This window comes from Pedobacter endophyticus (assembly GCF_015679185.1).
GTDB classification, from domain to species: Bacteria; Bacteroidota; Bacteroidia; order Sphingobacteriales; family Sphingobacteriaceae; genus Pedobacter; species Pedobacter endophyticus.
Genome location: NZ_CP064939.1, coordinates 1,038,087 through 1,499,459, shown reverse-complemented (window position 1 = coordinate 1,499,459; position 461,373 = coordinate 1,038,087). Strand labels below are relative to the sequence as shown.

The window sequence follows — 461,373 nt, the reverse complement described above, 5'->3', positions numbered from 1 at the left end:
GTTATAAACTTCGGTTTATCACTTTTTTTTTACCTTAGCTACTTCGAGCGCAGCAGACGACAGGTAATAACAATAAAGTATTCAAAGTGAGAGAAAAGAAAGTATCGATAAAAGACATCGCGAAGCAGCTTGGTACTTCGACCACCACGGTTTCTTTTGTTATCAATGGAAAAGGAAGGGAAAAGAAAATCAGCGATGAGCTTATTGAAAAGGTAGAGGAACTAGTGGCCAAGCTAAATTACCAGCCCAACGCACTTGCCAAAAGCTTCAGAACTGGAAAAACAAAGACTATCGGTTTCATCGTTGATGAAATTTCGCAGCCTTTTTTCTCTGGAATTGCAAGGTTTATCGACGAAATAGCTTCAGAGTACGGTTATAACATACTTTTTAGCAGTACAAAAAACAATAAGAAAAGAGGAAGCGAAATTCTCGAAGTTTTTAGCGGGCGGTGTGTCGATGGATTTATCATCGCCTTACCCGGCGGACTTGAAGAAGAAGTGCAGCGGATTATCGCATCAGGCATTCCTGTGGTCCTGTTCGACCGATATTTGCCTGCAATTGATAGCGACTATGTTCTGATTGATAACGAAAACAGTGTGAAACAGGCTGTAGATCATCTCCAGGCTAATGGTTATAAGCACATTGCTTTTGTAACTATAGAAACCGACGAAAAGCAAATGGTAGATCGCGAGATTGGCTATGAAAACGCTGTTCGGACACACGGGTTAGAAACCTGCGTAAAACGAATCAACTACCAGAATAAAAAACAGAGCGTTGATGAAATAAAAAGCTTCTTGCTAAAAAACAACGAACTCGATGCCGTAATATTTTCGTGTAACTACCTCAGTGTTGATGGGCTGGACGCTCTTGTCGCAGCCGAACTCAAAATCGGGGAAGATATGGCCGTGGTTTCTTTCGATGATCTCGATATGTTGCGTTACCTCAAACCATCAATAACCGCAATATCGCAGCCGTTAGAAGAAATTGCGACGAAAATCATAGAAACATTACTGTACCGAATGTCGGACAATTCATCTAAAGACAAAATTTTTATAACACTCGATGCGAAGCTGGAAATTCGCGACTCTTCGAAACCAGTTAATCAAAATATTTTTAATTCCTAGTGCAGCAGGCCGAACTGTACGGTACAGAAGCGAGCGAGTTCGACACATCCTTTGATAAATCGTCATCCCCGCGCAGGCGGGGATCTTAATGCTTCAGCTATATCTCCATCCTTCCATCATTGAACGCATTAAACGTATAAATTACCACTATTGTGGCGAAATACCTATTTGTCAATTCGGTTGAACAAAACCGTAATTGCACTGGTTCTATAATTAAACAAAGCTTATGAAAACGAAACCAATGTCGCCTTCGGCACATGGCATTGCCGATTACGCTTTTGGCCTCGCATCGCTAACCGTTCCGGCGTTGCTCGGCGCAAATAAGAATACAACGCGGCTATATCAGGCTATTGGCGTGGAAGTGCTGCTCTATGGTGCGCTAACTGATTACAGGTTTGCGTTAAAGCGGCTGCTGCCATTACACATGCACCGAAATATCGACGTACTGAACCTTGCCGGCATTGCACTCCTGAGCGCATGTGAGCAAATAAAATCCGATAAAAGAATTTTTCGCTTCAACCTGGCGCTGCTTAGCGTCGGGCTGGTTAGTGTATTACTTACCGATTGGAGCAACAAACGTTAAACAATTAAAAAATAAACATCATGGACGAAAACAAAGAATTAGAGCAAGAAGGTAACAAGGTTACCAGTGGCGATACAAGCGAAAATGCAGGCAACAATCCTGAAATTACCAACACAGGGCAGTCGAGCGGCATGGGGGGTACCGATATTAGCGGTGAAGATGCTGCAGCGCCCGAATTAGGCGATGATACCGGTTCTTTACCTTCTGATGGACCTATAAGCGAGAGTGAAAGCGATGACGAAAGACCCGACCTGAACGACGTGAAAGAAAATCCCGATCCCGAACCAGGTGTACCCGATCGCGACATTTAACTGTGGTGTTGTTGGCAGCATCAATTCAAACATAGCATAGAAAAATAGTTATGAAAAGATTACTCGTTTTAATGATTATGGGCCTGGCGCTGAGTTCTTGCAAGAAAAACCGATCTGCGGAGCAAAAGCTCGAACTTGTCTTCTCAGACGATACCTATCAGCTTACTGGCCTGGCAAAAGAACCTTCCGGCAAATTATGGATCAATTATCCCCGTTGGTCAGAAATTTACCGTTACGCCGTGGTAACAGCCGAGGGCAACACGGTAACGCCATATCCCAACGCAGAAATGAACAACTGGCAATCCGGGCAAGATGGAACAAACAAATGGGTTTGCGTACAGTCGGTTTATATCGATGATAATGGCGGCTTGTGGATACTCGATCCGGCAGCACCGATGATGAAAACCATACAAGGAAATGGTGCCAGGCTGGTAAAAATGAATAAATCTACCAATTTGCCCGAACGCACGTATTCGTTTATGAACCTCGTGCCTGATACCGCTTATGTAAACGACGTGCGGGTTGATGTGCAAAAGAACTTTGCCTACCTCAGTGAATCAAAAGGTGGAGGCATTATCGTTGTCAACCTAACATCGGGCGAAATGCGGCGGGTTTTGAGTACGCATTATTCTACAAAATCCGATCCCGCTTACAAGTTCATTATCGATGGCCGCGAATTAATGAAAGAGGGTAAACCGGTAAAAATGAATTCAGATGGCATTGCACTAACACCCGATGGCAACTGGGTTTATTATAAACCTTTAACCGATGATAAGCTATACCGAATAAAGACGGAATACCTGCGGAATTTCGGTATGAGCGAAACCGATCTTGCGGCAAAAGTAGAAGATCTCGGTCATTTTGCTACCACCGATGGGATGATCTTCGATAAAGCCGGTAACCTGTATTTGGGCGACCTGCAAAATTACAGTATCCTTAAAATTGACCAGAACCACAAAATGACTACGTTGGTTAAAGACGATCCCTTGATTTGGCCCGATAGCTATAGCATTGCCGATGGCTATTTGTATATCAGTTGCTCGCAAATTCAAAAGCAGCCCGAATACAACAACGGCGTAAATAAGCGCACCTCGCCGTACACTGTTTATCGGATGAAACTGTAAACATCGGCTAATGACATAACATTTTGCGACAGCCGCTTAAAAAAACTGACGCACATGCACTATTAGATAACAGGGCATTTAGTTGCGATTTAGATAACTACTCAACTTGATGAAAGAATATGACACAGCACAGTAACCACAAATCAAAAACACCAAAAGGAAAGCCGTCTGGTACCGAGCGTGGTGGCAACGGACTTAAAGAAGTAACCCGCGATGATGAAGTAAACGAAGCTTTAGAGCGTGAATATCTCGATGATGAAGGGCAGCCGGATGAAAATGTAAATATGCGGCACGAAAACCGGAATACCGATAAGGGGCGCCGCGATCAGGGAGAAGATACCACTTTGATTTAGCGCTGCAGTGAGGCACTAGCAGCGCTAGGCAATTTAATCTCTGCGACTTTCTACTGTATAAACAAAGCTATCGGCCCGGTAATAACCCAGGTTGTATTCAATCGGCCGGTCTGCCTGGTCAAAAACGAAGCGTTTTCTGAATAGCAATGCTTTGCCCGGTTCAATTTCGAGCTTAGTGGCTAGAAACTTATCGGCTTCTTTGGCGCTGATTTCCTCTTTTGATAGGTTGGCAATAACAGAGTGGTCTTTCTCCAGAATCTCATACAAAGGCCGCTTAAAATCTTCATCACCAGTTAAGCCTACGCGTGGATGAAAGTAAGAAATAAAATACACAAACGGACCTTCGGCACGCCCCCGCAAGCGCTCGAGTTTTAACACTTTTTTATCCGTGCCAATGTCGAAGAAGTGTGCAAGTTTTTCGTCGGGATGTACCCAGCTGATGTGGAGTTCGAAATTTTTGATCGGAATTCCCCTCGCTTGCATCTCTTGCGAAAAACTGAGCCAGTTGTTCGATTTCGAACTTACCGAAACCTGGGCTACTTTAGTGCCAATGCCTTTTTTCCTGATCAACAGACCCTCATACACCAGTTTATTGAGCGCCTGCCGCAAAGTGGTTCTCGAAATAGCCAGTTGTTTGGCCATATCTACTTCGTTAGGCAGAAACTTAGTAGCATATTCCGGATCCTTAATCAAATCGCGAAGTAATTCTTCTGCCTGAATGTGTAGTGGAACAGGGCTTTTGTGGTCTATCGAAAATTTCATTCGCCTTCTGAATAAAACAAAACTAATCTAGCTTAAAACTTGATGCAAATTAATGAAAAATAATTGGTTCTGTTTTCAAAGCGAATTGCAACAGTAATCTTTAGCCATTTGTTTTGTCTTAGGCGTCGAGACTCAAGACTCCGGACTCAAGACTCCAAACTCGGACTTCAAACTACATCCAATTTTCGTTTCCGCTTTCAACCTGATACAACCAATAATTTACCAGTTGTTTAATTTGCGTGTAATTTCCATACTTGAAGCGAATTTGCCCTGCTGCGGTATGGAGACATAAATGGCCCACATCTACACCTTTATGCCAGGGATATTGCGAAGTGGTAATGGCCTGTATTTTGTTGGGCTGTATAATTTCGTTCGAGATATCCCAGATACCGCTCGTTTTGATAATGAAATTCTGGTTAACTGCCAATCGGTGCTTGCGGTAACTGATGTAGATCATTGCAAAGCCGATCGCTATATATGCTATTGCGAAGCCGATAAACGGTTTAATCTCAGGAACATTCAATGCGATAACTAAGAAAAGCGCAACCGGCAACACCAGTTTAAAAAAGACGGGCAGATTTAAAAAGCGCCAATCGGGGATGAAAGTTTTGTCTGTTTTAGGGATCTGGCCCAAAATCATTTTCAACAGCTCATCGCGTTCGCCAGCATTACAACCAACAATCTCCAGCGTATTTCCCTGCATTTCTTTGCCGTCTTTGCTTTGTCCAAAATGCGCCTGCCTCAAATTAATATTAAGTAAGTTTAACTTTCTTTGAAAATAATTCTGGCTAAAAGTAGTGATCTGCACCTTGCTCGGGCTAATTAATGTACTTTTTTTGGCAATTAAGCCCGAAGAGAGGAGCAGCGAGTGCGGGTGTTGAATAATTTCGAGTTCAAAATATTTGTAAAAGGTTCTCGCTAAATTAAAAATAAGTAAAATGGCCAGTAACACCGCCACCACCACAGCTACCGAAAATAGCGCCGTAATACCGAGCATGGCATTTTTCACATAATCCTTATCAATTTCAAACAAATCCATAATGTGCCTGGCCTCCTGCATGATATAGAACATAAAAGCCAGTATAATGGCCAGGCTTCGCCCATAATTAGAGGTTAGGCCAACCTTAAACAAAGTCCAGGTACTGATCCTCAATAACGGAACATCTGTTTTTGCCGGGTTAAGCTCAGTCTTTTCTGCTTCCTCATGAAGCGATTTACCCAACAAATGCTCCCTTAAATTGTAGGCCGAAGCTTCATCTATCGCCCTGATGCTCACTTCCTCGCCATTTGCGCCCGCCGTGTCGATCTTCAGGCCATAAACGCCAATAATTTTCTGCAACACATTTTGGTTAATGTTTACCTGCTGAATTTTATCCAGTTGAATAATCACCTGGTCGCGGTTTAAAACACCCTTATTGATCACAAATTCCTCCTTCTCTTTATCTAAAAAGAAGGTGAACTTCAAATACCAGAGGTAGCCGTAAATTACGCACAACACAAAGATAACTGCTGCACCAAGCAATACATAAGCCGCATTGCTGGCGCTCATTTTTACGAAGGCATAAATCAGGAAAAAGAAGAGCGCCCTGCCAACTTTTAGCACGGTGTGTGCGGCCATTATAATAATACCAAAAGCCGATTCTCTTTGCGGCTTGCTAAAATCTCTTTCCATTTACAAATCCGTCGGTTGGTTGTCTAATCCCTCAAGTTGCTTTAAAAGCAAATCTCTAATGCCTTTTGCCTGTTCAATCGGTATGCCCGCAATGTTCAAATGCCCGCTTTGTCCGCCAGCACTAAATAGCTGTAAGGTGCCAACTTTGAACATCCTCGAAAAAACCCCCTCATTGAGCTCTATATGCTGAATCCGGTTGAGCGGAACAATCGTTGTCGACTCTGCAATAATTCCACTTTTGTAAATTACATCCTTCGTTCTGATTGCGTAGCCTCGTTTTTTAAAACCTGCAACCAAAAGCAAAATCAATAATGCCATAAAGCCAACATATACCAAGAAGATTAAAAGGGCATGCGGCTTAAGTTCGTCGATAAAAGTTACGCCTAAACCGACTGCAACACCAAAAACGACGAAATAGATCGTAAAACCGATAAATATGATCTTCAGGTAATCCCGATGAGGCTTATTCAACAAAATTTCTTCGTATTTGGGCAGCGCATCAATATCGATAGCTTCGTTTGTAAAGGTTTCGGCAGACATGTTTAGAGTTAAGATAAATTGATTTGCAATATGATAAATTTTTTAGGCTTTTGTTACGTTCCTTAGCGTGAATTACAAAATCGCTTTTACATTAAAACCCTATATTTGTGCAAATTCATTTGTTATGCAAGAGATTAAAAATTATGTAGAAACGCACAAACAACGCTTTTTAGATGAGCTGTTCGAACTACTGCGTTTTCCATCGGTTAGTGCTGATCCGAAATATAAAGGTGATGTTTTAAAAACTGCCGATTACGTTGCACAAAAATTAAAGGATGCCGGTGCAGATCATGTAGAGATTTGCCCAACTGCAGGTTACCCAATTGTTTATGGCGAGAAGATTGTAGATGCATCTTTACCAACCGTTTTAATTTATGGTCATTACGATGTTCAACCCGCAGATCCGTTGGAATTGTGGCATACCCCTCCGTTTGAACCCACCGTTCGCGATGGGAAAATATACGCCCGTGGCGCTTGCGATGATAAAGGTCAGTTTTACATGCACGTCAAGGCATTTGAATTGATGATGGAAACCAATACGTTGGCTTGCAACGTTAAGTTTATGATCGAGGGCGAAGAAGAAGTAGGCTCTGCCAACCTTGGCATTTTTGTTAAGGCAAACGCTGAGCGGTTAAAAGCCGATGTGGTACTTATTTCTGATACTTCGATGATTAGCATGGAGCATCCATCAATCGAAACCGGCCTGCGTGGCTTAGCTTATATGGAAGTAGAAGTGGTGGGACCCAATCGCGATTTACATTCGGGTGTTTATGGTGGTGCGGTAGCTAATCCGGCTACTATTTTATGTAAAATGATTGCTTCTTTACACGATGAAAATAACCACATTACCATCCCGGCGTTCTATGATAAAGTTGTTGAATTGACAGAGGAGGAAAAAAACGCCTTAAATTCTGCACCTTATGATGAGGCAGAATACAAAAAGGATCTTGATATTGAAGAAGTTTGGGGCGAAAAAGGATATTCGACTTTAGAACGTACCGGAACGCGACCTACTTTAGAGGTTAACGGAATTTGGAGCGGCTACATCGGCGAAGGTGCCAAAACCGTATTGCCAAGTAAGGCCAACGCTAAAATTTCGATGCGTTTAGTGCCAAATCAAAGTTCAGAAGAAATTGCCGAAATTTTTGCAAAGCATTTCGAAAGCATTGCACCTAAAAATGTTAAGGTAAAAGTAACGCCTCATCACGGTGGCGAGCCCGTAGTTACACCAACCGATAGTGTGGCTTATCAAGCGGCTGAAAAGGCCATTGAGGCTAGTTTTGGCAAAAAAGCAATTCCGACACGTGGTGGCGGCAGTATTCCGATTGTGGCCTTGTTCGAAGATGTTTTAGGGATTAAATCAGTGCTTTTTGGCTTCGGTTTAGATAGCGATGCGCTGCATTCGCCAAACGAGAAATACGATATTTACAACTATTATAAAGGCATCGAAACTTTACCACTCTTTCACAAATACTTTGCTGAATTGAGTAAATAAAACCAGGAGCGTTAGCCGATAACGGCCTTTATGTAGTCATCCGATGAATAATAGGCGGTTCGCTGCTATTCATCGGATGACTTTTCTGAGCCCGTCATTTCGACCGAAGCGGAGAAATCTTTGAATCTGCCTCTGCATTTAGTCAGCCGATGAATATCGAGCACTTTGCAGCTATTCGTCGGATGTTTTTTTAAACGCTGTCATCCTGAGGGGTAATTATTGGAATAAAATCAATGTGAATGACGTTATTTTTTAGAAGAATATCTTAGAGGAGTCGTTATTTCGACCGAAGCGCTCCGCAGGAGCTCCTTTGGAGGAGAAATCTTTGAATCTGCTTATCGCCGCGACTACAACTTGCGCAAACCGAACCATTCGGTATAATTTCTAGAAATCATAATTTTTGCTAAATTGTACCCATGAAATACATCTTATCATCTCTTTTACTTGTAGCGGGCCTTGGTGCTTTTGCTCAAAGTAGTAAAACGATTAAGCAATCTGGAAACCCAATATTTCCGGGTTGGTACGCAGATCCGGACGCTGCAATTTTTAACAATAAGTACTGGGTTTATCCGACCTATTCGGCCAAGTACAAAGAGCAGGTTTTTTTGGATGCTTTCTCTTCTGACGACCTGGTAAATTGGAAAAAGCACCCGCACATTGTAGATACGGCAGCCATTAAATGGGCAAATAAAGCCATGTGGGCGCCAGCAATTGTTCAAAAAGATAAAAAATACTACCTGTTTTTCGGCGCAAACGATATTCAAAGTGATAATGAAATCGGCGGTATTGGTGTAGCAGTAGCCGATAAGCCCGAAGGGCCTTATAAAGATCATTTGGGTAAGCCACTGGTTGATAAATTTCATAATGGTGCGCAACCAATTGACCAGTTTGTATTTAAAGATAAAGACGGCCAATACTATTTAATTTACGGTGGATGGAGACACTGCAACATTGCGAAGTTGAATAACGATTTCTCGGGCTTCGTGCCTTTTCCCGACGGAACAATTTTTAAGGAAATAACACCTGATAAATATGTTGAAGGGCCTTACATGTTTATCAAAAATGGCAAATACTACTTTATGTGGAGCGAAGGTGGTTGGACTGGCCCTGATTATGCTGTGGCGTACGCGGTTAGCGATTCGCCGTTCGGACCTTTTAAACGTGAGGGTGTAATTTTGAAACAAGATCCTGCAATTGCAACAGGCGCAGGTCATAATTCGCTCATTATTAACGAAAAAAAGGGTACATATTATATTGTTTATCATCGCCGCCCATTAACGGAAACTGACGGAAACCACAGAGCTACGTGTATTGATGAGATGAAATTTGATGCGGATGGAAAAATTCTGCCTGTAAAGATTACGAATGAGGGCGTAAAAGCACAAAAAGTTAAGTAAACGTTCATGCAGCGGTCGTTCTGTCGGTAATTTTTAATGCTCGTTCAGGGTTGGTTTCCACTGTTTTTAAACCCGATAGCGCCAAATAGCCCGGAGCCAGTAGGGCATGGAGCGCCTGGCAAAGCGAGGACTATGGTTAATAGCGGGACTGCGGCCGGCCAAAGGTTCCAGAACGCTCATTTTCTACAAAAAACGATTATGTTTCAACTAATATAATCGTAATTGCACTGCTATTAAATGGAAGGGATAGGCGAACTGCTTATTCCTTTTTTTATGCCTGATCGGTATTTAAAATGGCCTTGACACTCGCTTTTCCGAGCATACTGAAGGCGTAAGCGCAGAGCAACAAAATGCAGGCTTCGCCAAACCATAGCATGTTGTAGCCAAGATGCTTCGCGATAAAAAAGCCGCTTAATGGGCCTAAAACCTGGGCAATTGACCAGCTTAGGGTGTAGCCAGCAGCGTATAGGCCGCGGTTATGTTCGTTACTGCTGTTAATTACAACGGTGTTAATAAATGGCAAAACGAACATTTCGCCGATGGTAAAAATAACAACGGTAAGCACGGCCATGGTTACGTGTAGGGCAAAGGGTACGCTCAGTATAAGATAGGAAACCGCAAACAAAATGGCACCGATAATGATGAAAAAAATTGGCGATCTTCTGTTTTCGATCTTATTGATCATAACCATTTCGAATAGGGCAATTATAGCGCCGTTTAAACCGATAATTACACCGATTGCGGCTTCGTTAATGTGCCATTGTTCTTTAAAAAATACAGGAACAACCCTAAACATTAGAAATGCGGAAGTGATAAAAATAGTGGTGATGAGGATAAATTTGATGTAAAAAGGATCTTGCCAGGGCTTTTTAATCACCATTGTGCTGCGGTTCGCTTTAGCAGTCTTTATAAATCCCTTCACCTTTGGGAGCAAGAAAAGTATAGAAAGGCCAACCAGAATGCTCACGCCGCCCTCAACAATAAAGAGCAATTTGTAATTGATTGACGCAATTATTCCGGCCATGCTAATCCCTGCCGACCAGCCGATATTGGTTGCCAACCTGTTTAATGAATAGGCTCGTGTGATGTTCTTTTTTTTAGCGTAGTGCGCTACGGCGGTGAAATTGGCTGGCCTAAAGGCTTCTGAAAAAAAGCTGATGACGACAGCCAACAGGCAAAGTGTAAAAAAATGATCGATGGTTGAAAAAAGAATAAAAAGTAAGCCGCCAATTATTGATGATAGTATTTGTACTGGCCTAAAGCCAATAACATCGGTAAGTTTGCCCCCGGTAAGCGAACCGAGAATTGAACCTACCCCGAAAAGTGTAATAATTAACCCGGCGTCGGTTTCTGAACGGTGCAAGCTTTGGGTAACATAAAGGCCCATAAACGGAACGGCCATGCTTCCAAACCTGTTAAACATCATTACACTGCTCAAAAGCCAGGTTTCTCTGGTTAGTCCGCTAAATGAAGCTTTATAGGTATTAAGGATAGGTTTAAACATGATCGTTTCTGAGCACCAAAATTAATCAATAGCCGGCTTATTTTTCGCAGATAATAAAAAGATGTGCGGCGATGAAATCTTTTTAAATCTGTGCGATTTATGCAGAAAAAACGGGCTAATGCACTATTAATGACCGCCGAAAAAACATGGATTTCCAAGGTAAGGTAATGATGAAAAAGCTAACATCGGGGCCTAAACCTCAGAATCGAGTTCATCGACTATTTTTTTAACTTTTTTTAAATGTTTTCCGTAGTAATACCAAGCCCAGAGTTCGGTAATTACGCCAATAAACAAAATGGTTACAAAGCAGTTTACGAGTAAATAAAAAGTAGAAAGCTTGCTTACGATCTTATTAAAAACATAAAATTTTTCGATAAATAGAAGGGTGGCAAGAAAGGCGATTCCGATAAAGGCAATAATGTAGGTTAGCGCCTTATAAAGCTCGATATTCAGTTTCATTTCATAATAAAACCAAAGAATATTTTTTCGGCTGTCCATACTCATATCGTACGAGTTTTTATAGAACCTGTAAAACTTAAAAAAGTAATAGGCGCTGAAGCCGCAGGTTACGGCATAAAAGGCAAGATAAGCCGTGGTGCTATGCGCCGAGAAATTGAATAGGTACGGCACAAATGCCATTAATATAAGTACCAGAACCTGGTAAAAAAACTCATGTTTCATTTTGTTTCTGATGGTATCAACGGGCGTTCTGGCTTGCTTTATTTTGAGCATATTTTCAGAAACGCTGGTTTTTTCGCCATCTTCAGCATTCCATTCGCTTTTTATTTCGTCAAAATTCATAACCGTTTTTCTTTATAATGAGCTGTAATTTTTCTTTGGTTCTGTTGAGTTTTACCCTTGCATTTATCTCGCTGATGCCCAGGTTTTCGGCGATTTCTCTATGCGACTGATTTTCGAGAAAGAGAAAAATCAATGCTTTTTCAACTGGGTTTAACTGCTGAACGGCTTTGTAGAGATAGGCCAGTTTTTCTTCCCTGGCATCGCTTTCGTTTACATCAACGATGTCGACGTTTTCATCGAGCGGAGTTTTATCTACCTTTCGATTGTCTTTTTTAAAATATATTAATGCAGTATTTAAGGCGACGCGATACATCCAGGTTGAGAATTTGCTGTTTCCCTTGAAGGTGGGATAGGCTTTCCAAAGCTGCATAACAATCTCCTGAAACAAATCTCGCTGGTCTTCAACATCGTTCATATACATTTTAGAAACTTTATGTATAATCCCTTTATGCTGATTGATCAGCGATAAAAATATGGTCTCAATTCGTTCCACAAATGCGTTTAATTAGCTAAATAAGTAAACTTTTGATTGAGAAAGGAAATGTAAACGTGGTATAAAAAATCTGCCATTCGAGTCGCGATGTTTAAATTATTTACTCAATTGGTAACCGATTTTTTAAAACGTTACATAGGAAAGGAAAAGAAATTTATTTGGCGTCGTTTTTATAAAAAGTTCAGTGCTTCTTTTGGGACAAACGGACTTACATCGCCGTGATTTCGTAAAATGTCGCGAACGATTGTTGAGCTGATGGCTGAATATTCTGGTTTGCTCAAAAGCAGAATAGTCTCTACATCGGGCATCATGGTTTGGTTGATTTGAGCAATGGCACGTTCGTACTCAAAATCGGATGCCGACCGGATTCCGCGAACCATATAGGTGGCCTTAATTTTTCTACAGAAATTAACGGTTAGGCCCTCGTAAGTTTGGATTTCGATATTTTGATAGCCCTTAAAAACCGTTTCAAGGATCTGTAAACGCTGTTCGGCCGTGAGGAAGTTTTGCTTAGCGCTATTTAACCCGATGCCAATTACGATTTTATCGAATAGGGGAGTGGCACGCTGCAATATGTTTACATGGGCGATGGTTATCGGATCAAATGAACCTGGAAATAGCGCTATCTTCATAACTCAAATATAGATTTTTAACTGGAAAGGAGAAAGTTTAAAGGCTTGTGAGCAGCAGAAAAAGGCTTTGATTTTTAAAATCAATCAGCGGCCAGGTACTCGAAAAAACTAAACGATGAGTTTCCGTACTTGCGGGTTTCTGTGTAGCCCGGCTGGCTATTTAGTTTCATGTTGCTTTGATGCTCTACAACTAAAAGGCCGTCGGGCTTGAGCAGTTGCTGTTCTTTCACCATAACCGGAATTTGTGGAATATTGGGCATGTTGTACGGAGGATCGGCAAAGATAAGATCGTAATTGCCAGTCATCTGTTTTAAAAGCTTGAAAACATCGCCTTTACGAACATCGACTTGATTAAATTCATATTTTTTTGCGGTGGTTTTAACCCAGTTTACGCAGCCATAATCCATGTCGATGGCTAAAACACTTTCTGCGCCACGCGAGGCAAACTCGAAAGTCAGGTTTCCGGTGCCGCAAAATAAATCGAGCACGGCGCAATTTTCAAAATCAAATCTATTGTTCAAAATGTTAAAAAGCGCCTCTTTGGCCATGTCGGTTGTTGGGCGCACAGGCAAATTTGCAGGCGGCTGCAAGCGGATACCTTTTAATTTACCACCAATTATTCGCATAAATCCAAGGCAAGTAGTCCGCTGAAATAGTGCTTAGGCATATCGTCTAAAAGTTCACTGTTTTGTTTTCCGGCAGGAAGAAAGAAATACAGGTTATTGAAATATTTTAGCAAGGTTTTGTAATTGTTGTCATCCTCATCAATAATGCCCTGCAGATATACTGGAACGGACTCATCTAAGCCCAGTTGCTCGATAATGAGCAATAGGAAGTAATTAAATTCGTCGGTGTTTTCGGCTTCGTAATGGTTTTGAAAATTGGTTTTCCCTTGCCTGGCATACAATACATTGAAAGATGATGCAGTGAAGTCAATCAATAGCGCATCGCCTGAGATATGATTAGACAGCGCCAATAGGGGCGACGATTGAGGGAAAATAACCGTACCTGCAGGCAGGTTATCCTCAATTTTATTAGCTAATATAAAGAGCGTATTAAAACCCTGTTCGCGGTGGTGTTTGCTATTGATTTTTCCGTCGGCCCTGAGAAAATGCGAGTAAACAGAAAGGTTATCTGCGTTGAACCAATCATCAGGAATGAAAACAAAATTTTGAGTATGTACCGCTGCTTTTATGGTGCCGTATTTTTGCGACAGGTAGCTATCGGTTTCGAATGCAGATTTCAAATCGAACTCAATATTTTCCGAACCTTGTTTATCGAAAATAACATGAATCTGCTCCGTGTCTTTATTAACGATGGCGTAAGAAAAGCTATCATTGGTTATCTTCAACAATAAATGGCAATCCACTGATGAATCAGGTTTGAATTTCGGGTCGACCAATAAGAGGCTGTTGTTGCTCATTGACACAAAAATAGCGTTTTTTACGTATTAACCGCAATTGTAGCCCACAAAAGAATTAAACCGTTTAAAAAAGCATAAACATAGGTTTTTATTTTTTTTTCCACAGAAGCACCAAAGCAAAATGAACCACTTTCTTTCCGTGGTTTCAGTGTTTCCGTGGCAACTTTTGGATTTAACCACAAATGGTTTTTAGCTAACTGGATGCGAGTGATAAACTTTATTCGGTGTTTCCGTGGTAACTCTTAATCTGTGTCGTCCCAAGCTGCCTGCAGGAAAGTGAGCGCATCTGTGGTTAAGCCCGCACAAAATCTTTTTACCAAAATCAAACTTTTTGCCTATCCAAAAATCGAAATATTCAGCTTAAATTCGGAACATGAGTTACAAGCCCACTTATAAGGCAGCAAATACCGTTGCGGCAAAAATTGAACATCATTTTGTTAAGTTGCATGCAAATGCAGCAGCGCAGGGGGAGCTCGATTTGGCAACACTGCCAGACCAAAAAACAATTGAGGCGTTAATTGATGTTGCTTTTTGGTCGAGCTTACGAAAAGAGGAGGGACATTCGCCCCGCATTTCCATCGCTTTTTTGCCGCCTTCGCAAACTTCTAAACCATTAAGGTTTGCCAAATCGTTGCCATTAAATGCAACCACCCTCACCAAAATCGCTCCAGGGGTAGAGCGTTCGGGGATTCACGTTGGCGTTTGGGAGGAAGATGGAGAGCTGTATGTTTGGGGAACGACATTAAATATTCCGAACTTTTGCTTTGTGGTCGATGTTTCTGAACCGGGGCTAATCGTAATTAAACACCGCCGGATTTACGGCATTGGCAAATACACCAATGTTGCTGTTTTAAAAGGTGAACAAATTAGAATTGTCGACGATACTTCGTGCACCAACCGCGATTGCCCGCCAATTTTAAAGGCGCTGTTGGATTTGACGGTTCTGGCAAGTTGGAACGATCCGATAAATATCTTGATCCAATTTTCGGTTTCCATGCGTAGTCATGGTCGCGGCGGCGCTTTGCTCATCGTTCCAAAAGATGATTCGAAATGGGAGGAATCGATCATTCATCCAATACAATACCTGGTTAAGCCTCCGTTTTGCGGCTTATCCAATCTCGCTAAGCAAAGTGGCAATCAGAGCGAAATTTTCTCTCAGGGCGCATTGCGTCGCGAGGTGGAGCATTTGGCGGGTTTAACCGCTGTAGATGGTGCTACGATAATTAACGAACAATTCGACCTTATCGCTTTTGGCGCTAAAATAGGTCGTGCCAAAGGCAAGCCGACGGTTGAGCAGATTGCTTTTTCAGAACCGATTGTTGGTGGCGAAGATAAGATTCTCTATCCCGGCCAACTAGGTGGAACGAGGCATTTTTCGGTAGCGCAGTTTGTTAACGATCAACCACAGGCCATTGGTTTGGTGGCTTCGCAAGATGGGCATTTCACCATTTTTAGTTGGAGTAAACTGCAAAATATGGTCATGGCGCATCGCATTGAAACATTATTATTGTAATCAGCTGCGGTTGACCATATAGGCATAGAGAACATATAAGCTTGGTTGGAAAGAAGAAACTATGTGGCCTATATGTTTATATGGTCAAACTAACGCGGGATGTGTAAACCATATAGGCATAGAGAGCATATAAGCTTGGTTGGAAATAAAAAACTATTTGTTCTTGATGCAAATTATTAGGCGTGTGTGTAAACCATATAGGCATAGAGAACCTATAAGCTAGGCTGGAAAGAAAAAACTATATGGCCTATATGTCTATATGGTCAAACTGACGGTGGATGTGTAAACCATATAGGCATAGAGAACCTATAAACTTGGCTGGAAAGAAAAAACTATATGGCCTATATGTCTATATGGTCAAACTGACGGTGGATGTGTAAACCATATAGGCATAGAGAACCTATAAGCTAGGCTGGAAAGAAAAAACTATATGGCCTATATGTTTATATGGTTAAACTAACGCGGGATGTGCAAACCATATAGGCATAGAGAACCCATAAACTTGGCTGAAAAGAAAGAAACTATGTGGCCTATATGTTTATATGGTCAAACTGACGGTGGATGTGTAAACCATATAGGCATAGAGAACCTATAAGCTAGGCTGAAAAGAAGAAACTATATCCCCTACATGCCTATATGGTTTAAATTAATGGCAGACGCGGGTCGAGAATATAGGCATACAGGACATAAGCCGCGTGTGGGAAGAAACCATATGTGTACACAAGCTAGGCTGGAAAGAAAAAACTATATGGCCTATATGTCTATATGGTCAAAACTAACGCAGGATGTGTAAACGCTATAGGCATAGAGAACATATAAGCTAGGCTGGAAAGAAAAACTATATGGCCTATATGTCTATATGGTCGAACTAAAAAGCAAATTATAGATCAACCATAGCACAGAGAACAAAAACGCTTGGTTAAAAAAACTATTTTTTTATATCTCTGTATGGTGTAGAAATTAGAAAGTAAACATAATGTATAACGATAAAAGCCAACTTATTGCTCAATCTTACCCACATTCGCCAACGAAAGAGCAGTTGCTTTTTTGCGAGCGGATGTCGAGGTTTTTGCAGGAAGACGATCGATACCGTTGTTTTGTGCTGAAAGGCTATGCCGGTACTGGTAAAACCACATCGGTTGCTGCTTTGGTGAAGGTGCTTACCAAGTTTAATTTACGAAGCGAATTATTGGCGCCGACAGGCCGTGCGGCCAAGGTAATGAGCCAATATGCAAACCGAAAAGCACTTACCATTCATAAAAGAATTTATAGAAAGCGCTCTGCAGCATCGCCCGAAATGCAGTTTCAACTTGCGCCTAACTTAAGTGAGAACACCTTGTTTATTATCGACGAGGCTTCGATGATTTCCGACGAGTACAATGAAACAGGCTCATCAATTTTGAGAGATCTGTTGGAGTTTGTTTACAACGATAAAAACTGTTTCCTTTTGTTTGTGGGCGATACTGCGCAATTACCACCCGTTGGCAGTGTAGATAGCCCGGCCTTAAACGAAACCTATATAAAGGATAAGTTTGCCCTGACGGTTACCTCAATTGAATTAAAGGAGGTGGTGCGACAAGAAAAAAAATCGGGCATTTTGGCCAATGCAACCATGCTGCGGAATCAAATTTCCAAAAATCCTGAAAACCCCTTGCCAAAGTTTCTCACTAAAAACTACAACGATATTTACAACATGGCGGGTGCCCGTTTGGTTGAAGGGTTGGAGTATGCTTATCGGAAGTTCGGAATGGAAAACACTTTGGTGGTTTGCCGTTCAAATAAATCAGCCAACATTTACAATCAGCAAATCAGAGCACGGTTGCTCTATCGCGAAGAGGAGCTTACAGGCGGCGATCAGGTGATGGTGGTGCGTAACAATTATTTTTGGTTGCCCGAAAACGAAGAGACTGCTTTTATCGCCAATGGAGACATGGCTAAGGTGATCAGGGTACGTGGAGAAGAAGAACGCTATGGTTTCCGCTTTGCCGACGCCACGTTGGAGTTTATGGATTTTCCGGCAGCCGGGCAAATTAGTTGCAAAGTAATGCTCGATACCCTGAACTTAGAATCGGCAAATTTGCCTTACGAACAAAATAAAAAGCTTTTTGATGGACTAAACGAAGATTATGAACACATTAGCAACAAACGAGAACGGATGCTTGCCATTAAACAAGACCCTTTTTATAATGCGCTGCAAATAAAGTTTGCCTATGCGGTTACTTGCCATAAGGCACAGGGTGGGCAGTGGGACGCAGTTTTTACCGATCAAGGCTATCTCACCGAAGAAATGATCGACCTCGATTTTTTGCGATGGCTGTACACCGCTGTCACAAGAGCAAAAAAAGAGCTATATTTAGTCAATTTCGCTCCGCAACTTTTTGCTAAAACAGCGCAAGAAGATTATTTTTAAATAGAAGAAGGTGCTTCATTCTGAGCGCAGCTTTTAGCCGTTTTGCTGGTCAAGATTTGTAATCATGACCCATTTAATTATAGATCTTTAATCTATTGAAGCTTTTGAAATCGCTAACCAAACCAACATCATGAAATTCGCCTTTGCACTTAAAAACAAGATAAAAATAGCTTTTCTTCTCTTTTGTATTATGTGTTGCATCCTGCTCATTCGGTTTCTGGAGGATAAAAGTGTAGCTAAAATAAACGAATCGTTCGTATCGATGTATCAGGATCGGCTGGTGCCCGCTATAGATTTGTTTTTCGTTGCAGAAAACCTCTATTTAAAAAATACGGTGTTTCAAGATGCCTTTGCAAACAATTTCGGGCACCCTTCTACCGAAATCTCGAAAATTACTGGCTATAATAATAAAATAGACTCGGTAATTACGAAATACGAGAAGACATTATTGGTAAATGAGGAGAAAAAATTTCTTGGTGATTTGAAAAAAGCGTTGACGGTTCAAAATCAAATTGAAAAGAAGGTACTGAACCTTAGCGTTGCAGACGGAGATAAAATCTACCAATCGAGCGGGCGACAAGCCTCTACAGCAACATTAAACAAACTCTCTGCACTCATAAAAATTCAATCTGAAGTGGGCGACGAATTGATTAAGGATTCGAGAATATTCGTTTCCGGCACCAAGATCTATTCTACGCTGCAAATCATCCTTGCAGTTTTAATCGGAATAATGATCGTTGCCATAATTTATGCATCGAATGTAGTAAATGTTCAAAATGAAAAATTTAGATTGAATTAAGTATCGGTTTCGTATTCTGTGTGCTTCCGTGGCAACTCTTTTTGCCTCTGGCAGTAATACCCTAAGTTTTAGTATTTAGCTGCAAAATAGATCGGAGTGGCGTTTTTAAGGCGATTGTCATTCCCGCGAAGGTGGGAACCCTAAAGCGAGCGCATTAACATTACTTTTTTGAAGCGGTCGTTATTGCGAGGCATAGCCTGTCTCGATTTTTCGGGAAAGCAATCTATTCTGTGAAAATCGCTAATGAGATTGCTTCAATCGATGAAAAATCGATTCGCAATGACGAAAACGCCAATGGTAGGCTGTCGACCGTTCACAGTTGCTGTTCCATTCATCTGCCTAGTCCATACTCATGTTGTCGTTCAGTCACTAACCAAGAAACTGGCGGTAACGACCGCCTGACCGAACGGACAGGGAGTAAACAGGCTCAGACCACTATCGGATGACAGTTATTATAGCTGTGTTTTTGCCACGGAAAGACGGAATGCACGGAAAAGGTGGAATATCGAATATTAGTTTCATTCCGCTTCGCCCGCTCCGTGTTCGTCTTTTAGCTTTAGTCTTTGAACTTGCAGCTTTAGTCTTTGCGCTTTCAGCTTTATTCTTTGCGCTTTCGGCTTTAGTCTTTCCGCTTTTAGCTTTACCTTTGAGCTTTCAGCTTTTTTTCCAGCCTTATCTTCGGACCTCCGACTTTCGGACTTTCGGACCCTTTAGCCTTTAACCTACTCAGCTTCATCCTCGCTAAGCAACCTTATAGAATCGTCAGAAAGTACAATCAGGCGTTCCTTGTAAAGTGAACCGATCGTTTTCTTGAATGCACTTTTACTGATCTGAAAGCGGTGATAAATTTCCTCAGGAGAACTTTTATCGCCCAACTCAATTATGCCACCATTTCTCTTCAATTCCTTCAAAATCATTTCCTTCGAATCAAGGATATGGCCATAACCACTCGGTTGCAAAGTCAAGTCTATTTTGCCCTCCACGCGGATTTTTTTAATCCAGCCTTTGCGTTGGTCGCCAACCTGAATATTATCAAAAACCTCGTTGTGGTACAACAGGCCGATATACGTGTTGTTTATTATTGCATTAAAGCCCAGGTCCGTTTCCTCCGTAATGAGTAAACTAACCTCGTCGCCTTCTTCAAAATCGAAGTGCTCTTCTTCAACAAAATCGTATAATTTCGATGACGCCAGTAAGCGGTCGTTATTTTCATCAACGTACAAATAAACCACATATTTATAGCCTTTTTGCATCGGCCGCTTTTGCTCCCTTGTGGGCACATAAACATCTTTATCAATGCCCAGGTCCATAAAAACGCCGTCGTCGCCGTCAGAAACAACCTTTAAAAATGCAAAGTCGCCAACTTCCGCATAAGCCTGCTGCGTAGTTCCTGTTAAGCGGCCATCTTTTTGAATGTAAACAAAAACCGATACGTTGTCGCCAATTTCGAGCCCTTTCGGTACATAATGGTAGGGTAAAATCACCAGTTTATCACCATCCGTTAAGTTCAGGCCAGCTTCAGTTTTGCTCAGTACCCTTAACTCGTTGTATTTTCCTATTTCAATCATAATATGGGTCAACCATTTTCTTCAATGGTTTTGCTGCAAAGGTAGCAATGTTTGCCCGCAAATCGGCTTTTATAATTTGGAAAGGTGCTGCAGTATTCCATCGGAGCAAGCAGCCGGGCTGTACGCTAAATCTTTTTTGTAAGTGTTGTTGCTAAATGAGAGCGACCGAAACAAAAAAGGATACCGCTGCCATCCCGTTTAAAAACAAATGGTTGTTTAGCAGCGTGCCTACCAGCCTGCCTTCAGCACAATCAATGTCAAAAACAAACAAAACAACCTACTAACCTGAGTTCGATTGATAAAAGACCCTTATTGTAGATTGTATCTGCTATTTACATGACCGGTCGCCATCCTCAGCGTTTAGTTTTGCAAAAACAAAGGAGTTGGGATGACAGGTTTTTTCGGCGAATCGTCATTGCGAGGCCTGGTTTGTGCGAGCTGAAGCAATCTGATTTTACGAAATGAGATTGCTTCGTGCCTCGCAATGACGATCTTTCTTATTCTGTCATTGGTAGCTCGACTGGGGATCTTAATGCAACGAAACAGCGAAAGGCATTAATCCCGTACGTACAGGACCACCTGCCTGCCCGTCCGCTCAGGCGGGCGTAGGAAAGACGCGGTGGTTTGGTAGCGGGATTAATTAACCTTTTTACTTAAATAATAATCGAACTGGGATTACTATTAAAATAAATGGGTTAAATTTGAATCTCATAAAGTTCATACCGTAAAATGGCAAAACCAAAAGAAGCTAAAAAACCAAGCGTTTTTAGTTTGCTTGCATCATACCGAGGCTTAATTTTCCTGCTGATTTTATTTGCCTTATTAAGCAATGGAATTAATTTATTGTTGCCGAAAATTATTGCAAATGGCATCGATTCTTACACCAACAAAACGTTTAATTTGCAAAGCACGCTCAACCAATTCGCCCTGGCCATTGTGCTTGTATTTATTTTCACCTATCTGCAAAGCATTGTACAAACCTACGCCTCAGAGCGGGTTGCAAGAGATTTGAGAACGAGATTGTCAGATCAAATTTCGCGTCAAAGCCACGCCTACGTCGTTCAGGCAAATCCATCGCGTTTGCTCACAAACCTAACTTCCGATGCCGATTCGATAAAAATGTTCGTTTCACAGGCCATTGTATCGCTCGCTTCATCCATATTCTTAATAATAGGTGCAAGCATCCTGTTGTTAATCATCAACTGGAAATTAGCGCTTTGCGTTATCGCTATCGTGCCGATTATTGGCGGAGCGTTTTTCTTCGTATTAAAGAAAGTGAGGGTGCTTTTTATAAAAAGTCGCGAAGTAATCGACTGGTTAAACAAGGTAATCAGCGAAAGCATTTTGGGTTCGGCGCTCATACGTGTAATCAATTCGCAGCAGCTCGAATACAATAAATTTCTCGATGCCAACGCAAAAGCCAGAGATTTAGGCTTGTCCATCCTTCGCTTGTTTGCGGGTCTCATTCCGATTATAGTTTTCGTGGCAAACTTATCCGGATTAACCATTTTGGTGCTCGGCGGTCACTTTGTAATTACCGATAGCATGACGCTGGGCGAGTTTGCAGCATTTAACAGTTATTTGGCATTAATTATCTTCCCGATTTTGGTTATTGGGTTTATGAGCAACGTTATTGCGCAGGCAACTGCCTCTTACCAACGCATCGAAAGTGTTTTAAACGCACCGGAGGTTAAGCATCCCGGTACGCTCAGCAATCAATTATCAGGAAACGTAGAGGCCGAAAATATTTCACTTACAATCGGCCAGAAACCCATTTTGAAACATGTTTCCTTTTCAGCTCGTGCAGGTTCAAAAACGGCAATAATCGGCCCAACGGCAGCAGGGAAAACTCAACTGCTTTACATTTTAACCGGATTGATCGCATCTAATGAAGGGCAGGTCCTTTTTGATGGAGAAGAAATAAACAAATACATACAAGAGGATTTTCATAAACAGGTGGGTTTCGTTTTCCAGGATAGCATTATGTTCAATATGAGCATCAGAGAGAACATTGCCTTTAGCGATACCGTAACCGATGAATCTTTAGCAAAGGCCATTCAAACTGCCGAGCTTAAAGACTTTGTGGATCACCTCCCCGGGAAATTAAATACGATCATCTCCGAACGCGGAAATAGTTTGTCGGGTGGACAAAAACAACGCATTATGCTCGCCAGAGCGCTGGCCTTGAACCCGAAAATCCTTTTGCTCGATGATTTTACCGCCCGGGTTGATACCAATACCGAAAAACGGATTGTGGACAATATCCAAAAAAATTATCCCAACCTCACCCTAATATCCGTTACCCAAAAAATAGCGTCTGTTGAAAATTATGATCAGGTTATTCTTTTAATGCAGGGCGAAGTTATCGCTTCAGGCACACATCACGAGCTGTTAAAAAGCAGTCCTGAGTATGTTCAAATTTATAATTCACAACAGAGCACCAGCAATTATGAATTACAATCTTAACGAGCTAAATCAGCAGCGTGAAAAGCAATCGACCTACAAAGCGCTTAAAAGATTGCTGCAGCTCATATCCAACGAAAGGAAAAACCTTTGGCTGGCACTAATTGCTATTTTATTAAACTCGGGCCTGCTGTTACTTGGGCCGCTTTTAATTGGCCATACCATCGATACTTACATCCGCACCAAGCAATTTCATGGTGTATTGGTATTCGGCGCAATCCTTTTGGCCATGTACATGGTGGCCATGGTTACAGGCTATTTGCAAACCAAGTTAATGGGGAGCATTGGGCAAAGGATGCTTTACACGTTACGGAACGCGATCTTTAATAAACTGCAGGAGTTGCCGGTTTCATTTTTCAACCAAAACAAGGCAGGCGACTTAATATCGAGGGTAAATAACGACACGGACAAGCTCAATCAGTTTTTCTCGCAATCGCTAATGCAGTTTATAGGCAGCATCGTAACCATGATCGGCGCCGGCTTTTTCCTTTTATCTATCAATTTCGAGCTCGGCGCTGCAGCACTTTCTCCGGCCGTTGTCATTGTGCTTTTTACAGTTGCCTTATCACCTTGGATTAAGGCCAAAAATGCAAAAAACCTACGGAGCGTAGGCGGGATGAGTGCCGAAATTCAGGAAAGCCTCAACAACTTTAAAGTGATTATTGCCTTTAACAGACGCGATTATTTCAGAAAGCGCTTTAATGAGGCCAACCTGCAAAATTACAAAACAGCAATTGGCGCCGGGTTGGCAAATAACATTTTTGTGCCCGTTTATGGCCTACTTTCAAGTGCAGCCCAGTTAATTGTATTGCTTTTCGGTATTTACCTGATTTCAATCGGTAATTTTTCAATCGGATTACTGGTAAGCTACATTTCTTACTGTACTAATTTTTATAATCCGTTAAGGCAATTGGCCGCACTGTGGACAAGTTTTCAGGTGGCTATGGCCGGTTGGGACAGAATTTCGCAAATTCTTTTGTTAGAAAATAATCTCGCCCAGGTTCCCGCAGATAAAGCCGTTACCTCTGATGCTTTGTTAGAATTTAAGAACGTTCATTTTGCCTACGATGACTCGAAAGAAATTTTGCATAATATTAATCTGAAGTTTGAAAAAGGAAAAACTTATGCCTTAATTGGTCCCACAGGTGGCGGCAAAACCACAACGGCCTCTTTAATTTCGCGGTTGTACGATGCCACCAAGGGAACGGTGTTGCTCAACGGTAAAGATATTCGGTCGTTTACTGCCGAAGAACGAACACAAAAAATCGGGTTCATTTTGCAAGAACCTTTCCTTTTTACCGGAACGGTGAAAGACAATATTTTGTATGGCAACAGTAAATACAGGGAGGTAAGCGACGAGCAATTGAAGAAAATTATTCAGGACGCAAATCTTGATGCCCTTTTGGCCATTTTTGATGAGGGATTAAATACGCAGATTACCTCAGGCGCCGATAGCATCAGTTTGGGGCAAAAGCAGTTGATTGCTTTTATGCGAGCAGTTTTACGAAACCCCGAATTGCTGATTCTGGATGAGGCCACTGCAAATATCGATACCATAACCGAGCAGTTGTTAGGCAGTATTTTGAGTAAAGTATCAAAAGAAACAACGCTGGTAATTATTGCGCATCGACTAAATACTATTGAAAATGCCGACGAAATTTATTTCGTAAATGAGGGCGAGGTGCAAAAAGCTGGAACATTAAACGAAGCGCTTGATTTGTTATTAAAAGGGAAGCGGGTAAGTTGATTACCTGTTGCCTTAGCCCATTATTAGCCAGTTGCCTTAGCCCGTTGGCTGAAGCCAACGGCAATGAAAAGCGATGTGCCAATCCCTCGTGCTGTCGGTTTCAAGTGTGCATTGCCGTCGGTTTCAACCGACGGATGATAAAAGTTTGATTGGTTGAAATGCAGCTTGCCAATCCCTCATTGTCGTCGGTTTCAAGTGTGCATTTGCCGTCGGTTTCAACCGACGGATAATAAAAGTTTGATTGTTTAAATGCAGCTCGCCAATCCCTCATTGTCCTCGGTTTGAAGTGTGCATTTGCCGTCGGTTTCAACCAACGGATGATAAAAGTTTGATTGTCTAAATGCAGCTTGCCAATCCCTCGTGCTGTCGGTTTCAAGTGTGCATTTGCCGTCGGTTTCAACCGACGGATGATAAAAGTTTGATTGTTTGAAATGCAGCTCGCCAGTCCCTCATTGCCATCGGTTTGAAGTGTGCATTTGCCGTCGGTTTCAACCAACGGATGATAAAAGCTTGATTGTTTAAATGCAGCTTGCCAATCCCTCATTGTCCTCGGTTTCGAGTCTGCATTGCCGTCGGTTTCAACCGACGGACCAAACAACATTTTTACCTGCAATCCAAAACATTATCCCCATTTTGCATTCGCTAATTTCAACCCATGAAAACACATTTTTTCTTCACAATTTTATGCTCACTTTCACTTTCTTCATTCGCTCAATCGACCAATACAATCTTTGTTCAAGACAGTTTAAAGCTTGTATCATCGCAATTTGCATTTGCTGAGGGCGCTTCGGTTGATAAAAAAGGAAATGTATTCTTTACCGATCAGCCCAATGATAAAATCTGGAAGTACGATACCAATGGAAAGTTGACGCTATACATGGAAAAATCTGGAAGAGCAAACGGCACTTACTTCGATAAAAAAGGAAACCTGATTGTGTGCGCCGACGAAAACAATCAAATATGGTCTATCGACAAAAACAAAAAGGCAACCGTTCTATTTTCTGATTTTGAAGGAAAAAAGGTAAACGGCCCAAATGATATCTGGATAGACGCCAAAGGTGGCATCTACTTTACCGACCCGTACTATCAACGCGATTACTGGACAAGGCAAAAACCCGAAATTGAAAAACAAAGAGTTTACTATCTTCCAAAGGGAAAAAAGCAAGCCACAATTGTTGCCGACGACTTGTTGAAACCAAACGGAATTGTGGGCACGCCCGATGGTAAGTTTCTGTACGTTGCAGATATGAATGCCAATAAAACCTATCGTTACCCCATCAACTCAGATGCTTCCCTGGGTCAAAAACAAGTCGTTCTTAACCAAAATTCCGATGGTATGACGCTCGATAGCAACGGCAATATTTATGTAACCGGTAAGGGAGTAAATATTTACAAACCAACGGGTGAACAAATTGGTCATATTGAAGTGCCCGAAAATTGGTGCGGAAACATTTGCTTCGGCGGAAAGAATAAAAACATTTTATTTATTACGGCCTCCAAATCGCTATACACCATCGCCACAAATGCGAAAGGGGTGGAGTGATAGTCAATTAATCTTGTCCGTCATTGCGAACGAAGAAATAGGCTTTGCGATGGAGTGAAGCAATCTTAATTGATACATCCATTTTGATATGTTGGTTTGTCATCCATTCATTGCGGTCGGCTTCAATCCAATGCCATTTAGTTAACGATAAAACTAAGAAGCATTGTCACCATGAGCGGAGTCGAAGGGCAGAAGTTTAAAGATTTATCCTATAAAAAAGTCTTCGACTCCGCTCAGACCGACAAGCGTCGTGCTTAACTTCGACATCAGCTTTCAACCGACGGAATTTTTTTTCACAAAGAAAATCATAAATTTGATAACAATTAATCACCTGAACCATTAACTTTTAAATCATCCTAATTTTGAAATCTTTCCTAACCAAATTGTCTTTTGCACTGGCGTTTTTTGTTTTCGCAAATGTGAATGTATTTGCTGCAAAATCTCCTTATTATTACCAAATCAAGGTTTACCATTTAAAAAGCGCAGCTCAGGAGGCTACCGTAGATAGCTATTTAAAAGATGCTTATCTCCCTGCGCTACACCGGTTTGGCATCGACCATGTTGGCGTTTTTAAGCCGGTTGAGAAAGATACCGCAGATCAGCTGATCTATGTTTTTATTCCTTTCAAGAGTATCGATCGATACCTGAAACTTGAGCAAGCGTTAATGGCCGATCAGCAATACCTGGCCGCAGGTAAAGATTACCTCGATGCATCCTTCGATAAGGCACCCTATGTCAGAATGGAGTCGACTTTGCTAAAGGCATTTGATGGTATGCCAACTCCCGAATGGCCCAAGCTTACATCGAACAAGGCCGAACGCGTTTATGAGCTCAGAAGTTACGAAGCAGCAACCGAAAAACTTTCTTTAAATAAAATTGGCATGTTCAACGATGCTGAGATAGATATATTTACAAAGCTGAATTTTAACGCGGTGTTCTACGGACAGGTAATTTCAGGAAGTAAGATGCCCAATTTAATGTATTTAACCACCTTTAATAATAAAACCGATCGCAATAACCACTGGCAGGCATTCGGTCCGGAGTATAAAAAAATAAGTGGCTTGCCGCAATATCAGAACAACGTTTCAAAAAATGTAACGCTGTTTTTGTACCCGGTAAACTATTCAGACATTTAATTGTTCGCCTTTATTCATTAAAAAAAGCAACAGCAGATTTTTCTGTTCAGTTTATTCAAGCCCCCAAAATATTAAATCGATTATCTAGTTTTACAGCTCCTACTTATATAGGGATAGACGACTATAAAAAAAGCCCTTTCAGGATTGAAGGGCTTTTTTATTTCATCTAAAACTCATCTGTCCGCTTAGCTCAATAATTTGCCATAGCTTAAACTGATTTGATCAAATGCGTATAATGTCAGTGCTCATTTTAAACTATTGAACCGCGTTGGCACCCGCAGTTGCAACCTCGTGATCTTGATCTACCGATCCACCCGAAACACCGATGGCTCCAATAATATTTCCACTCGCATCCTGCAACACAACTCCGCCAGGAAAAGTAATTAAACCGCCGTTGGAATGTTCAATATTATATAACGGTTGGCCGGGTTGTGATAACTTACCGATTTCGCCAGAATTCATATCGAAAAATCTCGCCGTTTTTGCTTTTTTAATGGCAATATCAATCGAGCCCAGCCACGCATTATCCATCCGGTGAAAAGCCTTCAAATTAGCACCTTCATCTACAACGGCAATGTTCATGGGTACACCTATTTCCTTCGCTTTAGCCTTTGCGGCTTCCGATAGTTTTTCTACAATTTCTAATGTTAAGCTCATAATTTGTTGATTAGTATACTTAACTAACGTACTGGTTGCGATATGGTTTTAAAAAGGCTTAAATAATTGGGCACAACCGGCGGCTACAAACCTTTGCAGTGGTTGTGCGTTATTTAGTAACCTTTTAATTTTTTATCTTAAATTTAAGACATGAAACATTTTGATGCGATAGTAATAGGTTCTGGACAAGCCGGCACGCCCCTTGCAAAAAAGCTCGCCCTTGCGGGAAAAAATACAGCCATTATTGAGAAAAACGTAGTTGGTGGCACCTGCATCAATGTGGGTTGTACGCCTACCAAGGCAATGATAGCTTCGGCCGGGGCGGCGCATGCGGCAAGAAAAGCCGGAGCGCTGGGCATCGAAATTGGCGAGGTAAAAGTGAACCTCAAAAAGATAAAAGAAAGAAAAGACCATATTGTATCATCGTTCAGGGGCTCATCAGAAAAAGGATTGGAAAGCACCGAAGGTCTAACCCTGTTACATGGAGAAGCTAGTTTTACAGGCGAAAAAGAGTTGCTGGTTAAGCTAAATGATGGCACGCAAGAAAAAATGACTGCCGATTTGATTTTCATAAATGTTGGAGCAACACCAACCATTCCAGCTATCGACGGATCAAACGAAATCGAATACCTAACCTCATCATCCATATTAGATTTAGAGGAAATACCACAACACCTTGTTGTAATAGGCGGAAATTACATCGGCCTGGAATTTGGCCAAATGTTCAGTCGCTTCGGTAGCCAGGTGACTATTTTGGAGAGATCGGAGAGAATTATGAGCCGCGAAGATGAAGATGTTTCGGAGGCGATGACCAAAATTTTCGAAGACGAAGGAATTGAGATCGTAACAGATATGAAAATCAATAAAATTGAGAAAAGCGATCAAATTACCATTCAAATTACACAAGGAAATGAAAAACGTACCCTGAAATGCTCGCACGTTTTGGTTGCCACCGGACGAACGCCTCAAACCAAGGCCCTGCAGCTTCAAAACTGCGGCGTAGCGGTGAACGATCGTGGGTATGTCACCGTCGATGAAAAACTCCGCACCAACGTTGAAGGCATTTTTGCATTGGGCGATGTAAAGGGAGGTCCCGCATTTACGCATATTTCTTACAACGATTACACCATCGTTTACCGCAACCTGTTCGAAAAAACCAATTACACTACCGAAGATCGACCGATGCCCTATTGCATGTTTACCGATCCGCAGTTGGGCAGGATAGGCATTTCTGAATCGGAGGCAAAAGAGAAAAACCTAAACATCAAGGTCGCTAAAATCCCAATGTCAGAAGTGGCCAGGGGCATTGAAACCAACGAAACTTTAGGTTTTATGAAGGCCATTGTAGATACAGACACCAAGCAAATTTTGGGTGCATCGATCCTGGCCGCTCAAGGTGGCGAAATTATGTCGGTGTTAGAAATGGCCATGGAAGGCGGGATTACGTACGACCGCATTCGATATTGCGTTTTTGCCCATCCAACCTATTCAGAATCATTGAATAATCTGTTCATGAAAATCGAAGATTAATACATGATCAAGCTTGAAAAAGTCAGCAAGTATTTTGGCGAAACTGCGGCGGTAAAAAATATCTCCCTCAACGTAGCAGAAAAAGAAAACATGGTTTTGTTGGGCACCAGTGGCTGCGGTAAAACCACCACATTAAAAATGATTAACCGGCTGATTGATAAATACACCGGCGAGATTTTCGTTGATGGTAAAAAGACCAGCCAACAAAACCCCGAAGAGTTGCGCAGAGGCATCGGTTATGTTATGCAAAGTATTGGCTTGTTTCCACATTATACCGTCGAAGAAAATATCGCCGTTGTTCCTAAACTACTCAAATGGGATAAGCAACGAACCGCGGAAAGAACCCGCGAACTTGTTGCCAAGCTCCACCTTTCTGAAAGCAGCCTCAGCATGTTTCCGCACGAGCTGAGCGGCGGGCAGCAACAACGCGTGGGTTTGGCCCGTGCACTGGTAGCTGATCCGCCGATATTGCTTATGGATGAACCTTTCGGCGCCTTAGACAATGTTACCCGCTCAAGCATTCAAAAAGAGTTTAAGGCGCTCGAAGAACTCCAAAGAAAAACAATTTTGATGGTGACACACGATGTACAGGAGGCTTTCGAGCTTGCCCATCGCATTTGCTTAATGGATAAAGGCGAAATCGTTCAAACAGGCACTCCAAAAGATTTATTGTACAATCCTGTTAATGCTTTTGCAAGGCAGTTTTTTGATGGCCAACGTTTAACTTTAGAACTGATGGTTGTTAAGCTGCACGATATCTGGCACCAGCTAAAAACACCGGCTCACAATCCCAACCTCGAAGAAATCGACATTAACACCAATATTTGGGATACCTTGGAGCGGCTCCGATTAATCGGCCCACAGCAATTAGCGGTCAAAAATGGCGATTCCGTAAAAGAAATCGATTTCGGTTCAGTTACCGAGGCTTTTAACAAATATCAAAAACCATGAACGAGCAACAACAAACGCTGTGGCAGTTTATGGCAGCCGAATCAGATAAATTGCTGAACCAAACCTTACAACACATCGGTTTAACCTTCATTTCGTTGTTTTTTGCCGTTGCCATTGGCCTACCGCTGGGCATCATCATCGCCAGAAAGCGCCAGTTATCGGGAAGCGTTTTAGGCCTCGCGGGCGTGCTGCAAACCATTCCCAGCATTGCATTGCTGGGTTTTATGATTCCATTACTCGGTATCGGTGCAAAACCGGCAATTGTTGCGTTGCTCATTTATGCCCTATTGCCCATTATCAGAAATACTTATACCGGAATTATTGGTATCGACAAGCACGTAATCGAAGCCGCCAAAGCATTGGGCATGGGCAGTTGGCAAATTTTGTTTAAGGTAGAGCTTCCTTTGGCCATGCCCGTTATCCTCGCAGGGATCAGAACAGCCACCGTAATCAATGTTGGCGTGGCCACACTTGCCTCTTACATTGCCGCTGGTGGCCTCGGTGAGTTTATTTTCGGCGGCATTTCGCTAAATAATACAAATATGATCCTCGCAGGCGCAATTCCCGCCGCACTGCTCGCCATCCTTTTAGATTTCTTACTGTCGCTCATTCAACATCTCAACTTTGCAAAGCTGCGGAAAATAACCCTCGTTTTTCCCTTTATGCTCGTATTGTTAAGTAGCTTTTACCTCCTGCCATCCGCTTACGGCTCTTCGCTTACCGCAGGCTTTACACCCGAATTTATGGGTCGCCAGGATGGAGATTTAGGTTTAAGATCTGTGTACGGATTGAAAATTCATACCATAGTAATTAGCGATGCAGTGATGTATAAAGCAGCCTATGCTAAAGAACTCGACGTAATTAGTGGTTACTCGACCGATGGCCGCCTAAAGGCTTTCGATTTGAAAATTCTGAAAGACGATAAATCGATCTTTCCGCCATACTACGCCGCACCTATTGTACGAAAATCTGCGCTTCAAAAATTCCCTGAACTCGAAAATGTTTTAAACCTGCTTTCGAATAGAATTTCAGATTCGGTCATGACCGAACTTAATTATAAAACCGATTATCTGCATCAAACGCCCGAAAAGGTGGCGAAAGATTTTCTGAGCAGCGTTGGTTTGTACAAAACGCCGCGAAACGGTAATGCAGGCGTAGTGCGCATCGGATCGAAAATTTTCGGCGAACAATATATCCTCGCCGAGATGTACAGCATGCTGATAAAAGGCAACACTGATTACAATGTTTCAACCAAAACCGGCCTTGGAGGAACAAAAATCTGCTTTGATGCACTGGTTAACGACCAGATCGATCTTTACCCCGAATACACCGGAACAGGCTTGTTGGTATTGCTTCAGCCCGACCCGAAACTGGCCCGGCAGATTGCCCACGATAAAAATAAAACTTATGATTACGTTGCCGAGCAGTTCGATAAAAAATTCGAAATCAAGTGGTTAAAACCAATTGGTTTTAATAATTCTTATGCTTTAATGATGCGGCAAAAACAATCAAAAGCGCTAAACGTTACTAGTATTACAGACCTCAAAAACTATTTAGATAAAAATTAATGAACCTCGCAGAAAAATACAAGCAGATTAGGAAGTACTCCGAACAAATCTGTGAGCCTTTAGAAACTGAAGACTATGTAGTGCAGCCCGTTGTTGATGTTAGCCCACCGAAATGGCATTTAGGGCATACTACATGGTTTTTCGAAACATTTATTTTAAAGCCCAATGTGTTTAACTACAAAGAATTTGATGTTAATTACAACTACGTTTTTAATAGCTATTATGAAACCATTGGCAACAGGGTTATCCGAACCGATCGGGGCAACCTGAGCAGGCCAAGTGTAAACGATGTGTATAAATACAGGGCCTATGTAGATGAGGCGATGATTGGTTTCCTTTCTGCCGAAGTTCCGCCCGAACTAACCGAACTGGTGGTTTTAGGCTTTAACCACGAACAACAACATCAAGAACTTTTACTGAGCGATATCAAATATATTTTAGGTAACAATCCTTTATTTCCGACCTATTCTGCCGAATGGAAAGATATTGAACAAGATACAGCGGCACCAACTTTCATCGATTTCTCCGGAGGCATTCATGAAATCGGTTTTAATGGCAGCGATTTTTGCTTTGATAATGAGCTTGGCCAACACCAGGTTTACCTGCAACCCTTTTCCATTTCGTCTCAACTGGTTACCAATAACGAATATCTCGATTTTATAAACGATGGCGGCTATCAAAACTTCAATTATTGGCATGCCGAAGGCTGGGATTGGGTGCAAACCAACAAAATAAATTCTCCGATGTACTGGCATTTTATCGATGGCCAATGGTTTTGCTACACCCTTAACGGGTTACAAACCTTAAAACCAAACGATACGCTAACGCACATCAGCTATTACGAGGCTTATGCCTTTGCCAGTTGGAAAGGCATGCGGTTGCCTACCGAATTTGAGTGGGAAATTGCCGCCAAAAGCTTCAATTGGGGCCAAAGGTGGGAGTGGACGGAGAGCGCTTATTTGCCCTATCCCGGCTTTAGCAAGGCACCCGGCGCAATAGGCGAGTACAATGGAAAGTTTATGGTCAATCAGAAAGTCCTTCGCGGGGCATCGGTTGCCACACCTCAAAATCACAGCAGAATAACCTACCGAAATTTTTTTCATCCCCATCTACGATGGCAGTTTACGGGCATCCGTTTAGCTAAATAATTTTATGAGCACAGTTACAACAGCGGCAGCAACAACAAATAAGTTATTTTTGGAAGAAACCATTGCGGGCTTAAAAGCCGAGCCAAAGCACATGCACTCCAAATATTTTTACGATGAAGCGGGCGATTACATCTTTCAGCAGATTATGAACATGGAAGAGTATTACCTCACAGATGCTGAAATGGATATTCTGGCCAACCAAACTTCGGCGCTTGTTGAAGTCGTTTCGGCCGCAGGTACCGCTTTCGATCTGATTGAGCTCGGAGCAGGCGATGCAACAAAATCCATTCATTTGCTTAGGGCGCTTATCAATCAGCAATTTGATTTTAAATACTTTCCGATCGATATTTCTGAGCATGTGATTTCTTCCTTAGAGCAAAGTTTACCCGCTCAGCTGCCGGGCTTGACTATGCAGGGCTTAAATGGCGATTATTTTGAAATGTTGCAAACCGCATCCGAAATTTCCAGTCGCCGTAAAGTAGTCTTGTTTATGGGCGCAAATATTGGCAATATGAACCCTGCCGAAGCCCGTGGTTTTTGTGCGCAATTGAGAGATCAATTGTCAAAAGATGACCTGCTGATTGTTGGTTTCGACCTCAAGAAAAATCCACAGCAAATCCTTTCCGCTTATAGCGATGGGGGAGGGATTACGCGTTCGTTTAATTTGAATCTCTTATCGAGGATAAACAGAGAGTTGGAAGGTAATTTTGATGTGCAAAACTTTGAGCATTACGCCACTTACGATCCCGAAACAGGTGCCTGTAAAAGCTATTTGATCAGTTTAACCAATCAAACTGTTAAAATAGGGAATGAGCAGATCCGGTTTGAAGAAAACGAGTATATTTTTATGGAAATTTCGCAGAAATACGCATTGACGGATATCGAGAATCTGGCCCGAACAACCGGATTCGAGCCCGTTCATAACTTTTACGATAAAAATAAATACTTTGTCGATTCAGTCTGGAAATGCCAAAGCCACACTGGTTAATCTTTACTTAGAAAGCACCTCAAGCACTTTGTCCAAGTCGTTTTCGTTATTGTAAAAATGAAACGAAAACCTCGTTCCAGCGCCTCTGGCAGCAAATATTACCTTGGCCTCGTTTAGCTGCGCAACTTTGTGCTCACCCAGCGGCAAGCTCATAATGGTTGAGTGCACCGGGCGGTTCATTTCCTCGTCGTTAAGTAACCCCTTAGCGTAAAACGCTTTGCGGGCCTTATCGCTGATCGACTGCGCTGCGGTTTCGATGTTCGCCATGCCAATTTTCTCAATCAATTTGAGGCCTTCGTTCAGCGTTCCAAAATTTAAAGTGTCTAAATGGCCAAGTTCAAACGTAAGCGAAAGATAGTCTCTCCCCTCCAGGAATGGCGAAGAAGGCAAATCGAGGTCTTTTTTCCAGCTATAAACCTCATCTTTCAGCTGATCAGACAAAAATACATATCCATTTCCAAATCCGCCCAAAAGCCATTTATAACCGCTGCCAAGTACCGCATCAAAGCCCGAACTGTTAAAATCGAAAACACAGGTGCCCATAAACTGAGTGGCGTCGCCGATAATCAACAAATCCGGATAGGTAGCTTTAAGTTTCCTGATAAATGCCGGGTCAATTCTGATCCCGCTAATGTACTGAACGATGCTAAAGGCAAGCACCGTAGGCTTAAATTCTTCAACCTGTTGTAAGATATTATTTTCCAGATTAGCATCAATAGAAACTTCCATAAAGTTGAACCCGCTCGTTTTAATCGGGTAGTTTACCGACGGATAATCCTCTTTCAAGATCAAAAAACGGTGGCTTCTATCCAGTCCGTTAATCAGCGTATTAAAGCCCACTGAAAAGTTCTGAACAAGATAGCAATTGCCAATATATGCCCCAAAAATGCCCGCCAGCCGGGTTTTGGTTTCCTTAAGAATCGAATCGTTTGCCACCCTGAAAGCGCTGCCCAATGCAACAAAGTTTTCATCGTGCACTCGCCGCCATGTCGCAAAATCGGTGGCAAGCAGGCCAGAGTAAGCCGTATTTAAATAAACACAATCGTTAAGAATGGGAAACTGGTCGCGGAAGTTCATGTTCAAAATTAAAATAATTGCGCAGGAACTGCACAAATAACCATGGATTTATTTCAGGCCCTTTAGGGCGACAAGCTGAAATGAATTGCCATTGACGTTTTGTTACTCAGGGTTTAACGCACTGTTTTGTTGTCCCTCTTTGGAGAGGGTTGCAGTAACGAGAAAATAGCAATACCATTGCTGGGAGAGGACTTTTTGGAAATCATCCCCCTGGCCCCTTCAAAGGGGGACGCATGGCGCAGATAGCGAACGAATAAATTCCAAACGTTCCTTTATGTTGATTTTTATGCAACTATTAAAACCCAGCATGCCGACGGTTTCAAGCAAAAGCTTATAAACACTAGGTTACAAGTACGGCAATGATACGATAACATCGTCAACAATCAGTATTCAATAGATCGTCCCGATAGCCTAACTTGCGATTACCACAAACTTAAAGGCATTTTGACTGTTAACCAACTATGGAGAAGGACATTTTAATTACTGAATTGAAAAAGCTGCTCAACGGCGGAACGGCTCATGTCGGCCTCAAAGATGCTGTTGCCAACCTGCCGTTTAACCTCCTTGGCGAACGACCGCATCAATTGCCTTACAGCATCTGGCAATTGGTATCGCATATTAAAATAGCACAATGGGACATGCTGCAATTTAGTAAGGATGGCAATCATCAATCGCCGAAATGGCCCGATGAATATTGGCCAAAAGAAACTGCACCCAAAGACGAGAATGAATGGGATGAAACCATTGCGCAAATTGACAGCGATTTAAATGAATTTATACAGCTTGTAGAAAACGAAGATTTGTTTGCTCAAATCCCACATGGCGATGGCCAAAGCATCTTAAGAGAAGCCTTTCAAATTGCTGACCACAACGCCTACCACGTCGCAGAGATTGTCGTAATCAGGCGTTTACTCGGTGCATGGAAAAATTAAATCGTAACTTTAATAGCAGCAATTTTGCTGATTATATTTTAAACAAGGTGATTATGTTACAAAATTCAAAAGTCTTTAGCTCGTATTCAGTGGATGACATTGCAAAAGCGAAAACCTTTTACGGAGACATTTTAGGTCTCAAACCTGTTTTAAATGAAATGGGTATCATCGAGCTGCACTTTGGCGATGGAGGCAATGTGATTATGTACCCGAAAGATAATCACCAGCCAGCCAGCTTTACTGTTCTTAATTTTCGGGTGAACGATGTAGAGGCCGCGGTAGATGAATTAACTAAAAAGGGCGTGGTTTTTCAGAAATACGACCACGAACATTTACGCACCGACGAGAAAGGAATTTCGCGTGATAACGGCGGGCCCACCATTGCCTGGTTTAAAGATCCGGCAGGCAATTTTCTTTCGCTCATAGAAGAATAGCACGGCAATTTCGGCCTTAAATGATTGTAAAAATGTTGTTCGCTAGTTTTAATTTCACTGAAAATCGTTATATTTAGGTGAACCTAAACTTATCGTATGGAAAAGAATGAAGAATATGGAAAAATTCCCAAATTTCTGAATCGAATTAAATCGGAGTGGCCAGGAAAGATAGATCACTTCGAATTTAAAACCCCAACCGTCATTTACGTTTATCTAAAAGAGGGAATCTCAAGTATTGATTTTCCGGGTACTTTATCTCGTAAAATTGAGCGCTACATTGATTTCACCGTGCCGATTATTTTGTACCATATCGAGCGTGATGGAATGAACCTCCGTTCGCACCCGATAAACTGGTATTCTACAATAAAAGCCGCTCAATAAGGTCGGGTTAATCGGCAGTATTATTGAATGAATTTTGAATCAGCGCTATGTGGTTAACATTCACTCATTCAATCTACTTATTCAAAATTCATTCATTCAAAAGTTTTATCATTCAATAATTATGTTAGGCCCGTGGTTTAAGCCGCCTGCTCAATGTCATTTAGTTAAGGAAAAAACAAAAAACATTGTCACCTTGAGCATTTCGGCTACGCTCAATACAGGCTTAGTCGAAGGGCGATGTTTATTCGGTTTTTCCTACAGAAAAGGTCTTCGACTGAGTTCATCTTGAGCATTTCGACTACGCTCAATACAAGCTCAAGTCGAAAGGCTCAGATCCGATAGCTATCGGATGACACCCGTCGAGCTTAACTAAATGACATTAACCGCCCTTTTAGCAATAATAATGTTTCTTGAATACACAACCAGCCCACTCAATTGGCCAATAAACAAAACCGGATCTTTACGGATAATAGCGTAGCTTAAAATTAATACCGAGCCAGTTAAGCTAATAATCCAAAAGCCCAATGGGAGAGAGGAGCTTTTCTTTTTCTCCGAATATAACCATTGATATACAAACCGAAGCGTAAAAATAAGTTGGCTTAGGCTCCCCAAAACCACCAGCCAAACCGGAATGTTTTCGTTTTTAAAGAACCTGTGTACATCTAATTGATCGTTGTTAAAAGTATAAAACACAATGAGGAAGGGGAATGCCAACAAAAAATACCGAAAAAACCTGTTCAATTTAAGCCATTCGCCTTGTAAATGCATGTTGCGCATGTAAATAAAATACGTTAACACCTGCCCCAGTACAATGGCAAAATCATCCCGCAACCAGCCGTAAACAAACAATAAAAACGACGCTAAAAGACTATGAATCCAGAAGTTTTTAGGTATTTCCGTCCGTTTACTTTTTTCAGAAGAAATCCATTGCATCACCATCCGCCACGAAAAGAGCAACTGAGCCGTGAAGCCTATTCCATAAATCAAAACGTGCGAGGACTGTATTTCCTTTAAACCAAGCATACTTTTTCAATCCTGTAATTAATGTAACGTTTGCGCATCCAACGGTAGGCAAAAGCATCTTGCAGCGGCTTAATCGAGCGGTTGAAGATGTTGAACTTCGATTTACCCGCAATTCTGGGGAAATGCCTCACATTAATCTGTTTAACGGTTCCTTGTTGCAGTAAAATCAAGGCCGGCAAAAAGCGGTGCATACCATCAAAAAACGGAATCCGCTTTGCTTCCTCGGTCCGCACTACTTTTAAAGGGCAGCCGGTATCGATAATGCCATCGTTAATTAAGCTGCGGCGAATAAAGTTCGCTATTTTCGATTGGATGCGTTTGCTTAAAGTGTCTTTTCGTTTCGCCCGATAACCAACGGCCATTGTATTGGTGCCAAGTTCATTCAACAGCAGGTCGAAATCCAGCGGGGTGGTTTGTAGGTCAGCATCAATATAGCCCGTTAAAGGCGTATTCACCTGGTCTATTCCTGCTTTAATAGCCGTGCTCAACCCATAGTTTCTGTCGAACGTGATATATTCAAAGTGTGCATTATTGGCGCATATTTCCTCAATTTTCGAAAGGCTTCCATCTTTCGAACCATCGTCAACAAATAAAACCTTGCTTTGAAACGGGCTCTGGGCAAAATAGGCATTAAAAGCCTCTTTCACCCTGTCCAAATTTTCGGCTTCATTATAAACAGGTACAATGATCGTCATGAGATAATCTGTTTTCATATCTTAATTGTAATAAATTGTCCACGGCCCCATTACCTCGTGCTTGCTGAAATGATCAGTTAGCCACGTATAAGGTGCGGGCACGGGGTGTTTGGTTTTGATGATGAGCACCGAAGGCGTTTTTGCCAGCCTTTTTAAATAGGCTTCTTCATTTGGAGCCTGCACATCGATCAAAAACTTTTTCCACTCATCGTTGTGCTCAAACTGCGTTTTTCTAAACAACGAATAATCGTTGTATTTAATGCTGTAAATCGGCTTTTCAAGGTTGAATGAAACTGAATTAAGCGCCTGATCCCATACCAATATATGGCTGTTTTGGAGCTTATGGTTTGTAATGAATTCACAAACAGGGCCCGTTCCGTTAATCTTCGCTTCGTTTTTTGCCATAATATCGGTCGAGATTGGCAGCACAAAAAGCGGCAGGATTAAAAAAGTAGCCAGTAACTTGCTAGCTTTCGTTTCTACTTTAACCGTGATATACATTCCGTAGGCCACAAGCAGGAGCAGCAGAAACAGTTGCACAATGCCGGGCTGATAGGAAATGCCGGGAATTAGATTTATAAACGTGGCAATTAGCGCTAAAGTGATCAGGCTGTAAATAACTGTGCTGAAAACTAAATGCAGCTGGGTTTTATTTTCGTCGAGCTGAGCCAAATGGTGGGCGCTGATAATGGCCACAAATGGAATGATAGGTAAAATATACAATATGAGTTTCGAGCTCGAGGCCGAGAACAATAACAATGGAATAAATAGCGTGAAGATTACAAGCCATTTTAGCGGCTTGCTGGCCTGCTTAAATACACGGTAAAGTGCGCTGATAAATAGCGTAAACATGGGCAGCACAAATATCGGCAGTAACGCCGCGTAATACCAAAACGGCTTGCTTCGTTTCATGGCATCGGCATTGGCTACCCTGTTAATCAGCTGATCGCCAATTAAAAAGTCGTAAAATTTTGGCGAGCTGCCTATAAGATAGCTAAACCACCATGCGCCGACTAACAAAGTTAATAGCACGCCAAACAGATAATGTAATTTGGATATACCTATGGATTTTTTTGCGATAATTTGATGAATGGGGAATATGCTTAACAGCGGTAGGAGCAATGCAAAGGGACCTTTGGTGAAAACAGCCAGACCCAGAAATGCGAAAAACAAATAAAACCATGTCAAACTGCCCTTTTTGTAGTAAAGCAAATAGCTCAAAACACTCAGCAGCGAAAAAGTATTTAAGTATGCATCGGTAGTTAGGTTTCTGATGGAAATGAGTGCCAATGGAATGCCTGCATAGATTATTGCGGCGTAAATGGCGGTTTTTTTATTATTAAAAAGCTCGAATGTTATTTTACCCACCAAAAAAATCTGGAGCAAAAAAACGATTTGTAAAAAGAATCTTGCCCCAAAAGCATTGGCACCGAACAGTTTTAAGCCCACGGCGGTAACCCAATAGGTAAGCAAAGGCTTATCGAAATGTTGAATTTGAAGGTATTGGGGTTTCAGCCAGTTGCCGGTTTCAAGCATTTCGCGGGCAATTTCGGCATATCTGGCCTCGCTGCTCTCCAGTACGCCCCAGCTGCCCAGTTGCCAAAATAAGGCCAATGCCAGTATGCCGAAAGCTAAAGGGAGGTTAAGGCGTTTATGCATGGTTGTTTTTGTTGTTTTTGTACCAGGCAACAAATTGCCGAATGCCTTCTTCAATTGTCGTTTGCGGTTCGTAATGCAGTAATCGTTGCGCTTTAGCTATACTTGCCCGCGTAGCCTCAACATCGCCGGGTTGCATAGGCAGCTGGTTAACAATAGCTTTCTGTTGCAACGTTTCCTCAATAATATGAAGCAGGTTCTTTAAACTTATCGATCGGTTACCGCTTAGGTTTATCACCTCAAAAACCTCTTTGTGTTGATGCAGGTAGTTTGCTGCTTGCGTAATTCCGTTTATGATATCGCCAATGTAAGAGTAATCTCGCATGCTCGACCCATCGCCATATAATGGAATGGGCAAATGATTATCAATAAGCTGCACAAACTTATGAATAGCAAGATCAGGACGCTGGCCGGGCCCATAAACCGTAAAGAACCGGAGGGCCAAAACGGTGAGATCATACAATTTGTGGTACAGGTAACAAAAATCTTCGCCCGCTTTTTTAGTAATGGCATAGGGACTGATCATTTTGTTAAGGGCCATATCTTCGGTAAAATCTGCTGGTTCAGGGCGATTGCCATAAACAGATGATGACGACGCGAAAATCAGTTTTTTTATCCCAAACGTCTTCATACACTCCAAAATATTCATCGTGCCCTTGATGTTTACTTCTTCGTACAAGATTGGATTCTCGATGCTTGGCCTTACACCCGCCATCCCTGCAAGATGAACCACCATGTCGATAGGCTCACTTTGAAAAACCTCGTTCAATTTCTCCCGATCCCGTAAATCGATTTTCCTTAAAATGTGATTTTGGTTGTCGGCCAGGTGCCGAATGTTGTTATGCTTAATCAGTGGGTCATAAAACGGGTCGAAATTATCGATGTTGATCACACGATTACCTTGTTTTAAAAGCGCTGCACACAAATGTGAGCCAATAAAACCAGCACCACCCGTAATTAAATAGGTTTGCATTTTAGCTTTTTATAGTCGATTAACTTGGCAAATTTAATTGCCGTGGTAAATGTAGGTTTTTTCGCTCTTATCTCTTAAAAAAAATATGCGTCAAAAATTGGTTTTTAGAATTGATCGCAGGGGGAAAGAACGTGCGGCGCTTGAGGCTTCATGGAGAGCGGTAAACGGCAGAAGCCAGCAGTAAAAACATTAATGCTGGCTTCTGATAAATGATGATGATAATATGGTTAAGCTAACTTGCCCAATGCCTCTTTTATTCTTCTTAAGGCTTCAACCAAACTCTCGTCTGATGCGGCATACGATAATCGGATGTAGTTGTTATTACCAAACGAATCGCCGCCAACCGTTGCTACGTGGCCAACGTTTAACAGGTAAAGCGACAAGTCAGAAGAATCCTTGATTACGTTCCCGTCAGCATCTTTTTTGCCGAAAAATGAGCTAATTTCGGGGAAGAAATAAAATGCACCATCAGGAAGGTTCGTTTTAACGCCCGGAATTTCGTTTAACAAATTGTAAACCAGTTCCCGGCGACGTAAAAATGCTTCTTTCATCTTCAACACGCTTTCTAAGCCCTGCTCGTAGGCAACAATGCCTGCTCTTTGCGCAATTGAGCAAGTGCCGGAGGTGGTTTGACCCTGTAATTTATCGTTGGCTGCGGCAATTTCTTTGTTCGCTGCAATGTAACCCAATCGCCAGCCCGTCATTGCAAATGCTTTTGAAAACCCGTTTACAATAATTACGCGATCTTTAACGCTTTCGAACTGCGCAATAGATTCGTGCTGATCAACAAAATTGATGTGCTCGTAAATCTCATCCGATAAGATGTAAATATTCGGGTGTTTTTCGAAAACCTTAACTAAAGCAGCCAATTCATCTTTGCTATAAACCGATCCGGTTGGGTTGCAAGGCGACGAAAACATAAACAATTTAGATTTTGGCGTAATTGCAGCCTCCAATTGTTCGGGCGTAATCTTAAAGTTGCTTTCGATATCGGTATCGATAAAAACCGACTTTCCTTCGGCCAGATTAACCATTTCAGAATATGAAACCCAATATGGTGTTGGGATAATCACTTCATCATCAGGATCAATCAATGTCAAAATCACATTTGATAGCGACTGTTTCGCACCTGTTGAAACTACAATTTGCGAAATATCGTAATCCAGATTGTTTTCGCTTTTTAGTTTCTGCACAATTGCCTGGCGCAAATCGGGATAGCCCGGTACCGGCGAGTAACGTGTGTAGTTGTCGTCTAGGGCCTTCTTTGCTGCATCCTTTACATGCTCAGGTGTATTAAAGTCGGGTTCGCCAACGCTTAAACTGATCACGTTAATGCCCTTTGAAGCTAGCTCACGGCCTAGTTTGGTCATTTTAAGGGTGGCAGATTCTGATAAACTGTTGATTCTTTTTGATAAGGTGCTCATGGTTAATTACTTTGAGCGCAAATATATAAACCAAATATTATTCTGCACCAAAAAAGCCTTAGTTTTTATCATTTAATTTAACCGATAAACGTATTTTTGTGAAAAAATCTCTGTGACGGTAAAGAAAAAGGCAATTGTAATTTCATTGGCGGTTAGTATTTTGTTAATGCTCGCCAAGTTTGTTGCTTTTTTTATAACCGGTTCAAACGCCATTTTAACCGATGCAGCCGAAAGTATTGTAAACGTAATTGCCGGCAGCTTTGCTTTTTACAGCATTTATTTAAGTACGCAGCCTCGAGATGAAAATCACCCTTATGGCCACGGTAAAGTGGAGTTTTTTTCGGCCTTTGTTGAAGGGATATTAATCCTTATTGCTGGCGTAATCATCATTTTCAAGTCGAGCTATAACCTCATCTATCCGCATGTTGTGGGCAAGCTTTTGGAGGGTACACTCATTATTGGTGTTACCGGTCTTGTTAACATGGTGGTGGGTTTATACCTCATTAAAGTAGGCAAAAAAGAGCATTCTGTTACCCTGCAGGCCGATGGCGCACACCTTTTAACCGATACGTATACCAGTGCCGGTATTGTGGTGGGCCTCATTTTAATTCAGGTAACAAATATTATTTGGCTCGACAGTTTGATATCTATTCTGGTGGGCTTTTATATCGTTTATACTGGCTATAAGCTGACGCGTGGCTCGGTGGGAGGATTAATGGATGAGAGCGATTTTACCCTGGTTGAGGAGGTGGTTGAGGTGCTGCAAAACAACCGCCATAACCCGTGGATCGACGTTCATAATCTCCGTACGCAGCAATACGGGCCCGAATTCCATATCGATTGCCATGTTACTTTGCCTTATTATTTCGATTTAAACCAGGTTCACCGCGAGATTTCGCAGATCGACGAACTGATCAATAAAAGCGGGGTACGAAAGGCAGAGCTTTTCATTCACGCCGATCCATGCTTGCCAAAATGCTGCCACTATTGCCACATGAGCAAGTGCCCGGTAAGAGCCGAGGCTTTTAAAAAGGAAATTGTTTGGACACCGGAGATCGTGATCAAGAATAAAAAACATTTCGAAAATGAGTTACTTTAATGTAAGGGTTTATGGTTTGCTTATCAACGCGGATAACCAAGTGCTGGTTAGCGATGAAGAAGAGCACGGATTTCGCTTTAGCAAATTTCCGGGCGGTGGATTAGAGTTTGGTGAGGGTTTAATTGATGGCCTTAAAAGGGAATTTATGGAGGAATGCAATGCCGAAATAGACGTGATTTCGCATTTTTACACCACCGATTTTTTTGAGAAATCTTCTTTCAACGAAAGTCAGGTAATCAGTGTTTATTATTTAGTGAAAGAAAAACACCCGCTCGAACTTGCGTTTAAAACAAAAATTTACGATTTTGATGCCACTGGCGAGCTTCTGCAGGCTTTTCGCTGGGTTAAGGTTGCTGATTTAAATATTGGGGAAATCACTTTTCGCACCGATAAAACTGTTGCTCAGCTTTTAAAAGATCAATTTATGTCGCGTTAGTTATCGTGGCAAACAAAACCAATGTCTATGTCCGATTCTTCAATATCTCAGGCTCCAGGCCACCTGCTCAATTTAACCGAACGCGATCAAAAAGTTATCTGGCACCCCTATACGCAAATGAAAAATGCCCTTCCGCATATTCCGATCGTTAGGGGCGAGGGCGTTTATGTTTTTGATGAGGATGGACGTAGATATATCGATGCCGTATCATCCTGGTGGGTAAATATTCATGGCCACGCTCACCCGCACATTGCGCAGAAAGTTGCAGAACAGCTTCGTATTTTAGAGCATGTAATTTTCGCGGGTTTTACACACGAGCCAGCCGTTTTGCTTGCCGAACGCCTGTTGCCCATCCTGCCGGGTAAGCAAACGAAAGTTTTTTATACTGATAACGGATCTACCGCGGTAGAGGTTGCTTTAAAAATGTGTTTGCAATTTTGGGACAACAAAGGTACGCCGAAAACGAAAATTCTTGCTTTTAAAAATGCCTACCACGGCGATACCTTCGGGGCGATGTCGGTAAGTGGCAGAAGTATTTTTACCGATGCGTTTAACAGTTTACTTTTCGATGTGGAGTTTATCGACTTGCCAAATGATGATAATATCTCACGTCTCACGTCTCACATCTCAAGTCTGACAGACACGGCCTGTTTCATTTTTGAACCATTGATTTTGGGCTCGGGCGGAATGTTAATGTATGAAGCAAGACACCTGGATGCGCTGATCGGCGCCTGCAAAAAAGCAGAGATTTTAACCATCGCCGATGAAGTAATGACGGGCTTTGGTCGCACCGGAACCTATTTCGCCTGCGAAAAGCTTGCGCACGAGCCGGATATTTTTTGCCTTAGCAAAGGCTTAACCGGTGGAACAATGCCGCTGGGCGTTACCACCTGCACCAACACCATTTTCGAAGCTTTTTTGAGTGATGATAAGCTGAAAACGCTGTACCACGGACATTCGTTTACGGCGAACCCAATTGCCTGCGTGGCATCGTTGGCCAGCCTCGATATTTTGCTCGATGGCCAAACACTTCAAAACATCAAAAGAATTGAAGCAAAACACGCGGCTTTCCTCGAAGAAATTAAAACACATACCAAAGTTAAAGCCGTTCGCCAAACCGGAACAATTATCGCCATTGAATGGCAAACTGGCAACGAAACCTCGTATTTAAGCAGTTTACGCAATTTGCTCTATGCTTATTTTTTAGATAAGGGCATTATTTTGCGTCCGTTGGGGAACATTATCTACATTTTGCCGCCATATGTTATAAGTGATGAGGATTTAGATTATGTATACGCATCGATAAAACAGGCGTTGGAGGAGGTTTAAAGGTTAAAGAGCCCAGGCTTCAAAATCTTGACTTCTTTACCACCATTAACGTCTTTGTGCAACCTACTGAATTCTGCTATTTGTCATTCTGAGCGCAGCCTGTCCCGACTGTTTTTCTTGTGGACACATCTTTCCGGTTAATGACTGCTTTTAACGTTGTCATCCTGAGGAGCAACGAAGGATCCGCAAGCGATGAAAAACAAAACGCCAATAACGCACTGCCTAAAAGGGGCGGAGTGTGTGGGCAAGGACGGTGAGATGTAGGTCGCGGATTCTTCCTTTGTCAGAATGACAGCAAGTTGTAAACGTCATTCATATTAATTTTTTTGAAGAAAAATATCTCTGCCTGCGTCTGGCAGGTGTTCCCTACTAGCAGTGGCATAAACGCAGTAGCGCTTATCAAACAGATTTCTCTCCCGATAGAAAAAATCGGGAGAGAAATGACGCGGAAAATGTGCGTTTCCTGTAACTATATTCATCGGATGACTTTGTTACCGAATGCTTGCTATTTAGTCATCCGATGAATACTTTGCACCGTGCTATATTCATCGGATGACTTTCATCGACTGATTATCCCAATGGCATTTTTGACATATCCATATAAAGAATGCTCCATCGTTGGCCGTCTAAATCGGTAAAGCCACAACCGTACATCCAACCATCTTTGTAACCTGGCTCTCCGTAAAGCGATCCTCCGGCTAAAACAACTTTCTTGGCCAGTTCGTCAATTTCTTCCGGGCTTTCGGCATCGAAAGAGAATAATACTTCGCTTCCCGAACGGTCGTCGGCAACAGATGTACCTGCAAAACCCTCATAAAGCGATTTTTCAAACAACATTAAAACGAACTTTGAGTCGCCGACTAAAAAGCTTGCAGAATCGTCGCGAACACCAAATTGGGTATTTAGCGTAAATCCTAGCGCTGTAAAAAATTCCTTCGATTTATTTACGTCTTTAACCGGAAGATTGATCCAGATTGATTTTGTCATAACTGTATATATTTTGTAATAGATAAAGGTAGGTAACGGTGCGTATGAACGTACAAGCCAAAGGCGAAATTATTAAGGGGCATTTGAGACAATGACCTACTTTTTAGCGCCCTTTTTTTTGTATTTCTTAGCTAAGTCTTCTGGTGCTACGGTACAGTACGACAAGGTGATGGCCGTTTCTAAGGTTTCTGGCTCAATAAAATTCAGTTCGAAAATTGTCCACCCTTGTTTGCCCCAGCCAGCTTGTGCCGGGTAGATAGCCGAGGGGTCTAAATCAGAAAATTTGTTTTGTTCTTTCGGCGATAACCTAAAAACAGCTTTCATATTTGTATTGTCTATCGTAATGAAAATTTTATCGTCTACCTTAAACGAGTTTTTGTTTCCATTAGGCGTTTCAACAACATTTTCAAATGATAGTGCGAGTTCTCTAAAAGAATCTGGGGTCATAATTGCTGGGTTTTTAATTTAACCATTCAATAGCATGACTATTGAGTATTTGATTGGGCAAACTTACGTCAATTTTGAATTTAATAGCCAATTTTGGGTGCTTATTATCTGCAATTGAAAGAATTTTACAAGCTACTTGTGCTGAAAAACAAGGCAATCGCTTTCCATTTTTCTTCTGCACAAGTACAATCGCTTTTGCTGCTGAACTATTTTTGAAAGGCAAATTGTTCATCCGAAGGCCACCTTCATTTTAGGTGACAAGAGAAGCATTAGAAATTAATCTTCAGTAAATTCGCTTACAATTTATATAATTTCTGCGGAAACTGGGCCGCGTGATTTAAGATCAGGTTTAAAATGTAGCTATTGGATTGATAAACCGACAGGTCGTTTTTTACTGAGGCCAAACCTTCGGCTAAATAGCGCTTATCTTTAAAATAACCCATTCCGTAAAATCTGCCTTGCTCAACAACCAGGCAACTGAGTTCATCCTGATCTCGCCCTTCATCTACAATTGCAAAGCTGGGCTGCTGCGCTCTAATGTCGGCCAATGCTGTGTTTAACCTTTTGTTGTACACGGCAACGGTTTCGATACCGCTGCAGGCGCCAAAGCATTCACCATTTTCATGGGCAACACATTTTGTTGCGGTTTTTTGCAGGTAGCATAATTTTGCACACAACTGATGTTTTTCTACCAGTTGGTTGAGGAAGTTGTAACCCTCCAGCAAATTGTTGAAACTTTGCAGGGCCTTATTGTTTTTCTTATGCTTATCAATAGCCAACCTTAAATAACCGTTTTGATCTTCAAACACGTACAAGTCGTATTTATGTTCGTAGCGTTTCATTGCACGATTGTTTTCTGGCCATAGGCGCTTTATTTCATTTACCTCTAAAATTAATGCCATCAACTCGGTACCGCATATTACGTAATCTACACTGTGTATGGTGCGTAAAAAATCTTGCCGCTGCCTGTTTGGTTTGTTGCCGGTAAAGTGGCTAAAAACCCGTTTTTTTAAGTCTTTGGCTTTCCCAACGTAAACAATTTTCCCTTTGTTATCCTTAAAATAGTAAACGCCAGGTTGGTTGGGCAGCCTCAATACCGAAGCCTTATCTAAATGCGGAGGCAAAACCTGCTCTTTCGATGTTTTTTTGAGCATTTCAGCGATAATTCCTTCCTGATCGTTTGCTAACAATAAGTTGAAAAGGATACTGGTTGCGTCCGCATCGCCCGCTGCCCGGTGTCTGTTTTGAATTGGAATCTGCAGCGCCGAACAAAGTTTGCCCAAGCTGTAAGAAGGCTTTCCGGGAATTAATCTTCTGCTTAACCGAACCGTACAGAGCTTTCGGCAGTTTAGCTCGTAACCTGCGGCGGCCAAATGATGCCTTAAAAACGAATAATCGAAGTTTACGTTATGCGCTACAAAAACCTTATCATTCAGCAACTGAAAAATCTGTAAAGCCACATCATCAAAAGTGGGCGCATCAACCAACATTTCATCATCAATGCCTGTTAGCGCGGTAATGTGAATGGGAATTGGCCGCTTTGGGTTAATCAATGTTGTAAAAGACTCAACTATTTGATCTCCATCGTGAATGTTAATAGCCACTTCGGTAATTCCATTTGCCGACGCATGGCCTCCCGTGGTTTCGATATCTACAACTGCGTATAACATTAATTTTATTCTGTATACAAATTTATGCTAAAATAATTAGTATTCGCAACTTTATCTATGCCTATTTTTACTTTTAGCCTCAGTTCGGTTCTGATTTTAGTAAAAAGGTAATTAATGCTAAACGAAGCCGCCATGTCATGCCCAAGCAGGTGGTCGCGTACGTACGGGATTAATGCGTTTCGCTATTCTTGCATCGAGATCCCTCCAAAAGTTTCGGGAAAGGATGACGACCGTTCGTATTAAATAGCTGATACATCACCAAAAAAGGGTGTGTATTAATCGAACTGCGGTTTTTCAATCGGCTATAAATTAAAAAAGCGACTAACGTATTTAACGCAGCCGCCGATAAAATGATATTTTAATGGAATTAAAGTTTGTTTAACAATTTACTGAGGTTCGGTTTTATGCCAATTACAATAGGCACGGTGTTGAATACCCGGTTTTGAATTTTGCTGAAACCATACATATAACTTGCCTCAACAAAAAGATTTGCGCCACCAATGTTATATTCAATGCCTGCACCGCCTTCTGCAATTCCGAGGCCGTTCGATTTGTTGTTCATGGTTACCTGCAAGCTGGTTGTATTTACCGCTGCCTGTGGCGTTAAAATGAATCCGCCGCCTGCACCCGCAAAGCCGTAAAAGGCCCACTTGTTAACAATTTTTCGGTAGCCAAGCGCCATATTCAACAAATACGTGGTCGATCTGCTTTTTTGCAGCGTGTAAGTGTAGCCGGCATCGGGCGTAATTTGGTTAAAGGCAAAGGCGTGGAGGCTCACTTTGGGGTAAAGGAACAAACCCCCGTTTCCGAGGCCGAGGTTGACACCTATCGATGTTGAAAATTTGGGCTTAAAGTAATCTGCGGTTTCTCCCACCGGAAGGCTAAGGCCAATTCCACTCATGGTGTACAATTTGTCGGGACGTGAGGTTTGCGCAATTGACTTGGTCGACATTGTTGCGCATAGCAGCGCTGCTAATGTTAGCACTTTTAGTTTCATATTTTTTTGATCTAGGTTAGGGCACTGACTTTTTGAAGCAGGTTATCAATATCGAACGGTTTTTCGAGGTAAGCCTCGGGATAATACTCCTGTGCAGTAACATAACTTTCGTTATATCTTGCTGAAGCCAATATTACAGGAATGGCCCTGGTTTCGGGGTTTTGCCTCAGCTCTCTAAAAACCGCTCTGCCGTCCATGCCGTTCAACATGATATCCAGAATAACCAAATCGGGCTTAAAATCTTTAATATTTTTAAAAATGTACCGGGGTGATAGTAAAGGGAAAACTTTGTAATGCTCACTTTCCAACGCCATTTGAAAAACCTCCAATATATCGGGGTCATCATCTACAACTAAAATTCTTTTCAAAACGGATGATCAACTAGTAACTAAACAGACCTAGCTAATACAAAATATGGATAGGAAAGTTTTGCCGCGTTAGAAAAAAGACAAAAAAACAACGGACGTGTTTTTTAATGGCAAATGCGGGATATTTATTGGTTATTATTTAGAAAAGACGAGAAAGCGCTTAAATGAGAGTCGGCTACTGAATAAGATATACCACCAAATAGCAACACCTTATGGCCAAATACTCCTCTGATATGTTGCTTGCCAATAAGAACTGGCGGACTTACCTGGATAAATGCAGGGTGCTTTTTTAGAAGCTTTAGCGTGTTTATATAGCTTGATTTAGGACAAGTAAAGGATTTGCTCATCGTTCTAAACCGAACTTCGTCATCAATGGTTTCTACTGAAACCAGCTCGCTGAGGTCAATTTGTTCTACGCTATCGCCGGCTTCAACTGCAATATAAAAAAAGCTGTCTTCCAGCGATAATTTACCCTCTTTTTGCCCGGTGGGATACAAGCTATTAATCGTTTTCGAGAAATGCAACATCGAATAGGGTTTTAGTAAATAGGCATCGGCCTCCACTTTAAATGCATCTATTGCGTAGCGGGCATGGGCTGTGGTAAAAATTAAATGCGTGGTTTTTGGGCGCAAAAGCGTTGCCAGCTCTATTCCCGATAGCACCGGCATTTCAACGTCTAAAAAAATAATGTCGACAGGGCCCGAGGCCAAAATTTTGGTCAGTGCCTTCAACGGTTCGGTGAAGGTTTCCACCAACTCAAGATTTGGCAGTTCTTCCACATAGGCAATCAAATTTTGAAGAGCGTGTGGATCGTCATCAATAGCAATGCAACTTATTGACATATCTGTAAGTTTAGTTCAATGCAAAGTACAATTTAGGCGCTTAAAAAAGAAGAAAAATATTTAGGCGTCAGGTTAAAATGTATCTGATAATTAACAGCGATGCTATTTATGTATGATTAAAAATACGTCCTGACTTTTTTTTCAGCTGTCGTACGCCTCCGTGATTACGATTTGATGATGAGAAATGTGTTTTACGGAATGTGCTGAATTTTATTACGAAAAACAATAAACAAATCGTTTTTCGGCACTTTGGCTGTTTGGATGGATTTGTTAGTAGTAATTTGAACATGCTCCTTGTTTAATTCGATCGTTTTAGCGAAAGAAAAGGCTGGCTGTGCGTCATTTTAATCCGATTTGTTGTGCTGTTTTTTCTGACGAGTAATAATGAACAGAAAAGCTTGTTGAAAAATGAACAAAACAAACTAATTTAATTCCTTGTATTACAATATATTGCGTACTCAAGCGTAAGTAACTTAACATCTTGCATTAATTTTACCCAACCTAACCTAAAACCTAATGAAAAACAAAACCAGAACATTTAACCGGTTAAACGTTTCGATTACGAAAAAAGTGATTGAGCTACAAGAACGAGGATACGATTGCGATTTCCTTCTGCTGGCCAATGGAACCCTACTTTGCATGCAAACCAACCTAAACTATCCGGTGAGCACCGTGGCGATTAACCGTATGGATCAGGGCTACGATTTTTTTAGTCATTCGTATAAAAATATACACACCATCGAAACCGGTAATGGGGAGCGAGGTGTTTTATTAACTGAACAAGCCTTTAACTTTTAAAATCCAAAAAAATTTCTTCGTCAGTTTGATTGTATTAGCAAAAGGCTGTTTAGCTACATTGCTAAGCCATTCCGTTATGCTGAGTTTTAATTTTAGCAAAAATAAAGCTAGCGTGACGTAAAAAACAACTATTGTTTGCTTTGCGAAGCGGGATCTAAATGAAGAAAGGCTTTCTTTTTCGAAAATGAACGGTCTGATTTTAATTGGCAGCCTGTATTCCCGCTCCCGCCCAATGTCATTTAGTTAAGGATAAACAAAAAGCATTGTTACCCTGAGCATTTCGACTTGAGCTTGTATTGAGCGTAGTCGAAATGCTCAATACAGGCTTAGTCGAACGGCGATGTTAATAGATTGATCCTATAAAAAAAGTCTTCGACTGAGTTTATCTTGAGCGAAGTCGAAAGGCTCAGACTGACACCCACTTCGCTTAACTAAATGACATTGCGCTCCCGCTTCTGCCGATGAAAATCCGATAGCTATCGGATCGGCATCCCGCTTCGATCGGGTTTAGGAATAAAGGTCTGTTTTCTCGCGATAACTGCAGCCAAAATAAGCATAAAAATATCTTTTAAACGTTTGAAAACTTTTGCATTAATTTTTTGTTTAAATTTTATTTGATATTTTTAAACAAAAAATGACGTACACCATCTCTGATCTGGAACAGCTTTCGGGCATTCAATCTCATACCATCAGGATATGGGAGCAGCGGTATAATGCGCTTCAGCCGATGCGGTCAGAAGGTAACACCCGTTTATATGATGATGACCAGCTTCGCAGGCTGCTGAACATTGCAAGCTTAAATAAAACGGGCCTTAAAATTTCAAAAATCTGCAACCTTTCTCCAAAAGATTTTAGTGATCTCGTAGATCAAACCTGCCTAACCGTTAAAGATGATGCGCTAAGCGATTATTACGTTTCGCAACTGATAAAATATGGCATCAGCTTCGATGAACCCGCCTTTGCGGCCTTGCTAGATAAGGGTATTAGCGATTTAGGGATACAAAATGCGTATCGCAAAGTAATTTATCCGTTACTGGTTAGGCTGGGCGTGATGTGGCAAAAAGACGATATCTGTCCCGCACACGAACATTTTCTTACCCATATTATTAAACAAAAACTGTTGAGTGCCGTTAACGATCTCGGCCTTCAACCGGAAACCGCAGACACCTGGTTGCTTTTTTTGCCCGAAGACGAAGATCATGATATTGGATTGATCTTTGCCAATTATATGCTCAGGGCAAATGGGCACAAAGTGATCTATTTGGGAAGCAAAGTTCCGCTACAATCGTTGCAAAAGGTGCTAAAAACAGTAAATGTTAATCGGGTTCTATTCTTTATGGTTAGAAGCCGATTGCCCGTTGTTGCACAAAAATATATCGACGAATTAACGGTAATTTGCCAGGGTATTAAAATACATGTAGCCGGCAATAATCAGTTAATTACAAAACTTAAGTCTATCGGTCGCATTAATTGGCTAAAATCTCTTGATGAATTTGATAACGCCATCCAAAAAACTAATTTATTATGAAAGAAATGTTCGACCAGTTATCTGCCGATTGCAGCAAGCTCACTACACAAAGGTACAGCACGAGTTTTTCGCTCGGGATTTATTTTTTGGGCAGGGAATTGCGCATGCCCATTTATGCAATTTACGGATTTGTTCGCTGCGCAGATGAAATTGTAGATAGCTTTCATCAATACGATAAAAGATCGTTGTTAAATGGTTTCAAAAGAGATACGTTCGAGGCGCTCGAATTGGGGATCAGCCTTAATCCGATGCTGAACTCGTTTCAGCGGGTGGTAAACCAGTATAAAATAGATCATGAGCTCATTCATCTGTTTCTTAAAAGTATGGAAATGGATTTAAGCGACCAACTTTACACGGCGGAGCTATACAATGAATACATTCTGGGCTCGGCAGAGGTAGTTGGGCTGATGTGTTTAAAGGTTTTTACCAAAGGCGATGAGGCGGAATATCAACGGTTGAAACCTTTTGCCATGAAATTGGGCTCTGCCTTTCAAAAGGTGAATTTCCTTCGCGATGTAAAGGCCGATCATCAGGCGCTTAAGCGCAATTACTTTCCCAATGTAAACCTTGCGGCATTTTGCGATAATCAAAAAAGAGCAATAGAAAACGAAATTGAAGAGGAATTTGCAGAGGCACTACAAGGCATAAAAATGCTTCCCCTAAATTCGCGGAAGGGAGTTTACTTGTCGTTCATCTATTATAAAAAGCTATTTAAAAAAATAAAAGGGCTGAGCGCAGAAAAAATTATGACGGAAAGGATCAGAATTCCAAACCACCATAAAATCGGATTGATGTTCGATTCCATGATCAGGCATAAGCTCAACGTAATATAACTGAATGAGAGAAGACGTAATACTTGTGGACGAGAACGACCTGCAGATCGGGCAAATGGAGAAACTGGAAGCCCACCAAAAAGGGGAGTTGCATCGTGCATTTTCGATATTTATTTTTAATAACAAAAACGAGTTGCTGTTGCAGCGACGGGCCAAAAACAAATACCATTCTGGCGGCTTGTGGACTAACACGTGCTGTAGTCATCCGCGTTTGGGCGAAACCAATTTAGCTGCTGCCAACCGCCGACTAAAAGAAGAAATGGGGATGGAATGTGCCTTAAACCCTGTTTTTAGCTTTCTTTATAAAGCAAGTTTTAACGATGGCCTTACGGAGCATGAGTTAGATCATGTGTTTTTCGGGTATTCGGAGGGATTGCCAAACTTGAACACAGACGAAGCCGACGATTATCGCTATGTAACTTTAGCAGCTTTGCAGAAAGAGATCGACGAAAAGCCGGAAGCATTTACCAAATGGCTTCAGATATGCCTGCCTAAAGTGAGCGATTATTATAATAACCGGTAAATAAAAAACGGGCATACAACCTAAGTCGTATACCCGTATCTAAATTAACGCTCTCGAGGACAAATATAAGGCTAGTTTGATTATTTCCTAATAGTTTAACATTTCTTTTACGTTCATTTTACAAGCCGAAGCAGCGATCATCTCCCAGCGCCGTTTAATTGATTATTATCAGTAATTTCAGCGCTATTAAGAATTATTCTGAATTTTGTTTGCAAAGAGGAAAATAACCAGTCGTTACCCGTTTTCTATCGATTACATGGCGAACAATCGAGATCGGGTTATCATGCGCACTTTATTTGACATTCGGTGCAATAATAAGTTTGTCTGTTCGATTTTCCGGTCTTTTTTTTCTCAACCTTATGGCCATTGGGGCATTCTTTTTGTTTGTAAACCTCCCAATGTTTGCTTAACGTGTTTTCCTTTTTCCATTTGAGAAATTCAAAGCTGTATTGTTGACATTGGCGAACTAATTCTCTTAATTTCTTGAGCGGAATTTTTTCGGGTTTACTCAGCGGATGAATACGTGCCCGGTACAAAACCTCATTTTTGATGATATTGCCCACGCCCGCAAAAATATGTTGATCGAGAAGTAAATCGCAGATATAAGAATCGGGGTGCTCTCTCAGCGTTTTAACCGCCAGTTTTTCGTCCCATTCGTCAGCCATCACATCCACTCGCCAATCGTAAAGCTCGTCTACATTTCCCTCTAAAAGTTCGACTTTACAAGTATAAAAGTTCAATTCGTCTTTTTTAAACGTCAGCCCCAAAGCCAGGGGAGTTTGTTTATATGCGTTAATTAGGTAGGTGCCAAACAGCATAAAATGAATGCGGATGGTGAAATCGTTAAAACAGATTAAAAAATGTTTCCCCCAGCTTTTAAAGTCTTTAATTTTTTCGCCGATCAATTGTTCCTTATCAATTGTTTTTACATATCCGGCAACTTCCAAAACCTCGGGCTTGCCCAGGTTCAAAGCCTTAATCTGATCTCTTAAAATGACTATCGATGGTCCTTCGGGCATATTAATCCGATTCTATTTTTTCAAACTTAAACTTATCTTTGATGTGAAAATTAAAATATCTCCCTTTTGATATGGAGGACTTTAATAAACTGTATGTTCTTTTCGGAACGTTTTTATAGTGGTAAACCAGGCCTGTAACAAAGGTGATCTTCAATACCTTATCTTGTTCGTTATAACTGAAATGGCTGATTACTGATGATGGCATACAATGTTCAGTTTTATGGATGCTATTGTTCTTTAAGTTCCGATTCTTCTTTGGCCACCCTTATTTTTTCTTTTTTTAGGTCGATCCTGATGATGTTGTACAAACTCATGTAGATGTTCGCTATCCAAACAATGGCGAAAAATGAAATGATATAGCCACGCCAATCGGTGTAAATCAACTTAAAATTGGTAATGAAGAGCAAAAGCAGGGTAACATAATGGCTGAAACAGTATTCGCAGGTAAAAACGTAAAAGAATTTACGTTTCACCAGCCGGCCTTCGTTTTTCGATCGATCTACACAAAACTCCCGTGCTTCCCTAAATACTTCTTCCTTGGTTACTGTCCACGCAATACAAGCCACAGGAAGAGCCAGAATAAAGAGATAGTAAATGTGATTTTCCATAGGGGGATTGGATTGTTATTATACAACCTCGAAGTTTCGAAAATGTTTAATCGTGCGTTAAACTTTTTGATTACCTTGCTGTTAGTAAAACATTAAAAAGCAAAAATTATGGAAAGATCAGAAATCGTATCTCTATTAGAGGTCATCAATCAGCAGGTAAACTCTTCAATTTTGGGTGGAATGGAAGACGATTATGAAGAACTAGAGCGCATGGGGCTTGTTACGATTAACCGCGAATCGGTTCAATGGAGCGCAGTAATCACCCCCGCCGGAAATGCCTATCTGGGCCACGATTAAAACTATCTGTTAAGCCTTGAAGCAATAAAAATAGTCAGTTTAAAAGCGTTGGTTAGCGGACGCACTTTAAACACAAAACAAACAACAAAGGGAATAAATTTGCTAGATTTGCAGTTTTAAAAGAAAAGCTGTTAAGCGCTTATTCCTATCCCCATTTAGAAAAGTGTAGTCACATGAAACACTTTTCTGATTTACTAAATAAATGAACGATTTTCAACTCAGAACCGTTAACGTTACACGCTACGTTACTCCATTGCGTGAGGGCGGGTCGATGCCGGCCATTGCAGAGGCCGACGATAATTTTTTGTATGTACTCAAATTTCGCGGCGCAGGGCAGGGGCCGAGGGCACTCATAGCAGAATTAATTGGTGGCGAAATTGCCAGATTGTTAGGCTTAAAAGTGCCGGAGCTGGTGTTTGCAAATTTGGATGAAGCTTTCGGTCGTACCGAGCCCGATGAAGAAATTCAGGATTTGTTAAAGGCCAGCGTGGGCCTGAATTTAGCCCTTCACTATCTTTCGGGCGCCATTACATTCGATCCGACGGTGACTACTGTTGACGCTAAATTGGCCTCGCAAATTGTTTGGTTAGACTGCTTTTTAACGAATATGGATCGTACTTGTCGGAATACAAACATGCTGTTGTGGCATAAAGAATTGTGGCTGATTGACCATGGCGCCTCGCTATATTTTCATCACTCCTGGCAAAACTGGGAAGAGCAGGCAACAAGGGCGTTTTTCTTGGTTAAAGACCATGTATTGTTGCCATGGGCCTCGCAGCTCGAAGTGGTAGATCAAGAATTTCGGTCGATGCTTAATGCCGAAAAAATCCGGGCAATTGTGGGCTTAATTCCAAATGAATGGCTGGAAGAAGAAAGTATTTTTGCCAGTAAACAAGCCCATCGTGAAGCCTATGCGCACTTCCTCGAAACGCGTTTAAATCATTCAGACATCTTTTTAAAAGAAGCACAGCATGCAAGAGAAGTTCTTATTTGAGTATGCTGTAGTTCGTGTTATGCCGAGGGTAGAACGCGAAGAATTTTTTAATGTGGGTATCGTTTTATTCTGCTCGAAGAAAAAGTATCTGCACAGTATCTTCTTTTTAAACGAAGCTAAAATCAGGGCATTTTTGGGCGATATAGACGTGGATGAACTAGCAAAAAATTTGCATGCATTTGAACGGATAAGCAAAGGTGCAGCTGGATCTGGTCCGATTGGGGAGTATGATCAGGCTTCGCGGTTTAGGTGGCTAACCGCTACACGAAGTACGGTGGTACAATGCTCAAAGGTGCATCCCGGCTTTTGTACCGATCCGGAAGAAACTATGTTGAGGTTGCATCAGGAATTGGTTTTGTAGCGGCGTGATGGCATTTTTGATAGGTGGATTGTGATTTTTGCTGGCACAAGTGCGGTAAGGCGATAAATCTGGGGCTCTTTTGAAGGCGCTTATTATTGTTGCCGTCTTTCATGTGCAGACGGTTCCGAAGCTTCGGGATTAAAGCCTTAGCATTAAGATCGCTAGTCAAGTTACCAATGACCGAAATAAGAAATAACGTCATTGCGAGGCACAGCCTGTCCCGATTCTCGGGAAAGCAATCTCATTTCGTAAATCAGAGTGCTTCGGCTGAGTTTATCTTGAGCGTAGCCGAAAGGCACGAACCCGGTCTCGCTACAAAGTAGCCCCTTTGGGGCAATGACGATTCACCGAAAAAACCTGTCATCCTAACTCCTTTGTTTTTTCAAAAACTGATCTCTGAGGATGACGACCGTTCATAGTCGGCGTTAAATCCGCTCGCTCAGCGAATTGCTACAAGCGATTGGATGAAAGGCCGCTGATAGACTTAAAAATACGCAACTATAATCTCTTTTATTCATCAATAAACTTTTCCCTTTGCCAAAAGAATATTTTAATAAACTCCAGGATTTACTCATTATTGAGCGAGAAGAAGATTTACAATCTTATCTCAAACTGACTGAAAACACGTCGGCAGCTGATAGAAGGGCATTAGGTTTAACCTGGTATCCGATAGCGATCCGAAATACCGAAATCGGTCGTGGTGATTATTTAACAGTTGAGTTGGAGCGAACAACAAGTACCGATCTTTCTCATCAATTCAGATTTGGCGCTGCGGTGGTGCTTTTTTCTAACCACGATGCCAAAGCGGATCGGGTAGAAGGAATTATTAGTCATATTGCGGGAAACAGGATGAAGATCAGTTTGCGGATTGATGAACTGCCCGATTGGACAAGAGACGGGAAACTGGGCGTCGACCTGCTTTTTGACAATAATAGTTATGATGAAATGCAGACCGCACTTAACCAGGCTATTAATTTGTCGGCCAGTGAACCGGAGAATAAACTGATCAGCATTTTGACTGCAGGCGACAAGCCCTCATTTGAAAACGTCGAAAAATTTGTCCTGAACCAACTGAATGAATCGCAGCAGTTGGCGGTAAGCAAAATTGTGTCGGCAAACCATTTGGCAATTGTTCACGGGCCTCCCGGAACGGGCAAAACTACCACATTGGTACAGGCTATAAAAGCGATGGTTAAGCACAATAGCGGCAAGATTTTAGTTGTAGCGCCGAGCAATACGGCGGTTGATCTGCTTACCGAAAAGTTGGCTGCAGAAGATTTGAATGTAATTCGTGTGGGCAACCCGGCAAGGGTTTCTGAAAGACTTCTGGCCGCCACTCTAGATTACAAAATGACCGATCACCCGGAGATGAAAACGATAAAATCGTTAAAAAAGCAGGCGAACGAGTACAAAAATATGGCCCACAAGTATAAGCGAAGCTTTGGTCGGGCCGAGCGAGAGCAACGGAAGGCCCTGTTTGATGAGGCACACAAAATTGGTAGGGAGGTAGAGCGTACGGAGCAATACATTATGGACAGCTTGTTTGATAAGGCGCAAATAATTACAGCAACGCTTGTGGGCGCAAACCATTATACCGTTCGCCATTTGAAATACCATACACTTGTAATAGACGAAGCGGGCCAGGCACTTGAGCCTGCTTGTTGGATTCCGATTTTGAAGGTAGAAAAAGTAGTTCTTGCGGGCGATCATTTTCAGCTTTCTCCAACCATAAAATCAAATGTGGCGAGCAAGGGAGGATTATCAACCACTTTGTTAGAGAAATCGGTAAAACTTCATCCCGAAGCGGTGGTGCTTTTAAATGAACAATATCGCATGAATAGGCAGATTATGGGTTATTCATCGAAAGTTTTTTATGAAAACAAACTAAAAGCGCACGAAACCGTTGCAACACAATTGCTTTTTGATGCGGACGAGCCACTGGTTTTTATTGATACCGCTGGTTGCAGTTTTGATGAGAAGTTAGCCGGTACAAGTACGATCAATCCTGATGAAGCGGCGTTTTTGGTTAAGCATTTAACGGCTTTAATGGCCGATTTTAGATTGGCAGACCCAGGAACTGATTTTCCATCGATAGCGATCGTTTCGCCCTATAAGCAGCAAGTGCAGGTTTTAAAAGCGCTTGTTGACGAGTGTACGGAATTGGCCGCATTAAGTGCAAATATTGCAGTGAATACAATCGATAGTTTTCAGGGGCAGGAACGGGATGTGGTTTACATCAGCCTCACCCGAAGCAATGCGGAAGGTAGCATTGGGTTCCTTGCTGACACAAGAAGGATGAATGTAGCGATGACGAGGGCCCGAAAAAAACTGGTGGTTATTGGCGATAGCTCAACCCTTTCTAAATCTAAATTTTACGCCGATTTTATCACCTACGCGGAGCAGCTGAATGCTTACCATAGCGCCTGGGAATTTATGGATGTTTAGCGAAGGAGGGTGAATAGTTTTCAGTTAGCAGTTTTCAGTTAGCAGTTACCAGTTTTCAGTTAGCGATTGGCAAGTAGCAATGACTGATGAACCAATGGACTAGTGTCGCAATTAATCGTAAAATGTTGTGGTAAATGTCACCATGAGCATTTCGACTGGGGTTTATCTTGAGCGTAGACGAAAGGCTCAATACAGGCTTAATCGAAGGGCAAATGCACAAGGCTTCGACTCGGCTCAGCCTGATAAAGCACGATAAAGGCAAACAATCAACTGTCAACTCTTGACTCTTGACTCTTGACTCTGGACTCCCGACTCTGCACTCCGGACTCTAGACTATGGACTCCCGACTCCGTACTACTAACTCTGGACTATCGACGCTCCAGCCAGCTTCCCCGAAATGCTGGCTCCGGCGATTAGCAGCTCATTAGTAATCATTTTGGTGTACTCCGTAATTTCTGATTTGAAATCGGTTACCGAAGAACCCGAGCGAATTTCCTCGAGGCGTTTTTCCCATTGGCCGGTTAATTCTGCCTGGGCGATTTGCTTATCTTTAACCACTTCGTAAACGGCTAAACCCTTATGGGTTGGTACGAGGTTGCGTTTTTCGCGAGTAATATATTCTCTCGTTATCAGGGTTTCGATAATCGAGGCACGTGTGGCGGGTGTTCCGAGGCCGCTGTCTTTCATGGCATAGCGAAGTTCTTCGTCTTCAATCTCCTTTCCGCAGGTTTCTAATGCCTTCAATAACGACGCTTCGTTATACATCGACTTAGGTTTGGTCTGTTTCTCCAACAGCGATTTTTCCGAAATGGGTAACTGTTCGCCTACGCTTACCTTCGGCAATGTGGCGTTGTCTTCATCTTTCTTATCATCCTCGGTATCATTAAAAACGGATCGCCATCCTGCCGAACGGATTACGGTGCCATTGGCCAAAAAAGACAATCCCGATTGAATGGTAATTTTTGTAATTTCCTTTAAGCATTCCTGATGAAAAGCCTCGAGCATTCTGCCAACTACCATGTCATAAACCGCCTGCTTATCGGCGCTTAAACCGTAAGCTTCTTCGCCGGTGGGTAAAACAGCATGGTGATCGGTTACTTTTTTGGCGTTTACACTGCGCTTGTTTAAGCTTATCGTTTGCAAAAATTGCGCTTGTTTACCAAACTCGGCATGGTTGGTAAACTTCGCGATTAAATCGGGCACTCCGGCAAATACATCATCGCCAATGTATCTCGATCCGGTACGGGGGTAGGAGACCAACTTGCTCTCATAAAGGTTCTGTAAAATATTGAGGGTTTGATCGGCCGTGAAGCCTTTCTTTTTATTGGCCTCTTGTTGCAGACTGCTCAAATCGTGCAGCAGTGGTGGCGGCTCTTTGCGGGGCTTCGATTCTACTGCGGTAATATTACCGCCTGTCGGAAAACCAGAGGCAACATCTTCAACTGTTGCAAAAAGCTTTTCGGCTTCTTCTTTATTGTTAAAATTCGTTGTGGAAATGGCTTTGAAAACCTGCTCATCTTTAACAAGCTGAATGCTGATTTGATAGTAAGTTTGGGGAACGAAGTTTTTGATTTCGAGAAAGCGGGCGCATATCATGGCAAGCGTTGGTGTTTGCACCCTGCCCAACGATAATACAGTCCTGTTTCCGGCTGATATGCTCAACGCTTGTGTGGCGTTCATGCCAACCAGCCAATCAGATTCTGAACGGCAATGTGCAGAATTGAAAAGTGTATCGTAATCCGTTCCCGGTTTCAGGTTCCTGAAACCATCTTTAATCGCTTCGTTGGTTTGTGATGAGATCCACAGTCTACGAAATGGTTTTTTGCATTTCAGATAATAATAAATATACCTGAAAATCAGCTCGCCCTCACGCCCCGCATCCGTTGCTACAATAATTTCTGTAGCTTCATCAAACAATCGCTTAATGGTATCAAGCTGTTTCCGGACCGCGGGGTCTTCTACAAAACCATCCTTTGTTTTGATTTTTCGAACGGCCAGTTTAAATTTAGCTGGCAACATGGGCAGGTGTTGTTTCCGCCAGCCTATAAAGCCATAATCTTGAGGAGGTGCCAGCTGTAACAAATGCCCAAAAGCCCAGGTAAAAGAGTATCCTTTACCTTCAATGTAACCATCTCTTCTGGTGGTTGCTCCAAAAACTTTTGCAAGTTCGCGACCAACAGAAGGCTTTTCTGCAATAACAATCTTCATTAATTAGCCTTATTTTCCAGTGCCAAAGATGAAAAAATATTCGCTTCATTAAATAAAAATTTTACTCACATTGCTTTATTGCTTAAAATTGCCGAGGTGTTAAGTTGTTGCTAAAGCGCCCAGTTTTTTGAGTTGCAGACTTCGGACTTACATTACTTTCGGATCGTTTGCAGCGCCACCGTAATTGGGAACTGAAAACTGCAAACTGGAAACTGAAAACTGAAAACTGAAAACTGAAAACTGCAAACTGGAAACTGAAAACTGGGAACTGCAAACTGAAAACTTCCCTTGGTAACAAAACAATACGGATGACATCTAAATGAGGCATGGAAAAACGTTACGATATAGCAGAATGCAACATCAGGGTCGATTTAAGCGAAGGGATTATTCGTGTTTTTAGCGATGCTGAACTTTGGCGCTTCTTAGATGGTAAGGCTAATGAGCGGTTCGAATTGCTGATAGAAACCATTAAGAGCGATTACGAAAATGTTTTTCAAAAGCCGCTAAACATTGCCAATGATTCATTAATCGTTGAGATCTTGGTGCACGTGTATTGCGATTATCTGGGCTTGGCCTTTAATCGTATTTTTAAAATCAAGCCCATTCAAAAATTGGTAACTAAACTACTGAAACGAGCAGAGGTTGTAGATTGTGGTGAACGAGCCAAAGATACCAATCGTTGGGTTTGGGATTTTCTGGCCCGTTTCAAATCCTTATTTATTAAGCTATTACCAGCCAACCTAAATGCCACTAATTTGAAAAAGCACTGACTTTTTAATCGATTTGATGCTTGGTGGCACACTAATCCATTTGGGCAGCCAATAGGGTCTCTTGGTTTACTGCCATGCTGGCCGCGAGGGTTTCATCTAAAAAAGAAGAATGATATTTTTGATCGGAGTTATTAATAAACAGGACCGTGCGATCTGATATTGTGTTAATTACCTTTTCTGCAAGCTTGGCTGGCACGGCAGGGCAACCCTGGCTACGGCCTAGTCTTCCCAATTGATTTATAGTTTCCTGGCAAACGTAATCTGCGCCATGTACAACAATGGCTCTTTCTCTGGCATTGTTGTTAAAACCGCGGTCCATTCCATCTAACTTTAACGATCGGCCGTGTTTGCCATAATAAACCTCGCCCGTTAGGTAAAAGCCAATGCTGCTTTGATTGGAGTTCGGCGTATTAGAAAAAAGTGTGGGCTTGTCGCCTCCGCTGTTTTGACCGTGGGCAACCCATGTATTTAAAATGAGTTTTTTCTTGTCGAGATCGATAATGTACAAACGTTTTTTGCTGCTCTCCTGATCGAAATCGGCAATGGTAAGAATGGATTTGGCATGTAAAAGACCGTTATACTTCATGTTGTAAAAACCGGTAAGTGCTTTTTCGAAAACTTCTACTTTCAAGCCTGCCGAATCCAGTTTTGCTGCATGATACAACTCGTCGATAAAACTACTGTATAAACTGTCGGAGGCGATATTTTTGATTGTTTGTTGCTGTGTTTGCGGTTTCTCTGCCGCTTTCCAACTTGTTCCTACAATGCCAATACACACTAAAAAAATCGTAGCAATGCCCAGGATGTGTTTCTTCATACTATAATGTTTGGTTTAATACTCAGTTACTTATACGAACAAATTGAGCATTTGTTGCCCCGTGCTCGCTGTAGTTTTAAAATTACATTAAGTTTTTGACAAATTATAATATTTTATAGCTTTTAGGAATATTTTTTATTGGTTAATCTGTCATTCTTACTGATGAAGAAGCCGTTACCTACGATGTAGTTGCTTATTGAAAAGCACAAGCCCTTCCCGCTAGTCGGGATTTGCAGTTCGACTTGTCAACTCTGGATTTGAAATCCAGCGCTATATAGGTCGAGATTGGACATCTCGACCAGCGCTCAAGCCAATATTGTGTATGTCGTAGCGAGACGCTACCGACGTTATTAAGTTAAGCTTGTCAATTGTCATCCGATAGCTATCGGATCTCTGAGTCTTTCGACTTCGCTCAAGATAAACTCAGTCGAAGATCCTTTCTATAGGATAAAACGAAAAATATCTGTCCTTCGACTCCGCTCAGGATGACAATATTTTTTCGTTTTATCCTTAACTTAATAGCATTGGAGACGCTACGACGAGATGGTAGGGAATCGGTTTTTTGCCGTTGACTTCAGTCAACGGGTTATAGAAACAAACCGAACGGCAAATTGCGGTTTCATTTCCGTATTTTTGAAAAAAAACACAACATGCCAAAGCAGGAAAACGATTACTCTTTCTGGACCAAATACAAACGTTTTGCAACAACCGAAATCTTAATGTACCTCATCATGATTATCGGTATCGGCCTCGGAATTATTTTTTTAAGCTAAGTGCCAGTTTCAAATAATCAGCAGCGTTCACATCATTCATAAATCTGGCAAACTCAGCATATTTTTCTGCCGGAAAAGTTCCGTCGTTAACTACCAGTTTCCGATAATAGGTGAGTTTGTTTCCATCTAAGCTCGCCTTTGCAGTGTACTGACCAAAAATGCTGTTAAAATTCTTTTTGGCTTCAGTAATCAAACTTTTATTTACATTATCAGGCAAGGTATAAATTATCGTATCCTCGTCTGTAAATCCGCGGTTTATATACACAGGTAACGTTCTGTTTTTTACATCAGGGATGGATTTTGTTAGGTTAAAGGCATTTAATTGCAGGTACATCTTGTTGCCGTTAATGGGCGCATAGTTTCTGATGTTTATGGCAATATTTTCCTTAAGCTTCGGATTGATATCCTTCTCCTGAGCAAAAGAAGCCGTTTCAAATTCAATGTTATCAATGTTGTAAGCCTCTTTAAGCAATTTATCCTGTTCCATTTGCGATTTTCCGATCATAGCTTCACGGTTATCGTATTGTGCGCCCTCAAAAACAGTTTGTAATGTTCCAGTGATGTTTCCGTCGGCAAGAACGTTCAATTTTGCCAAACGAACCTGAATGTTGTCCTTCGCCCTCAACTTAGGCGTACGCAACAGTTTACCGCCCTCCGGCGTACAGGCCAGCACCATTCTGTCGTCAGTAAAATCGCCCAAAAAGCCAAATGGAATTTTTTGACTCGTACACTCCAACCACGTGGTATCGCCTTTTAAGGGCATGCATAAAATAATGTGATTTCCCTGTACCATGCTGGCAAACGTAGGATCGATACTTTTTTTCTCCGAACCTGCCTCAACCACGCAGTAATAAGATTCAATGTCGGCAACGCTCAACATGCTCTGCATATAATTTACCAGTGCCTTGCAATCGCCATAGCCCACTCGATCTACCTCGCTTGCGGCAATAGGCTGAAAACCGCCGATCCCAATCTGCACGCTGATATACCTTGTTTTATCCTGTAGATATTGATAAATTTTTCGGGCTTTTTCCTTATCATCATTCTCGTTCTTTACGAGTTGTTTCACCATTTCAACGGTGGCAGGAGTAAGGGTACTTCTTTCTTTGAGCAAATCATCGTAAATCCACTTCCCAAGCTCCTGCCAGTTGGCGTAATTGCCCTTGTGGTTGTAATAATTAAACTGCTGCGGCGCTATTTGGATGTTTGTAAAATACGTTTCCGGGTCCGGGCTGTAAGGCTCCGTTTTAACCGCTGGCAAGTTGCTCACCCGCCAGGTTGTGGTTTTCTGTTTCTCGTCGACAACGGTTTCAGGCTCTCCAGCATAATTTACGGCTTTAATTCTAACTTCATCGCTAGGTTTGGCAATAAAAGTATAGCTGCTCTTTTCAACCGATACATCATTCGCCGGTTTGGGCTGCCAATCGGGAATAATAAGGTTCTGTTTGTTTCTGATCTCGTAGTTATAAACCACCGTGTACGGATATTGGTTAACGTTGGGCAAATAATGTTTTACGCGACTATCAACAAAGAGGGAAAAACCATCTGCAGCACTCACATCGGCAAAATCGTTTTGATTAAACTTACTTATCGGCTTGCCAACAGCGTTATACACCTCGCCCTTTACACCCCTTATCGAAGTATTTTTGTCGTAATATAAAACCAGTTGAGCCGCCCGCTCGCCGTTTTGGTTAAAAACAGTAATTGCTTTTTTAACATTCAGCGTTACATTGTCCGGCGAGCGCATATCAATAACCGTTTCTTCATTTCTGATGCACGAGTTTGCCCTGCTTCGAAGTTCAGGCGGAATCAGGTCAGCATCGTAATTCTCTTGCGAGAAACATAATGAGTGTGCAAAAAGGACGAAAAAAAGCGAAAACAGATATCTCATTTGGCGGGCCTTTTAAATAAAAATTCAGATTTTTGGTTTTGAATAATCTTGCTGTAAAATTCCTTTAGCGCAAAATATTCATCTGGTTGGTAAATGGCGTTGTTCAACTGCAGCATTTGGCTTACCGCAATTTTATCATCTTCAAAAGCACATTGAAGCAAATATTTTCCTCCCGAATTGGGTAGGGCAATAGACAAATTCTGAGGCTTTTCGATCATTTTATAATTACTCGGAAGCGTTAAGTTAATCATTACCCTTTCATCAGATGAAGCGCCCAAATCGACGGGGTAAGTACGGTCGCTCAGGTTAAACGGGTTTTTGGTAATTGGGTTGATAAAAAAAGGACTAAAATAGAACTGACCATTCGAACCATCGTTTACGGTAAATTCCACTTCATAGCTTTCTGTTAGCGCATTTTCTACGCTGTCGAGATTTAAAATTTTGTGACTTAAAATCTTAATTCTAGGTAAACGTTCATCCAGCTTTTCCACGTACTCATCGGGCGAGGGATAGCGTAAAATCTCTTTGCGCTTATTAAGGGCAGCGTAGCCCTGCGTATGGGTTGTTAAAAGTCCCACAATTTTTCCCTCATCAGTAAGCTCACCGTTTAAAATGTAATTGGTTGCTGTTTTTCTGCTTGCCTTTAGGTCAATCCAGTACGAAGGTTTTTTTAAGTTAATTACCCGTCCCTGATCGTTTATGCAACGCAAAGGCAATAATCCGAAAGGTAACAGCGGCTCTGAGGCATCCAGTAAATAGCTTTTATCGCCAATGTTTACCTTGGCCACAACATAATTAAATTCGGTAAGCACCGGATACAGTTTGTTAACCGTACCGTTATCTCTCGTAGATAAGATTACCGCTTCCGCATCCAGATTGGCAGCAGATAAAGCCGCAATCAAACTGATATTAATGTCCGCAACATTTCCCGATCTCGAGTCTACCGCATTTTTGATGTTATCCTCTGTGTATTTTCCGTAATAATTGTTCCATTTAATCTGCTTTTGAACGTAATTGTAAATCGCCTTAGCCTTGGCCAAATCATCTTGCGCATCTTTAACAATGCCCGGGATCAAATCCTTAAAAACGTCCTTCTTTTTCATTTGCGAACCCATGTTGCGGTCAGAAACCAGTTCGTAATCTACATCTTTCCACGTTTTGGTGTACGATATTTTTCCGCCATTGATGTTCTGCGCCTCAGCCAGCTCAAAATAAATCGCCGATTTGAAATTGCTCGGCGCCGTCATGTTATCCTCCTCAATAAAAGCCGGTATGTTTTTCATCACATAGCTGATTTTCGAGCAATCGATAGCTACCCCCGATAAGCGCAGGCACTCTTTGCTCAACTCCACCTTTTGATCGGCCAACTTCTGATAGCCACGCAACGACACGTTATAAGTGTAAATACCGGGGATAAAGACCAGGTATTCGCTGATCACCTTCGGAATGTCGGTTTGAAATTCCCAGGTCTTAAAAGTGAATAAGTTTGGCGATCGAAGCTGGTAACTGTACTCAATAACCGAACCTTCCCTTAAGTTGGGCAAGGTAAATTTTGTTAACCGCGTATATTTCGACCTGTTCTCGGTAAATACCGCTTTCCTGTCCATAGCTGTTTCCACAAATTTCCCATCAATATAATTAAAGGTCGATGCTTTAAGCTCACTGATCGATTCTTCCCGGTTATCATCCTTATACATAGGTACAATAATGTTCGCCTGTTTAAATCCCTCCTTATTATAGATTTTGATTTTTACATGGTGTTCAAAAATCAGTTCCAGTCGGCCCGTATTGTCATCTAACTGAATGCGTGCCGTGCCAAATTCTTTTAAAACAATGGCATTCGCATTGCTGTCGAGGCGCTTCCTGTCAAATTCGTAGTCATCATAAGTAATTGCCCCAAAAGTGAAATTTTGAGCATAAGAAGATAAGGAAGAAAGAAATAGAATGGAAAAGAATAGTTTTTTAATCATTAGAGCGAAATTAAATTAGGCCAATTTAACTTTAGTCGCCAACAATGAGAAATAATTTCAAAATTAAATTTTAAAATTATGTACTCATTTTATAAAATGAATGAAACCTTTTTAGCACTTTTGAGAAAAATGAAGTTTGGCATCAGTTTAACCCTATAATGCCGTAAATCCATATCAAAATAGAATGAAGTTAAATTTGAAACGCCCTCTAGCATTTTTCGATTTAGAGGCAACAGGTGTAAATGTTGGTGCAGATAGAATTGTAGAGATTGCCGTTTTGAAAGCCATGCCAGATGGATCGGAAATTGTGAAAACGTGGCGTGTAAACCCCGAAATGCCAATTCCGTTACAAACCTCGCTAATTCATGGAATTTATGATGAGGATATTGCAAACGAGCCCACTTTTAAGGAGTTAGCTGCCGAAATTGCCGAATTTATTGGCGAAAGCGACCTTGCCGGCTATAACTCCAATAAATTTGATATACCAATGCTGTTAGAAGAATTTTTGAGAGCAGAAGTTGATTTTAGCATGAGCGATAGAAAGTTTGTAGATGTACAAAATATCTTTCACCAGATGGAACAACGTACATTAAAGGCGGCCTATAAGTTCTATTGCCAGGAAGATTTGATCAATGCCCACGCCGCAGAGGCCGATGTTATTGCGACCTACAAGGTGCTGCTTGGTCAGTTGGAAATGTACAAGGAAACCGAGTTCGAAAACAAGCAAGGCGTGAAGTCCGTTCCGGTGGTAAATGATGTTGATGCATTGCATATTTTTACCAACATACATAAGCCGGTTGATTTTGCGGGACGCATGGTGTATAACGATAAAGATGAGGTTTGCTTTAACTTTGGTAAGCACAAGGGAAAAACTACCGAACAGGTGTTTTCAATTGAGCCAAGCTATTACGCATGGATGAAACAGGGCGATTTCCCTTTATACACCAAGAAAAAACTTGATGAAGAATGGGCAAAGTTTAACGCAAAGAAAAACGAAAATAAAGCCAATCGGCCACAAACTCAGCCAGCGCCCAATAAGCCAAAGTTTCAGCAGAAACCGCAAGCAAGGCCACAACCCAAACCAGAAAAACCTGCCCAGCCGATTAATAACGATATGCTTGAGCAGCTAAAAATGAAGTTTGGAAAGTAGTTGGGGAACAAACCTGTCATCCTGAGCTTTAATTTTTAGCAAAAAAATTAATATGAGTGCCGTTGTTTTTTAGAAGAATATCCCAAAGGAGCGTCATTTCGACCGAAGTGCTCGGTAGGAGCTCCTTTGGAGGAGAAATCTTTGCGCAAAGTTAGGTTCAAAGATTTCTCGGCTGCGCTCGAAATGACGATTTTTGTGTTGTTTTTGAAGAACGCCAATGGTAGGTACGAAGAATCTCCAGACTATGGAACGCTACCGCCAAAAAAGCACAAGCTTTTAGCGCTGGATTTAAAATCCAGTATTACATGGGACGAGATTGCAAATCTCGACCAGCAACAACGCGTGAATAACTGCCAACTACAACTGAAAACTACCTACTGAAAACTGCCAACTGAAAACACCAACTGAAATAATGAAATCGATAAAAATAATCTGCGCTTTACTCCTAAGTTTTAGCTTTGTTAACGCACAAGTTAAGCTGCCAGTTGCACCAGTTTTTGAGAACACTTACAAAAACGGTACAAGAAACGTCAACGGAGAACCGGGCAAAAACTACTGGCAAAATAATTCTAGGTACCAGATTAAGGTCGATTTTAATCCAGTTAGTCGCTTGATCGCCGGCGAAGTACAAATTTTATATACCAATAACAGTCCCGATACGCTGAACGAGATTTGGTTTAAACTTTATCCAAACCTATATAAAAAGGGCACACCAAGGAAAGCGAAGCTATCAGAAGCTGATTTGGGCGATGGCGTTGCTATTTCGAAGATGTTGGCCAATGGGAAACAGACTACCGATTTTAAAGTAGATGGTACCAACATGACGGTGAACGTTCCTCCGGTATTGCCCGGAAAAACGATTACTTTCTCTATCAATTACAGCTATGTTTTAAACAAAGGCTCGCACATGCGTACCGGACAGGTAGATGAGGGATCGCACTTTGTGGCTTACTTTTTTCCGAGAATTGCCGTTTACGATGATGTCGACGGCTGGAATAAGTTTCCTTACACCGGCGCAGAAGAGTTTTACAATGATTTTGACCAGTTTAATGCCGAAATTAAAGTTCCGGGTGGCTATGCGGTTTGGGCAACAGGCGATTTAAAAAATGCTGCTGAGGTATTTCAAAAAGACGTAGTTTACAAAATTGCATCTGCAGAGAAAAATGATGCTGTGGTCGACGTTATTACGCCGCAAGATCTTACCGACAATAAAGTAACTCAGCCCAATGAGTTTAATGTTTTTAAGTTTGAGGCCAAAAATGTAACTGATTTTGTATTTGCCGTAAGCGATCATTACCTGTGGAAATCTAGCAGTTTGGTAGTTGATCCGAAAACGAAGCGGAGAACGCGTGTAGATGCCGTTTTTAATCCCAAACATAAAGATTATTACGAAATAATCGATTTTGCACGTAAAACTGTGGAGGCGATGAGTTACAAATTTCCGAAATGGCCATACCCTTACAATCACGAAACTGTATTTGATGGCTTAGATCAAATGGAGTACCCCATGATGGTAAACGATAATCCCGTAAACATTAGAGAAGATGCGATTACCCTTACCGATCATGAAATTTTTCACACGATGTTTCCATTTTATATGGGCATAAACGAAACCAAATACGGTTGGATGGATGAAGGCTGGGCGACAATAGGAGAGTGGCTAATTTCGCCGATGATCGATTCGACGATGGTTGACGATTATGGAATTCAGCCTACTGCAGCTTCTTCGGGTGGAAAAGACGATTCGCCGATTATGACGTTAACCCCCGATCTTAAAGGTTCAGGATCATTTACCAACTCTTACCCAAAACCCGGTTTGGCCTATTTATATGTAAAGGATTACCTGGGCGACGAATTATTTACAAGAGCACTGCACACGTATATTAAAAACTGGAATGGCAAACACCCCATGCCCTACGATTTTTTCAATAGCATGAACGAGGGCAGCGGTAAAAATTTAAACTGGTTTTGGAAACCGTGGTTTTTTGAAGGTGGCGTTTTAGATATGGCCATAAAATCTGTTGATAAAACCACTTCTGGATATACGATTACGATCGAAAATAAAGGGATTAAGGCGTTGCCAATAGATTTAAAGCTTAGCTATGATGACGATTCGACCGAAAACCAACATCGCTCAATCGGCGTGTGGGAAAAAGGCAACAGCACAACCCAAATCGAAATAAAAACAACGAAAAAACTGCGTAAAGTGGTGATGGGCGATGTGCATACCCCTGATAAAGTGAAAAGCGACAATAGTTTTACGGTGAATTAGCTGATCGGCTAGTTTTTGGCACGGCTAGCGATCTCATTTTGTCATTCTGAGCATAGCGAAGAATCTGCAGGCTATGAAAAACAAAGCGTTGAAAAAGCACTGCTAAAAAACGAGCAGAAGCGTCGCCTGATCGAGTTGGTTTTTGCCGTTATGTGTTTCATCGATTGGGGTTACTTCGTTTTTTAATTCAGCAAATGCTATTCTTGAACGAGCTGACCGTTATACGAAGGAAAGTGGTTATCAACGCTTAAAAGCTGAAGGTTCTCAGTAATTGCTTGCGCTATAATTATTCTATCAAAAGGATCGTTATGATGAGATTCTAATCTGGATAATTCTAAAATATGAGGCAAAGTAATTGGGAGCAGATCAAATCCACTAGCGTCAATCGCATTGAATATTTCTTCCAATGAAGATCTTAGATCTAATCGCCCTAACGAATATTTTATTGCAAGCTCTCAGTAACTACTAATACTTACAAAACATTTGTTGCTATCAGACTCAATCAATGTTCTTAATGTTTTTGGTAGTTTTTTATTGTTTGTAATGAACCAAATAGCGATGTGCGTATCAAGTAAAAGCCTCATTTCATGTAATTTTCAAAGCCTTCGATAGGGTCGTCGAAATTCGTTTTTAAGTCAATTAAACCTTCAGCCAGTCCAGCGACTCTTTTTTTATTAGCCTTAACTGAGTGTTTTTTTTCCAATAATGAATCTATATAGTTAGATACCTTGTCTTTCAAATCCGTTGGCAAATCGGAAAGTTTGGTGTATAATTGAATGTCAGTCATATAATCAAATATACTAATATGTAATGAATTATACAGTTAGATCTTCAATGTTATAACTTACACTGAATTTCTAAATCGGTTTCAAAAAGTCTACATTCCTTTTCAGACCTGCTAGTTTGGTTCGTTTAACTGCCGAGCCTTTAAATACCTTTTTGAAAACCTCGTCGGTAATTTCAGTTAAATCTTTTGCGGTCAAGTCGAGCAAACCATCTGCAGGAGCAAAGGCATCTTCCTGGTGCATTTTCGAAAACCGGTTCCAGGGGCAAACATCCTGACAAATATCGCAGCCGAACATCCAGTTATCGATTTTATCCTTAAATTGATTCGGAATCTCATTCTTAAGCTCGATGGTTAAGTAAGAAATGCACTTACTCCCGTCAACAACTTGCGGCGCAATGATTGCGTCAGTAGGGCAGGCATCGAGGCAGCGGGTACAAGTTCCGCAATGGTCGGTTTGAAAAGGATCATCGTAATCCAGTTCCAGGTCAATAATCAGTTCGGCCAAAAAGAAGAATGAACCATCCGTTTTACTAATCAGGTTTGAGTTTTTCCCTATCCAGCCAATGCCCGATTTTTTCGCCCATGCCCGATCCAGCACCGGGGCCGAATCTACAAACGCACGACCTGCAACGGCGCCAATGTTTTCCTCGATGAAAAGGGTAAGCGCTTTAAGTTTATCTTTTATTACATGGTGATAGTCATTTCCGTAAGCATATTTCGATATTTTGGGCGCAGAAGGATCTTTCTGTTTTTCGTCCGTATAATAATTTAGCGATAAAGAGATTACAGATTTTGCACCATCGACGAGTAAGCGTGGATCGAGCCTTTTATCGAAATAATTCTCCATGTATTTCATTTCGCCGTGGTAATTTTTGTTGAGCCAATTCTCTAATCGCGGTGCTTCATCTTCTAAAAATTCGGCTTTTGAAATACCACAAGCCATAAAGCCCAGACGCAGGGCTTCATCTTTAATCAGTTTGCTATATTTTGGCTTATTATTATACACAGGGTTGCAAAGATAGGGCTTACAATCAAAACATTTTCAGTAATCACTTGTTCTAATTACAGAACCCTAAATTAATAAGTAAAGGGCTTATCCCCTCGGGAAGTTAGTCTGAACTCAATAACGAAACAATGGAAGAAATAGATCCAAAACACACGGAATCTGGAGAAGCTCCAAAACCGATAGAAAAAGATTATGAAAGTCATAAAGAAGATCCCGGGCCAGCAAAACCTGCGGTAACCGAAAAAGACGAAAACGGTGCTGGTTCAGTATTGAAATGGATTTTGCCAGTCGCGGTTATTATTGGCCTGATCATCTGGTTCATTATGAGAAAATAATTAGCTTAACATTAAAAGTTAAATGCCGGTTGCGATGCAGCCGGCATTTTTTATGTAATAGAATATGATAACTGTTGGTTTGGAAATTGTTCTTTCAACGGAAGCCCTCCATAGGAGCTCCTTTCGAGGAGAAATCTTTGAACCTTGGACAGAGATTTCTCGGCTACGCTCGAAATGACGACCTTTCTAAGGGCCTCCTCTAAAAGCATCGTCACTCAGGTTGATTTTTCGCTAGAAAATTAATACTTAGGATGACAGCTTTAAATTGATTTCTTAAGAATAGTTAAATCTCACACAACCGCAACAGCATAATCAACCCTTCAACAATCAAAATAATTGATAAAAAAAGAAGTCAAGTTTTAAAAACTTGACTTCTTTAACTTGTTGATAATCAGTTATTATTTTAACAAATTGACCTGATAAAGATCCGTTCGTCTATCTTTTAAGATTTTCACTGTTCCGTAATTGTGCAATTCATCTAACAAGTGCAAATCAACATCAACCATTAAAACCATTTCGGTATTTGGCGTTGTCTCGGCCTTTATAGCATTGGTAGGAAAAGCAAAATCTGAAGGCGTAAATACGGCTGATTGCGCAAACTGAATATCCATGTTATTCACTTTTGGCAGGTTACCCACGCAACCGGCAATAGCCACATAACATTCGTTTTCAATCGCCCTGGCTTGTGCACAATAGCGAACGCGGGTATAACCATTCTGAGTATCAGTTAAGAATGGTACGAACAAGATCTGCATCCCCTGGTCGGCGTAAATGCGGCTCAGTTCAGGAAACTCAACATCGTAGCAAATTAAAATACCCACTTTACCGCAATCGGTATCAAAAACCTGAATTTTATCGCCACCCACCATTCCGTAGTATTTTTGTTCGTTCGGCGTGATGTGAATTTTACGGTAGCTATCAATTTTCCCGGTACGGTGACACAGGTAAGTGGCATTGTAAAGCTTTCCATCTTCAATAATCGGCATGCTTCCGGTAATGATATTTACATTATAACTCAACGCGTACTCATGCATTTTGGCTATAATTTCCTCAGTCATTTCGGCAAGCTTGCGCATTGCTTCCATTTCGGGCAGGTGGTTGTATGGTTGAAGCAGCGGCGTATTAAATAACTCGGGGAACATAATAAAATCCGAATTGTAGCCACTAACCGCATCTACAAAAAACTCTACCTGCTCATAAAACGCATCAACGTTCGGAAACAAGCGCATTTGCCATTGCACCAGGCCTAAACGGATATTCATTGCAGAACGAGCCGAGGCATCTATTCCCTGATAATAAATGTTGTTCCACTCAATTAACGTAGCATACTCTTTCGATTCCTGATCATCTGGCAAATAGTTTTTCAACACTTTCCGAACGTGGAAATCATTCGATATTTGGAAAGTCAGCGTTGGATCGTAAATTTCCTTCGACTTAACCTTGTCGATATATTGCCTTGGGCTAAGTGTTTCAGCATATTCGTGGTAACCCGGAATCCTTCCGCCAGCGATGATACTTTTCAAATTCAGGGTTTCACACAGTTCTTTACGTGCTTCATATAACCTTCTGCCAAGTCGTAGGCCGCGGTGCTCAGGATGCACAAAAATTTCGATGCCATATAACGTATCACCGTTCGGATCGTGCGTAGAGAACGAATAATTACCCGTAATGAGCTTGTAGGTGTGCTTATCGCCATATTCATCATAATCTACAATAATAGATAGTGAACAGGCAACCACTCTATTATCTACAGCGATGCACAATTGTCCCTCAGGAAAGATTTTTAACAACTTAGCGATGCTCGATTTTGGCCATATTGAGCCACCCATGCTGTCATAGGCTTGCATCATCGATTCTTTTAAGTCTTCGTAATCTTCGAGGGTTAATCTTCGTAATTCTATATTCATAATGTTTGTTTCTATATAATTAACAGAAAGGCGGGATGAATGTTTTTGGGGATGATTTACAAGATTTTGGCAAAGGTAATAAAAAACCAGCTAATTGTAACAGGAAAGTTGCTTTCGGTAGGGGAATTGCATTTAAAATGACTATCACAAAATTAGCCACGGAAATATAGAAGTCACGGAAAAGAATGAAGATTTCCGTGATTTTCGTACCTCCATGGCAAATATAATGCATAGTATTTGCCGTTAACATACACAGAAAAGAGAACAAATCAGCGACGAAAAGTTAATAGCGATTTCCCTGTGCTTTTCGATGCTTAGTCCTTTATTAACAATCAGTTATAAGGATTAATGAAGTGCGTTGTCACCCAAATTGCCGACAGAAGAGAAGGTGTACCGGGGGCGCAAAAAGCAACTTCTTAGCGCCTAAATTGACGGACAACTAAAATAGCTTGCCTGTTTGACCGGGAAAGTTTTTCTTCAAGTGCTTATAAGCCGCTTCAGTAACCTCACGGCCCCTCGAGGTGCGCATAATGTAGCCTTCTTGTATTAAAAAGGGCTCGTAAACTTCTTCAATGGTGCCTTCATCTTCTCCAACAGCAGTTGCAATGGTTTTTAAGCCCACGGGGCCACCTTTAAATTTATCGATGATGGTGGTTAAAATTTTGTTATCCATTTCATCCAAACCATGTTCATCAACATTTAACGCATTAAGCGCATAGCTGGCAATTTCGGTGTCTATTTTGCCGTTGCCTTTAATCTGTGCAAAATCCCGTGTCCTGCGCAAAAGTGCATTCGCAATACGCGGCGTACCTCGACTACGACGGGCAATTTCGTAGGCGCCTTCATCACTAATCGGTGTTCTTAATATTTCTGCCGAACGTAAAACGATGGTTGTTAAAAGCTTCGCATCATAGTAAGCCAGTCTGGCGTTGATGCCAAACCGAGCCCGTAACGGGGCCGTAAGCAAACCCGAACGCGTAGTAGCACCAACAAGTGTAAACGGGTTTAGCGAAATCTGTACCGATCGGGCGTTAGGCCCGGTTTCAAGCATAATGTCGATCTTGAAATCTTCCATTGCCGAGTACAAATATTCTTCAACCAATGGCGATAAACGATGAATTTCATCAATGAAAAGAATGTCGCCTTCATCCAACCCGGTTAATAATCCCGCCAAATCGCCCGGCTTATCTAACACCGGACCAGAAGTTACCTTAATGCCGGTTGCCATTTCGTTGGCGATGATATGCGAAAGTGTTGTTTTTCCTAATCCCGGCGGGCCATGCAGCAGCACATGATCTAACGCTTCCCCACGAAGTTTAGCCGCCTGAACAAAAATTTTCAGGTTCTCCATCACTTTCTCCTGTCCGGTAAAATCTTCGAAAGCCTGTGGCCTCAAAACCCGTTCAATATCTCTATCGGTAGGGGTAAGGTTGCTCGCTTCGGGATCAAGGTTTTCGTTCATATAATAAGGTGTGTAGTATCAGACGCTCGGTCGGATCAACTTTTTAAGTGTATGGCCAAAAATAACAATAAAATACTCAATTTTTTAGCATTTCGATTTTAATCTGTTTTATGCGCTCATTATTGGGCGTGGTTTCTTACTATTCCGTTTGGCGAGCGTATCCGAAAAATCGGTAAACCCGTAATCCATTTAACGCCATATCTAAAGCCTTCAATATCTTGTTTTTGTATCGTTACGCAATTGGTTTTTTTACCTCGGTGCGACTTGCACTGAATAAAATCGGAATAAAGATGCAGCTCAATCTCATCATGAAAAATAGATGGCTTGATTTTGATGATTTGCTGCGACATACCGTTCATACATTTAAAGCGCTTGTTGGTTACCTGCTGAATTTCTCTGAAACCGATAACGCTTTCGAGCCTGCGGTATATTTATAAAATCCCTCGCCACTTTTTGCGCCCTTGTAGCCAGCCGTTACCATATTTACCAATAAGGGGCAAGGTGCATATTTGGGATTTCCAAATCCATCGTGCAGTACCTTTAATATGGCCAAACAAACATCTAAACCGATAAAATCGGCTAGTTGCAAGGGTCCCATCGGGTGTGCCATTCCCAGTTTCATTACCGTATCAATTTCGTAAACGCCTGCCACGCCCTCATACAGCGTATAAATGGCCTCATTTATCATCGGCATTAAAATGCGGTTGGCAACAAAACCCGGGTAATCGTTTACTTCAACAGGAACTTTTTCGAGGCTTTTAGCAAGCGACATAATGGTCGACGTGGTTTCATCGCTGGTTTGGTAACCGCGAATAACCTCAACCAGTTTCATCACCGGTACCGGGTTCATAAAATGCATGCCGATCACCTGGTTGCCGCGTTCGGTTGCAGCTGCAATTTTAGTGATTGATATCGATGAAGTGTTCGACGCCAAAATTGCATTTGTTGGCGCAAACTGATCCAGTTCCTTAAAAATGCTGAGCTTTAAATCGATATTTTCTGTAGCGGCTTCAACAACCAGATCGGCATTAGCCACTCCTTCCTTTATAGAAGTGAAAGTCGCAATATTTTGTAATGCCGTTGCTTTTTGCCCCTCCGTTAAGGTTTCTTTGGCAACCTGCCGATCGAGGTTTTTCGTTATCGTTGCTAACGCCTTATCCAAGGCCACCTGATTAATATCGATCAGATTAACCTGGTAATCAAACTGGGCAAATACATGCGCTATGCCGTTTCCCATTGTTCCCGAGCCGATAACTGAAATGTTCTTCATTTGTTATGATAAGTTGAAATTGATGATGTTACTATTGTATCGAGAATGGAGTATCAAGTACCGAGATGGAACGCCGCTACTCTTTCAGCTTTTGCCTTTAAGCTTTAGTCTTTGAGCTTTCCGCTTTTAGCTTTCAGCTTCATTTTTAAGGCGCTAATCTTGTTTTCACCCAGCTCCCTTTAACAAGTTCGAAGTTTATTCTGTCGTGCAGCCTGCTTCGTCTTCCTTGCCAAAACTCGATCCTCGTTGGCTTAACGATATATCCGCCCCAATGTGCCGGCTTTGCAATGTCTTTTCCTTCACTTTTAGAATTTAATTCCTCGAATTTTTCTTCTAAAAAAGCTCTGTTCGGAATAATCTGGCTTTGTGGCGATGCTACTGCACCAATTTGGCTCGCCTTCGGGCGAGTAAAAAAATATTCTTCAGAAGTCTCTTTGTCAAGCTTTGTTACTGTTCCTTCAATTCGCACCTGCCGTTCCAAATCGGGCCAAAAAAACACCAATGCCGCATAAGGATTCCGTTTCAGCTCCTTGCCTTTTGCACTTAAGTAGTTGGTAAAAAACCGGAAACCATCGTCGTCTACTCCCTTTAAAAGTACAATTCTGGCGTCAGGCCTGCCTGCCTTATCAACCGTAGCCAGTGTCATTACATTAGGCTCGTAAACCTGAGCCTCAATGGCGTGGTCGAACCATTTTTTAAACTGGATGATCGGATTATTATCTACTTCAGACTCATCTAAAGTGGCGCTTTTGTAATCTTGGCGCAGGTTTTGTAGAAATTCATTAGTAACTTGCATAAAACAAAAATAGGCATCTTTTACGGTGCCACAAATGATTATCGTCATGCTTAACAATATAAAACCAAAAACCGGCCGATTATTGATTTCTGAACCGTTTATGGCCGATCCAAATTTTAAACGCTCGGTGGTTTTAGTAACCGAACATGGTGAAGAAGGAACGGTAGGCTATATCTTAAATCAAGCCGGAAACTTACTTTTAAAAGATGTTATTCAGGATTTATGGCTCGCAGACAATCAAATTTATTTTGGCGGTCCCGTTGCTGCAGATACCTTGCACTTTATTCATCGCGCTTACGATAGGCTGCAAAGTGGCGAGGAAATTGGTGATGGGATTTATTGGGGAGGCGATTTTGAAACGCTTAAAATTCTGATTAACAGCAATGCCATTGATGAAAGTGAGATTAAGTTTTTTATGGGCTATTCTGGCTGGGATTACGGACAGTTGGCACAAGAAATTAAGCTGAATGCGTGGATGGTGAGCAATATTTCGCATCCGGATATTATTTTCGGTAACGATGAGGAAAAGCTCTGGCGGGACGTAATTGTAAATTTAGGTCCCAAATATGCGCATGTAAGTAATTTTCCGGTTGATCCGAGCTTGAATTGAGTTAAGGCCGGGGCTGGGAAAACGAAAAGACCGATGATAGCGTGTTAACTTCATGAGCAGACCTGAATTATTCTGATTTTTAAACACATCACTTCAATAAAATTAAGACGTTTAGTATTAATTGCCATGATATTAAATTGCTAACAGATCAAAAAAAAGTGAGTTTTTTTACTTAGCTTAGTAAGAAAAAACACTATGGGCGTTAAGGAAACATCAAGTCTAAAAAACCACGACCTGATATTTGATATTAAAGCATCCGTTTTAACGGGCACCAACTTTGATAAAATAGACGCTGTTAAACGAGGAATCAGCAAGGCGGCTCTGGTCACGTTTAAAAAGGCCATCAATTTAGATTACGATCACTTTGCCAATATATTGGGGACAACCAAAACAACGCTGCATAAAAAGCAAGATAACGAGGTGTTTAATGCCTCGATTAGTGAAAAAGCGATAGCTTTAATGGAGGTGTATAATTACGGTTATAAAGTTTTTGAGGACAGGGAGAAGTTCAACCGATGGATTCAGAGTAACAATCGTGCGCTCGGAAATCGAGTTCCATTAGATGTTATGGATACGATATTTGGAATCGACGAAGTGAAAAATATCATAACAAGAATTGAACACGGCGTTTATTCCTAACAATGAGGGTGTATCGTTTATCAAAAAGTAAGTATAAAAACGATCTGGAGGGAATTGGTGCAAAAATGGCTGGGGGTAGATGGAATAAAGTTGGAGTAGCATGCGTTTACACTTCCGAAAGCCGTTCTTTAGCCATTTTAGAATACGCGGCCAACGTTGATTTTGACGCTATGCCTAGAGATCTGCACAATATTGAATACGAAATTCCGGAACAAGATTTTCTAACTTTTGAGGAAACTCAGTTTCCCGAAAATTGGAAAGAAATGCCAGGCCCACAGTCAACAAAAGATTTTGGTTCAAGCTATTTAAACAATCGCGATGTATTGGGCATTACGGTACCATCAACCATTGTTCCTAATGAATATAATTATTTAATAAACCCTAATTCATCTAAACTAGCGCAAATTGAGATCGTTCAGGCTATAACGTTTGTTTTTGATTTAAGGATTAAAGGGTAGTTAGAAGTCGGGAAGTCCGATGATATAGCGTGTTAGCCTTCATGAGCAGACCTGAATAATTCTGATTTATAAACACATAACTTTTATCAAACTAAGGTGTTTTGAATTAATTATAATGTCATTAAAACGGTAAGAGGCGTAAAAAATAAGCTCTTTTACTTAGCTTAGTAAGAAAAAACACCATGTCTGTTAAAGCAATCAAACGTAAAAAGCAAGAAATTGCTATTTGATACCGGATTTTCCGTTTCGATGGCAAATAAGTTTGATAAAATAGACGCTGGTGGAGTTTACCGTTTATCAAAAAGTAAAAGTGAATTCAAGTGTTAGGCGATATGCTAACACGCCCGCTCCAAAAGCAAGAGCTGAAAAACTAACGAAAATAATTTATAGATTTGCTGATGTGATTGACAAAAAACTTTACATAATTGCAGGTTGCAATGGAGCAGGAAAAACAACTGCGTCATTTACGATTTTACCTGAGATTTTAGATTGTAAAGAATTTGTCAATGCAGACGAAATTGCAAAAGGACTTTCTCCTTTTCAACCTGAAAAAGTTTCGTTTGAAGCAGGGCGAATAATGCTAAATAGAATCAACGAACTGCTTTCTGAAAACGAAAATTTTGCATTTGAAACTACTTTATCAACCAAAAGTTATAAAAACAAAATCAACGAAGCAAAAAGTAAAGGTTATCGAGTAACATTGTTATTCTTTTGGCTTCAAAACATTGATTTAGCTAAAGAACGTGTAAAAATAAGGGTTTGGGAAGGTGGACATAACATCGAGCCAGAAGTTATCGAAAGAAGATATATCAGAGGAGTTAAAAATTTGTTCGACATATATCTTCCCATTGTTGACGGGGCATTTATTTTTGATAACTCGGAAGCGAAACACGAACTTTTAGCAGATAAACTGATTGGTACTCCACTAAATATTGTAAACAAAGACAAGTTTAATCTTTTGAAAAATTACTATGACAACAACTGAAAAACATATAGAAGAAAAAGACAAAATACTAAAAGGACTTAAAAAAGTGTATGAAAAACTTTTAGAATTTAAAAAATTAAAAAACAGCGAATTGGTTATTTTGCGTGATAACAAAATCGTGAAAATAAAGCCTGAATAAAAGCACAATCGCCTAACAAGCGTTTTGCAATAGTGGGGCGAAACTGCGAAGTGTAATGTCTAGCCGTCTGGGTTAAGATAAATTCAGATAACTTAATCTTATGTGCAGAAAAGCCTGAAGGTAGAAAGGACACATAAATAAACCCGTCATATCGACGACTGATTTTTCATCAGTCGAGATATCTGTTGCCGATAGGTACCAATAAGGAGCGGCAGTACTTCGTAGGAGCTAACTTTAGCCTTCTCAAGCAGTTCGACTCAGCACTCTTGACTCACGACTCACGACTTACTAAGTCACGGCTCAGCACTCACTACTGACTACTCAAATCAGCGCTTTCCTCTACTTTTCGTCTCAGTTCATCTTTATAAGCCTGCATTTTCTCCGTTAACGAGCCGTCGGCGGTAGCTAAAATTTGCGCAGCCAATAAACCAGCATTTTTTGCCGCATTTAAAGCCACTGTAGCAACAGGAATACCGTTCGGCATCTGCAATATGGATAAAATGCTATCCCAGCCATCAATAGAATTTGATGATTTTACCGGAACGCCAATAACGGGCAATGTGGTAATCGAAGCGACCATACCAGGCAAATGAGCTGCACCACCGGCACCAGCAATAATTACTTTTAAACCCCTGCCTTGCGCTTCTTTCGCATAATTGAACATCCGCTCTGGCGTTCTGTGCGCTGAAACAACTGTTATTTCATAATCAATACCGAATTCCTTTAAAACATCAGCAGCATCTTGCATTACAGGCAAATCAGATTTACTGCCCATAATAATTCCAACTTTTGCATCTCCCGAAGGGAAATTTGAATTTTCAGTACTCATATATAATGTATAATCCTTTATTCTTTTCTAATTCAATTTAACTTCCCTTTGTGGTCGGGAATTTTTCACCTTGCCTATAATCCCTCTTTCGGGCGGCTAGTGGGTTATGCAATCACCCTCAGCGTTTTTTGTACATAACGGGCCTTTTCAATTGCTTTTTCCCTATCAATATCAACAATGGTAACGTGCCCCATTTTGCGGAAAGGCTTCGTATATTTTTTGCCGTATAGATGAACAAACACGCCTTCAACAGCCAGTATTTTTTCGAGGTTTTCATATTTAGCCACGCCTTCCGAACCTTTTTCGCCCAACAAATTGATCATTACCGCATTAGAAATGCTCGTTGTATCGCCCAGCGGCAAGTTGTAAATAGCACGTATGTGCTGTTCAAACTGCGAAACATAATTGCCTTCGATGGTTTGGTGCCCGCTATTATGCGGACGCGGCGCAACCTCATTTACCAGTAATTCTCCATCATGGCAAACAAACATTTCAACAGCCAGCAAGCCGGTAATATTCATTGCCGATGCAATACTTTTTGCAATACTTTCGGCTTTTTGTTGCAGGCTTTCGGCGTAGGTAGATGGAGAAATCAAAAACTCAACAAGGTTGGCTTCGGGATTAAATTCCATTTCTACCATAGGAAAGGTTTTCATGTCACCATTTGAATTGCGGGCAACAATTACGGCTATTTCCTTATCAAAATCCACCAGTTTTTCGATAATGCATGGTGCATCGAATGCATTTGCCAAATCATCGGCATGCTCAATCCTCATTACGCCTTTGCCATCATAACCGTCTTTTCTTAGTTTCAAAATGTAAGGAAAGGGGATATTGCTGTTCTCCATGTCCTCTTTTGTATTTACAATTTGGAACGGAGAAGTTGGGATGTCGTTTTCTTTGAAAAATTGCTTTTGAACACCCTTATCCTGAATTAAACGAATTACCCTCGATTGAGGAAACACTTGTTTGCCCTCTTTTTCGAGCTGCTCAAGCGCTTCGATATTTACCTTTTCAATTTCGATGGTAATGATATCTGCTTTTTTGCCGAAGTTATAAACTGTATCAAAATCGGTAATTGAACCATTTTCGAAATAATTCGCAATGTGCTTGCAAGGCGCATCCGGGTCTGGATCTAAAACCAGGGAAGTTACATTGTAGTTAATTGCCTGTTGAATGAGCATCCGACCCAATTGTCCACCACCTAAAATACCCAATTTTAATTCGCTGATCTGTTTTGCCATGGACTTGAAATAATACTATTTTTGCACAAAAGTAACCATAATAAATTTTATTGATGAATGCTGATGCAATAATTATTGGTGCAGGCGCCTGTGGGCTCATGTGTGCGGTGCAGGCGGGCTACCTGGGCAAAAAGGTAATTGTGCTCGAAAAGAATGCAAAACCCGGCGCTAAGATCTTGATTTCTGGTGGAGGGCGATGCAATTATACCAATCAATTTGCTTCGGCAGAGCAGTTTATCTCCGAAAACCCACATTTTGTAAAATCGTCGCTTAGTCAATGGACGGTCGAAGACACTATTAGCTTCTTTGATACGTACGGCATCCAAGGTGGCGAAAAGACGCTCGGACAACTGTTCCCCGTCGATAAGAACGCTAAAGATGTGGTTCAGGTGTTTACGTCTATTTGCAGCGATTTTGGACAGGAAATCAGGTGCAATGCCGATGTTACCGAAATTGAAGTTCAGCCCCAGGGCTTCAAAGTTACTTATCAAAAGAATGGAAAGAATATTGATTTAACAGCCGAAAAGCTGGTTATTGCCACCGGCGGATTACCCATTCCGAAAATGGGCGCTACCGATTTTGCCCTGCGCTTTGCCCGTAAACATCAACTGAAAATTGTTGAAACGGCACCTGCCCTGGTACCGTTAACCATTACCGGGAAAGATGAAGAATGGTTTGCCCAACTTTCGGGTAATTCTGTTTTTTGCGAGGTAAGTAACGACCAAATGTCTTTCGAGGAAAACATGCTCTTTACACACTGGGGCCTAAGCGGACCCGCAATTTTGCAGATCTCATCATTTTGGCGAAGGGGAGAGGTCGTTAACATCAACCTGTTGCCGCACCAAAATGTGGTTTCGCTTTTAGATGAAGAACGCAAATCGAATGGCAAAACACTTTTGTCGACTTTGCTTAACCGCTTTTATACCAGAAAATTTACCGATGCGTTAGGCAAGTTCTTACCGCTGAATAAACCGGTTGCATCCTTAACAAAAGCAGAAGTTGACTTAATTGAACAAACCATTCACCAGTTTAAGGTGAAGCCAGCGGGCGATAAGGGCTACGATAAGGCCGAAGTAATGCGTGGCGGAATTGATACGAACGAGATTTCGTCGAAAACCTTAGAATGCAAAAAAATACCGGGTTTGTTTTTTGGTGGCGAATGTGTAGATGTTACAGGCTGGTTGGGCGGTTACAATTTTCAATGGGCATGGGCAAGCGGATTTGTTATAGCGCAAAATTTGTAAGATAAAATTATTGTTCATGCAAGAGCAGATAATTGGCGACTAAAAAGCAGGTAATCTTCGCAGCTTTCTGAACGGCAAATCTATGCCCGTTTTCGCGGGCACGCGGGTGCCGATCGAAACTTTGTTTTTCCATGTTGAAAAAGGAATAACCATAGATGAATTTTAGCGGATCTCCCGGGTTTGGCTAATCAACAGGTGCTTACCATTTTGAAAATTGCGAGTAAATTGACTGCTTGAGCTCAAATTCCAAGCTTTTTTGAGGTTCCGTGCCTTCTCCCTTTCCGTGGCAAAACCAACCTACAAGTAAACATTCGGCAAAATTTCCCAGGCCCAGGGCTTCTTAAAAGTTTTAAAAGTTCGTAGTTGAGAAAAGTAAAGCACCTCACTTGTTTTGCGGTTTGCAATGTCTCGTCGGTGCAAGTTACCCACCGTTGTAAATAACTCGCGGGTCTTAAAATCATAAACCCTTTCCGTCATATCGCCCGTATTTTGGTTAAAATACAGGTTAATGGCACTCGTCAAAAACCAGTCTTTATTTTCATATTTAAACGTGTAGCCCAGTTCCCAACGCCATTCAGAACCGCCTTTAAACCGGAGGTACAATTGCTGATCTTTTATCGCAATCTGGTTAAGCGGATCGCCAAGTTTGCCGCCTTCTTCCGAGCGCAAAATAAAATCGTTATTCTGAACCGATAAACGATAATTATTTGATTCCCTATCTTTGAAAAAGACGGCCAAAATTCGTGGTTTTTGTGTTTCCTTTATAATATCCGAATTATTGTCGCCATAAGTTCTGGTTTCATCGGTAATTTTATCCGATTCAAAAACTACGGCCAAATCTTCCAGTCCATCATTGTTTAAATCGCCGCTTGCATTCTCAATTAAAGTCCAATGGGAGGGAGTAAGCTGCTCAATGGAAGATCCTTGCGACTTTAATTTAGGAAACAAAAATGCTTTTTGGGCGAAACTGCCTTTTGCAAAAAATACAAATAAAAGAAGATAAAAAACTCTCATTAACGGTAGAAATGCTGTTGATGTTTTAGTAAAACGTTTTGATTGAGGTTTTAGTTTAAATGATTTGCACGATAGCCACATGCGAAACGTCAAAATAGCTGCTCAAAAGTTAAGGCTACCCATCGCGGGTAGCCTTTGCTAACAACAAAACAAATATATGATAACCAAATCTTCCCCGGTTTCGAGCAAGAAACCAGAGATAAAGTGCATGAGAAACACTTAGCGGCCTAGTAATGGATTCGAACCATTCTGTAAAAGTTTATGAAACTTTAACCTCCCAATCGGTCAACTGGCCATGCGTATTAAGGGTAAACCCTTTCATTTTTGTAATTGCTTTTTCGACAAGTGATCGACTTCGTCTGCAATCTTTTCGGCTTCAATTACCCTTGTCGGCTCGGCAAAGTTTGGGTAGTCGTTTATGGTTGGATATTGAAAATAGACAGACATGATTTTTATTTCTTATTTAAAACATTACAGGGTGATAAATGATCAACTGGACAAATATATATAAATAGTATATAAATTCTATAGACTTTATAGATAATAAGCGTATTTTTATTTAAAACGTTGATTATTAAATTATTATTTTTTACTTGAAGTGCTAAGGTGTTTCTAGTACACGATACGAGGCATGTCTGCAAAACGAATACCGACAATGAGCCATTAATTAAGATTATTGCCTTCATCGTGAGCCATAAATTCAATTTCCAAAAAGCTAATTATTTTAAGGATATTTGCATTTTAAAACATTAAAAGATCAAATCGTGTCATTAGATAAATTAAAACTTAGCAAACCACTTGTTGCCGCCATGACGGATGCCGGGTTTCTCACTCCAAAAGAGATTCAGGCCAAAACCATGTCGCGTATTTTAGGCGGTCAAGATGTAATAGCGGTAGGGCCCGAAGGAGCAGGAAAAACAACCACTTATGTTTTAGCTACTTTAATGAAATTGAAGTATGCGTTCGAGGAAGCACCCAGAGCGTTGATTTTAGTTCCCGATGCCGAGCACGTTGACCATGTTTTAGAACAATTTAAGCTGTTAAACCGAAACAGTACATTCAGGATTTTGGGCATTGACAGCCGCGGCGCTGTTGAAACACAAATGAATGAAATTACTGATGGTTGCGATATCATTGTAGCCGTTCCAGATCGGGCCCGTGCGCTATACTTAAAGCTGGCCTTAAATACCAATAAAATACAGTTGTTTATCGTCGATAATGCCGAGTTAATTGTTAAAAAAGGACTGCAACTGCCCGTTGTCGAACTGGCAAATAGCGCTTATAAATCGCAACACGTGGTGTTTACCGAGGTTTTGCACGAGAAGCTTAACCACATGATTTCACCTTTCATGAAAGACTCCGCCGCGACGATCGAAGTAGATGAAATTGGCGAAAAACAAGCGGAAGTTTATCCGCAAATGTTGTATCAGGTGCCTAATTTCCGAACAAAGCTCAATTTGTTAACCTTGTTGCTGAGCGATGTAGAGGTATTTGATAAGGTTGTCGTTTTCGTAAATACCCGGTTAACTGCCCAAACCGTTTATAAAAATTTCAATCATTCCAAAGAGGGAGAGATTAGCATTTACCGCTCGTTGTTTTTTGATGATAAAGGTTATGATGATATTGAAGATTTCAAGCAAAATCCCGAATCGAGGGTGTTGATTGTCGCCAATGAGAATCTTGATGCCTTGAACATAGATGGAATTTCGTTCATTCTTCATTTTGAATTGCCAGAACAAAAGGAAACTTTAATTCAACGGATTGTAAGGAAAGATGACGACGAGGCTATTGCCATTACTTTTTCGACGGATATTGAGTTAATTGAAGTGCGGAAGATTGAGCAGGCCATTGGCCAGCGCATGGAACTGATGGAACTTCCCGACGAATTGAAAATTGCAGATGTTGCTCCAAAAGCAAAGAAGAAAAGTAAAGACGACGCCGAGGATGAAGAAGAACGTGGTGCCGCTTTTCATGAGAAGAAAGCCAGCAACTTGAAAAACTACAATTATAGCGCTGGCATGAAAGCCAAAATGACGTATAAAAACAAAAAGGGGCTAACTTAAAATAGACCCGTTCTAATGTGGTTAGTTAAGGATAACCAATAAACATTGTCATCCTGAGCATTTCGACTGGAGTTTATCTTGAGCGTAGACGAAAGGCTCAATACAGGCTTAGTCTAAGGGCAGATGTTAATAAACTCATCTTATAAGAAAAGTCTTCGACTCCGCTCAGACTGACACTTTTCATTAATTTTATCCTTATTTGAACAACAAAAAAAGCCTTCCGATTTTCATCGGAAGGCTTTTCTATAATCGTTAAATATCGATTAGTATAATGTAAATTCTACACGACGGTTTTCTTGACGACCTTGTGCAGTTTTGTTACTTGCAATTGGTTGAGATTCTCCATAACCTATTGCTTCGATTCTTGATGCATTTGCACCTTGCGAAACTAAGTAAGCTTTAACAGATTCTGCTCTGTCTTTAGATAAACGTAAGTTTAACTCATCAGAACCGCTGTCATCAGTATGACCTGCTAATTTTAAGCTGAAGTTTTTCTCAACTAATAACGCAGCTACACGATTTAAAGTAGCGTATGATTTAGAACGGATAGTTGATTTACCCAAATCGAACTCTAAGTTAGAGATTGCATCCTTAACTACTTTACGATCTGCTTCAGTAACAATCGTTTTGGTTTCTCTGATAATTTGAGGTTTTGGAGCAGCTAATGGACAACCAGAACCATCTACAACAGTACCAGATGGAGTTCCAGGGCATTTATCGAATTTGTTTGCTACACCATCGCTATCATCATCGCCTAAGTCTTTAGCATATTGTGCTCTGTCTCTTTCTGCATTTTGCTCAGCAGTTGATAGTGCCCTACGTAATTCGGCACTTTCTTCTGCACTTCTTTTGCGTAAATCTGCAATAGCGCTATAGTTTTGTAACTGCGATTTATCTTTGTCACCCAAGGCAAACTCAAGCCCGATGTGAGAATAAGAAAATCTGCCCTCATTGTATGAGCCTTTAGCCTGCGAATTTGACTTAACAAAGTTGATATCGTAACCTAAATCGATGTTGATTCCTTTAGATACACCGAATTTAAATCCGACTCCAGTCGGAATAAACCAGCCTTGTGCGTTATTAACAATGCTAGTTGATGCTAAATCTGCGTCTGACTCCATATAACCTGCACCGGCTTTAATGTAAGGGATTAAAACGGCATTTTCTCTGTTGAAGCTGAAGTTCGCAATGTTTAATACTGCGGTTAACGATCCTGACCAGTTGATGCTGGTTTTTTGCTCAATACCACTTCCTTCGAAATCTGCTGTTTTCAATTTTCCGCGTAAATAATCAGCCTGTAAACCTAAAGCTGGTAAAATTTGCTTTTTAATAAATCCACCATATCCAATACTGCTAAATTCGTCGGCCTTAACGCTTCCGCCACCTAAAAAGGTGTTTTGGCTTAAAATACCACCGTGCGCACCAATGCTCCATGTTCTAAATGATTGTTGGCCAAATCTACCAGATGTAGTTGATGTTTCCTGGGCAAATAATTGCGATGATAAGCCTAGTAAGGCTACAACCATCGCTGATTTTGTAAATTTCATATTCATATTTATTATGTGTAGTTACAGTTATATCACTGTTTACACTCCCATAAGAAAAAACCTTGCCAAACAATGGTTTTATGTGCAATAAACCCCATATCAGTACTTTAACCCAATGGTATTGTCTCGCAAAAAAGTTACGCAAACCGTTTGCGTAGGTGCATTTTTGTATAGTTTACTGTACAGTGGCTAAAACGCGATAGATTACGGTTATAGTGAAAGGCTATTTCTTACGCCGAATAGGTGTATGAAATTGAGTATTACGATCGTTTTTCAGTTGAAGTGCCGCGGTTACAACCTCAGCTTTGCAAAGAAATCCCAGAAAACTATTCCCGCAGAAATCACAATGTTGAAAGAGTGCTTGGTGCCGAACTGCGGTATCTCTATGCACTCATCAATTTTCACCATTACTTCATCACTTACGCCGTCTACCTCATTGCCAAAAATCAGTGCGTATTTTTTGCTTGTATCAGGCTTAAAGGTATGAAGCATGGTACTATTTTCCGCTTGTTCAATCGCGATAATTTCATACCCTTGCGTTCTTAAGTCATTTACCGCACCGATGGTATCTGCATAATGTACCCACTCAACAGATTGTGTGGCGCCTAATGCGGTTTTCTCTATTTCGCGGTGCGGAGGCTGCGCGGTAATGCCACATAATACCACCTTTTCTAGCGCAAAGCCGTCTGCCGTACGAAAGATCGAACCTACGTTGTGCATACTGCGAACATTATCCAAAACCGCTACAACGGGAAGCTTTTCTTGTGTTTTAAACTCTTCAATATCCGGGCGATTTAATTCATCCAATTTTAATTTTCTCATGTAACGATTTTTTATTATTCTACCCCATTGCGCTTTAACAGTTCACTATAATTTACTGGCGCCGTTACCAATCTCGCTTACGTATATTGCAGCCGGATACCCGACTCTTTCTACATAATAGTCGGTAAAATGCTTTGCGAAATCTTCCTCGAAGCCTTTTTCTAACAGGGCAATAGCACAGCCGCCGAAGCCAGCACCCGTCATTCTTGCGCCATAACGTGTTCGTAGCCAAGGCAAAAATCTACAACCGCATCTAATTCATCGCCCGAAACTTCGTAAAGTTCTTTCAGCGATTGATGCGAGGCGTACATTAGCCGGCCAAAATCTTCTAAAGATCCATTGTTCAGGGCTTTTGCGGCCAAATGCACGCGGTCGTTTTCCTTAATCACATGGGTTGCCCGGTTCAACAGCGTTTCATCGGAAATCAAATGACTGTGCAATGCAAATTTTTCTGCTGTAAGTTCGCATAAGTTGTTCAATGTAATTTCTGCGTTTAATAATTTCAATGCCGCCTGGCATTCGGCAACGCGTTCATTGTACTTCGAGTCTGCCAGTTCCCGTGTTTTATTTGTATTAATTATTGCCAAAATGTAATTGCCCAAATCAATATCAACGGTTTTGTATTTCAGCGTTTCGCAATCCAAAACCAGCGCTTTGTTTTTTTCGCCAAAGGCAACAGCAAACTGATCCATAATGCCCGAGTTAAGGCCAATGAAATCGTTTTCTACGCGTTTAGCCATTTTTACCAATTCAAGGTTGTCGTAACCAAGGCTTAAGTAGTCGTTTAAGGCAAATGCAGTTGCAATTTCTATCGATGCTGACGAAGATAAGCCTGCTCCAATCGGAATATCACCGTAAAATAGAAAGTCGAAACCTGTTATTTCCTTGCCATCCTTAATAAACTCATTGATGATCCCGATAGGATAATTGGCCCATACAGAATCAGCTTTTTCATGGTATTTGTTACCTTCTACCTCAATGTATGCATCAAAATTTAAACTTTTGAATCGAAATTTATTGTCGTTGTTGGTTGCCAGCGCTACCCAGGTGCCCAATGTAATTGCGCATGGCATTACCAGGCCGCCGTTGTAATCAATATGTTCGCCAATCAAATTTACTCTGCCGGGTGTAAAATATACGGCCTGAGCATTTTGGTGGTATTGTTCGATAAATTTCTCTTCTAGTTTAAATTTCATTTGGTTAAAAATATTTATTAAAAGCAACTAATAATGGTATGTTTGTTTAGGGAACAAAAGCCCTAAGTTACAATTTATGAGCGTTCAGCAAAAACCAACAGGAAAATTTATCGATGGCGAAGAGGTAATCGCAATCGAACTAACCAATAGTAAAGGCACCTATGTAAAAATTTTTAATTATGGCGCCATTATTAACAAGTTTATTGTTAAAAATGCCAAAGGCGAGCATCAAGACATTGTGTTGGGTTTCGATAATTTTGAGCAATACCTTGATGCTGAGTATATTGCCGAAGGTGTTTATTTAGGCGCTGTTGTTGGTCGTTACGCCAACCGGATCAAGAACGGCCAGTTTGAAATTGACGGCGAAACCTACGATTTGGCCAAAAATAATGGCAACGATACCTTGCACGGCGGAATTGTGGGTTTTGATAAGAAAGTTTGGGAAATTTTAGAGGTTGATGAAGAAGGTAATGCGGTAACATTAGAATATGAAAGCATTGATGGGGAGGAGGGTTTTCCGGGTAATTTAATAGTTGATTTGACATTTGAGCTTACGGAGAACGACGAGCTTATTTTAAGTTACGAAGCTGAAACAGATCAGCCGACAGCAATAAACCTAACCCATCACGGCTATTTTAATTTGGCACCAAAGGGCGGAAATATAAGTAGCCACGAGCAACAGATTTTTGGCTCCAATTACCTTGAGCAAGATGAAAACTATTGTGTAACCGGAAAGGTTGTTCCCGTTGCGCAAACCCCGCTCGATTTTACGAGCATGAAGGCTATTGGCAAAGATTGGAACCCGGATGAGGGCTATGACCAGACTTTTGTACTGGATAAGATTTATGGTGACTTATCATTAGCAAGCAAAACAACTGAAGCAGAAAGTGGGTTGTTATTGAGCGTTTATACAACGGAGCCAGTGGCCCATTTGTACACAGCGAAATATTTGAAAGTAAAAAACGGTAAGGGTGGCATTGATTATAGTGCGTTCGGTGCTTTTTGTGTGGAGACACAGCATCATCCAAATGCAATTAACATCCCCGAATTTCCAACTACAATATTACGCCCTGACGAGTTGTACACGCAAACAACGATTTATAAAGTTTCATTAAACAGGTAATTATGTTTACGATAGAGGATATTAAAAAGGCAGAATCGAAAATTGAAACGGGCGCAGATTTCCCCGCATTTATTGATGAAATAAAGAAAATAGGGGTGGTGCGAAACGATGTGTACGTAAGTAATGGTTTGTCGATTTACTTTGATAGTGAAGACAATGTTCAGCAAGACAGTCCTGAAAATTATCCGGTATTGGTAATTAACGAAGAATCGTCGCAAGAGAAACTTCAACATGCTTTAAAAGTACATCAGCAGGGCGAAAGCGATTATTTTACGTTTTGCAAGCAGGCAGCAGATGCTGGAGTAGAGAAATGGATTACGGATTTAAACGAAATGACCTGTACCTATTTAGATGCCGAGGGAAATGAATTGGTGGTGGAGCAGGTGCCGACGGTTTAAAAACAATTCGTATGCTTTTTGTAGCCAATGGTTGTCATCCTGAGTATAGCGAAGGATCTGCAAGCGATGAAAGGCTAGGCGACAATTAAGTACAGACCAACAAATATGATCCCAGTTAAGTTGCGTAAATCAACTAAGCAAGTGCCTATCGAAAAAACTCTGGCAACTTAAAACTTCAATATCCGAGAAATAAAAGTCCTCTATATCTTCTGTAATAATGTTTGCAGCCGGCAGATTGGGCTGCGTAATACTCTAGACCATCTTCAAAATCGTGAATAGCTTTGTTTGCCAATGTGTCGAATACATCGTTTGACACATTTGGAGCAATGTTGATGTGTTGGCAGAGTAAATCGATCTTCTGCTTAGCGAGTTGCGAGTTATGTTTTTTCTCGGCGAAATAGAAGGCAATAGCCAGGCAAAGTGGTGATGTGTAAATTTCAAATTTAGAATGCGATGCGAGGCTTAAAATCCTTGATGAATAAGTAAAAAGTGGATATTCCTTATTTAGTACAGAAACGAGAACGTTGGCATCGAGGAAAATCTTCATTTATGGCTTTTTAGAAGAAAAGAATTCATCTTTTGATGATTTACGCGGTCGTTCTGAAGGTTTTTTATATTCTACCTCGCCTTCAGCAACCATATTTACCCAATCAGAAATAGGATAATCTTCCAATGATTTATAGTTATTTGCAGTTACCTGGGTTAATAAATGCTCAATTAAACGCGAAAGACTGATGTTGTTATCCGCTGCGTATTTTTTCGCTTTATTCACCACCTCCTGGTTAAAGCTCAATGTTAGTTTCGCATCCATACTACTGTTTTTATAAACAAATATACACGTTTACGTGTAGAACGAAAAAACTATACGTAAAAAAAAGCCCCACCCGACCTACGGCAGACGGAGAATGTTCAGTAACTGGCGTATTTTTTTCTAACCTTCTAGCTATGCGTCATTATCTTCCGGCTTTGGACTGCCGACTTTATACTTCTTTCAGCTTTCTGCTCCCAAACTCCGGACTTGAGACTTCGGACTTGAGACTCCCGAGACTCCCTCCAACTCAAGAATAAATTTCTTTTCTTGCCGATGCCAAAGTATTCTTTAGTAAACCAACAATCGTCATTAACCCGACTCCGCCCGGTACGGGGGTTATGTACGATGCTTTTGGCGCAACATTGTCGAAATCGACATCGCCGTATAGCTTAAAGCCCGATTTAGTTTTGTCAGATGTTTCGCGGTTGATGCCTACATCAATAATTATTGCCCCGGGTTTAACCATGTCGGCGGTGATAAAATTCTTTTTGCCAATTGCAGCGATGATAATATCTGCCTGTAAAACCTGCTCTTTTAAATCTTTTGTTCGCGAGTGCGTAAGCGTTACCGTACAGTTGCCTGGGCTTGCGTTACGAGCCATTAAAATACTCATTGGGCTACCCACAATATTACTTCTACCAACTACCACACAATGCATTCCGGTCGTATCGATATTGTACTCTTGCAGCATGAGTAAAATGCCGTAAGGTGTTGCTGGAATAAAGCAGGGTAAATTGCGCATCATCCTGCCCAGATTGACCGGGTGGAAGCCATCAACATCTTTTCTATGGTCAATTGTCTCGGTAACTTTCTCAGGATCGATGTGCTTGGGCAATGGCAATTGTACAATTAGTCCGTCAACGTCAGCGTCTTGGTTAATCTCTTCAACTTTGGCCAACAGCTCTGCTTCAGTAACCGAATCATCGTATCTGTAAAGTGAAGATTTTAAACCCACTTTTTCACAGTTCTTCATTTTACTGGCTACATAAGTTTCGCTTCCGCCATCGTTGCCAACTAAAATTGCAACCAGGTGTGGCTTACGGCCGGTTTTGCTTAAAAATTCTGCCGCTTCTTCAGCAATCTGAATTTTAACCTTTTCTGATACGTATTTACCGTCGAGTATTTCCATTCTTTTGATATGAGAAACTAGATATTAGATTTGAGATTGGATGGCTAGCATTCCCATCTCAAATCTAATATCTCAAATCTATTTTCTAATCTAATTTTAAAACCGCCATAAATGCCGTCTGCGGAATTTCTACGTTTCCAACCTGGCGCATGCGTTTCTTCCCTTTTTTCTGTTTCTCTAACAATTTACGTTTACGAGAAATATCACCACCATAACATTTGGCAGTTACATCTTTACGCAAAGCGCTGAGCGTTTCGCGGGCAATTACTTTGGCGCCGATTGATGCCTGTATCTTGATTTCAAACTGCTGACGGGGAATTAGCTCCCTCAGTTTTTCGCAAATCTTTTTCCCGAAATCGTACGCATTGCTGCGGTGAATTAACGAAGATAAAGCATCAACAGGCTCATCGTTCAACAACATATCTAAACGAACAAGATCCGATTTTCGGTAACCTGTTTGGTGATAATCAAAAGAAGCATAACCTTTTGAAATCGTTTTCAATTTATCATAAAAATCGAATACAATTTCGCCCATTGGCATTTCGAAAACCAGTTCTACCCTGTCAGATGTTAGGTAAGATTGGTTAACGATAATTCCGCGTTTTTGAATACATAACGACATTACCGGGCCAACAAACTCGGCCTTTGTAATGATGTTTGCTTTTATATAGGGTTCTTCAACAGAATCCAGTTTGCTCGGGTCGGGCAAGTCAGAAGGGTTGTTAACCGTAATTTCATCGCCTTTTGTGGTATGCGCAATGTACGATACGTTGGGTACGGTGGTAATTACCGTCATATCGAATTCACGCTCTAAACGCTCTTGAATAATTTCCATGTGCAGCATGCCCAAAAACCCGCAACGGAAGCCAAAACCCAGAGCGGCAGAGCTTTCCGGTTCGAAAACAATCGATGCATCGTTCAGCTGCAGCTTATGCATTGCTTCTCTAAGCTCTTCAAACTCATCGGTATCTACCGGGTAAATCCCGGCGAAAACCATTGGCTTCACCTCTTCAAAACCTTGAATAGCATCGAGCGATGGCCTCGCAACAGTCGTAATCGTATCGCCAACCTTTACTTCTCTGGCTTCTTTAATACCCGAAATAATATAGCCTACATCGCCGGTTTTTACCACATTACGTGGCGCCATATCCAGTTTCAAAATTCCAACCTCATCGGCCAGATATTCTTTACCTGTGTTAATAAATTTTACCTTATCGCCTTTTTTAATCTCGCCGTTTACTACTTTATAATAAGCGATAATCCCTCTAAAAGAGTTAAAAACAGAATCGAAAATTAAGGCTTGTAACGGCGCTTCTGGGTCGCCAACAGGAGCAGGAACACGATCAACAATGGCCTGAATAATATCAGGTATGCCCATGCCCGTTTTGCCCGATGCGGGGATAATGTCCTCACGTTTACAGCCAATTAAGTCGATAATCTGGTCTTTTACCTCCTCGGGCATCGCACCCGGCAAATCCATTTTATTTAAAATCGGAATAATTTCAAGGTCGTGCTCTAAAGCCAGATACAAGTTGGAAATGGTTTGAGCTTGAATGCCTTGCGATGCATCAACGATGAGCAAAGCGCCCTCGCAAGCGGCAATAGAACGCGAAACTTCATAAGAAAAATCTACGTGTCCTGGTGTATCAATTAAATTGAAGTTATATTCTATATCTCCAACTTTGTAGTTCATTTGTATGGCATGACTTTTAATGGTTATGCCTCTCTCACGCTCCAAATCCATATTATCGAGCAGTTGCGCCTGCGCTTCACGCTGCGAAATTGTCGCTGTATATTCTAATAACCTATCAGCCAACGTACTCTTGCCGTGGTCGATATGTGCAATAATGCAAAAATTACGTATATGCTTCATCTTTGCGCAAAGATATGCTTTTTAATGGAAATTAAGAGCTATTGAGAAAAGCGAAAATTCGATTTTTGGCGGGTGTTGAAAAGGAAACGAAGTGTTACTCGGAAGGCCTCGGAATCGAAGCTTTTCCCATTCGATAAAGTCCGTTTTTTTCGGGCAATGTCAATAAAATGTACTATATAAACTTAATTCGGCGATGATGCTTTAATAGCTTTAAATTTGTGTTAAAAAAATAGCCACCATGTTTAAAGAGGAAGTAGCAGAACGGTACAAGGTAATACAAGATGAAATTTGCCGCGGTTTGGAAATTGCCGACGGCAAAGGTAAGTTTGTTGAAGAGCTTTGGGAAAGAGACGGGGGCGGCGGCGGCCGTACACGTGTAATGCAAAACGGAGCGGTTATAGAAAAAGGTGGCGTTAATTTTTCTGCTGTTCATGGGAAGTTGCCCGATGCCGTAAAAAAGGCGTTTAACGTGGTGGAGGATGATTTCTTTGCCACCGGAGTTTCGATTGTTATTCATCCGAACCATCCGCTGGTGCCCATTATACATATGAATATTCGTTATTTCGAACTAAACGAAGAAACGCGATGGTTTGGCGGCGGAATTGATTTAACGCCGCATTATGTTTTTGAGAACGATGCCCGGTTTTTTCACCATAAGCTTAAACAATCGTGCGACGAGTTTGATAAAGACTTTTATCCAAAATTCAAAAATCACGCAGATGATTACTTTTTTATTAAGCACCGTGAGGAAACCCGCGGTATTGGTGGAATTTTTTACGACCGTTTAAAACCCGAAAACACAAACTTATCGTGGGAGCAGATTTTAGATTTTTCTGTCAACATTGGCGAAACGTTCCTGCCTATTTACACTGAATTGATTGATAGAAACAGGGACAGGGAATTTACTGAGGCGCAAAAGGAATGGCAATACCTCCGCCGAAGCCGCTATGTTGAGTTTAATCTGGTGTACGATTCGGGAACAAAGTTTGGCTTAGAAACGAATGGACGAATTGAATCTATTCTGATGAGTTTGCCACCACAGGCCAACTGGGGTTACAATATTCGTCCAGAAATAGGCACAGATGAATATCAAACCCAGCAATTTCTGAAAAAAGGAATTAAGTGGGTCTAAGTCGGCTTATCATCACAGGGAATCGCTTCAAAAAAGGGCTACCACACAAAAATAAAGGTAGCCGCTGAAACATACAAATCACGCATGCCCAATGTCGTTTAGTTAAGCACGACGGGTGTCATCCGATAGCTATCGGATCTGAGCCTTTCATTTTCGCTCAAGATAACTGAGTCGAAGATCTTCTCTGTAGGAAAAATGATAAACATCGCCCTTCGACTAAGCCTGTATTGAGCATTTCGACTACGCTCAATACAAGCTCAAGTCGAAATGCTCAGGGTGACAATGTTTTTAGTTTTGTTCTTTAGCCGATTTATTGGCTTGCTGAATTTTGATTTCCATTTATGTGGTTTATCAAGCGATGTTCAGCAACCATTTCAAATCATTTACATTGATCGTTTTACAATAAAGTGCAGAAATTGCTCAGATTTATGCAGGTAGCTTTACACAATTTTTGGAAACCTTTTAGGGTGGAGGCTGTTCATTTATTAATCTGATATATTTGCATTGTCCCTAATGTTTAATACCGCTTAAGTATTAAACTTAAATTTTAATTGCTATGAACCCCGAAAAAATTAATGAACCCAATAAATGGGGTTCTTTTAATGGTTTTTCGCCACTGATTTCCGTTTTCAAGAACTTCCATCAACTTTCGCCCGAAATCGAATACATTATCAATACCCAAACCTTTCCGGTGGCGTATAAAAAGCACAAATTTATTTCTTCACCTTTACACCATAACCGGTACATTTTTTTGCTGGTTAAGGGGGTGGCCCGAGGTTACATGAAAGAGGATGATAAGGAAATAACCACCTGGATTGCCTCGGAAAATGAATTGGTAGGTAACATCAGAAACCTTTGGAACGAAGATGGCTCGACAGAAGAGTACGTTCAGGCGCTGGAAGATGTTGTTGCAATTGCCGTTCCGCATGACATGTCGCGACAACTCTACCTCAACTTCGATATCGCTAATTATGTGGGGAGAAAAATGACCCAGTTGCACTATCTCTCGGCATGCGAAAGGGCTTACATATCGAGGCTTCAATCGGCCGAAAAACGGTATCTCCGCTTTATTAAAACGTACCCGCACCTGGTAGACCGGGTTCCGCTAAAGTATATTGCCTCTTTTTTAAGTATGCGGCTGGAAACGCTGAGCAGAATAAGATCGAAGTTAATTGCCTAACCTTTTGCGTAACAAATCGATTTAGGATTACCATCCGATGCTTTTTTTTGAGATATTTAGCGTTTCTATACCAAATCATCTCATGACCATAAAAAAGAATATCTTATTATTGATTTTTGTACTAACCGCAAAAATGACTCTGGCCCAAACCTTTACCAACCCTTTGCTGCCATCGGGCGCCGACCCGTGGAGTATTTACAAGGATGGCTACTACTATTATACCAATTCGTCGGGAAATAGATTAGTGATTTGGAAAACGAAAAGCCTGGCCAACCTGCGAACGGCCGAAAAGAAAACTGTGTTTGTGCCAGAGAAAGGCCAACCTTATTCGAAGGAACTTTGGGCTCCTGAAATTCATTTCCTCAACAATAAATGGTACATGTATTTTGCGGCCGACGATGGTGACAACAATAACCACCGGATGTACGTTATCGAAAATGCCAACCCCGACCCATTGCAGGGCGATTGGGTGTTTAAGGGCAAGGTGGCCGACGCTACGGATAAATGGGCAATTGATGGATCGGTGTTCGTGTACAAAAAACAGTTGTATATGATTTGGGCAGGTTGGGAAGGTGATATTAACCAAAAGCAAGAAATTTACATCGCCAAAATGAAAAATCCGTGGACAATAGCTGGTGAAAGACATAAGATCTCGAGCCCTGAACTGGACTGGGAAAAACATGGTGATTTAGGTAAAAACAGTAATCCTCCGCATGTAGATGTAAACGAAGGACCGCAAATCCTGATCAATAAGGATAAAGTGTTCCTCATTTATTCGGCAAGCGGTTGCTGGACCGATTTTTATGCGCTGGGAATGTTAACCCTGAAAGGTAAAGACCTGTTAGACCCCAATTCGTGGGTTAAGAGTGATCAGCCCGTTTTTAAACAGTCGCCCGAGAATGGAGTTTACGCCCCGGGACATAACTCGTTTTTTAAATCTCCTGATGGAAAGGAAGACTGGATTCTTTATCATGCCAATTCTGCACCCGGCCAGGGTTGCGGCGGTAAGCGCTCGCCAAGAGCTCAAAAATTCACCTGGAACCCCGATGGCTCGCCGAATTTCGGCATTCCAGTTAAGGTAACCGACGAGCAAACGATTGGTGCGCCTTAGTGTGGGCGTACACATAAATCGGTTTCATTGTCTGCAATGAAATTAAAAAAAAGAAACATTGTGGTATGAGTTTGTGCTTTAACAGTGAAATTATACTTATTAATAATACAAATCGGATTGCATTTTTGCTTACAAATGGTTTTTCTAGTATATGTTTGTTAAAATTGTTTTAATTTTTTGTTAAATTATGCTACTGAAAATCAGCATGTTGTAATTTGTTGTGAAATATTATTGTGCAATTCAAGTATTTAACACTTCACAATTATCTTTTTTTAAAAAAATATATATATTTGTTCTTACCCTTTCGAGGGTATGTTTTTCATAGGTAGATGTAGGGTCAGAACTTTGTTCTGGCCCTTTTTTGTTTAAAATCTGCAGATAAAGCCTATTTTTGTTTATGACTAAAAAGAAAGTGATTGTTGCGGTTACCGGTGCGAGTGGTTCGGTGTATGCCAAAGTTTTATTTGATCAACTTGTGAAGTTGTCCGATCAACTCGCGGCAGTGGGTGTGGTAATGAGCGATAATGCAAAAGAGGTTTGGCAGTTTGAGCTGGCCAATCGCAACTACAATAATTATCCTGACTTTACTTTCTATAATAAAAACGATTTCAATGCACCCTTTGCGTCAGGCTCGGCGAAGTACGATACCATGATTATTGTGCCCTGCTCAATGGGGACTCTGGGCCGCGTAGCCAATGGCATTTCGAACGATTTAATTTCGCGGGCGGCCGATGTTGTGTTAAAAGAGCGCCGAAAACTGATTGCCGTTGTTCGAGATACACCGTTCAGCCTCATTCATATCAATAATATGAAAGCCGTTACCGAAGCTGGTGGAATAATCTGCCCAGCCAATCCATCTTTTTACAGCTTGCCAAAAACCATTGAGGAAGTTGCAGGCACGGTAATCAGCCGGGTACTCGATTTGGCTGGTTTTGAGATGGAGAGTTACCGTTGGCAGGAAAAATAGTTGTCAGTTTTGAGTTGCAAGCTGAGGTACTGCCAATTCAAAACTGTTAATTGAAACCTGCATGTTGTTTCTCTTGAATTTGTCACATCTCCAATCTCGGGTTCAACAACTCCGAACAAATTTCTTATCTTTGCAGGCTCAATGAAAAAGGTCGCATTTTATACATTAGGTTGTAAATTAAACTTTTCCGAAACCTCTACAATCGGTCGCTTATTTACCGATGCAGGCTATGCTGTTGTGGAGTTTCAGGATCAGGCTGATGTATATGTGATTAATACTTGCTCTGTTACCGACCACGCTGATAAAAAATGCCGTAAGGTAGTTAAAGAGGCGTTAAAATATTCTCCAAATGCCTTTGTAACCATTGTTGGATGCTATGCGCAGTTAAAGCCGCAAGAAATTTCTGAGATTGAAGGCGTTGACATGGTTTTGGGCGCTGCCGAGAAATTCAGGATTGTTGAATACATTACCGATTTAACAAAGAAGCCCAAGGCAGTGATTCATCAGCAGAATATCGAAAAGGTAAATCATAACTTTATTGCTTCTTATTCTATTGGCGATAGAACCCGAACATTTTTGAAGGTTCAGGATGGCTGCGATTATCCTTGTACGTATTGTACCATTCCGTTGGCTCGTGGCGCAAGCAGAAGCGATACCATCGAAAATGTGGTAAACCGGGCCAAAATGATCGCCGAAAGCGGCGTTAAGGAAATTGTGCTTACCGGTGTTAACCTGGGCGATTTCGGTATCCGTAACGGCGAACGCGAAGACAAGTTTTTTGATTTGGTGAAGGCATTGGATGAAGTAGAAGGTATTGAACGAATCAGGATTTCATCAATTGAGCCCAACTTATTGAGCAATGAAATTATTGAGTTCGTATCCACTTCGAAACGTTTTGTGCCACATTTCCATATTCCCCTGCAGTCTGGATCAGATAAAATCCTCGGTTTAATGCGCCGCCGCTACCGCAGAGACCTTTATGTTGAGCGTGTGGCCAAAATTAAAGAAGTGATGCCGCATTGCTGCATTGGCGTTGATGTAATTGTTGGCTTTCCGGGCGAAACAAAAGACGACTTTTTAGATACTTACCAGTTTTTAAACGAGCTCGAAATTTCCTATTTGCACGTATTTACCTATTCGGAGCGCGAGCAAACCGTTGCCGCCGAAATGAATGGCGTTGTGCCCGGTAGCGAACGTAACGAACGCAGTAAAATGCTGCACAGCCTGTCTGATAAAAAAAGAAGGGCTTTTTACCAGTCGCAAGTTGGCAGCGAGGCCGAAGTTCTTTTTGAGGCCGACCAGAAAATGGGCTTCATGCATGGGTTTACCAAAAACTATGTTAAGGTACGTGCAAAATACGATCCCGTGCTGGTAAATGAACTCAAAGCGGTTAAGCTTTTAGAAATTACTGCCGATGGGGAAGTAGAGGTTGCAGAGCTGGAAAAAGCCTACGCCCACCATTAAAAATATTTATCCGCAAGCGATGAAAAGCCAAGCGCCAATAACGCAGAGCCTAAAAAGGGAAGCGAGTCAAGTAAGAGCAGTGCGCAATTGGTAAGGGATGCTTTGCACCTACCATTGACTTTTTACGCAATAATCTGCAAACATATTAAGCTAACCACCCGCAACCGAAGGGCAAATTCACGAGGCTTCGACTCGGCTCAGCCTGACAAAATACCATTAAATAACGTTAGTCATTTCGGATTTATACTAGTTAAAAGACTCCCTGAACTCTTTTGGGGAAAGATTGGTTTTTGTTTTAAAAAGCCGGCTGAAAGACTGTAAATGTTCAAAACCCAGTTCATAAGAAATTTCGCTTACCGATCTGCTGCTGGTAGAAAGTTTCTCTTTTGCCAGTTCTATCAATTTTTCATGCAGGTATTGTTGGGTGCTCTGTCCGATGAGCGATTTAAGCATGGCGGTGAGGTAGCCGGCAGATATATTCAGTTTGTTTGCAATATAATTTACGGTGGGCAGCCCCTTATTTATCAGGTCGCCACTTCGAAAGTACTGAGCAATCAAATCTTCCAGTCGATTCAAAATTTCGTGGCTAACCGTTTTTCTGGTGATGAATTGCCGCTGATAAAAGCGTTCTGAATAGCTGAGCAGCAGTTCAAGCTGTGCAATAATGATCTGTTGGGTAAAACCATCGATATTGGTATTTGCCTCAGCGGTAATTTGTGCGGCTATGGCGTTAAGCGTATTTTCTTCAAGTTCCGATACATGCAGCGCCTCGTACAAGGAGTAGTCGAAGAAATCGTATTGCTTCACAACTTTGGCCAGGTGTGTTCCCCAAAGCAAATCGGCATGGAAAAGGATCATCCATCCCGTAGGATGATGTTCTCGGTTTTTTGTCACTTCTACTGTGAAAACCTGCCCCGGAGCCATAAAAAAGAGTACGCCGTCATCAAAATCGCAAATCTGCTGGCCATATTTGATGGTTGCATCGGGCACCCTTTTCAGCGCAATCGAATAAAAATCATAAATCATACTTACTTGTCCGCTCACCATGGGCATTTTTACATCCGCCATGTTAACAACACTAACCAGCGGGTGCCCCGGTTTGGGTAGGCCCGCCAGTTTGTGGTATTCCGAAATGGTTTTGAAGTGGTATCTATGTGGAGTTTCCATTGAGACAAGGTATTAAAAATATATGTTTCCTTGCAAATCGTCCATTAATGTCGGCTGGTTTGGCTGCCAGTTCAATTGTTCTCTGGTGCTGTCGGCCGAGGCGGGGCCGTCAACGCTTGCAAAGTGCTCAAACCAGGCAAAATGCTCAGCGGCTTCCTTGCCCGATTTTGAAACCACGGGCACTCCGAGTTTGGTTGCTATGGCTTCGGCTATGGCCTTTAAGGTGATGGAACTTTCTGCTACGCCATGAAAACGGGTTCCGGGAACGGTGTTTTGCAGTGCGAGCCTAAATAGCACGGCCGCATCCAGCCGATGCACCGCCGTCCACCTGTTTTCGCCCTCACCAATGTAAGCCGATACGCCAGTTCTTTTGGCCAGATCAATTAGCATGGGGATAAAACCGCGGCTGTCGCCATCGCCGTGTACAGAGGGCGATAGGCGAACCACCGAAACGTTAACTCCCTTTTCGGCCAATACATCAATAGCTTGTTCAGATGCTACCCTGGGGTTCAGCGAGCGTTCATAATCCGGCAGCATATCCTCTGTTATCATCTGTTTTCCCCTTATCAACAATGTTCCCGAAGTTACAATGAAAGGGCGATTGCTTCCGATCAATGCATTTCCCATTGCCGCTATGGCTTTACGATCAATTTCGCACACTTCTTTGAACCTCGAAAAATCGTGGATAAACCCGGTATGGATAACTGCATCTGCCGATTTTGCGCCTTCAATTAAGCTCCCCAAATCTTCAAGGTCGCCACTGTGTACATCGGCGCCCATAGAAAGTATTGTTTCTCTGGCTTGTTCATTTCTGGCGAGACCGAGTACCTGATGCCCTGCTTTTAATAATTCAGCCACCACTGCAGCGCCTACAAATCCTGTGGCGCCTGTAACAAAAATTTTCATAGTTGTAATGTTATATGTTTATAATTCTGCATGGTATTTAGTTGGTCCATTTGGAGCCGGTTTGCATTACCTGACGAACAATAGCAAAGGTGATTAACTTGAACTGCAGATGTTTAACCGAATCGGGCTTTCATTTAGCCAAATTCGTTATCGAAACAGTGCCTGATGTTAAACTTCGCAAGCTTTTTTCAGTTAAATAAGCAGCATTGATTTCGTATAAAGCCCTGCAGCCGTTATATTTGAATCGGTATGAAAATAAATCCGCGAATATTTTGCAATTTCAAACTATGAGAGGCCAAGATGTGGGATACGCTGAATTTATTATACACTTAAATATGAAAACGAAATCTCTTGTTCTGTTCCTGTCGGCGATAACTATGCTTGGATGCTCGCCAAAAACTCATAATTCGGCCAGCACTGCCGCCGCGGGCAACATCCGTGTAATGAGTTATAACATTCACCACGCTAATCCACCTTCTAAAGCAAGCGAGGGCACTATCGACCTTGATGCCGTTGCGGCAGCAATTAAACTACAATCGCCGGATTTGGTTGCACTTCAGGAGGTTGATGTGAATACGAGGCGATCTGGAGGTATAAATGAGGCCGTCCTCCTGGCCCAAAAACTTAAGATGAACTTTTATTTCGCCAAGGCAATAGCGCATGATGGAGGTGATTACGGAGTGGCCATTCTTTCCCGGTTTCCACTATCAGACGCCAAAACATTTATGCTGCCTAAAAACAATGATCTTAAGGCCGAACAGCGTGTTTTGGCGATTGCAAAAGTAGAAATTGATAAAAATAAATTTATCCGTTTCGCCTCTACGCACCTCGATGCCGAAAGAACAAACGAAAATAGAATGATGCAGGCAAAAGAGATTAACCGTTTATTTAGCAACGAAACCCTACCCGTAATTTTAGGCGGCGATTTAAATGCAACTGCGGAATCTGAATCGATAAAAATCTTCGATTCGCTTTTTACACGTACCTGTCGAGATTGCGATTTTACCATCCCGGTTATCAAGCCAACAAAAACGATCGATTATATTGGTTACAAGCCTGCAAACTCGTTTAAGGTTGTTTCTCACAAAGCAATTTCCGAGCACTACGCATCAGACCACCTGCCCATATTGTCGGTGTTGGAATATAAGCCTTAGCCGAAGTAATTTTATTAAGTCAGCCGCTGTGATGTTACCGCCGTTCGAAATAGATGATGTTATCATCAAATAGGCCCTGATAAGGATGTCCGCAGGCAATAAAGCCATTGGCCAACAGAAACCGCTGGCTACTTGGGGTAGCGGTGGTTGAAAAGAGCGAGCCTCGGTGGTCGGTAATCTTACTCAGCAACATGGTTTTCAGCCTGGTGCTAATTCCTTTCTGCCTAAAGCTTTCTTCGGTAAATGAAAAGCCGATCTCTAAAATTGGTTCTACACTTTGTTGTACAACGCCGGCTTTTTTGCGCACGGTTTCAACATAGTTTTCAGTGGGTTTCTTGATGGCAGAAATTCCAACAAGGTTTCCGCGGTGGTAGCAAAAGCCGAGGTATTTGGCACTAAAAATCCGTTCGTGAAGGTTTACCGGCGATACTTTGTTTCCCTTCCTCAGCTGTAAGTAAAAGCTATGGATCTCGGAGATGGAACATTGAGATGGCCTTTTTATTTCAAAATAATAGTTGCCTATAAAATCCAGCTCAAAATAGCCATCCCTGTAAAACATTAGGCCCGGAGAGATCTGCGGATGCATTTGGTCTTTTTTGCTTAATCAGTTAAAGCCTTCCTTTCTATACACAATGCCTATCATGGTCGTAAAAAAACAGCCGCGGCCATTTGCTCATGCGCTAATGCAAGTGTATAACGAAGCTATCTTCTAAATTAGCCCTTTCACATTTAGCCACGGTTAAGCCATTGTTGTTTCTCTGTTAAATGCTACTTTTTTTCAGCAATAAGTACAAACGGATTGCGGTTCTCAGCGGTCCATCTGTATTTATAAAGCGTAGTTTGTTGTTGGCCATCTTTTGTTTTTCCATTGTGTGAGATGTAAAAGCGGCCGTCGCCTAATGAAACCAATCCCGTTGCTCCCCACTTAAAATGCCAGCCCGCAATTTCAGAAAGCTTTTTGTTAGTATCAGCATTTAGCAAAGACAAAGTCTTAACTTTGATAACTTCTTCTCCCACTGAGATTTTATTCGATAATGGCGTTTTTTTTAGGTCAATTACAAACAGATCGTAGTTGGGAAACTCTGGTTTTGAGCCTTTATATACAGCGGCGAACAAATTTCCGGTAAAAGTATCGTATTCAAGGTTCTGGATCCCATAACGTGTGCTTCCGGTTTTTACAAAGTATTTTTCCAAAGGCTTTTTCGGGCCTGAGCGATGCAGATTGGCTTGTGTTAAACGTTTCGCATAGTTTTTCCAATTCGCAATGTCGTACTTTAAGATTACCTGATAATCGTTGTCGTTTCTGTCGAGGTCTCCATAAATGCCATAGGCTACGTATAAATATTTATTGCTCGCTGGCGGTGCCCCGGCGGCTGGCGCAAAGGCAATACCATCAATACCGCTACAAGCAAAGCGATGCGGCCTTTCTGCCTTGCCGAATTTCACGGTGGCCGAGTAGTCCTTAACTGCTTCCTTAATAAAAACCGTTGTCAACAGATTTTCGTTATCAGCCTGCATGTCGGGTTTGGTAATCTTCGAGGCTTCAAAAATTGCGATGTAAAAGCCATCCTGGTTATTGGCGGCTAATCCAAGTTCTTTTTTAATCCCTTTGCCAATGGCGTCGCTTTTATATTCGAGCGAAGCATAAACGGTACCGTCTTCACTAATCGCCAAATCGCCCAAATGCCCTACAAAGCCTGTAACGCTGCCGATCATTTTGCCTGAAAGATCGGTTTTGACTAACCTGTCGGTGAAGGAAAAGTAAACAAACCCGTTCGCCCGATCAACGGCAGCGCCTTGTACATGAAAACTTCCTTGTTTTCCTGAGTAAATGGAATCTGGTAAAATAGTGGCCTGAGCATGTAAGGTAAATTTTGTTAGCAAGAACAAAAAAGCGCATAAAATCAGGTTCTTCATCGGTTTAAAACTGTGAGTAGGGTGATTCACAAATATGTAGCTTTCTGGCGACTTCTGAGCAAAACCAGAGCGCATTTAATGTTAGATGTTGCTTTCTCATGCAGCCTGCAATTTTTATAGCACCATAATACCGTAGAAAGATCTCTGATTAAGATTTACGCTATCAACCGAACAACAGCTGATTGACTGGTTAATTAAAGGTACCTGATATGCTCCTTTTTCTTTCCCCAATTCAGTGCTTTTCTAAAAAAGTAAACCGCAAAAGTTAGTGCAAGCAGCGCAATAAGCATGAAACTCATCACTGACAGAAAATCAGTAGCTGATTTTACAAAGTGCTGCCAATCTAAACTTAAATTTAACAGGTGGGCGATGGTTAACGATACCAACAAAAGCAGTATCGACCAACAATAGAATAAAATCTTTTTAGCGTTCATAATATACTAAACGGGCGCAGCTTTGTATTCGCTACAATTTGGCCATGAAAGTAATTTCCGCTTTCATTATGCCAGCTTTGTGTCAATTCAAACAATTAAGCCCATAAAACAGTTAAACATTTACAACAAAATTTTGTATATTTGTTGTTCTGTTTTGTAATTGGTAGTTGCAAACTGAAAACTACAAACTGGGGCCGTTCTTGGATTTGACGGGGTGGCGAAGGTTATGTTAGCATGCAGTGCGTTGTACGGAGAGCACTTAAAGTGAACGTTCACATTTTAGTTGGCGAAAATACTTACGCCTTAGCTGCCTAGTTTAGAACTAGCTTAGCTTTTGTCCCTCTAACTGCTGCATTGTTGGGTTAGAATCTGGGGCATCGAAACAACAAAGCTGGCTTCAAGGAGGTGCGACTTGAAGTGAGACAAAGTACCTAAGGATATAAACAAGGTCGGTTTTCAGCCCGTTTATTTCTCGAAAATTAATTGAAAAATAAGCATGTAGAAGGTATAATTTATCTCACAACTGGACAAGGGTTCGACTCCCTTCGGCTCCACCGGAAAAAAAAGCAACCACCTGATGATCATTTAATCAGGTGGTTGCTTTTTTAAAAAGATGCCTGTTGTTTTGCGCAGGACTTCTATAAATTCAATTCTTGAAGCATTGAATTTCTATTGATGTTTTTTAGAAAAAAAATGTACATTTAGTCTATGTCAGAAAAAGAATTAAAGGAATTTTCAGTTGCTATTAAAAAATATACTGAAAAGCTCTCAAGAAACAAGAGTGCTTCTAAGGCTTTTCTGGTCAAAACTGGCATTATCACTGAAAAAGGCAATCTACGCGATCCGTATAAGCATTTATGTATTCCGCAAGAACAGGGCTAGTACTTGCATTTCATGGGTGTGATGAAAGTCTGACTTCCAATCTTCTTGCAGGAAAGTCTTCAGTACGTAATAGTAAAAATGATTATGATTGGCTTGGTCATGGTAGTTATTTTTGGGACAACAGTCCGAGCCGTGCCTTACAGATTGCAACCTTTTTAAGCACGCTTCCAAAAAACACAAAAAATCGTATGGCAAAACCTGCAGTAATTGGTGCCGTTATCAATTTAGGATTTTGTTTAGATTTGTTAGATTATCAAAATCTCATATTTCTCGATGAATCATACAAATTACTATCTGCTTCCTATTCAGCTCTTGGAATGGACCTACCAATAAATAAGCCCATTGGAGGAAACAAAGATTTAATTCTTAGAGAGCTTGATTGTGCAGTTATTGAAACGCTTCACCAGTTTAGAGATGAACAAAAAATGAGACCATTTGATTCGGTCCGCGGTGTTTTTTGGGAGGGCAAGGAACTATATCCCAATGCTGGATTTAGAGAAAAAGATCATATTCAAATCTGTATCAGAAATCCCAATTGTATAAAGGGGTATTTTTTACCACTAAAAGAAAACGGAAAATTTAGCCAGGTATAATTGATAATAGTTCGACCCCCTTCGGCTCCACCAAAAACAACAAAACCTGCAAATTTAATTTGCAGGCTTTGTTGTTATATAACAGTAATCGGCAATTAGCAATTAGAAATAGGCAATTAGCACTTATAAACGACTAATGAACCAATTCACCAATTAACTAGTTCTTCCAGGATATTGTTTCAAAGCAATTTCGAGGCAATCCATCGCTTTGTTCAGTTCTGACGTGTTTAGCACATAAGCCATACGCACTTCATTTTTTCCCGATCCGGGGGTAGAATAAAATCCGGTAGCCGGAGCCATCATTACGGTTTGGTTTTCGTGCGAAAAGTCTTCCAAAATCCACTGGCAAAATTTATCCGCATCATCAATCGGGAATTTGGCCACCACATAAAATGCACCGCCCGGGTTCGGACAAAAAACGCCTTCAATATTATTTAGTCTGCCAACCAAGGTATCTCTACGCAGCGTGTATTCTGTATTTACTTTTTCAAAATAGCTATCAGGTGTGTCTACGGCTGCGGCGCCGGCAATTTGTTCTACCATACCTGGGCTGAGCCTAGCCTGTGCAAACTTCAATCCCGAAGCGATTACTTGTTTGTTTTTGGTAATCAGGCATCCTAAACGGGCACCACATGCGCTGTACCGCTTAGAAACGGTATCCATAATCACTACATTTTCGTCCAGACCGTCGAGGTGCATTGGCGAAATAAATTCCCTGCCATCATAGCAAAACTCGCGGTAGGCCTCGTCAGAAAATAAAAACAGATCGTATTTTAAACATAAGGTTTTTAACGCCTCAAGCTCCTCTTTCGAGTATAAATAGCCCGTTGGATTATTCGGATTGCAGATAATTATTGCTTTCGTTTTTTCCGTAATCAGCTCTTCGAACGCTGCAATAGGAGGGAGGGCGAAGCCATTTTCGATATAAGATAAAATCGGTTTTACCACCACGTTGCTCATGCAGGCAAATCCATTGTAATTGGCGTAAAAAGGCTCAGGAATGATAATTTCGTCGCCCTCATTTACACAGGTTTGCATGGCAATGGTAATTGCCTCTGAACCGCCAACTGTAACCAATATGTTCTCCGGCGTAATGTTGTAACCCAGTTTGTTGTAATATTCTGTCAGTTTTAAACGGTAAGCTAATGTGCCCTCCGATGGCGTGTACGCCCAAACGTTAAAGTCGATATTTTTAATGGCATCCAACATCACATCCGGTGTTTCAATGTCGGGCTGCCCAATATTTAAGTGAAAAACTTTTTTTCCATCCTGTTTCGCTTTATCGGCAAAAGGAGTTAATTTTCTGATTGGCGATGCAGGCATCTGCAAACCTTTTTGTGAAATTTTTGGCATGGTGCAAAAATAAAAAAGTCCCGATGAAAATCGGGACTTTTTACATATTATCGTTTAAAAAATTACTTTGATGATGCTGTTACCGAGGTTACAGTTTCACCTTTAATGTAAAGCACCTTAATTGGTGTTTTTGCATTTGAAGTAACGGTAACCGCTTTGGCAAATGTAGCCGGACCAGCAGCAGCGTTAAATGTTACCGAGATTACACCTGTTTCACCTTTTTTAATCGGGGTGGAAGTGTACTTCGGAACTGTACAACCGCAACTTGCTTCAGCTTTGGTAATAATTAATGGCTCATCGCCAATGTTAGTGTATTTAAAATCGAATGTAACCGGTTTATTTAATACAATTTTACCAAAATCGTGAGTTTCAGCTTCAAATTTAAATTCTGCAGGTTTAGTCTGCGCATTTACCGCAACACTTAAACCCAATACAAAAGCGAATAATACTAAGATTTTTTTCATTTTTATGAGGTGTTATATTTCCTATAGTTATTAAAACAAATTTATTGTTTTATTTCTAAAACAAAAACTATTCCAACTATTTTTTACAATTCCATATATAATTTTACATTTCAACATAAAGGCAAACTTTTAATTTTCTATATATTTGCCAAAACCAATATTGATTACGATGCAGAATGAAAAACTGGTAACCAACGCTATCGATGCCTCTGAATTAAGCTTTAACGACTTCAAATCCATTGTTTTAAACGATTATAAGATTGCCTTCGAGAGCAGGCAGGCGAGTGTTTTAGGACGTAGAGAAGTACTTACGGGAAAGGCGAAATTCGGCATTTTTGGTGATGGAAAGGAAGTTCCGCAGGTAGCTATGGCCAAGGCTTTTAAAGCTGGAGATTGGCGTTCTGGCTACTATCGTGATCAAACTTTTGCCTTTGCGACCGGGATTTCGACCATTAAAGAATTTTTTGCCCAATTGTATGCAAATCCGACAGAGGGGGCCGACCCTTTTTCCGGAGGAAGGCAAATGAACTGCCATTTTGCAACTAAATCGGTTAATGAGGATGGAAGCTGGAACGATCTCACACAAATTAAAAACTGTTCGTCGGATATTTCGCCAACCGGGGGGCAAATGGCCCGTTTGGTTGGTCTGGCCTATGCATCTAAGCTGTACAGACAGAACAAGGAACTGGCCTATTTAAAGCATTTTTCTGTTGAGGGAAACGAGGTTGCCTTTGGTACTATTGGTAATGCCTCAACTTCAGAAGGCGTTTTTTTTGAAGCTATAAACGCGGCCGGAGTACTGCAAGTGCCCATGGCGATCTCAATTTGGGACGATGCCTACGGTATTTCTGTACCCGCAAAATATCAGACTACCAAGGAAGACATTTCGGAAGTGTTGAAGGGTTTTCAACGCGACACCAACAACGCCGGCTATGAAATTTACAAGGTGAAGGGCTGGGATTATCCTGCGCTTTGCGAGGTGTATGAAAAAGCAATCAACATCTGCCGCGAGGAACATGTTCCCGTTTTAATTCACGTAACCGAGCTTACACAACCTCAGGGCCACTCCACTTCGGGCTCACACGAGCGTTACAAATCCAAAGATCGATTAACCTGGGAAAATGAGCACGATTGTATCTTAAAGATGCGTGAATGGATGCTCGAATCGGCTATTGCTACCGAGGAAGAAATAGCCGAAGTAGAGAAAAAGGCCAAATTATTTGTTAGAAATGCGCAGAAAGAAGCGTGGAATGAGTTTTTGGACAGCATCAAACCTGAGCAAAAACAATTAGTTGATTTGATAGGTGCAATGACTGCACATCAGCCCGAGCTGGCAAAAATCGCCGCTAATTTAGCTGCCACCGCCGATGTACAGAGGAAAGATGTGATCGTTGCCGCACGAAAGGTTATACGCCTTTCTGCCAACCACCCGAGTGCTGAACGCAATAACCTGGTCGAATGGTATAAGAATCAGCAACAACTTAACGGCGAACGATACAATTCTAAGCTGCACACCAATGGAAACGAAAGCCCCGCTTCAATTCCGATTGTACCTGCCGCCTATAACAACCTTTCGAAAATGGTTGATGGCAGGGAAATATTAAACGCATGTTTTAACGAAAATTTCACCCGAGATCAACGTTTAGTAGCCTTTGGAGAAGATTTAGGCAATATTGGCGATGTTAATCAGGGTTTTGCCGGTTTACAGGCCAAGTTTGGTGAGCTCAGGATTACCGATACCGGTATTCGCGAAATGACTATCATGGGGCAGGGCATCGGCCTTGCGCTTCGAGGCTTAAAGCCAATTGCCGAAATACAATATCTCGATTACCTGATATTTGCACTTAACGTGTTGAGCGATGATCTGGCCTCACTTGCCTACCGCACAAAAGGAATACAAAAAGCACCTGTTATTGTCAGAACCCGCGGCCACCGCCTCGAAGGCATTTGGCATTCAGGATCGCCGATTTCTATGCTTTTGGGTTCTTTGCGGGGTTTGCACCTTTGTGTACCACGCAATATGACCCAGGCCGCCGGAATGTACAATACTTTGTTCAGGGCAGACGAGCCAGCGGTTGTTATCGAATGTTTAAACGGTTACCGCCTTAAGGAAAAATTACCAACTAACGTAGGCGAGTTTACCGTTCAACTGGGGCTTGCCGAAGTTTTAGAAGAAGGAACAGATATCACCGTAGTTTCGTATGGCTCTACGCTCAGGGTAGTGCAAGAAGCTGCAGAAGAACTGGCCATGATGGGCATTTCGGTGGAGATAATCGATCCGCAAACACTTCTACCCTTCGATACCACCATGGTTTGTGCTACATCGCTTGCCAAAACAAATAAATTGCTGGTTGTTGATGAAGACGTACCAGGAGGAGCCTCAGCTTATATTTTACAGCAAGTTTTAGAAGCACAAAAAGGATATTTTTACCTCGATGCGCAACCTAAAACGCTATCGGCCAAGGCGCACAGGCCCCCTTTCGGCTCTGATGGCGACTACTTTAGCAAGCCATCGGTTGATGATGTAATTGAGACCATCTATCAAATGATGCATGATGCCAATCCGTCGAAATATCCGGCTATATATTTAACATAGCAATTGGTATTTGGTATTTTAGTGTGATTTTTCCTACTATCGGCGTTGCGAGTTACGAAGCAATCTTACTAAACAGATTGCTCCATGCCTCGCAATGACGCGTTTATCTGCTTATAAGGGGTGTTTTATCCTCCTCGTCATTTAAACTTAGGCTTTTTCTGCTCAAAGAGAAATCTTTAATCAAAGCGTTGCTTGGCTCAAATTGATGCAAGTCGGCAAAAGATAGCTCAACCAATGAAGGATCGGCTTTGGATATGACGGGTTGTTTGGTTTTTTCGTCATTTCGAACTTGGGATTTTGACAGCAGGGCGTGTATTTTGCGCTTAAATACCCTTTGTTCAATTAATGTTAAAATGCGGTTTAATTGTCTCCGAAATTTATTTACATTTATACTTAGATCCCTATTGAAGTCGCTATGTATAAATTCACCATTACGAAAAAGTTAAACTTTTCGCAAAATCTGTATCCTCAGTTATGTATTCTTAGTGGCAAGCTTTGATATTTACCTTGAAAATGGGAAAACTTACTGCCAGAGTGAGACCAAAATTCAACTATGCGATTATTGTATGGAGCGGAATCGTATTTTCACTTTTTTTCCCTCAGTTAACATGCGGCCAGCATACCAACTTGCCTCAGCATAAGCTAGATAGTCTTTTAAAAGTAAACGACGATTATGTAAAACAGGATACGAATAAGGGCAATGTTTTAGGGGCAATTTACAGACAGTACATTCTATTGAAAAAGCCAGAAATGGCAGACTTCTACATCGAAAAATCTATTCAGCTGGGCAGAGATAAGAGCCTTAAAAGGTACAGCGGTTTGGCTTATTCCCGCCGCGGAAGGATGTACCATGCAAAGGCCGAGTACGCAAATGCAGAAGCAAATTACCTCAAAGCCATTTCGGAGTTTTCGGCCGTTGGCGATCTGAATAATGTTGCTGGCAACTACTTAAATTTAAGCGCCTTGTATGCAAGTATTCCTGATTACATCAAGTCGCTCGAAGTATCGCAAAAAGCCATAGCTATTTACGAAAAGATCGGAAACGAGACCGATTTGGCAAATTGTTACACCAATGTTTCTATTACTTATCGCAACCTTGGAAACCGCAGTCGGGCCTTGACTTACATGAAAAGGGCACTCGAAATTTTTACCAAAGATGAAGATAAACGCGGAATTGCGGTGGTTTGCGAGCTGATTGGTACCAATTATTTCGAAGCTACCACCAGGGAACTTATGGAAATGAACGTGTTGCCCGACCAGAAAATAAACCTGGCCTTAACTTATTACAACAAGGCGCTGACTTTGGTGGCCGATACCGACGACGAAATTGTAGCAGATATAAAAATAGATTTGGGAAACGTGTACGCAGCTGTCGGGAAATACGAGCTTGCGCTAAAAAGCTATCAAAGAGCCGTTGAGATTAATCGCGATAATCAAAACAAAGATGCTTACGGAACTAGTTTATATGCGCTGGGGAATTTTTACCAGAAGATAAACGATTTCTCGAACGCGATGACATTACTCAATCAAAGCCTGAAACTTGCCACAACTCATGGGTTTTTAGAACTCGAAAGAAATTCGGCGCTTGGCCTGAGTATTGTTTACGAAAAGCAAGGCGATTATAGCAATTCGCTAACCTTTTTTAAACATTATATTGCTGCACGAGACAAAATATTTAACCGTGAAAAGGAACGGGAGATAACAAGAACACAAATGCAGCTCGATTTTGATTTCAAGGAAAAGGATTACCTGTTGCATCAAAAAATTACAGAAGGAGAACTGCAACGGCAACAACAGGAACTGATTTTAAGGAAACAGCAGTTAACGTTGAGCGGCAAGGAAAAATTATTGGATCAGTTGACTTTTCAAAAAGCTAAGGCCGAATTCAGTCTCCAACGCAGTCTGCAGGCGAGTAAATATGCCTCGCAAAATTTTAAATCGCAAATAGCAGCTAACGAAAAAGACCGACGAATTACGCAGCAGGAGCAGCAGATTAAGTTTGATCAGCGGGTAAAAATATTTTTAACCGTTGCGGCTACGCTGATACTGATGATAGCCATTGTAATTTTTTATAATCAACGCAAAACAACGCGGTTAAACAAGATTATTAACCTGCAAAAACGCGAATTAGAGCAATTGAGCAGGGTTAAGGACAGGATTTTTAGTGTGGTAAGCCACGATATGCGTACTCCCGTAAATTCGTTGATTTCGTTTATTCAACTTTTGGAGGGAGGCAAAATTGAGCAGGAAAAACTCACGAAGTATGCGGCTTCGCTGAAAAACAACCTGACGCACACTTCAACAATGATGGAGAACCTATTAACCTGGGCAGCGAGCCAGATGCAGGGCTTTAATCCGTATTTAGAGCTAATTGATGTTTGCGAGCTCGTTACCGATGTAATTGCTTCGGTAAGCGATTTAGCTGAACAAAAACAAATTCTAATTAAAAACCAGGTGAGTGAGGGAACTTTATGTAAGGCCGATCGGAACATGTTGATGTTGGCCATACGGAACCTCATTAACAATTCCATTAAGTTCACGCCATCGGGTGGAACTATACACATCAGCTCCAAAGGCATAGATAATGTGCTGGAAATAAAAATTTCGGACACGGGAATTGGCTTAACCGAAGATCAGGTGAATCATTTTAACAAGCCGGGATACAGCGGGGCAGGGGTAAGTTCGCCAGGCACCAATAAAGAAAAAGGAACCGGGCTTGGTTTACTCCTTTGCAGAACTTTTATAGAATTAATGGATGGCGAAATTACCGCACACTTAAACAATGATACAGGCAGCCATTTTAAAATTCTGTTGAAGAAATAGCCGTTTGATGGGAATGGTAATAATAGCACCGGTTTTGGCGTGCTGCGTTTCATAGCTTGGAGACCCTTCCCCCAAGTATCCTATCGTGTGGACACATCTTTGAAACATCGTCTTACGAGCTGAAGTAATCAAAATAACAACATATTTTAGGGCGTTTTCTAAGAACGGTCGTCATCCTCAGCTTGACTGGGGATCCTAATGCGCAAAAAAAATGGGTGCCGAGCATTAAGATTCCCGCCTGCGCGGGAATGACGGCGCAAAAAAAGAAATGTGTCCACACGATAGGAAGTATCGGGACATGCGCTGCGCTCAGGATGCAGCAATGAGAACTGCCTTCCAACTCCTCTATATTTTATAAAAAGTGACCTCTGAGGATGAAGACTTTTTATTTAATAAACCTCGAAAGAATCTTTTTATCAATCGTTTTTTCTAAAAGCTCCTGTCTGTTGGCTGCGCTAATTGGAACAATAAAATCGTTAACCAGGTGCACTTCGTGGTTGGTAAGGGTAACAATATGGTTATTGTTAATGATGTATTGCTTATGTACGCGAGAAAACAACAATTCGGGCAGTTGTTTCTCCAAATTCTTTAAACTCACTAAAATAATGTGCTTATCGCTATTGGTAAAAATCTTCGAAAAATCGCCCATGCTTTCGATATAAATCACATCGTCATATCGCAGCTTACTGATGCCTTTTGTTTCTCTAAAATAGAAAAAATCGCTATCCGGTTCCTTTGCAATAGGCTTTTCTTCAATAGGTTCCTTAGCAATTCCCTTTTTTAACTCAATATACTCAATCGCTTTATTTACCGCTTTCAATATTCTTTTGAAACTTGCTGGCTTCACAATAAAATCGATTGCATCGAGATTGAAACTCTCTGCGGCATATTCGCTAAAGGAGGTAATAAACACAAATTGCGGATGATTTTTAAGCGTTTTTAAAAGCTCCATTCCAGAAAGATCTGGCATGTCAATATCAGAAAATACTATGTCGATAGGTGTATTTGATAAAATCTGAGAAGCCTCGACACCATTTGAGCAGATGGCAACAATGTTTAATGATGGAATTTTCTTGAGATGCATTTCAACCACGTCTCTTTCAATCTCGTTATCATCAACGATCAGGCAACTGTATATCATTTAGGGCTAGAATTATTTAGATTAGAACACCAAAACATCAATTAAGTTTCAAATTTAAAGCAAATTGTTCACTTAAACGCATCGAATGTAGCCCACTCAAGAGTGCGTGTGTATAATTTGTTTTATCTGTGCTTCTTTTTGCCGGTATATAGTTGTTCGCCTGCTTTAATCGCTAATGGCAGATCGTTTTCTTCGGGCGGAACGGGGCAGCGGTAACCATCGCTGTAAGCACAATAAGGATTGTATGCCTTGTTAAAATCTATTCCAATCTTATTGTTTACAATTTCTTTGGTACTCAAGTCTATATACCTTCCACCACCGTAAGTTTCCTTCGTGTTAGTTTCATCGGTGAACGGCAAAAATAAATGGTCTTTATAATCTGGATTTGATGAGAGCGAAACGCTTTTATATAGCGTTAGTTTCTGCTTTTGGCCTTTTAGGTTGAAAGTTACAAAAGCATATCGCAAATAATCGCTGCTCGCCCCAGAGAAAGTGGGCATTTTGAAAATCTTTTGGTTAGTTAATGGCTCAACATCTGCAAGCACATTGTAAGTGCTGTCAGCATCGTAAAAATGAAGGTTCTGCAGGTCGCCTTTCTTCAATGGCGAATTTTTTTCTTTTAAAAAATCTTCTTTATAATTTTCCCGGTGCTTGGCAATCTGCTCAGAATAAGATTGAGCAAAAGTGTTTAAACTGATAAAAAGAAGCAAAACGGATAAGATTTTCATGTTTTTTACAACTGATAAATTGAGTACTATTTGATGAACATCAAGAACAACCGTCATCCGGTGATTAAACCACGCTTGCTCTGTTTCTTAACAGCTGATCGGCTATAACCAATGCGGCCATTGCCTCTACAATTACGACTGCTCTGGGCACTACACACGGATCGTGCCTGCCTTTTCCCTTAATTTCGGCGGCGTCACCAGCAGCGTTTATGGTTTGTTGGTTGTGCATAATGGTTGCCACAGGTTTAAAGGCCACTTTAAAGGTGATATCCATCCCATTAGAAATTCCACCTAAAATGCCGCCAGCGAAGTTTGTAGTGGTTTTAAAAACCTTCGAATCTGAGGCTTTCGGCTGCGGAATGTCGTTATGTTGTGAACCCCTCAGTTCGCTGCCTGCAAAGCCAGAACCATACTCGAAACCATGAACAGCATTGATGCTTAGCATGGCCTTGCCCAGATCGGCGTGTAATTTATCAAAAACAGGTTCGCCTAATCCGGCCGGACAGCCTTTAATTACGCAGCCGATTTTACCACCAACCGTATCGCCATCTTTCCGAACGGAATCAATAAATTCAATCATTTCATGTGCGGTTGCCGGATCGGCGCAGCGCACAATATTTTCTTCTCTAATGTTAAGCAATGCGGCTAAATCGTTGCTTTCCAGGTTGGGCGCTTCGATGGTTCCAACTGCTGTAACGTGGGCAAAAACCTCAATACCTTGTTGTTTCAATAGTAATTTGGCAATGGCGCCGGCAGCAACGCGGGCTGCAGTCTCCCGGGCCGACGAACGGCCGCCACCGCGATGGTCGCGGATGCCATATTTTGCATCGTAAACATAATCGGCATGGCTGGGTCGGTAAACGTCAACATTATGGCCGTAATCTTTGGAACGCTGATCTTCATTCGGAATTAACAGTGCAATGGGTGTTCCTGTGCTTTTTCCCTCAAAAACGCCCGACAAAACCTGTACGGTATCGCTTTCTTTTCTTTGGGTTGTAATTTTCGACTGACCCGGTTTTCTTTTGTCCAATTCCGACTGAATGAAATCCATGTCGATATCCAGTTGTGCCGGGCAACCATCAATAATCACCCCAATGGCTACGCCATGAGATTCGCCAAAGGTGGTAATGCGAAATAGTTGTCCGAATGAGTTGCCTGCCATGTTTATTTTAGATTGATGATTTTAGATTTACGATTTGAGAGCTTCCCTCCAAATGTCAAATCTAGTTTGGTTAAGTTGTTTTTAAATTGATTTAAGCTATCGGTTTGAGATTTTTCAATCAAACTGCAAACGGGTCGGGTTAGGATTATTTATATCATTATTTAATTCAGTGTTAGGAAATATGGTTGCATGGAAATTATTCTTTTGCTTTTTATTTTCATATCTCGCGTCTCACATCTCCTGTTTCAGATCTCTTTCACTTCAAACCCCGCCTTTTTCAAATCCTCCCAAAAATAAGGATAAGATTTTTCTACTACCTGCATTTCTTCAATTTCCACCTCGTTTATTAACAAGGCCAGCGGAGCAAAGGCCATTGCCATTCGGTGATCTTCGTAGGTGGCAATAGTAATTTTATCAGGAAAATGCAGTCCATCGGTGTTCAATGTATAAACCAGATTATCTTCGGTTAACGTAACGCCAATTTTTGCAAGTTCGTTTTGTAAGGCTGCAATACGGTTGGTTTCTTTAATTTTTAAGGTTTCAAGACCTGTAAATGCCATGTTTTTGCCCAATGCAGCCGCAACCACAATAATTGTTTGCGCCAAGTCTGGGCAGGTTTTAAGATCAAGGATTTGGTCTGTATCAAGCGATACGCCCAAATTGCTGATAGCAATGCCTTTCTCAGTTTTTTCGGTCGATATTCCAAAAATCCGCATGATATTTTGAATTTTGCTATCCCCTTGAAGGCTCTTTTCTTTAAGGGCTGGCAAACTGATTTCAGCTTCATGAGCTAATGCCGCTATGCTGTACCAATACGATGCTGCGCTCCAATCGGGCTCAACCACCAATGTTGAAGACTTAAAAGGCTGTGCGCTAATCGAAATTGAGTTGCCGTTCCACAAATGTTTAATACCCGCCTCGGCAAGCATATCCAACGTCATATCTACATATGGTTTAGAAGTGAGTTCGCCATCAATCTCGAGGGTTAATCCATCTGGCAGGGTAGGGGCAATCATCAGCAATGCCGAAATATACTGACTGCTTACATCACCCTTGATTTTTACTTTGGAGGTCTTTTGGTTCAAGGGCCCAACAATGTTGAGCGGAGGGAAGCCATCATTTTCAGCGTAAGAGATATTGGCGCCAATGGTTTTTAAAGCCTCAGCCAGAATACCAATTGGGCGCTGTTTCATCCGCTCGGTTCCGGTTAGCAGGAAATTGCCATTTTTTGCAGATAAATAGGCAGAAAGAAAGCGCATAGCCGTTCCCGCAGGGCCAACATCTACGAGTGTTGAGTTTGGAGCTTTTAGTGTAGCGCTTTCTCCCAACTCCGAACTCTCAACTCCCAACTTTTTGAGTATTCCATCTAATGTAACCGTATCGGCGGCATTTGATAAATTTTCCACTTTAACGAGTTTATCGCTCAATGCGCTAATAATCAAAGCTCTATTGCATTCGCTTTTCGAGCCTGTCAGTTGTATTTCCGTATTAATATTCTTGGTTCCCTTAAAGGAAACTAAGGCATTTTTTGACATATAAGTCTCTCCCTAAAGCCCCAGCCAACCCTCCCCAAAAAGGAGAGGGCTGAGCAATGAGCCTGTGCTGTTAAATAATAAGCCTCAGCCAATCTTCGCGAAAGGCGAGGGCTTACCGGCTTGCAATAATGTACTGCTTAACCTTGTTACTTTCTGTTTGCTTTTATCGCTTTCTGCTTTGTTTCTAAACCACCCCGCCCTTCTCCAAGGGAGTTCCTTTGGAGAAGGGCACCCCTCAAGAGGGGAATTGTATGGCGCTTTAGTCGTTGAGCTTTGAGCTTTGAGCTTTCAGCTTTAAGCTTCGTTTCGAGACCACCCCGCCCTTTGGGCACCCCTCGAGAGGGGAATTGTATGGCGCTTTAGTCGTTGAGCTTTCAGCTTTCAGCTTTGAGCTTTCTGCTTTGAGCTTATTTCACAACTTCAGTATGTTGTTCTGCTGCAATGCCTTTCTCAGTTTTGCCTGCATTCATTATTTCAGTTTGCTTACGGATAGATTCGCCGTGCATCAATTCTAAGAATTTCTCGGTGAAATTGGTATCTAATTTTAAGGCTTTAGCAAAAGCGTGGCCTTTTTTAATGATCTCATCCCAACGGTTTACCTGCAAAATGGTTACCTGGTTATCGCGTTTGTACTCGCCGATTTTTTCCACGATCGACATACGCTCACCTAGTTTTTGCAAAAGAATATCATCAATTTTATCAATTGATTTACGTAAATCAGCTAATTTATCAGCGAACGCTTCGTTTGGTGCTTCCGGCTCACGAACGGTTAAGCGGTCAACTAATTCGGCTAAAGCGGCTGGTGTAACTTGTTGTTTAGCATCAGTCCAGGCAACCGAAGGATCAAGGTGAGACTCGATCATTAAGCCTTGCATATCTAAATCTAATGCTTTTTGAGCAATGTATGGGATCAACTCACGGTTACCACAAATGTGACTTGGATCGTTAATGATTGGTAAATCAGGGCAAAGTGTTTTCAATTGAATAGCAAGTTTCCACATTGGTTCGTTACGGAAAGAGCTTTTCTCGAATGAAGAGAAACCACGGTGAATTGCACCAATTTTGGTAATGCCAGCACCGTTAATGCGTTCAATTGCTCCAATCCACAACTGTAAATCGGGGTTAACCGGGTTTTTGATTAATACCGGAACATCGTGTCCTTTTAAGGCGTCGGCAATTTCCTGAACGGTGAAAGGGTTTACTGTAGAACGTGCGCCAATCCATAAAATATCTACTCCTGCTGCTAAAGCTTCTTCAACGTGTTTTGCATTTGCAACTTCAACCGCAGTTGGTAAGCCGGTTTCTTCTTTTGCACGCTTCAACCATTCTAAACCAATGCTTCCGATACCTTCAAATTCTCCCGGACGGGTGCGTGGCTTCCAAATTCCGGCTCTTAAAACCGATACTTTGCCTGTTGCAGCCAATAAATGAGCTGTTGTTAATAATTGCTCTTCAGTTTCTGCGCTACATGGGCCTGAAATCAATAAAGGTTCGTTGTTGGTGTTTAACCAAGTGTTTAATGGCTGAATGTTTAAATTAAGTTTCATTATGATATCTTTTGAATGTTATATTGATTAATTGTTTGATTGTTTTGCTAAGGTTTTATACGCTGTACTCTTTTTTTTAAAACTTCGGACTTCTGATTCCCGACTCCGGACTTCGGACTCAATTACACTTTATCGTTCTTTTGATACTCGCCAAGGATATTGAAGTTTGATGTGTATTTTAGTGCCTTTCTGATCGCCTTATCGTACTTTTCGGTACTTGGCCACTCTAAATCGACATAAAAGTAATATTCGTTTCGTTTTCCAAGTACAGGCATCGATTGTATTTTTGTTAAGCTTACGTCTTGTTCAGCAAATACATTCAGTACGGTTGCCAGCGAACCTGCTTTGTGGCCAACCTGAAAACAGATTGATGCTTTATTTATCTTTTTACCTTCGTCTGTTTTGTCTTTTTTAAGGATAAGAAAGCGAGTGTAATTTTTTTTGTTCGACTCTACACGACGCTCCAGAATGTTCAATCCGTAAAGTTCAGCTGCTAAGGTGTTTGCGATCGCCATTGTATCAGTCAGTTTTTCATCCTGAATGCGTTTAGCGCAGGCTGCTGTGTCATTACTTTCAACAATTTTGATGTGGGGATAATCGTAGAAAAAATCGATGCACTGGCGAATGGCGATTGGGTGCGAGGTTACGGTTTTAATATCGTTAAACTTCACTCCTGGCAAGGCCATTAAATGTAGCTGGATAGCCAGGTAAACTTCGCCAACTACCGAAAAGCCATAGTCGCGTATTAATGTGTAATTGGGTAGTAAGCTTCCGGCGATAGAATTTTCGATGGCCATTACCACAAAATCTGCCTCGTTTTTCTCTAGCCTGTCGCAAGTTTCTTTAAAAGAATTGCACTCAATTGTTTCAATGCTTCTACCAAAGAATTTATAGGCGGCCTCTTCATGAAAAGATGCTTTTATACCTTGAATTGCTACTCGTTTCGTCGTTTCCATTTTTGCGTTAAACAAAAAAGTCCCGGCTTTTCGCCCGGGACTTTCCTATACATTTTTAATATTTTTATCTATCATTTTGCATATTAGCCCCGGCTCTCACTAAAATAGTAAAAGTAACCAAAGTAATATGTGTTGAATAATTTCATTTTTCGTTTTTGAATGAGCCAAATGTAGCAACAAAATTTAATTTGTCAATAGGAAATTGAAAATAATTTTAATAAAATTTAATTTTCTTTGTTTTAGACCGTTTTTAACGATTGGTATGGAATATGCATTTAACCTAATCAAAGGCTGTCGATAATTTTTTGAATATCCTTTTTTGAAATTGTTGCCTCTTCAGATTTATCGTAAATATAAATCATAGTGACTTCGTTCTCAGTTTGCAGATAAGTAATAATCCTGTAACCTCCGCTTTTTCCTTTATCCTTACTTTTAACGGCAAGTCTGATCTTGAAAATACCATTACCTAAATCGACGCCAGTTTTTGGGTTAGCAGTAAGGGCTACCGCCAATTGAGTTAAATCATTGACTAATGATGGATGTTTCTTTTTTAATTGTTTTGCTTTTTTAATGAAAATAGGGGAATAAATGATCTTAATTTCCCCGGTCATATATCGCTCAGCGTTAAACGGGCAATCTTTCCATCTTTAATATCCCTGGCCTCTTTTATGCCTTGTTTAATTCCATCAAGCAGTTCCTGCTTTTTAGAACTTTGAATCACTTTAGCATCGATTCTTTTCAAAACTTCCAAAAGGAATTGAGTATCGTTATCTTTTACTTGTATGGTTAGTGTTGTCATAACAAATCAGCTTTATCCAAAAATACAAAATTAAATTGTCGAATTAATTAAGTAATCTTTTACTGAAACAACAATCCAACAAATTTCGCTACCTGTAAATGCAGATTATTCTGGTTACCCAGCCGAACTTAACTCCCGTTGATCGTTAATATCCATCACCTTTTTGCTATCGGTACGCTGTTTTTCCAATTCCTCGGCTTCGAGCAATTCCTGCTGCATTATTTTCGCAATCTTGGTGCTTCCATCGTGGCTCCAACCCGGTGGATTAAAAATATATTTTACTTTATCTGCAAACGTCGGTGCTTTCTTTACATCGGCAGTTAAAGCAATAAACTCGTGGAAAATGATATTTACCGGACCGGTGTCTTTTGGTTGCGTAGTTAAGCCATACTTAATTTCATCTTCGGGCAGCTCAGCCTGAAAGGTGCCAAACCAGCGATCCCAGAGTATTAACACCATGCCCATGTTTTTATCGAGATAACGAACATTACTGGCGTGGTGAACCCGGTGGTGCGACGGCGTTACGAAAACGTATTCGTACCATTTCGGAAAGTTGATCTGATACTGTGTATGAACCAGGTTACCATAAATTTGCGTTACCAAATAAGCGAAAAGGATATCAACAGCGGTGAAGCCCATAAATGCCAGTGGCAAATAAAAGAAAACGCGGTACAATGGCTCGAAAACGGTAGAACGAAAGCCTGTAGTTAGGTTAAAATGCTCAGACGAATGGTGCGTTACGTGCATTGCCCAAAAAAAGCGTACATAATGACCTACGGTATGCAAAAACCAATACAGGAAATCTTGCGCCAAAATAAGCACCAGCCAGTACAACCAAACGTTTGAGATTTGAAATAATCGGAATTGATAACAATATGCCAACAAGAAAAAGGTGCCTGTTTTTGTCGCAAGGTTAATTACAATGGCCGCTGTCATCAGGTAAATGTTCGTCCACGTATCTTTTTTTGTATATAACTTTCTATCGTGAGCATAGCTGAAGTACATTTCAACCAAGGTTAAAACGATTACAAAACTAAACAGCCCGACAACAGAAATATCACTTCCGGTAAAATTCATTTTATAAACTGTTATAATAATCCAAACTGCTCAAAATATCGGCGGTGCTTACACGGCAGTTAAACGTGCATTTTCCTTGCCTTTCTAAAAGAGAGAATAAAATATTGCCATCCTCATTCTTTTTATCGCTCTGCATCAACGCTAAAAGCGTATCAAAGCTTTCTTTTTTGATGTGGTATTTCGGATATAACTCCAAAATGTAAGTGCTGATATCGTTCAATTCATCCTTTGTTAAAGTGCTGTTTTTGATTGATAACGCAGCCTCGCAAACAAAGCCTATAGCAATTGCCTCGCCGTGGGTAAGCGGATTTTCATCGTTTGCCAGCGAATAGCTTTCTACTGCATGCCCAATGGTATGTCCGAAATTTAAGATCTTACGTAGATTTTGTTCTTGCGGATCTATCGTTACTACTTCATTCTTAATTTGTACCGAACGGTAAATATCTTCGGCCGAAGGTGTTAAGTAATCCGTTGTTTTTAATTTCTCGTAGTAAGTCTTATCGTAAATGAGCCCATGTTTAATCATTTCGGCAAAGCCCGATAAAAGCTCGCGTTGAGGCAGGGTTTTTAAGAATTCCGTTTCTATAAATACCATTTGCGGAAGCGTAAAGGTACCCACCATGTTTTTAACATTGTCGATATCAATACCCGTTTTGCCGCCAACGGAAGCATCAACTTGCGAGAGTAGCGTAGTGGGAACATTGATGAAATCGATGCCGCGTTTGTAGGTCGATGCGATAAAGCCACCCATATCGGTAATCACGCCGCCGCCCAAATTAATCATCAGGCTTTTGCGGTCCGCCTCAAAATCCAATAAGGTTTTCCAAATGCCGATACAAAAATCGATATTCTTATTTTCTTCGCCTGCTGATGTCTCTATCAAATCGAAATCGGCAAAGTCATCCATCATCGACTGAAAGGTTGGCAAGCAAATTTCACTTGTGTTCTCATCGGCAAGGATGAACACTTTACTGTATTTGTTGCTTTCTAAAAGGGTTTTTAAGGCGTCTAAATTGCTTTCGAAATAAAGCGAATGGCCTGCGCTCGTTAAGGTTTCCATTATATTACTTCGATTTTATCGTGTTCAAAGGTAATGATATCGCCAACCCGAACCTTATAACGCTTGCGAAGTTCTACTTCTCCGTTACATTTTACAAGTCCGTCACTCACAGCAGCCTGGGCATCGCCGCCAGTTCCTACTAAGCCGGTGGCTTTTAACAATTGAATCAACGGAATAAATTCGCCTTCTAATTTGAATTGTATCATTTTGCTGCAAAAATACGATTATTTAGCCGTTTTTAATTTCTACAACCAATGGTTTTTATAATTTTGCATCCATCTGACTTATTAATTATCATATAAATGGATTTATCGCCCAATAAACAACCTAATTTCGATAACACCGAAGTTGCCTTTCGTCAAAAGAACAACACCGAACTAAAAAAAGCCTATTGGCTTTTCAAGATGATTGGCAGCAATTTTTTAACTAAGGTTGGTCCGCCGATAACCAATTTCTTTTTAAATATTGGTTTACCCATCGAAGGTGCGGTTAAAGCGACTATTTTTCAACAGTTCTGCGGTGGAGAAACGATTACGGAATGTGATAAGGCCATTGCTCAATTGGCAAGGGGTGGTGTAGGTACCATTTTAGATTATTCTGTGGAAGGCGAGGAGGAAGAAGTTGTTTTTGATGAAACCTGCGAGGAAATTATCAGAACAATTCTTCGTGCAGATGGCGATCTGAACATTCCGATTACGGTTTTTAAGATCACAGGCATTGGTCGTTTTGCACTTTTGGAAAAATTAGACGCTAAAGGCCATTTAACACAGGCAGAAAATTTTGAGTTTGAACGCGTGAAAATGCGTTGTGAAAAAATCTGCAGAACAGCTTTCGACAAAGGCGTACCTGTTATGATTGATGCTGAGGAAACCTGGATTCAGGACACGATCGACGAATTGGCTTTGGATATGATGCGCAAGTTTAACAAAGAGCGCATTATTGTTTACAATACTTACCAAATGTATCGCCATGATAAATTGGCGGATATGAAAGCCGACCATTTGATTGCGAAGGCTTCAGGCTTTATTTTAGGTGTAAAGATGGTTCGCGGTGCCTATATGGAAAAAGAACGCAAGCGTGCACAGGAGAGGGGTTATCCTTCGCCAATTCAGCCCGATAAAGAGTCATCGGATAGGGATTATAACGCATCGCTGCGTTATTGTGTAGATCATATTGAGGAGATTGCTATTGTTTGCGGAACGCACAACGAAGAAAGCAGCCGCTTATTAACCTATCTGCTAGATGAGCGAAAAATAGCACACAACCACCCGCATGTGTATTTTGCGCAGCTGTTGGGAATGAGCGATAATTTGAGCTTTAACCTTGCCGATGCAGGCTATAACGTAGCCAAGTATGTACCTTATGGGCCTATTAAAGCGGTTATGCCTTACTTGTTTAGAAGGGCCCAGGAAAACACCTCGGTTGCCGGCCAAACAGGTAGAGAGTTGGGTTTGATTGAAAGAGAGTTGAAGCGGAGGAAAAGCCTTACCCGTTAAAAGGGCCTGACCCATTGAAAGAACCTCTCCCTGTTAAAGGGAGTGGTAGCCGTTCTTTTGTACTGTCCCTCTCCTTGAAGAGAGGGAAACACGGAACAGTGATTTGAACCCAGAGGTTAAAGCACTTTTGTAGCAATGTTTTTACTTACTGTCCGTTAAATCTCTCCCTTCTGGGGAGAGACGAGGAGGAACAAGCCAAGATTCTGCCTTTCATAGAGAGGGGCTCGGGCAACACGTCATGCTGAATTTATTTCAGCACCTTTCATATTCGGTCTTCATGCTAAACGGATCCTGAAACAAGTTCAGGATGACGAAGCGTTCATAGTTGGCGCTTTAGGCTTGTCCCCGTTAAAGGGAGTGGTAGCCGTTCTTTTGTACTGTCCCTCTCCTTGAAGAGAGGGAAACACGGAACAGTGATTTGAACCCAGAGGTTAAAGCACTTTTGTAGCAATGGTTTTACTTACTGTCCGTTAAATCTCTCCCTTCTGGGGAGAGACGGGGAGGAACAGGCGAAGATTCTGCCTTTCATAGAGAGGGGCTCGGGCAACACGTCATGCTGAATTTATTTCAGCACCTCTCATATTCGGTCTTCATGCTAAACAGATCCTGAAATAAGTTCAGGATGACGGCCAGATATAGTTGGCGCTTTAGGCCTCTACCTGTTAAAGGGAGTGGTAGCCGTTCTTTTGTGCTGTCTTTCTCCTTGAAGAGAGGAAAACACAGAACAGTGATTTGAACCCAGAGGTTAAAGCACTTTTGTAGCAATGTTTTTACTTACTGTCCGTTAAATCTCTCCCTTCTGGGGAGAGACGAGGAGGAACAAGCCAAGATTCTGCCTTTCATAGAGAGGGGATCTTTGGCAGAGTGGCGCTTTCTACAAAATTCCGTTCGCCTTTAAAAAGCTTTCCAGCTGAGCAGGTTTTTCTGTCATTAGTAAAGTGTTTAATCCTACGCTTTTAGCGCCTTCAATATGCTGCGGACTATCGTCAATAAATAAGGTTTCAGCAGGGTTCAGTCCGTTTTCTTTTAATACCTGTTCAAAAATGTTTGTATTGGGCTTACGCAACTTCATGTGTTGCGAAAAATAAGCCTTTTCGAAATATTCGTCGTAATTGTTCAGTTCGAATGTTGTTTTCAGGTAATTGATAATCCAATCGTAGTGGATTTCGTTGTTGTTGCTCAATAAAAAAGTGCGATATTTTTCTTTCACTTTTAAAAGCAAATCATGGTTCTCTTGAATGGTGCCAATTAATAAGCTGTTCCAGGCCTCGTCAATTTGCTCGTTGGTAAGCGCCGGGTTGTTCGCTGCCTTTCTTATTCCCTCGCGAAACTGGGCTGGCGAAATTGCGCCCGTCTCAAAATCATCGAACAATTGATTGTGTGCCTTATGCGCAAAGAAGTTTTCTATATCGTTAATGCCGAGTTTTTTGAAAGAAGCCTGGGCAATTTTAAAATCAATTTCGAAGATTACGTTGCCATAATCAAAAATGATGTTTTTTATGTTTTTCATTTAATAAGAATTTCGTGCAAAGATATTATTACCAGCTTAACTGCTTACACTTATATTAAAAAATCGCGAATGGTTTTTTCGCGATTTTAATTTTTAGAGTCCAATTATTATGATAGTGATGGTAAGAAATCAAGTTTTTCAAACTTGACTTCTTTAAACTTATCCATCCCTCACGCATACCGATTGTTAAGCATGGCAATCAATTCTTCTGTTTCAGCGTAATTGAACTTAGCACTATTTTATCTTTAGTAGCTTCTTTTTCAACTTTAAAAATGAAATACAGTGTATGCATTTTTCCATCGATAACTGGCGCTAACGGCACATCACTTTCCAGTGTGGATGTTCCAACAATTGCGCCGTTTTCGCTGTCGAGCCTGATCTCGATCTTTCCGTTTGTGCCCCTGTTTAAGCGAGCAAATGCAAAATTGAAGCTTGCAATGCCAGTCAGGTCAATATTCTTCAACGCTATCCATGCGGTTTCGTTGTTCAACACAAGTTTATCGCCTCCGTAAATGTCTTTCTTTTCAAAGCCCTTAAAATTTTGTAGGTCCACCGCCTCAATTTCATTATTTCTGAGGTTGACCAAATTGGTGCTTGTAAGCGGTTTTAAGCCCATCGAACCGGCATCTGTGTAGCTTGCCTTTATGGTTAATACTGGTTTTTTCTTATCGATATTAGCAGGCGGCACTATTTTTCCGGATGTTGGCAACGAGGCTGCAACGGTTTCTTTATTGCCGAGGCTCATAATCCATTCCGTTATCTTTTTAACATCGGCCTGTTTCATGGCCGCGTGTGCAGGCATAGGCACTTCGCCCCATACGCCCTGACTGCCCCCAATTACTTTGGATGCCAGATAATCGACCGCCTTACCATCGTTTTTATATTTTGCAGCAATTTTGTCGAAAGCGGGACCGATAGAAGCCGCAGATTCTTTATGGCAGGTGCTGCAATCAGATTTCAGCATCAGCGTTTTTCCGATCATTGTTTGTACCGCTTGTTGGTGGCCCAATTGTGCGCCGGCTAAATCACGGCCTTCGGTATAAGTGCTCGAGATAAAAATACGGCTGTAATTCACTTTTGCACCTTTATCGCTCACAAGCACCTTATAATTTACTGGCTCATTCGGAAAATAAAAGCTTTTGTTTCCTGCAATGCTGATGTTAACCTGCGGATGTTCGTTACCAGCAAACACGGGCACAATTCTACTTTTTGCCGTCGCTTTGTTGCGGTCAATAGCCTTTACACTGATCGCATATTCGCCTGCTTTCGTAAATGTGTATTGTAAAGTAGGCGTGGTAGTGGTTTTTGTAATTCCTTTGCCTAGGTTCCAAATATAAGTTAGGGCATCGCCGTCGGGGTCTTTCGCATCTACCTTTGCCGTCATTTTGTACGGAAGCAAACCGCTTGTTTTAGCAATGTTCAGGTTTTTAATTGCAGGTGGCCTATTACCCTTTAAATAATCAATTCTTACAATTCCCGCATCAGGATTCTTTGAAAACCATCCCTTGCCATATTCTAAAATGTACAACTTTCCGTCAGGCCCTTGCTCCATGTCAATTGGTGCAGCAAGCGATATATTGGCCATAAAAGGCTCCATGCTTAAATAATCGCCCTGCGCATTCATCGTTACTGCTTTCACCCAGCCGCGCACCCATTCGTAAATTATCAGCTTGCCGTTATAGTATTCGGGATAGGGGGAAGCGTTCGGCCTGGTATAATAAACCGGACCAGCCATTGCCGTTCTGCCGCCAGAACCCACTTGCGGAAACTCCTTCGACTCGCCGTACGGATACCAGATAAATGCTGGCTGTGCCGCCGGAACCCGCTCAAGCCCTGTGTTGTTTGGCGAATTGTTTGTTGCTCCCGACGCATCGAAAGCATCGCCACTTTCGCCATTGGTATAATCGTATGCCTTATACGGATAATTGTTGCCGATAAAGTAGGGCCAGCCGAAGTTTCCGGCTTTTTTGGCTTGATTCACCTCATCGTAACCCCTCGGTCCGCGTAGCGCATCGTCGTTGCTCGCATCGGGGCCAACTTCTCCCCAATATAAGTAGCCTGTTTTCTGGTCAACAGCAATACGATAAGGGTTCCTGTTGCCCATTACAAAAATTTCCGGCCGCGTTTTGGGCTCTTCTTTTGGAAAGAGATTTCCTTCGGGAATATTGTAACTGCCGTCGTCGTTCATTTTAATTCGGAGAATCTTTCCCCGTAAATCGTTGGTGTTCCCGGCCGATCGCCTCGAATCGTATTGTTGCAAGCCTTTTCGGTTATCAAGCGGGGCATAGCCTTTATTTACAAACTTTTGTTTTGGAACATCAAACGGCGTAGAGTTGTCGCCGGTAGAAACGTACAGCAAATTATCGGGACCGAAAGCGATCGATCCGCCCGTATGGCAGCAAATGTCGCGTTGTGAATAAAATTCTAAAACGATTTTCTCCGACTCCTTTACAATTTTATCATTTATCAGTTTAAAGCGAGATAAACGATTTACTGATTTATCAAAAGGACTATAAAAAAGGTAAACATAATGGTTAATCGCAAATTTAGGGTCGGCGGCCATGCCAAGTAAACCCTCTTCGGCATTTACGTCGGGTACGTTTGTTTTAAAATAAACGTTCAATTTACCAGCTTCAATCAGTTTTTTGCTGTTGTTTTTATAAAGCATTATTTCTCCGCGACGTTGCGCCACTAAAATATCAAGATTGGGCAGCACGGTTAATTCTGTGGGTTCGGTAAATTCGCCCTGCACCAATGGCACCTTCACAAACCGATCTTGGTCGGGCGTATCAATTTTATGATAATTTTGGTTGCTTAAATAGCGAACGGTAATTTTTTTATTGGCGGTAGCTGCACAAATCAAAACGAAGGCAACAGCAGAGAATAATATACTAAGGATGGTTTTCATTTATTTGGTTTTTGTAAACGCTATAAATATAACTTATTTGTCATCAAGCTTGTAACGTGTATCAAAATTTATGCTTTCGAACTCATTGTTAGGCAACATTTAAACGCTGACATAGACACGTATGCAGGGTGTAAACCGAAAGGCAGGTTTGCTTTGATATATTTTGGGTTGAAGCATGCAGTGCCGGTGGAACAAAGTTATTTGATAACGAGGATGGTTCCGTCGTGTTTTAACTTGTAATAGAATTGTTTTTCGCTTCTGCGTTGCAAAATCTCGATATTTGATACTTCGCCTTGCTTCCCGGTGTCATCTTCAATTTCATCACCTTCCTTTACGTTTTCCAGTTCTTTTCGAGAAGTCGTTTTGGTTACTTTTTTCATAATATCAGGTTAGCTGTTCTATTTAATGCAACACATTGTTTCTAAATAGGTTTTACTGGTTTTTCACAATTTTTGATCGAAATTGCCTATACTTTGATCGATTTTTCACTAAATCAACAATATTTGGTATGAAATCTATTAATCTGTGAAGTTCGTCTACTGTGTTTTGCAGCCCAAGTTGTTATCATTAGTTTTAAAACAATTTAATTCATAATGTATTAAGCAAACACAAAATATATAACGCTCAAAACAGATCTTATGGATGGTGTAATAACTGCTTACAACAAACAAAGAGGCTTCGGTCTGATTTCTCAATATTTAGTTATCGAAAGTATTTATTTCGACATTGCCGATTGCAAAGCGAAAGGACTATACGTAGGCAGTTCGGTGCAATTTGATATTGCCATCACCAAGAAAGGACGGGTAGCGAAAAACATTATGGGTGTACCCAAGTTAAAGCGCAGCTTTCGTTCTGTGGTTTAGTTTCCATACGATTATCTTTTAAATTACTTATCGAAGCAGTTCAGCTTCATGAAATCGTTATAGTACACATTAAAGCCTTTCACGGTCTGTTAATGTCGGAAAAACACAACTAATTGTTGTAATTTATGTCAAAATAGTGTCATCGCCCAAATAATTTCTACCTTACCGAAATGGGCGATAAATTAAATTTTGTTTTGGGAGTAATCTTCATTCTGGGAGGATTAGGTGTTTTTGTTGCAATTTTTAGTGGCAAGAAGGGTTGATCAGGTTTTTAATATTCTTAAGCATATAAATACCGACGAAGAACGGTCGTCGTCCCCAGGGTCAGTTTTAGAAAAAATGAGGGCGTTGGATCTGATAGCTATCGGATGACGGTTCTTTCCAGCAAATCGTCTTTCGACCTAAGCGCTCCGCAGGAGCTCCTTTGGAGGAGAAATGTTTGAACTCGCATCAAAAAGATTTCTCCGTTCCGCTACGCTACAGTCGAAAAGACGACCAAACTATAGATCTGTCATTGGTAGCTTGGATGGGAATCTATGTAGCATGAAAAATGCTGGAATAATATCGGTTTTATCGCATTGTTTTTCAATTGCTTATCAATCAATCTGTATATTCTCGTTTTATCAAATCATCGATAACTCATGCTTTATCTATTTTTTTAGAGGCATAATCTATTCTGTTATAAAACTTTTTTGAAACCAGCTATGTTTAGATTTAAAAGATCTAAATTAAAATGCAAGGTATAGTAAAATTTTATAATGAATCCAAAGGTTTCGGCTTCATTAAAGTAGACAATGGTGATGAAATCTTTGTGCACATCTCAGGCTTAAAAGATAAAATCAATCAGAATGATGCAGTGGAATTTGAAATTTCACAAGGAAAAAAAGGACCGAATGCTGTTAATGTTAAACTTGTTTAGTGTTGCTGGGTTATGAGATTAGGAACAGTTAAATTCTACAATCAGGAAAAGGGGTTTGGATATATCACCCCATCAAATGGCGGAAAAGAAGTGAGCGTATTTGCCGAAGGCATTATTGGCCAGATCAAATCGAATAGCATCGTAAAGTTCGATGTTGAATTTACAACCGGCGGACTTGTCGCCATTAAAGTTGTGTCTTTAAATTAGCCTTTTTCGCCGCATACAACTTCAGGCTTTAAGCTGAACAGCTTATTGCTCACCCTCTATTTTTAAAAAAAAATAATGAATAAAGCCTCTAATTTTATAAATTAGGAGGCTTTTTGTGTTCATCTGTACTTTTAAAACCACAAAAATGTAACCGGAATCGTGAAAATCTGTCCCTGTAAGTAGTTAATTTTTACGTGTTTAAAAACAAATATGATACAACTAGAATCAATTAGTGGGACTTTTAAACGTGAGCGGGCATTACAGGCCATATTCCCAATTCGGGTACTGGTTATTAAAGAGGGCAGGGGCTGGTTATGCATGAATTCTGGCGATTACAAGCTTAGAGACGCAAGGGTTTTCTTTATTCCGGAAGAAGGTTTGGTGCGGCTCGATGCCCAAATTGAAGCGGGCTATTGGTTAACGTTTACCAACTCGCTGTACACCGATTTTCTGCTTCAACATTTAGATCCACTGGCAAAAACGCTTTTTTTAAAACTATCTTATGAGGATTTAGATGGCGAATCGACAAAAGCGTATGGCTTACTAGATCAGCTGCAAAGAGATATTGAGGCAAACAAGGACTTGCCATTCTTATCGCAGTCTATTTCGCTCTTTCTTGGCTATGCCTCCGGTCTGGATGGTTATCTGGCGGCATCATCTCTTGATGAACTTCAACAAATTCTTCGTTTCAGGGCAATATTAGAACAGTTTTACAAAAGCGAGCGATATGGCGAATTTTATGCCCAGGGAATGGGAATGGGCATTCAAAAACTGAAAAACTTTGTATTAAGGGTATTGGGCAAAAGCCTTTCCTCACTAATAAGAGACAGGGTAATGAGAGAGGCAGAACATTTACTCAGTCACAACGATTATACAATAGATGAAATAGCCGAAATATTGGGCTTTGAGCAAACTAAGCACCTTTACTATAATTTTAAACGGTACAAGGGAATGAGCATTGTTCAATTTAAAAAAGCAAAAGGAATTTGAAAATTGATGCGCCTGTCAAAGAAATGCTGGTCTTGTCGACTTCATCTCTTCTAGATTACAATTTTTCCTGGTCTCACCACATTCATTGCAAAAGCGCCGAACGCGTAAGGCCTTGTTTAATGTAAGCTACTTTACCAGACGCAACAATTTTACACCGCTAATTTAAAAAATCTGGCTCAAAGCAAAAAGAAATATTCGTGTAGGTGATGTCAAATTGCAGTAAATAATGAATGGTGCTTTTAAATGTCGTTAAAAAGCGCTTTCGTGTAAAACTTCGCATACTTCTATAGACGCTAAGCGGCCAAGATGTTTTTATTAATCCGCTAATTCTGTCATTCTGACGTAGGAAGAATCTCAGACCTACGAAGTCGTTGTTTTAAAAAAGACAAGCCTAAAATGAGCGTTTAATGAAGCGACAGCTGTCTGAGGGTATTGGAAGCGGTTGGAGCTATGCTACGACGAGGTTGGGGGCGATACGAAATTGATTGCTATCGGATTGCGATACTTATATATGTCGTAGCGAGACGCTACGACGAGGTGGGGGCTTCGGTGGTCAAAGATTTCTCCGCTTCGGTCGAAATGACGATACCTTATATATGTCGGATATAGATAAATGTCGTAGCAAGACGCTACGACGAGGCCTTAACTTAATAGCACTGGGAACGCTACGACGAAGTTGATTTTTTGTTATCAAAAAAAAAGTCTAGTAAACTTGTAGTCTATTTAAAATAAATTATATTTGTCAAAAAAAACAATAATTATGAAACAAGAACTTACAAAATTGAACTGGGCTGCGAATGAGCGGTCTATAACCTCAAATAGAAGATATTGTTGTAGTTAGCGTAGAAATTAGCCTCAGGTTATTCAGAATAATTGAGGCAAAAAAAAAGGAAAATACAAGATTGTATTTTCCCCAGGCTAGTTAAAGAAACAGGAATTCAATTGGCGTTGCACCTGTTTCAATCAATCAATCACCCTATTTCAAAGTTATGCAAATTTTTGAGAAAGTCAATCTCACGTGTGAGACTTTGGCTTTACGAAGTATGATATCCAGGCCAAGCATGGATAAAAGGCTAATCGGCCTGATCTTTTTATTTCTTTCCCCATTTTTTTCGTCTGCCCAAAACCCCACCAGTCCAATTATTAATGCCACGTTATCGGGAACCGTTATCGATGCAAAGACCAAAGAAACACTTATTGGGGCCTCGATTAAAATTGAAGGCACAACAAATGGCGCTGCTACCGATCGCGAGGGAAAATTTCAGCTGGTTACCGGACAAAAATATCCCTTTACCTTATTGGTTAACTTTATTGGCTATAAGCAAACCGCTGTTGTAGTCAACCAAAACCAAATTACCGTTGAGCTCGTGGAAGATTACAACCCGCTCGATGATGTAGTTGTAGTGGGTTACGGAACACAAAAGAAAGTGAATTTAACAGGCTCCGTAGCCACCGTTGATGCTAAAACCCTTGCCAACCGCCCCATTACCAATGCCACACAGGCCTTGCAAAATGTGCCGGGCGTGTTTACCAACCAAACCAAGGGCCGGCCGGGAGCTGATGCCGCAACCATTCGAATTCGAGGTGCCGGCACGTTGAACAACAATAACCCACTCGTTTTGGTCGATGGGATTGAGTTTCCGCTGGGCGATGTAAATCCGAACGATATTGAGAGTGTCACCGTATTAAAAGATGCCGCCTCGGCTGCTATTTATGGCAACAGGGCGGCAAATGGCGTGATTTTGGTGAAAACCAAAACAGGCAAAAAGGGTACATTTAACATCGATTACAGCTTTTACGCCGGATCGCAAAAGGCAACTCAGTTTCCCGATGCCGTAACCAACACGGTCGATTACATGATTGGCAAAAACCGGGCGCTCGCCAACGAGGGCAAACCTGCCGAAAGCAGCGAAGCCTTAATTAACGAATATCGAAACGGTACCGATCCTTATATTTATCCCAATACCAATTGGTTTGATGTCATGTTTAGGAATGCGGCCATTCAAGAGCACAGTCTTCGCATTTCTGGTGGATCCGAAAAAACGGCCTTTTCCATATCGCTCGGGTATCTAGATCAAGATGGGATTATGATTGGTTCTTCCGGAAACCGATACTCGCTCAATTCCAATATCACTTCCGATATTACAAAGAACCTGAAGGTCGGCGCCAGCTTGTCGGCCAATTTTTGGAACAGCCGCGAAAGTGCCTACAGTGCCGATGATGGCAATGGCGAAGGTGGCTTAATGGGCCTGATTTATCGTGGGCTGCCTTTTCAAACGGCTTATGCACAAGATGGAACCTATGCCGATCAGTGGATTCGTGTACCCGGGCACAATTTTTTCCGAAATCCTGTTGCACTTGCCAACGAGGGCTTCAACAAAAACAATCAGTACCGAACCCTTGCAAACGTGTTTCTCGAGTACCAGTTACCGTTTAACATCAAATATAAAACTACGCTGGGTGCCAACCTGCTTTACGGTATCAACAAATATTCCTATCCAGCTATTAATCTCACCAACCCCAAAACGGGTGTAGTAACGCCTATTGGCAATACTCCCGCCCGTGGCATCAGGCAAATCAGCCAAAACAACATCAACATCACCAATTTCCACACCTTAACCTGGGAAAAGCAGTTGAATAAGCACCATCTGGGCGCTTTGGCCGGCTTTAGTTTAGAACGTTTTAATGATGGAAATTTCTCCGCCTATAACGAAGGTTACCTCGGAAATGAGTTAACCGAACTGAACGCAGGCAGTACCTCGCCACAGGTAAGCGGAACATCGGGCGCTTCACGGTTGCAATCTTATTTTGGCAGGTTTAACTACAATTACAACGAAAAGTACTTGTTCGAAGCCAACTTTAGGTACGATGGCTCATCGAGGTTTGCCGAAGACAAACGTTGGGGATTTTTTCCGTCGTTTTCTGCTGGTTGGCGCATCAGCGAGGAAGATTTTATCAAAAACCTCAATGTGTTCAGCAATTTGAAGCTTCGTGCATCATACGGTAAGCTTGGTAACCAAAATGTAGCACTCTTTAGTTATGTAGATGCGATTTCGCTCGGGCAGAACTATAATTTTAATGGCACAGTGGTAAGTGGAGCGGCAATTACACAGCTTAGTGACCCTAATATTACCTGGGAAACCACAACAATGAGCGATATAGGTTTAGAGGGTGGTTTTTTTAATAATAAACTCACTTTCGAGGTCGATTTATTCGATAAGCAAACGTCCAAAATCTTGAGGCAGATCAGTGTTCCCGGGCAGGTGGGCAACTTAGCCGGTCCTGTAAAAAATATCGGGGCGGTTAACAACCGCGGTTTTGAGGTTACATTGGGTTTTAACCATTCTATTAATGATTTCAGGTACAACGCAAGCGCTAATCTTACCTACGTAAAAAATAAGGTAACCAATTTAAACGGTCAGAAATACTATGCTTCGAATACGATTATTCAAGAGGGATCGGCGATCGACAGTTTTTACGGGCTACAGGCGGAGGGAATTTTTCAATCTGCCGACGAAGTAAAAGCACACGCTTTCCAAAATGCAGGCACTGTTCCCGGCGATTTAAAGTACAGGGATGTAGATGGAAATGGCGTTATCGACAATAACGACCGGGTAGTTATCGGCAATAGCATTCCGAAATTTGTTTATGGTTTTTCGGGTGGTATAGGCTATAAACGGTGGGATTTCAGCTTCATTTTTCAAGGTCTGCAAAATGTTGATACCTACTTAACGGGAAATTTGGCGCAGCCGTTTAAAAATGGTGCCGGCGTAACTTCCGATTGGTTAACCGATTCGTGGACGCCCACAAATACCAACGCTTCGTTGCCCCGCTTAACCACCTCGAACGGTTATCCCCAAAATTTTCAAACTTCCAGTTTCTGGGTTCGCGACGCTTCGTATCTGCGATTGAAAAACGTGCAATTAAGCTATTCGTTTCCCACCAAATGGGCGGCCAAGGCCGGTATCGATGTTTTAAAGGTGTTTGTAAATGCCCAAAATTACCTCACCTTTTCTAATTTCAAGTTTAGCGATCCCGAACGCAATTTAACCCGTGCCGATTTGATTGAATACCCAAATGCCAAAACAATCTCGGCCGGAATTAACGTATCATTTAAATAACAAGCCATGAGAAAATATATTTTATTAGTGATGCTTTCCTTCCTTTGGTTTGGCTGTAAAGACTATTTGGAAGTAACACCAACCGATCGGTTTACGCAAGATACCTATTGGAATACTAAAATACAGGCCGAAGCCGCCTTAAATGGCACTTACGCGGCAATTTATTACAATGTTTATTCGGCCAATTCCATCTATCTTGATGCGTTGAGCCCCAATACCTATCAATACAATAACGATTATAACATCATTTCGAGAGGTTTGCACAATGCCGCAACCGGATATTTTAACGATACGTGGAATGGCAGCTATAAAGGCATTGGACGGGCAAACAACCTGCTCGCCAATATCGATAAGGTAGAAATGGATGCCATGTTAAAAGAAAGATACAAGGCCGAGGCCAAATTTTTACGGGCACTTTACTATTTTCCGCTGTGGAACTTGTTTGGCGGTGCGCCGTTAATTACCGAAGCTACCAACTATGACACGCAGGCCAGTTTGCCCCGAAACACTGCTGATGAACTGCTGGCCCAAATTTTAAAAGACTTAACCGAAGCCTCATCAGGCACGGCCTTGCCCTTAAGCTATTCTGGTGCCGATAAAGGCAGGGCAACACGAGGCGCCGCTTTGGCACTAAAAGCCCGTGCTTTGTTATATGCCAAACGATGGAAAGAAGCCGCCGAAGCTGCAAAAGCAGTAATGGACTTGAAAACCTACAGCTTATTTCCGGATTATCGAGGTTTGTTTTACCTCGAAAATGAAGGAAACAGCGAGGTCATTTTCGATGTGCAATACAAATACCCTGAGTTTACGCACTCGCTGGATATTAGTTTAGACCAGCAACTCGGGTCTGCACCTTTGCCCGATCTTGTTAACGCCTATTACGCCACAGATGGCAAGCCAATTGCCAGTTCGGCAGTGTATAATGCCGCCAAGCCGTTCGAAAACAGGGACAGCCGATTGCAGGCGACCGTAATTTTGCCGGGAACGCAATTTAAGGGCGCTACGGTTACGGCAAACCAATATCCGAGTACGGGTTATGGGTTGAAAAAATACACCATATTTAAGGATAATGAAAAGCCAGTTGCCGCACCAACAAGCGGAACTTCGGAATTAAATTTAATTTTGCTTCGCTACGCTGATGTGTTGTTAATGTATGCCGAAGCCAAAAATGAAGATGTGGGGCCAGACCAATCGGTGTTTGATGTGCTAAACTTAATCAGGGCCCGGGCAAAGATGCCAAATATTTCGCCAACCTTAACACAAGACGAACTCAGAGCCGAAATCAGGCACGAAAGAAGAGTGGAGCTAGCTGGCGAGGGGCTTTATTACTACGATGTTCGCCGTTGGGGCATTGCGCCGCAGGTGTTAAACGGAAACATTACCAATAGTGCTGGCGCAAGGATAGATAGCCGTTTGTTTGATGCAAATAAAGACTATCTGTGGCCGGTTCCATCAATTGCCATTCAAAATAATCCATCGCTAAAACAAAATCCCAACTATAATAAATAATATGAAAAATGTATTTAAACTAAGCTTGCTGGCATTACTGCTGAGCAGTTATCACATTGCGGAGGGCCAGACGAAGAGAAAACCCAACATCATTTTTATCCTTGCCGACGATTTGGGTTATGGCAACATCAAGGCTTTTAGTGCCAAATCGCCAATTCCAACGCCTAATTTAGACCAGCTGGCTAGCGAGGGCACAAAATTTACCCGTTTTTACGCGGGAAACACGGTTTGTGCACCGTCGCGGTGTGCGCTGATGACCGGTTTTACAATGGGCCACGCATGGGTGCGCGGTAATGCGAAGGCCAAAGATGGTTTGGCCGCTTTGCGGGCGCAAGACACAACATTGGCGCAAAGGCTTCAAAACAATGGCTATAAAACGGGCATGTTCGGTAAATGGGGGCTGGGAGATGAAGACAGCAAAGGCGCACCACATTTAAAAGGATTCGACAGTTTTTATGGTTATTTGGATCAGTCGCATGCGCATGATTATTATACCAACCGACTTTACGAAATTGTTGGCGGCAAAACGGTTGAGGTGCCGATTGATACCACAAAATATACCGAAGATTTAATTGTTAACAAAGCCGTCGATTTTATCAATGAAAACAAGGATCAGCCGTTCTTTTTGTATCTACCGCTAACCATTCCGCACGCAGAACTCAAAGTGCCGGATGAGCTGCTTAAAAAGTTTCAAAATGCCGATGGCTCAAGCAAATTTCAACCAGAAACCCCATTCGAAAAGAAAGGAAATTATGATAGCCAGGCGCAGCCGCACGCTGCGTTTGCCGCAATGGTGAACAAGTTAGATACCGATGTGGGTGCCATTGTAGCGTTGGTTAAGAAACTGGGGCTCGAAAATGATACCTATATCTTTTTTACCAGCGATAACGGTGCGCATAAAGAGGGCGGGGCAGATCCGGTTTATTTTAACAGTTCGGGTCCATTTAGAGGTGTAAAAAGAGATTTGTACGAAGGAGGAATCAGAGTTCCGTTAATTGTAAGGGCGCCCGGCAAGGTGCCTGTTGGTAAAAGCGATGCAACCCCCTGGGCGTTTTGGGACGTTTTGCCAACATTTGGCGAGTTGACCGGAACAAGCACTCCTAAAAACATCGATGGGCTGAATTATGCCGCTCTTTTAAAAGGTGAAAAGCCCGCTAAACAACACGAATATTTCTATTGGCAATTTAATGAGAACGGTTTGAAAGAGGCTTTAACAAAAGGCGATTGGAAATTGATTCGTTTTAAGGAAGAAGGATCGCCCGAGAAACTGGAGCTTTACAATTTGAAAGAAGATATTGGCGAGAAAAACGATATTTCTGGCAACAATCCAGCAACGGTAAAACAACTTTACGCTTTGATGAAACAGGCGAAAACGCCGTCGGAAAACCCTCGGTTTGATTGGTCTGCCGTAGAAAAATAATGGTTAATTTGGTATTGATTATACCGAGAGAAGCCAAGTTTTCGAAACTTGACTTCTCTAATGCTAAGTTGTGTTAATCGCAAAATGCCATAACAAATGTCACCCTGAGCGGAGTCGAAGGGCAAACGCACGAGGCTTCGACTCCGCTCAGCCTGACAATGCGCCATTGACATGACACCAAATGTTTTATACTTATCGAATCGGTAAAGTTGTTGGTTGCTTTCTCTAATCTTCAAATAAATAACCGCTATCGGAGACAGAACAGTCTAAAAATCGTCATTTCGAGCGCAGCCGAGAAATCTTTGAAGGTGACTTTGTACAAAGATTTCTCCTCCAAAGAAGCTCCTGCGGAGCACTTCGGTCGAATCTGATAGCTATCGGATGACGATCCGTTTTAGCGCACGTAGCTTAACCTACATACTCTATATTTATCGAATCGGTAAAGGTGTTGCTTGGCGAACGCTAATCTTCAAACAGGTAGCCGCTATAAGCCAGGCCCTTGGCTACACTCTTAAAATTATCGCCCGAATTGAGTGGGATATGCGGAAATTTGCGCTTAAATAACTTTTGAATGGACGAAACCATTGATGTTCCTCCTGTTAAAAACAAGCAGTCAATGTCGTCTGAAGTGATCTGCTGTGTTTCCAAAAATTTGTCGAGGTAAGCCTCAATCTTATCAACGTCTTTTTTTATAATCGCATCGTATTGCGAAAGAGAAATGTCCTCGTTTATTTCGATGCCCATGTTCGAATAAGCGAAGTTTGAGGCAGCTTCATTTGAAAGCTCAATCTTGGTTTTCTCAATCGATTGGAAGAGCGCATATCCGAGGTTGTTCTCAATTAAGGTAATCAAATTCTTAAATTTCGGGTCGTTTCCTGAATAAAAATAATAGGTTTCAATTTCCTTTTGAATTTTAAGGCCGTTAAAGAAGTTCATTTTATCCCAGGTGCAAATATTGGCAAACAGCGATTTTGGAACATTTAAAACTTTACCCGGGGTAGCTTCGTACATGGTATTTTTGCCAAAATATGGCGTTCCCTTTTCCCACATAAAAGCCGAGTCTAAACTATCGCCACCAACGTAAATACCGCCCGAGGCGATCATATCGTTTTTACGATCTTTACTGCCTACTTTTGCCGGATCGAGAATTAAATAAGTGAAATCGGTTGTACCGCCACCTAAATCGGCAACCAAAACCCTTTCTTTTTTGGTAATGGTTTTTTCGTAGGCAAAGGCAGCGCCAATTGGTTCAAACTGGAACCGGACTTCACTAAAGCCTGCATTTTCTGCAGCCTTTTTAAGCCTGCTTTGTGCCAGCGTGTCTTTCTGCGTGTTATCGTCATCGAAAAAGACGGGTCGGCCGATAATAGCCTTTTTGCACTCCTCGCCGATGATTTCGTCGGCCTTTGCTTTTAGATCTTTTAAGATCAAGGTAACCAAATCGGCTGCGGAGTACCTTTTATTATGGATTCGGGTTTCGGTAAAGGTGGTTCTCGAAAGAATTTGCTTAATGGATTTGATAAACCGCCCTTTCATTCCATCGTGTAGGTACGCTTCGATAGCTTTGTCGCCTATTATATGGTTTTCGCCCGCTGTAAACGTCTTCGCCTCTGTAAAATAAATTAACGATGGAATCGAAATCGTTTCTACGATCTCCTTTTTCTCTTCGTCGTAAATTGAAAGTGCCGAATTGGTGGTTCCAAAATCGATTCCGTATAAAAACTTACTCATGATTGCTGTATTAGGGGCATGTAAAAATGGGGGTTGCGAAGGTATTAAAAAAAATAGAATTTATCGGCTGAAGCGGGAGTGCAATGTCATTTAGTTAAGGATAAAATTATAGAACATTGTCACCCTGAGCATTTCGGCTTGAGCTTGTATTGAGTGTAGTCGAAATGCTCAATACAGGCTTAGTCGAAGGGCGGATGTTAATGGCTTTATCCAATAAAAAAGGTCTTCGACTGAGTTTATCTTGAGCGAAGTCGAAAGGCTCAGATCCGATCGCTATCGGATGACACCGAGCAGGCTTAACTAAATGACATTGAGCGGGAGTGGGTCTGCTAGCCGCCAAGAAAACCAAATTGTTCGTTTCCAAAAGAAGCTCTTCAGTTTCAAAATTTATAGTATTAAAAGCATTATAATTTCGGCTTTGGTAACTTAATTCTTTAAAACAATTCGCTAGTACCCAAATGTGAATTTACTATTTTGGTAATGTGTTGGCCAAGTTCTTTTGCATTACCTACGCCTACACTTTTAATGGCGGCCAATTGGTCGGTCGTTCTCGGCAGGCGCTCGGCTATGGCAAGCAAGGCCACATCCGATAGAACAGCATAATCTTGCACGCCGCGTTGCACGGCTATAGTTTTTCGCCAGTCAGTTAGATTTTTATACACCTGCAAATTGGCGATTTCTTTTGGCTTTATGCTCGTTTGAACGGGCTTGCTTTCAGGTTGCCGCTTATTACTGGCCGCATGAAACGTGTGGATGTAGTTGCTTACCGAAAACGGTTTCCACGAAATGTTGAACAGTGCCAGCTTAATTTGCAGGGCATCTTTGCAATCCTTTAATTTATTGAGCAACTTTTCTGAGTATACGTCGCTATAGAACTTTATCGATACAATTTTATCCATTAAGGCAATGGCCTGTTGCAGTTTGGGAACGAAATAACCAGCAGCCTTTTGTACCCGCTCCATAAATACGCTTTCTGTCTCCGGATTTCTGCTTAGGTCTACTTTTAAAAGCTCCTGAGCCATAAATTTCTGGGCGATTTTAAAAATCTCTTCAATTACCAGCTTATTGCCTTGTTCGTAAAGGGATAAGAAGGCCATTTTTTCATCTTTATCGATCAATTTTGATCGTCCAAGCTTTTCCCAATCCTTTGCCACAGCAGAAAAGTCGAGTAAATCGCGAATTAATCTCCACGCATATTCATTGGTGTATTTGGCCAGCAAAGCGGCGTCAGGCTTTCGCTGATAACTTGTTGAAGTGAAATTGGTCACTTTTTGGTCGGTAATCATGTTCTGAACCTGTACCGGCGACCTTAAAATTAGTCCTTCAAGGCTGCGGCAACGGCTCAATGCCACATACGCCTGGCCATGTGTAAAGGCCGAACTTACATCAACAATGGCCTTATCGAACGTTAGCCCCTGACTTTTATGCACCGTTATTGCCCAGGCCAGTTTAAATGGATACTGCGAAAAAGAACCCGTACTTGTTTCGTTTATTTTGTTTTCCTCGGCGCTGAGGCTATATCTTACATTTTGCCAAATCTCCCGCTCCACCTCAATTTCGGTTTGGTCGGCTGTAAAGGCCACTTTGATGGTGTCGTTATTGATTGCAGTAATTTTGGCCGCCTTGCCATTATAAAACTGCTTTTTTCCCGAAGAGTCGTTTTTTATAAAAATTACCTGTGCGCCTAACTTAAGCAGAAGCTTTTCGTCGGTGGGATAGGCGTCCTTCGGAAAATCGCCGTTAATTTGTGCATTAAACCCGAAGATTTCGCCGTCTAGTTTTTCGAGGCAACTTTGGTTAATTTCCGATACCAATTGGTTGTGCGTGGTTAAGGTAATATAATCCTCTTTCCATTCTTGTTCTAAACTTGCATCGAACCTTTTATTCAATTCATTCAACAGTTGTTCGCTCAGGTTGTTTTCTCGCATGCCATTCAGAATCTCGAGAAAAACGGGATCAGATTGGCGATAAACCTTTTCGAGTGTGAAGGTAATTATCGGTGTGGAGCGAAAAATTAAGCTATCGAAAAAATACGGACTGCTGTAATGTGCGCCCAAAATATGCCAGGCATCGTGAAAAATAGGAGAAAGCTGATATAAATCGCCGATTAACAAAAGCTGAACGCCGCCAAAAGGCAAATTCGATCCCTTAACCTGCTTCAACTTCCGGTCGATAAAATCAATTATATCTACTCTTACCATACTAATCTCGTCGATAATTAACAGCTCTAAACACCGCAGGAGCCGTATTTTTTCGTCGGAATACCTCAATTGATTTTGCTCGCTGTCGTCATCAGGATTCGGCACCAGTGGCCCGAACGGAATTTGAAAAAATGAGTGCAGGGTTACCCCTCCGGCATTAATTGCCGCAACCGCGGTTGGCGCCACAACTGCAAAGTTCTTTTTAGTAGTTTCCCTGATTTTTCTTAGTAAGGTGGTTTTTCCAGTCCCAGCCTTTCCAGTTAAGAAAATGGGCTGGTTGGTCGAATCTAAAAAATCAAAAAGAAGCTGGTTGTCCGGATCGGGCGTATTCATAGTTGGACAAAAATAACCTATTCGCTAAATATTTTAGTATAGGTTTCAATTGCATTTATCAACATTTTCTTTTAGATACAAGGCTTATGTGCTAAATAGGAGTGAGACAGGTGAGTTGAGGAAATTGGATTATTATACACTGATTTTTTTGTTGAACATTTCAAAATGACTTTAACTCAAACTTTTGTGAAATTTAGCAAAAAACATTTTCGAAAATTGAATTCAAATTTGTAACATTGCACTCGCAAAAACGAAAGTTTTTCCGGGGCCTATAGCTCAGTTGGTTAGAGTAGAAGACTCATAATCTTTTGGTCGCTGGTTCGAGCCCAGCTGGGCCCACAAACCCTTCAGTAATACTGGAGGGTTTTTTTGTTGTTTGCGGTTGATGTAATTGTTCTGAAACTTTTTAAGTTTAAATACGGAAAGGTTAATCATCATTATCCCCGAAACAAAAAGCTTTCTCATAAAACAGCTTTCTCAAAGCGCTTGGCGTTGTTGTACAGCCGGAAAAAAGCCAATACATCTGACTTTGAGGAAAAGTTAACGAACATATCTGTTTGGTCTGATGATGATCTTAAAAAAATTAGTTATATTTCATTATCATTGGCGAGCAATGGGTCACTTTAGTTAATGCTTATGAAAACCATTATTTTTTTATTTTCTATTTTTATTTTTTCGGGTACTGTTTATTCACAAGAAATTAATCTTGACCTTTTAGGGAAAGATAAAAATTATATTTTTATCGTTCAAAAGGAAGGCTTGAATGTACGATTAGACTCAAAAGGTACGCTTCAAAGCGATAAATCAGTGAAACATGACCCGAACGGTCTACTGAGTGATATTGACGGTTTAGTAATTGATTATGATATCAATGGTCGTGTTCGTCAAATCGGAGATAAACGCATAGAATATGATATTAATAATCGTGTTCGGCAAATAGGAAATGATCGGGTGGATTATGATATCAATGGCCGTGTTCGTCAAATCGGAGATAAACGCATAGACTATGATATTAATAATCGTGTTCGCCAAATAGGAGATGACCGGGTTGATTATGACATCAATGACCGTGTTCGCCAAATTGGAGATAAGCGCATAGACTATGATATTAATAATCGTGTTCGCCAAATAGGAGATGATCGAATTGATTATGATATCGATGGCCGTGTTCGTCAAATCGGCGATAAACGCATAGACTATGATATTAATAATCGTGTTCGCCAAATAGGAGATGATCGGGTTGATTATGATATTAATGGCCGAATTCGCCAAATAGGAAATAAACGAATTGATTATGACATTAATGGTGAGATTCGAGAAGTAAGCGATTTAGATGATAACCTTTTTTTCCTTTATAAAACAATTCAAGATTTTAACAATAAAAATGTTCATTAGTTTTATGGGAAACAGTTTTGGCCCAATTTTGCCTTGCAGTTAATAGTAAGTTACCTCACTAATTTTTTGGTCGCTGGTTCGAGCCCAGCTGGGCCCACAAAATAAAAATAGCCTTTCAGATACTCTGGAGGGCTTTTTTGTGCCTTTTAGGAATCGAAGAAAGGACATCTTAAAAGATTTTTATGCGAGTTTTACAATGTTTTTTGCTGAGTTTTACATTGAAAAGTTAGTAAAATATGGCAACTGTTTCAACTGTTATTTTCCTAAAGGACCAAAAGAAGGACGGAACCTGGAAGTTGAAGATAAGAATTTCCAATAAATTAAAGCATGCATTTATTTAAACCAAGCATTTTGTCGGGAAATAGCATTTTTTTATTGCCCGTCATTATGTCGGGCATTATTATAAAGTACTCCCTTTCCGATTTAAATCAACGCTCACAAGAATCTGATGGTGTTATTTAATCGCTTTATCAGAAGTTAAAAACCGTTCAGTTCTTTCCTTAAGCTTATTAAATACTTCCTGCGTTCTCTGGTGCTTTTCTCTAAGTTCCTGGGATTTTTTTACCAACTCATTAGTTATTTCTGTAACGGTTGGCTCCTTTTCACTTCTGTTAGGATTTGCCATAACATTTTTGATTTAGATTAAATATAAGTACTTCACTTCACTTTTGCGCGTATCTATTCACATAGTTACATTGGTTCGCCTTGTGCATCAGCATAATAGCAGATCTTTACATTGGTCTTACTTTCCGGTCGGTCTAACGAAGCTCACCCGAGTGTGTCAAATTTCGGGTAACTGGCGGTTGCTTTCAGGGGCGAACTCAAGTTTCCACTGTTCAATAATTGGTTGCTCGAGCTCCTTCTGGCGGTATTCATCCGGCGCCATTATCGGAACGCCGTGCACAATAGGATATTTTCTATCACAACTGCAACAGCTAAGCATCCCTTCTAATATGTTTTGGTCAGTATCTTTCACAAAAACCTCCAGTTTAAGGTCTTGTTTATCGAATGGGCAGCATAGTTTTTCAATTGTTTTTGTTCTCATAATCTTTCTCTTTAACTGTTTAAGGCTGTTAGGTAGGCTTGCGCCTGAGTTTTTGGATCATCGGCATTCAGTAGTCCAGAAATTACCGCAATACCATCAAATGGAATCTGCTGCTTCAAGATAAGCGCATTCTGTGGCGTTATCCCTCCCGATACAAAAAGCGGAATCTGTGTTAAGTTTTTTGCCGTCTGTACCGTTTCAGGCATCACCAAATCGCAACTTCCGGCACTGGCGGACGGGAACATGGAGCAAAAAGAAATATAATCGAGCTCGTTTTCATCTGCCCACCGCACGGTATCAAGATCGCCCGAGCAGGTAATACCCATAATTATCGGCCTGTTTACGCTCTTTTTAATTGACAAAATATCAGCAGGCTCGCTGTCAAAATGTACGCCGTCTAAATCAGTTGTTTCGGTAAGCAAATGCCATTCTTCGTTTATCAGTAATGGTATTGCACGAGGCTTACAGCGCTCGGCTATTGCAGTAACAAGTAAAAGCTTATTGCTTTCATCGGGCCAGTTATTCCATATTTGCACTACTTGTACGCCGCCTGCAATAGCTGCATCAAGCTTCGGAAGCAATACATTTAGCGCCATACTTGGATCGATCACCAGGTAAATGCCCCCGCTGATGGTCTTTTTTTGTGCTTCTGTCATTTCCATTCGTTTTTTTGAGCATTATAGAATGCGCCCCAATAAGCATCGTTTGGATAGTAGGGTAATTCAGTCGCTTCTCCGTTTGTAATGAGCGTATGGCCACTTTCTTTTGCCGTAAGTTTGCCAATAATGGCGGCCTCAATGTGCCTGCTCCGCATTTTTTCGATAAAGGCAGGGGCGAGTGTGCTTTTTACGGCCATTACCATGCTTCCGGCGCCTATTGAAAACCGCGGATCGAGGCCGAACAAAGCGCATACCTTGGCAGCTACATGGCTAATGGGAATAAGGTCATCATCAATCTGCACACCCTTTCCCGAGGCCACGGCCATTTCATATACAGCGCCCAAAACGCCGCCCTCGGTCACATCATGCATGGCGGTAACAGCGCTTGCCCGGCCGTCGGTATTTATTGCCAAAAGCGCTTCCGGTAGGCTCGATGTTTGATAAAACAAGCTACAGGCATCGGCATAAGTGGCCCGCCCCAGTTTGTTGATGACCGTTTGGGGGAAGCTCATTGCCAGAATTGCGGAAGAGGAAATGGCGCAACTTTTTGTTACAACGATAACATCGCCTTCGCTGGCATTACAGCTTAGCAAAATACTTTCTGCAGGTGCGGTAAGCAGCATGGTGCCACCGCCGGCAATTGTTGAGTTCTGCCCTTCAATTCTGCCGGTGTGCCCGCCGGTTATGGCTACGCCAATTTCGCTGCAATACTGATGCACGAAACTCCAATAGGTAACTAAATCGGCTTCGCTGAGTGAAGCGGGCAGGTTTAAAACCATTTGCGCATACATTGGTGCAAAACCCGTTGTGCCCATGTCGTTGGCCATTAAATGTACCGATAGCCAGGCCGATTCTTGCAAACCTAAAGAGGGGATAAGCGACAGCGGATCGCTGGTCATGGCCATTGCCAGTCCTCCGGGAAGATCGATAACGGAGACATCGACACCGAAAGCGGGGCCGCGACGAACTTCAGTGCGGTGATGGCCACAATTTTGCAGGATGATTTTCTCAAAACCTTCATTGCTGAGTTTTCCTGAGGCCATATTAATCGAGAATTTTTACATACAGACCAAAAAAATCGCCGATTGGCAAACTCCATTGCTGAACCGGAAACCATTTAGGCAAGCCCGTACATGTCCATTCGATGCTGTATTGCCGGCCGCTTAGTGCTTCATCAATTTTAGCGATCAATAGTTGTGGCGTATAAAAAGTAGCGGTTACATAAAATGGATTTTTGCCAAATAGTTGCTGCACACGCCTGCGAAGTACCTTTGGCGAATTTCGGTTCATCATGCCAAAAGCAATGCCCCTTTTGCCCACCCGGGCGGCTTCTCTAATTACCTGAACGGGATCCCGATAGTATTCAAAAGTGGTGATAAAGGCTACCGCATCAAAAGTGTTATCCTTAAAGGGCATGTAGTGCGAATCGGCGTTAACCAGGTCGCCATCAAAAAGGTGCACAGCCTGACCAAGCATAAAAGGAGATAAGTCGCCGCCCGTGGCTTCAATGCCCAACTCTTTCCACCATCGGGTAAAGCGGGTGGTGCCACAGCCAAATTCTAAAAGCTCCTGTATGCTTTTATCTTTGCCAACCAATTGGGCCATCACCTTTTTTTGCCATACTTCGGCCCGTTTGTAACGTCCTTCGTACCACTGTTCGTAAGTATCGGTGTGTTCCCGGTTGAAAAACCATTCTTTTCGCCCCTGCCAGTTTACAAGGTTTTGAGATAGACTGTTGAAACTCTTTTTTTCTAACTGCATTTGTTTAAATATTTAATGAGTCTTGCCGCCATTACCGGATCGCCGTAATGGAGAACATTGACTAATATTTAAACAGCCGAATAGCCGCAATTATATCGAGTCGGTGCATCCCTACGCCGGTATTATCCGTGTCAGGTTCGCGGGTATTCGTCTCAGCCTTTAATTTTATTAAAAGCACCCCGTGCAACAATTAACAAATATATAGATTTTATATAAAATGCCTAATTAAAAACTCTGCTGTCATTCTGAGGGGGAATTTTTAACAAAAAATCAATATCAAGTAACGTTTTTAAGGCGGTCGTCATCCCTCCCGAAGTTTCGGGAAGGATGACGACCGTTTCATGTATAGCCTTATAAAACAGCGAAATGCATAAAAACGTCAGTGGTAGTGCAACGCATGTCCCGATACTTCCTATCGTGTGGACACATCTCGTTTTTTGCGCCGTCATTCCCGCGCAGGCGGGAATCGTAATGCTCGGCGCCCAATTTATTGTGCATTAAGATCCCTCCCGAAGTTTCGGGAAGGATGACGACCCTTCTTAGGAGGATTCTTCTCAAAAACGACGTCATTCATATTGATTTTACGCAGTAAATTTAAACTCAGCCTGACAAAACAGGTGCTGTCATCCTGAGGCACGAAGGATCCCCAAGCGATAAAGATTTAGCTTCGCTGAGCACTTCGTGGTTCTCGGCTGCGCTCGAAATGACGACCGTTCTTAGGAGAATTCTTCTCAAAAACGACGTCATTCATATTGATTTTACACAGTAATTTAAACTCAGCCTGACAAAACAGGTGCTGTCATCCTGAGGCACGAAGGATCCCCAAGCGATAAAGATTTAGCTTCGCTGAGCACTTCGTGGTTCTCGGCTGCGCTCGAAATGACGACCGTTCTTAGGAGGATTCTTCGCAAAAACGAGGTCATTCATATTGATTTTACGCAGTAAATTTAAACTCAGCCTGACAAAACAGGTGCTGTCATCCTGATGCACGAAGGATCTCCAAACGATAAAGATTTAGCTTCGCTGAGCACTTCGTGGTTCTCGGCTGCGCTCGAAATGACGACCCTTCTTAGGAGGATTCTTCTCAAAAACGACGTCATTCATATTGATTTTACGCAGTAAATTTAAACTCAGCCTGACAAAACAGGGTGCTGTCATCCTGAGGCACGAAGGATCCCCAAGCGATAAAGATTTAGCTTCGCTGAGCACTTCGTGGTTCTCGGCTGCGCTCGAAATGACGACCGTTCTTAGGAGGATTCTTCTCAAAAACGACGTCATTCATATTGATTTTACGCAGTAAATTTAAACTCAGCCTGACAAAACAGGTGCTGTCATCCTGAGGCACGAAGGATCCCCAAGCGATAAAGATTTAGCTTCGCTGAGCACTTCGTGGTTCTCGGCTGCGCTCGAAATGACGACCCTTCTTAGGAGGACTCTTCTCAAAAACGACGTCGTTCATATTGATTTTACGCAGTAAATTTAAACTTAGCATGACAAAAAATGGAGCCTAATTTTCCTCAGTATATTTTTTGAAATTATCTAAAATAGATTGCCAGCCGTTTTGTTGCATTTCTATCGAGTTTTCGGTTTCAGGGTCGAAGGTTTCCGTAAGCTTTGTCTGTTTGTCGTCGCCATTAAAAGTTATCGTTACGGTTCTTCCGTCATTTAAGGTATAGGCAATTAATTTATGCGTTTCTACAGCGGTATAAAAACCCTCGAAATCGAAACCAACGCTGCCATCTTTTGCGGCCATGGTGGTTTTAAATTTCCCATCTGTCCTTAAGTCGTTTTCTGCAGCGGGAACATGCCAGTCGCTCGAGGCAAAAGTCCAGTTTTTAATGTGTTCTGGTGAGCTCCAAAACTGCCAAACTTTTTCTATCGGTGCATTAATGGTCGATTCTACTGTTATTTTTTCCATGTGTTTTATGTTTAGATTATACGATAAAGATAGGCGGATGTTTACCAACCTAAAATGGTTAATCGCGACAAAATACGGGTGCAAATAACAACGTTCAAATTATTGGCAGGTTAGTGTCTGCCGCCTTCCATCACCTTAAACAAGTGTAAAACCTGCGGAAAGATAGCGTCTATGCTTTCGGCAGCACCTTTTGCTGATCCCGGCAGGGTGAGCACTAACGTTTGGCCGATCAATCCGGCAACACCACGCGATAACATGGCAAAAGGCATCCGGTCTTGTCCGTATCTTCTCGCCGTTTCCATGATGCCGTCAATTGTTTTTTCGATCAGTGGCGAAACGGCATCTACGGTAACATCACGAGGAGAAAGGCCCGTACCGCCTGTAAAAATCAATAACTGTACTTTGGCGGCAAGCTGCTTTGTTTTTTGTTGAATGAGATCAAAATCATCTTCGATAATATCGTAAGCGAGTGTTTCGATGCCGTATTGCTCCAATTTAGAAATGATACTTTTACCCGATCTGTCTTCTCCGTTGCCCGCTGAAATAGAATCGGAGCAAACCACTACACCCGCCTTGATGTGTTGGTAATCGTTTACTTTGAAATCGGTTTTGCCTCCCGATTTTTTAAGGAGTTTGATAGCCGATATTTCCACGCCCTTATCAATTGGCTTAAGCATATCGTACATGGTTAATGCGGTTACTGATGCCCCATGCATGGCCTCAACCTCAACGCCTGTTTTATAGATGGTGTGAACCTCAACGGAAATAATGATGCTTAAATTTTCAATATGGTAGGTAATGGCGGTAAACTCTACAGGTAGCGGATGGCAATCGGGAATTACATCGCTGGTTTTTTTTACGCCCAATAAACCAGCGGCCCGTGCAAACTCAAAAACATCACCTTTGGGTACTTTTCGCTGCTCAATTGCCGCGATAGTTTCTGGCTTCGATACGGTTATTGTGGCGGTTGCAACAGCAATGCGTAATGTATTTGATTTATGGGTGATATTTACCATGTTTTTTTAAGTGTTAATTCTGCTGATGGCAGATAGTCAAAGCACATCAATGTGTGTTCTGTTGTAGGTGTCAGCTATATTAGTGCGCAATCTTAAAATTGACCACATGGATGCATAGGCTACATAAAAGTTACGTTCTTTATGGGCCGATGTGGTCGCAGATTTATATTACAAATTTTAATGTCATTTATATTTTTTAGAAAATAGATGTTAGTAACTCCAACTTAAATATTCTCTTTCCATTGATGCGTGCTGTCATCAAAAATTTCTTTGCCCCAAATAGGCAGTTCGGCTTTCAATCGTTCTACAATTTCCTCGCAGGCTGCTATTGCTGGTTTGCGGTGGGCTGATGAAGTGAAAACGAACAGACAAATTTCGCCGGTTTTAACGGTGCCTAAACTGTGGTAAATGTGCATGCAGGTTAAAGGATATTTACCAAAAATTTCTTCGCGGATCGCATGCATTTTTTCGAGCGCCAATTCCTGGTAAGCGGTGTATTCAATGGCTGATACTACTTTTCCATCGACTTTATCGGCTCTAATTTGCCCCAAAAAAATACTGTGCCCGCCGATATCCGTTTTACTGCTGTGCTTTGCAATGCTATCGGCTATTAGCGCCGTTGGTATTGCTCCATCAACAAATATGTTTTTGATCTTTTTATCGCCCATCATTAATTCTTAAAATAGTGTCTGTATCTCGCTATGCCGCCTTTAAGACTGAATATATTTTTTGTTGTTTGGTATTTATCTTTCAGTGCCTCGGCTGCTGTTATGCTCCTGATTCCGTGTTGACAAATCAGAACGAGGTTTTTTGCTTCAACATCACCGCTAAGAAACTGATTAAAGGACGACATAGGTGCCTTTTGGTATTTCGTTGGATCTAATGCCGGAGACTCATGTGCCTCCCGAACATCAATAAGCAGTGTTGAGCCTGCTTCAATCAGCGCATCCATTTTATCGGTGTCGATCTCTATAAACGTATGCGTTTGTGTTTCGTTGGTGTAATCGTAATTCATTTTTAGAAATTCATTTTCCGTTGCCGGGAGTTTATAGGTTCCCCTTGCGGGAGAAAGGGCAACTTCGTAAAGCTGATGATCAAGCATATTGTAAGTTAAAAGCGAGTTGATAAGCGGTTTTCCAATGCCAGTAATCAGTTTGATTACTTCTGATGCCTGCATGGTGCCGATTGTGCCAGCCAAAACGCCCAGCACACCATTTTCGGCACAATTGGGTATTTCACCCTGAGCCGGCGGGATGGGAAACAAGTCGCGGTAGTTGGTCGTTTGTCCATCGTGCAACACATTAAATACCGCCAACTGCCCTTCGTAACCCGAAACTGCTGCAAATATCAAGGGCTTTTGCAGCAATGCGCAAGCATCATTAATGAGGTACCTGCTTTCAAAGTTATCGGTTGCATCTACGATATAATCATAGCGGCCCAGTAGCTCGAGGATGTTATTTTGATTTAAGCGCTGTGTATAACTTACAACGCTAATGTCAGGGTTTAGTGCTTGCAACTTCCGTTTGGCAGTTTCTGCCTTAAAAGTATCAATATCAGCCGTGCTGAATAAGATTTGGCGGTGCAGGTTACTTAACGATACGGTATCATCGTCGATAATGCCGATATGCCCTACGCCCGCTGCTGCAAGGTATTGGAGGGCAGGACAACCTAAGCCACCAGCCCCGATAACGAGCACTGTTGCCTGCGAAAGCTTCTGTTGTGCCGAAAGCCCAAAACCTTTTAAAATAATTTGCCTGCTGTAGCGTTCAGTTTCCATTTGTTTAGCTTATCCGCCAGAAAAGGGTGGCATAATTGCAATAACTGCATCTTCTGCAAATTCAATATTCGCCTGAACCAGCTTTTTGTTTACAGCCAAAGCATACTTCATTTGGCCCAATGCTGGGAATGTTTCTTGAAGCAGCGCCCTCAAACCATCGGTATCCGAAATTGTACCGACTTTGAATTGCTGGGTGGGAATAATTTCGGTGATTTTGCCGAAAGTGACCAATTGTATCTGCATGTTGTAAATGTAGCTCTAAAATAAATTATACAAAAATGGCAAGCCGGTTTCAACGTAACAACTGGCCTTTAAATAGGGCGCTCGCAGAAAAACGCAAGCAAATTCTAATTAATAAGAACAACTTTAATCGATTCTCCTTTTTTAAAATGGCTTCGATCTTGTTCAAGAATGATCAGACAATTGGCCTGTGCAAACGAACTTAACCGGAAAGATTCCTGAGCCGTTAGCGGTGTTGCTAGCCCCCGGGTATAGGTTGCTTTTAAAAAATGTGTTAACCCGGCAGGCTTTTCATAATCGGCGGCAAGCGTAGCTTCAATTTCTGTTATCTTGCTTTCTTGCTGGCTCAATAACTTTAATGCGGGCACAACGTAATTATAATAACAGTTTAATACGGACGAAGGGTTGCCGGGTAAGCCAAAAACCACTTTGCCGTCTTTTGTGCCGAAGAACAGCGGTTTCCCGGGCTTTTGCTTTACCTTATGAAAGATCTGTTTCACATTACACAATGCTGAAGCCTCTAAAACAAAATCGTAGTCGCCAACGCTAACGCCACCGGTAAGGAGAACCACATCATTTGCGGCCAACGCCTTTTCGAGCACGTTTTGCAGTGCTTGTAAATCATCATCTGCCGAGAAAACCTCAATCTCATTAATGCCTTCGTTCTTTAATGCCGCTGTTAACGAAAAGGAATTGGATTCGTACACCTGGCCGAAAGCCAAATCCTTCCCGGGTGTTTGCAATTCCTTTCCGGTTACAATAATGGCAAGTTTGGGTGCTGGGAAAACATCGACTTCGGCAATGCCTATTCCGGCTAAAAAGCCTATCGCTGCGGGCGAAAGAAAACTCCCGGCCTCCATTGCAAGTTCGCCCGCTTTAATTTCGGCGCCCATGTTTCTCACGTTTGAGCCCTGAGTTAGTTTTTCGTCTTCGATTTTTATTTTGTTGCCGATGATGGTAACCTTTTCTTGCATCACCACCGTATCGGCGCCATCGGGCAAAGGCGCTCCGGTAAAAATCCGGGCCGTTTCACCGCTGTTAATCTTGATTTTTACAGCTGTACCCGCCGCCATTTCTCCGTTCACGTCAAGGGGCTGATCCTTATCGCTAAATTTTAAGGCATAGCCATCCATTGATGACTGCGCAAATGCGGGAATATGGCAAATGGCGTACACATTACTCGCCAAAGTGCGCCCGGCAGCCTCGGCAATAGGTACTCTTTTTAAAGGTAATGGTAAAACGTTATTTTCAACAAGTTGCTTTGCTTCATTTACGGTAATCATTGTCTAAATTAGCCTCCAATGGTGATCATACTTCTGTTAGTTATCAACTCGGCATCTAATTTCTCAAAGTGACTGCCGAGTTGTCCGCCAAGTTCTTTGGCCTTGCTCCAGATAGAAGCTTCTATCAGCGGTAAAATTTCCTGATTATTTCTTAAAGGCGTTAATAAATCGGTTTCACCTTGCGAGAAAAGACAATTCTTCAGTTTTCCATCGGCAGTTAAGCGCATTCTGTTGCAAGTACTGCAAAAAGGAGCGGTCATGGTGCTAATTACGGCAAACGAACCTTCATGCCCCGGAATCATAAAGTGCTTCGCCGTATCGTTCGGCTCGGCCGCTACAGGCAGCAGGGTATATTCGCGTGCTACAACAGCTAAAATTTCATCCAGCGAAAACATTTTATTGCTTGTCCACTTGTTGCCGGTAAAGGGCATAAATTCGATAAACCTTACCTGTATCGGGTTGTGCTTCGTCCATGCTATAAAATCGACAATTTCGTTGTCGTTTAAGCCTTTCATAACCACCATGTTTATCTTAACCGCAATTTTGTGCTGAAGCAGTAATTCGATGTTGCTTCTCACCTGATGAAATACATCGCGGCGGGTAATTAACATAAACTTTTCGGGCTGCAGGGTATCGAGGCTAATGTTTACGGTTTTTATATTTGCCTCAATCAAAGTAGGGAGCATTTCTGCAATTCGTGTTCCATTAGTGGTGATCACCAATTCTACGGGGAGTTTTCCGAGGGCAGTAATAATGGCGGCAGCGTCTTTTCTCACCAGGGGCTCGCCACCCGTTAGCCTGATTTTTTTTACCCCCTGGGCCACAAACAGGGTCGCAATTTTTATAATTTCGTCGGTCTGCATCAATCTCGAAGCGGGCGTAAAGTCGTACTCCTCCTCGGGCATGCAATAAAAACAGCGAAAATTGCAGTTATCGGTTAGCGATATTCGCAAATAATCATGTACTCGACCAAAAGAATCTTTAATCATGTTGTTTATTTAATAGCGATTGATAATCGCTTTCGGTATCAATATCAATATTTCCCTGCTCAAAACTTATTGTTGCCAAATCGGTAGCCTGCATGGTTATCAGCCCCTTGGCACCATTCTCACCTGTTAACAGCATCAAATCTTCAAAATACTTACGGGCAAACAACACTGGCGTACCAATAGTACCTCCATATTGGCTGGCTATAATGCCCTTTTTTGTTTCGTTGTGTTTATTAATTAACGATGTAAATAGCTCCGAACTGATATAGGGTTGATCGCAAACCGATATTATTACGCTTTTTACTTGGCTTTCGTGCGCCGCTATCCTTTTTAAACCCGCCGTTATGCTCGATGACATGCCTTGTGCCCAATTGCTGTTAACAACAAAGTTAATTTGGCTATCATTATCCTGCGGTAATATTTTATCGGCATTAGCGCCAAGCACCACAACAATTGGCGCCAGTTGAGCGGCTGTTGCAGCATCGCAAACCCTTTGCAAAAGTGTTTTGCCATCAATAGCTAAAAGCTGCTTGGGTTTTCCTAAACGAGAGGAGCTGCCCGCTGCCAAAATAACAATTCCGGTTTGTACCATCTTACTCTACAACATGTAAATGTATCGGTTGTTTTTTTTTCCTGAGCGATTGTGCCGTGCCCCCGGTAAAAACCATTTTAATTTCTGCAGCAATAGAAACGGCGATTTCCTCAGCAGTTTCTGCGCCAATATCCAGCCCAACAGGTCCGTACAAATTTTTAAAGGCTTCGCTAGTGCCTTTGTTTAATTCGTCGAGCATTTTATTTAACTTCTTTTTCGGTCCCAGGGCGCCTATATAGCGGATATTTGTTTTTAGCAGGTCGTTTAAGAGCGTCGAATCGTAATTGTAGTTATGCGTCATCAACACGCATGCGGTTCTATTGTCGATTGATAAATGCGGCAACACGTTTTCGGCCTTCTGCATAATTATTCGGTGTGCGTTAGGGAAACGTAAACTGTTGGCATGGGTCGGCCGGCCATCAACAACGGTAATCTCCCAACCCAAAATAGAGGCAATATTAACCAATGGCTGGGCATCGTTGCCAGCACCGGCAACAATTAGCGAGAGGGGAGGTGGAATAAACTCGATAAAAGCCTCGGTTTCGTTTTCGTAAGGCTTAAAAGCAGACATTTCGTTTTCAAACGCAGCTACAATATCGCCCTGTATCAGTTTATCGAAACCAGATGCGGATTTGGCATAGGTTTCATCTTTCCGATAAAGCAGTGTGGTTCCCAATTGGTTCTTGTTCGAGTGAGAGAAGAGTGTAACGAGCACCGCATTTTCTCGCTTTTGTTGCAGCAATTCAAGGAGCTTAATCGGATTTAACTCCATCTCGGGGCTAACCGGTTCGAACAAAATGTGTACAATGCCGTTACATCCCAATTGGATGCCAAATTTTGCATCATCCTCATCAGTGGTATCATAAGTGATGAGCTTATTCTCTTGTTGCAAAATTGCCGTTAACGCCTTTCGCAATGCATCGCCTTCCAGGCAGCCGCCGCTAATTGCTCCTGTTAACTGACCATCTTCGGTAACCAGCATTCGCGCACCCGCTCTTCGGTACGAAGAACCTTCTACCTTTACAACTGTAGCCAAGGCCGATTTTTTTCCCGCTTTGGATGCCGCTTCGTAGCGAATCAAAATATCTCTGATCTCTTTCATTTACCCACACATTATTTTTTGCAATTTACTAATCTCAACCAAGCTTCGGGTCTTGTCATAAAGATTTTGCCTATCTCCCAATCGGTTTACCACTATCAAAAGCGCTGCAATATTCCTTAAAGCTATAATTGCAAGTCGAATCATTATCTTAAAACAATTTAAAAGCTTAATAGTTAATAGAATAACATTAAAATAAAATTAGAAAAGTAAATAGCATTGAAATGGGAAAAAGGGTTTGTGTGTTAGAGGATGATCAAGGGATCAGAGAAATCATTGAATTTTTACTTAGTGAAGAGAATTACGAAGTGGCGGGCTTTTCAAACATCGCCGACTTTATGGTTAACGCCAGGAATGTTATTCCCGATTTGTTTCTTTTGGACGTAATGTTGCCGGATGGCAGTGGAATGGATGTATGCGATTTACTTAAATCGTCGGCCCGGACAGAAAATGTGCCGGTACTGATGATGAGCGCACATGCCGCACTAAGCGACGTAAAAAACGGATGCAAGGCCCAGGATTTTATTTCGAAACCATTTGATATTTATGATCTGCTTAAAAGGGTAGATCGGCAGCTGAAAGATTAATATAGTTGGAATCGCTCAAAAGCAGTTTGCCATCCCGAGTTGTAATTTTTAGCAAAAAATCAATATGAAGGACGTTTTAAGGCCGTCGTCATTCCCGCGCAGGCGGGAATCTTAAAGCTGTAGCATTAAGATCCCCAGTCAAGCTGAGGATGACGGCCGTTCATGTAGAGGCTTATAAAAGAGCGAAGTGCATAAAAACGTCAATGGTAGGTGTAATTTATTGCATAAAAATCATTATGAATGACGTAATTATTGGCGGACTGCTTAGGCGTTTGGTTAACATGCACCAAAAGATTGCAGCATTGGCTCCAAGGGAGTACCATTGGCACGGCAACTAAGCCTTACCTAAGAAATAAAGACCCTGCGCTTCATAAAAATCTTGGTAAACTTGGGTTACATAAAATTGTGTCGCTATGTTGGCAACTCCTTAATTAAAATAAATAATGGCTGGTAAAAAACCGTTGACGCGGATCTGCCGTATATCTTTTTGTAATCGATAAGATTACTTAACACTTAAACTAAAGGAAATGTTAAACACAACAACTGCAGCTATACTTGGCGGACCGGAGATGATCATTCTTGTGATCGCTATTGTGCTATTATTTGGCGGGAAGAAAATTCCGGAATTGATGAAAGGACTTGGTAAGGGAATTAAGGAATTTAAGAACGGACAGGAAGGAATAGACGATACTCCGGTTCAAAAAGAAGTAAAGGTACAGCCGTAGTTTGCCACAAATAACAATACCAACTGATAGAAAAACGTTAAGCCCCAGCATTTATGCCGGGGTTTTTTATTTGTTTTGTTCTGGCTTTCAGCACGTTGATAGTAGCAATTTAAAATTAACTTTTAGATTACATAGCGAATATGGTATTCGCCTACTTTTGACAAAGTTTTCCTGATTATATTTTGAAGGGAGAACGATAAAGAACAATGAAATACTTAGTTAAAGAAATAAGTGAAGGAAATTGTGATATCACTTTATTACCGGAAAATTTAAGCGATCGGAACTTATTGGCCGAAACGAAGCACCATTACGCCGAAGATTTTCAAAAGCAGTTTCAGACTCATTTTGAACATGCATTGAAAAATGGCGTACATCAAAATGCCGCCTTTATTTCCTTAAACTTTGAGGAAAGCAATTATCCGAAAAGAGTAAATGTAAACTATCAGATTTTACAGAATTAAATGAACGAGGCTTTCTTAATAAGAAGGCCTTTTTTATTTGGTTGGTAGGCAGGGGAGCAATGTTAACAATTTAGGGTAATTTGCTGTAGTTGGAGCGATCAATTAATATATTTTCGAAACCTTGCGCCCGTCCATATTGTTATCACTAAAAGAATATGATGGATAATGATAATGATAAATCGCCTTTGGAAGATGTTAATTTACCAGAGGATCAGGAAAAACTGACTCAACAAGCCCTTGGCAATACGGCAATAAGCAACGACGATGATAATAACCAATCGCTGCCTAAAACCACCGGAACAGGCTCGAACCCTCCGTCTGCCGCTCCAAATTCGCTCATCGTACACGAAGACGAAAATGGAGAGAAAACCTACGAAGATGGAGAGGATGTTAAAAAAAGCAGTGAATAGTGCAGTGTTGTTAAATGGCATTGTATTACCGCAGTAGTTATTGCATGATCTTTGGCTGGTGTTAAGTTTCGGTCAGAGCTTAATGCCGGTTGTCGTTATAATAGATCAAATGAGAAAACATAATTGGATAGCTCAATATTTGTTATGAGAATAATTTGAATTTGTGCACTATTATTAGTAAATTATCACAAAACCAAATATAGGATTTCTATAAACAACGTACAACCATTAAGCGCACAAGATTTATTTGACCTTTTAAAAGCAGAATTTCCACCTTACATAAACGATCAGCTTAGGAGTAATTTGGCGGTTGAGTTTGCACATGTTGCTGACATTGTCAACATCAGCTTCCCAGAAATTATTGATGGCAATGCCTATACAATTATTGTAGGAGAGGATAACCTTGAGCTTACAGATCATACTATTGAGGGAACGTACGACACCGAATTACTGGAGCAACACTTAGTTGAATTCCTAACTTTAAAAGCAGGCTAAATCCAATCTTTTGCTGCTTATCGCACCTGAGCAATTCCGAAACCGTCTTTGCAGCTTTGTTTTTCCTGCATACTTAAGTGATATGCTATTTAGTAATTTGGCCAGGCATATACATGTGCATGGATGGTTACACCGTAATTTCAGATGGGGAGCCAGTGGAACTAATCCGTCTCGATGAACACTAGACTTTAAAAATGTAATATCAAACGGTCGTTATCCTCAGCTTAACTCGGGATCCTAATGCACAAAAACGGATCAGTTGCATTAGGATTCCCGTCTGCGCAGGAATGACGACCTACTGAAGAAAATGTGCCCACACGATAGGAGAACTCGGGACAGGCAGTTGCCTCAGCATGACAAAATATTGAATTACAGCGGCTGTGCATCCCATCGGCGTTTCATTGAGTTTCAGCTCAGTATATCTTTCTGCTGCTTGCGGTTTATAGTTAAAATTAAATGATGAAAACAATCTTAAAGATAATTCTTTGCCTGCTCATTGTCTCTTTAAAAGGATATGCGCAAAACCTGCACCCAAAGCGACTGCCCAACATTATTTATATTTATGCAGATGATTTGGGTTACGCAGAAACTGGCCCTTATGGACAAAAGAAAATCAGGACACCAAACCTGGACAAGCTGGCTAAGGAAGGCATGAAGTTTACGCAACATTATACCGCTACGCCCGTTTGCGCACCTGCCCGTTGTATGCTGATGACTGGGAAGCATGGTGGTCATTCCTACATCCGTGGCAATTACGAAATGGGGGGTTTTCCCGATAGTTTAGAGGGCGGGCAAATGCCATTGCCCGAAAGAACATTTACCATTCCAGTCATGCTGAAAAAAGCGGGCTATGTTAGTGCACTTACCGGAAAATGGGGCTTGGGAATGAATAACTCAACAGGTTCTCCACTAAAGCAGGGCTTCGATTACTATTACGGGTATCTCGATCAAAAACAGGCACACAATTTTTATCCCTCTCACCTTTGGGAAAATGATCTCAAAGTTAGCCTCGATAACCCTTATATTAATGTACATAGGCCCCTGGATTCTACCAACGCTACCGATAAAGACTTCGAATATTATAAAGGACGCACCTATTCGCAGGATATGATCACTAAAAAAGCCATTCAATTTATTAACAAACAAGGTAAAAAGCCTTTCTTTTTATACATGCCCTACAACATCCCGCACGTGTCTTTACAGGTTCCAGACGCTTATACTAACAAATACGTAGGGCAATTTAAAGAGCAGCCATACTATGGCCAGCAAGGCTATGCCCCTGCAAAATATCCGTATTCAACCTATGCCGCCATGATTACCTATCTCGATGAGCAGATTGGAATCATTATGGCCGAAATTAAGAAACTCGGTTTGGATAACGATACGATTATTATGTTCTCGAGCGATAACGGAACCACATTTAATGGTGGTGTAAATGCAAAATTTTTTAACAGCGTTGATGGTATGAAAGGCTTAAAGATGGATGTTTTCGAAGGAGGAATCAGAGAGCCGTTTATAGCCAGATGGCCCGGAAAAATTCCTGCAAACACCACCAGCGATTTCATTTCCGTGCAGTTTGATATGATGGCAACCTTTGCCGAAATAGCGGGCGTTGAAACCAATAATACTGATGGAATTTCGTTGCTGCCAACGCTTCTCGGCAAAAACGAGAAACAGCAACAACGAGAATATATTTACTGGGAATATCCCGAAAAAGGCGGTCAGCTCGCCATTAGAATGGGTAATTGGAAAGGCGTGAGGTTGAACTTGTGGAAGGATTTAAATAATCCGTGGATGATTTTTAACCTTAAAAACGACCGAAATGAAACAGAAGACCTCTCATCGCAACACCCGGAACTCGCTAAGCGTTTCGACGAAATTGTTAAAAAGGAACATCAGGTTTCACATATCAACGAGTGGGAGTTTCTCGAAAGCAAAATGAAAAAAAATTAAATCACCTTAAATGCGATCTGATTTTGATTGAGCCTGGTGCTGTAATTTGATACCATCAACCCATTTACAACCCTATCTAACCACTGAAGATTTGACTATTAATCGTTTTAATGTGCCGCTAAGCTAACTTATGCCTAGCCAGGAAACAAGATAAACTAAATGTTATCTTTAGCTATGCATTCGATCTCGACTACAGCCACAGCCATCATAAAACAAAAGGATTAAGCAAAAAGATACACTACACTTATCTAACGGGCACTCCAACAGCGCAGTCAATGTGTGTTTTAAAGATACTTAGCGCCAATGAAAAAGGGTTGCTCGTTTGGAGCAACCCTTTTTTTTTGTTGGGAGCAACTCCCATTTGTACTCGGGGCGGGAATCGAACCCGCACGCCTTTGAAAGCACAGGATTTTAAGTCCTGCGTGTCTACCAGTTCCACCACCCGAGCATTAGTCAATCCGGATAAACCCGTTTGATTAATGTCTTAAAATAAATGCCTTTCGGTAGGAAAGGCATTTAGAGCGAAAGACGAGATTCGAACTCGCGACCCCGACCTTGGCAAGGTCGTGCTCTACCAACTGAGCTACTTTCGCATGATTAATACAATCGCTGTATTCCCTTTGGGGTTGCAAATATAGAAATATAAACCTTTCTTTCAAAAATAATTTAAAATTTTTTGGTGTATCAATGATTCTAATCCGTGCTTTTAATCAGGTCTAACGATCAATTATCCATTAACAACAGATTTTCAGCGATTTAAAAATAGGAATATAGTTAAAACTTTTAGGAATATTTATTAACTTCAATAATGGATTTCTCAGAGAACTTTCTTCATTATGTGTGGCGTTTCAGGTCTTTTGATAGCGCTGAGCTAAAAACAGCAGCATCAGAAAACTTAAAAATCATTCATCAGGGTTTTCTCAACGCAAATGCCGGACCTGATTTCAGCAACGCCAAAATACAGCTTGATGGCACAATTTGGGTTGGTAACGTCGAGATCCACATTAAGTCGTCAGATTGGTTAAAGCATCATCATCAAATTGATGACGCCTACAATAGCGTGGTTTTGCACGTGGTTTATGAAAATGATGTGCCGATCAAACGGAAAGATGGAACCACATTGCCTGTTTTGGAACTAAAGAACAGAATCTCAACTGAGCTAATTACAAGGTACGAACGTTTGTTTTTAACGCTTACCGATTTTCCTTGCATCAATCAAATTCGCGAGGTAGATCAGTTGGTTGTTGATGCCGTTCTTTCGAGGACGCTGGTGGAGCGGTTTGAGCAGAAAACGGGAGCCGTTATCGAGATGCTCAACAATTTGAATGGCAATTGGGACGAAACGTTTTATCGCTTTCTGGCACGCAATTTCGGATTTAAGGTTAATGCATTTCCGTTTGAGGCTTTCGCAAAGGCGGTGCCACAGCAAATTTATGCGAAGCACAAAGATAACCCATTGCTAATTGAGGCGCTGGTATTTGGCGCATCAGGCTTTCTGAACGATGAGTTTACCGAAGCGTATCCAAAGCAATTAAAAGCAGAATTTCAGTTTCTTCAAAAAAAATACAATATCAAGCCAATCGACGCCACGATGTGGAAGTTCATGCGGATGCGTCCGCAAAATTTTCCGACACTTCGTTTGGCCCAGTTTGCTGCATTAATCATAAAGGCAAATCATCTGTTCTCCAAAATAATGGCAATTACCGATGTTTCAAAACTGCGAATGCTTTTCGAGGGCCTTCCCGTAAACGACTATTGGAAAACACATTATCATTTTAAGAAACAAGCAGCTGCTGTAAGTATACAGTTCGGAAAAACATCTATAAACAACGTGCTTTTAAATACGGTCGCATTATTTTTGTTCGCCTACGGAAAACATACGGCTACACAATCTTACATCAACAGCGCAATAAAACTGTTAGAAACATTACCGGCCGAACAAAATGCAATTATTGAAAGGTTTACCGGAGCGGGTGTTAAAATAGACAATGCCTTTGGTTCTCAGGGTGTATTGCAGCTGAAAAAGCAATATTGTGATGAGAAAAAATGCCTCTCGTGCGGGGTAGGCGTGAAGATTTTGCGCTCATCGTCTAATCACCACTAAAACCAGCTACTCTGCCGCTAGCCTGTTAAACGGAAGACAAACTAATACTTGTTGACTTATATCATAAAAGGACGGGCAGCGGCGGTGTAAACTTTTTTCTCACCTGTGCAACGCTATCTTTGCAGACGAAATAAATTAACGGGACGATTTAGATTAAAAACGGAGAGAGGCTGTCTTAAAAAAAGGCTTCTTAACCAGTATATAGTCCATTTATTAAGCCGACGTTTTAGTAAGTACAAAAAATCGGCGTAAACTGGAAAATGGGTTGCAAAAAGTTTTGACATGGCATCTATTTGCTTTTTTTTTAAAAAAAAACACGCCTCAAAGAGAGGCGTGCCAGATTAACTTTAATTAAATCATTTGGGACGAAATAGTTCAGTTAACCTAAGCCCCTCAACCGAAAACTTCGAAACCAGAGAACGATCATTGTAGTACAGAAACAGATCATTATCTTTTGTATCGAATAGCTGAGTGGTAATTCGTTTGTCGATATTAATAATTTTTTTTGTAAAAAAGTGGTAAATGTCTAAATAAATTATATATTTGCCACTGCAAGGGGTGAGAGCCTTGCATCAATCATAAGATTGAGAGCGTTAATTTAGATAAAGGTTACAACAGCGATTGTTGTAACCTTTTTTTGTTTTTAATTTGTATATTCGATTTAAATAAAGCTTCGTAAAAAAGGCATAAAAATTGTTGGGCGTTACCGAAGATTAAAACAAGCAAGATGTTTCAGAAAGTAATTACTTATTTCGAACAGCAGAGTTTTGGGGTCTCTACTTATTTAGCAAGCAAGTTAAATATGAGCACGGCAAAAGTACGCTTGTTCTTTATTTACTCCTCGTTTCTCGCGGTTGGATTTCCGATATTGTTCTATTTTCTGGCCGCCGTTGTGCTGGATATCAGAACGTATATGAAAAGGATGAGGTTGAGGATTTGGGAATGATCTCAGTTAGCAATTAGGAGTTTACGGTTCACAGTTGGCAATTCTCAGTTACCAATTAGCAATGGACAGTTGGCAGTTAACAGTTGGCAGTTAACAGTTGGCAATCCTCAGTTACCAATTAGCAGTAAACAGTTAACACTGAAAACTGAGATCTGAGAACTGAAATCTGATCAATCTTCCCTGAGAATTGCTGCGATTTCATTGAAACCCTTTTCTGCTGCTAAGTCAGCAGGTAACTTTCCGCCTTCCATGCGCAAACCTACTTCTGCGCCATGTTCTAACAATAAAATTATTAATTCGATGTTTCCTAATTGTGCCGCGGTATGCAATGGCGCCAGGCCCGCTTTTTGGCAAACATTAGGGTAAGCACCGGCATCAAGCAGTGTTTTGGTAATGGCGAGGCTGTTGGCAGCGACGGCAGAATGGATAGGAAATACGTTAAACCCATTTTTAGAAGCAAGATTGACGTCAGCACCCTTCAATATTAAAAATCTTGTCAAATCCTCGTGCCCGAAATAACAGGCTAAACCCAGCGGCGTAAAGCCGTCTTCCGAAAAATCGTTGATGCACTTCGGGCTTTGAAAAATGAGTAGGCTTGCAACATCAAACTTGCCAGCGGCACAAGCCTCAAACAAAGTGAGATCTTGGGCATATTCAGCTATTAAATCGGCAATTTCTCGCTTTTTATAATAACAAGCCAATAACAGTGGCGAAATATGATGCGAGGTTTTAACATTTGCCAGCTGCGGCGCCTCCATTAAAAGCTCCTTTACTGCTTGTAAATTTCCTTCTTCAATTTGTTGTTCGAGTTGCGCAATACTCATATGCCGAATTTTATTTCAATAATCGACTTAAATTAACAAAAAAAATAATAAAGTTCGAAATATTCAAGCACGTATCCAGCCTCGCTACAAAGTAGCCTCTCTGCGCGGGAATGACGACCCAAGAAAGGGGTGGTGTTCACACGGCAGGAGAAATCGGCACAGGTCGGCTAGCTCAAATCGACCCCGCAAAGGCGGTTATCCCTAAGACATGTCGTTTAAACCAAAAAAAATCCCGTTTAACCTCTCCAGGCAAAACGGGATAAACCTAAAACAAAATCCGTTTCATTACAAAACGTACAACTTGTGTGTTGTATAGTGATAGACTGCATTTTTTCCTGATGGTTTAACCCGCGGCTGAAGAATTTTTATTAATTTGAAAGCAGATTTAAAAAGTACACCAAAGATACACTTAGATTTAATGGCCGCCGTTAGTTGATTATACAAAAGGGAAGGTTCCGTATCGGGTTGCATCGCAACCAAAGCATAGATTGCATTTTTTTTATAACGCTTTCATAAATGCTGCGCAGTTTTATCTAAGTTTGTTCTTTATAATTATTACGATAGAAAATGGCGGTAAGGGGAAACCAATTTAAAACCAACACATTCAGAGATAAAGGATCAGAAACTGCCTCAGGGAGAGCATCATCAAGTCGCCGGCCGAAAGAAAGGAGTGAATATTTACCTACTTTCGACTTACAAGATGGACGTGCGGTGAAAATTGCGGGTTTGTTCTTTATCATTCTTTCACTTTATTTTTTAATTGCTTTTACCTCTTACTTATTCACCTGGCAAGATGACCAGAGTTATGTGGTAGATGCAAACGGCGGATGGGGAAACTTATTTAAAACGGCCGAGGAGTTAAAAGATGCCGGAGTAACTACGCCCGTTGTTCAGAACTGGCTTGGCAAATTCGGGGCCTTACTTTCTCACCAATTTATATACGAGTGGTTTGGCGTTGCGTCGTTTTTGTTTGTACTGGCCTTTTTTATAATCGGTTACCGCTTATTATTTAAGGTTAAAATCCTTTCGATCTCAAAAACTTTAGGCTATAGCTTTTTCTTTTTACTTTTTCTTTCGTTAACGTTCGGCTTTGCCCACAGTTTCTGGGCAGAATCGCCGCATTATGTTGAGGGCGAATTTGGTTATTGGAGCAACAAGTTATTAAGTGCACAGATTGGCGCAGCAGGAGTGGCCGGATTAATTGCCTTCGCTGGGCTAACCATTTTGATTATTGCCTATAATATCGATTTTAAACTGCCCGAGCGCAAGCAGAAAGAAGTATATCTGGATAATGAAACTCCCGATTATGTAAACGAGGTTAGAGAAAAGTTTTCGCAAAACAGGGAAGCCGAGGATGGCGCTGAACCGGTTGAATTTGCTGATAGGGGAAAGCAGCCTGCAACTAGCGAACGTAAAGTTCAAAATGTGGTGCTGCGGCCAAATCGGTTCGAAGAAAGCGAAGAAAAAGAAGAAGTTGTTCCTCCGGTTGTCTTATCGCCCATGGCCACAAACCTTCCGCTAGCTGCTTCTCCGGCTGCAAGCATGCCTTTAACGGTTGAGCCAACAATTGAAGAAGAAAAAGAACCGGCCTTTACAATAGAAAAAACCGAAGAGGAAAAAAAATCGGATGATTTGGTTGAGCAGTTTGGTAATTACGATGAAAAACTCGATTTATCGGGATATAAATACCCTACGGTAGATTTATTAGAAAATTACGGAACCAACAAAATATCGGTAAATGCCGAAGAACTGGAAGCCAATAAAAACAAAATTGTAGAAACACTGAATCATTACAATATTGAAATCGATAAGATAAAAGCTACCATTGGGCCAACCGTAACGCTCTATGAAATTATCCCTGCACCGGGTGTAAGGATTTCGAAGATCAAAAATCTTGAAGATGACATTGCGCTTTCATTGGCGGCCTTGGGTATTCGTATTATAGCCCCAATGCCCGGAAAGGGAACCATTGGTATCGAAGTGCCAAATCAACACCCCGAAATGGTGCCGATGCGTAGCATTTTAAACACCGAGAAGTGGACTTCGAACGCTATGGACCTTCCTATTGCCCTGGGAAAAACCATAAGCAATGAGGTTTTCATTGCCGATTTGGCCAAAATGCCTCACTTGCTGGTTGCGGGTGCCACGGGGCAAGGTAAATCCGTTGGTATCAACTCTATTTTGGTTTCGCTATTATTTAAGAAGCATCCAGCGCAATTAAAGTTTGTACTGGTCGATCCTAAAAAAGTGGAGCTAACTTTATTTAACCGCATTGAGCGACACTTTTTGGCGAAGCTTCCGTGTGAGGCCGATGCCATTATTACCGATACTAAAAAAGTGGTAAATACATTAAACTCACTTTGTATCGAAATGGATCAACGTTACGATTTGTTAAAAGATGCACAGGTTAGGAATTTAAAAGAGTATAACGATAAGTTTATCAAACGCAAGTTAAACCCCAACAACGGCCATCGCTTTTTGCCTTTTATAGTGCTTGTGGTTGATGAGTTTGCCGATTTGATGATGACGGCTGGTAAAGAAGTTGAGGCGCCAATTGCCCGTTTAGCGCAGCTGGCCCGTGCCATCGGAATCCACCTTGTTTTGGCCACGCAGCGTCCGTCAGTTAACATTATTACAGGTACAATCAAGGCGAATTTCCCGGCGAGGTTAGCGTTTAGGGTGTTGTCGAAAATTGACTCGAGAACCATCTTGGATAGCGGCGGTGCAGACCAGTTGATTGGTCGCGGTGACATGCTGTTATCAACCGGAAGCGACTTAATCAGGCTACAGTGTGCTTTCGTTGATACACCAGAGGTTGATCGGATTTCGGAGTTTATCGGTAACCAACGCGGTTATGCCGATGCTTATCAGCTGCCAGAATATATTGACGAGGCCGGCGAGGGAAGTAAGGCTGATTTTGACCCGAATGAGCGTGATAAATTCTTTGAAGATGCTGCAAGGTTAATTGTAATGCACCAACAGGGATCTACATCGCTTATCCAGCGCAAATTGAAGCTCGGGTATAATCGTGCCGGAAGAATTATCGATCAATTAGAGGCTGCAGGTATCGTGGGTCCGTTTGAGGGAAGCAAGGCCCGCGAGGTTTTGTATCCCGATGAATATTCTTTGGAACAGTTCTTGAATGGTATGGATGACAAGGACTAGATTAAACCAATACTAAAAAATCTAATCTAATGTTCAAGAGACAATTAAAAAACACAAGATGAAAAAACTAATTTCGGCATTAATGGTTGTTGTGGCTTTCACAACTTCAACTTATGCTCAAACTGATGCAAAGGCTAAAGCAATTTTAGCGGAAGTAAGTAAAAAATACAAATCGTACAATATTGTAAAGACAGATTTCACTTTTACCTTAGAAAATCCAAAGGCTAAGGTGAAGGAAACGCAACAAGGAACCTTGTACGTTAAGGCCAACTCGAATAAATATAAAGTGGCCATGACCAACCAAGAGTTGTTTAGCGATGGTAAAAGCCAATGGACATACCTTAAAAAAGATAAAGAAGTTCAGGTAAGTAATGTAGATAATAGCGGCGATGCAATAAACCCAGCCAAAATTTTTACTGTTTACGAGAAAGGCTTCAAATACATTTATACAGGCGAACAAAAAGTTGGTAGTAAAACCTATCAAATGATTGATTTGACGCCAGTTGATGCGAAAAAATCGATCTTTAAAGTACGTTTAAGCATTGATAAGGCAGCTAAGCAAATTGCAAACGTTGTTTTATTTGATAAAAACGGAAATAAGTACACTTACAACGTGAAAACCTTTTCGCCAAATGTAAAAGTACCAGAAACTACATTTGCTTTCGATGCAAAGAAATATCCAGGTGTTGAAGTGGTAGATTTAAGGTAAGCCCCACCCAACCCTCCCCAGAGGGGAGGGCTTAGCGATTCGCCAATGCCAAATAATTTATAGGCTGCTTTTCGCCTAGGAGTGATAAAAAGGTTCAGCTAGTGATAGTTGAACCTTTTTTTTGTGAGCCCCACCCAACCCTCCAAAAAGGGAGGGCTTAGTAACTCTCAATGAGCTCGCCAGTCGTTACTAATGACAGCACTGGTTTTGTCATGCTGATTTTTAAGCTATTGCATAAAAATCGATATGAATGACGGTGCTTTTTAGAGAAAACTCCTAGAAAACGTCGTCATTTCGAGCGCAGCCGAGAAATCTATATCCACGGTTCAAAGATTTCTCCACTTCGGTCGAAAGGACGATTTTTTTATTGCTTTTGAAAAACGTCAATGGTAGCATAGCGAAGAATCCCTAGGCGATGAAATGCTAACTTTAATAAAGTACAAACCTAGATTGCGAATGTGTGTGGTAATATTATAGCGTTGTGCAAATAGGCTGCAGGTCCTTCCCCGTAGGTTCGGGACAAGCGTTGCACTCAGGATGACAGTATAATGAGAGGCAGGACGTACACAAGCAAAATGCTGTAGTCTTTCCGCTTTAATCTTTCAGCTTTTGCCTTTCCGCTTTAGTCTTTAGTCTTTCCGCTTTCACCTCTACGCCGCTACTTCCCTCAAATCTACCGCTACAACCCTCGAAACGCCTTGCTCAACCATGGTAACACCATAAATAATGTCGGTGCTTGCAATAGTACGTTTGTTGTGAGATACGATAATAAACTGCGACTGGTCGGAGAACTTGCGGATGATGTTATTAAACTTATCGATGTTCGTATCATCCAATGGTGCATCAACCTCATCGAAGATACAAAATGGTGCGGGTTTTAAAAGATAGAGCGAAAACAGCAGGGCAGTAGCCGTCAACGTTTTTTCGCCACCCGATAATTGGTTTATCGATAAGGGCCTTTTGCCTTTCGGACGGGCAATAATGTCGATATCGGCCTCCAACGGATTGTTTACGTCAGACAAAATCAAGTCGCAGCTGTCTTCCTCGTTAAACAGCGAACGGAAAACGACGATAAAATGTTCACGGGCTTGTGTAAACGCCTGCATAAACTTTTCTCTGGCTGTATCGTCGATTTCCTTTATCGTTTGCAAAAGATCGGTTTTAGCTGCATTGAGATCTTTTTTCTGGTTTTGGATAAACGTGTAACGTTCTTCCATTTCTTTAAAGGCCTCCATTGCCATCGAGTTAATGGCGCCAAACTCATCCAGTTGGCGTTTCATTTTTTCAACTTTCTGGCGGATCTCAAATTCACTTTCCAAAGCCTCAGTTTCTGTTTCCGTCTCTAAAAGATCGTTGATATCAATGTTAAACTCCACAGCCAAACGCTCTTTCAGCGAGTTTAAATCTATTTTTAGGGCGTTTTTCTTATCCTTAATCTCAGTTAAAAGGAAATCGGTTTCCTCACGGTTTTTACGGATAGTGGTCAGGTTGTTTTCAACCTCGTTAATGTTACCCTTGCTTTCAAAATATGCCTTTTCGGCTTCTGCAAGCGCCTTTTCCATTTCCTCTCGTTGCTGATACATTTCGAGAAGCGTATCGTCGCTTAAATCGGTATGCTGTAACGTCTCGGTAATTTGTGCAAGCGTTCCCTGCAACTCTTTTTCGTTTTGGGCAATTCGTTTATTTAGTGCCTCCTCCTGTACAAAGCGATAATCGAGATCTTTTTCTAAGCCCGAAAGCTTATTTTGCTGTTGGTGAAAACGGATATTATCTTGATTGTATTTTCCAGCAGAATCATTAACCTGATCAGCAAGTTCCTGATAATTGAGTTGCTGCTCTTGCAGGTTTACGTGGTCTTGTTGTTGCCTTTTCTGCAAGTCGACCAAAGCGGGCAACTTTTCGGAAAGCGACTTTTCTATCGACACGATTTTTTGAGCAATATCGGTTTTTCGGTTTTCGCTTGTGGTAATAAACTCCTGATATTGATCGCGACGTGTTTGTACAGAAATTTGCTCATTGCTCAATCGGTTCAATTCCTGTTGCAGCGTATTAATCTGATTAACTTTTGAGGCTTCCTTCAGGTTAAAGATAGTATCCGTTTCAGTTGTAATTGCGGCATTATATTGATTAATCAGCGCTTCTGATGCCTTGATCTCTTTGGCTAAATTCTCTAAATTTTTAGCACGACCAATGCGCTTTCCCTCAAACAAACCTACTGAACCGCCTGCCAAAGTAAATTTGGTTTGTGCATACTTGCCGTTTTTGGCCAAAATGGTAATGCTTTCAGTCGGGCTAACCTTAAAGATACTTTCCTGCTCTGCAACGGCAATATACACGTTTTGCAAAAGGAGGTTGCAAAGGTGCTGATACTTTTTATCAACCTCGGTAACTGATAAAGCTGAAACCAATCCTTCATGATCGCCTAGCGTAGGGGTTTTATCGGGAATATGCTCTAAAATAAAAAAGTTGGCCCGCCCGCGACTGGCATCTGTAAGTAAATTGATTGCCTGTACGGCATCGGCATATTTTTCAACCACATAATGGTTCATTACAGGCTCGAGGTAATTTTCTATGGCAATTCGGTAATCTTCGTTACAGAAAAGAATATCAGACAGGAGCAAGGCGCTTTTGGCAAAGGCAGTGTTCTTTTTAAGGAAGCGAATCGATTCGGGAAAGCCCTCTAAACTATCTACAAGTGATTTCGTCAGGTTATATTCGTTCTGCTTGGCATCCTTTTTTCGGTTTTCGGCCGTTAGTTTTTCCTTATTCGAGCTTAAGTTGATTTCGGATTGCGCCAGTTTTTCTTTCAGCACCTCCTCGGCCTCTTTCAGTTGCTTAATGGAGCTTTGCTTTTCTGCAACCTGAATATCGAGCTCGGCCAAAGCATGGTCAAAAGCCTTTAATTCTAACGTTTTGGTTTCCGTATCATCAACATTTCTATTGGTTTCTTGTACCAAGGCATCCTTTTGAATATTTAGAATGTCAATTTCCTTTTGAGATTGGTAAACCTGATTTTGCAGATCGCTAACCGATTTCACCAAGTTATCGATCCGGTTTTTTTCAGTTTGCTGCTGCTCACGGAGGGTGTCAAGCGAAGATTTCAAAAGTTTCAGGTCCGATTCTAGCTTGTTAAAAACTTCTGTTTCCGTTAAAACCTCTTCGTTTAAACGCTTGATGTTGTATTTAATGTGATTGATTTGGTTTTTATCCTTTTCCAGCTCTCCGGCCAAACGAGTTTCCTTTTCTTGTAAGAAACGCATTTGTTCGTTCTTCACTTTCTTCTCACTTTCGTAAGCCCTGATTTTTGAAACCAGTTCATTCGTAGCTTTTTGCTGAACGGAGAGATTTTTTTCCTGATTAATGCTGCCAAGCTTTAATTTTTGCAGTTCAGCTTCTTGGGTATCTATTTTAGTGCTCAGCTCGGTTCTTAAAACCTGTTGATGTTGTTCCTGAGCTTCAAGCGCATTTAAATCGGTACGGAAAAATGCAATGCGATGAGTGGCCAATTGAACGCTCAACTCGCGATATTGCTCTTTTAACTTGTAATACCGCTCGGCCTTACGGGCTTGGTTTTCAAGCGTTTTTAGATTCTTTTCAATCTCGAAAAGTAAATCTTCAACGCGTTCTAAATCCCCTTCAGTGTCTTTTAGCTTATTAAATGTTTGGCGCTTACGGAGCTTGTACTTCGAAATTCCCGAAGCCTCTTCAAACAACGAACGGCGACTGTGCTCTTTGTTGGTAATGATTTCATCAACCATTTTCAACTCGATAATCGAATAGCTGTCCGAGCCAATTCCCGTATCTAAAAATAAGTCGGTAATATCTTTTAAGCGACATTGAACGTCGTTTAAGCGGTATTCGCTATCGCCATTTCGGTACAGTTTTCGCGTAACGGTAACCTGCGAATAGGCTGTTGGAAGTATGTTTTTAGTGTTATCGAAGCTTAGAGACACTTCGGCCAGCTGTGCTTGCTTGCGGTTTTTTGTGCCATTGAAAATGATGTTTTCCATCTTTTCAGAGCGCAACGCTTTGGTGCTCTGTTCGCCCAAAACCCAGCGCATAGCATCAATTACGTTCGATTTTCCGCAACCGTTCGGGCCTACAATAGCCGTAACTCCCTCATTAAAATTGATGGTCACTTTGTCGCCAAAGCTTTTAAATCCTTTAATTTCTAACTTAGTGAGTTGCATGGTTTGAGTCCGGGAAAACGGAGGCCAATAATAATCATAATTTTGGGGTTTTTCAAGAGCCCCACCCAACCTCTCCCTATGAAAAAGCCTCACCCTTTGAAAAGCTAGTGGTAAGGCAAATTGGTAGCGGCCCTCTCCTTGAAGAGAGGGTTTTTGGGGCTCGGTGGGTAAAATACCTCTCCCTACGAAAGGTGGTGGTAAGGCAAATTGGTAGCGGCCCTCTCCTTGAAGAGAGGGTTTTTGGGGCTCGGTGGGTAAAATACCTCACCCTTTGAAAGCTAGTGGTAAGGCAAATTGGTAGCGGCCCTCTCCTTGAAGAGAGGGTTTTTGGGACAGTACTCAAAACCCAAAGGTTAAATTCGCTTTTTACAACACTGCTCGGATTTAAGGTTCAAACCACTTTACCGTTGTTTCCCTCTCTCCCGGAGAGGGACTCGCACTTTAGAGCAACACTCACATACGTTGTTAGGGTGAGGCTCTTTGTTTCCCTCTCTCCCGGAGAGGGACTGGCACTTTAGAGCAACACTCACATACGTTGATAGGGTGAGGCTCTTTGTTTCCCTCTCTCCCGGAGAGGGACTCGCACTTTGGAGCAACACTCACATACGTTGATAGGGTGAGGCTCTTTGTTTCCCTCTCTCCCGGAGAGGGACTGGCACTTTAGAGCAACACTCACATACGTTGATAGGGTGAGGCTTGGGTGAGGATTACTTTACAATCATCAGCTTCGCAAACTTTAGCAATAGTTGCTTATTGCCCAATCCTTGAAAAAACACGGTTGCTTTTACATCGGGCAGAGTGCCTTCTAAACTGATAATTTTGCCGAAGCCAAACTTTTCGTGCTCTACTTCCATACCCCCTTGAAACTCGTGCGGCTGCGATGGTGCAAAGCCGGGCGACGGAACGTGCGCTTTGGCCAGTAACGAAGTTGTTTTCGGGCGAACGGGTGGGGTAGAGGTTGTGCCTGCAGGCTTGGGCTTACTAAAAAAATCACGCGGTTGCGAAGTCCAGGTTTTGCGCTCATCATCGAAATTCCCCTCAAAAACATTGCTTTTGGCGGGTTTGACGTCTAATTCTAAAAATCTTGGATTGATCTCATTGATGAAACGACTAGGCTCACAATTGGTTAACGTTCCCCAACGGTAACGAGAAGTAGCGTAGGTAATCGTTAATTTTATCTCCGCACGCGTAATGGCCACGTAAAACAAACGACGCTCTTCTTCCAAATCGGAACGCGAGTTAACCGACATCTGCGACGGGAACAGGTTCTCTTCCAAACCAACAATAAATACGTTTTTGAACTCCAAACCCTTGGCCGAGTGAATTGTCATCAGCGAAACCGTATCCTTGTTTTTATCGCCGTCCTTGTCATCGTTGGTTAAAAGCGCCACATCCTGCATAAAAATATCAAGACCTTTTTCCTCAATATCCTCACGCTCGGCAAACTCTTTTATACCGTTTAATAATTCCTGAATATTTTCGTACCTCGCACGTCCTTCAACACTATCATCGGTGTATAATTCTTTTAAAATGCCCGCGTGTTGTGCAATAAACAACGCAGAATCGTAGGCATCCAGCTTTTTGGCCTCTGCCTGAAAGCTCTGCACCATCATGGCAAAATCGTTCAGTTGATTTGCCAAACGGCCATCAACATATTGATGTGCATTGGATATCACATCCCACATCGTCACGTTGTTTTGATCGGCAGCAACGATGATTTTATCCACCGAAGTATCGCCAATTCCACGTTTCGGATAATTAATTACCCTTTTTATCGCTTCCTCGTCTTTCGGGTTGAAAGTTAACCGGAAATAAGCAATTAAATCCTTAATCTCCTTGCGTTGGTAGAAAGAGGTTCCGCCATAAATTTTATAGGGAATATTCAGCTTGCGCAAGCCTTCCTCCATGGCCCTGCTTTGTGCATTTGTACGGTACAGGATCGCAAAATCGTGGTACTGGTAACCTTTCAGGCCACGCTCCTGAAGTATCGATTCGGCAACCAACTTTCCCTCTTCATTATCGGTAAACGCACGCGAAACCTTAATTCTATCACCTTCAACATTCTCCGAAAAAACGTTCTTTTCCAGTTGATTTTTGTTGTTGGCGATGATGCTGCTTGCGGCATCCACAATATTTTGGGTAGAGCGGTAGTTCTGCTCCAGTTTATATACTTTTAAATCAGGATAATCGCGTTCGAAATTGAGAATGTTTTGAATATTCGCCCCACGGAACGCATAAATACTTTGCGCATCATCGCCTACCACGCAAATATTTTGGTAAGCGGCTGCAAGTTTTTTAACAATGGTGTATTGCGAAAAGTTCGTATCCTGATACTCATCCACCATTAAATACCTGAATTTTTGCTGGTATTTGTTTAAAACCTCCGGATGCTCTTTCAATAAGATGTTCGTTTTGAAAAGCAAATCGTCGAAATCCATTGCCCCCGCCCTAAAGCAGCGTTTGGCATAAGCTTCGTAAATCTGGCCCATCAACGGGCGCTTATTTTGAATGTCTTCCGCCTGAATCTGGTCGTTTGCCTGGTATTCGCCCCACGAAATCAGGTTGTTCTTCGCAGAAGAAATCCGCCCGTAAACAAAGTTTGGCGCATACAGCTTATCATCTAGCTGAAGCTCTTTTAAAATTGCACGGATTACACTTTTGCTATCATCCGTATCGTAAATGGTAAAGTTATTCGGATAGCCAATTTTTTCGGCCTCAACACGTAAGATCTTCGCAAAAACCGAGTGAAAAGTGCCCATCCAAATGTTCTTCGCCTCAGCGCCAACCACCTTGCTAATACGCTCACGCATATCCTTACTCGCCTTGTTGGTAAAGGTTAAAACCAAAATGTTAAATGGGTCAGTTCCCGTCTGAATCAGGTGCGCCACACGATAGGTAATTACACGCGTTTTGCCCGAACCTGCACCCGCAACTATCATTACCGGCCCTTTAGTGTTCTCTACTGCTGCTCTTTGTTGTGGGTTTAATCCTTCTAAATAATCCAAGTCGACTCCTGTTTTTTTGAGGTTCAAAAATAACAATTCTCAGGGCTTTTTGCGAACGGTGTTGGTAATTAGTTGGCGTTGAAGTGTGTTTTATAACCCGCTTCATTGACTTTTTACGGTGAATAGCTGACGGACTCAATTATTTCGCTTTGGGCAAAAGTGCCTCCACGGGCATTTAAAAGTACCTCCGAGCACCAATTTGGTGCTCGGAGGTACAAAAAGGTAGCTCGGAGGTATTAAAAGGTAGCTCGGAGGTACAAAAAGGTAGCTCGGAGGTATTAAAAGGTAGCTCGGAGGTACAAAAAGGTAGCTCTGAGGTACTAAAAGGTAGCTCGGAGGTAGAAAAAGGTAGCTCAGAGGTACTAAAAAGTAGCTCGGAGGTACAAAAAGGTAGCTCGGAGGTATTAAAAGGTAGCTCGGAGGTACAAAAAGGTAGCTCGTAGGTATTAAAAGGTAGCTCGGAGGTACAAAAAGGTAGCTCGGAGGTACAAAAAGGTAGCTCGTAGGTATTAAAAGGTAGCTCGGAGGTACTAAAAGGTAGCTCGGAGGTATTAAAAGGTAGCTCGGAGGTAGAAAAGAGCGTGGGTCTGTTCATTAAACTGTGTCAATTGTCATCCGATAACTATCGGATCTGAGCCTTTCGACTTCGCTCAAGATAAACTCAGTCGAAGACCCTTTCTATAGGATAAAACGAAAAATATCTGTCCTTCGACTGAGCCTGTATTGAGCGTAGTCGAAATGCTCAGGATGACAATATTTTTTCGTTTTATCCTTAACTTAATAGCATTGGAGACGCTACGACGAGGTAGTTTAAAGTTATTAATTTTCTTTTTGACACAGTTTAATGAACAGACCCTTTCATGTTTACTGCGCTAAAAGATTGCTTCACCCCAACGCACCGTCATTTCGCTTCGTTCGCAAAGACGACTCATTTATTTAGAATAAACCTCAGACCTTCGACTGCGGACTCTGGACTCTGGACTTCGGACTCCAAACTCCCAACTCCCAACTCAACACTCCCAACTCCCCAAATTGGCTTTTTCGAAAATAAAAATGCACCTTTGCGAACCGCAATAAAGGTTTAGGCATGTAACAACGTTAAGGAATTTATTTATGGAAGAACTGGTTGTAGATGAAATTCAGGAACTACTTGATAAGGAGGATGATAAAGGCTTGAAGCGTTATCTTGATGAACTGAATATCTCTGATGTAGAAGAGCTGATCGATGAACTTCCACAATATGCAGCCAAGTTTATCGAAACCATATCTTTAAACAGGGCTGTAAACGTTTTCAGGATTCTTGATTTCCCCACGCAAGAGCGAATAATCAAAAAACTTTCGGGCAATAAACTGAACCAAATCATAAAAGATTTGCCGCCCGATGACCGTACCGCACTCTTTAGCGAACTGAAAGGCGATGTGGTTACAAAAATGATCGCACTTTTGCCTGCCGAAGAGCGCAAGGAATCGCTTGCTCTTTTAGGTTACGAAGAGGATAGTATTGGTCGTTTAATGACGCCTGATTATATTGCTGTTAAGCCAGAGTGGACGATAAGTCGGGTTTTGGCGCACATTCGTCGCTATGGCAAAAACTCCGAAACCATCGATGTAGTTTATGTCATCAATAAAGACGGCGTTCTGCTTGATGATATTCGGATTCGTGAGGTGTTATTGGCCGATCCCGATGGAATTATTGGCGAGCTGACCGATAAACGTTTCATTGCGCTAAAGGCAAACGATCCGCAAGAAGATGCCATTAGTATTTTTCGTATGAACAATCGCGTGGCTTTGCCCGTTGTTGATGAAAGTAACATCCTTTTGGGTATTGTAACTGTTGATGATATCCTTTGGATCGCTAACGAAGAATATACCGAGGATATGCACAAAATTGGTGGTACCGAGGCTTTAGATGAGCCTTATTTAGATACATCAATATTTAACCTGGTAAAAAAACGAGTCGGATGGCTTGCTATTTTAATGCTCGGCGAAATGCTTACCGCAACCGCAATGGGCTTTTTCGAGGGGCAAATTCACAAAGCAACCGTATTGGCCTTATTTATTCCCTTAATTATTTCTTGTGGCGGTAACAGCGGCTCGCAGGCATCAACGCTAATTATACAGGCCATGGCATTGGGCGAAGTTACCATTAAAGATTGGTGGCGTGTAATGAACCGCGAAATTACCTCCGGCTTCCTTTTGGGGTTCTGTTTGGGGTTAATCGGCTTCTTGCGGATTTTCGTTTGGCACTGGGCCGCTCCAAATGTATATGGCGAGCATTGGGTGCTAATTGCCGCGACAATTAGCGTTTCGCTGGTTTTTGTAGTGCTTTGGGGTTCGCTGAGCGGATCAATGTTGCCAATTTTACTCAAAAAACTCGGCGCCGACCCGGCTACTTCTTCCGCTCCATTTGTAGCCACACTGGTCGACGTTACCGGACTGATTATTTATTTCAGCTTTGCCCTCCTGTTTTTAAAAGGCGTTTTACTATAAATCATACTCATGCAACAAAAAATAACAACACTTTTTACTGATATCGGGGGCGTTTTACTTACCAATGGCTGGGACCGACAGGCACGGGGAGAAGCCGCGGTTCTTTTTAACCTCGACTCTGTAGATTTGGAGGAACGCCACCATTTAACTTTTGATACCTACGAAGTTGGCAAGCTAACGTTGGATCAATATCTGGAACGGATCGTTTTTTTTGAAGAACGTACATTTACTTACGATGATTTTAAGGAGTTTATGTTCAGTAAGTCGTTGCCCTATCCTGATATGATTGCCTTGATTTGCGATTTGAAAAAGAAATATAACCTTAAAGTTGCCGTAATAAGCAATGAGGGGAGGGAGCTTAACCAATACCGGATCTCGACCTTTAAACTTAATGAGTTTGTCGATTTTTTTGTTTCCTCGAGCTTTGTACATTTCCGCAAGCCCGATGCCGATATATTCAACGTGGCAATAGACATTTCGCAAAGCGACGTAGCAACCAGCTTGTACATCGACGACAGGATGTTGTTTGTTCAGGTTGCAGAGGGCCTCGGCCTAAAAGGGATTCATCACACTACTTACGAAGATACAAAAGCGCAGCTGGCGGCTTTTGGATTGGAAGTTTAGGTTTTGCAAGCGGGCTTCGCTAAGTTTCCGTCATTCCCAAAGTCAGTTCTAGAAAAACAAAGGAGTTGCGATGAAAATCTTAATGCTGTCATCCTGAGTGCAACGAAGGATCCGTAAGCGATGAAAAACAAAACGCCAATAATGTACTGCCTTAAAATTGGCGGAGTAAGTGGGCAAGTAGGGTGAGATGTAGGTTGCGGATGCTTCGTTCCTCAGCATGACAAAACAGGTGCTGTCGATGGTAGCTTGTACTGCTAGCTATTAGATGACGACCGGCTTAAAAACTTCGTTCATATTGATTCTTTTATTAAAAAATTGAAACTCAGCATGACAAAACCGTTGCTGCCGCCTCGGCGAAGCAGTTCCGTGCTTTCCCCCTTTTCCGTGGCAAAAAAGTATGCGCCCAAAAGCGCCTGCTGTGGCACTAAGCCCACCAATTGCTCAAATAGATATTCCTAAAAGTTGTGCAATAAATTTAATTGTCTAACTTAGTCCTTAGTTATTTAATTTAAATTTTAAACTTTTATGAAAAAAATTTTAACGTTCTTATTTGTATTAACAGCGCTTAGTTTCAGCGCTTGCAAAAAAGGACAAGACGGTGCTGACGGTGCCGCAGGCGAACAAGGAATCAAAGGTAAAGACGGCAGTACCATGTTGAGTGGTACAGGAGCTCCGGCAGCAAGCTTGGGTGTAGCTGGCGATTATTACCTCGACAAAAGTACAGCCGAATTGTACGGACCAAAAACTGCCACAAGCTGGCCAACGCCAATTAGCTTAAAAGGCAGTACTGGGGCAACCGGAGCAACGGGGGCCACGGGTGCAACAGGAGCTACTGGTGCAACGGGAGCTACTGGTGCAACAGGTGCTACAGGAGCAACGGGTGCACCTGGTTCAAAAATCCTAAGCGGAACATCCGCGCCAGCCTTATCTATCGGTGCCGTGGGCGATTTTTACTTCGATACAGCTAACCTAGCCTTTTATGGCCCAAAGATGAGCACAAGCTGGGGTAATGCCATCAGTTTAAAGGCTGATAATTCAATCACCACATTTTTGTATAACAATCAAAGTTTTGATAGTGTTAAATTAGTTGATTCTACGGTAAACACTTATGTCACGCCCAATACAACCGAATATTATTTAGAGGGCTTCAAAACAATCAAAATCAGTCATCCAAATTATTTTAGCGCTTATAATACTGGAATAGTCATTATACGTATTAAGCAAAGTGGAAATTCTAACAGTTATTGGGCCACGGAAATCGATGTTGAAAACTTGCCTTATGATCAAACTACTAGGAGACGTGATAATATTTCTATTTATGGCGGTGAAGATGAAGATGGTATGATTCAAAACGACAAAACCATAATTTTTGGGAACCAATCTACAGAGGATCCCAAGGGAGATAAGCTTAAGAACTTTAAATTTGACGTCAAAGTAGTCTGTATCCCAGCAGGTATTGTCCTCGAAATGAATACCAAAAACATCAACATTAAAGATGCTAACGCAGTAGCTAAATATTTAAACCTTAAAAATTAATTAAGCATAAAAAAACCTCGTAAGTCTTAAAACTTACGAGGTTTTCTTTTTTAAGGAGCTTTAAGATCGGCTACATTCACCTTAAACCTTACACCCTAAACCTTATACCTTACGCCCTTCTACACGTTAAACCTAAAGTGCATAATATCGCCATCTTCAACCACGTAAGTTTTGCCCTCAACACCAAGTTTCCCCGCTTCTTTACAGGCATTTTCAGAGCCAAGTGATACAAAGTCGTTATATTTAATTACCTCAGCACGGATAAACCCTTTTTCAAAGTCGGTGTGAATTACGCCAGCCGCTTGCGGTGCTGTAAACCCTTTCGTTATGGTCCAGGCCCTAACCTCTTGTACACCCGCAGTAAAGTAAGTATAGAGATTCAATAATTTATATGCTGCACGAATCAATTTATTTACGCCCGATTCATCTAAACCTAAATCGGCTAAAAACTCCTGACGCTCTTCGTAGCTTTCCAGCTCGGCAATTTCCGATTCAATTTTTGCAGAGATTACCAAAACCTCAGCCTTTTCGTCAGCAACATTCGCTTTAACCAAATCAACGTATTTGTTTCCTGTAACAACCGAAGCTTCATCAACATTACAAACATACATTACAGGTTTCTGCGTTAACAAACCTAAATCTTCAATAAAATCGAAATCTTCTTGAGACAGGGAAGCAGTACGAATAGATTTTCCGCTTTCTAAGTGCGCTTTAACCACGGTTAAAATCTCGTAAGTGCGTTTAGCTTCCTTATCGCTGCCCGTTTTAGCCATTTTCTCAACCTTTTGAATACGTTTGTCAACAGTATCCAAATCTTTCAGCTGTAGCTCAGTATCAATAATTTCTCTATCGCGAATTGGATCTACAGAGCCATCGACGTGGATCACGTTTCCATCGTCGAAACAGCGCAAAACATGGATAATGGCATTGGTAGCACGAATGTTTCCTAAAAACTGATTGCCCAATCCTTCACCTTTCGATGCACCTTTCACCAAACCTGCAATATCCACAATTTCAATCGTGTTTGGCTGAACCTTGTTTGGCTTCACCAACTCAGCGAGTTTCGTTAATCGCTCATCAGGAACTGTAATCACCCCAACGTTAGGCTCAATGGTGCAAAAAGGGAAATTTGCCGCTTGTGCTTTCGCGTTTGATAAACAGTTAAAAAGTGTCGATTTACCCACATTTGGTAAGCCAACAATACCACATTGTAATGCCATTTATTTAGTCTTTAGTCCTTAGTCTTTAGTCAATAGTCTTTAGTCGAGAGTATTAAGTTTGCAGTTGCCAATTTGCAGTTCTCAGTTGCCAGTTGCCAAATCGCTTTCGCCTTTCTGCTTTCCGCTTTTGCTTTTCTGCTTTAGTCTTTCCGCTTTCCGCTTTCTGCTTTAGTCTTTCCGCTTTAGTCTTTCCGCTTTCCGCTTTCCGCTTTCCGCTTTCCGCTTTCCGCTTTCCGCTTTCCGCTTTCCGCTTAAAAATCGGGCAAAGATAAGCTTTTAAAATCTTTATTTAAAGGTGATGATTTGCGGTAGATAGATATTTTATCTAAGTTTATCGAAAATTAGAAAGATGACCGAAGAATTTGAACAGCAGGAACCCGCTGAAGTGAAGCTAATTGTGACTGAAGAAATGCGAAGCTACCTTTATGATATTACCAAATGGGCTAAATTTTTATCAATTATAGGTTTCATAATTGCTGCATTGCTTATTTTGATTGCGTTCAGTATTCCGTCGTTAATGTCAAGTACGCCTGGGTTAGCAAAGCAACTGGGCGCCTTAGGGCAGGGCGGATCAACAATGATTACCATACTGTACGTACTGCTTGGCCTCTTTTATTTTTACCCAAGTGTATTACTTTCAAAAATTTCTAACAACGGCAAGCAAGGCGTGCTTTTTGGCGATCAGGAAAGCCTTAATACATCAATAGCCAGTTTAAAATCGCTGTTCAAATTTTGGGGAATCGTTACCATTATTGTCATTGCCAGCTATTTCTTATTGGTCTTTTTAGTTGCTGGCGGAATGGCCGGAGCTTAAGTATTCATCAGAAATTATAAGTCATCCGATGAATATCAGCATGTTGCACGGTACTCATCGGATGACTACGACAATATTAATTCAGAAAGGAAAGATAATCAGTTCTTTGGATTGTTTTAGTCCGTATCCATTCATTTACCGGCTAAATTCCGAAAAAAGAAAAAGCCTCCGTTGGTTAAACAAAGGCTTTAATGTATAGCAATATTTTACTTGAAATTTAATTAAAAAGAAAAATCATCAGTTGTTCTGGCTGATGGTTCACCATTTTCAGAGAATTCGTAACGCTTTTCAACAACATCTTGATGAGTTTTAATATAGTCGACAGTTTCGTTGAGGCCTTCTGTAAATTTCTCAAAATCTTCTTTGTATAAAAATATCTTGTGTTTTACAAATACACCGTCTTCTAATCTTTTCTTGCTCTCGGTAACTGTTAAATAATAATCACCTGAGCGAGTAGCCTTCACGTCGAAGAAATAAGTTCTTTTACCTGCTCTTACTTTCTTAGAAAAAACTTCTTCTCTTTCCTTGTTGTCGAATTCTCCCATGGTTGGTAATAATGTGGTTTTTGGTTTCGGTAAATATAAAGCAAATATTTAAAGTTCAAAATACAATTTTGACACAATTTAAATACCTTTTGTTTCTTCCTCCAAAAGTTGGTTGTTATAAAGGTCTGTATAGGCCCCATTTAAGCTAAGTAATTCGTTATGTGTGCCTTGTTCGATGATTTTACCGTCATCCAACACCAGGATTTTGTCTGCATTTTTTATTGTGGATATGCGGTGGGCAATCAAAATTGTTATTCTTCCCTGCATAATCTTACCCAGATTTTGTAAAATATCTTCCTCTGTTTTGGTGTCAACCGCCGATAAACAATCGTCGAATATTAATATTTTGGGCGATTTTATTAATGCTCTGGCTATAGAAACGCGTTGTTTTTGTCCGCCAGATAATGTTATGCCGCGTTCGCCGAGCATAGTTTCAAATTTCTCATCAAAATCGATGATGTTATGATAAACCGATGCATTTTTTGCTGCATCAAAAACCTCATCGTCAGTAACCTGATCAAGTCCGAAGGCGATATTGTTTTTAATCGTGTCTGAAAAGAGAAAGACTTCCTGCGGTACAAATCCGATTTGGCCGCGATAGTTTTTCAGGTTCAAGGCTTTTATCGGCTGTCCGTCGACGGTAATTTGGCCTTGCTCAACATCGTACATTCGCATCATCAGGTTGGCCATCGTCGATTTTCCTGATCCGGTTTTCCCTATAATTGCAACAAACTCACCGCTTTTAATTTCGAAACTCACATTTTTTAGGGCCTGAATCCCGGTATCGGGGTAGGTAAACGATACGTTTTCGAACCGGATATGTCCATTAATTTCCGTTTCGTCGTTGCTCTTCGATTGAATATCTGGTGGAATATCCAAAAACTCGTTGATTCTTTTTTGAGAGGCGGCCGCACGCTGAACTAATGAGGTTACCCATCCCAACATGGTAACGGGAAAGGTGAGTTGGGTAATGTAAATGATAAATTCGGCGATGTTTCCGGCGGTGATGTTACCGTTGATAACCTGCATGCCCCCAATGTAAATGGTTAAAATGGTGCTTAACCCGATTAACAAAAGCATAGTTGGGTAAAACAGGGCAGACACTTTTACCAGGCTCATGGAGTCTTTTTTATACTCGTTACTCTGAATTTCGAACATATTCCGTGTATAATCCTCCCGCACGTACGATTTGATAATTCTTATTCCCGAAAAACGCTCCTGCACAAAGCTCGATAAATCGGAGAGGCGCTCCTGAATTTTTCCGCTCTTTTTAAAAATAAGGGTGTTAACATAGTAGATAATAATCACCAAAAAGGGGAGTGGCAAAAGACAATAAATGGCGAGTTTGGAATTAACATCAAACATCGACCAGATAATGAGCACGGAAAGAACAAAGGTATTGATCGTGTACATAATTGCCGGCCCAACATACATTCGAACCCGGTTTACATCTTCGGTGGCCCGGTTCATTAAATCGCCGGTATTGTTTCGGCGGTAAAAACCGAGACTCAGCTTTTGATAATGCTGATAAATGTCGTTTTTCATATCAAACTCAATGTGCCTGGACATGAGGATGATAGTTTGACGCATAAAGAAAAGGAACAGGCCCCTTAAAATGTATAATAGAACAACCAAAAGGCCGAAATACAACAGGTTACTACTAAAAATATCATAAACAATTTCCTGGCGGTTGAAGCCGCTGAACAGATTGTAAACGTGTACATTTTCGGTAATTAAATCTACTGCATAACCAATTACCTGAGCGGGCACCACACCAAAAATATTCGATATAACTACAAAAATACTTCCCGGAATTATCCACCATTTATATTTTAAAAAGTATTTATTTAATCTGCTCAGATGTTTCATGCCTTACAAACTTAGCTAATTTTGTTATTTCATTTCGAAAAATCATCGCCATTGGTGCAAGCTTTAAAAAGTAATGACATTTTTTTATTTTTGATGATGCAGTTCCTTATTGATGCCATAAAAACGACACTTACCAAAACCAAGGTTGAACAACTAGCCGCAATTGCATCTGCCGAAACTTTTTCAGCTAAGGATTTGATCGATTTGAGCTTCGATGACGATGAACAGATTGGTTTCCGTGCGGCATGGATTTTGGAACGCATTTATTCTAATCATCAGGAAAGATTTTTGCCAGATGTAGATTACTTTTTAGCGAAACTGCCCTCGCAAACCAACCTTTCGGCATTGAGACATTACGTCAAAATTTTAGCCTTTATGACAAAGAAAAATGCGTCTCCAATGATTAAGGACATCATTGAAGCTTACGATACCGAATCTATTGTAGAAGTGGTTTTTGGGTGGTTAATTGATGATAAAATCCCTGTTGCGGTCAAATCTCATTGCCTAAATATTCTGGCTAATTTTAATCGCAAACACAGTTGGATTAAGGATGAGCTTATCGAAACGATGGAATTTTTGATCGATAAAGAAAGTATCGCTTTTTTCGCCAAGGTGAAACAGATCAGGAAGCAGTTTTCAGTTTGCAGTTGATAGTTTTCAGTTTGCAGTTGATCGTTTTCAGTTGACAGTTTTCAAGTGGCAGATTTTTAATTTATTGTTTCCTAAAGTTGCTTATAGCCCTGTTTTCGGACTTTCCCAAAGGGATGCCCTTGGCACTGACTCCCGACCTCGGACTTTTTCTTTAGTCTTTTAGCTTTACGCTTTGAGCTTTGAGCTTTCTGCTTTAGTCTTTCAGCTTTTAACAGCTTTTAGTTACTTTTACCAAATGAGCGCAGCATACGAAACCATCGTTAAAATTATAAAGGAACGCAGGAGTATTTTCCCGGCGAGTTATATCAAAAAAGAAATTCCGGTTGAGGTTATCAGTCAAATCCTCGACACCGCCAATTATGCGCCGACACATAAACTGACGCAGCCCTGGCGCTTTGTGGTAATCAGAAAGGGCGGTCTGGCCAGATTAGGGGCAGAGTTGGGCAGGCTGTATAAGAACTTAGTTTCGCCCCAGCAGTTTCTTCAAAAAAAGTTCGACAGCTTTGCTGAGAAAACCGAACAGGCAGATTGTATCATTGCCATTTGCATGCAGGTGAGCGGTAAAATTCCGGAGTGGGAAGAACTGGCCGCAGTTTCTTGTGCTGTTCAAAATATGGCCTTAACTGCCGAAAGCTTAAAAGTTGGTGCATATTGGAGCTCGCCGCCATTAATTGATGACTTGGGAGAATTTCTCAATTTGAGCGAAAACGAAAAATGCATTGGGCTGTTTTACATGGGCTATCACAATGAACAACCGTGGAAACCAAATCGTACACCAATGGAAGATAAAGTGCGTTGGATCGAGGGGTAGTCTTTAGTCTTTAGTCTTTAGTCTTTGAAAAAAGGCAGGGCAAGTTAGCAATTTAACAATTGAGCAATCAAAACAATTAACCAATTCACATCAATTAACCAATTAAATGTCTCCAATCTCTAATCTCAAAGCTACGTTATATCAACAGTGCTTAACCTTTATTCAAAACCGGATAGAGAACATCGAGTATTCGATGCAGCAGGCACGGCAAGCATCAAACGATGATACCAAAAGTAGCGCTGGCGATAAATACGAAACCACCCGCGAAATGATGCAACAGGAAATGGATCGTAACGGCAAATTGTTGTACGAGGCTGGTCAGCAGAAAATAGCTTTGCAGCAAATTGAAAATGTAGACGCGGCAAAGGAAGTGAAGAATGGTAGTTTAGTGCTTACAACTGGCGGAAACTTTTACATCAGCATCAGTGCAGGCGAGTTAAAGGCCAATGGGCAAACCGTTTTTGCAGTATCGCAGGCGGCCCCAATTGGCAGGCTTTTTATCGGCAAAAAAGTAGGTGATGAGCTAAACTTTAACGGCAAAAAGTACCTGATTCAAGAAATATTATAGCGGTTACGTTCTGAGGAACCAAGAAAAGTCAATGCAATTTACCAGAGGGAAGATAATTGGTCTGTCTCCCTTGTAGTATTATTCCATACCATGTGGCCTATGTATCTGTGTGGTCGATTTATTGTAAATGCCGTTTATGCCTGCGGCCATTCTTATTAAACTAAAGCTTTATTGAGCACTACCCAATCTTCATTCTTTTCGTAAAATCTCGCTTTAAGTAGCCTTTTAAATCAGCATAAGGAATAAAAACAACGATTTGTCCTTGCGCATAACTCGCCACCTCATACGGATTATACATAAACGCAAGTCCGAAGCTGTTAAAATAAAAATTATCGTTCGGCTTAATGAAATCATCAAACAGTACAGTGCTAATCGGATCGCCTGATTTGATATGATAATTTTTCCGAAGATTTTTTTCTAAAATACGTTGTAGAGTATTAGAATCTATTTCCACAACGTCCCTCAAAGCCATTCGCCTTTTGTTTTTTACATCGAGGCAATACATCGTGCTGGCGTAATTGCCGTGAGCCCCACCCGTATAGGCGTCGACAAAATAATCGATTACCACATAACCATTATCATTATACGCCAGCGATTGCGCACTGTTGTTGGTATAATTCATCCACTGCATAAAACCCCTGTCAGGCCCATCTTTTTGCTGGTCGGCAATTTGGCTTTTATAATCTGCAAAGTACGCGCTGCTGATGTTTGCGAAACCTGCTTTTCTATCTCCATTCACACTGTCCAACCCTGCAATGCGCTTCAATTCACTATCTAACCAGCTGGCATTGGCATTGTTTTCCTTCGGTTGAAGATAGGTAACACTAATCTCCGCAACAGGCGATTTTTGGTTTTTCTCCTCTGCTTTAACCGAATCCTGGTAGCGCCCTGCCGCAAACTGATAACTTCCGTCCGGATAGTTTTCTTTTAAAACAACCGGAAAGCTTTTGTTATCCTTATCGTTTTTCCAGTTGCCGGTGAAGCCGTTCCCAGTCCACTTAAGGCCAATTCTCGATTGCTTCGCATCCTTATCAACATAAGAATCGTAGAAGCCGTTTTCTAACAAAACCACACTATCTTTGCTAACTATTGTATCGGTAGAAAGGCGCAGCCAGGCACCGCTGTAATAATATACACCGCTATAATCTCCATCTACCCGTTGCAAATGCATAACCACAGGTTTACCGGCAATAGTTCCCTCTAATCTTTTATAAAATGAATCGCTAAGTTCTGTGTGAACGTTGGCGCTATCGGCGGTTTCGCCGTTTTTGTTTTTATTTGAATTATTACAAGCAGATAATAACAGTAGGCCAAGAAAGCCGGTATATAGAAAGTTTCTCATAATCTGGGTTGATAACTATGTTAATCTACGTTTAACTTCGGCTTTTGTTTTTACGACGTTTAAATTTCAAATTGACAGAGAAAAGAAAGAGGCTGTTTCAACAGTCGACTTTTAGATTTCCCTTCCAAATTAAATCCGATAGCTATCGGATTCGCGTTGCGTTCCATAACCTCTCCCTATCAACGTTTGGGTTAAAAGCAATGCCTCTGCTTTCCCTCTCCTCGAGGAGAGGGGTGTACAGACAGCGCAGAAAACACCGCCATTAAAGGGAGAGGTTTAAGGCGCCAAATAAAATTCTGAGCTTTGGGTGTTGTTTTGCTTTTTGAGACAACCCCTCTTAAATTCTTAGAAACTGTTTTTAATGCTGTTACTTAGTGTTTTTGGCGACCAGTAACCGCTTGCTATAATTCGGCGGATGGTAAACAGCGGATCCTTTTCATCACGCTTTGTCGATAATTGAAAAGCCATTCTGAAACCACGTTTCTTTAATTCCGGAATCCCTTCTGCATTCCATAAGCCAAAGGGATAGGCAAATTCGGTCATTTTTTTGCCTGTAATCTCTTCCAGTTTCTTGGTTGGTTTATCCAGTTGTTCTTCCCAATCTTTGCCAGCGTATTTTTTAAAGTTTTTATGATCGTAAGTATGCGAGCCAATTACATTTCCTTCGTCGGCCAATTGCTTAATTTGCTCTTTGGTCATGTAATCTACAAATTTCCCTTTTCGGCCAATTGAAACCGTCATGATAAAATAAACCGCCTTAAAGCCGAGTTTATCTAACGTTGGGCGAACAACAGTAAACTGATCCATGTCGGTATCATCAAAAGTAAGCATAATCGGCTTGCTTGGTAAGGCCGCTCCGGTGTTTAAATAGGCATACAACTGATCGGGCAAAATGGTGTGGTAACCGCTATCAGCCAGCATTTTCATTTGGTCTTTAAAGTTCTGTATTTCCACAATATAGTCTTTGCCAACTTTTCCATCAGTAGGTTTCCAGTTCCTAACCTGGTGATAACATAAAATCGGCACCTGTTTTCTGGCTAAAATGGTTTTGGCATCTGCCACTTTAATTTTCGAAACATCTACTGTTGCAGGTGCATCTTCAGCAACGCTGGCTGTTTTCTCGGTCGAATCTGTAGGCGTTTTACTTTCTGTTTGAGATTTTGATTGGCAACCGGCCAGCACAATCGCTGCAGCCGTTATAATAGGGAACAATTTGTATTTCATGGTGATTTATAAGGCTACAAAACTAAAAATTCCGCTAAATTATTCGCCTTTCAAGAGCGCAATGTTGATAAATACTTTATTTGTCTTTTTTTGCACACTTAAATAACTGTTTTATTACAATGGTTAATGATAAAATAGGCTATTATTGAATAATTTAGCGCCTCAAACAAACCTTAATGAACAAACTTTCTAAACTTCTAGTTTGTGCGCAGTTTTTATCCCTAACGCTGATGGCACAAACCAAAACCTTTACAATAACCGAGAATATTCAGCAACAGCCTAAAGCGAACTATCAATTGGCTGCGCGGTTTTCGCCCAATAAGCTAAAAAAGATGGTGTATTCCACCTCTGTAGATCCGCATTGGCTTAAACTGAGCAATCGTTTCTGGTACACCTTTGAAAGTCCCGGCGGCAAATTTTGGTATCTTGTAGATCCCACAACAAAGTCGAAGAAAACGATGTTCGATAATGCAAAGCTTGCCTCAGCTATCACTTTGGTTGTTCGCGACCCATTCGATGCAGAGCACCTGCCGCTCGAAAATGTTAAGTTTGCTTCCGATGAAAAAAGCATCACTTTTGAGGTTAAAAGCTCAATTGATGAATTGAAAAAAGATAGAAAAGACAAAAAAGCTGCGGATTCGATGCAGAAAAAAATCTTTTCGTTTAAATACGACCTGGCAACGGCAAAGGTTACCGAAATACCAAACTACAGCAAGCCAAAACCGAAACCCAATTGGGGGTCGGTAGCGCCCGATTCTTCGGCCATTATCTTTTCACGCAATTATAATTTGTATTGGATGGATAAGGAAAACTACAAAAAAGCGGTTAAGAATGAAGACGACAGCACAATTGTAGAACACCAACTGACTAAAGATGGGGTTAAATTTTACTCGTACGGAAGCGATGGAGATGGCGAAAATAATGTGGAGAACGAGAAAAACAACAAAAAACGCAGGGGCGCTTATGTGCTGTGGTCGCCAAATTCTAAATACTTTGTTTTAGATCGTACCGACTCGCGTAAAGTAAAAGATTTATGGGTAATAAACAGCGTAACAGCGGGCAGGCCCACGTTAGAAACCTACAAATATCAAATGCCTGGCGAAGCGGAGGCCCCTCAGGATGAAATTCTGCTCTTCGATTTTGCCGCTAAATCGTATAAAAAACTAAACGTTGCCGCCTTTAAAGATCAAAGTGTTTCTATTTGGAGCAAGCCAGAATTAGCCAAAGACAGAGACAACGAATTCCGTCCGTCGATTTGGTTAGGCAACGATAGTCACTTCTATTTTTCGCGTACCAGCCGCGATTTGAAACGTATTGATATCGGCACGGTGGAAATAGCTACAGGAAAGGTAACTCCGTTAATCGACGAGCGTTTTAATACTTATGTTGAGGTGAACAGACCGGGGTTGGTAAACGATGGAAAGGAACTGATTCACTGGAGCGAGCGCAATGGTTGGGCACATTTTTATCTGTTCGATGGAAACGGCAAACTGAAAAACCAGATTACCAATGGTTCATTTCATTGCGAAAGTATTGTAAACATCGATGAAAAAAACCGCGTATTGTATTTCACTGCAAATGGCCGCGAGGTAAAAGAAGATCCTTATTACGTGCATTTGTATAGCGTTAATTTCGACGGGTCGAACATGAAATTGCTCAATGCCGGCGATTTCGATCATTCATCGAGCATGAACGACAACAATTCGTTTTTTGTAGATAACTACTCGAGGGTAAATACGGCGCCAAAATCGTCGTTATATGATAGAAACGGAAGAAAGGTGATGGAACTTGAAACCACCGATCTATCGCTGTTAATGTCTGCTGGCTACAAATTTCCTGAGCCATTTAAGGTAAAGGCCGATGATGGAATTACCGATTTATATGGTGTAATGTACAAACCGTTTGATTTCGATCCGAACAAAAAATACCCCATTATCGAGTATGTTTATCCTGGTCCACAAACCGAGGCCGTAAACAAGGCGTTTAGCAAAAGTATGGATAGAACCGATCGACTGGCCCAGTTTGGCTACATTGTAGTTACGGTGGGTAACCGTGGCGGAAATCCATCGCGATCTAAATGGTACCACACTTTTGGTTATGGCAACCTTCGCGACTACGGTTTGGCCGATAAAAAAACCGCTATTGAGCAGTTGGCCTCAAAATACCCCTACATCGACGAAGATAAGGTGGGTATAACTGGTCACTCCGGTGGTGGTTTTATGTCGACAGCCGCTATGCTCGTATATCCCGATTTCTTCAAAGCTGCGGTTTCTAATGCCGGTAACCACGATAACAGCATTTACAACCGTTGGTGGAGCGAAAAACACCATGGCGTGAAAGAAGTTATTTCGTTAAAAGGCGATACCTCGTTCAAGTACAGCATCGATAAAAATCCCGATTTGGCAAAAAACCTTAAAGGACACTTATTGCTGATGCACGGCGATGTTGATAACAACGTTCATCCGGCAAATTCTATCCGTGTGGCAAATGCACTCATGAAAGCTGGCAAACGTTTCGATTTTCTGATCATTCCCGGTCAGCGCCACGGCTTCGGCGACATGACAGAATACGCGTTCTGGAAACTGGCCGACCATTTTAATAAATACCTGATTGGCGATTTCTCCGATCCAAGCGAGGTCGACCTTGTAGAAATGGATAGAGACATTGAACAAAACGGGAAACCGCAGAAATAGTGTTTTCAAAGTTACTAACGCTACTTTGCAAACCGGCGATTAGCGTTAGTAACTTTTATTCACCAAATACGTCATCCGATGGGAAGCCGATTTTCATCCATCTTACCCGTCATCCGATAGCTATCGGATGCGAGGCCGATTTTTCATCAGCTGTGGCAATCTCTTTGTAGCAATTTACTAACCTTTCCTTTTGCACACCAATTAGCGTTAGTAAATAAGTCAATTTCTTTCTAGAAAAGCAATGTTCTGTAATGCTTCGGTTATTTCAGCCCTGCTTTCTGTTGCAAGTTTTTTGTTGCTCACAAGCTCTGCTCGGCCCGACAACAAAAAAGCTTTCCACGCCAATCAGGTTTAGTTTAGTTATGGCAGTGAATAGGAAGCACCGTTGATTTAAGGGCGATTTTCATCGGCTATGACAAACTTTGTTTATTAGCAAATTAGAATAATGCGGTTATTCACCGCAAATTTGCGGTGAATAATTTAATTTATCGCCGCAAACGGAGGAAACTGATTCTGAAATGCTGCATCTTTTTTTGATGCTGATTTTTCATAAGCTTTAGCACATTATTCGAATAACTATACAAATGATTTGTTACGCTTTTTAACAAGATTGATCTTGAGTAAATTTTACTCTTTACCGTAACTTCGGTATGAGGTTGCTTTTAAGCATTTCTTAGCCATTTGTCAATTTCTTCTAGAATTGAAAGGATATTTATATAATCCCCCATTATTTTTGAGGGAGCATTATATGTCTTCGTGATTCCTTTTAGATGGGTATGTGCTGCGTCATTTCTAATTCCTTTCAGATTTTCTAAATAGGATTTAAGTAAAGTTATTCTTGCTGTCTTCTCCAGTTCATTTTCCAACTTTTCGACTTCAATCAGGCCGATGAGACTGATAAACATTGGACGTACATTGTTTTCATAATGGAATCCATTGTTTTTTTTTACTATTGACTTCTTGCAATAGTCCCTATTATGCGAGCTTAATAAATTTCTATTCGCATGACGAACTACAATATCGTCAAATGTTTCCTCAATCCATCCGCACAGTTCTATTAAAGCCATTTTGGAAAAATAAATCGTTTTCTTTTGGCTCTTAGAATGTAGATAGAGCTTTTCAAGTTCATGAAGAGATGCGCTGATGTAGGATTTAGCAATCATAACTTAACTAAAAATTTCTATTGCTCTATTGATGCGGGTGATAACCTTATCTTTTTGAGCAAGTCCTTCTTTAAGACTGTCTAAAGAGAATAGCTGGTCTTCCAGAAGGTCATGATATTTTGCCATTAGCTCGTCATCCTCTTGAATCTGTTCAAGTGCATTTATATTTCTAGCAATGCCAACGAAAAGAGCTTCTGTTGTGGCTTTACTTAATCTTTGGATCGGATTATTTTGCAATATTCTTACGTATAAGATTGACATTGTCCGAGTAAAAAGATCCATATACTCATCAATTTTTTCTAATGTAGCTCTTTTATTGTGATCCATAAATTCATTTAAGAATTTAGCTAGCTGGCCCTTGTAAGACGTAACATTATATGTAAAAGCGATAAATCTCAGAACTAGTTCTTCGTTTGAGAAGCGATCAATTTGCTGAGGATGTACATCGAAAACAGAAGTGTAAATATCTGAAGTTACCGCCTTTTTTAGAAATGTATTGAATGATCCATTATAAATGCAATTTCTTATTTCTTGATTAGAAAGTTTACTACCTCCGGTATTTAGTCTATGAAAAATAGTAAACAAATAGTTCATATGGCTCTTTTTTGAATAATCACACCTCAAAACCGTTATTGGTAAAACAGTATTTTGGACTTTGGTATAGAGGTCGTTATATCTTATTTTAATAAAGACATTGGTTTTTCCGGAAATGCGGTCGTCGATATCTTCCAATTTGGAAAGCTTCCATTCATTTGTTACTTCTGCATCTAAAAACTTTACAATGCTTGAAATTCGTTGTAATCCATCAATTACAAATCTTTCTTGTGTTTTGTAATCAAGGCTTATACAAAGGCTGGGAATTGGAAGTTGCTTAACGACGGAGTCTACCAATCTGGTTTGCATAGTATTCGACCAAACAATGTCTCTTTGGAAGTCAGGTTTTATCTCAAGCTGACCACTTTGGTACATGCGTAATAAGTCAGCACAAGAACGTAATTCGTTATAAGCTACAATGTCTTCCGGAGGAAGTTCGTTATAATCATCAGTTTCTTCTTGAAGACCCTCGAAATGCAGTAGGTCCTCTACGGTTTCGATGTTTTCTGTCTCTTCAATCATAATTTTCGGTGTAATACATTTGTCACTATACTAGTCATTACTTCAACTTTGACAGTCACCACCACTTGTTCTATGGAAAATTCAAAACTAGAGCAATTACCAGAATTAATACGCTAATGTATAAAAACAGAATTACAATCGCTTACGGGAAACCGTAACCCACCCAATAATTTAATCTTCACTTGAAGCTTTAGTTGATAAGTCAACTAACTTTTCCAATATTGCTTTACTGATTTCACACCGTCAAACCGTTCTTAAACAAGCCATGTGCTGAGTTAAAGCTAAAATAACAGTCATCCGATGAATATTTGCATCTTGCTAGTTATTCATCGGATGACTCCTAACCCAAAATGACTTTTAAAACTGAGTTAACCCAAACCATACGCTTCGTTTCCCGCTCTCCCGAAGATGGATTTAAAGGTCAATTTAGCGGTGAAAAGACTGGTTTTTACCCGACGAATCTGCTGCGGCAACATCACGAATACTCTCCCCACAAGTTTAACTGTTTAAACCCAGTTGCAGCGGATACCGGCCCAGCGCTTAAAGCCTGCGGGCGCACGCGTGAACGAACGGGCAGCAATGCTATTGAGTTAAGGATAAATAAAAAATATTGTCATCCTGAGCGTAGTCGAAGGACAGATATTTTTTGTTTTATCCTATAAAAAAGGTCTTCGACAGGCTCAGACTGACAACTCCCAGAGACTTAACTTAATAGCATTCGGGCAGGTATGAGCGTAAGACGGGATTGAACTTGCCATGAAAAACGGGTTTTAATTTTCAAAAACCGAGCCCATTGCGAAAAATCAGGTGCGTCAACGCCTTGTTTACTATAATCACCTATTTAATCCTAAACCGCATGCCAACATATACCATCCGGCCGTAAATAGGTCCCCAAACCATCGAACCATCAAAATAAGGACTAAACGGCTGGTCGGCCGAAACAATTGGGTTTTGCTGCTTAAAATTCGTCAGGTTTTCAGCACCCACATACACATCCCATTTATCTCCGAACTGCTTGGTTACCTGAGCGCTCATTTGCACAAAGGCAGGCGAGTAAAGCCCCAATTGCTTATCGCTCGGGTTGCTGCCCGTATAAGGCAAACGTTTTTTACTCAGCCATTGCGTAGTCAGGTCAAACTTCCATTGTTTCGAGGCTTCGTAAGCCAAATTTACAAATGCCCTATGCTTGGCAATCAACGGTTTCTCCAGTACCGTACCGTGGTAATTTGTTCGCACATCCAACCAACGATACGCCAGGCGAACATCCAGCTTTTTAATCAGTTCATAGTTAAATTCGGCCTGTAGACTATTGCTGAACGATTTTCCTTTTAGGTTATAAAAATTGATCTCCTGCGGACTGGCATCAACATCAACCACCACTTGGTTAGTGAAACTGGTACGGTAAGCATCAAAGCTAAAAGCGCCAGAACGGTTATTCAGCTTAAACTTACGCACAAAGTTAAAGCCGTAATTCCACGCCTTTTCGGGCGAGAGGCCGTAACCATAATTAGAAGTAGGATTTAAGATGCTGTATTGCCGGGCACTAGCAAAAAGGCCCGAGTTTTCGGCAAAAATATTAGCAGTTCTAAAGCCCGAACCCACAGAGAAGCGAAGATTTGTTTGCGGTGTAAAATCATATTTTAAATGCAGTCGGGGCGTAGTCATCAAACCATACGCGTTATGATAATCGAACCGTAAGCCCCCAATGGCCGTAAACTTGTCGCTAGCCGCATACGTGTATTCGAAAAAGGCACCCGGTACAATCTCCTTACGTTTAAAATTTTCGATATTATAGGTTTCGTTATAACGATCATCAATAAAGCTTAAGCCCGTACGAAACTTATGATTGGTAGTGCCAATAATAGATTGATAAATAAGATTGGCATAAACCGAATTTTGCTTGGCATTGTAGCTTGTTAAACCATAGTACGAGCTATTGTTATAGCGATGGGCAGAAAAGATAAAGCCAATGCTCTTGTATTTCTGTTGCGGAAATATGTAGCCCAGTTTACCCGAAAGCCCATATTGCGATACATCGATGCCTACACCATACTGGTTTGTAGTCAGCTTATCCGTAGCGGCATCAAAATCTGTTTGCCCCGCCTGCCTGCGATCGCTTAATGCCTTAATGGCAAACTGAGCAAAAACGCCCTTGGTGTTGGCATACTGCCAACGATTTATCACGTTAAGTTGCCTCCCCTTGGGGATATCTAAAAAACCATCGTCATTATTGTCGTTCCTTGTGCCCACGCCATTTGCATGCAAAAGCAGGGCCGTGCTCCAATTATCGTTAATAACCTGCGATAGGTTAGTGGTCGTTTCCAGTCGCCCGGCTTCGTTCGCATAAGCATTTACAAAAAGCCGATCCATTTTGTCAGGCTTCAGTTCTTCCACATTAATCTGACCTGCAATACTCTCAAAGCCATTTACCACCGAGCCAGTACCCTTTGTAACCTGTATGCCCTCTATCCACGGCCCGGGGATAAAAGTTAGGCCATAGCTGCCTGCCAGCCCACGGATTTCAGGTGTGTTTTCGGTGGTAATTTGCGTGTAATTGCCCGATAAGCCCAATAATTGAATCTGTTTAATGCCCGTAACGGCATCGCTATAGGTTACATCAACCGAAGGACTGGTTTCAAAACTCTCGCTCAGGTTACAGCAAGCCGCCTTGGTTAATTCCATGCTGCCAATATTAAGCGTGTTAAGCGTACTCAACGATGAAATATAGGTTGTAGGGTTTTTTCCGGTAACGGTAACTTCATTCAGGTTTGCGGCCGATGAAGGCTTTAAAATGATCTTCAGATCATCCGTTGAGTTAACGTTCAGCGTGTCGGGTTTATAACCAACATAACTAACCGCAACCTGGGTTGGTAGGGCACATTGCAAAGAAAAAGCACCCTCGCTATCTGTGGTACTGATGTGGTTTGTGCCAATGCAATAAATTGTAGCGCCAACAAGCGGTACCGGTCCGGCCTGCTTGCTTTCTTCCAAAATCACACCGCGAATGGTCTGCATGTCGGCACCTTGCTCTCGTGAACTGTTTGGCGTTAACCCGGTGCTCACGGGCATATTGTTCCTATAATAGTGGCAACAAGATGGCAGGCTTTCATAAGTCTTAGCATCTGCCTTGAAATCTTCTGTGTCATGCCCAACATCAGCCAATCTTTTTTCGATTTTAGCTTTCGATAACTTTGTGCTATCGTAACTAACTGTAAGCATTTTGGTTTCGATGCTCCAGCTGGCTTTATCCGTTCCAAAGCTTCTGAGTGCACTTTCGATTCTGTTTTGGCACTGTATACACTCGCCATTAACCCTAAAGGTTTCGGTAATGATGTTCTTTTTTTGTGCATTTGCATTTGAGAGGCCAGCCAGCACCAATAGCATTGCAGCCAATAATCTTATTGTTTTCATCGTAATATCTTAAGTAATTGAATAGTGATAATGCCCGTTTACGCCTATTGGAAACGGGGTGAATTTCGACCTAAACAGTTCTTATATAATGAAAACGCAGAAGAATAAATGTCGTGGAAGTCGATCGGAGCGGTTCGGCTCGCTATAAATAACGTGTGTACGGGCAGCGATGGCCACATTCGGGAAGAAAGAATAAGCTGTTGAAACCAAATGCGACGGAAAAGGAGGGTCGAAATGGAAAATAGATTGACTATTACTTTTTTGGTCGGCCTTTAATTTTACCGTTACCGTTTTATTTTCACAACAGCCCTTTGAAGATTGTTCACCGAGACATTTAGCGCCAACATTGGCAGCAAGTGAAACCTCTTTTAGTTTTCCACAGCAGTAGAAATGATTTACGCTTATCCCAAATGATGCAATGGAATAAACGGTCAAAATAGCTATGATTAAAATACGTTTCAATGTGTATGCTGGTGTTTGTTTAATTACAAAAGTAGATAGTTACTTGGTAGGCCCGTTATACTTTTTCGATGAAATGTTATAACATTTTCAGGTCGTAGAAGAGCAGACTGCTTCGTGCCTCGCTACAAAGTGGCCCCTTTGGGGCAATGACAACTGGTTTTACGCTGTCATCCTGAGGGTTAATTTAAAAATCAATATGAGTGACATTAATGCTTACAGTAAAAATTTTTGACCACATAGGCACATAGAAAACATAGATTTTTATGTCTAAGCGATGTGTTCTATGTTTCTATGTGGTCAACTTTAGGCTTACATGTAAAAACACTAAATGTTCGTAAGCGGCTATTTTATAGCGTCATGCCTAACAATGTTAAACTCAGTCGAAGACCTCATCTGTAGGAAAAAACAAATAAACATCGCCCTTCGACTAAGCCTGTATTGAGCATTTCGACTAGGCTCAATACAAACTCAGGCCGAAATGCTCAGGATGACAATGTTTTTTGTATTTTCCTTAACTAAATGACATTGGGCGGGCATGGGAAAGACGACAGGAACAATAAAAAGCCATTCATATTGATTTTTTTGCAAGCCAACTTCATTGCCGTCAGTTTCCACTAAGGGAAAGAAAATTAAATGCCAGCACATCGAGTTCGCTCCTGATCGGTAAGCTCATCGGCTCCATTGCCGTCAGTTTCAACTGACGGAAAAGGCAATAAATGCAAGTGCCAACACATCGAGTTCGCTAGTGATCTGTAAGCTCATTGCGCTCATTGCCGTCAGTTTCAACTGACGGAGACGATCTAACCCGCAAACATTGCTATAACGCCAATTATGGCTAATATGAAAAGCACAAAAAAGAAGATCTTCCAAAAAGAATGTGGCCTTTGACCGGATATTACGCCCGTTTGCCCGTTAACATAAAACACATAACGTTTGCCGTTGTATTGGTAGCTGCTAATATAAACAGGAAGTAAAATGTGCTTAAACGTTTCGTTTGTCAGCCTCATATCAACCGACGATACCCGTTGTGTATCGCCACCGATATCTTTTCTAACCCAGCCATCAGCAATGCTTTCAGCCACCTCATTGCTTTGCTGGTGCCCCGTTACAAGAGGGATGGTGTATTTTTCTGTAACAAAGCCCAATAGATAACTACTATCAAAGGGTTTAAGCAAATCGAGATTCCAGAAAGCAATTTTTTGAGGAACCACACCCGTTCTTTGGTTCGAAGCCTTTATTAAAGTGTCATCGAGAAAGCCCGAGACACTTCCCGATACATCGTACCAGCGGGTTCGCCGCTCCTGAACTGTTTTTTCGTCCTTTCCGCTGCCAACCGTTCGCGTAACATAATAATATTCACCTCGCTCGCCGGTATAATTAGCATACAGTTCAGCATCAAAAGTCCAGTAGGGCAAGTAAAGCCCTCGGGTTTTTTCAGGATCGAGGGCTGCTTTTTTAAGATTATTTGGTGCAAACCAGAGCCCCTTAACCCAGGTTCTGAAAATCTCGAATGCTTTCCTTTGGTCAATTTGAAATGGAAGTACCGCTCCGGGAAGAATCCATTCCTCCTCATAGGAGTCTTCAACAACCAGCGGCATGCCACAATAAATGCAGGAGAGCGATTTATAATTTTCTTCGATATGCTGATTGGCGCCACAGTTTTTGCAGTTGAGCATACTGATTTTTTCGCTATGCTGCTGCGAACCCATTTTTTGCAGATAAGGCTTGAGCTCCAGTTCCTCAAAATCTTTTTTTGGCAATGCAATGGATTCATTGTACCCGCAATATCCGCATTTCAGCTCCGTAGTTCCCGGTGCGTAGGTAAGCTCAGCGCCGCAATTGACGCAAGTTTTTTTAAGCTCTGATTTTTGAGGTGAGTAATCTTCCATGAAAGTGGTGTGCAGCCTTAAAATAGCTAAAGGAGGTATGCTGTTAATTCAAAATTATCGATAGTTTTTTATTACTGTGGAAGCGGGGGAGGAGTGCTGCCGCCTAAAAACGGCTTAAGCTCATCTACTTGTTGCAGCGGTACCCATTCCGCAAGTCCCGCTTTCCAAACCAGCGTATCTTTATTTACCGTTCTGCCTGCAAACAACGTTTGTAGCTCGCCAAAACTTACCGGGCCGGCCTGCTGGCCATTTGCCGCATAAAAATATTGAACCGTTTGAGGCACAGGTGGCGGCATTGTGTGCGCTTGAGCCGTTTGCTGTTGCCCGGTTTGCGGGTTCATCATCGTACCCATTTGCTGTGCCATGGCAAAACCCATGCCCATGCCCATACCGGCGCCCGCGGTGCCACCCTCATTTGCAGCAGCAGCTTCAATGGCTTTAGCGGTCTTAAATTTGGTCAGCTTATCCAAATCAACTTTCTCGATCCGGCTGTATTCGAAAATTTCTTTTTTAAGATCCTCAGGCATCGAAACATTCTCGATAAAGAATTTTTCTAATGAAATGCCCACGCTAAGGAAATCGGGCTGCATTACCTGCATACAAGTTTCAGAAAGCTCATTGGTATTTGCGGCATACAACTCTATCGGAAGCTTTGCCTCGCCAACGGTATCAGTAAATCTTGTAGCAATTAGGCTTTTTAAATGTTCGTTGATTTCGAAATTGGTGAAATTGTTATCTGTACCAACAATATCTACAATAAATTTCCCGGCATCCTTTATCCGGTAGGCATAAGTTCCAAAAGCACGAAGCTCGATCAGCCCAAAACGATCATCGTTTAAAGTGATCGGATTTTTGGTTCCCCATTTCTCATCAGTAAACAAATGCGTGTTTACAAAATAAACCTCAGCCTTAAACGGACTGTTGAAACCATATTTCCAGCCTTGTAAGGTAGCTAAAATCGGAAGGTTCTGCGTGCTAAGCGTGTAAGTGCCGGGTGCAAAAACATCCGCCATTTTGCCCTCATTTATAAAAACCGCGGTTTGCCCTTCGCGAACAATCAGCTTGGCGTTGTTTTTTATCTCGTTTTGGTAGCGCTCAAAACGGTAACAAATCGTATCGGGCGTGTAATCCAGCCATTCGATAATGTCGATAAATTCATTACTTAGTTTTTCTCTTATTTTGTCGAAAATGCCCATAGTTTGGTTTTGGTTTAGTGTTTAATTTAAGATTCGTTTTTTATTGCCTGCAACCGCCTATGTAATGCATCGGTTATAGGAAATCAGCAGTGCTTCGGTGCCGATGGTTTTAAAGTTAGTAAAAAGATGGAATTTTACTTTGCGAAATAAAAAATTGCTGAGTCCGGTTTGTCGTCACGTTTTATCCGTACAATTGCTCAAGTTCCAATTGTTTAATCCGTGATAAAATCGCTCCCCTTGTCCGGCCAAAATGTATGGCCATATCCTTCGGGTTTACGCCTTCGCAAAACATCACCGTTAATTCGTTATCCAGTTCAGAAGTCCATGGCTTATAAGCATCCTTATTAATTATTCTTGCTTCCTCAACGGAGTAGGTTTTTTCGGCCTTAGCTTTAAGTTTGCTAACATTAACAGTTTTTGCTGGTTGTTTTTCATTAGTGCCTGAAACCTTTACAACATGAATTTGCTTAGCTGGAGGGAAACCCTTCGGCATCAAGGTTTCAGGAATGTGAATACTATTCTTTGTTCGCGTTACCGCCACATACAGCAAGTTAATTTCCTCATTCAGTTTCGTTAAGTTTAGCTCTTCCGGTTTCTTCCCCTCCTGGTATTTCTCCAACTTCTCTTCAGTTATAAAATCGTTTACCAGCTGAATCGCGTCATATTCCATGCCCTTACAACGATGTACGGTCGAGAAAATCATTTCTGCCTTTTCTTTTTCATCATTATCAACATGTTTATCTTTAATGCTTTTGATGATTTCAGGAATCCTATTGCCATACTCGCGAACAATATCAACCATCATCGCCAATTGCACATCTTCGGTTTTTTCGATGTAATCCTCTAATTCTTCAAGTGTTTTCATCGCTCTGATCAGCTTATCTTTAATCAGATGCCTCTTGCCGTTGTAAAGGTTTAACACGTCGTACAGCGATGCACCCTCGTCAGCATAAGTGTAAGAGTTGATGTTACCCTCAAAATAAATGTTTTTAATATCCTTTTTCTCGGTTACGTATTCAATAGCTTTAAGCAAGAGGCCAAGATTAGTCCTCGCCAAAACTGCTTTAGTCTTGATTTTCTTTGCACGACCTTTCCCCGTTATCGGCACAGTTTGAAAGGCATGGAGATGCTTTTTAAGACGCAGTACTTCCATTGCTAAATTGGCAATATCTTGACTAAACCGAAAGCTGGTTGATAGGTGAAAGGTTTTAAAATCGGCTTTTTCGAGTGAGTTAACGGCGAAGCGCCAACCGTAAATTTGCTGATGTGTGTCGCCAACAATCACTTTGGTAGCACTTTGCTTAAAGAAAACGTCGAGCATGGCAGGCGACGCATCTTGCCCCTCATCAAAAAGAATATAATCGTACTGAAGTTTTGGATTTGCAAGCTGAAACTTTTTGAGATAAAAATCGTGTGTGATCTCAATTTTACCTTTATCCATCATACTCAACAAAAGCCGGGCTTGCGCAACAATATACGCGTAGAACGATGAAACAAATGCCTGAGCCTTTAAATCCGTTACCGTATCAAGGTAATTCAAATCCTGCACCTTTCGTTTATCGCTATTGCAAAAATAAGCCACAAATTTATTGATATGATTGGCGATAACATATTCAGTATGTTTTTCATCATTGCCTTGCAGATTTAAAATATCCACAATTTCGTTGATCTTATATCCTTGCGCCCTTACTTTGTAGTTGTTTTGATATACAATGTGCTTGTAAGCCAGCGAGTGCGCAGTTTCTACTTTTACATTGTACAACCCCTTTTCGGTAAATTTTTTAGCGGCCTCAATTTTTACCGATTTGTTAAAGGCCAGGTACAATATTTTACTGCTTGTTGGCCTCGCCTTAGCATAAGCGATAACCGTTGTAGTTTTACCCGAACCGGCAACAGCATTTATTTTAATGTTGCCTGTCGAATTGATGATGTCCACTTGTTCAGCTGTAAAATTCATTATTTTTCTTAAGCGTTATATTTAATGCTGCCAACACATCGCCTTCACTTATTTCTTAGGTTCCCAAAGCTCTATTTTATTTCCCTCCACATCCATAATATGAACGAATTTGCCATAATCATAAGTAGAAACCGAATCGACAATGGTTACGTTCTCTTTTTTTAATTCAGCAATAAGCGCCTTCAGATTATCAACCCTGTAATTGATCATGAAATCCTTTGTCGAAGGTTCAAAGTATTTTGTTCGTTCTAAAAACGGCGCCCATTGTGTTTGTGCTTTCGTCGTGCTGTCGGCGCTTTCAAACCATTCGAATGTTGCTCCGTAGGCACTCGTATTTAATCCCAAATGCGTGCGGTACCATTCCATTATCCTTTTTGGGTCTTTGCACTTGAAGAAAATACCCCCAATGCCCGTTACCCTTTTAAGCTTCGGCTCCGTTAAGTTATCTCCGCCAATCAAAGCCTTAAAGGCAAAACCCGAAATGAAAGATGCCGTAACTATGAGAACTATTAATAACGTTTTTTTCATCTGTTTAAATTATTGGGCATTATGGCACGATGCAATTAACGTTAAATATACACAATGACTAACCCAATTTTAAATGTAATGATTATTAGTTGAAACATTCCGTTTAGGTGTTTAAAGGAAACGATTGTTTTCTGCTCAAACAATTGCCAACTTGATGCTGTTGTTTCAATATGAAAAACAAGGGTACATTTTTGGCAGCATTCCTTTTGTTAGCAGGAATAGCCAGTAGCAATGCACAAGATATAGATAAGAATAAGGTTCCGGCGGCTGTTAAATCAGCGTTTATGAAAGCCTATCCAAAAGCAACCGATGTAGATTGGGAAATGAAAGGCAGTAATTATGAAGCCGATTTTGACCTGGCAAAAGTAGATTATAAAGCGACTTACACCTCAGCCGGGAAAGCCATATCCTTTGAAAAAGATATTCCAAATAGCCAGTTGCCAGCTTTAATAGTCAAGAATATCAAGGCTAAATATCCACAAGGAAGAATTGATGATGTAGATTTGATTAATACCGGAGGGAAGATTTCGTACAAGGTAGATATTGAGGGTACGCCCGATGTTAACGTTTGGTACACCGCCGATGGTAAGTTTGTTAAGGAGTTGGCCGATTAAAGAAGAGTGGATTCAGGTTATGCAGAGAGCAAGGCTGCGGCGTACATTAAGAAGAAGTCAAGCTTTTAAAGCTTGACTTCTTTGGTAATAGGTTACCCGTTAGCGGTGTTAACCTGAATGTTCTTGTCGTTCAAATTTAGGGTTTTTACTTTTGCCAAACGCTTTTTTTCAGCCTTAATAAATTCGCTAATTGTTTGTTTTTGTGTATCTGTCAGCGGTTTTCCATTGATCACGAAATCAATCCCAGCTGGTTCTTTTATATAGCCCATGATTATGCAATTTTAAAATATTTATCAATTAAAATGTTCGCTGCCAATGTATTTATGATCATCAATTGTCCACCAAGAACTATTGCATTCAATGTTTTCTGATAATGCGCTATAAGTCTCGTTTTTGCAGTAAACGAAACATAACTTTCAAATCCATTTTCAAATGAGGTTTTACAAACGTAAGCTACTAAGTTGCCCGCAACACCTTCATAAAGTTTATTACTTCCTAAGTTAAAGGGTGCGTTTTCGAGTAGGTCCATATAAATGTGGTCAGCGTTCACTGTGAAACTTATTAGACCTTGAATGATATTCGGATTTTCAATAATAGTTAGTTTATAAACCCCTTTACTATTGTCATTAAATTCCTTTTTCCAATTAAAATTCCAACCGTTTTTCTTAGTTAATTGTTTTAAATCCGACTTTGTCAGAGTAACACATCTGTTCGAAAGCTGTCACCAGACATTGTATTTCTAATAGAATTTGTTAGCGCATCGATTTCAAAGTCAAGACCTATGTCTTTTTGTTTCCTCACTTACGAATTTACTAAATACGCTAGTGTTTTGCAACTTTCTATGTGGTTTTGAGTGTTATACACTATGATTGGCGACGGTTCTGTCATTATATTTCTAAACCGATGTCAGTAGCTGCATTTTATTTTCCGCCCATCGCTTGATACAATTCCAAGGTTCGTTTGATGTCTTTCATTTGTTCTTTTGTTATATTTCTTATGTCGAAATATTGCCTTCCTATCAATTTCATTTTAGCCGATTTCGCATTCGCTAAAGCATTAATTAATTCTTTATCGCTTTCACGTATGCTTTCGTCGAACCATTCCCAGATATGTCCACCGTCACCATTATCAGTTTCTGTGTTCATAGGAACATACTCATACGCTTTATTGCCTATTAAGAATTGTACTTTCCTAAAAAACAACCAATCGTCCGAATAATATTGCATTCTAAATCTTAAATTGCTTGGTATATCGTTCTCTGATTGAAAATAGCAATATAACCCATTTCTATTTATATATCTCGGAGCTGATTTAGGTTCATACCAAGTTGTTCGGGTTGGAGAAAATTCGTCTTTACGAACTCTAAAGAATTGCTTTAATTTTTTAATTTTTACTGAATCTAACTTTGCAGTTTGCTTAAATTTTTCTGCTTTCTCTTTTTTGTTGTTATCAACGGCATCTTGAATGCTGTTTTTCATCGAAAAAATTTCGTTTTCAATTTCGTTTTCCCGTTTTGTTCGGCTTGCAAACAATGTCGTTTTTGTTATGTCTTCCCCTTTGTTATTTAAAAGCTTAAAGCTTATTGGCGTAGAGTATGTCTTACCCATTGATTGAGCCATATCCCTGTTAACTTTAACAGAAATACAAAACTTCTGGAATGCTTCTAAGTATGCAGTCGAGTCGTCCTTAGCTTTTATAATCGTTTCGTCCTTCTCTTTTATGTGTGTTCCACCTAAAATACTTTCTTCGCTAACCTTTTCAATGTATTTATATGACTTGTCACAGGAAGTCAGAAAAATTGTTAATGTCAACAAAAGTGAAATGTTGAATTTGTTCATATATATCTATATTTTGAGTCTGTCCGTTTATTTGTAAAGGTTCTTTTTACAGTAGAATTCACGAGTATATTTAGATCCGTCAAAAATAGAATATCAAAACAACTTTTAATTACGGGAAGCCGTAACAGACTTCAAAATGAGTTTCATTTCATCGCGTTTTCAATGGTTGAAAAAGTGAGACCATTATAACAGACTTTTTTTATGCTTCGGTACAAACCAAAAAAGCGCTCCAATAATTAAATTGAAACGCTCTCTTAAAAAAAGGCAAAATAAATTTGGCCCAGGCATGAGCTGCCGGGGCCAAAGATTAAAAGTGAAATTGTACGCCTAATTTTGGTGCAAAAGTATCTGCATTTAAACCAAACGAGTTTGAAGTAACTTCGTTGCCGGTAAGTTCATTTTTAACGTTAAGGTTGTTGTAGCTTAAACCGCTAACCGAAACTTCGATACCAATTCTTTTAGTTGGGAAGAATGCAAAACCTGGAGCTAAGTTAACACCGATTGAAGTTGTTGAAGCGTATTTTTCGCCAACATTACCGTCTAAATCAACCACTTTGTTGTTTCCGAATGCCATTGGAACCGATAGTTGTCCGAAGAATTTAAATTGATCAGATAAGCCAACATAGTAACGGCCGAAAGGGGCAACAACAAACGCTTCGTTTAATTGTAATCTGCTAACTTGTTTATTGTAAGTGTAACCAACACCGGTACCTAACGCAAAATTGTCGCTTACAAAGTAGCCAGCACTTGGCACAATGCTAAAGCTTACGTCAGATTTTGCTGCGCCTTCTACTTTTGTAGAATTGAAGCCAACATTACCACCTAAAATGAATTTTCCTTTTTCAGTCTGTGCATTTGCACTGTACATTAAACCTGCTACTGCTACTAATGATAATAATAGTTTTTTCATCGTTTTATTAATTATTTGTGTTAAAAATTATAGTCGTTTTACTTTTTTAATTTCTGACTATATTCGGCTAAAAGTCAACACTAGTGCCAAAAAAATATTTTAAACGTCATGAAAAAATCAGTTTTTAAGCAAGTGCTTAATGCCTAATTAGATATAAAATTAGTGTTAAATCAATATTATTTTTGCGTGACCAAAAGTTAATCGAGTGATTAATTTTTAAAGCATGCCAAATTGACAATCTGACTTTTTTTGTAGAAATGTCAGACTAAAATCGGATGCTTTGGCATCATTTTGCGAAGATTTTATTCGGAAGGTTTGGCGTTAGTTACAACCGGAGGGAAAATTTGTCGGGTTATACGCTGCATGCCGCCAACAAGTTTTCAATTTTCTTTTTGATGATGCCAACCGCCATTTCATCAGTTAAATTCCCGTCTGCATCAAATTTGTTTTGAGCTTGCGCAACTAAAACCTCGGGCTGCAAAACAGGGTTCATATTTAAAAAAGTAAAAACCGGCAAAAATGCAGTTTGCATCCTTACAGTTCCCCACATCCCTTGCGTGGCACCCATCATGGCAACAGGTTTGTGCATCAGTGGCGCATCTTTTCCGCGGCTTGCCCAGTCAATAGCATTTTTTAATCCGCCCGGAATGGAATAATTATACTCTGGTGAGGCAATAATAAAAGCATCCGCTTTGGCCAGTGCATCTCTAAACCTAACAACACTTGTTGGTCTTTCAGCCGCTTCCGGCGTATCCAAATCTGCATTGTAAACAGGAACATCATCAAAAGGAACAATTTCAAAATCAATTCCCTCAGGTACCAATGTTCCGGCAAATTTTAATAACATGGCGTTATACGATCCTTTGCGCAAACTACCGCATAAGCCCACAATTCGTTTATTCTTTTCCATTTCAATAAAACCCACATCTACTAAAAATGTTTTGGCGCCGCAAGGACACTGCGTTAACGAAACGAAGATTTAATTGCTATTTTTGACACTCAAATCTCGCTATGATCAACAATACATCCACCCAAGGGTTACTGGAAAGAACCGTTTTCCCGATTTTATTTGCTTTAAGCTTTTCGCACTTATTAAACGATACCATTCAGTCGTTCATTCCCGCCATTTACCCCATCATTAAAGCAAATTATGGCTTGAGTTTTTCGCAGATTGGCTTAATTACATTAACTTTTCAAATGGCTGCATCGCTATTACAACCTTTTGTGGGTTTATATACCGATAAAAAGCCACAGCCGTATTCGTTAGCGATTGGTATGGGTTTTACACTCACGGGATTAATCACCTTATCTCAATCGCAACACTATTATACCATGTTGATTTCGGTAGCATTGATTGGCATCGGATCGTCAATTTTCCATCCCGAAGCCTCGCGAATGGCCCATGCGGCCTCGGGTGGGAAGAAAGGTTTGGCGCAATCGGTTTTTCAGTTGGGCGGAAACGCAGGAAGTTCGCTGGGGCCGTTACTAGCCGCCTGGATTATTGTGCCCTACGGACAGTTCAGCGTAATCTGGTTTTCTTTTATCGCCCTGATGGCCATCGTTATTTTAACTTTTGTGGGCAATTGGTACAAAGGATTTGTTTTATCGAGAAGTAAAAAAAGCAGCATTGAAGCAGTTGTAAATCAATTTTCGAGGCGAAAAGTAATTTTTTCGGTGTGCATACTTTTGTTGCTCATCTTCTCCAAGTACTTTTATATGGCCAGTTTAACCAATTACTTTACCTTTTACCTCATTAGTAGATTCCATGTTTCCGTTCAAACGTCGCAGGTTTATTTGTTTGTTTTTCTGTTTTCGGTTGCGGCGGGAACTTTGCTGGGCGGACCGATAGGGGATAGGATAGGCCGTAAATACGTAATATGGGCTTCGATACTCGGAACCGCACCTTTTGCCTTACTGCTGCCTTATGCCAATCTGTTTTGGATCGGTGTATTAATTGTGCCTATCGGAATGATTCTTTCATCGGCATTTTCGGCAATTCTGGTTTACGCACAAGAGCTGATCCCGGGGAAGGTAGGTTTGGTAGCTGGTCTTTTTTTCGGTTTTGCTTTCGGAATGGGAGGAATAGGATCGGCATTGCTGGGTAAACTTGCCGATGCGAAAAGCATTGCCTATGTTTTTAATATTTGCTCCTTTTTGCCTTTAATTGGTTTGTTGACGGGGTTTTTGCCCAACATAGAGACCAAAAAGAAATAAAAAAACCTATCCTTTTTTTAGGAGGATAGGCCTGAAGTTGAGTTTTTGAGAGGTTAAAATAGAATATAGATCTTAAATCTGAGGTTATTGATAAACCCTGGCTTGTTAAGTTGAACACAGTATTTTCGCTTTTGCTGTAGAAACCAGTATCATCCAGTTTTTATATATTCAATATTAAAATAAAAAATCGAAATAAAACTAAATAATTAGTTGTTTTTGTTTTAATTTATTGAAAATCAATCACAAAAAGATCAAAGTAAGATTTAGTTGCTGCATTTTAAAGGAGTTTATCCCGACCGATTCGGCAGATTGGGGGTGGTTATCCGATTTAAAAATGAAAATTTAGTGAAAAAGTCGGTGTAAAGTTCTCGAGCGGAAATCGCAGGTTGTTTTTCCTGTCGAAATTGTACAGCGACTCTGAAGCATAGTAATTTTGATGAAAGAAGGTTAAGATTGGGAATGAAAACTCGATACTCGAATCGTCAGAAACGAAATAGGTAAAGCCCGGGGTCAGGCTCGCACCGAAACCTTTTGGTCGCACATCCGTTCGGATTAAGTAGCCCTGCGCATCTACCCGGTTAAAAGTGTTAATTTGCAGCAATAAATTTGCCTGGGCAAAAAACCTGAAGCGTGGCCTTACATCTACATATTTTCTGATAAATGGAGAAATGCCGAAGCTAAATTCTTTTATCCCGCTTACATCTTCGTACTCGCCGTCTTCCTCATCCCATCTGGTGTAGTCTTCGCTCCGAAGTTTAGAGAGGTTTAAAGGGATTTCTAGCCCAATAGCCAAATTGGTTTTAATAAAGTAGCCACCTCGCGGCGTTAAGGTCAAGGTGTTAATTGCAGGTGTAGTACTATTTTGCTTCGAAGTGCCAAAGCTGGCGCTTATTCCTGCCAGGCCAGCGCCCTTTTCAGTTTGGGCATAGCTGCGCCAACTAAAGACGCATAGCAGCGCCATAATGATTAATTTAGGTTTCATTTGTGTGTGTTTTTGTGTGTAATCAATATTAATCATTTTTGAAATGAAAAACAATCGTATACATCACGCTAATACGCAGGATAATAATTGCAAGGCACAGCGCGTCGCGGCCTTTCTCGTCGTGTGGACACGTCTCCAATGCTATTTAGTTAAGGATAAAACAAAAAATATTGTCATCCTGGGCGTATTCGAAGGACAAATATTTTTTTCTTTATCCTATAGAAAAGGTCTTCGACTCCGCTCAGACTGACACCCATCTTGCTTAACTAAATGACATTGTCCGTACGTACGGGGATTAATGCAAGGCACCTCAGTTTTGCGCACCAAGATCCCCAGTCAAGCTGAGGATGACGACCGTTCATCGTTGAAGTCTGAAAAAGTTGGCTCTCATTTGGATGCTTCTGTGCAATGTAATAAACTTTAAAGATGGCTCCACACCATAGGTTTGTTCGGGAAACCATATCATTTGGTAAAATCAGATTGCTTACCGATGAAAAATTGGCACAGGTTGGCTTACACAAACCCGGCCTCGCTACAAAGTAGCCCTTTGGGGCAATGGCGATTCGGTGAAAAACCTGTCATCTCAACTACTTAGTCTTTTACACTCATTCTGATGGCGGCGACCGTTCTCGGTTGGTGCTTATATATTTCAAAATGTCTAAAACGCCATTTCTTTAGGAGACTACCCTGATTGGTACTCGAAATGATATATAAAAAAAACTCCCGTAGAAATTAATCTACGGGAGTTTTTCCTGATCACTTCGCTTAATCTTGCCTTTGGTTCAAGAACACGAATTTGTGATCGAACATATCCAGCTTAATTTTGCTGTCTTTATCTACTTTGCCAGCCAAAATCTCTTTCGATAGCTCATTCAAGATTCTTTTCTGGATCACTCTTTTCAATGGTCTGGCGCCAAACTGCGGGTCGTAACCCAATTGTGCCAACCAATCCAAAGCATCGTCGCTCGCATCCATTTCAATGCCCATTTCGGCAAGCGTTTGTTGCACCTGCCTAAATTGCAAGGCTACAATATCCCTTATTTCGCTGCGGTTTAATGGCGTAAACATAATCAGCTCATCTATCCGGTTTAAAAACTCGGGACGAATGGTTTGTTTTAGCACCTCAAACAGTTCGTTTTTGGTTTTGGCAATCACTTCATCGCGGTTCTCATCGCTTAAATCCTTAAAATTGTCCTGAATTAAATGCGCACCGATGTTCGATGTCATGATGACGATCGTGTTTTTAAAATTCACCGTTCTTCCCTTGTTGTCCGTCAAACGTCCATCATCCAATACCTGTAACAAAATATTAAATACATCCGGATGCGCCTTTTCAATCTCATCAAGCAATACAACCGAGTAAGGTTTACGCCTAACCGCCTCTGTCAATTGGCCGCCTTCATCATAACCCACATAGCCCGGAGGCGCTCCGATTAAGCGAGAAACCGCATGCCTTTCCTGATATTCGCTCATATCAATACGCGTTAACGCATTTTCATCGTTGAATAGAAATTCTGCCAATGCCTTCGCTAATTCTGTTTTACCAACCCCGGTAGTTCCGAGGAAAATGAACGACCCGATAGGCTTGCGCTTATCCTGCAACCCTGCTCTCGAGCGGCGAATGGCATCCGAAATGGCTTCAATTGCCTCATCCTGACCAGCTACACGTTTGTGTAATTCCTCTTCGAGGTTCAGCAATTTTTCGCGTTCGCTGGCAATTAATTTTGTAACCGGAATGCCTGTCCAACGGCCAACCACGCCTGCAATATCATCGGCAGTAACCTCTTCCTTAAGCATACGGCTATCGGTTTGCTGGTTTTCGAGATCAGTTTTCAATTTTTCGAAAGTATCTTGCGCCTCTTTAATTTTTCCGTAACGGATTTCGGCAACTTTGCCGTAATCGCCCGCACGCTCGGCCTGTTCGGCTTCTAATTTGTACTGCTCAATAAGCTCCATTTGCCTGTTCAAACTATCTACCAAATCTTTTTCACCTTGCCACTTCGCTTTTAACTCATCACGCTCAGCCGATAAATTAGCAATCTCTTCGGTAAGTTCGTTTACTTTCTTCTCGTCCTTTTCGCGTTTAATGGCTTCCCTTTCAATCTCGAGACGCATAATCTCCCGATCGAGTGCATCTACGTTTTCCGGAACGCTGTCCATTTCCATACGCAATTTCGATGCCGCTTCGTCCATTAAATCGATGGCCTTATCGGGCAAGAAACGATCAGAAATATAGCGCTGGCTCATTTCTACGGCAGCAATAATGGCCTCATCCTTTATCCGAACCTTGTGGTGTGTTTCATAACGTTCTTTCAACCCGCGTAAAATTGAAATCGCATCTTGTGTATCTGGTTCTTCAACCATTACCTTTTGAAAACGACGCTCAAGGGCCTTATCTTTTTCCAAATATTTTTGATACTCATCCAGCGTAGTGGCTCCAATGGCCCTGAGTTCGCCGCGGGCCAGTGCGGGTTTCAAAATATTAGCCGCATCCATTGCGCCTTCGCCACCGCCAGCGCCAACCAAAGTGTGTATCTCATCTATAAACAAAACAATATCGCCATCACTTTGGGTAACCTCTTTAACTACAGCCTTTAAGCGCTCTTCGAACTCACCTTTATATTTGGCGCCCGCAATTAACGCACCCATATCTAACGAGTACACGGTTTTGCTCTTCAAATTTTCGGGCACATCGCCCTTAATTATCCTAAAGGCAATGCCCTCAGCAATGGCGGTTTTACCAACACCGGGTTCACCAATCAAAATCGGGTTGTTTTTTGTTCTTCGAGATAAAATTTGAATTACTCTTCTAATTTCTTCATCGCGACCAATTACCGGATCGAGCTTACCACTTTCAGCGTATTCGTTTAAATTGCGTGCATATTTGCTCAACGCCTGATAAGTTGCCTCAGCATTTTGATCGGTAACCCGGTTATCGCCACGCAATTCTGTAATCGCCTTTTTTAAGTCTTTCTCGGTAACGCCTTGTTCTTTTAACAATTTCGACGTTGCATCGTTAATGGCTAAAATTCCTAATAACAGATGTTCTACTGACACAAATTCATCTTTAAATTCTTTTAAAAATGTTTGCGCCTTTTGTAAAACATTATTTGTATTTGATGACAGGTAAACATTGCTGCCGCTCACTTTCGGGAAACGGGCAATTTCTGCATCTAAATTATGGTTCAATGTATTTAAGTTTACGTTCAGCTTCTTTAATACATAAGAAACCACATTTTCATCAACAGTGAGCAAACCTTTTAACAGGTGTGCCGTTTCAATAGCCTGTTGCTGGTTGCCCTGGGCTATTTCAGAAGCCTGTTGAACAGCTTCCTGGGCTTTTATCGTAAAATTGTTGAAGTTCATACTTTGCTTTGAATCAAAACAAATGCCACAGCCAATTTGATTTTTTAATCGGAAATTTTGTCGGTATATAGCGTTGTTGTGTGACTAAATTACTGATAATTAATGGTTTGTAATGAAATTTTGTCTGATTAGATGCACGGGGTAGAAAAGGAGGTAAGCTTAAATACATTAAATTGATAAGCCCAAAGGAAACGGCGGTAGCACTTTTAGTGCATAAAAAAAGCGAAGGGTTTCTTCGCAAGTAATGGTAAGTAATGATGAATTAGCCAAGTATTTCTTTAAGCTTCTGCGTTTCGTGGTCGACGAGTTTTTGCAATGGGCCAGAGGCCAACATTTTCATCATCATATTTAAATCGGCAGAGATAATGTGTTTTGCGGTCGTTGTTCCGTTTCCATTATCTGCAAGTGTCCACTTCAGTTCTACCTCAAAAGGCGCCTTTTCTGTAGGTATTGCAGTAAGCTCCTGATTTTCTACCCGGTTGGAGATTTTGATCGCCAGTTTCGCCATATTTTGGATGGTAAAACGGGCATCGTCTTCTGTCGATTCCCAATTATAAATATTTTCGGGCATCAACTGCTGGTGGTTATTCATGTTTGAAAGAAAAGTATAAACCTCTGCAACGGGTTTATTAATCTCTACAGCACTTTCAATAATGGTCATGTATGTTTTTAGGTTAGTGTTTATTACTATGCGTTAATCGAGTTTATCTTGTCCCCACGCTGATGGGTTTAATCGCCATTTGCCTAGCAATTCCATATCGCTTTTTGCAATAATACTGTGTTCAGCGGCATAATCAATCAAAGCGGCATAGCTGGATAGGGTTAAGAAACGGCATTTGGCTGCTGCAAAATTCTCGTCGGCTTTTTCAAATCCGTAGGTAAAAATTGCTGCCAAACCGGCAACTGAAAGTCCGGCTGCTCTTAGCGCTTCAACAGCCTGTAAGCTGCTTTTTCCTGTCGAAATTAAATCTTCAATTACAACAACACGCTGTCCTTCAACTACTTCGCCTTCAATCAGGCTTCCCGTTCCATGTTCTTTTGCTTTCGCTCTCACATAAATAAAAGGTAAACCGAGCTCTTGCGCCACCAAAACACCTTGAGGAATACCGGCAGTTGCTACACCAGCAATAACGTCAACCGAACCAAACTCTTCCTGAATGGCCTGGGCCAACTTCTGACGAATGTAGGTTCTAACCTGAGGGTGAGAAAGTGTGATCCTGTTATCACAGTAAATTGGTGATTTCCAACCAGACGCCCATGTAAAAGGATTATTAGGTTGCAATTTAATTGCCTTTATTTGTAATAAAAATTCAGCTACCTTTAATTCAATATCACTTTTATTATACATGGCGCAAAAATACAGAATTTATATCAACGATAACACCCTGTTTATATCAGATGTTTTACCAGAGCAAAAGGAAAAAATTCAACAGCTTGAATTTCAAGATTTTGATTTACACACATTTTACAAAAAACTGAAAAACGGATCGAAAAAGAGTTACATCTTCTTAACTAAAAATCCACGCGAAATTTTTAAAAAGCTGAAAAAGAACTGCGAAATTATTAAAGCGGCGGGCGGTTTGGTAGAGAGCGCCAATGGAAATTATCTTTTTATTTTTCGAAACAAAAAGTGGGATTTACCAAAGGGAAAGCTTGAAGAAGGTGAAAAAATGAAAGAAACAGCCGTTCGGGAGGTTGAAGAAGAATGCGGCATTAAAGTGGCAAAACGCGAAGAAAAACTTTGTAAAACCTACCACGTTTACCCAATGGGCACAAAAATGGTAATCAAAAAAACAAATTGGTACAGAATGAAGGTTAAGGGCGAACCGAATTTGATACCTCAAAAGGAAGAAGGCATCGATCAGGCGGTTTGGCTAGATAAAGACCATGTTGGTCCGGTCGTAAAAAATACGTTTCCATCAATTATGGATGTGTTGAGGGCTGGCGGGGTTTTGTAATGAAGTGGTTAACTTTCTGGCTTTCATCTTTTTTGTTATGATTTGCTTTCAATCTTTGAACTATTGATATTTACAACAACAGCGTGCTATCCAAGTAGTAAAGGCATCCCGTTGTGATTTGCTTTCAATCTTTGAACTACTGATATTTACAACAACCGAACTTAGGCATGACATGAGTAAATACGGGTTGTGATTTGCTTTCAAGTATTGCTTTACTGATATTTACAACAACGATTACCCGATACTGTTAAACCACCTGCATGTTGTGATTTGCTTTCAATCTTTGAACTACTGATATTTACAACAACGCGGTTTAAACGACACCGAAATACAAGCGTGTTGTGATTTGCTTTCAATCTTTGAACTACTGATATTTACAACAACGCAATAGGCTTCATAGTTTTTGCTGTTTCAGTTGTGATTTGCTTTCAATCTTTGAACTACTGATATTTACAACAACATTCTTCACGAATAGCAAGATTATCTTTCTGTTGTGATTTGCTTTCAATCTTTGAACTACTGATATTTACAACAACTTTTTGCTAATAAGGCAGTTATCTTATCTTTGTTGTGATTTGCTTTCAATCTTTGAACTACTGATATTCACAACAACTACTGGGATGCGGGAAAAAGTTCAGCTTTAGTTGTGATTTGCTTTCAATCTTTGAACTACTGATATTTACAACAACCCGGCATGTTAAATTCATAAGTGATGTCTGTTGTGATTTGCTTTCAATCTTTGAACTACTGATATTTACAACAACCGTGGCTGTTGAAAAGGCTTTGAGGAGGATGTTGTGATTTGCTTTCATTCTTTGATTTACTGATATTTAACACAACATTTCGAAATAACATATCGTCCGAGTTGGAGTTGTGATTTGCTTTCATTCTTTGATTTACTGATATTTAACACAACTGATTCTTTGCCATCCTGAATATACCAGGTGTTGTGATTTGCTTTCATTCTTTGATTTACTGATATTTAACACAACTCGCTACCATCGGCGGTCAATTAGGTATTGGTTGTGATTTGCTTTCATTCTTTGATTTACTGATATTTAACACAACTTATGCAGCTTCATCTTTTATGCAGCACTGGTTGTGATTTGCTTTCATTCTTTGATTTACTGATATTTAACACAACAGTAAATTAATAATTTAAGCCGAATCTCTTGTTGTGATTTGCTTTCATTCTTTGATTTACTGATATTTAACACAACACCGTAGTCATAACTGGAGGTCGTAACAGCGTTGTGATTTGCTTTCATTCTTTGATTTACTGATATTTAACACAACCTTGGGCATTAAAACCTATAGAGAAAAGAGGTTGTGATTTGCTTTCATTCTTTGATTTACTGATATTTAACACAACGCAGTAGTTTTAGCATGTCCGGTAATCGTGGTTGTGATTTGCTTTCATTCTTTGATTTACTGATATTTAACACAACATTACGCTTATCCTTTAATAGCAAACACTAGTTGTGATTTGCTTTCATTCTTTGATTTACTGATATTTAACACAACCAAATTCAATAAGCAAAACGAAGCTGAGTGTTGTGATTTGCTTTCATTCTTTGATTTACTGATATTTAACACAACCACTCAGGAATGAGGAGCTGTCTCCACTGGGTTGTGATTTGCTTTCATTCTTTGATTTACTGATATTTAATACAACCATGTAAACCGTTTTCATCTACCTCGATACGTTGTGATTTGCTTTCATTCTTTGATTTACTGATATTTAACACAACATTTACGCTTGGTTTCTAAAACCTTTACTTGTTGTGATTTGCTTTCATTCTTTGATTTACTGATATTTAACACAACCTTCTTCTCGATATATTCAGCTACGAGGTTGTTGTGATTTGCTTTCATTCTTTGATTTACTGATATTTAACACAACATATAAACCGCTACCAATAGATGCCGAAGTGTTGTGATTTGCTTTCATTCTTTGATTTACTGATATTTAACACAACAGACCGGGATGGTAACATTTCCAGTTTGGGAGTTGTGATTTGCTTTCATTCTTTGATTTACTGATATTTAACACAACGATGAGCTTAAATACGCTTTGCGCTCCTGGGTTGTGATTTGCTTTCATTCTTTGATTTACTGATATTTAACACAACCTAACTTGCCATTCAAATTAATCGATTACCGTTGTGATTTGCTTTCATTCTTTGATTTACTGATATTTAACACAACCATGTCTTTTTATTTTTGTTTTTGTTATAGTTGTGATTTGCTTTCATTCTTTGATTTACTGATATTTAACACAACGAAGGCTAGTTGAATTTGTCAATAAACAACGTTGTGATTTGCTTTCATTCTTTGATTTACTGATATTTAACACAACCAAAAATTTCAACACCATCTTCTGAAATTAGTTGTGATTTGCTTTCATTCTTTGATTTACTGATATTTAACACAACCAACAGAAGGCGAATAAAGCTACTCAGGACGTTGTGATTTGCTTTCATTCTTTGATTTACTGATATTTAACACAACATAGTAATGTTAATCTTACCGGAATTAACTGTTGTGATTTGCTTTCATTCTTTGATTTACTGATATTTAACACAACGTAGCTAATGTAACAACAGGTCGTTGGATTGTTGTGATTTGCTTTCATTCTTTGATTTACTGATATTTAACACAACAAAACGACCAGTTGTTAACAAACGTCGAATGTTGTGATTTGCTTTCATTCTTTGATTTACTGATATTTAACACAACATATTGATGCTTTGGTACCTGGGACCAGCCGTTGTGATTTGCTTTCATTCTTTGATTTACTGATATTTAACACAACAGATTGAACCCCAAAAATACCCAGCGCGGCGTTGTGATTTGCTTTCATTCTTTGATTTACTGATATTTAACACAACCCTATGACACTATTACTTTGGTAATGGACAGTTGTGATTTGCTTTCATTCTTTGATTTACTGATATTTAACACAACTGACCAAATTAAAGCATGTTATCATGGAGGGTTGTGATTTGCTTTCATTCTTTGATTTACTGATATTTAACACAACATGATGCGAGTATGGAATGCCCAGAATGTGGTTGTGATTTGCTTTCATTCTTTGATTTACTGATATTTAACACAACATATTGAGATAGACGAAAAAACCGTTTATTGTTGTGATTTGCTTTCATTCTTTGATTTACTGATATTTAACACAACAGCAGGTAGTCAAACATCAAGCATCGGCTAGTTGTGATTTGCTTTCATTCTTTGATTTACTGATATTTAACACAACCTGTTGGAACATTTTTAGTTGGAGACTTTAGTTGTGATTTGCTTTCATTCTTTGATTTACTGATATTTAACACAACATATAGGGATAAAACAATTTTTATCAACAGGTTGTGATTTGCTTTCATTCTTTGATTTACTGATATTTAACACAACCTCCGTACTTGGAAATGTGAATTTCCCTTTTGTTGTGATTTGCTTTCATTCTTTGATTTACTGATATTTAACACAACAATTCTTCTAATTCAAAATTGGCATTTTCTGTTGTGATTTGCTTTCATTCTTTGATTTACTGATATTTAACACAACGGAAAAGGATATGATAAGTTATTACGGTTCGTTGTGATTTGCTTTCATTCTTTGATTTACTGATATTTAACACAACTACCACCACGAATGGCGCCACCAAATAATAGTTGTGATTTGCTTTCATTCTTTGATTTACTGATATTTAACACAACTAAGCATTAGTATAAGATAAATAATCTTCAGTTGTGATTTGCTTTCATTCTTTGATTTACTGATATTTAACACAACCATAATCGATCAAACCCTCGCACCACCTTTGTTGTGATTTGCTTTCATTCTTTGATTTACTGATATTTAACACAACGCAGGATCAACAACCGTTGCGAGTGTTGAGTTGTGATTTGCTTTCATTCTTTGATTTACTGATATTTAACACAACGATATAGTTGTAGCGTTTAACAGGGCATCGTTGTGATTTGCTTTCATTCTTTGATTTACTGATATTTAACACAACAAACTATATGGGCTAGTTTCGTTGGTTATCGTTGTGATTTGCTTTCATTCTTTGATTTACTGATATTTAACACAACACTAAAAGTCGTTCGCCCGCTTCGCTTTCGTTGTGATTTGCTTTCATTCTTTGATTTACTGATATTTAACACAACTAACATCGCTCAGCCCACTTTTACCCGCTTGTTGTGATTTGCTTTCATTCTTTGATTTACTGATATTTAACACAACAGCGTTGGCAGCTTTAAGAAACTGATAGCGGTTGTGATTTGCTTTCATTCTTTGATTTACTGATATTTAACACAACAACTTTTAATCAATACCAGCGCCGAGTTTCGTTGTGATTTGCTTTCATTCTTTGATTTACTGATATTTAACACAACAACAAAAAATATTTTATCAAAACAAGCTTAGTTGTGATTTGCTTTCATTCTTTGATTTACTGATATTTAACACAACATGAATTTGATAAGGCTTTAAACCTGATGAGTTGTGATTTGCTTTCATTCTTTGATTTACTGATATTTAACACAACGTCCGAATACCCCGATTTAACCTTGGCCCCGTTGTGATTTGCTTTCATTCTTTGATTTACTGATATTTAACACAACCGCCAACGAGATTAAGCTGAACGACATCTAGTTGTGATTTGCTTTCATTCTTTGATTTACTGATATTTAACACAACGGGGCTAGGGGGTTGCACTAAACAGCTTCTGTTGTGATTTGCTTTCATTCTTTGATTTACTGATATTTAACACAACAGGTAAGCGAATGTGTTGTCCCAGCCGCCAGTTGTGATTTGCTTTCATTCTTTGATTTACTGATATTTAACACAACGCGCTCATGCCTGCTAAAATGGCCTGGCGCGTTGTGATTTGCTTTCATTCTTTGATTTACTGATATTTAACACAACTCGACACTCAAAATATTAATGAGGCTTTACGTTGTGATTTGCTTTCATTCTTTGATTTACTGATATTTAACACAACAAAAAAGGCTGGCGCAAAAGCCTATCCAAGTTGTGATTTGCTTTCATTCTTTGATTTACTGATATTTAACACAACAATCCGTAAATAAAGTTCGCTTAACTGGTAGTTGTGATTTGCTTTCATTCTTTGATTTACTGATATTTAACACAACATGAAGTTGAACCTACCGGAATTTAAAGAAGTTGTGATTTGCTTTCATTCTTTGATTTACTGATATTTAACACAACAAAGAGTACGACGTTCATTGCCTAAAAATTGTTGTGATTTGCTTTCATTCTTTGATTTACTGATATTTAACACAACATAGCTTTTAAACAACATTTATCCCTTAGTGTTGTGATTTGCTTTCATTCTTTGATTTACTGATATTTAACACAACTTTCTTTCAGCCGTTTCAGCCTCGGCTAATAGTTGTGATTTGCTTTCATTCTTTGATTTACTGATATTTAACACAACATCAGGTACATACAGATACACCTTGCTTCTGTTGTGATTTGCTTTCATTCTTTGATTTACTGATATTTAACACAACCCGCGTCATCAATCTTTCCAGTAGGAACTAGTTGTGATTTGCTTTCATTCTTTGATTTACTGATATTTAACACAACGATATCAACGCCTAATCGCTGCTATTAAATGTTGTGATTTGCTTTCATTCTTTGATTTACTGATATTTAACACAACTTTGTTACCATAATTAATTTACTATCAACCGTTGTGATTTGCTTTCATTCTTTGATTTACTGATATTTAACACAACTGCCTGGGCTAAAGAAGTTTCAGGAACGTGTTGTGATTTGCTTTCATTCTTTGATTTACTGATATTTAACACAACGTTGAAGATCAAACCACAGGATTACACCAGTTGTGATTTGCTTTCATTCTTTGATTTACTGATATTTAACACAACTAAACGTTGTAACAAAGGCTAATGTTAACCGTTGTGATTTGCTTTCATTCTTTGATTTACTGATATTTAACACAACTTATTACCTTTTTCGATTTTTAAATCCTGGTTGTGATTTGCTTTCATTCTTTGATTTACTGATATTTAACACAACCGCCGCTGGGTTTAACGCCCCTGGGCCTGGGTTGTGATTTGCTTTCATTCTTTGATTTACTGATATTTAACACAACGTTGTCGTTAATTTTTGCGTTATCCCCGGGTTGTGATTTGCTTTCATTCTTTGATTTACTGATATTTAACACAACTAACCAGGGGCGGGACCTTTCCGCCCCTTAAGTTGTGATTTGCTTTCATTCTTTGATTTACTGATATTTAACACAACTTTTAAACCGTGCCTTTTGGGTTGAACAATGTTGTGATTTGCTTTCATTCTTTGATTTACTGATATTTAACACAACATAAAGCATTAGAAGCGAAAAACACGCCCCGTTGTGATTTGCTTTCATTCTTTGATTTACTGATATTTAACACAACATATGTCAGGTTTAAGAAAGGCGACACGCCGTTGTGATTTGCTTTCATTCTTTGATTTACTGATATTTAACACAACTGAAATCGGTGTAAAGGTGGGCGATACCCAGTTGTGATTTGCTTTCATTCTTTGATTTACTGATATTTAACACAACAACGCTGCTCTGCCAGCTGGAGCGCTCGCAGTTGTGATTTGCTTTCATTCTTTGATTTACTGATATTTAACACAACTTGTAACAGTGCCAATTTGAGTTGTAGAAGGTTGTGATTTGCTTTCATTCTTTGATTTACTGATATTTAACACAACAGAATGGATTGGATTCTGTTCATAAAGATTGTTGTGATTTGCTTTCATTCTTTGATTTACTGATATTTAACACAACAAAACATTTAAAAACTATGGCAATAGCTAAGTTGTGATTTGCTTTCATTCTTTGATTTACTGATATTTAACACAACTACAGTCTTTTTTGAGCGCCACCATGTTGAGTTGTGATTTGCTTTCATTCTTTGATTTACTGATATTTAACACAACCTTGTAAGATTTTTGGGCGTAACTTGCTACGTTGTGATTTGCTTTCATTCTTTGATTTACTGATATTTAACACAACAAGGAGGCGATGCCGGCGGGGGTGAGTATGGTTGTGATTTGCTTTCATTCTTTGATTTACTGATATTTAACACAACTATCTGAAAAAGATTCAGAGATTGAAAGCTGTTGTGATTTGCTTTCATTCTTTGATTTACTGATATTTAACACAACCCGGCAAAGAATACGCAGCGGCGGTGGAGAGTTGTGATTTGCTTTCATTCTTTGATTTACTGATATTTAACACAACATACCATAAGTCAATTAGTTAAATATCAGTTCATTAATCAAAGATTTAGAATTAAAAAAATCCTGATGAATCAACATCAGGATTTTTTTTCTAATTATTTATTGAATTGTAATAAGCCTTTATTTAAAATAATTCAAGCTGTTGAGGCGTATCAGGCAATTCTTTTTCCTTCTTTCCATAAAATAATTCCATCATCCCGAATTGCTTGTCAGTAACAGTCATGATCCCCACATGACCTTTTTCGGGTAATAGTTTTTTTACTCTTTTTATGTGCACGTCAGCATTTTCTCTGCTGCTGCAATGCCTTAAATAAATTGAAAATTGGAACATCGCAAACCCATCCCTTAAAACCTCTTTACGAAATTTAGCAGCAACACTTCGTTCCTTTTTGGTTTCGGTAGGTAAATCGAAGAAAACTAGTATCCACAAAATTCGATATTCATTTAAGCGCATCAACTAAAAGGGTAATTCATCCTCAGGTTTTGTAAATCCAGATTCCGTAATTTCATTTATGAGGATCGACTTTAAAACTTCTTTGTCTTTATAAGTGGAACCTCGCTTGTTATCAAAATTCGTCATTATAGGATAGGTAATTCGGCGAATTGTTCCCTCATAACATTTTGCAAGAGAAGAAGTGGTGCTTTGCAAGCCAACCATGAGCGGGCTTGTACTCTTTTCAAACTGTACATCCACCGTTGCAATACCTAAAAGTTGCGTTTTAATCGATGTTCCAAGTTCTAGAAAGTTTTCTCCTCTATCTATAATTCCCAGTACAATTTCATCAACATAGGGGCGATAAGGCTCCATAATATCATCCGCGAGGCAATAGGCATTATATTTATTTCGATGGTGGATGCCAAGGGTAGGGAGTAAGCCCGAGCAAACTAAACCACGGGCGACAATAGCTCTTAAAATGGCATAACCGTAGTTGAGTAAATTATTTGGAGGATCTCCCTCACGACCGCGGAAGAAATCGAGCTTTTTCGGGAAAACATTTTTCCAATAATACGCTGCGGCTCTTCCTTCATAATTATCTGGGTCTCCAGAACGAACAGACTTTGCCCAATACACCATATTTTCGCAAGCAATATTTCGATTAAAAAGAACAGCAGCCTGATTTAATATTTTCGCTTGAACGGTTTGCTGCCATAATTGTTTTTTAAGTGGTTGCGAAGCATCAATTTGATAACGAAACCTTTCACTTTGGGTATTATGCCCATCAATCGGGAGCATCATTCCAGTGGGATGACGGCTCTGGTTGCAAGTTATAATTGCAGCGTTATTATCTAACAATGCAGCAATGCAACCGTGTGTAATCGTTATCTGTTGATTATCCAATATGATTATCCCAATATCTTCAATCGGAATTGATTTTTTGGATTCCTTTTCTCCTAATGATTTTAAATGAGGTAAATCGATAGCAAGCTGGTTTTGATGCAAACTTAAATAGGCAGGGTTACTGAAATGAAGCGTTCTTTTAATCATTAGTTAAGCCTTTGAGATATTGCCCAAACGATCTACTTTTAGTTTGATACAGGTTTCTTTAATCCGAATCGGATTCGTATCAATGGTTATCTCCAATTTGTTCAAGCTTCCCATTTCACCAACTTTGCTTTTTGCATCATAGCTTTTAATTAAAGAGGCGATTGTTGACTGGATAAAATGGCACTCGCTTCCTGTACTACTGACCATTTTATAAATGCGTGTGATCTGCTCAGTATTCAAACTCGAAAAATCAAGCTGTTCGATACTATCCTTTTCCTCTTCGGTGGGAACGTAGACTAGATCGTTAGGAGATAGACTAAACAGAAATTTCCCATTTTCAGTATCTATCGGAATCATTGGCGTGTCTTTTCGTTCTTCATTGGACAACGTTGCTCGCCATTTTTGATGCTCAATGACCTCGTTGAGTGGAATGGTGTCATAATTTCGCTTTTGTTTGTCTTCATCCCAATAAACGGCAAAAAATAAATTAGTGCCTTTGGCGGCCTCAACATACTTTGCTCTCTTGTTTCCTTTTTCTCCCAAAGGAAACTTGCTTCCTACCTCAAATACCCTTACTTTGTAAATAGGCTGGTGTGCCTTACCATCATTATATTGTTGAATATTTTTATTCAAATCTTCTACACCCTCGGGAGAAAACGCTAATTCAGAATCACCATCCTTGCTGACCAGATAGTTCCTCAATATCTTTTGAATCCCTGTATCCGTGATATTTTCAATAGATTTAAGGTTAAACGAACTATCTAACGACTTTCGTGTAGCTGTCAAAATTTTTCCTTTGGGAACTTTGATTCGTGGCAAATCAACCTTTCCATATACGGTTTCTTTATGCATTGCTTTACGAATTGCCCAGTTGGTACTTTGCTGCTCTATAAAGCTTTTTTGAGCCTTGCCGTCTTTGTCAACACGCAAGTTCCCAGCCTCATCCTTAAAACTTTCGTAATAATTGGTAGCCTTATTAATTACACGGAGATTTTGTTTAAAACTGATGACGATTTTTTTCAAAGCATTTCGGGCATCCTCTTTAAAGCTATTCCAAGGCACTTCAAACGCTTTAGCTACATCTCTTTCAATTCTTTCTCCAGTTTGCGGATGTTTATACACCGTTCTTTCAAACTGCATTAAATTTCGTTTCAAATCGTGACGCTCGTTTTTCGATTTGGCGTGTTTATTATTAAGGAGGTTCACATGTTCCCTTGTAGCACAGGCAATTACCAGCGCATCTAAGGCGTGGTGACGGTGGTCGATTCTCTTTTTAGAAAAACCTTTATACAACGCTAACGGAACCGTAGGCAAGTACTTATGATGGTTTTCGTTCCAAGCTGTAAAATGAGTTTCTCCTGTTAATTGATTGAAACGCTCAAAACGAGGTAAAATCAAGTCGTTCCATATGTCATTTAGGCCCCAATCTTGTTTTAACTCACCAGTTATTTTACCATTACCGGGAATAACGTACTTCGAATTTGGACCTTCGTCGTTTTCTTCGGCACGAACGAGGCTAGATAACAGACCTGAAATATACTTACTGATGTAACGTGTATCATTTAATTGCCGCTCTATCATTGCCTCCGGAATTTCTTCGAGTAGAAGCTTATTGCGTTTTCCCCTATTTTTAGCATAATGGTGTTTTACAAAATCTACATAAGCGTTTTCGTTAAAAATCTTTACCGATTTACCCATTCCTAACGGTACTATTTCGCCTGGAAATTTTTTGATAAAAGCCAAGCCCATCTGATTGTCCTTTAACTTATTCACCGCCGCTTCGCAAATCACTTTATTGCTTAGGCTGTCGTCAAAATAACGGCTTTGAGGAATAATATGTTCTATTTCGTACTCTGGCGTAAACAATTTATTTAGCGGAATAATTTCACCGGTGTAAGGAGAACGGTACTTTTGCTCCAGCCAAAGCTTATATCTTTTCAAATCCGAGGAAGAAGGTTGTGCCATTTTGCTGATTTTCAGTATTTCATCATCAATTTCAATCGCTGAGTTAAGTACGCCTTCTTCATATACTTTTAAAATATCCTGCTGCATAGGGGAGTAGGGGCGAACGTTGAATACGGAGTCATCATTCGTCATTTCTATAAGCATGGCCTTAATGCGTAAATTGGTATTCTCATTTTCAGAAATTCTATTCGTCAACTGCTTGCGCTTATCAGCCGTATTTTTCATTTCTCGTCCTAATTCAACATGAATCTCAGTGAAGAAATTTCTAATCCCATTGCCATATTTTTTCCAAATGTCTTTTACAACCCGAAGCGTTTCGGTAACGACCTGCTCTACAATAGGATTGCGAAGCGAGTGTTGTTTAAACTCTTCCAAAAATTTCTCCAAGTCGTTTACAGTGTTCCACCTTTTGGTGTCAGCCGCTTCAGCGTGGCGGCCATAAACAAGGTATTGGGCGATATGAAGGCGCAACCCTTGAAATGCCTGTACTTCACCATCTAAAAAAGCGCTTAATTCAGCTTCTAGATTTGTATTGATGGTTTTATTCCAATCTTCCTTATCTTTTTCGGTAATAGATTTCGATTTTTTGTCTAATCGTTCCAGTATCTTGCTAATATTATTCCAATAGGCTGTGCTATTTGCAATGATGAGCTTTTCGTCCCAATGCTTTCCCAGCCTCATTAAAGGAAGCAGTTTTTTGAGTGCTTTTTCCGAAAAAGAACCATATTCGCTTTTGAATGGCGGAAACTTTTTGAAGGCCTCCACAAATGAATCCTTGTCCAAAGCGTGCTTTGAAGCGAATGATCGTAGCGCTTTTTCGTATTCTGTTTTGTCGGTAACGGAATAAATCAGGTGCCAAAGCTGTTGCTCAATTTCTTTGGTTAAAAAGCTGTCTGAAGCACCGTCTACCTTTTCAAACCGACTGCTTATTAAACCACGAGTTTCATTGCATGGATATGATTTTGACACATCTTTTTCAGCATCATATACATAGTTCCAGCGGTATTGATTTATCTCTGTAGTCAGTGCTTTTCCTTTCAAATCAGAAGAGGAAAATAAATACTTCATCAAAATTTTTTGATCTATCTCTCTTCGGTCCATCAAAAAATCAAAAAGCTGCTCCAAGTCCTTCGTAGTGCCAATCAATTTATCTGTTACATCCGTATCGTCATCTTTGCGATAAATTTTAAGATTATACAGCCATTGCCAAACCCGAAATTCCTGATAATAGGGATTAGACTTGGGGATGGTCTTTAAATATTGCCTATGTTCAACGCCCTCGTTATCCCTGTAAGTTCGGTATTCTAACCCACAATTTCCAATAGAGGACTTTTGACTACGAAGCGGCCGCTGATAGAAAATAATGTCGTTGATGAAAAGGTGGGTGAAGTTTTTCTGACTCAGCTGGAGCAGATGAGCTTCGTTGTTTCGGTAAAGCTCACGTACGCAATCGTTGTACAAATCGTCGTTTTCCAATTCGGTATGAAATTCCTTTTGTTTCTGAATGATTTGACCCAATTCATCTTTGTAGAATTTGCGTTCAATGGTACGTACCAATTTGCCCTTAATTTTTTGTTTGTGATCTTGAAGTAAGGTATCGTATATGAAAGTACCTACTGTTTTTTCGGATTTCTCGATTTCCCGCTCCGTCTTTTTTTTAAGTAATGTCCAATCACTCTCTCCCGGAGCCCGAAAACTTCGTTTCTCATTTCCCTCTTTGTCGGTTTTTACAGAGCCATCGTCGTTGAGATCTGTTGTAACTATAAAATCGTGAATTTTATCTTTCCAATCGAACAATGGGGTTTTGCTTGACCGACGATATACCCAACCATTCTCCAAAACCAATGAGTACCAAATATCTGCTTTACCTCTTTGCGGTTCGTCAGCAATAACATCAACAACGTTTAACGAATGGAACTCAATTAATTTGTTGGGATTTTCTTCCTCTTCCTCGCCACGTAACTGGTAATAACCGCGTTTCTGATTAAAGTTGAGTAGAATCCAAGCCAGTTCTTCCTTGTTTATTTTTTTAGTAAGCGCTTTCTTTCGTAAATAATAAATAGTCCAGTCGTAGGGCACTAAAGCTGCGTCTCCGTCCTTGTTAATTAAAACATGAGGCTGGTGTTGCTGAAAATCAGCTAACATTTCTTCAAAAGCGTTTTTAAAAATAAAATGATGTTCCGCCTTTTCTTTCGCTTCATTCCATTCTGTTCTATAGGCAAGCTTGGGTTCTTTTTCATCTATAAATTTTCCTAAGCGCTTCTCGAAGTCGATTTGCGCAGCATAGTGTTGCGGTAGAAAGCTAAGTATATTGAGTACGCGGTGCAATCGTTCTCGCCTCAACAAAAATCGTTCCCGCAAGCGCCTCACACCTCTATAGCTGGTTCGTTCAGCTGTTTGAGATACGGAATTTCCTTTTCCGAAATCGCCTAAAATATCTTGCGACATGGGAATAATCCGACTACCCATTCCAAGGATTGTACCTTGTTTTTTTTCGAAATCTTGCTGAATAAGCGCCCAGCCAATGGAATTGGTGCCGAGGTCGAGACCTAAAATATTTTTCATAATAGTTTGTTTTAAGCGGTTTTTTAAAGCTAACAAAAAATAAGTTTATCCAATTATGGTTTCCCGTATCTCATGTATCGAAATAAATTCTATCTTTGGTATTGAAAGAAAGCAAATCACAATAAGGATTATTCCGTTGTGAAAACATTTAGCGCCTCGCCTATCTGCGGGGCATTTTTATTTCTCCTTAATTTCCCCAACTTTGCAGCATTAGAATAATCATGCCGCCAACGAAAAGAAATCCCGCTGTAAAAAAGCCCGTAACCCGAAAAACTAATCCACGCAAAAAGAAGCCCAAGCCTTTTCCAATGCAATGGAAAGTTGCCATTGCAGGCTTGCTGCTCATTCTGCTTTCTCCGCTCTATTACGGCTATGTATTAAATGGATTTGTGGCCACCTGGCGGTGGATTAAAGATTGGGGACAAGACCCCAACTACCGCACTTACGAAAGCTTCAACATTAAAATTCCGAAGAAATTTTCCGTTCACGGTATCGACGTCTCTTATTATCAAGGAAAAATAGACTGGCCAAAGGTAAAAGCCATGAAAGAAGACGAGGTAAAGGTCAGTTTCGCTTTCATTAAGGCTACCGAAGGACTTTTACAGGTCGATCCGTATTTTCAGCGCAACTGGCGGGAAGCGCCCAAGGCAGGTATTGTTTGCGGTGCTTATCACTTCTTTAGGCCAAAAAAAAGCGGCAAGGCACAAGCGAAATTCTTTTTGCAGGTGGTAAACATCGAGAAAGGCGATTTACCGCCCGTGGTAGATATTGAAACTTTAGATGGTGTTTCGCCGTTAAGGATGCGGCTTGAACTTTCTGATTTCCTTACCTATGTTGAAATGAAAACCAAGGTTCGGCCAATCATTTACACCGGACTAAAGTTTTACGAGGATAATCTTGAGGGTAAATTAGACGAATATCCATTATGGATTGCGCATTATTATCAACCAAAGTTGCGATTGGATAAGAGCAAATGGCAGTTTTGGCAACATTCTGATAAGGCAAAAATTAACGGGATCGGCCACGTTGTAGATTTTAATGCCTTTAATGGCGATAGTACATCGCTGGCTGAAATGCTTGTAAAGTAGTTCATTCAAGGTTCATCAGTTCACTAGTCATTAGTAAACTGGGGTAGGCGCCCAAACTAATAAACCAATGACCAATGAACCAATGGACTAAACCGTCCAGCTTTCACATTTCTCCAAGAAAAATTCATCCGGTTCGGCGCCAATGCCGTTTTCTTCCGGAACATCAAGAAAATAGCCGTTATACGTTAGGCCGCCAACTACCGGATCTACCAAATGTCCAAGTAGAGCCGTATCTAAGTCAAAGAACTCAACATTCGGGCTGGCCAGTGCAAAATGAAGGTTGGCACTTAAGGCAATTCTGCTTTCGAGCATACTGCCAATCATGCATTTCACACCTCTTTTTAGCGCTTCCTCATGAATTTTTTGGGCTTCCAGAATTCCACCCGATTTCGAAAACTTGATATTTAAGTAAGTGGTCGATTGGCTGTTAATCAGCTTGCGGGCGTCGTGGTGGTTGTAGCAGCTTTCATCGGCCATTAAGCTTATCGGCGAGTTTACATTCAGCTCAGGCAGCTTATCATCGTACCAGGTACGCATCGGTTGTTCGCAAAATTCAATGTTATATTTCTCTAATTCTCCCAAAGCAAATAAGGCATCATCAAAGCTCCAGCCTTGGTTGGCATCTAAACGGAGGATCATTTCTTCGCCAACAGCTTCACGGATAGATTTTACACGGTCAATATCATCGTGAATTTTTTTGCCCAGCTTAATTTTTATAATCCGGCAACCCTGACTTTTATACTTCAAAGCCGTTTTCGCCATTCCCTCCGGAGAGTCGATACCGATTGTCATGTCCGTTTCAATGGTTCGTTTTGCGCCGCCTAAAAACTTGTAAAGCGGCAATCCTGCGTGTTTTGCAGAAATATCGAATAAGGCCATGTCGAAAGCGCTTTTAATCGTGTTGTTGTGGTCGGCATAGCCAAGCAAATCGTTCATGCGCCCAGGAATTTCAAGTGGATCTTTGCCTTTCAATATCGCAGCGAAATCTTTCGCCATTGCAATACATGTTTCTTGCGTTTCGCCAACAATCATCGGAAAGGCAGAGCATTCGCCAATTCCGTGGATACCTGCGTCAGTATGAATTCGTATTAAAACATTTTGTGCGAAATGCATGGTCCCCGTGGCAATTACAAAAGGTTCCATCGGAATGCTAAAGCGGTAAATCTCGGTATGTGTAATTTTCATTTTATCAAATTGAATAAATCATTTTTGTTGGCTCCATTTAGATTTTGATCTCTAAAGTATAAAAACAAAACTAAAACTGAACAGGTTGTAGATAATTAATAGCTTTACAAATTCACTTCTAATAAAATGAACATGCCACATACCCATTCTGAGCCGAACAGTTTAATTAATGCCTCTTCGCCGTACTTACTTCAGCATGCCTATAACCCCGTACATTGGTACGAGTGGGGACCAACAGCACTTGAGAAAGCAAAGGCAGAAAACAAACTGATCTTGGTAAGCATTGGTTATTCGGCTTGCCACTGGTGCCATGTTATGGAGCGGGAATGTTTTGAAAATTACGAAGTTGCCGAAGTAATGAACAAGCATTACATCTGTATTAAGGTAGACCGAGAAGAACGGCCTGATATCGATCAGATTTATATGTATGCAATTCAGTTAATGACCGGGAGCGGTGGCTGGCCGTTAAATTGCATTTGTCTGCCCGATCAGCGACCCATTTACGGAGGAACTTATTTTCGAAAAAATGATTGGATAAACATATTAGAAAATGTAGCCGGTCTTTGGTCGCAGGAACCCCAAAAGGCTGTTGAATATGCCGATAGGCTTACTGCAGGCATAAGAGAAAGCGAAAGTATTGTTCCGGCGGTTGAAACAACGGATTATACTCAGGAGCATTTGGATGAGATTGTAACGCCGTGGAAACATCATTTTGATATTGCTTTTGGAGGTTATAACCGTGCGCCCAAATTTCCGTTGCCAAACAACTGGGTGTTTTTGCTCCGTTATGGCTTTTTAAGTGATGACGAATCCGTTTTTACGGCGGTTTGCCACACTTTAGAAGAAATGAGCCGTGGCGGAATTTACGATCAGATTGGCGGGGGCTTTGCCCGGTATTCCGTTGATGACAAATGGCATGTGCCACATTTCGAGAAAATGCTTTACGATAATGCTCAGCTCATTAGTTTATACATCGAAGCCTATCAGTGCACCAAATTTGATTCGTTTAAACGAACAGCGGTTGAAAGCATCGATTGGGTGTTAAGAGAGATGACCTCGGCCGAGGGATTGTTCTATTCTGCTTTGGATGCGGACAGCGAAGGGGTAGAAGGTAAATTTTATGTTTGGGACAAAACGGAATTCGATGAAGTTTTGGGGGAAGATGCAGAGATAATCGGCGCTTATTACAACATTACCGAAGAAGGAAATTGGGAAGAGGAGCAAACCAACATTCTTCGGAAAACGATAGCAGATGATGATTTAATTGCCCAATACGGAATTGATGCAGAAACACTTTATAACAAGGTGCAAACAGCAAAAAGTAAATTGCTTGCTGTAAGGAGCATCAGGGTAAGGCCGGGCCTTGATGATAAGTGCTTAACCGCCTGGAACGGAATGATGATCAAAGCACTTACAGATGCAGCCCAGGTTTTAAATCATGACGTTTATTATGAAAAAGCATCAACAGCAGCTCGATTTATTTTAACGACACTGAAATCTGAAACGGGTGTTTTGTACCGAAATTATAAAAACAAAAAAGCATCGATCACCGCATTCCTTGATGACTACGCATTCTTCATCGAAGCTTTAATTGCGCTATACGAATACGATTTCGACGAAAGCTGGCTCGATCAGGCCAAAGAATTAACCGATTCGGTAATCGAAAACTTTACGGATGTAAATTCTCCGATGTTTTTTTATACCTCCGCAAAAAGCGAAGATTTAATTGCCCGTAAGCACGAAATTATGGACAACGTAATTCCTGCCTCAAACTCTACAATGGCCTCAAACCTGAAAAAATTGGGTTTGCTTTTTGATAACGAAGCCTATACGGAAAAAGCCGAGCAGATGCTCGCAGCAGTGCATCCAAAAATAAAAGGCTATGGCTCGGCCTATTCTAACTGGGCCAACTTATTGCTTAACGAAGTTTACGGAACAAATGAGATTGCGATAACGGGAATGGAAGTAGATCTGGTTAAAATGGAGCTGAGTAAGTATTATCTTCCAAACAAAATTGTTTTGGGCGGCGCAAACAGTAAGTTGCCACTTCTGGAAGGTAAGCAAGGCAATGAAACGAAGATTTATGTTTGCCGAAATAAAGTATGCCAGTTGCCTGTAAGTACGGTTGAAGAGGCATTGCAATTGACAAATTAGGTATCCCCTTGTATAGTTAAATAAATAACTCTACATTTGTAACTATAATGACAATTAAGACATTACATATCGAGAAACCATCTGTAAAGCTCATAACTTTTGTTAAGAAATTGCAATCAGATAAAGAGGCTAAATTGAAGCAACTGGACGCTGAACGTGAAAAATATTTCGGAACAAAAAAATAGTTTTAATGGGTAAAAAAAAGATTATTCCTTTAACAACAAAAGAGGGACATAATTATCTTATTCAGTTCGAATTTATTGGCAAAGAACATATTCCACAAAGCGTAAAAGCTGATGTGGTAGATGTACTTATATCGGTTGAAAACAATGTTGGTATCAATAACGGTTCAACGCTTAGTCAATTTGCGTCAATTCTCAAAGAATTCCTTGTAGAGAACAATGTTGTTTTATACTGTTATTGCGATCATGCCGAAATTATTAGAGCAAGGAAACAAAGTATGAGCCCTCAGGAATATCGAAGCAAATTATTCTCAGCGATGTTCGATAAACAAAACAATAGTGATTATATCAACCAGCTAATCATTATTAATGATGAAGTTGATCATTATATTCACTTAATATCACTTAAGGAAAATGAAGAAGATGTTGTTTTGCTTAGAAATGAAGTTTTGAACCTAAAATAATGTCATTTAAGCTTTTAGAGTTGGCGTTTACTTAAACCCCACAGTAAGTTAAATTAAGAACTACAAACTCGTATAAATGACCCTATAAAAACACTATATTTCGTGTACTCGTTATCTCGTCGTTATTATGAATGAAACTGTCCCATCTCCTGACGAGGCATCGAAAGTGGTTCAATAGAACCTCATATTTGAGCAAATCAGATCCTTGGCGTTGTTTTATACCTTTCTTAGAGGCAGATCCAACTTTGTGTCATTTCTCCCAACAATTAGGTAGTTTTTTTGTTAAACTAATAATTAGGCTATCTTTGCGCCAGAGCGTAAAATCAAAATTGAAGATATTGCCAAAATAAGGTGCCATTTGCCAGTTAAAGCTGTTGAGGAAGCATCAGAGTATTTACAATAAAACAATCTGAATGAATATTTCACCAAACTCAGTAGTTGCATTAACTTATGAATTGCACACTACTAACGAAGAAGGACAACAAGTTTTTGTAGAAAAAGCTGATGAGCAAAATCCTTTAGTATTTTTATATGGCGTAGGCATGATGTTACCTAAATTTGAAGAGCATTTGGCTGGTTTAAAAACTGGCGACGAATATGGCTTCGAATTATCAGCAGGTGATGGTTACGGAGAAATTGATCCCGGAGCTTTTGCCGATCTTCCAAAATCGATGTTTACTGACGCTGGCGGCGATGTGCCAAATGTTGGCGATGTTATTCCTTTACAAGATAACAATGGTAACCAATTCCGGGCTGGCGTAACAGCAGTTCACGATGAAACGGTAGCTGTAGATTTAAACCACCCAATGGCCGGTAAAAATTTAGTATTCAGCGGCGTAATTTTAAACGTTCGTGAAGCCACTCAAGATGAGTTGGCCCATGGCCACGCACATGGAGCTGACGGACATTCAGGCCACTAAGCCATTCCCATTATCAAGAATTAAAATCTTTCATCAATAATATAAAGAGCCTGGTTAAACCGGGCTCTTTTTCGTTCCAAAGATGTGTGTGTAGTATGAAGACTTTTTATATTCGAGGTGTACAAAAACCGCTTAGAAATCAATCTTTAGTCTCAATCCGCCGTTCGTTAGGTTTAAATTCTCTTTAGAAAATGTCTTCATCGGCAACCTTAAAAAAGGCTCCACCGACATGCTGTTCTTTTTTGAGATCTTTTGTTTATAACCCAATGAAAAATTGTAAAATCCAATATACTTATCCGGATCGGCGGCCGATTCCGGTATTGTTTCCGTAGCTTTCTTTTCCACAACAAGTGTTCGCTGCTCTGCCACACCCATATCGTTCGTAACAGACCTGTTTTCGAACTGATTTAAAACATAATTGTTTTGCTGCTTGCTGTTTAAAACGGCCAAGGCTGAAACACCAACACTCGAATAAAACTTATTGCTAAAACTGTACCTGATTTCGAGCGGAATACTGATTCCATTAACGTTAGCGCTCACCGATTCTAAACTTTTAGCGGTTGATTGAGGCACATTCGAATATACAATTGACGATGATGCAGGCGCATCGGCCACTGCCGATGACGGCGATCCACCAGCATTGGGTAACGAAGTACTGCTTAAGGCACTATATGCAATGCCCGAATTGATAGAAAGCTTATCCGCCACGTTGTACGAAAGTGAAAAACCATAATTCATGTTTACCTTATTATCGTTACCCATTGATGGAGCAACATAAACACCCGGCTGCCATTTAGAATTTTCTACGGCTTTACTGTTCTTTTTATATTGATCGTTCTTACTATCCTGCGCTAACAAATCTTCAAATGTGCGCTTTTTTGAAGACTCAACTTTTTTCTTTGCTGTTACAATTTCGAAGTTCTTAAACATGGCTGACGATATATCGATCTTCGTTAAGTTGCTTGAAAGGAGATTTTGAGCTTCTAAATCCAATTGGTCATTTTTTAATCGGGCGGTTAAGCCACTAAGAGGCTGTTGCTCAATAGTATTGGTTTCTGATAAATTCTCGTAAATCCCTGATTTATTTTTTCCCAAAACTATGCCGTTATTTTTTGAGCTAGCCAAATCACCATCCGCTGCACTTTGCGATGTCCCATCAGAATCTTCAATGCTGCGTTTTTTATTTTCAATTTGCGGCCTGTTCTTTACGAGTACATTTTCTTTCTTATCGCCATTTAAAATCAAAAATACACTTCCGCAAATCAGTATGATGGCTGCGGCCGCCCACAAAGGCCAGTAAAAAGGACGTTTGCGCTTCTCCTCTTTTTTAGCAAAGCGCTCCCATGAACCCGGAGAATAAGGTTCTTCGTGGTTTTGGAGTTTGGTGGTTATATGCTCAATTAATTCCTTATCCATTCTTTTTGTATGAATTAACCGTGGTATTTAAGTAAAGCGTGCGCAATTTATTTTTAGATCGTGTAAGGTAAACCCGGCTGGAACTTTCAGGAATGCCAAGCATTTTCGAAATCTCCTCGTGGGCGAAACCCTCTATTTCGTATAAGTTAAAAACCAATCTTTGTGTATCTGGTAAGTGATTGAGTAGATTTAAGATATCATTAACATGCAGGTCGGAGGCAACAGATACGGCCGTTACCGGATGCTCGTTTTCCGTCAAATCATCCACGTAAAACTGCGTTTTCGAACTTCTAATCTTATCTATTGCCGTTCTCGAAGCAATTTGGGCAATCCAACCCTTAAAAGTTTTATGCAGCTCTTCAGGGTGCTTCGGCGGTTTAAAGTTGCCTACATGCTTAAAAATCTTGATAAATGTATCATTAACGAGCTCCTCGCTATCCGATGTATTTTTAACGTACCTTAAAATAATGCCCATTAAATAGCCATAAAATGATTTGTACATCATTTCTTTACAGCCATTGTCGTTTTTAACACAGCCTTTTAAAATTTCCTCAAAACTGAGTATTTTTTTGATCACCCTGTAAAGGACTGTTTAATAAAGGTTTGTCATATGTTAATTGTTACAAATTTAAGAAAATAACACCACCCAAACTTTGGATGGTGTCATTTTCATTTTCACAGGTAGAAAAGCATTTTAATTGTTCGATAGAACAGAAAGCCCAAGTGCGGTGCTGTCTGTTGCGCTTGTTAAGCCTTTCGCCCAGATGGTATAAATTTTTCCCTTTTCAATTTTGATTGCTGGCAGGGTTACCTTAACCGTTCCGCTTTGTTTCAGCTCGAAAGAGTAATTATCGTTCGGTGCAATATTAATAAAAGGAGTAAATTCTTTAAATGCCTTTGCAGTAAACAACGGGGCTGCAGTTCCGGTTACGCCCAAGTCATAAGCCGCCGAGCCCGGGCTCAGGTTAATGAAACGTACCTTTGCCTTATCAGTTTCCGGCGCTTTTAAATCGTCTTCAACAACCAAAAGCTTGGTCGATTTCAACGTGTCTACAACAAAAACCGAATAGAAAATGCCTGGTTTTAAAGTCGCGTTTAAGTTGGTTAAATATTTTAACGAATCTTTTTTCGCAACCCCCAGTAAACGCGTTCCTGGGTAGGCCGAGTAATAACCCAGGTCTTTCGTGTAGGTAAAAGTTCCACCTTTTTGGTTGTCAACAATAAAATCAAGCGGTCCGGTGCCGGGCGATGCATGCACAAAACCGATTCCCGCCGCCTCGATGGGGTCGTCGTTAAAATCTTTTTTACAGGCTGATATTGTTAAAGTTAGTGCTAATAGAGAGAAGAAAATTTTGGTGCTGGTGCTGAGATAATTTTTAAATTTCATGTGTAGTTAATTCAATTATACAATTGGTTAATGGCCATTAACGCTTTTTCTTGTAAAACGATTAATGAATCAGAAACGCTACAGCATGGTTTGTTTTTTTTTGTAACCGTCTCAATATGATTTTTAGAAAGTATCTTTTAAAAAAAGATGCATGTTATGTTTCGCGGCGATGACTATGCAAGAACCCGTTTTGACATTAAAATTCCGAGTCAAGCAACCTATGGCAGCGGTGTGAACCATCGTCATTGCGAGGCACGAAGCAATCTCTTTTCGTAAACCAGATTGCTTACCGACGAAAAATCGGCACAAGTCGGCTCGCACAAGCCCGCCTCGCTACGGAGTAGCCCCTTTGGGGCAATGACGAAAACACTTCACTCTAAACTGACCCCTGAGGATGACGATCTTTCTTGACTGAAGTGATAAAAAGAGCAAACAATTATTGTCTCTCACGCTCATGTACAAAAACAAAAAAGCCACATGCATCGCATGTGGCTTAAAAAAAATGTTGTATCAATTACGCATACATTTCCTCACGAAGTTTCGCAACATCGGGATTGTTAATGTATTCGTCATAAGTCATTAGCTTATCAATCGTTCCTTTTGGCGTAATTTCGATAATTCTGTTCGCCACGGTTTCCGTTAGCTGGTGATCTCGTGAAGTGAAAAGAATTGTTCCCTTGAAATCTTTCATGCCATTATTCAAAGCTTCGATCGATTCCAGGTCTAGGTGGTTGGTAGGCTCATCGAACATCAACAGGTTGGCTTGCTGCAACATCATTCTTGAGAACATGCAGCGCATTTTCTCACCTCCCGAAAGTACTTTTACATTTTTAAGTACTTCTTCGCCCGAAAACAACATTCTGCCTAAAAAGCTGCGCACAAACTGCTCGTCAGCATCCGTTCCAGAGTATTCGCGTAACCAATCTACCAAATTTTCATCCTTGCCGTCGAAATATTCAGAGTTATCGTTTGGTATATCAGCAGTGCTGATGGTAACACCCCATTTAAATTCGCCTTTGTGATCGGTATCTCGACCGGTAAGCACATCGTAAAATGCTGCGGTGGCCAAACTGTTTTGAGATAAAACAGCGATCTTATCGCCCTTGTTCACCATGAAGGTAACTTTATCGAACAAGATGCCATCGTTGCCAGATTTACCCAAATTTTCGACCTGTAAAATCTGATCTCCAGCTTCGCGGCCTAGATTGTTAAAAATAATAGCAGGATATTTTCGGCTCGAAGCCTTAATTTCGGTAATATCGATTTTATCCAAAGCCTTTTTACGGGATGTAGCCTGTTTAGATTTCGACGCATTAGCGCTGAACCTGCGGATAAACTCCTGCAATTCCTTCACCTTGTCTTCCATCTTTTTGTTCTGATCGCTACGTTGTTTTAGCGCCAGTTGGCTCGATTCGTACCAGAACGTATAGTTACCGGTATAAATGCTCATTTTAGCGAAATCGATGTCAACAATATGCGTACAAACGGCATCTAAAAAGTGCCTGTCGTGCGATACTACAAGTACAATATTTTGATAATCGGCCAGGAAGTTCTCGAGCCAGGCAATGGTTTCAATGTCCAAATCGTTGGTAGGCTCATCCAGCAACAAGATGTCAGGATTACCGAACAGCGCCTGCGCCAATAACACACGTACTTTTTGTGTGTTATCCAGCTCTTTCAATAGTTTATAGTGGTTATCTTCGGTAATTCCCAGGTTGCTCAACATCGTTGCCGCATTGCTTTCCATGTTCCAGCCGTCCATTTCCGCAAAGATATTTTCCAATTCTCCGGCACGCTCGCCATCTTTTTCGGTAAAATCGGCCTTCATGTAAATGGCATCTTTCTCTTTCATGATGGCATAGAGTTCCTTATGACCGATCATGACCGTTTCCAGCACCGAAAACTCATCAAATTCGTAGTGGTTTTGTTTTAAAACCGCCATTCTTTCGCCTGGTGTAAAAGCTACACTACCCGAAGTTTGATTTACCTCGCCCGATAAGATCTTTAAAAAAGTAGACTTACCAGCGCCGTTAGCCCCAATTACGCCATAGCAATTGCCCTGCGTAAATTTTAAGTTAACATCTTCAAAAAGTGTGCGTTTGCCGTATCGTAATGATAAATTAGAAACTGAAATCATAAGTAAATAGAAATAAGCCGCAAAGATACGGAAAAAAGGTGGAGGGTGAAAAGGATGGAGGGTGAAAAGGTGTAAGGTTTAACGTGCCGCTCGCTCGTCATTTCGCACGTGGCGCTCCGTAGGCGCTGCTGTGGAGAGAATCTTTAGCCCTCGTACAACGGGCTAAAGATTTCTCGATTGCGCTTCGCTTCTCTCTAAATGACGATTTGAAAGTGTAGGCATCCAGCTTTAATCTCTAAGCTTTTGTTTGCACGCAAGCCTTTTACCTTACAACCTTCTGCCTTATACCTTTCTTAAAATTCCGCATTTTTTGGGAAGCGAGGGAATGCAATCACATCGCGTATGTTGGTCATGCCGGTTACGAACAATACTAAACGCTCAAAGCCGAGGCCAAAACCCGCATGGGGTGCCGAACCGAAGCGGCGTGTATCTAAATACCACCAAAGTTCCTCTTGTGGAATGTTCATGTCGTCCATGCGTTTTGTTAAACGCTCTAAACGTTCCTCACGCTGCGACCCGCCAATCATTTCGCCAATGCCCGGGAATAAAATATCCATTGCAGCAACAGTGTTTCTGCCCTCGGCATCGGGTTCGTTCTGGCGCATATAAAACGATTTGATATCAGCCGGGTAATCCGTTAAAATCACCGGTTTTTTAAAATGTTTTTCTACCAAATAGCGTTCGTGCTCGCTTTGTAAATCCGCTCCCCACTCATCGATAAGGTATTTGAACTGTTTCTTTTGGTTGGGCTTTGATGATTTTAATATTTTTATCGCCTCTGTATAGGTTAGGCGCTCAAAATCATTAGCCAAACAAAAATCTAGTTTTTCTAGCAAGCCAAATTCACTTCGCTCGTTTTGCGGTTTTTGTTTATCTTCTTCTGCTAATCGGGCGTTTAAAAATTCTAGTTCTTCCTTGCAGTTATCTAAAGCATATTTAATTACATACTTCATCATGTCTTCTGCAAGCTGCATGTTGTCTTCTAAATCGGCGAAGGCAACTTCAGGCTCAATCATCCAAAATTCGGCCAGGTGGCGGGTAGTGTTCGAGTTTTCTGCCCTAAAAGTAGGTCCGAAAGTATAAATTTTTCCAAAAGCCATTGCCGCTAACTCACCCTCAAGCTGTCCAGAAACTGTTAAGTTAGTTGCACGACCGAAAAAATCTTGTGAGAAATCTACTTTTCCATCATCCGTACGGGGTGTGTTATCAAAATCTAAAGCCGTAACCTTAAACATTTCACCAGCGCCTTCTGCATCACTTGCAGTAATTACAGGCGTGTGCATATACACAAATCCACGCTCGTTATAAAACTGGTGAATGGCAAAAGCCAAGGCGTGGCGAACCTTAAACACCGCGTTAAAGGTGTTGGTACGGAAACGTAGGTGTGCAATTTCGCGTAAAAACTCCAAGCTGTGCTTTTTAGGTTGAAGCGGAAACTTTTCAGGGTCGCTATCGCCCAGGATTTCAACATTGGTTGCCTTAATCTCAACCGACTGACCTTTTCCTAAAGATTCTACCAGTTTACCGGTTGCTGAAATAGCAGCGCCAGTTGTTATTCTTTTTAACAGCTCCTCAGGAAGATTATTAAAATCGACTACAACCTGAATGTTGCCCATGCACGATCCATCATTTAAAGCAATGAACTGATTATTTCTGAAGGTTCTAACCCAACCCATAACCGTTACTTCTGTGTCAAATGCTGTCGATTTCAATAAATCTTTAATTTGCTGTCTCTTAATCATATTATCTGTTTGTAAAAGCCGCAAATTTAGGAAAAAAACTTTATTGCACGGGTAGTTTCAGCCAGCAATTGCCAATTTAAGCTTCAAAGAAACTTTGAGAACGGAATGTGCGTATTTCCTCTTCTGATCAAAGCGATAATGAGCTTTTTTTGTTGGTAAGCAATGAGCGTGATTACTATTAAATTCTTTTGCTTTTTTTATTCTTAATAGTAATCGTCCGTATTTTTTAATTTCGTAGGGTGTTTGTAGCTATATTTTGATTTATAATTGATTTTTATTGAAACAAATCGGCAATTTTCGTTTAGTATTGTGGTTTTTGTATAGTATTCGACGCAATATTTCAAATATTTCTCATTAAAGATGGTTTTTTTGGCTTTTTGAAATTGACTTTTGTTTAAATTATTTGTGTTTTGCTGTTAAAGATGAAAATATTTTAAATTTTATTTCCAAAAAGCTTGCTTTTAACAATAATCTGTGTATTTTTGTGACGCTCGTTAATTATTATTATATATTTGGTTTAAGAAAGCGCCGGAAACGGCGCTTTTTTATCAAGCTTTTAAAGACTTATTCATAATTTATATAAACCAAACCACCTAAACAAGAAAGAAGCCTCCTTGAAAACTCTCGGAGGCTTTCTTTTTTCTTATCATTCAGGTCAAGGTTTCTAAAGGACGAAAGCGTGCAGGAGATTGCAAGTGCAAACCAGAGCGTCGCAATAGTGAGGTGGGAGGTATGCGCAGTATAGCCACCAGCATTCAGGAAAAAAAACAGGGCATAAAAAAAGCCATCTCGAAAGATAGCTTTTTGATATATGTTTTGTTAGTTGTTTCTTATTCTTCTGAGTACGTAATTTTGTTTACGTGTTTGTCAATTTCCCATCTTCCTGTTCCTTCTTCGCCGATAACATCAAACAGTTCTAAAGCTCTACGTGCTTTGTATTCTTCTTCACGTTGTTCTTTCAGGAACCAGTTTAAAAATTCCATTGTAACAAAATCCTGTTCTTTGTGGCATCTGGAAGCGATGTTCTTAAAGCTTTGGGTAATGGCAATTTCAGCTTCAAGGGCATCTTCAAAAACTTCTCTAAAACCTAAAAATTCGGTTTTTATACCTGTTACTTCAGGTGATATGGCATTGCCGCCCATGTCCAATACATATTTGAACAATTTAAGTTGGTGCATTCTTTCTTCTTCAGATTGCTTGGTGAAATAATCTGCAGAATAATCGTAACCATTTTGATTACACCATGATGCCATTGATAAATATAGTGATGAAGAATGAGCTTCTTTTTTGATTTGTTGATTTAAGAGTGTTTCAATATCCTGTGATATTAAACATTTAATACGCATTAGATCTTTCATAATTCTGTGCTTTAATAACTATACAAATGTAACGCGAATTTGTTCACATCTATAATTTATTTGCTATATGAAATTAGTCTAAATTGTTGATAATTAATTATTTATAATGAGTTTAAATAAGCGCTGATTGGATATGAGATGTTTAGAATTAGCAATTAGCAGTATGCAATTAGCAATGGGCAATGATCAGTTAGCGATAAACAATTAGCAATTAGCAATTCGCAGTTATTTCAGTCATCCGATGAATATAGGCAGCTTGCAGAAATTCATCGGATGACTTAACGCAATGCATGAACCAATGAACAATTGACTAATTAACCAATGAACAATAAACTAGTAAACCAACCGATAAAGACAATCGCTGATTAGGTGGTTAAGCTTTAGCATGGTAAAAGTGCCCTGTAGTAAGTCTTTTAAAGCAACAATTTCTAATGCACTTAATAGATAAATATGCTCGCAGCCGTTAAATGTAACCAGTTCAAAATCGGCTCTTTTTGTGTTTAGGAGTAAATCTTCAATATCGATCTGCTCTACAACTTTCTTTAACTTTTGAAGCGAAAGGCAATTGAAACGGGCAAATTTCCCGCCGAAATCAATATAAAAGCAGTTTAACTTATCAGATTGATAAACAGCGCCGTGATTATTTGAGAATACGTTAACCAGTTCATTAATATCGATACAAGCTTTTTCCATTGATTACAAAAGTTGTCATTATTTAGATTAAATACAAATAAATCTCGAAATAAATTTCATGTCAGACTGCACACTTTGGACGTCGATAGTTTGGCTGAATGTTGATCCTGTTAAATTTCACTCAGTTTGAAGGTGTCTTTAACTTTAATTCCCTTTTCGGTACGCTGTAAAGTGCAACATTCGTTAACAGGGTCGTGCTCCAGGAAAAGAATGTAGTCTTTCTCAACTGCTTCTTCTAAAAACGCCTGTTTTTCCGTCAGCGTTTTCAGGGGAAACATATCGTAGGCCATTACATAGGGTAATGGTAAATGACCAATCGAGGGTAGTAAATCGGCCATGTACACTATGGTTTTGCCCTTATAGCTGATTTTCGGCAACATCATCGCTTCCGTATGTCCATAGGCGAACCCGATTTGAATGCCCTCCTGCCATATTATGTTTTCTTTTTCTTCAACAAATTTGAGCTGTCCGCTTTCTTCAATCGGCAAAATGTTTTCTTTCAAAAAGGAAGCTTTTTCTCTTGCATTTGGCTCGGTAGCCCACTTCCAATGCTTTTCATTACTCCAATAGGTTGCATTTTTAAAAGCTGGCAGCAACCTTTCATGCTCTCTGATAACAGCGCCGCCAACGTGATCGAAATGAAGATGGGTCAAGAAAACATCTGTAATGTCTGTCATCGAAAACCCCGATGTACTTAACGACTTTTGCATACTATCTTCGCCGTGCAGGTAATAGTGACTAAAGAACTTTTCATTTTGTTTGTCGCCAATACCCGTATCAATTAAGGTAAGTTTGTTTTCGTTTTCAATTAAAAGACAACGCATGGCCCAGGTGCAGAGGTTGTTGGCGTCGGCCGGGTTGGTTTTTTGCCAAATCACCTTTGGAACAACACCAAACATGGCGCCGCCATCCAATTTAAATAATCCTGTGTTTATGGTGTGAAGTTTCATTGTTGGTAAACTGTTTAATTGTTAGATTTGGTTAACTTTTTGGAGTGATCAAAATACAAAATCCCTTTGGCACTAACCAAAGGGATTTAGGTGAATTATGTTAAATGATGTGAGCTGGCAGGTTTTTGCAGTTTAGGCGTCTTCACACACCCAACTCCCAACTCAGAACTCCCAACTACAAGTGTATCACTTCTCCGTACGCATCGGCAGCAGCTTCCATAATGGCTTCGCTCATGGTAGGGTGGGGGTGAACAGATTTGATCATTTCGTGGCCGGTAGTTTCTAATTTACGAGCAACTACAATTTCGGCAATCATTTCGGTAACATTAGCGCCAATCATGTGGGCACCTAATAATTCGCCATATTTTGCGTCGAAAATTAACTTAACAAAGCCATCTTTTGCACCGGCAGCACTGGCTTTACCCGAGGCAGAGAATGGAAACTTCCCGATCTTTAACTCGTAACCGGCTGCTTTGGCTGCTTTTTCGGTGTAACCTACTGAAGCAATTTCAGGCGTGCAATAAGTACATCCCGGAATGTTATTGTAATCTAAAGGCTCAACATGTTGGCCGGCAATTTTTTCTACGCAGATAATACCTTCAGCAGATGCTACGTGTGCAAGCGCTTGTCCGCCAACCACATCGCCAATGGCATAATAACCTTTTACTGATGTATTGTAAAATTCGTCGGTTACGATTTTGCCTTTTTCAGTTTTAATGCCGGTTTCTTCGAGGCCAATGTTTTCGATGTTGGCTACAATACCAGCGGCAGAAAGCACAATATCAGCGTCGATAGTTTGCATCCCTGTTGCAGTTTTAACAGAAACCTTGCAGCCCGCTCCGCTTGTGTCAACCGATTCTACTGATGCCGATGTCATTACATCGATACCCACTTTTTTAAGGCTGCGCAACAATTGTTTAGATACGTCCTCATCCTCTACGGGAACAACATTTTCCATAAACTCTACAATGGTAACCTTTGTGCCCATTGTAGCATAAAAATAGGCAAATTCTACACCTATGGCACCAGAACCTACCACAACCATGCTTTTAGGCTGCTCGGGTAGCACCATTGCCTGGCGGTAGCCGATAATTTTTTTACCGTCTTGTTTCAGGTTTGGCAACTCTCTCGAGCGTGCACCTGTAGCGATGATGATATTTTTTGCTGTGAGTTCTTTTTGAGAGCCATCGGCATCCTTTACTTCGAGTTTATTGCCTGGCTTTAATTTACCAGTGCCCATAATTACGTCAATTTTATTCTTTTTCATCAAAAATTGAACGCCTTTGCTCATGCCATCGGCTACGCCGCGACTGCGCTTTACAACCGCTGCAAAATCGGCAGTTGCGCCTGAGGTTGTAATTCCGTACTCGGCCGCATGGTTGATATATTCGAAAACCTGAGCGCTTTTTAAAAGTGCTTTTGTAGGAATACAGCCCCAGTTTAAACAAATACCACCTAATGATTCACGCTCAACAATTGCAACTTTCATTCCCAATTGTGAAGCTCTGATTGCAGCTACATAGCCACCTGGGCCGCTGCCTAAAACAATAACGTCGTAATTCATCTGTTTTTTAATTTATTTCTTTTCCTTCAGATGGAGCTTACCATAACCATGATCGCCGAAAATCAATCACAATCTAATTATGGATGGTTCGTATCTATGTTTAAAGAGATTTGATTTTATTTATCAGTTTGTTCCGTAATCTTCGGGTGAAGGAGTCTCTGCTAAGGCAGATAATTCTCGTGTTTATCGCAATCTGACGAAACACCTTACGTAGTTAAATTTTAAGGTTCAACAATTGCCAAAACTAAAAAAAAAATGTCAATTGATTAGCCGATAATCAGCATCATCCGTAAAATTTACATTGTGTATAACTTAGCATGCACAATTCACATCAATTATATTCCCTTCCGAAACATTTATAGAATTTAATTTTACCGCAAGTCAGAATTTTGATGTTGATCCATTGGTAAATTTTATCATACATTCCTTTTTTTAGCAAGTTTTATCCTGCTGACTTTTTGTTGCAACTGGCTTCACAGAAAATTTTACAGTGTTAGTAACTTTTTTCTCAAAATTTCACTGTTGTTGATTGTTTAGTAGGTTTTTGGTAATGAAAATCGTGCTTTTTTGATAAAAATTTATTGTTTAATTCAATGTATTGATAAAGCGACAGTTAGGCCGCCGTTAAAGGATGTTAAATGTTGAAAAAATCTGACATTGTTAATGATAATTTAACATTAGATGTTAAAATGTGTTAAATTTTAATAAGTACATTTGCCGCCGTAAAATCGATTTAAGATTTATTTAAACAACAAAAACAATTAAAAAACAAAGCATGAAGAAATCTTTACTACTTCTTTTTATGGCGCTGTTGTGCTTAAAGCTAAATGCACAGATCACTACCTCTACTATAAGTGGTCTTGTTAGTGACAATGGAGGAGGAGTTCCGGGAGCTACGGTTGTCGCTGTTCACACGCCTTCAGGTACAAAGTACACCACTCAAACGCGTGGCGACGGCAGGTATACACTGCCAAACGTAAACGTTGGCGGTCCGTACTCCATTAGCGTCACTTATTTAGGTTATCAACCTCAAACTAAAAGCGGCGTTAGCGCTAGTTTGGGAGATGACATGAAAATCAACTTTTTGTTGAGCTCTGACACCAAACAATTAGATGATGTGGTTGTAAAAGGTGCTCAAAGATCAAATTCTGTGTTTGATAAAAATTCATTGAATACGACTACAGTTTTTGATGCAGAAAAACTTGCAGCTACGCCATCTACAAACCGTAACTTGAATGATCTTTTAAGACAGACACCTCAAGCTAGAGCAGATTACAACGGAGGTATTTCAATCGCTGGTCAGAACAACAAGTACAATTCTGTAAGCATTAACGGTGCTCCAGCGAATGATCAGTTTGGTTTGGCTGCAACAGGTACGAATGGCGGTCAGGCGAATTCATCTCCGATACCGGTAGACGCTATAGACCAGTTACAAGTTAACGTAAGTCCGTTTGATGTGAGATATTCTGGCTTCTTAGGAGGGTCTATCAACGCTGTTACGAAATCAGGAACTAATAAGGTTGTTGGAGGTTTCTCTTATTTCTTAAGAAATCAGAATTTAGCAGGTAAGACTCCAACAAACGATGAATCAGCAACACGAATTAAATTACCTGACTTTACCGCTAGAACCTATAGCGCTAACCTTGGTGGTGCAATAGTAAAAGATAAGCTGTTTTTATTTGTGGCTGGAGAATATCAAAAATCAAACACGCCAAAAGTTTTTGATTTTGCAAACTATGGTAACACAACAACTACGAAAGCAGATATTGATGGATTGGCAGACTTGCTTAGAACAAAATATGGTTACGAGCCGGGCGGATATTTAAATAATGCAGCAACAGTTGACAGAAAGGCTTTAACTGCAAAATTAGATTGGAATATTAGCAATAAGCACAAATTCTCTTTGTTTTACAACTATATTGATGCAGAAAACGTAAGTACTTCGGCAAGTTCTAGAACAGCCATTAACTTTAATAATGGTGCAGTTGTTTATCCAAATAAAACGCATCAATTTACTGCAGAGTTAAAATCGAACTTTTCTAATAAATTATCTAATAGTTTATTATTAGGTTATACCAATGTATTAGATGACAGAGGAGGCCTTGGAAACCCTTTCCCAAGTGTACAAATTAGAGACGGTGCAAGTAACATCAACTTCGGAACGGAAGCTTTTAGTGCTGCCAACCAATTAAAGCAAAAAACCTACAGCTTAATTAACGAAACGAAGTTTTACACTGGTGATCATACACTCTCATTAATCGAAGATGCCGAGTATAACGATTACTACAATTTATTTATCCGCCAGGCATACGGTGCATACGTATACAATAGCATAAGTGATTTTGTTAACGATCGAGGTCCTGCTTCGTACAACTATTCGTATTCGCTGGTAGATGATATCGCTGGTGACGGATCTGCCGCTGCCGCTAAATTTAAAACTTACCGTGTTGGTTTGGCTTTCCAGGATAAATGGGATGTAACCGCCAATACAACTATTTTATTAGGTTTGCGTGCTGATTTAATTGGCTACGGTAATCAGCCATCGGTTGATAACTATTTCAACAATACGGCTTTAGGAAACATTCAAAAGTATTACGATTTGAGCGGAGCACGTTCTGGTCAAGCTCCAGATGCTTACGTTTCATTATCTCCTCGTTTCGCCATTAAACATTCAATGAACGATGGTCAAACTCAATTTAGAGGTGGTATTGGTCTGTTTCAATCTAGAATTACTGCTGTTACACCTGGAGGAATGTTCTCTAACGCTGGAGTATTAATAGGTGGTTATACAAATAATAGTAACCCACGTTTGCCTAATGGAACCTTGCCTTTCCAACCAGATGTTAACAATCAATATACAGCTGAAGCTTTTGGCGGTACAACAACTTCTCCTTCCGGAGAGATGAATATTATGGCCAAAAACTTTAAATCTCCTAAAGTTATTAAATTCAACTTCGCGGTTGATCAAAAATTACCTGGCGGCATTGTAGGTACAATTGAAGGTAACTATACCTTAAATTTAAATCAAACCATGTACTACAATGCAAATATTCTTCCGTCTAGTAGCAATGCAGTTGGTGTTGATAACAGGCCATTATACTCTACAACGAAAATTGATTTTAACCCTAGTGCAGCTGGTATACAAAACCCTTACACCTATGTAATGTTGGTGAAAAATGGTGGTAGAGCTGGCAGATCATATGTTGTGTCAGGAGCTTTATCTAAAAAGTTTCAAAGCGGCTTAGACCTATCAGGTTCATATACCTTTTCAAGAGCACAAGTGATGAACGAACCGACCAGTAGCCAAAACTCTTCTCAGTGGAGATATATGGAAACGGCATTTGGAAAGAACAATTTGAGGTTATCAAATTCAGATTTCGATTTTGGTCACATGGTGAAGGCAAACGCATCTTACAGCAAAGATTGGTTTAAATTTGGTGGAACTTCAATTGGATTATTCTATACAGGCCAATCAGGAACAAGATATACTTATGTTTATAGAAACAGTATACTTGGTGATGACGGTACAAGCAGCAGCAACGACCTTATTTTCGTTCCGCAATCTGCTTCTCAATTGAACTTCGTTCCGCTAACTGTTGGAACTGGCGCTACGGCAAGAACGTATACCCCGGCTGAACAAGCTGCAGCTTTTGATAAGTTTATCGATAACGACCCTTATTTGAAAGACAAAAGAGGAAAATATACCGAGCGTAATGGTGCTCGCTTACCATTTGTGAACATGTTTGATTTACATGCAGAGCAAAACTTTTATGTGAAAGTTGGTAATTCGAAGCAACATTTAGCAGTTTCTTTTGATATCAATAATGTTGGTAACCTGATTAATAAAGATTGGGGAAGATTTTACTACCTAAGCAACGATAACTATACGTTGTTAACAGTTACAGGTGTGAATGCAACTACAAGGGTTCCGTCTTATCAATTTAACCCAACGGTGACAAGTGCTAAAGATAACGCCTTTACCATCCAAGATTTCTCGAACTATAACTCATCGAGATGGACTGGCCAGTTAGGTGTTAAATACTTCTTCAACTAATACCGAATTAAAATTAATACTGAAGCTCCCGATGAAAATCGGGAGCTTTTTTATAACACCAACTCTATCCATAAGCGTGAAGGCTCGAGGTATATTTACTTCTGCAATCACCCTGTTAGCAGTAGCACGAGTTACTTTGTCAGGCCGGTTCATTGTTTTACCAGTCTGGTTCATTGCATTGCCAGTCCGGTTCATTGCATTGCCAGTCCGGTTCATTGCATTGCCAGTCCGGTTCATTGTTTTACCAGTCTGGTTCATTGCATTGCCAGTCCGGTTCATTACATTGCCAGTCCGGTTCATTGTTTTACCAGTCCGGTTCATTACATTGCCAGTCCGGTTCATTGTTTTACCAGTCCGGTTCGTTGCTTTGCCAGTCCGGTTCGTTGCTTTGCCAAAACCATCAACGGAAGTTTGTTAGAAAATATTCAGTTATAATCTTCGAATCTTTCTCCTCTAAAATCGCGAGCTTTTTTTGTATTTGATAAAACCATTTCTGTTAAAATGAATTTTACTATTGGTCTAATTATTAAACTAATATAAAAAAGATGAGCAGTTCAAAACAAACGCACGATCACGATACCATTAAGGCCTGGGCAGAAAAGCACAACGGCGTACCGGCCATAGTTGCAGATACCGAAGACGGCAAGGGTGGTGGAATTTTAAGGATTCATTTCCCAAAAAATAGCGATGCAAAATCAGACTTAAAGGAGGTCGATTGGGAGTCTTTCTTCAAGACTTTCGACGAGCAGAAGCTTGATTTTTTGTATCAGGACAAAAAAGCTGATGGAGAGGAAAGCACTTTCCATAAGTTTATAGAAAGAGAATAAAAACCTCTCTCTTTTAATAGCAGTGGTTTTTGCTCACTCTGTACGTCCCTCTCCTCGAGGAGAGGGAAAGCAAAGGCGTTGCTTTTAACCCAAAAGTTAATAGGGAGAGGTTATGAAAAGCGATGCGAATTTGATAGCTATCGCATTAACTTGGAAGGGAAATTTATGCCAGAGTGACCCCTTCAGGAAAGTCGGCGCTTAGCTACCCTCATTAAAGTTAGTATTGCCAGTTAAGCAACCATTGAAACGGGTTTATTTCGCTGCTGGTTCTGTTTTTCCATTATGGCAGGTTACGCAGGCTATCTTAGAGACGGTTTTGCCATTTTCCATAGCATTGTGAAAATATTTCTTGTTGATCTTTGCAGTCATCCGCATCATATCGCGGGCGGTTTCCTTTTCGGGTTTTGCGTCACTTGCAAAGTCTAGCTTTCGTGGGTTATTGGCCATTGGCGCATGGCAGTATCCGCATTTTACGCCCAGCGCCATCTTAAAGTTGTCCATGATCTTGTCTAGATCTTCATGACTGATGTCTTTCGGTAGAACCTTTAGATTTTTAGCTTTCTTTTCATCTGACTTCTGTGGCATAAAGGCACTTAGGCCAAAGGCAAAGGATACCAATAAGGCCAGCACCAGAGATTTTTTGTAGTACATGTCTTGTTATTTGATCTAGCTAATATAACGCCATTTTCTTTGTTAGCTTCGATTGTTACCATTGTAATGAATTTATTTCATAACGCTGGATTAGGCCGCATCGATAATCCGAAATGTTAATTCATCAAAAAAGGCTTTAGATGTTAATCTAAAGCCTTCTGTTATCAAAAAAAGGGTTAATAATAAATGAAAGTTCCCTTTTCGCTTTCTATGGTTACCTGTTTTTTATCAGCGCTTTCGACCCGACCGATAATTTGCGCATCGATATTAAAGCTTTGCGAAATTTCGATAATGCTTTGTGCAATCTCCGTAGGTACATATAATTCCATTCTGTGCCCCATATTAAATACCTTATACATTTCCTTCCAATCGGTACCCGATTGCTCCTGTATCAACCTAAAAAGCGGTGGAACGGGAAATAAATTGTCTTTTATTACGTGAACATCATCATTGATGAAGTGAAGCACTTTGGTTTGTGCGCCTCCGCTACAATGTACAATGCCGTTAATTTGGCTTCGATAGCTTTCCAATACTTTTTTTATTACAGGCGCATACGTACGGGTAGGAGAGAGCACTAACTTGCCGGCCGTAATTTTATGCGGAGTCGAGTCTGTCATGTTGATCGGAGTCGAGTCTGTCATGTTGAGCGGAGTCGAGTCTGTCATGTTGAGCGGAGTCGAGTCTGTCATGTTGAGCGGAGTCGAAACATCAACCTCCTCCGTCAATTGCTTCTTGCCCGAGAAAACCAGATCAAACGGTACAGCAGGATCAAAGCTTTCGGGATATTTATTTGCTATCGATTTCTCAAATACATCGTGCCGTGCAGAGGTAAGCCCGTTTGAGCCCATACCGCCATTGTATTCGGTTTCATAAGTGGCCTGACCATAAGAGGCCAACCCAACAATTACGTCGCCAGCTTTGATGTTATCGTTGCTGATCACGTCTTCGCGTTTCATGCGGCAGGTCACTGTCGAGTCTACAATAATTGTTCGTACCAGGTCGCCTACATCCGCAGTTTCGCCACCGGTAGAGTAGATGGAAATTCCCTGCTCGCGTAAATCTGCTAAAATCTCTTCGGTGCCATTTATTATAGCGGCAATAACTTCGCCTGGAATGAGATTTTTATTACGCCCGATGGTTGATGATAAGAGAATGTTATCCGTTGCACCTACGCAAATTAAATCGTCGATGTTCATGATAATGGCATCCTGTGCTATTCCTTTCCATACCGACGCATCGCCGGTTTCTTTCCAGTAAACATAGGCCAGCGAAGATTTTGTTCCCGCACCATCGGCATGCATAATATTGCAATAGTTTTCATCGCCACCTAAAATATCGGGAATGATTTTGCAAAACGCCTTTGGGAAGATTCCCTTGTCGATGTTTTTGATGGCATTGTGCACATCTTCTTTTGAGGCAGAAACGCCACGCTGATTGTACCTATTATCACTCATGTTGCCGCAAAGATAGTGAATAGAGGTAAAAGGTGGAAGGTAAAAGGTGAAAGGTTTTTAGCATGGGGCAAAAAAGATCCGAACTTAGTTGTTGGCAGTTAGGTTGAACATTGCCTCCTCAATTTACATCTTAAAAATCCTCGAAATCAGGATGCAAAAAAGGGCGTAAAGTTTTTACCTTACGCCCTATACCTTAAACCTTACGGCTTAAACTTATTTCATGAATAACAATTCTCTGAATTTTGGTAAAGGCCAAACGCTGTCATCAACAATCTGCTCTAATTTATCAGCGTGGTAGCGGATAGTATCGAAGTAAGATTTAACTTTCTCATCGTAAGCAATTGCTTTCTCGCGTGTATCTTCGATTTTGTTGGTTACTTTACGTTCTTCAAGCATGGCGTCGATATTTGTTTTAACGATATCTAAATGCTCAGATAGTTTTTTAACAATATCAATAGAAGTTTTGCTGTCTACACCAATCTCTTTTAATCCCTTCACGTTTTCGATTAACGAATTTTGGTAAGCAATTGCTGCTGGAATAATCGAAGTATTGGCAACTTCGCCCATTACACGTGCTTCAATTTGTAACTTTTTGTAGAAGTTCTCAAGCATGATTTCATGACGGGCATGAATTTCACGACTGCTGTAAATTCCGGTAGTTGCAAATAACTCGGCCGATTTTTCGGTTAAGTAAGCATCTAAAGCTTTTGGCGTAGTTTTGATGTTTGATAAACCACGTGTTGCAGCTTCATCTTCCCACTCCTGGCTGTAACCATTTCCTTCGAAACGAATAGATTTAGATTCTTTAATGTATTTTTTGATTACTGTTAACAAAGCGATATCTTTTTTATCACCTTTTTTAATCAGTTTGTCAACCTCAACCTTAAATTTAGTTAACTGCTCGGCCATAATTGCATTTAAGATGGTCATTGGCGCAGAAGAGTTGGCAGAAGAACCAACAGCCCTTAATTCAAACTTATTTCCGGTAAAGGCAAAAGGAGAGGTACGGTTACGATCGGTATTATCCAACAAAATTTGAGGGATTTTAGGAATACCTAACCAAAGTGCGTTATCTTCTTTAATTTTTTTGCTGATGCGTGAGTGCTCAATTTCATCCAAAACATCGTTCAATTGTGAACCGAGGAAGATAGAAATAATTGCCGGTGGAGCTTCGTTGGCACCTAAACGGTGATCGTTGCTTACTGATGCAATACTTGCACGTAACAAATCGGCATGTTCGCTAACGGCTTTAATGGTGTTAACAAAGAAAGCAAGGAACATCAGGTTATTTTTAGGCGTTTTACCTGGCGATAATAGGTTTTTACCTGTATCGGTAATTAACGACCAGTTGTTGTGCTTACCTGATCCGTTGATGCCTGCATATGGTTTTTCGTGCAATAAAACACGGAAATGGTGACGACGGGCAACTTTTTCCATCAAATCCATCAACAATTGATTGTGATCGATAGCCAGGTTAATTTCTTCGTAAATTGGAGCACATTCAAATTGTGAAGGCGCAACCTCGTTATGACGTGTTTTTAAAGGAATACCTAACTTTAAAGCCTCATTTTCGAAATCGACCATGTAAGTAAATACACGCTCTGGGATTGATCCGAAATAGTGATCTTCTAATTGCTGGCCTTTTGCAGACATGTGTCCGAACAAAGCACGACCAGTTAACAATAAATCAGGACGGGCGTTAAATAACGATTCATCAACCAGGAAATATTCTTGCTCAATACCCAACGAGGCGTTTACCTTGGTAATGCTTTTATCGAAATATTGGCAAACATCTACAGCTGCTTTATCCAACGCTGCTAATGCTTTTAATAAAGGTGCTTTATAATCTAAAGCTTCACCTGTGTACGATACAAATACGGTTGGAATACAAAGGGTTTTACCTGCTTTGCTATCCATAATGAAAGCTGGAGACGATGGGTCCCATGCGGTATAACCACGTGCTTCGAAAGTATTACGAATACCACCGTTAGGGAAACTTGATGCATCTGGCTCTTGTTGAACTAACGCGCTTCCTGCAAATTTCTCGATTGCACCTTCGCCACTTGGCTCAAAAAATGAGTCGTGTTTTTCGGCAGTTGTACCTGTTAATGGCTGAAACCAGTGTGTATAGTGTGTTGCACCAGCGCTCATAGCCCACGATTTCATTGCGGTTGCAATCTGGTTAGCATCATCGGTATTAATTAACTCACCTTGATTGATAGATGAAATTAATTTCTCATACACGTCTTTAGATAAGAAATCTCTCATTTTTTTCTTATCAAATACATTAGCGCCGAAAAAGTCAGAAATTTTCGACGAAGGAGATTTAACTTCAGGAGAAATTCTGTTTTGAGCCTCTTTTAATGCGATGGTTCTTAAGCTTTTCATTAATTCGTTATGTTTTTTGTCAAAAATAGTATAATTTATTAATTTTTATAAAACAAATCTGCTATTTGTATCAATTTTTTTGAAATTGAAATAAAAAAAAGATTTTTAGTCTGATTTTTTCATTTTTCGTAAAATATTCAGATTTTTCGAATGTTTTATGGAATTGGCAATTGGGTTGCATCATTGTAGAAAACTCAACAACTATGTTCAACTCATCGATTAACGTATACAAAACCGAGTGGCTCGATCTTGTATTTGCAGACCGCAACAAAAAGTATGGCGCCTACCAGTTAAGGGCTAAATCATCAACCATTATTACCAAGGCGCTGTTCTTATCGTCGGCATTTTTTCTGCTCTTGTTTTTTGCTCCTTTAATATACGGTAAGCTTTTTCCGAAAGAGCTATTGGTAGAAAAGACCCCAACGGTTGTAGAACTGGATAATGTAATTCACCAAATGAAGAAACCCGTTGAGGAGCCAGAAAAAAAGGTTGAACCGGCAAAGGCCGAGCCCGTAAAAGTTAAAACCGTGGCACTTTCGCAAAATATTGTGGTAGTGGATAAAGAAGATCTTGCACCTCCACCAACAATAGATGATATTAAACTTGCTGTTGTTAGCAATGTAACGCAAGATGGAATTATAGCACCAAACGCGGTAATTGCCAATACGAAGGGTGGCGGTGAAGGAACTGGCCTGGGCAAAGAAGGAGAGGGCGGGGGCGACCCGAATGCTATTATTGATGCTACGGGGGTAGATGAATACCCTGAATTTACGGGTGGCCCAAAAGCCTGGTCTAAATACATGGAGCGCAATTTAAGGTACCCATACCAGGCGCAAGAAGAAGGTGTGAAAGGAAAGGTGTTTGTAAGCTTTGTGGTAGAAAAAGACGGTTCGGTAACTGATGTTAAGGTTTTAAAGGGAATTGGTTTTGGCTGCGATGAAGAAGCTATTAAGGTAATCAAAAAATCGCCCCTTTGGAAACCTGGCAAAAATAAAGGTGTTCCTGTTCGCGTGAGATATAATATGGCGATTAACTTTCAAATGATGTAATAGCGATTTGAGCGGGGAGATTTGAGGTTTGAGAAGATCACCGAACGTCAACCATGAACGCCAACCATGAACGGTCGTCATCCTCAGCTTGACTGGGGATCCTTATGCTCGAAAAGGGTCAATTGCATTAATCCCGTCCGTTCAGGCTGGCGCGGAAATGACGACATGGTGGCTACGAACGCAATAAACGCCACTAAGGCTAAAAGTATTAACATCCGATTTTATTTAACGCTCAATAATAACTCAGGAAAAAGTGAGGTGGATTAATTAAAAAAGGCTTGGGCGAAAACCCAAGCCTTAATTTTAAAAGTGTTTATCGGTTCAAAACCCCAAACCCTATACCTTAACGCCTTCTACCTTTCTACCCTCTTCCTTCAACCTTAGCCTCAATCCATTTTCTGGCGTTTACAAAGGCTTCCATCCATGGGGTAACTTCGTCTTTTCTTCCGGCTGGATAATTAGCCCAATGCCATTGAAATACGGAGCGCTCGATGTGTGGCATCATTACCAAATGGCGACCAGTTTCATCGCACATCATTGCGGTGTTGTAATCGGAACCGTTCGGGCTGGCCGGATAAGTTTCGTAGGCATATTTGGCTACAATTTTATATTTTTCTTCTGCGTAAGGCAACGAAAATCTTCCTTCGCCATGCGATACCCAAACGCCCAAGGTGCTGCCCGCGAGCGATGATAGCATAACCGAGTTGTTTTCTTGCAAGGTTAATGAAGTGAAAATACTTTCGTGCTTCCCGCTCTTGTTGTGCAACATTTTCGGTTTTTCCTCATGATCTTGATTAATCAAGCCAAGCTCAACAAACAATTGACATCCATTACAAACGCCAACGGATAAGGTGTCGGGGCGAGCAAAGAATTTTTCTAAGGCGACTTTTGCTTTTTCATTGTATAAAAATGCTCCGGCCCAACCTTTTGCCGATCCTAAAACATCGGAGTTAGAGAAACCACCAACGGCGCCGATAAATTGAATGTCTTCCAAAGTTTCTCTGCCGGTAATCAAATCCGTCATGTGCACATCTTTTACATCGAAGCCTGCTAAATACATTGCATTGGCCAGTTCACGCTCGGAGTTGCTTCCCTTTTCGCGGATTATTGCTGCTTTCGGGCGTGGTTTTGATGCATCGATCGTAGGTTTCTTACCATCAAACTGAGCCGGGAAACTGTATTTTAAAAGGTGGTTTTTGTAATTGTCGTAACGCTCTTTTGCTAAACCATTTCCGGTTTGCTTGCTATCTAATAAGTATGATGTTTTGAACCAAACATCACGCAGATGGTCGATATCAAAACTGAAACTCTCTGTCGAATTTTTAACCTCCAGTGTAGCTGATCCGGTTACCTCGCCAATTTTATGGAAAGCAACACCGGCCTTGGTTAAGGCACTTTCAACGGATGCATCGGCCTGAAAAACGAGGGCAATGTTCTCGGCAAATAGTAACTTAATTATATCTTGCTCTGCCAACGGAGACAGATCAATCGATGCACCCAACTCGCGGTCGGCAAAACACATTTCTAATAAGGTTGTAATTAAGCCACCGCTGCCAATATCGTGTCCAGCCTGAATTTTATCTTCCTTAATTAATTGTTGAATGGTGTTAAACGCTTTAGCAAACTGATCAGCATCTTTAATATCGGGTGTTTCTGAGCCTATCTTATTTAAGATTTGCGCAAAAGATGAACCGCCCAATTTATAGGTATCGCTGGAAAGGTTGATGTAATAAATCGATCCACCATCTTTTTGAAGTACGGGCTCAACCACTTTTGTAATGTCGTTACAATTGCCGCCTGCAGAAATGATAACGGTTCCGGGTGCAATTACATCGCCGTCTTTATATTTTTGTTTCATCGACAGCGAATCTTTTCCGGTTGGAATATTGATTCCAAGGTCGATGGCAAAATCCGAGCAAGCTTTAACGGCGGTATATAAACGGGCATCTTCGCCTTCGTTTTTACAGGCCCACATCCAGTTGGCCGAAAGCGAAACGCTTTTGAGACCATCTTTTAAAGGTGCCCAAACAATGTTGGATAGAGATTCTGCAATGGCATTGCGACTACCGGCAGCGGGATCAATCAAGGCAGAAATAGGGGCATGGCCCACCGAAGTGGCGATACCTTCCTTGCCCTGGAAATCTAAAGCCATTACGCCACAGTTATTTAGAGGCAATTGTAAAGGCCCGGCGGTTTGTTGCTTGGCCACTCGGCCGCCTACACAACGATCGACTTTGTTGGTTAACCAATCTTTAGCGGCTACGGCCTCCAATTGTAAAACCTGCTCTAAATAGGTGTTTAGCTCGGCTTTGTTATAGGTTACTTCGTCATATTTGCGATCAACGGTTTGATCTTCCATTACGATTTTTGGCGAGCTGCCAAACATGGCTGCCAATTCCAGATCCATTGGCTTAATGCCCGAAGTTTCCGATTTGAAAGTAAAGCGATGATCGCCGGTTACCTTACCCACGGTGTACATGGGCGAGCGCTCGCGATCGGCGATTTTTTGTAAGGTTTCGATATGTTCGTTGCCGATTACCAATCCCATTCTTTCCTGAGATTCGTTTCCGATGATCTCTTTTGCAGATAGGGTAGGGTCGCCAACCGGAAGTTTGTCCAAATTGATCAATCCGCCAGTTTCCTCAACCAGCTCCGATAAACAGTTTAAGTGTCCGCCAGCGCCGTGATCATGAATAGAGATAATCGAGTTGTGATCGCTCTCAACCATTCCACGAACGGCGTTTGCCGCACGCTTTTGCATTTCGGGGTTCGATCTTTGGATGGCGTTTAACTCTATACCTGAGCCATGTTGGCCAGTGTCGGCCGATGAAACTGCTGCTCCACCCATCCCGATTCTATAATTTTCGCCACCAAGAATTACAATGTTATCGCCCTCTTGTGGTTTTTGTTTTTGTGCCTGATCGGCCTTGCCATAACCAATACCACCAGCAAGCATAATTACCTTATCGAAACCAAGTTTTCTAGGTGTTACATTAAGCTTGTCGAGATGTTCGTCGTGTTCAAACGTAAGCACTGAACCTGTAATTAGCGGTTGACCGAACTTATTACCGAAATCTGTAGCACCGTTTGATGCTTTTATCAGGATATCCATTGGCGTTTGGTACAACCATTGTCGCTCTTCAACGCCGTTTTCCCAAGGGCGGTCATCAGCTAAGCGAGAAAGTGCGGTCATGTAAACCGCAGTTCCGGCTAAAGGTAAAGAGCCTTGTCCGCCGGCTAAACGGTCTCTAATTTCGCCACCAGAACCTGTTGCAGCACCATTAAATGGCTCAACCGTGGTCGGGAAATTGTGCGTTTCGGCCTTTAACGAGATCACCGAATCGAAATCGCTTGTGGTGTAATATTCTGGAACGTCGGCACGTTTAGGTGCAAACTGCTGTACTTTCGGGCCTTTTATAAAGGCTACGTTATCTTTGTAAGCAGAAACAATATCGTTAGGGTTTTGCTCAGATGTTTTACGGATCAGTTTAAAAAGAGAAGTTTCTTGTTCAACACCGTCGATTACAAACTTTCCGTTGAAGATTTTGTGGCGACAATGTTCTGAGTTTACCTGCGAAAATCCAAAAACCTCTGAATCAGTTAAAGGTCTCTGTATTTGAGCAGCAAGGGAGTTTAAATATTCAACTTCTTCATCGCTTAAAGATAAGCCTTCTTGTTTGTTGTAAGCGGCAATATCGGTAATTTCTAAAATCGGCTCAGGCTTAATATTAATGGTGTAAATTTCCTGATCAAGCTTATCATATTTTTGAGAAAGCATCGGATCATAGTCGGAAAAATCTTCGGCAACGGCTTTAAATTCTTCTATTCTGATAATGCCCTGCATGTCCATGTTTTGGGTAATTTCTACCGCGTTGGTGCTCCATGGGGTAATCATCGCTGCTCTTGGTCCAACAAAAAAACCGGTTAGGGTTGTTTGTTGCGAGATTTTGGCACCGCCAAATAACCATTCAAGTTTAGTAATATCATCTGGGGATAGCGTTGTGTCGGTTTGTAATACGAAAATCGCCTGCGATTGACTAAGGAAGAAATGAATCATGCTTTTTTTTTGAAAGTGCAAAAATAGCGTTTTTAAATTTAATGATAGAATGAATAAATGACAGAATTAGTTAATTTTAATGTTCTATGTCAAATGAAGGAGTGGCGGATGGAATGAGTAGGTTTTCGGATATTTTATTGAATAGAATGGCGGGGTAATCGTACTTCCTCAATATTGCTTTATTTTTTCAAATATTCTCCAGCAGTCAAAACAGGGATCTTTGAATTTTTGAAACCTTTTTTGTTTCTGGTGATGATGATGTCTACCTCATTGTTCATAGCTACAAAGTATTGCAAACCATCTTCGAAAACTTCAAAGTCTGAAGCCAGGGCCAAGTCAATCGCTTTATCCTCCAGAGCGAAAACGGTAACGAGAACCTTAAATTTTGCTAAATATTTTTTTGCGTCTACTTCTTTATGATGTTTAACGATTGAATAGTACGCATTTGCAGATGATAAAGATGAAATGCATAGTTGTATTTCCTTTTTATCGCTTAAGGTAAACAAAGCTTGGGCATCTATATAGAATGGTTCACGCTTAGCTAAAAGATTAATAATTACCTTGACATCGACAAAATTTTTTTCCATTACGAATATTTCTTATCGATATAAATTCGATGGTCTTTTTTCTCATCATAATCGGCTGGTATTATCCCGGTTAAGCTTTCGACTAATGGGCTTACAGACGATTTCTGCTGTATATCACTCGTCAAAGAATTAAGGTAATTTTCAATTAATTTGGAAAGACTTACTTGATGACTCGTTGCATATATCTTTGCTTTGTCAATTAAATGTTTACTCAGATTTAATGTCAGTTTAGTATTCATTTGTTTAAAGTTACATGTAAAAATTAATAAAAAATATCACATGTTAGTTCGATCAGGTAGACGTTAGGATAAATAAACATCACTTAGGTCAATTCAATCATTTTTTTCATCTTTGCTTAACATTCACTCATTTTCCAAAGGGATGCCTTTGGCACAAAATCCACTCTTAAAGATGTTCAACCGCATTCACCACGTCGCCATTATCTGTTCTGATTACGAAAAGTCGAAGGATTTTTATGTAAATAAGCTTGGTTTAACTGTGGTTAGTGAAGTATTTCGTGTCGAAAGGAAATTGTATAAATTGGATCTAGCAGTTAATGGAATTTACCAAATTGAGCTTTTTTCTTTCGAGAATCCGCCTGCACGTCCGTCTCGTCCCGAGGCGCAGGGTTTACGGCATTTGGCTTTTGAGGTTGATGATATTGAAAAAGAGATTGCCAGATTGAATGATGCGGATATTACTACCGAACCGATTCGTGTTGATGAATGGACAGGGAAGAGGTTTACTTTTTTTGCTGATCCGGATGGCCTGCCGCTAGAATTGTATGAAGTAGAATGAGTATTTTTAAATTTAAGCAATTCGAAGTCGATCAGACTGGCTGCGCCATGAAAATTAATACTGATGGCGTGTTAATTGGGGCTTTGGCAGATCATTCATCGCCAAAAAACATCTTAGATATTGGAACCGGAACGGGGGTAATAGCGCTGATGCTGGCTCAGCGTTTTCCGGAAGCAAATGTCCAAGCTGTTGAAATTGACGCACAGGCGGCGGAAACCGCTGCCAAAAATTTTCAACGTTCAGTTTTTAACGAACGCTTAACAATCAATAATATAGCAATTGAACAATATACCAGCGCCAGCAAATTCGATTTAATTGTTTCTAATCCGCCGTTTTTTGTAAACGACTTGAAAAGTGACGAAATGAGAAAGGGCATTGCCAGGCATGCTAGCGAGGCGTTTTTCAATTCATTGATAGCTAAAGCGGACGAGCTTTTAACAACTAACGGGAAAATTTGGTTGATTTTACCGGTAAAAATTGCGGATGAGGTAATAAAAACGGCATCCACGTTTGGGCTCGGTTTGGCCGAGAGAATCAACCTGCATTCGGATTCATCTAAACCTACTTTCAGGCAAATTATCTGTTTAGATAGGCAATTCGGCGTTTTGAAAGAAAGTGATTTTTACATCTATGATTCGCTAAAGGTTCATACTGCGGAATACAAGGCATTGTTAAAGGATTTTTTTCTGGCATTTTAGAAGTGTTTAGCGAATTTTGGTCTCGGAATAATGATAAGATTGTACAATAAATGTTTTTTAGGCAAAAGCGTTTTCCGCTAAGTTTAATCGCTACTGTTAATTTATATGTGCTTGGAAAGGCAACGATAGCATTCATGCTTAAACGGCGGGCTTTTGTATAATAGGAATACAACTCAGTTTACAAAATGAAAAAGATAGGATTAATTTCTGACACGCATGGTTATTTGGATGATGCTGTTTTTAAGCACTTCGAAAGCGTAGATGAGATATGGCATGCGGGAGATTTCGGGCCAGGTGTTGTAGAGCCGTTAGCGGCATTTAAACCGCTTCGCGGAGTTTTTGGTAACATCGATACTGCGGACATCAGAGCTGAGTTTCCTGAACAAAATCGTTTTAGGTGCGAAAACGTAGATGTTTGGATGACGCACATTGGCGGATATCCCGGCAGATATTCTACTTTTGTAAAGCCTGCAATTTACACTAACCCGCCTAAATTATTTATTACCGGGCACTCTCACATCTTAAAAGTAGTTTTCGATGAAAAGATAAAATGCCTGCATATTAACCCCGGTGCTGCAGGAAAACACGGTTGGCATAAAGTGAGAACATTGGTTCGTTTTTGCATTACTGACGAAATTATTCATACATTAGAGGTAATAGAGTTATCGGGTAGATAATGTAAAAATTACACTAAGTATGGTTTGTGGCGTGAAAACACTGGGGCAATTTATTATAGAAAAACAAGCTGATTTTCCTTACGCAAAGGGCGAGCTTTCGAGGTTGCTCAGAGATATTGGAATTGCGGCAAAGATCGTCAATCGCGAAATCAATAAAGCAGGTTTGGTTGATATTATCGGCCATGTAGGTACAACAAATATACAGGGCGAAAAACAAAAAAAACTCGATGTATATGCCGATCAGCAATTTATAGCGGCGCTTACAAGTGGTGGCGAGTGCTGCATTATCGCGTCAGAAGAAGAAGAAGAAATTATTCATATCGATTCGCCAGTTTCGCAGAATGCAAAGTATATCGTTTGTATTGATCCGATGGACGGATCATCAAATACGGATGTTAATGTTGCGGTTGGAACGATTTTTTCAATTTACAGGCGAAAAAGTTTGCAAGGCAGGGCGAGTATAAATGATGTGCTACAAAAGGGAGTAGATCAGGTTGCTGCGGGTTATATTATTTACGGTTCATCAACCATGTTGGTTTATACTACTGGCAAGGGGGTCAATGGGTTTACGCTGGATCCATCGATAGGCGAGTTTTGTCTCTCTCATCCGGAAATGAAAATTCCTGAAACCGGAGCTACGTACTCTATAAATGAGGGTAACTACGTTCACTTTCCTGAAGGGGTGAAAAAATACATTAAGTATTGCCAGGTAGAGGATGAGGCATCTAATCGCCCATATACTTCTCGCTATATCGGATCGATGGTTGGCGATATTCACAGAAGTTTGATCAACGGAGGTATTTATATCTATCCTACAACCGCCCGCTCGCCAGAAGGAAAATTGCGATTGCTTTATGAATGCAATCCGATAGCTTTTATCATTGAACAAGCAGGAGGTAAGGCGACAACAGGCTTTGAACGAATTTTAGAAATCCAACCAAAAGAAGTTCATCAAAGAGTTCCAATATTTATCGGTTCTACTAAAATGGTTGAAAAGGCAGAAGAGATGATGTTGCTTTATACTGCTAAATCTGCGTCGGTTGAAGAAAAAGTCGATCGTAAATTAGAAAATTTAGGTGTAATTGGCGGGATTGATTAAAGCAGCGTTTGCTTATTCCGTTCAGCCTCAAATACGCTATCGATGGCCAGGTTCTGCTTATCTTGCGACGCAAAAACGGCCAGTCTATCGCAACGCTCATTCTCCGGATGGGCATTGTGGCCCTTGATCCAGATAAATTTAACCTGGTGCAACTTATACAATTCGAGAAAACGAAGCCAGAGGTCTTTGTTCTTTTTATCTTTAAAACCCTTGCTTACCCAGCCAAAAACCCATTTTTTTTCTACCGCATCAACAACGTACTTTGAATCGGAGTAAACGGTTACTTGTTGGTTGAGGCTCTTTAAAGCTTCAAGTCCCTTTATTACGGCAAGTAACTCCATTCGGTTATTGGTTGTCATCCTAAATCCGCCGCTAAGTTCCTTATAATGCTTTCCGGCTCTCAGAATGGTGCCATAGCCGCCTGGGCCGGGATTTCCGCTCGCTGCTCCGTCTGTATAAATCTCTATCATAAACGCAGCAAAGTTAGGTTTTTAGGATCGTAATCGCTTATCGAAAGGGGTTTTGAAAAAATATTTTCATTTCAATTTATTGAATGATAACGAATTAAAAATTTTAGTTAAAATCTTTGAAAAAAATATTTGCAAGGAACGTTAAAAGTCGTACTTTTGTCACACTAAAAAACACGGTGGCTGTAGCTCAGTTGGTTAGAGTATTGGTTTGTGGTGCCGAGGGTCGTGGGTTCGAGCCCCATCAGCCACCCCGTATGGGACAAAGACATTTTCGAATGGTTTTGTCCCATTTTTTTTGCTCGTAACTCGCTGTTTTTCAGATAAATTAGGCTTGCGAAAAAGTTCGACTTTTGGGTTCGACCTATGCCTTCAGAGTAGTGCAATTTTTGCGGAAAAATGGTGCTTATGATCTCTTTTTTCATATCTAATCTTGCTAAATCATAATATTTGTCAATATTTTTTAGGCATTGAATGGCTTGTTCAATAGTATGTTTTACAGAGGCCACGGTGTTTTTTTCCGGCTCGATACTAAAAAGTTCTGTTTCCAAGGCCTCAATCTCAAGATTTGTCTCTCCCTTGATCTTACGAAATTCAGATGGCTCGATTTCATCATCCAACATCCTTTCTCTTGACGTTTCTATTCTTGTATTGAGGGCAGCAATCTTATCTTTCAATATTTTACGATCTTTCTTTTTACACTTAATTTGTTGATTGAAAGAATCAACAAATTCATTTTTCCATTCATCGGGGTTTCTCGGAATATACATTGTTAACAAATCCTTGAATGAGTCATTAGCTTCTAGGGCCCTAAATCTGACGCCGCATGATGATTTGCAATGATAGTATAGACTATAACTGGTTTTGCCCTTTGATGCACTTCCAGTCAAAACTCTCGTACATTTTGGACAATTGATAAATCCTCTCAAAGGTAGATCGTTAGGGTCAAATACCTTGATAGCATTGACTTCTTTTGTTTTTTGCCCTAAAACGACTTGTACCTGCTCAAATATTTCCTCAGTAACTAAGGCAGGGTGGAGGGCATCCACTAATCCTTCCGGCTCATCTCTTTCTGCTGGAACTCTGATCTTCCCCATGTACATGGGATTCTTTAATAGGTGATAGAAGTTGTTTTTGCTACATCTCAGACCCTTATCATTCATTTCCTTTAATATTTGCTCTCCCGAATAATTCCCTTTGGCATATTCCTCGAATACCCATCTCATTATCTTCGCCTGTGGCTCTTTTGGTGTTATATATTTTCTGCCATCTTCATAACTTTTGTTGATATATCCCAGAGGAGCCTTTCCGGTACAACGGCCTTCCTTTTTGGCTTGCCTGATGCCTGATTTAGTATTAAGCCCTCGTCTGTCATTCTCCACCTCAGGTGCGGTAAGGTAGATTGCAAGCATCATCTTATTCTCTGGAATACTGAGATCCAATGGTTGCTCAATGGCTTGAGGGTCGATTCCCAGCCTGTTGAGCTTTGTGATCATTTGATAAGCGTCGCTGGTATTTCTACTAAAGCGATCCCATTTGGTGAACAGAAGTAATGCTGATTTTTTTTTGTTTCTTTTCAAATAAACCAGATATTTCTGCCATATAGGCCTTTTGAATGTTTTGGCTGAATGGTCCTCTATAAAGATTTCCCGGATAGCAATAGAATGTAGGTCGCAATATTTTCGCAATACTTCCTGTTGACTTCGCAGGGAATAGCCTTTTTCCGCCTGTTCATCAGTACTTACCCTGATGTATAGGTCTGCTGTTTTCATACTTCTGCAGTTTTTGTAAGTGAATTTTATATCTCATTTAAGATAAGAAAAATTCCTTTTTTTAGCAAAATTAAACTGGTTTGTTAGGCGTTTTTTTGCTATGGAGAAACTACTAGCAGCGATTCAGAGATCCATAGCACCTCAATCCAGGTCGGTACACATAAGTTTCCATTTGGTAGGGTGGGAAGTTAAAGGTTAGGCAAGTATCGCGGGCGATGTATTTTCCAAAACTTTTAGCCATATGAGGTCTGTTTTGGAAATGAAATAATATATGTTCAGCCAAATCAATATCATTCTTTAATAAAAAAGCATTAATTTCTTTACAAGGGTTTTTCGAACAGCCTTTATAAAGAAATTAATGAAGAGTTAAATATTATCCGTCCAGCTTTATTGAAGTGATGATAGCTAAATTTTTCATGTTTGTAACTTATTCCCTCTGGATAGAGATGACTAATCAACAATCTTTTCTCTTCGATATCTGATTTTGTAAAAAGCACGTTTAGATTCTCAATAGAACCTAGAGCGTGTCCGATGATATATTCTCTGTCTAGAATGATTTTGTTTTTGTTTTTTAGCTCTTGGAGTAAAGCGCTGAGCTTCTCGAGTTTCTCAGTGTTTTCCGACTTAATGACCCTGAAGTCTGAACTATCCAACGCACCTTCCAAAAGCATTTCTCTCGCTTGCCGGATTCTATATTGAGTGCCTTCGATCTGTGCTTTAAGTTTTTTCTTTTCTTCCAAAAGGTCTTTCAATTGGTTTTCGTAGGCGTCGTTTAAGGCGATTGAGATTAAAGGAACAAATTTACTTTCCAGTTTAATGTTTTCGATGTGCTCAACAAATCTGGCATTCATTACATTAGCCCTAATTCTAGCCCCGCATTTGGAATGACAATGGTAGTAATAAATGCGAGTAACCTTAGCGCCAGGAGCACTTCCTGTGAGTTTTCTTGTGCATTTTGGGCACATAAGAAATCCCCTTAGAGGCATCTGCTCAGGAACAGAAACCTGCCTACCATGTACCTTCCCCCTCGCGGCTAGGATTTCCTGCACTTTATGGAATTGCTCTTCGCTTATTAATGCCTGGTGTTTCCCATCTACTAGTTCCTCTTCTTCATCTTTGAACCTTGGAACAGTAACCTTCCCATAATACATCGGGTTTTTTATAACGCAATAAAAGTTGTTTTTACTGCATTTAAGCCCTTTTTCTAGCGCTTCAATCAATATCTGCTCCCCTGAAAAAACGTTTCTTTCCAATTGGTCGAATACCCATTTGATTATCGCAGCTTCCGGAAATTTGTGGCAAATGTATTTAGAGCCGTCCTCTTTGGTTTTATTTACATATCCCAATGGTGCGGGACCAGTCCAACGTCCTTCCTTTTTAGCCTGACGGATACCCGCTTTTGTACTCAATCCCCGCCTGTCATTTTCAATCTCTGGTGTAGTCAAATAAACCGCAAGGATCATCTTATTTTCGGGAACGTCTAAGTTCAGTGGCTGTTCTATAGCCTGTGGTTCAATCCCGAGCTTACGAAGAAATGCAATCATCTGGTATGCATCGCTGGTATTGCGGCTGAACCTGTCCCATTTAGTGAATAGGAGTAGGTCTGATTCGCGCTTGGATCTTTTTAAAAACGTAAGGAGTTGTTTCCACTGGGGCCGATTAAAGGTTTTTGCCGAATGATCTTCGGTAAAGATTTTTCTAATCCTAATTCCGTTTATATCACAGTATCTTTCCAATACATCTTTCTGGCTTCTCAATGAATACCCTTTCTCAGCCTGCTCATCTGTACTGACCCTGATGTATAAATCTGCTAATCTTGCCATTTTCTTTTTTTTATTTAAGATCTTTTTTAATAATCCGTTCTTTTTTCGGTCTTCCTTTTTTCAATTCTATTTTTACTGCCAGGTTTGCCAGGGCATAAATAAAGTCCAGGGTTCTATTGAGAGTTTCATCCTCAGTAATTTTCAACTCTTTTCCCAAGAGCCGGATCACCGCATCTTTTGTCAAGCTCCGTTTTTCTTTGATTCTGAAATAATCCATCTACAATTAACTTTCGTGCAAAGTTCTCATTGAGCAATTGTTTTTATTGACACTTTGGGTAAGATGTCTATTATACCTTATGTTGAAACGACTTATCATGTCAGAATAGAATAAAAATTATTCCGCTCATTATCAGTATAATTTGCGGTCAGTGTTTGCTAATATGGTTTATAGATATATTTTTGCTGTATGACTGTAACCGTGGTTGCCATTTTAGAAACTGATTTTAAACCTCAAAAAGCGTTAGCCAAAGTGATGAACGACAGGTTGCAAAATGCAGCTAGAGATCTTGAACATGTTCATTTAAAATCCTTACTTGGTAGAGGTTTTCAATCTGATGATCTGGTAATCTACCTCAGCTACAACCCAAAGTATAAAATTAGGTTTCGTATCGTAAACGATGTGCCTGCGGATATTGAATATTTTGTTGCTGAATGTTGTGGTAGACTAGGCTATATCCTGTGGCGAGCAAATGCAATAGGGGTTAGCAAAGATGAGGCTAATAATTAACTAGGAAAATCAAAATTTGCTGGCCTTATCTGGCCGCAGATCTTTTTTTATGACTCGTAGTTATTGGGTTATTTATTCTGGACAAGTGCCAGATGATATGGCTTTTACACCTTAGCGGTTACTGGACAAATTTCGAATTTTTTCCTGCCTGATTTACAGGAATTGGCGAAAGTGGCAAACTATTTTAAACATTAAAATAAGGTTCGTTTATTGAGAAGAATATTTTTAAAAATCTTAAAATGTATGCATCAAATTAAGTTAGATTCAAGATGCATAAATCTATTTAATTGGACTATGCGTTTAGTTTATTCATCATTCCTAACAAATAAATAGTAAATCACGTATAACCAACCAAATATCCCCGCAATTGCAGAAGTCAACACGGATTGTGTCCTACTCCAGCATATAGAAACTGCTAGTGCGCTACCAATTCCAATACCATTACCGATAGCTGTGTTAGATATTTTGGAATCATTAGCTAAACAAGGGAGTGTAAAAATTAAAAATAAAGATACTAAGAGCAATTTTTTCATATCGTAAATATAGAGGAGTTTTATGAAATTAGGGTTTTGTGTAAATTGCAAAATTAAGAGGACGTATATATAGGTTCGTTTAGTGAGATTATTTACTTCTTGTTACACTACATTCATGGCCATTTACAGTCATAGTCTCTCCGCTATCATTATGTTCTTTAATTGAAATTTTATTTGTATAATGTCCATATTTAAAACGTAAGACCGGTTAACTCCGATGCTTTTTTAATGCATTCAATGAAGGAACCAGTATAATACAATTTCTGTGAGTCAATCTTCAGATACATTTTCCATCCAAAACCTTTTTTAGCTAGATATCCAAATTGTCGCTTGAAGTCATTGGTGCAAATATCATGAAAGGCTTTACAAATGGCATTGTTAAACAGTCCTATTCTGTTTCTCCCCATTTATTCATGAATAACTTGATTGCTGATATATTACCAGAGTATCCAAATAAGGAACGAATAGACAAGGAGGTGCTAGGCAAACTTCATGCAGCGGGAATTTTAGGATTAAACAAAAAAATTTCCGCGAGGATTAAGATACATAAAACCTTATTTGATGAGCTAGGACAGCCGCCGACAATGGTTGATGCAGTCGATGCAATGCAAGATGTTATTGAGGTTGTACAAGATTATTTGGCCCCGGACGCATATGCGCATATTGAAACCTTAATGAACGAAATAGAATCTGAAGCCATAATTTTTGAAAGTATCCATTCTGATGCTGACTTGACTGCTGGAAATTTGACCGATTTTAAGGGTATAATTAGTACTGCATTGACCAATACAGAAAATAATATCAATAGTGATTTTTTAATTAGCTCAACAGAAAAAATTTCAGTGCTCAACAATTTACTATTAATGAAAAATTTACTAGCGACTACCGATTTTGACAATTCTGTTTATACTTTTGTTAACAACGGCGGGATAGCAGGGGCGGCATTGGGTGTCGGTTATGCATTGACATGGGCTGGCGAATGGTTACAACTAGACGAGGATCCAGATGGTGCAGCATTAAAAAACAAAAATAGCACAGACAATATCAATTTTTCTTATGCAAACTCCTATCTTCAATAAATTACCGAATTATGAAAAAAATGCTGTTTTTGCTTTTATTCTCAATTATTTTTACCCATACTGGAAATGCACAGGCCATTAATAAAATGGGGCTAGGGGTCGGTGTTAGTTACCTCTTTGGTAAAAGCGCCAACTTTAAATCGGCATTTGAGATAAATACAGTTTTGAATTTTGGCTTGGGCAGCTATGTTTATCTGGGGCCAAAGGCATCATTAACTTTGTTAAAGGAAAACCCGTTCTTTGAGGTTGGCCCCAACCTTGGTTTTAACTTCTATAAATTTGCCAGTGAGCAGATTTTTAATCCCGAAAATGATGACTATAAAAAAGTAGATATGCTTGTTTCAACCTTTATAGGGTTTAATTTGGACGGAAACGCTTTGGAGAAGAAAAAATTCTCACTTACCAATGTTGGTGTTTCTTTGGATGTTTCGTCTCCTGAGGTTTTAAACAGTGCCTTGAATATAAGTTATGGCCATACCATTATGTATCAACGATTAGATAAGCACAACCTTAACTTTAACAAGTTAGGGGTTCAAGGAGTTTTTAAGTTGAATAAGTAATTATTATAATAAAAACCCTATTTTCATAAAGCTTAGATTTTTTGAACAGTATAAAAAAGCCCCGAGGGGCTAGAAGAATTAATAAGTTAACCTGATACATTCATCTTTTGAGGCTTTAAGTAACCGTTAGATAATGGGAATAAATTTGCCCGATTTTATAAAATGTCCGAAAGTAATACTCTCAAAGCAATAATCGTCTTTGATTGTTAGCCATTCGTCACCTCCATCAATTTGATTAATAAAACAAAGGTTCTTAAATGAAAATCCTTGTCCTAAGCACCAATTACCAGAGCCAATCTCTTTTTGAAGAGACTCTATTGTCTGACATGTTGCGATTGATCCCTCAGTAAAAACCGGGTCATCAGTTTTCGCTATCCAATAGTTTTGTGATCCGATTTTATACCAGGCCTTTTTTAATTCTTTTTGATGCATTTAATAATTTTCCATAATTATATTTTTTTATGCACCGTTTAGTAAAGGTTTCCAATTCGTCAAGGGCGGCTTTTTCAGCCGTTTATATACCCTTGACGAATTAACAGGAAATCCTTTATAGGTTTGCATTCAAAAAAAATATAATGAAAAGTTAAACCCGCCGAAACGAAATCAACATATGTAATTGAGGAGATTACGATTACTTAGCTAAACGCTAGTTTTAATGAACAATAAAAACGACCGTGTAGTGACAACAACATTCATTTTTAAGCCAAGTTATCAGATATTATTAAATGGATGTTATAGTATTTGGTCTCCTGCCTGCACTTTAATAAGTCGATAAATTGAATAAACTCCTGGTATCATGGGTAACGCGGCGGTCCACATCCCTGCAAAATAATATTTACCTGTTGTTTTGTAAAAATAGTTAGGCATATTTTCAATTGGCACTCCCCGTATAAATTGGCTTATTGAATTTATGTTTGAGGGCTGAATTTTTGGTGTTAGTAAAGGGAAAATAAAATGGGTAAATTCTGCTACGCCTGGGCCTATGAATATAAACCATGCAATGAATCCTGCAAATGGTATTTTATAATAAAGACCTAATGAAGTGAGCGTATAAATAGTAGGCCCTACAATGGCAAAGATTATTAAAAAGCTTTTTTCACTCCATGGTATATTAAACAAACGGCTCATAGCAGGGCCAAATCCAGTTAGATATTCTTCTAAAATATGAATTTGAAGCGCTGCAACAGTAAATATAAACAGTGGAAGAATTATCGCAGGGTTTACAGGATTTCTTAGGTACGTGAAGTACCAGCAAAAAAAGGCAATAACAGCGGATCCTCCTACAATAATTACGGGTGGTAACCCGATATTTATATAACCCATCACCGGAGCTGTAATACAAAATGATAGTGCCGCAAGTAAACTTATCTTCTGAGGTAGACTGAATTTTAACATCGTGTGCTGATTTAGTTTCTCCAAAGTTATCAGCGAGAGATATAAAATTTTTTATCAAATGATAAAAAATTATTTGACGGCTCTTATCCTACTTAAAGAAACCTGCGTTATACCTAGATAATTGGAAAGATCACCCAGACTAATTCGCTGAAGCAGTTCAGGATATTCTTTTACAAAATTGAAATATCGCTCGGATGCATTATCTTCTAGTAGCTCAGTTATTCGTTTCATCATATTAATTGATGCACCTGAAACAAGCTCTCTGTAAAAGGTTTCCATACAATGGTGTTTTTTGCAAAGTAAGTGTAGTTGAGTATAGCTTAAGCATATATAGGTAGTTGGCTCCAGAACATTAATAGCAAATTTAGAAGGTGACTGGGTTAGGAAACTATCAAGCACTGTAAAAATGGATCCTTCAATGAAAAAGCGCATAATAAATTCTTTGTCCTCTTTGAAGAAAAAGGTTTTACACAGTCCATTCTTAACAAAATATATATTTTGGCAAACCGCACCTTTTCTCAGCAGTGAGCGTCCCTTTTTAGCTGTGAATATTTTGATAGCATCAACTAAATCCATTTTAGCTTCCTGAGTTAGTGAGTGAAGCTGATTATAAAATTGTTCAAAATCCATATGGTGTGCCGTAATGGATAAAGTTATCATTATTAACGAAGACGCACAATTGAACAGCAGTGAGTGTTTTAATTCTCATTATTATAGATATCTAGGAAGCATTTCTGGTTTTCGGCTATTTTCAACAGGCTATGGTTGAAAAGGAAAGAGGCATACCAGAATTAGATCTGAATTATGCCTCTTTCGCCGATTCGGTAGAGTCGACCATACGTAAATCTAACTTTCATACTGATTTCGAAGACACGATTCACAGGCTGGAGGCTTACTTTGAAAAATATGGTGAAGAAAATCTGTTTCCTTAGCGGTATACGTTATCGTTAAAGTTTTTATCTTAATTCAAAATTGAAACTACGCATGCATCACATCTGTATAGTAAGTAAATTTTTCAAATAATCACAGCGTGGTTAGGTGGATAAACCAGAATAGAATGACCCCTTTGCACCAATTTTTAATGTTTATAAGTTCATTGATTAGTAGCTAGTTATGAGAAAAATATTTTTGGATATTGGGGGTCAACCGGCAGCGGTTTATCCAATGAGTTTTTGATAATTTAGGTTACAAAAAAACGAAGGTATTCGTGTCAGCCATTATCATTATTCCACCCTTTTTTGATATTTTGTAGTCATGTCAATTGTACATTAGTGGATAAAAATAAGAAATTGCACTAAAATTCTTATCTTTCATGCTTTAATCCTATATGGAATGTAAGTCTAACAACCTTAACTATTCATTGAAACATGTCATTTAATACGCTAAAATTGCTACAAAAACAAAAAACAAACATCCTTGAGATTTGGATGAAAAACCAATTATCTGATGAAGGGCTTCGTGAAGACCTGATCAGCAATGAAGATCTCAGGGAACAATCAGGGGAACTGGTTGCCGCATTGATCACTAATCTTTCAAACGATGATCTGGAAGACATGGACGGAGATAGCTGGAATTCGGTTATTGAGATTCTTGGGGGAATAGCCATTACCAGGGCCCGTCAGGGATTTTCTCCTCGGGAAACTGGTCGCTTCGTCTTCAGCTTAAAAGAAGCTATCCTTGAAGTTCTGCAAAATGGAATCACGGATCCACAACAACTCTTTCTAGAAAGTATGAAGATTAATAGGGTAATGGACAATCTAAGTGTTGTTACCTTTGAAACTTTCATTAAGGGAAGAGAAGAAGTTATTTTAAGACAGACCGATGAGATTACAGAAATATCAACACCAGTTATTCGTGTATGGGACGGGATCCTGGCACTTCCCATAATTGGTACACTTGACAGTTCCAGGACGCAGATCGTAATGGAAAATTTGCTTCAGGAGATTGTAGAGACGGGATCAAGTATTGCAATTCTTGACATTTCCGGAGTACCTGCGGTAGATTCACTTGTTGCACAACATTTAATCAAAACTGTTAGTGCTACTAGGTTAATGGGAGCCGAATGTATCATCAGTGGAATCAGACCCGAAATAGCCCAGACTGTTGTCCACCTCGGTATTGACCTTTCCAATATTATCACCAAGGCAAGCCTTGCAAGTGCATTGGCTCATGCTTTCAAGATACTGAGACTTGAGGTAAAAAAGGCTGGTTCTATCAATAAAACTAACAACTTCTAATTATGGATAAAATTCCTATTCTCCGGATGGGAAACTTCCTGCTTGTAACCATTCAGGTTGACCTTTATGACAGGCTGGCGCTCGATCTAGAGGCTGACCTGGTGCAGATGGTAAATAAGACAAGTTCGAGAGGTGTCTTAATAGATATTTCCGCAGTATCGATAGTCGACTCATTTATGGGGCGCATCATTGGTAATATCGCCAGCATGTCGAAGATTCTGGATGCTGAAACAGTGGTAGTGGGAATGCAGCCGGCTGTTGCTATTACTCTAATTGAGCTTGGCCTGCCATTGAAAGGTGTTCACACAGCACTCAATGTCGAACGCGGAATGAATCTTTTAAAATCCATGATTGGCTCTGATATCCAGGACGGGGAAGAAACCGATGATGATGATACTTTCGCTGAGTAAGGATAACATTCAGGTACAAAAAGAGCAGGATGTGGTCTTATTGCGTAACCGTGTCCGTGAGGTGGCAGTCAAAATCAAAATGGGTCTGGTTAACCAAACCAAGTTGATCACTGCTGCAAGCGAACTTTTAAGAAACATGCTCCGTTACGGTGGAGGCGGAGAATGCCTTATCGAGGTAGTAACCCGCGGGAGGGACAATGGAGTTAGATTGACCTTTAAGGATCAAGGCCCTGGTATTTCTGATATTGCAGCAGCGATGAAAGATGGCTTTTCCACTGGCAAAAGTCTTGGGCTGGGACTTCCCGGTGCAAAGCGTCTCAGTAATGAATTTGATATAAAAAGTAAGCCCGGAGAAGGGACAGTGGTGATGATTTTAAAATGGGCAAATGGTTGACGCTACACATATAAGGCTACAGGCTGATGACAGAAGTTATTTTTCTCTCCTTAAAAAGGACATACATCAGCGGCTTTTGAAAATAGGAATGGATACGACGCGGATTGCCGAAGTTGATATTATCACTGCCGAAATGACAAGCAATCTTTTCAAATATGCTGATGGGGGGGAAATCCTGTTTGGCATTTTTAGCGAAGAAGGGATCCCTTACATCGAGCTTATTTCTATAGACAAGGGGCCCGGAATGAGAAATCCTGCCAGGATGATCCAGGACGGCATGTCAACAAGCAACACCCTAGGAGCGGGTCTTGGAAGTATCAGGCGTTTATCTGATACTTTTGATCTTTATTCCATCGTGGACTGGGGAACTATTGTGTTGAGCAGGATATATATTGGGGTCAAGCCTTTAGTTAAAAGAGGTTTGATCATTCGCCCTATTGTAGTCAGTAAACCAGGTGAGACGACTAGCGGGGATGGCTTCACCTATAAAACCAATGGCAAAAGCTTCAAATTGATGCTTGGAGACGGCCTTGGGCATGGCCCGGCTGCAAACCAGGCTGTAAATGAAGGGGCAAAAGCTTTTAAGGTTTTTCCTGATTCCAGTCCGGTTGAAACGCTTCGCTTCGTGCATTTTTCGATTAAAAAGACTAGGGGCATGGTAGCTAATGTTACAACTTTCAGCAGTGAAAAGGGTGAATGGTCCTCTGCCGGAATTGGCAATATCGCTGCAAAGTGGATTGGACCGGTTGGCTCTAAAAACCAGATGTCCTATAATGGTATCGTTGGCCACAATATACCAAACACCATGAATGATCAGACTGTCAATATTTCTGAATATAATCAGCTCGTATTATGCTCAGATGGAATCAAGACCCGATGGGAAACAACCAAATATCCGGGTATTTTAAACCATGACCCGGCCTTACTTGCAGCGGCTATTTATAAGGATCATGCAAGATTCACAGATGATATGTCGATAATTGTTATAAAAGTCCGTTGATATGAAAGAGATTATCGGGATTTCACTGGAAAACGAAATGGATCTCATCCTTGCCCACAAGCGAACTATGCAGGTGGGAGAACAGCTTGGGCTGACTGTGGCTACACGCACCACGCTTGCTACCGCTGTATCAGAAGTGGTAAGAACAGTAATTGATCTTACCGATAATGGAAAGTTAAGTATTGTAATTTCTGGGAAGATACCTCGTTTTTCTATAAACGCAAACATTTCATTCGAAAGTGATCTTACTTTTCGCGAGACAGATGAGGGTTTCTATTATGCCAAACGCCTTTTACCTGATTTTCATTTTGAGGTAAACAAAAATTCTTACAAGATAGGAATGGGGCTCGGGCTTCCAAGATCACTAAAACTTGATGAGGGTAAAATCGGTTTGTTGAAAGTATATTTCGATACCTCGTCACCTTTGAATGCCTACGAGGAAATTAAGAACAAAAACAGTCAGCTAAATCGGCTTACTGCCGAGCAGGAAAAAGAGATTCGAATTGTAAGGGAACTTGATGAGCGAAAAAAGGAATTCATCTCGGTCGCAAGCCATGAACTGAAAACCCCGATCACGGTTATCAAAGCATACACGCAGATGTTAAGACTGTTAAAGGCAGAATATTCTGACAAAGTAGGCAAGCTGGTAGAGAAACTGGAAACTCAAACTAATAAGCTATCCTTGCTTGCTTACCAATTAATGGATGTTTCAAAACTGGAACATGGAAGTCTACAATATGATATGGCAAAGGTTGACCTGAATCGTTTCTTAAACGAAACGGTATCAATGTTGTCAAATGTTCATTCCCACAATAAACTCGATCTACAGTTAGGTAGGAAATGTGTTGCCATGGCTGATCCCCTACGACTTGAACAAGTATTTACGAACCTTGTCGGTAATGCATCAAAATATTCTGCAAAGGGATCGGTGATAACCATTGCCACAAGTGTCTCAGATGAGGAAGATGTGGTGTTGATAAAGGTGTCTGATTCAGGGATAGGCATGTCGAAAGATGGTGTCGCAAAAATTTTTGATAAGTTTTACAGGATGGAAGAGGTAGCCAGTTCTCATCCAGGACTGGGAATGGGGCTTTATATAGCATCAAAGATAGTATCTGATCATAGCGGAAAAATCTGGGTGGAGAGTGTTCAGGATGTCGGGTCCACCTTTTTCTTTACCATACCCTTGATATCCGAAAATCTTCATTAAACGGCTTAATCTCACTTTTTGAAAAACTGATATTAAAAGATTTTTGTTAATACCCTAAGCAATTCGGATCACTAAGAGTAGTAGATTAAGATTGTAATAACTCTTTGCTATATTTTTAATGAATTCAACGACCAAATTAATCTATATCCTTGAGGATAACGACGACATTAGAGAGATTCTGGAACTTCTGCTTACTGCTGACCACTATGAGGTGGTTGGATTTCCTGACGTATCTTCCTTTAGGAAGGGGCTACTAAATCAGGTGCCTAACACCTTTATTCTTGACGTGATGCTTCCAGACGGAAATGGCATTGATGTCTGCTGTGAACTCAAAGCAGATAAAAGTACAAGTGATATCCCGGTAATAATGATGTCTGCCAACTATACCTCTGAACAAATGTCCGGTCTCTGCAGTGCGGAAGACTTTATAAGTAAGCCATTTGACATATTGGATTTTTCCAGAAGGGTTGCAAGCCAGATAGATACCGACGCAAGGTAGGTAACTTAATGTTCATTTTTTTGAGACAAATACTTATTCTTTCGCATCTATTCAAGTCGCCTATCTAATTAATACCACCGTTTTTTGATAGAGCACTTCAGAATTTACCATCTGGCCTTATCTGTTAATACTATTCAGGAAACCAGCCAGGGGTTGAATTATACTAAAAATTATATTAGTTTATTAATCAGTACTTTTGCAACGGAGCGGCCCAAGGGATAGCAAGCGTTTCGCTGTATCCAATGTCTTCTTCTAAATCTCTATTACACCTGGCCGAGCGGTCCAGTGAACTTTTTTTTATTTATAGCTTGACTGACAAGCGGTTTACTTACATGAACCCGACTTGTATTTCTTTTTTCAATTTGGAAACAACCGACATTAAGGCGGAAGTATTAATGGCTATGATCCACTCGGAAGATCAAGCGTATGTACTGTCAAAGCTAAATGCCTGTACTGAAGGCCAAACTGTAGCCGATGTAGAGTGCAGGATCAGAAGAAACCAACATGAACGGTGGTTAAATATTCCCCCATTTCTTTCCACCGAAAATAAGGAGCAGCTGTTAATTGGGCAGGCCGAAGACATTACTGCTGTTAAGAAGAACAGTAAAGTGCTATACAACCACAACAAAAAAAACTCGATACTCAATATTCTTTCTCATGACTTAGCGGGGCCTATTGGTACTGTACAGAATTTATCAACGATGCTTGCCCGGGAAACCTCACATTTAAACAACCTTAAGATTGATCAGTTTATCAGCATGATCAATAGAATTTGCAAAAGTAATATTAAACTTATTCATGATTTCCTGGATCAGGAATTCATCGAAAGTGCTGGTGTCAGGTTAATAAAAACGCGGGTAAATCTGGTAGAAAAAATTAATGTCGCCAGCCAAGAGTATTTTGGTATGCAAAACGAGCTGAACATTCAATTCTTTTGCCATGCCAACAAAGAAATCATCTATCTTGAAATTGATCAGGATAAGTTTCTTCAAGTGATCAACAATTTAATTTCAAACGCACTTAAATTTACGCCTGCAGGTGGCGCTATTACGATAGATATAGAAGAGCAACAGGATTACGTTTTAATTTCTGTAGCAGATAACGGAATAGGTATACCTGAGAAATTCCACGCAACGCTTTTTGATAAATTTACTGATGCCCGCAGAAGTGGCCTGCAAGGAGAGCATTCCACGGGTTTGGGAATGTCTATCATCAAGACAATTGTGGAGTGGCATGACGGTAATATCTGGTTTGTAAGCGAAGAGAATAAAGGAACAACTTCTATATCCAGTTACCTAAAACTATAGAAGGGGCTTAGAACTTGGACGCTTATTAATCAGAATCATCCGGGAAAAATTCAGATTTTTATGGATGAATATTAAAAAATAATCCTAATTCATTTTCATCAGTCGACTGGTTGTTCACTTGCAATCTTAATAGCAAGTTGTCTTGCTAAATACTCACGGATGTATTTTGGCATTTGTTTCGGTTGAAGAATCTCATCGGTATATCCTCCAGCAATGACACTTAAGGGCATACTGCTTTGGTCAGCCGAATTTGGATCTTGTGCAATTATGTAACCACCACTTTCAGAGATCATTTTTATACCTTCAGATCCATCATGACCCATACCGGAAAATATGATCGCAATTTTATTAAACAATGCATCTTTTGCCAGTGACCTAAAAAAGATATCAATAGCCATGTTGACTTTAATAGATAGATTCCTTGGTGTTAAGATCAATTTGCCGTTATCTATAGTCATTACCTTATTTTCAGGCATTACATACACAGTGTTGGCCTGAATCTGTATAGCGTCTTCTACTTCACAAACTACAATGGCACTATGTTTTGGAGGACCTCAGTTAAATGACTCTTTTGATATGGGTAAAGATGCATTGTGATCACATAAGAGACTGCATCAGGAAGCGTATTGTCGAAAAATTCAAATAAAGCAGATAGTCCTCCGGCAGATGCACCTAAAGCAATTATGTATTTATCTTCCATATAATCCACAAGGTATGTAAAAATTATATAACAGTATTACCGCTAATTGTAATTGTCAATTTTATTCTACAAGTTTTTAGGACACTTCACAAGTGTCTTAGCATATACTCGCTGATTGGATCACCACAAGCTTATCTGCTTTGGCGGTTATCATTATTCCCTTCTTTTCTGATAATCGACTGTGAGCAAATGTCGATGCCTTTAAGCGAAGTAAACCGTTCCAGATAAGCATTAAATATTTCTTTTTCTTTTTGCCGATTATCATAAACCCATTCCATTATTCAAATCAGAATTTTAGTTTTTGATGATGAGTTTTTGATAATTTGGATTACAAAAAAACGAAGGTATACGTGTAAGGCAGCATTATCATTATTCCACCGTTTAATGATAAGATAGAGCCCAGTGATTAATTCATTTGTAGGGTTAAACATCCTTCAATTTGAGACATTGTTTCTTTGTGTCGTTATATAAAAATGTCTTCCACAGACTTTAACAGTAATAAATGTTATAAAACATTATTGGGTTTTACCTAGTTATAATTACGGCAGATATGAAGGTTTATTTTATAATAATCTTACTTCTTGCAAGTATCTCATATATTGCTTTAAAAGTTTCTTTTTGTAACTGTTATTACAAGCATATCCTACTTTCTTAGCTTAAAACTGTATGATGTACTGAAGCAACCTTTAGATCTACTCATTGATTGTATGATTTACATTCATCAGCGGTGTTCTTAAATCTTATTTTATACATTTACATTGAATTATTTTTTACGTTAGATATGGCCTTTGCAATTACACCGTCTGATGAACAAGAACGCCTTGAAGCCCTTCAGTCCTATCACATATTAGATACTGCTACCGAGCAGGATTATGATGAATTGACAGAGCTTGCATCTGTGATTTGCGGAACGCCAATTGCCCTTATCAGCCTGGTTGATAAAGACCGGCAGTGGTTTAAATCTGTAAAAGGTTTGCCTTTTTCGCAAACTGATCGTGACTATTCTTTTTGTGCGCATGGGATTTTAAACCCGGATCAAATTTTTGAGGTGGAAGATGCACAGGCAGATGATCGTTTTAAAGACAATCCTTTGGTAACCGGCGAGCCCAATATTGCTTCTTATGCGGGTGTTCCCCTGGTAAATGAAGATGGTTACGCCCTGGGTTCGCTTTGTGTCATTGATACTGAAAAGAAAAAACTTTCCCAGCAGCAAAGGTCCGCCCTTAAAACGCTGGCGCATCAGGTAATTAACAAGTTAGAGTTACGACGTAAGGCTATAGAAGCGCAGGATGCTAATGAACACCAACAGCAGTTATATGACGAACTTTCTAAATCAAAACAAGAGCTCCAGGTAGAGCAGGACCGGCTAAATAGGTTTTTTCAGCAGGCACCTACAGGAATATGCATATTGAACGGGCCTGAACATATTTATGAACTGGTAAATGCAGGCTATCAGCAGTTCTTCCCAGGAAGAAAATTTTTTGGTTTACCTGTGCTTGAGGCCTTACCAGAAATAAAAGGGACACCTATTGAAGAAATACTTAATAACGTTTATTCAAGTGGAGAAACTTTTGCTGCAAGCGGCCAGCTGATCCCGTTAGCCTATATTCCTGACGGCCCTGTAGAAGAGCGGTACTTTGACTTCATATATCAGGCAAGGCTGAATGTAAAAGATCAGGTAGACGGGATAATAGTACTGGCCTTTGAAGTTACCCAGGCGGTAAAAGACAGGCAGGCGCTGGAAGCAAATAAATTGCAGCTCCAGGATTTAAATAGCGAAATGGCTGCTATTAATGAGGAACTGACTACTGCAACTGAGGAGCAGATGGCTATAAATGAGGAGCTGAATGCCGCTAATGAACAGTTGGTTGAGGCACGAACTGAAGCTGCCAGGGCGAAGGAACTTCTTGCACAGGCTATTGAATCTGCTAAAATAGCTACATGGTTTATTGATCCGGATACCAGGGTACTGCATGCCTCACCAAAACTTAAAGAGATCTTTGGCTATTACGAGCAGGAAGATATGCCCTATAATGCTGCAATGCTACATGTACGTGAAGACTATCGTGAACAGATCAATACAGCAGTAAATGATGCAATTACAAAAGGAGAAAGTTATGATATGGAATATCCGCTGATTGGTTACCATGACAGGAAGCTCAAATGGGTACGTACCACGGGACGTTTTTTTCAGGGAGCAGATGCTTTAAGGCCATCCTTATCGGGGATCGTCATTGATATTACCGACCAGATAGAGGCGCGTAGTAAGATTGAAGCCAGTGAAAAGCATTTTCGTTCACTAGCAGATATTGTTCCTGCAAAGATCAGTAATGCGTTGCCCAGTGGTGAGGTAACTTTCTTTAACCAGCACTGGCTGGATTATAGCGGGATGAATTTTGAAGACTTGCGGGACTTCGGCTATCACCAGATGATGCATCCGGATGAAATCTCGGAGTTTCAGCGCCGTTTGGGTGAAGCTGCCTCTAATGGGGTTCCGCTTGAAATGGAGATGCGTTTCAAGGACATAAATGGACATTACCGCTGGCATTTGAATATCGCCTCGCCTGTACTGGATGATAAGGGACAGATTGCCATGTGGGTCGGCTCGACAACTGATATTGAAAGGATGAAAGAGGAAGAGCAGCGTAAGATAGATTTTGTTGGTATAGTCAGCCATGAATTACGCTCACCTTTGACTTCTTTAAACGGCTATGTTCAGGTGCTTGCGCTCAAAGCCAAAAAGAATGGAGATACCGCCACACAAAGCATCCTGGAAAAAACCCAGCGCCAGGTTGGTAAAATGCGTAAACTCATCACAGGATTTTTGGACATTGCGCGGATGGAAGCGGGAAAGATACATCTGGATAAGACCTGCTTTGATATGGCTGAACTGATAGGCGAAGCCGAACAGGAGTCACTGGCCACTGTAACATCACATACTGTTTATTTTGCACCGGTACATCATACTCCTGTTTTCGCAGATGAAGATAAAATTGGTCAGGTAGTAACAAACTTTATTAATAATGCGGTAAAATATTCTCCACAGCGTTCCACCATACAGGTAACCTGCTTAGCGGTGGGGGACCAGATACAGGTAAGTGTAAAAGATGAAGGTATGGGCCTGGCCCAGCAAGATCAGCCACATGTTTTTGACCGCTTCTACCGGGTCGAAAGTGAAGACATGAAAACTACAAACGGCTTTGGGATCGGACTATACCTTTGTGCTGAAATTATCCATCGACATGAGGGGAAAATATGGGTAGAAAGTGAATTAGGTAAGGGAAGCACTTTCTGTTTCAGCCTTCCGCTATTTACATCACCTGAAAAATTAATTGATTAATATATAAGCTAATGTTCTTAAAAATCTTAAGGTAACAGCATATCATGTCCAAAAATCCTGAATATATTGTTGCTATAGGCCTTTCAGCAGGAGGGGTACATCCATTGCATGAGTTGCTAAACCATCTGCCAACAGAACTAAATGCCGCTGTGATTGTGGTACAGCATCTGCACCGTGCTTATAAAAGTATGGCTTCATCCCTGCTTAGAATGCATACTTCGCTGCCGGTTGTTACTGTAAAAAATGGTATGCCCTTGGAAAAAGGCCATATTTATGTTCTTCCAGAAAATCAGATGATGACTTATGCCGATGGGTGCCTGTGGCTCAGGGAAAGAAAGCCAGAGGAAATTATTAACCGCGCAATTGATATATTAATGAACTCGATGGCACTTCCATTAGGGAGCAAGGCCATCAGCGTAATTTTATCCGGCTTGGATGGGGATGGTTCAAAGGGAAGCCTGTTGATCGGTCAGCAGGGAGGCATAACCATTGCCCAGCTACCGATTACCGCTCAACACCCCTCAATGCCAAATGGCGCTTTAGGTATAGGGGAAGCACAATATTCATTAACACCAAAAGCTATAGGGGAATTAATAACACAAATAGTGTCCTAACTATTAATAGGCTTAAAAACATTATATTTAGTTAGTAACGTCTAATTATATTATAAAATAAAGGATCCTTTATTTTATAATTTCGTTCCAATGACAACCTTTCATTGATAGTACATTGCATAATATCATTCGCTTTGTTTAGGAAATTGTCTTCTCTTTGCCGTGCTTAATGCTTTAGATCTACAACTAAAAGAGAAGGAGCCGAGAGGTTGAAGTACTACCATAGTGCAAGTATACTTTACATTCTAGGGTTTAAGCTTCCTTTTTCGTCACATCATTTAATACCTCTCCCTTATAAAGAAGTAATACGGGCTGGCCCCTCACAATTGTTTTTACTTGCTTTATCCTTACCGATAACCAGATAATGAGAAGCTGGAGGCCGATAAGCGTGGAGTAGACTACTATGCCTTCGGCTAGCGCGATATTCTTATTTAACGATACGGCTGCAAGGCAGGATCCCAGTGCAATGGTGACAATGAAACCGAAGGCATTCATCTTGGAATAAAGTCCTTTTGCCCGAAATACGTATGGCTGCGACCAAGGCGGTGTATATCAGTATCGTAATAATGAAGTACGAGAAATGCTTTCCCAATCATCAAAAAACATGTTGCTCATCTTCTATTATTTTAACCACATTATTTACCGGTTTGAATTGAATTCATTGGCAGAAGAATCCAACCGATGACGGAAACCTGATGTTTACGTTGCCGCACGATACATTGCTGGTGATAATATACCATTATATCGTGATCATCGTGTTTAAGTTGTAAATAATGTCACTGAATAGCGTATATTAGCTTCCGCATAATTGCCTGATAAATACCAATAGGACGCTGGAAAAATGCATTATTAATGGAAGCCCACTGGTTTGGAGTCTATAAGGGCCTTTAGGAATTTTTTATATACTATGAATTTAATCCGTAAGTGCCTTTACTTTTTTATCATGGGATGCGGGATATTTTTAATCGGTGTCACCTTGCTATCGCTTTTAAATACATCCCACTGGTATCTGGCGGTCTTGGGTTTTCCTCGTTTAGCTATTTTAATAGCTCTCGTGACTTGCGGAGTGCTCTGTTTGTTGTTAAGCGCCAAAAAGCAGGTGTCCTATTTTATTTTCACAGCGTGCCTCCTGGTATCTGTGTGTTTACAGGTGTGGATAATTTTACCATACACCTCTCTTTCTCAAAAAAAAGTGAAGTCCGTTGATGCAGATCAAGTCAGCCGTCAATCTTCTATCAGTATGCTGATTGCAAATGTGTTAATGAGTAATCGAAATACAAAAGGCCTTCTTGAACAAATAAATAGCAGGGAGCCGGATATGGTATTAGCCATGGAAGTAAATAGCAGATGGGTGAACGATCTCCGTGTACTTGATAAAAGCTATCCTTACCAAATTCTTTTTCCGACTGATAATACTTATGGAATGTCTCTTTATTCCAAGCTCCCGCTAACCAGTAGCAAGGTGCTATTCTTAAATAATAAAAAAGTACCCTCCTTTCAATGTATGGTGAGGTTGCGCAACGGGAAAACGTTTCAGCTACTGACAGTTCATCCGGTTGCTCCGAAGCCCAGCCTACATCCTGATAATATGGGCGAAAAAGAGAACGGCCTCCTGAAAGCTGCTTACCTGGTCGCCCGAGAAAAGATACCAACGGTGGTCGCCGGCGATTTTAATGATGTAGGCTGGTCTTACACGACATCAAATTTTTCGGATATCAGCAATTTAAACGATGTCCGTTGCGGAAGGGGCTTGTACAACACTTTTAGTGCACACACTTTTATATTTAAGTGGCCGCTAGATTATATATATGTGTCTGACGAATTCAAAGTTGTGAATTTGCAAAGATTGTCTGCTTTTGGTTCGGACCACTATCCTTTTTACGCGCAACTGGCTTTTCTTCCTTGATTACTTAAACTAAACTATCCGTTAAATGAACATGAACGTAACAAAGTGGCTAAGGGTTTATTATAACAAAATAACGGAAAGTATTGCGTTTTACCCAGCTCTGATCGCCATCGGTTTTTTGCTGTTGTCATGGGGAATGCTTGAAATAGACTTTTCAGAATGGGGCAAAGAATTAAAATCAGGTTTAAGCTGGTTAAGCCTTAAAGATGCCAGCACGGCCAGGTCTATTATCTCTACTGTTGCCGGAGCATTAATTTCACTTACCGTATTTAGTTTTTCGATGGTCATGATTGTCTTAAATCAGGCAGCATCCCAAATGAGTAACCGGGTATTGACGAGTATGATAGAGAATCGTTTTCAACAGATGGTCTTAGGGTTCTACATCGGAACAATCGTATATGCACTCTTCCTCCTGAGTACAATCAGGGATGTTGCCAGCGGTATATATGTTCCCGCATTAAGTATATACCTCCTTATCTTCCTAACAGTTATTGATATCTTTCTCTTTATTTATTTTCTGGATTATGTCACCCAAACTGTCAAATATGAAACGGTTATTGACCGCGTAAGGAAGCAAACCTTACATACGATGAAGAATAAATTTGAACAGGTCAAAGAGGAGAAATTAGGATGGGATAAGCTTCCTTATGTAGAAATTAAATCGGAGGAGTCTGATTACTTTCAAAATTTTAATGAGAAAAAGCTATTGAAAATTGCCTCAAAAGAGAATTTGCATATCAGCTTTTTATACAAGCAGGCAACATTTCTGGTAAAAGGGATGGTATTTATAAGGGTTTATAGTAAAGAACGCATTGAAGAGGAATGTCTGCAGGAAATATCGTCTGCAGTGGACTTTTATAGTGGACAGCCAATAGACAAGAATGCTGATTATGGCTTCAGGCAGCTTGCAGAAATTGCCATTAAAGCACTGAGCCCCGGTATTAATGATCCCGGAACAGCTGTGATAGCGCTCAATTCATTATCAAACATATTATCGTTTAAACTGTATTGCAACCTGCCGGAAATTAGGAAGGATGATGAAAATATTGGCAGAATACACATACCTGCTTCCTCGTTCCAGGAAATGTTTGAAAGATGTATATACCCGATCTGGAATTATGGTAAGAATGATGAGTACATCCAATACGAGCTATTACATATCATCGAACAATTAAAATTAACGGACTTTAAAAACCAATATGCAGGAGTGTTTGCTAAATTGATGATTAAGATAGAGAATCATATACAAGCGGAGCTCGATAAAAGTTAGGCGCTTTAAAGACTATTGTATTCAGTAAATTATTTGCGGTGGAAAAAGTGTCTCAAGAAACAAAGGAATGTCCTGTGCTTTTTTTCTTTTAGCTGAAATATCCAGCATCAAATACGGCAAAGAAAAAGGAAATATCTTACAAAATAAAGGAAAATCAATGAACTTTGCTTTCTGCTTAAAAGTAGAAACTTCATAATGCATTTAAGGGACTGGGTAGTATAGTATATTTTACGCAATTATGCCTTTATGTATAACCTAACTCTCTACATGACTTTATTCTGCAAGACAAAAATGATTAGAGTAGGCGCATATCTTCGTTTTTTGAGATAAGAACTTACTGATCTGATAATAGGAGCACTAACACATTATGATATAATGATATCAATGTATCCTTGTGCACTCATATCCAGTTTTACAGATGATAGCTAAAAACAAAATTGAGAAAAGAATATTTTCTTTTTTTGAGACAATTTCCACTTTGAAATTTCAAAGTCGAGCAGTATTCAATTAATAATTATTCCTTAGTTTCCCATCAAACTTGTTTTTATTATCAATGTTCCACTTTCTAAGTCGGCGAGCATTAAATCAATCTTTTCTATGGTTACTCAGTAACAAAATTCCAGAAATTTTCCTTGAACCACAAACAGCATTTACATGATTTGCTGGGAATCTTTTTACCTTGGGAACAGATTTTGAACACTGGTTGCTTGTTAATTTGGCAAATGATGCTTAGCGTTTTTGTTCTTTTCTTCCTTGTACCTTGCAACCCGACCTGGGCTTCCGAACACAAAAAATAGACATTCTCTAATCCCATTTGCTTTTTTTAGATCTTTCCATATATTGGGCATTTCGGCAAAAATGGCCAGCCGTTCCGCATTTAAACTGTCACCCCATTTCGCTTTAAAGTGACCACCTGTTTCGGGGCAAACTGGCCGTTCTGATCTTTCGATCAGCTTTTTTCGCAACTGGCTTTCGGGAATAATTTTTCAATTTCTGCATAAAATAAAGGCTCCTGGGAGCATATCTACTATTCGGGATGGATTACGGTCACTTCGCTGTTTTGAAGGGGGTATGGCGTTTTTTTACGCGTTCCAATACCTGCGAATGGATTTTGATCGCTAGAAAGGTCTGAATTGAGGATAAATCCGGCAGTAAGATGGATTAAACCGAAAAGTCCTGAGGAAAATGGATTTGGATCCGAAGTGTATATTTGTTCAGAGGGAAAGGAACTTAGATGTGCATCATCCGGTAATCAATTTGGTGGCCAGTTTGGCCCGAAACAGAGGGGTCACTTTCACCGAAATACACAAATATACATGGCGGACAAAATATTGATGCCAATTATTATTATGGTTTCAGGCAGTTGATGGAAGTGGCCGTGAAAGCACTCAGTCCAGGTATTAATGATCCTGGAACAGCGATTTTAAGTCTACAGGTACTTGGTCATCTACTAAAATTTCGAAGTGAATACTACCCGAAACATGCAATCGTTGATCGAGACAACGTGTCCAGGATCTTCGTCAAGGAAAGAACTTTTGAAGAGATTTTTGCCGAATGCATTTATCCTATATGGGACTATGGAAAGCATGATCGGCTGCTAACCATGGAACTGCATCATATTCTTTTACTACTTTGGACGCAGACAACCAGGCCGGTTTTTGATAAAATGCTTAACGAAATAAGGCGATCAACGATGTATCAGGATATAGAACTAGGCTTTAAGGGAACCTGACCATTCCCACCAGAAAGCAAATATTGTTTAGAAGCATTCAGCATTTTGAAGATTCATCACTAAAAGCTTATACATCAAGTTTCATAAGTACCACGAGAATTTCTTTGCACATCAGGCTATCAGTCATTCTTTTTGCTGCTAAGACCTGCCATTATAGTTGTCGCGGTCACGCCATGAAGAAGGATGGATGTCAAAATGGTAAAGGATACAACTGGCCATAGCACATCTTGCTGATCGAATGTTGCCTGGCTGAAAGCAAAGGCGAGGTAATATATCGAACCCATACCGCGAATGCCTAAAAAACTGATCGCAAGTTTTTCCTTTAAAGGGGTTGAACTTCCTAATAGAGACAAGTAGGACGCGAAAGGCCGCACCAGGACCACAAATGCCACTGATACTAGCGCCATTTTAAAGGTCAGGGGAGCAAGCACTCCACCAACCAAAGAACCACCAAAAAAAATCAGCAGTACCGCCAGAAGCATCCGTTCCATTTGATCGGTGAAGGAATGGAGTTGTTGATGATACTCATGGCCTTTCTCATAATGCCTTAATGTCAGCCCCGCAACGAAGACCGCAATAAATCCGTAAGCATAAAATGATTCAGTGATCGCGTAGGTAAAAAGCGTAAGGGAAATAGCAAGAAAACCGTCAGTTGCCTTTAACAAACGGTATTTTTCAGAAATAGAGAACACCAAATATCCCACCACCTTGCCGCAAAGCCAGCCTATAACCAGGCCTGCTGAAATCTTATAGAAAAGGTAATACCATGTCCAATGCCACATTGAAGAAGTGCTAATCCCTTGGGAAGCCACTACAATGGCTAGCCATGTAAATGGAAATGCCATTCCGTCATTTAGTCCCGCCTCCGAGGTAAGTGCAAATCGGGGCTCAGATTTACCGCGTTCATTGGGTGGCCCCACCTGTACATCGGCAGCAAGGACTGGATCTGTCGGCGCAAGAACTGCGGCAAGCAACAGCGCAGCCGAGAGGGTAAGTCCCAAGACAAAAACGCCCAGCAATGCAGAGATTAATATGGCCAGGATCATGGCGATAAGAATCAACCTGAGCGGCGTAGACCATTTCTTGAGCGAGAAACTTCTGTCAATCTTGATGCCCGTCCCCATCAAAGAGATGACAACAATCAGCTCTGTGAGGTGAAGCACAAGACTGTTATCTTTTTGTGGAAGCGGATCGGGCAGCTCTTTCGGCCATATCAGGTAAATTAACACGCCAACAGCCACGTAGATAATAGAATAGGATATGCCAATTTTCTTGGCCATCGAAGGAATAAACGCCATGCCAATACTAGCAATTCCCGCGATTAGCATTAATAGAATATACTGATTCATCTTTTAAGGGTTCTTTTTAAAGATACAAAAACAGGGACATCATACCATAGCTTGATCACATAAATAAGTAAGATATCCGCAAAATGGAGTATAAAACATGGTTACTTGTTCCTTTTCATGTCATGTAAACATTGATGTCCTTCCTGTTTCCTGAGATCATGGCGTGCCGCATTGTTCTTTTTGGAACCATGCTGACACATTTTTTAACAAATCCGCCTATCGAAGATTATTTTTCTAATTTTACCAAACATCCATCCCTTATATGAAAGTTACCGAAAAAACTCCCATCGAGAGAATAATCGCCCCAGTGAACAGGTTTATCCATCTTGAGTACACCAGCGGCGTTGTATTGCTTCTGAGCGTAATCGCCGCTATTTTATGGGCAAATTCAGGATTCAGCGATAGCTACCATCATCTCTGGCATTTAGACCTATCGGTTACCTTTGATGAATATCATTTCAGTAGGCCCCTGCACGTTTGGATTAATGATGGCCTAATGGCAATTTTCTTTTTCGTGATCGGCTTGGAACTAAAGAGGGAGTTTATGGATGGTGAGCTTTCCAGCTTCAGGAAAGCGGTTATGCCGATGGGTGCCGCAGTTGGGGGAATGGTGGTGCCCGCGATCTTATATACCGTGATCAACATCGATTCAGGTGCCAGGCATGGATGGGGAATCCCTATGGCCACTGATATCGCATTTGCGCTCGCGCTACTCTCCATGGCTGGAAAGAATATTCCTACCTCAGTGAAAGTCTTCCTTTCTGCCCTCGCCGTTGCCGATGACCTTGGTGCTGTGCTGGTGATTGCTTTTTTCTATACCAACCAGGTCAATTTCAACGCCCTGGGTATCGCCGGGATATTTCTTTTAGTCCTTATCATTGGCAACAGAATGGGAATTCGTAACAGTTCCTTCTATCTCATTATCGGGATCACAGTATGGATAGGCTTTTTGCTCTCCGGGGTACATGCCACTATTGCCGGGGTTCTTGTAGCCTTTACCATTCCGGTTACAAGGAGAATAAATGAAAATGAATATTCCCAAAACTTGAGGAGGCTTTCATACGATTTTGAAAAGGAAGTTCCCAGCAATAGCACTCTGACCACTCCTGAACAACATCAGACCATCCAACATGTCAAAAACCTGAGCCTGGCTGCAGAAACGCCCCTACAGAAAATAGAACATGCCTTGCATCCTTGGGTCGCTTTCCTGATTATGCCTTTATTTGCGCTTGCAAATGCAGGAATACACATCGATGGTGGATTCTTTGGCTCATTGATCAACCCCATCTCCATCGGCGTGGTAGCAGGACTGGTCATAGGAAAGTTTGCCGGAATTATGATTTTTACATTGCTTATGGTAAGGCTTGGCATTGGCCGGCTTCCCAGTGGCGCAAATTGGAAACATTTAACCGGGATTGCACTTCTTGCGGGCGTAGGTTTCACCATGTCCCTTTTTATCAGTGGACTCGCTTTTAGTAAACCTGAATTTGTGGAGCAGGCCAAATATGGGATCTTGATTGCCTCGGTTCTCTCGGGTCTTACTGGCTTTCTCTTTCTTAGGAAAATTTCAGGCTAAGTATTTTCTAAACGTAAGCTTAGATCCTGTCCACTTCGGCTTTCTCCAATCTTATCCATTTTCCAAAATTTTTTTAAAATGAATTTGACAAATTTTTTTATCAAAATACTATTATGAACTCCACCTGTTATTTTCAGGTATTCATCCATTGATTCGTCACAATACCTATAACCAGATCGTAAAAGTCTCAGATAATAAGTTGAATGCAATTGGGACAGGGATAAGCTTCGTCGAGCACGTCCGTAATAAATCTGTCTCAATCATTCTTTTCTCTTCTGTTTATATAGAGATGTTTGATTAGTACAATCACCACTACAGTAAGTGGGGTGGAAAGCACCAGTCCCCAGCTTCCCGTAAGTGCTCCAAGCATCATCTGTGCAGATATAATAAGTGCAGGCGGTATATTGACCATTTTTTGCTGGATGAGCGTCGTGATAAAATTGCTTTCAATGAACTGGATGACGATATACATACCAGTCACCCAAAGCGCGGTCTGTGGACTTTGTAAAAGCGCAACTAATACTGCTGGTATAAGTGCCGCGATCGGTCCGAAATTTGGTATAAAACTCAATATTCCAGCAATCATCGCAAGGACGAGCCATAATGGGATTCCCAGAATCCATAATCCGATGGCAGTAAGTATGAAGACCACAAACATGGAAAGTAGTTTTCCTTTGATCCATTTTCGCAGTTGCTCACCGAGTGAGAAAAACAAATCACGTGTTCCTTGACGTGCCTTACGTGGAGCAAGCTCAATAATTCCCTCAATATAGAGTTCGGGGGAAACCGTTATGAAAAGCCCTATAAATACCACAACATAAATGTCCCCGAAGCCACCGAAAGTAGAAGTAAAGAATCCAGTTGCGAAGGCCTGTATTTTCTTTTCAGAATCTTCGCTTGAAATTCTGTCCATCACCTTGTTACCCAGATTACTGTTGCCGAGTCTGGATTTTAGATTTTCTATGGTTTTTGGAAGCGTGTCGGAAAGTTCGGCAATCTGAGTTTCTATTTGAGAGCCAACCAACCAGAAAAAACCTACTACCAGGGCCAACACGAAAACTATGGAAATAAAGACGCAGAGTTTTTCATTCCATTTCGTCCATCTGTTCAGCATTCCGGTACAGCCCCTGAAGAACACCGCCAGCAGTATTCCTGCGAAAATCACTAAGATCACCCCAAAAGTGGCGGTTAAAATAAGCAATAAGCTTATTATTAAGGCCACAATGCCTACCGCTATCCAAACTTTTTTAACATAGCCATATTCACCTGTTGATTCCTGTTGTTCGTTCATTCTCAATTCGCACACATTTATATCGTTCTTTAACAACCGACTAAAAGCTTATTTGTTGGGATCTATTTTTTGTTTCTTTACACAATTCAACTTAATTGCTGTCATAGAGACACGGCTGAAATGAACTCCCATAGTTTTACCTCCATATTAATGTTAGCCTATCGCGGTACTTATGCTCAGTAAAAGTGTCAAGAATTTTTGCATCAATTGAAACATTCACACTTGGCAATTCACCTTTACCATGTTTGTTTTTGGCTTGATTGACGACGTTCGCTGCAGTATTACCTTTGCTTAAACACCGCCAAATTTCAGGTAACAAAATCCGGCTAGAATATGGGAGAACAAAAAGTCGGAAGTAAAGATGTCCCCCGGTGCGCACATTAGGTATCCGAGATAATAATTTTTCTTACGATTTTTATCTCCTTGCAGATAATCTCGTTTATATAGAGATGGAAACAATTTAGGCCAAACGATTGTCGAAAATGAAGGTCTGGCAATCGGATGCTAATTCGTCGATCAAATTCTCGCGATTTGTATTAGGGGCCTTGAGGTAATACCATTGCTCAATATTGGTATCATCAGCTTGATCTTACTTCAAACAAAGAATTAACTATGCTCAGGGCTTTAACACATTTCACGCTGCTTTGAAAAGCTATATTTTATTGCGACCATATTTTATGAGGCAAGAGCATTAGCGGTAGGTGATCTTTTCTGTTTTTTAGGGGGTGAACAGACGCTTAGCAAGTTTTTTGTCATGGCCGTATATGTCCTTTCTGAAATTTAAGTTTCCAGCTGTATCTGCCCAGCATGTGAATAAGTGATATAAACCGGTGTGGGTTTATCCAGGGTGACCCATTGCTCTGAATTTGATGACATTGCATCCTTTATTCGCTGGGAAGTCCAAGCTTTTTGCGGTGATAAGAGATTCGATGCGAAGGCAAATGGGTCTTCAACTCGGATACACCCATGGCTAAAGGCTCTTACTGTTTTGTGAAATAACTGCCTTGAAGGGGTGTCATGAAGATAAATACTGTATTTATTTGGAAAAATAAATTTGACCCTTCCCAGCGCATTTCGGGGCCCAGGCCTTTGCCTAACAATTGGTAACCCATTCTGCTCTCCGCGAATATCCATATTATGATCCTCGATGTAGTCAGCATTGGTTTCCAGCCCCGGTAACGCCTCGTTTTTAACAATGCTCATGGGCAGGTTCCAGTACGGGCTAAAAACCACGTACTTGATCCGATCTGAGAAGACCACCGTCCTGCTTGCAGCTTTTCCTACGACGACATCCTATTCAAAACTTCGTCACCATCTTGAAATACATGTAATTTGAACTCCGGAATATTGACCACTACCGTTTTCTTTTCCGTATATACCGGCATCCATCGCATTCGTTCCATATTGATCAGCATCTGCTCTAATTTTGCTTGTATTGGAATGTTTACCGCTTGGATAAATTCAGGACCTATGATAGCATCAACAGACAACCCATGTCTGTTCTGAAAACCTTCCACAGCACTTATCAGGTTTTGATTGTATATAGAAGTCGTATCTCCGGTCTTCAGATCTCCCAGCATGATCAATCTGCTTTTAATGGTTTTGATAATTTGTGCGGTATCGCCTACCTGCAACATTTTTCTTTTCACTAGCGAAATTTCTTTCCATTGCTCCTGCTCAAAAGATTTTAAGCGAAGTACATGGGCCCTCATGTCAAGGTATGCCTTACTAATCGGCAACCAATTATCGGTGATTGCATCCTCGGACGACGCAAACTTTTTCAGCAATGCTGCTATTCTGATTTTTTTTCGTGGAATATGCCATTGTAAGTTGCTTGGGTCGATTTTGCCAGCATATGCGCGTGCTAAGAAAGCTATAAAAAAGTTGGTGAGCTGTAATTCGACCTCACTATAACTTTGAAGTGGTTTATTGGGCCCCTCACTCTGTAAAAGTCCAGTCTGGGCAAGCAATTCGCGATGTGTGAGTGAAGAGTCGCCTGAGTAATATATAAATTGATTGTACAAATTCAAAAGCATCTGCGCTTGTTCCGACAAGCCATCTTCTATTACCCATGCGTGCTGATATTGCCGGTCATTGTAGAATTGCCTAAACTGGTCTGCTAGAGGCGCCTGGAGTTGATTGCTTTGGATAAAATGTGCTACCGCGCTGCTGTCCGTATGAAACAGCGTGACTGAGGTACTATCATTCATGCCACGTGCCGGACTGAGTATGAAATCTGCTTTTACCGATAGCGACAAAAGGACGAGCGAGATGAGGGAAGTGATGAAGTTGCTTTGTTTCATACAGCGTTAATGCCACAATAATATTGCCAATAAAATCCGTTGATAAGTACTTCCTGGTCGATTGGTTAGGGAGAAGTGAACGGAAAACATTTTTGTATAATCGCTGTTCACTATAAAGATAATGCACAGCGAGAAGATGAATCTTGCGTCTGCGCTTAGATTATTGCACATGAGAGAATCTGCGAACGCTTTACACCAAAAACTTAATGAACTACAGTCTACGGCCATCTGCGGTAATGATATTAGCTCTTCGTGCCTTTATGTAGCAGCGTTGACCATCGCATACGCCGGTCAGTACGCCTGGATTTCACTGATCATCGTCGGAATAGTGCTTTTTCTTTTCAGGAAGATTTACGGGGAGGTTGTTGGTGCCCTTCCGCTGAACGGTGGCGCTTATAACGTACTATTGAATACTACATCCAAACTTACAGCATCTTTTGCAGCCTGCCTGACTATACTTTCTTATATGGCAACGGCGGTAATCTCAGCATATGAGGGAATGTTTTATTTTCAAGACATCGTTCATAGCCTACCCCTTATCCCAGCCACCATCGTTTTGTTGCTCATCTTTATGATGCTTTCCATAATTGGAATTGGAGAGTCCGCAATGGTTGCTGTGTTTATCTTTATTATACACCTCGCCTCACTGGGCCTGCTGGTAGTGGCATCCTGCTGGTTCCTATTTAATAATGGAATGGATTTGTTCCACCTCAACTGGAATCTTCCCGTACGGTCCGGAGGATTTACCGCGGCATTGTTTTTTGGTTTCTCAGCAGCAATGCTGGGCATATCTGGATTTGAGAGTTCTGCAAACTTCGTAGAAGAGCAAAAACCAGGCGTATTTCCCAAGACCCTAAGAAATATGTGGGGGGTGGTAACTTTCTTCAACCCTGTCATCGCACTATTGGCCTTAAGCATTATCCCCCTGACAACTATTGATGCACATAAAGAATCTTTGCTTTCTTTTATGGGGGAAACTGCAGGCGGAAGCTGGCTAAGTTACCTTATCTCCATTGATGCCGTGCTGGTATTGAGCGGTGCAGTCCTGACATCTTTCGTAGGGGTAACAGGACTCGCAGAGCGGATTGCCTTGGATAGGATATTGCCAAACTTTTTGTTGGCAAAGAACCGCCGGGGTGTGAATTACCGCATAGTGATTGGTTTTTTTATACTTTGTGTTTCTATCCTGCTGGTTACGCGGGGAAATCTGGTGAACCTGGCCGGTGTGTACACTTTTTCTTTTCTTACCGTTATGGCCCTTTTTGGCATTGGTAACCTCATGCTAAAAATCAAGCGCAACAAGCTGCCCCGGCCAGAAAGAGCCACCGTGCTTTCTGTTATTGTTGCCATTGGTTTCGTAGTTGCCGCCTTTGCCGGAAATATGCAGCTTAATCCCCGGGCCTTTTATGTCTTTCTCAAATATCTTGCTCCGGCAATGTTATTTATTATTGTAATGCTCAATAGGGTACGGATCATTAAGTGGCTGTTGTACTTGCTGAATTATATGGGCAAGCCCATCCAGAATATGGTACTTGAGAACTTCAGGCTGCACCGTTCGATTATACAATTAAACGCACAGGAACTGGTCTTTTTTACACGTGGGGATAATGTTTCAGCACTCAACAGGGTCATGATCTATGTGGAAGAAAACGAAGCGACCAGAAAACTTAAGATCGTTCATATAGCCAATGAGGGGAGTAACAACGAAAACCTCAAAAAAGACATTGAAGTGCTTGACAGGGCTTATCCGGAAATTGATATCGATTTTGTCGAAATAGAAGGGCAATTCGGTCCTGACATGGTTAACACCTTATCAGAAAAATGGAAGATTCCCAAGAATTTTATGTTCATTGGATCTCCAGGAGACAAATTCCCATACCATGTTTCAGAACTTGGAGGAGTCAGGCTCATCATGTAAAATCAAAATTAGATACTATGGATATCAATCATGCCTATCAATTGATCGTTGATAAGCTTAGCCTTTGGGCTAAGGAATTTATTAAGCTTTTGCCCAATATTGCCTTAGCGGCAATCATACTCGTGTTTGGCTTTTTTCTTGCAAAATCCATCAGAAACGGGCTGAAAAGGTTAATGGGAAGAGTCATCAAGAATGAAACCTTGGATAATCTGTTCAGCTCGTTGATCTACATTTTTCTAATCGGTATCGTTATTTTCATTGCCTTGAGCGTGTTGCAACTCGATAAGGCAGTAACTTCATTACTTGCTGGTGCAGGAATTTTGGGGCTGGCGCTTGCATTTGCATTTCAGGATATCGCGGCCAATTTTATTTCGGGAATATTCCTTTCGGTCAGACGACCATTACATGTCGGGGATATCGTCAAGATCAAAGACTATATGGGCAAGGTTGAGGAAATAAATCTCAGGGATACCGTGATCAGAACCTACCAGGGACAGATGGTAATCATCCCCAACAAAGACGTTTTCCAGAGTCCGATAGAGAATTACACTTTGCTGGGAAAACGCAGAATTGATTTGAAAATAGGGATTTCCTATGGCGAAGACCTGGAAAGGGTAAGAGATATCACAATCGAGGCTGTGAAGGACATACCGGGACTAACCACCGATGATGAAGTGACCATGTTTTATACAGAATTCGGTGATAGCTCCATAAACTACGTGATCCGTCTCTGGATCAGTATCGCCGAGCAGGTAAATTTTCTTGAAGTTCAAAGCCAGGCGATCATATTGATCAAAAAAGCATATGATGAAAACAGTATTATGATTCCATTTCCAATCAGAACATTGGATTTTGGCATCAAAGGAGGGGTTGGACTAAATGAAGTGATAGAAAGCCGCCCCCAGCCAAAAACGATCAGCAAACTAAATATGGAATAATGGGATATAAACCAATTGAAGATTATGGGATTATCGGCGATCTTAACACCGTCGCACTGGTCGGTCTTGATGGTGCAATTGACTACATGTGCTTTCCAAACTTTGATTCCCCTAGTATCTTCGCCGCACTGTTGGACGATGCGGTAGGCGGAAGTTTTAAGATCAGTCCCGTTTTTCAAGATCCAAGGTCAAAGCAAATGTACCTTCCGGATACAAATGTACTTGTGACCCGCTTTCTCGATGAACAGGGAGTGGCTGAGATTACCGATTTCATGCCTGTACAAGAGATTTCCGCAGGGAAGAAGCTGATCAGAAGAGTAACGACGATCCGTGGGAAAGTAGAATATATGATGACGTGCGGGCCAAGGTTCAATTATGGAAGAGCAGCACATACCATAGAAAGAGTGTCGCCGACAGAAGTGATTTTTAATACCGTGGCTACTGCAGACGAAGATCGGGTATCTTTACGGCTTACCAGTTCTGCCGCACTAACGATTCTGGAAAATAAGATCCAGGCCGAATTTAGTCTTGGCCCGGGCGAGATCGCCGATTTTTTGTTTGAACACATTGATGAACGTGCGCCTGAAAATATTGGATTTGAAGCGTTCGTGACCAAGTGTCTTTTTGATACGGTGAACTATTGGAAAGAATGGGTGGAACAGTCTGCATATTCGGGAAGGTGGCGCGATATGGTGAACCGTTCGGCACTTGTTTTGAAGCTGCTGACCTCCCATCGCTACGGATCAATGATTGCTGCGGCTACCTTCAGTTTGCCCGAGAGCATTGGCGGGAAGCGCAACTTTGATTACCGGTTTACATGGATCCGGGATACTTCATTTTCTATGTACGCCCTTATACGGATGGGCTACACCAAAGAGGCCGGAGCTTTCATGAACTGGGTGGAAAGCCTTTGCGAAGGGCTAAAAGGTGAAAACCGCCTGGGTATTATGTACGCAATAAATGGTGATACAAAGTTGCACGAAACGACCCTAACGAACTTTGAGGGCTATCAGAAATCCGCTCCTGTAAGGATAGGGAATGATGCCTATGGTCAATTGCAACTGGACATTTATGGAGAACTTATGGATTCGGTGTACCTGTTTAACAAGTATGGCGAACCTATTTCTTATGACTTATGGAAAAACCTGGAGAAACAGGTTGATTGGCTTGCAGCGAACTGGAATCAGCCAGATGAGGGAATTTGGGAGGTTCGGGGAGGCAGACAGAACTTCCTGTATTCACGCCTGATGAGCTGGGTTGCGCTGGACCGGGCAATCAAAATCGCTGAAGAGCGTTCTTTTCCATTAATGCCGCATTGGACTAGGGAAAGAGACAATATATTCAAGACCATATATACTGATTTTTGGGATGAGGAAAAAAAGGCTTTTATGCAATATCCTGGGTCTGGTACTGTAGATGCCTCTTGTCTGCTTATGCCGCTCGTAAGGTTCATCAGCCCAAAGGATCCAATGTGGCTATCTACCCTGAAAAGAATAGAAGAGGATTTGGTCTCAGATGCCCTGGTTTATCGCTATAGTCAGGATGCTGCGCCTGACGGGTTTTTAAGTCGGGAGGGCACCTTTTCCATGTGCAGTTTCTGGTATGTCGAATGCCTTTCCAAATCTGGACAATTGGAGAAGGCGAGGCTCTACTTCGAAAAAATGCTGGGATATTCAAATCACTTGGGGCTATACGCAGAACAGTTGGGTTTCAAGGGCGAGCACCTCGGAAACTTTCCACAGGCTTTTACCCATCTTGGCCTGATCAGCGCTGCCTATAACCTCGACAAGCAACTCGATGACAGCCGAAACAAAAGTACAGATCATGACCAACTTAAATGAGCTATGAACCCAAACCGATAGAATGAAATCTTGTAAACGGCTTACTGATGTTTGCATACTTACTATTTCCTTTTGTTTGTAATCATGGAAGATGGGTATAGGGACCTTTAAAATCAGAAAAATGAAAACCCTTTCAACGTAGCTGCGTTTTCATTTTATGACATTTATGACGCAACTGTTCGGGGCACCGAGGATTACTATTGAAGATGCAAAGAATTTAAGCGACAATGCGCCGGAGATCATTGTTTATGCCGCACCGATAATGTTTTTGTTTGTACTTATCGAATTTTATTTCTCTTGGCGCCAGCGAAGGGGGCTATATAATAAGATTGAGACCTACACCTCCGTGTTGGTCGGTATTGGAAACGTCATTATTGCATTTATCATTAAGTTTGGGCTGTTTCTATTGGTCATCGCGGTTTATAATCTACTGCCTTGGAGAATGTATATAAACTGGTGGATGTTGATACCATGTTACATCCTATTAGATTTTTGCAGTTATTGGTCGCACAGGGTTTCCCATACACAAAGATTCTGGTGGGCAACGCACGTTGTACACCATAGTGCTGAGGATTATAACCTGACCGTTTCGTTCCGTCTAAGTTGGGTACAGCACATTAAGATTGTTTTTTTTTTACCGGTAGCAGTATGCGGCTTTCACCCCATTGTATTTTTCGTCGCCAATCAGATCGCTGTTTTATTCCAGTTCTGGGTTCATACCGAGTATATCAAAAAACTTCCAAGGGTTATTGAGTTCCTGTTTGCCACGCCCTCCAACCATCGTGTCCATCACGGCTCCCAGGACAAGTATATCGACAAGAACTTTGGTGCCACTTTTATAATTTGGGACCGGGTCTTTTCCACTTACCAGGCTGAAGAGGAACAAGTCGAATACGGTCTTACCACCAAGCTTCAGCAGAAGGGTAACCCTATCTACGTCAACTTTCATGAGTTCATAGACATATGGAAAGACTTGAAAAAAGCGAAGTGCATGAGGGAAGGTTTGTTTTTTGTCTTCGCAAGCCCAGGCAGGGTTGCGCGTTACAAGGAGAAGAATGAAAAGAAAGCCAACGCCTCTTTAGTTGAATCCAGGAGTGACCGGAGTATAAACAGCCCTGAGACGCACGGCGCTTGCTTGCTGGAGCAGAAAGAATGGGGAAGAGGGCTACAAAATAAAAGACATTGAAAAAAAAAGGCAACGAGTTGAATCAGATGATTAGCGATGAACGGGATACGTGAAGAATAGGCGCTAGCAGACAGCGAAAATTATAATCTAAAATTTAGCAAATATTGATTTTTGGAATCTTTAACATATGTTTTAATTTTATAGTCTTGGAAGTTATCTTGCTTTTTCAATAGCGCATTGATTTGCCGGACCATGACTGTTCCAAGCTTCAACAAAATTTCTGGCCCCGATTGAAGATCGATAACGGCTATGGATATTTTTAATCTTTAAGTTGCTCGCCGAACTGGCTGGCTTCAGTAGCCAATAATTCTAAGCCTGTGTTATCATGTTCAGCAACTGAAGATAATCTAACCGGATCGCGGGTGCAGACATCTCAACAGTTAGTCTTTTTCCGCACATTCAACGAAGATAAATAATGTTAAAATGTGGAGCATGCTGATGTTCGGAATGCTTGCTGTTAAAATGTGAAATAGGATTACTTTTCGTCAAGATCTGATCAATTAGGTTTGGTTGTAAGGACCACCGTACCGATTGGATATTGAACATCCGAGCTGTCTTCAGCAGTGATAAAAAAATAACCCGGCTCAAAAGGAGTTGTTTATATATTAAAATAATATCATGGAAAACATCTTTTTTAGCAATTGGGAAAGTATTGGGCAAACCTTTTTGGTTGGGGTTCTTGCCTACTTTTCTTTAATTTTAATGTTGAGGATCTCAGGGAAGAGGACGCTGTCTCAAATGAAGGAGTTTGATTTTATTGTTACGGTTGCGCTCGGCTCTACCCTTGCCTCTGTGCTGCTGACAAAGGAGATTTCGCTGATGGATGGGGTCATCGCGATGGGTGTGATGATTGGCCTGCAATACATCCTAGCTTACGTTTCTGTGCGATCGAAAACTTTTTCAAAATTAATTAGCTCAGAACCGACGCTCATATTTTACAAAGGAAATTTCTTATGGAGGCACTAAAAAAGGAAAGAGTTACTGAAGCCGAAGTGCGATCAATACTGCGAAGTAATGGTGTTGTTTCCATAGCAAGTATAGAAGCAGTAGTGATGGAATCAAATGGGCAGTTTACCGTTGTTAAAGAAGGTAATTTAACGAGCGAGGACTCGCCACTGATGGGTGTAAAGAAAATTGACTAAATTGCTACCCAGTCTGGGTCAACGCCAAAGTTATCGAGCAAGATAAAAAGAAGCGTCATTTTTACTTTTCACATATCGCTTTTCGTGCCGGTTCTTTAGATAAATTATTTTTTTTACTGATTTAATCATAGCACACTTTGCTTACGCTTACCGCTGTGATTGTAAGATTCGGATACTTTTATATCTTTAGGAAGTCAATAACTCTCCGTCCGAACGCTCAAGTTTTGCTATCGCTGTCATTAAAAATTAAAAGTGGCAACGAGAAGCAATGGCAAGGCAAAAATTCCAACGAGGAAACATTGGTGGAAAAACTAACATTATCCTGTATTGCCAAATCGGTAAGGACACAATAACTAATGACTCTATTTAATTTAGACTCCGGTGCCATAGATCAACCGGGTGTGTTTTATCCAGTTATCCTGGGTTTTTTTAGTCAAATTAATGCTTACTGTGCAAATCCAACAGGTAATTTTCTTGCTCAGTGCATGTGTTAATTTGGCAGCTTATCAGATTTTCATCGGCAAAAAGGTGCTTCTGAGGCGCTTGTGTTCTTGACTGCTATTTTAAGAGCTTTGTGGCGTAATTGCGTAGTTTACACATCGATTTCGTATTAATACTGGAAATAAATGTAATAATCACCCTTCTCACGCCTCAGCGGCGTGAATAAGCAGTTTTTATTTGTTATCTATCCTCAATGCCTTGAATTATGGTACACAGTATTGAAATATGTCCTACATTGTTGGCGAAACGGCCTCTCGGGTTACAGCGTTTCCATCGCCTATGAACATCCCAAAAGTTTTATTGTATCTTTCCGAACGAGCAGATCGGCTGTTTTTCATTTTCGATCTAAAGCGAGACGCGTTTGCATACATGAACCCCGCCTGCAGGACTTTTTTTGGTCTAGAAATAAGGATGTCAGACCAAAGGTTCTCCTGCAAATAATACATTCCGAGGACCAGCGTTATGTGATCTCGATGCTGTGCGATTGCAGAGATGGTAAGACCGTCTCGGATGTTCAGTTCCGGGTGAGGAGGGGCGAACATGAGCGCTGGCTGAGCATCGCGCCATATTTGATCGATGATCAGCCTAAATATCTTTTGATTGGAATAGCGGAGGACATCACCGCTACTAAGGAAAATACTGAAATGTTAAATAACCATAATAGCAAAAAAAACGCTATACTGAACATTCTGGCACACGATCTTGCGGGACCAATGGGGGCGATTGGAAACATATCAGACATGCTCGCAAAGGATATCCGGGATAATGCAACTCCAGCCATACCCCAATACCTCGGACTGATCAACCGGATTACCAAAAAGAGCATAAAACTCATCCACGATTTTTTGAACCAGGAGTTTCTGGAAAGCGCCGGGGTTGCACTGGCGATAAAACGTGTAGAACTTGTTAGCAGGATATCCCTGACTACCCAGGAATACTTCGATACTCAGGAGGAGTTGCGGATTCGTTTTTCGTGCCATTCTAACAAAGATCGCATTTTCGCAGAAATCGATGAGGACAAGTTTATGCAGGTGATCAACAACCTGATTTCAAATGCCCTGAAATTTACCCCTGATGGCGGCCGTATTGATATTTATGTGCGTGAAAACAGGCGGAACATTGTCATTTCAGTGGCTGACAGCGGTATCGGGATTCCCAAAAAGTATCATGCAGATCTCTTTGAAAAGTTCACCAGTGCAAGAAGAAACGGGCTGAAGGGAGAACAGTCTACAGGCCTTGGCATGTCCATCATCAAGACAATCGTGGAATGGCATCAAGGAAAAGTTTGGTTTGAAAGCAAGGAAGACCACGGAAGTACTTTTTTTATCGAACTTCCGCGGCGGTAAATTATGTCATCTTGTAGCGCTAAGCGTGCTCCGAATATTTATCTTGGGCGTATTGTCAAGGAGTTTTTTGCCCCGATTTCTATCGGATTACTGTTTCGGTATGTTCCATTTGCTAAATTCAAGGGATAATTAATCTCGAGGAGACATAAGCGCAACAAAGTAATCTTCAAATTGGTTGTAACGCTGGCAAGTCAGTTTACAATCGGAGACGCTTTCAGATCAGCATGCTATAAAACGGCCCACATGGCAAATGATACATCTGGTATTCACCCAAAACGGTGCCCAACCAGCAAGGCTCTGATTATTTATACGTTTGATGCGTGGGTGGATAAGCAAATATTCTCATTGTTACTATCTGAAGAACCAAGCAAGCAGGATTGATGGCAAAACGGTAAAGGAACTCGGAGAGTATCGCTATCATCATCGTAACGGAGGCCGGTAAATTCTTGACAGCGCATAACAACACACCGTTTTTATATATCTGCAATAAGGATGCCTGATTGCCCTTCAAGACTTAATACGCAATGGTTAAATCCCCATAAGGACCTACCCACGTCCGAAAAGTTTTATGCAGTATGAGGTTTTACAATGCATAGAAAAATAAGCACTTTTGTTTGAGAGTATGCTCCCTATGAGTAAGTAAAAACACAATTGTCGTTTTTCAGGCCGATCAAGGACACGAGCCCAGCGAGCCTTTGATGTCTGCGGCCGTGCCGGACTGGGAAGTTCCCGCGATATAAACTAGCCCGCGAAAAGTGTGTCCGGCGAACTTCGCGATTAGTTCGCCGGCTGAGATTGATTGCGTGCAGTCTTTGCTGAGTATTGTGGTATAAAACCACCAGCAGAATCGACGCCAGATTTGCGGAATATTTAGAGCCTCAAACAAAACAACTTATGTAACTGTGGGCTTTAAGAAACAGAATTTAACAGGTAAATAAGCAATAATATGCTTGCAGCAAATATTAGTAAGGTCGTAATCAAGATAAGCCTGCTAGCGTATTGATATTTTCCAGCTTCAAGTTGAACCTTAGTGCTGTGATAGCGAAGGTAAGCTAGGAGAATCATAACTGCGCCCAGTGCAACTAACATTATTCCAAGATTATGAGAATTTCCGGTCTGGTGGACTTGTACACTCGTGCCAAGGGCGGCAGAAATTTGCCTGACGAACAAAGAAAATTTAACCACAACAAAGCCGAAGCCCATTACTGCAATGCTTGTGCGGATCCATGCTAAAAAAGTCCGCTCATTGGCCAGATGGTCATTTGGGCTTCCAGTATGTTTTGTGTCATTCATGATAATATGTAATATAGTCGTCTTTTAAACAACTGTTTAAAGAAAAAGTTAGACGTTCCTTTTCCATAAAGCAGTCAGGAAAAGCTATTTTCAGCGGAATAATCAGAAGGTTATTCCTGAAAGCTGTCCAAAAAGGATGTAATTGGTTGATCAAAAATCCAAACGGGACGGCCATGTTCGCAGCAATGCCATGATTCATATCGTTCGGAGCATTACCAGCAAACAGGATGCTAACAATGGACAGTAACTGCGTTAACTATTGATTAGCATAAACGGGTTTGTCAGTGATTTTAATTATGCTGTCATGCATCAATCTTGATTTATGAAACCAACCTGTTGACAGGTGTGTTATCTGTTCGTTATAAACAATGTCGACATGCTTATACGTCTGTGCATTTTTTGATGATTTGACTTCAACCGTAGCCAGATACCCTTTGATATATAAGTCTAAATTCAGGGTAAGGAGGCCATCCTTTTCTACAACAAAGATTATTTGAAAGTTTTTGCCTGTGGAAAGGATAAATGATGACAAGCCTTCAGATGCAGCTTGATCGGTGCACACCAGTAAAAGCACCAACCTGCCTTTGCCTGTGTTTAAAATTTGAAAGTCGTTTGCATAAATACTCTTGTTCATTTTACCGTTTTTCCTCAAGATAATATTTTCTGAAAAAGAAGAAATCGTGTAAAGACTATTTTACAGCAGGCTGTTTCGCTTTGTTTTTACTTCCAGAGACATTTATCGAACAGTATTCTGATGAGCTTTGACAAATAAAGACTGTTTCTAAATCATGGAAAGCGCTATATCAATTTGTCATTTATGTCCTTAGCGTGGGCATTTGAGTAATTAACCTTGCCATATTGATAGCGGCAATTTGAAAAGTCGTGATTTGGATAACGGGCATGGACTAAGACTTTTTGCAGCCGATAACCTTTAGGGTTATTGATTATTGATTTTTTTTTAAGATTTCTATTGTTTCTATAGGGCTTCTTCCGCTATATTTGGAGTTTTTGTGTTGCAAGCGTACTAGATTCTGCTTTTTGCGCCAATAGCCCATACATGTTGTGCGTCCTTCTTATTCAAAGGTTCGCCGAAAAAAGCAGTTGGTTTTGTTTTAGTGTAGATGGATGAAAGATCCTGCTGTGAGTAGTAGTCATAATTGTTGAAATGCCGATGAGCAAGACGCCTAACCCTTTGAACTTTAACACTAATGAACAAGAAAAGAATGAGAAAAAAATATTTCATATGGTATGCGTTAAATTATTAGATATTTGCCCAATGTAAACATTGGCCACATTAAGGTAAGCTCACAGCATCCTATTCGTCAATAAAAAGATGCGATTTTCGTCAGGGTAGGTCAATATCAAGTTAGTCTTTGCAAAAAAGATGGACGTTTTCATGCTAACGCTTCCCCGTGAAAAAATCGGACACTAACTTGACCTCCAAATCTTTAATTAACTACATAAAAATCAATGAAAAACAAAATAACATGTCTGTTTCTATTAACAGTCATAATCCTTAGTTGCAAGCAAACAAAAACCTATATCAACAGACCTGAAGACAAGGCTAAAGCCTTGGAATTAACGAAGAAATTTTACCAGTTCCTCAAAAACCGCGATCAAGAAGGTGCGTTATTACTTTTTAATCTAATTCCAAATCAACCGCAATATCAAGCAAAGCGAGTTGCCCTTCTTGAAACCTTCCAGAATATTCTAAATCGGTATGGTGACCTGAAATCAATTGAATTAGTTTCTAACAGTAGTGCTGTTGTGGAAGCAGAAGCGCTTCACGGTTCATACAAAATTGAATTTCGTTCACAAAGAGATAAGTATCAAAGACCTCTTCGTGAACGTTTCATTCTTAAATCTGACAATGAAGCAATCAAGATCATGGGTTTCAAAGTGGATTCTCTTATAAAATAATCGCAAGTTTATTTCTGGCAGGGGCGTTATGGATTGTTCCGGTAGCATTCGGCACCTCTTTCCTTTTTAAGCAATATTACCAAAATGACTCTTCCTGTTTATCGAACCTTTTATTTCGTAACTATTGCCAATACTAGCCTGCCCTTTGCCTAACAACGGCTCCATATTTTGTTGCCGTTGCAAAAATCTCCTTTAGTTGACGCTTTTCTTTGGTGGCAATGGCTTCTCATTCACCGCTTAGAGACTGTAGGCGCAATGCCTCTGCTATCGAAAACCATGGATAATGCTTCAAATGGCGCCTTGTCAAAAATTAGAGTCGTATGTCTCACGTAAGTAAGATTGCATTCTCGAGAATAATGAGGTTGTAAGTGGGCAAGGTGAATCTGACAAACAGTTTTAACTATCCGTTCCGTAAAAAATATTTGGATGTTATGATCGACGATGCAGACGTATTAAGAAACTAGAAATTTCGCACTCAGGCAAACCAAACATCTAAACGGGTGTTGTGTTTTTATGGACGATAAAACAAAACAGGATGGTCGTGATGATGCTAGAGTAGATCTGAACGATCCAAATGAGGTAAATTATGCAGCTCAGGAGGCTGGTGTGCCAGCTGCTGAATATCGAAGACTGGCAAAGGAGTGTTTCTCATCTTCTCGCAAAATTATTGCAGAATATATCACTAAGAACAAATAACCAGCGTCGTTAAGATTTAGGGAGTTGGAGAGCCATACATAAATTTCACTCGCTAAATTATCAGACTATCGTCGATAGATAGTCATACAGAAAGTTTCAATTTCATCAGTTATCTTTATGACGTTAATATAATAACATGATTCACATTAAAACGTAAGCCTCACAGTCATTGTGAGGCTTTATTGTTTGACTAATGGGAAGCAGTTAATGACTCCTCGTTTAACATTACGAAATAAGCTAATAAAATCTTACTATTCTTTTTAAACGATTTGAATAGGCAGGCTGACGGCCAACTCAAGAAATGGCTGAATGGTCTATTGCAGCACATTGTATTGGGGGAACATATTCCCATGGAAACGATCCTAGTGAAAAAATCTTTAACTTTCGCATTTTGAAAATATTGTAGACAAATATCGGTCGATTGGTTGTTTTTTTTTAAAAACAGGACATTGGATAATATCGGCTACTAATAAACTTTAAGGTCGAATACAGAAATTAACGGGGCTAGGTGAAGCTGCCTATAATGGAAGTAAGGGGTGTTCTTATTCGAACCATTCAGATAGAATAGTCTACAATTTTGAAGGAACACATCTTCGAGGGATTTATCAGCTGGCTGGAACCAATCAATATTGATACGGGCTTGATAATTTGTAGTTTTTTGTAATTCCATGGGTCGAAATGTTTTAGCTTTCTAATTTCTTGCAGGTCACCGAACAAAATTTGTGCTGTCACTGGGTTATTTGTGCTGATCGAGTCAATTCTAATGGATTGACTATTTATTCTTGTGATGGTGATTTTTATAGCAAAGGAATATAAGTTGGCAGAGTCGTGAAATTTCCGGATGTTCAAAGTCAATTGATTAGTCAAATAGTTGCTGAGTACTGAATCTAAGGTATGCGGGTTACCTTGAGCCGTAACATGTGGTAAGAACAATAAATGAAGGCTCAGTACGCAAAGGGCCAGTTTAATTTTTCTCATAAAGTGCTAATAGTTGCTAATACTGTTAACTGATGTTTATTTTGTGCAGGGTTAAAGTTAGCAACAACACCTGTTAAAGTCCCCCCAAGTCATTGTCTGATCCGGTAGTCCAAAACTGACTGGCTTAGTATATGCTGCAGCATATACTAAGCCCGCTTTACGTTAGTGCCACAGTATTAGCATCGGTTATGCTATATGTAAAGAAGATGCCACTATTTAGTTCATATAGTTATTTATTTATCATTTAGTAAGTGGCCTATCGATTGAAATGTATCGCCTTGTTCGGCGAAGGCGCTTTAAAATCGATAATTTTTCCACTCTTATCTATTAAAGCATAATGTGGAATGGTAGTTATATTTAGCGTTTTTGTAAGTATCGCTGATTGTTTGACATCCAGGAAATAATTTTCCCCTTCCAGCCTTTCTGCGGCGATGATCCTTTTCCATCCATCCTGATTAGGCGAATTTATGCATACGTACAAAAATATGACGTCCTGACCCTTAAATTTTTTCCGTAGTTTTTCAGAAGATCGCATGGCTGCAATACATGGGGCGCACCAGGTGGCCCATACATCAAGGTACACAACCTTTCCCTTATGTTTTTTTAGCATGTCAGCCAGCAAATTTTCTCTATGAAGTTCTCTACTCGAATTCAGGACCGCTTGTTTGGGCAGTTCACCTTGATGTAGCTTTTTTAATTCCTCTTGATAGGCTGTTAACAATCGGCTCTTAAACGTCATGTTTTTGTTAACGCTCACATAGGCGTCAATAGCGGGCTTGAGATATTCGATGTGATTTGGGTCGAGCAGCTTGAAAAGATACCTGGTCGTACCCAGGTCTCGTAGTTCTGGATCTGAATTTTTTTATGGTTGCTTACCACAGTTTGATGTTCCCTTGCCTCAAGGAAATAGGGACCATATGAGTTTGATAGCACATTCATAGCTTTGGCCTCTTCGCTGGTCGGCCTGAAGGTAATGTCTAGAAATTTGGATAAAAAAGCCTCGTCCTGAGATTTTGAATTGGGATACTGCCTGACAACATAGGCGGCCAAATCCTTAAACCGTACGGTTTGGACCAGAACTCCACCCATATCTTCTCTCATACTCGCCAGATATTCCGAAATGAAATCCTTATATGCATATACCAATAAATTTGTTTTTCTTGAAGGGTATTCTGCAGGCGGCCATTTTTAGGATATCTCTGTTCCTTTGTTTTCGTGGCATTCAAAAAAGCTTGTTCATTCCCAACATTTGACCTGATACCCATAGATCCGTTATCTTATGTTTTTCTATAGCGATCAAGAATATCTCAAACATACGGGTCAAAAATATGTTGATTTTCTTATACGATAGCTTATGATTGCATTTATACTTACTCAACCAAATCTTCGATCAAAATATCAGCATACTCAATTGTTTGATGTAGAGCGAGGGTTGGTATTGCGCTTGCGGAATGCTGATGTTACATCTTTCCATGATCTCTATAAAATGTATGCGCCAAGTCTATTTGGGGTAATCATGAAAATTGTGGAACACAGAGAAACTGCTGAAGATCTTTTACAAGAAGTATTCATCAAGATCATACGAAGCTTTCACTCCTATGCACCTGAACGTGCCCGTCTTTTTACTTGGTTACTCAATATTGCCCGTAATACAGCAATGGATCATTTGCGACTAAGGTCAACCCGGGATAGTCAGCTAACCACAGGTATTGAAACTGGTGGTTTACTTGATCATCATAGCTACTCGATCAACACTGATACGATAGGCCTTCGCGATATGATCAATGGAATGGATAGCCGCCATTGCGATCTATTAGATCTTTTTTACTATAAGGGCTATAGCCACACTGAAATTGCTGAACTTTTGAACATGCCCATTGGGACAGTAAAGACCAGGATTAGACAGGCAATTCTCCAGTTGAGGAATCAATTTTCCAGATGCCGAATCTCAAGTATTAAATGACAAAGTTTAGACAATCCCTGCTGAAAAGCATTATCTGTAAGCGCTCTCAGATTTTAACTTATTAAATGGTAAAAAGCATCCCTTTAGCCTGAAGAACTCGCCTTTGCCGAAAGACTGGGTGTGCTGATCGCATTTTATGAAGACATGAATTTCTTATAGTTCAGTTTTTGTTAATTATGAATAGGCCTTTATTTTTCCTGTTTCGGTATAGAATCAATTTTCTCTGGATGACGTTGTCAATATGCTTTTACCAAGCGTTCTTTATTTAGACGAAAGTCTCGAAAACGGGTAAGGCCAGATCATCGCTAGCTTATAAGTCCGTAAAAATGCTTGCTCAATATCTCTAAGTTTTAACTTAGTCGGTTAATGACTATATTTATCTAACTCAATTCTTATAAATGTCAAAAATTTCAGATGCGCACGATGAAGCAGCCCGTTTGCGTGCTTTACAATCCTATCATATACTTGATACAATAGAAGAGCGTGAATTCGATGACCTCGCCGCAGTCGCAAGCGCCATCTGCCAGGTTCCCATTGTCCTAATCAGCCTTGTTGATGAAAATCGCCAATGGTTCAAGTCTCACAGGGGGCTTGAGGCTTCGGAGACCCCAATTGAACAATCTTTCTGTGCACATGCGATTGCCTCGGGCACAGATATGATGATTGTTGAAGACGCGCATCAAGATGACCGTTTTAAGGACAATCCACTTGTAACGGGGAGTCCAAATATAACCTTTTATGCGGGCATCCCGTTGATCTCCAAGGATGGCTTTAGCCTCGGCACACTATGTATTATAGATCCCAATCGAAAGGTATTAAGTAAAGAGCAAAGGTACGCCCTGAAAGTGATTGCCAAGCAGGTGATGGACAAGCTTGAACTCCGGAAACAGCTGGTAGAAATGGAAGCGCTTAATTTATCCCTTGAAAAAGCTGAGGCGCATTCTGCCAGCCTTCTCCAGAATCTTGAACTGAGCAGCAGCCGAGTCCAGTCACTCATCCAACAGGCGCCCGTCGCTATTATCGTGTTCAGAGGGCAGGAAATGGTGATAGAATCCGTTAATCCGCCTATGTTGGAGATTTTGAATAAAAAAGGGGATATAATTGACAAGCCGCTTTTGGTTGCTATTCCCGAACTTAAGGGGCAGCGGCCCTTTGACCTTTTATATAGCGTTCTGGAAACGGGCGAGCCTATATTTGGAGATGGTACGGCAGTAGATCTGAAGAGAAACGGAAAAATAGAGAGGAGCTACTTCAATTTTACTTATGCGCCGCTGATGGAGGATGGGAAAGTAACCGGCGTGATCGATATGGCTGTTGACGTCACCAGTCAGGTTATTGCCCAGCAGTCCAAACAGGCACTCAACGATCAACTGGAATCAAAGAATGAGGAGCTGGCCATAATCAACCGCGAGGTAATATTGGTAAACGATTCGCTCATCAAGACCCAGGAACATCTCTTTAGCCTAAATAGTAGGCTGGTAGAAAGCGAGATGAACCTTCAGACCTTAGCAGACAATATGTCCCAACTCGCGTGGATGGCGGATGCAACGGGCGATATTTATTGGTATAATAAACGCTGGAGCGATTTTACAGGACAGGACTTGGAGCGCATGCGCAATGGCGGCTGGGAGATAGTCAGTCATCCGGAACATGCCCAAAGAGTCGCCACAAAGTTCAAAAACGATATTACCGCAGGAAAGATCTGGGAGGATACCTTTCCGTTGATGGGTGGTGATGGGCAGTATCGATTTTTAATGGTCTTGTATTTCTTTAACCCAGACCGTCCTTTCTTCTTTTCATCATCTTTCCCTGAAAACAATCGTCCAAAAAAGCTTTTCTTTTTGCCTTTTCCTTCTACTTCTTCTACCGAAGCGATGGAGATCTCATTGTCAATACTCGGCATAAGTGCTTCAATGAATGCGTTTTTAAGCACTTCCCATATTGCTTTCCGTTTTTCGGATCCACGACCAGTACACGGTAGCCTTTGGATTCAGTAACCCAAAGATTTATGGAATTAGTGATTTAAACAAATGAACTATCCTTAAATGTTCTGGATGTAACGAGTCTCTTTGTTGCGACAATGCTCATTATGTTAATTTGGCAACAAAATCGACGGTAAATACTCTAAATAAAAGTCTGCCAGTAATCGGTCTAGGTGTCGTATATGCTTAATCCTGCACGATTCGATTTCAACTGATTATAGATTGCATCTGGAGAGTATGTGATGTTTTTGTTGGACTTGTTTATGCGCCTTAGATTATTCCATATGTGGACGCATATCGCATGCTTGGGAAGGATCTGGTGCCGCTTGTTAGAAAGTGCTTTTCAGTCCAGTCGATTGGGCGAAATGTTTCGAAAGTTTTTACATAGGCTTCGCTTTCAAACTTTTTAAGTACTTAGGCAATTAGATGTGGCCCAAATTCCCGGCTCAACATTCGTGTAATCTGGAAAGATTCCAATATAGTACAATATCATTTTCAAAAGTTCAGTTTTGACGGAAGACTCGGGGCACGCCATTGCTTACATGCAGAAGAGATTAGTTATCTAGTGGTCATCTGTCCTTACTGTCGTTCAGCTCCAGCGATCTCTCAAGCAGAGAAATCAGTATTTCCAGTATTTCCAAAGTACGCTCATTTGAGCTCACTCTCCTTCGAGAGATGACTGGTCAATAGTTGAAATACGCCCAGGCTTCCCCCGAGTTCATGCTTTCTTTTGTTTACATCTCCGGGATTGTTTGAGGGCGTATCGATAACTTTCATCATTAAGGTTTTCCTATAAGTAAGATATTATCGGCGTAGAATAATTATACTATATGTAACATTATTGAATGGACCGCCTAGTTGTTAAACCCGCTGTATAAAGTCCCATGAAAAATGTAAAGATTTCCCCGTTTTTGGCTGTTTTATGTTTCGCTATGAACGCGAAATTACCTGATTATTGTTCTCAGCAGCTGAAGCTTTCAGCTGTGACCTGAACTCTTCATCACTTCGAAACCTGAGCTGTTTTATCGTTCTGATTTCATAACTGACTGAAAAACGCTCTGCTTCAAAAGGCCAGGGCTCCACAATGATCGCTGCTTCTTTTTGGTAGAGGAAATAGGAAGTTCCGTCCGGCCCGGAGCTGATCTCCACCCGCCGGCCCTCTGGCGGGATCTGCCACTGACAGATCAGCAATGAAAGGGCATCGCAAAATTCCAGAAGCGCATAGGTCATATCAATAGATTTTTTTGTGATTCCCGCATCCTTGAGCCATTGCCGCTCTTGCTTTTTTAGATCTACAATAAACTTTTTGGCCAATGGATCGCTTCCATGGACAAAGCAGATGTGCCGGGCTGTGAGCAAAGCTGTAAACCGGCTCTTGGTTGTTGCCATATCCATCAATCTAGTCGAGCAGTCTAGGTCAAATCTGGTCTGTTTGAAGTTGATCGGCGCTCCGTTATCATCGATCAGGGGATTGCGTTCAAATTCATTGAAAACATCATCATGTTCAGCTGTGGCGATGACGGTCTCCACCCATTTTTCGGGTCGGTCCGCGAGCCTCCACCTGGCGCATATTTGTCCGGCGAGCAGCCCATGCGCCCGCTGGGTAATAATCTGCCAGCCTTTTTCCTCATATCTTGCGATCATTTATAAGCAATCCTTTTTTCCGGTTCACCAAATCAACAAAATTTTGCTAGATAGGTTTTACCTGATGTTCCGTGCGCAAATAGGATATTACGCCTGTTCCAGACCTGGATGTCTGAAGGTGACCAATAGTTGCGCCGCATTTCGTCTTTCGCAGTGCTTGTCACTGATTTTAGCCCAGTGCTTGGAATGATTACAAATTCCTTGTTTCGCTGATCGAGAACACCTCAAGGCTTTGTTATATCTTCTAATAGGATTAAAGCACGTTTAAACTACATACAAATGTTTGTAAAAAGCTATAAATTTTATCGGATTACTGTCAAGTACTTAAATATAAGTACTAATTATGGTTTCTACGTGCCATTTTTTGTTGTTCGACTCTTTCTTTTATATTCGCTAAAGCTTTTTAATTGGATGATAAATAAGGCAGATAGGAATACAAATATTACAATCAAAATTTTCATGAGCATGAGTTGACTGACGGAGTTATTCGAATACAACATTTGAAACTCCGCACTCGTTGATAAAAATAAAATTGCAAGCATGGAGAGAATACAAATCCCATGGAATATGCGTTCTAGTAGTGGAGTTTTTGTTTGTTGTTGTTGTTGTATATAACTGTTCTCCAATTTTTGTAATAGAAGACTTTTAGAACCATCCTGTAAAGAGTAAGCAGATGTCGATAATTCGGATAGAGATTGATTGAAGATCCTGATATTATTAATTCGAGCTTTAAGCACCTCATTCGTTTTTTCAAGTTCTTCAATAAATCGTTTTTGATCAATAGGGAGATCATCATCTAGATAATCCCATATCAATTGGTCTGTAATATTTTTCATTTGTTTTTTTCAGTTTCTTTCACCAACATTACTGCTCGTAATCTATTTCTAGCTCGAAACAGCCTTACTTTAACCACACTTTTTTCAACTCCTAGGATATAAGTGATCTCTTCGATTCCCTGTTCTTGAATGTAATACAAATCCAAAATGGAGGAATCTGCTGTTGGAATCTGTCGCATGGCTTTTGCAATAACAATCTGCAACTCGCTTTTTTCTTTAGCATACACATCCCAATCGCTCGAACTTTCATAATTCTCAAACGCTTCATTAAAATCCCAATTTGAAACAAGAATGTTTTTCTTTCTCACTTCGGACATAGATGTTGTAAAAATTATCTTGTATAGCCAAGTTGAAAATTTTGCTTCTTTTTTATATGATGGTAAATATTTTATAACCTTCATAAATACATCCTGAGTCACTTCTTCGGATAGCTCCTTATTGCCCGCTGTAAATTTCATAGCAAGGTTAAAAGCATATTCTTGATAAGTGTCCAATAACGTCTTAAACGCTATTGTATTTCCCTTGATGATTTGCTCAATTAAATCCCTATCATCCGCTGCCTGCTTCATGTTATAAGGTATTCATTCTATACTTCAGGACTATTTTTTTTAAATCTATCAGCGAAGAGGATTGATTATCAATGTCAAGACTTTGATGGTGATCATCAAAACTGCCATGTGAAATTACGAGTAAATGCTTTCCTAGGTCTAAATCAGGTATTGTAAAATTTCCATTTTCGTCAGATTTAGTGCTCTTATGATATACGGAGTCCGATTTATATATTGTCGATATAGATGCATATCCAGTAGCTCCTACCTTGGTGCTGTCAACAACCGTTCCGTTGACGGGCAAGGTCTTTTTCAGCTTTAGTTGAGCGAAAGATAAGCTGAATTGAAATAATAACAGTGTTAATAGAATTAACCCCCTTTTCATAATTTAGAAGTTTTTTAAATCTCAGAGCGATATATTTTTACGCGGACTTCTTATTTATTTGGTCAGATACAACCATGGCTATACCGACAAAAAAGAGCAAAGTGATCAGATAAATAACCAAAGTCGTTTTATGAAACACGAGGTCGTTTAACAAAAGTCCTGACAATACACCCATTGCGATACCGATAAATATTATTCCTACAGTCAGCAATGATATAGGCTTTCTTATTTCATTTAAGTTTTCATTGTTTTGAATTCTGGCCATATTTTCTTTGTTTTTTAAATAAGCGATTCCAAATATTAGAATAAATACGCCAGATATTAGGCTGATTGAAACTAGATGGTAAAGATTCATGATATTAAATTTAAGTTATACCTGTTAGACGCAATTGAAATCCGTATGGTAACCGCTTTTGTCTTTTTTTGAATAAATTTCAAAATATTAAATTTCCATTGGTGTGCATTTAAATTTATGCGTAAAAGCTCTTATGTAAGAATTACATTCTTGTAGTGATTTGGGGAAAATCTAAATCTCAGATGTTACTTGGGTCTGATGTAGCTACCTCTATTGGCTTATTAGATAATCTGGTAATTCGTGCCTTTTTTCCATATGTCCTGATTTAGTTAGCTGATTTATCCTTTAGATCGATACTTCCGATGTTTCAAGAAGCTCAAAGATGATTCGCTCTATCTTGAAACATATAGGCCGGTAACTGATGTTACTTTGAAAAATTAATATCATCAACTGACTTTGTGAATATTGCCTCTTCTTTGAGTTTTCCAATGGAAACTTATGGCATCTAATAAACTAATACATCCTTAATTTAAAAAAGGCACCCTTTTTATTGAGGCTACCTGAATTTATTTGTAAAACTGGTATGAAATCAAAATGAAAGGGAGTTTTTGTTTAGTTCAAAACCTTAACATTTTCTAAAAGGGAATTTATTTCCTTCAAAGTTTTTGTTTTTTCATTAGTTGGAAATGTAATAAAGCCTCTGAAACTCATATTTTGTTTCTCGTTATAACAGACAAAACGAAAAATGGATCCCGTACTTCCTTCTGCGTAATTAGTAGTTATAAAATTGTCATTAATTTTCCTGCTATCACTTTTTATAATCCTTTTGGGATTGGTAACTGTGAGTGTGTGGTAAATCTATTCATGGTGGGTTTATCAGATACTTTTCCGGGAGGAAAAAACAGATATTTTGCATTTCCTACTTTGTATCGATACCTATTTAATAGTGATTTATCTGCAGGCGCTTTTGATTGGTCAATTTTCGCCAAGCTATTAGCTATGCAGTATCAATATCTTTTACTGCGTTTGAAGGTAATTCCAAAGGAACATTCGAGCCTAATTTGATTTGTTCCTGTGCTGTTGCCATCAGGCTCATAAAAATGAGGATAGCGATGGTTAGAAGTTTGTTAATTATATGCGATATTTTAATTACAATTAATAGTTGTCACTGAAGCCGTGGTTTCGACCACATCCAGCAACGGTTTAATTGGAACATAATTACGAGTTCCAGTTGGTGCTTTCAAAAGCTGAATACCTCCGTTGAATTTTGAATAGAGGCGGACGCACTCTGTTCCTGCTAATAGGAGTTAGGGTTTATTAACAGATATGCTCCTTTAATTCACTCATACTGTCATCAAACCCAAGTTTGTTACTTAGACAGATAGTATGCAAGTTTCCCTCGACTGGCCGATTGTCAATTTTTAGGGTTTTTAGAAAAGTCGATGGCGAATTTTCCTTCACTACATCAGGCGCCGGAAAGGAGTATAAAAATAAACGGGGAATGAACGAAGCCCATTTCCCCGCTATCTAAATTAACGCTCTCGAGGACTAAAGTAGCACTACCCAATCTTTTATCAAAGTTTTTTGGGATATTTATTTATACTTTAAAAATTATATTTTCTGATTACCGATAACTTGTGGACCAGTCATATTCACTTCCGAGTCTAACCGAGACTTCCCCCCCGTCTAATTATAATGGTATAAACGAGGTAGGTGCTATTGCTCTTTTTCAATAGTTGCAAGGCAAGAACACCGCTCTTGGCGGTGATGGCGGTAAGTCGATCCTGGAGATCAGCAAGCAGGGCTTCGAAGCTTGTATCAATCACGAGCGTATTATTGCTCTCGGTGATCAAACCTATCCCCGGCCCGAATAATATGCTGCAAAATAGCAAAAGGTATAGCCTTTATGTACTCGCCCGACTTGAAAGCTGTGATTGAAAATTGCAGAATAGTTGTCAGATTGAAGAAAATAGCTCGCGCACAAAACTTTGATGGAAAATTCCTGTTTTCTGTGAAAATTATTAGTTTTGGCTTCCGCTTATAGCGTAAGATAGTTTAAATATGGCACAGTGGCCAACTAAATTAAAAAATAATGGAAAAATTCAAAAAAGTACAAGAAGTGATCTCTTCGATAGAAGCAGATGTGGCAAAATTCTATGATGGCGGTAATTCAGCTGCGGGAACACGTGTCCGCAAGGCTATGCAGGACCTAAAAGTGTTGGCTCAGGAAATCAGAGCTGAGGTTATAGAGAAAAAAAACAACAATAAGTAAATTCAATACACTGTTTTGGGAACTGGCCGCTGGAATGGATTCAGCTCTTTTTTCATCACTCGCCATAATATGTCTTTTGGATTCAATGCTGTATATGCAAAAATCTTTATCGACAGCTTGGGTCAGCAGTCTTTCTTTTAGCGATCAGTAACTAATAAGATACTGGGACAATATTTTAAAAGATATTACTCATAAAATAATAATTGACAGCTTTTGCTACAGTTAGCATGCCGCTGATGTAGAGTTGAACATTGAGGCCACTTCTTTGCTTTATGGTTTCATCTCAGTGGAGCGCTGATCTTTACCGTAAAATAATTTCCTTCGACATGCTGCTGCATTACTGCCTCTTCGCCATAGGTCAGAAAAAGCCGTTGCCTTATGTTATTCAGACCAGTGTGATGGCCTGAATCGTTCAGGCCGGTATTGATGAGGTTTCTGGTCATCAGTATGATCTGCGGATCTTCTACCCAGATTTTAACCCTCCCGGGGTGTTGCTTTTCACTCAGGTTTCCGTGTTTTAACATATTTTCAAGGAGCGTAAGGATAACCAGTGGAACAAATTTCGCTTTTTTAGCTTCATCATCGGCGTCAAGTACAATCGCTGTATTTTCCTCCTCCTGCCTGATTTTCCACAGGTCAAGCAGAAGCCCGGCTGGTCCGAGCTCATCTTCCACACGGATAAGCCCGGGTCCGTTACCACTCTCGAGGGCATAGCGCATGATGTTTGCCAGTAATGATAGCGTCTTTGCTGCCGGCTGGTCTGCTTTATGTATGCGGCTGTAGATGAAGTTTAACGTATTGAACAGGAAATGGGGGTTGATCTGTGCCCTGAGGAAGGCATTTTTGGCATTGTTGAGCTCAATGAGATTTTCCCTGGCATTTAATTCTTCCTCATATGCCCTTTTTTCTAGTTGCTCGCGGTTGTCGCGTTCTTTGATGTAATACCTCAGGTAGTAATAACCCGATGCCAAAAGGATAAAGTATACGCTGCGCCAGACACCGCCTGCAATGAACTTTTTATCAAGGATAATTTCATTCTGGGCCATCTCGGGATATAATAGCGCAATAAGGTGATCTATACCGAACTTAAAGGCAAGAAAGAGGGCTATTTCAAATACTATCAGTAACAATAGCATCCATGGACTATTCCTTTTGACCGAGGTAGCCAAGGGAAGAACTACGCCGGCGTGGAAATAGAACAACAGGATGTTGACCGCGTAGTGCAGGAGATAAATGGTAATTCTGCTGAAGGTGCCTGTTGCCAGGGCTACAGAAAAAGACTCATAGAGCATGTAGGCAAACCAGGCACCAAGGTGAATGAGCCAGTTGCCCAGTGGATTTTTTGGGTTAAGTACCGGTTTTGCGTAAGTCAACATAAGCCTTGCGTAATAAGTTCGAGTTTGGTTTTTAATAGGGCTAAGTTTCTTCTATGAAACACTATAGCCACACTAAATTGAGCAAGAGAACGGTGTTCGTTTTCCGCTCCAAAGAAGAAAAAAGGGGGACTAGTACGGATCCTACAGAAACGAGCCTGACCATCATTACCATTGGGACGGGGGCTGCGCCGGATGGCAAACTATCCTCCAAAAGATCAAATTCGCTTTGATATCCAAATCTTCTCTCCGATGAAGTCGCAGAACCTCTTCTTATAAGGACTGGTCATTGGTATCGGGTGCTTCCCCAGATAAACGACGTTCCCTACTATACGCGTTACGTAGGAACCGTTTATCAGATAGGATTTATGTACCCTGAAAAATTTATCATCCGCAGTAAGGATGTCTGACATTTCCCGTATGGTCATGTAGATGGTAAAGTGTTCCTCGTTTGTGAATATATCCACATAGTTTCCTGCGCCTTTAAAATGAGTGATGGCCGATAGGTCAATCCGGTCCACTATTCCGCGGTTTCCCGGGCGGAAAAAGGCAAGATCATCATAACTGAATTGGCTCAGCTTTTTTACAAAACATTCTTTTAAGACCCTGTTGACTACTTTGGTGAAAGTTTCGAGTTCTATCGGCTTGAGTAGAAAGTCTTTTGCCCTCACATCAAATGCTTGGAGCGCATATCGGTCATGCGCGGTAGTAAAAATAATGTTCGGGGAAGTGTCGCGGAGGTTTTCGGCGACCTGCATGCCGGAAAGGCCGGGCATATTAATGTCAAGAAAAATAAGGTCAATGTTTTGATCGATGCTGAGTTCGGCAAGTGCCTGAATGGGCTTTGTGAAGGTCTTTGTAATGTTGAGGTTCGGGAATTCCCCGATGTGATCGGTGAGCAGACGAATAGCTGACCAATCATCGTCCACAATGGCGCAATTGAAGGTCTTTTTCATAAAGATTAGGTTGATCCTGCTAAAATAGGGTTTTTTATGCTTATTAGGAATACGTAAATGTCACTAAATGACTGATTTAATGATGTAAGAGGTTTTTTGTACTGATACTGATAAAATTTTAAAGACCACGAGCCATTGCAGCACGAGACACCTATAGATTGCCTGGCAAAAATGTACATGAATCCGTTGCATATGTAGTAAAGGCGGTGCCCGGTTTTCACATGTATGGATTTATTATTGATGTTATGTTTATAAGATAACATGCGTCCCAGACGACTATTTACCTTTTATAACGAGAAGCAAGTGTGCACATTTTTGTATCAAGGGAGTTACAGTTTGCGCCATTGAGAATTTTTAAAATTAGATTGCACTAATATATAGAAGATATAGCGACTTGCAATGCGGGAAACCGTAAATACTCGTATTTAGGTATGCGAACTGCATTGTTCACTAAGAAAATGTGAGTATCAGCAGCTCTGAACCAGCGAAATTCGATCTATGTTATGTTCCTTTGACTGACATGTTAAGTTTAAGATCGTACAATGAGTGTGAAGGAAAGGCTGATTTAAGGAAATTCTTCCAAAAGGTAGTGTAAATTGTTAAGATTGACTTTGATAGAACTAAGGTAGTTCCTGTACGCAGTTAACTGTACGTTATCATTTATAATAGAAAGTTCGTATGAAAAGGGCTTCAGATCCTTAAGTGAAAGTTTCTTTGTTTTAACTAATGCCCCAATAAAATCTAAATACTTAAGTAGCTTATCTGTCTCCATCTCTAAAGCAGCAACATGGTATTTTTCGGAAACTTGTTTCGATGCCAATTCTTCTAACCCAGATCCCTTATCAATGGCATAAAGAGCCTTTGCTATATCAGGATCACTATAAAGCCGATCGTATATATTAAGTAGCTGAGTAAGCTTTTTATCTTGATTACCTCTATATAACAGCAACAATGCAAACAGTCCGCCAATTACTGTTGCAATCAATTCCAATAATGCAATGTTCACTGAATTTAATGTCCACATTGTTGTAATAAAACTCATATAATATAGTTAGCAACTTGTTTGTTAAATATAGTGAATATTTGCCATTAAATGAATATGCATAATTAAGAATTAGTGCTATTTATATTGCATTCGCGATAGGAGATTTGGTTGCATACCGTAATGCGTATTGAGCGAAGGTCGATGCAGTAAAGTCCGCAGGACGATGCAACGTTATGTTTTATGTAATAAAACACGAGGCTTGGCGGTATTGTTGAAAGGTAAATTCATGTCTTGTAAATCCTCAACAATGATGACAAGCTGATGCCAGAGCGATCACGCAGGTACGCTGAACTGAGAAAGCGATTAGATTTATCCAGGATGCAGCGGAATGAATTTATGAGTAAAGCTAATCCTAGATAAATATAAGAGAGCTTTCATGAGGCGACTGCTTGCTCAAAAGAAAAACCATGACAGAATGTAGTGACGGCGTGTTTGTTTTTCGTGAGCTTAACCTCGCCGAATTCCGATCTACCTACCTACTAGCACTGCCTTTTGCTAAGAACCACCGGCTGAAAAGTGAATGCAGTACCTTATAAAGCAAGCACTACAAATGCCATCTTGCACCACTACAACGACTAAACCCTCCCTATCTCGCTGTAAGCCACTAAATGAGAGAGGGAGGGAATTAGGATGCCTAGAGCAATTTGTTGATTCAAATGCTTAGATTTAAAGTATGAATGAAGAGCAGGTTACACCGCAACATCTTTGGGACTTATATAATATTCCTGTTAATAACACACATGAATTTCTATTTGAGTTGGGATTCGTTTTTCACCAGAAGATTGAAAACCTATCGCTGTACATAGCTCATGGCAGAAGTTTTGTCTTGACAGAAAAGGACGGTTTTACTACAAAAGTACAATTTAACCTGACAGATGAAGCAATCTTTAATGAATGTATTGATTACGCAATGGATGCTTTAGCATTTGAAACGATATATGAGGAATTTGGTACGGCTGTGGATGTTCTCCGACTCGACAATACTACATGTAGTTTGGTCTGTATGGCTGTCCATTCAGAAAATAGTCGTTTATCATTTAATATAACACTGCTTGCGAAATTAGCCGTTCCTACCACTGAAAGTAAAATTGAGATAAGGTTGACACCTCTACCATTGTTAAATGAAAACTAAGCCGTTATCTAGAATTTACGGTTTCTACGCTCTTCTCGCTTTGGCGAAAATGGTGGGTTTTTCCTATATTTGATAAAACTAATTAATACTCGTTATGGAATTCATGTCAATCGCAATTTTCACCGTTCAAATTCTTGTCGTCGTGACTATTATATACTTTGTATTAAGCAGGCTAGATAATATAAGTAAATCTAATTATCACCGAAACGAGATCTTAAAAGGTATTTACGAAGAGCTTAAGCGCATTAAATCAAATAAGGAGTAATCTTGTGATCTGATCATTTTTCGATAATCGGATACCAATCCTAATTAGTTTGCAGTTGACTCGCTTGTTGAGCGAGTGTTCCGCTCCAAAGTATTCATGTCAGTTCCTCAGTTTTGGACTGCGTCTAAACATGAATTCCTTACAAAAGTCAGCAGCTAACAGTACCACATTAACCGCAATTAACCGCAATTAACCCGTCTCAATTAAGCTGATATCATAACTTACCAAGTCATTAACATCAAGTTTCCCGTCAACAGGTTCCACCTTGAATCTTATCTTTTGTCCGTTAGCGTCTTTAATAAAGTCCCAACCAACTTTCTTACTGAATGAAATGATTATTCCATGCCTAATATGAACTTAGCCATATACGAAAGGGTGAGGTGTTCACTGTTTAGTACGAAGGGCTTAATAATTGGATATCACCAATATCTGCGCAATTGCAATTTAATAAAATTATTGCTTTAGACAACGCCTCAAAGAGATTATAATTGGCCATTTAGCTTCATTAATGATGTTTGTAATGCGTTTTATAGAGAACGTTGAGGCAATTGATACAAAGACGTTACGTTTCTCTCTGCGTTGGTGGCTCCAAAGTTGCTGTGAAATTGATAACCTTAAATCAAATCAAAGTGACATCAAACCAATTCACGACACTCATTCACGAGCAAACTTTAGAATTAGAAGCATATGCAATCAAATTCACCAATGATCTCGATGATGCAAAGGACCTGTTGCAAGATACCATTTTGAAGGCAATAAGATTTTACGGCAAATTCGAGGAGGGAACAAACCTTAAGGGTTGGCTGTATATCATCATGAAGAATACGTTTATTAACAATTACCGCAAAAACATCAAGACTCAATCAATAGTAACCCAAGAAGATGAGATCTCATATGCAAATCTTATGACGAGTGCTACAAAAAACGGTTCAGAAACGAGCTTTGTATTGGGGGATATAAAAGGCGCACTGGCCAAACTTCCGATTCACCTCTCAATACCATTTGTTAGATATGTCGAAGGATATAAATACAATGAGATAGCTGAACAACTCAATATTCCCCTTGGCACTGTTAAAACAAGAATCCATGAGGCTCGCAAGCAGTTGGCTAGAATGTTAAAGATGTATAAACAGAGAATGAATTAAAATTGTATAAAGAGCCACACGAAGTGGCTCTTGTTTTGTAGCACAGTTAAATTTGCTTAATGTTCGTTGCCATCAGACCATGTTCGCCAAGAACTATTTCAAATGCGACTTTATCACCAGCGTATAAACTATCATTTGTATTCTCCAAGCAGAATGCAATATCCTGCTCATTCTCATCTTCTATAAATCCTATACCTTTAGAGGTATCAACCATTTTTATCTTTCCTAATCTCATTTGTTTGGCGTAAAAAGCCATAAACGCACCAGGTTCAAGATAGTTTTCATAATGCTGCTTTCTTATCATATGATAAGAAAGCAGGGTATAACGAATCGCTCCCTTGCGGCTTTTGGTAGCAAAATGAGCGAGGTAATTAGGGTGCCTTCGTTTATAGCTTTGAACAACATCAGCCTTCAGGAAGAACGCTATCCCCCAGACATGGCAGATCTACAGGGCAGATGAAAAGGAGCACTATTAAGCAAGTATGGAAAGAAACGTATACAACAAACCAAACAGATTGTTGCGACATATATGATTTACTCTTACCATTGTAACCATTCTGCTGGGTTTGTTGCATAAAACTTATGTTGCCGTTCTTGTTACTTTACCACTGTAGCCTTTAACTCAACAGTCACAGTTGCAAAAAGTCCTTTAACTTCAAGCGATGTAGTGGACTGTTTGATACCGTGTTCGTTGATCGGAACTAGACAACTGAACAATGCATACTCCTTTTATCCACTGCCGCCTTCCTTTTAAGTGCACTCCTTTGGATCGTTTTTTATTTTTTTATAGGCCACTGTAAAGTAAACTACTTGTTAAAGGCATTACCACATAGACTCTGCTCATGTTAACGCAGTTTCGCTCTTTGGTTTCCGGATGTAGAGAATCTTAGGTTAACCAAACCTCTTTTGATTAATGGACAACAGGTATAAAACGGTTAACACTTTTTAAATCGCACTCTACTACGTTACCAAAATGATAACAGCAGGACCGTTTTAGGGATTCGGCTGTTATGGTATTGAATGGGCTTATACTTAGGTATCTATCTTGTTGAAATTAGTTTCCAGGGTCTTTAACTTTCTCCACTACATCCTGAATATTTTGTGGCAGATTAGAAAGCAGGTTATATCCCGTTGCGCTTTCAATATCTTTTACCGTTACGATATAATTTTTCCAATTGGCACCAATGGTGTTCACATTAGGGGTATTAATTGCAATTACTCTTGTTGAAGCCGTTACGCGGCTTAAATCATTATCGCCTGTTTTCAACAGTACGGCCACTTTCCATACATTCGACGGGACGGTTACTTTCCCATTGTTGATGGTATTGATTACCGATGCGCTTGCTGAACCAATTCCGCCAGTGCCGTAGCTACCCATAATTACATAAACCTCATAACCGTTTAATGCCTGCGCACGGAGGTAACTTTCGAACGATTCCCAGGTTTTCTGATTGTTGTTTGGTGCCTGGGGAATCATGTTGGTCATCAGAAATGTCGCTGAATTGGCGTTGCTCGAACTGGTCCGGTCGCCACTGGGACAATTATGGCTTCTTTCAAAACCGGAACCTGAATAGCTATTGCTTTGTACCTGATACCAATTCGCCGGCAGGCCCGTGAAAGAAGCGAAATCGTCTTTTCTGGTTACGGCCCCATTGAAATTGTTTGGGTCCAAATGCCAGCTTACCCAATTTGGTATGCCGCGTGTCACACTATAGCTCTCTACATAGTATTTTTGATCAATGAAGTAATTTTCTGCTGAAACAATAGTGGCCTGGGCACCTGAAGGATTGCCAAATAATAGGTTGGAATTGTCGCCGCCTGCTGGGGGTGCATCTGCACCGGCTTCAGGGGTACCTCTTCCCGGTGCAGCAGTTCCGGTATTGCCATTGTCTGTTGGATCAGTATTTGGCGCACCTACCGTTATACCTGGATCACCTGTACCTTTAAAGCTAATATCATCGATATTGATTCTGGTGGTACCTGCTTTTTTAATCTGAAAGCGGATTTTTCCGGTAGTACTCACTTTAAATGAATCTGTTACGAGTATGGTACTGGTTTCGTTAATATCTGTCCCAAGCTGAGCATAACTCTTTCCACCATCTGTTGAAGCCAGTAGCTGCCAAGTTGAATTGGCATCTGTGCCGTATTTGGCGTGCGATACATAAATCATTTTGGTTCCTGTAATATCAAAATTCATAGAAAGGTAGCCTGTTCTCAGCCTTACAGACTTTGCGCCATTCTTAGCATCCGCGGCAAGGTTGCCTAAAAGGGCGTCGCTCAATGCCCATTTACCGGTCAATAGCTGTACACTATCTAATGCATAGCTCGCTTTGGTTCCAGATTCGAATGTTTCGGTAATGGCGTACGCAGTTGCCGCTTTTGGTGGGGTCACTGGAGTTTCTTCTTCAACTGCTGTTTTTTTTGAACAGGCAGACAGGGACAGGACTCCAATAAATCCTGAATAGATAAGGATGTTTTTAAATTTCATTGTTTTTAAATATCTAACGAGTGGCGCTAATCAGATCATTTTAAAATGCATGGCGAAGGTATCAATAAAAAATAGCTGTTATGTTAAATTAATATTAACAAGACCTTTAAAAGGTGAAATGTCAGGTGTCTTTTAAAGGTCGATTCCTCTTTACGCCTCATTTTGGTTTGGAAACTCTCGGAAGGCAGTAGCAAAAACGAAAATAGCCTGCAATCCCTCCTCCGAAGAATGCATCGCATCAGGTTAACCTTCAATATCAACAATTTCAATTACTGAGCAGCAAAAGTGGCGAAGGAGCTTGTCTCAACCTTCGGGGCAAACAAAAGAGTGTAAACGATGTAGTTATCAACTATGTTCCTTCGAAGACTGGCTTTAAAGATAGAAGTGGCAATAATCAGCAACCGCTCAACTACACCAATACACAATCGTTAAAAAAGATCAAAAAAGCCATTAGGTTTAAGGGCGGTAACAGCTACATAGAAACGCCTGTTAACGAAATTGGTTATGATTATACTGTTTTTTTCGAGGTGAACCCCTCAACCAATAATCCGGCCGATGCTGTACTCTTCTCATCTTCAAAATCTGTAGTAAAGCTTAAGCAATTAAACACGGGTGAGCTTGGTTTTTCAAGAGACGGTTACGATTTTAATTTTAACTACAGTGTGCCCGAAAACGTATGGACAAAAATTGCCATTAGCGGCGATAACAAAGGTACGTCGCTTTACGTAAACGGGGTTTTTGTAGAACGTCTTGAAGGAACTATGCAAACGTTTAAAAACACCAAAGATAAAATGGCCACGGTGCAAACGCTCTTTTTCCCATTGAAATATATCGGAGCCCCAGTTAACAGCTTCAATGGCGCTATTGCTTCAATTGTGGTCTTCAATAAAGTGTTAACGCCTGAGTTTATCAAAACCCTTTAAACCCATAATTTGCATAAGTTATTTACTCTTAGGCGCTTTATTTACAACAAAATACACTTAAAAAATAATATGAAATCCCTATTTATCTGGCTGATGCTATTTATTCCAATCAGTCTCACTGCTCAGCCTGCAAAACAGGTTCAAACAACCACTTCAAAAAACAAAAGCTGGAAACTGATTTTCTCTGATGATTTTAGTGCCGCCGGTAAATTTGACGAAAATAAATGGTCTTATTCGCCCAGGGGCAATCCGGCATGGGCAAAGTTTTTAACGCCTTCTGCGGAATATGTTTTTCAAAAAAGCGGAAATCTAATCCTTCGAATGGACGATCGGGCGATTGATGGCGATAAAGTTCCCTACCATTCGGGTGGCATACAAACCGCTGAAAAATTTAATTTAACCTACGGAAAAGTAGAAGTAAGGGCGAAGTTTAATTCAGGCAAAGGATCGTGGCCGGCCATTTGGATGATGCCCGAAAAGCCTTTGTATGGCAATTGGCCTGCTAGCGGCGAAATTGATATTATGGAGCATGTTAACCATGAGAAAGTTGTTCATCAAACGATACACAACGGAATGGTTACGGATGCCGAAGGCGGAAGTTCGGCAACACATCAAGCCAGTTACAAAGAAAATAAATACAATATTTACAGTATCATCTGGGCGCCCGATTCGATAACTTTCCACGTTAACGGCGTTCATGAATATACCTATCGGCGAGATGCGCCCGGCGGTTCCAGGCAATGGCCATTCGATCAGCCGTTTTATTTAATTTTAAATCAATCGGGCGGAGCCGGCTGGCCGGGAGCAATCGATAAGCTCGATTTGCCGTTTACAATGGCCGTAGATTGGGTGCGGGTGTACAAATCCAACGGCCCTGATACTGCCGAAAAATAAGGCAGTTGTTTACCCCTGTAAAAAATTTCAAGGTTGCTAAGGCGATGAACCATCGTTAAACTGCCTCAAAATACTTTCAAAATTTGGTCTGCCCTGAAGAAATGCGTTAGTCTTCCGAAAAAAGCCGTGCAAAATGATTTTCAAGGTGGTTTCTCATCGCATTGCGAAAAATTTCGGGAGAACCGTTTTCTAAAATATCAACCAAACCCTTGTGCGAAACGAACTTATGAAGCTTGGCATTCTTTTTTAAAAGACCGCTGTTGTTTACGTAATCAAAAATTGGCAGAAGCAGGTTTTGGAATTTTTTCAGCGTAGAATTACCCGTTATTTCATACAATTTTCCGTGAAACGCAATTTCATGCTCAATGTTGAATAAGAAATCGCTCGCCCCGGCTGGTTCATTGCCAACAATTACCTTTAGTTCTTCTATATCCTCCTTGCTGATTTTGTGATAAAGAAAATCGGCCATTCCAATTTCTAAAACTAAACGGATCTCAAAAATTTCCTTTAACGTTTCCTGATCCAGAATATGAGGGTTCATGCTCTTGCTCAAAACCCCAAATATATCGGGCGATGTAATGACAGACCCTTTCTTTTTTTTAGAATCGATTAAACCCATCAACCTTAAACGGAGCAGGGCTTCGCGAACAACGGTGCGACTTACACCCAAAATGTTGCAGAGTTCGAGCTCAGTGGGAATGCTGTCGCCAACTTTGAGTTTTTTTTCTTGCAGTAACTGAACCAGATTATCCTCAACACGATCGACCAACGAACTGGTATCCACTTTATTAAAATCAAGTATCGAATCCATTATTATGTATTATAAGTAAAGCGCCTTTTAAATGGCCTGTAACGCAAATATAGCATTATGGCCAAATTGAGCGCTAAAAATTAATTGTTAAATATTTGCAAATAAACAAAATAATCTGTTATTTCGAATTATTATGTATAACATAATCTAACCTTATAACTTGAAATGAAGAAAATTTACCAAACATTTGCTAGGTACTTGCTACTTAGCTTGGCCGCATGCTTAACCACGCTTGCAGCTATGGCACAAACCGGTATGATATCGGGTCAAATTACTGATGGAACGAAAACAGGCATTCCGAGTGCAACCATCAGATTAAAAGGCACAAAAACTGCTGTAGCGGCAGATGTTAACGGGAATTATAAAATTCCGGCCAAAAACGGAGACGTGCTGGTGGTTTCGATAACCGGGTTTACCACCAAAGAAATTACAGTTGGAAGCGCCGCTGTTATCAATGTATCATTGGTGCAGGATAACAAGGATTTAGATGAAGTGATGATTGTGGGTTACAGCACAATTAAGAAATCGAAATTAACCGGTTCGGTATCAAAACTAGATACAAAGGTTTTAGAAACCGGTGTTCGTTCCAATCCTGCTCAGGCCTTAGCCGGAACTATTCCGGGTTTAAGGGTTTCTACCGCTACTGGTCGGCCCGGTTCTGCGGCAAGCGTTACTTTAAGAGGAGGTACTAATTTCGACGGCAGCGGCAGCCCGCTGATTTTGATGGATGGTCAGGTTCGAGGATCGCTCAGCGACATTAACTCCGAAGAAATTGAAAGCATTGAAGTGTTAAAAGACGCCGCTGCAACCGCTATTTACGGCGCACGGGCCAACAACGGGGTAATTTTAATTACTTCAAAAAGAGGCAAGGCAGGTACCTCGGCTATTACATTAAAATCGCATACGGGCGTTAATTATTTAAATACTCCCTACGAATTTTTAAATGCAGAAGATTACATCAAGTGGACGAGGTTAGGCGTGGTAGAAGCGATAAAAAATGGAACGCTGGGCACAGTAACCTCAAATACAGCCTTATCTGCTGTGGGGCCCAGAAGTACGGGAAACCTTTATAAGGACGCCGCAGGAAACATATTGGATGGCAACTACAGTAGTGCGGCTATTTGGAGTACCATGCGCTTAAATTCAGTGAACCAGGAATTATTGGGCAAACCAGGCTGGAAAACCATGAAAGACGCTGTGCCTACAAATGCTGCGGGTAATTATGATCCGAACGGAACTTTTGCCGATTTGATTTATAAGGATTTTAACTACGGTGATTATGGCTTGAAAAAAACTTCACTTACTCAAGATTATAATGTTAGCATGACCGGCGGAAACGAAAAGGGGGCATATTACGCCAACTTAGGGTACTTTAATGAAGGCGGCCTCTCTTTGGCCACATTTTACCGCCGTTTAAATTTCACCGTTAATGGCGATTATAATATCAAAAGCTGGCTAAAATCAGAAAGCAGTTTACAGTTTATCAGGGCCAATTACAGAGACGAATCGCTTTTTAATGGCGAAAGTAATTACTGGGGCCGCATGCTTTCTGCACCGCCAACCATGCGTGGTACCAACGAAAATGGCGATTTGATTTTGGGGCGTGATGCCAGTGATGGTAACCCGATAGTTAACATCGATAAGTTTAAAGTAAACAATCAGCGAGATAAAATTACGATGAGCCAGGCCTTTAAAATAAATTTTACGAAAGATTTATTCTTAAGAGTTAAAGGCGTTTTATTTTACGATGAAGCATTTAACGAAAGTTTCAATAAAGATTTTAGAACAGGCATAATGAGTTTGACCAATTCTGCAACAGGATGGAACAGAGACCGAGGGTCGGCTGCATCTTTCGGTCGTACTACAAACCAAACTTACAATGCCGTTCTTAATTACAAAAAACAGTTTGGTAAAAACAACTTCGACGCCTTACTGGGAGCAGAATATTTTGATGCTTATGCAAAAGGTTTCTCCGCCAGCGGTAAACTGGCACCTACAGATGATTTTCAGGATCTTGGCTTAACGGTAAATGATGTTGCCGGTATCGGTGCACGCAGCATTGATTCCTATCATCAGCGAGAACGCATTATGTCGCAGTTTGCCAATGTAAATTACGATTGGGACGGAAAATACCTGGCTCAGCTTACCGTTAGGAGAGATGGTTTTTCGAGATTGATCGGTGATAATCAATATGGGGTATTCCCTGCCGGATCTGTTGGCTGGGTAGCATCGAGAGAGAATTTTATGCAGTCGACCACAAACTGGCTATCCTTTTTAAAAGTTAGAGCAAGTTACGGTAAAAGCGGAAACATAGGTATTGGAACATCAAATGCCATTGGTTTGTACGAACTTCAGGGCGCTTACGGCCCGCAAACCGCTTACAATGGCGTAATTGGTTTCTTAAATACGCCAGCAAATCCGAAATTAACTCCCGAAATAAGTAAAACTGTAGAAGGTGGTTTTGATTTCGGGTTCTTTAAAAACAGATTAACAGCGAGCGCCGCGGTGTACAATAGGGTAACATCAGATAAGCTCACCTTTGTGCAAACTCCAACCTCATCCGGCGTTTCGCAAATTCGTACCAATAACGGAACATTCAGAAATACCGGCGTTGAATTAGAAGCCAGTTATAAGGTATTGCAAAAAGGTGCCGTAAAATGGGAAGTTGGGGCAAACGCATCGTGGAACAAAAACAAGGTTGTTAAACTTCCGTATAACGGAAATGAAAACAACAGACAGGGTGGGCAACAAATTTACGACCCGCGTACCAATAGTTTAATTTGGGTAGGCGGTTTGCAAGAAGGCCAGGAGCCCGGTGCAATATATGGCTTTGTGCAGGACGGCATAATAAGAAATGCAGCCGATCTTGCGGGCTACAATAAAGTAGATTTAGCTGCGGGGCAGGTATGGTATGGTGCCTCGGCCGGTAAAAAAGTAGCCAGTCAGGCCCTGATTACTGCCAAAAATTTAAACCCAAATGCATCGGCACCAACATTTATTGCTACACAACTGGGCGATGCAAGATGGAAAGACATCGATCAGAATGATACCATCGATACCCGCGATATGGTTAAACTGGGGAACACTTTGCCACGTTGGACGGGCGGTTTTACAACGTCTGTTTCGTGGAAGGGTTTAAGTTTGTTTGCCCGATTGGATTTTGCAATCGGCTTTAAACAAATGGATTTTATGCAATTGTGGGCGCTTGGCAGTTTTCAGGGCGAGTTTAATGCAACTGAAGCAGTTAAAGATACCTGGACACCGCAAAACCCGAACGCCTCACTACCACGATACACCTGGGCAGATCAGTTGAATGCAAAGAATTTCGACAGGCCGAGCGATATGTTCTGGGTAAATTCGAGTTACCTCAATTTTAGGGAAGTTTCTTTAAGTTATACCATTCCACGCGATTTACTCAAAAAAGTAAAAATATCAAATCTGGTATTCACCGTTACCGGGCAAAATCTTGGCTATATCACCAATAAGCAACTTAATTTACCCGAACGTACCGGTTCGCAAAATAGTGCTTACACTATACCCACACAATTGGTTTTTGGCGCTAACCTAACTTTTTAAAGCATTATCATGAACAAGTTCAAATATATTATACTGGTATTTACTGTAATTGTAAGTACAGTATCCTGCAAGAAAGTTTTAGACCTCAGTCCCGAGGATTATTTCGGCGACGGAAATTTTTGGCAAAACGAAGCGCAGGTCAATAATTTTATGGCGGGGATACACAACCAATTCAGAAACAATCAGTTTCAATTTGAGCGCCTCGGCGAAATGAGAGGCGGAAGCTTTAGTAACGTTGATAGGCAAAATACTTCGTTAAACGAGCTTCCGATTATACAGCAAGACCTTTCCGAAAATTCGAGCGGGGTAGGTAGCTGGGCAGGGTTTTATGGGCCAATTTTGCAAATAAACCTGTTTATTCAACGCGTTGAAGCCATTACATTTTTAACCGAAGCCAGAAAGAAAGCATTTTTAGGGCAGGCTTATGGTTTAAGGGCTTATTATTATTTCCATTTACTGCGCACTTATGGAGGCGTTCCCATCCGTTTAGAGCCCGAGGTTTCTAATGGTAAAACAGACCCGATCGAATTGCGCAAAGCCAGAGCAACAGAGGCCGAAGTTTTAGCTGCGATAAAAGCCGACATCGATAAATCTGTAAGCCTTTATAGTGGTGTAACCAGCGCAGATAAAACGTTATGGTCGCCAAATGCATCGTTAATGTTAAAAGGAGAAGTGTACCTGTGGTCGGCAAAGGTTTATGGCACAACTGCTGATTTGGCCGAGGCCAAGGCCGCCCTTAATGCAATTACAGGCCCAAGCCTTTTAACGGGCACGGCCGCTAGTTTTGCCAATGTTTTTAAAACGAAAAACAATGCCGAGATCATTTTTGCTGTGCGTTACGCAGTAGGCGAAGCCGAAATGCCCAACGTTGGTGCATTTACCTATTCAACCTTTAATTTTGATGGGCAACATTACAAAGACTCCCTGGCAACAGCCGGAGTAGGAAATTTTTTGGTCGATCCGTTAAAGTTGGCATTAACCAATTCGCAACAGGTTATACAACGGTACGCCTATACTTTTGAGTTGTTTCAAAGTTATCAGCTAACCGATAACAGGAGGAATGCCACATTTTACGATTATTACAAAGTGAATACCGCCGTAAACCCACGTGTGCCTACTGTACGCAATACGGCATTGGTGAAGTTTATTGGGCCAGATCCGGCAACAACTACCAATAAAAAATATTTTACCGACGATTGGCCAGTGTATCGCGAAGCCGACAGGATATTGATGCTTGCCGAAATTGTTAATGCCGAGGGAGGTGATCCATCTGCATACATCAAACAAATTCGCGACAGGGCGTTTGCGCCTGCTGCCGACCCGACGCCATTTGTAAACAGTGGAAAGGATGCAAACGAACTGGCTATATTTTCTGAAAGAAGCAAAGAGTTTGTGTTTGAGGGCAAAAGATGGTATGATTTACGACGGATGAAATATGGCAACGAGCCGTTGGTATTTAAATCCGCATCGCAAAAATACGGGGTGCTCGATAAGGCCACGCAGGGTTATAAAATTCTTTGGCCAATTGAGCCGGCAATATGGACAAACGACCCGCTCGTTAATCAAACGCCCGGTTATGCCACAACAAAACCACGCTAAGCCGAACAGTGTTTACATCACCTTTATAATAGCTAAGTGGATTTTTAATTTTCACTCCGCTTAGCTATTACAGAATATCTATTAAATTTTAAATCGAAGAAATGAACTTCACACCACTTAAGGGATTAATTGCTGCTCCTTTCACACCTTTTGATGCCGAGGGAAAGTTAAATTTAGGGCTAATTCCTTCCTATTACCATTTATTAAAAACCAATAACGTTGCGGGCGCATTTATTTGCGGTTCGACCGGCGAAGGGGTTTCGTTAACTTTAGAAGAAAAAATGCAGGTTGCAGAAGCCTGGGCAGCAGCTACCAAAAACGACGCTGAATTTAAGGTTATGGCCCTGCTGGGAGGCACCTGCATAGCAGATTGTAAAGTGCTTGCCCGCCATGCTTATTCGATAGGATTGTACGCGGTATCGTTTACGGCACCATCGTATTTTAAGCCTGCCAACGCCGGGGTTCTGGCAGAAATGTGTGCAGAAATAGCCGCCGAAGTGCCTCAAATGCCTTTTTATTATTACCACATTCCCGTATTAACAGGAGCAAATATTGCAATGATCGATCTGCTGGCTGCGGTTTCTAAAATCGAAAACTTTGCCGGCATTAAATATACTCACGAAGATTTTATGGATTTTCTTTCGTGCATGAATTTCGATAACGGCAAATATGATATGCTTTGGGGGAGAGACGAAAATATGCTCTCGGCCCTGGTTTTAGGCGTAAAAGCAGCTGTTGGCAGCACATTTAATTATATTGCACCCTTATATCATCACCTTTTAAAAGCTTTTGAGAAAAATGATTTTGAAACTGCCGCCCTGTTGCAGCAAAAATCGATTGATTTCATCAGGCTTTTGGGTAAATACGGCGGAATTGCAACGGGTAAGGCCTACATGAAGCAAATTAATATAGATTGTGGTAACTTTCGGCTTCCGGTGCGTAATATGAGCCCCGAGCAGTTCTCCGCTTTTTCAGCAGATGTTGCTGCCCTTGGCTTTGATCAGTTTTGTTCAAAAAGTTAGTTCATCCCCTTACTGTCCCGAGCAGGTTTGCCAAATACAATGCTAATTATTGTTAATGAAAATCATACACCTTACTTTCTTGTTAAATTCAATTTTAATACCAAACGTTATAGCGCAAAACCGCTCTGTAGAGCGTATTGACTGGGAAATATCGGCAAAATTGCCACCAACTTTAAACCAGCAAGAATCAATCGGACTTGCGGGCGCAGCTTCTGGAATTCATAATGGTGCGCTCATTGTTGGCGGTGGAACAAACTTTCCCGATAAAATGCCATGGCTTGGGGGAAAGAAACATTATTACGATTTAGCAATCGTTTACCCAAATATAAAGGCCCAAAAGTCTTTAACTGCATCGCCTGTAAGCTACAAACTGCCATTTAATTTAGCCTATGCCGCCACTTGCAGTACCGAAAAGGGTATTGTTTTGGCTGGCGGAGAGAACGAAAAGGGCTTAAGTAGTAAGGTGCTTATTCTCAATTGGAAACCACAAGATGAAATTTTAACGATACAATATTTGCCCGATTTGCCCTTCGGCATTACCAATGCCTCGCTAACCATTGTTGGGAAAGTTTTATACCTGGCCGGGGGCGAAGTGCCTTCTGGTGCAAAGCAGCAATTTCTAACCCTTAATTTAGAACATACAACACAGGGCTGGACAGCGTTAACAGATTTGCCAAATGCATGTTCGCACGCTGTGCTGCTCGGCTGCGAAAAAAGCGGTCAGGTTTACCTTGTTGGCGGTAGGAGTAAAGCTGCTGGAGCAGTAAGCGAAATTTCTGATCGATTTTACGCTTATGATATCAAAAAAGATTTATGGAAACAAATGCCGCCGCTCCCTTTTCCGCTTTCAGCGGCCTCTGGTGTGATAGCCGGAGACGATATCCTCATTTTTAGCGGAGATGTTGGCGAAACCTTTAATAAAGCAGAGCGGCTGATTATCGCTATCGAAAACGAGAAGGACGAACACAAGAAAGAAATTTTAAATAAAGAAAAAGCGACTGTTCAATCAACCCACCCCGGTTTTAGTAAAAAGATGCTGAAATTTAACCTGTTTGGCCATAACTGGCGCCAGTTGAACAATCAGATGCCTTATGGTACAGTAACCGTTAATGCCGTTGTTTACCAAAACCAGGTCTTTATAGCAGGTGGCGAAATTCGGGCTGGCGTAAGAACGCCGAATATTTTAACAGGCAAATTAAAGTTTACGAAATGAAAGATTCAAAGCGATACGCCTGGGTTGTAGTGGGGCTGTTGTGGTTTGTCGCACTGCTGAACTATATGGATAGGCAAATGCTTTCTACAATGAAACCAGCCATGCAAATCGATTTGGCCGAATTGCGATCAGCAACAAATTTCGGCTATCTGATGTCCATATTTCTGTGGATTTATGGCCTCATGAGCCCCATATCCGGTATAATTGCCGATAAACTAAACCGCAAATGGCTCATTGTTGGCAGTTTAATGGTTTGGTCGCTCGTTACTTTCCTAATGGGTTACGCCACAACATTTAGCCAAATTTACTGGTTAAGGGCACTAATGGGCGTAAGCGAGGCTTTGTATATTCCGGCAGCACTTTCGCTAATTGCCGATTACCACAGTTCAAAAACACGTTCGCTGGCTATCGGTATACACATGACGGGGCTTTACATGGGGCAAGCCCTTGGCGGGTTTGGTGCCACTATCGCCTCCGAATTTTCGTGGCAAACCACTTTTCATTCATTTGGCTTTGTCGGCATTGCTTATGCACTGATCTTGGTCCTTTTTCTTCGCGAAAAGAAACCTGCCATAGCTGACGAGCATGATCTGTCGCAGGTGAAAATTCCCCTTATCAAAGGCTTGCGTTCGCTATTGGGTAACGGTTCTTTCTGGATTATTCTGATTTATTTTGCAATTCCGAGCCTGCCCGGGTGGGCCACAAAAAATTGGCTTCCAACACTTTTTGCAGGCAACCTCGGAATTGATATGGCCAAAGCAGGTCCAATCTCTACCATTACAATTGCCGCTTCATCATTTCTGGGCGTAATTTTCGGGGGCATACTTTCCGATAAATGGGTTCAGAAAAACATTAAAGGCCGCATTTATACCAGTGCCATCGGCCTGGCACTCACCATTCCATCCTTGCTGCTCATTGGTTTTGGCCATTCGCTTTTAAACGTAATCGGGGCCGCATTTTGTTTCGGCTTCGGCTACGGCATGTTCGATGCAAACAATATGCCCATATTGTGCCAGTTTGTTTCGGCAAAACAACGGGCCACTGCTTATGGCGTAATGAATATGATTGGTGTTTTTGCAGGTGCGTTTATTACCGATCTGCTTGGCAAATCAACCGATTCGGGAAGCCTGGGCAGAGATTTTGCCATGCTCTCAGGCATTGTTCTCGTTGCACTTGCACTGCAGCTTTACTTTCTCCGCCCAAAATTTAACGACTTTGAAGCTTAAACCAGAAAATATGAAACACTTAAATATAGTGAGCCGTTTAACTATGCTTTTGGCATTTTTACTGTTTTCATTGCCACTTTTAGCGCAGCAGAACATCTCAGTAACTACAACCGCTCCCGTTGTTCCTATAATAAAAGGCGAAACTTCAAATCCGCTTTTGCGCATTATGATTTACATCCCCGCAGGCGAAAAAGGAATTCAGCTGAAAAAACTCAAAACTAAGCTGAACTCGCAGGGCATCAGTGCGCTTGAAAAAATCGACGTGTATTTTACCAATCAGGAGCCATTATTTTCGGCAACAAATAAAATAGCAACAATAAATCCTAAAGCAGCTGATAATGATGCAAATGTCGACCTCAACATTGGCCCCGGCTTGCATTACATTTGGTTCAGCGGGAAACTAAACGATGACGCTGATCTCGATTCAAAGGTCGAATTTCACGTGAGCGAGATTGAAGACATTGAAAAGAAAACCTATAAAACCAACCAAAAAGGTTCGGGCTATGTTAAACGGCTCGGTGTGGCGGTTAAACAAGCCGGGGAAAACGGAATACATACTTTCCGCATCCCGGGAATTGCAACTACAGATCAGGGCACGCTCATTTCCGTTTACGATGTTCGTTACAAAAACTCAGGCGATTTACCCGGAAATATTGATGTAGGAATGAGCCGAAGCACCGACGGGGGCAAAAGCTGGGAACCCATGAAAGTGATTATGGATATGGGCGCACCGAACGAGAATAACGGCGTTGGCGATCCGGCTGTGCTCTTTGATCCTGTTACCAAAAAGATTTGGGTGGCCGCTTTATGGAGTAAAGGAAACCGTTCTATTGCTGGCTCAAAGCCCGGCCTGTCCGAAGATGTAACCGGCCAACTGGTATTGGTTAGCAGTGATGATGACGGACGTACCTGGTCGGCACCGGTAAGCATTACCCCTTCGGTAAAAGATCCGGAATGGAACCTCTTTTTTAATGGCCCCGGCAGCGGAATAGCCATGGCCGATGGCAAACTGGTTTTTGCCGCTCAATATTGGGATGAGCACGCCATGCCCCATTCAACAATTGTTTACAGTTCAGATCATGGCAAAAACTGGAAAACGGAAGACGGCCCAAAGTCGAACACCACCGAAAGTCAGGTAATCGAAACCCTGCCCGGAACACTCATGCTCAATATGAGAGATAACCGGGGAGGGTTCAGGAGTGTAGCAACCACAAATAACATGGGCAAAACGTGGACGGAGCACCATACCTCGTACAATACGCTTCCCGATCCGGTTTGTATGGCCAGTTTTATTAAAGCCAACGTAATGGTAAAAGGTAAAACAAAAGATGTGGTGTTTTTTGGAAACGACAATACGCAATCTGGCCGATACAACTTAACCATTAAGGCAAGTTTGGATTTAGGCGAGCAATGGAACAAAAAAAACGAACTGTTGATTGATGAACGTAAATTTTACGGGTATTCTGCCCTCACCAAAATTGATCATAAAACAATCGGCTTTCTGTACGAGGGGGCTGGCGATTTATACTTCGTACGGGTTCCGGTAAGCGACATTATCAAATAAAGTATGAAACCATCATTTCGGCTACTTGTTATTTTTTTGGTTTCCATCTCACTTCGCGGCCATGCGCAAAAACTAAAGGTTGCTTGCATAGGGAACTCGGTAACCGCGGGTTATTTGCTCAATCAGCCAGAAAAAAACGCTTACCCATCGCAACTGCAAAATTTGCTCGGCGATAGCTATAAAGTCGACAACTTTGGGCACAGCGGGGCAACGCTGCTTAAAAAGGGACATAACCCATATTATAAAACCAAAGAATTTACAGATGCGCTGACTTTTCGGCCCGATATTGCCGTAATAGCGCTTGGCCTTAATGATACCGACCCGCGGAACTGGCCAAATTACAATGGCGAATTCAGTGCAGATTATCAATGGTTAATGGACACGCTAAAAGCCGTAAGTCCGAAAATAAAGATCTATCTGTGCAGACTCTCGCCCATTTTTAGTGGTCACCCCCGCTTTAAATCGGGCACACGCGATTGGTATTGGGAAATTCAGGATAAAATTGTTCAGCTTGCGGCAGAAAACCAATTAGAAGTTATCGATCTACATGAGGCACTGGGAAACCGACCCGATCTTTTTGCCGATAACCTGCATCCCGATGTTACCGGTGCCGGAATTATAGCGAAAACTGTTTTTGAACACTTAACCGGTAATTATGGAGGCTTTAGGATTGACCAATTATTTGCCGACCACATGGTTTTACAGCGAGACAGGCCGATTGCCGTTTTCGGCGATGCGGATGTTAGCGATAAAATTGAAGTTGAATTTAATCACATCAGGCTAAAAACAGCGCCCGATGCCAATGGAAAATGGAAAGTGCTGTTCCCCGCGATGAAATTTGGTGGCCCGTATTCGTTAAAAATATCGTCAAAATTCAAAAAAGTAATCATTAACGATGTGCTGATCGGCGATGTTTGGTTGTGCTCCGGTCAATCCAATATGGCTTTTCCACTTAAATCGTCCTTAACCGGAAAAGCGACTATGAATAGTTTGGATGGAAATCTTCCGATACGACTTTTAAAATTTAATGCGCTGGCCGAAACGGATAATATTGCCTGGGGCGGTGCAACATTGGATAGCATAAATGCACTAAAATATTTTTCGGGTAACTGGGCGAAACCAGAACCGGCCACCGTTGCCGATTTTTCGGCCGTAGCCTATTATTTCGGCGAAAAAATAGTACGCGATGAGCGTGTGCCGGTAGGCTTGATTCAAATGGCCGTTGGCGGGTCGACACTTGAATCGTGGATGGACCGAAAAACCTTGGAAGGAAATGATTTACTGGTCGATTTGGTGAACGGCTGGCGAAAATCTGATTTTATACAGGATTGGGTAAGGGGCAGGGCGGAAGTTAATTTAAAGAATGCTTTAAACCCCAAACAGCGGCACCCGTACGAACCAGCCTATAATTTTGAGGCCGGAATAGCTACATTAACCAGCTTTGCGGTTAAGGGCGTAATTTGGTGTCAGGGAGAAAGCAATGCCCATAACGTAGCACTTTTTAATCAGGAGTTCCCATTGCTGGTTCAAAGCTGGCGCAAAAAATGGAACAGTAACCTGCCTTTTTACTATGTTCAGCTTTCGTCGCTCGACAGGCCATCGTGGCCATATTTTAGAGATGCCCAGCGCAAAATGCAATCGCTAATTCCGAACGTTGCAATGGCCGTTACTTCCGATCTGGGCGATTCGTTAAATGTTCATCCGATAAGAAAAAAGGAAGTAGGCGAGCGCCTGGCCAAACTGGCATTACAGCACACCTATCATAAAAATATACTATCAAGCGGGCCCGTAGCGGTGAAGGCGGCCATTGCCGAAAACTCGCTTGTGGTTACTTTCAGTCAAGCCCGTCAACTTAAAGCTGCTGGCGGTGTTGCCCTCAAAGGATTCGAAATAGAAGATAAAAAAGGCAATCGTTTAAAGCCGAACGCAACTATTGCAGGCAACAAAGTTTATTTGGCTTTGCCCGCCAATTTTAAACCAAGGCTGGTATTGTACGGGTGGCAGCCGTTTACCAGGGCCAATTTAATTAACGAGGCGGGGCTTCCCGCTTCTACCTTCTCTATGCCGTTAAACTAAATGATGATGAGTTATAGCAACCAACACCTTAAACACCTTTCGGAATTTTACAGGAAACAATTATTAGAAAATACCGTTCCATTCTGGTTTCCAAGATCAATTGATCGCGAGCATGGTGGCTACCTGTTTATGCGAGATGCTGACGGCAGCTTAATTGACGATGACAAAGCGGTTTGGATTCAAGGACGTGGCGCATGGCTGCTCGCTACGCTTTATAACACGGTAGAAGCCAAACAAGAATGGCTCGACGGCGCAAAATCGGGCATCGATTTTTTGAATAAACATGGTTTTGATACCGATGGAAGGATGTTTTTTCACCTCACCCGCGAGGGTAAGCCCATCCGTAAGCGGCGTTATTATTTTTCGGAAACCTTTGCAATCATCGCCAATGCAGCGTATGCAAAGGCTAGCGGCGACCAACAGGCTGCCGAAAAAGCCAGAGATCTGTTTGGTAAATGCATCGCCTATTCAACCCAACCCCATTTGCTGCCGGCCAAGTTTACTTCAACCCGCCCTGCAAAGGGCATTGGTGTGCCAATGATTATGATCAATACCGCTCAGCAGCTTCGTGAAACCATTGGCGATGAGCGCTGCGATGAATGGATTATGAGGTGGATAGAAGAGATTAAAAATGATTTTGTTAAACACGATATCAAATGTGTAATGGAGCAGGTTGCCCCCGATGGTTCGATCATCAATCATATCGACGGCCGAACCCTTAACCCCGGGCACGCAATAGAAGGCGCATGGTTTATTCTTCACGAAGCCAAATACCGCAACAACGACCCCGAGTTGATCAGCCTTGGCTGTAAAATGCTCGATTATATGTGGGAACGGGGTTGGGACAAAACGCATGGCGGAATATTTTACTTTAAAGATGTATACGGTAAGCCTGTTCAGGAATACTGGCACGACATGAAATTTTGGTGGCCACACAACGAAACCATTATTGCTACACTGCTTGCCTACACCTTAACGGGCAATGAAAAGTATGCGCAATGGCATAAAATGGTTCACGATTATTCGTACGAAAAGTTTTACGATAAAGAAAATGGCGAGTGGTTCGGGTATCTCCATAAAGATGGTTCACTGGCACAAACTGCCAAAGGGAATCTTTTTAAAGGCCCTTTTCATCTTCCCCGCCAGGAATGGTACTGCGCAGAACTGTTAAAAAGTTTAGGGTATTAGCTTGATGATAACAAAATGAAAACAACGCTAACCATTCTCTTTTTTATTGTTTTATCGCTCAGCGGATTTTCGCAGGTCGTTCTGCCATCTTATCCGGCAAGTGCTTTCCCAACTTACTATTGGCAACAAAAAAGTGAGTTCGAACTGCTGCCCGGCTATAAAAACCCGGTACTGTTTATCGGAGACAGTTTAACGGATGGCGGCGAATGGCCGGCACTTTTCGGAGACGCAAACCTATTGAATTTTGGTATTAGCGGAGAAACCACCGCAGGCATCATTAACCGCTTACCCGAAATAGCGAAACGCCGCCCGCAAAAAAATATTTTTGATGATTGGCATAAACGATCTTGCAAAGGGCCTCTCTGTCGATAGTATTTTTGCCAAGCTATCGCTGATCATCAAATATTTAAAACACGAAACTCCGGCTACAGCTATTTTTGTACAAAGCCTGCTTCCGGTAAACAACAACTTTAAAACATTTAGCGGGCATACTGCCAAAGCAGATCTGGTAAAAAAGTTAAATAGCATGCTGGCCAAAAATGCCACGTCAACATCTTATGTATTTATCAATCTGCATTCGTCTTTTACCGATGATAACGGCATGTTGAAAGGTGAATTTACCAATGATGGGCTCCATCTTACCGGGGCCGGATACGCTTTATGGAAGCACCTGATTTTTCCTTATGTAAAGGGCCTTGAACAAGAACCTTCTTTAATTCCGCGGCCAAAACAGGTGACCCGAGTGCAAGGTTTGTTCCCGCTTTATAAAGTAAAGTATATTTATTACAAAGCTGATTCTCTGCTGAATGAAGCCCTTGCACTCAAACAGATGCTGAGCAAGCTAGGAATAGTCGCTTCACTTACTACAAAGATGCAGGCCGATGCCTGGTACTCCATCAAGGTGGAAATCAATCGCTCAAAAACAGACATCAAAAAACCTGGCTCATATACCTTAAACGTAACCGGGCAAGATGTAGTGATTGGTGCGCAAGACAAGGTGGGTTTGTATTACGGCGTACAAACCTTAACCCAACTTGCACGCGATGGCTATTATGTAGATGCGGTAGACATTGAAGATTCGCCAGCATTTAAATGGCGGGGATACATGGTTGATGTTGGCCGTAACTATCAGTCGGTTGCGCTGCTTAAAACGCAGATTGATAAAATGGCGTTGTACAAGCTGAATATTTTTCATTTGCATTTAACAGAAGATATTGCCTGGCGCCTCGAAATAAAGCGATACCCGCAACTCACCCGGCCCGAGTTTATGGAAAGAAACAAAGGCATGTATTATACGCAGAGCGAAATGAGGGAACTGATAAACTATTGCAAAGAGCGCCATATACTTTTGGTGCCCGAAATTGATATACCTGGCCACAGTGCCGCATTTAAGCGGGCAATGAAAGTGGATATGCAAAGCGATTCGGGCCTTACAATCGTAAAAAATATTCTGGCTGAAATTTTCGAAACGTACGATATTCCCTATATTCATATTGGGGCCGATGAGGTTAAAATTACCCAAAAGAACTTTCTTTCCGCTATTTCTGCTTTTCTTAAGTCTTTAAACAAAAAGGTTATTGGCTGGGAACCGGGAGGCAATTTCGATCAATCTACTATACGCCAGCTATGGATGGACGATGCCCCGGTAACATCCAGTAAAACGAACATACAATACATCGATTCTCGTCACCTGTACCTAAACCACATGGACCCGCTGGAAAGCGTAGTTACTATTTTTAACAGACAGCTTGCCGGTGCGGATTCAGGTAACCAGCAGGCGTTAGGCGCAACGCTCTGCCTTTGGCCCGACAGGGCGGTGGCGGAGCAAATAGATCTGATCAAAATGAATGGCGTTTATCCTGCAATTCTTGCTTTTGCCGAGCGGAGCTGGGTGGGTAACGGATACAAGCCGTGGGTAGCTAATATTGATTTGAACGGTCATGAAGCACTGAAAAGTTTTAAAGATTTTGAAGCCCGACTAATGGATCATAAAAAAGAATTTTTTAAAGAACTTCCTTTTCCTTATTCAAAACAAACTGAATTAAAGTGGGCTTTGTATGGTCCTTATAATAATAGTGGGAATCTCGCTCAAAAATTTGATCCTGAACTTGATCATTTTGATTTAAATAGTGAAGTTTCTCAAAATACAATTGGAGGAACAATTATTTTCAGGCACTGGTGGGCCCCAAAAATACAGGGTGTTTTAAAAGATCCAAAAGAAAATACGACCTGGTACGCAAGTCGCAAAATATGGTCTGAGAAGGATACGGTAAAAAGTTTTTGGATTGGTTTTAACAATTTTTCAAGATCGCAGGCAACTGATTCACCACCATTAGGTCAATGGGATAATCATCATTCTCAAATTTTGATTAATGGGGAGATCATCCCTCCTCCTAACTGGCTTCACGCCGGGCAACAGGGGGGGCTTGAGATTCCTCTTTCAGATGAAGGTTATGAATATCGGAAACCGACAACCGTTCACATTCGCAAAGGATGGAACACTGTAGTTGTTAAAGCCCCTATCGGGAAATTCGCAGGCAAAAACTGGAATAATCCTGAAAAATGGATGTTCACCTTCACGGAAGTGGATGAGTGAGGTATAGTGACATTTTAAGATATTAAAATCAGGTTGTGGATTGGAGATTATTCCAAAAGTGGCCACTTGTTTTCTGCAAAATGGCCACTGTTTCGCTTAAAAGTGGTCGCTTGGCTCATTTTAACTGGCCCCAGCATCACCGCCCTTCCACTTTCGATGCCGTTGACTCTACATTGAGGAAAACGAAGATGGCAGCGCAACAGTTTGGTGCAACGAAGTAGAAAGATGTTCAGAACAAAGGGAACGATCGGGTTTACCCTTTATCCTGATAAAAACTACCTTGAAATTAAAGGCCCATTATACAACAGAACACCATTTCCACAAACTTTTTTATGGTGGGCAAATCCGGCGGTAAAGGCTAATGATGACTATCAGTCTGTTTTTCCACCTGACGTGAACGCTGTTTTTGATCATGGCAAACGTGATGTTTTCTTCTTTCTCGATTGCAAAGGGAACTTATTACAAAGTAGATTATTCGCCGGGTACCGATATTCTCGCTATAAAAATATTCCCGTTCCAACGTCTTATCTGGCGGTTTGTTCCAAATACAATTTTGTAGTGGGTACGAAAACGACAGTAAAGGCGGTTTGTTGCATGTTGACAACCATCATATCTCTCCGGGCAAAAATCAATGGACCTGGGGCAACGGGGATTTCGGGCAGGCTTGGGATCGGAACCTCACCGACGAAGATGGTCCCTATATTGAACTTATGTGCGGGGTGTATACCGACAATCATCCCGATTTTTCGTGGATAATGCCAGGCGAATACAAGGATTTTGTGCAATATTATATGCCTTACCGCAATTTGGGTGTTGTAGAAAATGCTTCTAAAAACGCAATGGTAAACGTAGAGCAGATTGATAAGAAATTGATCGTTAAAGTTTAGATCACAGGCATTTACCCCATACAAAAATTGTACTTAAAAATGGCGATCGTGAACTATTAGCCGATACCTACAATGCGTCGCCAACACTTTCTTACTGCAAGGAAATTGATTGTGACGGAGACCCCAATCAATTGCTGATTAGTATTACCGATGAAAAAGGGAATGTATTGATTGATTGGGAATGGGAAAGTGAAAATGAAAACGAAATTCCCGAACCTATTCGGATTCTGACAAGATCGAAAGCGCCATCGCTAATCTACAAAATAAGATTTCTTTTGGTCTTTCAATGTTAATCAAGCCCTTATATCACATTAAATATCCTGAAAGCATGTTTCCCGGTTTATAGAAATGGGAGCTTTCCGTCCAGTAACCCATAAGACGATTGAATTGAGCATTCCGCGAGAAACTGTAATTTATATCAGGACAAACTATGAAATACAAGACGGTTTAGAAAGGGATCAGGTCTTAAACAAAGTAAAAGAAATTAAATCTTCATTGTCCTATTGGCACCAGCTTCAGCTGAACCTAATTAGTCCTTTTTTGTTGGACCACATAACACGTTCCTTAGTTGCCACTGGAACAAACATTGCAAAGGCAGAAATAAATGAAGAAAGTGTTATTATTTTTCTTTTTGGTTAGCGGGGAGTTTGTTTTTATAAGCCTATCTCTCAACTCCCCCAAACAAACTTCCTATTTCTTCTTCACTTTGATTGATCTTAGATTTACTTCCCTTTTATATCTCTCTAATCTGAATTATTTTTTCCAAAAATTGTTTACTTTCACTACCGTCTTTATTAACCTTCGGGATTTTTTCGTAAGTTATTTCAATCATATCATATTCCTGAATCCCTTTCGGGATTAATCCTATAACTGATTTCATCTTTAGCGCTTTAGCAATCAAATTCAAATGCCTGATGCTGTATTTATCTGGTTGTCCTAAAGCCTCAACTTTTCCAACAAAACTTTTACTAAGCTTCATTTCTTCACTTAGATCTCTTTGAGAAAGACCTTCTTGTTCCCTTAGTTGTTTTACTTTAAGAATAATCTTGTAATCCAACTCAGATATGATTGCTGAATATTTTTTCATAAAATTGCTCCGACCTTTTGGAGCGTTGTTTTATTTTACTATATTTGTTATCAGTTATTTATAGCGACAAATAGAGTTAGGGTAAACCTGGCTTTAACGATGTCACTCATGCTAGAAAACCGTCAAACTTTCCACATGAGATGATCGTGAGTTCGCCGTATCTATTGAGTTTTGCTATCTTCGTGATATCTTATATTCAATAGGGCGGACTTCATGTTAGTCTTTTGTGGACTCAGATCTCGGTCTGAGCGGTTCTTGACGGTACCACTAGCAAAAGCATTGGAGTCCGCCTTATTGGTTCCTTATCAATCTGGTTTCAGTTTGCTTTTTGAGTCCGCATCGTTTTACATAAAAGTTAACCGTTTATGAAAACGAAAAAATTACGCGCCATCAATTGTTATCATTTCAAGGAAGTGATAAAGGATTATTCCCTACAACTATTATTAAAGAACGTAATTTGTTCTCCATCGTAATGCGCGCTGGAATTACAGGTATAAAATAGCCCAATAAAAAACAGGAGGTTGGTGTGAGAGAGCGCACTTATTCCCGGTGGGTTAGTTTAGCCTGGTGCCAGCCCTTTATTGCATTTTAGGCAAGGGTGCTACAATGGTTATTCGCATTCCCAAGGTAAGTATCTTTTTTCTAATTCGCAATTCGGTTTGCCGTATCTGCCTGTTTTTAGGCGGAGGGGCTGGTTTTTGTCTTTATTTATGGAATAGGGTGAGTACTCTTTTTTCGATCCCAATTCATTTTACCCTAACTAACCCTTTACCATGATAACCAATAATCACTACCTGCCGCATTTTTTTCTCTGCTGGGCTTTTTTGTATAGCCCGGTTGCGGAATTGAGCGTGTGGCATACAGGTGGTAGTGGGCAGGAACAGGTTGCGGTGGAGAAGCCTTTGGCTGACCAGATATTGCAGCATTCAGATGGCGAGAAACCTGTGCCTGATGATTTTACCTGTTTCTGGACGGTTTACGGCAATGTGGTCTGGGATTTTATTGGTAACCTCAGTTTTATTGTCCCGTTTTATTTAACAGTTGAAGAGGAGTTGGCCATGGAGGTAAGTAGCTGTTATCCCTTTAATCGGCTGTATGCCTTAAAACCGAAGAATCCCGTATAGAGTTTGGCAATGCGGGGGGACTTTTTAATGGGTTCTTTAATGATGCAACAGTAATCCGGTCCCCTTGCATTGTATTTAGTCTCTGTTTTTTTAGAGAGACCGGGAATTTTTAATCAACTTAAACCAACCTTTTTTATGAACCAAACAACGATTTCTATCGTCAGGGGATTTTTCTGCTCCAAATTTTGTGATGGAATTTTTAAGATATTGATATTTTTTTTGCTGGTTCCGGCCCTTTCCGCAAATAGGGCTGCAGCACAGGAACCTGACCAGGCCATTGGGCTTTCCGTTGGCCAGGCTCTTCCTGATTCTCTGTTTCATGCAGAACTTAAGTTACTTGGCGCCCGAGTAGGCACTTCTTTGAGACTGGCAGATTTTAAGGGTAAGCCTTTGATACTGGACTTCTGGGCGAGCTGGTGTGGGAGCTGTATCAAGAGCCTGCCGCATGTGGACAGCCTATTGAAGGTAAATGGGCAGGAGTTAAGGATTGTGCTGGTGAATTCATCTGCCCGTGACCGTGGTGAGGGAAAGTTAGCTCTGTTTGTCAGTTCCTTTTTGAAGGATCACGAGGGGTTTTCGGTTCCTTTTGTAGCGCAGCCCGAGCTTTTTTCTGAGTATTTTAAAATCCGCAGGCTACCTTGTTATGTATGGGTCGGCAGTGATGGTAGGATAAAGGCTGTTAGCGGATACGGTACGCTGAATCAGCAGAATGTGCGCCGTTTTTTAGACGGTGAGCAGGTTGTGATCGGAAAGGAGGGGATGTGATATGGGCGGTTTAAAATCTAATATGCATACATTTAAATGGAACCTTTTGCTGATGATCTCAGCTGTTCTGATATTGTTGTTTTCGGTATTATCTGCTTTCTCCCAGGATAGAACGGGAATTAAAATTTCGGGTAAAGCCAGGGCAATGGGAGGGGAAGCGGTTACCTTGAGCGTCACGGGGGCAAAAGGCGGGCGTTCACAAACAGATCAGGATGGAAGGTTTAATATTTCTCTTTCCATGCTGCCTGACACATTGACATTTTCTGCGGTAGGATATAAGACTCTGCGGCTAGTGGTAAGTTCTTTAGATCAGTTGATTAATGTGGAGCTATCTTCCGCTGCGGTTAATTTGGGAGATGTGCGGGTAAATACAGGCTACCAGCTGCTGCGGCCGAATGAAACCAACGGGGCTGTGGCGGTGATCAATAGTGATCAGTTGAACGCAAGGGGCGGCTCAAACCTGCTGGATAGGCTGGTTGGCCAGAGCTCGGGTTTGCTGCTGAATATCGGGAAGACCAACCCCAACAATCCACAGAACAAAACCAATATTTCCATCCGCGGACTGGGGACCATTAACGGACCGCTTGATCCGCTCATTGTGCTGGACGGGTTTATCTATGATAGCGATATCTCAAACCTCAATCCACTGGATATTGAAAACGTATCGATATTAAAGGATGCTTCGGCTGCTTCGATCTGGGGCGCAAGGGCGGGGAATGGGGTAATTGTCATTACCACTAAAAAAGGAAAGTTTAATCAAAGGTATGAGACTTCCTTTTCTTCGAGTGTATTCGTCTCTGCTGTCCCTGATCTTTTCAGGTCTCCGCAGATGAGCAGCTCAGATTATATTGAGGTGGAGCGCACGATGTTCAATAATGGTTTTTTTGATGCCCGAATCAGCAGCACGCCTTTTGCCGCGCTGAGCCCGGCAATTGAGCTTTTACTGGCTAAAGGAAATGGAACAATTTCTAATCAGTCGGCTGAGGATGCGCTGAACAAGCTGAAAGGTATTGACGCCAGGGAGTCTTATCTTAATGAGTTTTACACCCACGCGCTGACCCAGCAATATGGGCTGAATTTGAAAGGAGGTGACAGTAAGCATGCTTTCGGCCTATCAGTAAGTTATGATAAATCATTGGGCGAAACCCATGCATCATCGGACAAGATCAATATCAGTTTGTCTAACGATTTTAAGCTCACGGGTAGGCTTTCATTGAGTTCAAAAGTTTATTTTACCCATAACAAGACTGCTTCGGGTAGGCCTGCCTTCGGTTCGGTCTCTGTTGGCGGAAGTATCCTCCCTTATCTTTCCTTTCGGGACGCGGAGGGGAATGCTTTACCGGTAGCAACCGCCTACAGGAGCGCCTATACCGATACCGCTGGCCAGGGTAAGCTGCTGGACTGGAAATTTTATCCGGCTGAAGATTATCTGCACCGGAAAAACAACGCTACCCAGCAGGAAATCTTTGCCACGGTGGCTTTAAAGTACCGCCTGCTAACGGGACTCAACCTGGATTTGAGTTATCAGTACCAGCGGCAGCGGTCTGATCTAGCAGCCTTGTCTGATGAGCAGAGTTATTTTGCCCGTGACCTGGTGAATAGTTTTACGCAGATTAACCGGGCTACGGAGGTCATCCGTTATGTTATTCCCAAGGGAGGGATACTCAACAGCAGTGAGGGCGTGCTTTCTTCATCAACGGCGAGGGCGCAGCTTAACCTAAACCGCTCTTTCGGTGCGCATCAGGTAAATGCCATTCTGGGCGGGGAGGCGAAGGGATCTGATGCCTCCTCATCATCTTTGACCAGGTTTGGGTATACCCAGGATCCGCTGACCTTTGTAAATGTGGATGTTGTAAACAGCTATCCGAACTTTTTAAGGGGTACCTCGTCGATCATCGGCTCCGGACAATCGGTGTCCGCAACGCAATACCGGTTTTTAAGCTTTTATGCCAATGCGGCCTATACTTATCATAACCTGTACACGCTTTCAGCAAGTGCAAGAAAAGACGGGTCGAATATTTTTGGGGCAAATACCAACGACAGGTGGAAGCCACTCTGGTCTGCGGGACTGGGTTGGCTGATTTCGGGGGAGGGGTTTTATAAGAGTATCGTCCTTCCGGAGCTCAGGCTTAAGGCAACTTTTGGATACAGCGGCAATGTTGACCTGACAAAAACAGCTTTGCCTATTGCCACCTACAATACCAGTCCGATTACCGGCTTGCGTACTTCCAGAATTTCAAGCATCAACAATCCGGACTTGAAATGGGAACAGCTTTCGCAGCTTAGCCTGGGTGCTGACTTTGCTTTTAAGGATAAAAGGGTGTCAGGCTCGGTTTCCTATTTCGTAAAAAAAGGTACTGACCTTTATGGTCCGGCCGCTTATGATTATACCGGGTGGGGAAGGAGTGAAACGCTGGTCAGGAACGTAGCGGATATGCGGGGTCGGGGTGCCGAGGTTGAGCTGCATTCCAAAAACCTGAAGTTGGGTGATTTTAACTGGAACACCGATGCTTATTTTACTTACAGTGTAGCTAAAACGGTTAAGTATTCTAATGCCGCCTCTGCGGGGCTTGGCCAGCTACTGAACCCGGGAACAAGGATTACGCCCATCGAAGGTAAGCCCTTATATGCCATAGGGGGGCTGGCGTGGGCAGGGCTTGATGAGGAGGGCAATCCGCTGGGCTATCTGAACGGCCAGGTGAGTAAGGATTACGCTGCGATATTTTCGGCTGCCAACCGAAGCGGGGAGGGTATTGTTTATTACGGCTCGGCAAGTCCGGTACATTTTGGTTCCCTTATTAATACCTTTATATTCCGGAATATAGCTTTATCGGTCAATATCAGCTACAAGCTTGGCTACTATGCCATGAAGCCTACCATTAGCTATTCCGGACTGGTCAACAATGGCATCGGTCACAGTGATTATGCGCTGCGGTGGAAGGAGCCGGGGGATGAATCGCTGACGACTATACCTTCATTCATTTATCCGGTTGATCAGAACAGGGATGCGTTTTATGCTTCTTCGGAGGTAAATATTTTCGGGGCGGATAATATCAGGCTCGATTATATTAATCTCTCTTACAAACCAAACTGGGTGAAGGTGAAAAAGGTATTTCGCAGCCTGGAAGTTTTTACAGCTATTCAAAACGCAGGTATCCTCTGGCGGGCGAACAGCTTTGGTATCGATCCTGATTATTCGTCTAATATCCCACCCTCGCGGGCCTACCTTTTTGGCTTAAAAGGAAGTTTTTAATTCAGTATAGCTTATGAAAAATTCAATTATTTATCTCTTCATCGCTCTGACTGCGGCCATGATGTTTTCCTGCAAGAAATACCTGGATGTAAAATCTGATGCGAAAATCGTGACGCCCAGTAGCCTGGACGATATTCAGGCTTTGCTGGACGATTCCCCGATCATGAATACCCGTACCACGCCGGGTTTCTCGGAAACCTCTGCTGATGACTATTTTCTGCCGCCTGCTAGCTACAATGCGCAGGCGGTTAACGGGCAGCGCTTTTATCAGTGGCTGCCTGTGGATGTGAGGTATGGCAATGACTGGAATTATGCTTACCAGGCGATATACAATTGCAATATTGCGCTGGAACTTTTAGATAAAATTAAAAGGACAACTGTTAACGCTGCCTCCTGGGACAACGTCAAAGGCGCTGCGCTTTTTTTCAGGTCTTTTTATTTTCTGCTGCTCAGTGCAGATTATGCCAGGGTTTATAATGAGGCCACTGCCGACTCTGATCCTGGGATTTTGCTAAGGACATCTTCAGATTTTAACTTAAAAGAAAAGCGGGCCACCGTTAGGGAATGCTACCAGCGTATTACCGCTGACTTAGAAATGTCCTCTGGACTATTGCCTGATTTTGCGGTACATCCCATGAGGCCGTCCAGGGCTGCAGCATGTGCACTTCTTGCGCGGGCTTATCTCTATATGGGCAATTATGAGGCTGGATTGAAGTGGAGCACTCAATCCCTGCAAATCAATGGTAAGCTGATGGATTACAACAATGATCCCGGTGTGTTGAGCTTGGCTGCAAATGTCACTTTCCGAAAATATAATTCCGAAACGCTATTTTATGCAGAAATGTCCCCGCCCTTCAACATACACGCAACAAGCAGGGCAAGGATCGATTCAGTGCTCTATGCATCTTATCGGGCGAATGATCTTCGCAAAACCGCATACTTTAAAACGGTCAGTGGTTATCAGCAATATAAGGGCAGCTATGCGGAAAGTGCTTCGATCTTCTTTTCCGGAATCGCCAATGACGAGGTTTACCTGACCCGGGCAGAATGCAATGCCTTTCTGGGTAATCTGTCGCCGGCGATGGCGGACCTGAATGCGCTTGTAAAATCCCGGTGGAAGAGTGGCGTAGCCTTTGTTCCCCTTACCGCATCAGACCGCGCGGATGCACTGGCAAAGATCCGGCTGGAACGGCGAAAGTCGCTGCTGATGCGGGGGCTGAGGTGGATAGATCTCAAACGTTACAATAGGGAGGGTGGAAACATTTTGATATCGAGGACGATTGATGGGAAAATCGTTAGCCTCCAGCCAAATGCATCTTATTACGCGCTGCCGATTCCGGTTGATATTATTGAACAGGCGGGCATTGAGCAGAATTAGAAAGAAAAGTAGGGAAGGCCAATATAGCCACCCTGCTTTTCTTAAATGGTATTAACTAATTTTATGGTTGATCTGAATTCTCAATACTCATAAAATCATCTGCAGAACCTGTAATGTAAGCTGTGTTTGTACTTGGATCCAGCGCGGCGGTGAGGCTGGCCGTCGATTTCAGCGTAGGGGTGGCGCTTAAATCGACATAATCCTCATCTATTCGAATGGTGCAGGCTTTTTGTTCTCCTGAACAGCCTTCACTATCCGGAGCGTAGGCCCAATGGCCTGGATCGGTGACATTCGCCACACTGAAGGGGTCGCTTCCGCTATACGTGTAGTTAAACGTGTACTGAACTCTTTTATTTGCAGATGTGTTTGCGCCTTTAAATGCACTACTTACTATTGTAAGGCCGAACCCCAATACGAGGGCTACAAGGCCTAAGTTTACTTGTTTTAACATGGTGTTTGCTGCTTTGTTTCGCGAAAAAGCAACTGAAAAATTTTAGTTTTGCTAACTGAACTTTTCGCCCTATGTGTTTCAGTCTAGGTTATTGGCATTTTTATGGGCAGCCTGCTTTAGGTTAGCCGGCTACGGGAACCTGGTCCCGGTGCAGGCGGTTCTGGTCACAAGGTCACGGCTGACTCCTTTCTTTTTTTAAGGTGAGCAATAAATAAAGCACTAGGAAAAGCAAGATCATATTCACCAACAGGTGCCCTTTCCAGCTTAGCGCAGTAATGATACCGCCACAGGTACAGGGAGCGGTGCGGTAGTATCCCAATATGACCAGGGCGAGGTAAGCGGTAAAGACGGTCAGCAGCATCAGCGAGAGATAAAGACCCAATACTCTGGTTTTTTGAAAAGCAATAGTTACCGCAGCGATAAGCTCTACTGTAGGAACGGCCATCGAGACTGGCAGGGATAGCTGTTCGCCCAGGATACTGGTAAGCTGTCTAGTAAATTCGGTATATCCCAGGATTTTTGACAGCCCGGTAGAACTCCATAGCATGATCAGCAGTATTGCGCTGGCCTTTGGAATGTGGTTTTGATGTATTGCGGTGGCTTTCATAACTGAAATTTGATATGAAGTTCCGAACACCTTTTGGTTTGGCTACTACCTTTAAGTCACATAATTAGGACTAAAGTCGTTTTTGGGGGTGACAAATGTTACCATTTTGCATTTTTGCCCCTTAAACGACTTAGTGTTTTTGGATCGATCCCTAAAAACGATGCAATTTTTTTCTGTTCGCAGAGTAGGGCAATCTTTTGGTAGTCTTTTAAAAACTGGTTATAGCGCTCGTCTGCATTGAGCTGGTTCTGCCTGAGCTGGTGCAAAAGCATTTTTCGCATGAGCGCTGCGCTGAGTTTGATCTGGATCTGATGGAATTCCCTGAAAAGCTTATAAAGGTTGTGGATATGTTTATCGGGGATAAGCTGCAAGATGCAATCTTCTAAGAATTCCAGAGCCAGCCGCGTGCCGGGATATATTTTCATATTCCGTTCAATGAGCGGGAAATCCCCTTCCAGATAGAACATGATGGTGATTTCCTCTTTGCTGTCTTCCTGTTCAAGGTAAAGCCTGGCGCTGCCTTTATACAGGAAGCTCAATGTATTTAGCTCGCTCATGTAAAGATATATCCGGTCTTTTGCGAGGAATTTTTCTTCTTCGAGTACATACCTGATGTATGCGGCGAGTCCTACCGATATAGCCGGATCAGTGCCCATCTGCTGTAAAAATTTTTCTTTGTCCATATTGTTTTTATCTCAAAGAAAGCGCCTTTTTTCAGCTTGTCAAGTGGCAGAAGCCGCAACCCGGGGCCACCCTTGATTGTCCAGATTTTTAATCCGGAAATTAACTGATAAATCGGTTATATTTGCGCTATTATGTAAAACAAGAGAAAAAATAGTAGTAAGATATAGTAGCAATAGCTATTTGACTGTTTCAGAAATCCGCAACACTTCTAACAACACAGGAAAAATAGATTGGTTGCCTACGACATGCGTGGGTGCCTTTCTGTCTTGTGTTGTGGGGCGTTGCGGCCCTCTGAAGCAGGCGTTAGGTCAACCCGCGCTTTTTTATGGAGGAAAATCTGCAACAACCCAATTATATTATTTTATCTGTTCCCTTAAGTGAGCTGCCGGTTACTGAGACTTTTCTGCTCAGGAGCAAATTGATGGGCTTTTCCAGTCTGGGCGAGATTGTTCGCACTGATCTTAAGGTTGTATCCGGCTTTGAGGATTACAGCGAACGCTGGTACTTTGAACTCATCAGCCTTTTGGAGCGCAACGGGCTCATCCACCTGATCTCAGCTTAAGCGCTATAGGTCATCCTGTGCCCGGGCAAGCATCTGGGAGAGTTTCGTGATGACCTTACTCACATTATTCGGTAATCTGGAATAGCTGGCATTCTTAAAGCTTTTTTCTGAAATCTTATCAGTCTCCTGAGTGCTATAATGTCCGATCACATACTGGTGTATTCTTTTTGGTTTCTCTTCGAGTATGATACCGCATTCCACCTGGAGATGGATAAAGTAGGCCAGCTCTTTCACGCTGAAGGAAACCCTGAAGTTTTCATTGAGCTGACCGTGTCCGGCTAGCTCGCCGCCGATTTTTTCCAGGCTCTGAAGGTGGGCGATTTCTGCCTCAACAAAGTTTAGTAGTGAGCTTTTGATGCCGGGAAGTGTTGAATGGAAAGGCACCCCTCTCCATAAAACCAATTGCTGTAACCTTTTTTTGATCCAGTACAATTCACCGTAGCTTTCCATCATGTCCTTGCAGTCATCACGTTTTTTTATGATTTCCATGCAGCAATAGCTATAGAATGCCGGGGAGTTGAAACCGAATTCAATCATCATGTTCGTCCATCGATGTATTTTATCATCGCTTGCATCTATAATCCCGGTCATGGCTGCTATGAGGTCTTCGAGGAATTCCAGGTGAAACAGTCCTGCCTTCATTGATTTGAGGCTGTTGTAACTGACGGCTGTGTTTAGTATGGATAGTAGTTCTTTTTCTTCTGCTGTTGAGGCCGGGGGGCGAAGCCTGTTGAGTTTTTGATTTAACTGTGCCGCCCCTTTGTGAAGATAATCCAGTGGGGCGGGATATAGGCTATCAAATTCATCAGGAAAAAACTTCTTTATCTCCCCGATGAGCTGTATGAGCTCATCTGAAAATTTTTTGAGGAACTGTTGGCTTAGCTGTGAAGGGGCCACTTGTGATGAGTTTAGGTCTTCGATTTCTTTCCATATGCTGTTTGCCAGCATGTATAATGATCTTTGGTAACGCGAGATCAGTAACCCGCTATTATGCTCTGCAAACGGTACATGGAAAGATTGGATTTGACCATGGATCTGGTTGGTTGTTATTTTTAACGCTTCAAGAATTTCGTTTGCTTTTCCTACACTCAGGTCGGCTAGCGGAGCAACAGATTGGTAAAGGCGATAAATATTTCCAAGTTCATCTTCCATATTCAAGGGTTGCGCTGTATTTAAATAAGCGCGTTTTTTTTAAACTGACCAAATTTATTATGCAAAACAGGGTTTGACTTACGCAAAACCTCGCATGACCGTGACGAAAGATAAACCTGACCATGTTTCTGGTCTTAGCTTATCATGCTTTCTGCGTGCTTTATTTTCACTCCCTCGGGGTTGCGGTTTATCGCAACCCTATGGCCACTTGACCGGATGCTTTTTAAGCTGAAAATTTGTATTGCGTTCGTCTTGTAGGTGAGCATGAGCTGGAGGAGGTGTATTAGTATTTGGCATCGCGGATGGGATGAGTAGGGATAGCTATGGAAAATTATACTTAACATCATTCTCGGGTTAGATGAGCTCCGGTTTTTTCGGGGACACTTTATTGATAGTGTCAAGGCTTATCATCTGGCTTTAAGATTTTTGGAATGTGGCTTTGCAAGTGCTGGGCTGTTAATAGTGCTGAGGGGTCTTTGCCGGTTGGCATTTTGAAACCAATGCTTAAATTCTAAACAATAATGATGATGTCTGCTTTTTTAAATGTAAATGAGATCAAGGAGAAAGTCTCGCTGCTGGAGTTGTTAAAGAACCTGGGTTTCACCCCGCAGAAGGTCTCCGGTGGCGAACATTTTTTTCTGAGTATGTTGCGCGAGGAATATACGGCTTCTTTATGCGTCAATGATGAACTAGGGGTATGGTTTGATCATGGCGGACCTGGAGTGTCCGGAATCAGGAGCGGTAGCGTAATTGATTTTGGGCTTGCCTATTGGTATCCTTCAGGGTTTCCTGAAGTCCTGCATAAAATTGTAGAATATGCGCAGGTTGATTTAGCTGGCGCAGTCAATATCGCCTCGCACCGGGTTGATCACCGCAGGCCAACAAAGATTCCCCGTTATTCGGTCGAGCGGATGGAAGAACTGGGGACAAATGCGGCGATAAGCGCTTATCTGGACAGCAGGGGGATTGGGAGGGTTGCGAAGGGACATCTTTATGAGCTTTACTATGCTGTCCTGGATGGTAAAAACAAGCAACGCAACTTTTTTGCTGCGGGCTGGCCCAATGAGAATGGGGGATGGGAGGTGAGGAATAAATATTTCAAAGGATGCCTTGGGCATAAAGGAGTAAGTTTTTTGGAGGGGTCGGCCAAAAGACTCTGCGTGTTCGAAGGATATTTTGATTTTTTGAGCTGGAGGGTGGAGCACGCGAAAGATCCTGCATCGATCCTGGTCTTAAATTCGCTCTCTCTGTTACAGACCGCCAAAGCAAGGGCAGCTAAGTTTGATGTTGTGGAATTATATTTTGACCATGACAAGGCGGGCAGGGCGGCAACGTGTGAATTTGTAGCCGAGGTTGAACTGAGCCGGGACTGTTCGTGGGTTTATTCCGGTTTTAAGGATTATAACGAGAAGTTGGTAGCCAGCTTGAATGCCCAGCATAAAATAGCGTCAGCTTTAAGTTCCTGCAGCAATAATTTAGGGCTCCCGTTTGAACGGTAATTGGTGAGCGAGACATTGATGGATATTGGCATAGCGCTATTGACAGCAATGGCGATATCTACCTATCGCTAAAACATGCCTTACTGAACATGTTAAAAAAGGGGATTGACCTAGGTCAATGGTTGGATTGATAATCAAATATGTTATTTATGGATACTGAATTTTTTGATCACTTGTATGCTACACTTGAAGATGAATTAATCGCGCTGGGGAATGACGCTGCATTTTATCCGGCTCGGCTGGCTGTAATTTCAAAAGGGCTGAAGGAATTGAGGGAGCGCGCCATTACTGATGGCTTTATTACGGACCGGGATGAGGTGATGTTTTTCAAGTTCGTTAAGCCGCGGTTCTATATGCTTTACATTTATGAAGTAGAACGCTTTAATCTGATTTCGGCTATACCTCGCGGGACAGATGATCTGGTCAAGGATTATTACCTCGCTGAGCTTGCTTTTATTAAGCGTGTTTATTCGCAGCATCGTTTTTTGTATGATTATTATCAGCGGGAAGAAGAGGCTATGGATGATGCTTTTTTTCTTCGCCAGAATTTAGATGTCCTGTCGCCGGATGTTGCGGGAGCTGGCATAATTGCTGTTTTTGATGATGGTTTCTCTACAAATCAGGATTATAATTTTGCCAGATTCAGGGCGCTTGAAAAACTGGAGGACTACATTATAGAACGGATCGGGCTGATCTACATCCGGCCTGAAATGAGTCTTCCACCTGATGTATTGTTGTTGCGGCGAAAACTTCAATGGACGGATGAAAAGATCAAGCTGGTGGAACTTGCTTACGGGATTTTTCTTTCCGGTGCTGTAAACAACGGAAAGCTGGAGATCGCCGATGTGGTACATTGGCTGGAGCAAAGCTTAAACGTAGATCTGGGCGTGGCATATCGCAAATTTATCTCCATTGGAAGAAGGAAGAATGTGAGCTACACCAAGTATCTGGATGAAATGAGCGCAAAGATTGTCGCTTATATTTCCGAAAAAAACAGTTATGTTCCAGCGTCTTTCAGGTTCAAAGATAAGCATTCCTCTAATGCCCATTGATTGGGCGGGTTCAAAGGACAGGTAAGTTTGAAAATTCGATGGTCGTATTTCTGAAAATGGTTTTTCTATTCGCTATCAGTCAACTCTTTTAGAATTGAATTGACCAGATGAATTTATGATGCTGTCTTTTATTCGCCTATTTTTTACCAATGGCTGATTCTTCCGGCGTTTTCAGTGTTCAATGGGCCCTGTCGGGTAGATCACCTCTTTCGCTTTCCTTACAGCTCACAGGTCCTTATCAATGTTTTGAATAGGTTTATAACAAAATGGCGGATGGGAAATAATTATTCAGAGATTGATATGTCTTCCAATTGGGGCAATAGCCCGTTCCCGGATTTTGCATCACAATTGCCGGTCATTTGATCCCAGTTTTCTAGGTCGTAGACCCTTGGCTGTTGGGACGTTCGCCCTTGAGGTTTTAGATAGCAAGAATGGTTATTATTATCTCCCCCTGGGAATGGTAAAGGCGCAATATTTAACGTTGTGCTAGAGTCTAAAGAGACCTATTATACGCTTTTGCATCCAACTATTTCCCATCAGAAGGACATTTAAAAAGAAAGGGACTGCCTCAGGGCGTCCCTTATCAACTAACCAAACTAATGTATCCCGGGCACCACTCCGGGACCGGGTTATTAACAGATGGGCATAGTAAATGTTTTTATTATTTTTAATCGATTTATTTATCCGGTAGGAAAATGACTGCTACAATCCCCTTTGCGCCTTTCATATTGGTTGGTCGTTTTGCAGCATTACTTGATACCATCAAGAGCTTGTTTGCGTTCATGTCCTGCGCTGCGCATTAAGGAGAGTTGAAGGTTCGGACCGAAACGAGATGAACTAGAAACATGTCACGATCCGGCTTGCCGCAATCTTGGCCAGCGCAGTTATATGGGGACAACGATTTATTTATTTATTTCCCCAGATGATAGTGATCGCGGAGTCATTTAGTCTAGTGCTGCATTCTGCATTCTTGAAAATGCTGACTGCACCACTTCATAATCATCAATCTTTCGTATAAGAACGCATTTAAGGGTGCGTGCTATAGAATCATTTTCAATGAAAACCACTACTTTACCATTTTTATATTTGGCTGATAATTCTAGTTCTAATTCATTGGCAATCGGTAAGAGAATTTGTTCGTAGGTCGCTTTCGGGACTTTAATTTTGTAAACGGGTGTCATTTCATAGGTCGTTTTATTTAAGAATAAACATAAATTTTTAAGTGTCGGTTTTGAAAATTGTATTTTTTCGCTTCCTAATGTCAGTTGATTAACCTTGGAGGTAAAACTGGTCGGACACTCCTTGAAAAATCATAAAAAACTTCGCTGACGGCAACCCGCAAATAAATAACAACAACTGAAGTGTTTGAAGCTATGAATGTAGACGGATTGCGGTTTTGGGACCGGGGCCATAAACGCGTGTCAGATGCTGCAAATTATGGCGTTCACGAATGGTATTATTTATGTAGCGAAGTGGGCACTTTCTTTTCTAAGCGGGGAAAAAGAATTTATCGGGGTAGGAAGGTAAATTAATATTTTTTTAAACGGGTGTTATTGACATTTTGGGCAATGAACATTTAGCGTTGGAAGACCTGATTTGGGGATTTGAGTAAAGTTGCAATGTTACCATAACAGGATATTACAAAACTTGTAAAATAGAATCACGTGCACTATCATGAACCTAAAATCCTGAGTTAGTTAATTGAGAAATTCAACCTCTGAAAGATAAAAGATTTGCGAATATTTGGGAGCTTAGTTTTTTTTATTTCCTCTGTTTGCAGCTATATATGCAACAAATAAGATTTTATTCAAGGTTTTGTGTATGAGTAGATCATTTGGTGATAAGATTGGGATATACTACATCACTTCAATGCAAGGTTTTTATGCTCAAAAGAAACCTCGTTGAGGTGATAGAATTGGATCCCCGCGGGTTGTCAGATAAAATTAAGCAAAAGCTGATCAGGGCCCTCGCCGATGTAAAGCGAGAACTAGTTATCTCAGGGACATTTGGCGAATTGTTTCAGTATCGCAATTCTTCAACTAAAAACGTTTCGTGAGCGAAAAGCAAACGCCTAATCGATAGGTAGCGCAACACTCGCAACCCGAAGGTCTACAGGGTGATGTTTTTGATTTCCGCCGCTAGCGAATGTAGAATCCTAATCGCTTTAAAAGCATCCTTTTCGGTGAAGGACCTTCCATTCGTACCATTTAATTTGTTCTTTAGGTAAGAAGCGGCCGAGGCATTGGTTGGGTACATTGCGATTGCGATCTTCGCTATGTTCAGCTTATCGCAGGTTAGTAAGAATTCCTTTACGCTCATCTGGTAATTTCATGATTTTGAATAAATGAAGCTATTAGTACAGCTGTCCTGTCAAACAAACGGAGCCCCACTGTAGGTGAGGCTCACGTTTCATCTAAATCGTCCCGTTGATTTAACATCGTAAAGATAGCCAACAGAAAATAAATTCTTCTGTATGAGTATCTCGTGAGGTAACCATTAAAAATTATACGGCATGTTCAAGTATGAATACCGTATATGCTGAATTAGCATTCTGATGATTAAGATCAGCAGGGTGGCAGGCAGACGATCCCTCTCGCCGGATTTACGGCGCATGATAAGGATTTAATGCTGTGTAAAATTACTGCTATAACCGTAAGGAGTATGTGCAGGCCAGATGCAGATGAGGGGGCTTGATTTTTTGTCCCTGCAAAATTCCATTTATTGATCCGAATGTTTTATTGCGCGATCTCGAGTCTTTAGTCTCTGCGCCTAAAAGCATTACCACCGAGTGCATCCTTTTAAAACCTTTTTCATGTACTCGACCAGATTTTCCTGCCTGAATGTTTAAGGAAAAGGCTGATGAGAATGTCTGATGTTAAGAATGCATTTTTATGTGTTGTTGTTACGGATAAATCACTTCAAAGCTGCCGTACATCGCCATTTCGGCGCTGTGGGAGATGACCAGTCTTAGTTTTAACTTTTCTATGACCTCCTTTGCTAAGCTGATGCTCTTGTTTAGGTCTTTAATTCCGCGTACCTCAATGCCCCGCGAGAGCATTTTGAATTTTGAAGGCTCAAATTTTTCAATGAATTTTTGGATATCGGTTGGTTTTTTGTTTGCTAACATATCTTGACTTTTAGTTTTAAACTGGAAAACAGGATTTTTGTTTGCCGCAGTTTTGCACACGGGTTTAATGGTTACCTGTTCATTGTCCCTAATCTTTTCTGAGTTGTATTTTCTCCTTTTGTATGGATCAGTCGGAACGGAACCTTTGAGGGCACTGGCATAACACCAGCGGTTTTCGCCTTTACTATCAGGCATAAGAAACCCGCTATAAAAAATTTTAGCTTTTGGAAACTTTCCATGTAAGGGTTGATGAACTGCTGCTTTTCTTCAGGATGACTAAGGTCTACCCAATCCTTGGGCAACAGCTCCCCATCTTTCTGTCGGTGACCGTTTCCCAGCGTTTATTGAAATATATTCGGTTATTGTCCTCATTCCCCACCAAGATAAGCAGCGCTGTTCCTTCTGCCCTGGTCCGGAAACGCTCTAAGCTCCCGGCAAGTTCGATAACTCTGCGCTCTATGCGCTCTTCGAGTTCTGAATTAAGTTCATGAAGTTGTTCCTAGTCTCTTCCAAAGTGGAGATAATAGTCTTTTACTGCTGTAGGTGTATGGAGCTAAGTGGTTGTTCTTATTTTTTTGACCTGCAATCTTGCCATAAAGTGCTGAGCATTATTTTATGTTTTGCAATAAAAATGATACCCCCCTATGATTGAGTAATATGCAAAAGCTTACGGTCAATATCGATCTAGGCCCCAGGCAGAACGGTGGTATTGTTTATTTTTGATGTTTTTTCGCTTTTGCTATGCCCAATACCATTAGCAGCGGGACAAGATAGATTCGGACTTTGTTTTCAGGCAGCTGAATCCAGCCGCAGTCATAGCACCTAGTCAGTCTCAGGCCTTCTTCCGTTTCCTAAATGCTGGTCATAAATCAAACTCAAATCCCTCATCCCGCAGTTTCCCGTTGCTGACCGGGTAGCCTTTTTCGTTGCATAATGGTTTTAAGATCTGGTAGTTGCGCATGATGATGCGGTTGGTCTGCCCGAAATGTTCGGGTTCTTCCCATTTGTCTTTTTTTTTCTTTTCCCTGCCTGCTGCGTTGGCACTGGTCACCGCAATAGATTTTGCCGGCCCTTCCCCCAAAACTTCTCCCGCATTTGCTGTACGCGCAGTATTTTTGTTCTTTTATCTGATTTCCCATGATTATTTAAGTTTTTGGCCTGTAAATCAAATCTATATACGACTTACAAGCGGTTAAATCCGATACCTAAAAATACAACCGACTAAATAAAACTCAAAATGCAAATTTGGAACTGTGATAGTTAAAGGGGCCTGGATAGGCCTTATGTCTAATTTTAGTTGTATCTGTTATGGAAAAAAGAACAATTGCAGGCGAAGCTTTTTCTTACGGCAAGAGAAGCTTCTTTTTGGATTTTATGGTTGCCCGTACTGGCAGCAATTATATCCAGATTACAAAGCGGGAGCTGGAGAATGATGGCTCGTTCACCACCAGAAGGCTGGCTGTTTTTATGGATGATTTTGAGTGGTTGATCTCCGGGTTTTCTTCCCTGCTCCATTCGGCGGCTCACGCCGGAGATAAAGCATGCAGTGTCCATGCCCTTTTCTCGCAACCGAAGCAGGAGAAAGGACAAAGCGGAATAGAAGGATGGGATCCTGCTTTGCGCCCAAGGGAAAGATTGGCTGAACTTGGCGCACAGGCGCTGGAAACAAAGGAGCTTATCGGATCGGGAAGTAGGGAAGCAAGCGCAGTGGAGTTAGCACAAAAGTTGCTTTGCAGCGCCGGTGGTGATCTGCAAAAGCTTTCCCTATTGAGCCTGTCCGAACTCTCTTCTTTTAAAGGTATGGGGACGGGAAAGTGCTGCGCGGTGCTTTCCGCCATTGAACTCTCGCGCAGAATTCATTCCCCTTTGCCAAAATTTGGCTTTTAAAAAGGCAAAACGCCACTGAATGTAATCAGCTCGGTGTAGGGTCGCTCTGGTGATTTTATGCTTATGAATGATTAAATTTTTTACAACAATTGCAGGCACTTTAGCTGAAGTGTCAAATCTCTAATTTTTTCCTTATGAATTTTGACCAACAAAACGATTGGTCTTTGACATTTGGGAATGATACATTATCCGGCCTAAAGCCGGAAATTCTGCGAAGCCTTGAGATAACGTCAACTTGGTGAAAGCGCACTGGCAGGCCTTATGGCCCGGATCGGGGGATCTGACGTGAGTAGTTCCGCATTTTATATAAATTTCTTACTGCCCCAGGGTTTGGCGGGATAAGTTTTGCAAGGGGCATTTTGCCCCTTTTTTGTTTTAACTTTTAATAACCGTTTTACTAAAGCTACAATTATGCCAGTGATGAGCAGGGATTTTATTACTTATATAAATATAGGTATATGAGAAGCCAGGGATTGCTTCAATAATTAATGGCAAGATTGTTCCTTACTATGTCGTTACACATTTAGATACTTATATATTTACATAGCACTATATCGGTGAGTGTTGATTTCTATATATGCAAATATGTTAATCAAGATCTATCTTTTTTAGTTGTATAGGTTTATTGATATATCTATATGCCTATATCTGCATGTGTCTCGTCCTGAAAAGTCTTTAGCGTTCGCAGCGGTTAATGCGATATGCTATTTACAATAGCTTGTTAGTCCTATTAGCATTTTACAGTGGTCGTGTATGAATATTGTGCTATGTAGATAAACCTAAAAATCTCGGCGCGGTCATATTCATCTTGAATATGCTAAGCTAGATAAGACGCTGACTTTAAAGGTACGGGAAATCCTGATAAATCCGACTACCTTGATAGACCACTTCAGCTAAAAAGATAACCCGAAAATTCCTCTGTTTTGCGAGCTGTTTCTACAGGCAAGCAAAAGGGAGGATTTTATGCTCTAGTTAACCTGAGGTTGATGTAGGGATGTTTTCGTTTTTGAGCCTGCAAGTTGTGTTTTTGTTGCTCAAAAACCCTTTAACTTGCCCGCTTTTTTTCGCCCAAAGGGGGCGAGCGGGATGAAAAAACGTCGCAACTAGTTTTTTCTTTTAGGGAGGATACCATTTAATCATTTGATATGACCGGGAAAAAGAATGGAAGACCTTTAAAGCTTGAGGGGAAACGAACAAAGTTCATAAAGGCCAGGGTCAGCGAAGCGGAATATGCCCTGCTCCGCTCGCTTTGGGTATCATTGGGATTGAAAGAGAGTGATTTTCTCCGCGTTAAGCTATTGAATTCATCTTCTTTATCGATTAAAGTAAATGCATCTGAGGTTATGAAAAGCCTCGATGACATTGGCGCTGAGATCGGAAGGTCTGGCAATAACATCAATCAGTTAGCCCGGCATGCCAACTTCCTAAATAAACGTGGGATGCTCTCTAATGATGTGATCGAGAAATTCAATGAGCTGTTTTCCGATTATATTTTCCTGTTCAGGGAAATGGAGAAATCAACGCGCGCGCTGCTCAGACTTTTAAAGGGATAAGGTATGATCGTAAAAATCCTCTGGAAGTCTAAAACATTTAGAGCGGTTAGGTACAATACCAATAAGGTAGAGAAAAATAAGGGAGAGCTTTTGAAAGTTTCCGGATTTGGTGCCCTTGAAGGACTATCGGAAGTAAAGCCTCAGGATTATATCAATTACTTGTCTTCAATAGCTGCCCGAAACCGTAGGGTAGTATATCCGCAGTTCCATGCTATGATATCTCCTAAGGGAAGATCCCTGGGCAAAGAAGAACTCGTTACCCTAGCGGAGCGTTGGCTAAAAGGGATGGGATATGGTGATCAACCCTATCTTCTTATTTTTCACAAGGATACCAGGAACAATCATATTCATATGGTATCTTCTAGAATTGACCATGAGGGAAAAAAGATTTCGGACAGCTATGAAAAGATCAGGGCCTATAAAGTGCTTAATAAGCTAATTGGCAAGGACGAGGAAATAAATGCTGAAAGTGTTTTGTCTAAAGCACTCCAATACCGCTTTTCTACACATGCGCAGTTTTTATTGATTCTAGAAAAGCATGGGTATGCCATTGCTCCAGTAGACGGGATTTATAAGATTTCAAAGTTTGGCCAGCAGCTTGGAAGCATTGCGTTATCAAGGATCGATGAGCATATTTCAATGGGGAATTCTTCTCAGGATCGGCGGTCGCAGTTGAAACAGATCTTTGAGAAATATAGACCGATCACTGATTCGAGGGTTTATCCCCTTAAGGAAAAGCTTGCGGGCGGGGGGGAGGGCAGGGTACTTGGCTATTCATCACTTCTTTGTGAGAAGCTTTCCAGCTCATTTGGTCTGCAGTTTGTATTCCATTTCAAAAATGACAAGCCTCCATATGGTTACACCATTCTGGACCATTCAGGAAAAAATGTTTTCAAAGGTAGCGAGATTATGTCGCTTGGCAAATTTATGGAAACTACTCCTAGTTTTCAGCTTGAGATGTTACCAGCTGAGGATTCGGAAGTCAAGACTAGTCATTGTGAAAATCGTTTCGCTCCAGATGAGAAGATGTTGCTATCTGCGCCGGCTGATGTAAATGCGGCTGACCTGATTAGCGAATCATCGGAAGGATTTTCTATAGCTGATTTATCTTTTGGATTTGATATCTCTGATGATATTGATGATGAGCAGATTCTAGGGCGAAACAGAAGGCGGCAGAAAAAGGCAAGAACAAATACACGTTAAAATTTACGCTTATGGTTATACTAATCGGAAACCAGAAGGGCGGTGCCGGTAAAAGCACGCTCTGTCTGTTATTGGCCTATTATCTCTCTATACTCAAAAAAAAGAAAGTTACAGTATTGGATATGGATTACCAGGCATCGATTTCCGGTAAATTTGAGAAGGCAAAGATCCTGGAGAATGATCCCATTTATGAAGTTATTCCTTCAGACCTTAAATATTTTCCGGCGCTTTTAGAGCTATTGAACCAAAACCGGGACGAGTTTGTGCTCATTGATCTTCCTGGTAAAATGGATGATGATCTATTGATTCCCATTATCAGCTCAGCGGAACTCATCATCTGCCCGTTTAATTATGATGAATTTTCGGTGGATAGTACAGTGATCTTTTCCTTGGTCTGCAGAGAGATTAACAGTTTCGCTCCGGTCGTATATGTGCCAAACAGGATCAAAACGACCGTAAAGTATGAAACCAGGGAAGAGGTGGACAGGGTACTATCCAGGTTTGGGAAAGTTTCACCCTGCATTTCTGATCGTATTGATTTTCAGCGGGTGGGAACTGTACATATCCCGGCGCCCTTGATACCGGTTTTTATGCCGGCAATGGAATTTGTCTACGAAAGCTTTATGAAGAAAGGTAAATCACCATGAGCGAAATTAAGTCTCTCGCAGATCAGCTCAAAACAAGGCTCGAAGAGCAGAAAGGCTTATCTCAAAAATCTCCCGGCACTAAGGCAGAAGGAAAGCCTGTCCGTAATGAACCGAAAGCAAAAACAGTGGCCGTGGACCCCAAGCGTCTTTCCGACTTCCTGTCCTCACTGCAGGAATTCAATATGGACGGGCAGGAGAAAATCCTGATTAGGATCGATAAGCGCACGATGAGCAAATTAAGGCAGCTAAAGAGCGCTTCTAATATTGATATGAGCAGGGTAATTGTTTTTTCCCTTGACCGCTTTCTAAAAAGCCATCCCTGGCTAAACGAATACATTTCTCAAACCCTAAAAAATATGACCCATGAGCTGGACTGATTTTTTGACCACAATCTTTACTGTTTATCTCCTTTACTATTTACTCAACTTATTCTTTGATCTGTTTTTATCTCCCAAGATTTCGACGGAGGAAAACTCTGAAGATGAGCATTTTTTTGCCGAGACCTTCAGCCCGGAGCTGATCACCCTGGAAGAGAAAACACAGGAAGCTGTCGCGGGTTCCGTGAAAGAGGAAAAGCCAGCAGTTGCTATCTCAAGCGGTCCGGTCTCTTCCACTGGAGGCATAGGCTTAAAGCAGCTGTTCTCGCTTGCCAAGGACAACCTCATTGAACATACCCGGGCAATACCGTATTAAATCTATGAGGGTTTTCTCTTTTGTTTTTAAAGCAGCAATAGCTGCTCACTTTTTGCTCTCTGCTTTTTCTGACAATGCCCAGCCCGGAATCTCAGAGTTCTATTCCGCATCGGCAGAGGTGAAGAGCTGGTATTTTTCGCTTTCTGACCTGGTACTGGTCATCGGCGCAATTGCAGGAATCCTCGGGGGCTTAAGGGTGTATGCCAACTGGCAGATGGGCAAGCACCACATCGACGCGCAGGTTATGGGCTGGTTCTTTTCCTGCCTGTTTTTATCGCTCATCAGCGTATTCCTGCGAGGTCTCTTCAGGCTGTAAAAATATTTTTCATTCCGTTTTAATCAATTTTATATGACAGTAAAAAATAAAAGACTTTTGTCATTGGCCACGCTAATAGGTTTGGCGCAGGCAGTCTCCGCCCAGACAGGCGGGGGAACAACGGGAATCAATGCAGCGACTTCTTCGCTGACGTCCTATATAGATCCTGTTTCTACGCTCACTCTTGCTATTGGTGCCGTGGTAGGTATTATCGGCGGGGTACGTGTGTACATCAAATGGAACTCCGGAGATCAGGACATCAATAAAGAAATTATGGGCTGGGGTGGCTCCTGTCTTTTTCTGGTTCTGGTATCGGTAGTAATCAAGGCATTTTTTGGCGTATAGCATGAAAATGTATCCAGTTTACAAGGGGCTGCAGAAGCCCCTTGTCTACCGCGGCTTCAAAGGAAAGTTTATTGCCTATGGCATATCTTCATTAGGCCTTGGGCTGGTCTTGGGAGGATTAACCGGTGCATTGGTGAATATGTATATCGGCGGCTTTGTCACCATTGTTTCAATAGCCGGCGGCCTCTTCTATACTCATTTCAAGCAGTCCTCCGGTCTTCATGATAAGAACAGGTCCAGGGGGATATTCATTCACGGTATTTATTTAAGGCGGGGTTATGGGAAAACAGGAATTTAAACTGCCTTATGCCGGAATTGAAGAAATAAGCGGACTTTCTATTCTGTACGGTGAGTCGGGCGATTTTTCGGTCATCATTTCCATCGAAAATCCCGTACTTATCTATTCTGCAGACCCCGACGACTATCAAGGCTTTCACCATCTGCTCTTAAATGTGATTAAAATTCTGGGAGAAGGGTATATCCTCCAGAAAAAGGATGTATTTGCCAGAAAAATATATCAGGCTAAAGCGCAAGCTGAGCCCCTGCAGCAGAAATATGATGAGCATTTCTCAGGGCGGGCATATATCGATCACGCTTGCTATCTGATTATTACCCGTCAGGTTAAACGGAGGGCAATGTATGTTTATGACAAGAAAGCGCTTTTGGATTTTGTATCAAATATTTTTAAAGTCTGTGAACTATTAGAAGGCGCATCGCTATCACCAAAATTATTCTCGCGCGCTGAGATAGAGCGCTATGTATCGCGGATGCTGGCCATGGATTTCTCCTCAGATCATTTTTCGCTAAACAACTTAAGGGCCGGGGATACTGAAATTGGTATTGGCGAGAAGGCGATCCGATGCATGAGCCTGGTCAATATTGACTCCATCGACATGCCCGAATCTATCGGGCCATATTTAACGACCAGCAACGGCAAAGGGCTTCAGGAATTTCCAATGGACAATCTTTCTTTTTTGTCCTCGGTTCCGGGGATTCATAGCCTTATCTATAACCAGTTAATTGAAATTCCCTCGCAGAGCCTGACCTTAAGCAAGCTGCAGCTAAAGCGAAAGCGGTATTCGGGCGTTCCGGATCCGGCCAATCAGATGTGTGTGGAAGATATCGATAAGCTCCTTATAGATGTGGCAAGGGAAAATCAGCTGCTGGTTAATGCCCATTATTCTTTACTGGTCTGCTGCGAACTTCAGCTTTTAGATACCAGCTGTAATTTTATTGAGGCTTCGCTATTTCAGCAGGGAATCATTCCCTCTAAAAATGCATACAATCAGATGGAGCTCTTCAGAAGCGCGTTGCCGGGTAATGCGGTGGGACTGAAAAAATACGACTGGTTTTTGACTACCGCGGACGCGGCGCTATGCCTGTTCTATAAAGAGCGGTTGATGAAGGATGAGCCTTCGGATTTCCTGATGCGCTTTACCGACAGAAGGGGAATTCCGGTAGGCGTGGACCTTGCGGATCTTCCGATGGATAGCGGAAGGATTACCAACCGATCCAAATTCGTTCTGGGCAGTTCAGGCACCGGGAAATCGTTTTTTATGAACAGTCTGCTCGAACAGTATATGCTCTATAACTACGATATCGTGATTGTTGATGTAGGACACTCTTATTCCGGGCTTTGCAATTACTTTGGCGGAAAGTATTATACTTACACCGAGGAACATCCGATTACAATGAATCCCTTTTTTATCTCTGAAGCAGAGTATAACATTGAAAAAAAGGATTTCCTGAAAACACTGATCGGCCTGCTTTTAAAAGGAGCAGATGGCACCGTTTCGCAGATTGAGGATACGGTTTTCTCAAATGTACTTTCGGCCTACTATTCAGATTTCTTTTTGGGGAAGGCCGATTTCGCGCTATGTTTTGATTCTTTCTATTATTATTCACTTGATAAGATCGCAGAGATCAAGGAGAACGAGAAGATCAGTTTCGATCTGGATGAGTACCGTTATGTACTTAAAAAATTCTCTTTCGGGGGAGAGTATGGCAGACTGCTCAACGAAAATGCTGATTTTTCTGATTTTACCCAGCGTTTTATCGTATATGAAATCGATTCGATTAAGGAAAACCGGGTATTATTTCCAATTGTAACCCTGGTGATTATGGATCTGGTCCTCCAGAAAATGAGGCACCGCACAGGGCAGCGGAAAGCAATGATTTTAGAGGAAGCATGGAAGGCAATTGCCTCTCCTTTAATGGCAAATTACATCCTCTACCTTTATAAAACGATGAGAAAATTCTGGGGCGAGCCTATTGTGGTGACTCAGGAACTCGGCGATATTATCGGAAATGCGGTCATCAAGGATTCCATTCTGGCCAGTTCCGATACCATCTGTCTGATGGACCAGTCAAAGTTCAGGGGGGATTATACCCAGGTAGCAAAACTTCTTTCCTTGAGTGAGGTGGAGCAGCGCAAGATTTTTACCATCAATGCCCTGGAAAATAAAGCCGGTAGGGGGAAATTCAAGGAAGTGTATATCAAGCGCGGAAGTACCGGTGAGGTCTATGGGGTAGAAGTATCGATGTTTCAATATCTGACCTTCACCACCGAAAAGCCCGAAAAGACTGCCGTTGAATCCTATGTCAAGCGATTTGGTTCTTATCCTGCAGGTCTTGAGGCATTCATCGCAGATATGAGATCCAGCGGGCTTTCGCTTGCTGAATTTGTCAAAAAAGTCAATTTATCCACCATTTAAACTTTGTTATCATGCCAAAAATATTCATCTATTTTTTATTTGGTCTGTTATCGTTATCTGCCTCTGCGCAGATCTATGTTGATCCAACAACAGCAGCGGCCACCGCTGCCCATGCCGGGGTCATCAGCAGCGGCCTGTCCCGAACCAGCGATAACCTGACCGTTGTGCAAAGGGCGCAGTTGGCGGTAACCGGGCAATTGGGAATCGTAAACGATCTACAGTCCACTATTTACAGGGGACTGTCTGAAGTTTCTGGCGTGATGAGGTCTCTGCTTTCGGTAAAAGACATTTATGAGATTTCCCAGGATATCGTCATCGATGTAAATAAAGCAGTAAATATCGCCTCAAGTGATCCTGTACTATTGCTGTTTGCCGAAGGTGGCGCCAGGGAATTTAAAGCACGGTCTATAAATCTTGCAGCCGAGGTTAGCTCTTTTGTATTAAAAGACGGAAGGGAGGCGCTGATGGATTCCGGGGAGAGGGCCAAACTGCTCAATAGGATCGTAACCGAACTGACCATCCTCCGAGGCGTGGCTTACGGGATGTACCGAACAATGTACTGGGCGAAACAGCGAGGTGTACTGAATTCCCTAAATCCGTACAGTGGGTATATCAATATCGATAAACGCATTGCGGACGATATCATCAGGAATGCGAAAATGCTCAAACAATGAAAAGGTTAATAGTTGTTGCTGTTTTGCTTTTATTCTCAGCTCAAAGCTATGCGCAATTGAATGTTGGACTCTTGCACCAGCTTGTTGGAGATAGCAAAACCGAACACGGAAAACAGTCGGACGCCAGAGACAGGCAGGCGGAATCTACTATTACTGAGGAGGCGAACAAGACCCTGATGATAAGACTAAAGGATAAATACAGGGATTTTCAGTCGAGGTTCAGGACCCTTGGGCTGGCAATTGATGCAGCGCAGATCGGTCTTGAGGCTTATCCACTAATCAGTGATATTGCCAAGAGCCAGGGAATAATTTATGATTTATGCATGGATGATCCCGCTCTTTCTATTCTGGCCATACAGGCAGAGATGGACATGGGGAATAGAGCTTATGCGTTGCTGAATTTTCTATATGGACTCACCCTATCAATGCAAGACATCAACCAGATGAAGCAAAGCGACCGGAAAATGCTTTTTTCCCATGTGCTCACTGAGCTCCGCCTGATATCAGGAGCTTCCAGGGGACTTGCAGTAAGCCTTCAATATTCTTCCAGAAAAAAGGTCTTGAAGGGCCTGAACCCTTTTTCAGGATTTATCAATACCGATAAAAAATTGGTAGATGAGGTTCTGGGCAGATTAAAAAGTTTGAAATAGATTCTCAGGCAAAGGTTGGAAACAAATTTAGGCTCGTATTTTTTTTGCCTTAATCTTCTGGATCTTTTTAAGGCGTAATTTATGTGCCTTTTTTACAGATGAAAGATTTTTTTTAATTTTTGCCAGTGAATGCTGACTAACGCGGCCAGATTTTCTTAACCGTTTCTTACGCTTTTGGGTGGCCATTTTATGGCATTTGCGCGCTCCCCCTCTTCTATATTCACTGCGGACACCGGAAGCAATCGGTTTTTCTCCGTTTGCCTCTGGGATAGTATCTTCTATTTCGTCCGGATTGATAATCATTTCTTGAGTTTTAAATTAGTGCGTTATATCAGAATGGAAATTACCTGCTCATGAAATATGCAGCAAGAGCTAGTGCAATTAGAAAAATAATCCATTTAATAAGACGTGAGCCAGTAGTAGCCATTGGCTTGTCGTTTTCATCCTTGGAAGGGAATACTTTAGACTCGCAAACAATTGGTGCATAATGTTCATCGCCTTCGTAATGCCTATATTCGCTTCTTACACCCGAAGCAATTGGTTTTTCTCTGGTACTGGTAGAAGTTTCGTCTTGATTATTTTCCTCAGCGCTCATTAGGATTTACTTTAATATGAATCTACAGCTTTATTTTAATAATCAGATAGACAATTGTCAGCAGCCAGCCTATCGATAGAATAGCAATCACAAGTTTAAGTCTCTTTTCCTTTCTTCTAAGAATCATATTCAGAGCGAATAGTCGCTCTTGATAATTCTCTTTTCGTGAAGTTGGCCTAGGCATATCTAGATCATCAGATGACTGCTGTAATAATTTGTCAAAAGACATTCCAGATGAATAAGATGTTTCGAATGTTATGTTCGACCTATGTTCCATTCTTACCGCTGAAGGCACAGGTTTATCTGAACCTGAATTAATTTCGTCGTTCTGCTCTATGTCGCTGTCGCTCATTTCTTGATTAATGTTTGAGAGGCTTATTTTCTTTTTGGCCTATTATTTCAACCTTAAGTGATTTTTCAGGCTGTTGTGCCGGATTTATCTTAATTGCACAGAACATAATAAATACCATGATACCAAGTGCGTAGGATAAGCCGATAAACATCTTAGAGGCGTGAAAATCAGCTGCTCTTTCGTCATTTACTGTAGTATTGTTTTTATTACATTTTCTATACCATTCAATGATAAAATCATCAAAATCCTCATTAAAAGAATTGTTATTGCCTTGGGCCGAATTGATAATATGCCAGTTTAAAAGTTTTTGATAGTCATCAAAAACGGTTTCGCTACTTGGAAATGAACTATACTTCCGTTTTCGTTTAAAGAAAACCCTAAACAGGAAAAACATACTGATAACTGAACTAAATAATAGGGGGAAAATTATAAAGGGTTTTGCTGTATTAAACCAGGTAGTTTGGTTGCTCTCTGTAACAATAAAATATATGCCAGTTATAATAAAGGCTAAGAGAGAAATTGGCAGGTTGATGACATTATCATAATATCTTTTCCGCTCATTCTCATACTCGTATTTCTCTTTGAGTATATCGATCAGTGCGTCTTTTCTTTGGTTCATGCTGATTGCGTTGTCCAAATATAAAGAAATAATAAACAATATATGTTGAACAAAATCTTTAAACAAGCCGTCTTCGCCGTTGGATTTATGCTAAATTCTATCTTCTGTTTTGGACAGCGGATTATCTTCGATCGCGGGCATTTTAATATCGTCAATGAAAACGGCGCAGTTCGCCTGGCAGCTGAGAACACCTATGGCAGTTATTTGAATACGATCAACAACCGCCTTTCGGACATTAACCTCAACCTGGGCGCTATGGTAATGGTACAGTCTTTAATCCTATCTTCTTTAAGAGAAGTTGACGAGGGCCTTAAAAGTGCAATCGCAGTTAAGCAGATCAGCTCGCTAGTTGCCGAGATTTCATCGGAAAGTGCCGGGATGATCGCTATAGCCAAATCAGATCCCCATCTACTGCTTTTTGCAGAAGATATTTCCAGACAGGTAAAGGACCGGGGCATAAGCCTTTTTTCACAGGTCTCTGCTTTTGTGCTCAAAGAGGGGGAGGACGTTTTGATGGATTTTGAAAAGCGGGATGCGCTGCTTAAGAAAATTGCGCTGGAATTACGGGTGATCCGCGCGCTGATATTCAGCATGAAAAAATCCATGTACTGGGCAAAAATGAACGGGGTCTTCCGTTCGCTTAATCCTTATCAGGGCTTTATCGATCAGGATCTGCGCCTCAGCAATGATATTTTATTCAAATCAAAATTTTTAAAACCATGAAAAAATCTTTTTTGCTTCTTTTGCTCTGTTTGCTCTCATGGGTAGTGGGCGCTCAGAAGAAGATTACCGACAAACACATCACCTACCAGCAGGAACGCATGGTCTTCAAGCAATGGGATGCGGATAAATTCACGCCTAACCCAGGTTTTCTGGGGCTTAATCCGCAGTATTGGATTACATGGGCACTTCACCCGAATTATCCCAAAACGGATTTAAGGCCACTGGGCCCGCTCGGACCACAAACGCAGCGACTGATGCTGGCAGCTGCCATGCAGAACACCGATAATATCTATAAACTGCATGCCGATACCCTGCGCAATACCGCTTTGAGCGAGGCTTCCACTTATTCTTCGGATCTGGCATTTGCGGACCCTCTGTGGCTGATGTATTATCGCAATGAGTTTGATAGCTTATTAAACCAGGCGGATGCTGACATGCTTTCCGGCCTTTCGCCCACTGAAAAACAGTATATGATCTCTTCAGGTTTGCTGGAATGGTACACCGAAGAAAGCCGTGCACTTCTTGAAAGGCTCGAAATCGCGAGGTCAACGACCGTAGACCGGGGATCAAGGATAATGGCCTATCACAGGATGCTATCTGAATTCAGGAAACTCTCGGCAAGTTGGGAAACTAAGAAATCCAGGGCAAAAACCTATCTCGCTATCCGCTCATCTGCCCAGAAGTTACGGGCCGGTGAAGTTCCAAGACCAGCATCACCAAAGAGCGATATCCAGATTGCCAACGATATTCTTAAAAAATCAAAACTGTAAACCATGTATATTTTAAATATGATGACCGGCACTGCCGGTTTTTTCGTGCAGGCGGTGCCCGATTCGTTCAAGGACACTTTTAATTTTCTTCAGGGGAACGGCGTGTATGAAGAGGGGATGATGCACTTTTTGCATGAGATGAAAAGTACGATCTGGACTCATTATGATGCCTTTATTGCAGATGCACAGGCACTGGCGGCAATTTTTATGCTCATCTTTTTTGCCATCAAGAGCTATGAAATGATTTCTGGTGATAAACAGCTTGAAATTATGCCGCTACTCCGTCCGTTCGGTCTGACCATGGTGATTTTATGGTGGAGCATCTTTACCCGGGTCCTTGCCTATCCGACCGATGTGGTTGAGCAGAAGACCTCGGCGATGTTCGATGGCAGCCAGGCAGAGATCAATGACCTCAGGCTCCAGCGGGCGAAGCTCATGGTAGAGGTTTCCGATCAGCTCTATAAAATTCAGGCCGAGACGCAGACAGCAAAGACAGAAGCGGATACCTGGTATGAAAATGCATGGGAATCTGTAAAGTCTTCGGTAAAGGAAGGCTTTTCTGAGGTCTGGAACCCGATCGTTGAAATGAGAAACCGGCTGGAGGTGGGGCTGCAGCTTTTAGCTACCTCACTTTTAGAAACGCTTGCGATTTGGATACTCAGGATCTGTACCTATATTATTTTTATTATCCAGATCATCTTTTCCACGATACTCATCATTCTAGGCCCCTTTTCAGTCGCTGTATCTATTCTGCCGGCTTTCAGGGACTCCTTTTCAACCTGGGTCGCCAGGTTTATCTCGGTTAACCTGTACTCAGGTATTGCGTATCTGGTGATGTATGTAGCTTCCCTTTTCCAGCACTATGCGCTCGAAGCAGAAATTACCCGGTATCAGGAACTCGTTGGGACAGGCGGGGCGAGCCTTGAAAAACTGGGCTGGTTTGCAAGTAACGGGGTTCTTTCCTTTGGGATGGTGATCGTAACCTTTATCATCGGGGCGCTTACCATGCTCACCGTGCCGAGCATTTCAACATGGATAGTGTCTACCTCGGGCGTATCTTCGGCGGCCAGTTCCATGGGAAGAGGCGCATCAAGCATGACCAGGGCTGCAGGACACATGATGGGAGGATAGGATGATGATGATAAAAAGTATCGAATCCAAGATCCGTCTTGCTACCTTCCTCTCCCTTGGGAGTTTTGTGCTCTGTTTTGCTATAGTGGCTACTGTTTCGTTTTTTGCTTATGGCTATGTCAGGGATTCCAGAAAGAGTATTTATATCCTTGACCCATCGGGCACACCGATCCTTGCAAAACAGACCGATGTGCAATTAAACAGAGCTGCAGAATACCGCGCACATATCGCAAAATTTCATTCCCTTTTCTTTTCCCTTGTGCCCGATGAGAAGTTTATCGAATACCAGATGAAGCAGGCCATGTACCTGGTGGATGAAAGCGGTGCCCTTCAGTACAATAACCTGAAAGAAAAAGGTTTTTTCTCTTCCATCCTCTCTTCATCTGCTGTACTCACGCTCCGTACCGATTCTATTTTTCTGGATGAAAAACGAATGTATTTCCGCTACTATGGTACCCAGAAGATAGACAGAAGAAGCTCCAGCGTAACCCGTTCACTGATCACTGAAGGAAGTCTTATCGATCTTGAAATCAGATCGGACAATAATCCCCATGCGGTGCTGATTACCAGATGGAAGACATTAGAGAACAGGGATATTTCAACAACAGAAAAAAATGCATTCCAATGAAAAAGATAACCGTGTTTTCAGCACTCCAAAATGAGTTCTCTGGTCTAATCGGGCAGATCTCCTCCTCCTTATCCGGATTCTTTAAAAGATATCCCAGGCCTGTTTTTTCTCTTATGGTCATACTGCTGGGCATTTCTACCCTTTTATGCTTTACGCTCCTGAGAATGGAATCTAAGAAAGCCCCGCAAGAGAAAAAAGCACTGTTAAAGGTGGAAAGCGGTCTCAATAAAATAGGAACAACCGTTAGCAGGCTTCGAAGGACTCTGGAAATCAGGGAAGCGCTGAAAGTTTTATTGACCAAGGACACCCTTAGCACTCAGGATAGTTTGCTTATGGCCGGTATGATCACTGAACTTGAGCGGGCCAGCCACGAGAAAAATAATTAAAATATGAAAAAAATAGATGTCAAAAAGCCGCGGTATGCGCTTCCCATGATCTGTTTGCCTTTTCTTTTGCTTTTCTTTTATGTTTATAAAAGCAGTTTTGGAAAAGAAGGTAAATTGGTGGTAGGAAAAGATTCACTGCAGACCAATGTGGCGAATGTTTCCCAACAGGTGAGGAGCCAGGAGCTTTCGGGAAAGCTGGATGCCTTTAGGAACAAATTCAAACAGGCGGATGGATATACCGCTGTAGGGAGTATTGGCGAGGAAAACCAGGAGCAAGCGCAGGTAAACTCATCCTACAGTGAAAGGGAGAAACGGATGCTTGACTCCATTGATCTGGTAATGAAGAAAAAGTATGGTTTGGCAGCTCAACAGGGAAATGTTGTCAGCAGTTATCCTTCAGCCGGAAAGGACTATGTAAGGTCCCGAAACCCTAGCAGATCTGAGCAGGATCTGGCCCTCGCCTTAGCATTATCAAAGATCAAACAGCAGGAAAGCGGTGAGAAAAGGGAGGTCAGTAATTCTGCTAATTCATCCGACCCCATGCAGCTCTTCCGGGCACAGATGGCCCTTGTGGACAGCATGGGAAAAGCGAACGATCCCGCGGAAATGGAAAGGCGGGAGAAAGAGCGTTCCCTAAAAGCGGCAGAAGCCGAGGCCAAGAGCAAAAAAAGTATGCCTGTCAAAAGGGCGTCCGGTAATTCGACCAGATTTAATACTATAGTATCAGGAGACGCCCATCGTCCGATTTCTGCGATCATTGATCAGGATGTCACCGGTTTTTCGGGATCACGCCTACGCATCAGATTAACTGATGATATCCTGGTCGGGAAGTTCCTAATCCGTAAAGGAACCTATTTGTATGCTACTATATCCGGCTTTTCTGCCCAAAGGGTATCACTGGTAATTTCTTCAGTATTTTACGGCGGGGAAATACTGCCGGTAAATCTTCAGGTCTATGATAACGACGGGATGGCCGGGATCTATGTTCCATCATCCGCTTTCCGCGAATTTACCAGGGATATGAGCAGTTCAGGTACTGGTGGGATTACCATTCAGCAGATGGAAGAAAACAACAACCAGCTGGTGATGGGCGTGCTTTCCAAAATGTTCCAGTCTACCACAACAGCGGTAAATAAGCTGATCAGGTCTAATAAGGTCAAGGTAAAATACAATACCCAGGTTCATCTCATCGATCCTGAAGAGCTAAAAAGAAAACAACAATCCTATTAAATTTTATGAAAAAAATATTGTTCCTTGCTCAAATATTTTTGAGCGCACTTTCGCTCTATGCGCAGGTGCCAAATGCGGTTGCCCTTACCGAAATTCCGGTGATCGGGATATCCGGATCAGTTTCGCTCCACTTCATCTCACCCGAGAAAATTTCCTATGTGGACCTTTCCAGCAGCTCGCTCATAGGCGATCTCCCGGAAAAGAACGTTCTACGGATAAAGGCGGTACCTGACTCTATTGCCGCTCTTTCCTCCAGCGGTGATGGTGGCCTTGTGACCATTGTTGGAGAGACCTTTATTGCGCAATACAGGATCTGCTTTTTACCGCCTTCATGCCCGCAGCAGATTTCTTCTATGGTAGATATCATCCCATCGCAGATGCGGCCACTGGATATTTCCGGGATTGGATTATCACAGAACGAAATGAAGAGCAATGCACTTTCCCTGTTAAAGGGGCGCGGAAAAAGTCCGGTAAGGAAGGCCTCTGGTTTTGGGATATCGCTGGTGGTAAACCAGGTTTTTACCCTTAGCGATTGTATTCTTTTGGACCTGAGTTTCACCAACTCCACCAATCTTATATTTGAGGTAGATGAGCTCCGTTTTAAGATAGAGGACAGAAAGGTAAATAAATCAACCAATGTTCAGTCTGTAGAAATAAAGCCTGTTTTTCAGCTCTATCCCTTTGAAAGGTTTACAAAATCTTATCGGAACATCTATGTAATCAAAAAGGCCACATTCCCAGGTGACAAGGTATTCAATATTGAACTTTCCGAAAAGCAGATTTCAGGAAGAAACCTTCGTCTTTCCTTACACTACGCTGATATCCTGAGCGCCAATACCTTTTAAGAGTTACTTATGGAAGAAAGCAAGGAACAACAGAGCCTGCACCGCTTCTTACAATTTGCTATTTATCTGCTCCTTTTGCTAGACGTTCTTATGTTCATTTATGCACCTAAGCTGCTAACCGAAGCCGGCGTGGAGAAAATTGGACTCAGCAGGTTTTTGCTCGGAATGTCGCGTATTATTATTTATCAGCACCCGCTCTACAGCCGGTTTTTCTCCCTATTGCTGATTTCGCTGGTATCGATCGGAACACTGAGCAAAAAAGACAAAGATCTCGATACCAGAAAAGCAATCATTTATCCGCTCTTTTCGGGACTGGCCTTACTGGCCATGAGCATCTTCGTTTTTGGAGAAGAGGGGAATGCAGTTTTTTACCTGACCAGCTGGCCAGATGTCGGCTATATCTCTCTTTTGCTAATCGGGACGATTCTGGTGCACATCGCAATGGACAATGTTTCCAAGATTATCAGCTCTTCTTTAGGCAAGGATAAATGGAATACCGAGGAAGAATCCTTTATGCAGGCAAAAAAGCCGGTTAAAGGACCATTTGCTATTAGTATTCCCTCACTGTTTTATTATCGCAAGAGGGTGCATCAGGGTTTTATTAACATCGAAAACATCTTTCGCGGCACACTTTTGATCGGAACGCCCGGCTCGGGAAAAAGTTTTGGGGTCGTTATGCCCTTCATCCGGCAGCTTACCGCTAAGGAATTTTGTATCTGCTGTTACGATTTTAAGTTTGTGCGAAACGAGGCTGTGTAAGTAATTGTTCAACGGAGATTGAACCTATTGTGTCGTCAATAGTAGCCTAAGGGCACATGCATTACGAGTAATTGTTTTGTGTGAAGCTGCCCTGACAAAGTAACCCTTTCACCGGCAGGTGAAGAAGTTGATGCCGTGAGGTGGAAACAACGACGGTAAGCATTATGCTGTCTGGGGGCGAGGCTGAAGGTATGGTCAACGAAAGTGAACTATCATTAAAAGGTCGTTAAATCGAGCAAGCCAAACAATGCTGATAGGCTTGAACCAAAAGGTGACGCAGTTGGATAATCTCTGGGATTTTGGGATTACACGAACAACAGAACTGCCGGCGTAGAGATAGGACCTAACCCTTCGTTGTTACTTACACGGAACGTTGTAAGCCCGTATCATTCCTGCGGATGCAGGAAAGCCGACTGTAAGGAAGGCCGATAGTGGTGCGGGTATGGGATTACAGAGAAAGCGAATGCCATTTTGTAATGAAATGGATAGGAGTTTAAACGTCACTCCACACGAAAGTGGGCAGACTTCTGTATATGGTAATTATTTTACAAGAAACTTTTAGAACTTTTTAAAGGAGGAAAGCAAATGAACGTAAGTAAAACAGCGTGTGCGCCTACTGACAAAGAGCTCAGCAATTGGAACAACATTGATTGGGACAAATGCAAGAATGGAGTTGGAAAGCTACAAGCACGTATTGTAAAAGCTCAGAAAGAAAGTAAACATGGTAAGGTAAAATCCTTACAATGGGTACTAACACACTCTTATTACGCCAAAGCTTTGGCTGTGAAAAGAGTAACCTCTAACAAGGGGAAAAACACAGCAGGTGTTGACAAGGTAACTTGGGATTCGCCTGTTGAAAGATTAAAGGCTATTGCTGATCTGAAAAGAAAAGGTTACAATCCACAGCCTTTAAGACGGGTACATATTGAAAAAAGCAATGGGAAATTACGCCCTCTGGGCATTCCGACGATGAAAGATAGAGCAATGCAGGCTTTATATCTCATGGCATTGGAGCCGGTAGCAGAAACGAAGGCAGATAAACACTCTTATGGTTTCAGAAGAGAACGCTGCACGATGGATGCTATCACACAGTGTCACACACTTTTGGGTAAAGAGAAACTCTCCCCGAAATGGGTTATGGAAGGAGATATTAAAGGTTGTTTTGATCACATCAGCCACCAATGGCTATTGGAGAACATCCCAATGGACAAAACCATGTTAAAAAAGTGGCTTAAATGTGGTTTCATCTTTAAGGATGAGCTGTTTCCAACAGAGGAAGGAACCCCTCAGGGAGGTATCATATCACCAACGCTTGCCAACATGACTCTTGATGGTTTAGAAACCGTGCTGCTGGATAAATTCCAACGCACTACAGTAAGTGGCAAATCATATTACCCAGCCGTAAGGTTGGTAAGGTATGCTGATGATTTTATTATCACAGGAAAAACGCAGGAAGCACTGGAAAAAGAGGTTAAGCCTGTGGTTGTTGAATTCTTAAAACAAAGAGGATTAATCCTTTCTGAAGAAAAGACCAAGATAACCCATATAGACGAAGGCTTCGATTTCCTGGGTTTCAATGTCCGCAGATTTAAACATGTGGTACTTACAAGACCATCAAAGAGTGGCATGAAGAAATTCCTATTAAAGATAAAGGACATTATTAAGTCCAATCAATCTACGAGACAGGATTCACTTATACGCATGCTAAACCCTGTTATTACTGGCTGGGGCAACTACTATAAACATAGCGTTGCCTCGGATATATTTCAGAACTGCGATCACTTGATCTTTCAAAAAATATGGTCATGGTGTAATCGTCGCCATTCCGCTAACAAGGGAAGGAAATGGGTTAAACAAAAGTACTTTCAAAAGATCGGCAATCGAGACTGGTGTTTTACTTGGAAGGAGAATGAAAATGAGGATAAAAACTATCTGACATTGAAACATCTTTCCAATATAAACATAACCAGGAATGTCAAGATCCACGGAAGTGCAAACCCCTTCGACCCTACATGGACGTACTATTTTGAAAAGCGTGAAACGTACAAAATGTTACAGACATTAAAAGGAAAGACGACTCTCCTTAAGTTATGGGAGAAACAGAAACGCACATGCCCTATCTGCGGCAACAAAATTGACAGAGAATTACCTTGGGGCACTACCAAAAGTATTGTCAACAACAAGGCAATTCACGAACTTGTACATGATGGTTGTCGCAGAAGTGTTTACCTTAAAAAGAGGGCTTCTCGATGAGGCCGTCTATGTGAATAGATGGCAATTACTTGAGCCGTATGAGTTGGAAACTCTCACGTACGGTTCTTAGAGGAGAAGGCGGGAGCAATTCCGCTGACTTACTCGACCCCGACCTTGGGCAGATTGCCTACTACCATTATCTGCTTGGCAAAAAGAATGGAAAGCTCTCAGGGTTTGATTTTCATGTCATTAATCTAACTCATGTAGAACGCAGCAGGAGAATAAATGTATTAAGGCCGGATTATATCCTAACACTAGCCGATGCAGGCGAAACGGCGGAAGCCCTGGTAGAAGCGCTTAAGAAAGGAGATAAATCAGGCGGTAGCGATCAGTTTTTTACCCAGAGTGCGGTAAATTTTCTTTCTTCCTGCATCTATTTCTTTTCCCAGTACGAAGGAGGAAAGTATTCGACTTTTCCCCACGTACTCTCATTTTTGAACTGCAGCTATGAGCAGATCTTTTCGGTACTCTTTTCCAATCCTGAGCTCAAGAGCCTGCTCTCTCCCTTTGCTACTGCCTATCAAGCCAAGGCATTCAATCAATTGGAAGGGCAGATCGGAACGCTAAAAGTTTTCATCTCCAGGCTAGCTACAAAGGAAACTTTTTGGGTTTTTTCAGGAGATGATTTCAACTTAAAGATTTCTTCGCACACTGAACCCTCTATGTTAATCCTCGCCAATGATCCCAATACTCAGAATATCAATTCTGCCTGCTATTCTGTAGTGCTCAACAGGCTGACCAGGCTGATCAACTCAAAAGGTAACCGGCCATCAGCATTGATTATTGATGAGCTTCCTACACTGTTTGTCCACCGCATAGAAAACCTGATTGCTACCGCCAGGTCCAATAAGGTTGCCGTACTCATGGGCCTTCAAGAGCTTCCCCAATTCCAGCAGCAGTATGGAAAGGATACGGCAAGCACGATTACCTCAGTAGTTGGGAATGTGCTATCCGGATCGGTAAGAAATAAAGAAACGCTGGAATGGCTTGAGCGTCTATTTGGAAAGGTTAAGCAGCAGTCCGAGAGCCTATCTATTGACAGGACCAAGACCTCGCTTTCACTTTCAGAAAAACTCGAATCACTCATACCCGCCGGTAAAATAGCCTCATTAAAAGCCGGTGAGCTTGTCGGTATGCTGGCAGCAGACGCGGTAGAAGAATACACCGGGAAGTATGAGACCTCGGCTATCAACTGCAGGGTAAATTTGGATATGGAAGTAATAGCTAAAGAGGAAAGCTTTTATCCGGATATGCCAATATACTATGATTTCGCAGGGAAGAAAGAAGAGGTACTGCGTAGAAACTTCATGCGCATCAATAATGAAGTACAGATGCTGGTGACAAAATTCAGAACCGAAAGTGCCGGTCCAAAAAGTAGCGAAACTCCCAAAGCCTCAATGGCGGGCGGTATGAAGCGATAAAAATTTTTTTCATTCTTAAAATCAATTCTTATGGAAGAACTAACCGGAAAGCTTTTGGTGGTACATCCACAGCTGACCACAGATCCTGTTTCCAGGCAGGGCCAAATCGGCGTGATTGCAACAGTGGATCTAAAAAGGGATACCATTAGTGTCGGCTTTGGTGGCGGTCCCATAGGCAAGTATTCATCGGATGCCCTGCTTGTGCTCAGAGATAAAAATGAGCTTTACCAAGATACCATGACCGGGGTAAAGGATATGGATGCTAAGACATTTCACGACTTGCTGGAGCTCAATATGAAACAGGAACGTTCTGGTTTCGGCAACGTCTCTGCCGCAATGAAAATTGCCCTGGATAGTCCGGAGGTCATGAAAAGAAGCATGATCTCCCTGGAAGATTATATTTCCCGAAATCAGATTATGGATATCAGTGAAAATGTTTCTTTTGAGCGTTAGGCTTCTGGCTAGTGCACTTTTCGTTTCTGTCTTCTCTTCTTTATCCGCTTACGCCCAGATCTCCATGCCACTAAATTCGATGAAGGTAAATAGTGCGTTTGGTAAAAGGATCCATCCGGTAACACATGAAAATGACTTCCATCGGGGCATTGATTTGCGCGCGAGGAATGAACCTGTATTTTCTTTTTTTGCTGGAAAGGTATCAGGTGTAGGCTTTAATCCAATTCTGGGAAAGTTCATCAGGATTGATCATTCCGGACTTGAAAGCATATATGGCCACCTTTCGATAATTCTGGTTCAAAGGGGCCAAGTGTTGAATTCCGGGGAGCTGATAGCAGTTACGGGATCTACCGGTAGGGTAACTGGTGAACACCTGCACTTTAGTCTTCGCAGCAATGGAGTCTACATTCACCCGGTAAATTTTATTCTCCGCTACTACCAGGTGGTCAAAATTAATCAAATAAATTTTATGGAAAATTCAGCCTATTTAACCCTCAGGCAAAAGCTGGAACTGCTCGCGATGGTGGAAGAGGTGGAGCTGAACCTGGATGAGGCATGGCTCTACGGAATTGGCTTTGCCGATATGGAGGAAGAGCAAGATGGATAAAAAAGAAGTTCATAAACCCCTGCATGTCCAGGTGGCCGAAAAGGTAATCGATGCACTTCGCCAAGGAACCGCTCCATGGCAGATTCCCTGGGATTCATCTGGCATGCCTTTGTTACTACCTTATAATTTTCAGAGTGGCAATAGGTATAAGGGGATCAATGCATTATCGCTTTTGATGGCAGGCAGGGAAGATCCAAGGTGGATGACCTACAGACAAGCAGAGGAAAGCGGCATGCAGGTCAGAAAGGGAGAAAAATCAATGCTCATACAGTTTGTAAAGACCAAAGATGAACAGCTAAAGCGAGACAGTTCGGGGAAGGTCGTGCACGATGAACTGGGAAAACCGGTTAAGGAAACCAGGGAACTCCCCCATGCCATTATCCGCAATGCTTACGTGTTTAATGCCGCCCAGATCGAGGGCATGCCTAAGCTGGAAAAAGAAAAGCCCGGCAACCAGTGGGAGCCTATTGAACGGGCAGAAAAACTGATCACCTCTTCAGAGGCGGTTGTTCATCATCAGTATTCGGCCAATGCTTTTTATGATCTAAAAAAAGATTCGATCACGCTACCCTACAAGGACTGGTTTTCTGAAAGCGGAAAATATTATGCGACACTGCTTCACGAGCTGGGCCACTGGACCGGGCATCCAGAGCGCCTAAACAGGGAGATGGGCGGCGGATTCGGTGATCCATTGTATGCAAGGGAAGAGCTCAAAGCAGAAATCGCTTCGATGCTCCTAGGTCAGGAACTTGGCATCGGTCATGATCCCGGGCAGCATTACGCCTATGTGGAAAGTTGGATATCGATCTTAAAGAACAATCCCTTCGAAATCTTTTCGGCGGCAATGGATGCCGAGCGCATACTTGGCTATATCATGGATATAGAAAGAAAACAGGAGATCACCAATGAAAAGGTTTCCTTAAATGCAATGCAGCCCGCTCCGGTAAGGACTACCGGATATCTCACCACTGGAGATAAAATCCCATATAACGGTTCTGTCTATGAAGTGATGGGGCACTTAAAACAAGGCAAGCTTAAAATGCAGGAAAGCCTCAATGGCAATGCATTTACCTTAAGCCGGGAAGACAAACTTTATGAAGCCCTTTTATACCTCAAAACTCATGTTGGTGCTGAGTTTCAAAACGAGAAACAGCCTAACGAAATTATGCCGGAAGGAAACCAATCACAACTTGATTTAAACAGATAAAAGGATTTTATGAAAAATTTAATTATTGAAGAAGCGCTGCCGATCGCAGAGCTATCCAGGCTGGGTCTATACGACGGAGCCAGGCACTTACTGGATGAAACGGATCTTTCCGCACTTCTTTCTGGTAGAAGGACATCCTTGGTTAATCTTAAGAACCTGGTCAGCGAGTCTTTCACAATCGATAGTCTTGATGCAAAACTATCCTTAAATACCGATCCAGATAGTCTTCAGCAAATCAAATTGCACCCTATCTACAAAGAGCCAAAACGCTCTGTTGGTTTATCGGATATCGAAACTAATGAGCTGATTTCCGGAGAAGCAAAAAATATTGCAAAAAGCATTGATTTTCCGGGTGGCGGTAGCAAAACCATTGTGTTTGAGTATGATAGAGAGACCAAGGAGTTTATTTCCTATGATCCGGCAGCGGTAGAGATTCCCTTTCAGATCAATGGAGAACAATTAGATACTAACAAAAGAGAAGATTTCGCCCTTGGAAAAATTGTCCAGCTCGCCGATGGGACTATGGTTCAGCACAGGGCCAGTGAACCCCAGGGGATCTTAGCCAGTCGTACAGCTTTAATCCTTACTGTTTTGAAAGATGGAGCCGCAACAAGGTTTTTAATAAAGAATATTTCTCCGATCATGGATGTAAGTATTCACCAGACTCCTTTTTCCCCTGCTTTTGAGACCGCGTTTCTGGAAATGAAGAAAAGTGACGGTTCGCTTTCTGATGAAAAGTTGCAGCAGATGGAACTTATAAACTTCAAAAGTGAATATACAAGGGGATATGGCCATGGTGTATCCAGATAAGAATGGATGTAGACTGGATTGAGCATGGTATTTTTTCTTATTTAATTCCATCTGGACTCCCTCCGGTTAGTATCCTAAATGTCTATGCCTTTTATGACAAAAGGGAGGCATTGAAAGTTTTAGGCGAAGACACAGCAGTTAATGTTCAACATGCCGCCTTGGTCACTGTAGGTTTTCTTCCGCTCCCAGAAAACATACGCGCTATCCGTTCAATGTTTCAGAATGCGAGGTTTAGAACAGCATTCGGTAACGATATGTCAGCAATAGTGCTCTTCTGCAAGATTTCCTTGTGGCTCAAAGGTCTCGATGCAACTTTTCTAATCTTTAATGATAAAGTGATCTTCACTTTCAAGTCATGTGAATTTTCATGTACGGAATCACGCTTTTCACTTAATAGATTTTGCAAGGTCACCGGATTTAGGACCAATGTCAGGCCTTTGAGAATGCGGTAAAATTTAAGACCATGATTCCAGAAATTTTCAAGCAGGATACAAATCTCGATATCCTGGTATTTGGATTTGATGTAAATGTAAACTATGTGTACAACTGGCCCAGCAAAAGAATTGATGAGAAAGAGCCAACCGTCGTGCACCTGGAATTCCGCTCAGATTCCCAGATCATTCCTGGTACCGGATACCGGTCACATTTTCTATTTTCTGCTTTTTTAACCAGGTGCGGATATGGATCGATCCAGGAACTGGCAGTCGCGCTTGGAGAACACCTTGCCATAGAAAATGGCTATGAGCCTCCCCAGGCTGAGCAGCAGCTCAGCTTATTTTAATTAAAACTTATTATTATGAATGAACAAAATTTAGATTACCTAAAAAAGAGCCTGGATTACCTGGGCTTCGGAACAAAGCTCAACGATGTCCTAGAATCCGCAGTTTCTAGGGAACTTCCTGCCTTTACCTTGGGTGTAACGCAAAGTTACACATCTGCCCAAGCCAAAAAGAACCCGGTCTTTGGATCAGACCAAGTAAAATTCATGCTGAATTTCAACCGTTCCAAGCAGAGCGACATGTATTTTCTCAACGATTATGAGGTGACTCTCAACAAGGCCGGGAGCGCTCTCCCGGTTAGACAGGTTTTTGACCTGGAAAGGGACAACCGCATCACAGCCTTGCAGGCATATAAACTGCTCAACGGGAATTCACTGGAACGTGATGTTTACACTAAAACAGAAAACAGTGAAAGCCCGGAAAAGAAAAAAGTATGGTTCAAGCTCAATCTTGACGTGCAGGATGCCTATGGCAACCATCCCCTGAAAAAGTTTTACCCTGAATTCAAGTTCGAGCTATCTGATGTTATCGACAAATATCCTTTCAAGGGTCTCTCAGAAACTGGAAAGGATAGCATGATGAAAATGCTGCGAAGTGGTCATATGGCGCCGGCCGAGATGATGGTAGGTAAGAAAGCCGTTGCTGTACTGGTAACCGCAAATCCCCAGTTTAAGGGACTTGATGTTTATGATAAGAATATGGCTATTATCCGCCAGGATGAAATCTTTCCTAAAAAAGAAGAGCAAAAGGAAAGTAGGGCCTCGGTTGAACAAAGTACTTCCCGAAATAGCGAAATCGATGCCCGCAATACGGAAGAGCAGTTTCCCTGGGAAAACCAGCGAGGTGGTGATGTTTCCCAAAGCGAGGAAATAGGGAGATAATCGCTTTTAACAGCAAAAGAACAATGAGAAAGCTTTTCGCGAAGATAGACCACATCCGGGCGACCGGATGGGTCACCCTTGACCTTAAGAGAGATCATCCGCTTTACGAATTGAATGGCAAGCACTTTCATGTGGAAAGTATGGCCACGCCGGATGTCAAATGCAGGATATCGATCATGATAGAGGGTGAAAAAGTTGATTTTAGCATTGATGAATTGTATTAGAAATTATGACCAGACTGAAATTAAGACCCCCATAGGCTATTATGGGCGTAAACACAAACTGGCAAGACGTATTGTTTCGGCAATTCCGCCGCAGTAAAAGAGCATGGCTGTTTGGCTGATCTCCTCTCAGAGCTTTTTCTCGCTGCTTGAAAGCAGTTGGGGCTGTGATAAAGTAAGTAAATTCAACAGCAAAAAATAAATCCAAAAAAAATCCTTTGTCGAGGAAATGGCTATTAGGCTTCAGAACTGCCAGATTGAATGGGCGGATGAACACTATGTCATTCCAAGCAGAAATACCATTGATAGTTTTTTTATTGTGATCTGCCTTATTAATATTCTGAATGCGGTCACTATGACGGCTATTCTAAGTCTAATTTCGAAGCGCTTTTTTTTTGTTGAGCAAAAAAAGCATAAGTTTTTGCTATCCGAATATCTTTCGCCACAACTTGAACAATATGCAAAAGAGCATGGCTAGCATCAATGGTCAGTAAAGCGGCAGGTTTGGAAAATGCAGAAGGGTGTAAAGCAGAAATACAAGGCAAAGGTCTGAAGCTAATAGCCTAATAAACATCAGGATATAAATGGATGGTTGGAATAAATAGTGAAAAATGGTTGAAAAGGATTTATCCCTGTATCATGGTACCGATCATTTGGATGGTAACCAAATCCAGATTCGCTCAAATATCGGCATTGGTTCAAATGATTTAACTCTTGGTAACGGTTTCTACACGACAACATCAAAGGAAATAGCCCTTTTCTACAGCCATGTAATGATGCGAGAAAAACTTTTTCATCTAGGGCATGATCCCGAAAAAGCACTTACTGGAAAGGTCTATAACGTTTCGTTAGCAAAAGATTTGTACCTGCTTCGCGAAACGGATAAACTCGATGTCGGTGCCGCAGTGAGTGCCATGAAGCATGCAGGGATACAGATATCAGATATTAATATGCTTACTCGCTCTGAACTTGCTTCTTTTCCAGCTGTGGTCGATTTCATCGAAATAGGAGGTTTTCAGTCAATGAATGCTAAGGAGTATCTGACTAGATCAATGGGTTTTGATGGACTCTTCTTTGTTCAAAAGCCATATCTACCTTTGTATCTTGAAGCAGATCATATCGGCGTAAATTGGGAGAGATGCTGGAATAACTGGTGTGTCAGCGCTCCTGCAACAGTTGTAATTTACAATACAGAAAAAATCTGCTCAGTAGAGCGTGTTCATGATGGCGGACAGTCTGGCCTTATTCAGTTGCCTAAAGCATTAGGGGGAAATCTAGACCGCTAAATTATACTATATGTACAATATCAGGGTTTTTAATCCAGGGGCTATGGAACTTTATCATGGTTCTTTAGGACTTATTGGAGACAAAATAAATATACAATCCGGTAAAGGTGTTGGCTGGAACAGGCTCACACTTGGAGATGCATTCTACACATCTTTAAGCGAAGATGCAGCTTGTCTCTTTAGCCATCTTGTGCTCCAGAAATCAAGGTTGATGGGCGAGGAGGCTTTCGGTAATCTTGGTTTTGCAAAAATCTACAAAATATCCTTGAATGCGGATTTCAGCATCTTGGATGCTGATAAAGCTCTGGACGCATCTCGCGTCCGGAGTATTTTACTGCGTGCTGGAGTTTCGAAAAACTACCTTAATTACCGCCAAGATGACCAGATAACTGAGTTTAATAAAGCAGCAGATTTATTGTGTTATGGAACGGATTGGGAAGGGAACAGAAATGAATATCTGACCAAAGAACTGGGCTTTGATGGACTTCTAATAAAAGAAAGTGCTTGGGAAAACTGGGATTATTATCCATCAGATATAGGGGTAAACTGGCAGAGTATTGGTAAAGGTATCGAATGGCCTCCCAAAAGTTTAGCTATTTATACGACAGCCAAAATTTCCGGTTTTGAGCTATTCAGGGACGGAACCCTGGTAAGCTCAAACTTGAATAATAATATAGTGGATCGTCAGGTCTCCCGATAAAAGCCGACCCATTCCTGCTATATCTTTTAAATCATTCACCTCAACAGATAGCTTTTTTATCAGCATAGGCATAGAGGCTCTTTTGGAAGCTTTTAATTCATCAATGATTGTCATTTTTGTTCGCAAGAGGTTATTTGTCAAAAAAAAAAGAAACTATCCCGTATATTTGTAAATAAATTATTTCTTTTAGTGTTCACATCTCTCGATAAATTAAGAAAAGAACGTTCCATGAAATGTTCAGGTTTATTGCTCAATGAGGACGATATTCCGGTCATTAGGGAAAAAGATTATATAGTAGACAACAGACCTCTAGATGGAGATGCACCCAAGCAATTTATACGGCTTTATACCTATCATCCCGATAGTGGAATTCATCGGCGTAATACGAAGACCTGGATTCCTTATATTGCAAAGACAGCAGAAAAGTGGTATCCCCATGAATCTGTAATAGAATACATGATCAACTGTATAGGCGTACAGTTGGGACTGGAGATGAATGAGGTAGCCCTCTACAAAATCAATGGACAGATCAGGTTTCTAAGCAGGTTTTTCCTGAAAAATAATGAGGCACTGGTTCACGGAGCTGAAATTTCCGGGGAATACTTGGAGGATATGACTTTCGCTGAGGAAATAGCAAATGATAGGGCAACTTCCAGAGAACTTTTTACTTTTCAATTTATCGAAAAGGCAATGGCTGCAAAGTTTGGTTCCCATTGTAACAATCTGATAAGAGAGCTTGTCAAAATGATAACATTTGATGCAATTGCAGGAAATAACGATCGACATTTTTATAACTGGGGGGTAATTACCAATATCAAAAAGATCAGTGAGGTTCCCAGATTTGCGCCATTTTATGATTCTGCAAGGGGGTTTCTTTGGAACAGAAGGGATGATTTTATGGTAAACAATCTTCGGGCGATGAATTCCGGGGGGAAGAAAATTGAGCACTATATTGAAAATGCGTGTCCGCGGATCAGTATTGACGGTAACAGTGAAATAAATCATTTCGGCCTTATAAGCTATCTTAAAAACTATAAGGATGAATTTCGCGTTATTATAGCAGATATGGCCTCTGTCGATAATGAAAAAAAAGTAATTGAGATGCTGAGGAAGAATTTTTTTGGATTCTTTATCAGTGAGAGATGCGAATTAATTGAGTATATTGTACAACAACGATTTAAAAAAGTAAGGGGGATTTAATATGTTAAATTATTTAAAACGCTTTTTTTCGAAATCAGGGGAGGAGAATGAATTAGAAGTTCATCTCCCAGAGAATGCCAATGCCACATTTGAACTTAAAGTTAACAAATTGGTAATTGGAACATTGCATTGTGAAAAAGGCATATGGGAATTTAAATATTCCGAAGAGTTTAAAAAACATAAAAATGAATATAATCACATAGCTGGTTTTTCGCAATTGGATAAAGTCTATCAGAACGAAGTCTTGTGGCCATTCTTCCAAACCAGGATTCCGGGTTTAAAGCAGCCGGCGGTGAAAGAGATTATAGAAAAAGAGCATATTAATGCTACAGATGAACTGGAGCTTTTAAAGCGTTTTGGGAAAAAGACGATTTCAAATCCATATGAACTGGATTTGGTTTATTAATAATTAAGCCTATAACATTTAACAATCCGCATGGCCATTTTGGTTTTTGCGGATTTTTTATTTTTAGGCCAGATAGCTGCAATGAGACAGACATACTGAAATCTTGAGGTTTTAATTAGTTTAAAAATCTAATTATGGCTAAAACCAGAAAGAAAATTAGCTTAGTTTTAGAATAAAAAAGAACGACGTAATATGGCAGTTGATAAATGGGTTTATAGATAGCATATCAAACAGTTCTCCACATATTGATAGCCGCTGTATGTGCAGGGTTGCTAGGGAATGATTATAGTGCTTTTGAATGCACAGACCGCCGTACTAGGTTGTGGTAAAACTCCAACTATCGTATGCAACCAAGGCGAATCAATAGATATTGGTATACTCTTTTTTGGAATAATTGACAAAACTGGTTGTCAAAGACGGAAGAGAAGTGAAAAAAGAATTTTCATTTATTCTTCCATAAATTCTGAACTTTCCATTAACCATTTTCTAATAATTATTTTCCTTGCCAGTCTTTTCTTTCTAATTTTCGCTTTTTTTATATTTGTTTTGGGTTCTAGATTTTGGAGCTCTCGCTTCTCTTTTATCAACTCAGCGTAACCGTTAAATTCTGGTACTGTTATGAGTAAATCTCCGATAGCTTTGAGTTTTGAAACAAATGAGCTGTTGATTATGATTGTAGGTTCCTGACAATCTTTTGTATAGTTCTTTCTAATTAAAGTATTAATGTATATCAGAATCTGAACAACTTCGTTAAATTGATTTGAGTGAAACTCTTTTCCGTCAGATATTAATTTAGGTTTTATGATAGTCGAAATTAACAGTCTCTTCCCGCCTATATTTGCGTCTGCGAAAAGGCCGCTTAATTTAGAAAATGATTGAAGGGCGGATTTTGATACGGCCTTTAAGTTTTTCCAGGAAATTTGCTCTGCTTTTATTTCATCCAGCTCAAATTCAAGATGCCTGATCTTTCTGTTAATGGAATTTTTTATTAGCTCATATTCATCAATTTCTAATTGTTTTTCAAGCATTAATTCTCTAGCCTTAATGGCTTTTCTGTTTACTGCTTTTATCTCGGACAACAGCTGTTTTCTTTTTTCGGGTATTGGACCTACCTGACTGGTATGTGCCTTGATCATCATTTTGATGAAAAGTCTTATCACTTCCTTATCTACAAAAACATTTTGGATCTGTTCAATAAACTTTTCATTAGCAAAATTAGCTCTGAATCTCAGACCGCATTTGGAGGTACAATGGTAATAATAAGTTCTTGGTTTTCTTCCTCCTGGAGCGCTGGCGGTTAGCTTTATATTGCATTTACTGCAATATAAAAATCCACGCATTAGTAGTTGCTCCGGTTCTAGGATTCCAATGCCATGAGATTTTGATTTTATTTTCAGTTTTTTTTGAATACTATCAAATTGTTCCTCTGTAATGAGTGGCTGATGTCTTCCAATTACATAATAGGCTTCTTCATTTTGGTATCTCGGGACACTAACTTTACCACAATACATTGGGTTATTGATTATGCAATAAAAGTTACTTTTGCTGCAAACCAAGCCTTTTTTATTTGCTATATGCAATACGTTTTCTGGAGCAAAGTCGTAATTTTCCAAGCAATAAAAAATCCATTTCACTATAGATGCTTCTGGTTCTTTTATTGCCATATACTTTTTCCCCTCCTCGGTTGTTTTGTTTATATAGCCTAAAGGGGCAGGCCCTGTCCATCTACCTTCTTTTTTCGCTCTTCTTAAGCCTGCTTGAGTACTAAGTCCCTTGCGATCATTTTCGATTTCTGGCATTGTAAGATAGATAGCAAGCATTAATTTGTTCTCTGGCACATTGAGATTTAAGGGTTGTTCAACAGCTTGAGCCTCTATGCCTAATTTTTTCAATACGGCTATAGTTTGGTATGCATCACTTGTATTCCTACTAAATCTGTCCCATCTTGTAAATAGTAAAAGGTCGGACTCTTTTTTATTTCTTTTTAAGAATGCTAAGAACTTGTTCCACTCGGGGCGATTGAAGGTTTTTGCGGAGAAATCTTCTATTATGATCTGTCTGATATTAATTTTATTTAGCTCGCAATACTTTTCAAGTATGTGTTTTTGTAGGTTCAACGAGTAGCCTTTTTCAGCCTGCTCATCCGTACTTACTCTTATATATAAATCTGCTATTTTCATTCGCTTCTCTTTTTTTAATTATTTGAAAGTTTTTAATTTATGAAATTGATCCATTTTCAGGATTTTCAAGTTTTTCAAAAAGTGATGCGATTTGAGCGATTTGAGCAATATCAGACTGCGAGAAATGTGTGGTTAGCGACCCGTAGCTGGGGAAAAGAGTCTTTTAAAGATACTTTTCCCCTTTTTTATGTCCTTGTAACGCTTTGTTTTTCAAAAAGGTTATCGCTGCAATCGGATTGATATTTGTGGTTCGATACCCATCTTTGTCATAAATCAACCTTCCAATAAAAATTATCTCTACGAGGTATTTTTTCTCTTCAATCGTGCTGTTTGATAGAGACCAGGAAGAGTACAGAGCGTTTTTATAGCCCTGATCACCAGAGGTTGAATATTGATTTTATCTTTAAATTGCGCTTTAAGTGCTGTTAGCTTGAAATTTAGGCAAATTTATTTTTTGTAAGTAAGATTTCTCTTAATACGGCTCAATGTTTCGGGTGCAATACCTAAATAGGATGCTACCATGTTTTGGGGTATTTTATTGATGATTTCAGGATTAGAATCAAGTAGCTGGATATACTTTTCTTCCGCACTGTGCGTAATAGAGCTCATTAAACGTCGCTCTTTGGTAACCAGGCTGTTTTGAAACAGTATCCTAAAATAGCGGTCCATGATAGGAACTTGGAGCGTTAATGTATCATAATCAGATCTGGAAATCATCAATACCTCCGAATCTTCAATGGCATCTATATAAAACATTGCAGGTACTACAGAAAGGAAACTGTTAAAATCAGAAATCCACCATCCTTCCCAGCCAAAAATACTCATATGTTCGTCGCCTTTTTCATCAACATTATAGCTTCTGAGTAATCCTTTGGCAACGAATGAAAGGTACCTGCATACATCTCCCTCTTGAAGTAAGTACTGCCTCTTGCGTAGTCTTTTCCTTATAAAAAAAGGACTGATCATCTCTTTATCAGTTGCGGTAAGGCTTACCTTTTCTTCAATATGCTTTAAGAGTATTTCGATCATCTTCGGCTTCTTCGCATCAAATATAATTTATTCACTCTTAACAACCATTGCTTAGCTCTAAAAGATTTGATCTAGATTAAGTGTATTTGTTGATTCATATCATTCGGCAGCAGTAGAAGCTAAGCTATTTTTGTTGTATTAAAAATTAACATATCAACAGCAATAAATAAGATGGATAAAATAGCATTAGTAGTAGGCTCTAGTGGCATTATTGGAAGCAATTTGACAGCGCAATTGTTGAGTTCTGGTTGGCAAACCTATGGCCTTGCCAGAAATCCAAATACCGAAAACAGTGGTCTTAATCCCATAGCAGCCGATCTTTTGGATTTGGAAAACCTGAAGTTGGCTTTAAAGGAGGTGAGGCCAACCCATGTATACATCACCACCTGGATGCGGAACGAGACCGAAAAAGAGAATATTAGGGTGAACGGTTTAATGGTTCGGAATATTCTTGATACGCTCTCCCCTAAAGGATCGGTAAAACATGTTGCACTTGTTACAGGACTGAAACATTATTTAGGTCCATTTGACGCTTACGCTAAGGAAGGCTTTTTGCCAGAAACTCCTTTGCGGGAGGAACATTCCAGGTTAGATTTGGAGAACTTCTACTATGCACAAGAAGATGAGGTATATGCTGCCGCTAAAAGGGACGGTTTTACCTGGAGCATCCACCGTCCACATACAGTTATTGGAAAAGTTGTAGGTAATGCCATGAACATGGGGACTACCTTAGCAGTTTATGCCTCAATTTGTAAAGAGGAGGGGCGCCCTTTCGTATGGCCTGGATCTGCTGCACAATGGAATGGCTTGTCTGATGTGACCGATGCAAGACTCCTAGCTAAACACCTGATATGGGCATCAACTACTGATGCCGCAAGAAATGAGGCTTTTAACGTAGTTAACGGTGATGTATTTCGTTGGAGTAGGTTATGGAAACGTATAGCAGCCTATTTTGATGTTGAAGCCGTAGGATATGACACTCAAATTAAACCATTAGAAACAGAAATGGCGAATGATGCAGTAACTTGGCATAAAATTGCCGATAAATACAAACTAAAGGAGAATCAGTTAAGTAGAGTTGCAACTGCTTGGCATACAGATTTAGATCTCGGACGACCGATAGAGGTGATGACCAATATGTCTAAAAGCAGAAAACTTGGTTTTCTTGTTTATCAGGATACTGAAGATACATTTTACGAGCTCTTTGAGCAACTCAAGGAAGCTAAATTAATTCCTTAGGCAAAACTTTCTTAATCGATTAATTTTTCAAAAATTTTTGAAACACCCGGCTAGTTCGATCAATTCGTTCACAAAATGGTTCGAGTTACGTCTCATCAGCCACCCCGAAATTTTTAAAGCAGTTCTGAAAAGAGCTGCTTTTTTTTTAGATTTTCTTTTGTTTGCGATCAGGCACAGCGATTTTGGATCAAGCGGAAAAGTTGTGTGGATTTAAATAATTTCTTTGTATTTTGGTATCTTTGTATTTGTCTCATAATGATTGTTTTGACCATGGAGCTAGTTTTAAAATCAAATAACGAAGAAAGTCTTGCCAAGATTATTGCTTTAGCAAAGCAGTTAAATGTGATTATCGAAAAGAAAGATATTGACTTTAATAATGTAGCCAAGGTTGATCTTAAAAACCGAATACTTAATTTTAATGCTACGGCATCGTCGTCTTTTGGCGATGCGGCTGAATGGCAACAAAGCCAACGCTGTGACCGTGAGTTGCCTTTTTCATAGGTATGGCTTTTCTTTTAGACAGTAATTTGATCATTTATTCGTATTCAAACGAGTACGAATATCTAAGGAAGTTTATCATTGATGGATCGAGCGCAGTATCGGAAATATCCAGGGTCGAAGTGCTCGGTTACCATGCTTTGAAGACAGACGAAGAAGAGTACTTTAAAGATGTCTTTGAATATCTGCCTATTATACTTCCTGATCAAGACATATTTAACAAGGCGATCGAAATTCGAAAAAAATACAATCTTAAATTAGGCGATAGCCTTATTGCTGCTACTGCTTTAATACATAATCTCGAAATTTATACACGCAATTTGAGTGACTTCGAACGAGTCAAAAAATTAAAGTGTATTAATCCCATTCGTTAAGTCAGTTAGTATACATTTAAGAGTGGTTAAAAAACAGAATTTGTAAAATACGGTAGTCTTTTAGCCATACTCAGCACCTTTAGGTCAAGCGGAAAAGTTGTGGAAATGTTTAGGTAATGTATATATCTTCGAAGTCTTTCTTATTTATTTGATTGGAACGAATTAGGAAGGTTGGTCACTGACTGCAAACATTATAAGGCAAAAATATAGCCGACTGTTTATTATACAAAGCCGGGAAGAGTTTTGTGATACTCAAAAAATACAATTATATTTGTGTATCAACACTAATATGGCAGTAAATCAAAAACAGAGACCGAAAGGTGTAAGGTTAAAATGGGCTCCATTGAAAGAGGCGAGAAGCGTCGGCTTTTCTCGTGATTCTGTACAAGGAACTTGGGTTCGGCAGTCATCTAAGCAGAGCCACTCGGGAAAATCATCTGACGGTGTTAGACATTCAGGGAAAGAACAGCCAGGCAAAAATTATCTGATTCCTTGAGATATTACGCACCTCAATTATGGTTCAACACGTTTGTATTGCCCCGAAAAGTAAAAACCGTTTAGTATTTGGCTTTTTTCGTATCCGATTTTACTGGCCTTCCTTCAACAACAACTCCATCATCTTTTCTGCAGCAACCTTGCCCTTTAATTTTAATAGCGGTCGGGGCGTATCGTCGCCAACCTCGTAAGTTAGTGCTTCGGCGTGTAAAACCCGTCCCATCCAGCTTTTAGAAACATTTCCTCCGTTTGGCGATGGTTTAATGTTCGGCTTGAAGTTTGGAATGGCTTCGCTGAAGGCATTCAGCCATCGTGCTGTAAAACCAGGTATATTCGTCTTGTTGGTAGGTTGATCCTCATTGGTGTAAAAAACATCGTAATAAGTTGAATGGAAGTCGATGCCGAAATACACTTTTGCCTGCTGCCGATCTGTTTTTTTCAGCAGGTAATCTCTCACCGATCTGGTTTCTGGCTGTGCAAAGTTCTCCCAATCGCGATTTAAATCTACACCAGCAACGCTATGGCGCCAGTTTCCCTCATCAACTCCATCGGGATTTATTAACGGAATCAGGAGCAGCTGATACTGTTTTCTAAAGTTTTTTGCCAACTCAGTGTCGGCGGTTACCGTTCTAACAAATTCCTGCATGGCCATGTAACCCGTTACTTCGGGCGGATGCTGACGGCTCAATACAACAATCAATCGTTTTGCGTTTGCGCCGATGCTAAGCGCATTAATTTTTTTGCCTAAAATGCTTCGGCCAATCTCTTGTTTTTTAACAAATGGCAACTTGGATAAGCTGTCTTCCCATTTATAGTTATCGTATGCGCTGAGGAGCTCTTGTGCTGCAACCAGGGTAGTATCTGTTGAAACATTGATGTTGAAAGATGCAACCTTTTTATCGCTACTTATTTCAACGTTTGCAACATCTTCCCAGGCTCCGCTGTTTTGCCTTGTTTTAGGATTATACCGATGCGAAGTGCCTTGATATTTGAGGTTGATATACACTTTTTTCTGAGTGCTGCCCCAAACTTTAAATGCAAACCACGGACTAGGATTAATGGGTGCGTTTTCTGGCGCTATTGCAATATTGAAAGTGCTATCATTCTGCTGTGTTATCGAGTTGGCCCGAGCTGCCGCGAAATTATTGCTAAACATCACTTCAGCGTGGTTAAACTGATAGACCTTTTTTTGCTGAAAATTTATTGTGGCTTTTGCTGAATCGGGAGGATTTGAACTGGAAATTAAGTGTTGCGTTTTGCACGAAAACAATACGGTGATGGAGAGTATGCCCAGAAGGATATCTTTTGGTTTATTCACGGAATGAAGATTAGAATGAAAAATGAACAGGCTGGCGAACCAGCCTGTTAGCTATTGAGGAGCGTTACGGGTTTTGATCTTCGGGACCCATGGCCTTGTTAATGTCAATCTCATCTTGTGGAATCTTGTATTCCCACAGATTGTTTTGCGATGCTCTGGCCTTAAACAAGGTGTAGGCAATGTCGGTGTAGGTTACTGAGGTACTTACTCTTGGGTTGTCCATTCCATTTCTGTCCAAATCGGAATTTGTACGTTTCAAATCGTAGAAACGGAAGCCTTCGCCCCATAATTCTATCCGTCGTTGCACCATGATTTCGTCTATCAGCGCAGCGCCGGTTTTCGTAGATAATACGTAATTCGGATTGCGGTTTACGGCCAGGGGATAAAGCGCTGCCGCCGCGGCGGCATCTTGTCCACCCGTTCTGGCCAATGCTTCGGCCTCAATCAAATACATTTCTGCTACCCGCATAAACGGAATATCGCCCGCACGGCTGTTTACATCCTGTACTTTAAACTTGCGGTGCATGTACTTAATTACCTTTACCCCAGATGCGGCTGTGCCTTTTGCAGCATCAATTGCGCCGGGAAAGTTCACTTTATCTGCTGTGGTGCCATCCCACCATAATTTTTTTCTGATATCGGTGTTCGCTATTTTTGCATACAATACCGAGTTGATCATTTTTGGCTCCAGTCGGTTCCACGATGAGTTGAAGTTGCCCGAAACGTAAGAATAAAAAGAACCGTAGGTAGGTACCTGATCTGCTAATTGATTTGCGCCCCACATCCATTCAGGATTTGAGATTACGGTAAATCCGCCCAGATAATCGGCATTTGTCATTAATGAAAAGCCTGTTCTGGCCTCTTTGGCGTACTTTGCGGCGTTTGCCCAATCTTGCATGGTTAAAGCAACGCGTGCCTTAAAGCCTTTGGCTACATTGAGGTTTACGTGTGTTTTGGCAGAAGCTGCAGGCGCAGCGGCGAGTAGCGTAATGGCCTGATCCAGATCTTTGTTTATTTGCGCATAAACAGCCTCTACGGTAGCACGCGGCTGGTCTACACCATCATTTGATATCGCAATAGGAATACCGGGCTGCGTATTTTCCTTACCGGCCTCATAACGTTTTCCGTAAAGCTGAACCAGATTAAAGTGACACCAGGCCCTAACGGCAAGGCATTCGCCTTTAATGGCATCCTTCTCGGCCGATGCACCGGTGATATTATCGATGTTTTCGATAATCATATTGGCATTACTGTTAATGCGATAATATAAAAGGTAAGGATAGGCAGCAAGCGAACTTGAGGCACTTCGGTGATCAACCCATCTTAATGCGGGCTTAAAATAGCTGTAAGTATTGCCCGACCACACAAAATCTTCGCCCATGGCATCCATGTTCAACATCATGGCGCCGTGGCCATCTTGCGATTGATTGGAGATTTGCAGATACATTAACCGGTACATTCCATTAACCGCCAGTTTTGCATTTGCAACCGATTCGAATGCGGTAGTTTGAGCAACCTGATCGGTAGGAAAGGTTTCGAGGAAGTCTTTTTTGCATGAAGTAAACAATGCTACGATAAGCATGAATACTGAGGTGATTTTACAATTTTTCATGATTATATTTTTAAAGCGTTACGTTTAAACCTAAAGAAATGATTCTGGTTGGCGCATAAGTATAGCTCGAATTTCCGTTATACGCCTGAGAGGGATCGAAACCTTTTCTGTACGATTTCATAAACAGGTTTTCGCCGGTTAAAAATACCCTTGCATTGCTGATCGTTAATTTTCTGGTAAACTTTTTCGGAAGTGAATAGCTAAAGTTTGCTGCTCTTAAATACAAATAAGATGCATCTACCAGCCAACGGTCGCTATCGTACATAGTTGCGCCAATGGTTCTTTTTGGTACATCGGTAATTTGTCCTGGTGTTTGCCAACGGTCTAAGGCGTCAACATGCAGGGCACGTCCGTAAGTGCCGTTGTACATTAGCGTTTGATAGTCGTTATCGAACGAAACGCCGCCCACCTGATAGATAAATCTGAAATCGAGAGCGAAGTTTTTGTAGGTAAATGTGTTGTTTATGCTGCCGTAAAAATCAGGAATTGCCGAGCCTGCGTAATGGTACTGAGCGCTACTTCCGCTGGTGGTAACCACTGTTCCATCGGGCATTGTTTTGGTGCCGGTTGCCGTTGCGTTGGCAACAAAAAGCTCCGATCCGGTATCGGGATCTACTCCGTAATAGTCTCTCAACCAATAATCATATCGCGATTGACCCACCATGTATTTTTTGGTTCCATCGATGTATTCATCAAATGGAAGTTTGGAAATTTTATTGGTAAGACGGGTCCAATTGATGCCAATATTCCATTTAAAACTTTTGGTTTTCACAGGCGTTCCGTCTAGCTGAATCTCTACACCGCGATTGTACAAACTGCCGAAGTTTTGATTTTGAGAAGATAGACCGGATGAAAGTGCCAATGGAACATTAAACAAGAGATTATCGGTAGAGCGGTTAAAATATTCTACGCTACCGGATATGCGGTTTTTTAACAGGCCGAACTCCAGCGCAACGTCCATATTGTTGTTCGATTCCCATCTGATTTCTTCATTTCCCAAGACGAGCGATTGTTTGATGCCGGCCTCATTTCCATTTTTAAAACCTGTATCGTAAAATGTTTGGTATAAGTAATAGCCACCCAAATCATCGGAGCCAACCTGTCCGTAAGATCCGCGAAGCTTCAGGTTATCGATCCAGGCAACTTTGAAAAATTCCTCTTTGCTAATTTGCCATCCGGCGCCAACCGACCAAAATTTACCCCAGCGATAATCGGGCGAAAATTTCGATGAGCCATCCGTTCTGTACGATGCCGAGGCAAAATATTTTCCATCGAAATCGTATTGAAGCCGTCCGAAGTAAGATTCGATGCGGTAATTATCCTGATAAGAAGTTAACGACAGGATATTGGCAAAGTTTTTCAACTCGGTAGACCCTGAAACAATCTGACCAGCGGCACTGCCAAAGTTATAATCGTAACGACGTTGGTAAGCTTCATGACCAGCCAGCACATCTACGTTGTGGCGCCCAAATGAGCGATTGTAGTTTAATAACTGATTAATGTTGATTGTCCTTGTTGTTGAGTTGGTGCGGTTGCTTCTTCCGTTTGAGGTAAGCCCATCACCGATAATCGGACTATCGAAAACACTAAACTTGTAATTGTTTAAGTCGAGACTGAAATTGGTGGTAAGCTTAAAGTTTTTTAAGAAAGAAATTTCGGCATAGGTACGGCCGCTAACAAAGTTTCTTTCGGTAAAGTTGTCGTTGTATTCCGTTTCAGCCAAAACGTTTCTTCCGGGTGCAATTGGGCGGGTATAACCCTCATCGTAAACCTGGTTTCCGAGTGCATCCAAAACGTAGGTTCCATCGGCATTGTGCTTATGTACGGCATAAATAGGGGCGAAGATAAGGTCGGTGTAAAACGGATTTTCCCAAATTCCACTGTCCTCATTACCCACTTTTGTCTTTTGAACCGAACCAGAAAGGTTAATGCCTGTTTTTATCCACTTCTTAATTTGCGAGTTCATATTTACCCTGCCGCTGTACCTGTTGAAATCGGTTAACACAGAGTAACCTTCATCTTTCAAATAGTTTAACGAGCCAAAGAAATCACTTTTATTGCTTCCACCGCGGTAATTAACGTTGTATTCGCTGCGTAAACCGGTGCGTCGTAACTGATCTCTCCAATCTAAATCTTCGGGATAAACGAGGCTGGCGGCAGGATTGATAGCGCCGTTTGTTAAAACTACCTGATTATCGGGCACATTGAACGGATTTGAAATTAACGAACCCACAATATTATTTGATGCCTGGGTGTTCGCAGCATCAAGCGTTGCCCCGCCGCTCACCAAACTATTGCGCATCGATTCCCATAGCAGAGGGAAATATTGGTAAGCATCAACCTTTTCATAATCAGACAAGCCTCTTGAATTTAAGCCCTGTGTTGTTTTAAAAGTTAAGCTTGGCGGGCTGTCTTTTCCTTTTTTGGTTGTAATTAAGATTACGCCGTTTGCTGCTCTCGATCCATATAAAGCAGATGCAGATGCATCTTTCAATACAGAAATGCTCTCAATATCGTCGGGGTTGATGTTGTTCAGGGCACCTTCGTACGGGGCACCATCTACAACATATAGTGGATCAGAGCCACCATTAATTGTTCCGAACCCGCGGATACGCACCGCCGGGCCAGCGCCGGGCTGCCCGCTACCTGTAGTGGTTTGAATGCCGGGTGCAGCACCAACCAACGCCGTGCTCAGGTTTGAAATTGGCCTCGATTCTAACTCTTTTGCGCTAATTGTTGATACCGAATTGGTCAGTGCACTTTTTCTAACCGTTCCGTAAGCCTGTACAACAACTTCTTCGAGCTGCTTATTTTCTACAGTTAACTGAACATTTAAAGTGTTACCAGCGCCAACTATCACCTCTTTGCTGGCATAGCCTAAGTACGAATAAACAAGGGTGGTTTCTCCATCAGGCAGATTAATGGCGTATTTTCCGTCTGAGTCGGTAATCACGCCGCCGTTTTTGCCCTTAACGCGAACCGAAACCCCGGGTAAGGTGCTGTTATCGTCGCTGCTGGTAACGGTACCGGAGATTATTCGATCAACCCGCGTTGATTTTACTTCGCGTTTGGCGCTTACAACAATCGTTTTATCTTCAATAGTGTAGGTGAGTGGCTGCGTACTGAAAATTGCCTTAAGCACTTGTTCCAGGGTCAAGTCTCTGGCGTTTAAGTTCACTAAGCCGGCCGCTCTGATGGATTCGTTGGTGTAAATGAAATAATAGCCGGTTTGCCTCCTCACTTCCTTAAAAATAGTTTTTAAAGTGGCGTTTTTTGCAGATAAGGTAATCTTTTGCGCCATTGTTTTACCGCTAACTTGCAGGGCCAGGCAAAAAATAATGATTGCTGTAAATTTCATGACCAAAAAAGCTTTAAAGGCATAACTTCTTCTTTTTAGTTTTGTAACGTTTTTGGGCATAGGGGTGCCCATTTCAGATTGTAGACAATCTTTCATAAGTTTGTTTGGTTTTGGTTTATGGGATAAGTTGATTTTTTTATAGCCCAAAACTGCTGCTTGCAGCTCTGTGGAATCTTCTCGGCTGCAACCGGGGAGATTTTTTTGCTATGGGTATTTCCGCGCTTATTTCATATGGTTTATTTGTTGATTTGTTTTACTTCTATTGTTTTCTCATTTATTTTAAAGTCAATATTTCCGGCTGCCTGAAGTAATTTTAATAACTTCGATACATTGTTATTCCTGCTAATTACGCCGTTAAACTTAATGTCGGGCGTTTTGCCAATATATTTTACATCAACATTGTACCATCTTTCTATCTGGCGCATTACCTCCGCAACGCTCGCATCTTCAAAAATGAACAACCCATTTTTCCAGTCAACAACATTATCCAAATCAACTCGCTTCAATTCTATGCCACTGCTGTGCGCATTATAAATAGCCTGCTGTCCGGGCAAAAGTAGTTTTGACGAGTTGTTGTGATTGAGCTTGATAGATCCTTCCAAAAGTGTAATGGCTGCGTTTTCTTCGTTGGGATAAACATTTACGTTAAAATGCGTGCCAAGCACTTCAACGCTCGAGCTGCCGGTTTCTACCATAAAAGGCTTAGTTTTGTCTTTCGTAACCTCAAAATAAGCTTCGCCGGTAACAGACACTTTCCTTTGTTTGCCTGTAAACGCCGATGGGAAAGTGATCGACGATTGCGCATTGAGCCATACCAGGCTTTTGTCGGGTAACATCAGCTTATACTGGCCGCCACGGGGAGTAGATAGCGTATTTACATAAACCGTTTCTTCGCCGTTGGCCGTTTGCTCATTGTATTCAATTAAACCGTCGTTGCTTTTGCTCACTTTCGAATGTCCTTGCTGCGTTAACACGCCATTTTGTGCATTATTAAGGATAATTTCAGAACCATCTGCCAGTTTTAAAATCGCCTTATTGCTTCCCGGCACCAGGTCTTGCTTCGCTGTTGTTTGTACAGCGTAATCTACAGGTTGTTTATTGAAGAATTTATAGCCCAAATACATAGTCATGATGAGCGATGCCGCAATAGTGATCGTTTTTCCGATCGTTACCAGAATCGCAAATCTGGATTTCTCTTTTTTACCCGCAACAATATTATCGTACATCTGTTGCCAATCAATATGGTGCACATCTGCATCCGGCAAACTGATTTTGTCAACCTTTTTCATAAAGTCGTCGAAAATGTGTCTGTTTTCATCTTTGCTGATGTAATCAAACAGTTCGTTAAAATCAGACTCAGAAATGGTCTTATTGATGTATTGTTCTAATAAAAGGTTAATTCTATCGTTGTTTTCTGGCATGTTCGGCTAAGGCACAAAAGGCCTTTTATACAGAGACTGTTAAAAGAAGCCAAAGGACCGCAGAAATAAAAAAATAATTTTATGCGGTCCTATTGGGCGAGGTAAGTGTCTATATCTAAAATCGAAACCTCACCACCATGTTTAAGAAAATGATGGGCGTTGCCGTTTTAGCGATAACGCTTTTTACTACCGAAATTAATGCAGCAGATTTTAAAAATGTTTGCTTTCAAGATAGTGTTCAGCATTATGAGCCGGGGAAGCGCTATATTTTTAAAGTGAGTTCGCCAACGGGCGAATTTGCAAACGCGATTGAATACATTGCCGGCGATGCAAAATCAAGATTGATTTTAACTTCGCCGCATGGTGGCGACCTGAGACCGGAGTTTATGCACACCCGCACGAAAGATTTTGTGGTTACAGCCGATGATAACGACTACGGCGATACAGAAAGTTTTGCAAGCGTATCTGACACCAAAACGTTGGAACTAACTGAAGAACTGGCGGAGGAAATAAAGCAAACCACAGGATTGAGGCCGCACATTATCTTAAATCATTTACATCGAAGTAAGCTTGATGCAAACAGGGCCATGTCTTTGGCGGCACAAGGTGATAAAAATGCAGAAGCCGCCTGGAAAGCGTTTCATCAATATATAGACGATGCAAAAAAACAGGTGGCAATAAACGGGGATGGATTGGTGTTGGATATTCACGGAAATGCACACCGCCCACAGCGAACGGAGGTTGGCCTTTTATTGAAAAGTAAGGATTTTACGGCTGGCGACCTGGAAAGTTTCGCAGACAAATCGAGCGTGAAGGCGATGGTTAAGAGCGGAAAGGCGACGATGACGGAGCTGATAAAAGGGGACTTTGCGCTGGGTACGCTGCTTAATAACAATGGCGTAGTGGCTACACCGTCAAAATCAATTCCGAACCCGATCGACCCACAGGTTTTTCCGGATGGAAAATATTTTAATGGCGGTTATAACACGGCAAGGCATGGTTCTAAATTTTCGGGAAATATATCGGCCATTCAACTGGAGTTTAATGGCGATGTTAGAGTGAATGATGCAAAAAGAGGAGAATATGTGAAATCGATTTCGAAGGTGATTAACCAATTTATGAACAAATACTTTTATCAGCTTTGAGAAAACAGGTAAGTAAGCAGTGCTGAAATGCTGATTTTTAAGGTGTTAATGGAAAGGTGGTGGCGAAGATATTTCAACGTTTCGACGATAATATTTTTAACCCTGCTTTTGGATAAACCAATTTGCGCCGCAATTTCTTCGTGACTTAAACCTTCTTCGCGGCTCATTTTAAATATTTGCTGTTTTTGCTGGGGTAAATTTTGCAGACCTTGTTTAATAAGCAGCTCGCTATCTTTAAAATTAGTTAAATCTTCAATATTGTTACCCTCTACCTGCATGTTGGCCCATATTTGCGCAAGTATTTTCTGATTTTTCGAAGCCTGATTTAAATAATTGTAAGTTTTGTTGCGAACAATGGTATAAATGTAGTTGCGTGGATGTTCGATATTTGGAAGGGTGTCTCTTTTTTGCCAAATGGTGAAGAATGTATCCTGAACAATCTCTTCGGCATCGGCCTTTGAGTGCACAAACTTAACAACAAAACTATAAACCCTGCTTTTATACAGCTCAAAAACATGCTTAAACGCAAACTCATCGCCTTCGGCAATTTTTTGCAGCAATATCTTCTCCGCTGATAGGTTGTAAATAGACATTAAGCGATGATTTGGTTGTTTAGGTTGGCTAAATATATGAATTACTGGAACATAAATAGATAATTAGGTTAAAATGATAACAATGCGAGTTGATTTTTATCAAACTTGATCGTTTTTTATTGGCTCAATGAGAAAAATGAAATTGAAAGCAAGCAAATGGGCAGGTTTCTTCACCTCGCCGAATGATTTGCGAAAAGTGGCATGAGTTTTATCAATCGGCCTGCGCTTTTATATTATCTGCTGCCTGAATTCCTTCTTTAATCGCTTACTGGTTTCGGTATTCATTCGGCGTTAAGCCCGTTTTTTGTTTAAATAGCCTTGTAAAGTGCTGCTGGTATTTGAAGCCCAAATCGCTGGCAACTTCATTTAGGGTTTTAGATCGATCGAAGATGTATGATTTTGCAAGATCGATCATTTTCGACTGGATGTAATCCAATGCGGTATTTCCGGTTTCCTTTTTTATCAGGTCGCCGAAATAGTTTGGAGAGAGGTTTAGGTTTTCTGCACAATAAGCCACACCTGGCAGCCCAAACTCGGAAGCTTTGCCGGAGCGGAAATAATCGGACAAAAGATTTTCGAACCGCATCAAAATATCCTTGTTTGCGTGGGTGCGGGTAATAAACTGCCGATCGTAAAAACGCATGCAATAATTGAGAAATAATTCGATGTTGGAAACGATGAGCGTTTTACTATGCTTATCTAAATTCTGATCTATTTCGGCGGCAATCTTTCTGAGCGATTCAATGATGGTGGTTTTTTCCTTTTTTGAAAGGTGCAGCGCTTCATTTACTTCGTACGAAAAAAAGCTATAATCTCTGATCGTCTGTCCCAAATGCGTGCCCTTTAGCAAATCGGGGTGAAAAACAAGCGCATAACCAGATGGCACCACAGCAACGCCGTTGCTATCCACCCCGTAAACCTGCCCCGGCGATACAAACACCAGCGTGCCATCCTCGTAGTCGTACGTTTGGCATCCGTAGGTTATATTTCCACAACTGATGTGCTTAAAAAAAACCGCATAAATGCCCATGTAATGCCTGTGGTGCAGAATGGTGGGCACCTCATTAAAATTTACAACACTTACCAACGGATGGAGCGTGTCTACGCCGACATATTCATTGTACTGGCGAACAGTGTCTATTCTTTTCACCTCTTCCATAATGCTCTTTTTGTAATTCAAATTTAACCAAAAGGATTGATGCATTTCCATCAACGCAAAGAAATCAGTAAAAGTGGTAAACAATACTGTATTCTATATAAAGCGTAAGCAAGCCCGGCTACCGATATTTGTACTGTTGGCTTTTAATCCAAAATGATGAAGGTAAAATTGATAAAGAAATAAATTTCGAAAACAATGATAGCAATGGAAAACACAACTATTTTTGAACGGTTGAGAGCGGGCGAACCGATCAGGCTGAATGACCCGGAGTATGACCAGATAAATGAGGTGGTAAACAGCACGCTGCGGCTTTCGCAGCAGCTTAACAGCAGCGCAGATATTGATGCAGTGCGTAATGTACTTGGAGAAATTACCGGTAAAAGGATCGACGAAAGTACTGTTATTTTTGCGCCTTTTTATACCAACTTCGGCAGGTTTACCAGCATAGGCAAAAATGTATTTATCAATCATGCCTGTTCATTTCTTGACATGGGCGGAATCACTATTGAGGATAAGGTTTTGATTGGACCAAGGGTAAATCTGGTTACTGAAAACCATCCGTTAGACCCGGCCGATCGGAGGGCCCTGATTACTAAACCGATCATCATCAGGCAAAGCGCATGGATTGGTGCAGGTGCAACCATTTTGCCGGGGGTAACCATTGGCCAAAATGCCGTGGTTGCCGCTGGCGCCGTTGTAGCAAAAGATGTGGCCCCAAATACCGTTGTGGGCGGCGTTCCGGCAAAATTCATCAAAAACATTTAAGCATCAAAAGATCAATTCTTACAACGCTAACTTTAAAAAAAAGATATGAAAAATTTATGGATCAAAATGTTTGCAGCGATCATGCTGCTGGCCGGTAATGTTAACGCACAACAAACGGGCAAAACCAAAACGACCGCCCTCAACTTTATTTTTGAAAAGGGAACACCCGGGCCAGCACAAAACTTTACCGGCAGAGCTTGGAATGTGGGTTTGGTAGCTAACGACACCGTTTATAACACCGTTGTTGGCAATGTGTATTTTGAACCGGGCGCCCGAAGCAATTGGCACATCCATCCCGCTGGGCAAATCTTGATGATCACAGATGGGAAAGGTTTTCACCAAATTAAGGGACAAGCGAAAAAAATGCTGAAAAAAGGCGATATTGTGGAGTGCCCGCCAAATGTAGCGCATTGGCATGGTGCCAGTGCCGAGACTGGAATGCTGCAGCTATACATCCTGCCGAAAACAGAGAAAGGTATTGTAACCTGGCTGCAGAAAGTTACGGACGAGGAATACGCTAAAAATTAATGTGATGAAAATATTAAGAACAAAGCTGCTATTGACGGCGGCGGTTTGTGGAGTTTTATATCTGCCTGCCGATTTAAATGCACAAACATCTGCACAGCAGTTTACGGTAGTGCCTGTTACTGCCGAAAACGGGGCCTACAGTATCGAACCGGCATTACCCGAAGACGGAAAAGTGGCTGCGGGTACGGTACTTACGTTGAAGGCCACGCCTGCAGCTGATTATGCCTTAGATGCCATTTATTATACCGTTAAGGGAGGTATGTGGGGAACAACGAATCACGAAAGCTTTTCGCCAAAAATGAAGATAACGGTAAACAGCGACATGAAGGTTGGCGCAACGTTTGTTCCAAAATCGTTGGTGAATGGAATTGACGAAACGCATGATGTGGTTTATGCCAAACCAGGCATTAAGCCGCTAAAGTACGATGTTTACGCACCAAAAGGGGCTAAAAACCTGCCCTGTATTGTGATTATTCATGGTGGCGGCTGGTCGTCAAATAACGAGGATATTATGCGGGGCCTCGCCCGAGAATTGGTGAAAGGCGGTCGTTATGTGGTTTTCAGTATCGATTACCGCTGGATAAACAAACTGGATGGCGATGCGCAACCAGTTTATATGCACAATTTAATTGAAGATGTATTTGGTGCTATTGCGCACATTCAGCAAAATGCCGCTAAGTATGGTGCCGACGGAAGCCGCATGGGCGTAACAGGCGACAGTGCGGGTGGCCATTTAGCAGAGGCCGCGGCAACGCTTAGCCCCATGATTGGCGATCAGGGATTTGGCCTCACCGATAGCATTTATAACTACATGCCCAGCTATTTACCAAAGGGGAAAACGGTTGCTGCTGTGAGAACGCAAATTGTTAATGCCATTAAGGCCGTTGCCCCAAGCTACGGAGTTTCTGAAGCTGCTGATTTTGCTGGCTTGATTCAACAAAAAGACAAAGGCTACTGGGATGCAATTTCGCCCGCCAGGCACGTTCCGAATACTGATGAGCGCCAATTGCCACACTTCCTGGTACGGGGTACCAAAGATCCGATAGTTTCAAATGCAATGGTGCAGCGCTATGCAGATGCGTTAAATTCGGCAGGGCAAAAAGCAGAATATATTCAGGTTGAGGGCGCGGGACATGCTTTTTTCGATTGGAAGCCCGATGCCACAACCAGGGCTACCTTTCATCAATACGGCGTGCCTTATGCGGCAAAGATGCTGTCGTTTTTCGATAGCGTATTTTATAAAAAATGACGGTTAATTGGCGAACGAATATACTACCACTTACAATAACTAAAAAGCTATAAGATGGCAAAGCATGAAGAGGTAAAAGATGGTGTTATTTTTCCTATTGGAGCGAAAAACGATGCCTACGCTCAATATTTTATCGGACAGAGTTATTTAAATGGCCTTGTTGGGGGCGACCCTGGCGTAAATGTGAGCGTTGGCCTGGTAACTTTCGAACCCGGCTGTCGGAACAACTGGCACATTCATCGCGATGGGTATCAAATCTTATTGGTGACGGGAGGCGAAGGATGGTACCAGGAAGAAGGTAAACCCGCCCGGTTTTTAAAGCAGGGCGACGTGGTTACTACGCACGATGGCGTAAAACACTGGCACGGAGCAAGTAACGCCAGCTGGTTTGAACATATTGCAATTACTGCTGGCAAGCCGGAATGGCTTGAGCCGGTTTCTGATGAACAATATACGGCCGTTTAATGGATAGGAGAGGCCGGGGGCTGTTCGATTTATTAATTTTTTTTGCTTGTTGGATGCGCAATAACCGTTACATAAATAGATATTTTTTTTCTGGAAATGAACGTTCGCTGCTTGTGGTAGCTTTTCGTCCCGCTCCCGTTCTATGTTATTTAGTTAAGCTCGACGGGTGTCATCCGATAGCTATCGGATCTGAGCCTTTCGACTTAAGCCTGTATTGAGCGTAGTCGAAATGCTCAAGATAAACTCAGTCGAAGACCTTTTCTGTAGGAAAAACCAAATAAACATCGCCCTTCGACTAAGCCTGTATTGAGCGTAGTCGAAATACTCAGGGTGACAATGTTTTTCGTTTTTTCCTTAACTAACTGACATTGCGCTCCCACTTCTGCTCCCAATGCTTGTTCAGTGCCGATTGTTCGGCAAAGAATTGGGGAGCATCTCGCTTCGATCGGGTTTAAGAACAAGGGTTTGTGATAGAGAAATTGAGCTTTAGAGGGCTGCCTTTTGCGGTGTTCTAAGAACCGTCATTTCGACCGAAGCGGAGAAATCTTTGAAGGTTGAACAGCGAGTAAGCTGTGCTGGGCATTTCGTAATTTTCCGCTAATTGCCCTTCGACTCCGCTCAGGGTGACAATTTCTCTGATTTTATCCTTCATTAATGAGATTGCGCATTTTCTTGTGGGCTACAGCGAATGGCGGGGCTGGGCATTTCGTCATTTTCCGCTAATTGCCCTTCGACTCCGCTACCATTGACGTTTTTGGCAACCTGCTGTTTTATAGGTTTCTACATGAACGGTCGTCCTGCTGAATTTATTTCAGCATCTTTCTTGTCATAAAGGCCCTGAAATAAATTCAGGGTGACGAGGCGGTTAACCAGAATGCATAAGATTCTTTCAGCCTTTACACAAGGGTTTGTAACCGAGAAATTGAGCTTTAAATGGCAGCCTTTGCGGTGTTCTAAGAACCGTCCTTTCGACCGAAGCGGAGAAATCTTTGAAGGTTGAACAGCGAGTAAGCTGTGCTGGGCATTTTGTGATTTTGCGCTAATTGCCCTTCGACTCCGCTCAGGGTGACAATTTCTCTGATTTTATCCTTCATTAATGAGATTGCGTATTTTTTTGGGCTACAGCGAGTGGCGGGGCTGGGCATTTCGTAATTTTCCGCTAATTGCCCTTCTACTCCGCTCAGGGTGACAATTTCTCTAGGTTTCGTTGTTTATATTAAAGTCTCCGAACCACTAAAAGCGAACACTTAAACCAATTGGTAAACTTACCAGTCAAAATTTTTTAAACGTTGAGTAGCGCTCTAAAGTCGAAAATTTTGTGGAAAGTAAGGTATTTAGATTGCCGACTATTCCCTGCTTCAAAATTTGAATCGGGCCAGGTTGTTCTCGAGAGGAATATCAGGTCGTTTCCATCAATAACCCAGTCGGCATATTGAAATCCATAATGATCGGCATTGGGATGATGTAAAACCTCTTTTCTTATCGTCCAGTTTCTTAAATCACTCGAACTGATCAATGAAAGTGTGTTTCTTATTAACGATGGATTTTGACCGTGATAGGCTTCCCTATGTCGCTCTGGAACATTATTTACGAGTGCCCAATAGCTGGCAGACACCTGATCATATCTAATCGTAAATTTTTTACTCCCACCAGGAAAATCTACAAAATCTTTATTTTGATCAAATGAAGCAAGCAGCCCGTTTTTATCTACGCTTACTAAGGCAACCTTTTCGGTTAAGCTTGTTTTATCATCAACACGAAGTATATTGTAAATTTCCCCGTTAGGCGCAACTACGGCGTTACCTTCCAGCCAACCGTTAAAATTCCCATTCAGATACGCCGAATGGTAGGGTAATGAATGGCTCGTTGTCCAATTGGCTGCCTTTAGCAAATCAGTATTTGCAGGTGCCGAGATCATCATGGCGCCGAACCTTTTGCCCCAATCAGGTTCAACACCTGATGCGGTTTCCAAAGCTCGCCAAATACGGCCTTCATATACAACCACCGGCACCGCCGAAGTATGGTACTCACCGGTTAAAAGTAAACCACTATTCTCATCTCTGGGCTCCGTCCAATGTGTGCCGTTATCAGTCGATTTACGGATAACCACATTGCCAAAGTGCCTATCGGTACCCAATAAATAAATATTGTTTTTATGCACAAACAAACTGCTCCAGAACGCACCCATAATTTCGGTTTCCAGTTTCCAGGCCTCGCCGCGGTTTTTACTGCGGTAAATAGCGGTTTTGGTCGCAGTCCACTCGCTACTATCTTCGCCGAAAAAATCGTGTGCCGCCAAATAATCGCCGTTTGGAAGTATTGCAATGCTTGGTGAACCAATGTATACCTTGGCATGGCTTGCTTGATGTGCAACTACTGTACCCGGCAATCCTTTGGCTTTTGTCTGTTGTGCTTGCATAGTTCGTTATGCGGGAAGGTAAAAGAAAATAATTTAAAAATCAATCATCCCTCTTGATTGATAGCGGTTCACGATGCCCATGTTTTCTAAGGTTTTCGTTCCTAATATTTTAGCGAAAAAAATAAGTGTGTTGAAATGTGATATGCTGTTGCGAAAATGAGATTAATTTATCATTTTTAGCCAAGCTGGCGCTTAAACGTCAGGCATCGCTTCAAACGCTCTAATTCACCCTACACGCTTAAAGTCATCATCTTATGTCGCTTTCTATCCTTCCGCTCATGGTTCATTGTTTGGTACTCCAAAATTATTCCAGCTTAATTGAGAAGGCTGATGATTTTTTTAAGTTACCGTTAATTCAGGTTATTTTCGCAATAGCCACGGCCATCGGAATTATTGTCGGTTCGATCACCTGGTTTAGAAAAATTGCTTTCAAAAAATCGAAAAAGAACGATCCCGTTGAAGAAACATACATTACTCAGAATTTAACCAGTTTAATCGGCACAAAAGATATCCTTAAGTTTAACGATGCCGGCCAACCAAGCTATAAAACTACATTAGAAGCCGCCATTGAAGCGAAAAATGTACTGGATACGAGCATCGGGATATTTGGCCCGCCGGGAGTGGGCAAGAGTTTCCTGGCATTGGAGGTGGCCTATCATTACGCTACAATGCAACCCGGCGACGGAAAATTTGATGTGGTGTGGTGGATAGATGCCGAAGATCTATCTAGAAAAAATATAGGACCAGAACCTGCCCAAAATTCCGATTTGTACCGATTGGCCATTGTAGGTCGGTTCGGAATTGATCTGGCCAGTTCAACCTGGCTGCAGCAACTCATTATTTCGTTAGGCAATCTGAATTATTTATTGGTATTTGATAATGCATGTGATGCAGGAGATGGTATTATAGAGAAAACGATTAAAGAGTTTAAAAATACTTTTTTCCCCGTTGCAAATGCAAATAAGCATCAACGGATTATTGTTACCTCAAGAAATAAGTACTGGGGAAACGGCCTGGAACTGGCACCGTGGACGCTTAATGAGTTTTCGTATTACATAGCCAGATATCTGGATGAGGAAAATCAGGGTAATCTTCTGATTAATGATGGGGGTACGGATGAAAAACTGTTTAACGAGTTGAATGGATTGCCATTGGCAACTGCGCTCGCTTGCGCTTACATGGTAGAAAATAAATGTAAACCAGCATCGTATCTGGAGCTGCTCAATATAGAGCATAAAAATTATAGAAACGGCGTTACATTTAATAAAGCTTTCGAGGTGAGCTATATGGCTTTAGGTGAGGATGCCTTAAAGCTTTTAAATATGATCGCACTGCTATCGCCCACAGAAATACCGTTAAACAAGTTACTTGGATATGCGTTGCACAACAAGGAGTACCATGCTTATCGCCCTGAAGTTGTAGACTTCAATTTGCCCAAGGGCCTGGCCCAGTTGAAAAGATATGCGCTGATCACGGTAGAACATGGCGACGAGCAGTACGCAATCCATCGCCTATGGCAACAGGCGGTAAGGGATTTATTGGTAGAAAAACGAAAATTAACCGAAGTTTTTGATTGTACGCTCAAAATTCTTTGCCAGGCTACTGCTGAATTTAAGCACACAGACTATACGTTTTATAGATCAATTTTGCCCCATATCGAAACCTTAGCATCGCATTACAACCAGAAAGAACATGGTGGCATGGCAGCTGATTTGGTGGCCCTGATTCGATCTGCCGCCAATTATAGCTTTCAAATAGGCAGTGTGGCACAGGCCATGCGGCTAAACGCCCAGGTAATTGCAATTGCGCCGGATAACCTCAAACTATTGCACGAAATTGGCTTAAGCAATTCACATAATCTTATCCTTCGCGATCATTGTGAAGCGGCCATGCAATTGGCAGCTGATGCCTTCGACTATTTTTCGGGGGGGTATATCGGTTCAGATAAAATTAAAATGACCGAAAAGGCGAGGCAGGCTATGGGTAAGATTTATCAGCGTAAGGGCGATTTTGAGGTGGCTAAGCAGCTTTTTGAGACCAGTAGAAAACTGATTGACCAGTTTGAGGATGCCCAGCACATTGAACAGAAAAAACCTGAACTTTCCCTTTTAAAGAAAGAGAACTATTCTGGCCTCTTACATGATCTGGGCTCCGTTTGGTGGGAGGAAGGACTGGATTACAAGCAGAGCATTCTTTTTTTTGATGAGGCTATCGCTTTTAAGTGGGCCATCAATGGCGATAAGAACGACCTCTCAATCAATATAAGTAAAATGATCAAGGGCGTGGCGCTTGGATTGATGGGCGAATATGACAGGCAGTTCGACGTGCATAAAGAGGTGTTTGAGTTTTTATCGGCGAAGGATTATGAATACAGACGCCTTGTTTACACGGGTTATTATTTATTTCATTTTGGGTGGGATAGGATAGGCTGGAAGAACAGAGATAACGGGTTAGCTGCGGATTTTGAAAAATATCTTGGTCCGAAAGAAGACTTTGCCGGCATTTTAGAGGGCGATGTGAAGTACACGATTATTAAGGCTGTAGTTGATTTAAGAAAAGCGATATGGGTGGTTGATGAGCAGGTAAATGAATTTGAAGCCAACGAAAAATTTTCAGCCTTGAGGTTGATTTTGCTTAACAAAAACCAGCAGCGAAATGGCCGATTTTTAGATGACGGTACCGTTTCCATTAGTGCGATATTAGATTACGGTTTGTTTTTAGATCGGAAAATGGACATCGCTAAGGCAGTAGATCATGCAGCCTTAGCGCAGGTAATTTCGTTGGCTTATGAGCTGCTAACGATCAGAGACGTAAATGGCAATGCAATTGGTAGTATCGTTTACAACAGGAGCGACGACTTTGCCTATCTGAAAGAGAAACACCAAACTTTAGCAATAGTTTAATCGTCGATGCGCTGTTTTAGCTGATGATGTGCCTGCACTGCGCCTTTAAAAGCTGAAAGTGTTCTTTTTATTTGCTGCCTAAGCATGGGGAGGTTACGTTTTTACCGGTCAATTCGCTGTTAAGTGCTATATTTTATCGTTTGTCGGGTGCCCAAACCCGGCGGCGGCAACAGTTGATTTATATCAACCTCAATCTGAAATTAGGCCAAAGTTGCGTTCGAATGTGTTTTAAATTTGTGCGTCCCTATTATTTAACTCGTGCACTTGGTATTTATCGCCATTATTGGCTCTATTTTTATCCTTTTGTTGGTCATTGTGAAGCTTTTGCTTTTTGGTGGCGACAAACGATATTTAAATCTTTTGCTTTCTACAGCAATTATCGGTGTCATTTGGTACGATTTCATGTATTTGCTTACCAACTCAGGTCTTGTTGCTCAGTATCCGCTACTGTTTAACAAGGGTTTGCCTCTATACTACCTGATTGCGCCGTGTTTTTTTCTTTACATCCGAGGTTCACTCGAACCGGCCAAGTCCGCTTTCAAGAAGAGTCATTTGTGGCATTTTTTAATTATTGTGCCCGCTATCATCTCAGTGATCCCATATAATTTGGCCGATGCCGCTACGCAGCAATGGGTTGTAAACCAGATAGAAAGAAACGTAAGTTTTGCGTTCTCCAGCAACAAATATATTGTTAGCCGTTTACATTGGTTTGCATTTCCAGCGTCGGCCCTGTTTTATTCTGCGGTGCAATTGCGTCTGGCTATTCTGGCAGCGAGAAAAAAACTCGTCGAAAAAACAAAGACCAATTGGATTATTGCCTTTACCATCCTTTGTTGTGTGATTTTTGGTGGAATGATCGCCGTAAACATCACAGTACTGGCAAACTTTGATGAGGCGTGGAACATCTTAAAATCAGGCAAACTCGTGTCGGTTCTTGTGATCTGTTTGCTCCTGCTTAGCGGTTCTTTTTTTGTAAGTCCTACGCTAATCTTCGGTTTCGTGCCCGAAAAAGATGTTAACCCGCCAGTTGCAGGCGAAATTGCCGCTGCTCAGCTTAAGCCTGATAACGAATTTCAGGCAATGGGAGCGAAAATGTATAATGATGCTCAGGTGGCCAAGGTAGAAACTTTTATGGCCGAGACCCAGATCTACAGAAAGACGGGACTTACGGTGAGCGATCTGGCTTCGATGCTCGATATTCCCAACCATAAGCTTTCCGATCTTTTCAATAATCATTACAAGCTTAACTTCAATACTTTCATCAATAATTTGCGTGTACAGTACGTTCGCGAGCGCCTCGAAGGAGGGGAGTGGAAACGCTTTACACTCGAAGCTATTGCTCAGGATGCAGGCTTTTCTTCGCGTAATACTTTTGCTGTGGCGTTTAAAAAAACCACAGGAGTTACGCCGTCTAATTATATCACAACACTGCAGAATAAAACAGACTAAAGGATGTGTCCTGATTTTCAAAATCAGTGCACTAAACCCCTTTTAAACGCCATTTAAGTAGTTTTATTAGTACATTTTTGTGCCGTGAAAATCACATCGGAATTACATCATTTATCCGTTAATGTCTGTCTATCTTTTAACGTTAGGCAGTAGTAAATGACTAAATGATCTGTAAGCACCGAAAGCCAAACACTGTATTTGTAACTTTCATGAATAAACGTTTACTGATTTTTTTTATTGCGCAATTTTTTATTTTGAGCAAGGGTTTTGCGCAGTTCACCCTGACAGAAAATTTTAAGTCCAGTACAGCCAATGGCATTGTACTCGGGGGATCGCCAAGTGCATCGCTGACTTCGGGCGGCGTCGACCCGGTAAATCAAGGCTACCTCCGGCTCACAACCGATGTGGGCGATCAGCGTGGTTATGCCTACATCGACAAGGCTTTTCCATCTAGTTTGGGGGTGCTCATGGATTTTGAGTACAAAACCTGGCATGCCAATAACACCGATGGTGCGGATGGTATCGTGGTGTTCCTTTTTGATGGCGCCGTAACCCAGTCTAATTTCAGACTTGGTGGTACTGGTGCCGGATTGGGTTATGCACCAAGGGGCGATAAATCGGAGGCCGGCTTGGGGGGCGCATACCTCGGTATCGGGATTGACGAATACGGAAACTTCTCGTCAAACTACGGTACGGTTGGTGGTGTTTCAGATAGATCGGCAGGAAGCTTGGGTTTAACCAGGCGGATAAACAGCATCACCCTTCGCGGTCGCGAATCTGATGCTTACCGGCTTTTGGCTACAACCAACCCAACGGGAAACAGCCAAATTCAATACACTACACAGGTAGGCTCCCGTCCTAACGATGTTGCATTTTACAGAAGGGTTCAGGTAGAAATTAAGCCTAATGCAACGGGCAAGTACGATATTATTGTTCGTTGGTCTACTACAGCAGGCGGTGCGCTTACACAGCAATTCAGTTATACGTTGGTAGATCAGGCAGGGGTAAGTTACACACCTCCGGCTACATTAAAACTCGGTTTCACTTCGGCAACGGGTGGTTCATTTAACAACCACGAGATCCGCAACCTAACAGTTACTACCCCAGGTAACGTTCGTGTTGGTAAAAGAGCCGACAAAGATGTGTTAAGAACCATTTCTACAGGCGGCGCCAACCAGGTAACTTACACCGTTGAGGTCGTAAACGACAATAATGTTGCGCTTAACAAAATAGATTTTAAAGATCGAATCACCGATGCCAACGGAACTCTTGTTCCGTTAAGTTCGTTTAACATCACCAGCGTGACTCAGTCGGGGTTTTTAGCAGGAACAACCGTAGCAAAAACCGGCACTTCAAACGAGATTGTGGGAAGCCTGAATATGGCGGCCGGGGCTACGGGGAAAATCATTGTTAATGGAACTTTAAGTGCCGTGCCTAGCGGGAATACGCTTCGGAATACGGTTACCATCGATCCGACGGATATTACCGACCTCGATCCCGATAACAACGTAGCGGTGGTAAATACTCCGGTTTTGGCTGAGAACGTAGATTTAACGCTTGCAAAAACTGTAAACAGTTCTTGTCTTTCTACCACCGGAAACGATTTCAGTCTCGTGGTTTCAAATGTTGGTTCTCTACCTACAAATTCAGGAACTAAAATTGTGGTGACCAAAACATATCCTACAAGTTATACTTTCACTCCACTCTCAAACCCAAATTGGACCTTAGGTACAAGAACTACTTCGGGTTCAAATTACGTTTACACTTACACGTATAATGGGGCCACTTTGGCTTCGGGCGCAAGTGCTTCGCCAATTACTTACAGAATTAAGGTGCCAACAACGGTAAGCTCTTACGTTGATGAAGCGCAGGTAAGCTATCTGAACTCGTCAAATTCGAACATTGAAATTGCCGCCAACCAAAGTAATAATGTTGGGAGCAATGCCATTGCAACCATATCGGCTAAGCCAACAGTGGTTGGGCAGGTAACTTATTGTTTAAATTCTACAGCTACGGCACTTTCGGCTACCCCAACAAACGGAAACACGTTGTTGTGGTACCGTACTAAAGGTGGCGTATCATCTGTAAACGCTCCAGTGCCAACAACAAATGCTGCTGGCAATACGAGCTATTTTGTAACCCAAACCAACGGCAGTTGCGAGAGTGATTATGCCGAGATTGTGGTTACGGTACAAGCTGCGGTAAATGCAGGTACCATTGCCAGCAACCAAACCATTTGCAATGGCGCTACGCCAACAGCATTAAGTTCTTCGGCAGCTGGAAGTGGTGGTACTACCGGATCGACTGCGGCTTACCGCTGGGAAAAATCGACAGATGGAGGTGCTTCATGGACACCAATTGTTGGGGCAACGGCGGCCACTTATGCGCCAACTGCACTTACTGCGACTACGCAATTCAGAAGAATTTATGTGGCTACATTAAACGGCGTTTCGTGCGAGGCGGCCACTGGCGCAGTAACTATCACGGTACAAAACATCACTCAACCGGGCTCAATTGGTGCAGATCAAACGATTTGCACAGGATCAGTTCCTGCGGCATTTAGCTCGGTAGCAAACGCAACCGGATCGACAGGTGCTACAATAGCATATAAGTGGGAAAGCTCGACCAATGGAACAGCTTGGACAACAATAAACAATGCAACATCGGCAACGTATACGCCAACAGCTGCTTTAACAGTAACTACCCAATACCGCAGAACGGCAACATCTACCTTAAACTCGGTAGCTTGTAGCTCGGTTCCATCAAATGTGGTTACGGTTACAGTTAACCAAGCGCCAACAGCAGCCAATGCCGGTGCTGATATAGAACAGTTTAATTCTGGCGTGTTTACCTTACAGGGAAATGTTCCAACGGTAGGAACCGGAACATGGTCGGTGGTTAGCGGTACAGCAACTATTAGCGACCCATCAGACCGCAATACGACAGTAACAATTGCCGAAAATGCAACCGCAACACTAAGGTGGACGGTTACCAACGGGCCATGTGCGGCTTCTGCTGATGACGTGAAAATTACTTACACCAGGCGTGCTGATTTGCAGATTACAAAAACCGTTGATAAAACAACCCCGGTTGTAGGCGATAATGTAACCTTTACGTTAGTAGCAAAAAACAACGGCCCTAGTGATGCAAGTGCGGTAAAGGTTACCGATATTTTAAAGGCCGGATATACATTTGTTAGCAGTTCTTCTGCCAGCTACAACGCTTCTACAGGCGAATGGTTGGTTGGTACGCTTCAAAATGGCCAGTCGCAAACGCTTACCATTATTGCCAGAGTTAATGCCAACGCTTCAACGGCAAATTACGGCAACACGGCTACTATTTCGGGTACCGAAACAGATCCTGTTACAACAAATAATACAACCAGTTTAAGCACTGTTGTTCCTGTTCCATCGATAGATATTGAGGTGGATAAAACAGCGACACCAAAACCAGCAGTTGCAGGGCAGGCGCTTAGCTACACCATCACATTAAAAAACAATGGCCCGAGTACAACCAAGGCGACCGATGTTTTTGATGTTACGGAAAATCTTCCGGCAGGCTATACGGCTAACAGTTATATCGCTTCGGCCGGAACGTTTAACCCAACTACAGGAAACTGGAGCGGCTTAACTCTTGCTGCTGGCAGCCAGGCTACCATAACCATTTCTGGTACGGTTGCGGCAAGCGCCAAAGGAACTTTGAGCAACACCGTTTCTATAGCGGTTCCTTCTACAGTTTCTGATCCGAATATTGGTAACAACAGCAAAACCGATAACACGGCGGTTGGCCGTTTGGTTGATCTTGGCGTTACCAAAACATCAACCCCAAAACCTGTAATTGCAGGCAATAACTTAACTTATACCATCACTTTAAGCAACAACGGACCAACGAGTTTATTGGCTGCCGATGTGGTAAAAATTAACGAAAACCTTCCGGTTGGCTATACAGCTTCTACCTTTACGCCATCAGTTGGAACTTTTGATAAAAATACAGGCAACTGGACGGGGCTAACGCTCGGCCAGGGCCAAAGTGCAACTTTGACTATTGTTGGCCAGGTTGCTACAAATGCGGTTGGAAGTTTGAGCAATACGGTGAGCGTAACTGCGCCAACGGGTACAACTGATAACAACACAGCAAACAACTCAGCAACGGAAAGCACTGCTATTACCCGCGAGATTGATTTTGAAATCACCAAAACTGCCGCACCAAAACCGGCAGTTGCGGGCGAAACCTTAACGTATACCATTTCGGTAAGCAACAAAGGCATATCGTCGATGAATGCAAGCGATGTATTGAAAGTTGTTGATGCGCTTCCAAATGGATTTACAGCATCGAGCTACAATGTTTCGGAAGGAACTTACAATGCTTCGACAGGAAACTGGAACGGTTTAACCCTCGCAAAAGGACAAAATGCAACCTTAACCATTACCGGGAAAGTGGCTGCATCGGTAAGGGGCAACCTAACCAATGAAGCGGTACTTACCGTGCCAACGGGAATTACCGATCCGGTTTTAACCAATAACAAAGCAACTGATGTAACTGCGGTTGTGGCAAAACCGGTTTTGGCCATCACCAAGTCTGGCGCCTCTGGCCTTATTGCTGGTTCGACGGTAGAATACACATTGAAAGTTGTAAATACAGGAAGTAGCGACGCCTTAAACGCGGCTATTGAAGATGCGGTGCCTGCTTCGGTAGAAAACGTAAGCTGGACAGCTACTGCAAACGGAAACGCTACGGTAGTATCTGGCGCTTCGGGAAGCAGCAATGCGGTTAGCGTTCGTGCAAATATCCCGGCAGGAAACGCCAATAATTATATCAACGTAACCATTACCGGAACTTTGAGCCCGGCGGCAACTGGCAGTGTAAACAATACCGCATCGGTATCGCCAGCTGAGCCACAAGGAGCGGGAAGCAATTCAGCAGTAAATGCCAATATAACAAGTTCTTCGGGAATTGTAATCTCAAAGGCCGGTGCATCATCTGCAGCAGCCGGAGATGCGGTTACTTATAGAATTGAGGTAGGCAACAACGGGCCGAGCAACGCTACAGGCGTTCAAATTGCGGATAATGTACCTGCGGGATTAACCAACGTAAGCTGGACTTCGCAAGCTCAGGGCGGGGCCACCATTACAAACGGTGCCTCAGGCAATGGCAATAACATTAATGTAACAGCCAATATTCCGGCCGGAGCACAACATAAAATTATTTTAAATGTAACCGGAACGATCAGGCCAGACTATACGGGGGCGATCACCAACACAGCTATCGCTACACCTCAGGAAGCGGGCAGCACACCTGTGAGCGCAGAGGCAGTAACCAATACCAATAGCAAACCGGTATTTACAGTAGTTAAAAATGGTCCTGCAACAATCATTGCGGGCAACAACATCAATTATACAATTACGGTTAGAAACACTGGTCCTTCGAACAGTTTGAATACCGTGATTACCGATAACATTCCTTCGGGAATTACCAACGTAAGCTGGACGAGTAGCGTTACGGATGGTACGGCGAATATTACAGCCGGAGCAACGGGAACAGGAAACGCCCTGAGTTTAACAGGTAATTTCAACGCCAACAGTACCGTTCAAATTAATGTAACGGGAAAAGTGGGCTCAGGAATGTTGGGCAACATCATCAACTCGGCAACGGTTACCCCGGCTGAAGCAGGTGTTGTTCCGGTGGTTTCGAATGAAGTAAACACATCGGTAACTACAAAATCGGGATTAAGGATTGCAAAGAACGGTCCGGCTTCAGTAGTATCAGGTACAAACATTACTTATACCATTGAGGTAGAGAATACCGGGCCAAGTGATGCCTTAAATGCAACTATCGAAGATTTAATCCCAACAGAAATATTAAACCCAACCTGGACAACTGCATTACAGGGCAATGCCAAAGTAATTAGCGGCGGCACAGGCAGCGGCAATACACTTGCAACGGTTGTAAACGTGCCGGCAGGGTCGACCCACAAGGCGGTTGTAACCATTATTGGAAAGGCCAGCCCATCGTTTAACGGCAGTGTAACCAATACGGCAACGGTAACGGCAACTGAACAAAATAGTCCTTCGCCACAATCGTCGGTAACGACAACAATAAACAGAATTCCAACGGTATCGATTACCAAGAACGGTCCGTCGTCGGTTATTTCTGGCGATAACCTCACATATAGTATCGATGTAATTAATACCAGCACTTCTGATGCGCAGAATCTGCAAATCAAAGATTTGGTGTCAACAGAGATTAGCGGCGTTAACTGGACGGCTACATCATCTGGTTCGGCAACGGTTAACAATCCTGCCGCCGGAACAGGCAATGATATTACCGTAATCGGAAATATTCCTGCTGGTGCAGCAAATAAGATCACTGTTAATATTACCGGAAAAGTGAGTCCGGCGTACAATGGTGCACTAGGCAACAGTGCAACGGCCACTCCGGCTGAAACTGGCGCCACGCCACAAACTTCTACAGTAAGCACCGACGTGAAGAAAATTCCTGTGCTTGCGATAGAGAAAACTGGCCCTGCGGCGATCAGTGCTGGTCAAAACATTACTTACACTTTAAAAATCAAGAATAACTCAACTGCAAATGCAGATGGAGCAAGCATTACAGATAATGTTCCGGCAGGTATACAAAACGTAACGTGGGCTGCAACCACAACTGGTGCTGCAACACTGTCGGGCGCTACCAGCGGAACAGGAAACACAATTGGTTTGGTTGGAAATATTCCGGCCGGCGCAGGAAACGAGATTTCGGTAACAATCAACGGAACCGTCAATCCATCTGCAACAGCCAATTTAATTAACAGCGCAATGGTAACGCCAGCCGAAACCGCTGCTGTTGCAAAAACATCAAACACCATTACTACACAGGTAAACAGGGTTCCGTCGGTTAGCTTAATTAAAACCGGGCCAACTACCGCAAATGCGGGAGAAACCATTACTTATGTAATCAATGCGGTTAATGCCGGACCATCGAACGCAACTAATCTAGCCATTGCAGATGCGATTCCTGCTGGCTTAACCAATGTTACTTGGACGGCAATTGCATCGGGAACCTCATCTGTGGCAACAGCTTCGGGAACCGGAAACGTAGCCGTAAACGGGAACCTCAACGTAGGCAACAACAACAAAATCCAGATTACTGTTAAGGGAACTATTCCGGCAAACCAGTTAAATACAAGCCTTTCGAACGTGGCGACGGCTGTTCCATCGGAAACGGGAACAACGGTAAACTCGAATGCGGTAACCACTAATGTTTCGAACAAGAGCAATATTTCGATCGTGAAATCGGCTCCGGTTTCTGTTAACGCAGGTGAAATAGTTAACTATACTTTACTGGTTAAAAGTACCGGCCCGAGCAACGCGGTTAATGCAACCATTAGCGACATTGTTCCTGCTGATATTCAAAATGTAAGCTGGACGGCTGTTGCAAACGGAGCGGCAACTGTGTCGTTTGGTGCAACAGGATCGGGCAACTCGGTAAGTATTAAAGCGAATCTTCCGGCGGGAGATGCCAATACCGTTTTGGTACAAATCACTGGTAAATTGAACCCGGCATTCAGCGGAAACTCGATAAGCAACACTGCTGCTGTTACACCTTCGGAAACTGGCAACCCAGCAGTTAATTCGAATACAGCGACCACTTCGGTAAGTAAACAAGCCGATTTAAGGATTTCGAAAACAGGTCCGTCGAACCTTTTTGCGGGCGAACAGGCCACTTACACCATTACGGTAGAAAACCAGGGTCCCGGCGATGTGGTGGGCGCAGCGATTAGCGACATCCTTCCGGCATCAATCATCAACGCAAGTTGGACAGTTGCTACACAAGGAACTGCTACAGCGAGTGCGGCCAATGGCACAGGTAATGTGGGCATTACTGCTTCGCTTAAAGCTGGCGGAACAGATAAGGTAATTATTACTTTAACCGGCACGGTAAATCCGGCCTATCAAAATAGCAGCCTGACCAATACGGCTACGGCTACACCACCAACGGGCGTTACCGATCCAAGTCCGGCAACTGCTGCGGTAACCACAGCCATTGCCCGTAAGGCAAACCTGCGGATTGTAAAATCGGGCCCGGCAAATGCCAAGGCAGGAGAGGAGATTGAGTATACGTTAAAGATTACGAACCAGGGCCCAAGTACGGCCATAGGCACCCGTATTATCGACAACTTGCCTGCCGGAATTATGGCAGGATCAATTACCTGGACGGCAACTGCCACCAACGGATCGAGCGTAAGTACTGCTTCGGGCGCAGGAAATGTAAACCTGACTGCTGATATTGCACCAATATCTGGTGTGATTGAAGTGAAGATTAAGGCGTTGGTAAGTCCTGCTTTGATTGATGGCACTTTAATTGCCAACACCGCAACAGCAACCATTGGCTCGGGCATAACAGATCCGGAGGCGGCGAATAATACTTCGACATTTAATACTGTTGTAGACAATGACCCGAACTTTACGATCGCAAAATCGGGTCCGGCAAATGCCAATGTTGGCGATGAAATTACCTACACTATCTTAATCAAAAATACAGGTGCAGGAAACATTACAGACATGTTTATTGCTGATAATGTGCCAGACGATGTAGAAGTGTTAAACTGGACGGCTACCGTAAACGGTGTGGCCATTATTAAATCTGGTTATAGTTCATCGGGCATAACAAACAGCATTTTAACTGTTGGCGATATCCCAACAGGTAACAATAACATTTTAATCACTGTAAATGGTATTATCAAGCAAACTGCAGGTTCATCTTTCACCAACAAGGCCGAAGCTACGTCTGGCACCGTTAAAGAAAGTTCGGTAACTACAAGTGTTAACCGTTCTACTGATATTGCCGTAATTAAGGCAGGTCCGCAACGCGTATCAGCAGGTGAAAATGTTACCTACACCATTAACGTGTACAACAACGGTTCGGTAGATATTGACGATTTAGTGATTGCCGATAATGTAAATACGCTGCTTACCAATGTAAGTTGGGTAGCAACCACAACGGGTGCTGCAACCATAACAACTACTCCTAATGGAGTGGGCAATATGGTGCAGTTAACAGGTAACATTTCAGGTGGCCAGGGCAATTTTATTACGGTAACCATTAACGGAAAAGTACCTGCAAACGCTGTATTGGGCGCATTAACCAACACGGCAACAGTTACGCTGCCATCGAACATTACCGATTATAACACTGATAACAATACTTCGTCGGTAAGTACCGATGTGGTGAGTACCCCAACTTTGGTACTGCAAAAAACAGGGCCTACTACGGCTGCCGCCGGAAACCAGATTACCTACAAAATTAAGGTAGAAAATACTGGTCCGAGTGATGCAACCGGTGTAAACATTGCTGATGTTTTGCAAGCTGAAATTACAGGCGTGCAGTGGACAGCCAGCAACAGCGGAACATTGGCTACCATTACTGGAGCAACAAGTGGTTCAGGAAATGTAGCAGTAAACGCAAACATCCCTGCTGGCTCATCTATTACTGTGGATGTAAAAGGCACGATCAACCCTGATTTTGCCGGCACCATCAGAAATACAGCAACCGCTAAAATTGGTACAAACCCAATGGTGTCATCACCAGAGGTGAGCACCGTTGTAAATAAAATTACAAACCTAACAATTGTTAAATCTGCGCCATCGAGCTTAAGCGCCGGGCAACCTGTTGTGTATACCATTGAGGTGGGCAACAATGGCCCAAGTAATGCTTCGGCAGCAGTATTAACAGATAATATTCCGGCAACAATCCTCAACCCAACGTGGTCTACTACTGTTGCTGGAGGAGCCGTAGTTACAGCAAACGCTACAGGAACCGGAAATACATTATCATTAACAGGCAACATTCCGACTGGTGGAAAAATCTATGTTACCATTAATGGAACATTGGCTTCGAGTGTAATTGGAAACGTATCGAATACGGCAACCATTACACCAGCTGAGCCAGGCAATCCGCCGGTAGTTTCTACTCCGGCTGTTACAATAGTTAAGCAAACGCCTAACTTGTTGTTAACTAAATCAGCTCCAACGGTTTCGTTCGGCGGTAGCAACATCACTTATACGCTTAAACTGAGCAACTCAGGTCCTTCTGACGCACTGGGTACCATCTTAACAGATGCTGTTCCCGGAAATGTAGAAAACGTAAGCTGGACAGGCTCAACCGCTAATGGTGCAACTATTATAACCGGAGCTACAGGCACGGGCAACAACGTTTCGCTCAGCGCAAACATCCCGGCAAACGGAAGTGTAGATGTAGTGATCAGCGGTACAATCAATCCGCTATTCAAAAGCGTTTTAGTTAATACCGCCACGGCAGCGCCTACAGAACCCGGCATTCAGCAATCGCAGAGTACGGCCTCTACAACAGTTACGCCGTCAGTAGATTTAGTCGTTTCCAAAAGCGGGCCAACCAATGTATCGGCAGGCGCAACCATCAACTACCAGGTGGTGGTTAAAAACAACGGGCCAAGTACGGCACTGAACACGGTTATTGCAGACGTTGTTCCACCGGAAATCGGCAATGTACAATGGACGGCTACAACGGAAGGGTCGGCTGCAATTCTTTCTGCACAGCAAGGCACAGGAAACAACGTATCTGTTACAGCGAATTTGCCAGCAGGATCAACAGATCGTGTAATTATCGACATAGAAGGTACGGTTTCAGCCGCCTTTAACGGAAATATAAGTAACGTCGCGAGTGTAACTCCAGCCGAAACAGGCACAGCGGTAAATTCAACTCCTGTAGTAACAGCAGTGAGCCGCAAGCCGATAATAAAAATTACAAAAGGTGGTCCGGCGGTATTAAGATCGGGCAACAAGATCAGCTATCTGATCAACGTGGTAAACGAGGGAACGGGCGATGCGCTAAACCTTGCGATAGTGGATGTAGCACCTGTAGCGCTTACTAACTTAAGCTGGCAAACGGAAAGTTTAGGATTGGCTACAACTTCTGCCCCAAGTGGAACCGGCGATATCAACATCACAGCAAACATCCCGGCCGGAAGTGGCAATGGCGTCAACATCTATGTAAGCGGAGAGATCCCTGCGAGTTTTGATGGAACCATTTTGAACACGGTTGCTGCACAACCATCAGAAAGCGATGCTACAAGTGCAAACTCTGCTGTTTCTACAACCGTTTATCGTTCGTCGTTAACGATGGTAAAAACCGCCCTGAACACAGTAAGCAAGGCGGGCGACATCATCAATTACGAATTTGATATTCATAACACGGGAACTTCTGCACTGACCAACCTTGTTATTGAAGATGCAGGCGCAGATGCAGGAAGCATCACACCGGCTACAATTGCGAGTTTGGCAAGTGGGGCATCGGTTAAAGTAACAGCGAGCCATACACTTACCCAGACCGAAGTAGATCAGGGCAGCTTTACCAATACAGCAACTACACTGGCAAAAGCTCCGGATGGCTCGGAAGTGAGCGATATCTCTGGAAATACCGCAAGCGATGATTTGCCTACAATAGTGCAGATTACGCCGAACCCGGGTGTAGCTCTTGTTAAAACAGTGGTAGGTACTGTGCCAAATGAGGCCGGTAAGGTGTTAAGCTACCAATTGAATGTTAAAAATACAGGTAACGTTACCCTAAACAATTTAGTGGTAACGGATGTAAATGCAGTAGTTTCAGGAAGTCCGATTGCTCAATTGGCGCCAGGTGCCAACGTGGTAATTACAGCAAGCCACGTGTTAACCCAGGCCGATGTAGATGCCGGAACGTATGCTAACTCTGCAACGGTTACGGCTAGCCCTGCCATTGGATCAAACGTTACAGATAAATCTGGAACAGATGAAACCAACGATACTCCGACGGTAGTTGGCATCACAGCAAACGGCTCAATGAGCTTAACCAAGGTGGCCAACAATACCGGAACCAAAGCAGGCGACGTGATCGACTACACCATTGTGGTGAAGAACACAGGTAATGTTACATTAAACACTGTTGAAGTTGCCGATGCTGGCGCAGATGCAGGAACCATACTTCCTGCAAGCATCGCAAGCCTTGCGCCAAACGCAACAGCAACGGTTACAGCAAAACATACACTTACACAAGCAGAGGTAGATAACGGAAGCTTTAGCAATCAGGCTGCGGTATCGGGTAAAGACCCAATGGGAACTGCAATCAGCAACCCTAAATCGGATGATCCGAACACACCTGCTGTTGATGATGCAACCAAAGTAACCATTGTACCAAACGCATCAATGAGCTTAACCAAGGTGGCCAACAATACCGGAACCAAAGCAGGCGACGTGATCGACTACACTATTGTGGTGAAGAACACAGGTAATGTTACATTAAACACTGTTGAAGTTGCCGATGCTGGCGCAGATGCAGGAACCATACTTCCTGCGAGCATAGCCAGTCTTGCACCTGCTGCAACCGCAACGGTTACAGCCAAACATACGCTTACACAGGCGGATATTGACAGCGGAAGCTTTAGCAATCAGGCTGCGGTATCAGGTAAAGACCCAATGGGAACTGCAATCAGTAACCCTAAATCGGACGATCCGAATACACCTGCTGTTGATGATGCAACCAAAGTAACCATTGTACCAAACGCATCAATGAGCCTGACCAAGGTGGCCAACAATACCGGCACCAAAGCGGGCGACGTGATCGACTACACCATTGTGGTGAAGAATACAGGTAATGTTACATTAAACACGGTTGAAGTTGCCGATGCTGGCGCTGATGCGGGAACCATACTTCCTGCAAGCATTGCCAGCCTTGCACCTGCTGCAACAGCAACGGTTACAGCAAAACATACGCTTACACAAGCAGAGGTAGATAACGGAAGCTTTAGCAATCAGGCTGCGGTATCAGGTAAAGACCCAATGGGAACTACGATCAGCAACCCTAAATCGGATGATCCGAATACACCTGCTGTTGATGATGCAACCAAAGTAACCATTGTACCAAACGCATCAATGAGCCTAACCAAGGTGGCCAACAATACCGGCACTAAAGCAGGCGACGTGATCGACTACACCATTGTGGTGAAGAACACAGGTAATGTTACCTTAAACACTGTTGAAGTTGCCGATGCTGGCGCTGATGCGGGAACCATACTTCCTGCAAGCATCACAAGCCTTGCGCCAAACGCAACAGCAACGGTTACAGCAAAACATACGCTGACTCAGGCAGACATTGACAGCGGAAGCTTTAGCAATCAGGCTGCGGTATCGGGTAAGGATCCAGTGGGAACTACGATTAGCAACCCTAAATCTGATGATCCGAACACACCGGCTGTTGATGATGCAACCAAAGTAACCATTGTACCAAACGCATCAATGAGCTTAACCAAGGTGGCCAACAATACCGGAACCAAAGCAGGCGACGTGATCGACTACACCATTGTGGTGAAGAACACAGGTAATGTTACATTAAACACTGTTGAAGTTGCCGATGCTGGCGCAGATGCAGGAACCATACTTCCTGCGAGCATAGCCAGCCTTGCGCCAAACGCAACCGCTACGGTTACAGCAAAACATACGCTGACTCAGGCCGACATTGACAGCGGAAGTTTCAGCAATCAGGCTGCGGTATCAGGTAAGGACCCAATGGGAACTGCAATCAGCAACCCTAAATCTGATGATCCGAACACACCTGCGGTTGATGATGCAACCAAAGTAACCATTGTACCAAACGCATCAATGAGCCTAACCAAGGTGGCCAACAATACCGGAACCAAAGCGGGCGACGTGATCGACTACACCATTGTGGTGAAGAATACAGGTAATGTTACATTAAACACGGTTGAAGTTGCCGATGCTGGCGCAGATGCAGGAACCATACTTCCTGCGAGCATAGCCAGCTTTGCGCCAAACGCAACGGCCACGGTTACTGCAAAACACACGCTGACTCAGGCAGACATTGACAGCGGAAGTTTCAGCAATCAGGCTGCGGTATCGGGTAAAGACCCGGTGGGAACTACCATCAGCAACCCTAAATCGGATGATCCGAACACACCTGCTGTTGATGATGCAACCAAAGTAACCATTGTACCAAACGCATCAATGAGCCTGACCAAGGTGGCCAACAATACCGGAACCAAAGCAGGCGACGTGATCGACTACACCATTGTGGTGAAGAACACAGGTAACGTAACGTTAAACACGGTTGAAGTTGCCGATGCTGGCGCTGATGCGGGAACCATACTTCCTGCAAGCATAGCCAGTCTTGCACCTGCTGCAACAGCAACAGTCACTGCAAAACATACGCTTACACAAGCAGAGGTAGATAACGGAAGCTTTAGCAATCAGGCTGCGGTATCAAGTAAAGACCCAATGGGAACTACGATTAGCAACCCTAAATCTGATGATCCGAATACACCTGCTGTTGATGATGCAACCAAAGTAACCATTGTACCAAACGCATCAATGAGCTTAACCAAGGTGGCCAACAATACCGGCACCAAAGCGGGCGACGTGATCGACTACACCATTGTGGTGAAGAACACAGGTAACGTAACGCTCAACACGGTTGAAGTTGCCGATGCTGGCGCTGATGCGGGAACCATACTTCCTGCAAGCATTGCAAGCCTTGCACCTGCTGCAACAGCAACGGTTACAGCAAAACATACACTTACACAAGCAGAGGTAGATAACGGAAGCTTTAGCAATCAGGCTGCGGTATCGGGTAAAGACCCAATGGGAGCTGCAATCAGCAACCCTAAATCGGATGATCCGAATACACCTGCTGTTGATGATGCAACCAAAGTAACCATTGTACCAAACGCATCAATGAGCTTAACCAAGGTGGCCAACAATACCGGCACTAAAGCAGGCGACGTGATCGACTACACCATTGTGGTGAAGAATACAGGTAATGTTACATTGAACACTGTTGAAGTTGCCGATGCTGGCGCTGATGCGGGAACCATACTTCCTGCTAGCATCGCAAGCCTTGCGCCAAACGCAACCGCAACGGTTACAGCAAAACACACGCTTACACAAGCAGAGGTAGATAACGGAAGTTTCAGCAATCAGGCTGCGGTATCGGGTAAAGACCCAATGGGAACTACGATCAGCAACCCTAAATCTGACGATCCGAATACACCTGCTGTTAACGATGCAACAATAATTGCCATAAAGGCTCAACCGGCAATCGCCATGGTTAAAACCGGCGTGTTAAGTACCGATGGAAACAGTATTGAATACAGCTTCACCGTTAAAAACACAGGAAATGTTACCCTGGCTGCAGTTACCATTACTGATGCAAAAATCGGGTTTAACAGAACACTTGCTGCTCCTTTAACTCCTGGTAAATCAGCAGTAGAAACCGTAGTTTATACCTTAACACAAGAGGATAAAAATACCGGAAGAGTAACCAATAGTGCCGCAGTTGCAGGCCAAACACCAGATAAACAAACGGTGAGCGACATTTCTGGGACAGCAGAAAACAACGATACGCCAACGGTAACGGTAATACCAGAAAAAGGTATAATCACCCTGGTTAAAACAGCAACTTTTGCAGGTAATCAGATTACGTACAAGTTCACCATCAAAAACGCTGGTAACGTAACCTTAAACACAGTGGAATTAACCGATACCAAACTTGGAATGGCAAATAAAGCCGTTACAGTGGCAGGTGGTTTACTTCCGGGTGCAACGGTTGTAGTTTCCGAAGTGTACACCTTAACGCAAGCCGATAAAGATTTGGGCAGCGTAAGCAATACGGCAACGGTAACAGCTAAAAACCCATCAGGAGCCACCATTCAGGATGTTTCCGGAACAGATGATGGCAACAGCACACCAACGGTAATTACGGTTCCAAAATCGCCTGTGGCAAACAATGATACCGCAGAAACCAATGCCAATGCGCCAGTAGTTATCGCTGTTCTTGACAATGACGATTCGGGCAACTCAACGTGGGATAAGCTTACGATAGAAATTATGGAGCAGCCTAAGCATGGCCAGGTGAAAGTTAATGCCGATGGAACGGTGACTTATACACCAAACCCAGGATACACAGGAGCCGACAGCTTTGGCTACCGGGTAAAAGATGCCTTTGGCTATTACACCAATATGGCTACGGCTGCTATTAATGCAAACTTCTTCGATATCAGGGTTCCAAACCTTTTCACACCGAATGGGGATGGCATCAACGATATGTTCGAAATAAGGGGATTGAACCAATATGCAGAAAACGAATTAACAATCGTTAACAGGCAAGGTTACGAAATCTTCAGACAGAAGAACTATCAAAATAACTGGACAGGAGAGGGATTGAACGAAGGTACCTACTATTACCTGCTTAGGGTTAAACGAAGCGGAAGTAACGGATACGAGGTGTTCAAGGGCTATATCACCTTAGTGAGAACATTTAAAAAATAGGAAATGATTGAAGTGGAATCGTTATCGGTTCCACTTCTATTCCAAAGGATACAAGATGAAGAAATTAATAATTTTAATCGGCGGACTGGTACTTTTACTGGGTAGACCTGTCTTGGCACAGCAAGATGCACAATTCAGCCAGTACATGTTTAACGGCATTTACATCAACCCCGCCTATGCCGGTTACCGCGAACAGCTAAACCTGCACGCTTTCTACAGAAACCAATGGACAGGGATTGAAGGTTCGCCCACAACGATGTCGCTTGCGGTTGATGCGATTGCAAACGACGGTAATGTGGGGCTTGCCTTTCAGGTATCGAGCGATAGGCTTGGTGCACAACGCAATTTGGCTGCATACGGAAGTTACGCCTATCGCATAAGGATGAACGACGACGGCTCTTCGAGGCTGGCCTTTGGTGTTGGCGTTGGGGCCATACAATTGGGAATTGATGGCGCTCTGTTAAATCCAAACGACCCTGAACCTTTTCAGCCTGTTGGTATGCAAAGCAGCATTGTGCCCGATGCCAGGGCAGGGGTTTATTTTTCAAACGATCGCGTTTATGCCGGTTTCAGTGCCGATAACCTTGTTTCTCAATACATTGATATTGATAGATATGCATTCATCCCACAGCCAAAAGCGCATTATTATTTAACCGCAGGTATGCTGCTTCCGTTATCGACAGACGTGTTGCTTAAACCATCATTTCTATTAAAAGATGACCGCGGCGGGCCTACAAGTCTGGATTTTAATGCATTTTTTATCCTGGCCGATAAACTTTGGATTGGTGGTTCTTATCGTACTGGCGTTAAGCTTTATGATAAATCTTACCTGCAAAAAGACCTCTCGCGGTTAAGTTCGGCAGTAGCGGCCGTGCAGGTATTTCCTTCGTCGAACTTTAGAATTGGTTATGCCTACGATTTTTCGATGGGACCATTACAAGGCTACAGCAGTGGCACACACGAGATTTCTATAGGCTATTTCTTCAACAGAAGACCCATCACAATGTTGACCCCAAGATATTTTTAGCATGAAAGGGAAAATGAATAAAATAGTAACGTTCCTCAGCCTGACCATTGCCTTAACTTCGTCATCGCAATTGCTAAAGGCGCAATATGTAATTAAAGAGGCCGATGCACAGTATGAATTATTGAACTACAGCAAGGCCATCAATTTATACGAAGAGGCTTATAAAAAGAAAGCAACCTTACATACGGCCGAGCGCCTTGCCGAGTCGTACCAGCTACTGAGCAATTATGTTCAGGCCGAAAGTTGGTATGCCACGGCGGTAAGTATGCCCGATAGCAAGGCAGAAAATACATTGAATTATGCCAAAATGCTTCAGCAGAATTCTAAATACACCGAAGCAAAAGCCCAATACATCAGTTACTTTCAAAAAGCTGGCAACGTTTCAGAAAGCCTTCGGCGCAGCTGGCTCGCCTCCTGCGATTCGGCAATAAACTGGATGAAAAATCCGAGAGCGGTTTTAATTGCCAATCAAAAAGATTTGAATAGCGCCCAATCTGATTTTGGAAGTTTTCCTTACCAGAATGGCCTTATCTTCATTTCAGATCGCACGAGTAAACAAGCCGATATCAAAACCAAAAAGCCTTTCTTGAAATTTGACGGTGCCAGATTGCCAAATGAAAAAGTGTACGGCTGGACAGGAAACGGATATTTGAAGCTCTACATTAAGCAGGGTACAGACAGTGTAGCACCATTTCCGTTAAATGCGAATACGAATTACCACGTTGGCGCTGCAACCTTTACCGCTGATGGAAATACAGTGTATTTTACCTCGACAAGATTGCCTGAAAGGATTGATAAGGCAACCGATACCATTAAACTGGGGATTTACAGCAGCACAAAAGGCAACGGTGGCGATTGGACAGCACCTGTTGCGTTTGCTTATAATAATGTGAATAAATATTCAACTGGCGACCCGTTTATAACTAGTCAGGGGAACCGTCTTTACTTTGTTTCTGATATGGCTGGCGGCTTGGGCGGAACGGATATTTACTATGTAGAAAAAACGAGTGAAGGAGAATGGGGCAAACCCGTAAATATGCAATCGGTAAATACGCCTGGCAATGAGCGAACGCCTTTTGTTGATGGCGAAAACAGGTTCTACTTCGCTAGCGACGGCGGAGTGGGCATGGGCGGACTAGACATCTTCGAACTGGCGAAAAACGGCTCAGGAGCGGAGCAAGTGAAAAATATGGGCTATCCGATCAATTCACCTCAGGATGATTTTGCTTTTAATATAAACAGTGCGAATGGTGCTGTTTATCTCTCATCGAACAGAACGGGCGGTTTGGGAAGTGATGACATTTACAGTTTCGATAATAAAACTATTTTTGCGTTTAAGCTGAACGGCAGGGTTTACGATAAAGCAACAAACCAGCCGGTAGCCAATGCCAATGTAACGTTGCAAAGGGAAGATGGAAGTGCTTTAAAAGTGGAAACTGATGCCTCGGGGATTTTCAACTTCAAACTGAATGACGGAGCCGACTTTACTTTGAGCGGCGAAAAACGGAATTACCGTTCGGATGTTGCTCAGCTCAACACAAAAGGATTATCGAGTTTAACAACCATCGAAAAAGACTTATTTCTTGAGCCTATCGATTTTAGCAAGGAGATTGTACTCCGAGATATTTATTACGATTTTGATAAATGGGAGATTCGCCCTGATGCCGCATTGGCGTTAGATAAGTTGGTGGCAACGCTAAACGATAACCCAACAATCTGGATCGAACTGGCCTCGCATACCGACAGTAGGGGCAACGCGGTTTATAACCAGGTGCTCTCAGAAAAACGAGCAAAAGCGGCCGTTCAATATATCGTTTCCAAAGGGATTAACAAAAATAGGATAGAAGCAAAAGGCCTTGGAGAAAACGAGCTCTTAAACCGGTGTAGCGATGGTGTGAAATGTACAGCCGCCGAGCACCAGTTAAACAGAAGAACAACGTTTAAAATTGTAAGGCAATAAACGATTATGCGCATAAATGACGAAATGGCGACCAACCATACCGTTATGAGGCTGCATCAAAAAGCAAAATGACACCCTAAGCTCAGATCCGATAGTTATCGGATATTATTGACGCCTTAAACCTCTCCCTTTTAATGGCAGTGGTTTTTGCGCTGTCTGTACGTCCCTTCCGAAGAAGTCGGAAGGGAAGCAAAGGCATTGCTTTTAACCCAAACGTTGAGAGGGAGAGGTTACCAGTATTTATACTCATCTAATTTCTGAGATACGTTTTCCAAATATTGATAGAACATTTGTAGTCAGTCCGTTGTTCTTTAAATAGGCCGAGTGCTGTGGGCTGGTAGCAATAACTTGTTCAGGTTCGGCCAAAGGAAAAGTAAAAACGATAAGAATCACTAGAATTACAATTATGGAAACACAGAATCAGGAACACAAAGAGGGCAAAGTTGCCAGCGCAATCGAAGAGCAAACCGCAAAACTACCATCTGATATTTTTCTTTGGGCCTCGCTTGCCTCAATGGGCGTATCATTGACATTAAAATGCCTTGGTCGCAGACACAATGCGCTGTTTGTAGGCCAGTGGGCGGCTCCGTTTTTACTATTAGGTATTTACAATAAAATTGTAAAAACCGAAGGCCACGATCGGAACTCGTAAATTTCACGAATAACAACAAAAGGGATTTTTTACCAAAAATCCCTTCTGTTGTTAACAACCTTTACTTCGCTAAACAAATTTACCATGATCTGGAACAGCCACCTCATCAAAATTGTCGGCCAGATTTTTGAGTCCCAAACGCAACGGCGCACCTTTCATCGCCTGGCCGTGGCCAGAAATCACAAGTGCGGGTTGTAACTCTCTAAGTTTCTGTACCGTTTCCTTGGCGGCTTTCCAGTCTGTTGTAAAATACCGTGGCGGGCCATTTACATCCTTTTTCTGGATTAACACTTTATAAAACGAATCTTGCCTTACCGTTATGAAGGCATCCGCAGATAACAGGGTCTTATCTTCTTCTCTAAAGAAAACCACCTGTCCCGGCGAGTGGCCGGGCGCATGAATCCACCTCCAGGCTGGCAGTTCAGGTACCGTTCCATCGGCTGGAAGCGGCTTCAACGAGGCCGTAATATCAATAGGCTCGTGCGGGTAAATACCGGCCATTTTGGCGAGTAAGCCGCCTTCTACAGTCGAATCGGGCTCAGGATACGCTTGTTTATTGGTGAGATAAGGAAATTCCAGCTCGTGTGCATAAACCGGAACATCCCATTTCTCGAGTAATGCTACAATGCTGCCAACGTGGTCAAAGTGCCCATGCGTAAGTAAAATGGCTGCCGGCGGCCTGTTTTTGCCGAAGCGCTTTTCCGCCACCTCAATTAATTCATCGCCACTGCCCGGCAAGCCACAATCTACCAAAACCCATTCTCCATCCGGCTTGCCGATCATTACAACATTAACAATCTGGTTGGTATAATAGTAAAGATCGGGCAAAACCTCCTTGCCGTGGCCGCTCGAAAAAGAGGTCATCGGAACGTTCTTGCTATCGCTGCTCTGTTTCATTTTCCTGTAGTTTATTTGCACAATTCAACGTTATCGCGTTAAATTTTTAACGCGACAGTTGATATTGCAATCCTAAAGAATTGATTTGGCTACTTCTTTTTCGTTAAGTATTTTATCAGCAGCCCGCCCACTACTAAACCTACCACCACTTTTTTTGCCAATCCTGCCGGATTATATTTTAATTCAGCTTTTAATCCCCGCTCGGCAAAAATGTTCGGTACAATACCGCTCTTAAGGTCTTCTACAATTCCTTCCCAGGCGTTCACCCTGTCGGCTAAAATTAAAGGTATCCAATGGCGGTACCTGTCTTCGCTGTGCTTAAAGGCATATCTGCGTATCATTCCGCTCAGGCCCGATGGGGGCACAGACGTGCCAAACACCATGCTGTTTTGCGGCCTTTCGGTCGATTTTAGCAGCTCGATATTTACCGGCTGAGGCGGCGATTTTTCGTAGTTGCTCCGTTTATGGTCGTCGCCAGTATAAGTTTTCATCGGATACGTTGGTTCGTTCTCCGAATCGATATCCATTCCCCAACCCGGAATGCTCTTGTAATCAAAATTTTCGTTGTTCATGTCGGTTATGCTTTAGTAGATGGAATTAATACGGTTTTAATACATTCATCAAGTTTAGATGAAAAGACGTGATACGCATCCGAAATCTCCTCAAGCGGAAACTTATGCGTAATCAGTCCTTTCGGGTCTAACCTGCCCGATTGTACGTGGTCGATCAACTTAGGCAGCAATCTTTTTACTGAAGCCTGATTTGCCCGCAAGGTTAGGCCCTTGTTAAGTATATTGCCAATCGGAACATAATTGAACGGCGGCCCGTAAACGCCCACTACCGAAACAATTCCACCTTTTTTAACCGAATTTACCGCCCATTGCAATGCCGTTGCTGTTCCCGCCTGCATTAAGGTAACCTTACCCGTAAATGTTTGCAGGGCATTTCCTTCCGCCTCGCAGCCCACACAATCGATACACACATCTGCACCGTACCAATCCGTCAGCTTTTTCAAAAACAGCACCGGGTCGCCCATCGATTTGAAATTGTAGGCTTCGCACTTGGAATAATTTTTTGCAAACTCGAGGCGGTAGTCGATATGGTCGACAATGATTACCCTCGCTGGCCCGAAAAACCAGGCACATCTCGCGGCCATAATCCCGATTGGGCCAGCCCCGAACACAATAACCGTGTCGCCTTCTTTAATGCCGCCCATTTCTGCAGCCTGATATCCGGTAGGAACAACGTCGGTTAATAAAACGGCATCGTCCGGGTCCATATCCGCCGGAATTACCGTGGGGCCAACATTGGCATACGGTACGCGAACGTATTCTGCCTGACCGCCATCAAAGCCGCCCGCCGTGTGCGAGTACCCGAATATCCCACCTACGGCTGTTGCCATGGTATTCGATTCGTGGCAGTTTCCATAAAGCCCCTGTTTGCAGAAATTACACTTCCCACAAGCAATATTAAAAGGAACAAGCACCTGGTCGCCAACCTTAACGTTGGTAACCAGTGGGCCAACTTCTTCTACAATACCGGTAAATTCGTGCCCAAAGGTAGACCCCACGCGGGTATCAGGCACCATGCCATGATAGAGGTGAAGGTCTGAGCCGCAAATACAGGTTCTGGTAACGCGAACAATAGCATCTTCGGGATGTAAAATCCTGGGCATTGGCCGCTCTTCAATTCGCACCCGATAAGGGCCGCGGTAGTTCATTGCTAACATAGTTTCGATTTTTTAGGTTTTAAATAAATAGATGATCAAGTTGTGTTCGTTCTTTTTTCCATTTTGAAAGTTGAATATGAAGTGCCGCGAGCGTTGCATAACCAACGTGGAAAAGGAGGGTTTTTCGATCGTTTTTTACCACTGGCAAAAAGGCCATCGACATTAGAACGCCTAGGTTGAGTAAATCGAGGCACTTGTGTGCTTTCTGTTCGATAATCCGTTTAGCCGCAAAGCGGTGATCACTGATGATGTTATAAGTCAGTAAGCTTAAGCCCAGCACAGTGTAGTGTCGTGCTGCATTAGTCGAAAGTTTAATTGCACGCGGTATTAAGCAAGCTGCTGTACTAAACATATAATCGTTTAGGCCGTGTTGGTCAAAAGAAAATTTGTTCTCCATGATTAGAAAACACCAACCATTTAAACGAAGTTTAGTAAAAATTCATTTTTTTACAGGAGGGTTGTCTGAAAGGTGGTGCTGTCATTCTGAGTTTTAATTTTTCGGAAAAAAAATCAATATGAGTGACGTTTGGAATTTGTTCGTTCGCTATCTGCGCTATGCGTCCTCCTTTGAAGGGGGCAGTGCCAAAGGCATCCCTTTGGGAGGGGATGATTTCGAAAAAATCCTCTCCCTTTGTATGGATTCCTGTGTTTTTCGGTTGTGCAACCCTTCCGAATAAGGTCGGAACAGGTCTCCAAAGAGGGACAATGAGACACTACTTTAAACCCGAAGTAATAAAACGTCAATGGTAGCATAGCGAAGAATCTGTAACCCACTTTTCACTATCTCTGCCAACCCACTCCACCCTCTTTTGCCGGTGGGGATTTGGCGTTTTGCATCCGATAGCTATCGGATTCATCGCTTGGGGATCCTTCGATACTCCCAGGATGACAGTGTTATCAAGGTTGTTTATCCTCAAGTTTGAACTTATTGTCTTCAAGTTTGAGGTTATTATCTTTAAAATAGATGTTATTATCTTCAAGTTTGAACTTATTATCCTCAAATTCGAGCCTATTTGCCTCGAACTCGAGCCTATTTGCATCAAATTCGAGTCTATTTGCCTTGAACTCGAGCCTATTTGCCTTGAAATTAATGCTAATTGAACCCAACTTACTTCACTAGGCTCTAATTTTTCCTATTTCATGTTGTCTTAATTCGACAACCGCGAGGAGCGATTATTTTTCTGGTCGCTTGTTATTTTGCCGCAACTACTTAAAAGCGAACTGACAGGTTTAAGCAACTGTTTAATTGAAAATGGTTTTTGAATAAAGGCATCGCAATTATAGAAATTGAGCGGTAACATGTAGGCTGGGAGCGAAGACATCATCACAACGGGAATGTTGGCCGCGGCCTCGTTCTTTTTAATGCCTAAACACAGTTCACCACCGTTTGAGGTAGGTAAAAGATAATCAATCAGGATCAGATCGGGTTGAAACGAGCGAAATAGTTGCCCAAAATCGGCCGCGTCTGAGCATGCCACACAAGCGTAGCCACGATCTTCGAGAATACTTTTTAAAATTTCGCATAAGGCGGCGTCATCCTCTACCAATAAAATCTTTAGTTGTCGCTTCGCAGAGATAGGTATAACACAGTGTTCAGATCTTACAATTTTTGAGTTCATTTTTTAGTGGTTTAATGAGACTAATCTAAACAATATCGAAAACCCAATCCATGTGCTAAATACCCTTTTTTGGTGGTTTTAACACCTGGTTTGCCGGCCCAATTTCGGATGGTTAAAGGTGGGGGAGGTTTCTGCAGGGAATGGTAAATTCTTCTCCCATTGATAGGATGGACACCTTTAAATCTCTGATCGTAATTTTTTTATCGTCATCAAACGATGTGATATTTGTGCCGTGGCTCGTGGCCCCATCCAATATAATCACTACGCCGCTGCCAATTACCCTGGCCTTTATGCCCGCGGTAATAACAATCGCCGTATCTTCCTCTATACCAATGCCGCTTGAGGATGGGTTGGTGGCAATTACCTGCGCCATCCGCACAAAACGGCCCCGATGTACAAAATGCGTATCCACGCAAACATCCCTCAAAAACTCAAAGCCAGTTGTTACCTTAACCCCGGCGGCCACGATTTCATCCGTTCCCGAGCCATCAAAAATCATCGGTGTCGACATGGCCATTGCGCCCGCACTTGTGCCGCCAACTACCAAGCCCTTGTAAACATACCGCTCTTTCATCAAAGACAATAGCTCCGTTCCGCCATAAACCGCTGTAAGTTTTAGCTGGTCTCCACCGCTAAAGAAAACCCCATTGGCCTTAGTAATACGCTCGTTCAGGTCGGCCTCGGCTGGTGGCCGATTATCGTGGTGAATGTGCCCAACGTTTTTGGCGCCAAGTTCTTCAAAGCACGCCTTGTAAACCCGATACGTTTCATCTACATCTTCGTTAGAAGCAGTCGTAATCACCTCAATTGAGGGCGATTTTCCACAAAGCTCAACAAACGCTGCCAGCACTTTTTTATTGGTATCACTTCTTTTTTTAACGGGCGATTTGTTCTCGGCGCCTCCAATTAATATCAGTTTCCCATTCGGGATCTCAAAACTCCTTTTCGGTTCAGTTTCCATATTTAATAAAGGGGAGGTTATTCTTTGTCATAACCGAGTTTTGTGTCTGTTTCAGGTTTTAAAAAAAAATTTCCCGATTGCAAATGCTGCATCGGGCAATAAGCTTAGCTAAAATTCCTGTTCCGGAAATCGTTTACCCGCGTAGTTGCTCCATTGCGCCACGCCTTCCGGTTCAGCACTTTTTATCTCCTGAGAGCGAATTTCGCCCAATTGGGTGCTCATGCTGTTGGCTTCGTCCAGTTCGGTCATTTTTTCCTCGTTTTGCTTCGATAGCCCCTCAGTTTCGGCTACATGCGCTAACGGGTCAGCAATGTAGTCCCACTCCTTGTTCATATCAGGCATTTCACCCTGGTTCCACGGACCTCTAACACTTTCCGTATCCGAAAGGTTGAAGTATTGCTGCGTAAACCGAGGGTCTGATTGTAAAATTCCTGGCGGGAAGTTCGGCTGAATAGATTCGAGTGCAGCCTCAAACATTTTATAATGTGCAACCTCACGCGTCATCAAAAACGACAGCGTATCTTTTACATACGGATCAGTCGTAAATTTCATCAGGTGTTCGTACACCAGTTTTGCTCTCGATTCAGACGCCAGATTGCTTCTCAAATCAACGGTAAGATCGCCGTTTGAATGAATATACGAGGCGCACCACGGAATTCCCTGACTGTTTCTCAGCGTAGGGCCACCTCCTGTAATAATCGGAAACTGCGGGTTTGCCGTCAACGCATTGTGGATAATGTCTTCCATAGCCGCCTTACCCTCAAGCACCTGCATAATTTCAGATGAATCCGCGGCTCTTTTAAGTTCGCCGTTTACACCCTTTAGCAGCATCTGAATAGTTGCCCCCACAATTTCAAGGTGCGAAAACTCTTCCGTAGCGATATCCATAAGCATGTCGTACTTATCCGGGTAGGGCATTTTTGCATTAAATGCCTGCGTAAAGTACTGCATTGCTGCTGCAAGCTCGCCATTTTCGCCGCCAAATTGCTCAAGTAAAATGTTGGCAAATGCTGGGTCAGGTTTAGATACCCGGGCATTAAATTGTAGATCTTTTGAATGATGGAACATGGTTTTTTTGTTTTGTTAGTGAGTGAGGTGGCATTAATCTTTCTGTTGATGGATTTTTTAAATCCTTAATCATCGCTCGCTTCCGGAGTTTCATTTTCCCAATCTCCAGGCGCCCGGCTCGTGTCTGTATCCGGATGATCGCCCTTAGGAATCTCAAGATCTGCCGGTCGTTTATCATCAAGCGATACAGGCTTTTCGTTCTTCTCTATACCCTCCGTACCGAGCGGTTCATCCTTTAGCGTGTGTGTTTTCTCTTCTTCGTCTTTCATAATTGTAGGTATTTGGTGTAATTGATTATTTATTCGCTGATTTCCATTGAGGCAATAACCTCAAATTGCTTTAGTAAGGAATGTTGAAGCCTAGAAAATTGGCTACTTAATTTTCGCCTGAAGGTTTACCGCTTCCTCTAAATGGGTGTTTAGCGATGGCAGTTTGCTTGCAGCAAATGTTCTTAAGTCTGCATCATAAACCCCCGTTGCTCCCGATGCCATAGAAAATAGCGATACGGCATCCTGATGCGATGCAACCATTATGCGCATAAACTCCTTGTCGAAATTGGCCTGATCGGTGGCCGCCAACAAGTTTAAATTTGCCTGTTCTTTCGGTTGCAATGTCGTCGGAACCGTCCAGCCCTTGCCAGCCGACAGCTGCTTCATTTCGTTGCCCACAGCAGTATGATCGCTTACCATGTGTTCGCCATAATGCTTTACATCTCCACTTTGTGCCTTAGTCATCGCCATGGCACCCGCCTGCACCTCAAAGTTGTTACTGCTCGAAGCCTGAGTAACAAACATTTGATTGTCCATTTCGTGATTGTCGTTTCTGTCTTTTTTGCACGCACTTAAAAAAAGTACGGTAGCAACTACCATGATTAGTGATTTTGTTGTTTTCATAAGCTAAATCTTTTAAATAGAACCCGCTTCGCCATGCGCTGGTTTTTGTGGTAAATACCCGAAATTTTACATGAAGTGCCCGGGTTTGCACCGTAGTTTACTAGGCAACAGGCAAGGAGACGCCACGAGGGCATGGTAGTTTCGCCATTAATTTTGTTTTCTATTGTGCTTAAGAATGCTTCGCATTTTGGAGCGCCGAAGTATCCCAAACGCTTTGTCATGCTGAGGAACGAAGCATCCGTAACCTAAATCTCACTGTCCTTGCCCCACACCCGCCCTTTTTTAGGCAGTGAGCAGTTGGCATTTTGTATTTCATCGCTTAGGGATCCTTCCCCGAAGCATCGGGACACGCATTGCGCTACCATTGACGTTTCATTACTTTGGGTTTAACAACTGTCGCACTGTACCTGTTTGGAGAGGGTTGCAGTAACGAAAAAATAGCAGTACCATTGTCGGGAGAGGATCTTTTTTGGAAATCATCCCCTCCCAAAGGGATGCCTTTGGCACTGCCCCCTTCGAAGGGGGACGCATGGCGCCGATAGCGAACGAGCAAATTCCACACGTCATTCAAATTGATTTCTCCTGAAAATTAAAATTCAGAATGACAGCATCAAAAGCACTCATCACAATTCCTTTGCTTTTTCAAAAACTAACCTCTACCAATGACAGATTTTAATTTTGGTCATCTTTTCGACTGTAGCGGAGCGGAATGGCATATTCAGTCAACCCATTTTATTTCATCCGTATAAAACACATGTAACCAAAATTGTACGCGAAGTAAAGAAGTAGAAAACCGCAATTAAGTTTCGAATGTTGTTGAAGCACCAGCCCCGCAAGTAAAAAACTTACTGAACGTTTCGGGCACAAGCTCAAACTAATAATCATCATAACAGCATGGAAACAAGCACAGTAAAAATCACGGTAATTGGCAGTGGAGACGCCTTCGGAAGTGGCGGCAGACTGAATACCTGTTTCCATGTTAACACTGGTAACGCCCAATTCCTGATCGACTGTGGTGCGAGCACTTTGCCCGGCTTAAAAAAATACGGAATAAACACCGATGAAATTGACGCCATCATCATTAGCCATTTTCACGGCGACCATTATGGAGGTATACCCTTTTTGCTGCTCGAAGCTTCGCTGAGCGAGACAAAGAAAAATATCGATATCATATCTCCACCCGGAGCAAAGCAACGTTTAATTAGTTTGCTTGAGTTACTGTACCCCGGAAGCCCCATCTTAGAGAAACTAAACATCAGCTTTATTGAATATGCGCCAAACGAGGCGATTGAAAGACGTGGCTTTACGGTTACCGGTTTTCCGGTTGTGCATGTTGAAGAAACGTTGCCGCATGGTTTGCGCATAGAAACATCGGGCAAGGTTATCGCTTATTCGGGAGATACCTCGTGGACAGATGCGCTTATTCCGTTGAGTAACATGGCCGATGTTTTCATTTGTGAATGTAATTTTTATAGCACGCAGGTAGATGGGCATCTCAGTTACTTGGAGTTAGAATCGCATTTAAGCGAACTTAGCTGCAAAAAACTTTTCTTAACACATGCTGGGGATGAGATGCTCGAGAAACGTCACCTGTTGGAAATTAGATCGCTATATGATGGAATGAAAATCTGCTTATAACTAACCCGGTAGAAGCATAAAACCAGTAATAAAGGTAAATATTAATAAACCCATGAAGTTACAGCACTTAACTTTCGCCATCCTTTGCTTAAGTCCGGTTCCCTCGTTCGCCATCAGGGCCTGTATTTCGTGCAATAACGAAATCCGCACCGGAATTTACAACAGCATGTTTTATCCTAATTTAATAACCATGCTCTCCGCTTTTGTAGTGCTGGCTGTAATGGTGTTAATACTATCGAGGGCGAGCCATTCGAGGCATCTTTTGCGCCAACAAAAAGGCCATTCACAGCTTTCACCGGCGCCTCTGGTAACCGCGTCAATGGTATTGGGTATCGGCCTCGGTGGATTTATAGATGGTATTGTGCTCCATCAGATTTTGCAGTGGCACGAAATGCTTTCAGCTAAAATACCCGCAACCAATTATGTGGGTAAGAGCATAAACATGTTTTGGGATGGTATTTTTCATTTGTTTTGCCTCATTGTAGTATTTATAGGAATTGTGCTGCTTTGGAAGTTGCTTTTTCGGAAAGATATCGACCGATCGGGGAAATTACTTGTTGGTGGCCTTTTAATGGGTTGGGCATTGTTCAATATCGTTGAAGGAATTATCGATCATCATCTTTTAAAACTCCATAACGTGTACGAATACACCCCAAATCACTTTTCGGTCAACGCGATATTTGTGGGGCTTTCCATATTGTTGGCAGGGCTGGGTTATGCTATTATAAGAAACCATAGAAATTCAGTGAGCAGCCAGTGGCATTAAGCCGCCGCATTCCCCCATTATCTCCGGCGCAGTTGCTATTCAGTAGTTATATTTTTTATTCAGGTATTTGTCACATAAACTTTTAAGCGCTCGTTGCGGTTGTTTAAATAAGCGCTGCTTACGCTAAAGATCACATCATTTGTGAATACATAGATAAAAAATGAAGCGATATGGAAAATGAGAACATTGAAAAAGATAACAATCAAAACGCTGCCGATTCTTCAACAGCTGGCCATGGTAGGGAGAACGATGCCACTGTAAGCCAGCATGAAGCCGATGCTGCACAGATTGATGCGGTATCGAATTTTGCTACAACAACGAGCGATGTAACCGATTCGTCGAAACGAACTATCGATCAAGACAAGTTTGGCGTGCAGCCAGAGCAGTCAATTGGCAATTCAGGCAACGATGCAGGCACCTCAATAACAGCTGATCTGGCCGATTCTTTAAATAACGACGAGCAAACAACGGAAACAGATCAGCATGCGCAGGCAACCGACAGGCAGATCAACGGATTATAATTTGATTTGCATACGGTGCTCACATTTTCGGTAAAAAAGTAACCATTTAAGCAATAAACACAATCATTATTACTATCGAAACATCAACAAAAAACAATTTACAGGATATGCCAAATTCGCACCTGCACGAGCTGTTTACCGACGAGCTGCGTGATGTGCTAGGTGCGGAAAGACAATTATTAAAGGGACTGAAAAAAATGGCAGATTCGGCTTCTGGCGAGGAGCTAAAAAGTGCATTTCAGGAGCATTATTCGCAGAGCGAAGAGCATATCAATCGCTTAAAAGAGGCATTCTCATCAATCGGCTTGTCTTTTCGATCGAAAAAATGCAAGGCAATGGAAGGCCTGTTGGCCGAGGGAGAAGAAATTATGGACAGCTTTGAGCCCGGAAAAGTGCTGGATGCAGCACTGGTTGCAGCGGCACAAAAGATAGAGCATTATGAAATTGCCAGCTACGGCTGTCTGGTTACCTGGGCCAAATTAATGGAACACCAGGAAGCAGCAGACCTGTTGAGCCAAACGCTCGAAGAAGAAAAGCAAACCGATGGAAAGCTCACTGAGATAGCCATGTCTCAGGCAAACGTAAGTACCGAATAACAACAATTTTGTATTGGCCTCAGCAGATGCGATTATAGATGGGAGGTAAGATGCTTTGCACTTACTTCCTTTTTTGTTTAATGTTTTTAATGCGTCATTTTGAGATTTGTTTTTCAACGATAATTTGGGTGATTTAATAGCGGCCGTCATCTCGAGTGCAACCGAGAGATCTTTGTCGTTACCCTTGGGACTCTAAAACCATCAAAGATCGCACACTGCCCAACTCCTCACGATTTCTTCGGGAGGCAAGTGCCAAAGGCATCCCTTTGGGAGAGTGGTTGTTTTTCACGTCATGCGATATTGATTTTTTAAAAAAAATTAAAACTCAGCATGACAAGCGATATGATTTCAAAAACTCCTACCTGAAATTTCGTGCTGCCGGAAATATTTCCTTCTCTACATTCTCCCTTACAGTTGTCCGCTTATTTTCTGCCGGAAACGGCGCACGCTCATCGGCCCGCGAAAGGGTGAGTAACGGGAGATCGTAGTCGCGGTTTTCAGTCAATTCGCCAAGCATTTTGGTCATGTCGAAGCATTTTTTAACAATTACGTGTACAACTTCGCCCTCACGTTGCAGCTTTCCCTCAACCATTAAAAGCCTCGAGCCCAAAATCTCCTTTCGGTATTTATCAAAAAGTTGCTGAAATACCACAAGGTTAGCCACTCCGGTTTCATCTTCAATAGTGATAAAACACACTCCACCCGCTGTGCCCGGCCTTTGGCGTACCAAAACCAGTCCTGCTACCTTTACCAATCTTCCATCATGAGCTTCAGAAGTTTCTTTTGTAGATAAGATCCTTAAAAGACTCAGTTTTTCTCTGATAAAACTTACTGGATGCGCTTTAATGGATAGGGCAGTGGTGGCGTAATCCTGAACAACATGCGCTGAGTTGCTCATCAACGGAAGTTCGATCTGTGTTTCATAAGTGCCTTGCGACGGCTGATCTTTAAAAAGCGCAATCGGTCGATCGGCAAGCGCCGAAACTTCCCAAAGTGCCTTTCTTCTATCCATTCCAATAGACCGGAAAGCATCGGCATCGGCCAACCTTTCGAGCGTAGCTATAGAAACCCCTGCGTCCATTAATTGATGAATCGTTTGGTAACCCTTTCCCCGTCCTTTTTCAAGCATTACAATTTCTTCCATACGTATGCCCTTAATCTGCCTGAAACCAAGGCGCATGACATGAAACTTCTCTGTTTTTTCTTCAAGGGTATTATCCCAAAAAGAATAATTAATATCAATCTCCCGCACGGTAACGCCATGGTTCCTCGCATCGATAACAATTTGCGCAGGCTGATAAAAACCCATGGGCATGCTGTTTAAAAGTGCGGTAGCAAATACATCTGGATAATAACATTTAAGCCAGCACGAAACGTAAACCAGCAGGGCAAAGCTTGCAGCATGACTTTCGGGAAAGCCATAGCTGCCGAATCCTTCCAGCTGCTTAAATATTCTTTCAGCAAACTCTCGTGTATAGCCCCGCTCGAGCATGCCATTAACCAGTTTTTCTTCAAACTTGTTTACAAGGCCCTTAAATTTAAAAGTAGCCATGCTGCGTCTCAGCTCATCGGCCTCTGTTGGCGTAAAACCCGCCGCAACAATTGCAATTTTCATAGCCTGTTCTTGAAAAAGCGGTACACCAAGCGTTCTGCTAAGAATTTCCTCGAGTTCTTTTGAGGGATATTCTATTGGCTCCTCACCATTCCGCCTCCTTAAATATGGATGTACCATATCGCCTTGTATGGGCCCCGGACGAACAATGGCCACCTCGATAACCAAATCGTAAAAACATTTCGGCCGAAGCCTCGGAAGCATCGATTGTTGTGCTCGGCTTTCAATTTGAAATACCCCAATGGTATCGGCATGGCTAATCATTTCGTACACCTTCGGGTCGTCTCTTTTATTAATTTTGGCTAAAGTTAAATCAAGGTTGTAATGCTGTTTGGCCAAATCGAATGCCTTTCTGATGCAGGTTAGCATGCCAAGGGCGAGCACATCAATTTTTAAAAAACCAAGCGCATCAATATCATCTTTGTTCCATTCAATATTCGTACGGTCGGCCATACGGGCATTTAAAATAGGGCATAGGTCAGTCAGTTTTCCTTGGGTAATTACAAAGCCGCCGGTATGCTGTCCAAGCTGCCGCGGAAAGCCCATCATTTGCGAAGTAAGCTGTAAAACTTTTTTCAGCATGGGGTCTTTTGGGTTAAGGCCAGCTTCAATAATGCGTGCTTCCTCAAACCACTCATCCGTAAACTCCCAAATGGCGCCCGAAAGTTTGTTTACCGTATCAACCGATAGGCCCATGGCTTTTCCAACATCACGAATGGCTCCTTTTTGATGTTGTTGCGTTACTGTGGCCACAATAGCCGCCCGGTCTCTGCCATATTTTTCATAAATGTATTGAATCACTTCTTCACGCCGCTCGTGCTCAAAATCTACGTCAATATCTGGCGGCTCATTTCTTGCTGACGAGATAAACCGCTCAAAAAGCAGGTCGAACTTTGTTGGGTTAACCGAAGTGATGCCCAAACAATAACAAACTGTCGAATTTGCTGCAGAACCTCGTCCCTGGCATAGAATACCCTTCGCTCGGGCAAATTTTACAATATCGTAAACCGTAAGGAAGTAAGAGGCATAATTCATTTCCTCCATAAATGCCAGCTCATAATTGATATTATTAATGATTTTTTCTGGAATTTCTTCACCAAACATTTCCCTTGCGCCTTTCCAGCTTAAGTAAACAAGCTCTTGTTGTGGCGTGCGTCCTTCACTGGTAATTTCTTCAGGATAGACATATTTAAGGCTATCGAGCGAAAAATTGCATGCATTGGTAATGGTTGCTAAATTGTGGATGGCCTCAGGATATTTACGAAAAAGCCTCACCATTTCGGTAACAGGTTTCAGGTGCCTTTCTGCATTTTGGTGCAGGCGGAAACCTGCATCATGTATGGTGCATTTTTCTCGTGTGCAGGTGAGCACATCCTGTAGTTCTCTTCTCTTCGGGTGGTGGTAATGAACATCATTGGTGGCCACCATGGGGATTCCAAGTGTTGAGCAAAGTTTATCAATACGGTGAAGTCTTTTATGATCGTCTCCACTATAACCCCTGCTTGCGGCCAAAAA

At 41.5% G+C, this 461,373-nt stretch carries 395 protein-coding genes, 4 tRNA genes, 1 other RNA gene, 4 pseudogenes, 1 CRISPR repeat array and 1 riboswitch (1 of these 406 cut by a window edge); of the genes and pseudogenes, 205 read left to right on the top strand and 199 right to left on the bottom strand.

Annotation, left to right across the window (positions count from 1 at the left end):
* Positions 1-86: 86 nt before the first annotated feature.
* The 5 genes from IZT61_RS06105 (at position 87) to IZT61_RS06085 (ending at position 3,495) form a co-directional block, all read left to right on the top strand.
* A complete protein-coding gene (locus IZT61_RS06105; RefSeq protein WP_196100291.1) occupies positions 87-1,124 on the top strand; it encodes a LacI family DNA-binding transcriptional regulator in 1,038 nt (345 codons plus the stop codon).
* Positions 1,125-1,350: 226 nt separating this feature from the next.
* Positions 1,351-1,707 (top strand): hypothetical protein, encoded by a 357-nt coding sequence (locus tag IZT61_RS06100; RefSeq protein WP_196100290.1) that lies wholly within the window; start codon positions 1,351-1,353, stop codon positions 1,705-1,707.
* 20 nt (positions 1,708-1,727) lie between these two features.
* On the top strand, positions 1,728-2,018 hold the full coding sequence (locus IZT61_RS06095) for a hypothetical protein (protein ID WP_196100289.1): 291 nt from the start codon (positions 1,728-1,730) through the stop codon (positions 2,016-2,018).
* Positions 2,019-2,068: 50 nt separating this feature from the next.
* Positions 2,069-3,142, top strand: a complete 1,074-nt coding sequence (locus IZT61_RS06090; protein ID WP_196100288.1) for an L-dopachrome tautomerase-related protein — start codon at positions 2,069-2,071, stop codon at positions 3,140-3,142.
* Positions 3,143-3,261: 119 nt separating this feature from the next.
* The gene (locus IZT61_RS06085; protein ID WP_196100287.1) at positions 3,262-3,495 is read left to right on the top strand and encodes a hypothetical protein; all 234 of its coding nucleotides are present in this window, start codon (positions 3,262-3,264) and stop codon (positions 3,493-3,495) included.
* A gap of 33 nt (positions 3,496-3,528) precedes the next feature.
* Here the strand turns inward: IZT61_RS06085 and IZT61_RS06080 are convergent, their stop codons facing one another.
* The 3 genes from IZT61_RS06080 to IZT61_RS06070 all read right to left on the bottom strand — a co-directional run bounded on the left by IZT61_RS06080 (position 3,529) and on the right by IZT61_RS06070 (position 6,469).
* The gene (locus tag IZT61_RS06080) at positions 3,529-4,257 is read right to left on the bottom strand and encodes a GntR family transcriptional regulator (protein WP_196100286.1); all 729 of its coding nucleotides are present in this window, start codon (positions 4,255-4,257) and stop codon (positions 3,529-3,531) included.
* A 172-nt stretch (positions 4,258-4,429) separates the two neighbouring features.
* Positions 4,430-5,929, bottom strand: coding sequence for a PH domain-containing protein (locus IZT61_RS06075; RefSeq protein WP_196100285.1), 1,500 nt, complete (start codon positions 5,927-5,929; stop codon positions 4,430-4,432).
* The gene (locus tag IZT61_RS06070; protein WP_196100284.1) at positions 5,930-6,469 is read right to left on the bottom strand and encodes a PH domain-containing protein; all 540 of its coding nucleotides are present in this window, start codon (positions 6,467-6,469) and stop codon (positions 5,930-5,932) included.
* 124 nt (positions 6,470-6,593) lie between these two features.
* Between IZT61_RS06070 and IZT61_RS06065 the strand changes: the two genes are divergently transcribed.
* Both IZT61_RS06065 and IZT61_RS06060 read left to right on the top strand, forming a co-directional pair.
* Positions 6,594-7,964 carry a dipeptidase gene (locus IZT61_RS06065; protein ID WP_196100283.1) on the top strand — a complete coding sequence of 457 codons (1,371 nt, stop codon included), beginning with the start codon at positions 6,594-6,596 and terminating at the stop codon, positions 7,962-7,964.
* 416 nt (positions 7,965-8,380) lie between these two features.
* A complete protein-coding gene (locus IZT61_RS06060) occupies positions 8,381-9,361 on the top strand; it encodes a glycoside hydrolase family 43 protein (RefSeq protein ID WP_196100282.1) in 981 nt (326 codons plus the stop codon).
* 271 nt (positions 9,362-9,632) lie between these two features.
* Here IZT61_RS06060 and IZT61_RS06055 read toward each other — a convergent pair whose 3' ends face one another.
* From IZT61_RS06055 to IZT61_RS06030, 6 genes are all read right to left on the bottom strand, one after another.
* Positions 9,633-10,865 carry an MFS transporter gene (locus tag IZT61_RS06055; RefSeq protein WP_196100281.1) on the bottom strand — a complete coding sequence of 411 codons (1,233 nt, stop codon included), beginning with the start codon at positions 10,863-10,865 and terminating at the stop codon, positions 9,633-9,635.
* A 192-nt stretch (positions 10,866-11,057) separates the two neighbouring features.
* Positions 11,058-11,666 carry a hypothetical protein gene (locus tag IZT61_RS06050; RefSeq protein ID WP_196100280.1) on the bottom strand — a complete coding sequence of 203 codons (609 nt, stop codon included), beginning with the start codon at positions 11,664-11,666 and terminating at the stop codon, positions 11,058-11,060.
* The gene (locus tag IZT61_RS06045) at positions 11,656-12,159 is read right to left on the bottom strand and encodes an RNA polymerase sigma factor (protein WP_196100279.1); all 504 of its coding nucleotides are present in this window, start codon (positions 12,157-12,159) and stop codon (positions 11,656-11,658) included. The genes IZT61_RS06050 and IZT61_RS06045 overlap by 11 nt, the downstream gene beginning before the upstream one ends.
* Before the next feature lie 170 nt (positions 12,160-12,329).
* Complete coding sequence (coaD, locus tag IZT61_RS06040) at positions 12,330-12,791, bottom strand: pantetheine-phosphate adenylyltransferase (RefSeq protein ID WP_196100278.1); 462 nt, start codon at positions 12,789-12,791, stop codon at positions 12,330-12,332.
* A gap of 80 nt (positions 12,792-12,871) precedes the next feature.
* On the bottom strand, positions 12,872-13,417 hold the full coding sequence (gene rsmD, locus IZT61_RS06035) for a 16S rRNA (guanine(966)-N(2))-methyltransferase RsmD (protein ID WP_196100277.1): 546 nt from the start codon (positions 13,415-13,417) through the stop codon (positions 12,872-12,874).
* The gene (locus tag IZT61_RS06030) at positions 13,408-14,214 is read right to left on the bottom strand and encodes a DUF3822 family protein (protein ID WP_196100276.1); all 807 of its coding nucleotides are present in this window, start codon (positions 14,212-14,214) and stop codon (positions 13,408-13,410) included. Before IZT61_RS06030 ends, rsmD begins: the two co-directional genes overlap by 10 nt.
* Positions 14,215-14,587: 373 nt before the next feature.
* Between IZT61_RS06030 and IZT61_RS06025 the strand changes: the two genes are divergently transcribed.
* From IZT61_RS06025 to IZT61_RS06015, 3 genes are all read left to right on the top strand, one after another.
* A complete protein-coding gene (locus tag IZT61_RS06025) occupies positions 14,588-15,727 on the top strand; it encodes a putative sensor domain DACNV-containing protein (protein ID WP_196100275.1) in 1,140 nt (379 codons plus the stop codon).
* Positions 15,728-16,703: 976 nt separating this feature from the next.
* Positions 16,704-18,137, top strand: a complete 1,434-nt coding sequence (locus tag IZT61_RS06020) for an ATP-dependent DNA helicase (RefSeq protein ID WP_196100274.1) — start codon at positions 16,704-16,706, stop codon at positions 18,135-18,137.
* A 130-nt stretch (positions 18,138-18,267) separates the two neighbouring features.
* Positions 18,268-18,936, top strand: a complete 669-nt coding sequence (locus tag IZT61_RS06015) for an MCP four helix bundle domain-containing protein (RefSeq protein ID WP_196100273.1) — start codon at positions 18,268-18,270, stop codon at positions 18,934-18,936.
* Between the two features lie 722 nt (positions 18,937-19,658).
* Here IZT61_RS06015 and IZT61_RS06010 read toward each other — a convergent pair.
* Positions 19,659-20,504: a CvfB family protein gene (locus IZT61_RS06010; RefSeq protein WP_196100272.1), complete on the bottom strand. Its 846-nt coding sequence runs from the start codon at positions 20,502-20,504 to the stop codon at positions 19,659-19,661.
* Positions 20,505-21,233: 729 nt separating this feature from the next.
* Between IZT61_RS06010 and IZT61_RS06005 the strand changes: the two genes are divergently transcribed.
* Both IZT61_RS06005 and IZT61_RS06000 read left to right on the top strand, forming a co-directional pair.
* Complete coding sequence (locus IZT61_RS06005) at positions 21,234-22,970, top strand: ABC transporter ATP-binding protein (RefSeq protein WP_196100271.1); 1,737 nt, start codon at positions 21,234-21,236, stop codon at positions 22,968-22,970.
* A complete protein-coding gene (locus IZT61_RS06000; protein ID WP_196100270.1) occupies positions 22,954-24,714 on the top strand; it encodes an ABC transporter ATP-binding protein in 1,761 nt (586 codons plus the stop codon). The genes IZT61_RS06005 and IZT61_RS06000 overlap by 17 nt, the downstream gene beginning before the upstream one ends.
* 100 nt (positions 24,715-24,814) lie before the next feature.
* Here IZT61_RS06000 and IZT61_RS05995 read toward each other — a convergent pair whose 3' ends face one another.
* Positions 24,815-25,258 carry a hypothetical protein gene (locus IZT61_RS05995; RefSeq protein ID WP_196100269.1) on the bottom strand — a complete coding sequence of 148 codons (444 nt, stop codon included), beginning with the start codon at positions 25,256-25,258 and terminating at the stop codon, positions 24,815-24,817.
* Between the two features lie 111 nt (positions 25,259-25,369).
* Between IZT61_RS05995 and IZT61_RS05990 the strand changes: the two genes are divergently transcribed.
* Both IZT61_RS05990 and IZT61_RS05985 read left to right on the top strand, forming a co-directional pair.
* Positions 25,370-26,257 carry an SMP-30/gluconolactonase/LRE family protein gene (locus IZT61_RS05990; RefSeq protein WP_196100268.1) on the top strand — a complete coding sequence of 296 codons (888 nt, stop codon included), beginning with the start codon at positions 25,370-25,372 and terminating at the stop codon, positions 26,255-26,257.
* A 362-nt stretch (positions 26,258-26,619) separates the two neighbouring features.
* The gene (locus tag IZT61_RS05985; RefSeq protein ID WP_230383873.1) at positions 26,620-27,393 is read left to right on the top strand and encodes an NIPSNAP family protein; all 774 of its coding nucleotides are present in this window, start codon (positions 26,620-26,622) and stop codon (positions 27,391-27,393) included.
* A gap of 255 nt (positions 27,394-27,648) precedes the next feature.
* Here IZT61_RS05985 and IZT61_RS05980 read toward each other — a convergent pair whose 3' ends face one another.
* A complete protein-coding gene (locus IZT61_RS05980) occupies positions 27,649-28,050 on the bottom strand; it encodes a GlcG/HbpS family heme-binding protein (RefSeq protein ID WP_196100267.1) in 402 nt (133 codons plus the stop codon).
* 150 nt (positions 28,051-28,200) lie between these two features.
* Here IZT61_RS05980 and IZT61_RS05975 point away from each other — a divergent pair, with 150 nt between their 5' ends.
* The 5 genes from IZT61_RS05975 to IZT61_RS05955 are packed head-to-tail and all read left to right on the top strand — an operon-like array spanning position 28,201 to position 34,235.
* Complete coding sequence (locus IZT61_RS05975) at positions 28,201-29,580, top strand: mercuric reductase (RefSeq protein ID WP_196100266.1); 1,380 nt, start codon at positions 28,201-28,203, stop codon at positions 29,578-29,580.
* A 3-nt stretch (positions 29,581-29,583) separates the two neighbouring features.
* Entirely contained in the window at positions 29,584-30,531 is a 948-nt protein-coding gene (locus IZT61_RS05970; RefSeq protein WP_196100265.1) for an ABC transporter ATP-binding protein, read from the top strand.
* Positions 30,528-32,099 carry an ABC transporter permease/substrate-binding protein gene (locus IZT61_RS05965; RefSeq protein WP_196100264.1) on the top strand — a complete coding sequence of 524 codons (1,572 nt, stop codon included), beginning with the start codon at positions 30,528-30,530 and terminating at the stop codon, positions 32,097-32,099. The genes IZT61_RS05970 and IZT61_RS05965 overlap by 4 nt, the downstream gene beginning before the upstream one ends.
* Positions 32,099-33,247: an ergothioneine biosynthesis protein EgtB gene (gene egtB, locus IZT61_RS05960; protein ID WP_196100263.1), complete on the top strand. Its 1,149-nt coding sequence runs from the start codon at positions 32,099-32,101 to the stop codon at positions 33,245-33,247. Before IZT61_RS05965 ends, egtB begins: the two co-directional genes overlap by 1 nt.
* A 4-nt stretch (positions 33,248-33,251) precedes the next feature.
* Positions 33,252-34,235, top strand: a complete 984-nt coding sequence (locus IZT61_RS05955; protein ID WP_196100262.1) for an L-histidine N(alpha)-methyltransferase — start codon at positions 33,252-33,254, stop codon at positions 34,233-34,235.
* A gap of 3 nt (positions 34,236-34,238) precedes the next feature.
* Here IZT61_RS05955 and IZT61_RS05950 read toward each other — a convergent pair whose 3' ends face one another.
* A complete protein-coding gene (locus IZT61_RS05950; protein ID WP_196100261.1) occupies positions 34,239-35,312 on the bottom strand; it encodes an aminotransferase class V-fold PLP-dependent enzyme in 1,074 nt (357 codons plus the stop codon).
* A gap of 461 nt (positions 35,313-35,773) precedes the next feature.
* On the opposite strand from IZT61_RS05950, the gene IZT61_RS05945 reads away from it, so the two are divergent.
* The 3 genes from IZT61_RS05945 to IZT61_RS05935 all read left to right on the top strand — a co-directional run bounded on the left by IZT61_RS05945 (position 35,774) and on the right by IZT61_RS05935 (position 37,059).
* A complete protein-coding gene (locus IZT61_RS05945; RefSeq protein ID WP_196100260.1) occupies positions 35,774-36,244 on the top strand; it encodes a DinB family protein in 471 nt (156 codons plus the stop codon).
* A complete protein-coding gene (locus tag IZT61_RS05940) occupies positions 36,232-36,678 on the top strand; it encodes a VOC family protein (RefSeq protein WP_230383872.1) in 447 nt (148 codons plus the stop codon). The genes IZT61_RS05945 and IZT61_RS05940 overlap by 13 nt, the downstream gene beginning before the upstream one ends.
* Before the next feature lie 96 nt (positions 36,679-36,774).
* On the top strand, positions 36,775-37,059 hold the full coding sequence (locus IZT61_RS05935; protein WP_196100259.1) for a hypothetical protein: 285 nt from the start codon (positions 36,775-36,777) through the stop codon (positions 37,057-37,059).
* Between the two features lie 369 nt (positions 37,060-37,428).
* Here the strand turns inward: IZT61_RS05935 and IZT61_RS22565 are convergent.
* The 6 genes and pseudogenes from IZT61_RS22565 to IZT61_RS05910 all read right to left on the bottom strand — a co-directional run.
* Positions 37,429-37,611 (bottom strand): annotated as a pseudogene (locus IZT61_RS22565) (lipid-A-disaccharide synthase N-terminal domain-containing protein); the annotation flags it as partial.
* A gap of 273 nt (positions 37,612-37,884) precedes the next feature.
* Positions 37,885-37,992, bottom strand: a pseudogene (locus tag IZT61_RS22560) (lipid-A-disaccharide synthase N-terminal domain-containing protein); the annotation flags it as partial.
* Between the two features lie 77 nt (positions 37,993-38,069).
* On the bottom strand, positions 38,070-38,795 hold the full coding sequence (locus IZT61_RS05925) for a glycosyltransferase family 2 protein (RefSeq protein WP_196100257.1): 726 nt from the start codon (positions 38,793-38,795) through the stop codon (positions 38,070-38,072).
* A 3-nt stretch (positions 38,796-38,798) separates the two neighbouring features.
* Positions 38,799-40,436: an ArnT family glycosyltransferase gene (locus IZT61_RS05920; protein ID WP_196100256.1), complete on the bottom strand. Its 1,638-nt coding sequence runs from the start codon at positions 40,434-40,436 to the stop codon at positions 38,799-38,801.
* Complete coding sequence (locus IZT61_RS05915) at positions 40,429-41,406, bottom strand: GDP-mannose 4,6-dehydratase (RefSeq protein ID WP_196100255.1); 978 nt, start codon at positions 41,404-41,406, stop codon at positions 40,429-40,431. Before IZT61_RS05915 ends, IZT61_RS05920 begins: the two co-directional genes overlap by 8 nt.
* A gap of 227 nt (positions 41,407-41,633) precedes the next feature.
* Positions 41,634-42,830: a pyridoxal phosphate-dependent aminotransferase gene (locus IZT61_RS05910; protein WP_196100254.1), complete on the bottom strand. Its 1,197-nt coding sequence runs from the start codon at positions 42,828-42,830 to the stop codon at positions 41,634-41,636.
* 112 nt (positions 42,831-42,942) lie between these two features.
* Here IZT61_RS05910 and IZT61_RS05905 point away from each other — a divergent pair, with 112 nt between their 5' ends.
* Genes IZT61_RS05905 through bioA form a run of 3 tightly spaced genes read left to right on the top strand, consistent with a single transcriptional unit; the run spans position 42,943 to position 45,694 of the window.
* Positions 42,943-43,929 carry a cation diffusion facilitator family transporter gene (locus IZT61_RS05905; RefSeq protein ID WP_196100253.1) on the top strand — a complete coding sequence of 329 codons (987 nt, stop codon included), beginning with the start codon at positions 42,943-42,945 and terminating at the stop codon, positions 43,927-43,929.
* Complete coding sequence (locus tag IZT61_RS05900) at positions 43,916-44,365, top strand: NUDIX domain-containing protein (protein ID WP_196100252.1); 450 nt, start codon at positions 43,916-43,918, stop codon at positions 44,363-44,365. Before IZT61_RS05905 ends, IZT61_RS05900 begins: the two co-directional genes overlap by 14 nt.
* A 27-nt stretch (positions 44,366-44,392) precedes the next feature.
* On the top strand, positions 44,393-45,694 hold the full coding sequence (gene bioA / locus IZT61_RS05895; protein WP_196100251.1) for an adenosylmethionine--8-amino-7-oxononanoate transaminase: 1,302 nt from the start codon (positions 44,393-44,395) through the stop codon (positions 45,692-45,694).
* A 570-nt stretch (positions 45,695-46,264) separates the two neighbouring features.
* Here the strand turns inward: bioA and IZT61_RS05890 are convergent.
* The 6 genes from IZT61_RS05890 to IZT61_RS05865 all read right to left on the bottom strand — a co-directional run bounded on the left by IZT61_RS05890 (position 46,265) and on the right by IZT61_RS05865 (position 51,005).
* Entirely contained in the window at positions 46,265-46,681 is a 417-nt protein-coding gene (locus IZT61_RS05890) for a VOC family protein (protein WP_196100250.1), read from the bottom strand.
* 96 nt (positions 46,682-46,777) lie between these two features.
* Positions 46,778-47,128, bottom strand: a complete 351-nt coding sequence (locus tag IZT61_RS05885; protein ID WP_196100249.1) for an MmcQ/YjbR family DNA-binding protein — start codon at positions 47,126-47,128, stop codon at positions 46,778-46,780.
* 296 nt (positions 47,129-47,424) lie between these two features.
* Positions 47,425-48,798 (bottom strand): exonuclease domain-containing protein, encoded by a 1,374-nt coding sequence (locus IZT61_RS05880; RefSeq protein WP_196100248.1) that lies wholly within the window; start codon positions 48,796-48,798, stop codon positions 47,425-47,427.
* Positions 48,799-49,165: 367 nt separating this feature from the next.
* On the bottom strand, positions 49,166-49,795 hold the full coding sequence (locus IZT61_RS05875) for a hypothetical protein (RefSeq protein WP_196100247.1): 630 nt from the start codon (positions 49,793-49,795) through the stop codon (positions 49,166-49,168).
* Positions 49,796-49,806: 11 nt separating this feature from the next.
* Entirely contained in the window at positions 49,807-50,163 is a 357-nt protein-coding gene (locus tag IZT61_RS05870; protein ID WP_196100246.1) for a response regulator, read from the bottom strand.
* Positions 50,164-50,288: 125 nt separating this feature from the next.
* Complete coding sequence (locus IZT61_RS05865; protein ID WP_196100245.1) at positions 50,289-51,005, bottom strand: LytR/AlgR family response regulator transcription factor; 717 nt, start codon at positions 51,003-51,005, stop codon at positions 50,289-50,291.
* A gap of 516 nt (positions 51,006-51,521) precedes the next feature.
* Here IZT61_RS05865 and IZT61_RS05860 point away from each other — a divergent pair.
* The 4 genes from IZT61_RS05860 to idi all read left to right on the top strand — a co-directional run bounded on the left by IZT61_RS05860 (position 51,522) and on the right by idi (position 54,687).
* Complete coding sequence (locus IZT61_RS05860; protein ID WP_196100244.1) at positions 51,522-51,803, top strand: hypothetical protein; 282 nt, start codon at positions 51,522-51,524, stop codon at positions 51,801-51,803.
* Between the two features lie 634 nt (positions 51,804-52,437).
* Complete coding sequence (locus tag IZT61_RS05855) at positions 52,438-53,331, top strand: MerR family transcriptional regulator (protein ID WP_196100243.1); 894 nt, start codon at positions 52,438-52,440, stop codon at positions 53,329-53,331.
* The gene (locus IZT61_RS05850; protein WP_196100242.1) at positions 53,328-54,164 is read left to right on the top strand and encodes a phytoene/squalene synthase family protein; all 837 of its coding nucleotides are present in this window, start codon (positions 53,328-53,330) and stop codon (positions 54,162-54,164) included. Before IZT61_RS05855 ends, IZT61_RS05850 begins: the two co-directional genes overlap by 4 nt.
* 4 nt (positions 54,165-54,168) lie before the next feature.
* On the top strand, positions 54,169-54,687 hold the full coding sequence (idi, locus tag IZT61_RS05845; protein WP_196100241.1) for an isopentenyl-diphosphate Delta-isomerase: 519 nt from the start codon (positions 54,169-54,171) through the stop codon (positions 54,685-54,687).
* Positions 54,688-54,968: 281 nt separating this feature from the next.
* On the opposite strand, the gene IZT61_RS05840 is transcribed toward idi, so the two are convergent.
* Genes IZT61_RS05840 through IZT61_RS05830 form a run of 3 tightly spaced genes read right to left on the bottom strand, consistent with a single transcriptional unit; the run spans position 54,969 to position 56,314 of the window.
* Positions 54,969-55,706, bottom strand: a complete 738-nt coding sequence (locus IZT61_RS05840; RefSeq protein WP_196100240.1) for a DNA-formamidopyrimidine glycosylase family protein — start codon at positions 55,704-55,706, stop codon at positions 54,969-54,971.
* Between the two features lies 1 nt (position 55,707).
* Entirely contained in the window at positions 55,708-55,911 is a 204-nt protein-coding gene (locus IZT61_RS05835) for a KTSC domain-containing protein (protein ID WP_196100239.1), read from the bottom strand.
* A gap of 22 nt (positions 55,912-55,933) precedes the next feature.
* Positions 55,934-56,314: a hypothetical protein gene (locus IZT61_RS05830; protein ID WP_196100238.1), complete on the bottom strand. Its 381-nt coding sequence runs from the start codon at positions 56,312-56,314 to the stop codon at positions 55,934-55,936.
* 108 nt (positions 56,315-56,422) lie between these two features.
* On the opposite strand from IZT61_RS05830, the gene IZT61_RS05825 reads away from it, so the two are divergent.
* The 4 genes from IZT61_RS05825 to IZT61_RS05810 all read left to right on the top strand — a co-directional run bounded on the left by IZT61_RS05825 (position 56,423) and on the right by IZT61_RS05810 (position 60,411).
* Complete coding sequence (locus tag IZT61_RS05825) at positions 56,423-56,611, top strand: hypothetical protein (protein WP_196100237.1); 189 nt, start codon at positions 56,423-56,425, stop codon at positions 56,609-56,611.
* Positions 56,612-56,813: 202 nt separating this feature from the next.
* Complete coding sequence (locus tag IZT61_RS05820; protein ID WP_196100236.1) at positions 56,814-57,605, top strand: HipA family kinase; 792 nt, start codon at positions 56,814-56,816, stop codon at positions 57,603-57,605.
* Positions 57,583-57,966, top strand: a complete 384-nt coding sequence (locus IZT61_RS05815) for a DUF3037 domain-containing protein (RefSeq protein ID WP_196100235.1) — start codon at positions 57,583-57,585, stop codon at positions 57,964-57,966. Before IZT61_RS05820 ends, IZT61_RS05815 begins: the two co-directional genes overlap by 23 nt.
* Positions 57,967-58,500: 534 nt before the next feature.
* Entirely contained in the window at positions 58,501-60,411 is a 1,911-nt protein-coding gene (locus IZT61_RS05810; protein ID WP_196100234.1) for an AAA domain-containing protein, read from the top strand.
* 357 nt (positions 60,412-60,768) lie between these two features.
* Here IZT61_RS05810 and topB read toward each other — a convergent pair whose 3' ends face one another.
* On the bottom strand, positions 60,769-62,619 hold the full coding sequence (gene topB, locus IZT61_RS05805; protein WP_196100233.1) for a DNA topoisomerase III: 1,851 nt from the start codon (positions 62,617-62,619) through the stop codon (positions 60,769-60,771).
* A 326-nt stretch (positions 62,620-62,945) separates the two neighbouring features.
* Here topB and IZT61_RS05800 point away from each other — a divergent pair, with 326 nt between their 5' ends.
* Positions 62,946-63,389 (top strand): hypothetical protein, encoded by a 444-nt coding sequence (locus tag IZT61_RS05800; protein WP_196100232.1) that lies wholly within the window; start codon positions 62,946-62,948, stop codon positions 63,387-63,389.
* 31 nt (positions 63,390-63,420) lie between these two features.
* Here the strand turns inward: IZT61_RS05800 and IZT61_RS05795 are convergent, their stop codons facing one another.
* A complete protein-coding gene (locus IZT61_RS05795) occupies positions 63,421-64,206 on the bottom strand; it encodes a murein L,D-transpeptidase catalytic domain family protein (protein WP_196100231.1) in 786 nt (261 codons plus the stop codon).
* A gap of 650 nt (positions 64,207-64,856) precedes the next feature.
* Between IZT61_RS05795 and IZT61_RS22410 the strand changes: the two genes are divergently transcribed.
* A complete protein-coding gene (locus tag IZT61_RS22410; protein ID WP_262895712.1) occupies positions 64,857-64,979 on the top strand; it encodes a hypothetical protein in 123 nt (40 codons plus the stop codon).
* On the opposite strand, the gene IZT61_RS05790 is transcribed toward IZT61_RS22410, so the two are convergent.
* Both IZT61_RS05790 and IZT61_RS05785 read right to left on the bottom strand, forming a co-directional pair.
* Positions 64,963-66,870, bottom strand: coding sequence for a DUF3857 domain-containing protein (locus IZT61_RS05790; RefSeq protein WP_196100230.1), 1,908 nt, complete (start codon positions 66,868-66,870; stop codon positions 64,963-64,965). The two genes, IZT61_RS22410 and IZT61_RS05790, sit on opposite strands and share 17 nt — an antisense overlap.
* Positions 66,867-68,840, bottom strand: coding sequence for a DUF3858 domain-containing protein (locus tag IZT61_RS05785; RefSeq protein ID WP_196100229.1), 1,974 nt, complete (start codon positions 68,838-68,840; stop codon positions 66,867-66,869). Before IZT61_RS05785 ends, IZT61_RS05790 begins: the two co-directional genes overlap by 4 nt.
* A gap of 184 nt (positions 68,841-69,024) precedes the next feature.
* Here IZT61_RS05785 and IZT61_RS05780 point away from each other — a divergent pair, with 184 nt between their 5' ends.
* From IZT61_RS05780 to IZT61_RS05770, 3 genes are all read left to right on the top strand, one after another.
* The gene (locus IZT61_RS05780) at positions 69,025-69,990 is read left to right on the top strand and encodes a 3'-5' exonuclease (RefSeq protein ID WP_196100228.1); all 966 of its coding nucleotides are present in this window, start codon (positions 69,025-69,027) and stop codon (positions 69,988-69,990) included.
* 141 nt (positions 69,991-70,131) lie between these two features.
* Entirely contained in the window at positions 70,132-70,371 is a 240-nt protein-coding gene (locus IZT61_RS05775; RefSeq protein ID WP_196100227.1) for a hypothetical protein, read from the top strand.
* Between the two features lie 31 nt (positions 70,372-70,402).
* A complete protein-coding gene (locus IZT61_RS05770) occupies positions 70,403-72,262 on the top strand; it encodes a M1 family metallopeptidase (RefSeq protein WP_196100226.1) in 1,860 nt (619 codons plus the stop codon).
* 197 nt (positions 72,263-72,459) lie between these two features.
* Here the strand turns inward: IZT61_RS05770 and IZT61_RS22555 are convergent, their stop codons facing one another.
* From IZT61_RS22555 to queG, 3 genes are all read right to left on the bottom strand, one after another.
* The gene (locus IZT61_RS22555; RefSeq protein WP_394370735.1) at positions 72,460-72,669 is read right to left on the bottom strand and encodes a type II toxin-antitoxin system VapC family toxin; all 210 of its coding nucleotides are present in this window, start codon (positions 72,667-72,669) and stop codon (positions 72,460-72,462) included.
* Positions 72,670-72,842: 173 nt separating this feature from the next.
* Positions 72,843-73,049: a type II toxin-antitoxin system VapB family antitoxin gene (vapB, locus tag IZT61_RS05760; RefSeq protein ID WP_196100225.1), complete on the bottom strand. Its 207-nt coding sequence runs from the start codon at positions 73,047-73,049 to the stop codon at positions 72,843-72,845.
* A 70-nt stretch (positions 73,050-73,119) separates the two neighbouring features.
* A complete protein-coding gene (gene queG / locus IZT61_RS05755; protein ID WP_196100224.1) occupies positions 73,120-74,055 on the bottom strand; it encodes a tRNA epoxyqueuosine(34) reductase QueG in 936 nt (311 codons plus the stop codon).
* A 128-nt stretch (positions 74,056-74,183) separates the two neighbouring features.
* Between queG and IZT61_RS05750 the strand changes: the two genes are divergently transcribed.
* A complete protein-coding gene (locus IZT61_RS05750) occupies positions 74,184-74,390 on the top strand; it encodes a hypothetical protein (RefSeq protein ID WP_196100223.1) in 207 nt (68 codons plus the stop codon).
* A gap of 398 nt (positions 74,391-74,788) precedes the next feature.
* Here the strand turns inward: IZT61_RS05750 and IZT61_RS05745 are convergent, their stop codons facing one another.
* The 5 genes from IZT61_RS05745 to pdxH form a co-directional block, all read right to left on the bottom strand.
* Entirely contained in the window at positions 74,789-76,297 is a 1,509-nt protein-coding gene (locus tag IZT61_RS05745; RefSeq protein ID WP_196100222.1) for a bifunctional GNAT family N-acetyltransferase/carbon-nitrogen hydrolase family protein, read from the bottom strand.
* A 439-nt stretch (positions 76,298-76,736) separates the two neighbouring features.
* Complete coding sequence (gene ruvB, locus IZT61_RS05740; protein WP_196100221.1) at positions 76,737-77,759, bottom strand: Holliday junction branch migration DNA helicase RuvB; 1,023 nt, start codon at positions 77,757-77,759, stop codon at positions 76,737-76,739.
* Positions 77,760-77,878: 119 nt separating this feature from the next.
* Entirely contained in the window at positions 77,879-78,109 is a 231-nt protein-coding gene (locus tag IZT61_RS05735) for a hypothetical protein (RefSeq protein ID WP_196100220.1), read from the bottom strand.
* A gap of 29 nt (positions 78,110-78,138) precedes the next feature.
* Positions 78,139-79,029 (bottom strand): 3-hydroxybutyryl-CoA dehydrogenase, encoded by an 891-nt coding sequence (locus IZT61_RS05730; RefSeq protein WP_196100219.1) that lies wholly within the window; start codon positions 79,027-79,029, stop codon positions 78,139-78,141.
* A 145-nt stretch (positions 79,030-79,174) separates the two neighbouring features.
* Positions 79,175-79,825, bottom strand: a complete 651-nt coding sequence (gene pdxH, locus IZT61_RS05725; RefSeq protein WP_196101228.1) for a pyridoxamine 5'-phosphate oxidase — start codon at positions 79,823-79,825, stop codon at positions 79,175-79,177.
* Between the two features lie 46 nt (positions 79,826-79,871).
* Between pdxH and IZT61_RS05720 the strand changes: the two genes are divergently transcribed.
* The 5 genes from IZT61_RS05720 to IZT61_RS05700 all read left to right on the top strand — a co-directional run bounded on the left by IZT61_RS05720 (position 79,872) and on the right by IZT61_RS05700 (position 82,656).
* Positions 79,872-80,435, top strand: coding sequence for a YqgE/AlgH family protein (locus IZT61_RS05720; protein ID WP_196100218.1), 564 nt, complete (start codon positions 79,872-79,874; stop codon positions 80,433-80,435).
* A 195-nt stretch (positions 80,436-80,630) separates the two neighbouring features.
* A complete protein-coding gene (gene parS, locus IZT61_RS05715) occupies positions 80,631-81,074 on the top strand; it encodes a type II RES/Xre toxin-antitoxin system antitoxin (protein WP_196100217.1) in 444 nt (147 codons plus the stop codon).
* A 2-nt stretch (positions 81,075-81,076) separates the two neighbouring features.
* Entirely contained in the window at positions 81,077-81,532 is a 456-nt protein-coding gene (locus IZT61_RS05710; protein WP_196100216.1) for an RES family NAD+ phosphorylase, read from the top strand.
* Between the two features lie 280 nt (positions 81,533-81,812).
* Positions 81,813-82,517, top strand: coding sequence for a zeta toxin family protein (locus tag IZT61_RS05705; RefSeq protein ID WP_230383871.1), 705 nt, complete (start codon positions 81,813-81,815; stop codon positions 82,515-82,517).
* On the top strand, positions 82,504-82,656 hold the full coding sequence (locus IZT61_RS05700; RefSeq protein ID WP_196100215.1) for a hypothetical protein: 153 nt from the start codon (positions 82,504-82,506) through the stop codon (positions 82,654-82,656). Before IZT61_RS05705 ends, IZT61_RS05700 begins: the two co-directional genes overlap by 14 nt.
* Before the next feature lie 310 nt (positions 82,657-82,966).
* Here the strand turns inward: IZT61_RS05700 and purE are convergent, their stop codons facing one another.
* Positions 82,967-83,485: a 5-(carboxyamino)imidazole ribonucleotide mutase gene (gene purE / locus IZT61_RS05695; protein WP_196100214.1), complete on the bottom strand. Its 519-nt coding sequence runs from the start codon at positions 83,483-83,485 to the stop codon at positions 82,967-82,969.
* Between the two features lie 104 nt (positions 83,486-83,589).
* Entirely contained in the window at positions 83,590-84,729 is a 1,140-nt protein-coding gene (locus IZT61_RS05690; RefSeq protein ID WP_196100213.1) for a 5-(carboxyamino)imidazole ribonucleotide synthase, read from the bottom strand.
* 53 nt (positions 84,730-84,782) lie between these two features.
* On the opposite strand from IZT61_RS05690, the gene IZT61_RS05685 reads away from it, so the two are divergent.
* Complete coding sequence (locus IZT61_RS05685; protein ID WP_196100212.1) at positions 84,783-85,973, top strand: BaiN/RdsA family NAD(P)/FAD-dependent oxidoreductase; 1,191 nt, start codon at positions 84,783-84,785, stop codon at positions 85,971-85,973.
* 7 nt (positions 85,974-85,980) lie between these two features.
* Here IZT61_RS05685 and IZT61_RS22405 read toward each other — a convergent pair whose 3' ends face one another.
* From IZT61_RS22405 to IZT61_RS22400, 3 genes are all read right to left on the bottom strand, one after another.
* The gene (locus IZT61_RS22405; protein WP_262895711.1) at positions 85,981-86,106 is read right to left on the bottom strand and encodes a hypothetical protein; all 126 of its coding nucleotides are present in this window, start codon (positions 86,104-86,106) and stop codon (positions 85,981-85,983) included.
* Between the two features lie 164 nt (positions 86,107-86,270).
* A complete protein-coding gene (locus IZT61_RS05680) occupies positions 86,271-86,987 on the bottom strand; it encodes a hypothetical protein (RefSeq protein ID WP_196100211.1) in 717 nt (238 codons plus the stop codon).
* 318 nt (positions 86,988-87,305) lie between these two features.
* Positions 87,306-87,434: a hypothetical protein gene (locus IZT61_RS22400; RefSeq protein WP_262895710.1), complete on the bottom strand. Its 129-nt coding sequence runs from the start codon at positions 87,432-87,434 to the stop codon at positions 87,306-87,308.
* 317 nt (positions 87,435-87,751) lie between these two features.
* Between IZT61_RS22400 and IZT61_RS05675 the strand changes: the two genes are divergently transcribed.
* The gene (locus tag IZT61_RS05675; RefSeq protein WP_196100210.1) at positions 87,752-89,050 is read left to right on the top strand and encodes a DEAD/DEAH box helicase; all 1,299 of its coding nucleotides are present in this window, start codon (positions 87,752-87,754) and stop codon (positions 89,048-89,050) included.
* A gap of 263 nt (positions 89,051-89,313) precedes the next feature.
* On the opposite strand, the gene IZT61_RS05670 is transcribed toward IZT61_RS05675, so the two are convergent.
* From IZT61_RS05670 to IZT61_RS05660, 4 genes are all read right to left on the bottom strand, one after another.
* Entirely contained in the window at positions 89,314-90,603 is a 1,290-nt protein-coding gene (locus IZT61_RS05670) for an OmpA family protein (RefSeq protein WP_196100209.1), read from the bottom strand.
* A gap of 285 nt (positions 90,604-90,888) precedes the next feature.
* Complete coding sequence (locus IZT61_RS05665) at positions 90,889-91,419, bottom strand: RNA methyltransferase (RefSeq protein ID WP_196100208.1); 531 nt, start codon at positions 91,417-91,419, stop codon at positions 90,889-90,891.
* A gap of 45 nt (positions 91,420-91,464) precedes the next feature.
* The gene (locus tag IZT61_RS22190) at positions 91,465-91,623 is read right to left on the bottom strand and encodes a hypothetical protein (protein WP_230383870.1); all 159 of its coding nucleotides are present in this window, start codon (positions 91,621-91,623) and stop codon (positions 91,465-91,467) included.
* The gene (locus IZT61_RS05660; protein ID WP_230383869.1) at positions 91,620-92,615 is read right to left on the bottom strand and encodes a galactokinase; all 996 of its coding nucleotides are present in this window, start codon (positions 92,613-92,615) and stop codon (positions 91,620-91,622) included. Before IZT61_RS05660 ends, IZT61_RS22190 begins: the two co-directional genes overlap by 4 nt.
* A gap of 76 nt (positions 92,616-92,691) precedes the next feature.
* Here IZT61_RS05660 and IZT61_RS05655 point away from each other — a divergent pair, with 76 nt between their 5' ends.
* Both IZT61_RS05655 and IZT61_RS05650 read left to right on the top strand, forming a co-directional pair.
* The gene (locus tag IZT61_RS05655; protein WP_196100207.1) at positions 92,692-93,738 is read left to right on the top strand and encodes an aldose epimerase family protein; all 1,047 of its coding nucleotides are present in this window, start codon (positions 92,692-92,694) and stop codon (positions 93,736-93,738) included.
* Between the two features lie 2 nt (positions 93,739-93,740).
* Positions 93,741-94,136: a DUF1398 domain-containing protein gene (locus IZT61_RS05650; RefSeq protein WP_196100206.1), complete on the top strand. Its 396-nt coding sequence runs from the start codon at positions 93,741-93,743 to the stop codon at positions 94,134-94,136.
* Between the two features lie 175 nt (positions 94,137-94,311).
* Here the strand turns inward: IZT61_RS05650 and IZT61_RS05645 are convergent, their stop codons facing one another.
* The 4 genes from IZT61_RS05645 to lepA all read right to left on the bottom strand — a co-directional run bounded on the left by IZT61_RS05645 (position 94,312) and on the right by lepA (position 97,949).
* Entirely contained in the window at positions 94,312-94,683 is a 372-nt protein-coding gene (locus tag IZT61_RS05645) for a PIN domain-containing protein (protein ID WP_230383868.1), read from the bottom strand.
* Positions 94,684-94,947 carry a DUF6364 family protein gene (locus tag IZT61_RS05640; RefSeq protein ID WP_196100205.1) on the bottom strand — a complete coding sequence of 88 codons (264 nt, stop codon included), beginning with the start codon at positions 94,945-94,947 and terminating at the stop codon, positions 94,684-94,686.
* A gap of 247 nt (positions 94,948-95,194) precedes the next feature.
* Positions 95,195-96,076: a bifunctional 5,10-methylenetetrahydrofolate dehydrogenase/5,10-methenyltetrahydrofolate cyclohydrolase gene (locus IZT61_RS05635; RefSeq protein ID WP_196100204.1), complete on the bottom strand. Its 882-nt coding sequence runs from the start codon at positions 96,074-96,076 to the stop codon at positions 95,195-95,197.
* 85 nt (positions 96,077-96,161) lie between these two features.
* Positions 96,162-97,949, bottom strand: a complete 1,788-nt coding sequence (gene lepA, locus IZT61_RS05630) for a translation elongation factor 4 (protein WP_196100203.1) — start codon at positions 97,947-97,949, stop codon at positions 96,162-96,164.
* A 238-nt stretch (positions 97,950-98,187) separates the two neighbouring features.
* Between lepA and hemF the strand changes: the two genes are divergently transcribed.
* From hemF to mtaB, 5 genes are all read left to right on the top strand, one after another.
* Positions 98,188-99,081 (top strand): oxygen-dependent coproporphyrinogen oxidase, encoded by an 894-nt coding sequence (hemF, locus tag IZT61_RS05625; protein WP_196100202.1) that lies wholly within the window; start codon positions 98,188-98,190, stop codon positions 99,079-99,081.
* Positions 99,082-99,637: 556 nt separating this feature from the next.
* Positions 99,638-100,261: a Crp/Fnr family transcriptional regulator gene (locus IZT61_RS05620; protein WP_196100201.1), complete on the top strand. Its 624-nt coding sequence runs from the start codon at positions 99,638-99,640 to the stop codon at positions 100,259-100,261.
* Between the two features lie 82 nt (positions 100,262-100,343).
* Positions 100,344-101,372, top strand: a complete 1,029-nt coding sequence (locus tag IZT61_RS05615; protein WP_196100200.1) for a glycoside hydrolase family 43 protein — start codon at positions 100,344-100,346, stop codon at positions 101,370-101,372.
* 397 nt (positions 101,373-101,769) lie between these two features.
* A complete protein-coding gene (locus IZT61_RS05610) occupies positions 101,770-102,339 on the top strand; it encodes a UbiX family flavin prenyltransferase (protein ID WP_196100199.1) in 570 nt (189 codons plus the stop codon).
* A gap of 141 nt (positions 102,340-102,480) precedes the next feature.
* Positions 102,481-103,803: a tRNA (N(6)-L-threonylcarbamoyladenosine(37)-C(2))-methylthiotransferase MtaB gene (gene mtaB / locus IZT61_RS05605; protein WP_196100198.1), complete on the top strand. Its 1,323-nt coding sequence runs from the start codon at positions 102,481-102,483 to the stop codon at positions 103,801-103,803.
* A 246-nt stretch (positions 103,804-104,049) separates the two neighbouring features.
* Here the strand turns inward: mtaB and IZT61_RS05600 are convergent, their stop codons facing one another.
* Positions 104,050-104,970: a helix-turn-helix domain-containing protein gene (locus IZT61_RS05600; RefSeq protein WP_196100197.1), complete on the bottom strand. Its 921-nt coding sequence runs from the start codon at positions 104,968-104,970 to the stop codon at positions 104,050-104,052.
* A 12-nt stretch (positions 104,971-104,982) separates the two neighbouring features.
* Positions 104,983-105,876 (bottom strand): SDR family oxidoreductase, encoded by an 894-nt coding sequence (locus tag IZT61_RS05595; protein WP_196100196.1) that lies wholly within the window; start codon positions 105,874-105,876, stop codon positions 104,983-104,985.
* A gap of 335 nt (positions 105,877-106,211) precedes the next feature.
* On the opposite strand from IZT61_RS05595, the gene IZT61_RS05590 reads away from it, so the two are divergent.
* Positions 106,212-107,030: an endonuclease/exonuclease/phosphatase family protein gene (locus IZT61_RS05590; protein WP_230383867.1), complete on the top strand. Its 819-nt coding sequence runs from the start codon at positions 106,212-106,214 to the stop codon at positions 107,028-107,030.
* A 34-nt stretch (positions 107,031-107,064) separates the two neighbouring features.
* Here IZT61_RS05590 and IZT61_RS05585 read toward each other — a convergent pair whose 3' ends face one another.
* The 3 genes from IZT61_RS05585 to IZT61_RS05575 form a co-directional block, all read right to left on the bottom strand.
* Positions 107,065-107,616, bottom strand: a complete 552-nt coding sequence (locus IZT61_RS05585; RefSeq protein WP_196100195.1) for a hypothetical protein — start codon at positions 107,614-107,616, stop codon at positions 107,065-107,067.
* A 182-nt stretch (positions 107,617-107,798) separates the two neighbouring features.
* On the bottom strand, positions 107,799-108,947 hold the full coding sequence (locus IZT61_RS05580; RefSeq protein ID WP_196100194.1) for a hypothetical protein: 1,149 nt from the start codon (positions 108,945-108,947) through the stop codon (positions 107,799-107,801).
* A 194-nt stretch (positions 108,948-109,141) separates the two neighbouring features.
* Positions 109,142-109,381 carry a hypothetical protein gene (locus tag IZT61_RS05575; protein WP_196100193.1) on the bottom strand — a complete coding sequence of 80 codons (240 nt, stop codon included), beginning with the start codon at positions 109,379-109,381 and terminating at the stop codon, positions 109,142-109,144.
* A 190-nt stretch (positions 109,382-109,571) separates the two neighbouring features.
* Between IZT61_RS05575 and ssrA the strand changes: the two genes are divergently transcribed.
* From ssrA to IZT61_RS05560, 3 genes are all read left to right on the top strand, one after another.
* Positions 109,572-109,938: a transfer-messenger RNA gene (gene ssrA / locus IZT61_RS05570) on the top strand.
* Positions 109,939-110,089: 151 nt separating this feature from the next.
* A complete protein-coding gene (locus IZT61_RS05565) occupies positions 110,090-110,263 on the top strand; it encodes a hypothetical protein (RefSeq protein WP_196100192.1) in 174 nt (57 codons plus the stop codon).
* A complete protein-coding gene (locus IZT61_RS05560) occupies positions 110,239-110,856 on the top strand; it encodes a hypothetical protein (protein ID WP_196100191.1) in 618 nt (205 codons plus the stop codon). The genes IZT61_RS05565 and IZT61_RS05560 overlap by 25 nt, the downstream gene beginning before the upstream one ends.
* Before the next feature lie 153 nt (positions 110,857-111,009).
* Here IZT61_RS05560 and IZT61_RS05555 read toward each other — a convergent pair whose 3' ends face one another.
* Both IZT61_RS05555 and IZT61_RS05550 read right to left on the bottom strand, forming a co-directional pair.
* Positions 111,010-112,209 (bottom strand): pyridoxal phosphate-dependent aminotransferase, encoded by a 1,200-nt coding sequence (locus IZT61_RS05555; RefSeq protein ID WP_196100190.1) that lies wholly within the window; start codon positions 112,207-112,209, stop codon positions 111,010-111,012.
* Between the two features lie 62 nt (positions 112,210-112,271).
* Positions 112,272-112,673: a DUF1573 domain-containing protein gene (locus tag IZT61_RS05550; protein WP_196100189.1), complete on the bottom strand. Its 402-nt coding sequence runs from the start codon at positions 112,671-112,673 to the stop codon at positions 112,272-112,274.
* A gap of 169 nt (positions 112,674-112,842) precedes the next feature.
* Between IZT61_RS05550 and IZT61_RS05545 the strand changes: the two genes are divergently transcribed.
* Both IZT61_RS05545 and IZT61_RS05540 read left to right on the top strand, forming a co-directional pair.
* The gene (locus tag IZT61_RS05545; protein ID WP_196100188.1) at positions 112,843-115,269 is read left to right on the top strand and encodes an alpha-ketoacid dehydrogenase subunit alpha/beta; all 2,427 of its coding nucleotides are present in this window, start codon (positions 112,843-112,845) and stop codon (positions 115,267-115,269) included.
* A gap of 513 nt (positions 115,270-115,782) precedes the next feature.
* Positions 115,783-118,092, top strand: a complete 2,310-nt coding sequence (locus tag IZT61_RS05540; protein WP_196100187.1) for a tetratricopeptide repeat-containing sensor histidine kinase — start codon at positions 115,783-115,785, stop codon at positions 118,090-118,092.
* A 385-nt stretch (positions 118,093-118,477) separates the two neighbouring features.
* On the opposite strand, the gene IZT61_RS05535 is transcribed toward IZT61_RS05540, so the two are convergent.
* The 11 genes from IZT61_RS05535 to IZT61_RS05485 all read right to left on the bottom strand — a co-directional run bounded on the left by IZT61_RS05535 (position 118,478) and on the right by IZT61_RS05485 (position 128,303).
* Positions 118,478-119,233, bottom strand: a complete 756-nt coding sequence (locus IZT61_RS05535; RefSeq protein ID WP_196100186.1) for a LytR/AlgR family response regulator transcription factor — start codon at positions 119,231-119,233, stop codon at positions 118,478-118,480.
* A 122-nt stretch (positions 119,234-119,355) separates the two neighbouring features.
* A complete protein-coding gene (locus IZT61_RS05530) occupies positions 119,356-119,961 on the bottom strand; it encodes a DUF1684 domain-containing protein (RefSeq protein ID WP_196100185.1) in 606 nt (201 codons plus the stop codon).
* 64 nt (positions 119,962-120,025) lie between these two features.
* Complete coding sequence (aroC, locus tag IZT61_RS05525) at positions 120,026-121,123, bottom strand: chorismate synthase (RefSeq protein ID WP_196100184.1); 1,098 nt, start codon at positions 121,121-121,123, stop codon at positions 120,026-120,028.
* Positions 121,124-121,368: 245 nt separating this feature from the next.
* Positions 121,369-122,658: a 3-phosphoshikimate 1-carboxyvinyltransferase gene (gene aroA, locus IZT61_RS05520; protein ID WP_196100183.1), complete on the bottom strand. Its 1,290-nt coding sequence runs from the start codon at positions 122,656-122,658 to the stop codon at positions 121,369-121,371.
* A gap of 407 nt (positions 122,659-123,065) precedes the next feature.
* A complete protein-coding gene (locus tag IZT61_RS05515) occupies positions 123,066-124,205 on the bottom strand; it encodes a chorismate mutase (RefSeq protein WP_196100182.1) in 1,140 nt (379 codons plus the stop codon).
* A 122-nt stretch (positions 124,206-124,327) separates the two neighbouring features.
* Positions 124,328-125,161, bottom strand: coding sequence for a prephenate dehydratase (locus IZT61_RS05510; RefSeq protein ID WP_196100181.1), 834 nt, complete (start codon positions 125,159-125,161; stop codon positions 124,328-124,330).
* 284 nt (positions 125,162-125,445) lie between these two features.
* Positions 125,446-125,772, bottom strand: coding sequence for a type II toxin-antitoxin system RelE/ParE family toxin (locus tag IZT61_RS05505; RefSeq protein ID WP_196100180.1), 327 nt, complete (start codon positions 125,770-125,772; stop codon positions 125,446-125,448).
* Positions 125,769-125,960: a hypothetical protein gene (locus IZT61_RS05500; RefSeq protein ID WP_196100179.1), complete on the bottom strand. Its 192-nt coding sequence runs from the start codon at positions 125,958-125,960 to the stop codon at positions 125,769-125,771. The genes IZT61_RS05505 and IZT61_RS05500 overlap by 4 nt, the downstream gene beginning before the upstream one ends.
* Before the next feature lie 114 nt (positions 125,961-126,074).
* Entirely contained in the window at positions 126,075-127,037 is a 963-nt protein-coding gene (locus IZT61_RS05495) for a sterol desaturase family protein (protein ID WP_196100178.1), read from the bottom strand.
* A 1-nt stretch (position 127,038) separates the two neighbouring features.
* Positions 127,039-128,097: a 3-dehydroquinate synthase gene (gene aroB / locus IZT61_RS05490; RefSeq protein WP_196100177.1), complete on the bottom strand. Its 1,059-nt coding sequence runs from the start codon at positions 128,095-128,097 to the stop codon at positions 127,039-127,041.
* On the bottom strand, positions 128,097-128,303 hold the full coding sequence (locus IZT61_RS05485; RefSeq protein ID WP_196100176.1) for an RNA-binding S4 domain-containing protein: 207 nt from the start codon (positions 128,301-128,303) through the stop codon (positions 128,097-128,099). Before IZT61_RS05485 ends, aroB begins: the two co-directional genes overlap by 1 nt.
* Before the next feature lie 96 nt (positions 128,304-128,399).
* Here IZT61_RS05485 and IZT61_RS05480 point away from each other — a divergent pair, with 96 nt between their 5' ends.
* Positions 128,400-129,593, top strand: a complete 1,194-nt coding sequence (locus IZT61_RS05480; RefSeq protein WP_196100175.1) for a proline dehydrogenase family protein — start codon at positions 128,400-128,402, stop codon at positions 129,591-129,593.
* An 874-nt stretch (positions 129,594-130,467) separates the two neighbouring features.
* Here IZT61_RS05480 and IZT61_RS05475 read toward each other — a convergent pair.
* From IZT61_RS05475 to IZT61_RS05465, 3 genes are all read right to left on the bottom strand, one after another.
* The gene (locus IZT61_RS05475) at positions 130,468-131,103 is read right to left on the bottom strand and encodes an HAD family hydrolase (protein WP_196100174.1); all 636 of its coding nucleotides are present in this window, start codon (positions 131,101-131,103) and stop codon (positions 130,468-130,470) included.
* A gap of 199 nt (positions 131,104-131,302) precedes the next feature.
* Positions 131,303-134,011 (bottom strand): PQQ-dependent sugar dehydrogenase, encoded by a 2,709-nt coding sequence (locus tag IZT61_RS05470; protein WP_196100173.1) that lies wholly within the window; start codon positions 134,009-134,011, stop codon positions 131,303-131,305.
* 197 nt (positions 134,012-134,208) lie between these two features.
* Positions 134,209-134,391, bottom strand: coding sequence for a hypothetical protein (locus tag IZT61_RS05465; RefSeq protein ID WP_196100172.1), 183 nt, complete (start codon positions 134,389-134,391; stop codon positions 134,209-134,211).
* Positions 134,392-134,649: 258 nt separating this feature from the next.
* Here IZT61_RS05465 and IZT61_RS05460 point away from each other — a divergent pair, with 258 nt between their 5' ends.
* The 7 genes from IZT61_RS05460 to IZT61_RS05430 all read left to right on the top strand — a co-directional run bounded on the left by IZT61_RS05460 (position 134,650) and on the right by IZT61_RS05430 (position 144,040).
* Positions 134,650-134,874: a cold shock domain-containing protein gene (locus IZT61_RS05460; RefSeq protein ID WP_196100171.1), complete on the top strand. Its 225-nt coding sequence runs from the start codon at positions 134,650-134,652 to the stop codon at positions 134,872-134,874.
* Between the two features lie 733 nt (positions 134,875-135,607).
* Positions 135,608-135,793 carry a cold-shock protein gene (locus IZT61_RS05455; protein ID WP_196100170.1) on the top strand — a complete coding sequence of 62 codons (186 nt, stop codon included), beginning with the start codon at positions 135,608-135,610 and terminating at the stop codon, positions 135,791-135,793.
* A 12-nt stretch (positions 135,794-135,805) separates the two neighbouring features.
* On the top strand, positions 135,806-136,000 hold the full coding sequence (locus IZT61_RS05450; protein WP_196100169.1) for a cold-shock protein: 195 nt from the start codon (positions 135,806-135,808) through the stop codon (positions 135,998-136,000).
* 210 nt (positions 136,001-136,210) lie between these two features.
* Positions 136,211-136,990, top strand: a complete 780-nt coding sequence (locus tag IZT61_RS05445; protein ID WP_196100168.1) for a helix-turn-helix domain-containing protein — start codon at positions 136,211-136,213, stop codon at positions 136,988-136,990.
* Positions 136,991-138,051: 1,061 nt separating this feature from the next.
* Positions 138,052-141,111 (top strand): SusC/RagA family TonB-linked outer membrane protein, encoded by a 3,060-nt coding sequence (locus IZT61_RS05440; protein ID WP_230383866.1) that lies wholly within the window; start codon positions 138,052-138,054, stop codon positions 141,109-141,111.
* Positions 141,112-141,117: 6 nt separating this feature from the next.
* On the top strand, positions 141,118-142,620 hold the full coding sequence (locus IZT61_RS05435) for a RagB/SusD family nutrient uptake outer membrane protein (protein WP_196100166.1): 1,503 nt from the start codon (positions 141,118-141,120) through the stop codon (positions 142,618-142,620).
* Position 142,621: 1 nt separating this feature from the next.
* Positions 142,622-144,040 carry an arylsulfatase gene (locus IZT61_RS05430; RefSeq protein ID WP_196100165.1) on the top strand — a complete coding sequence of 473 codons (1,419 nt, stop codon included), beginning with the start codon at positions 142,622-142,624 and terminating at the stop codon, positions 144,038-144,040.
* Positions 144,041-144,502: 462 nt separating this feature from the next.
* Here IZT61_RS05430 and IZT61_RS05425 read toward each other — a convergent pair whose 3' ends face one another.
* The gene (locus IZT61_RS05425) at positions 144,503-145,771 is read right to left on the bottom strand and encodes an Hsp70 family protein (RefSeq protein WP_196100164.1); all 1,269 of its coding nucleotides are present in this window, start codon (positions 145,769-145,771) and stop codon (positions 144,503-144,505) included.
* Positions 145,772-146,205: 434 nt separating this feature from the next.
* The gene (locus IZT61_RS05420) at positions 146,206-148,305 is read right to left on the bottom strand and encodes an HRDC domain-containing protein (protein WP_196100163.1); all 2,100 of its coding nucleotides are present in this window, start codon (positions 148,303-148,305) and stop codon (positions 146,206-146,208) included.
* A 265-nt stretch (positions 148,306-148,570) separates the two neighbouring features.
* Between IZT61_RS05420 and IZT61_RS05415 the strand changes: the two genes are divergently transcribed.
* Positions 148,571-148,644 (top strand) — tRNA-Ile (locus IZT61_RS05415).
* 297 nt (positions 148,645-148,941) lie between these two features.
* Positions 148,942-149,700 (top strand): hypothetical protein, encoded by a 759-nt coding sequence (locus IZT61_RS05410; RefSeq protein WP_196100162.1) that lies wholly within the window; start codon positions 148,942-148,944, stop codon positions 149,698-149,700.
* Positions 149,701-150,154: 454 nt separating this feature from the next.
* Here IZT61_RS05410 and IZT61_RS05405 read toward each other — a convergent pair whose 3' ends face one another.
* The 14 genes from IZT61_RS05405 to IZT61_RS05340 form a co-directional block, all read right to left on the bottom strand.
* The gene (locus IZT61_RS05405; protein ID WP_196100161.1) at positions 150,155-150,325 is read right to left on the bottom strand and encodes a hypothetical protein; all 171 of its coding nucleotides are present in this window, start codon (positions 150,323-150,325) and stop codon (positions 150,155-150,157) included.
* A 156-nt stretch (positions 150,326-150,481) separates the two neighbouring features.
* On the bottom strand, positions 150,482-150,745 hold the full coding sequence (locus tag IZT61_RS05400) for a Trm112 family protein (RefSeq protein ID WP_196100160.1): 264 nt from the start codon (positions 150,743-150,745) through the stop codon (positions 150,482-150,484).
* An 11-nt stretch (positions 150,746-150,756) separates the two neighbouring features.
* Positions 150,757-151,407, bottom strand: coding sequence for a thiamine phosphate synthase (locus IZT61_RS05395; RefSeq protein ID WP_196100159.1), 651 nt, complete (start codon positions 151,405-151,407; stop codon positions 150,757-150,759).
* Positions 151,398-152,447 carry an AIR synthase family protein gene (locus tag IZT61_RS05390; RefSeq protein WP_196100158.1) on the bottom strand — a complete coding sequence of 350 codons (1,050 nt, stop codon included), beginning with the start codon at positions 152,445-152,447 and terminating at the stop codon, positions 151,398-151,400. The genes IZT61_RS05395 and IZT61_RS05390 overlap by 10 nt, the downstream gene beginning before the upstream one ends.
* A 1-nt stretch (position 152,448) precedes the next feature.
* Positions 152,449-153,165, bottom strand: coding sequence for a class I SAM-dependent methyltransferase (locus IZT61_RS05385; RefSeq protein WP_196100157.1), 717 nt, complete (start codon positions 153,163-153,165; stop codon positions 152,449-152,451).
* Between the two features lie 91 nt (positions 153,166-153,256).
* Positions 153,257-153,357, bottom strand: a riboswitch (TPP riboswitch).
* A gap of 1,315 nt (positions 153,358-154,672) precedes the next feature.
* On the bottom strand, positions 154,673-155,083 hold the full coding sequence (locus tag IZT61_RS05380) for an SRPBCC family protein (RefSeq protein WP_196100156.1): 411 nt from the start codon (positions 155,081-155,083) through the stop codon (positions 154,673-154,675).
* Between the two features lie 110 nt (positions 155,084-155,193).
* The gene (gene moaCB / locus IZT61_RS05375) at positions 155,194-156,099 is read right to left on the bottom strand and encodes a bifunctional molybdenum cofactor biosynthesis protein MoaC/MoaB (RefSeq protein WP_196100155.1); all 906 of its coding nucleotides are present in this window, start codon (positions 156,097-156,099) and stop codon (positions 155,194-155,196) included.
* A 224-nt stretch (positions 156,100-156,323) separates the two neighbouring features.
* Positions 156,324-156,770: a molybdenum cofactor biosynthesis protein MoaE gene (locus IZT61_RS05370; protein ID WP_196100154.1), complete on the bottom strand. Its 447-nt coding sequence runs from the start codon at positions 156,768-156,770 to the stop codon at positions 156,324-156,326.
* The gene (locus IZT61_RS05365) at positions 156,770-157,876 is read right to left on the bottom strand and encodes a ThiF family adenylyltransferase (RefSeq protein WP_196100153.1); all 1,107 of its coding nucleotides are present in this window, start codon (positions 157,874-157,876) and stop codon (positions 156,770-156,772) included. The genes IZT61_RS05370 and IZT61_RS05365 overlap by 1 nt, the downstream gene beginning before the upstream one ends.
* A gap of 9 nt (positions 157,877-157,885) precedes the next feature.
* Positions 157,886-158,119 carry a MoaD/ThiS family protein gene (locus IZT61_RS05360; protein WP_196100152.1) on the bottom strand — a complete coding sequence of 78 codons (234 nt, stop codon included), beginning with the start codon at positions 158,117-158,119 and terminating at the stop codon, positions 157,886-157,888.
* Positions 158,120-158,223: 104 nt separating this feature from the next.
* The gene (locus IZT61_RS05355) at positions 158,224-159,399 is read right to left on the bottom strand and encodes a molybdopterin molybdotransferase MoeA (protein ID WP_196100151.1); all 1,176 of its coding nucleotides are present in this window, start codon (positions 159,397-159,399) and stop codon (positions 158,224-158,226) included.
* A gap of 8 nt (positions 159,400-159,407) precedes the next feature.
* Positions 159,408-160,388, bottom strand: a complete 981-nt coding sequence (moaA, locus tag IZT61_RS05350) for a GTP 3',8-cyclase MoaA (protein ID WP_196100150.1) — start codon at positions 160,386-160,388, stop codon at positions 159,408-159,410.
* Positions 160,381-160,980 (bottom strand): nucleotidyltransferase family protein, encoded by a 600-nt coding sequence (locus IZT61_RS05345; protein WP_196100149.1) that lies wholly within the window; start codon positions 160,978-160,980, stop codon positions 160,381-160,383. Before IZT61_RS05345 ends, moaA begins: the two co-directional genes overlap by 8 nt.
* A 1-nt stretch (position 160,981) precedes the next feature.
* Positions 160,982-162,082, bottom strand: coding sequence for an XdhC family protein (locus IZT61_RS05340; RefSeq protein ID WP_196100148.1), 1,101 nt, complete (start codon positions 162,080-162,082; stop codon positions 160,982-160,984).
* 221 nt (positions 162,083-162,303) lie between these two features.
* On the opposite strand from IZT61_RS05340, the gene IZT61_RS05335 reads away from it, so the two are divergent.
* From IZT61_RS05335 to IZT61_RS05310, 6 genes are all read left to right on the top strand, one after another.
* Positions 162,304-162,666 (top strand): response regulator transcription factor, encoded by a 363-nt coding sequence (locus IZT61_RS05335; RefSeq protein WP_196100147.1) that lies wholly within the window; start codon positions 162,304-162,306, stop codon positions 162,664-162,666.
* A gap of 527 nt (positions 162,667-163,193) precedes the next feature.
* Positions 163,194-163,391: a Sec-independent protein translocase subunit TatA/TatB gene (locus tag IZT61_RS05330; protein WP_196100146.1), complete on the top strand. Its 198-nt coding sequence runs from the start codon at positions 163,194-163,196 to the stop codon at positions 163,389-163,391.
* A gap of 206 nt (positions 163,392-163,597) precedes the next feature.
* Complete coding sequence (locus IZT61_RS05325; protein WP_196100145.1) at positions 163,598-163,852, top strand: hypothetical protein; 255 nt, start codon at positions 163,598-163,600, stop codon at positions 163,850-163,852.
* Between the two features lie 155 nt (positions 163,853-164,007).
* The gene (locus tag IZT61_RS05320) at positions 164,008-164,262 is read left to right on the top strand and encodes a hypothetical protein (protein ID WP_196100144.1); all 255 of its coding nucleotides are present in this window, start codon (positions 164,008-164,010) and stop codon (positions 164,260-164,262) included.
* Positions 164,263-164,565: 303 nt separating this feature from the next.
* The gene (locus IZT61_RS05315; protein ID WP_230383865.1) at positions 164,566-164,757 is read left to right on the top strand and encodes a hypothetical protein; all 192 of its coding nucleotides are present in this window, start codon (positions 164,566-164,568) and stop codon (positions 164,755-164,757) included.
* Between the two features lie 456 nt (positions 164,758-165,213).
* Positions 165,214-166,710, top strand: a complete 1,497-nt coding sequence (locus IZT61_RS05310; RefSeq protein ID WP_230383864.1) for an arylsulfatase — start codon at positions 165,214-165,216, stop codon at positions 166,708-166,710.
* Between the two features lie 364 nt (positions 166,711-167,074).
* Here IZT61_RS05310 and IZT61_RS05305 read toward each other — a convergent pair.
* Together IZT61_RS05305 and IZT61_RS05300 are read right to left on the bottom strand one after the other, a co-directional pair.
* Positions 167,075-167,158 (bottom strand) — tRNA-Leu (locus IZT61_RS05305).
* Between the two features lie 72 nt (positions 167,159-167,230).
* Positions 167,231-167,303: transfer RNA gene (locus IZT61_RS05300), tRNA-Gly, on the bottom strand.
* A 215-nt stretch (positions 167,304-167,518) separates the two neighbouring features.
* Here IZT61_RS05300 and IZT61_RS05295 point away from each other — a divergent pair.
* Together IZT61_RS05295 and IZT61_RS05290 are read left to right on the top strand one after the other, a co-directional pair.
* A complete protein-coding gene (locus tag IZT61_RS05295; protein ID WP_196100143.1) occupies positions 167,519-168,814 on the top strand; it encodes a DUF2851 family protein in 1,296 nt (431 codons plus the stop codon).
* Between the two features lie 727 nt (positions 168,815-169,541).
* The gene (locus IZT61_RS05290) at positions 169,542-169,760 is read left to right on the top strand and encodes a PspC family transcriptional regulator (RefSeq protein WP_196100142.1); all 219 of its coding nucleotides are present in this window, start codon (positions 169,542-169,544) and stop codon (positions 169,758-169,760) included.
* 170 nt (positions 169,761-169,930) lie between these two features.
* Here IZT61_RS05290 and IZT61_RS05285 read toward each other — a convergent pair whose 3' ends face one another.
* Entirely contained in the window at positions 169,931-170,584 is a 654-nt protein-coding gene (locus IZT61_RS05285) for an ankyrin repeat domain-containing protein (RefSeq protein WP_196100141.1), read from the bottom strand.
* A 567-nt stretch (positions 170,585-171,151) separates the two neighbouring features.
* Here IZT61_RS05285 and IZT61_RS05280 point away from each other — a divergent pair.
* A complete protein-coding gene (locus IZT61_RS05280) occupies positions 171,152-173,749 on the top strand; it encodes an FtsK/SpoIIIE family DNA translocase (RefSeq protein WP_196100140.1) in 2,598 nt (865 codons plus the stop codon).
* Positions 173,750-173,807: 58 nt separating this feature from the next.
* Positions 173,808-174,458 (top strand): LolA family protein, encoded by a 651-nt coding sequence (locus IZT61_RS05275; protein ID WP_196100139.1) that lies wholly within the window; start codon positions 173,808-173,810, stop codon positions 174,456-174,458.
* A gap of 650 nt (positions 174,459-175,108) precedes the next feature.
* Here the strand turns inward: IZT61_RS05275 and smc are convergent.
* Complete coding sequence (gene smc / locus IZT61_RS05270; RefSeq protein ID WP_196100138.1) at positions 175,109-178,648, bottom strand: chromosome segregation protein SMC; 3,540 nt, start codon at positions 178,646-178,648, stop codon at positions 175,109-175,111.
* A gap of 707 nt (positions 178,649-179,355) precedes the next feature.
* Positions 179,356-181,653 (bottom strand): ATP-dependent helicase, encoded by a 2,298-nt coding sequence (locus IZT61_RS05265; protein ID WP_196100137.1) that lies wholly within the window; start codon positions 181,651-181,653, stop codon positions 179,356-179,358.
* 1,113 nt (positions 181,654-182,766) lie between these two features.
* On the opposite strand from IZT61_RS05265, the gene mgtE reads away from it, so the two are divergent.
* From mgtE to IZT61_RS22185, 3 genes are all read left to right on the top strand, one after another.
* Positions 182,767-184,143, top strand: a complete 1,377-nt coding sequence (mgtE, locus tag IZT61_RS05260; protein ID WP_196100136.1) for a magnesium transporter — start codon at positions 182,767-182,769, stop codon at positions 184,141-184,143.
* A gap of 9 nt (positions 184,144-184,152) precedes the next feature.
* Positions 184,153-184,767 carry an HAD hydrolase-like protein gene (locus IZT61_RS05255; protein ID WP_196100135.1) on the top strand — a complete coding sequence of 205 codons (615 nt, stop codon included), beginning with the start codon at positions 184,153-184,155 and terminating at the stop codon, positions 184,765-184,767.
* Positions 184,768-185,292: 525 nt separating this feature from the next.
* Positions 185,293-186,303: a hypothetical protein gene (locus IZT61_RS22185; RefSeq protein WP_230383971.1), complete on the top strand. Its 1,011-nt coding sequence runs from the start codon at positions 185,293-185,295 to the stop codon at positions 186,301-186,303.
* Between the two features lie 119 nt (positions 186,304-186,422).
* Here IZT61_RS22185 and ychF read toward each other — a convergent pair whose 3' ends face one another.
* On the bottom strand, positions 186,423-187,523 hold the full coding sequence (gene ychF / locus IZT61_RS05245) for a redox-regulated ATPase YchF (RefSeq protein WP_196100134.1): 1,101 nt from the start codon (positions 187,521-187,523) through the stop codon (positions 186,423-186,425).
* 349 nt (positions 187,524-187,872) lie between these two features.
* On the opposite strand from ychF, the gene IZT61_RS05240 reads away from it, so the two are divergent.
* A complete protein-coding gene (locus IZT61_RS05240; RefSeq protein WP_196100133.1) occupies positions 187,873-188,337 on the top strand; it encodes a DUF5362 family protein in 465 nt (154 codons plus the stop codon).
* Positions 188,338-188,558: 221 nt separating this feature from the next.
* Here IZT61_RS05240 and IZT61_RS05235 read toward each other — a convergent pair whose 3' ends face one another.
* Together IZT61_RS05235 and IZT61_RS05230 are read right to left on the bottom strand one after the other, a co-directional pair.
* Positions 188,559-188,882, bottom strand: a complete 324-nt coding sequence (locus IZT61_RS05235; protein WP_196100132.1) for a DUF3276 family protein — start codon at positions 188,880-188,882, stop codon at positions 188,559-188,561.
* Between the two features lie 78 nt (positions 188,883-188,960).
* Positions 188,961-190,751, bottom strand: coding sequence for an ABC transporter ATP-binding protein (locus IZT61_RS05230; protein WP_196100131.1), 1,791 nt, complete (start codon positions 190,749-190,751; stop codon positions 188,961-188,963).
* A 93-nt stretch (positions 190,752-190,844) separates the two neighbouring features.
* Here IZT61_RS05230 and IZT61_RS05225 point away from each other — a divergent pair, with 93 nt between their 5' ends.
* The 3 genes from IZT61_RS05225 to IZT61_RS05215 all read left to right on the top strand — a co-directional run bounded on the left by IZT61_RS05225 (position 190,845) and on the right by IZT61_RS05215 (position 192,781).
* Complete coding sequence (locus IZT61_RS05225; protein WP_196100130.1) at positions 190,845-191,402, top strand: hypothetical protein; 558 nt, start codon at positions 190,845-190,847, stop codon at positions 191,400-191,402.
* Positions 191,403-191,637: 235 nt separating this feature from the next.
* Entirely contained in the window at positions 191,638-192,213 is a 576-nt protein-coding gene (locus IZT61_RS05220) for a nitroreductase family protein (RefSeq protein ID WP_196100129.1), read from the top strand.
* Between the two features lie 106 nt (positions 192,214-192,319).
* Positions 192,320-192,781 (top strand): 3-oxoacyl-ACP synthase, encoded by a 462-nt coding sequence (locus IZT61_RS05215; RefSeq protein WP_196100128.1) that lies wholly within the window; start codon positions 192,320-192,322, stop codon positions 192,779-192,781.
* A 178-nt stretch (positions 192,782-192,959) separates the two neighbouring features.
* On the opposite strand, the gene IZT61_RS05210 is transcribed toward IZT61_RS05215, so the two are convergent.
* Together IZT61_RS05210 and IZT61_RS05205 are read right to left on the bottom strand one after the other, a co-directional pair.
* Entirely contained in the window at positions 192,960-194,123 is a 1,164-nt protein-coding gene (locus IZT61_RS05210; protein WP_196100127.1) for an RsiV family protein, read from the bottom strand.
* 345 nt (positions 194,124-194,468) lie between these two features.
* A complete protein-coding gene (locus IZT61_RS05205; RefSeq protein WP_196100126.1) occupies positions 194,469-195,347 on the bottom strand; it encodes a polysaccharide deacetylase family protein in 879 nt (292 codons plus the stop codon).
* A 176-nt stretch (positions 195,348-195,523) separates the two neighbouring features.
* Between IZT61_RS05205 and IZT61_RS05200 the strand changes: the two genes are divergently transcribed.
* A complete protein-coding gene (locus IZT61_RS05200) occupies positions 195,524-198,040 on the top strand; it encodes a S9 family peptidase (RefSeq protein ID WP_196100125.1) in 2,517 nt (838 codons plus the stop codon).
* A gap of 662 nt (positions 198,041-198,702) precedes the next feature.
* Here the strand turns inward: IZT61_RS05200 and IZT61_RS05195 are convergent.
* Together IZT61_RS05195 and IZT61_RS05190 are read right to left on the bottom strand one after the other, a co-directional pair.
* The gene (locus tag IZT61_RS05195; protein WP_196100124.1) at positions 198,703-199,203 is read right to left on the bottom strand and encodes an endoribonuclease; all 501 of its coding nucleotides are present in this window, start codon (positions 199,201-199,203) and stop codon (positions 198,703-198,705) included.
* 3 nt (positions 199,204-199,206) lie between these two features.
* The gene (locus IZT61_RS05190) at positions 199,207-200,319 is read right to left on the bottom strand and encodes a DUF262 domain-containing protein (protein ID WP_196100123.1); all 1,113 of its coding nucleotides are present in this window, start codon (positions 200,317-200,319) and stop codon (positions 199,207-199,209) included.
* Positions 200,320-200,669: 350 nt separating this feature from the next.
* Here IZT61_RS05190 and IZT61_RS05185 point away from each other — a divergent pair, with 350 nt between their 5' ends.
* Positions 200,670-200,981 carry a hypothetical protein gene (locus tag IZT61_RS05185; protein ID WP_196100122.1) on the top strand — a complete coding sequence of 104 codons (312 nt, stop codon included), beginning with the start codon at positions 200,670-200,672 and terminating at the stop codon, positions 200,979-200,981.
* Positions 200,982-201,156: 175 nt separating this feature from the next.
* Here the strand turns inward: IZT61_RS05185 and IZT61_RS05180 are convergent, their stop codons facing one another.
* The 6 genes from IZT61_RS05180 to IZT61_RS05155 all read right to left on the bottom strand — a co-directional run bounded on the left by IZT61_RS05180 (position 201,157) and on the right by IZT61_RS05155 (position 209,762).
* Positions 201,157-203,730 carry a TonB-dependent receptor domain-containing protein gene (locus IZT61_RS05180; RefSeq protein ID WP_230383863.1) on the bottom strand — a complete coding sequence of 858 codons (2,574 nt, stop codon included), beginning with the start codon at positions 203,728-203,730 and terminating at the stop codon, positions 201,157-201,159.
* Between the two features lie 81 nt (positions 203,731-203,811).
* Positions 203,812-204,192 carry an HYC_CC_PP family protein gene (locus IZT61_RS05175; RefSeq protein WP_196100121.1) on the bottom strand — a complete coding sequence of 127 codons (381 nt, stop codon included), beginning with the start codon at positions 204,190-204,192 and terminating at the stop codon, positions 203,812-203,814.
* Positions 204,193-204,992: 800 nt separating this feature from the next.
* Complete coding sequence (locus tag IZT61_RS05170; protein WP_196100120.1) at positions 204,993-206,081, bottom strand: DNA helicase PriA; 1,089 nt, start codon at positions 206,079-206,081, stop codon at positions 204,993-204,995.
* A gap of 71 nt (positions 206,082-206,152) precedes the next feature.
* A complete protein-coding gene (locus tag IZT61_RS05165; RefSeq protein WP_196100119.1) occupies positions 206,153-207,277 on the bottom strand; it encodes an SPFH domain-containing protein in 1,125 nt (374 codons plus the stop codon).
* 181 nt (positions 207,278-207,458) lie between these two features.
* Positions 207,459-209,234, bottom strand: coding sequence for a UvrD-helicase domain-containing protein (locus tag IZT61_RS05160; RefSeq protein ID WP_196100118.1), 1,776 nt, complete (start codon positions 209,232-209,234; stop codon positions 207,459-207,461).
* A gap of 48 nt (positions 209,235-209,282) precedes the next feature.
* Positions 209,283-209,762 carry a VOC family protein gene (locus IZT61_RS05155; protein ID WP_196100117.1) on the bottom strand — a complete coding sequence of 160 codons (480 nt, stop codon included), beginning with the start codon at positions 209,760-209,762 and terminating at the stop codon, positions 209,283-209,285.
* 170 nt (positions 209,763-209,932) lie between these two features.
* Between IZT61_RS05155 and IZT61_RS05150 the strand changes: the two genes are divergently transcribed.
* Positions 209,933-210,376, top strand: a complete 444-nt coding sequence (locus IZT61_RS05150; protein WP_196100116.1) for a PepSY-like domain-containing protein — start codon at positions 209,933-209,935, stop codon at positions 210,374-210,376.
* 92 nt (positions 210,377-210,468) lie between these two features.
* On the opposite strand, the gene IZT61_RS05145 is transcribed toward IZT61_RS05150, so the two are convergent.
* The 5 genes from IZT61_RS05145 to IZT61_RS05125 form a co-directional block, all read right to left on the bottom strand.
* Entirely contained in the window at positions 210,469-210,645 is a 177-nt protein-coding gene (locus tag IZT61_RS05145; RefSeq protein WP_196100115.1) for a hypothetical protein, read from the bottom strand.
* Positions 210,646-210,647: 2 nt separating this feature from the next.
* Complete coding sequence (locus IZT61_RS22180; protein WP_230383862.1) at positions 210,648-210,905, bottom strand: hypothetical protein; 258 nt, start codon at positions 210,903-210,905, stop codon at positions 210,648-210,650.
* A 391-nt stretch (positions 210,906-211,296) separates the two neighbouring features.
* Complete coding sequence (locus IZT61_RS05135) at positions 211,297-212,214, bottom strand: hypothetical protein (protein WP_196100114.1); 918 nt, start codon at positions 212,212-212,214, stop codon at positions 211,297-211,299.
* A gap of 307 nt (positions 212,215-212,521) precedes the next feature.
* A complete protein-coding gene (locus IZT61_RS05130) occupies positions 212,522-213,124 on the bottom strand; it encodes an outer membrane beta-barrel protein (RefSeq protein WP_196100113.1) in 603 nt (200 codons plus the stop codon).
* A gap of 352 nt (positions 213,125-213,476) precedes the next feature.
* Positions 213,477-214,034 (bottom strand): NADPH-dependent FMN reductase, encoded by a 558-nt coding sequence (locus IZT61_RS05125; RefSeq protein WP_196100112.1) that lies wholly within the window; start codon positions 214,032-214,034, stop codon positions 213,477-213,479.
* 101 nt (positions 214,035-214,135) lie between these two features.
* On the opposite strand from IZT61_RS05125, the gene IZT61_RS05120 reads away from it, so the two are divergent.
* Positions 214,136-215,338, top strand: a complete 1,203-nt coding sequence (locus IZT61_RS05120; protein WP_196100111.1) for an MFS transporter — start codon at positions 214,136-214,138, stop codon at positions 215,336-215,338.
* A gap of 328 nt (positions 215,339-215,666) precedes the next feature.
* Here the strand turns inward: IZT61_RS05120 and IZT61_RS05115 are convergent, their stop codons facing one another.
* The 4 genes from IZT61_RS05115 to pyrE all read right to left on the bottom strand — a co-directional run bounded on the left by IZT61_RS05115 (position 215,667) and on the right by pyrE (position 221,034).
* Complete coding sequence (locus tag IZT61_RS05115; protein ID WP_196100110.1) at positions 215,667-216,320, bottom strand: hypothetical protein; 654 nt, start codon at positions 216,318-216,320, stop codon at positions 215,667-215,669.
* Positions 216,321-217,085: 765 nt separating this feature from the next.
* Positions 217,086-219,686: an ATP-dependent chaperone ClpB gene (gene clpB, locus IZT61_RS05110; RefSeq protein ID WP_196100109.1), complete on the bottom strand. Its 2,601-nt coding sequence runs from the start codon at positions 219,684-219,686 to the stop codon at positions 217,086-217,088.
* Positions 219,687-219,948: 262 nt separating this feature from the next.
* Positions 219,949-220,347, bottom strand: a complete 399-nt coding sequence (locus IZT61_RS05105) for an SRPBCC family protein (RefSeq protein ID WP_196100108.1) — start codon at positions 220,345-220,347, stop codon at positions 219,949-219,951.
* A 33-nt stretch (positions 220,348-220,380) separates the two neighbouring features.
* Positions 220,381-221,034: an orotate phosphoribosyltransferase gene (gene pyrE / locus IZT61_RS05100; RefSeq protein ID WP_230383861.1), complete on the bottom strand. Its 654-nt coding sequence runs from the start codon at positions 221,032-221,034 to the stop codon at positions 220,381-220,383.
* On the opposite strand from pyrE, the gene IZT61_RS05095 reads away from it, so the two are divergent.
* The gene (locus IZT61_RS05095) at positions 221,033-221,644 is read left to right on the top strand and encodes an NUDIX hydrolase (protein WP_196100107.1); all 612 of its coding nucleotides are present in this window, start codon (positions 221,033-221,035) and stop codon (positions 221,642-221,644) included. The genes pyrE and IZT61_RS05095 overlap by 2 nt on opposite strands.
* A 34-nt stretch (positions 221,645-221,678) precedes the next feature.
* Positions 221,679-228,938: direct repeats of the CRISPR family, unit length 46 nt; unit sequence GTTGTGATTTGCTTTCATTCTTTGATTTACTGATATTTAACACAAC.
* 123 nt (positions 228,939-229,061) lie between these two features.
* Here IZT61_RS05095 and cas2 read toward each other — a convergent pair.
* From cas2 to cas9, 3 genes are read right to left on the bottom strand one after another with little or no spacing between them, the layout of a single operon-like run.
* On the bottom strand, positions 229,062-229,391 hold the full coding sequence (cas2, locus tag IZT61_RS05085; protein ID WP_196100105.1) for a CRISPR-associated endonuclease Cas2: 330 nt from the start codon (positions 229,389-229,391) through the stop codon (positions 229,062-229,064).
* A 3-nt stretch (positions 229,392-229,394) separates the two neighbouring features.
* Positions 229,395-230,423: a type II CRISPR-associated endonuclease Cas1 gene (gene cas1 / locus IZT61_RS05080; protein ID WP_196100104.1), complete on the bottom strand. Its 1,029-nt coding sequence runs from the start codon at positions 230,421-230,423 to the stop codon at positions 229,395-229,397.
* 3 nt (positions 230,424-230,426) lie between these two features.
* Positions 230,427-234,953: a type II CRISPR RNA-guided endonuclease Cas9 gene (cas9, locus tag IZT61_RS05075; RefSeq protein ID WP_196100103.1), complete on the bottom strand. Its 4,527-nt coding sequence runs from the start codon at positions 234,951-234,953 to the stop codon at positions 230,427-230,429.
* Positions 234,954-235,174: 221 nt separating this feature from the next.
* Between cas9 and IZT61_RS05070 the strand changes: the two genes are divergently transcribed.
* The gene (locus tag IZT61_RS05070; RefSeq protein ID WP_196100102.1) at positions 235,175-236,041 is read left to right on the top strand and encodes a glycoside hydrolase family 25 protein; all 867 of its coding nucleotides are present in this window, start codon (positions 235,175-235,177) and stop codon (positions 236,039-236,041) included.
* 87 nt (positions 236,042-236,128) lie between these two features.
* Here IZT61_RS05070 and IZT61_RS05065 read toward each other — a convergent pair whose 3' ends face one another.
* On the bottom strand, positions 236,129-237,226 hold the full coding sequence (locus IZT61_RS05065) for a mandelate racemase/muconate lactonizing enzyme family protein (protein WP_196100101.1): 1,098 nt from the start codon (positions 237,224-237,226) through the stop codon (positions 236,129-236,131).
* A 132-nt stretch (positions 237,227-237,358) separates the two neighbouring features.
* Between IZT61_RS05065 and IZT61_RS05060 the strand changes: the two genes are divergently transcribed.
* The 3 genes from IZT61_RS05060 (at position 237,359) to IZT61_RS05050 (ending at position 240,946) form a co-directional block, all read left to right on the top strand.
* Positions 237,359-239,380: a thioredoxin domain-containing protein gene (locus tag IZT61_RS05060; protein ID WP_196100100.1), complete on the top strand. Its 2,022-nt coding sequence runs from the start codon at positions 237,359-237,361 to the stop codon at positions 239,378-239,380.
* Between the two features lie 190 nt (positions 239,381-239,570).
* Positions 239,571-240,026, top strand: coding sequence for a hypothetical protein (locus IZT61_RS05055; protein ID WP_196100099.1), 456 nt, complete (start codon positions 239,571-239,573; stop codon positions 240,024-240,026).
* Between the two features lie 413 nt (positions 240,027-240,439).
* Positions 240,440-240,946, top strand: coding sequence for an FKBP-type peptidyl-prolyl cis-trans isomerase (locus IZT61_RS05050; RefSeq protein ID WP_196100098.1), 507 nt, complete (start codon positions 240,440-240,442; stop codon positions 240,944-240,946).
* A 132-nt stretch (positions 240,947-241,078) separates the two neighbouring features.
* Here the strand turns inward: IZT61_RS05050 and IZT61_RS05045 are convergent, their stop codons facing one another.
* From IZT61_RS05045 to lpdA, 9 genes are all read right to left on the bottom strand, one after another.
* Complete coding sequence (locus tag IZT61_RS05045) at positions 241,079-242,362, bottom strand: hypothetical protein (protein ID WP_196100097.1); 1,284 nt, start codon at positions 242,360-242,362, stop codon at positions 241,079-241,081.
* On the bottom strand, positions 242,355-242,939 hold the full coding sequence (locus tag IZT61_RS05040; protein WP_230383860.1) for an RNA polymerase sigma factor: 585 nt from the start codon (positions 242,937-242,939) through the stop codon (positions 242,355-242,357). The genes IZT61_RS05045 and IZT61_RS05040 overlap by 8 nt, the downstream gene beginning before the upstream one ends.
* Before the next feature lie 117 nt (positions 242,940-243,056).
* Complete coding sequence (locus IZT61_RS05035; protein ID WP_196100096.1) at positions 243,057-243,749, bottom strand: DUF4397 domain-containing protein; 693 nt, start codon at positions 243,747-243,749, stop codon at positions 243,057-243,059.
* Positions 243,750-244,263: 514 nt separating this feature from the next.
* Complete coding sequence (locus tag IZT61_RS05030; RefSeq protein ID WP_196100095.1) at positions 244,264-245,886, bottom strand: ABC-F family ATP-binding cassette domain-containing protein; 1,623 nt, start codon at positions 245,884-245,886, stop codon at positions 244,264-244,266.
* 293 nt (positions 245,887-246,179) lie between these two features.
* A complete protein-coding gene (gene asnS, locus IZT61_RS05025; protein ID WP_196100094.1) occupies positions 246,180-247,628 on the bottom strand; it encodes an asparagine--tRNA ligase in 1,449 nt (482 codons plus the stop codon).
* A gap of 830 nt (positions 247,629-248,458) precedes the next feature.
* The gene (locus IZT61_RS05020; RefSeq protein ID WP_196100093.1) at positions 248,459-248,986 is read right to left on the bottom strand and encodes a ferritin; all 528 of its coding nucleotides are present in this window, start codon (positions 248,984-248,986) and stop codon (positions 248,459-248,461) included.
* Between the two features lie 333 nt (positions 248,987-249,319).
* The gene (locus IZT61_RS05015) at positions 249,320-249,679 is read right to left on the bottom strand and encodes a hypothetical protein (RefSeq protein ID WP_196100092.1); all 360 of its coding nucleotides are present in this window, start codon (positions 249,677-249,679) and stop codon (positions 249,320-249,322) included.
* Between the two features lie 110 nt (positions 249,680-249,789).
* The gene (locus tag IZT61_RS05010) at positions 249,790-250,629 is read right to left on the bottom strand and encodes an MBL fold metallo-hydrolase (protein WP_196100091.1); all 840 of its coding nucleotides are present in this window, start codon (positions 250,627-250,629) and stop codon (positions 249,790-249,792) included.
* A gap of 175 nt (positions 250,630-250,804) precedes the next feature.
* The gene (gene lpdA / locus IZT61_RS05005; protein ID WP_196100090.1) at positions 250,805-252,193 is read right to left on the bottom strand and encodes a dihydrolipoyl dehydrogenase; all 1,389 of its coding nucleotides are present in this window, start codon (positions 252,191-252,193) and stop codon (positions 250,805-250,807) included.
* Between the two features lie 775 nt (positions 252,194-252,968).
* On the opposite strand from lpdA, the gene IZT61_RS05000 reads away from it, so the two are divergent.
* Complete coding sequence (locus tag IZT61_RS05000) at positions 252,969-256,247, top strand: TonB-dependent receptor (RefSeq protein ID WP_196100089.1); 3,279 nt, start codon at positions 252,969-252,971, stop codon at positions 256,245-256,247.
* On the opposite strand, the gene IZT61_RS04995 is transcribed toward IZT61_RS05000, so the two are convergent.
* On the bottom strand, positions 256,221-256,589 hold the full coding sequence (locus IZT61_RS04995) for a hypothetical protein (RefSeq protein ID WP_196100088.1): 369 nt from the start codon (positions 256,587-256,589) through the stop codon (positions 256,221-256,223). The genes IZT61_RS05000 and IZT61_RS04995 overlap by 27 nt on opposite strands.
* 203 nt (positions 256,590-256,792) lie before the next feature.
* Between IZT61_RS04995 and IZT61_RS04990 the strand changes: the two genes are divergently transcribed.
* Positions 256,793-257,074, top strand: a complete 282-nt coding sequence (locus tag IZT61_RS04990) for a hypothetical protein (RefSeq protein ID WP_196100087.1) — start codon at positions 256,793-256,795, stop codon at positions 257,072-257,074.
* A gap of 252 nt (positions 257,075-257,326) precedes the next feature.
* On the opposite strand, the gene IZT61_RS04985 is transcribed toward IZT61_RS04990, so the two are convergent.
* The 3 genes from IZT61_RS04985 to IZT61_RS04975 form a co-directional block, all read right to left on the bottom strand.
* The gene (locus IZT61_RS04985) at positions 257,327-257,725 is read right to left on the bottom strand and encodes a c-type cytochrome (protein ID WP_196100086.1); all 399 of its coding nucleotides are present in this window, start codon (positions 257,723-257,725) and stop codon (positions 257,327-257,329) included.
* A 176-nt stretch (positions 257,726-257,901) separates the two neighbouring features.
* Positions 257,902-259,179: an AIR synthase related protein gene (locus tag IZT61_RS04980; RefSeq protein WP_196100085.1), complete on the bottom strand. Its 1,278-nt coding sequence runs from the start codon at positions 259,177-259,179 to the stop codon at positions 257,902-257,904.
* A 213-nt stretch (positions 259,180-259,392) separates the two neighbouring features.
* On the bottom strand, positions 259,393-261,567 hold the full coding sequence (locus IZT61_RS04975) for a glutamine synthetase III family protein (RefSeq protein WP_196100084.1): 2,175 nt from the start codon (positions 261,565-261,567) through the stop codon (positions 259,393-259,395).
* Between the two features lie 203 nt (positions 261,568-261,770).
* Here IZT61_RS04975 and IZT61_RS04970 point away from each other — a divergent pair, with 203 nt between their 5' ends.
* Positions 261,771-262,616: an energy transducer TonB gene (locus IZT61_RS04970; RefSeq protein WP_196100083.1), complete on the top strand. Its 846-nt coding sequence runs from the start codon at positions 261,771-261,773 to the stop codon at positions 262,614-262,616.
* A gap of 361 nt (positions 262,617-262,977) precedes the next feature.
* Here the strand turns inward: IZT61_RS04970 and purL are convergent, their stop codons facing one another.
* From purL to IZT61_RS04955, 3 genes are all read right to left on the bottom strand, one after another.
* A complete protein-coding gene (purL, locus tag IZT61_RS04965) occupies positions 262,978-266,673 on the bottom strand; it encodes a phosphoribosylformylglycinamidine synthase (RefSeq protein ID WP_196100082.1) in 3,696 nt (1,231 codons plus the stop codon).
* Positions 266,674-266,852: 179 nt separating this feature from the next.
* Positions 266,853-267,260, bottom strand: coding sequence for a type II toxin-antitoxin system VapC family toxin (locus IZT61_RS04960; RefSeq protein ID WP_196100081.1), 408 nt, complete (start codon positions 267,258-267,260; stop codon positions 266,853-266,855).
* Complete coding sequence (locus IZT61_RS04955) at positions 267,260-267,499, bottom strand: DUF6364 family protein (RefSeq protein WP_196100080.1); 240 nt, start codon at positions 267,497-267,499, stop codon at positions 267,260-267,262. The genes IZT61_RS04960 and IZT61_RS04955 overlap by 1 nt, the downstream gene beginning before the upstream one ends.
* A gap of 172 nt (positions 267,500-267,671) precedes the next feature.
* Between IZT61_RS04955 and gloA2 the strand changes: the two genes are divergently transcribed.
* The 4 genes from gloA2 (at position 267,672) to fbp (ending at position 270,532) form a co-directional block, all read left to right on the top strand.
* Complete coding sequence (gene gloA2 / locus IZT61_RS04950) at positions 267,672-268,058, top strand: SMU1112c/YaeR family gloxylase I-like metalloprotein (protein WP_196100079.1); 387 nt, start codon at positions 267,672-267,674, stop codon at positions 268,056-268,058.
* A 47-nt stretch (positions 268,059-268,105) separates the two neighbouring features.
* A complete protein-coding gene (locus IZT61_RS04945; protein ID WP_230383859.1) occupies positions 268,106-268,756 on the top strand; it encodes a tRNA1(Val) (adenine(37)-N6)-methyltransferase in 651 nt (216 codons plus the stop codon).
* A 185-nt stretch (positions 268,757-268,941) separates the two neighbouring features.
* Entirely contained in the window at positions 268,942-269,433 is a 492-nt protein-coding gene (locus IZT61_RS04940) for a metallophosphoesterase family protein (protein ID WP_196100077.1), read from the top strand.
* A gap of 19 nt (positions 269,434-269,452) precedes the next feature.
* Positions 269,453-270,532 (top strand): class 1 fructose-bisphosphatase, encoded by a 1,080-nt coding sequence (gene fbp / locus IZT61_RS04935; RefSeq protein WP_196100076.1) that lies wholly within the window; start codon positions 269,453-269,455, stop codon positions 270,530-270,532.
* On the opposite strand, the gene rnhA is transcribed toward fbp, so the two are convergent.
* Entirely contained in the window at positions 270,529-271,002 is a 474-nt protein-coding gene (gene rnhA / locus IZT61_RS04930) for a ribonuclease HI (protein WP_196100075.1), read from the bottom strand. The genes fbp and rnhA overlap by 4 nt on opposite strands.
* Positions 271,003-271,178: 176 nt before the next feature.
* Here rnhA and IZT61_RS04925 point away from each other — a divergent pair.
* Positions 271,179-271,252: transfer RNA gene (locus IZT61_RS04925), tRNA-His, on the top strand.
* Positions 271,253-272,045: 793 nt separating this feature from the next.
* Here IZT61_RS04925 and IZT61_RS22550 read toward each other — a convergent pair.
* The 3 genes and pseudogenes from IZT61_RS22550 to IZT61_RS04910 form a co-directional block, all read right to left on the bottom strand.
* Positions 272,046-272,771 (bottom strand): annotated as a pseudogene (locus IZT61_RS22550) (recombinase family protein); the annotation flags it as partial.
* 344 nt (positions 272,772-273,115) lie between these two features.
* Complete coding sequence (locus IZT61_RS04915; RefSeq protein ID WP_196100074.1) at positions 273,116-274,594, bottom strand: recombinase family protein; 1,479 nt, start codon at positions 274,592-274,594, stop codon at positions 273,116-273,118.
* Between the two features lie 10 nt (positions 274,595-274,604).
* On the bottom strand, positions 274,605-274,811 hold the full coding sequence (locus tag IZT61_RS04910; RefSeq protein ID WP_196100073.1) for a hypothetical protein: 207 nt from the start codon (positions 274,809-274,811) through the stop codon (positions 274,605-274,607).
* A 189-nt stretch (positions 274,812-275,000) separates the two neighbouring features.
* On the opposite strand from IZT61_RS04910, the gene IZT61_RS04905 reads away from it, so the two are divergent.
* Complete coding sequence (locus IZT61_RS04905; protein WP_196100072.1) at positions 275,001-275,321, top strand: hypothetical protein; 321 nt, start codon at positions 275,001-275,003, stop codon at positions 275,319-275,321.
* 305 nt (positions 275,322-275,626) lie between these two features.
* Here the strand turns inward: IZT61_RS04905 and IZT61_RS04900 are convergent, their stop codons facing one another.
* A complete protein-coding gene (locus IZT61_RS04900) occupies positions 275,627-275,854 on the bottom strand; it encodes a hypothetical protein (protein WP_196101392.1) in 228 nt (75 codons plus the stop codon).
* 353 nt (positions 275,855-276,207) lie between these two features.
* Between IZT61_RS04900 and IZT61_RS04895 the strand changes: the two genes are divergently transcribed.
* Positions 276,208-276,933 (top strand): hypothetical protein, encoded by a 726-nt coding sequence (locus IZT61_RS04895; RefSeq protein ID WP_196100071.1) that lies wholly within the window; start codon positions 276,208-276,210, stop codon positions 276,931-276,933.
* Positions 276,934-276,944: 11 nt separating this feature from the next.
* Positions 276,945-277,493: a hypothetical protein gene (locus IZT61_RS04890; RefSeq protein ID WP_196100070.1), complete on the top strand. Its 549-nt coding sequence runs from the start codon at positions 276,945-276,947 to the stop codon at positions 277,491-277,493.
* 126 nt (positions 277,494-277,619) lie between these two features.
* Here the strand turns inward: IZT61_RS04890 and IZT61_RS04885 are convergent, their stop codons facing one another.
* From IZT61_RS04885 to IZT61_RS04875, 3 genes are all read right to left on the bottom strand, one after another.
* Positions 277,620-277,925 (bottom strand): hypothetical protein, encoded by a 306-nt coding sequence (locus tag IZT61_RS04885; RefSeq protein WP_196100069.1) that lies wholly within the window; start codon positions 277,923-277,925, stop codon positions 277,620-277,622.
* A 300-nt stretch (positions 277,926-278,225) separates the two neighbouring features.
* Complete coding sequence (locus IZT61_RS04880; protein ID WP_196100068.1) at positions 278,226-278,888, bottom strand: hypothetical protein; 663 nt, start codon at positions 278,886-278,888, stop codon at positions 278,226-278,228.
* Positions 278,889-278,957: 69 nt separating this feature from the next.
* Complete coding sequence (locus IZT61_RS04875) at positions 278,958-279,548, bottom strand: Crp/Fnr family transcriptional regulator (protein ID WP_230383858.1); 591 nt, start codon at positions 279,546-279,548, stop codon at positions 278,958-278,960.
* 101 nt (positions 279,549-279,649) lie between these two features.
* Here IZT61_RS04875 and IZT61_RS04870 point away from each other — a divergent pair, with 101 nt between their 5' ends.
* The 8 genes from IZT61_RS04870 (at position 279,650) to IZT61_RS04835 (ending at position 285,945) form a co-directional block, all read left to right on the top strand.
* Entirely contained in the window at positions 279,650-279,820 is a 171-nt protein-coding gene (locus IZT61_RS04870; protein WP_196100066.1) for a hypothetical protein, read from the top strand.
* Between the two features lie 435 nt (positions 279,821-280,255).
* The gene (locus tag IZT61_RS04865) at positions 280,256-281,125 is read left to right on the top strand and encodes an STAS domain-containing protein (protein ID WP_196100065.1); all 870 of its coding nucleotides are present in this window, start codon (positions 280,256-280,258) and stop codon (positions 281,123-281,125) included.
* A gap of 2 nt (positions 281,126-281,127) precedes the next feature.
* Positions 281,128-281,535, top strand: a complete 408-nt coding sequence (locus IZT61_RS04860; protein ID WP_196100064.1) for an STAS domain-containing protein — start codon at positions 281,128-281,130, stop codon at positions 281,533-281,535.
* The gene (locus IZT61_RS04855) at positions 281,510-281,929 is read left to right on the top strand and encodes an anti-sigma regulatory factor (RefSeq protein ID WP_230383857.1); all 420 of its coding nucleotides are present in this window, start codon (positions 281,510-281,512) and stop codon (positions 281,927-281,929) included. The genes IZT61_RS04860 and IZT61_RS04855 overlap by 26 nt, the downstream gene beginning before the upstream one ends.
* The gene (locus IZT61_RS04850) at positions 281,922-282,929 is read left to right on the top strand and encodes an ATP-binding protein (RefSeq protein ID WP_196100063.1); all 1,008 of its coding nucleotides are present in this window, start codon (positions 281,922-281,924) and stop codon (positions 282,927-282,929) included. Before IZT61_RS04855 ends, IZT61_RS04850 begins: the two co-directional genes overlap by 8 nt.
* 1 nt (position 282,930) lies before the next feature.
* Positions 282,931-284,139 carry a sensor histidine kinase gene (locus IZT61_RS04845; protein WP_196100062.1) on the top strand — a complete coding sequence of 403 codons (1,209 nt, stop codon included), beginning with the start codon at positions 282,931-282,933 and terminating at the stop codon, positions 284,137-284,139.
* A gap of 118 nt (positions 284,140-284,257) precedes the next feature.
* Entirely contained in the window at positions 284,258-284,638 is a 381-nt protein-coding gene (locus tag IZT61_RS04840; RefSeq protein ID WP_196100061.1) for a response regulator transcription factor, read from the top strand.
* Between the two features lie 362 nt (positions 284,639-285,000).
* The gene (locus tag IZT61_RS04835; protein ID WP_196100060.1) at positions 285,001-285,945 is read left to right on the top strand and encodes a PAS domain-containing sensor histidine kinase; all 945 of its coding nucleotides are present in this window, start codon (positions 285,001-285,003) and stop codon (positions 285,943-285,945) included.
* 98 nt (positions 285,946-286,043) lie between these two features.
* Here IZT61_RS04835 and IZT61_RS04830 read toward each other — a convergent pair.
* Positions 286,044-286,645, bottom strand: a pseudogene (locus IZT61_RS04830) (chemotaxis protein CheB).
* A 131-nt stretch (positions 286,646-286,776) separates the two neighbouring features.
* Positions 286,777-286,923: a hypothetical protein gene (locus tag IZT61_RS04820; RefSeq protein ID WP_196100058.1), complete on the bottom strand. Its 147-nt coding sequence runs from the start codon at positions 286,921-286,923 to the stop codon at positions 286,777-286,779.
* Between the two features lie 425 nt (positions 286,924-287,348).
* Here IZT61_RS04820 and IZT61_RS04815 point away from each other — a divergent pair, with 425 nt between their 5' ends.
* From IZT61_RS04815 to IZT61_RS04795, 5 genes are all read left to right on the top strand, one after another.
* Positions 287,349-289,985, top strand: coding sequence for an ATP-binding protein (locus tag IZT61_RS04815; RefSeq protein WP_196100057.1), 2,637 nt, complete (start codon positions 287,349-287,351; stop codon positions 289,983-289,985).
* 44 nt (positions 289,986-290,029) lie between these two features.
* A complete protein-coding gene (locus IZT61_RS04810) occupies positions 290,030-290,599 on the top strand; it encodes a chemotaxis protein CheB (protein ID WP_196100056.1) in 570 nt (189 codons plus the stop codon).
* Between the two features lie 907 nt (positions 290,600-291,506).
* The gene (locus tag IZT61_RS04805; RefSeq protein ID WP_230383856.1) at positions 291,507-292,505 is read left to right on the top strand and encodes an endonuclease/exonuclease/phosphatase family protein; all 999 of its coding nucleotides are present in this window, start codon (positions 291,507-291,509) and stop codon (positions 292,503-292,505) included.
* Between the two features lie 31 nt (positions 292,506-292,536).
* Positions 292,537-293,775 (top strand): DUF2254 domain-containing protein, encoded by a 1,239-nt coding sequence (locus IZT61_RS04800; protein WP_230383855.1) that lies wholly within the window; start codon positions 292,537-292,539, stop codon positions 293,773-293,775.
* 1,366 nt (positions 293,776-295,141) lie between these two features.
* Positions 295,142-295,507, top strand: coding sequence for a DUF2254 family protein (locus IZT61_RS04795; RefSeq protein ID WP_230383854.1), 366 nt, complete (start codon positions 295,142-295,144; stop codon positions 295,505-295,507).
* Between the two features lie 119 nt (positions 295,508-295,626).
* Here the strand turns inward: IZT61_RS04795 and IZT61_RS04790 are convergent, their stop codons facing one another.
* Positions 295,627-296,856 (bottom strand): cation:proton antiporter, encoded by a 1,230-nt coding sequence (locus tag IZT61_RS04790; RefSeq protein ID WP_196100054.1) that lies wholly within the window; start codon positions 296,854-296,856, stop codon positions 295,627-295,629.
* A 262-nt stretch (positions 296,857-297,118) separates the two neighbouring features.
* On the opposite strand from IZT61_RS04790, the gene nhaA reads away from it, so the two are divergent.
* Positions 297,119-298,432, top strand: a complete 1,314-nt coding sequence (nhaA, locus tag IZT61_RS04785) for a Na+/H+ antiporter NhaA (RefSeq protein ID WP_196100053.1) — start codon at positions 297,119-297,121, stop codon at positions 298,430-298,432.
* Positions 298,433-298,688: 256 nt separating this feature from the next.
* Here the strand turns inward: nhaA and IZT61_RS04780 are convergent, their stop codons facing one another.
* From IZT61_RS04780 to IZT61_RS04770, 3 genes are all read right to left on the bottom strand, one after another.
* On the bottom strand, positions 298,689-299,723 hold the full coding sequence (locus tag IZT61_RS04780; RefSeq protein WP_196100052.1) for an AI-2E family transporter: 1,035 nt from the start codon (positions 299,721-299,723) through the stop codon (positions 298,689-298,691).
* Between the two features lie 780 nt (positions 299,724-300,503).
* Complete coding sequence (locus IZT61_RS04775; RefSeq protein ID WP_230383853.1) at positions 300,504-300,956, bottom strand: L,D-transpeptidase family protein; 453 nt, start codon at positions 300,954-300,956, stop codon at positions 300,504-300,506.
* A 47-nt stretch (positions 300,957-301,003) separates the two neighbouring features.
* Positions 301,004-302,026 (bottom strand): L,D-transpeptidase scaffold domain-containing protein, encoded by a 1,023-nt coding sequence (locus tag IZT61_RS04770; protein WP_196100050.1) that lies wholly within the window; start codon positions 302,024-302,026, stop codon positions 301,004-301,006.
* Positions 302,027-302,195: 169 nt separating this feature from the next.
* On the opposite strand from IZT61_RS04770, the gene IZT61_RS04765 reads away from it, so the two are divergent.
* The 7 genes from IZT61_RS04765 (at position 302,196) to IZT61_RS04740 (ending at position 310,898) form a co-directional block, all read left to right on the top strand.
* On the top strand, positions 302,196-303,944 hold the full coding sequence (locus IZT61_RS04765) for an APC family permease (RefSeq protein WP_196100049.1): 1,749 nt from the start codon (positions 302,196-302,198) through the stop codon (positions 303,942-303,944).
* Positions 303,945-303,961: 17 nt separating this feature from the next.
* Positions 303,962-304,882, top strand: coding sequence for a mechanosensitive ion channel family protein (locus IZT61_RS04760; protein WP_196100048.1), 921 nt, complete (start codon positions 303,962-303,964; stop codon positions 304,880-304,882).
* Positions 304,882-306,723 carry a glycoside hydrolase family 15 protein gene (locus IZT61_RS04755; protein WP_196100047.1) on the top strand — a complete coding sequence of 614 codons (1,842 nt, stop codon included), beginning with the start codon at positions 304,882-304,884 and terminating at the stop codon, positions 306,721-306,723. Before IZT61_RS04760 ends, IZT61_RS04755 begins: the two co-directional genes overlap by 1 nt.
* A 166-nt stretch (positions 306,724-306,889) precedes the next feature.
* The gene (locus tag IZT61_RS04750; RefSeq protein WP_230383852.1) at positions 306,890-307,909 is read left to right on the top strand and encodes a sterol desaturase family protein; all 1,020 of its coding nucleotides are present in this window, start codon (positions 306,890-306,892) and stop codon (positions 307,907-307,909) included.
* 618 nt (positions 307,910-308,527) lie between these two features.
* Entirely contained in the window at positions 308,528-308,875 is a 348-nt protein-coding gene (locus IZT61_RS04745; protein ID WP_230383851.1) for a DUF421 domain-containing protein, read from the top strand.
* Positions 308,863-309,051 carry a YetF domain-containing protein gene (locus IZT61_RS22175; protein WP_230383850.1) on the top strand — a complete coding sequence of 63 codons (189 nt, stop codon included), beginning with the start codon at positions 308,863-308,865 and terminating at the stop codon, positions 309,049-309,051. The genes IZT61_RS04745 and IZT61_RS22175 overlap by 13 nt, the downstream gene beginning before the upstream one ends.
* 659 nt (positions 309,052-309,710) lie before the next feature.
* On the top strand, positions 309,711-310,898 hold the full coding sequence (locus IZT61_RS04740) for a sensor histidine kinase (protein ID WP_196100045.1): 1,188 nt from the start codon (positions 309,711-309,713) through the stop codon (positions 310,896-310,898).
* Positions 310,899-311,807: 909 nt separating this feature from the next.
* Here IZT61_RS04740 and IZT61_RS04735 read toward each other — a convergent pair.
* Together IZT61_RS04735 and IZT61_RS04730 are read right to left on the bottom strand one after the other, a co-directional pair.
* Positions 311,808-312,191: a YidH family protein gene (locus tag IZT61_RS04735; RefSeq protein ID WP_196100044.1), complete on the bottom strand. Its 384-nt coding sequence runs from the start codon at positions 312,189-312,191 to the stop codon at positions 311,808-311,810.
* 256 nt (positions 312,192-312,447) lie between these two features.
* Positions 312,448-312,825 carry a hypothetical protein gene (locus tag IZT61_RS04730; RefSeq protein WP_196100043.1) on the bottom strand — a complete coding sequence of 126 codons (378 nt, stop codon included), beginning with the start codon at positions 312,823-312,825 and terminating at the stop codon, positions 312,448-312,450.
* 836 nt (positions 312,826-313,661) lie between these two features.
* Here IZT61_RS04730 and IZT61_RS04725 point away from each other — a divergent pair.
* Both IZT61_RS04725 and IZT61_RS04720 read left to right on the top strand, forming a co-directional pair.
* Entirely contained in the window at positions 313,662-314,111 is a 450-nt protein-coding gene (locus IZT61_RS04725; protein ID WP_196100042.1) for a hypothetical protein, read from the top strand.
* Between the two features lie 513 nt (positions 314,112-314,624).
* Positions 314,625-314,807, top strand: a complete 183-nt coding sequence (locus tag IZT61_RS04720; RefSeq protein WP_196100041.1) for a DUF3606 domain-containing protein — start codon at positions 314,625-314,627, stop codon at positions 314,805-314,807.
* A gap of 555 nt (positions 314,808-315,362) precedes the next feature.
* Here IZT61_RS04720 and IZT61_RS04715 read toward each other — a convergent pair.
* Together IZT61_RS04715 and IZT61_RS04710 are read right to left on the bottom strand one after the other, a co-directional pair.
* Positions 315,363-315,785 carry a hypothetical protein gene (locus tag IZT61_RS04715; RefSeq protein ID WP_196100040.1) on the bottom strand — a complete coding sequence of 141 codons (423 nt, stop codon included), beginning with the start codon at positions 315,783-315,785 and terminating at the stop codon, positions 315,363-315,365.
* Positions 315,786-316,041: 256 nt separating this feature from the next.
* Positions 316,042-316,524, bottom strand: coding sequence for a TlpA family protein disulfide reductase (locus IZT61_RS04710; RefSeq protein WP_230383849.1), 483 nt, complete (start codon positions 316,522-316,524; stop codon positions 316,042-316,044).
* A 615-nt stretch (positions 316,525-317,139) separates the two neighbouring features.
* Here IZT61_RS04710 and IZT61_RS04705 point away from each other — a divergent pair.
* Positions 317,140-317,748 carry an RNA polymerase sigma factor gene (locus IZT61_RS04705; RefSeq protein WP_196100038.1) on the top strand — a complete coding sequence of 203 codons (609 nt, stop codon included), beginning with the start codon at positions 317,140-317,142 and terminating at the stop codon, positions 317,746-317,748.
* A gap of 398 nt (positions 317,749-318,146) precedes the next feature.
* Positions 318,147-319,745, top strand: a complete 1,599-nt coding sequence (locus tag IZT61_RS04700) for a GAF domain-containing protein (RefSeq protein ID WP_196100037.1) — start codon at positions 318,147-318,149, stop codon at positions 319,743-319,745.
* A gap of 633 nt (positions 319,746-320,378) precedes the next feature.
* Here the strand turns inward: IZT61_RS04700 and IZT61_RS22395 are convergent.
* The 6 genes from IZT61_RS22395 to IZT61_RS04675 all read right to left on the bottom strand — a co-directional run bounded on the left by IZT61_RS22395 (position 320,379) and on the right by IZT61_RS04675 (position 323,498).
* Positions 320,379-320,510: a hypothetical protein gene (locus IZT61_RS22395; protein ID WP_262895709.1), complete on the bottom strand. Its 132-nt coding sequence runs from the start codon at positions 320,508-320,510 to the stop codon at positions 320,379-320,381.
* A 150-nt stretch (positions 320,511-320,660) separates the two neighbouring features.
* The gene (locus IZT61_RS04695) at positions 320,661-321,374 is read right to left on the bottom strand and encodes a DUF3891 family protein (RefSeq protein ID WP_196100036.1); all 714 of its coding nucleotides are present in this window, start codon (positions 321,372-321,374) and stop codon (positions 320,661-320,663) included.
* Between the two features lie 350 nt (positions 321,375-321,724).
* Entirely contained in the window at positions 321,725-322,210 is a 486-nt protein-coding gene (locus IZT61_RS04690; protein ID WP_196100035.1) for a hypothetical protein, read from the bottom strand.
* Positions 322,207-322,779 (bottom strand): RNA polymerase sigma factor, encoded by a 573-nt coding sequence (locus tag IZT61_RS04685; RefSeq protein ID WP_196100034.1) that lies wholly within the window; start codon positions 322,777-322,779, stop codon positions 322,207-322,209. Before IZT61_RS04685 ends, IZT61_RS04690 begins: the two co-directional genes overlap by 4 nt.
* A 1-nt stretch (position 322,780) precedes the next feature.
* On the bottom strand, positions 322,781-323,143 hold the full coding sequence (locus IZT61_RS22545; protein ID WP_196100033.1) for a carboxypeptidase-like regulatory domain-containing protein: 363 nt from the start codon (positions 323,141-323,143) through the stop codon (positions 322,781-322,783).
* 37 nt (positions 323,144-323,180) lie between these two features.
* Positions 323,181-323,498, bottom strand: a complete 318-nt coding sequence (locus tag IZT61_RS04675) for a hypothetical protein (RefSeq protein ID WP_196100032.1) — start codon at positions 323,496-323,498, stop codon at positions 323,181-323,183.
* A gap of 2,032 nt (positions 323,499-325,530) precedes the next feature.
* On the opposite strand from IZT61_RS04675, the gene IZT61_RS04670 reads away from it, so the two are divergent.
* Entirely contained in the window at positions 325,531-325,710 is a 180-nt protein-coding gene (locus tag IZT61_RS04670) for a histone H1 (protein ID WP_196100031.1), read from the top strand.
* Positions 325,711-325,988: 278 nt separating this feature from the next.
* On the opposite strand, the gene IZT61_RS04665 is transcribed toward IZT61_RS04670, so the two are convergent.
* The 3 genes from IZT61_RS04665 to IZT61_RS04655 form a co-directional block, all read right to left on the bottom strand.
* Complete coding sequence (locus IZT61_RS04665; RefSeq protein ID WP_196100030.1) at positions 325,989-327,086, bottom strand: sensor histidine kinase; 1,098 nt, start codon at positions 327,084-327,086, stop codon at positions 325,989-325,991.
* Between the two features lie 215 nt (positions 327,087-327,301).
* Positions 327,302-328,039 carry a LytR/AlgR family response regulator transcription factor gene (locus tag IZT61_RS04660; RefSeq protein WP_196100029.1) on the bottom strand — a complete coding sequence of 246 codons (738 nt, stop codon included), beginning with the start codon at positions 328,037-328,039 and terminating at the stop codon, positions 327,302-327,304.
* A gap of 565 nt (positions 328,040-328,604) precedes the next feature.
* Positions 328,605-329,081, bottom strand: a complete 477-nt coding sequence (locus IZT61_RS04655) for a hypothetical protein (RefSeq protein WP_196100028.1) — start codon at positions 329,079-329,081, stop codon at positions 328,605-328,607.
* Between the two features lie 676 nt (positions 329,082-329,757).
* Between IZT61_RS04655 and IZT61_RS04650 the strand changes: the two genes are divergently transcribed.
* Together IZT61_RS04650 and IZT61_RS04645 are read left to right on the top strand one after the other, a co-directional pair.
* Complete coding sequence (locus IZT61_RS04650) at positions 329,758-330,216, top strand: hypothetical protein (protein WP_196100027.1); 459 nt, start codon at positions 329,758-329,760, stop codon at positions 330,214-330,216.
* Positions 330,217-331,110: 894 nt separating this feature from the next.
* Positions 331,111-331,626 (top strand): RNA polymerase sigma factor, encoded by a 516-nt coding sequence (locus IZT61_RS04645; RefSeq protein WP_196100026.1) that lies wholly within the window; start codon positions 331,111-331,113, stop codon positions 331,624-331,626.
* A 46-nt stretch (positions 331,627-331,672) separates the two neighbouring features.
* Here IZT61_RS04645 and IZT61_RS04640 read toward each other — a convergent pair whose 3' ends face one another.
* Together IZT61_RS04640 and IZT61_RS04635 are read right to left on the bottom strand one after the other, a co-directional pair.
* Positions 331,673-331,930, bottom strand: a complete 258-nt coding sequence (locus IZT61_RS04640; RefSeq protein ID WP_196100025.1) for a cold-shock protein — start codon at positions 331,928-331,930, stop codon at positions 331,673-331,675.
* A 750-nt stretch (positions 331,931-332,680) separates the two neighbouring features.
* Positions 332,681-334,114 (bottom strand): DNA/RNA non-specific endonuclease, encoded by a 1,434-nt coding sequence (locus tag IZT61_RS04635; protein WP_196100024.1) that lies wholly within the window; start codon positions 334,112-334,114, stop codon positions 332,681-332,683.
* A 212-nt stretch (positions 334,115-334,326) separates the two neighbouring features.
* On the opposite strand from IZT61_RS04635, the gene IZT61_RS22505 reads away from it, so the two are divergent.
* Positions 334,327-335,037 (top strand): LamG domain-containing protein, encoded by a 711-nt coding sequence (locus IZT61_RS22505; protein ID WP_196101216.1) that lies wholly within the window; start codon positions 334,327-334,329, stop codon positions 335,035-335,037.
* Between the two features lie 69 nt (positions 335,038-335,106).
* Positions 335,107-335,931: a glycoside hydrolase family 16 protein gene (locus tag IZT61_RS04625; RefSeq protein WP_196100023.1), complete on the top strand. Its 825-nt coding sequence runs from the start codon at positions 335,107-335,109 to the stop codon at positions 335,929-335,931.
* Positions 335,932-336,037: 106 nt separating this feature from the next.
* Here IZT61_RS04625 and IZT61_RS04620 read toward each other — a convergent pair whose 3' ends face one another.
* The gene (locus IZT61_RS04620) at positions 336,038-336,742 is read right to left on the bottom strand and encodes a FadR/GntR family transcriptional regulator (RefSeq protein WP_196100022.1); all 705 of its coding nucleotides are present in this window, start codon (positions 336,740-336,742) and stop codon (positions 336,038-336,040) included.
* 165 nt (positions 336,743-336,907) lie between these two features.
* On the opposite strand from IZT61_RS04620, the gene IZT61_RS04615 reads away from it, so the two are divergent.
* The 11 genes from IZT61_RS04615 (at position 336,908) to IZT61_RS22385 (ending at position 353,689) form a co-directional block, all read left to right on the top strand.
* Positions 336,908-340,318 (top strand): SusC/RagA family TonB-linked outer membrane protein, encoded by a 3,411-nt coding sequence (locus tag IZT61_RS04615; RefSeq protein WP_196100021.1) that lies wholly within the window; start codon positions 336,908-336,910, stop codon positions 340,316-340,318.
* 9 nt (positions 340,319-340,327) lie between these two features.
* A complete protein-coding gene (locus IZT61_RS04610; RefSeq protein ID WP_196100020.1) occupies positions 340,328-341,917 on the top strand; it encodes a RagB/SusD family nutrient uptake outer membrane protein in 1,590 nt (529 codons plus the stop codon).
* A 101-nt stretch (positions 341,918-342,018) separates the two neighbouring features.
* Positions 342,019-342,939 carry a dihydrodipicolinate synthase family protein gene (locus IZT61_RS04605; RefSeq protein ID WP_196100019.1) on the top strand — a complete coding sequence of 307 codons (921 nt, stop codon included), beginning with the start codon at positions 342,019-342,021 and terminating at the stop codon, positions 342,937-342,939.
* 55 nt (positions 342,940-342,994) lie between these two features.
* The gene (locus tag IZT61_RS04600) at positions 342,995-344,152 is read left to right on the top strand and encodes a hypothetical protein (RefSeq protein ID WP_196100018.1); all 1,158 of its coding nucleotides are present in this window, start codon (positions 342,995-342,997) and stop codon (positions 344,150-344,152) included.
* Positions 344,149-345,378, top strand: a complete 1,230-nt coding sequence (locus IZT61_RS04595; RefSeq protein WP_196100017.1) for an MFS transporter — start codon at positions 344,149-344,151, stop codon at positions 345,376-345,378. The genes IZT61_RS04600 and IZT61_RS04595 overlap by 4 nt, the downstream gene beginning before the upstream one ends.
* Positions 345,379-345,388: 10 nt before the next feature.
* Positions 345,389-346,942: a sialidase family protein gene (locus IZT61_RS04590; protein ID WP_196100016.1), complete on the top strand. Its 1,554-nt coding sequence runs from the start codon at positions 345,389-345,391 to the stop codon at positions 346,940-346,942.
* A gap of 3 nt (positions 346,943-346,945) precedes the next feature.
* A complete protein-coding gene (locus tag IZT61_RS04585) occupies positions 346,946-349,018 on the top strand; it encodes a GDSL-type esterase/lipase family protein (protein ID WP_196100015.1) in 2,073 nt (690 codons plus the stop codon).
* Positions 349,019-350,206, top strand: coding sequence for an AGE family epimerase/isomerase (locus IZT61_RS04580; RefSeq protein ID WP_230383848.1), 1,188 nt, complete (start codon positions 349,019-349,021; stop codon positions 350,204-350,206).
* A gap of 15 nt (positions 350,207-350,221) precedes the next feature.
* Positions 350,222-350,578 carry an SGNH/GDSL hydrolase family protein gene (locus IZT61_RS04575; RefSeq protein ID WP_196100014.1) on the top strand — a complete coding sequence of 119 codons (357 nt, stop codon included), beginning with the start codon at positions 350,222-350,224 and terminating at the stop codon, positions 350,576-350,578.
* Entirely contained in the window at positions 350,535-352,802 is a 2,268-nt protein-coding gene (locus IZT61_RS04570; protein ID WP_196100013.1) for a family 20 glycosylhydrolase, read from the top strand. Before IZT61_RS04575 ends, IZT61_RS04570 begins: the two co-directional genes overlap by 44 nt.
* A 536-nt stretch (positions 352,803-353,338) precedes the next feature.
* Positions 353,339-353,689 carry a DUF5107 domain-containing protein gene (locus tag IZT61_RS22385; protein WP_262895708.1) on the top strand — a complete coding sequence of 117 codons (351 nt, stop codon included), beginning with the start codon at positions 353,339-353,341 and terminating at the stop codon, positions 353,687-353,689.
* A 733-nt stretch (positions 353,690-354,422) separates the two neighbouring features.
* Here IZT61_RS22385 and IZT61_RS04560 read toward each other — a convergent pair.
* A complete protein-coding gene (locus tag IZT61_RS04560) occupies positions 354,423-354,776 on the bottom strand; it encodes a helix-turn-helix domain-containing protein (protein WP_196100012.1) in 354 nt (117 codons plus the stop codon).
* Between the two features lie 773 nt (positions 354,777-355,549).
* On the opposite strand from IZT61_RS04560, the gene IZT61_RS04555 reads away from it, so the two are divergent.
* The 4 genes from IZT61_RS04555 (at position 355,550) to IZT61_RS04540 (ending at position 361,296) form a co-directional block, all read left to right on the top strand.
* Complete coding sequence (locus IZT61_RS04555) at positions 355,550-355,900, top strand: hypothetical protein (protein ID WP_196100011.1); 351 nt, start codon at positions 355,550-355,552, stop codon at positions 355,898-355,900.
* A gap of 135 nt (positions 355,901-356,035) precedes the next feature.
* Positions 356,036-356,665 carry a TlpA family protein disulfide reductase gene (locus tag IZT61_RS04550; RefSeq protein ID WP_196100010.1) on the top strand — a complete coding sequence of 210 codons (630 nt, stop codon included), beginning with the start codon at positions 356,036-356,038 and terminating at the stop codon, positions 356,663-356,665.
* A 22-nt stretch (positions 356,666-356,687) separates the two neighbouring features.
* A complete protein-coding gene (locus tag IZT61_RS04545; protein WP_196100009.1) occupies positions 356,688-359,918 on the top strand; it encodes a SusC/RagA family TonB-linked outer membrane protein in 3,231 nt (1,076 codons plus the stop codon).
* Between the two features lie 13 nt (positions 359,919-359,931).
* A complete protein-coding gene (locus IZT61_RS04540; RefSeq protein ID WP_196100008.1) occupies positions 359,932-361,296 on the top strand; it encodes a RagB/SusD family nutrient uptake outer membrane protein in 1,365 nt (454 codons plus the stop codon).
* A gap of 61 nt (positions 361,297-361,357) precedes the next feature.
* On the opposite strand, the gene IZT61_RS04535 is transcribed toward IZT61_RS04540, so the two are convergent.
* The 3 genes from IZT61_RS04535 to IZT61_RS04525 form a co-directional block, all read right to left on the bottom strand.
* Complete coding sequence (locus IZT61_RS04535) at positions 361,358-361,747, bottom strand: hypothetical protein (RefSeq protein ID WP_196100007.1); 390 nt, start codon at positions 361,745-361,747, stop codon at positions 361,358-361,360.
* A 172-nt stretch (positions 361,748-361,919) separates the two neighbouring features.
* Complete coding sequence (locus IZT61_RS04530) at positions 361,920-362,354, bottom strand: MauE/DoxX family redox-associated membrane protein (RefSeq protein ID WP_196100006.1); 435 nt, start codon at positions 362,352-362,354, stop codon at positions 361,920-361,922.
* Between the two features lie 98 nt (positions 362,355-362,452).
* Entirely contained in the window at positions 362,453-363,037 is a 585-nt protein-coding gene (locus IZT61_RS04525) for a Crp/Fnr family transcriptional regulator (RefSeq protein WP_196100005.1), read from the bottom strand.
* A 326-nt stretch (positions 363,038-363,363) separates the two neighbouring features.
* Here IZT61_RS04525 and IZT61_RS04520 point away from each other — a divergent pair, with 326 nt between their 5' ends.
* Positions 363,364-363,600: a hypothetical protein gene (locus IZT61_RS04520; protein ID WP_196100004.1), complete on the top strand. Its 237-nt coding sequence runs from the start codon at positions 363,364-363,366 to the stop codon at positions 363,598-363,600.
* Between the two features lie 3 nt (positions 363,601-363,603).
* On the opposite strand, the gene IZT61_RS04515 is transcribed toward IZT61_RS04520, so the two are convergent.
* Positions 363,604-364,752, bottom strand: a complete 1,149-nt coding sequence (locus IZT61_RS04515) for a hypothetical protein (protein WP_196100003.1) — start codon at positions 364,750-364,752, stop codon at positions 363,604-363,606.
* 521 nt (positions 364,753-365,273) lie between these two features.
* On the opposite strand from IZT61_RS04515, the gene IZT61_RS04510 reads away from it, so the two are divergent.
* Together IZT61_RS04510 and IZT61_RS04505 are read left to right on the top strand one after the other, a co-directional pair.
* Positions 365,274-366,251: a toprim domain-containing protein gene (locus tag IZT61_RS04510; RefSeq protein ID WP_230383847.1), complete on the top strand. Its 978-nt coding sequence runs from the start codon at positions 365,274-365,276 to the stop codon at positions 366,249-366,251.
* Between the two features lie 149 nt (positions 366,252-366,400).
* On the top strand, positions 366,401-367,303 hold the full coding sequence (locus IZT61_RS04505) for an RteC domain-containing protein (protein WP_196100002.1): 903 nt from the start codon (positions 366,401-366,403) through the stop codon (positions 367,301-367,303).
* Positions 367,304-368,247: 944 nt separating this feature from the next.
* Here IZT61_RS04505 and IZT61_RS04500 read toward each other — a convergent pair.
* The 4 genes from IZT61_RS04500 to IZT61_RS04485 all read right to left on the bottom strand — a co-directional run bounded on the left by IZT61_RS04500 (position 368,248) and on the right by IZT61_RS04485 (position 371,481).
* The gene (locus IZT61_RS04500) at positions 368,248-368,484 is read right to left on the bottom strand and encodes a hypothetical protein (RefSeq protein ID WP_196100001.1); all 237 of its coding nucleotides are present in this window, start codon (positions 368,482-368,484) and stop codon (positions 368,248-368,250) included.
* Positions 368,485-369,412: 928 nt separating this feature from the next.
* Positions 369,413-369,622 carry a hypothetical protein gene (locus IZT61_RS04495; RefSeq protein WP_196100000.1) on the bottom strand — a complete coding sequence of 70 codons (210 nt, stop codon included), beginning with the start codon at positions 369,620-369,622 and terminating at the stop codon, positions 369,413-369,415.
* Positions 369,623-370,205: 583 nt separating this feature from the next.
* Positions 370,206-370,430, bottom strand: coding sequence for a hypothetical protein (locus tag IZT61_RS04490; protein WP_196099999.1), 225 nt, complete (start codon positions 370,428-370,430; stop codon positions 370,206-370,208).
* 862 nt (positions 370,431-371,292) lie between these two features.
* Positions 371,293-371,481 (bottom strand): hypothetical protein, encoded by a 189-nt coding sequence (locus tag IZT61_RS04485; protein ID WP_196099998.1) that lies wholly within the window; start codon positions 371,479-371,481, stop codon positions 371,293-371,295.
* 257 nt (positions 371,482-371,738) lie between these two features.
* Here IZT61_RS04485 and IZT61_RS04480 point away from each other — a divergent pair, with 257 nt between their 5' ends.
* The 12 genes from IZT61_RS04480 (at position 371,739) to IZT61_RS04425 (ending at position 381,112) form a co-directional block, all read left to right on the top strand.
* Complete coding sequence (locus IZT61_RS04480) at positions 371,739-372,317, top strand: UPF0758 domain-containing protein (RefSeq protein WP_196099997.1); 579 nt, start codon at positions 371,739-371,741, stop codon at positions 372,315-372,317.
* 1,145 nt (positions 372,318-373,462) lie between these two features.
* Positions 373,463-373,870, top strand: a complete 408-nt coding sequence (locus IZT61_RS04475) for a plasmid mobilization protein (protein WP_196099996.1) — start codon at positions 373,463-373,465, stop codon at positions 373,868-373,870.
* A 3-nt stretch (positions 373,871-373,873) separates the two neighbouring features.
* Positions 373,874-375,073, top strand: coding sequence for a relaxase/mobilization nuclease domain-containing protein (locus IZT61_RS04470; RefSeq protein ID WP_196099995.1), 1,200 nt, complete (start codon positions 373,874-373,876; stop codon positions 375,071-375,073).
* Positions 375,074-375,084: 11 nt separating this feature from the next.
* Positions 375,085-375,720, top strand: a complete 636-nt coding sequence (locus IZT61_RS04465) for a ParA family protein (RefSeq protein WP_196099994.1) — start codon at positions 375,085-375,087, stop codon at positions 375,718-375,720.
* On the top strand, positions 375,717-376,097 hold the full coding sequence (locus tag IZT61_RS04460) for a hypothetical protein (protein ID WP_196099993.1): 381 nt from the start codon (positions 375,717-375,719) through the stop codon (positions 376,095-376,097). Before IZT61_RS04465 ends, IZT61_RS04460 begins: the two co-directional genes overlap by 4 nt.
* Complete coding sequence (locus tag IZT61_RS04455; RefSeq protein ID WP_196099992.1) at positions 376,084-376,413, top strand: hypothetical protein; 330 nt, start codon at positions 376,084-376,086, stop codon at positions 376,411-376,413. Before IZT61_RS04460 ends, IZT61_RS04455 begins: the two co-directional genes overlap by 14 nt.
* Positions 376,414-376,417: 4 nt before the next feature.
* Positions 376,418-376,729 (top strand): DUF4134 family protein, encoded by a 312-nt coding sequence (locus IZT61_RS04450; RefSeq protein WP_196099991.1) that lies wholly within the window; start codon positions 376,418-376,420, stop codon positions 376,727-376,729.
* A 63-nt stretch (positions 376,730-376,792) separates the two neighbouring features.
* A complete protein-coding gene (locus IZT61_RS04445; protein WP_449582151.1) occupies positions 376,793-377,074 on the top strand; it encodes a DUF4134 domain-containing protein in 282 nt (93 codons plus the stop codon).
* 1 nt (position 377,075) lies between these two features.
* A complete protein-coding gene (locus IZT61_RS04440) occupies positions 377,076-377,372 on the top strand; it encodes a DUF4133 domain-containing protein (RefSeq protein WP_196099989.1) in 297 nt (98 codons plus the stop codon).
* A 154-nt stretch (positions 377,373-377,526) separates the two neighbouring features.
* Positions 377,527-379,788 carry a TraG family conjugative transposon ATPase gene (locus tag IZT61_RS04435; protein ID WP_230383846.1) on the top strand — a complete coding sequence of 754 codons (2,262 nt, stop codon included), beginning with the start codon at positions 377,527-377,529 and terminating at the stop codon, positions 379,786-379,788.
* A gap of 11 nt (positions 379,789-379,799) precedes the next feature.
* Complete coding sequence (locus IZT61_RS04430) at positions 379,800-380,462, top strand: hypothetical protein (protein ID WP_196099987.1); 663 nt, start codon at positions 379,800-379,802, stop codon at positions 380,460-380,462.
* Entirely contained in the window at positions 380,459-381,112 is a 654-nt protein-coding gene (locus IZT61_RS04425; RefSeq protein ID WP_196099986.1) for a hypothetical protein, read from the top strand. Before IZT61_RS04430 ends, IZT61_RS04425 begins: the two co-directional genes overlap by 4 nt.
* Before the next feature lie 27 nt (positions 381,113-381,139).
* On the opposite strand, the gene IZT61_RS04420 is transcribed toward IZT61_RS04425, so the two are convergent.
* Genes IZT61_RS04420 through IZT61_RS04405 form a run of 4 tightly spaced genes read right to left on the bottom strand, consistent with a single transcriptional unit; the run spans position 381,140 to position 382,678 of the window.
* Positions 381,140-381,415, bottom strand: coding sequence for a hypothetical protein (locus tag IZT61_RS04420; RefSeq protein ID WP_196099985.1), 276 nt, complete (start codon positions 381,413-381,415; stop codon positions 381,140-381,142).
* Between the two features lie 40 nt (positions 381,416-381,455).
* The gene (locus tag IZT61_RS04415; RefSeq protein ID WP_196099984.1) at positions 381,456-381,707 is read right to left on the bottom strand and encodes a hypothetical protein; all 252 of its coding nucleotides are present in this window, start codon (positions 381,705-381,707) and stop codon (positions 381,456-381,458) included.
* A 22-nt stretch (positions 381,708-381,729) separates the two neighbouring features.
* Positions 381,730-382,059: a hypothetical protein gene (locus IZT61_RS04410; RefSeq protein ID WP_196099983.1), complete on the bottom strand. Its 330-nt coding sequence runs from the start codon at positions 382,057-382,059 to the stop codon at positions 381,730-381,732.
* Between the two features lie 7 nt (positions 382,060-382,066).
* Positions 382,067-382,678, bottom strand: a complete 612-nt coding sequence (locus IZT61_RS04405) for a hypothetical protein (protein WP_196099982.1) — start codon at positions 382,676-382,678, stop codon at positions 382,067-382,069.
* A 42-nt stretch (positions 382,679-382,720) separates the two neighbouring features.
* Between IZT61_RS04405 and IZT61_RS04400 the strand changes: the two genes are divergently transcribed.
* The 21 genes from IZT61_RS04400 (at position 382,721) to IZT61_RS04300 (ending at position 401,374) form a co-directional block, all read left to right on the top strand.
* Positions 382,721-383,401, top strand: a complete 681-nt coding sequence (locus IZT61_RS04400) for a hypothetical protein (RefSeq protein WP_230383845.1) — start codon at positions 382,721-382,723, stop codon at positions 383,399-383,401.
* On the top strand, positions 383,398-384,171 hold the full coding sequence (locus IZT61_RS04395; RefSeq protein WP_196099981.1) for a hypothetical protein: 774 nt from the start codon (positions 383,398-383,400) through the stop codon (positions 384,169-384,171). Before IZT61_RS04400 ends, IZT61_RS04395 begins: the two co-directional genes overlap by 4 nt.
* Before the next feature lie 3 nt (positions 384,172-384,174).
* A complete protein-coding gene (locus tag IZT61_RS04390; RefSeq protein WP_196099980.1) occupies positions 384,175-385,302 on the top strand; it encodes a plasmid transfer protein in 1,128 nt (375 codons plus the stop codon).
* A 1-nt stretch (position 385,303) separates the two neighbouring features.
* Positions 385,304-385,930, top strand: coding sequence for a conjugative transposon protein TraK (traK, locus tag IZT61_RS04385; RefSeq protein WP_317193181.1), 627 nt, complete (start codon positions 385,304-385,306; stop codon positions 385,928-385,930).
* A complete protein-coding gene (locus IZT61_RS04380; protein ID WP_196099979.1) occupies positions 385,927-386,316 on the top strand; it encodes a hypothetical protein in 390 nt (129 codons plus the stop codon). The genes traK and IZT61_RS04380 overlap by 4 nt, the downstream gene beginning before the upstream one ends.
* A gap of 3 nt (positions 386,317-386,319) precedes the next feature.
* Positions 386,320-387,546 carry a conjugative transposon protein TraM gene (traM, locus tag IZT61_RS04375; protein ID WP_196099978.1) on the top strand — a complete coding sequence of 409 codons (1,227 nt, stop codon included), beginning with the start codon at positions 386,320-386,322 and terminating at the stop codon, positions 387,544-387,546.
* 5 nt (positions 387,547-387,551) lie between these two features.
* Positions 387,552-388,391: a DUF4138 domain-containing protein gene (locus tag IZT61_RS04370; protein ID WP_196099977.1), complete on the top strand. Its 840-nt coding sequence runs from the start codon at positions 387,552-387,554 to the stop codon at positions 388,389-388,391.
* A 9-nt stretch (positions 388,392-388,400) separates the two neighbouring features.
* Positions 388,401-389,150 carry a YWFCY domain-containing protein gene (locus IZT61_RS04365; protein WP_196099976.1) on the top strand — a complete coding sequence of 250 codons (750 nt, stop codon included), beginning with the start codon at positions 388,401-388,403 and terminating at the stop codon, positions 389,148-389,150.
* Positions 389,151-389,735: 585 nt separating this feature from the next.
* Complete coding sequence (gene ltrA, locus IZT61_RS04360; protein WP_196099975.1) at positions 389,736-391,403, top strand: group II intron reverse transcriptase/maturase; 1,668 nt, start codon at positions 389,736-389,738, stop codon at positions 391,401-391,403.
* Between the two features lie 38 nt (positions 391,404-391,441).
* Positions 391,442-392,824 carry a type IV secretory system conjugative DNA transfer family protein gene (locus IZT61_RS04355; protein WP_230383844.1) on the top strand — a complete coding sequence of 461 codons (1,383 nt, stop codon included), beginning with the start codon at positions 391,442-391,444 and terminating at the stop codon, positions 392,822-392,824.
* A gap of 30 nt (positions 392,825-392,854) precedes the next feature.
* Positions 392,855-393,277: a hypothetical protein gene (locus tag IZT61_RS04350; protein WP_196099974.1), complete on the top strand. Its 423-nt coding sequence runs from the start codon at positions 392,855-392,857 to the stop codon at positions 393,275-393,277.
* A 79-nt stretch (positions 393,278-393,356) separates the two neighbouring features.
* Positions 393,357-393,884: a M23 family metallopeptidase gene (locus IZT61_RS04345; RefSeq protein WP_196099973.1), complete on the top strand. Its 528-nt coding sequence runs from the start codon at positions 393,357-393,359 to the stop codon at positions 393,882-393,884.
* Entirely contained in the window at positions 393,877-395,091 is a 1,215-nt protein-coding gene (locus IZT61_RS04340) for an ArdC family protein (protein ID WP_196099972.1), read from the top strand. The genes IZT61_RS04345 and IZT61_RS04340 overlap by 8 nt, the downstream gene beginning before the upstream one ends.
* Positions 395,092-395,100: 9 nt before the next feature.
* A complete protein-coding gene (locus IZT61_RS04335; RefSeq protein WP_196099971.1) occupies positions 395,101-395,901 on the top strand; it encodes a DUF4099 domain-containing protein in 801 nt (266 codons plus the stop codon).
* Positions 395,902-396,364: 463 nt separating this feature from the next.
* Positions 396,365-396,682, top strand: a complete 318-nt coding sequence (locus IZT61_RS04330; RefSeq protein ID WP_196099970.1) for a hypothetical protein — start codon at positions 396,365-396,367, stop codon at positions 396,680-396,682.
* Between the two features lie 15 nt (positions 396,683-396,697).
* The gene (locus IZT61_RS04325; protein ID WP_196099969.1) at positions 396,698-397,561 is read left to right on the top strand and encodes a hypothetical protein; all 864 of its coding nucleotides are present in this window, start codon (positions 396,698-396,700) and stop codon (positions 397,559-397,561) included.
* Between the two features lie 23 nt (positions 397,562-397,584).
* A complete protein-coding gene (locus tag IZT61_RS04320; protein ID WP_196099968.1) occupies positions 397,585-397,785 on the top strand; it encodes a hypothetical protein in 201 nt (66 codons plus the stop codon).
* A gap of 608 nt (positions 397,786-398,393) precedes the next feature.
* Complete coding sequence (locus IZT61_RS04315; protein WP_196099967.1) at positions 398,394-399,068, top strand: hypothetical protein; 675 nt, start codon at positions 398,394-398,396, stop codon at positions 399,066-399,068.
* A 10-nt stretch (positions 399,069-399,078) separates the two neighbouring features.
* Entirely contained in the window at positions 399,079-399,768 is a 690-nt protein-coding gene (locus IZT61_RS04310; protein WP_196099966.1) for a hypothetical protein, read from the top strand.
* A 189-nt stretch (positions 399,769-399,957) separates the two neighbouring features.
* Positions 399,958-400,968: a HipA domain-containing protein gene (locus IZT61_RS04305; RefSeq protein ID WP_196099965.1), complete on the top strand. Its 1,011-nt coding sequence runs from the start codon at positions 399,958-399,960 to the stop codon at positions 400,966-400,968.
* Between the two features lies 1 nt (position 400,969).
* Positions 400,970-401,374, top strand: a complete 405-nt coding sequence (locus IZT61_RS04300) for a HipA N-terminal domain-containing protein (protein ID WP_196099964.1) — start codon at positions 400,970-400,972, stop codon at positions 401,372-401,374.
* Between the two features lie 446 nt (positions 401,375-401,820).
* Here the strand turns inward: IZT61_RS04300 and IZT61_RS04295 are convergent, their stop codons facing one another.
* The gene (locus IZT61_RS04295) at positions 401,821-403,554 is read right to left on the bottom strand and encodes a recombinase family protein (protein WP_196099963.1); all 1,734 of its coding nucleotides are present in this window, start codon (positions 403,552-403,554) and stop codon (positions 401,821-401,823) included.
* 447 nt (positions 403,555-404,001) lie between these two features.
* On the bottom strand, positions 404,002-404,583 hold the full coding sequence (locus tag IZT61_RS04290) for a Crp/Fnr family transcriptional regulator (RefSeq protein ID WP_196099962.1): 582 nt from the start codon (positions 404,581-404,583) through the stop codon (positions 404,002-404,004).
* A 171-nt stretch (positions 404,584-404,754) separates the two neighbouring features.
* Between IZT61_RS04290 and IZT61_RS04285 the strand changes: the two genes are divergently transcribed.
* The 3 genes from IZT61_RS04285 to IZT61_RS22540 all read left to right on the top strand — a co-directional run bounded on the left by IZT61_RS04285 (position 404,755) and on the right by IZT61_RS22540 (position 406,694).
* Complete coding sequence (locus tag IZT61_RS04285) at positions 404,755-405,822, top strand: SDR family oxidoreductase (RefSeq protein WP_196099961.1); 1,068 nt, start codon at positions 404,755-404,757, stop codon at positions 405,820-405,822.
* A gap of 255 nt (positions 405,823-406,077) precedes the next feature.
* Complete coding sequence (locus tag IZT61_RS04280) at positions 406,078-406,323, top strand: hypothetical protein (protein ID WP_230383843.1); 246 nt, start codon at positions 406,078-406,080, stop codon at positions 406,321-406,323.
* A 2-nt stretch (positions 406,324-406,325) separates the two neighbouring features.
* On the top strand, positions 406,326-406,694 hold the full coding sequence (locus IZT61_RS22540) for a type II toxin-antitoxin system VapC family toxin (RefSeq protein ID WP_196099959.1): 369 nt from the start codon (positions 406,326-406,328) through the stop codon (positions 406,692-406,694).
* Between the two features lie 586 nt (positions 406,695-407,280).
* On the opposite strand, the gene IZT61_RS04270 is transcribed toward IZT61_RS22540, so the two are convergent.
* The 4 genes from IZT61_RS04270 to IZT61_RS04255 form a co-directional block, all read right to left on the bottom strand.
* Positions 407,281-408,507 carry a M14 family metallopeptidase gene (locus IZT61_RS04270; RefSeq protein WP_196099958.1) on the bottom strand — a complete coding sequence of 409 codons (1,227 nt, stop codon included), beginning with the start codon at positions 408,505-408,507 and terminating at the stop codon, positions 407,281-407,283.
* 64 nt (positions 408,508-408,571) lie between these two features.
* Complete coding sequence (locus tag IZT61_RS04265) at positions 408,572-410,119, bottom strand: RagB/SusD family nutrient uptake outer membrane protein (protein ID WP_196099957.1); 1,548 nt, start codon at positions 410,117-410,119, stop codon at positions 408,572-408,574.
* 10 nt (positions 410,120-410,129) lie between these two features.
* Positions 410,130-413,573, bottom strand: coding sequence for a TonB-dependent receptor (locus IZT61_RS04260; RefSeq protein WP_196099956.1), 3,444 nt, complete (start codon positions 413,571-413,573; stop codon positions 410,130-410,132).
* A 140-nt stretch (positions 413,574-413,713) separates the two neighbouring features.
* Positions 413,714-414,898, bottom strand: coding sequence for a FecR family protein (locus IZT61_RS04255; protein ID WP_196099955.1), 1,185 nt, complete (start codon positions 414,896-414,898; stop codon positions 413,714-413,716).
* A gap of 137 nt (positions 414,899-415,035) precedes the next feature.
* Here IZT61_RS04255 and IZT61_RS04250 point away from each other — a divergent pair, with 137 nt between their 5' ends.
* Entirely contained in the window at positions 415,036-416,043 is a 1,008-nt protein-coding gene (locus IZT61_RS04250; RefSeq protein ID WP_196099954.1) for a hypothetical protein, read from the top strand.
* Here IZT61_RS04250 and IZT61_RS04245 read toward each other — a convergent pair.
* Positions 416,034-416,636 carry an RNA polymerase sigma factor gene (locus IZT61_RS04245; protein WP_196099953.1) on the bottom strand — a complete coding sequence of 201 codons (603 nt, stop codon included), beginning with the start codon at positions 416,634-416,636 and terminating at the stop codon, positions 416,034-416,036. The two genes, IZT61_RS04250 and IZT61_RS04245, sit on opposite strands and share 10 nt — an antisense overlap.
* A 265-nt stretch (positions 416,637-416,901) precedes the next feature.
* Positions 416,902-417,816: a helix-turn-helix domain-containing protein gene (locus tag IZT61_RS04240; RefSeq protein ID WP_317193180.1), complete on the bottom strand. Its 915-nt coding sequence runs from the start codon at positions 417,814-417,816 to the stop codon at positions 416,902-416,904.
* A 183-nt stretch (positions 417,817-417,999) separates the two neighbouring features.
* Between IZT61_RS04240 and IZT61_RS04235 the strand changes: the two genes are divergently transcribed.
* Genes IZT61_RS04235 through IZT61_RS04220 form a run of 4 tightly spaced genes read left to right on the top strand, consistent with a single transcriptional unit; the run spans position 418,000 to position 420,802 of the window.
* Entirely contained in the window at positions 418,000-418,560 is a 561-nt protein-coding gene (locus tag IZT61_RS04235; protein ID WP_196099952.1) for a DapH/DapD/GlmU-related protein, read from the top strand.
* Between the two features lie 45 nt (positions 418,561-418,605).
* A complete protein-coding gene (locus tag IZT61_RS04230; RefSeq protein ID WP_196099951.1) occupies positions 418,606-419,088 on the top strand; it encodes a cupin domain-containing protein in 483 nt (160 codons plus the stop codon).
* Positions 419,089-419,092: 4 nt separating this feature from the next.
* The gene (locus IZT61_RS04225; protein WP_196099950.1) at positions 419,093-420,337 is read left to right on the top strand and encodes an alpha/beta hydrolase; all 1,245 of its coding nucleotides are present in this window, start codon (positions 419,093-419,095) and stop codon (positions 420,335-420,337) included.
* A gap of 54 nt (positions 420,338-420,391) precedes the next feature.
* A complete protein-coding gene (locus IZT61_RS04220) occupies positions 420,392-420,802 on the top strand; it encodes a cupin domain-containing protein (protein WP_196099949.1) in 411 nt (136 codons plus the stop codon).
* Positions 420,803-422,084: 1,282 nt separating this feature from the next.
* On the opposite strand, the gene IZT61_RS04215 is transcribed toward IZT61_RS04220, so the two are convergent.
* Positions 422,085-423,221 carry a sialidase family protein gene (locus IZT61_RS04215; RefSeq protein ID WP_196099948.1) on the bottom strand — a complete coding sequence of 379 codons (1,137 nt, stop codon included), beginning with the start codon at positions 423,219-423,221 and terminating at the stop codon, positions 422,085-422,087.
* A 254-nt stretch (positions 423,222-423,475) separates the two neighbouring features.
* Here IZT61_RS04215 and IZT61_RS04210 point away from each other — a divergent pair, with 254 nt between their 5' ends.
* From IZT61_RS04210 to IZT61_RS04185, 6 genes are all read left to right on the top strand, one after another.
* Positions 423,476-426,124, top strand: a complete 2,649-nt coding sequence (locus tag IZT61_RS04210; RefSeq protein WP_196099947.1) for a DUF7779 domain-containing protein — start codon at positions 423,476-423,478, stop codon at positions 426,122-426,124.
* A 264-nt stretch (positions 426,125-426,388) separates the two neighbouring features.
* A complete protein-coding gene (locus tag IZT61_RS04205; protein ID WP_196099946.1) occupies positions 426,389-427,573 on the top strand; it encodes a helix-turn-helix domain-containing protein in 1,185 nt (394 codons plus the stop codon).
* Between the two features lie 209 nt (positions 427,574-427,782).
* Positions 427,783-443,919 carry a DUF7507 domain-containing protein gene (locus IZT61_RS04200; RefSeq protein WP_196099945.1) on the top strand — a complete coding sequence of 5,379 codons (16,137 nt, stop codon included), beginning with the start codon at positions 427,783-427,785 and terminating at the stop codon, positions 443,917-443,919.
* Between the two features lie 55 nt (positions 443,920-443,974).
* Positions 443,975-444,946 (top strand): PorP/SprF family type IX secretion system membrane protein, encoded by a 972-nt coding sequence (locus IZT61_RS04195; protein WP_196099944.1) that lies wholly within the window; start codon positions 443,975-443,977, stop codon positions 444,944-444,946.
* Positions 444,947-444,959: 13 nt separating this feature from the next.
* Positions 444,960-446,906, top strand: coding sequence for an OmpA family protein (locus tag IZT61_RS04190; protein ID WP_196099943.1), 1,947 nt, complete (start codon positions 444,960-444,962; stop codon positions 446,904-446,906).
* Between the two features lie 406 nt (positions 446,907-447,312).
* Positions 447,313-447,558 carry a hypothetical protein gene (locus tag IZT61_RS04185; RefSeq protein ID WP_196099942.1) on the top strand — a complete coding sequence of 82 codons (246 nt, stop codon included), beginning with the start codon at positions 447,313-447,315 and terminating at the stop codon, positions 447,556-447,558.
* Positions 447,559-447,627: 69 nt separating this feature from the next.
* Here IZT61_RS04185 and IZT61_RS04180 read toward each other — a convergent pair whose 3' ends face one another.
* The 9 genes from IZT61_RS04180 to IZT61_RS04140 form a co-directional block, all read right to left on the bottom strand.
* Entirely contained in the window at positions 447,628-448,455 is an 828-nt protein-coding gene (locus tag IZT61_RS04180) for an MBL fold metallo-hydrolase (RefSeq protein WP_230383842.1), read from the bottom strand.
* An 89-nt stretch (positions 448,456-448,544) separates the two neighbouring features.
* The gene (locus tag IZT61_RS04175) at positions 448,545-449,027 is read right to left on the bottom strand and encodes a hypothetical protein (RefSeq protein WP_196099941.1); all 483 of its coding nucleotides are present in this window, start codon (positions 449,025-449,027) and stop codon (positions 448,545-448,547) included.
* Between the two features lie 5 nt (positions 449,028-449,032).
* Positions 449,033-450,184: a zinc-dependent alcohol dehydrogenase gene (locus IZT61_RS04170; protein ID WP_196099940.1), complete on the bottom strand. Its 1,152-nt coding sequence runs from the start codon at positions 450,182-450,184 to the stop codon at positions 449,033-449,035.
* A gap of 19 nt (positions 450,185-450,203) precedes the next feature.
* The gene (locus IZT61_RS04165; protein ID WP_196099939.1) at positions 450,204-450,581 is read right to left on the bottom strand and encodes a hypothetical protein; all 378 of its coding nucleotides are present in this window, start codon (positions 450,579-450,581) and stop codon (positions 450,204-450,206) included.
* Between the two features lie 751 nt (positions 450,582-451,332).
* Positions 451,333-451,803 (bottom strand): response regulator, encoded by a 471-nt coding sequence (locus IZT61_RS04160; protein ID WP_196099938.1) that lies wholly within the window; start codon positions 451,801-451,803, stop codon positions 451,333-451,335.
* Between the two features lie 112 nt (positions 451,804-451,915).
* Entirely contained in the window at positions 451,916-452,764 is an 849-nt protein-coding gene (locus IZT61_RS04155; protein ID WP_196099937.1) for a cyanophycinase, read from the bottom strand.
* Between the two features lie 108 nt (positions 452,765-452,872).
* A complete protein-coding gene (locus IZT61_RS04150; protein WP_196099936.1) occupies positions 452,873-453,832 on the bottom strand; it encodes a manganese catalase family protein in 960 nt (319 codons plus the stop codon).
* 65 nt (positions 453,833-453,897) lie between these two features.
* Complete coding sequence (locus tag IZT61_RS04145; protein WP_196099935.1) at positions 453,898-454,101, bottom strand: hypothetical protein; 204 nt, start codon at positions 454,099-454,101, stop codon at positions 453,898-453,900.
* A 102-nt stretch (positions 454,102-454,203) separates the two neighbouring features.
* The gene (locus IZT61_RS04140; RefSeq protein ID WP_196099934.1) at positions 454,204-454,725 is read right to left on the bottom strand and encodes a DUF4142 domain-containing protein; all 522 of its coding nucleotides are present in this window, start codon (positions 454,723-454,725) and stop codon (positions 454,204-454,206) included.
* 894 nt (positions 454,726-455,619) lie between these two features.
* Between IZT61_RS04140 and IZT61_RS04135 the strand changes: the two genes are divergently transcribed.
* From IZT61_RS04135 to IZT61_RS04120, 4 genes are all read left to right on the top strand, one after another.
* Positions 455,620-456,363, top strand: coding sequence for an MBL fold metallo-hydrolase (locus IZT61_RS04135; protein ID WP_196099933.1), 744 nt, complete (start codon positions 455,620-455,622; stop codon positions 456,361-456,363).
* 52 nt (positions 456,364-456,415) lie between these two features.
* Positions 456,416-457,129, top strand: a complete 714-nt coding sequence (locus IZT61_RS04130) for a DUF2243 domain-containing protein (protein ID WP_230383841.1) — start codon at positions 456,416-456,418, stop codon at positions 457,127-457,129.
* Between the two features lie 170 nt (positions 457,130-457,299).
* The gene (locus IZT61_RS04125) at positions 457,300-457,650 is read left to right on the top strand and encodes a hypothetical protein (protein ID WP_196099932.1); all 351 of its coding nucleotides are present in this window, start codon (positions 457,300-457,302) and stop codon (positions 457,648-457,650) included.
* Between the two features lie 107 nt (positions 457,651-457,757).
* Positions 457,758-458,246, top strand: a complete 489-nt coding sequence (locus IZT61_RS04120) for a YciE/YciF ferroxidase family protein (protein ID WP_196099931.1) — start codon at positions 457,758-457,760, stop codon at positions 458,244-458,246.
* Positions 458,247-458,604: 358 nt separating this feature from the next.
* Here IZT61_RS04120 and IZT61_RS04115 read toward each other — a convergent pair whose 3' ends face one another.
* Positions 458,605-461,373 carry the 3' portion of an error-prone DNA polymerase gene (locus tag IZT61_RS04115; protein WP_196099930.1) on the bottom strand. 459 nt of this gene lie beyond the right edge of the window, so 2,769 of the gene's 3,228 nt are visible here — the last part of the coding sequence; its start codon lies beyond the right edge, outside the window — the gene reads right to left on this strand; it ends in the stop codon at positions 458,605-458,607.

Bases quoted from the DNA above. Each gene is read 5' to 3' on its own strand.
- IZT61_RS04605 (WP_196100019.1), top strand. From the start codon at position 342,019: ATGAACTTCACACCACTTAAGGGATTAATTGCTGCTCCTTTCACACCT.
- pyrE (WP_230383861.1), bottom strand. From the start codon at position 221,034: ATGTATAATAAAAGTGATATTGAATTAAAGGTAGCTGAATTTTTATTA.
- IZT61_RS04520 (WP_196100004.1), top strand. From the start codon at position 363,364: ATGGAGGAAAATCTGCAACAACCCAATTATATTATTTTATCTGTTCCC.
- IZT61_RS05360 (WP_196100152.1), bottom strand. From the start codon at position 158,119: ATGCAGATACAATTGGTCACTTTCGGCAAAATCACCGAAATTATTCCC.
- purL (WP_196100082.1), bottom strand. From the start codon at position 266,673: ATGATTCATTTCTTCCTTAGTCAATCGCAGGCGATTTTCGTATTACAA.
- IZT61_RS05920 (WP_196100256.1), bottom strand. From the start codon at position 40,436: ATGCATAAACGCCTTAACCTCCCTTTAGCTTTCGGCATACTGGCATTG.
- IZT61_RS04880 (WP_196100068.1), bottom strand. From the start codon at position 278,888: ATGTTAAAATTCAGTCTACCTCAGAAGATAAGTTTACTTGCGGCACTA.
- clpB (WP_196100109.1), bottom strand. From the start codon at position 219,686: ATGAACTTCAACAATTTTACGATAAAAGCCCAGGAAGCTGTTCAACAG.
- IZT61_RS04840 (WP_196100061.1), top strand. From the start codon at position 284,258: ATGAATTCAACGACCAAATTAATCTATATCCTTGAGGATAACGACGAC.
- IZT61_RS05190 (WP_196100123.1), bottom strand. From the start codon at position 200,319: ATGATTGAAGAGACAGAAAACATCGAAACCGTAGAGGACCTACTGCAT.
- IZT61_RS05095 (WP_196100107.1), top strand. From the start codon at position 221,033: ATGGCGCAAAAATACAGAATTTATATCAACGATAACACCCTGTTTATA.
- IZT61_RS05185 (WP_196100122.1), top strand. From the start codon at position 200,670: ATGACTTTTAAAACTGAGTTAACCCAAACCATACGCTTCGTTTCCCGC.
- IZT61_RS05880 (WP_196100248.1), bottom strand. From the start codon at position 48,798: ATGTTATACGCAGTTGTAGATATCGAAACCACGGGAGGCCATGCGTCG.
- IZT61_RS05965 (WP_196100264.1), top strand. From the start codon at position 30,528: ATGAACGAGCAACAACAAACGCTGTGGCAGTTTATGGCAGCCGAATCA.
- IZT61_RS22400 (WP_262895710.1), bottom strand. From the start codon at position 87,434: ATGTCTGTCTATTTTCAATATCCAACCATAAACGACTACCCAAACTTT.
- IZT61_RS05735 (WP_196100220.1), bottom strand. From the start codon at position 78,109: ATGTCGCAGCAAATCATCAAAATCAAGCCATCTATTTTTCATGATGAG.
- IZT61_RS05710 (WP_196100216.1), top strand. From the start codon at position 81,077: ATGAGGGTGTATCGTTTATCAAAAAGTAAGTATAAAAACGATCTGGAG.
- IZT61_RS05860 (WP_196100244.1), top strand. From the start codon at position 51,522: ATGAAAAACAAAACCAGAACATTTAACCGGTTAAACGTTTCGATTACG.
- IZT61_RS05135 (WP_196100114.1), bottom strand. From the start codon at position 212,214: ATGAACAAATTCAACATTTCACTTTTGTTGACATTAACAATTTTTCTG.
- IZT61_RS04500 (WP_196100001.1), bottom strand. From the start codon at position 368,484: ATGACACCCGTTTACAAAATTAAAGTCCCGAAAGCGACCTACGAACAA.
- IZT61_RS05160 (WP_196100118.1), bottom strand. From the start codon at position 209,234: ATGAATTTTACAGCTGAACAAGTGGACATCATCAATTCGACAGGCAAC.
- IZT61_RS04720 (WP_196100041.1), top strand. From the start codon at position 314,625: ATGGACGATAAAACAAAACAGGATGGTCGTGATGATGCTAGAGTAGAT.
- IZT61_RS05780 (WP_196100228.1), top strand. From the start codon at position 69,025: ATGAAGTTAAATTTGAAACGCCCTCTAGCATTTTTCGATTTAGAGGCA.
- IZT61_RS22185 (WP_230383971.1), top strand. From the start codon at position 185,293: ATGAAAAAAATTTTAACGTTCTTATTTGTATTAACAGCGCTTAGTTTC.
- IZT61_RS04615 (WP_196100021.1), top strand. From the start codon at position 336,908: ATGAAGAAAATTTACCAAACATTTGCTAGGTACTTGCTACTTAGCTTG.
- IZT61_RS04550 (WP_196100010.1), top strand. From the start codon at position 356,036: ATGAACCAAACAACGATTTCTATCGTCAGGGGATTTTTCTGCTCCAAA.
- IZT61_RS05130 (WP_196100113.1), bottom strand. From the start codon at position 213,124: ATGAAAAAACTATTATTATCATTAGTAGCAGTAGCAGGTTTAATGTAC.
- IZT61_RS05210 (WP_196100127.1), bottom strand. From the start codon at position 194,123: ATGAGAAACTTTCTATATACCGGCTTTCTTGGCCTACTGTTATTATCT.
- IZT61_RS05700 (WP_196100215.1), top strand. From the start codon at position 82,504: ATGACAACAACTGAAAAACATATAGAAGAAAAAGACAAAATACTAAAA.
- IZT61_RS05720 (WP_196100218.1), top strand. From the start codon at position 79,872: ATGCTTAACAATATAAAACCAAAAACCGGCCGATTATTGATTTCTGAA.
- gloA2 (WP_196100079.1), top strand. From the start codon at position 267,672: ATGTTCAACCGCATTCACCACGTCGCCATTATCTGTTCTGATTACGAA.
- IZT61_RS05655 (WP_196100207.1), top strand. From the start codon at position 92,692: ATGAGCGTTCAGCAAAAACCAACAGGAAAATTTATCGATGGCGAAGAG.
- IZT61_RS05935 (WP_196100259.1), top strand. From the start codon at position 36,775: ATGGAAAAGAATGAAGAATATGGAAAAATTCCCAAATTTCTGAATCGA.
- IZT61_RS05410 (WP_196100162.1), top strand. From the start codon at position 148,942: ATGAAAACCATTATTTTTTTATTTTCTATTTTTATTTTTTCGGGTACT.
- IZT61_RS05465 (WP_196100172.1), bottom strand. From the start codon at position 134,391: ATGAAAAAAGTAACCAAAACGACTTCTCGAAAAGAACTGGAAAACGTA.
- IZT61_RS04130 (WP_230383841.1), top strand. From the start codon at position 456,416: ATGAAGTTACAGCACTTAACTTTCGCCATCCTTTGCTTAAGTCCGGTT.
- IZT61_RS05170 (WP_196100120.1), bottom strand. From the start codon at position 206,081: ATGGAAGATTACTCACCTCAAAAATCAGAGCTTAAAAAAACTTGCGTC.
- IZT61_RS04795 (WP_230383854.1), top strand. From the start codon at position 295,142: ATGGAAGTGGCCGTGAAAGCACTCAGTCCAGGTATTAATGATCCTGGA.
- IZT61_RS05475 (WP_196100174.1), bottom strand. From the start codon at position 131,103: ATGAAAAACATAAAAAACATCATTTTTGATTATGGCAACGTAATCTTC.
- IZT61_RS22175 (WP_230383850.1), top strand. From the start codon at position 308,863: ATGGAGGCACTAAAAAAGGAAAGAGTTACTGAAGCCGAAGTGCGATCA.
- IZT61_RS05340 (WP_196100148.1), bottom strand. From the start codon at position 162,082: ATGAAAGAGATCAGAGATATTTTGATTCGCTACGAAGCGGCATCCAAA.
- IZT61_RS04145 (WP_196099935.1), bottom strand. From the start codon at position 454,101: ATGAAAGACGAAGAAGAGAAAACACACACGCTAAAGGATGAACCGCTC.
- IZT61_RS04475 (WP_196099996.1), top strand. From the start codon at position 373,463: ATGACCGGGAAAAAGAATGGAAGACCTTTAAAGCTTGAGGGGAAACGA.
- IZT61_RS05555 (WP_196100190.1), bottom strand. From the start codon at position 112,209: ATGCCAAAAATTTCACAAAAAGGTTTGCAGATGCCTGCATCGCCAATC.
- IZT61_RS04580 (WP_230383848.1), top strand. From the start codon at position 349,019: ATGATGATGAGTTATAGCAACCAACACCTTAAACACCTTTCGGAATTT.
- IZT61_RS04715 (WP_196100040.1), bottom strand. From the start codon at position 315,785: ATGAGAAAAATTAAACTGGCCCTTTGCGTACTGAGCCTTCATTTATTG.
- IZT61_RS06060 (WP_196100282.1), top strand. From the start codon at position 8,381: ATGAAATACATCTTATCATCTCTTTTACTTGTAGCGGGCCTTGGTGCT.
- IZT61_RS04140 (WP_196099934.1), bottom strand. From the start codon at position 454,725: ATGAAAACAACAAAATCACTAATCATGGTAGTTGCTACCGTACTTTTT.
- IZT61_RS05455 (WP_196100170.1), top strand. From the start codon at position 135,608: ATGCAAGGTATAGTAAAATTTTATAATGAATCCAAAGGTTTCGGCTTC.
- IZT61_RS05560 (WP_196100191.1), top strand. From the start codon at position 110,239: ATGTATTCCGCAAGAACAGGGCTAGTACTTGCATTTCATGGGTGTGAT.
- IZT61_RS22545 (WP_196100033.1), bottom strand. From the start codon at position 323,143: ATGAAAAGGGGGTTAATTCTATTAACACTGTTATTATTTCAATTCAGC.
- IZT61_RS04760 (WP_196100048.1), top strand. From the start codon at position 303,962: ATGGATATCAATCATGCCTATCAATTGATCGTTGATAAGCTTAGCCTT.
- IZT61_RS04460 (WP_196099993.1), top strand. From the start codon at position 375,717: ATGAGCGAAATTAAGTCTCTCGCAGATCAGCTCAAAACAAGGCTCGAA.
- cas9 (WP_196100103.1), bottom strand. From the start codon at position 234,953: ATGAAAAATATTTTAGGTCTCGACCTCGGCACCAATTCCATTGGCTGG.
- IZT61_RS05770 (WP_196100226.1), top strand. From the start codon at position 70,403: ATGAAATCGATAAAAATAATCTGCGCTTTACTCCTAAGTTTTAGCTTT.
- IZT61_RS05580 (WP_196100194.1), bottom strand. From the start codon at position 108,947: ATGAAGAACCTGATTTTATGCGCTTTTTTGTTCTTGCTAACAAAATTT.
- IZT61_RS06025 (WP_196100275.1), top strand. From the start codon at position 14,588: ATGAGTTACAAGCCCACTTATAAGGCAGCAAATACCGTTGCGGCAAAA.
- IZT61_RS04685 (WP_196100034.1), bottom strand. From the start codon at position 322,779: ATGAAGCAGGCAGCGGATGATAGGGATTTAATTGAGCAAATCATCAAG.
- IZT61_RS04865 (WP_196100065.1), top strand. From the start codon at position 280,256: ATGTCATTTAATACGCTAAAATTGCTACAAAAACAAAAAACAAACATC.
- IZT61_RS05550 (WP_196100189.1), bottom strand. From the start codon at position 112,673: ATGAAAAAAATCTTAGTATTATTCGCTTTTGTATTGGGTTTAAGTGTT.
- IZT61_RS05890 (WP_196100250.1), bottom strand. From the start codon at position 46,681: ATGACAAAATCAATCTGGATCAATCTTCCGGTTAAAGACGTAAATAAA.
- IZT61_RS05670 (WP_196100209.1), bottom strand. From the start codon at position 90,603: ATGAATATGAAATTTACAAAATCAGCGATGGTTGTAGCCTTACTAGGC.
- IZT61_RS04915 (WP_196100074.1), bottom strand. From the start codon at position 274,594: ATGGCAAGATTAGCAGATTTATACATCAGGGTCAGTACAGATGAGCAG.
- IZT61_RS04940 (WP_196100077.1), top strand. From the start codon at position 268,942: ATGAAAAAGATAGGATTAATTTCTGACACGCATGGTTATTTGGATGAT.
- IZT61_RS05945 (WP_196100260.1), top strand. From the start codon at position 35,774: ATGGAGAAGGACATTTTAATTACTGAATTGAAAAAGCTGCTCAACGGC.
- IZT61_RS05155 (WP_196100117.1), bottom strand. From the start codon at position 209,762: ATGAAAAAAACGTTATTAATAGTTCTCATAGTTACGGCATCTTTCATT.
- IZT61_RS06010 (WP_196100272.1), bottom strand. From the start codon at position 20,504: ATGATTGAAATAGGAAAATACAACGAGTTAAGGGTACTGAGCAAAACT.
- IZT61_RS05045 (WP_196100097.1), bottom strand. From the start codon at position 242,362: ATGGATAAGGAATTAATTGAGCATATAACCACCAAACTCCAAAACCAC.
- IZT61_RS05885 (WP_196100249.1), bottom strand. From the start codon at position 47,128: ATGACCCCAGATTCTTTTAGAGAACTCGCACTATCATTTGAAAATGTT.
- IZT61_RS04180 (WP_230383842.1), bottom strand. From the start codon at position 448,455: ATGAAACAGAGCAGCGATAGCAAGAACGTTCCGATGACCTCTTTTTCG.
- lpdA (WP_196100090.1), bottom strand. From the start codon at position 252,193: ATGAATTACGACGTTATTGTTTTAGGCAGCGGCCCAGGTGGCTATGTA.
- IZT61_RS05325 (WP_196100145.1), top strand. From the start codon at position 163,598: ATGAAATACTTAGTTAAAGAAATAAGTGAAGGAAATTGTGATATCACT.
- IZT61_RS05310 (WP_230383864.1), top strand. From the start codon at position 165,214: ATGATGAAAACAATCTTAAAGATAATTCTTTGCCTGCTCATTGTCTCT.
- IZT61_RS04730 (WP_196100043.1), bottom strand. From the start codon at position 312,825: ATGAACAAGAGTATTTATGCAAACGACTTTCAAATTTTAAACACAGGC.
- aroC (WP_196100184.1), bottom strand. From the start codon at position 121,123: ATGGCAGGCAACTCATTCGGACAACTATTTCGCATTACCACCTTTGGC.
- topB (WP_196100233.1), bottom strand. From the start codon at position 62,619: ATGAAGATTGTTATTGCAGAAAAGCCTTCTGTTGGTCGCGAACTTGCA.
- IZT61_RS05600 (WP_196100197.1), bottom strand. From the start codon at position 104,970: ATGGAAACTCCACATAGATACCACTTCAAAACCATTTCGGAATACCAC.
- IZT61_RS22405 (WP_262895711.1), bottom strand. From the start codon at position 86,106: ATGGAAAAACAAAGTTTCGATCGGCACCCGCGTGCCCGCGAAAACGGG.
- IZT61_RS04290 (WP_196099962.1), bottom strand. From the start codon at position 404,583: ATGATCGAAATACTCTTAAAGCATATTGAAGAAAAGGTAAGCCTTACC.
- IZT61_RS05660 (WP_230383869.1), bottom strand. From the start codon at position 92,615: ATGAAATTTAAACTAGAAGAGAAATTTATCGAACAATACCACCAAAAT.
- IZT61_RS04700 (WP_196100037.1), top strand. From the start codon at position 318,147: ATGTCAAAAATTTCAGATGCGCACGATGAAGCAGCCCGTTTGCGTGCT.
- IZT61_RS04845 (WP_196100062.1), top strand. From the start codon at position 282,931: ATGAAAGAGATTATCGGGATTTCACTGGAAAACGAAATGGATCTCATC.
- IZT61_RS04125 (WP_196099932.1), top strand. From the start codon at position 457,300: ATGGAAAATGAGAACATTGAAAAAGATAACAATCAAAACGCTGCCGAT.
- moaCB (WP_196100155.1), bottom strand. From the start codon at position 156,099: ATGGTAAATATCACCCATAAATCAAATACATTACGCATTGCTGTTGCA.
- IZT61_RS05425 (WP_196100164.1), bottom strand. From the start codon at position 145,771: ATGAGTAAGTTTTTATACGGAATCGATTTTGGAACCACCAATTCGGCA.
- IZT61_RS06050 (WP_196100280.1), bottom strand. From the start codon at position 11,666: ATGAATTTTGACGAAATAAAAAGCGAATGGAATGCTGAAGATGGCGAA.
- IZT61_RS04315 (WP_196099967.1), top strand. From the start codon at position 398,394: ATGGTTGAAAAGGATTTATCCCTGTATCATGGTACCGATCATTTGGAT.
- IZT61_RS04235 (WP_196099952.1), top strand. From the start codon at position 418,000: ATGGAAAACACAACTATTTTTGAACGGTTGAGAGCGGGCGAACCGATC.
- IZT61_RS04395 (WP_196099981.1), top strand. From the start codon at position 383,398: ATGAAAAAATCTTTTTTGCTTCTTTTGCTCTGTTTGCTCTCATGGGTA.
- IZT61_RS04370 (WP_196099977.1), top strand. From the start codon at position 387,552: ATGAAAAAAATATTGTTCCTTGCTCAAATATTTTTGAGCGCACTTTCG.
- IZT61_RS05980 (WP_196100267.1), bottom strand. From the start codon at position 28,050: ATGAGCTTAACATTAGAAATTGTAGAAAAACTATCGGAAGCCGCAAAG.
- IZT61_RS04610 (WP_196100020.1), top strand. From the start codon at position 340,328: ATGAACAAGTTCAAATATATTATACTGGTATTTACTGTAATTGTAAGT.
- IZT61_RS22180 (WP_230383862.1), bottom strand. From the start codon at position 210,905: ATGGACCTACTCGAAAACGCACCCTTTAACTTAGGAAGTAATAAACTT.
- IZT61_RS05120 (WP_196100111.1), top strand. From the start codon at position 214,136: ATGATCAACAATACATCCACCCAAGGGTTACTGGAAAGAACCGTTTTC.
- IZT61_RS04650 (WP_196100027.1), top strand. From the start codon at position 329,758: ATGAATGAAGAGCAGGTTACACCGCAACATCTTTGGGACTTATATAAT.
- pdxH (WP_196101228.1), bottom strand. From the start codon at position 79,825: ATGCAAGTTACTAATGAATTTCTACAAAACCTGCGCCAAGATTACAAA.
- IZT61_RS04515 (WP_196100003.1), bottom strand. From the start codon at position 364,752: ATGGAAGATGAACTTGGAAATATTTATCGCCTTTACCAATCTGTTGCT.
- IZT61_RS05595 (WP_196100196.1), bottom strand. From the start codon at position 105,876: ATGAAAATTTTTGTTACAGGCGCCACAGGATTTGTAGGCGCTGCAGTG.
- ruvB (WP_196100221.1), bottom strand. From the start codon at position 77,759: ATGAACGAAAACCTTGATCCCGAAGCGAGCAACCTTACCCCTACCGAT.
- bioA (WP_196100251.1), top strand. From the start codon at position 44,393: ATGTCCGATTCTTCAATATCTCAGGCTCCAGGCCACCTGCTCAATTTA.
- IZT61_RS05955 (WP_196100262.1), top strand. From the start codon at position 33,252: ATGAGCACAGTTACAACAGCGGCAGCAACAACAAATAAGTTATTTTTG.
- IZT61_RS06000 (WP_196100270.1), top strand. From the start codon at position 22,954: ATGAATTACAATCTTAACGAGCTAAATCAGCAGCGTGAAAAGCAATCG.
- IZT61_RS04850 (WP_196100063.1), top strand. From the start codon at position 281,922: ATGGTTGACGCTACACATATAAGGCTACAGGCTGATGACAGAAGTTAT.
- IZT61_RS04210 (WP_196099947.1), top strand. From the start codon at position 423,476: ATGTCGCTTTCTATCCTTCCGCTCATGGTTCATTGTTTGGTACTCCAA.
- IZT61_RS04790 (WP_196100054.1), bottom strand. From the start codon at position 296,856: ATGAATCAGTATATTCTATTAATGCTAATCGCGGGAATTGCTAGTATT.
- IZT61_RS05940 (WP_230383872.1), top strand. From the start codon at position 36,232: ATGGAAAAATTAAATCGTAACTTTAATAGCAGCAATTTTGCTGATTAT.
- IZT61_RS04945 (WP_230383859.1), top strand. From the start codon at position 268,106: ATGAAAATTAATACTGATGGCGTGTTAATTGGGGCTTTGGCAGATCAT.
- IZT61_RS04590 (WP_196100016.1), top strand. From the start codon at position 345,389: ATGAAACACTTAAATATAGTGAGCCGTTTAACTATGCTTTTGGCATTT.
- IZT61_RS04625 (WP_196100023.1), top strand. From the start codon at position 335,107: ATGAAATCCCTATTTATCTGGCTGATGCTATTTATTCCAATCAGTCTC.
- IZT61_RS05335 (WP_196100147.1), top strand. From the start codon at position 162,304: ATGGGAAAAAGGGTTTGTGTGTTAGAGGATGATCAAGGGATCAGAGAA.
- IZT61_RS05990 (WP_196100268.1), top strand. From the start codon at position 25,370: ATGAAAACACATTTTTTCTTCACAATTTTATGCTCACTTTCACTTTCT.
- IZT61_RS04505 (WP_196100002.1), top strand. From the start codon at position 366,401: ATGGATACTGAATTTTTTGATCACTTGTATGCTACACTTGAAGATGAA.
- IZT61_RS04535 (WP_196100007.1), bottom strand. From the start codon at position 361,747: ATGTTAAAACAAGTAAACTTAGGCCTTGTAGCCCTCGTATTGGGGTTC.
- IZT61_RS04400 (WP_230383845.1), top strand. From the start codon at position 382,721: ATGTTGAACAAAATCTTTAAACAAGCCGTCTTCGCCGTTGGATTTATG.
- IZT61_RS05445 (WP_196100168.1), top strand. From the start codon at position 136,211: ATGATACAACTAGAATCAATTAGTGGGACTTTTAAACGTGAGCGGGCA.
- IZT61_RS05515 (WP_196100182.1), bottom strand. From the start codon at position 124,205: ATGAAACTTAATTTAAACATTCAGCCATTAAACACTTGGTTAAACACC.
- IZT61_RS05070 (WP_196100102.1), top strand. From the start codon at position 235,175: ATGCCGCCAACGAAAAGAAATCCCGCTGTAAAAAAGCCCGTAACCCGA.
- IZT61_RS04465 (WP_196099994.1), top strand. From the start codon at position 375,085: ATGGTTATACTAATCGGAAACCAGAAGGGCGGTGCCGGTAAAAGCACG.
- IZT61_RS05495 (WP_196100178.1), bottom strand. From the start codon at position 127,037: ATGAATTTTACCGGAAGTGATATTTCTGTTGTCGGGCTGTTTAGTTTT.
- IZT61_RS05565 (WP_196100192.1), top strand. From the start codon at position 110,090: ATGTCAGAAAAAGAATTAAAGGAATTTTCAGTTGCTATTAAAAAATAT.
- IZT61_RS22190 (WP_230383870.1), bottom strand. From the start codon at position 91,623: ATGACGGGTGCTGGCTTCGGCGGCTGTGCTATTGCCCTGTTAGAAAAA.
- IZT61_RS05640 (WP_196100205.1), bottom strand. From the start codon at position 94,947: ATGGATGCGAAACTAACATTGAGCTTTAACCAGGAGGTGGTGAATAAA.
- IZT61_RS06030 (WP_196100276.1), bottom strand. From the start codon at position 14,214: ATGAGCAACAACAGCCTCTTATTGGTCGACCCGAAATTCAAACCTGAT.
- parS (WP_196100217.1), top strand. From the start codon at position 80,631: ATGGGCGTTAAGGAAACATCAAGTCTAAAAAACCACGACCTGATATTT.
- IZT61_RS04725 (WP_196100042.1), top strand. From the start codon at position 313,662: ATGAAAAACAAAATAACATGTCTGTTTCTATTAACAGTCATAATCCTT.
- IZT61_RS04905 (WP_196100072.1), top strand. From the start codon at position 275,001: ATGACTGTAACCGTGGTTGCCATTTTAGAAACTGATTTTAAACCTCAA.
- IZT61_RS04410 (WP_196099983.1), bottom strand. From the start codon at position 382,059: ATGAGCGACAGCGACATAGAGCAGAACGACGAAATTAATTCAGGTTCA.
- rnhA (WP_196100075.1), bottom strand. From the start codon at position 271,002: ATGATAGAGATTTATACAGACGGAGCAGCGAGCGGAAATCCCGGCCCA.
- IZT61_RS04695 (WP_196100036.1), bottom strand. From the start codon at position 321,374: ATGATCGCAAGATATGAGGAAAAAGGCTGGCAGATTATTACCCAGCGG.
- IZT61_RS06085 (WP_196100287.1), top strand. From the start codon at position 3,262: ATGACACAGCACAGTAACCACAAATCAAAAACACCAAAAGGAAAGCCG.
- IZT61_RS05850 (WP_196100242.1), top strand. From the start codon at position 53,328: ATGAAAGAAATGTTCGACCAGTTATCTGCCGATTGCAGCAAGCTCACT.
- IZT61_RS04245 (WP_196099953.1), bottom strand. From the start codon at position 416,636: ATGTCTATTTACAACCTATCAGCGGAGAAGATATTGCTGCAAAAAATT.
- IZT61_RS05200 (WP_196100125.1), top strand. From the start codon at position 195,524: ATGAACAAACTTTCTAAACTTCTAGTTTGTGCGCAGTTTTTATCCCTA.
- asnS (WP_196100094.1), bottom strand. From the start codon at position 247,628: ATGATTAAGAGACAGCAAATTAAAGATTTATTGAAATCGACAGCATTT.
- IZT61_RS05900 (WP_196100252.1), top strand. From the start codon at position 43,916: ATGAGTTACTTTAATGTAAGGGTTTATGGTTTGCTTATCAACGCGGAT.
- egtB (WP_196100263.1), top strand. From the start codon at position 32,099: ATGAACCTCGCAGAAAAATACAAGCAGATTAGGAAGTACTCCGAACAA.
- IZT61_RS06020 (WP_196100274.1), top strand. From the start codon at position 16,704: ATGTATAACGATAAAAGCCAACTTATTGCTCAATCTTACCCACATTCG.
- IZT61_RS05355 (WP_196100151.1), bottom strand. From the start codon at position 159,399: ATGATTACCGTAAATGAAGCAAAGCAACTTGTTGAAAATAACGTTTTA.
- IZT61_RS04635 (WP_196100024.1), bottom strand. From the start codon at position 334,114: ATGAAATTTAAAAACATCCTTATCTATTCAGGATTTATTGGAGTCCTG.
- IZT61_RS05280 (WP_196100140.1), top strand. From the start codon at position 171,152: ATGGCGGTAAGGGGAAACCAATTTAAAACCAACACATTCAGAGATAAA.
- IZT61_RS05950 (WP_196100261.1), bottom strand. From the start codon at position 35,312: ATGAACTTCCGCGACCAGTTTCCCATTCTTAACGATTGTGTTTATTTA.
- IZT61_RS04430 (WP_196099987.1), top strand. From the start codon at position 379,800: ATGCCAAAAATATTCATCTATTTTTTATTTGGTCTGTTATCGTTATCT.
- IZT61_RS04330 (WP_196099970.1), top strand. From the start codon at position 396,365: ATGATTCCAGAAATTTTCAAGCAGGATACAAATCTCGATATCCTGGTA.
- IZT61_RS05665 (WP_196100208.1), bottom strand. From the start codon at position 91,419: ATGAGAAAATTAAAATTGGATGAATTAAATCGCCCGGATATTGAAGAG.
- IZT61_RS04175 (WP_196099941.1), bottom strand. From the start codon at position 449,027: ATGAACAACGAAAATTTTGATTACAAGAGCATTCCGGGTTGGGGAATG.
- IZT61_RS04350 (WP_196099974.1), top strand. From the start codon at position 392,855: ATGGAAGAACTAACCGGAAAGCTTTTGGTGGTACATCCACAGCTGACC.
- IZT61_RS05590 (WP_230383867.1), top strand. From the start codon at position 106,212: ATGAAAACGAAATCTCTTGTTCTGTTCCTGTCGGCGATAACTATGCTT.
- IZT61_RS04805 (WP_230383856.1), top strand. From the start codon at position 291,507: ATGAATTTAATCCGTAAGTGCCTTTACTTTTTTATCATGGGATGCGGG.
- IZT61_RS05330 (WP_196100146.1), top strand. From the start codon at position 163,194: ATGTTAAACACAACAACTGCAGCTATACTTGGCGGACCGGAGATGATC.
- IZT61_RS05500 (WP_196100179.1), bottom strand. From the start codon at position 125,960: ATGACAACACTAACCATACAAGTAAAAGATAACGATACTCAATTCCTT.
- IZT61_RS04780 (WP_196100052.1), bottom strand. From the start codon at position 299,723: ATGAACGAACAACAGGAATCAACAGGTGAATATGGCTATGTTAAAAAA.
- IZT61_RS05105 (WP_196100108.1), bottom strand. From the start codon at position 220,347: ATGACCATTATTGAAAGTGCTGTAGAGATTAATAAACCCGTTGCAGAG.
- IZT61_RS04885 (WP_196100069.1), bottom strand. From the start codon at position 277,925: ATGCATCAAAAAGAATTAAAAAAGGCCTGGTATAAAATCGGATCACAA.
- IZT61_RS04560 (WP_196100012.1), bottom strand. From the start codon at position 354,776: ATGAAAAAATATTCAGCAATCATATCTGAGTTGGATTACAAGATTATT.
- IZT61_RS05255 (WP_196100135.1), top strand. From the start codon at position 184,153: ATGCAACAAAAAATAACAACACTTTTTACTGATATCGGGGGCGTTTTA.
- IZT61_RS05290 (WP_196100142.1), top strand. From the start codon at position 169,542: ATGTTTCAGAAAGTAATTACTTATTTCGAACAGCAGAGTTTTGGGGTC.
- IZT61_RS04545 (WP_196100009.1), top strand. From the start codon at position 356,688: ATGCATACATTTAAATGGAACCTTTTGCTGATGATCTCAGCTGTTCTG.
- IZT61_RS04325 (WP_196099969.1), top strand. From the start codon at position 396,698: ATGAATGAACAAAATTTAGATTACCTAAAAAAGAGCCTGGATTACCTG.
- fbp (WP_196100076.1), top strand. From the start codon at position 269,453: ATGGTTTGTGGCGTGAAAACACTGGGGCAATTTATTATAGAAAAACAA.
- aroA (WP_196100183.1), bottom strand. From the start codon at position 122,658: ATGTCAAAAAATGCCTTAGTTTCCTTTAAGGGAACCAAGAATATTAAT.
- ychF (WP_196100134.1), bottom strand. From the start codon at position 187,523: ATGGCATTACAATGTGGTATTGTTGGCTTACCAAATGTGGGTAAATCG.
- IZT61_RS05620 (WP_196100201.1), top strand. From the start codon at position 99,638: ATGAACCCCGAAAAAATTAATGAACCCAATAAATGGGGTTCTTTTAAT.
- IZT61_RS05925 (WP_196100257.1), bottom strand. From the start codon at position 38,795: ATGAAAACAGATTATCTCATGACGATCATTGTACCTGTTTATAATGAA.
- IZT61_RS04860 (WP_196100064.1), top strand. From the start codon at position 281,128: ATGGATAAAATTCCTATTCTCCGGATGGGAAACTTCCTGCTTGTAACC.
- IZT61_RS05205 (WP_196100126.1), bottom strand. From the start codon at position 195,347: ATGAAATACAAATTGTTCCCTATTATAACGGCTGCAGCGATTGTGCTG.
- IZT61_RS05690 (WP_196100213.1), bottom strand. From the start codon at position 84,729: ATGGCAAAACAGATCAGCGAATTAAAATTGGGTATTTTAGGTGGTGGA.
- IZT61_RS05585 (WP_196100195.1), bottom strand. From the start codon at position 107,616: ATGCATCCGCAGATCTCTCCGGGCCTAATGTTTTACAGGGATGGCTAT.
- IZT61_RS05430 (WP_196100165.1), top strand. From the start codon at position 142,622: ATGAAAAATGTATTTAAACTAAGCTTGCTGGCATTACTGCTGAGCAGT.
- IZT61_RS04900 (WP_196101392.1), bottom strand. From the start codon at position 275,854: ATGAAAAAATTGCTCTTAGTATCTTTATTTTTAATTTTTACACTCCCT.
- IZT61_RS05995 (WP_196100269.1), bottom strand. From the start codon at position 25,258: ATGAGGGATTGGCAAGCTGCATTTAAACAATCAAGCTTTTATCATCCG.
- IZT61_RS05060 (WP_196100100.1), top strand. From the start codon at position 237,359: ATGCCACATACCCATTCTGAGCCGAACAGTTTAATTAATGCCTCTTCG.
- IZT61_RS04255 (WP_196099955.1), bottom strand. From the start codon at position 414,898: ATGCCAGAAAACAACGATAGAATTAACCTTTTATTAGAACAATACATC.
- IZT61_RS05680 (WP_196100211.1), bottom strand. From the start codon at position 86,987: ATGAGAGTTTTTTATCTTCTTTTATTTGTATTTTTTGCAAAAGGCAGT.
- IZT61_RS05015 (WP_196100092.1), bottom strand. From the start codon at position 249,679: ATGGAAAAAGCTTGTATCGATATTAATGAACTGGTTAACGTATTCTCA.
- IZT61_RS05635 (WP_196100204.1), bottom strand. From the start codon at position 96,076: ATGGAAATACTCGACGGTAAATACGTATCAGAAAAGGTTAAAATTCAG.
- IZT61_RS05825 (WP_196100237.1), top strand. From the start codon at position 56,423: ATGGAAAGATCAGAAATCGTATCTCTATTAGAGGTCATCAATCAGCAG.
- IZT61_RS06090 (WP_196100288.1), top strand. From the start codon at position 2,069: ATGAAAAGATTACTCGTTTTAATGATTATGGGCCTGGCGCTGAGTTCT.
- IZT61_RS05610 (WP_196100199.1), top strand. From the start codon at position 101,770: ATGACTAAAAAGAAAGTGATTGTTGCGGTTACCGGTGCGAGTGGTTCG.
- IZT61_RS04585 (WP_196100015.1), top strand. From the start codon at position 346,946: ATGAAACCATCATTTCGGCTACTTGTTATTTTTTTGGTTTCCATCTCA.
- IZT61_RS04295 (WP_196099963.1), bottom strand. From the start codon at position 403,554: ATGAAAATAGCAGATTTATATATAAGAGTAAGTACGGATGAGCAGGCT.
- IZT61_RS04575 (WP_196100014.1), top strand. From the start codon at position 350,222: ATGAAAACAACGCTAACCATTCTCTTTTTTATTGTTTTATCGCTCAGC.
- traK (WP_317193181.1), top strand. From the start codon at position 385,304: ATGATGATGATAAAAAGTATCGAATCCAAGATCCGTCTTGCTACCTTC.
- IZT61_RS06075 (WP_196100285.1), bottom strand. From the start codon at position 5,929: ATGGAAAGAGATTTTAGCAAGCCGCAAAGAGAATCGGCTTTTGGTATT.
- IZT61_RS04960 (WP_196100081.1), bottom strand. From the start codon at position 267,260: ATGGAAAAAAATTTTGTCGATGTCAAGGTAATTATTAATCTTTTAGCT.
- IZT61_RS05790 (WP_196100230.1), bottom strand. From the start codon at position 66,870: ATGAGATATCTGTTTTCGCTTTTTTTCGTCCTTTTTGCACACTCATTA.
- IZT61_RS04855 (WP_230383857.1), top strand. From the start codon at position 281,510: ATGATGATGATACTTTCGCTGAGTAAGGATAACATTCAGGTACAAAAA.
- IZT61_RS06070 (WP_196100284.1), bottom strand. From the start codon at position 6,469: ATGTCTGCCGAAACCTTTACAAACGAAGCTATCGATATTGATGCGCTG.
- IZT61_RS05470 (WP_196100173.1), bottom strand. From the start codon at position 134,011: ATGAAAACCATCCTTAGTATATTATTCTCTGCTGTTGCCTTCGTTTTG.
- IZT61_RS05785 (WP_196100229.1), bottom strand. From the start codon at position 68,840: ATGATTAAAAAACTATTCTTTTCCATTCTATTTCTTTCTTCCTTATCT.
- IZT61_RS04420 (WP_196099985.1), bottom strand. From the start codon at position 381,415: ATGATTATCAATCCGGACGAAATAGAAGATACTATCCCAGAGGCAAAC.
- IZT61_RS05975 (WP_196100266.1), top strand. From the start codon at position 28,201: ATGAAACATTTTGATGCGATAGTAATAGGTTCTGGACAAGCCGGCACG.
- lepA (WP_196100203.1), bottom strand. From the start codon at position 97,949: ATGAAGCATATACGTAATTTTTGCATTATTGCACATATCGACCACGGC.
- IZT61_RS04490 (WP_196099999.1), bottom strand. From the start codon at position 370,430: ATGTTAGCAAACAAAAAACCAACCGATATCCAAAAATTCATTGAAAAA.
- mgtE (WP_196100136.1), top strand. From the start codon at position 182,767: ATGGAAGAACTGGTTGTAGATGAAATTCAGGAACTACTTGATAAGGAG.
- IZT61_RS04345 (WP_196099973.1), top strand. From the start codon at position 393,357: ATGAAGGTAAATAGTGCGTTTGGTAAAAGGATCCATCCGGTAACACAT.
- cas2 (WP_196100105.1), bottom strand. From the start codon at position 229,391: ATGCGCTTAAATGAATATCGAATTTTGTGGATACTAGTTTTCTTCGAT.
- IZT61_RS04455 (WP_196099992.1), top strand. From the start codon at position 376,084: ATGAGCTGGACTGATTTTTTGACCACAATCTTTACTGTTTATCTCCTT.
- IZT61_RS05460 (WP_196100171.1), top strand. From the start codon at position 134,650: ATGGATGGTGTAATAACTGCTTACAACAAACAAAGAGGCTTCGGTCTG.
- IZT61_RS04595 (WP_196100017.1), top strand. From the start codon at position 344,149: ATGAAAGATTCAAAGCGATACGCCTGGGTTGTAGTGGGGCTGTTGTGG.
- IZT61_RS04710 (WP_230383849.1), bottom strand. From the start codon at position 316,524: ATGACGTTTAAGAGCCGATTGTTAACAGCCTATCAAGAGGAATTAAAA.
- IZT61_RS05390 (WP_196100158.1), bottom strand. From the start codon at position 152,447: ATGGCCTCAGGAAAACTCAGCAATGAAGGTTTTGAGAAAATCATCCTG.
- mtaB (WP_196100198.1), top strand. From the start codon at position 102,481: ATGAAAAAGGTCGCATTTTATACATTAGGTTGTAAATTAAACTTTTCC.
- IZT61_RS05830 (WP_196100238.1), bottom strand. From the start codon at position 56,314: ATGGAAAATCACATTTACTATCTCTTTATTCTGGCTCTTCCTGTGGCT.
- IZT61_RS05730 (WP_196100219.1), bottom strand. From the start codon at position 79,029: ATGAAGAACATTTCAGTTATCGGCTCGGGAACAATGGGAAACGGCATA.
- IZT61_RS05685 (WP_196100212.1), top strand. From the start codon at position 84,783: ATGAATGCTGATGCAATAATTATTGGTGCAGGCGCCTGTGGGCTCATG.
- ltrA (WP_196099975.1), top strand. From the start codon at position 389,736: ATGAACGTAAGTAAAACAGCGTGTGCGCCTACTGACAAAGAGCTCAGC.
- IZT61_RS05150 (WP_196100116.1), top strand. From the start codon at position 209,933: ATGAAAAACAAGGGTACATTTTTGGCAGCATTCCTTTTGTTAGCAGGA.
- IZT61_RS04975 (WP_196100084.1), bottom strand. From the start codon at position 261,567: ATGAAAAGCTTAAGAACCATCGCATTAAAAGAGGCTCAAAACAGAATT.
- IZT61_RS04990 (WP_196100087.1), top strand. From the start codon at position 256,793: ATGAGCAGTTCAAAACAAACGCACGATCACGATACCATTAAGGCCTGG.
- IZT61_RS04600 (WP_196100018.1), top strand. From the start codon at position 342,995: ATGAAAATCATACACCTTACTTTCTTGTTAAATTCAATTTTAATACCA.
- IZT61_RS04890 (WP_196100070.1), top strand. From the start codon at position 276,945: ATGAAAAAAATGCTGTTTTTGCTTTTATTCTCAATTATTTTTACCCAT.
- IZT61_RS05240 (WP_196100133.1), top strand. From the start codon at position 187,873: ATGACCGAAGAATTTGAACAGCAGGAACCCGCTGAAGTGAAGCTAATT.
- nhaA (WP_196100053.1), top strand. From the start codon at position 297,119: ATGAAAGTTACCGAAAAAACTCCCATCGAGAGAATAATCGCCCCAGTG.
- IZT61_RS05855 (WP_196100243.1), top strand. From the start codon at position 52,438: ATGACGTACACCATCTCTGATCTGGAACAGCTTTCGGGCATTCAATCT.
- IZT61_RS05545 (WP_196100188.1), top strand. From the start codon at position 112,843: ATGCAGAATGAAAAACTGGTAACCAACGCTATCGATGCCTCTGAATTA.
- IZT61_RS05745 (WP_196100222.1), bottom strand. From the start codon at position 76,297: ATGAATATAGAATTACGAAGATTAACCCTCGAAGATTACGAAGACTTA.
- IZT61_RS04170 (WP_196099940.1), bottom strand. From the start codon at position 450,184: ATGTTAGCAATGAACTACCGCGGCCCTTATCGGGTGCGAATTGAAGAG.
- IZT61_RS04525 (WP_196100005.1), bottom strand. From the start codon at position 363,037: ATGGACAAAGAAAAATTTTTACAGCAGATGGGCACTGATCCGGCTATA.
- IZT61_RS04230 (WP_196099951.1), top strand. From the start codon at position 418,606: ATGAAAAATTTATGGATCAAAATGTTTGCAGCGATCATGCTGCTGGCC.
- IZT61_RS04220 (WP_196099949.1), top strand. From the start codon at position 420,392: ATGGCAAAGCATGAAGAGGTAAAAGATGGTGTTATTTTTCCTATTGGA.
- IZT61_RS04320 (WP_196099968.1), top strand. From the start codon at position 397,585: ATGAGAAAGCTTTTCGCGAAGATAGACCACATCCGGGCGACCGGATGG.
- IZT61_RS05615 (WP_196100200.1), top strand. From the start codon at position 100,344: ATGACCATAAAAAAGAATATCTTATTATTGATTTTTGTACTAACCGCA.
- IZT61_RS04165 (WP_196099939.1), bottom strand. From the start codon at position 450,581: ATGGAGAACAAATTTTCTTTTGACCAACACGGCCTAAACGATTATATG.
- IZT61_RS04160 (WP_196099938.1), bottom strand. From the start codon at position 451,803: ATGAACTCAAAAATTGTAAGATCTGAACACTGTGTTATACCTATCTCT.
- IZT61_RS05750 (WP_196100223.1), top strand. From the start codon at position 74,184: ATGGAAGAAATAGATCCAAAACACACGGAATCTGGAGAAGCTCCAAAA.
- IZT61_RS04910 (WP_196100073.1), bottom strand. From the start codon at position 274,811: ATGGATTATTTCAGAATCAAAGAAAAACGGAGCTTGACAAAAGATGCG.
- IZT61_RS04215 (WP_196099948.1), bottom strand. From the start codon at position 423,221: ATGCAAGCACAACAGACAAAAGCCAAAGGATTGCCGGGTACAGTAGTT.
- IZT61_RS05030 (WP_196100095.1), bottom strand. From the start codon at position 245,886: ATGATTTCAGTTTCTAATTTATCATTACGATACGGCAAACGCACACTT.
- IZT61_RS05385 (WP_196100157.1), bottom strand. From the start codon at position 153,165: ATGCAGTTAGAAAAAAAGAGTTTCAACAGTCTATCTCAAAACCTTGTA.
- IZT61_RS05195 (WP_196100124.1), bottom strand. From the start codon at position 199,203: ATGATTGCTAAATCCTACATCAGCGCATCTCTTCATGAACTTGAAAAG.
- IZT61_RS04870 (WP_196100066.1), top strand. From the start codon at position 279,650: ATGGTTGAAAAGGAAAGAGGCATACCAGAATTAGATCTGAATTATGCC.
- IZT61_RS05215 (WP_196100128.1), top strand. From the start codon at position 192,320: ATGTCTCCAATCTCTAATCTCAAAGCTACGTTATATCAACAGTGCTTA.
- IZT61_RS05275 (WP_196100139.1), top strand. From the start codon at position 173,808: ATGAAAAAACTAATTTCGGCATTAATGGTTGTTGTGGCTTTCACAACT.
- IZT61_RS05795 (WP_196100231.1), bottom strand. From the start codon at position 64,206: ATGAAGAAACACATCCTGGGCATTGCTACGATTTTTTTAGTGTGTATT.
- IZT61_RS04995 (WP_196100088.1), bottom strand. From the start codon at position 256,589: ATGAACCGGACTGGCAATGTAATGAACCGGACTGGTAAAACAATGAAC.
- IZT61_RS05145 (WP_196100115.1), bottom strand. From the start codon at position 210,645: ATGGGCTATATAAAAGAACCAGCTGGGATTGATTTCGTGATCAATGGA.
- IZT61_RS05540 (WP_196100187.1), top strand. From the start codon at position 115,783: ATGGGAAAACTTACTGCCAGAGTGAGACCAAAATTCAACTATGCGATT.
- IZT61_RS04510 (WP_230383847.1), top strand. From the start codon at position 365,274: ATGATGATGTCTGCTTTTTTAAATGTAAATGAGATCAAGGAGAAAGTC.
- IZT61_RS05125 (WP_196100112.1), bottom strand. From the start codon at position 214,034: ATGGAAAAGAATAAACGAATTGTGGGCTTATGCGGTAGTTTGCGCAAA.
- IZT61_RS05910 (WP_196100254.1), bottom strand. From the start codon at position 42,830: ATGAGCACCTTATCAAAAAGAATCAACAGTTTATCAGAATCTGCCACC.
- IZT61_RS04340 (WP_196099972.1), top strand. From the start codon at position 393,877: ATGGATAAAAAAGAAGTTCATAAACCCCTGCATGTCCAGGTGGCCGAA.
- IZT61_RS05820 (WP_196100236.1), top strand. From the start codon at position 56,814: ATGAACGATTTTCAACTCAGAACCGTTAACGTTACACGCTACGTTACT.
- IZT61_RS05420 (WP_196100163.1), bottom strand. From the start codon at position 148,305: ATGAATACGCCCGATCCGGACAACCAGCTTCTTTTTGATTTTTTAGAT.
- IZT61_RS05165 (WP_196100119.1), bottom strand. From the start codon at position 207,277: ATGGGCATTTTCGACAAAATAAGAGAAAAACTAAGTAATGAATTTATC.
- IZT61_RS04185 (WP_196099942.1), top strand. From the start codon at position 447,313: ATGGAAACACAGAATCAGGAACACAAAGAGGGCAAAGTTGCCAGCGCA.
- purE (WP_196100214.1), bottom strand. From the start codon at position 83,485: ATGAGTACTGAAAATTCAAATTTCCCTTCGGGAGATGCAAAAGTTGGA.
- IZT61_RS04750 (WP_230383852.1), top strand. From the start codon at position 306,890: ATGACGCAACTGTTCGGGGCACCGAGGATTACTATTGAAGATGCAAAG.
- IZT61_RS05380 (WP_196100156.1), bottom strand. From the start codon at position 155,083: ATGGAAAAAATAACAGTAGAATCGACCATTAATGCACCGATAGAAAAA.
- IZT61_RS05065 (WP_196100101.1), bottom strand. From the start codon at position 237,226: ATGAAAATTACACATACCGAGATTTACCGCTTTAGCATTCCGATGGAA.
- IZT61_RS06055 (WP_196100281.1), bottom strand. From the start codon at position 10,865: ATGTTTAAACCTATCCTTAATACCTATAAAGCTTCATTTAGCGGACTA.
- IZT61_RS05230 (WP_196100131.1), bottom strand. From the start codon at position 190,751: ATGAAACATCTGAGCAGATTAAATAAATACTTTTTAAAATATAAATGG.
- IZT61_RS04985 (WP_196100086.1), bottom strand. From the start codon at position 257,725: ATGTACTACAAAAAATCTCTGGTGCTGGCCTTATTGGTATCCTTTGCC.
- aroB (WP_196100177.1), bottom strand. From the start codon at position 128,097: ATGGAAACCTTAACGAGCGCAGGCCATTCGCTTTATTTCGAAAGCAAT.
- IZT61_RS05650 (WP_196100206.1), top strand. From the start codon at position 93,741: ATGTTTACGATAGAGGATATTAAAAAGGCAGAATCGAAAATTGAAACG.
- IZT61_RS05225 (WP_196100130.1), top strand. From the start codon at position 190,845: ATGATGCAGTTCCTTATTGATGCCATAAAAACGACACTTACCAAAACC.
- IZT61_RS05865 (WP_196100245.1), bottom strand. From the start codon at position 51,005: ATGTCAATAAGTTGCATTGCTATTGATGACGATCCACACGCTCTTCAA.
- IZT61_RS05020 (WP_196100093.1), bottom strand. From the start codon at position 248,986: ATGAAAGATCTAATGCGTATTAAATGTTTAATATCACAGGATATTGAA.
- IZT61_RS05220 (WP_196100129.1), top strand. From the start codon at position 191,638: ATGAGCGCAGCATACGAAACCATCGTTAAAATTATAAAGGAACGCAGG.
- IZT61_RS05285 (WP_196100141.1), bottom strand. From the start codon at position 170,584: ATGAGTATTGCGCAACTCGAACAACAAATTGAAGAAGGAAATTTACAA.
- IZT61_RS04150 (WP_196099936.1), bottom strand. From the start codon at position 453,832: ATGTTCCATCATTCAAAAGATCTACAATTTAATGCCCGGGTATCTAAA.
- IZT61_RS06015 (WP_196100273.1), top strand. From the start codon at position 18,268: ATGAAATTCGCCTTTGCACTTAAAAACAAGATAAAAATAGCTTTTCTT.
- IZT61_RS04955 (WP_196100080.1), bottom strand. From the start codon at position 267,499: ATGAATACTAAACTGACATTAAATCTGAGTAAACATTTAATTGACAAA.
- IZT61_RS05370 (WP_196100154.1), bottom strand. From the start codon at position 156,770: ATGATGGGCGATAAAAAGATCAAAAACATATTTGTTGATGGAGCAATA.
- cas1 (WP_196100104.1), bottom strand. From the start codon at position 230,423: ATGATTAAAAGAACGCTTCATTTCAGTAACCCTGCCTATTTAAGTTTG.
- IZT61_RS04640 (WP_196100025.1), bottom strand. From the start codon at position 331,930: ATGATAAGAAAGCAGCATTATGAAAACTATCTTGAACCTGGTGCGTTT.
- IZT61_RS05505 (WP_196100180.1), bottom strand. From the start codon at position 125,772: ATGACCGGGGAAATTAAGATCATTTATTCCCCTATTTTCATTAAAAAA.
- IZT61_RS04300 (WP_196099964.1), top strand. From the start codon at position 400,970: ATGTTAAATTATTTAAAACGCTTTTTTTCGAAATCAGGGGAGGAGAAT.
- IZT61_RS04745 (WP_230383851.1), top strand. From the start codon at position 308,528: ATGGAAAACATCTTTTTTAGCAATTGGGAAAGTATTGGGCAAACCTTT.
- IZT61_RS06005 (WP_196100271.1), top strand. From the start codon at position 21,234: ATGGCAAAACCAAAAGAAGCTAAAAAACCAAGCGTTTTTAGTTTGCTT.
- IZT61_RS04195 (WP_196099944.1), top strand. From the start codon at position 443,975: ATGAAGAAATTAATAATTTTAATCGGCGGACTGGTACTTTTACTGGGT.
- IZT61_RS05365 (WP_196100153.1), bottom strand. From the start codon at position 157,876: ATGGAAACTGAACGCTACAGCAGGCAAATTATTTTAAAAGGTTTTGGG.
- IZT61_RS04755 (WP_196100047.1), top strand. From the start codon at position 304,882: ATGGGATATAAACCAATTGAAGATTATGGGATTATCGGCGATCTTAAC.
- IZT61_RS04495 (WP_196100000.1), bottom strand. From the start codon at position 369,622: ATGAGCGTAAAGGAATTCTTACTAACCTGCGATAAGCTGAACATAGCG.
- smc (WP_196100138.1), bottom strand. From the start codon at position 178,648: ATGCAACTCACTAAGTTAGAAATTAAAGGATTTAAAAGCTTTGGCGAC.
- IZT61_RS05450 (WP_196100169.1), top strand. From the start codon at position 135,806: ATGAGATTAGGAACAGTTAAATTCTACAATCAGGAAAAGGGGTTTGGA.
- IZT61_RS04355 (WP_230383844.1), top strand. From the start codon at position 391,442: ATGAGTTGGAAACTCTCACGTACGGTTCTTAGAGGAGAAGGCGGGAGC.
- IZT61_RS05295 (WP_196100143.1), top strand. From the start codon at position 167,519: ATGGATTTCTCAGAGAACTTTCTTCATTATGTGTGGCGTTTCAGGTCT.
- IZT61_RS04225 (WP_196099950.1), top strand. From the start codon at position 419,093: ATGAAAATATTAAGAACAAAGCTGCTATTGACGGCGGCGGTTTGTGGA.
- IZT61_RS06065 (WP_196100283.1), top strand. From the start codon at position 6,594: ATGCAAGAGATTAAAAATTATGTAGAAACGCACAAACAACGCTTTTTA.
- IZT61_RS05395 (WP_196100159.1), bottom strand. From the start codon at position 151,407: ATGGAAATGACAGAAGCACAAAAAAAGACCATCAGCGGGGGCATTTAC.
- IZT61_RS04155 (WP_196099937.1), bottom strand. From the start codon at position 452,764: ATGGAAACTGAACCGAAAAGGAGTTTTGAGATCCCGAATGGGAAACTG.
- IZT61_RS04335 (WP_196099971.1), top strand. From the start codon at position 395,101: ATGAAAAATTTAATTATTGAAGAAGCGCTGCCGATCGCAGAGCTATCC.
- IZT61_RS05875 (WP_196100247.1), bottom strand. From the start codon at position 49,795: ATGAAACTAAAAGTGCTAACATTAGCAGCGCTGCTATGCGCAACAATG.
- IZT61_RS04540 (WP_196100008.1), top strand. From the start codon at position 359,932: ATGAAAAATTCAATTATTTATCTCTTCATCGCTCTGACTGCGGCCATG.
- IZT61_RS05400 (WP_196100160.1), bottom strand. From the start codon at position 150,745: ATGAGAACAAAAACAATTGAAAAACTATGCTGCCCATTCGATAAACAA.
- IZT61_RS04690 (WP_196100035.1), bottom strand. From the start codon at position 322,210: ATGAAAAATATTACAGACCAATTGATATGGGATTATCTAGATGATGAT.
- IZT61_RS05405 (WP_196100161.1), bottom strand. From the start codon at position 150,325: ATGGCAAATCCTAACAGAAGTGAAAAGGAGCCAACCGTTACAGAAATA.
- IZT61_RS04480 (WP_196099997.1), top strand. From the start codon at position 371,739: ATGGAAAAAAGAACAATTGCAGGCGAAGCTTTTTCTTACGGCAAGAGA.
- IZT61_RS05320 (WP_196100144.1), top strand. From the start codon at position 164,008: ATGATGGATAATGATAATGATAAATCGCCTTTGGAAGATGTTAATTTA.
- IZT61_RS04675 (WP_196100032.1), bottom strand. From the start codon at position 323,498: ATGAATCTTTACCATCTAGTTTCAATCAGCCTAATATCTGGCGTATTT.
- IZT61_RS05535 (WP_196100186.1), bottom strand. From the start codon at position 119,233: ATGATATACAGTTGCCTGATCGTTGATGATAACGAGATTGAAAGAGAC.
- IZT61_RS04260 (WP_196099956.1), bottom strand. From the start codon at position 413,573: ATGAAAGATTGTCTACAATCTGAAATGGGCACCCCTATGCCCAAAAAC.
- IZT61_RS04665 (WP_196100030.1), bottom strand. From the start codon at position 327,086: ATGTTGACTTACGCAAAACCGGTACTTAACCCAAAAAATCCACTGGGC.
- traM (WP_196099978.1), top strand. From the start codon at position 386,320: ATGAAAAAAATAGATGTCAAAAAGCCGCGGTATGCGCTTCCCATGATC.
- IZT61_RS04670 (WP_196100031.1), top strand. From the start codon at position 325,531: ATGGAAAAATTCAAAAAAGTACAAGAAGTGATCTCTTCGATAGAAGCA.
- IZT61_RS05010 (WP_196100091.1), bottom strand. From the start codon at position 250,629: ATGAAACTTCACACCATAAACACAGGATTATTTAAATTGGATGGCGGC.
- IZT61_RS05915 (WP_196100255.1), bottom strand. From the start codon at position 41,406: ATGCAAACCTATTTAATTACGGGTGGTGCTGGTTTTATTGGCTCACAT.
- IZT61_RS04365 (WP_196099976.1), top strand. From the start codon at position 388,401: ATGGAAGAAAGCAAGGAACAACAGAGCCTGCACCGCTTCTTACAATTT.
- IZT61_RS04190 (WP_196099943.1), top strand. From the start codon at position 444,960: ATGAATAAAATAGTAACGTTCCTCAGCCTGACCATTGCCTTAACTTCG.
- IZT61_RS04425 (WP_196099986.1), top strand. From the start codon at position 380,459: ATGAAAAGGTTAATAGTTGTTGCTGTTTTGCTTTTATTCTCAGCTCAA.
- IZT61_RS04820 (WP_196100058.1), bottom strand. From the start codon at position 286,923: ATGGAATGGGTTTATGATAATCGGCAAAAAGAAAAAGAAATATTTAAT.
- IZT61_RS04800 (WP_230383855.1), top strand. From the start codon at position 292,537: ATGAACGTAACAAAGTGGCTAAGGGTTTATTATAACAAAATAACGGAA.
- IZT61_RS05345 (WP_196100149.1), bottom strand. From the start codon at position 160,980: ATGGTACAAACCGGAATTGTTATTTTGGCAGCGGGCAGCTCCTCTCGT.
- IZT61_RS05235 (WP_196100132.1), bottom strand. From the start codon at position 188,882: ATGGGAGAATTCGACAACAAGGAAAGAGAAGAAGTTTTTTCTAAGAAA.
- IZT61_RS05035 (WP_196100096.1), bottom strand. From the start codon at position 243,749: ATGAAATTTAAAAATTATCTCAGCACCAGCACCAAAATTTTCTTCTCT.
- IZT61_RS22410 (WP_262895712.1), top strand. From the start codon at position 64,857: ATGCCAAAGCAGGAAAACGATTACTCTTTCTGGACCAAATACAAACGT.
- IZT61_RS04765 (WP_196100049.1), top strand. From the start codon at position 302,196: ATGAGAGAATCTGCGAACGCTTTACACCAAAAACTTAATGAACTACAG.
- IZT61_RS04380 (WP_196099979.1), top strand. From the start codon at position 385,927: ATGAAAAAGATAACCGTGTTTTCAGCACTCCAAAATGAGTTCTCTGGT.
- IZT61_RS05800 (WP_196100232.1), top strand. From the start codon at position 62,946: ATGGAAAAACGTTACGATATAGCAGAATGCAACATCAGGGTCGATTTA.
- IZT61_RS04120 (WP_196099931.1), top strand. From the start codon at position 457,758: ATGCCAAATTCGCACCTGCACGAGCTGTTTACCGACGAGCTGCGTGAT.
- IZT61_RS05645 (WP_230383868.1), bottom strand. From the start codon at position 94,683: ATGAAGATTTTCCTCGATGCCAACGTTCTCGTTTCTGTACTAAATAAG.
- IZT61_RS04415 (WP_196099984.1), bottom strand. From the start codon at position 381,707: ATGAGCGCTGAGGAAAATAATCAAGACGAAACTTCTACCAGTACCAGA.
- IZT61_RS04200 (WP_196099945.1), top strand. From the start codon at position 427,783: ATGAATAAACGTTTACTGATTTTTTTTATTGCGCAATTTTTTATTTTG.
- IZT61_RS04135 (WP_196099933.1), top strand. From the start codon at position 455,620: ATGGAAACAAGCACAGTAAAAATCACGGTAATTGGCAGTGGAGACGCC.
- IZT61_RS05815 (WP_196100235.1), top strand. From the start codon at position 57,583: ATGCAAGAGAAGTTCTTATTTGAGTATGCTGTAGTTCGTGTTATGCCG.
- IZT61_RS04810 (WP_196100056.1), top strand. From the start codon at position 290,030: ATGTCCAAAAATCCTGAATATATTGTTGCTATAGGCCTTTCAGCAGGA.
- IZT61_RS04250 (WP_196099954.1), top strand. From the start codon at position 415,036: ATGTTTAAGAAAATGATGGGCGTTGCCGTTTTAGCGATAACGCTTTTT.
- IZT61_RS04280 (WP_230383843.1), top strand. From the start codon at position 406,078: ATGATTGTTTTGACCATGGAGCTAGTTTTAAAATCAAATAACGAAGAA.
- IZT61_RS05435 (WP_196100166.1), top strand. From the start codon at position 141,118: ATGAGAAAATATATTTTATTAGTGATGCTTTCCTTCCTTTGGTTTGGC.
- coaD (WP_196100278.1), bottom strand. From the start codon at position 12,791: ATGAAGATAGCGCTATTTCCAGGTTCATTTGATCCGATAACCATCGCC.
- IZT61_RS04895 (WP_196100071.1), top strand. From the start codon at position 276,208: ATGAAAGGCTTTACAAATGGCATTGTTAAACAGTCCTATTCTGTTTCT.
- IZT61_RS05530 (WP_196100185.1), bottom strand. From the start codon at position 119,961: ATGAAAATCTTATCCGTTTTGCTTCTTTTTATCAGTTTAAACACTTTT.
- IZT61_RS04530 (WP_196100006.1), bottom strand. From the start codon at position 362,354: ATGAAAGCCACCGCAATACATCAAAACCACATTCCAAAGGCCAGCGCA.
- IZT61_RS04285 (WP_196099961.1), top strand. From the start codon at position 404,755: ATGGATAAAATAGCATTAGTAGTAGGCTCTAGTGGCATTATTGGAAGC.
- IZT61_RS04705 (WP_196100038.1), top strand. From the start codon at position 317,140: ATGATTGCATTTATACTTACTCAACCAAATCTTCGATCAAAATATCAG.
- IZT61_RS04570 (WP_196100013.1), top strand. From the start codon at position 350,535: ATGATTGGCATAAACGATCTTGCAAAGGGCCTCTCTGTCGATAGTATT.
- idi (WP_196100241.1), top strand. From the start codon at position 54,169: ATGAGAGAAGACGTAATACTTGTGGACGAGAACGACCTGCAGATCGGG.
- IZT61_RS05480 (WP_196100175.1), top strand. From the start codon at position 128,400: ATGGATTTATCGCCCAATAAACAACCTAATTTCGATAACACCGAAGTT.
- IZT61_RS06100 (WP_196100290.1), top strand. From the start codon at position 1,351: ATGAAAACGAAACCAATGTCGCCTTCGGCACATGGCATTGCCGATTAC.
- IZT61_RS22540 (WP_196099959.1), top strand. From the start codon at position 406,326: ATGGCTTTTCTTTTAGACAGTAATTTGATCATTTATTCGTATTCAAAC.
- IZT61_RS05510 (WP_196100181.1), bottom strand. From the start codon at position 125,161: ATGGAAACGACGAAACGAGTAGCAATTCAAGGTATAAAAGCATCTTTT.
- IZT61_RS04970 (WP_196100083.1), top strand. From the start codon at position 261,771: ATGTTCAACTCATCGATTAACGTATACAAAACCGAGTGGCTCGATCTT.
- IZT61_RS04450 (WP_196099991.1), top strand. From the start codon at position 376,418: ATGAGGGTTTTCTCTTTTGTTTTTAAAGCAGCAATAGCTGCTCACTTT.
- IZT61_RS04265 (WP_196099957.1), bottom strand. From the start codon at position 410,119: ATGAAAAATTGTAAAATCACCTCAGTATTCATGCTTATCGTAGCATTG.
- IZT61_RS06095 (WP_196100289.1), top strand. From the start codon at position 1,728: ATGGACGAAAACAAAGAATTAGAGCAAGAAGGTAACAAGGTTACCAGT.
- hemF (WP_196100202.1), top strand. From the start codon at position 98,188: ATGTTTAAAGAGGAAGTAGCAGAACGGTACAAGGTAATACAAGATGAA.
- IZT61_RS05055 (WP_196100099.1), top strand. From the start codon at position 239,571: ATGGGTAAAAAAAAGATTATTCCTTTAACAACAAAAGAGGGACATAAT.
- IZT61_RS05485 (WP_196100176.1), bottom strand. From the start codon at position 128,303: ATGATACAATTCAAATTAGAAGGCGAATTTATTCCGTTGATTCAATTG.
- IZT61_RS05840 (WP_196100240.1), bottom strand. From the start codon at position 55,706: ATGCCCGAAGGACCATCGATAGTCATTTTAAGAGATCAGATTAAGGCT.
- IZT61_RS04980 (WP_196100085.1), bottom strand. From the start codon at position 259,179: ATGAGTGATAATAGGTACAATCAGCGTGGCGTTTCTGCCTCAAAAGAA.
- IZT61_RS04875 (WP_230383858.1), bottom strand. From the start codon at position 279,548: ATGATAACTTTATCCATTACGGCACACCATATGGATTTTGAACAATTT.
- IZT61_RS04405 (WP_196099982.1), bottom strand. From the start codon at position 382,678: ATGAACCAAAGAAAAGACGCACTGATCGATATACTCAAAGAGAAATAC.
- IZT61_RS04660 (WP_196100029.1), bottom strand. From the start codon at position 328,039: ATGAAAAAGACCTTCAATTGCGCCATTGTGGACGATGATTGGTCAGCT.
- IZT61_RS04310 (WP_196099966.1), top strand. From the start codon at position 399,079: ATGTACAATATCAGGGTTTTTAATCCAGGGGCTATGGAACTTTATCAT.
- IZT61_RS04440 (WP_196099989.1), top strand. From the start codon at position 377,076: ATGAAAATGTATCCAGTTTACAAGGGGCTGCAGAAGCCCCTTGTCTAC.
- IZT61_RS05050 (WP_196100098.1), top strand. From the start codon at position 240,440: ATGAATATTTCACCAAACTCAGTAGTTGCATTAACTTATGAATTGCAC.
- IZT61_RS05575 (WP_196100193.1), bottom strand. From the start codon at position 109,381: ATGAACGCTAAAAAGATTTTATTCTATTGTTGGTCGATACTGCTTTTG.
- vapB (WP_196100225.1), bottom strand. From the start codon at position 73,049: ATGACTGACATTCAATTATACACCAAACTTTCCGATTTGCCAACGGAT.
- IZT61_RS04620 (WP_196100022.1), bottom strand. From the start codon at position 336,742: ATGGATTCGATACTTGATTTTAATAAAGTGGATACCAGTTCGTTGGTC.
- IZT61_RS06080 (WP_196100286.1), bottom strand. From the start codon at position 4,257: ATGAAATTTTCGATAGACCACAAAAGCCCTGTTCCACTACACATTCAG.
- rsmD (WP_196100277.1), bottom strand. From the start codon at position 13,417: ATGCGAATAATTGGTGGTAAATTAAAAGGTATCCGCTTGCAGCCGCCT.
- IZT61_RS04555 (WP_196100011.1), top strand. From the start codon at position 355,550: ATGATAACCAATAATCACTACCTGCCGCATTTTTTTCTCTGCTGGGCT.
- IZT61_RS04770 (WP_196100050.1), bottom strand. From the start codon at position 302,026: ATGAAACAAAGCAACTTCATCACTTCCCTCATCTCGCTCGTCCTTTTG.
- IZT61_RS04655 (WP_196100028.1), bottom strand. From the start codon at position 329,081: ATGAGTTTTATTACAACAATGTGGACATTAAATTCAGTGAACATTGCA.
- IZT61_RS05115 (WP_196100110.1), bottom strand. From the start codon at position 216,320: ATGAAACCTAAATTAATCATTATGGCGCTGCTATGCGTCTTTAGTTGG.
- IZT61_RS04735 (WP_196100044.1), bottom strand. From the start codon at position 312,191: ATGAATGACACAAAACATACTGGAAGCCCAAATGACCATCTGGCCAAT.
- IZT61_RS05440 (WP_230383866.1), top strand. From the start codon at position 138,052: ATGGATAAAAGGCTAATCGGCCTGATCTTTTTATTTCTTTCCCCATTT.
- IZT61_RS05180 (WP_230383863.1), bottom strand. From the start codon at position 203,730: ATGAAAACAATAAGATTATTGGCTGCAATGCTATTGGTGCTGGCTGGC.
- IZT61_RS05000 (WP_196100089.1), top strand. From the start codon at position 252,969: ATGAAGAAATCTTTACTACTTCTTTTTATGGCGCTGTTGTGCTTAAAG.
- IZT61_RS22395 (WP_262895709.1), bottom strand. From the start codon at position 320,510: ATGATGAAAGTTATCGATACGCCCTCAAACAATCCCGGAGATGTAAAC.
- IZT61_RS05970 (WP_196100265.1), top strand. From the start codon at position 29,584: ATGATCAAGCTTGAAAAAGTCAGCAAGTATTTTGGCGAAACTGCGGCG.
- moaA (WP_196100150.1), bottom strand. From the start codon at position 160,388: ATGATTAAAGATTCTTTTGGTCGAGTACATGATTATTTGCGAATATCG.
- IZT61_RS04470 (WP_196099995.1), top strand. From the start codon at position 373,874: ATGATCGTAAAAATCCTCTGGAAGTCTAAAACATTTAGAGCGGTTAGG.
- IZT61_RS05835 (WP_196100239.1), bottom strand. From the start codon at position 55,911: ATGCCATCATCAGTAATCAGCCATTTCAGTTATAACGAACAAGATAAG.
- IZT61_RS04390 (WP_196099980.1), top strand. From the start codon at position 384,175: ATGTATATTTTAAATATGATGACCGGCACTGCCGGTTTTTTCGTGCAG.